Source organism: Chitinophaga sp. HK235 (assembly GCF_018255755.1).
GTDB lineage: Bacteria > Bacteroidota > Bacteroidia > Chitinophagales > Chitinophagaceae > Chitinophaga.
The window spans coordinates 5,442,915-5,904,287 of the sequence record NZ_CP073766.1; the positions used below are offsets into that span (position 1 = coordinate 5,442,915).

Annotated in this window: 376 protein-coding genes and 1 tRNA gene (3 of these 377 only partly in view); 220 read left to right on the forward strand and 157 right to left on the reverse strand. The window is 47.0% G+C overall.

Translation table 11 applies throughout. The features are described from left to right. The 3 genes from KD145_RS20455 to KD145_RS20465 form a co-directional block, all read left to right on the forward strand. Positions 1-4,464, forward strand: partial view of a gliding motility-associated C-terminal domain-containing protein gene (locus KD145_RS20455; protein WP_212001227.1) — the 3' portion only. Its footprint begins 6,216 nt before the window's first position; 4,464 of the gene's 10,680 nt are visible here — the last part of the coding sequence; the start codon falls outside the window, past its left edge; it ends in the stop codon at positions 4,462-4,464. A 109-nt stretch (positions 4,465-4,573) separates the two neighbouring features. Continuing rightward, entirely contained in the window at positions 4,574-5,581 is a 1,008-nt protein-coding gene (locus KD145_RS20460; protein WP_212001234.1) for a PorP/SprF family type IX secretion system membrane protein, read from the forward strand. 84 nt (positions 5,582-5,665) lie between these two features. Next, complete coding sequence (locus tag KD145_RS20465) at positions 5,666-7,732, forward strand: OmpA family protein (protein WP_212001236.1); 2,067 nt, start codon at positions 5,666-5,668, stop codon at positions 7,730-7,732. 127 nt (positions 7,733-7,859) lie between these two features. Here the strand turns inward: KD145_RS20465 and KD145_RS20470 are convergent, their stop codons facing one another. Next, the gene (locus KD145_RS20470) at positions 7,860-8,381 is read right to left on the reverse strand and encodes a hypothetical protein (RefSeq protein WP_212001238.1); all 522 of its coding nucleotides are present in this window, start codon (positions 8,379-8,381) and stop codon (positions 7,860-7,862) included. A 286-nt stretch (positions 8,382-8,667) separates the two neighbouring features. Between KD145_RS20470 and KD145_RS20475 the strand changes: the two genes are divergently transcribed. Both KD145_RS20475 and KD145_RS20480 read left to right on the forward strand, forming a co-directional pair. Further along, complete coding sequence (locus tag KD145_RS20475) at positions 8,668-10,083, forward strand: MATE family efflux transporter (RefSeq protein WP_212001241.1); 1,416 nt, start codon at positions 8,668-8,670, stop codon at positions 10,081-10,083. An 80-nt stretch (positions 10,084-10,163) separates the two neighbouring features. Then, positions 10,164-11,087, forward strand: coding sequence for a PfkB family carbohydrate kinase (locus tag KD145_RS20480; RefSeq protein WP_212001242.1), 924 nt, complete (start codon positions 10,164-10,166; stop codon positions 11,085-11,087). Positions 11,088-11,163: 76 nt separating this feature from the next. Here the strand turns inward: KD145_RS20480 and KD145_RS20485 are convergent, their stop codons facing one another. Continuing rightward, on the reverse strand, positions 11,164-11,955 hold the full coding sequence (locus KD145_RS20485; RefSeq protein WP_212001243.1) for a S1/P1 nuclease: 792 nt from the start codon (positions 11,953-11,955) through the stop codon (positions 11,164-11,166). Positions 11,956-12,057: 102 nt separating this feature from the next. Between KD145_RS20485 and uvrB the strand changes: the two genes are divergently transcribed. From uvrB to KD145_RS20505, 4 genes are all read left to right on the forward strand, one after another. Next, positions 12,058-14,112, forward strand: a complete 2,055-nt coding sequence (gene uvrB, locus KD145_RS20490; protein ID WP_212001244.1) for an excinuclease ABC subunit UvrB — start codon at positions 12,058-12,060, stop codon at positions 14,110-14,112. A gap of 408 nt (positions 14,113-14,520) precedes the next feature. Beyond that, positions 14,521-15,909, forward strand: coding sequence for an ammonium transporter (locus tag KD145_RS20495; protein WP_212001245.1), 1,389 nt, complete (start codon positions 14,521-14,523; stop codon positions 15,907-15,909). A 274-nt stretch (positions 15,910-16,183) separates the two neighbouring features. Beyond that, positions 16,184-17,266, forward strand: coding sequence for a porin (locus tag KD145_RS20500; protein ID WP_249219472.1), 1,083 nt, complete (start codon positions 16,184-16,186; stop codon positions 17,264-17,266). A gap of 159 nt (positions 17,267-17,425) precedes the next feature. Then, positions 17,426-18,088 carry a DUF2461 domain-containing protein gene (locus KD145_RS20505; protein WP_249219473.1) on the forward strand — a complete coding sequence of 221 codons (663 nt, stop codon included), beginning with the start codon at positions 17,426-17,428 and terminating at the stop codon, positions 18,086-18,088. A gap of 86 nt (positions 18,089-18,174) precedes the next feature. Here KD145_RS20505 and KD145_RS20510 read toward each other — a convergent pair whose 3' ends face one another. Beyond that, entirely contained in the window at positions 18,175-18,426 is a 252-nt protein-coding gene (locus KD145_RS20510; RefSeq protein ID WP_079471700.1) for a hypothetical protein, read from the reverse strand. Between the two features lie 316 nt (positions 18,427-18,742). After that, complete coding sequence (locus KD145_RS20515) at positions 18,743-19,732, reverse strand: aspartate-semialdehyde dehydrogenase (RefSeq protein ID WP_212001251.1); 990 nt, start codon at positions 19,730-19,732, stop codon at positions 18,743-18,745. Positions 19,733-19,884: 152 nt separating this feature from the next. Here KD145_RS20515 and KD145_RS20520 point away from each other — a divergent pair, with 152 nt between their 5' ends. The 3 genes from KD145_RS20520 to KD145_RS20530 all read left to right on the forward strand — a co-directional run bounded on the left by KD145_RS20520 (position 19,885) and on the right by KD145_RS20530 (position 24,218). After that, positions 19,885-21,585 carry a lamin tail domain-containing protein gene (locus KD145_RS20520; RefSeq protein WP_212001253.1) on the forward strand — a complete coding sequence of 567 codons (1,701 nt, stop codon included), beginning with the start codon at positions 19,885-19,887 and terminating at the stop codon, positions 21,583-21,585. Between the two features lie 95 nt (positions 21,586-21,680). Next, positions 21,681-22,334, forward strand: a complete 654-nt coding sequence (locus KD145_RS20525; RefSeq protein WP_212001254.1) for a DUF5606 domain-containing protein — start codon at positions 21,681-21,683, stop codon at positions 22,332-22,334. Positions 22,335-22,505: 171 nt separating this feature from the next. Beyond that, a complete protein-coding gene (locus KD145_RS20530; RefSeq protein WP_212001256.1) occupies positions 22,506-24,218 on the forward strand; it encodes a M3 family oligoendopeptidase in 1,713 nt (570 codons plus the stop codon). A gap of 78 nt (positions 24,219-24,296) precedes the next feature. On the opposite strand, the gene KD145_RS20535 is transcribed toward KD145_RS20530, so the two are convergent. Both KD145_RS20535 and KD145_RS20540 read right to left on the reverse strand, forming a co-directional pair. Further along, on the reverse strand, positions 24,297-24,731 hold the full coding sequence (locus KD145_RS20535) for a Fur family transcriptional regulator (RefSeq protein ID WP_212001257.1): 435 nt from the start codon (positions 24,729-24,731) through the stop codon (positions 24,297-24,299). 11 nt (positions 24,732-24,742) lie between these two features. Next, positions 24,743-25,369: an SCO family protein gene (locus KD145_RS20540; RefSeq protein WP_212001258.1), complete on the reverse strand. Its 627-nt coding sequence runs from the start codon at positions 25,367-25,369 to the stop codon at positions 24,743-24,745. A 304-nt stretch (positions 25,370-25,673) separates the two neighbouring features. On the opposite strand from KD145_RS20540, the gene KD145_RS20545 reads away from it, so the two are divergent. The 3 genes from KD145_RS20545 (at position 25,674) to KD145_RS20555 (ending at position 29,850) form a co-directional block, all read left to right on the forward strand. Next, positions 25,674-26,051, forward strand: a complete 378-nt coding sequence (locus KD145_RS20545) for a MerC domain-containing protein (RefSeq protein ID WP_212001259.1) — start codon at positions 25,674-25,676, stop codon at positions 26,049-26,051. A gap of 9 nt (positions 26,052-26,060) precedes the next feature. Further along, entirely contained in the window at positions 26,061-27,242 is a 1,182-nt protein-coding gene (locus KD145_RS20550; protein WP_212001260.1) for a GTP-binding protein, read from the forward strand. Between the two features lie 145 nt (positions 27,243-27,387). Further along, positions 27,388-29,850, forward strand: a complete 2,463-nt coding sequence (locus KD145_RS20555; RefSeq protein ID WP_212001261.1) for a TonB-dependent receptor — start codon at positions 27,388-27,390, stop codon at positions 29,848-29,850. A gap of 2 nt (positions 29,851-29,852) precedes the next feature. Here KD145_RS20555 and KD145_RS20560 read toward each other — a convergent pair whose 3' ends face one another. The 3 genes from KD145_RS20560 to KD145_RS20570 form a co-directional block, all read right to left on the reverse strand. After that, the gene (locus KD145_RS20560) at positions 29,853-30,521 is read right to left on the reverse strand and encodes a hypothetical protein (protein ID WP_212001262.1); all 669 of its coding nucleotides are present in this window, start codon (positions 30,519-30,521) and stop codon (positions 29,853-29,855) included. 94 nt (positions 30,522-30,615) lie between these two features. After that, entirely contained in the window at positions 30,616-31,182 is a 567-nt protein-coding gene (gene purN / locus KD145_RS20565; RefSeq protein WP_212001263.1) for a phosphoribosylglycinamide formyltransferase, read from the reverse strand. A gap of 123 nt (positions 31,183-31,305) precedes the next feature. Beyond that, entirely contained in the window at positions 31,306-32,055 is a 750-nt protein-coding gene (locus KD145_RS20570; protein ID WP_212001264.1) for a copper resistance protein NlpE N-terminal domain-containing protein, read from the reverse strand. Positions 32,056-32,544: 489 nt separating this feature from the next. On the opposite strand from KD145_RS20570, the gene KD145_RS20575 reads away from it, so the two are divergent. The 16 genes from KD145_RS20575 (at position 32,545) to KD145_RS20650 (ending at position 49,095) form a co-directional block, all read left to right on the forward strand. Then, on the forward strand, positions 32,545-33,771 hold the full coding sequence (locus tag KD145_RS20575; protein WP_249219854.1) for a c-type cytochrome: 1,227 nt from the start codon (positions 32,545-32,547) through the stop codon (positions 33,769-33,771). Between the two features lie 100 nt (positions 33,772-33,871). Then, positions 33,872-36,934 carry a TAT-variant-translocated molybdopterin oxidoreductase gene (locus KD145_RS20580; RefSeq protein ID WP_212001265.1) on the forward strand — a complete coding sequence of 1,021 codons (3,063 nt, stop codon included), beginning with the start codon at positions 33,872-33,874 and terminating at the stop codon, positions 36,932-36,934. Between the two features lie 116 nt (positions 36,935-37,050). Then, positions 37,051-38,493: an NrfD/PsrC family molybdoenzyme membrane anchor subunit gene (gene nrfD / locus KD145_RS20585; protein WP_212001266.1), complete on the forward strand. Its 1,443-nt coding sequence runs from the start codon at positions 37,051-37,053 to the stop codon at positions 38,491-38,493. Positions 38,494-38,541: 48 nt separating this feature from the next. Next, complete coding sequence (locus KD145_RS20590) at positions 38,542-39,129, forward strand: DUF3341 domain-containing protein (protein ID WP_113615856.1); 588 nt, start codon at positions 38,542-38,544, stop codon at positions 39,127-39,129. 85 nt (positions 39,130-39,214) lie between these two features. Continuing rightward, the gene (locus tag KD145_RS20595; protein WP_212001267.1) at positions 39,215-39,820 is read left to right on the forward strand and encodes a cytochrome c; all 606 of its coding nucleotides are present in this window, start codon (positions 39,215-39,217) and stop codon (positions 39,818-39,820) included. A gap of 52 nt (positions 39,821-39,872) precedes the next feature. Beyond that, positions 39,873-41,078: a quinol:cytochrome C oxidoreductase gene (locus KD145_RS20600; RefSeq protein ID WP_212001268.1), complete on the forward strand. Its 1,206-nt coding sequence runs from the start codon at positions 39,873-39,875 to the stop codon at positions 41,076-41,078. Positions 41,079-41,220: 142 nt separating this feature from the next. Then, entirely contained in the window at positions 41,221-42,183 is a 963-nt protein-coding gene (locus tag KD145_RS20605) for a cytochrome c oxidase subunit II (protein ID WP_249219475.1), read from the forward strand. A 114-nt stretch (positions 42,184-42,297) separates the two neighbouring features. After that, positions 42,298-44,109, forward strand: coding sequence for a cbb3-type cytochrome c oxidase subunit I (locus tag KD145_RS20610; RefSeq protein WP_212001270.1), 1,812 nt, complete (start codon positions 42,298-42,300; stop codon positions 44,107-44,109). Between the two features lie 98 nt (positions 44,110-44,207). Continuing rightward, positions 44,208-45,122: a heme o synthase gene (cyoE, locus tag KD145_RS20615; RefSeq protein ID WP_249219478.1), complete on the forward strand. Its 915-nt coding sequence runs from the start codon at positions 44,208-44,210 to the stop codon at positions 45,120-45,122. A 17-nt stretch (positions 45,123-45,139) separates the two neighbouring features. Then, a complete protein-coding gene (locus KD145_RS20620; protein WP_212001271.1) occupies positions 45,140-45,703 on the forward strand; it encodes a cytochrome c oxidase subunit 3 in 564 nt (187 codons plus the stop codon). A 27-nt stretch (positions 45,704-45,730) separates the two neighbouring features. After that, positions 45,731-46,405, forward strand: a complete 675-nt coding sequence (locus KD145_RS20625; RefSeq protein WP_113615849.1) for a cytochrome c oxidase subunit 3 — start codon at positions 45,731-45,733, stop codon at positions 46,403-46,405. Positions 46,406-46,491: 86 nt separating this feature from the next. Beyond that, a complete protein-coding gene (locus KD145_RS20630; protein WP_113615848.1) occupies positions 46,492-46,899 on the forward strand; it encodes a cytochrome C oxidase subunit IV family protein in 408 nt (135 codons plus the stop codon). Between the two features lie 57 nt (positions 46,900-46,956). After that, on the forward strand, positions 46,957-47,649 hold the full coding sequence (locus KD145_RS20635) for an SCO family protein (RefSeq protein WP_212001273.1): 693 nt from the start codon (positions 46,957-46,959) through the stop codon (positions 47,647-47,649). A gap of 86 nt (positions 47,650-47,735) precedes the next feature. After that, positions 47,736-48,308 (forward strand): DUF420 domain-containing protein, encoded by a 573-nt coding sequence (locus tag KD145_RS20640; protein WP_212001275.1) that lies wholly within the window; start codon positions 47,736-47,738, stop codon positions 48,306-48,308. Positions 48,309-48,371: 63 nt separating this feature from the next. Beyond that, a complete protein-coding gene (locus KD145_RS20645; protein ID WP_249219480.1) occupies positions 48,372-48,590 on the forward strand; it encodes a hypothetical protein in 219 nt (72 codons plus the stop codon). A gap of 28 nt (positions 48,591-48,618) precedes the next feature. After that, positions 48,619-49,095, forward strand: a complete 477-nt coding sequence (locus KD145_RS20650) for a GNAT family N-acetyltransferase (protein ID WP_212001277.1) — start codon at positions 48,619-48,621, stop codon at positions 49,093-49,095. Between the two features lie 105 nt (positions 49,096-49,200). Here KD145_RS20650 and KD145_RS20655 read toward each other — a convergent pair whose 3' ends face one another. From KD145_RS20655 to KD145_RS20665, 3 genes are all read right to left on the reverse strand, one after another. Beyond that, positions 49,201-49,809 (reverse strand): MarR family winged helix-turn-helix transcriptional regulator, encoded by a 609-nt coding sequence (locus tag KD145_RS20655; protein ID WP_212001279.1) that lies wholly within the window; start codon positions 49,807-49,809, stop codon positions 49,201-49,203. A 64-nt stretch (positions 49,810-49,873) separates the two neighbouring features. Continuing rightward, complete coding sequence (locus KD145_RS20660; protein WP_212001281.1) at positions 49,874-50,134, reverse strand: DUF2024 family protein; 261 nt, start codon at positions 50,132-50,134, stop codon at positions 49,874-49,876. A gap of 29 nt (positions 50,135-50,163) precedes the next feature. Continuing rightward, a complete protein-coding gene (locus tag KD145_RS20665) occupies positions 50,164-50,742 on the reverse strand; it encodes a protoglobin domain-containing protein (RefSeq protein WP_212001282.1) in 579 nt (192 codons plus the stop codon). 219 nt (positions 50,743-50,961) lie between these two features. On the opposite strand from KD145_RS20665, the gene KD145_RS20670 reads away from it, so the two are divergent. After that, positions 50,962-52,251 (forward strand): chloride channel protein, encoded by a 1,290-nt coding sequence (locus tag KD145_RS20670; protein WP_212001283.1) that lies wholly within the window; start codon positions 50,962-50,964, stop codon positions 52,249-52,251. A 21-nt stretch (positions 52,252-52,272) separates the two neighbouring features. On the opposite strand, the gene KD145_RS20675 is transcribed toward KD145_RS20670, so the two are convergent. The 3 genes from KD145_RS20675 to KD145_RS20685 form a co-directional block, all read right to left on the reverse strand. Then, a complete protein-coding gene (locus KD145_RS20675; RefSeq protein WP_212001285.1) occupies positions 52,273-52,599 on the reverse strand; it encodes a multidrug efflux SMR transporter in 327 nt (108 codons plus the stop codon). Positions 52,600-52,755: 156 nt separating this feature from the next. Beyond that, a complete protein-coding gene (meaB, locus tag KD145_RS20680) occupies positions 52,756-53,664 on the reverse strand; it encodes a methylmalonyl Co-A mutase-associated GTPase MeaB (RefSeq protein ID WP_212001287.1) in 909 nt (302 codons plus the stop codon). A gap of 10 nt (positions 53,665-53,674) precedes the next feature. Continuing rightward, positions 53,675-54,493 (reverse strand): glycosyltransferase family 2 protein, encoded by an 819-nt coding sequence (locus KD145_RS20685; protein ID WP_212001289.1) that lies wholly within the window; start codon positions 54,491-54,493, stop codon positions 53,675-53,677. 139 nt (positions 54,494-54,632) lie between these two features. Here KD145_RS20685 and KD145_RS20690 point away from each other — a divergent pair, with 139 nt between their 5' ends. The 4 genes from KD145_RS20690 (at position 54,633) to KD145_RS20705 (ending at position 57,908) form a co-directional block, all read left to right on the forward strand. Then, a complete protein-coding gene (locus KD145_RS20690) occupies positions 54,633-55,268 on the forward strand; it encodes an LON peptidase substrate-binding domain-containing protein (RefSeq protein WP_212001290.1) in 636 nt (211 codons plus the stop codon). A 220-nt stretch (positions 55,269-55,488) separates the two neighbouring features. After that, positions 55,489-56,781, forward strand: a complete 1,293-nt coding sequence (locus KD145_RS20695; RefSeq protein WP_212001291.1) for a hypothetical protein — start codon at positions 55,489-55,491, stop codon at positions 56,779-56,781. A gap of 12 nt (positions 56,782-56,793) precedes the next feature. Then, positions 56,794-57,342, forward strand: a complete 549-nt coding sequence (gene lptC / locus KD145_RS20700) for an LPS export ABC transporter periplasmic protein LptC (RefSeq protein ID WP_212001292.1) — start codon at positions 56,794-56,796, stop codon at positions 57,340-57,342. A gap of 227 nt (positions 57,343-57,569) precedes the next feature. Then, positions 57,570-57,908, forward strand: coding sequence for a tRNA-binding protein (locus tag KD145_RS20705; RefSeq protein ID WP_212001294.1), 339 nt, complete (start codon positions 57,570-57,572; stop codon positions 57,906-57,908). Positions 57,909-58,896: 988 nt separating this feature from the next. On the opposite strand, the gene KD145_RS20710 is transcribed toward KD145_RS20705, so the two are convergent. After that, positions 58,897-61,047, reverse strand: a complete 2,151-nt coding sequence (locus tag KD145_RS20710) for a DPP IV N-terminal domain-containing protein (protein ID WP_212001296.1) — start codon at positions 61,045-61,047, stop codon at positions 58,897-58,899. Between the two features lie 311 nt (positions 61,048-61,358). Here KD145_RS20710 and lysS point away from each other — a divergent pair, with 311 nt between their 5' ends. From lysS to KD145_RS20725, 3 genes are all read left to right on the forward strand, one after another. Next, positions 61,359-62,867, forward strand: a complete 1,509-nt coding sequence (gene lysS / locus KD145_RS20715; protein WP_212001298.1) for a lysine--tRNA ligase — start codon at positions 61,359-61,361, stop codon at positions 62,865-62,867. Positions 62,868-63,154: 287 nt separating this feature from the next. Beyond that, positions 63,155-63,988 carry a universal stress protein gene (locus KD145_RS20720; protein ID WP_212001300.1) on the forward strand — a complete coding sequence of 278 codons (834 nt, stop codon included), beginning with the start codon at positions 63,155-63,157 and terminating at the stop codon, positions 63,986-63,988. A 41-nt stretch (positions 63,989-64,029) separates the two neighbouring features. After that, entirely contained in the window at positions 64,030-64,788 is a 759-nt protein-coding gene (locus KD145_RS20725) for a DUF4197 domain-containing protein (protein WP_212001302.1), read from the forward strand. 74 nt (positions 64,789-64,862) lie between these two features. Here the strand turns inward: KD145_RS20725 and KD145_RS20730 are convergent, their stop codons facing one another. Together KD145_RS20730 and KD145_RS20735 are read right to left on the reverse strand one after the other, a co-directional pair. Continuing rightward, the gene (locus KD145_RS20730) at positions 64,863-65,741 is read right to left on the reverse strand and encodes a flavin reductase family protein (protein WP_212001303.1); all 879 of its coding nucleotides are present in this window, start codon (positions 65,739-65,741) and stop codon (positions 64,863-64,865) included. Positions 65,742-65,743: 2 nt separating this feature from the next. Continuing rightward, on the reverse strand, positions 65,744-66,757 hold the full coding sequence (locus KD145_RS20735) for a fumarylacetoacetate hydrolase family protein (RefSeq protein ID WP_212001305.1): 1,014 nt from the start codon (positions 66,755-66,757) through the stop codon (positions 65,744-65,746). A gap of 91 nt (positions 66,758-66,848) precedes the next feature. Between KD145_RS20735 and KD145_RS20740 the strand changes: the two genes are divergently transcribed. From KD145_RS20740 to KD145_RS20750, 3 genes are all read left to right on the forward strand, one after another. Further along, positions 66,849-67,973, forward strand: a complete 1,125-nt coding sequence (locus KD145_RS20740; RefSeq protein WP_212001307.1) for a hypothetical protein — start codon at positions 66,849-66,851, stop codon at positions 67,971-67,973. Positions 67,974-68,010: 37 nt separating this feature from the next. Next, positions 68,011-69,261: a serine hydrolase gene (locus KD145_RS20745; RefSeq protein WP_212001309.1), complete on the forward strand. Its 1,251-nt coding sequence runs from the start codon at positions 68,011-68,013 to the stop codon at positions 69,259-69,261. A 165-nt stretch (positions 69,262-69,426) separates the two neighbouring features. Further along, a complete protein-coding gene (locus KD145_RS20750; RefSeq protein WP_212001311.1) occupies positions 69,427-70,083 on the forward strand; it encodes a sterol desaturase family protein in 657 nt (218 codons plus the stop codon). Between the two features lie 75 nt (positions 70,084-70,158). On the opposite strand, the gene KD145_RS20755 is transcribed toward KD145_RS20750, so the two are convergent. The 6 genes from KD145_RS20755 to KD145_RS20780 form a co-directional block, all read right to left on the reverse strand. Next, entirely contained in the window at positions 70,159-70,506 is a 348-nt protein-coding gene (locus tag KD145_RS20755) for a hypothetical protein (protein ID WP_212001312.1), read from the reverse strand. Further along, the gene (locus KD145_RS20760; protein ID WP_212001314.1) at positions 70,506-71,447 is read right to left on the reverse strand and encodes a DUF6263 family protein; all 942 of its coding nucleotides are present in this window, start codon (positions 71,445-71,447) and stop codon (positions 70,506-70,508) included. The genes KD145_RS20755 and KD145_RS20760 overlap by 1 nt, the downstream gene beginning before the upstream one ends. A gap of 18 nt (positions 71,448-71,465) precedes the next feature. Next, positions 71,466-72,239 (reverse strand): TIGR02757 family protein, encoded by a 774-nt coding sequence (locus KD145_RS20765; RefSeq protein ID WP_212001316.1) that lies wholly within the window; start codon positions 72,237-72,239, stop codon positions 71,466-71,468. A gap of 187 nt (positions 72,240-72,426) precedes the next feature. Further along, on the reverse strand, positions 72,427-73,566 hold the full coding sequence (locus KD145_RS20770) for a cystathionine gamma-synthase (protein WP_212001318.1): 1,140 nt from the start codon (positions 73,564-73,566) through the stop codon (positions 72,427-72,429). Positions 73,567-74,099: 533 nt separating this feature from the next. After that, a complete protein-coding gene (locus KD145_RS20775) occupies positions 74,100-74,669 on the reverse strand; it encodes a DUF2911 domain-containing protein (RefSeq protein ID WP_212001320.1) in 570 nt (189 codons plus the stop codon). Between the two features lie 102 nt (positions 74,670-74,771). Then, complete coding sequence (locus KD145_RS20780; protein ID WP_212001327.1) at positions 74,772-75,368, reverse strand: ACP phosphodiesterase; 597 nt, start codon at positions 75,366-75,368, stop codon at positions 74,772-74,774. Positions 75,369-75,727: 359 nt separating this feature from the next. Here KD145_RS20780 and KD145_RS20785 point away from each other — a divergent pair, with 359 nt between their 5' ends. Beyond that, complete coding sequence (locus KD145_RS20785) at positions 75,728-76,180, forward strand: hypothetical protein (RefSeq protein ID WP_212001329.1); 453 nt, start codon at positions 75,728-75,730, stop codon at positions 76,178-76,180. Positions 76,181-76,341: 161 nt separating this feature from the next. Beyond that, positions 76,342-77,316: a deoxyhypusine synthase family protein gene (locus tag KD145_RS20790; protein ID WP_212001330.1), complete on the forward strand. Its 975-nt coding sequence runs from the start codon at positions 76,342-76,344 to the stop codon at positions 77,314-77,316. A gap of 87 nt (positions 77,317-77,403) precedes the next feature. On the opposite strand, the gene hemW is transcribed toward KD145_RS20790, so the two are convergent. Beyond that, entirely contained in the window at positions 77,404-78,528 is a 1,125-nt protein-coding gene (gene hemW / locus KD145_RS20795) for a radical SAM family heme chaperone HemW (RefSeq protein WP_212001331.1), read from the reverse strand. Positions 78,529-78,709: 181 nt separating this feature from the next. Between hemW and KD145_RS20800 the strand changes: the two genes are divergently transcribed. The 9 genes from KD145_RS20800 to KD145_RS20840 all read left to right on the forward strand — a co-directional run bounded on the left by KD145_RS20800 (position 78,710) and on the right by KD145_RS20840 (position 89,354). Further along, positions 78,710-79,825 (forward strand): DUF4271 domain-containing protein, encoded by a 1,116-nt coding sequence (locus KD145_RS20800; RefSeq protein WP_212001333.1) that lies wholly within the window; start codon positions 78,710-78,712, stop codon positions 79,823-79,825. Positions 79,826-79,860: 35 nt separating this feature from the next. Beyond that, a complete protein-coding gene (locus KD145_RS20805; protein ID WP_212001335.1) occupies positions 79,861-80,652 on the forward strand; it encodes a uroporphyrinogen-III synthase in 792 nt (263 codons plus the stop codon). Between the two features lie 262 nt (positions 80,653-80,914). Further along, the gene (locus KD145_RS20810; protein ID WP_212001337.1) at positions 80,915-82,960 is read left to right on the forward strand and encodes a thioredoxin domain-containing protein; all 2,046 of its coding nucleotides are present in this window, start codon (positions 80,915-80,917) and stop codon (positions 82,958-82,960) included. Positions 82,961-83,226: 266 nt separating this feature from the next. Next, positions 83,227-84,510 (forward strand): SUMF1/EgtB/PvdO family nonheme iron enzyme, encoded by a 1,284-nt coding sequence (locus KD145_RS20815; RefSeq protein ID WP_245957416.1) that lies wholly within the window; start codon positions 83,227-83,229, stop codon positions 84,508-84,510. 139 nt (positions 84,511-84,649) lie between these two features. Continuing rightward, positions 84,650-85,390 (forward strand): gliding motility protein GldL, encoded by a 741-nt coding sequence (gene gldL, locus KD145_RS20820; protein ID WP_245957415.1) that lies wholly within the window; start codon positions 84,650-84,652, stop codon positions 85,388-85,390. 49 nt (positions 85,391-85,439) lie between these two features. Beyond that, positions 85,440-86,984: a gliding motility protein GldM gene (gene gldM, locus KD145_RS20825; protein ID WP_212001339.1), complete on the forward strand. Its 1,545-nt coding sequence runs from the start codon at positions 85,440-85,442 to the stop codon at positions 86,982-86,984. Between the two features lie 21 nt (positions 86,985-87,005). Further along, on the forward strand, positions 87,006-88,031 hold the full coding sequence (gldN, locus tag KD145_RS20830) for a gliding motility protein GldN (RefSeq protein ID WP_212001341.1): 1,026 nt from the start codon (positions 87,006-87,008) through the stop codon (positions 88,029-88,031). A gap of 85 nt (positions 88,032-88,116) precedes the next feature. After that, positions 88,117-88,692 carry a Crp/Fnr family transcriptional regulator gene (locus KD145_RS20835; RefSeq protein WP_212001343.1) on the forward strand — a complete coding sequence of 192 codons (576 nt, stop codon included), beginning with the start codon at positions 88,117-88,119 and terminating at the stop codon, positions 88,690-88,692. A gap of 65 nt (positions 88,693-88,757) precedes the next feature. Beyond that, positions 88,758-89,354 carry a DinB family protein gene (locus KD145_RS20840; RefSeq protein ID WP_212001345.1) on the forward strand — a complete coding sequence of 199 codons (597 nt, stop codon included), beginning with the start codon at positions 88,758-88,760 and terminating at the stop codon, positions 89,352-89,354. 1 nt (position 89,355) lies between these two features. On the opposite strand, the gene uvrC is transcribed toward KD145_RS20840, so the two are convergent. The 3 genes from uvrC to gpmI form a co-directional block, all read right to left on the reverse strand. Beyond that, complete coding sequence (gene uvrC / locus KD145_RS20845) at positions 89,356-91,164, reverse strand: excinuclease ABC subunit UvrC (RefSeq protein WP_212001347.1); 1,809 nt, start codon at positions 91,162-91,164, stop codon at positions 89,356-89,358. A gap of 4 nt (positions 91,165-91,168) precedes the next feature. Then, positions 91,169-91,753 carry a hypothetical protein gene (locus KD145_RS20850; RefSeq protein ID WP_212001348.1) on the reverse strand — a complete coding sequence of 195 codons (585 nt, stop codon included), beginning with the start codon at positions 91,751-91,753 and terminating at the stop codon, positions 91,169-91,171. A 298-nt stretch (positions 91,754-92,051) separates the two neighbouring features. Then, positions 92,052-93,575 (reverse strand): 2,3-bisphosphoglycerate-independent phosphoglycerate mutase, encoded by a 1,524-nt coding sequence (gene gpmI / locus KD145_RS20855; RefSeq protein WP_212001350.1) that lies wholly within the window; start codon positions 93,573-93,575, stop codon positions 92,052-92,054. Between the two features lie 302 nt (positions 93,576-93,877). On the opposite strand from gpmI, the gene KD145_RS20860 reads away from it, so the two are divergent. From KD145_RS20860 to KD145_RS20875, 4 genes are all read left to right on the forward strand, one after another. Further along, on the forward strand, positions 93,878-94,291 hold the full coding sequence (locus KD145_RS20860; protein ID WP_212001351.1) for a DUF4783 domain-containing protein: 414 nt from the start codon (positions 93,878-93,880) through the stop codon (positions 94,289-94,291). A 210-nt stretch (positions 94,292-94,501) separates the two neighbouring features. Further along, positions 94,502-95,353: a carboxylating nicotinate-nucleotide diphosphorylase gene (gene nadC / locus KD145_RS20865; protein ID WP_212001352.1), complete on the forward strand. Its 852-nt coding sequence runs from the start codon at positions 94,502-94,504 to the stop codon at positions 95,351-95,353. A 10-nt stretch (positions 95,354-95,363) separates the two neighbouring features. Then, positions 95,364-96,245, forward strand: a complete 882-nt coding sequence (locus KD145_RS20870; RefSeq protein WP_212001353.1) for a diacylglycerol kinase family protein — start codon at positions 95,364-95,366, stop codon at positions 96,243-96,245. A gap of 19 nt (positions 96,246-96,264) precedes the next feature. Next, on the forward strand, positions 96,265-96,600 hold the full coding sequence (locus KD145_RS20875) for a translation initiation factor (RefSeq protein ID WP_212001355.1): 336 nt from the start codon (positions 96,265-96,267) through the stop codon (positions 96,598-96,600). A 66-nt stretch (positions 96,601-96,666) separates the two neighbouring features. Here the strand turns inward: KD145_RS20875 and KD145_RS20880 are convergent, their stop codons facing one another. Further along, positions 96,667-97,659 carry an aldo/keto reductase gene (locus KD145_RS20880; RefSeq protein ID WP_212001358.1) on the reverse strand — a complete coding sequence of 331 codons (993 nt, stop codon included), beginning with the start codon at positions 97,657-97,659 and terminating at the stop codon, positions 96,667-96,669. Positions 97,660-97,747: 88 nt separating this feature from the next. Continuing rightward, the gene (locus KD145_RS20885) at positions 97,748-98,686 is read right to left on the reverse strand and encodes an AraC family transcriptional regulator (RefSeq protein WP_212001359.1); all 939 of its coding nucleotides are present in this window, start codon (positions 98,684-98,686) and stop codon (positions 97,748-97,750) included. A gap of 280 nt (positions 98,687-98,966) precedes the next feature. Here KD145_RS20885 and KD145_RS20890 point away from each other — a divergent pair, with 280 nt between their 5' ends. Then, on the forward strand, positions 98,967-100,640 hold the full coding sequence (locus KD145_RS20890) for a glycosyltransferase family 39 protein (protein ID WP_212001360.1): 1,674 nt from the start codon (positions 98,967-98,969) through the stop codon (positions 100,638-100,640). Here the strand turns inward: KD145_RS20890 and KD145_RS20895 are convergent. Then, entirely contained in the window at positions 100,637-101,380 is a 744-nt protein-coding gene (locus tag KD145_RS20895) for a biotin--[acetyl-CoA-carboxylase] ligase (protein ID WP_212001361.1), read from the reverse strand. The two genes, KD145_RS20890 and KD145_RS20895, sit on opposite strands and share 4 nt — an antisense overlap. A gap of 158 nt (positions 101,381-101,538) precedes the next feature. Here KD145_RS20895 and rsfS point away from each other — a divergent pair, with 158 nt between their 5' ends. From rsfS to KD145_RS20915, 4 genes are all read left to right on the forward strand, one after another. After that, positions 101,539-101,943, forward strand: coding sequence for a ribosome silencing factor (gene rsfS, locus KD145_RS20900; protein ID WP_113615797.1), 405 nt, complete (start codon positions 101,539-101,541; stop codon positions 101,941-101,943). Between the two features lie 74 nt (positions 101,944-102,017). After that, complete coding sequence (gene ftsH / locus KD145_RS20905; RefSeq protein WP_212001365.1) at positions 102,018-104,045, forward strand: ATP-dependent zinc metalloprotease FtsH; 2,028 nt, start codon at positions 102,018-102,020, stop codon at positions 104,043-104,045. Positions 104,046-104,052: 7 nt separating this feature from the next. Continuing rightward, positions 104,053-104,688, forward strand: a complete 636-nt coding sequence (locus tag KD145_RS20910; protein WP_212001366.1) for an LUD domain-containing protein — start codon at positions 104,053-104,055, stop codon at positions 104,686-104,688. 108 nt (positions 104,689-104,796) lie between these two features. Continuing rightward, positions 104,797-105,615, forward strand: coding sequence for a UDP-2,3-diacylglucosamine diphosphatase (locus tag KD145_RS20915; protein WP_212001367.1), 819 nt, complete (start codon positions 104,797-104,799; stop codon positions 105,613-105,615). Here the strand turns inward: KD145_RS20915 and recO are convergent. Further along, the gene (gene recO, locus KD145_RS20920; protein WP_212001368.1) at positions 105,580-106,317 is read right to left on the reverse strand and encodes a DNA repair protein RecO; all 738 of its coding nucleotides are present in this window, start codon (positions 106,315-106,317) and stop codon (positions 105,580-105,582) included. The two genes, KD145_RS20915 and recO, sit on opposite strands and share 36 nt — an antisense overlap. A 147-nt stretch (positions 106,318-106,464) precedes the next feature. Between recO and KD145_RS20925 the strand changes: the two genes are divergently transcribed. From KD145_RS20925 to KD145_RS20985, 13 genes are all read left to right on the forward strand, one after another. Continuing rightward, positions 106,465-108,879, forward strand: a complete 2,415-nt coding sequence (locus KD145_RS20925) for an RND family transporter (protein WP_212001369.1) — start codon at positions 106,465-106,467, stop codon at positions 108,877-108,879. Positions 108,880-109,147: 268 nt separating this feature from the next. Further along, positions 109,148-109,855, forward strand: a complete 708-nt coding sequence (locus KD145_RS20930) for a LuxR C-terminal-related transcriptional regulator (RefSeq protein ID WP_212001371.1) — start codon at positions 109,148-109,150, stop codon at positions 109,853-109,855. A 476-nt stretch (positions 109,856-110,331) separates the two neighbouring features. Continuing rightward, positions 110,332-113,436: a TonB-dependent receptor gene (locus tag KD145_RS20935; protein WP_212001373.1), complete on the forward strand. Its 3,105-nt coding sequence runs from the start codon at positions 110,332-110,334 to the stop codon at positions 113,434-113,436. Positions 113,437-113,472: 36 nt separating this feature from the next. After that, a complete protein-coding gene (locus tag KD145_RS20940; protein ID WP_212001375.1) occupies positions 113,473-114,906 on the forward strand; it encodes a RagB/SusD family nutrient uptake outer membrane protein in 1,434 nt (477 codons plus the stop codon). 101 nt (positions 114,907-115,007) lie between these two features. Further along, positions 115,008-116,555 (forward strand): IS1182 family transposase, encoded by a 1,548-nt coding sequence (locus tag KD145_RS20945; RefSeq protein ID WP_212001377.1) that lies wholly within the window; start codon positions 115,008-115,010, stop codon positions 116,553-116,555. A gap of 416 nt (positions 116,556-116,971) precedes the next feature. Then, positions 116,972-120,145 carry a SusC/RagA family TonB-linked outer membrane protein gene (locus tag KD145_RS20950; RefSeq protein WP_212001378.1) on the forward strand — a complete coding sequence of 1,058 codons (3,174 nt, stop codon included), beginning with the start codon at positions 116,972-116,974 and terminating at the stop codon, positions 120,143-120,145. A 24-nt stretch (positions 120,146-120,169) separates the two neighbouring features. Next, a complete protein-coding gene (locus tag KD145_RS20955) occupies positions 120,170-121,888 on the forward strand; it encodes a SusD/RagB family nutrient-binding outer membrane lipoprotein (RefSeq protein ID WP_212001380.1) in 1,719 nt (572 codons plus the stop codon). Positions 121,889-121,921: 33 nt separating this feature from the next. Next, positions 121,922-122,470, forward strand: a complete 549-nt coding sequence (locus tag KD145_RS20960; protein ID WP_212001381.1) for a hypothetical protein — start codon at positions 121,922-121,924, stop codon at positions 122,468-122,470. A 613-nt stretch (positions 122,471-123,083) separates the two neighbouring features. Next, positions 123,084-126,239: a SusC/RagA family TonB-linked outer membrane protein gene (locus tag KD145_RS20965; RefSeq protein WP_212001382.1), complete on the forward strand. Its 3,156-nt coding sequence runs from the start codon at positions 123,084-123,086 to the stop codon at positions 126,237-126,239. Between the two features lie 23 nt (positions 126,240-126,262). Continuing rightward, complete coding sequence (locus KD145_RS20970) at positions 126,263-128,005, forward strand: SusD/RagB family nutrient-binding outer membrane lipoprotein (RefSeq protein ID WP_212001383.1); 1,743 nt, start codon at positions 126,263-126,265, stop codon at positions 128,003-128,005. Between the two features lie 26 nt (positions 128,006-128,031). After that, complete coding sequence (locus KD145_RS20975) at positions 128,032-128,928, forward strand: hypothetical protein (protein WP_212001384.1); 897 nt, start codon at positions 128,032-128,034, stop codon at positions 128,926-128,928. A gap of 639 nt (positions 128,929-129,567) precedes the next feature. Continuing rightward, positions 129,568-132,714, forward strand: coding sequence for a TonB-dependent receptor (locus tag KD145_RS20980; protein ID WP_212001385.1), 3,147 nt, complete (start codon positions 129,568-129,570; stop codon positions 132,712-132,714). A gap of 11 nt (positions 132,715-132,725) precedes the next feature. Beyond that, on the forward strand, positions 132,726-134,357 hold the full coding sequence (locus KD145_RS20985; protein WP_212001386.1) for a RagB/SusD family nutrient uptake outer membrane protein: 1,632 nt from the start codon (positions 132,726-132,728) through the stop codon (positions 134,355-134,357). 242 nt (positions 134,358-134,599) lie between these two features. Here the strand turns inward: KD145_RS20985 and KD145_RS20990 are convergent, their stop codons facing one another. Both KD145_RS20990 and gatB read right to left on the reverse strand, forming a co-directional pair. Beyond that, entirely contained in the window at positions 134,600-135,760 is a 1,161-nt protein-coding gene (locus KD145_RS20990) for a TlpA disulfide reductase family protein (RefSeq protein WP_212001387.1), read from the reverse strand. A 70-nt stretch (positions 135,761-135,830) separates the two neighbouring features. Beyond that, a complete protein-coding gene (gene gatB, locus KD145_RS20995) occupies positions 135,831-137,279 on the reverse strand; it encodes an Asp-tRNA(Asn)/Glu-tRNA(Gln) amidotransferase subunit GatB (RefSeq protein ID WP_212001388.1) in 1,449 nt (482 codons plus the stop codon). 108 nt (positions 137,280-137,387) lie between these two features. Between gatB and KD145_RS21000 the strand changes: the two genes are divergently transcribed. After that, positions 137,388-138,770: an aldehyde dehydrogenase gene (locus KD145_RS21000; protein WP_212001389.1), complete on the forward strand. Its 1,383-nt coding sequence runs from the start codon at positions 137,388-137,390 to the stop codon at positions 138,768-138,770. A gap of 91 nt (positions 138,771-138,861) precedes the next feature. On the opposite strand, the gene KD145_RS21005 is transcribed toward KD145_RS21000, so the two are convergent. Both KD145_RS21005 and alaS read right to left on the reverse strand, forming a co-directional pair. Then, complete coding sequence (locus KD145_RS21005; RefSeq protein WP_212001394.1) at positions 138,862-139,851, reverse strand: PDZ domain-containing protein; 990 nt, start codon at positions 139,849-139,851, stop codon at positions 138,862-138,864. Positions 139,852-140,069: 218 nt separating this feature from the next. Next, positions 140,070-142,688 carry an alanine--tRNA ligase gene (gene alaS / locus KD145_RS21010; RefSeq protein WP_212001397.1) on the reverse strand — a complete coding sequence of 873 codons (2,619 nt, stop codon included), beginning with the start codon at positions 142,686-142,688 and terminating at the stop codon, positions 140,070-140,072. 354 nt (positions 142,689-143,042) lie between these two features. Here alaS and KD145_RS21015 point away from each other — a divergent pair, with 354 nt between their 5' ends. The 3 genes from KD145_RS21015 to KD145_RS21025 all read left to right on the forward strand — a co-directional run bounded on the left by KD145_RS21015 (position 143,043) and on the right by KD145_RS21025 (position 145,176). Beyond that, complete coding sequence (locus tag KD145_RS21015; protein ID WP_212001399.1) at positions 143,043-144,014, forward strand: peptidoglycan DD-metalloendopeptidase family protein; 972 nt, start codon at positions 143,043-143,045, stop codon at positions 144,012-144,014. 147 nt (positions 144,015-144,161) lie between these two features. Beyond that, the gene (locus KD145_RS21020; protein WP_249219483.1) at positions 144,162-144,668 is read left to right on the forward strand and encodes a MerR family transcriptional regulator; all 507 of its coding nucleotides are present in this window, start codon (positions 144,162-144,164) and stop codon (positions 144,666-144,668) included. A 10-nt stretch (positions 144,669-144,678) separates the two neighbouring features. After that, on the forward strand, positions 144,679-145,176 hold the full coding sequence (locus tag KD145_RS21025) for a thioredoxin family protein (RefSeq protein ID WP_212001400.1): 498 nt from the start codon (positions 144,679-144,681) through the stop codon (positions 145,174-145,176). A gap of 138 nt (positions 145,177-145,314) precedes the next feature. Here KD145_RS21025 and KD145_RS21030 read toward each other — a convergent pair whose 3' ends face one another. Both KD145_RS21030 and KD145_RS21035 read right to left on the reverse strand, forming a co-directional pair. Next, positions 145,315-146,412, reverse strand: a complete 1,098-nt coding sequence (locus tag KD145_RS21030) for a mechanosensitive ion channel family protein (protein WP_212001401.1) — start codon at positions 146,410-146,412, stop codon at positions 145,315-145,317. 10 nt (positions 146,413-146,422) lie between these two features. After that, on the reverse strand, positions 146,423-147,568 hold the full coding sequence (locus KD145_RS21035; protein ID WP_212001403.1) for an amidohydrolase family protein: 1,146 nt from the start codon (positions 147,566-147,568) through the stop codon (positions 146,423-146,425). A gap of 97 nt (positions 147,569-147,665) precedes the next feature. On the opposite strand from KD145_RS21035, the gene prfA reads away from it, so the two are divergent. The 3 genes from prfA to KD145_RS21050 all read left to right on the forward strand — a co-directional run bounded on the left by prfA (position 147,666) and on the right by KD145_RS21050 (position 150,444). Next, complete coding sequence (gene prfA, locus KD145_RS21040; RefSeq protein ID WP_212001406.1) at positions 147,666-148,730, forward strand: peptide chain release factor 1; 1,065 nt, start codon at positions 147,666-147,668, stop codon at positions 148,728-148,730. A 218-nt stretch (positions 148,731-148,948) separates the two neighbouring features. Beyond that, a complete protein-coding gene (locus KD145_RS21045) occupies positions 148,949-149,536 on the forward strand; it encodes a hypothetical protein (RefSeq protein ID WP_212001408.1) in 588 nt (195 codons plus the stop codon). Between the two features lie 230 nt (positions 149,537-149,766). Further along, positions 149,767-150,444, forward strand: coding sequence for an OmpA family protein (locus KD145_RS21050; protein ID WP_212001409.1), 678 nt, complete (start codon positions 149,767-149,769; stop codon positions 150,442-150,444). 70 nt (positions 150,445-150,514) lie between these two features. Here the strand turns inward: KD145_RS21050 and KD145_RS21055 are convergent, their stop codons facing one another. The 4 genes from KD145_RS21055 to KD145_RS21070 form a co-directional block, all read right to left on the reverse strand. After that, positions 150,515-150,904: a VanZ family protein gene (locus tag KD145_RS21055; protein WP_212001410.1), complete on the reverse strand. Its 390-nt coding sequence runs from the start codon at positions 150,902-150,904 to the stop codon at positions 150,515-150,517. A gap of 97 nt (positions 150,905-151,001) precedes the next feature. After that, positions 151,002-151,382, reverse strand: coding sequence for a glycine cleavage system protein GcvH (gcvH, locus tag KD145_RS21060; RefSeq protein WP_212001411.1), 381 nt, complete (start codon positions 151,380-151,382; stop codon positions 151,002-151,004). A gap of 93 nt (positions 151,383-151,475) precedes the next feature. Further along, positions 151,476-152,138, reverse strand: a complete 663-nt coding sequence (locus KD145_RS21065; RefSeq protein WP_212001412.1) for a peptidylprolyl isomerase — start codon at positions 152,136-152,138, stop codon at positions 151,476-151,478. A 9-nt stretch (positions 152,139-152,147) separates the two neighbouring features. Further along, positions 152,148-152,486, reverse strand: coding sequence for a hypothetical protein (locus KD145_RS21070; RefSeq protein ID WP_113615767.1), 339 nt, complete (start codon positions 152,484-152,486; stop codon positions 152,148-152,150). Between the two features lie 326 nt (positions 152,487-152,812). On the opposite strand from KD145_RS21070, the gene KD145_RS21075 reads away from it, so the two are divergent. The 5 genes from KD145_RS21075 to rsgA all read left to right on the forward strand — a co-directional run bounded on the left by KD145_RS21075 (position 152,813) and on the right by rsgA (position 157,752). Continuing rightward, positions 152,813-153,736 carry an AAA family ATPase gene (locus tag KD145_RS21075; RefSeq protein WP_374223539.1) on the forward strand — a complete coding sequence of 308 codons (924 nt, stop codon included), beginning with the start codon at positions 152,813-152,815 and terminating at the stop codon, positions 153,734-153,736. A 10-nt stretch (positions 153,737-153,746) separates the two neighbouring features. Beyond that, the gene (locus KD145_RS21080; RefSeq protein WP_249219487.1) at positions 153,747-154,619 is read left to right on the forward strand and encodes a DUF58 domain-containing protein; all 873 of its coding nucleotides are present in this window, start codon (positions 153,747-153,749) and stop codon (positions 154,617-154,619) included. A gap of 70 nt (positions 154,620-154,689) precedes the next feature. Next, positions 154,690-155,637 carry a hypothetical protein gene (locus tag KD145_RS21085; RefSeq protein WP_212001414.1) on the forward strand — a complete coding sequence of 316 codons (948 nt, stop codon included), beginning with the start codon at positions 154,690-154,692 and terminating at the stop codon, positions 155,635-155,637. Positions 155,638-155,674: 37 nt separating this feature from the next. Beyond that, positions 155,675-156,685 (forward strand): VWA domain-containing protein, encoded by a 1,011-nt coding sequence (locus KD145_RS21090; RefSeq protein ID WP_212001415.1) that lies wholly within the window; start codon positions 155,675-155,677, stop codon positions 156,683-156,685. 131 nt (positions 156,686-156,816) lie between these two features. Further along, positions 156,817-157,752 carry a ribosome small subunit-dependent GTPase A gene (rsgA, locus tag KD145_RS21095; RefSeq protein WP_212001418.1) on the forward strand — a complete coding sequence of 312 codons (936 nt, stop codon included), beginning with the start codon at positions 156,817-156,819 and terminating at the stop codon, positions 157,750-157,752. Here rsgA and KD145_RS21100 read toward each other — a convergent pair whose 3' ends face one another. Then, a complete protein-coding gene (locus KD145_RS21100; protein ID WP_212001419.1) occupies positions 157,753-157,893 on the reverse strand; it encodes a hypothetical protein in 141 nt (46 codons plus the stop codon). It lies immediately after the preceding gene. Between the two features lie 204 nt (positions 157,894-158,097). Continuing rightward, positions 158,098-158,628: a gamma carbonic anhydrase family protein gene (locus tag KD145_RS21105; protein ID WP_212001422.1), complete on the reverse strand. Its 531-nt coding sequence runs from the start codon at positions 158,626-158,628 to the stop codon at positions 158,098-158,100. Positions 158,629-158,713: 85 nt separating this feature from the next. On the opposite strand from KD145_RS21105, the gene KD145_RS21110 reads away from it, so the two are divergent. Further along, complete coding sequence (locus KD145_RS21110; RefSeq protein ID WP_212001424.1) at positions 158,714-159,895, forward strand: aspartate aminotransferase family protein; 1,182 nt, start codon at positions 158,714-158,716, stop codon at positions 159,893-159,895. Between the two features lie 45 nt (positions 159,896-159,940). Here the strand turns inward: KD145_RS21110 and KD145_RS21115 are convergent, their stop codons facing one another. From KD145_RS21115 to KD145_RS21125, 3 genes are all read right to left on the reverse strand, one after another. Beyond that, complete coding sequence (locus KD145_RS21115) at positions 159,941-160,297, reverse strand: hypothetical protein (RefSeq protein ID WP_212001425.1); 357 nt, start codon at positions 160,295-160,297, stop codon at positions 159,941-159,943. A 975-nt stretch (positions 160,298-161,272) separates the two neighbouring features. Beyond that, the gene (locus KD145_RS21120) at positions 161,273-161,668 is read right to left on the reverse strand and encodes a hypothetical protein (RefSeq protein ID WP_212001427.1); all 396 of its coding nucleotides are present in this window, start codon (positions 161,666-161,668) and stop codon (positions 161,273-161,275) included. Continuing rightward, a complete protein-coding gene (locus KD145_RS21125; protein WP_212001429.1) occupies positions 161,668-164,175 on the reverse strand; it encodes a DUF5686 family protein in 2,508 nt (835 codons plus the stop codon). The genes KD145_RS21120 and KD145_RS21125 overlap by 1 nt, the downstream gene beginning before the upstream one ends. 134 nt (positions 164,176-164,309) lie before the next feature. Between KD145_RS21125 and KD145_RS21130 the strand changes: the two genes are divergently transcribed. From KD145_RS21130 to KD145_RS21150, 5 genes are read left to right on the forward strand one after another with little or no spacing between them, the layout of a single operon-like run. After that, positions 164,310-164,960, forward strand: coding sequence for a hypothetical protein (locus KD145_RS21130; protein ID WP_212001431.1), 651 nt, complete (start codon positions 164,310-164,312; stop codon positions 164,958-164,960). Between the two features lies 1 nt (position 164,961). Beyond that, positions 164,962-165,258 carry a transcriptional regulator gene (locus tag KD145_RS21135; protein WP_212001433.1) on the forward strand — a complete coding sequence of 99 codons (297 nt, stop codon included), beginning with the start codon at positions 164,962-164,964 and terminating at the stop codon, positions 165,256-165,258. 53 nt (positions 165,259-165,311) lie between these two features. Then, the gene (gene creD, locus KD145_RS21140) at positions 165,312-166,640 is read left to right on the forward strand and encodes a cell envelope integrity protein CreD (protein WP_212001435.1); all 1,329 of its coding nucleotides are present in this window, start codon (positions 165,312-165,314) and stop codon (positions 166,638-166,640) included. A 5-nt stretch (positions 166,641-166,645) separates the two neighbouring features. Continuing rightward, entirely contained in the window at positions 166,646-167,008 is a 363-nt protein-coding gene (locus tag KD145_RS21145; protein ID WP_212001437.1) for a diacylglycerol kinase family protein, read from the forward strand. Between the two features lie 48 nt (positions 167,009-167,056). After that, positions 167,057-167,737, forward strand: coding sequence for a DUF1361 domain-containing protein (locus tag KD145_RS21150; RefSeq protein WP_212001438.1), 681 nt, complete (start codon positions 167,057-167,059; stop codon positions 167,735-167,737). A 122-nt stretch (positions 167,738-167,859) separates the two neighbouring features. Here KD145_RS21150 and KD145_RS21155 read toward each other — a convergent pair whose 3' ends face one another. After that, entirely contained in the window at positions 167,860-171,261 is a 3,402-nt protein-coding gene (locus KD145_RS21155) for a hypothetical protein (protein WP_249219491.1), read from the reverse strand. Positions 171,262-171,318: 57 nt separating this feature from the next. On the opposite strand from KD145_RS21155, the gene KD145_RS21160 reads away from it, so the two are divergent. After that, on the forward strand, positions 171,319-171,957 hold the full coding sequence (locus KD145_RS21160) for an MBL fold metallo-hydrolase (protein ID WP_212001442.1): 639 nt from the start codon (positions 171,319-171,321) through the stop codon (positions 171,955-171,957). A gap of 83 nt (positions 171,958-172,040) precedes the next feature. Here the strand turns inward: KD145_RS21160 and KD145_RS21165 are convergent, their stop codons facing one another. The 3 genes from KD145_RS21165 to KD145_RS21175 all read right to left on the reverse strand — a co-directional run bounded on the left by KD145_RS21165 (position 172,041) and on the right by KD145_RS21175 (position 174,580). Then, positions 172,041-173,576 carry a polysaccharide biosynthesis C-terminal domain-containing protein gene (locus KD145_RS21165; protein WP_212001447.1) on the reverse strand — a complete coding sequence of 512 codons (1,536 nt, stop codon included), beginning with the start codon at positions 173,574-173,576 and terminating at the stop codon, positions 172,041-172,043. Between the two features lie 42 nt (positions 173,577-173,618). After that, entirely contained in the window at positions 173,619-174,017 is a 399-nt protein-coding gene (gene arfB, locus KD145_RS21170; protein ID WP_212001451.1) for an alternative ribosome rescue aminoacyl-tRNA hydrolase ArfB, read from the reverse strand. A 107-nt stretch (positions 174,018-174,124) separates the two neighbouring features. Continuing rightward, entirely contained in the window at positions 174,125-174,580 is a 456-nt protein-coding gene (locus tag KD145_RS21175; protein WP_212001456.1) for a hypothetical protein, read from the reverse strand. A gap of 92 nt (positions 174,581-174,672) precedes the next feature. Between KD145_RS21175 and dtd the strand changes: the two genes are divergently transcribed. The 5 genes from dtd to KD145_RS21200 all read left to right on the forward strand — a co-directional run bounded on the left by dtd (position 174,673) and on the right by KD145_RS21200 (position 178,682). Further along, the gene (gene dtd, locus KD145_RS21180; RefSeq protein ID WP_212001461.1) at positions 174,673-175,125 is read left to right on the forward strand and encodes a D-aminoacyl-tRNA deacylase; all 453 of its coding nucleotides are present in this window, start codon (positions 174,673-174,675) and stop codon (positions 175,123-175,125) included. Between the two features lie 53 nt (positions 175,126-175,178). Further along, positions 175,179-175,505 (forward strand): nucleotide pyrophosphohydrolase, encoded by a 327-nt coding sequence (locus KD145_RS21185; RefSeq protein WP_113615746.1) that lies wholly within the window; start codon positions 175,179-175,181, stop codon positions 175,503-175,505. Between the two features lie 36 nt (positions 175,506-175,541). Next, the gene (locus KD145_RS21190) at positions 175,542-176,498 is read left to right on the forward strand and encodes a YihY/virulence factor BrkB family protein (RefSeq protein ID WP_212001463.1); all 957 of its coding nucleotides are present in this window, start codon (positions 175,542-175,544) and stop codon (positions 176,496-176,498) included. Between the two features lie 81 nt (positions 176,499-176,579). Beyond that, positions 176,580-178,007: a glycine--tRNA ligase gene (locus tag KD145_RS21195; protein WP_212001465.1), complete on the forward strand. Its 1,428-nt coding sequence runs from the start codon at positions 176,580-176,582 to the stop codon at positions 178,005-178,007. A gap of 57 nt (positions 178,008-178,064) precedes the next feature. After that, on the forward strand, positions 178,065-178,682 hold the full coding sequence (locus tag KD145_RS21200; protein ID WP_212001466.1) for a hypothetical protein: 618 nt from the start codon (positions 178,065-178,067) through the stop codon (positions 178,680-178,682). Between the two features lie 5 nt (positions 178,683-178,687). On the opposite strand, the gene KD145_RS21205 is transcribed toward KD145_RS21200, so the two are convergent. Beyond that, positions 178,688-179,410, reverse strand: a complete 723-nt coding sequence (locus tag KD145_RS21205; protein ID WP_212001467.1) for a ferredoxin--NADP reductase — start codon at positions 179,408-179,410, stop codon at positions 178,688-178,690. A gap of 154 nt (positions 179,411-179,564) precedes the next feature. Here KD145_RS21205 and mfd point away from each other — a divergent pair, with 154 nt between their 5' ends. Together mfd and KD145_RS21215 are read left to right on the forward strand one after the other, a co-directional pair. Further along, positions 179,565-182,936, forward strand: coding sequence for a transcription-repair coupling factor (gene mfd / locus KD145_RS21210; protein WP_212001468.1), 3,372 nt, complete (start codon positions 179,565-179,567; stop codon positions 182,934-182,936). Positions 182,937-183,119: 183 nt separating this feature from the next. After that, positions 183,120-183,833, forward strand: coding sequence for an SIMPL domain-containing protein (locus tag KD145_RS21215; RefSeq protein WP_212001469.1), 714 nt, complete (start codon positions 183,120-183,122; stop codon positions 183,831-183,833). 120 nt (positions 183,834-183,953) lie between these two features. On the opposite strand, the gene KD145_RS21220 is transcribed toward KD145_RS21215, so the two are convergent. The 3 genes from KD145_RS21220 to KD145_RS21230 all read right to left on the reverse strand — a co-directional run bounded on the left by KD145_RS21220 (position 183,954) and on the right by KD145_RS21230 (position 189,638). Further along, positions 183,954-185,501, reverse strand: a complete 1,548-nt coding sequence (locus tag KD145_RS21220; protein ID WP_212000915.1) for an IS1182 family transposase — start codon at positions 185,499-185,501, stop codon at positions 183,954-183,956. A gap of 100 nt (positions 185,502-185,601) precedes the next feature. Next, a complete protein-coding gene (locus KD145_RS21225) occupies positions 185,602-188,829 on the reverse strand; it encodes a carboxypeptidase regulatory-like domain-containing protein (RefSeq protein WP_212001470.1) in 3,228 nt (1,075 codons plus the stop codon). A 347-nt stretch (positions 188,830-189,176) separates the two neighbouring features. After that, on the reverse strand, positions 189,177-189,638 hold the full coding sequence (locus KD145_RS21230; protein ID WP_212001472.1) for a hypothetical protein: 462 nt from the start codon (positions 189,636-189,638) through the stop codon (positions 189,177-189,179). 291 nt (positions 189,639-189,929) lie between these two features. Between KD145_RS21230 and KD145_RS21235 the strand changes: the two genes are divergently transcribed. Then, on the forward strand, positions 189,930-191,255 hold the full coding sequence (locus KD145_RS21235; RefSeq protein WP_212001473.1) for an AAA family ATPase: 1,326 nt from the start codon (positions 189,930-189,932) through the stop codon (positions 191,253-191,255). A 5-nt stretch (positions 191,256-191,260) separates the two neighbouring features. Then, positions 191,261-192,478 (forward strand): tetratricopeptide repeat protein, encoded by a 1,218-nt coding sequence (locus KD145_RS21240; protein ID WP_212001474.1) that lies wholly within the window; start codon positions 191,261-191,263, stop codon positions 192,476-192,478. Between the two features lie 164 nt (positions 192,479-192,642). Here KD145_RS21240 and gyrB read toward each other — a convergent pair whose 3' ends face one another. Together gyrB and KD145_RS21250 are read right to left on the reverse strand one after the other, a co-directional pair. Further along, on the reverse strand, positions 192,643-194,622 hold the full coding sequence (gene gyrB, locus KD145_RS21245) for a DNA topoisomerase (ATP-hydrolyzing) subunit B (RefSeq protein ID WP_212001475.1): 1,980 nt from the start codon (positions 194,620-194,622) through the stop codon (positions 192,643-192,645). Between the two features lie 117 nt (positions 194,623-194,739). Continuing rightward, positions 194,740-196,422: a hypothetical protein gene (locus KD145_RS21250; protein ID WP_212001477.1), complete on the reverse strand. Its 1,683-nt coding sequence runs from the start codon at positions 196,420-196,422 to the stop codon at positions 194,740-194,742. A gap of 165 nt (positions 196,423-196,587) precedes the next feature. On the opposite strand from KD145_RS21250, the gene KD145_RS21255 reads away from it, so the two are divergent. Then, entirely contained in the window at positions 196,588-197,511 is a 924-nt protein-coding gene (locus KD145_RS21255; protein WP_113615733.1) for an AraC family transcriptional regulator, read from the forward strand. Positions 197,512-198,186: 675 nt separating this feature from the next. Here the strand turns inward: KD145_RS21255 and KD145_RS21260 are convergent. After that, entirely contained in the window at positions 198,187-198,651 is a 465-nt protein-coding gene (locus tag KD145_RS21260) for a PepSY-like domain-containing protein (RefSeq protein ID WP_212001479.1), read from the reverse strand. 260 nt (positions 198,652-198,911) lie between these two features. Between KD145_RS21260 and ileS the strand changes: the two genes are divergently transcribed. Next, on the forward strand, positions 198,912-202,238 hold the full coding sequence (ileS, locus tag KD145_RS21265; RefSeq protein ID WP_212001480.1) for an isoleucine--tRNA ligase: 3,327 nt from the start codon (positions 198,912-198,914) through the stop codon (positions 202,236-202,238). A gap of 6 nt (positions 202,239-202,244) precedes the next feature. Continuing rightward, positions 202,245-203,285, forward strand: coding sequence for a TraR/DksA C4-type zinc finger protein (locus KD145_RS21270; RefSeq protein ID WP_212001481.1), 1,041 nt, complete (start codon positions 202,245-202,247; stop codon positions 203,283-203,285). Between the two features lie 69 nt (positions 203,286-203,354). Here the strand turns inward: KD145_RS21270 and KD145_RS21275 are convergent, their stop codons facing one another. Beyond that, positions 203,355-204,869, reverse strand: a complete 1,515-nt coding sequence (locus KD145_RS21275) for a glycosyltransferase (RefSeq protein WP_212001482.1) — start codon at positions 204,867-204,869, stop codon at positions 203,355-203,357. 218 nt (positions 204,870-205,087) lie between these two features. Continuing rightward, positions 205,088-206,920 carry an ABC transporter ATP-binding protein gene (locus KD145_RS21280; protein WP_212001483.1) on the reverse strand — a complete coding sequence of 611 codons (1,833 nt, stop codon included), beginning with the start codon at positions 206,918-206,920 and terminating at the stop codon, positions 205,088-205,090. A 210-nt stretch (positions 206,921-207,130) separates the two neighbouring features. On the opposite strand from KD145_RS21280, the gene rbfA reads away from it, so the two are divergent. After that, positions 207,131-207,511, forward strand: a complete 381-nt coding sequence (rbfA, locus tag KD145_RS21285; RefSeq protein WP_212001484.1) for a 30S ribosome-binding factor RbfA — start codon at positions 207,131-207,133, stop codon at positions 207,509-207,511. A 5-nt stretch (positions 207,512-207,516) separates the two neighbouring features. Next, positions 207,517-208,740, forward strand: a complete 1,224-nt coding sequence (locus KD145_RS21290) for an FtsX-like permease family protein (protein ID WP_212001485.1) — start codon at positions 207,517-207,519, stop codon at positions 208,738-208,740. A 97-nt stretch (positions 208,741-208,837) separates the two neighbouring features. On the opposite strand, the gene KD145_RS21295 is transcribed toward KD145_RS21290, so the two are convergent. After that, on the reverse strand, positions 208,838-209,674 hold the full coding sequence (locus KD145_RS21295) for a transketolase (RefSeq protein ID WP_212001486.1): 837 nt from the start codon (positions 209,672-209,674) through the stop codon (positions 208,838-208,840). 232 nt (positions 209,675-209,906) lie between these two features. Between KD145_RS21295 and KD145_RS21300 the strand changes: the two genes are divergently transcribed. Together KD145_RS21300 and frr are read left to right on the forward strand one after the other, a co-directional pair. Further along, the gene (locus KD145_RS21300; protein ID WP_249219493.1) at positions 209,907-210,968 is read left to right on the forward strand and encodes an MraY family glycosyltransferase; all 1,062 of its coding nucleotides are present in this window, start codon (positions 209,907-209,909) and stop codon (positions 210,966-210,968) included. Between the two features lie 132 nt (positions 210,969-211,100). Next, positions 211,101-211,664, forward strand: coding sequence for a ribosome recycling factor (frr, locus tag KD145_RS21305; RefSeq protein ID WP_212001489.1), 564 nt, complete (start codon positions 211,101-211,103; stop codon positions 211,662-211,664). Between the two features lie 74 nt (positions 211,665-211,738). On the opposite strand, the gene KD145_RS21310 is transcribed toward frr, so the two are convergent. Then, complete coding sequence (locus KD145_RS21310) at positions 211,739-212,617, reverse strand: DMT family transporter (RefSeq protein ID WP_212001491.1); 879 nt, start codon at positions 212,615-212,617, stop codon at positions 211,739-211,741. A 118-nt stretch (positions 212,618-212,735) separates the two neighbouring features. Between KD145_RS21310 and KD145_RS21315 the strand changes: the two genes are divergently transcribed. The 12 genes from KD145_RS21315 to KD145_RS21370 all read left to right on the forward strand — a co-directional run bounded on the left by KD145_RS21315 (position 212,736) and on the right by KD145_RS21370 (position 221,854). After that, positions 212,736-213,482, forward strand: coding sequence for a PPK2 family polyphosphate kinase (locus tag KD145_RS21315; protein WP_212001493.1), 747 nt, complete (start codon positions 212,736-212,738; stop codon positions 213,480-213,482). Between the two features lie 77 nt (positions 213,483-213,559). Further along, positions 213,560-213,979, forward strand: coding sequence for a large conductance mechanosensitive channel protein MscL (mscL, locus tag KD145_RS21320; RefSeq protein WP_212001495.1), 420 nt, complete (start codon positions 213,560-213,562; stop codon positions 213,977-213,979). A 103-nt stretch (positions 213,980-214,082) separates the two neighbouring features. After that, complete coding sequence (locus tag KD145_RS21325; protein ID WP_212001497.1) at positions 214,083-215,027, forward strand: DUF3078 domain-containing protein; 945 nt, start codon at positions 214,083-214,085, stop codon at positions 215,025-215,027. Positions 215,028-215,137: 110 nt separating this feature from the next. Further along, positions 215,138-215,929, forward strand: a complete 792-nt coding sequence (locus KD145_RS21330; protein WP_212001498.1) for a ScpA family protein — start codon at positions 215,138-215,140, stop codon at positions 215,927-215,929. A gap of 4 nt (positions 215,930-215,933) precedes the next feature. Next, a complete protein-coding gene (locus tag KD145_RS21335; protein WP_212001500.1) occupies positions 215,934-216,839 on the forward strand; it encodes a helix-turn-helix domain-containing protein in 906 nt (301 codons plus the stop codon). Positions 216,840-216,942: 103 nt separating this feature from the next. Further along, positions 216,943-217,815, forward strand: a complete 873-nt coding sequence (locus KD145_RS21340) for a pirin family protein (RefSeq protein WP_212001502.1) — start codon at positions 216,943-216,945, stop codon at positions 217,813-217,815. 46 nt (positions 217,816-217,861) lie between these two features. Then, on the forward strand, positions 217,862-218,386 hold the full coding sequence (locus KD145_RS21345) for a YceI family protein (protein WP_212001504.1): 525 nt from the start codon (positions 217,862-217,864) through the stop codon (positions 218,384-218,386). A 26-nt stretch (positions 218,387-218,412) separates the two neighbouring features. Continuing rightward, entirely contained in the window at positions 218,413-219,042 is a 630-nt protein-coding gene (locus tag KD145_RS21350) for an NAD(P)H-dependent oxidoreductase (protein WP_212001506.1), read from the forward strand. Positions 219,043-219,184: 142 nt separating this feature from the next. Beyond that, on the forward strand, positions 219,185-219,595 hold the full coding sequence (locus tag KD145_RS21355) for an OsmC family protein (protein ID WP_212001508.1): 411 nt from the start codon (positions 219,185-219,187) through the stop codon (positions 219,593-219,595). A 134-nt stretch (positions 219,596-219,729) separates the two neighbouring features. Beyond that, positions 219,730-220,443, forward strand: coding sequence for a pirin family protein (locus KD145_RS21360; protein ID WP_212001510.1), 714 nt, complete (start codon positions 219,730-219,732; stop codon positions 220,441-220,443). A gap of 150 nt (positions 220,444-220,593) precedes the next feature. Beyond that, positions 220,594-221,307 (forward strand): HAD-IIB family hydrolase, encoded by a 714-nt coding sequence (locus tag KD145_RS21365; RefSeq protein ID WP_212001512.1) that lies wholly within the window; start codon positions 220,594-220,596, stop codon positions 221,305-221,307. Positions 221,308-221,476: 169 nt separating this feature from the next. After that, on the forward strand, positions 221,477-221,854 hold the full coding sequence (locus KD145_RS21370) for a hypothetical protein (protein ID WP_212001514.1): 378 nt from the start codon (positions 221,477-221,479) through the stop codon (positions 221,852-221,854). Positions 221,855-221,858: 4 nt separating this feature from the next. On the opposite strand, the gene KD145_RS21375 is transcribed toward KD145_RS21370, so the two are convergent. The 3 genes from KD145_RS21375 to dxs all read right to left on the reverse strand — a co-directional run bounded on the left by KD145_RS21375 (position 221,859) and on the right by dxs (position 226,177). Beyond that, complete coding sequence (locus KD145_RS21375; RefSeq protein ID WP_212001516.1) at positions 221,859-222,965, reverse strand: PAS domain-containing protein; 1,107 nt, start codon at positions 222,963-222,965, stop codon at positions 221,859-221,861. A gap of 131 nt (positions 222,966-223,096) precedes the next feature. Further along, complete coding sequence (locus tag KD145_RS21380) at positions 223,097-224,140, reverse strand: iron-sulfur cluster-binding domain-containing protein (RefSeq protein ID WP_212001517.1); 1,044 nt, start codon at positions 224,138-224,140, stop codon at positions 223,097-223,099. Positions 224,141-224,251: 111 nt separating this feature from the next. Next, complete coding sequence (gene dxs / locus KD145_RS21385; RefSeq protein ID WP_212001518.1) at positions 224,252-226,177, reverse strand: 1-deoxy-D-xylulose-5-phosphate synthase; 1,926 nt, start codon at positions 226,175-226,177, stop codon at positions 224,252-224,254. Positions 226,178-226,400: 223 nt separating this feature from the next. On the opposite strand from dxs, the gene KD145_RS21390 reads away from it, so the two are divergent. Both KD145_RS21390 and KD145_RS21395 read left to right on the forward strand, forming a co-directional pair. After that, a complete protein-coding gene (locus KD145_RS21390) occupies positions 226,401-227,453 on the forward strand; it encodes a sensor histidine kinase (RefSeq protein WP_212001519.1) in 1,053 nt (350 codons plus the stop codon). Between the two features lie 100 nt (positions 227,454-227,553). Next, entirely contained in the window at positions 227,554-228,282 is a 729-nt protein-coding gene (locus KD145_RS21395) for a LytTR family DNA-binding domain-containing protein (RefSeq protein ID WP_113615705.1), read from the forward strand. 96 nt (positions 228,283-228,378) lie between these two features. Here KD145_RS21395 and KD145_RS21400 read toward each other — a convergent pair whose 3' ends face one another. Next, positions 228,379-229,137 carry a geranylgeranylglyceryl/heptaprenylglyceryl phosphate synthase gene (locus KD145_RS21400; protein WP_212001521.1) on the reverse strand — a complete coding sequence of 253 codons (759 nt, stop codon included), beginning with the start codon at positions 229,135-229,137 and terminating at the stop codon, positions 228,379-228,381. A 334-nt stretch (positions 229,138-229,471) separates the two neighbouring features. On the opposite strand from KD145_RS21400, the gene KD145_RS21405 reads away from it, so the two are divergent. The 3 genes from KD145_RS21405 (at position 229,472) to KD145_RS21415 (ending at position 234,373) form a co-directional block, all read left to right on the forward strand. Continuing rightward, on the forward strand, positions 229,472-232,786 hold the full coding sequence (locus KD145_RS21405) for a vitamin B12-dependent ribonucleotide reductase (RefSeq protein ID WP_212001522.1): 3,315 nt from the start codon (positions 229,472-229,474) through the stop codon (positions 232,784-232,786). Between the two features lie 549 nt (positions 232,787-233,335). Then, entirely contained in the window at positions 233,336-233,863 is a 528-nt protein-coding gene (locus tag KD145_RS21410; RefSeq protein ID WP_212001523.1) for a hypothetical protein, read from the forward strand. A 21-nt stretch (positions 233,864-233,884) separates the two neighbouring features. Next, positions 233,885-234,373, forward strand: coding sequence for a YcxB family protein (locus KD145_RS21415; protein ID WP_212001527.1), 489 nt, complete (start codon positions 233,885-233,887; stop codon positions 234,371-234,373). A 234-nt stretch (positions 234,374-234,607) separates the two neighbouring features. Here the strand turns inward: KD145_RS21415 and KD145_RS21420 are convergent, their stop codons facing one another. From KD145_RS21420 to prs, 5 genes are all read right to left on the reverse strand, one after another. Further along, a complete protein-coding gene (locus tag KD145_RS21420; protein WP_212001529.1) occupies positions 234,608-235,324 on the reverse strand; it encodes a DUF2490 domain-containing protein in 717 nt (238 codons plus the stop codon). Positions 235,325-235,477: 153 nt separating this feature from the next. Next, complete coding sequence (locus KD145_RS21425; protein ID WP_212001531.1) at positions 235,478-236,968, reverse strand: SusD/RagB family nutrient-binding outer membrane lipoprotein; 1,491 nt, start codon at positions 236,966-236,968, stop codon at positions 235,478-235,480. Positions 236,969-236,979: 11 nt separating this feature from the next. Continuing rightward, on the reverse strand, positions 236,980-240,402 hold the full coding sequence (locus KD145_RS21430; RefSeq protein WP_212001533.1) for a SusC/RagA family TonB-linked outer membrane protein: 3,423 nt from the start codon (positions 240,400-240,402) through the stop codon (positions 236,980-236,982). 121 nt (positions 240,403-240,523) lie between these two features. Further along, the gene (locus KD145_RS21435; RefSeq protein ID WP_212001535.1) at positions 240,524-240,973 is read right to left on the reverse strand and encodes a GNAT family N-acetyltransferase; all 450 of its coding nucleotides are present in this window, start codon (positions 240,971-240,973) and stop codon (positions 240,524-240,526) included. A 65-nt stretch (positions 240,974-241,038) separates the two neighbouring features. Next, a complete protein-coding gene (gene prs / locus KD145_RS21440; protein ID WP_212001537.1) occupies positions 241,039-241,968 on the reverse strand; it encodes a ribose-phosphate diphosphokinase in 930 nt (309 codons plus the stop codon). Positions 241,969-242,107: 139 nt separating this feature from the next. Here prs and KD145_RS21445 point away from each other — a divergent pair, with 139 nt between their 5' ends. The 7 genes from KD145_RS21445 to KD145_RS21475 all read left to right on the forward strand — a co-directional run bounded on the left by KD145_RS21445 (position 242,108) and on the right by KD145_RS21475 (position 251,201). After that, positions 242,108-242,827, forward strand: coding sequence for a carboxypeptidase-like regulatory domain-containing protein (locus KD145_RS21445; protein WP_212001538.1), 720 nt, complete (start codon positions 242,108-242,110; stop codon positions 242,825-242,827). A gap of 111 nt (positions 242,828-242,938) precedes the next feature. After that, positions 242,939-243,859: a FecR family protein gene (locus KD145_RS21450; RefSeq protein WP_212001540.1), complete on the forward strand. Its 921-nt coding sequence runs from the start codon at positions 242,939-242,941 to the stop codon at positions 243,857-243,859. A gap of 36 nt (positions 243,860-243,895) precedes the next feature. Continuing rightward, positions 243,896-247,117: a TonB-dependent receptor gene (locus KD145_RS21455; protein WP_249219502.1), complete on the forward strand. Its 3,222-nt coding sequence runs from the start codon at positions 243,896-243,898 to the stop codon at positions 247,115-247,117. A 75-nt stretch (positions 247,118-247,192) separates the two neighbouring features. Then, a complete protein-coding gene (locus tag KD145_RS21460; protein ID WP_212001542.1) occupies positions 247,193-248,557 on the forward strand; it encodes a hypothetical protein in 1,365 nt (454 codons plus the stop codon). 71 nt (positions 248,558-248,628) lie between these two features. Continuing rightward, positions 248,629-249,408 (forward strand): hypothetical protein, encoded by a 780-nt coding sequence (locus KD145_RS21465; RefSeq protein ID WP_212001547.1) that lies wholly within the window; start codon positions 248,629-248,631, stop codon positions 249,406-249,408. Positions 249,409-249,418: 10 nt separating this feature from the next. Continuing rightward, positions 249,419-250,054, forward strand: coding sequence for a hypothetical protein (locus KD145_RS21470; RefSeq protein ID WP_212001548.1), 636 nt, complete (start codon positions 249,419-249,421; stop codon positions 250,052-250,054). A gap of 226 nt (positions 250,055-250,280) precedes the next feature. Further along, positions 250,281-251,201: an alpha/beta fold hydrolase gene (locus tag KD145_RS21475; protein ID WP_212001549.1), complete on the forward strand. Its 921-nt coding sequence runs from the start codon at positions 250,281-250,283 to the stop codon at positions 251,199-251,201. 12 nt (positions 251,202-251,213) lie between these two features. Here the strand turns inward: KD145_RS21475 and KD145_RS21480 are convergent, their stop codons facing one another. The 5 genes from KD145_RS21480 to KD145_RS21500 form a co-directional block, all read right to left on the reverse strand. Beyond that, positions 251,214-252,563 carry a S41 family peptidase gene (locus KD145_RS21480; protein WP_212001550.1) on the reverse strand — a complete coding sequence of 450 codons (1,350 nt, stop codon included), beginning with the start codon at positions 252,561-252,563 and terminating at the stop codon, positions 251,214-251,216. A gap of 7 nt (positions 252,564-252,570) precedes the next feature. After that, complete coding sequence (locus KD145_RS21485; RefSeq protein ID WP_212001551.1) at positions 252,571-253,122, reverse strand: RNA polymerase sigma-70 factor; 552 nt, start codon at positions 253,120-253,122, stop codon at positions 252,571-252,573. 133 nt (positions 253,123-253,255) lie between these two features. Then, entirely contained in the window at positions 253,256-254,587 is a 1,332-nt protein-coding gene (locus KD145_RS21490; protein ID WP_212001552.1) for a TolC family protein, read from the reverse strand. 17 nt (positions 254,588-254,604) lie between these two features. Further along, positions 254,605-257,730, reverse strand: a complete 3,126-nt coding sequence (locus KD145_RS21495) for an efflux RND transporter permease subunit (protein WP_212001553.1) — start codon at positions 257,728-257,730, stop codon at positions 254,605-254,607. A 45-nt stretch (positions 257,731-257,775) separates the two neighbouring features. Continuing rightward, positions 257,776-258,861: an efflux RND transporter periplasmic adaptor subunit gene (locus tag KD145_RS21500; RefSeq protein WP_212001554.1), complete on the reverse strand. Its 1,086-nt coding sequence runs from the start codon at positions 258,859-258,861 to the stop codon at positions 257,776-257,778. A 533-nt stretch (positions 258,862-259,394) separates the two neighbouring features. On the opposite strand from KD145_RS21500, the gene KD145_RS21505 reads away from it, so the two are divergent. Genes KD145_RS21505 through rnc form a run of 3 tightly spaced genes read left to right on the forward strand, consistent with a single transcriptional unit; the run spans position 259,395 to position 261,638 of the window. Continuing rightward, the gene (locus KD145_RS21505; RefSeq protein WP_012788038.1) at positions 259,395-259,631 is read left to right on the forward strand and encodes an acyl carrier protein; all 237 of its coding nucleotides are present in this window, start codon (positions 259,395-259,397) and stop codon (positions 259,629-259,631) included. Between the two features lie 23 nt (positions 259,632-259,654). Next, on the forward strand, positions 259,655-260,908 hold the full coding sequence (gene fabF, locus KD145_RS21510) for a beta-ketoacyl-ACP synthase II (RefSeq protein WP_212001555.1): 1,254 nt from the start codon (positions 259,655-259,657) through the stop codon (positions 260,906-260,908). A 10-nt stretch (positions 260,909-260,918) separates the two neighbouring features. Further along, positions 260,919-261,638, forward strand: a complete 720-nt coding sequence (rnc, locus tag KD145_RS21515) for a ribonuclease III (RefSeq protein ID WP_245957406.1) — start codon at positions 260,919-260,921, stop codon at positions 261,636-261,638. A gap of 10 nt (positions 261,639-261,648) precedes the next feature. On the opposite strand, the gene KD145_RS21520 is transcribed toward rnc, so the two are convergent. The 12 genes from KD145_RS21520 to KD145_RS21575 all read right to left on the reverse strand — a co-directional run bounded on the left by KD145_RS21520 (position 261,649) and on the right by KD145_RS21575 (position 276,684). Next, on the reverse strand, positions 261,649-262,326 hold the full coding sequence (locus KD145_RS21520; RefSeq protein WP_249219504.1) for a GyrI-like domain-containing protein: 678 nt from the start codon (positions 262,324-262,326) through the stop codon (positions 261,649-261,651). A gap of 4 nt (positions 262,327-262,330) precedes the next feature. Then, complete coding sequence (locus KD145_RS21525) at positions 262,331-263,368, reverse strand: DJ-1/PfpI family protein (RefSeq protein ID WP_212001556.1); 1,038 nt, start codon at positions 263,366-263,368, stop codon at positions 262,331-262,333. 123 nt (positions 263,369-263,491) lie between these two features. Beyond that, positions 263,492-264,451: a YafY family protein gene (locus KD145_RS21530; RefSeq protein ID WP_212001557.1), complete on the reverse strand. Its 960-nt coding sequence runs from the start codon at positions 264,449-264,451 to the stop codon at positions 263,492-263,494. Between the two features lie 285 nt (positions 264,452-264,736). Then, positions 264,737-265,771 carry a cytochrome d ubiquinol oxidase subunit II gene (cydB, locus tag KD145_RS21535; RefSeq protein WP_212001558.1) on the reverse strand — a complete coding sequence of 345 codons (1,035 nt, stop codon included), beginning with the start codon at positions 265,769-265,771 and terminating at the stop codon, positions 264,737-264,739. 11 nt (positions 265,772-265,782) lie between these two features. Further along, a complete protein-coding gene (locus KD145_RS21540; RefSeq protein ID WP_212001559.1) occupies positions 265,783-267,171 on the reverse strand; it encodes a cytochrome ubiquinol oxidase subunit I in 1,389 nt (462 codons plus the stop codon). A 253-nt stretch (positions 267,172-267,424) separates the two neighbouring features. After that, entirely contained in the window at positions 267,425-270,817 is a 3,393-nt protein-coding gene (locus KD145_RS21545; RefSeq protein ID WP_212001560.1) for an ATP-binding protein, read from the reverse strand. Then, positions 270,795-271,391 carry a DUF4194 domain-containing protein gene (locus tag KD145_RS21550; protein ID WP_212001561.1) on the reverse strand — a complete coding sequence of 199 codons (597 nt, stop codon included), beginning with the start codon at positions 271,389-271,391 and terminating at the stop codon, positions 270,795-270,797. Before KD145_RS21550 ends, KD145_RS21545 begins: the two co-directional genes overlap by 23 nt. Positions 271,392-271,399: 8 nt before the next feature. Then, positions 271,400-272,863: a DUF3375 domain-containing protein gene (locus KD145_RS21555; RefSeq protein ID WP_212001562.1), complete on the reverse strand. Its 1,464-nt coding sequence runs from the start codon at positions 272,861-272,863 to the stop codon at positions 271,400-271,402. Between the two features lie 51 nt (positions 272,864-272,914). Further along, positions 272,915-273,823, reverse strand: a complete 909-nt coding sequence (locus KD145_RS21560; RefSeq protein ID WP_212001563.1) for a bestrophin family protein — start codon at positions 273,821-273,823, stop codon at positions 272,915-272,917. A gap of 9 nt (positions 273,824-273,832) precedes the next feature. Beyond that, positions 273,833-274,540 (reverse strand): LytTR family DNA-binding domain-containing protein, encoded by a 708-nt coding sequence (locus tag KD145_RS21565; RefSeq protein WP_212001564.1) that lies wholly within the window; start codon positions 274,538-274,540, stop codon positions 273,833-273,835. Next, positions 274,537-275,550: a sensor histidine kinase gene (locus KD145_RS21570; RefSeq protein ID WP_212001565.1), complete on the reverse strand. Its 1,014-nt coding sequence runs from the start codon at positions 275,548-275,550 to the stop codon at positions 274,537-274,539. The genes KD145_RS21565 and KD145_RS21570 overlap by 4 nt, the downstream gene beginning before the upstream one ends. 9 nt (positions 275,551-275,559) lie before the next feature. After that, positions 275,560-276,684, reverse strand: a complete 1,125-nt coding sequence (locus tag KD145_RS21575; protein ID WP_212001566.1) for an acyltransferase family protein — start codon at positions 276,682-276,684, stop codon at positions 275,560-275,562. Between the two features lie 294 nt (positions 276,685-276,978). Between KD145_RS21575 and KD145_RS21580 the strand changes: the two genes are divergently transcribed. Continuing rightward, positions 276,979-277,596 (forward strand): redoxin domain-containing protein, encoded by a 618-nt coding sequence (locus KD145_RS21580; protein WP_212001567.1) that lies wholly within the window; start codon positions 276,979-276,981, stop codon positions 277,594-277,596. 252 nt (positions 277,597-277,848) lie between these two features. Here the strand turns inward: KD145_RS21580 and KD145_RS21585 are convergent, their stop codons facing one another. From KD145_RS21585 to KD145_RS21595, 3 genes are all read right to left on the reverse strand, one after another. Further along, a complete protein-coding gene (locus KD145_RS21585; RefSeq protein WP_212001568.1) occupies positions 277,849-278,733 on the reverse strand; it encodes an AraC family transcriptional regulator in 885 nt (294 codons plus the stop codon). A gap of 424 nt (positions 278,734-279,157) precedes the next feature. After that, a complete protein-coding gene (locus KD145_RS21590) occupies positions 279,158-279,601 on the reverse strand; it encodes an ester cyclase (protein ID WP_212001569.1) in 444 nt (147 codons plus the stop codon). 57 nt (positions 279,602-279,658) lie between these two features. Next, positions 279,659-280,237 carry a Crp/Fnr family transcriptional regulator gene (locus tag KD145_RS21595; RefSeq protein ID WP_212001570.1) on the reverse strand — a complete coding sequence of 193 codons (579 nt, stop codon included), beginning with the start codon at positions 280,235-280,237 and terminating at the stop codon, positions 279,659-279,661. Between the two features lie 268 nt (positions 280,238-280,505). Here KD145_RS21595 and KD145_RS21600 point away from each other — a divergent pair, with 268 nt between their 5' ends. From KD145_RS21600 to KD145_RS21625, 6 genes are all read left to right on the forward strand, one after another. Next, on the forward strand, positions 280,506-281,195 hold the full coding sequence (locus KD145_RS21600; RefSeq protein WP_249219505.1) for a LuxR C-terminal-related transcriptional regulator: 690 nt from the start codon (positions 280,506-280,508) through the stop codon (positions 281,193-281,195). Between the two features lie 141 nt (positions 281,196-281,336). Next, positions 281,337-281,726 carry a type VI secretion system tube protein TssD gene (gene tssD / locus KD145_RS21605; RefSeq protein ID WP_212001571.1) on the forward strand — a complete coding sequence of 130 codons (390 nt, stop codon included), beginning with the start codon at positions 281,337-281,339 and terminating at the stop codon, positions 281,724-281,726. 246 nt (positions 281,727-281,972) lie between these two features. Continuing rightward, positions 281,973-282,875, forward strand: coding sequence for an AraC family transcriptional regulator (locus tag KD145_RS21610; RefSeq protein WP_212001573.1), 903 nt, complete (start codon positions 281,973-281,975; stop codon positions 282,873-282,875). A gap of 83 nt (positions 282,876-282,958) precedes the next feature. Then, complete coding sequence (locus tag KD145_RS21615; RefSeq protein WP_212001574.1) at positions 282,959-283,411, forward strand: SRPBCC domain-containing protein; 453 nt, start codon at positions 282,959-282,961, stop codon at positions 283,409-283,411. A gap of 107 nt (positions 283,412-283,518) precedes the next feature. Then, on the forward strand, positions 283,519-284,736 hold the full coding sequence (locus KD145_RS21620; protein ID WP_212001575.1) for an NAD(P)/FAD-dependent oxidoreductase: 1,218 nt from the start codon (positions 283,519-283,521) through the stop codon (positions 284,734-284,736). A 35-nt stretch (positions 284,737-284,771) separates the two neighbouring features. Continuing rightward, complete coding sequence (locus tag KD145_RS21625; RefSeq protein WP_212001576.1) at positions 284,772-285,758, forward strand: DUF2029 domain-containing protein; 987 nt, start codon at positions 284,772-284,774, stop codon at positions 285,756-285,758. Here the strand turns inward: KD145_RS21625 and KD145_RS21630 are convergent. Together KD145_RS21630 and KD145_RS21635 are read right to left on the reverse strand one after the other, a co-directional pair. Then, the gene (locus KD145_RS21630; protein ID WP_212001577.1) at positions 285,738-287,366 is read right to left on the reverse strand and encodes a sodium/sugar symporter; all 1,629 of its coding nucleotides are present in this window, start codon (positions 287,364-287,366) and stop codon (positions 285,738-285,740) included. The two genes, KD145_RS21625 and KD145_RS21630, sit on opposite strands and share 21 nt — an antisense overlap. 130 nt (positions 287,367-287,496) lie before the next feature. After that, positions 287,497-288,387 carry an inositol oxygenase family protein gene (locus KD145_RS21635; protein WP_212001578.1) on the reverse strand — a complete coding sequence of 297 codons (891 nt, stop codon included), beginning with the start codon at positions 288,385-288,387 and terminating at the stop codon, positions 287,497-287,499. Between the two features lie 103 nt (positions 288,388-288,490). Here KD145_RS21635 and KD145_RS21640 point away from each other — a divergent pair, with 103 nt between their 5' ends. The 11 genes from KD145_RS21640 (at position 288,491) to KD145_RS21690 (ending at position 300,441) form a co-directional block, all read left to right on the forward strand. Continuing rightward, a complete protein-coding gene (locus KD145_RS21640) occupies positions 288,491-289,504 on the forward strand; it encodes a LacI family DNA-binding transcriptional regulator (RefSeq protein ID WP_212001579.1) in 1,014 nt (337 codons plus the stop codon). 102 nt (positions 289,505-289,606) lie between these two features. Continuing rightward, the gene (locus tag KD145_RS21645; protein ID WP_212001580.1) at positions 289,607-290,068 is read left to right on the forward strand and encodes a hypothetical protein; all 462 of its coding nucleotides are present in this window, start codon (positions 289,607-289,609) and stop codon (positions 290,066-290,068) included. A gap of 1 nt (position 290,069) precedes the next feature. After that, positions 290,070-290,504 (forward strand): nucleotidyl transferase AbiEii/AbiGii toxin family protein, encoded by a 435-nt coding sequence (locus KD145_RS21650; RefSeq protein ID WP_212001581.1) that lies wholly within the window; start codon positions 290,070-290,072, stop codon positions 290,502-290,504. 85 nt (positions 290,505-290,589) lie between these two features. Next, entirely contained in the window at positions 290,590-291,006 is a 417-nt protein-coding gene (locus KD145_RS21655; RefSeq protein WP_212001582.1) for a hypothetical protein, read from the forward strand. Further along, positions 291,003-291,572 (forward strand): Crp/Fnr family transcriptional regulator, encoded by a 570-nt coding sequence (locus KD145_RS21660; RefSeq protein WP_212001583.1) that lies wholly within the window; start codon positions 291,003-291,005, stop codon positions 291,570-291,572. Before KD145_RS21655 ends, KD145_RS21660 begins: the two co-directional genes overlap by 4 nt. Before the next feature lie 76 nt (positions 291,573-291,648). Further along, positions 291,649-291,975, forward strand: a complete 327-nt coding sequence (locus KD145_RS21665) for a nuclear transport factor 2 family protein (protein WP_212001585.1) — start codon at positions 291,649-291,651, stop codon at positions 291,973-291,975. Between the two features lie 94 nt (positions 291,976-292,069). Then, positions 292,070-293,194: a FecR family protein gene (locus tag KD145_RS21670; protein WP_212001586.1), complete on the forward strand. Its 1,125-nt coding sequence runs from the start codon at positions 292,070-292,072 to the stop codon at positions 293,192-293,194. Between the two features lie 279 nt (positions 293,195-293,473). Next, the gene (locus tag KD145_RS21675; RefSeq protein ID WP_212001587.1) at positions 293,474-296,941 is read left to right on the forward strand and encodes a SusC/RagA family TonB-linked outer membrane protein; all 3,468 of its coding nucleotides are present in this window, start codon (positions 293,474-293,476) and stop codon (positions 296,939-296,941) included. An 11-nt stretch (positions 296,942-296,952) separates the two neighbouring features. Further along, complete coding sequence (locus KD145_RS21680; protein WP_212001588.1) at positions 296,953-298,401, forward strand: RagB/SusD family nutrient uptake outer membrane protein; 1,449 nt, start codon at positions 296,953-296,955, stop codon at positions 298,399-298,401. 54 nt (positions 298,402-298,455) lie between these two features. Further along, complete coding sequence (locus KD145_RS21685; protein ID WP_212001589.1) at positions 298,456-299,646, forward strand: thioredoxin fold domain-containing protein; 1,191 nt, start codon at positions 298,456-298,458, stop codon at positions 299,644-299,646. Positions 299,647-299,850: 204 nt separating this feature from the next. Beyond that, complete coding sequence (locus KD145_RS21690) at positions 299,851-300,441, forward strand: RNA polymerase sigma-70 factor (RefSeq protein ID WP_212001590.1); 591 nt, start codon at positions 299,851-299,853, stop codon at positions 300,439-300,441. Here KD145_RS21690 and KD145_RS21695 read toward each other — a convergent pair. The 3 genes from KD145_RS21695 to KD145_RS21705 form a co-directional block, all read right to left on the reverse strand. Beyond that, positions 300,438-301,253: an ester cyclase gene (locus tag KD145_RS21695; protein WP_212001591.1), complete on the reverse strand. Its 816-nt coding sequence runs from the start codon at positions 301,251-301,253 to the stop codon at positions 300,438-300,440. The two genes, KD145_RS21690 and KD145_RS21695, sit on opposite strands and share 4 nt — an antisense overlap. Positions 301,254-301,318: 65 nt before the next feature. Further along, positions 301,319-302,092 (reverse strand): helix-turn-helix domain-containing protein, encoded by a 774-nt coding sequence (locus KD145_RS21700; protein WP_249219855.1) that lies wholly within the window; start codon positions 302,090-302,092, stop codon positions 301,319-301,321. 20 nt (positions 302,093-302,112) lie between these two features. Beyond that, complete coding sequence (locus tag KD145_RS21705) at positions 302,113-303,216, reverse strand: hypothetical protein (RefSeq protein WP_212001593.1); 1,104 nt, start codon at positions 303,214-303,216, stop codon at positions 302,113-302,115. A 147-nt stretch (positions 303,217-303,363) separates the two neighbouring features. Between KD145_RS21705 and KD145_RS21710 the strand changes: the two genes are divergently transcribed. Together KD145_RS21710 and KD145_RS21715 are read left to right on the forward strand one after the other, a co-directional pair. Further along, on the forward strand, positions 303,364-304,008 hold the full coding sequence (locus KD145_RS21710) for a DUF6624 domain-containing protein (RefSeq protein ID WP_212001594.1): 645 nt from the start codon (positions 303,364-303,366) through the stop codon (positions 304,006-304,008). A 66-nt stretch (positions 304,009-304,074) separates the two neighbouring features. After that, positions 304,075-304,875: a hypothetical protein gene (locus KD145_RS21715; protein WP_212001596.1), complete on the forward strand. Its 801-nt coding sequence runs from the start codon at positions 304,075-304,077 to the stop codon at positions 304,873-304,875. Positions 304,876-304,939: 64 nt separating this feature from the next. On the opposite strand, the gene KD145_RS21720 is transcribed toward KD145_RS21715, so the two are convergent. The 11 genes from KD145_RS21720 to KD145_RS21770 all read right to left on the reverse strand — a co-directional run bounded on the left by KD145_RS21720 (position 304,940) and on the right by KD145_RS21770 (position 317,761). After that, positions 304,940-305,839, reverse strand: a complete 900-nt coding sequence (locus tag KD145_RS21720; protein ID WP_212001597.1) for a metallophosphoesterase — start codon at positions 305,837-305,839, stop codon at positions 304,940-304,942. 1 nt (position 305,840) lies between these two features. Beyond that, entirely contained in the window at positions 305,841-307,640 is a 1,800-nt protein-coding gene (locus KD145_RS21725) for a RagB/SusD family nutrient uptake outer membrane protein (RefSeq protein WP_212001598.1), read from the reverse strand. A 33-nt stretch (positions 307,641-307,673) separates the two neighbouring features. Continuing rightward, a complete protein-coding gene (locus KD145_RS21730) occupies positions 307,674-311,201 on the reverse strand; it encodes a SusC/RagA family TonB-linked outer membrane protein (protein ID WP_249219506.1) in 3,528 nt (1,175 codons plus the stop codon). A 190-nt stretch (positions 311,202-311,391) separates the two neighbouring features. Then, positions 311,392-312,480, reverse strand: a complete 1,089-nt coding sequence (locus KD145_RS21735; RefSeq protein ID WP_212001600.1) for a FecR family protein — start codon at positions 312,478-312,480, stop codon at positions 311,392-311,394. A 63-nt stretch (positions 312,481-312,543) separates the two neighbouring features. Further along, on the reverse strand, positions 312,544-313,080 hold the full coding sequence (locus KD145_RS21740) for an RNA polymerase sigma-70 factor (RefSeq protein WP_212001602.1): 537 nt from the start codon (positions 313,078-313,080) through the stop codon (positions 312,544-312,546). Between the two features lie 159 nt (positions 313,081-313,239). Beyond that, on the reverse strand, positions 313,240-314,013 hold the full coding sequence (locus KD145_RS21745) for an alpha/beta fold hydrolase (protein ID WP_212001603.1): 774 nt from the start codon (positions 314,011-314,013) through the stop codon (positions 313,240-313,242). 171 nt (positions 314,014-314,184) lie between these two features. Next, positions 314,185-314,751 carry a hypothetical protein gene (locus tag KD145_RS21750; protein WP_212001604.1) on the reverse strand — a complete coding sequence of 189 codons (567 nt, stop codon included), beginning with the start codon at positions 314,749-314,751 and terminating at the stop codon, positions 314,185-314,187. Positions 314,752-314,897: 146 nt separating this feature from the next. Continuing rightward, positions 314,898-314,984 (reverse strand) — tRNA-Ser (locus tag KD145_RS21755). 90 nt (positions 314,985-315,074) lie between these two features. After that, the gene (gene aqpZ / locus KD145_RS21760) at positions 315,075-315,767 is read right to left on the reverse strand and encodes an aquaporin Z (RefSeq protein WP_212001605.1); all 693 of its coding nucleotides are present in this window, start codon (positions 315,765-315,767) and stop codon (positions 315,075-315,077) included. Positions 315,768-315,911: 144 nt separating this feature from the next. Next, positions 315,912-316,949, reverse strand: coding sequence for an asparaginase (locus tag KD145_RS21765; RefSeq protein WP_212001606.1), 1,038 nt, complete (start codon positions 316,947-316,949; stop codon positions 315,912-315,914). Positions 316,950-316,990: 41 nt separating this feature from the next. Beyond that, positions 316,991-317,761 (reverse strand): TatD family hydrolase, encoded by a 771-nt coding sequence (locus tag KD145_RS21770; RefSeq protein ID WP_212001609.1) that lies wholly within the window; start codon positions 317,759-317,761, stop codon positions 316,991-316,993. 108 nt (positions 317,762-317,869) lie between these two features. On the opposite strand from KD145_RS21770, the gene KD145_RS21775 reads away from it, so the two are divergent. After that, positions 317,870-318,760 carry a hypothetical protein gene (locus KD145_RS21775; RefSeq protein ID WP_212001610.1) on the forward strand — a complete coding sequence of 297 codons (891 nt, stop codon included), beginning with the start codon at positions 317,870-317,872 and terminating at the stop codon, positions 318,758-318,760. A gap of 54 nt (positions 318,761-318,814) precedes the next feature. Here the strand turns inward: KD145_RS21775 and KD145_RS21780 are convergent, their stop codons facing one another. Next, entirely contained in the window at positions 318,815-319,438 is a 624-nt protein-coding gene (locus tag KD145_RS21780) for a polysaccharide deacetylase family protein (protein WP_212001611.1), read from the reverse strand. A 101-nt stretch (positions 319,439-319,539) separates the two neighbouring features. On the opposite strand from KD145_RS21780, the gene gltX reads away from it, so the two are divergent. Beyond that, positions 319,540-321,072, forward strand: coding sequence for a glutamate--tRNA ligase (gene gltX / locus KD145_RS21785; RefSeq protein WP_212001612.1), 1,533 nt, complete (start codon positions 319,540-319,542; stop codon positions 321,070-321,072). A 129-nt stretch (positions 321,073-321,201) separates the two neighbouring features. On the opposite strand, the gene KD145_RS21790 is transcribed toward gltX, so the two are convergent. Further along, complete coding sequence (locus KD145_RS21790; protein ID WP_212001614.1) at positions 321,202-322,863, reverse strand: glutamine--tRNA ligase/YqeY domain fusion protein; 1,662 nt, start codon at positions 322,861-322,863, stop codon at positions 321,202-321,204. A 93-nt stretch (positions 322,864-322,956) separates the two neighbouring features. Between KD145_RS21790 and KD145_RS21795 the strand changes: the two genes are divergently transcribed. From KD145_RS21795 to KD145_RS21825, 7 genes are all read left to right on the forward strand, one after another. After that, a complete protein-coding gene (locus KD145_RS21795) occupies positions 322,957-323,376 on the forward strand; it encodes a cobalamin B12-binding domain-containing protein (protein WP_113615627.1) in 420 nt (139 codons plus the stop codon). A 91-nt stretch (positions 323,377-323,467) separates the two neighbouring features. Then, on the forward strand, positions 323,468-324,268 hold the full coding sequence (locus KD145_RS21800) for a hypothetical protein (protein ID WP_212001615.1): 801 nt from the start codon (positions 323,468-323,470) through the stop codon (positions 324,266-324,268). A 106-nt stretch (positions 324,269-324,374) separates the two neighbouring features. Further along, a complete protein-coding gene (locus KD145_RS21805) occupies positions 324,375-325,118 on the forward strand; it encodes a porin family protein (RefSeq protein WP_212001618.1) in 744 nt (247 codons plus the stop codon). Beyond that, entirely contained in the window at positions 325,108-326,319 is a 1,212-nt protein-coding gene (locus KD145_RS21810; RefSeq protein WP_212001619.1) for a S41 family peptidase, read from the forward strand. Before KD145_RS21805 ends, KD145_RS21810 begins: the two co-directional genes overlap by 11 nt. Positions 326,320-326,363: 44 nt before the next feature. Next, the gene (locus tag KD145_RS21815; RefSeq protein WP_212001622.1) at positions 326,364-327,140 is read left to right on the forward strand and encodes an enoyl-CoA hydratase/isomerase family protein; all 777 of its coding nucleotides are present in this window, start codon (positions 326,364-326,366) and stop codon (positions 327,138-327,140) included. 54 nt (positions 327,141-327,194) lie between these two features. Further along, positions 327,195-328,595: a class II fumarate hydratase gene (gene fumC / locus KD145_RS21820; protein ID WP_113615622.1), complete on the forward strand. Its 1,401-nt coding sequence runs from the start codon at positions 327,195-327,197 to the stop codon at positions 328,593-328,595. An 89-nt stretch (positions 328,596-328,684) separates the two neighbouring features. Continuing rightward, positions 328,685-329,671, forward strand: coding sequence for a 2-hydroxyacid dehydrogenase (locus tag KD145_RS21825; RefSeq protein ID WP_212001624.1), 987 nt, complete (start codon positions 328,685-328,687; stop codon positions 329,669-329,671). Positions 329,672-329,745: 74 nt separating this feature from the next. Here the strand turns inward: KD145_RS21825 and KD145_RS21830 are convergent, their stop codons facing one another. The 7 genes from KD145_RS21830 to KD145_RS21860 form a co-directional block, all read right to left on the reverse strand. Beyond that, positions 329,746-332,607, reverse strand: coding sequence for a TonB-dependent receptor (locus tag KD145_RS21830; protein ID WP_212001625.1), 2,862 nt, complete (start codon positions 332,605-332,607; stop codon positions 329,746-329,748). Between the two features lie 390 nt (positions 332,608-332,997). Beyond that, entirely contained in the window at positions 332,998-333,648 is a 651-nt protein-coding gene (locus KD145_RS21835; protein ID WP_212001627.1) for a lipoprotein signal peptidase, read from the reverse strand. A gap of 61 nt (positions 333,649-333,709) precedes the next feature. After that, the gene (locus KD145_RS21840) at positions 333,710-336,223 is read right to left on the reverse strand and encodes a bifunctional UDP-N-acetylmuramoyl-tripeptide:D-alanyl-D-alanine ligase/alanine racemase (RefSeq protein ID WP_212001628.1); all 2,514 of its coding nucleotides are present in this window, start codon (positions 336,221-336,223) and stop codon (positions 333,710-333,712) included. A 63-nt stretch (positions 336,224-336,286) separates the two neighbouring features. Beyond that, positions 336,287-337,222, reverse strand: a complete 936-nt coding sequence (locus KD145_RS21845; RefSeq protein ID WP_212001631.1) for a TerC/Alx family metal homeostasis membrane protein — start codon at positions 337,220-337,222, stop codon at positions 336,287-336,289. 202 nt (positions 337,223-337,424) lie between these two features. Then, positions 337,425-339,122: a gliding motility-associated ABC transporter substrate-binding protein GldG gene (gene gldG, locus KD145_RS21850; RefSeq protein ID WP_212001632.1), complete on the reverse strand. Its 1,698-nt coding sequence runs from the start codon at positions 339,120-339,122 to the stop codon at positions 337,425-337,427. 10 nt (positions 339,123-339,132) lie between these two features. Further along, complete coding sequence (gene gldF, locus KD145_RS21855) at positions 339,133-339,873, reverse strand: gliding motility-associated ABC transporter permease subunit GldF (RefSeq protein WP_212001634.1); 741 nt, start codon at positions 339,871-339,873, stop codon at positions 339,133-339,135. Positions 339,874-339,942: 69 nt separating this feature from the next. After that, positions 339,943-341,169 carry an IscS subfamily cysteine desulfurase gene (locus tag KD145_RS21860; RefSeq protein WP_212006839.1) on the reverse strand — a complete coding sequence of 409 codons (1,227 nt, stop codon included), beginning with the start codon at positions 341,167-341,169 and terminating at the stop codon, positions 339,943-339,945. Between the two features lie 114 nt (positions 341,170-341,283). On the opposite strand from KD145_RS21860, the gene mce reads away from it, so the two are divergent. Then, positions 341,284-341,685: a methylmalonyl-CoA epimerase gene (mce, locus tag KD145_RS21865; RefSeq protein ID WP_212001636.1), complete on the forward strand. Its 402-nt coding sequence runs from the start codon at positions 341,284-341,286 to the stop codon at positions 341,683-341,685. Positions 341,686-342,418: 733 nt separating this feature from the next. Here the strand turns inward: mce and KD145_RS21870 are convergent. After that, positions 342,419-345,712 carry a carboxypeptidase regulatory-like domain-containing protein gene (locus KD145_RS21870; protein WP_212001638.1) on the reverse strand — a complete coding sequence of 1,098 codons (3,294 nt, stop codon included), beginning with the start codon at positions 345,710-345,712 and terminating at the stop codon, positions 342,419-342,421. Between the two features lie 138 nt (positions 345,713-345,850). Continuing rightward, positions 345,851-347,131, reverse strand: coding sequence for a UDP-N-acetylmuramoyl-tripeptide--D-alanyl-D-alanine ligase (gene murF / locus KD145_RS21875; RefSeq protein WP_212001640.1), 1,281 nt, complete (start codon positions 347,129-347,131; stop codon positions 345,851-345,853). 108 nt (positions 347,132-347,239) lie between these two features. Between murF and KD145_RS21880 the strand changes: the two genes are divergently transcribed. The 5 genes from KD145_RS21880 (at position 347,240) to apaG (ending at position 349,924) form a co-directional block, all read left to right on the forward strand. Next, positions 347,240-347,605 carry a hypothetical protein gene (locus tag KD145_RS21880; RefSeq protein WP_212001642.1) on the forward strand — a complete coding sequence of 122 codons (366 nt, stop codon included), beginning with the start codon at positions 347,240-347,242 and terminating at the stop codon, positions 347,603-347,605. 17 nt (positions 347,606-347,622) lie between these two features. After that, complete coding sequence (locus tag KD145_RS21885) at positions 347,623-348,171, forward strand: YceI family protein (protein WP_212001644.1); 549 nt, start codon at positions 347,623-347,625, stop codon at positions 348,169-348,171. Between the two features lie 30 nt (positions 348,172-348,201). Further along, positions 348,202-349,140 carry a DUF5777 family beta-barrel protein gene (locus KD145_RS21890; protein ID WP_212001646.1) on the forward strand — a complete coding sequence of 313 codons (939 nt, stop codon included), beginning with the start codon at positions 348,202-348,204 and terminating at the stop codon, positions 349,138-349,140. Further along, a complete protein-coding gene (locus KD145_RS21895; protein ID WP_249219508.1) occupies positions 349,128-349,454 on the forward strand; it encodes a DUF4157 domain-containing protein in 327 nt (108 codons plus the stop codon). Before KD145_RS21890 ends, KD145_RS21895 begins: the two co-directional genes overlap by 13 nt. Positions 349,455-349,537: 83 nt before the next feature. Beyond that, complete coding sequence (gene apaG, locus KD145_RS21900) at positions 349,538-349,924, forward strand: Co2+/Mg2+ efflux protein ApaG (protein WP_212001648.1); 387 nt, start codon at positions 349,538-349,540, stop codon at positions 349,922-349,924. A 49-nt stretch (positions 349,925-349,973) separates the two neighbouring features. On the opposite strand, the gene KD145_RS21905 is transcribed toward apaG, so the two are convergent. Further along, a complete protein-coding gene (locus tag KD145_RS21905; protein WP_212001650.1) occupies positions 349,974-351,005 on the reverse strand; it encodes a hypothetical protein in 1,032 nt (343 codons plus the stop codon). 82 nt (positions 351,006-351,087) lie between these two features. On the opposite strand from KD145_RS21905, the gene KD145_RS21910 reads away from it, so the two are divergent. The 6 genes from KD145_RS21910 to KD145_RS21935 all read left to right on the forward strand — a co-directional run bounded on the left by KD145_RS21910 (position 351,088) and on the right by KD145_RS21935 (position 357,238). After that, a complete protein-coding gene (locus KD145_RS21910) occupies positions 351,088-351,771 on the forward strand; it encodes a porin family protein (RefSeq protein ID WP_212001652.1) in 684 nt (227 codons plus the stop codon). 32 nt (positions 351,772-351,803) lie between these two features. Next, positions 351,804-353,471, forward strand: a complete 1,668-nt coding sequence (locus KD145_RS21915) for an NAD+ synthase (RefSeq protein ID WP_212001654.1) — start codon at positions 351,804-351,806, stop codon at positions 353,469-353,471. A 33-nt stretch (positions 353,472-353,504) separates the two neighbouring features. Continuing rightward, entirely contained in the window at positions 353,505-354,776 is a 1,272-nt protein-coding gene (serS, locus tag KD145_RS21920; protein WP_212001656.1) for a serine--tRNA ligase, read from the forward strand. Positions 354,777-354,842: 66 nt separating this feature from the next. Then, complete coding sequence (locus KD145_RS21925; RefSeq protein ID WP_212001657.1) at positions 354,843-355,379, forward strand: GNAT family N-acetyltransferase; 537 nt, start codon at positions 354,843-354,845, stop codon at positions 355,377-355,379. A 27-nt stretch (positions 355,380-355,406) separates the two neighbouring features. Continuing rightward, positions 355,407-356,492 carry a HesA/MoeB/ThiF family protein gene (locus KD145_RS21930; protein WP_212001659.1) on the forward strand — a complete coding sequence of 362 codons (1,086 nt, stop codon included), beginning with the start codon at positions 355,407-355,409 and terminating at the stop codon, positions 356,490-356,492. 2 nt (positions 356,493-356,494) lie between these two features. Continuing rightward, entirely contained in the window at positions 356,495-357,238 is a 744-nt protein-coding gene (locus tag KD145_RS21935) for a sulfite exporter TauE/SafE family protein (RefSeq protein ID WP_212001661.1), read from the forward strand. 8 nt (positions 357,239-357,246) lie between these two features. Here the strand turns inward: KD145_RS21935 and moaA are convergent, their stop codons facing one another. Together moaA and KD145_RS21945 are read right to left on the reverse strand one after the other, a co-directional pair. Next, positions 357,247-358,212: a GTP 3',8-cyclase MoaA gene (gene moaA, locus KD145_RS21940; protein WP_212001663.1), complete on the reverse strand. Its 966-nt coding sequence runs from the start codon at positions 358,210-358,212 to the stop codon at positions 357,247-357,249. 4 nt (positions 358,213-358,216) lie between these two features. Then, positions 358,217-358,588 carry a hypothetical protein gene (locus KD145_RS21945; protein WP_212001665.1) on the reverse strand — a complete coding sequence of 124 codons (372 nt, stop codon included), beginning with the start codon at positions 358,586-358,588 and terminating at the stop codon, positions 358,217-358,219. A gap of 78 nt (positions 358,589-358,666) precedes the next feature. Between KD145_RS21945 and moaD the strand changes: the two genes are divergently transcribed. Together moaD and KD145_RS21955 are read left to right on the forward strand one after the other, a co-directional pair. Beyond that, positions 358,667-358,900 (forward strand): molybdopterin converting factor subunit 1, encoded by a 234-nt coding sequence (moaD, locus tag KD145_RS21950; protein WP_212001667.1) that lies wholly within the window; start codon positions 358,667-358,669, stop codon positions 358,898-358,900. A gap of 43 nt (positions 358,901-358,943) precedes the next feature. Further along, positions 358,944-359,348: a molybdenum cofactor biosynthesis protein MoaE gene (locus KD145_RS21955; RefSeq protein ID WP_212001670.1), complete on the forward strand. Its 405-nt coding sequence runs from the start codon at positions 358,944-358,946 to the stop codon at positions 359,346-359,348. Here the strand turns inward: KD145_RS21955 and KD145_RS21960 are convergent. Beyond that, complete coding sequence (locus tag KD145_RS21960) at positions 359,302-359,934, reverse strand: NTP transferase domain-containing protein (protein WP_249219509.1); 633 nt, start codon at positions 359,932-359,934, stop codon at positions 359,302-359,304. The two genes, KD145_RS21955 and KD145_RS21960, sit on opposite strands and share 47 nt — an antisense overlap. Before the next feature lie 39 nt (positions 359,935-359,973). Beyond that, positions 359,974-360,459 carry a cyclic pyranopterin monophosphate synthase MoaC gene (gene moaC / locus KD145_RS21965; protein WP_212001672.1) on the reverse strand — a complete coding sequence of 162 codons (486 nt, stop codon included), beginning with the start codon at positions 360,457-360,459 and terminating at the stop codon, positions 359,974-359,976. A gap of 46 nt (positions 360,460-360,505) precedes the next feature. Between moaC and KD145_RS21970 the strand changes: the two genes are divergently transcribed. Genes KD145_RS21970 through KD145_RS21980 form a run of 3 tightly spaced genes read left to right on the forward strand, consistent with a single transcriptional unit; the run spans position 360,506 to position 364,432 of the window. Further along, positions 360,506-361,714, forward strand: a complete 1,209-nt coding sequence (locus tag KD145_RS21970; protein ID WP_212001674.1) for a molybdopterin molybdotransferase MoeA — start codon at positions 360,506-360,508, stop codon at positions 361,712-361,714. A gap of 42 nt (positions 361,715-361,756) precedes the next feature. Beyond that, a complete protein-coding gene (locus KD145_RS21975) occupies positions 361,757-363,205 on the forward strand; it encodes a DUF1800 family protein (protein WP_249219511.1) in 1,449 nt (482 codons plus the stop codon). Between the two features lie 24 nt (positions 363,206-363,229). Further along, positions 363,230-364,432, forward strand: a complete 1,203-nt coding sequence (locus KD145_RS21980; RefSeq protein WP_212001676.1) for a DUF1501 domain-containing protein — start codon at positions 363,230-363,232, stop codon at positions 364,430-364,432. A gap of 55 nt (positions 364,433-364,487) precedes the next feature. On the opposite strand, the gene KD145_RS21985 is transcribed toward KD145_RS21980, so the two are convergent. The 3 genes from KD145_RS21985 to KD145_RS21995 all read right to left on the reverse strand — a co-directional run bounded on the left by KD145_RS21985 (position 364,488) and on the right by KD145_RS21995 (position 369,022). Beyond that, a complete protein-coding gene (locus KD145_RS21985; RefSeq protein ID WP_212001678.1) occupies positions 364,488-365,003 on the reverse strand; it encodes a hypothetical protein in 516 nt (171 codons plus the stop codon). 130 nt (positions 365,004-365,133) lie between these two features. Beyond that, positions 365,134-367,182, reverse strand: coding sequence for an OPT family oligopeptide transporter (locus tag KD145_RS21990; protein WP_212001680.1), 2,049 nt, complete (start codon positions 367,180-367,182; stop codon positions 365,134-365,136). Between the two features lie 127 nt (positions 367,183-367,309). Beyond that, positions 367,310-369,022 (reverse strand): peptide MFS transporter, encoded by a 1,713-nt coding sequence (locus KD145_RS21995; RefSeq protein ID WP_212001682.1) that lies wholly within the window; start codon positions 369,020-369,022, stop codon positions 367,310-367,312. 180 nt (positions 369,023-369,202) lie between these two features. Between KD145_RS21995 and purD the strand changes: the two genes are divergently transcribed. The 9 genes from purD to KD145_RS22040 all read left to right on the forward strand — a co-directional run bounded on the left by purD (position 369,203) and on the right by KD145_RS22040 (position 378,614). Further along, complete coding sequence (gene purD, locus KD145_RS22000; protein ID WP_212001684.1) at positions 369,203-370,480, forward strand: phosphoribosylamine--glycine ligase; 1,278 nt, start codon at positions 369,203-369,205, stop codon at positions 370,478-370,480. 201 nt (positions 370,481-370,681) lie between these two features. Continuing rightward, positions 370,682-371,704, forward strand: a complete 1,023-nt coding sequence (locus KD145_RS22005; RefSeq protein WP_078669179.1) for a rod shape-determining protein — start codon at positions 370,682-370,684, stop codon at positions 371,702-371,704. 108 nt (positions 371,705-371,812) lie between these two features. Continuing rightward, positions 371,813-372,700, forward strand: coding sequence for a rod shape-determining protein MreC (gene mreC, locus KD145_RS22010; protein WP_212001686.1), 888 nt, complete (start codon positions 371,813-371,815; stop codon positions 372,698-372,700). Then, entirely contained in the window at positions 372,697-373,206 is a 510-nt protein-coding gene (gene mreD, locus KD145_RS22015; RefSeq protein ID WP_212001688.1) for a rod shape-determining protein MreD, read from the forward strand. The genes mreC and mreD overlap by 4 nt, the downstream gene beginning before the upstream one ends. A 113-nt stretch (positions 373,207-373,319) precedes the next feature. Then, positions 373,320-375,257: a penicillin-binding protein 2 gene (gene mrdA / locus KD145_RS22020; protein WP_212001690.1), complete on the forward strand. Its 1,938-nt coding sequence runs from the start codon at positions 373,320-373,322 to the stop codon at positions 375,255-375,257. Positions 375,258-375,285: 28 nt separating this feature from the next. Then, a complete protein-coding gene (gene rodA, locus KD145_RS22025) occupies positions 375,286-376,572 on the forward strand; it encodes a rod shape-determining protein RodA (protein WP_212001691.1) in 1,287 nt (428 codons plus the stop codon). A 41-nt stretch (positions 376,573-376,613) separates the two neighbouring features. Further along, positions 376,614-377,360 carry an MBL fold metallo-hydrolase gene (locus KD145_RS22030; RefSeq protein WP_170148831.1) on the forward strand — a complete coding sequence of 249 codons (747 nt, stop codon included), beginning with the start codon at positions 376,614-376,616 and terminating at the stop codon, positions 377,358-377,360. A gap of 19 nt (positions 377,361-377,379) precedes the next feature. Then, a complete protein-coding gene (locus tag KD145_RS22035) occupies positions 377,380-378,204 on the forward strand; it encodes an AraC family transcriptional regulator (protein WP_212001693.1) in 825 nt (274 codons plus the stop codon). Between the two features lie 59 nt (positions 378,205-378,263). Continuing rightward, positions 378,264-378,614, forward strand: coding sequence for a nuclear transport factor 2 family protein (locus KD145_RS22040; RefSeq protein ID WP_249219518.1), 351 nt, complete (start codon positions 378,264-378,266; stop codon positions 378,612-378,614). 66 nt (positions 378,615-378,680) lie between these two features. Here KD145_RS22040 and KD145_RS22045 read toward each other — a convergent pair whose 3' ends face one another. From KD145_RS22045 to KD145_RS22080, 8 genes are all read right to left on the reverse strand, one after another. After that, positions 378,681-379,178: a hypothetical protein gene (locus KD145_RS22045; protein WP_212001695.1), complete on the reverse strand. Its 498-nt coding sequence runs from the start codon at positions 379,176-379,178 to the stop codon at positions 378,681-378,683. A 6-nt stretch (positions 379,179-379,184) separates the two neighbouring features. Continuing rightward, positions 379,185-379,907 (reverse strand): hypothetical protein, encoded by a 723-nt coding sequence (locus tag KD145_RS22050; protein ID WP_212001697.1) that lies wholly within the window; start codon positions 379,905-379,907, stop codon positions 379,185-379,187. 98 nt (positions 379,908-380,005) lie between these two features. After that, the gene (locus tag KD145_RS22055; protein WP_212001699.1) at positions 380,006-380,563 is read right to left on the reverse strand and encodes an RNA polymerase sigma factor; all 558 of its coding nucleotides are present in this window, start codon (positions 380,561-380,563) and stop codon (positions 380,006-380,008) included. A 223-nt stretch (positions 380,564-380,786) separates the two neighbouring features. Further along, on the reverse strand, positions 380,787-381,746 hold the full coding sequence (locus KD145_RS22060; RefSeq protein ID WP_212001700.1) for a transketolase family protein: 960 nt from the start codon (positions 381,744-381,746) through the stop codon (positions 380,787-380,789). A gap of 51 nt (positions 381,747-381,797) precedes the next feature. Further along, complete coding sequence (gene galE / locus KD145_RS22065; RefSeq protein ID WP_212001701.1) at positions 381,798-382,826, reverse strand: UDP-glucose 4-epimerase GalE; 1,029 nt, start codon at positions 382,824-382,826, stop codon at positions 381,798-381,800. A 36-nt stretch (positions 382,827-382,862) separates the two neighbouring features. After that, positions 382,863-383,732, reverse strand: a complete 870-nt coding sequence (gene rfbA / locus KD145_RS22070; RefSeq protein ID WP_212001703.1) for a glucose-1-phosphate thymidylyltransferase RfbA — start codon at positions 383,730-383,732, stop codon at positions 382,863-382,865. A gap of 147 nt (positions 383,733-383,879) precedes the next feature. Continuing rightward, on the reverse strand, positions 383,880-384,881 hold the full coding sequence (locus KD145_RS22075) for an inorganic phosphate transporter (protein ID WP_212001705.1): 1,002 nt from the start codon (positions 384,879-384,881) through the stop codon (positions 383,880-383,882). A 40-nt stretch (positions 384,882-384,921) separates the two neighbouring features. Continuing rightward, positions 384,922-385,572, reverse strand: coding sequence for a DUF47 domain-containing protein (locus KD145_RS22080; protein WP_212001706.1), 651 nt, complete (start codon positions 385,570-385,572; stop codon positions 384,922-384,924). Positions 385,573-385,756: 184 nt separating this feature from the next. Here KD145_RS22080 and KD145_RS22085 point away from each other — a divergent pair, with 184 nt between their 5' ends. Continuing rightward, complete coding sequence (locus tag KD145_RS22085) at positions 385,757-386,587, forward strand: UDP-2,3-diacylglucosamine diphosphatase (RefSeq protein ID WP_212001708.1); 831 nt, start codon at positions 385,757-385,759, stop codon at positions 386,585-386,587. Between the two features lie 176 nt (positions 386,588-386,763). After that, positions 386,764-387,162: a hypothetical protein gene (locus KD145_RS22090; protein ID WP_212001710.1), complete on the forward strand. Its 399-nt coding sequence runs from the start codon at positions 386,764-386,766 to the stop codon at positions 387,160-387,162. A 528-nt stretch (positions 387,163-387,690) separates the two neighbouring features. Here the strand turns inward: KD145_RS22090 and KD145_RS22095 are convergent. The 6 genes from KD145_RS22095 to KD145_RS22120 form a co-directional block, all read right to left on the reverse strand. Then, the gene (locus tag KD145_RS22095; RefSeq protein ID WP_249219520.1) at positions 387,691-388,665 is read right to left on the reverse strand and encodes a cytochrome-c peroxidase; all 975 of its coding nucleotides are present in this window, start codon (positions 388,663-388,665) and stop codon (positions 387,691-387,693) included. Positions 388,666-388,783: 118 nt separating this feature from the next. Further along, positions 388,784-389,065: a YHS domain-containing protein gene (locus tag KD145_RS22100; RefSeq protein WP_212001712.1), complete on the reverse strand. Its 282-nt coding sequence runs from the start codon at positions 389,063-389,065 to the stop codon at positions 388,784-388,786. A gap of 17 nt (positions 389,066-389,082) precedes the next feature. Beyond that, positions 389,083-389,892: an MbnP family protein gene (locus tag KD145_RS22105; protein ID WP_212001714.1), complete on the reverse strand. Its 810-nt coding sequence runs from the start codon at positions 389,890-389,892 to the stop codon at positions 389,083-389,085. Between the two features lie 9 nt (positions 389,893-389,901). Next, positions 389,902-390,810 (reverse strand): hypothetical protein, encoded by a 909-nt coding sequence (locus tag KD145_RS22110; protein WP_212001716.1) that lies wholly within the window; start codon positions 390,808-390,810, stop codon positions 389,902-389,904. Between the two features lie 163 nt (positions 390,811-390,973). Further along, complete coding sequence (locus tag KD145_RS22115) at positions 390,974-391,354, reverse strand: hypothetical protein (RefSeq protein ID WP_212001718.1); 381 nt, start codon at positions 391,352-391,354, stop codon at positions 390,974-390,976. Positions 391,355-391,544: 190 nt separating this feature from the next. Further along, complete coding sequence (locus tag KD145_RS22120) at positions 391,545-393,605, reverse strand: M13 family metallopeptidase (RefSeq protein WP_212001720.1); 2,061 nt, start codon at positions 393,603-393,605, stop codon at positions 391,545-391,547. A 319-nt stretch (positions 393,606-393,924) separates the two neighbouring features. On the opposite strand from KD145_RS22120, the gene KD145_RS22125 reads away from it, so the two are divergent. From KD145_RS22125 to KD145_RS22135, 3 genes are read left to right on the forward strand one after another with little or no spacing between them, the layout of a single operon-like run. Continuing rightward, positions 393,925-394,245 carry a hypothetical protein gene (locus KD145_RS22125; protein ID WP_212001721.1) on the forward strand — a complete coding sequence of 107 codons (321 nt, stop codon included), beginning with the start codon at positions 393,925-393,927 and terminating at the stop codon, positions 394,243-394,245. Positions 394,246-394,251: 6 nt separating this feature from the next. Then, positions 394,252-394,644 carry a group III truncated hemoglobin gene (locus KD145_RS22130; protein WP_212001723.1) on the forward strand — a complete coding sequence of 131 codons (393 nt, stop codon included), beginning with the start codon at positions 394,252-394,254 and terminating at the stop codon, positions 394,642-394,644. A 22-nt stretch (positions 394,645-394,666) separates the two neighbouring features. Next, complete coding sequence (locus KD145_RS22135; RefSeq protein ID WP_212001724.1) at positions 394,667-395,923, forward strand: replication-associated recombination protein A; 1,257 nt, start codon at positions 394,667-394,669, stop codon at positions 395,921-395,923. Positions 395,924-396,074: 151 nt separating this feature from the next. Here KD145_RS22135 and pbpC read toward each other — a convergent pair whose 3' ends face one another. Beyond that, complete coding sequence (gene pbpC / locus KD145_RS22140; protein ID WP_212001731.1) at positions 396,075-398,477, reverse strand: penicillin-binding protein 1C; 2,403 nt, start codon at positions 398,475-398,477, stop codon at positions 396,075-396,077. Positions 398,478-398,644: 167 nt separating this feature from the next. On the opposite strand from pbpC, the gene KD145_RS22145 reads away from it, so the two are divergent. Then, a complete protein-coding gene (locus KD145_RS22145; RefSeq protein ID WP_212001734.1) occupies positions 398,645-399,703 on the forward strand; it encodes a YhcG family protein in 1,059 nt (352 codons plus the stop codon). A gap of 640 nt (positions 399,704-400,343) precedes the next feature. Then, positions 400,344-401,612 carry a group II intron reverse transcriptase/maturase gene (gene ltrA, locus KD145_RS22150; RefSeq protein WP_212001735.1) on the forward strand — a complete coding sequence of 423 codons (1,269 nt, stop codon included), beginning with the start codon at positions 400,344-400,346 and terminating at the stop codon, positions 401,610-401,612. Positions 401,613-401,699: 87 nt separating this feature from the next. Here the strand turns inward: ltrA and KD145_RS22155 are convergent, their stop codons facing one another. Next, positions 401,700-403,196 carry a RagB/SusD family nutrient uptake outer membrane protein gene (locus KD145_RS22155; protein WP_212001736.1) on the reverse strand — a complete coding sequence of 499 codons (1,497 nt, stop codon included), beginning with the start codon at positions 403,194-403,196 and terminating at the stop codon, positions 401,700-401,702. A gap of 30 nt (positions 403,197-403,226) precedes the next feature. Further along, positions 403,227-406,154 (reverse strand): TonB-dependent receptor, encoded by a 2,928-nt coding sequence (locus tag KD145_RS22160; RefSeq protein WP_212001738.1) that lies wholly within the window; start codon positions 406,152-406,154, stop codon positions 403,227-403,229. A gap of 1,173 nt (positions 406,155-407,327) precedes the next feature. Here KD145_RS22160 and KD145_RS32545 point away from each other — a divergent pair. Further along, positions 407,328-408,827: a redoxin domain-containing protein gene (locus KD145_RS32545; RefSeq protein WP_212001739.1), complete on the forward strand. Its 1,500-nt coding sequence runs from the start codon at positions 407,328-407,330 to the stop codon at positions 408,825-408,827. Positions 408,828-408,914: 87 nt separating this feature from the next. Here KD145_RS32545 and KD145_RS22170 read toward each other — a convergent pair whose 3' ends face one another. Continuing rightward, complete coding sequence (locus KD145_RS22170; protein ID WP_212001741.1) at positions 408,915-414,509, reverse strand: alpha-2-macroglobulin; 5,595 nt, start codon at positions 414,507-414,509, stop codon at positions 408,915-408,917. A 146-nt stretch (positions 414,510-414,655) separates the two neighbouring features. Continuing rightward, positions 414,656-416,140, reverse strand: a complete 1,485-nt coding sequence (locus KD145_RS22175) for an ATP-binding cassette domain-containing protein (protein ID WP_212001742.1) — start codon at positions 416,138-416,140, stop codon at positions 414,656-414,658. 94 nt (positions 416,141-416,234) lie between these two features. On the opposite strand from KD145_RS22175, the gene KD145_RS22180 reads away from it, so the two are divergent. Next, positions 416,235-416,678 (forward strand): GNAT family N-acetyltransferase, encoded by a 444-nt coding sequence (locus KD145_RS22180; RefSeq protein WP_212001743.1) that lies wholly within the window; start codon positions 416,235-416,237, stop codon positions 416,676-416,678. Here KD145_RS22180 and KD145_RS22185 read toward each other — a convergent pair whose 3' ends face one another. The 4 genes from KD145_RS22185 to fabF (KD145_RS22200) form a co-directional block, all read right to left on the reverse strand. After that, the gene (locus KD145_RS22185) at positions 416,679-417,470 is read right to left on the reverse strand and encodes a DUF6048 family protein (protein WP_212001745.1); all 792 of its coding nucleotides are present in this window, start codon (positions 417,468-417,470) and stop codon (positions 416,679-416,681) included. It abuts the gene before it with no gap. After that, positions 417,433-417,933: a DUF6452 family protein gene (locus tag KD145_RS22190; protein ID WP_212001747.1), complete on the reverse strand. Its 501-nt coding sequence runs from the start codon at positions 417,931-417,933 to the stop codon at positions 417,433-417,435. The genes KD145_RS22185 and KD145_RS22190 overlap by 38 nt, the downstream gene beginning before the upstream one ends. A gap of 15 nt (positions 417,934-417,948) precedes the next feature. Beyond that, the gene (uvrA, locus tag KD145_RS22195; RefSeq protein ID WP_212001750.1) at positions 417,949-420,828 is read right to left on the reverse strand and encodes an excinuclease ABC subunit UvrA; all 2,880 of its coding nucleotides are present in this window, start codon (positions 420,826-420,828) and stop codon (positions 417,949-417,951) included. Between the two features lie 225 nt (positions 420,829-421,053). Further along, complete coding sequence (gene fabF, locus KD145_RS22200; RefSeq protein ID WP_212001752.1) at positions 421,054-422,316, reverse strand: beta-ketoacyl-ACP synthase II; 1,263 nt, start codon at positions 422,314-422,316, stop codon at positions 421,054-421,056. A gap of 387 nt (positions 422,317-422,703) precedes the next feature. Between fabF (KD145_RS22200) and KD145_RS22205 the strand changes: the two genes are divergently transcribed. The 4 genes from KD145_RS22205 to KD145_RS22220 all read left to right on the forward strand — a co-directional run bounded on the left by KD145_RS22205 (position 422,704) and on the right by KD145_RS22220 (position 430,006). Next, entirely contained in the window at positions 422,704-423,276 is a 573-nt protein-coding gene (locus KD145_RS22205; protein WP_212001754.1) for an RNA polymerase sigma factor, read from the forward strand. Positions 423,277-423,328: 52 nt separating this feature from the next. Continuing rightward, positions 423,329-424,465 carry a FecR domain-containing protein gene (locus tag KD145_RS22210; protein ID WP_212001756.1) on the forward strand — a complete coding sequence of 379 codons (1,137 nt, stop codon included), beginning with the start codon at positions 423,329-423,331 and terminating at the stop codon, positions 424,463-424,465. A gap of 166 nt (positions 424,466-424,631) precedes the next feature. After that, positions 424,632-428,219: a TonB-dependent receptor gene (locus tag KD145_RS22215; protein WP_212001758.1), complete on the forward strand. Its 3,588-nt coding sequence runs from the start codon at positions 424,632-424,634 to the stop codon at positions 428,217-428,219. A 17-nt stretch (positions 428,220-428,236) separates the two neighbouring features. Next, on the forward strand, positions 428,237-430,006 hold the full coding sequence (locus KD145_RS22220; protein ID WP_212001760.1) for a RagB/SusD family nutrient uptake outer membrane protein: 1,770 nt from the start codon (positions 428,237-428,239) through the stop codon (positions 430,004-430,006). Positions 430,007-430,158: 152 nt separating this feature from the next. Here the strand turns inward: KD145_RS22220 and KD145_RS22225 are convergent, their stop codons facing one another. Further along, a complete protein-coding gene (locus KD145_RS22225) occupies positions 430,159-431,232 on the reverse strand; it encodes a fatty acid desaturase (RefSeq protein WP_212001761.1) in 1,074 nt (357 codons plus the stop codon). A 262-nt stretch (positions 431,233-431,494) separates the two neighbouring features. Here KD145_RS22225 and KD145_RS22230 point away from each other — a divergent pair, with 262 nt between their 5' ends. From KD145_RS22230 to KD145_RS22250, 5 genes are all read left to right on the forward strand, one after another. Continuing rightward, a complete protein-coding gene (locus tag KD145_RS22230; protein WP_212001762.1) occupies positions 431,495-432,511 on the forward strand; it encodes a LacI family DNA-binding transcriptional regulator in 1,017 nt (338 codons plus the stop codon). A 298-nt stretch (positions 432,512-432,809) separates the two neighbouring features. Beyond that, positions 432,810-435,101 carry a GH92 family glycosyl hydrolase gene (locus tag KD145_RS22235; protein WP_212001763.1) on the forward strand — a complete coding sequence of 764 codons (2,292 nt, stop codon included), beginning with the start codon at positions 432,810-432,812 and terminating at the stop codon, positions 435,099-435,101. Between the two features lie 95 nt (positions 435,102-435,196). Beyond that, positions 435,197-437,485: a GH92 family glycosyl hydrolase gene (locus tag KD145_RS22240; RefSeq protein WP_212001764.1), complete on the forward strand. Its 2,289-nt coding sequence runs from the start codon at positions 435,197-435,199 to the stop codon at positions 437,483-437,485. Between the two features lie 320 nt (positions 437,486-437,805). Beyond that, the gene (locus KD145_RS22245) at positions 437,806-438,006 is read left to right on the forward strand and encodes a hypothetical protein (RefSeq protein ID WP_212001766.1); all 201 of its coding nucleotides are present in this window, start codon (positions 437,806-437,808) and stop codon (positions 438,004-438,006) included. Between the two features lie 151 nt (positions 438,007-438,157). Beyond that, positions 438,158-439,162, forward strand: coding sequence for a type II toxin-antitoxin system antitoxin SocA domain-containing protein (locus KD145_RS22250; protein ID WP_212001767.1), 1,005 nt, complete (start codon positions 438,158-438,160; stop codon positions 439,160-439,162). Between the two features lie 73 nt (positions 439,163-439,235). On the opposite strand, the gene KD145_RS22255 is transcribed toward KD145_RS22250, so the two are convergent. The 7 genes from KD145_RS22255 to KD145_RS22285 all read right to left on the reverse strand — a co-directional run bounded on the left by KD145_RS22255 (position 439,236) and on the right by KD145_RS22285 (position 447,353). After that, entirely contained in the window at positions 439,236-442,643 is a 3,408-nt protein-coding gene (locus KD145_RS22255; RefSeq protein WP_212001769.1) for a ThuA domain-containing protein, read from the reverse strand. A gap of 8 nt (positions 442,644-442,651) precedes the next feature. Continuing rightward, a complete protein-coding gene (locus KD145_RS22260; protein WP_212001771.1) occupies positions 442,652-443,389 on the reverse strand; it encodes a ThuA domain-containing protein in 738 nt (245 codons plus the stop codon). 165 nt (positions 443,390-443,554) lie between these two features. Continuing rightward, positions 443,555-444,277, reverse strand: coding sequence for a DUF1080 domain-containing protein (locus KD145_RS22265; RefSeq protein WP_212001773.1), 723 nt, complete (start codon positions 444,275-444,277; stop codon positions 443,555-443,557). A gap of 27 nt (positions 444,278-444,304) precedes the next feature. Then, entirely contained in the window at positions 444,305-444,721 is a 417-nt protein-coding gene (locus tag KD145_RS22270) for a c-type cytochrome (protein WP_212001775.1), read from the reverse strand. A gap of 170 nt (positions 444,722-444,891) precedes the next feature. Then, on the reverse strand, positions 444,892-445,947 hold the full coding sequence (locus KD145_RS22275; RefSeq protein ID WP_212001777.1) for a sugar phosphate isomerase/epimerase: 1,056 nt from the start codon (positions 445,945-445,947) through the stop codon (positions 444,892-444,894). A gap of 25 nt (positions 445,948-445,972) precedes the next feature. Next, positions 445,973-447,136, reverse strand: a complete 1,164-nt coding sequence (locus KD145_RS22280; protein ID WP_212001780.1) for a Gfo/Idh/MocA family protein — start codon at positions 447,134-447,136, stop codon at positions 445,973-445,975. A 58-nt stretch (positions 447,137-447,194) separates the two neighbouring features. Beyond that, on the reverse strand, positions 447,195-447,353 hold the full coding sequence (locus KD145_RS22285; protein WP_212001782.1) for a hypothetical protein: 159 nt from the start codon (positions 447,351-447,353) through the stop codon (positions 447,195-447,197). A 184-nt stretch (positions 447,354-447,537) separates the two neighbouring features. Between KD145_RS22285 and KD145_RS22290 the strand changes: the two genes are divergently transcribed. After that, positions 447,538-448,137, forward strand: coding sequence for an RNA polymerase sigma-70 factor (locus tag KD145_RS22290; protein ID WP_212001783.1), 600 nt, complete (start codon positions 447,538-447,540; stop codon positions 448,135-448,137). A 93-nt stretch (positions 448,138-448,230) separates the two neighbouring features. Beyond that, positions 448,231-449,226 (forward strand): FecR domain-containing protein, encoded by a 996-nt coding sequence (locus tag KD145_RS22295; RefSeq protein ID WP_212001784.1) that lies wholly within the window; start codon positions 448,231-448,233, stop codon positions 449,224-449,226. Positions 449,227-449,289: 63 nt separating this feature from the next. Beyond that, positions 449,290-452,688 carry a SusC/RagA family TonB-linked outer membrane protein gene (locus KD145_RS22300; protein WP_212001785.1) on the forward strand — a complete coding sequence of 1,133 codons (3,399 nt, stop codon included), beginning with the start codon at positions 449,290-449,292 and terminating at the stop codon, positions 452,686-452,688. 18 nt (positions 452,689-452,706) lie between these two features. Then, on the forward strand, positions 452,707-454,143 hold the full coding sequence (locus KD145_RS22305) for a RagB/SusD family nutrient uptake outer membrane protein (protein ID WP_212001786.1): 1,437 nt from the start codon (positions 452,707-452,709) through the stop codon (positions 454,141-454,143). Between the two features lie 14 nt (positions 454,144-454,157). After that, positions 454,158-454,925 (forward strand): DUF4843 domain-containing protein, encoded by a 768-nt coding sequence (locus KD145_RS22310; RefSeq protein WP_212001787.1) that lies wholly within the window; start codon positions 454,158-454,160, stop codon positions 454,923-454,925. A 28-nt stretch (positions 454,926-454,953) separates the two neighbouring features. Next, positions 454,954-456,471, forward strand: a complete 1,518-nt coding sequence (locus KD145_RS22315) for a PKD-like family lipoprotein (protein WP_212001789.1) — start codon at positions 454,954-454,956, stop codon at positions 456,469-456,471. 349 nt (positions 456,472-456,820) lie between these two features. After that, positions 456,821-460,138 carry a preprotein translocase subunit SecA gene (gene secA, locus KD145_RS22320; protein WP_212001791.1) on the forward strand — a complete coding sequence of 1,106 codons (3,318 nt, stop codon included), beginning with the start codon at positions 456,821-456,823 and terminating at the stop codon, positions 460,136-460,138. A gap of 111 nt (positions 460,139-460,249) precedes the next feature. Further along, complete coding sequence (gene deoC / locus KD145_RS22325; protein ID WP_212001793.1) at positions 460,250-460,927, forward strand: deoxyribose-phosphate aldolase; 678 nt, start codon at positions 460,250-460,252, stop codon at positions 460,925-460,927. Between the two features lie 20 nt (positions 460,928-460,947). Beyond that, positions 460,948-461,373, forward strand: partial view of an SPOR domain-containing protein gene (locus KD145_RS22330; RefSeq protein WP_212001794.1) — the 5' portion only. It continues 15 nt past the right edge of the window; only the first 426 of its 441 coding nucleotides appear in the window; it begins with the start codon at positions 460,948-460,950; the stop codon falls past the right edge of the window. Further along, positions 461,372-461,373, forward strand: partial view of a M20 family metallopeptidase gene (locus tag KD145_RS22335; protein ID WP_212001795.1) — a 2-nt sliver only. The gene runs 1,177 nt beyond the window's last position; only 2 of the gene's 1,179 nt are visible here; only part of the start codon is in view: it crosses the right edge, with 2 bases visible at positions 461,372-461,373; its stop codon lies off the right edge, out of view. Before KD145_RS22330 ends, KD145_RS22335 begins: the two co-directional genes overlap by 17 nt.

A 461,373-nucleotide genomic window follows, 5' to 3' on the forward strand; every position in this document is an offset into this window, starting at 1 on the left:
GCTACCCTCAGCGTGGTGAACCCAGCTGCCGGTATTACCTACAGCTGGTACGATAACCTGAACAATCACCTGCTTGACAGCATCGCTTTTGTGACACCCGCAAACCTGAGCGTAGGTACTCATATCTACACAGCAAGAGCCAGCCGCAATGGTTGTACCAGTGTCGCTTCTGCTCCGATTCAGGTAACAGTAGTGGGCACACCGGCCAAACCGGTACCAGTGAGCGACAGTGTGACCGTTTGCGCAGGAACTGCTGCAACACTCAGCGTAACTCCTGTTGCAGGTGTCACCTTCAACTGGTACGATGCAGCTACCGGTGGTGCTAAACTGGCCTCCGATACCAATACATACATGACTCCGGCCAACCTCGCCGTGGGTACCTATAAATTCTACGTGGAAGCGGTGAATGGCAACAGCTGTACAAACACCGGTGGCCGCGCAGTGATCACCCTCACCGTGACCAGTGCTTCCACAGCGGCTGACATCATCATCGCTAACGATACCATCTGCGCTGGTGATACCGCCGTACTGACACCAACATCTATCACTGTGCCGAACCCAGTCTTTAAATGGTATGCTAACCCGGATAAGACAGGTCCGATCACAACAGGTGTAAGTGGCAATGGTATACTCACCATCCCGGGTCTCTCAATAGGTACTCATACCTACTATGTGAGCGTAAGCAGCGCCGGCCACTGTGAAAACGCTGCCGGTGATCTGAAAGCAGTAACTGTAACGGTAGTAGGTCGTCCGGCCATACCGGTACCAGTGAGCGACAGCGTGACGGCTTGCCTGGGTACTTCTGTAACGCTCAGCGTAACTCCTGTTGCAGGTGTCACCTTCAACTGGTACAACGCAGCTACCGGTGGTATTCTACTGGCCTCCAACATCAATACAATCACTACTCCGGCCAACCTCGCCGTGGGTACCTATAAACTCTATGTGGAAGCGGTGAACAGCAACAGCTGTACAAACACCGGTGGCCGCGCAGTGATCACCCTCACCGTGACCAGTGCTTCCACAGCGGCAGATATCATCATCGCTAACGATACCATCTGCGCTGGTGATACCGCCATACTGACACCAACATCTATCACTGTGCCGAACCCAGTCTTTAAATGGTATGCTAACCCAGATAAGACAGGTCCGATCACAACAGGTGTAAGTGGCAATGGTGTACTCACCATCCCAGGTCTCTCAATAGGTACTCATACCTACTATGTGAGCGTAAGCAGCGCCGGCCGCTGTGAAAATGCTGCCGGTGATCTGAAAGCAGTAACTGTAACGGTAGTGGGTCGTCCGACCATACCGGTACCAGTGAGCGACAGTGTGACGGCTTGCGTGGGTACTTCTGCAACGCTTAGCGTAACACCTGTTCCTGGCGTCACCTTCAACTGGTACGATGCAGCTACCGGTGGCACCAAACTGGCCTCCAATACCAATACATACACAACTCCGGCCAACCTTGCCGTGGGTACGTATAAATTCTATGTGGAAGCGGTGAACAGCAACAGCTGTACAAACACCGGCGGCCGCGCAGTGATCACCCTCACCGTGACCAACGCTTCCACAGCGGCAGATATCATCATCGCTAACGAGACCATCTGCGCAGGTGATACCGCCGTACTGACACCAACATCTATCACTGTGCCGAACCCAGTCTTTAAATGGTATGCTAACCCAGATAAGACAGGTCCGATCACAACAGGTGTAAGTGGCAATGGTGTACTCACCATCCCGGGTCTCACAACAGGTACTCATACCTACTATGTGAGCGTAAGCAGCGCCGGCCGCTGTGAAAACGCTGCCGGTGATCTGAAAGCAGTGACTGTAACTGTCAACAGAAGGTCTACTGCCGCCGATATTATCATCTCTGATACTACCGTGTGCGCAAGTACAACTGTAATGTTGACTGCTACTACCACTACCGTGACCAACCCGGTATTCAAATGGTACCAGGATGCTTCACTGCAAACATTGCTGCATACCGGCGCAACCTTCACCACTCCGGTGATCACAGCCAATACAACCTTCTATGTGACTGTGGAAGGAAGCAACAGCTGTGCAAACCCTGCAGGTGCTGCAAAAGCAGTGACCGTAAGTCTCACAAGCTTGCAGGCACCAAGTGTCAGCGCATCCAGCACCACTATCTGCCCGGGTGACTCTGTAGTCCTCTCAGTAGTGAATCCGGTGAACGGCCTCACCTATCGCTGGTATACCGTGCCCACCGGAGGAACAGCAGTCTTTACTGGTCCGGTGTATGTGGCGAAAGGACTGACTATAACTACTGATTTTTATGTAGAAGTGTCTTCCGAAGGCTGTATAGGTACTACCAGAACTAAAATAACCATTACCGTACGTACCGCTCCGACACCGGAACTGGTAGCCGATAATGTGACCGCTTGTGAAGGGGTTCCTGCAACACTGGAAATCTTTAATCCGGATAGCGGTCTCACTTATAACTGGTATACCACTCCAACAGGAGGTACGCCGATCTTTACCGGACCGGTATTCGTTACACCGCCGCTGAGCACCACTACCAAATACTATGTGGAAGCGGTAGGCAATGGAGGTACCTGTGGCACGCCTTCTGCCCGCGTAATGGCCACTGTGACAGTTGTTCAGACACCACCGGCACCTGTGGTAACACCAGCAGTGGTAAATACCTGCGGTGCATCCAGTGTGACACTGACCATACAGAATCCGCAACCACATGTTCACTATCAATGGCAGGATGATAATGGTAACCTCCTGTTCACTGGTACTCAATACACCTTCATCGCTGACAGTACCACTATCATCTATGTAAGAGGTATTGTAGGCGGTGGTTGTCCGAGGTCTTGCGGTGGTTGCCCTGGCCCAAGAACAGCTATACCGATCAATATCACAGCTGCACCGCCTGCACCGGTACTCTCAGCCTCTTCGCTGACTGTATGTCCTGGTGGTACAGTAACCTTCAACGTTCAAAATCCGATCGGCGGTCTTACCTATAATTGGTTTGATGCTCCATCCGGCGGCAACCTGTTGTCTACCGGTACCAGCTATACAACCGGTCCGCTGACCACGAATACTACTTTCTATGTAGCCGCATCCAGCAATGGTGGTTGCAGCAGCGCACGTACCAGCGCATCTGTTATAGTTATCAACAGTGTCGATGCACCACAGGCCGATCCGGTGACTGTATGTGCAGGTCAGACCACAACACTCTCTGTGAAGAACAGAATACCAGGTCTGATCTACAACTGGTACACAGTAGCAACAGGCGGTACCCCGGTATTCACGGGTGCTGACTTCATGATCACTCCGACCGGCAGCACAGTATACTACCTCGAAGCTGCTACCAATGGTGGTTGTGTAAGCGCCAGCAGAACCGCAGTGAATGTGAACGTGAATCCGGCTCCGGCAGTACCGGTTGTGGCCAATGCAACACTGACGACCTGTCTGAACCAGACCGTGACACTCAGCGTGCAAAACCCTGATCCGACACTCACCTACAACTGGTATACTTCGATCACAGGCGGAACGCCGGTGTCAACAGGTGCTTCGTTCACCACACCACCGATTACCGCTAATACCATGTATTATGTTGAAGCAGTTAATAACACCGGTTGTCCGAGTGCAACCCGCGCAGCGGTTAGCATCCAGCTGATCACAGCACCGGCAGCACCAACCGTAACAGGCAACGAAAACGGTATATGCCCTGGCCATACCGCTACCCTGACGGCTTCCTCTACCACACCAGGTGTAAACTTCAACTGGTACACAGTACCAACAGGTGGTACACCGGTATTCACAGGTGCGGTATTTACTACGCCTGTACTGAACAACACCACCACCTACTATGTGGAAGCATTCTCCAACGGTGGTTGTGTAGGGGCAGGACCAAGAACAGCAGTCACGGTTACGATGCTGCAGCCGCTGCCTGCACCGCATGTGGTCATCAGCGATCTTACTGCTACCAGCGTTACATTCCGTTGGGACCCTGTTCCAGGTGCGGTACGCTACGAAGTGACCCTCGACGGTGGTGTTACCTTCAACCCTCCAAGCTCAGGACCAACAGGTACTACACATACCATCAACAACCTGCAGCCTAACCAGGGTCTCAATTTCGGAGTAAGGGCTATCGGAGCATCAGATTGTCAGACCAGCGGATTAGGTACCCTCGCTTGTAGGACTTCCAACCCGCAAGGCAATAACATCTTTATTCCAAACCTCTTCAGTCCGAACGGTGATGGCATGAACGATGTCCTGTTCGTATACGGAACCGCTGTCGCTCAACTCGAATTCAGGGTATACAACCAGTGGGGTCAGTTGGTGTTCTCTTCCAAAGACCTGCATCAAGGATGGGATGGTACCATGAATGGTCAGAACCAGCCGGTAGGTGTATATGTATACATCGTGAAAGCAACCATGCAGGATGGATCAGTAGTCACTAAGAAAGGAAACGTAACGCTCATGCGTTAACGGCAGGAACAGAAACCCGTAGCATTAATCAAATAAATGAACTACAGCCGGGGTGCATTCAGCACCGGATTGCACCCCGGTTAATTTTGAACAAGTAAAAAATGTTCCTATGAGAAGGATCTTTATTGTTGCAATACTTTTGTGGAGCAGTTTGTTGCCCAGGTATTCCTTTGCTCAGGTAGACCCGCACTTTTCCCAGTATTACGCTTATCCGCTTTGGTTAAACCCAGCGCTGACAGGCATAATAGATGGCGACTACCGGGTCAGCGGAAATTACCGCAACCAGTGGGCTAATTATGGAAAACCTTTTTCTACCGCGGGCGTTTCTGTGGATGCCGCTACCGATAAAAACATCGGGGTAGGTTTGAATATGATCAATATGTCTGCCGGCGATGCAGGATACAACTATTTCAATGCCATGACCAGTGTGTCTTACACCGGTGTTCGGTTTGGAAAAACCAAAACCAGCCAGCTCGTCTTTGGTATCCAGGGGGGGATTATCAGCCGTAGGGTTGACCCTACCAAGTTCCAGACCGGCAGTCAGTATAAACCGACCATTGGTTTTGATCCCAGTATTGCCAATGGTGAAAATGTTACGACAACTTCTTCTACCGTATTTGATGCTGGCGCTGGCGCCATGTTCTTTGATGGTAACCCCAATCATATGTTCAATCCTTTTGTAGGTTTTGCTGCCGCTCACCTGACTGCTCCCAAAGACCCCTTCTCTGGTAGCGGTGAATCAAAGACAATGCCGGTACGTTACCTGGTACATGGTGGTTCAAAAATCAAAGTCAACGATTTTTTAAGCCTTACTCCTACCGGATTATATATGCGTCAGGGCAATGCTAATGAAATAGTGGCTGGCATGTATGCCCAGCTGCTGGTAAATGCTGATGTTGATTTCCTGGTAGGTGGTAACTACCGCTTTAATGATGCCGTAATACCCTTTGCCGGCTTTCATTTCAAAGGTTTTGTCCTGGGCCTCAGCTATGATGCCAACACTTCAAATATGCGCCGCCTCGTGAATGGCAGCCAGAGCTTTGAAGTGTCCTTATCCTTTATCAGCAGAAAAAGAAGGGTACTCAATGAAGAATACTTCATTTGCCCCAGATTATAACAGACTGTTGCACACATAGTGGGAAGTGGATATTTAACACAGTGGATACATTATTTCTTCCAGATATTTAGAATTAGAACCTTCATGAAAAAAATTACGCTTCTTGCACTGGTAATTTTTGCAGGGCTGATTAATTCGATACAAGCTCAATATGTAATCGATTTCAAACACACGGCAGACGTTTATTACAGCGCTAAGGATTTTTATTCGGCAGCACAGTATTATAACAAGGCACTGGGCACGTTTAAAGTAAAACCAGAGCAAATCTTACCTTATGCCGTCGCCAACGCAGCCCCTCCAAGTGGTAAATTCAAGGATTATCAACAGGTAGTGGCGAGGCTGGCCGAGTCGTACCGGTTGTACCACGACTACGGCAACGCTGAAACCTGGTACTCACAGGTAGTAGGGTTTAATAACCCTCAGTATTTACAGGCTAAATTCTGGTATGGCGTATGCCTGCGTGCCAATGGTAAATATGATGAAGCACTGATACAGTTAAACGATTTTAAAAAGAATTATACAGCAGCAGATGAACTGACTACCCGCGTACCGCTGGAAATAGCTTCCTGCGAGTTTGCATTAAGTGAGGCATCCAAACGACCAAAATACACGATTACAAAAGTTTCAGGCAATGTGAATGAAGGCGGCGCCAACTATGCGCCGGTAGTGATAGATCAGAACACCCTGATGTTTACTTCTTCCCGTTCGGAAGCACCTTCGCTGCCAGGTGTCACCGTAAAAGAAGCGGATAAAAGGCCCAAAGACAGAAGAGGCACCCCTTATGTAAGTGACCTCTATATGGCTAATGGTAACGGTAGTGCTTTTGAAAGCAGCCAGAAACTGAAGATACCTTCCACCAAAGGATATGATCAGGGTGTTTCTTCCATCTCCCCTGATGGCAACTCCCTTTATATGACCCGCTGGACGATAAAGGATGGTGTCAAACAGTCTGCTATCTACCTGAGCACCAAAGAAAACGGTGTTTGGTCGGAACCACAAAAAATGGGTAGCAATATAAATGCAGACGGCTACAACTCCATGCAGCCTTATATTACCGCCGATGGGAAATATCTGCTGTTTTCCTCCAACAGACCCGGAGGTATGGGCAAATACGATATCTGGTACTGCGTGATGAACAGCAATACTCCCGGTAATGCCCGTAATATGGGCACCACCATCAATACCAAAGATGAAGAGCAGGCACCCTTCTACGATGCTGAGAAAAACCTTCTTATCTTCAGTTCTAATGGCCGGGTAGGGCTTGGTGGTCTGGACTTCTTCCAGAGCGAAGGTGATTTTGGTACCTGGTCTGCTCCGGTAAATATGGGAAAACCCCTCAACTCACCCAAAGATGACATCTACTATTCTGCTATAGATAATACCCATCCCTTTGCAGAAGGATTTATCAGCTCCGACCGCGAATCCGTTTGCTGTCTGGAAGTATTTTCCATCAAAAGGATCCGGAAGGTGGCCAGTGGTGTGATCCTGGACTGTGATACCCATCAGCCGCTGGAAGGCGCTACTATCACGCTGCTGGATACTGTAAGACAAAAGACTGTCCGTACCATCAAACTCGATGGATCCGGCCGTTACAGCTTCGAAATAGATCCGCAACGTTTCTATAAAATAGTGGCCGCAAAAGATAATTATTTCACCAAAAGCCTCTACTTCAACTCAGAGGAGTTGAACAGGATCGATTCACTGGACAACCCAACGCTTTGCCTCAAGCATTATGAAGTAGAAAAACCAATTGTGTTAAATAACATCTACTATGATTTTGGTAAAGCCACGCTGCGTCTCGAGTCCAAAATTGTACTGGACTCCGTGGTAGAGATGCTGGTTGATAACCCCAGAGTGATCATTGAAATGAGTGCGCACACGGATAGTGTTGGCTCAGATAAGGCCAATATGAAATTATCTCAGGCACGTGCACAATCCTGCGTCAATTATCTGATCAGCAAGGGTATTCCTTCTCAGCGCCTGATCGCAAAAGGATACGGTAAAACCCGTCCTGTTGCGCCCAACTCCCTGCCTAACCATAAGGATAATCCCGATGGACGTCAGCAGAATAGGAGAACAGAGTTTAAAGTATTACGCAAGCAGATGCCTGCTTTGACGGATGGTACAGGAGAAAATCAATCATCGCAATAAAACCAACAGTATACGGAGTCTGTTCCGTATTACTTCCATATCCTAATAAAAAACAGGAAAATAGCCGGCCACTGTGCCGGCTATTTCTTTTCTTCACACTATACCATTCAGAACAGTTTTAATGGCATTAGTTAGCAGCCTTACCAAAATTGCCAATAGCAATGGTGTCAGCTGAGAAGAGGCTATGTCTTACTTTCAGGTGGGCGGCATAAGCTACGGCATCATCATATTTGAAGCCGATCTCCTTGGTAGCGCCGGCTGCCTGACGTAAGGTTATTTTCTTTACGTTTCTGAACAGGTCTACGCTCACTGCGCCGCCTGTGCCTTTTACTTCTTTGGTTTGTAATGTATCAGTAGTAGGTGCTGTTTTGTTGCCACCAATAAAGTATACCTGATGTACTGTGTCCTTTTTGTTTTTACCCAGTACAAACACGACGTTAATAGTGCTGTCGGTATTTTCAGTAACAGTGACCGCACCTGTTTCCCGGGCAGCGTCAGTGCCGGTACCATACACTTTGAAGGTTTTGCTACGTGCAGCTGGTGGCTGAACAGGGTTGTCATTGTCTTTATTGCAGGCAGTAATGGCCAGTCCGAGTACAGCAAGGGCTATAGCTCCCGCTTTGAGAGCATGTTGGTGTAACATAAACATGATGTCTGTTTTACAAAAGGTTAATTTAGATAAGTCTGAATTGGTTTCCCTATAGGTTTCGGCGCGCTTACTGTGAGATTAAACGTGAGGTAACATTAAAAGTTACAGTCGCCGTAGGAAATATTTAAAAAAAACGACTAATTTTATCTTACATCGGCATGATGTGTAAATTGCATCGCATATGAAAGACTAATCTGACTGCGGTACTTCCGACAGTTACTTTTCCCCCGGACAAATCCCCTGCCACACTTGCGGGCTTATCTTCTCATGCTTAATCTTATTGACTATGTCATTTCTTAAACAGGCACAGTTACGTGCTGTTAATTTTTTTACGTTGTTCCGGACGGCTGTTGCCGGAACAGAAAAGGAGTTTACTACTGGTAGTATCAACCGGGCTATTTTTCTGCTGGCGATTCCGATGGTGCTGGAGATGGCCATGGAGTCGTTGTTTGCCGTTGTGGATATTTTTTTTGTTAGCCATCTGGGTGTTAATGCCATTACTACAGTAGGGCTTACAGAATCGGTGCTTACACTGGTATATACCTGTTCGATGGGGCTGGGTATGGCAGCTACTGCTATAGTGGCCAGACGTACCGGCGAAAAGAACGCCGCAGAAGCGGCCCATGCAGCTATGCAGGCACTGTATATTGCTGTTACGCTGTCTGTGGTGATCGGCATCGTGGGTGTATTTTTTGCCCGGGATATCTTATTGCTGATGGGTGCTTCCAAAGAAGTGGTTGAATACGGTTACGTATATACGAAAATATTACTGGCCGGTAATGTCGTGATCATTTTATTGTTTCTAATCAATGGTATTTTCCGGGGAGCAGGTGATGCGGCCCTGGCGATGCGTTCACTGTGGATTGCCAACGGATTGAATATTTTGCTGTGTCCTTTACTGATCAGGGGCTGGGGGCCTATACCGGCAATGGGTTTGAAAGGAGCTGCACTGGCTACGTTTATTGGTAGGGGTACTGGTGTTTGTTATCAGATATCTCACCTGATACGTGGTAATGATCTGATAAAGATTACAAAGCAACACCTCTCACCAGCATGGAAGACCATTGTATCGTTGTTGAAGCTGGCGGCAGGTAGTACTGCTCAGATGTTGATAGCCTCTGCCAGCTGGATTTTTCTGGTAAGGATTATTTCCTATTTCGGGAAAGATGCGGTAGCAGGATATACCATTGCTATCAGGGTAGTGATATTTACAATACTGCCTGCATGGGGCATGGCCAATGCTGCTGCAGCGCTGGTAGGTCAAAACCTGGGTGCCGGACAGCCGGAAAGGGCCGAGCAGTCGGTATGGAGAGCCGCTTTCCTGAACGTGATATTTCTGGGGGCGGTAGGTCTGGCCTTCCTGATTGCGGCGCCTGCGGTGATACAGCTGTTTACCTTCGAGGACGAAGTGGTTCGCTATGGTGTACAATGTCTGCGGCTGATGAGCCTTGGATATGTGTTTTTTGCCTATGGGATGGTGATTACACAATCTTTCAACGGTGCAGGGGATACCCGTACCCCTACCTTGATTAATCTGGTGGCCCTGTGGATGTTTCAGATGCCGCTGGCGTATTCGCTGGCAATATGGCTCAACTGGGGCCCCCAGGGCGTATTCTGGGCTATTGCCATTGCCGAATCCATGATGGCGGTGGCAGGAGTACTGCTATTCCGCCGCGGTACCTGGAAACAAGTGAAGATTTAGCTTTACGCTTTCTGAGGAAGATCTTACCTTTGCCTGGTTTTGCATTTAATTTTTAAACAAATAAACTTCAGGAAAATAACATGTCTCTCACAGTCGTAGGCACGATGGCGTTCGATGAAATAGAAACGCCCTTTGGTAAATCAGGAAAAATCATTGGTGGTTCAGCCACTTTTATCGCATGGGCTGCCTCTAACTTCGTGAACCCTATCAATCAGGTATCTGTGGTAGGTGAAGACTTCCCCCAGACTGAACTGGATGCACTCTCCTCCAAAGGAGTAGCATTGGAAGGTGTACAGGTGAAAAAAGGTGAAAAATCCTTCTACTGGTCTGGTAAATACCACCTGGATATGAACACCCGCGATTCACTGGTTACAGACCTGAACGTACTGGCTGATTTTAGCCCGGTTATTCCTGAAAGTTATCAGGGCAGCGAGTTCCTGATCCTGGGTAACCTCACTCCGCAGGTTCAGATGAGTGTACTGGACCAGCTCACCGTAAGGCCTAAGCTGATCGTAATGGACACCATGAACTTCTGGATGGAAGTAGCTATGGACGACCTGCTGAAAGTGCTGAAAAGAGTGGATGTACTGATGGTGAATGATAGTGAAGCCCGTCAGCTGAGTGGTGAATACTCTCTGGTAAAAGCAGCTAAAAAGATCATGACCATGGGTCCGCGTTACCTGATCATTAAAAAAGGTGAACACGGAGCGTTGCTGTTCCACGAAAACCACGTATTCTTTGCTCCTGCCATGCCGCTGGACGAAGTATATGACCCAACCGGTGCCGGTGATACCTTTGCCGGTGGTTTCATCGGATACCTGGCTAAAACCCGTGATCTGTCTTTCGAAAACATGAAAACAGCCATCATCGTTGGTTCTGCAATGGCTTCTTTCTGCGTGGAAAAATTTGGTACTTCCCGTCTGAGAGAAGTTACACACCAGGAAATCACTACCCGTCTGGAACAGTTTGTACAGCTGGTAAACTTCGATATCGATCTGGTGTAGATCAATTACGAATTATAAAAGCGAAGGCCGAAGCAAATATGTCTGCTTCGGCCTTCGCTTTTATGGTAATCTATGATTATTTAAAAATGCCATTCAGCACAGTGGCCAGTCTCAGCCCACCTTTCAGCAGTTGGTCATTGAGGTTGTCCACAAAAACGTAGTTGTAGCGGTAGCTCAGCTTGGAATCCGGTTTGGTGTAACCATATACTTTGTCGGCCAGTACATGGGATTCATACATCCAATCAGCAATAGTACCGCTCTGCAATTCCTTTACGCGTGCAGGGGAAGCGATATCGATGGCTTGGCTGTATTCTGTGTAGCTGAGCTGTTGAAAGTCGATCAGTTGCTCATCCCATACACGGTGGAGGTTGGAGGCTTTATCGAACCATGTCAGATTGATTTTGTTGCCGCCCATGTCTTCATCACGGCCTACGTGCAGCGGCTGGTGCATATCTCCCAGCATGTGTACCAGGAAACTGAGGGCAAAGACCTGCTTATCTTTTGCCAGTTTCTTGTTTTTCAAATCTTTGATCATTGCCTGTGTTTGTGTGTACAGGTTTTCGCCGGTGGCTTCTTTCAGCAGATTGTCGAATTCGGCGCGGCCAATATTGGCCGGGAAATCCAGGTAATGCCATTTATTGGTATGATCGTACTGGTGGGTGGTGTCAGATTTGATAAAATCCGGCCAGTTGGCGATCATCGGCATACTTTGGCGTCCGAGGATGTTAATAACGGCTTTTTTAGCCTGTGGAGTCAGGTGCTGCCAGGCAATTTCCGCTACAATGCGGTGCCCGTTGGGCCCCCAGGCAAAGCTGGCTAAAGGCAGTAAAAAGGACAGGAACAGTCCTGTCAAGATCTTTTTTCTCATAAGTTAGTTATGATTGAAGGGGCAAAATTAAAGCTCTTTTTTTAACACTTTAGCACGCTGTTCTTTAGTATTTTTACATACTGCTCAAATGAAAGTTTCAATATGCCATTTAAGATACAAGCGCCTTACGCTCCTGCTGGTGATCAGCCGGAAGCTATCAAACAGTTGACCCTGGGATTACAGGAAGGTGAACAATATCAGACCCTGCTGGGGGTGACCGGTTCAGGTAAGACCTTTACAGTAGCCAATGTGATTCAGAATGTACAACGTCCTACCCTGGTGCTCACCCATAACAAAACCCTGGTAGCCCAGCTGTACGGGGAACTGAGACAGTTTTTTCCCGAGAATGCGGTAGAGTATTTCGTTTCCTACTATGATTACTACCAGCCTGAAGCATACATGCCGGTAAGTGATACGTACATAGAAAAAGACCTCGCCATCAACGAAGAGCTGGACAAACTCCGTTTGAAAGCTACCTCCAATCTGCTTTCCGGTCGCCGGGACATCATCGTGGTGGCCAGCGTGTCCTGCATTTATGGTATGGGTAACCCGACCGATTATGAAAACGGGATCATCCGTATTCAACGTGGACAGGCCTTCAGCCGCAATGCTTTCCTGCACGGATTGGTTAATTCACTCTACAGCCGTACTACCGGCGACTTTAACAGGGGAAACTTCCGGGTACAGGGTGATACAGTAGACATCAACCTGCCCTATGTGGATTATGGTTATCGGATTACCTTCTTCGGAGATGAAATTGAGGAGATAGAAAGTTTTGATGTACAGAACGGAAAACGGATCGGTACGATGGATAATGCGGCCATTTTCCCGGCCAACCTGTATCTGGCGCCGAAAGATATTCTGCAGCAGGTGATCTATGAGATTCAGGACGAGCTGCATGCCCAGGTAGAGTATTTCAAAGCCAATGGTAAACTGATAGAAGCCCAGCGTTTGTCTGAAAGAGTGAACTATGATGTGGAGATGATCCGCGAACTGGGCTACTGTAGTGGTATCGAGAACTATTCCCGTTTCCTGGACAGGCGTAAGCCCGGAACCCGTCCTTTCTGTCTGCTGGACTATTTCCCGAAAGATTTTTTACTGGTGATTGATGAGAGCCATGTGACCGTGCCACAGATCAGTGGGATGTATGGCGGCGACCGTTCCCGTAAGCTCAACCTGGTAGAGTTTGGCTTTAGGCTGCCTTCAGCACTGGATAACCGGCCGCTTAATTTCTATGAGTTCGAAAACCTGGTGAATCAGGCCATTTTTGTAAGTGCCACCCCTGGTGAATACGAATTGAAGAAAACAGAAGGTGTTGTGGTGGAACAGGTGGTACGTCCTACCGGTTTGCTGGAGCCGCCTATTGAGGTAAGGCCCAGTGTGAACCAGGTAGACGATCTGCTGGATGAGATTGACAAGCGGGTACAGAAAGGCGACCGTGTGCTGGTAACTACACTGACCAAACGTATGGCGGAGGAGATGGACAAATACCTGGGCAGGATCAATATCAAGTCGCGGTATATCCACTCGGAAGTGGATACCCTGGAGCGTATCGAGATATTGCGTGACTTGCGTCTGGGCAATATAGACGTGCTGGTAGGTGTGAACCTGCTGAGGGAAGGACTTGACCTGCCAGAGGTGTCGCTGGTGGCTATTCTGGATGCAGATAAAGAGGGTTTCCTGCGTGATGAAAGGTCTTTGACACAGACAGCGGGACGTGCTGCGCGTAACGTAGACGGGCTGGTGATCTTTTATGCAGACCATATTACAGACAGTATGCAGCGTACGATCGATGAAACGGATCGTCGCCGTGAGAAGCAGCAGGCATTTAACCTGGAGCATAATATTACGCCCCGTACGGTACGCAAAAGCAAAGAGCAGATCCTGGGTCAGACTTCTGTATTGGAAATCAAACATTTCGACGAATCCTCTCCGTATGCTGTGCATGATGAAGTGACGTTGGTAGCTGAAGATGCCATGCAAGTGGCTAAGGAAACCACCGCTGCGGCGAAAACGATTCCGCAGATGGAAAAGGCAATTTCGAAAGTCAAGAAAGATATGGAAAAGGCTGCGAAGGACCTGGACTTTATGGAAGCGGCCCGTTTACGCGATCAGATGTTTGCGATGGAGCGGGAATTACAGGAAATGAAACAATAATAATCTCTTCCTTCTAAAAATATTATATGTAATTATTTATAATATAACATTGTGAATCTGATTTCACAATGTTATATTATAAATATGTAATTGTTTGTTAAACATGATGTTGAAAGTGATTCAGCGGAATTGTAGTAGAACGTTAGCCGATTTTTTTTAAATAAATCTCAACCCTTCTTTTGTTGTTTGTAATTGATTGATAATTATCTATTTGTGTAGATATTATCGATTGTAATGCCTTTGTTTAGCAACAGGAAATAATAATTAATATTATTAATATTTATAATTTAATTGACGCAATCCTAATTTTTGTTGTCTTAATTAAAATTTTTCTATTTTTCAGTCATTCTATTTGATGTTTTAAATTTCACTTCTACTTTTATTTAAGAAATTTAAAAATCAAATGCTATGAAGAAAAATTCATTCCAAGACTATCTCCCCTTTATTTTTCTGGCGATAGTGGCAATAATTGGAATTTTTATTCCAGCTTTCCCTAACTTTTCAGATGTTAGTAAATATAATACGGCTGACATCGCCTGGATTCTGGTAGCATCTTCCCTGGTATTTTTAATGACACCGGGTCTGTCTTTCTTTTATGGCGGGATGGTAAACCGGAAGAATGTTATTTCCACCATGATGCAAAGCTTTATAGCTACTGGTCTGATCAGCGTTGTGTGGGTGGTGGTAGGTTTTAGTCTGGCATTTGGAAAATCTTATCATGGCATTATTGGTGACCCCTACTCCTTCTTTATGTTCCGCAATGTTGGATCAGGTGCTCCCTGGAGCCTGGCTCCTACTATTCCGCTGTTGTTGTTTGCGCTCTTTCAGATGAAGTTTGCCATCATCACTCCTGCGCTGGTAGTAGGTGCTGTAGCGGAAAGGATCCGTTTTACTTCCTATGTGTTGTTCATGGTGTTGTTCAGCATATTGGTATATGCGCCAATCGCACACTGGACCTGGCATCCGGACGGTATATTGTTTAAACTCGGTGTACTCGACTTTGCCGGTGGTACCGTGGTGCATATCTCTGCAGGTTGTGCGGCACTGGCGGGTGCGCTGGTGCTCAAACGCCGGAAAGACCATATCGAAAAGAAAGAACTGCAGCCGGCCAATATCCCCTTCGTATTATTAGGTACCGGTTTGCTGTGGTTCGGTTGGTTTGGTTTTAACGCTGGTTCGGCACTGGGTGCCAATGCGTTGGCTGCTACTGCCTTTGCTACTACCAATACCGCCACTGCTGCTGCTGGTTTGTCATGGGTGTTCTTTGATGTGATCCGTGGCAGAAAACCATCTGCACTCGGTTTCTGTATAGGCGCTGTGGTAGGGCTGGTAGCCATCACACCAGCTGCCGGTTATGTTGCTATCCCACAGAGTATATTCATCGGTTTTATAGCAGCCATCATATCCAACATGGCCGTTCACTGGAAGTCCAAAACCAGCCTCGACGACACACTGGACGTATTCCCTTGCCATGGCCTGGGTGGTATGGTAGGTATGTTGCTCACCGGCATCTTCGCTACCAAAGCAATCAATGAAGGCGGTAACAATGGCTGGTTATACGGCAATTTCGACCTCTTCAAAAATCAGGTACTCGGATTGCTGCTGGTGGTAGGTTACAGCTTTATCATGTCTGTTGCCATCTTCAAACTGATCAACCTGATCCATCCGCTGCGCGTATCTGAAGATGAAGAAGCACTGGGCCTCGATGTTACACAACACAACGAACACTATCATCCTGCGATGATGAGTGTTACCGACAACGGCACGCTCAAGGAAGAAGAACTGGTACATTCCTGAAAAGTACCGCCCGTCATGACCCTCCGTGAAAGTAAGTTCTTTGAGTTTGATTCTGACCTTTATCAATTTTATTAAAACGTATATACATTACCGTTTGAAAGATCTGGAATGGGTAATCATATAAAACCAGCTGGCCGTTGAAAAACCCAATGCTGAAATCATTTTATTGATTACCCGTTCCTTCTATGTAGCACAGGAACGCACGCATCCCCAAAACAATACGCAGGAGAAGGCCGCATCATTACTTACCATTTATCAACCAAACTATAAGTACATGAAACGAATGCTAACGACCTTATTGCTGACGGGTAGCCACTTTGTTGCCTGGTCACAATCCTCCGACACCCTGCCCGCGCCGGCACTTAAAATCTCAGGTTCTGCTGACGTCTATTATAAATACAACCTGAACGGCAATAATACAGATAACAAAACCAGCTTCACCAATTCACACAACTCCTTTGAACTGGGAATGGTATCGCTGAAAGTAGAGCATGGTTTCAAAAAAGGAAGTATAGTGGCCGACCTCGGCTTTGGAAAAAGGGCAGGAGAATTCTCCTATAATGAACCGCCTTCTCCGTCAAATGGATTGTCGATGGCTATCAAACAACTGTATGTTTCCTATCTGCTCACAGAAAAAATAAAATTGAGTCTCGGTAGTTATGCTACTCATGTGGGATACGAACTGGTGGATGCCTATCTGAACAGGAACTACAGTATGAGTTATATGTTCAGCTATGGTCCGTTCTTTCATACCGGCATCAAAGCTGATATTACCCTCAGCTCGTCGCTGAGCGCGATGGTAGGCGTGTTTAATCCTACCGATCTTAAATCTGTCACCTTAAACAGTCATAAATATATAGGGGCACAGCTGGGCTTTGCTCCGGCAGAAACGCCCGTTAAGCTCTATCTCAACTATCTGGAGGGAAAAGATACCTTCGGCATACAGAATCATCAGGTGGATGTAGTGGCCACCTACCAGGTAAATAAGGTACTGGGGCTGGGTTTCAACGGTACCTACAGCACCTACCTGGATACCCGGACGCCTAAAGAAAGCAGCAGGAATGCCAACTGGTGGGGCTCTGCCTTGTATGTGAATTGTGATTTTACGGATAAGCTGGGTCTTACGTTGCGCGGAGAATATTTCAGTGATAAGGATGGGGTGAAAGTATTTGGTGCTGTGCCAGGTGGAGGTAATGTAGTGGCTGGTACGCTGTCGTTCAACTATAAGGCAGGAAACCTGACGATTATACCGGAGTTCAGGATAGATAAAGCTTCTGCAGATATTTTTAACAAGTCTGGCGGAGCTCCTTATAATGTAACGTCCAATGTATTGTTAGCCGCCGTATATCATTTTTGAAACCAAAGTCTGACTCATATTCAGAAAAGAATAAAAAACCAGAAAACCCCCATGCAGAAACCATCCTTCGGGATGGTTTTTTATCATTCGTCCTGTTAATTTCAAGACAGGTGCTTACATCATAAGCGCTTGTGTATTATCTTGCTATAAAAATTTAAAATGATGTTACAGCCTTCCACGTTGAAGTTTCTGAAATCACTGAAACTGAACAATAACAAGGTATGGTTTGATGAGCACCGGGACAATTACCTGGCGGCCAAAACCGATTTTGAGAGCATGGTACAACAGCTGATAGATGGTATGGCTAAGCAGGATGCTACCTTGGCCGGGTTGCAGCTCAAGGATTGCGTTTTTCGTATATACAAAGACGTTAGATTCTCCAAAGACAAGACGCCTTACAAAATAAACCTGGCCGCTTCATTTCAGGCGGGTGGTAAAAAATCGATACTGGCGGGATATTACTTCCACCTGGAGCCGGGAGGCAATAGTTTCGCTGGCGGCGGGCTATGGATGCCGGCTGCTCCCGAATTGAAAAAAGTGCGGCAGGAGATAGACTACAACTTCGAAGAATTTGAAAGTATCATCTCCAACAAAAACTTTATCAAACATTTCGGAAAGGTGGAAGGTGATGCACTCAAAACCGTTCCGCAGGGATATCAGCCTGATAATCCCGCTATTGCCTACCTGAAACTGAAAAGCCTTATTGTGACGCATCCCATCTCTGATGAAACATGCGTACAGCCGTCTCTTGTACGGGAAATACTGAAGACATTTGCGCTCATGCAGCCCCTTATACAGTTCATTAACCGTGCAATGGACTGAGCCCCCTTTTTTTGATTTTCGATTTTTTGATTTAGTGATGCTTATCAATTCCCAAATCAAGAAATCGAAAATCAAAAATTTTCCCTCTAATTTTTGTGAATAAGAAATTCGAACGGACGCGCCTTGCGGTTCTTCAGCAGATTCTCCTTGTCTGTTCTTGCGTGGGCAAAACGCTGATTATAAACATTTGCCACCTCAATGATAGGAATTATTCCATCCAGAGTATCCTGCTGGTCAACGATGTTCATGATGCGTGATACCTGAGAGGAAAAATTGGTGCTCCACTCTTCGGTAAACTTGTGCATTAACAAAAGCTCACGATTGGTGTTGGTTTTCATAGGACTTAAAGGGTGTTTTCTGATTAGAAAATAACGATAATATCCGGCATCTCTCTAAAATTGGACTACTCTTTTCGCAAAAGCTTAGTTGGCATAGGATTATGTTATCAAAATTGGATTTTCTAAGCCACAAATCAATACTACTTCCGTGTAATTTTTACACTTTCCGTGTTATGCAATTGTGAAATGTTCAAAAAAAAGCAAGCGCTAATACGCTTGCTTTTAATGAGTTACAGATATGTTTTCGTGTATTCATACCCGAGGGCTACGTTTAGGGGGGAATTACGCCACTAAATTACATAGCACGACAGTATGATTACAACCAGTTCTTCTCTTGCAAAAATTCCGCAATTTGAACCGCATTTGTTGCAGCTCCTTTGCGAAGGTTGTCTGCCACGATCCACATGTTCACTGTTTTAGGTTGTGTTTCGTCACGGCGGATACGGCCTACAAACACCTCATCTTTATCATGGGCGTCTTTAGGCATTGGATACTGTGCTTTAGACGGGTCGTCTACTACGATTATGCCTGGAGTCTGGGAGAGCAGGGTACGGATCTCGTTTACATCGTATTCGTTTTCGAACTCAATGTTCACTGATTCGCTATGTCCGCCCATTACCGGTATACGTACAGTCGTTGCAGTTACCTTAATAGTATCGTCACGCATGATTTTTTTAGTCTCGTTCACCATCTTCATCTCCTCTTTCGTATATCCGTTATCGAGAAACACATCAATCTGCGGGATCACATTCAGATCTATAGGATAAGCATAGGCCATTTCGCCGCTGATACCCTGTCTTTCATTCATCAGCTGGGTTACCGCCTTTACACCGGTACCGGTTACAGACTGGTAGGTAGATACTACCACCCTTTTGATTTTATATTTTTCGTGCAATGGTTTCAACACCAGCACCATTTGTATGGTAGAGCAGTTAGGATTCGCAATGATCTTGTCTTCCTGGGTCAGTGCATCACCGTTTACTTCCGGTACTACCAGTTTTTTGGATGGGTCCATTCTCCAGGCGCTGGAGTTGTCGATCACGGTAATACCTGCTGCCGCAAATTTAGGGGCCCATTCCAGGGAAGTGCTACCGCCGGCAGAGAAAATAGCCACATTGGGCTTCATGGAAATAGCCGTATCAGCGCTCACCACCTTCCAGGTCTTACCCTTAAATGTTACTTCCTTACCAACGGACTTCTCAGAAGCCACGGGAATCAATTCAGTGACAGGGAAATTCCGCTCTGTCAACACTTGTAACATTTTTGAGCCTACCAATCCGGTCGCTCCTACTACGGCAACTTTCATTTTGTTTTACATTTTAAAATCTGGACCCCAAAATTAATATATACCCCGCGCTTTTCATAACAATGCAAGGTATTTATTCCTGTTAAGAAGGTATTAACATACTGCCGGGAGATTACACTTATTTTGAGCATAACTCCAAAAAACGTCACAATATGTTGATACCCATTGTTTGTTTAAGCCTGCTAGGGCAGGCTACCCTGTCTGCAACAGATACTATTACCCCCGCCCTGTACGATGTGGTGATCCACGAAATGATGCTGAAGCCCGCTCCCGTAGCTGGTTTACCCCCTTTCGAATACCTGGAGCTGCGGAACAGGAGCAGCCGGCCGGTACAGCTGCAAAACTGGATACTGGCGGTCAATAAGCGGGAAGCCTTGCTGCCGGCCTGTTTACTGCCTCCGGACAGTTTGCTGGTATTATGTGCGCCGGCGGCGGCAGACAGCTTCCGTGCAGCCCGTGTGCTGGCGGTGCCTAAATTTCCTTCGCTGCCGGACGATACAGGGCTGATCGTGCTGTATAACAACAACAGACAAGTAGTGCATGCCGTCTCCTACACCCCGTCGTGGTATGGCACCACCGTGCCCAAAGGAGGGCGCAGCCTCGAAATGCTGGATCCATCCCTGCCCTGTAGCGGTAAAGCTAACTGGGCGGTTTCCTCTGCTGCTGCCGGGGGCACACCAGGGCAGTCCAATGCGGCTGCCCGTGCTGTAACGGATGATACCTCCCCTGACCTTTATTTTACAGAGATGCCCGACAGCCTGCACCTGTTCCTGCACTTCAGCAAAACACTGGATAGCCTGCAGGCCGCCGCCGTGGATAAATACAGGATAAGCCGGGCTGCAGTTACTGCCGTGACAGTACTACCCCCATTGTTTAACATTGTATCCCTGCAACTATCCACGTCAATAGACTCAGGAACGGTTATCGCCACGGGTATCACAGACTGTCAGGGAAAGGAAAGCCGGCTAAAGAATACCCTTTCCTTCGCCCGCCCTCAGCTGCCGGATACGATGGACCTGGTAATCAGTGAGCTGTTGTTGTACCCGCCTGATGGCACACCGGAGTTTATAGAGCTGTACAACCGCAGCCGTAAGGCCATTGATCTGCAGACGGTTTTTCTTTGCGCCAGAAAGGTAGATGGCCGGCAAGGGCCCTGGAAAAAGGTATGTAGCAGCCCCCGGTTGCTGATGCCGGGAAATTTTCTGGCTATTACAACTGTTGCCGACCGGCTTTGTTATTATTATACCTGCCGCCTCCCCGAAAATATCCAGGAGGTCAGCAGCCTGCCGCAGTTGCCCAGGGAGGAAGGCGGATTGCAGTTGTTACGTCGCGATAGCCTGATGATAGACGCCGTGCGTTATATGTCTTCATGGCATTTTCCACTGTCGGCCCAGCTGAAGGGTGTATCCCTGGAACGGCTGGACTATAACCGGCCTGCAACGCTGGCGGATAACTGGCAATCGGTGGCTGCCAGCGATGGCTACGCCACTCCAGGCTTTGCCGGCTCCCGTCAATGGCTGGCAGACGGTGCTCCCGCTACGGTGACCCTCGGGCCGGCCGTATTTTCACCGGACAGTCCCGGCGCAGAAAGCCGCGCCGCCCTCTGTTTCGAACTACCGGGTTCCGGATGGGTGGGCAATGTGACCATTTTTAATGCTGCCGGCCGCCCCGTTCGCTATCTGGTCCGTAATACCACACTCGGAAATAAAGGATGTTTCTACTGGGATGGATTTGAAGAAAATAAAGTACTTTTGCCGCCAGGTGTTTATATATTTTTAATTGAAATATTTGACCTCAAAGGCCAGGTTAAACGCTGGAGACAGTCCCTGGTCATGGCACGAAAGTTGAATTGATGCCAGCCCTTTGCTAACGGCATTTTCCACATGAAAATTTGTCAGCGGGCAATCTATTATAATTATTTATATTTGCGCTTCCTAAAAATTTGAACATGCAGTACAGAGAAATTGTTGCAGTAACCGGATTGGGCGGTTTGTTTCAGTTAATGGCCAGTAAACAAGATGGCGCCATCGTTAGGTCACTGGAAGATAAAAGTACCAAGTTTGTATCTTCCCGCGTGCATAATTTTACTCCACTGGAAAGTATTGAAGTTTTCACTACAGGTGAAAATGTAAACCTGGCTGAAGTATTCAAAGCCATGGATGAAAAATCAGCTGAATTTCCGCTGATTGACGGCAAAGCCGACAACAATGCTATCAAAGCTTATTTCAAGAGTGTATATCCTGAATTCGATGAAGAAAGGGTATATGTGAGCGATATGAAGAAAATGGTGAAATGGTTTGGTATCCTCAAGGCAAACGATTTGCTGAAATTTGAGGAAATCCTGGCCGATGGTGAAGAAGCGATAGTAGAAGCTGATGCCGAAGAAGCTCCGGCTAAAAAGAAAAAAGCTGCTGAACCTGCTGCTGAAGAAGGCGCAGAAGAAAAACCAAAAAAGCCCCGCGCTAAAAAAGCGGCTGCTGAAGAAGGCGCAGAAGAAAAAGCACCTAAAAAAGCAAAAGCTAAAAAAGAAGACGCTCCTGCTGCTGAAGGTGAAGAACCAAAGAAAGTGGCTAAGCCCCGTAAGAAGAAAACAGAAGAATAATTGACAATTTTTTCATTTTTTTATTTTCAAAAATAAAAAAATGAAAAAATAAAAAATATCTCAGGCTTCCATGTTACAGTCATTCACTGTAACTGGAAGCCTGATTCATTTTGAGGTCTTTTGATAAATAACTAAATTCCCAACTCCGAAAATTCAGTAAAACAATAGCATATGAATGCAGATATAAAAAAACTTCCCCGCCACTTCCTGCCGGAAACCTTTCAGGTGACCACCTGGGACCACCTGCAGCCATATTTCGAAAACCTGCAGCAAAGACCCATTAACAATGTGGCCGAACTGGAACAGTGGCTGAAAGATGTCAGTGAACTGGAAGCAGTGATCAGCGAAGACGCCTGCTGGCGCCAGATCAAAATGACCTGCGATACTACCAATAAAGAACTGGAAGACGCGTTTACTTACTTCTGTATGGAAATACAGCCCCGCCTCCAGCCGTACGCAGATGCACTCAATAAAAAACTGGTTGACAGCCCCTTCGTAAAAGATCTGGATCAGGAACTGTATAAAACCTATCTCCGTAACGTTAAAAATCAGATCAAACTGTTCCGGGAAGAAAACATTCCCCTCCAGGCTGAACTGAGCGTGATGGCTCAGCAATACGGTGTTATAGCCGGTAAAATGACGATCAGCATTAACGGAAAGGAATATACGCTGCAACAAGCCGCCAAGTTCCTCGAAAATGAAGACCGCACCCTCCGGGAAGAAGTGTTTTCCAAAACAGCCGCCCGCCGCCTGGAAGACAAGGGCACACTGGATGAGCTGTATACCGGCCTGGTGCTGAAACGTGATCAGGTAGCCAAAAATGCAGGCTTCGCCAACTACCGCGATTATAAGTTCGAAGAGCTGGGCCGCTTCGATTATACCAAAGAAGACAGCTTCCAGTTCCATGATGCCGTGAAAACACATATTGTTCCACTGGTACAGCAGATACTGGAAAAACAACAGCAGAAGCTGCAGCTCGATCAGTTAAAACCCTGGGACACCGAAGCAGAACCAGCTGGCGTGAAACCACTGGAGCCCTTCCAAACCGGTGAAGAACTGATTACCAAAACCATCGAAACCTTCGATCAGCTGGGACCGTTCTTTGGTGACTGCCTCCGCGTGATGAAAAAAATGGGCCGTCTCGATCTGGAAAGCCGTATCGGTAAAGCACCGGGAGGATATAATTGCCCGCTGGCAGAAACCGGCGTGCCTTTTATCTTCATGAACGCCGCCGGTCAGATGAAAGACCTCACTACCATGGTACACGAAGGTGGCCATGCTGTACATTCTTTCCTGAGTCACAACCTGCCACTGAGCGCATTCAAGGAATATCCGATGGAAATCGCGGAAGTAGCCAGCATGAGCATGGAACTCTTCACCATGGACTCCTGGAATATTTTCTTCGACGATGCGGAACAACTCCGTCGTGCCCGCCTGCAACAGCTGGAAAGAGCAATCACCATCTTCCCCTGGATTGCTACCATCGATAAGTTCCAGCACTGGGTGTACGAACATCCGCAGCATACTGCCGAAGAACGTACAGCCAAATGGTTGGAAATACTGAAAGAGTTCTCCCCTGCTATTGTAGACTGGAGCGGTCTCGAAGACTATCGCGCCAGCTTCTGGCAGAAACAGCTGCACCTCTTCGAAGTACCTTTCTATTATATAGAATATGGTATCGCACAGCTGGGCGCCATCGCCATGTGGAAACAATACAAGGAAAATAAAAAACAAGCACTTGATAACTACGTACAGGCGTTGAGTTTAGGTAATACTAAAACGCTGCCGGAGCTGTATAAGGCTGCCGGTATCCGGTTTGATTTTTCACCGGCCTACGTAAAGGAACTGGCGGATTTTGTGAAGAGCGAGATCGAAAAGATTTAGGGATTTATGGATTTACGATTTATGGATTTACGATTTATGGATTTTAAATCTCCAAATCCATAAATCGTAAATCATAAGTTATTTGCAGGATTTACATACACCATTAACGACTACTTCCACATTGTGAAAGGAATAGCCCTTAGGCAGCTGTATCTGTGGTACGTCTGTATCATCAAGGCAGATGGTGGTGCCGCATTCTTCACATTTGAAATGCACATGATGATCATGATGATGATGTTCTGTGCACTCTGACTTACAGACTGCATAACGTACAGAAGTATCGGTAGTAGGTATTTTGTGGATGATGCCTTTTTCGAGGAAAGTTTGCAGGGTCCGGTATACGGTCACACGGTCAAATGATTGGCCGGCGAGTTTTTCAAAGTCGCTGTGTTCCAGTGCCCCGTTACTTTTCATGAACAGCTCCAGGATTTTGGTTCTGGTTTCTGTTACGCTTAATTTGCTCTCACGCAGTAAGGTGCCTATTTTTTCTGCTATTTGTTGTTGGGTAGCCATGATGAAAAACTTTATTCTTCCATTAAACGCTCAATATCATCTATCAGTTTGTTAACATCCTGTAATTTGGTGCCTTCATATAAACCGCGGATTTGTCCTGTTTTATCTACCAGTGCAAACCATTGGGTGTGTACAAAATCTTCTTCGCCGGTATAGGTGCCGTCGTCTACCAGGTAACCCTGGCGGGCCAGTGCATACAATTCTTTTTTGCTGCCAGTGAGGAACCACCAGTTTTTAGCATCAGCACCGTGTTTTTCGGCGTAGGCTTTCAGTACCGGTACGCTGTCATGCTCCGGATCAACGGTATGTGACAGGATCAGAAAATCTGGTTTGTTCTTGTATTTAGCATATACTTTTTCCATGTTGGCATTCATCTTCGGACAAATACCGGTACAGGTGGTAAAGAAATATTCTGCTACATAAATTTTGCCCAGTACATCAGCTTTTGTTTTAGTACGACCATTCTGGTCAGTAAATGAAAATCCCTGTACGGTATGTCCCGGCGCTCCCAGGATCGGCAGCTTCTCTTTTCCCAGAAAAGTGCCTCTTTCGCCCTTGATCACATAGCCGGCATATCCCAGAAACCCAAGGCTCAACACTGAAAAAAATACAATATATAAGATCGCTTTTTTAGACATAGGTGAAAATCCCCACTGTTTTGTTCAAAATAACTTTTAATCAATATGCAAAGGTAACACATACTTGACAGATGCTCATCAATGAAAGCAAATGAATGCATTCAAAAACACTTAATCAATTATTTAAAAAGTATGTTTTTATATAATTCATCTCATCTTCCTAATCCCAAAATCTACATCCTTCTCCGCTCATCAGGAAGATCAAAAAAATCATATCTATAAAACTTGCAACATTGTTGCAAATTTACGTAGTTTTGTCCCAGGTTCAAAAAATTAAGGTAAAGTGGAGAATATATTCAGAAGGATGAACTTAGATACATTAGGCATAGGAGCTTCCATTATCTGCGCGGTCCATTGCGCGCTGTTGCCTTTATTATTTGCTGCGCTTCCTCTCCTGGGAATGGAGATAACGGAACATGCCATACTGGAGTATTGTTTGTTACTGTTTTCTTTCCTAATAGGTTGCCTGGCTTTAGGGGTGGGCTACTGGCGCCATCACCGGAGGCTGATGCCGTTGCTGCTGTTTACAGCGGGCTTTGCCTTACTGCTGACGGGGCATTTCTGGACGGAAGCGGTCGTATTGGAATATGCTGCTATCTGTGTGGGCGCCGGAGCTATCATGGCGGCACACTTTATCAATCAGCGGCAACGCCGTTCCTGCAGGGTCCATAAACATCATTAACAATATTATATGAAAAAATTACCTGTTACGGTGCTGAGTGGCTTTCTCGGCGCAGGGAAAACTACGCTCCTGAATCACGTATTACACAACCGGGAAAATCTTCGTGTAGCCGTTATCGTTAACGATATGAGCGAGGTGAATATTGATGCTCAACTGGTGAAGAATGAAAACACACTACATAAAACAGAAGAGCGATTGGTGGAGATGAGCAACGGATGTATTTGCTGCACCTTACGGGAAGATTTATTGAAAGAAGTGGAACTGCTGGCGCGTGAAAACCGGTTTGATTATCTCCTCATAGAATCTACCGGTATATCAGAGCCGATACCGGTGGCGCAGACTTTCTGTTACCAGGATGAACAGAACGGTATAGACCTGAGTGCAATAAGTCAGCTTGATACTATGGTGACTGTGGTAGACGCGTTCAACTTTGCCAACGACTACAGCAGCATGGAACTACTGCAGGACAAAGGACTGACAAATGAATCTGATCAGCGTACCATTGTAAACCTGCTCACTGATCAGGTAGAATTTGCCAACGTAATTGTTCTCAATAAATGCGACCTGGTGAGTCCTGAGCAGCTGGGCAACCTGAAAGCGATGTTGCGTCAACTTAATGCTGGTGCTAACATCATAGAGGCTGTCAATGGGGAGGTACCACTGAACAGCATCCTGAATACAGGTCTGTTCGATTTTGATACTACTGCACAAAGTGCCGGCTGGCAGGCCGAACTGGAGAAAGAACATATACCGGAAACAGAAGAATACGGTATCTCCTCCTTTGTATACCGCAGCCGTAAACCTTTCCATCCCCAACGCTTCTGGCAGTACATCAATGAACGTTGGCCCGGCAACGTTATACGGAGCAAAGGGTTGTTCTGGTTAGCATCACGGCCCAAGCTAGCGGTCAATTGGAGCCAGGCCGGCGGTTCTTTACGCGCAGAGAAGGCCGGTTACTGGTGGTGTGCTATCCCCCGCCAGCAATGGAACCTGGATGAAGAATCCTATCAGCTGGTCACCAGCCGCTGGGACGAACGTTTTGCTGATCGCTACAATGAACTGGTCATCATCGGACAACAGATGGATGTGCATACCATCATCTATGAAATCGACAGTTGTCTGTGTACTGAAGCTGAAATAAAACAATATCTCCGCGGAGCTTCCTTCCATGATCCTTTTCCTATTATTTAGGCTGGTCTAAATAATAATTAAGGTAAGTATAAATTGAAAATTTAGTTTTGCAGAAAAATATCTGTAGCCACAAAGGAAAGTACAAGTACTTGTAACTGTCCCGGGAATTCCTTGTGTCTGCCTCACCTACAAGTGTTGAAATTACATGAAACATTTATTTACACTCATAGGCGTGCTTATACTTGCCTTATCGTTGCAGGCGCAACAAGCAACCATCACGGGAAAAGTAACCGCCAACGGGAAACCTGTACAGTTTGCCAATATCACCATTCCTGCCTTGAAAACCGGCGCTATCGCTGATCAACAGGGCCTCTTTGTGATCCACAACTTGCAACCGGGATCTTACGATATTAAAATATCTATGATAGGGTATCAGCCATTGACCCTGAAAAAAAGCATCAGCAACAAACAAAACCTCTCGCTGGATATCACCCTGGAAGAGGACCTGTCGAAATTGAATGAGGTAGTGGTAACCGGTGTTTCCCGCGCTACCGTTGTACGCAAAAATCCTATACCCATTGCCGTTATAGGTAAAAGAGACATGAATATGCATGTCAACAATAATATCATCGATGCCATCGTGAAAGGAATTCCAGGGGTGAGCGCTGTAACCACCGGCCCTAATATTTCCAAACCTTTCATCCGCGGACTGGGTTATAACCGCGTGCTCACCTTGTTCGACGGGGTGCGCCAGGAAGGCCAGCAGTGGGGCGACGAGCATGGCATCGAAGTAGACCAGTACGGTATTGCGAGGGCCGAAGTGGTAAAGGGGCCAGCCAGTCTTACCTACGGCTCCGATGCGCTGGCCGGTGTGATCAACATGATCCCCGATATCCCCGAAACAGAGCAGGGCAAACTCAAGGGAAATTTCCTGACAGACTACCATACCAACAACGGTATGATTGGCTCTTCCCTGGGCCTGGTATACAACAAAAACGACTGGAAGTATGTAGTGCGCGGAACTGTGAAAGCAGCCCACAACTACAAAAACAAAGTGGATGGTTATGTATACGGCACCGCTTTCCGGGAGTACAATCTGTCTGCGCTGGCACGGGTAGATAAGTCGTGGGGGCATTCCCTCTGGGGCATCACGCTATACGACAATACCCAGGAAATCCCCGATGGCAGCCGGGATTCGCTGACTCGTAAATTTACCCGCCAGGTATTGGATGCTGATGATAATATCAAAAACAGGCCCATTGTTCCCGATAATCAACTACGTACTTATACCCTCAACCCGCTGCACCAGCATATTCAACATTATAGAGCGTATAACCGTGGTCGTTATATATTGGGTAAGGGAGATATTAACACCACCATAGGCGTGCAAAAGAGCATCCGCCGGGAATATAATCACCCCGAAATGCCGGCCCAGCCCGGATTGTATGTAGTGCTAAACACGCTCAACTACGACCTGCGTTACAACCTGCCCGCCATGAGCGGTGTGGAAACGACCGTAGGCGTGAACGGTATGTACCAGCGCAACCGCAGCAAAAACGCTACCGACTTCCCTATTCCGGACTATGATCTGTTTGATATCGGCGGTTTTTTCTTCGCCAAAAAAACGGTCGGACAGTTCGATATCTCCGGAGGGCTTCGTTACGACAGCCGTCATATTAAATGGAACGACTTCTATGTAGGGCCCAATAAAGACAATGGGTTTGATAAAAAATACAACCTGCCAGATACCGCCGGCGCTACCCTGCAGTTCCCTGCTTTCCGGCATAACTATACCGGTATTTCCGGCAGCCTGGGTGTTACCTGGAACCTGAGCCAGCGCGTGCTGCTGAAGGCAAACATCGCCAGGGGCTACCGTGCGCCCAATATTACAGAAATCGGTTCCAACGGACTGGACCCCGGCGCGCATATCGTATACCTGGGCAACCGGGAATTTAAGCCGGAGTTCAGCCTGCAGCAGGATCTGGGTTTCCTCGCCTACCTGCCGGACCTGGATATCAGCGTGGAAGTGTTTAACAATAATATCAACAACTATATCTACCAGGCAAGATTGTATGATGCCAATGGCGAGCCGGTGGTGATAGTGCCCGGCAATGCCACGTATCGTTACCAGCAATCCAGCGCGCGGTTGTATGGGGCAGAAGTGAGTGTAAATCTGCATCCGCGTGCTGTGTCCTGGTTGACATTGGATAACAGTGTCGCCTATACGGAGGGGCTGAACAGGAACAAAATACTAATCGCCCAGCATGGCGATGCAGCCCGTTACCTGCCTTTTATACCGCCCCTGCATATACGCTCCGCACTGAAAGCTACTGCTCCCCGGAATTTCGGGATGCTGTCCAAAACTTATGTGCGTGCGGAGGTAGACCACTATTCAGCCCAGTCGCATTTTTACGGGGTAGACAATACCGAAACCTATACCGCCGGCTATACGTTGATTAACTTTGGAGCCGGTACAGGGTTCTCCAATAAGAAAGGGAAAACGGTACTGGAGCTGTTCCTGCAGCTGGACAATGTGTTTGATGTGGCCTATCAGGCTAACATGAACCGTCTGAAGTATTTTGAGTACTACAGTGCTTCACCCAATGGCCGTTATGGCATTTATAATATGGGAAGAAATTTCAGTGCTAAAGTGATTGTTCCTTTTTAGGTTTATTTGTGGAGATTGAGGCCCACTTTGATACCCAGGTGCAGACTGGGGAATACACTGACAACGTTGGCCTTGTCGCGGTTAACGACACCGTTGTCGCCGGCTTCGTAATTATCGGTGCGGTACAGTTTTCCACGGATACCAATACCGATATAAGGGTCCAGCACCAGTTTTTGTCTGCGGTACTGACGGCCTACCAGTAACTGCAACGCATATACGTCTTTGGATGCAGAGTTCGTATAGGTGTTATTATTGAAGACCACATCTTCGTTAGGATAGAAAACTTTTTTATAAACGAATACAGGTTCAAAATAGGTCCCGGCAGCAGTGGCGGGGCCTATTTCCTTTGTAATCAGGTAGTATCGGACACCGACTTTGAATCCGAGGCCACGGGCGTCTACAAACTGTTTTGTGCTGACATTGGGTTTTTTCTGGCCTATGTTGATTCTTCTGGTGAGAACATAGTCGGGGTAATCTGTATAAACGCCGATAACCCCCAGCTCTATACTGAGTTTGTCGCTGATATCCTGTTCCAGGAGGATGTCCAGTTCGTTGATCAGGGTGGTGGGATTTATTTTAAGATAGGTACACCGGAGCCGCTTAGGGTCCTGGGCATAGGAGCATGCGTAGAGTAAACAGAGTATTCCGGTGAGTAACAGTGTTTTTTTCATACAGCTAGTAGGTAACAAAGTGTTGAGGTGGATGAGGGGCGATTGGTAGCTTCCGGCCAGGCATAGCCAGTGGTCAGAAGCTACATGCCGTTTGTTATTTCAGCAATATTCGTTCCACAATTACCGGAAACCATTGGTGTTCCAGTGCCTGTACCTTGCGTGCCACGGTTTCTGGTGTATCTTCTTTGGTGATGGTGAAACGCTCCTGGAGGATGGTTTCTCCATCGTCGTATTTTTCATTCACGTAGTGGATGGTGATGCCGCTTTCTGTTTCTCCTGCAGCCACTACGGCTTCGTGTACAAAGTGCCCGTACATGCCTTTGCCGCCAAATTTGGGGAGTAATGCCGGGTGTATATTGATGATCCGGTTGGGAAAAGCGTGTACCAGGTTGTCGGGTACTTTCCATAAAAAGCCGGCCAGCACAACGAGATCGGTTTCCTTTTCCTTCAACAAGTTAACATAAGTGTCTGTATGGAAAAATTTTTCTTTTTCTATCAGAACGGAGGGTATCCCTTCCCGTTGGGCGATATCCAGTACGCCTGCTCCGGGTTTGTTGCACACAATCAATGCTACTCTTGCCTTGTCTGAATTTCTGAAATGATCAATGATCTTTTGCGCGTTGCTTCCTGCTCCCGATGCGAAGATGACAATATTTTTCAACGGTTCTTTTTTTAGCTGCAAAGGTACTCAGGATTGAACGGATTAATATGGTTTCGGGGATTTTTTTAGCAAGGCCCCATGCAGGGTGGGTGTTCCCTGGCATGGGGCCCTTGTCTGATTAAGTTATTTAATGTATTCTCCGCAGCCGTGATAAGTTTGGTCTTTCACCTTTATCTCCACAGTATTCGGGCGCATGAGTCCGCTCATGTCGTCGGAGCACATAGTATTACGGATGCTGACAGTAATTTGCGGGGTGGTGTATACTTTAAGCGTGTCGGTATTAGGTTGGGCAGCGGGTAAGTTAGCCAGGATGCTGTCGCCGGAGGCGGTATGGAAGCGGAGCTTACTTTTTTCCAGGTCCAGGCTCCAGAAGGGTTCATTGCCGCTGGCGGTAAAGGAGACGCCGGCGCTGGCTTTCTGTGCCAGGATGGTTCGGCGGTCGCCGCCTTCTACGGGTTTGAGCACGTAGTTGCTGGCGAGAGCCCCTTCAATGCGTTTGCCCTGGCGGTCTAATAGCAGAAGTTTGTTTTCAGCGGCAAGGAAGGAGCTGCTGTCTGTTTTTTTCTGTATGCGGACGATGGAGTCGTTGATTTGTTGCCAGGTGCCTTTTTCCGTATAGGCGATCCCTTGACCTCTGCCCTGGTAGGCTACCAGTTCGGTAAAGGTGTGGTCGTCAAACAGGCTGATCTGGTAGTCCATTCCCGGGCAGTCTGCACAGGGAAGGGTACCTTGGTAGGTGCCGGTGATATGGACAGCTACAGTAGTGGGTGTTGGACCAGCGGCAGCGGTGCTGTCGGTGCCGGTATGGGTAGTTTTGTTGTTGCAGGCCATCAGGGTGGCGAGCAGGGCTGGTAAGTAAGTTAGTTTACGCATGGGAATGTTTTTTAGAGACAGATTGAACATTCTTGTCCGGTAGCAGGTTATTATGGTAAAAATAAGATACTTACCTTAATTAAAGGCGGCAGCCTATATATATAATATATACAGGTCGGGATATAGGGGGGCGTTATTAAGTTTTGATCTGCATATAATAATACTATATCCTTTGGAAAGGGCCTACCCTACTACTTATGAGCACATCTGTAAATAGAAATTGAACTTTCAATCAAAATAATAAGTTTTGAAAGGTTCTGAATACTATTTCAATCAAATTAGCCAGCATAAAGGATTACAACAGACATTCCGCTGAAGGGAAAGGAAAAAACGGGGATTTCCTAAGGCAAATAATTTTATAATTGTTGGTAAATTGTCAACATTGTGTCTTATTTTTGCTGGCACTTTTAAGAAACTTTAGGTCAAATCTAAACTATATAGGCTGTGTATCGTCGTGTTTCCATTCTTTTGCGCAAGCATTTTGTGAGTGTGCTTATTCTATGCGCTAGTATAGTAATTCCGTTTTCAGCTGTAAAGGCAGCGGATCCTGCTAAGGGTAAGCAAATCTTCCAACAAAACTGCGCTTCATGTCACAATGTCCATAAGAAGCTGACAGGTCCTGCACTGGCGGGTGTAGAAGGCCGTTGGGCAGATAAGAAATTACTGCACCAGTGGATTCATAACTCCGCATCAGTATTGGCAAGTGGCGACAAGTATGCCAATAACCTCTTCAATGAGTACAACAAAACCGCGATGACGGCTTTCCCTTCATTAAGCAATGAAGATATTGACGACATCCTGGCGTTCATCTCTGTTGAAGAGAAAAAACCTGTTGGTGTTAAACCAGAAGCTGGTACCGCTACTGCCGGTGCTAAAGAAGAAGGCAGTGACAACAGCCTCCTCTTTGGTATCATCACCCTGATCCTGGCAGTGGTAGCCCTGATCCTCATGCAGATCAACAGCAACCTGAACAAGCTTGCTGGTGATAAAGAAGGTCAGCCTACTCCTGAGCCGATTCCCTTCTACAAAAACAAAGCCTACATCGCACTGGGTATTCTGGTGTTGTTTATGGTAGGCGGTTACTTCACTATTCAGGGAGCTATCGGGCTGGGTCGTCAGAAAGACTACATGCCAGAACAACCTATCTTCTACAGCCATAAAGTGCACGCCGGCATCAACCAGATCAACTGTCTGTACTGCCACGCTGGTGCTCAGAAGAGTAAGTATGCCATGATTCCTTCCGAGAACATCTGTATGAACTGTCACAAAGCCATTAAAGAGTACTCCGGCCCTGAGCTGTTTACTGCTGAAGGTAAAAAAGTTGACGGTACTGCAGAAATCGCAAAATTATACGATTACGTAGGCTGGGACGCTGAAAAAGGTAAGTATACCAAACCAGGTCGTCCTATCGAATGGACTAAAATCCACAATCTGCCTGACCACGTTTACTTCAACCACTCCCAACACACAGTGGCCGGTAAACAACAGTGTCAGACCTGCCACGGTGCTATCACCGAAATGGATGAAGTACATCAGTTCGCCGACCTTTCTATGGGCTGGTGTATCAACTGTCACCGTACTACCAAAGTGCAGTTCGCAGATAACAACTACTACAGCATCTTCGAGAAACTTCATCAGGATATTAAAGATAAGAAGATCGATAGTGTGACTGTTGAAATGGTAGGTGGTACTGAATGTCAAAAATGTCACTACTAGAAAGGATTTAGCGTTTCATGATTTTCTGGTCAAACGGGAAATCATGAAATCGTTTCAGAAGATATCATAATTCATAATAATCGTAACTCGTTAATATAACATGGAGCAAAAAAAGTATTGGAAAGGCTTGGAGGAGTTGCACAATACCGAAGCGCATCAGGAAATTGTGAAGAACGAATTCAAAGAAGAATTACCGTTTGAGAGTGAAGGCCTGTTGAATGCTACTACCCCCCGCAGGGACTTTCTGAAATACCTCGGTTTCACCACAGCTGCCGCTACTATCGCTGCCAGTTGCGAAACGCCCGTTCATAAGGCTATCCCTTACGTGAACAAACCGGAAGAAATCACTCCGGGCGTAGCCAACTATTATGCTTCCTCTTATTCAATTGATGGTGAATATGTGCCTGTTGTGGTTAAAACCCGCGAAGGTCGTCCCATTAAAATAGAAGGTAACACCCTGTCTACTATCACAGGTGGTTCTACTTCAGCCAAAGTACAAGGCACTGTACTGAGCCTGTACGATGTAGCCCGTCTGCGTTTCCCGACTATCGGCGGTACTGAGACTACCTGGGCAGAACTGGATAAACAAGTAGGTGCTGCACTGGCCGGTCTGGGCGGTGCTCCTGTTGTTTTATTAAGCGCTACCATCCTCAGCCCTTCCACTAAGAAGGTAATCGACGCTTTCCTGGCTAAATATCCAAACTCCCGCCACGTAGTATACGATCCGGTTTCCTACTCCGGTATGCTGCTGGCTAACGAAGCTTCCTACGGTAAAAGGACCATTCCTTCCTACCACTTCGAAAATGCTAAAGCCATTGTCAGCCTGGGCGCAGACTTCATCGGTACATGGCTCAACCCTGTTGAGTATGCCCGTCAGTTCGCTCAAACCCGTAAGATCAATGCTAAGAACCCGGAAATGTCCAAACTCTTCCAGTTTGAAAGCACAATGAGCCTTACCGGTGCAAACGCCGACGAAAGATATACACACAGACCTTCTGAAGCTGGTGCAGTAGCACTGGCCCTGCTGGCAGCAGTAGGCGGCAGCGTAAGCGCCCCCAAACTGGACGCCAAAGTAGAAGCAGGTATTCAGAAAGCTGCTAAGGAACTGAAAGCTAGCGCCGGTAAAGCACTGGTAGTAAGCGGTTCCAACGATGTAAACATCCAGCTGATCGTAAACGCGATCAACAATATCATCGGTGCCAACGGTACTACTATCGACTGGGCTTCTCCAGCCGGTTACCGTCAGGGTATCGACAGCGATATGACCAAACTGGTAAGCGATATGAACGCTGGCAGCATCGGTGCTGTAATCGTATACGGTGCTAACCCTGCTTACGACTACTTCGACGCAGCTAAGTTCTCCGAAGGTCTGGGTAAAGTGAAACTCGCTGTTTCCTTCAACGACAGACTGGACGAAACAACTGAAAAATGTAAATATGTTGCTCCTGATCACCACTTCCTGGAAAACTGGAACGATGCTCAGGGCAAACCAGGCTACTACAGCTTCGCTCAGCCTACCATCTCTCCCCTCTTCAAAACCCGCGCTGCACAAGACAGTCTGCTCACCTGGAGTGCTAACTCCACTAGCTGGGCTGACTTCCTGAAAGCTGAATGGGTTGCTAAACTGGGTGGTGCAGAAGCATGGGACAAAGCACTGCAGGACGGTGTGGTTGAACCAGCCACTGCTCCGGCTTTAGGCGGTGCCTCTTTCTCCGGCGATATCGCTGGTGCTGCTGCCAAAATCAACAGCGCTAAGAAAGGCGGTAAATACGAAGTAGTACTGTACGAAAAAGTAGCTATCGGTAACGGTAAACAATCCAACAACCCATGGTTGCAGGAAATGCCGGATCCAATCACCCGCGCTACCTGGGACAACTACGCTTGTATCTCCAACACCCTCGCTAAAACTTTCTCTGCTCAGCTGGGTGACGACTACGAAATCAACGTTGAAAAGAAAGAACTGAAAATAAAAGCAAACGGTAAGGAAATCATCCTGCCTATGCTGATCATCCCGGGTATGCACCCGGAAGTGATCGCGATCGCCGTAGGTTACGGACGCGGTAAAAACGTTGGTAGAGCTGCTGCCGGTATCGGTCAGAACGCTTATCCACTGGTAAGCTTCAACGGTCAGACTTTCGATTATTTTGCTGCTGATGCTTCTGTAGAAGCTACCGGTAACAAATACCCTGTTGCTTTAACACAAACTCACAATAGCTACGAAGGTCGTCCTATCATCAAGGAAACTACCCTCGAAGAGTTCAAACATAATCCGAAAGAGGTTAACGAAGACAGACGCGAACTGGATAAATTCGGTAAGGATTTCCGCTCAGACGCTACCCTGTATTCCAGTCACCCTTACCCTGGTATCAAATGGGGTATGTCTATCGACCTGAACTCCTGCTTCGGTTGTGGTGCTTGTACCATTGCCTGCCAGGCGGAAAACAACGTTTCCGTAGTAGGTAAAGACGAAGTAGCAAAAGCGCACGAAATGCACTGGATCCGCATCGACCGTTACTTCAGCGGTGATGAGAACAACCCGGAAGTAGTGTTCCAGCCTATGCTGTGCCAACACTGCGATAACGCGCCTTGCGAAAACGTTTGTCCGGTAGGTGCTACCAACCACAGCTCTGAAGGTATCAACCAGATGGCTTACAACCGTTGTATCGGTACCCGTTACTGCGCTAACAACTGTCCTTATAAAGTTCGTCGCCTCAACTGGAGAGACTGGAACGGTGCGGACAGCTTCGAAAACAACCTGTACGACGTAGCAGATATGAACGACAGCCTCACCCGCATGGTACTGAACCCGGATGTAGTAGTTCGTAGCCGTGGTGTGATGGAAAAATGCTCCTTCTGCGTTCAGCGTTTACAGGAAGCCAAACTGGATGCTAAAAAAGCTGGTCATCCGCTGAAAGATGGTGCTGCTAAAACAGCCTGTCAGCAAGCTTGCGGCGCCGATGCGATCGTATTCGGTAACGTAAACGACAAAAACAGCGAAATCTATAAGATCCGTAACGAAGAGCAAACAGACAGGCTGTACTACGTGCTCGAAGAAACACACGTACTGCCTTCTATCAACTACCTGGCTAAGATCAGAAACAAAGATGCCGCTCCTAAAGCAGAAAAAGAATCTGCTCACAAAGAAGAAGCGCATCACGCATAAGATCTTTTAACAGGTAACGTTAAGGGAAAAAAATAGAAAGAAGTTACAGAATCTGAGATCATAACAAAAGACAAAGGGCTAGTAGCTAGAAGCTAGCAGCTAAAAGCTTATAGAATATGAGTTTAAAATACGAATCCACACTGAGAGAACCTTTAGTTGACGGGGTTAAGGATTATCACCAGGTAACGGAAGATATCATTAGTCCCATTGAAGGGAAGCCTGGTAAATTGTGGTATGTAGGCTTTTTTATATCACTGTTACTGTTGGGCTTCGGCGCATTTTCAGTGTTTTGGCAGATTTATTTCGGTGTGGGTGTTTGGAATCTGAACAAAACCATCGGTTGGGGTTGGGACATCACCAACTTCGTATGGTGGGTAGGGATTGGTCACGCCGGTACCCTGATTTCTGCGATCCTCCTGCTGTTCCGTCAGGGATGGCGTACAGGGGTGAACCGTGCAGCGGAAGCGATGACCATCTTCGCGGTAATGTGCGCCGGTCAGTTCCCGATTATTCACATGGGTCGTGTATGGATGGCGTTCTTCATCCTGCCTTACCCTAACACCCGCGGTCCGGTATGGGTTAACTTTAACTCCCCGCTGCTGTGGGACGTATTCGCGATCTCCACTTATTTCACCGTTTCCCTGTTGTTCTGGTACTCCGGTCTGATTCCGGACTTCGCTACCATCCGCGACAGAGCTAAAACCAAGCTGCGTAAACTGCTGTATGGTGTAGCTTCTTTCGGCTGGACTGGTTCCACCAAACACTGGCAACGTCATGAAGCACTGTCACTGGTACTGGCAGGTCTGTCCACTCCGCTGGTACTGTCTGTACACACCATCGTATCCTTTGACTTTGCTACTTCCGTAATTCCTGGTTGGCACACTACCATCTTCCCTCCTTACTTCGTGGCGGGTGCGATCTTCTCTGGTTTCGCGATGGTACAAACACTGCTGATCATCACCCGTAAAATATTACACCTGGAAGAATACATTACCCTGGGCCACATGGAAGCCATGAACAAGGTAATTGTACTGACCGGTTCCGTAGTAGGTTGCGCTTACCTTACTGAGCTCTTTATGGCATGGTACGGTGCTAACCCTTACGAGTTTGCTACTTTCTTCAAATACCGTGCTGCTGGTCCGCTGGGTTGGTCTTACTGGATCATGATGACCTGCAACGTTATCTCTCCGCAGGTATTCTGGTTCCGTAAAATGAGAAGAAGCGTAGCGGTGACTTTCGTAATGTCTATCATCGTAAACATCGGTATGTGGTTCGAACGTTTCGTGATCATCTGTACTTCCCTGTACCGCGACTATCTGCCATCCAGCTGGTCTTACTATCGTCCATCCTGGCCGGAAGTTGGTTTCTACATGGGTACATTCGGTCTGTTCTTTACCTGCTACTTCCTGTTCGCTAAATACTTCCCGGTAATCGCGGTAGCTGAGATCAAGTCTATCCTGAAAACCTCCGGTGAGAACTTTAAGGAAGATATGGAGAAGTACGAAGGAAAAACTGCAGAAGAGTTTTCTCACGCTGTTCATCACGAACACGCTCACTAATAGATGAATTGACAGAATTAATTAATTGGAATTTGAATTTTTAAATATATGGCTGTTAAAAATTTTGTTGTAGGCTTGTTTGACGATGAGGCAGTGTTGTTTCCTGCGGTGAAGAAAGTACGCAATGCGGGCTACAAGTTGCACGATGTATACACTCCTTTTCCTGTTCACGGCCTGGATCATGCAATGGGTTTAAGGGAAACCAGTCTGCACACAGCCGGTTTCATATATGGTATCACTGGTACCACCACGGCTTTGGGTTTCATGAGCTGGGTTTTTAACGTAGACTGGCCACTGAACATCGGTGGTAAGCCTCACTTCCCGTTACCTGCATTCATTCCTATCACTTTCGAGCTGACGGTATTATTCGCAGCCGTAGGGATGGTAATGACCTTCTGCTACCTGTGCCAGTTAATGCCAGGCGTAAAGAAACATATCTTCCACCCAAGACAAACTGACGACAAGTTTGTAATGGCGATCGAACTGACTGAAAAAACCAACGCAGAAGAAGTAAAACGCTTCCTGAAAGATGCCGGCGCTCATGATATCAATGAGCAGAGAGCAGAAGCTGGCTGGTGGTATGGCAGATTCGATAAAGATGATGCGGATATCCACGCTTATCCGGCTAACGCTTAATAACATTAACAGCTAAAAAATACAGTTGCAACATTAGGATCTGGCAAGCAAAAGAACTAATGAAAGCTAGAATAAATAATTTCTGATGAAAAGGACTTCCAACATATTGATTGTAGCCGCATTGGCAACTGGAGCTTTCCTGGCAGCCTGTAACAAAGGGGAGCACAACAGAAAGCCCGGCAGGATTTATATGCCCGACATGTATGAATCCCGTGCGTATGAATTTTACAGTGCTCGTTTGTCAGGCCTGAAGCCAGTGGAAGGAACAGTAAAAAGAGGTGAACTTTTGCCTTACCATCTGAAAGAAGCAGATACGGCGCAGGCAAATCTGGTGAAGAATCCGCTGACCATCACACCTGAAGATCTGAAAGAAGGAGAACGTTTGTTTAATATCTACTGCGGTATCTGCCATGGTACTGCTCTGGATGGTAATGGTCCGCTGTATAAAGGAGGCGAAGGTCCTTACTCTGCAGCACCTGCCAACCTGGTTGCCGGCGCTAAAGCCGGTTATACCGAAGGCCGCCTGTTTCACGTAATGACCTATGGTTATAACATGATGGGTAGCTACGCCAGCCAGCTCGACAGGGCACAACGCTGGAAAATAGCCGCTTATATCAAGAGCAAACAGCCTGGTGCCGCCAAGCCTGCCGCTGAAGCCGCGCCTGCTAAAGACAGCGCAACGGCTAAATAAGTGTAAGAAGAGTTAAAAAACAGCATTTCAAAAAGTATTTTAATATACAGTAATGAAAGACCAATTTGTAGTACCGGCAAGATTAAAAAAGACCAGCTTCGTGTTAATGGGCGTGGGCTTGCTGACTTTATTGATCGGATTAATTGCGTTTCAAGGTGAGAGCGCGACACGGTTCTGGGCCGGTCTGTTGCAAAACAGCAGCTTCTTTTTGCTGATTACATTGGCCAGCACCTTTTTTATTGCAGCCACAACACTGGCACACGGTGGTTGGCAGATCGCCTTCCGTCGCGTACCGGAAGCTATTTCAATGGCAGTAATGCCATTGGCTGCTATTTTGTTCATCATTGTAATGATTCTCGTTTTCGGTGGTAAAGAACATATCTACCACTGGGTAAACGCTCACCACGTAGCAGAAGATAAAGTCCTCACCTGGAAATCCGCTTTCCTGAACAAAGGATTTTATACTACTGCCACTATCCTGACACTCGGCCTGTGGATTTTCTTTACACGGAAACTCCGCAACATGTCTATAGAAGAAGATAGCTGGACCATGAATCCTGAAACCAGTCGTAAACTGATCTGGAGAAACACCGTTTGGTGCGGTGGCTTCCTGGTGATTTACGCCCTCAGCGTTGGTTCCACTACTCCATGGGTTTGGCTGATGAGCATCGATGCTCACTGGTTCTCTACCATGTACAGCTGGTACACTTTCGCCAGCAGCTGGGTATCCGGCCTCTCCCTGATAGCGCTGTTCGTTATTTACCTGAAAAAGAACGGTTATCTGACTTATGTAAATGAAGAGCACCTGCACGATCTGGGTAAATTTATCTTTGCTTTCAGCATCTTCTGGACTTACCTCTGGTTCTCCCAGTACATGCTGATCTGGTACGCTAACATGCCGGAAGAAACTGAATACTTCCAGCCACGCGTATGGGGCGAATGGAGACCTATCTTCTTCCTGAACCTCCTGATCAACTTTATTACTCCGTTGTTGTTCCTGATGAAACGGGACACCAAACGTAACTATACTGCGGTAGCATTCATCGCTGTAGTGGTGATCTGTGGCCACTGGCTGGATTTCTGGCAGATGGTAGGCCCCGGTACTTACAAACACCTGGTATTCCCTTGGTATGAACTGGGACTGGGACTTGGTTTCGTAGGTCTGATCATTTTCCTGGTTGCCAACCAACTTGCTAAAGTTCCGCTGGTGCCTAAAAATCATCCTTACCTGAAAGAAAGTATTGTTCACCACACCTAATATGGGTGATAACGGAGATTAAGCAATAGAAAAGCATTAGATAACTTAATTATTTCATATAGCAATGTCAGGATTTTTAGCAGTCTTAGTTATTGTTCTCATATTCATAGTCATCTTCCAGATTGCGAAGGCGAGCGAATATGTGTCCATATTGAAGGGAGAAAAGAAAGCGCGCCAGCAAAGTAACCGTATCAATGGTTTCCTGCTGATAGCATTCCTGGTGCTGGGGCTCATCGGCGTGTATTACTGTAATAATCTGCTGAAAGGCAAGATCCTGGGCGAATCTGCATCTGTGCAGGGTGAAGGGGTAGATACCCTCATCTATGTAACCCTGGCCATCACCGGTGTTGTGTTTATTGGTACCCAGATCCTCCTGTTCTGGTTCGCATTTAAATACCAGGAAAAAGAAGGCCGCAAGGCATTTTATTTCCCGCATAATAATAAACTGGAAGTGATCTGGACCGTTATCCCGGCCATCGCACTGACAGTACTGGTGGCTTTCGGTCTGAAACACTGGTTCCAGCTGACTTCCGACGCTCCAAAAGATGCTGCGGTAGTGGAAATCACCGGTAAACAATTCAACTGGCTCATCCGTTACCCAGGTAAAGATGGTCAGCTCGGCCGTCGCGACTTCAAGAAAATTGATGAGGCAGCCAGCAACCCGCTGGGTATGGATTGGGAAGATCAACTGGGTAAAGACGACTTCATGGCAACAGAAGTTCACCTGGTGGTAGGTAAACCCGTAAAATTCGTAATCGGTTCCCGTGATGTTATTCACGACGTAGGTTTACCTCAGTTCCGTATGAAAATGGACGCTGTGCCTGGTATTCCTACTACCCTGTGGTTTACTCCTAAGTTTACCACCAAACAAATGAAGGAAAAAACCGGCAACCCGGATTTCACCTACGAAATTTCCTGCGATCAGATGTGTGGTTCCGGTCACTACTCCATGAGAGGTGTGATTGTTGTGGAAACACAGGAAGAATACGATGCTTGGGTAGCTAAACAGCCATTACAGTATAGCCTGGCTCACCCTGCGGCCGCTCCTGCTGAAGCGCCAAAGGCTGACAGCACGCAAAAAACTGTGGCTGCGAATATCCGGTAAGCCGTAATTTTGTGAAGAAGAATTTTTTGACGCAGAACTTAAAAAACTAAAAAAGACAAACTGACAAACGAAGATACTTCCCGGGCGTTAGTTTATTAATAAACCGAACCGATTATGAGTAACGAAGCAACATTGCACAGTCAACAGGAGGTAATGCACGGCGCGCATGATCATCACGATCATGAGCACCATCATGAAGACAATTTCATCTCGAAATATGTGTTCAGCCTGGATCATAAAATGATCGCCAAACAATTCCTGATCACCGGTATCGTTTGGGCTATCATTGGTGCTTTCTTTTCTGTGGTGTTCCGTTTGCAACTGGGTTTTCCCGATGCTACTTTCCCCTGGCTGGAAAGCATTATGGGTCACTGGGCAAAAGGTGGCCGTATCACTCCTGAAGCTTACTATGCATTGGTAACAATGCACGGTACTATCCTCGTATTCTTTGTATTGACCGCTGGTTTAAGTGGTACCTTCTCCAACCTGCTCATTCCGCTGCAGGTAGGTGCCCGCGATATGGCTTCTCCTTTCATGAACTGCCTCAGCTACTGGTTCTTCTTCCTGGCCAGCCTCGTAATGATGGCTTCCCTGTTTGTTCAAACAGGCCCGGCTTCCGGAGGTTGGACAATGTATCCTCCGCTGAGCGCCCTCGGAGATGCTTCCATCGGTTCTAAAATAGGTGTTGACCTGTGGTTGACCAGTATGGCACTGTTCGTTGTTTCTCAGCTGCTCGGTGGTCTGAACTACATCTCTACCCTTCTGAACATGCGTACCAAAGGTATGAGCATGACCAAAATGCCTTTAACCATCTGGTCATTCTTCTTTACCGCTGTACTGGGCGTACTGTCTTTCCCTGTACTGCTGTCCGGCTTCATCCTCCTGCTGATGGACCGTCACGCTGGTACCAGCTTCTATCTCTCTGATATCTTCATCGCAGGTAAAGCCCTGGCTAACGAAGGTGGTAGCGCCATCCTCTACCAGCACTTGTTCTGGTTCCTGGGTCACCCTGAAGTATATATCATTATCCTCCCTGCCATGGGTATGGTATCTGAAGTACTGGCAGTTAGCTCCCGTAAACCTATCTTCGGTTATCTGGCCATGATCGGTTCTCTGTTCGCTATCTGTATCCTGGCCTTCCTGGTATGGGCTCACCACATGTTCGTAACTGGTCTGAACCCATTCCTCGGCGCCTTCTTCGTACTCCTGACACTGCTCATCGCGGTACCATCCGCCATCAAGGTGTTTAACTGGCTTACCACCATCTGGAAAGGTAATATCCGCTTTACACCGGCTTCCCTGTTCTCTATCGGTTTCGTGAGCACCTTTATCTCTGGTGGTCTGACTGGTATCTGGCTGGGTAACTCCTCTATCGACATTCACCTGCACGATACCTACTTCGTAATCGCACACTTCCACATCGTAATGGGTGTGTCCGCATTCTTCGGTATGTTTGCCGGTATCTACCACTGGTTCCCGAAAATGTATGGCCGCTTTATGAACAATACTATCGGCTATATCCACTTCTGGGTAACCCTGATCGGTGCTTATCTGATCTTCTGGCCAATGCACTACGAAGGTATGGCCGGTATGCCAAGAAGATATTTTGACTACTCCAGCTGGACTTCCTTTAACCAGTTTGGTGGTCTGAACCAGTTCATCAGCATCGTGGTAATCCTCGTATTTGCTACTCAGCTGCTGTTCGTGTTCAACTTCTTCTACAGCATCTTCAAAGGAAGAAAACTCACCGAGCAGAACCCTTGGAAAGCTACTTCCCTGGAATGGACTACTCCAATCAATCCTGGTCACGGCAACTGGCCTGGTGAAATTCCTGAAGTACACCGCTGGGCTTACGATTACAGCAAGGATGGAAGAGATTTCATCCCGCAAACCGAGCCCATCGGCCCTAACGAGTCAGCTCACTAATGTAATAAAAGAGATTCCGGGGGGCAGAAAATAACTGCTTTCCGGAATCTTGTTCACCGTGATGTTTGTAAATTTGTTCCGGATTTAAATACCGGAATGTGGAAAGAAATAAAATGTTGCAAGAAAACTCCATAAAATTGTCGTCGTCGTATGCAGTAGCGAGCAAGGTGAAGGATTATTCTCAGCTGATGAAGTTTAATCTCACCTTCATGGTGGTATTTTCATCAGTGGTAGCTTACCTGCTGGTACCGGACGTGGAGTTTGATCTCATCAAAGTTCTTTTGTTATTTGCTGGTGGTTTGCTGGTTTCCGGATCAGCCAATACCATCAACCAGATATGGGAAAAAAATACGGACAAACTGATGGCGCGTACCGCCACCCGTCCCCTGCCCTCCGGCAGGATGAGTGAAGGGGAAGCGATCACCGTAGCCATCGTAACCGGGGTAGCAGGTTTCCTGATCATGGGATACTGCTTTAACTGGCTGAGTGCTGCATTGAGCCTCTTCTCCCTGGTGATGTACGGATTTGTATATACTCCCTGGAAGAAATGGAATTCACTGGCCGTACTGGTAGGTGGAATTCCAGGAGCAATGCCGCTGCTCATAGGCTGGGCTGCAGGTGCCAATAACCTCTCTGAAGGTGGCTGGTCACTGTTCGCTATCCAGTTCCTGTGGCAGTTTCCGCACTTCTGGGCTATCGCCTGGATTGCGCACAAAGACTATACCCGTGCTGGGTTTAAACTGCTGCCGGCTAACGGCGAGCCCAACCGGTTTACCGCCCTGCAGGCTGTTATGTATACCCTGCTGCTGATTCCCGCAGGTGTAATACCTTACCTGCTGAAAATCACTGGTGGTATTTCCGCGATCGTGGCTATCGTAGCAGGCTTGTTTTTCCTGTACCGTGCCATTAACCTGTATAGAAAAAATGATGTCCCTGCAGCACGTAAACTGATGTTCGGTTCATACATTTACCTGACCATTGTTCAGCTGGCACAGCTGCTGGACAAGGCCTAAAAGCAATAGGAGGAGTGATGCATACAATGAGCATACAACGTAAGAAAATTCATCCGCACAAGTACTCCCTATGGATAGCAATGGGTAGCATTACCATGATGTTCATCGGATTTACCAGTGCATACGTTGTGAAGAGATCGCAGGCCAACTGGCTGGCATTTGAACTGCCGCATATTTTCTGGTTATCTACTGCTGTAATTTTACTCAGCAGCCTGACCATCCACCTGGCACTGAAACAGTTCAGGGAAAGAAATATGCAGCGTTACAAACAGCTGATCACCGTTACCGCCATATTAGGCGTGGCTTTCGCTGCCTGTCAGTGGATTGGCTTTGCTCAGATGAAAAACAGCGGACTCCCCCTCAACGGGCCCGTTTCCGCTTCCTTTATTTATGTTATTGTAGGCGTGCACATGCTGCACGTACTGGGTGGTGTGGTAGCACTGCTCGTAATGTTTGCCAGGGCCTACCGGACCCGCATTCGTACCTACTCCGCAGTACCAATCGAAGTAGCCGCCACTTACTGGCATTTCGTAGACGTTTTGTGGATCTACCTGTTGATTTTTTTAAGTATCGCGAGATAAACTTTGTAAAATTTTATAAAACAAACAATGGACACAGCAGTTACAGCGAAGAAAAAATGGTGGGCCGGCGGACATTCTCCCTTTAATGTGAGCTATGGCAAGTTGATGATGTGGTACTTCCTGGTATCAGATGCCTTCACTTTCGGTGCATTACTGATATCATACGGAACTATCCGCTTTTCCAGCACATCCTGGCCTGATCCGAATGAGGTTTTCCGTTCTTTCCCGGGTATGGGACATGCCAACTTACCGTTGGTATTCGTGAGCTTGATGACCTTCATCCTCATCATGAGTTCTGTAACCATGGTACTGGCAGTTCATGCCGGTCACATGAGAGATAAAAAAGCTGTTGCCAAATGGCTGACCTGGACTATCATCGGAGGTATCTGCTTCCTGAGCTGCCAGGCATGGGAATGGACACACCTGTTCCATGAAGGTGCATGGTGGGGTCGCAACCCTTTCCACAACGTTGATGGCACAATGGCATCTACCAACTTCACCAACTTCTTCTTTACCATCACCGGTTTCCACGGCCTGCACGTAACCTCCGGCGTTGTACTGAACATCGTAATCCTCGCTAACGTACTGAAAGGTACCTACGAAGAAAGAGGTCACTACGAAATGGTGGAAAAAGTAGGTCTCTACTGGCACTTTGTAGATCTGGTTTGGGTATTCGTATTCACCTGCTTCTACCTGCTCTAAGCATCAAAAGCAATCAAAAACGAATACAAGGTTTGTAATTTGATTAATAGAATCTGATATTAAGAACTTATTCAATTTAAATAGGAATGGAGCATACGCATACTGCAGAAGGACATGAACATGCACACGATTCATCTACCAAAAAGATCTGGAGAACATTCTGGATCCTCCTGGGTGTAACCATGGTAGAAGTTGGTCTGGCGTTTTTACACCTCGAAACAGGTGTTCCCAACAGGGTACTGCTGAACGCCGTGTTCATCGGTCTGACCGTAGTGAAGGCATTTTATATCGTAGCCGAATTTATGCACCTCGGCAGCGAAATCAAAAACCTGATCTACACCATCCTGCTTCCGTTACTGTTCTTCGTTTGGTTCATCATCGCTTTCCTCTATGAGGGTAACTCCTGGAAAAACCTGAACAAGGACCTGAGACCAGGAACTCCTGTAGAAGCTGTTAAAGCTGCACCAGCTGAAGGTCACGGAGCACACCACTAATTTTTTGATCATTTAAATTTCAGCGTCATTTCTCGCAGGGCTATATTAGGAGTTGCATTGGCTATATTGGTACCACTGACTGGTTACCTGATTGTAGATCATTATGGGAAAAATGTAGTACCCATTCCAAAGTACTATATTCCCGAAGGTGTAGATACCATCGTTCATAACGGAAAAGTTACCTACGATACTGTCTACCACAAGATCAAGGACTTTCAGATGACCAACCAGCTGGGACAGAAAGTGAGCCTGAAAGACATGGAAGGTAAAGTTATCCTGGTAGATTTCTTTTTCACTTCCTGCCCTTCTATCTGCCCTACGTTGACAAAGAACCTGAGAAAGATCCAGAGCGCTTACGGTAAAACAGATACCCTGCTCCAGATCCTCTCCTTTTCGGTAGATCCCGTTAGAGACTCAGTAGCCAGATTACGGAAATACGGATACGATTATCAGGTAAATCCGGACAACTGGTGGCTTCTGACCGGCGATAAAAAAGAAATCTACGACCTCGCCAGACACCAATTCTTCGTTTCTGTGACAGAAGGTGACGGCGGACCAGACGATTTCGTTCATACCGAAAAACTGGTACTGATCGATAAAAACAGACACATCAGAGGATATTACAACGGGCTCGATTCCAACGCCATCAAACAATGTGCTACCGACATCGCTACCCTGTACCTCGAAAAAGACAGGCATCGCCCGGGATTCTGGCAGTTCCTGAAAGGTTTGTTCAAGAATCTGAGCTGATCAACTAAAAAATAATTTTCACGGAAGGTGGATAAAGGAAAGGATTCAACTTTCTTTTTCCACCTTTCCCATATACGGAACATATTATGGAACTAAAAAATAAAAATCTTAACACACCTATCGCCATCGTTTCTGTAGTTATCCCGGTACTGGTGGCCCTGTTGTTTTTCCTACCCAAACCCGACTTCCATCCCGGCTTCGATGTCAGGATTCTTCCGCTGTTCCATGCGATCCTCAACTCTGCTACTGCTGTACTGCTGGTTGCCAGTCTGTACTTCATCAAAAACAAGCAGGTAAAGGCGCATAAGATCACCAACCTGATAGCGGTGGGCCTGTCTGTTGTCTTCCTGTTGTCTTACGTTACCTATCACGCTTTGGCACCGGAAACACGTTTTGGCGACTTAGACCACAACGGTATGCTGGACGCTGCTGAAAAAGCTGCACTGGGTGGTATCCGTTATGTATATTATTTCCTGTTGCTTACCCACATCGTGCTGGCCGGTATCATTGTGCCACTGGTCCTTTTCACGCTGCTGCGCGGCTTCCAGAATGATATTCCCCGCCACCGTAAAATAGCCCGTATCACCTGGCCTATCTGGTTCTATGTGGCTGTTACCGGAGTGATTGTGTATATTATGATTTCCCCATATTACCATTGATATATTTTCGGGAGATATTTTTGGGGTAGATGACCTAATTTTGCTGGATCAAAAAGAATTGAAATGAATAAGCTGTGTTTGTTTTTGCTGACAATAATGCTGACGATGATGAGTGCTCCTTTGATGGCGCAGTGTTCTCTTTGTACAAAAACAGCACAGCAGCTGGGTGAAGGCCCTGCTAAAGGATTGAACAATGGTATCCTGATGCTGGCATTTACCCCGCTGGTAATCATCGGCCTGCTAGCTTTCCGGTGGTGGAAGAGCAACCGGGAAGCCTCCTGAGCCCCTGCCCTTTTTTAACCCCTTTATTATGATAACCTATAGAAAAGCGGATATCCCTGATATTCCACGGGTAGCTACGTTACGTCTGCAGTTTCTGAAAGAAGTGTATCCCCAGGCAGATGTTTCCCGCGATGGCTTGCTATATGAACAGATTGCCCGGTATCTCACAGAACACCTTCCCAAGGGAGACTTTGTAAACCTCTTCGCTGAACATCATGGAAATGTAGTCGCCAGTGCTGGTATTGTTTTTTATAACCAGCCTCCGCTCTACCACAATCTGGATGGCAAAGTGGCTTATATACTGAATGTATATACGCTTCCGGCCTACCGCCGGCAGGGAATTGCACAGATACTGATGGAAAAACTGATTGGGGAAGCAAAGGAACGAAATACCGGTAAACTGAGTCTGCATGCCAGTTTGGAAGGGCGCCGGTTATATGAAAGACTGGGCTTTGCTGCCGGAGATAACGAGATGACATTACAACTCCCGCGTATACAACCCTGACAGGCTCCGGAGGAGTGTTTTGCGGGAATAGAAAAAAAGGAAAGTTACCTTCCCTGAACATTCGACAAAACACTCACACCGGACAATCTGTAAAAAAGATGTAGCCTAGTCTTCCCTTGTTTCAAACGAGGGGCAGTCTACCCGTAGGTTGGCCTGCTTCAGCGAGACCTTGAGCAGGTTGCAGTAATTGCCTTTCTTTTCGGTGTAATGCTGGCAATTAAAGCACATAGGTTGGTGAGTAATCACCTCCTCCTGGTTCAGCTGGTAAATCAGCTGCATCAGCTGATCCAGCAGCACGCCCTGTTCTTTCAGCGGGCTGGTGGCCACAGCGTCCTGTAGCGGAGCAGCAAAATGCTCTACTTTTTTAGCGATGGCACGACCTTCCTTCAGCAAATGCAGGGAATGGCTCCTGGTGTCCGTTTCGCTCGGTTTTCTCACCAGGTAATTTTTTTGTTCCAGCGATTTCACAGCGTCGCTGATGGTGGCTTTTGTCATGTTGAAATACAACGCTAACGAGGTCACTGTACGTTTTTCTTCCGGGTAGTGGAGTAAAAAAGTCAGCACCTGAATCTGTATGGGACTCAACCCATATTGTGTGGCCTCCTGCCAAAGGAGTACCCTGAAAGCCTCTGATAAGCGCTCAAGAGCAACCACGATTTTGCTCGATGTGTTTTCTGCCTGCTGCGCGGGGCTGAATGTGGAAACTTTCCCCATATTTACTACTGTCCTTAATTAGCGGGGCAAGGTACAATAATAAAGCCTGCTTGTAAATAGCATATTAGTGACATCCTTGTGGTTCATGGATATAGTAACCTTGTTGGGCTATCTTCATCTCCCAGCGGGGAATGATCTGTGTTGTATAACAAAAACGGCAGTCTTTCCGTGTTACCGGCAGGTCTTCCTGCAGCCGGGCCTGCAAAAATTCGCTTCCGAAGGCTAATACAGCTGTGAAAGCTGTTTCCGGGGGTACAATAATATCAAAGTGAAGGAAACCTCCTGCTTTCTTTTTCGCATATGCCTTATACACGGCTACTTCCATAAACATTTTTTGAGGGTGGAAAATGAATATCAGAACGGGGCTGTTTGTCCTCCGGGGTAAACCCACAACAGAGCACTGAGGCTGACGGCCTTGAACCAGGCCTGATGCATCGCTTCTATTTCTTCCGGACTATATCCGGTATCATTAAGAAAATGGCGGCCGGCTTCACTCACCGGGAAAACAAAAGTGGTCATATACCGCAGAAACACCGGTGACAGCGGATGCAAATCATCCAGTGGTACTTTCCTTAATTGCAGCTGCCGTGCAATCTTCTCTTCAAATTCCCACCAGCGGCTACTTTCACTGCGCTTGCACAAGCCGGTGATCCATTCCCGGAAGTGCGGACGGATGGAATGCAGGTACGACAGGTCCGGCGCACCACTACTGGTGAAATAATGCGCCAGGTAATTGTTTTTCACAATACGCTCGTACCAGCGATTTAAAATTTCTTCTGCATGCGGTGCCAGGATCTCCCCCGCCAGGGTCAGGTATTGCTCATCTTCGTGTGTAAAAAGCATCATGCGTTTGATCTTTATCAACACCTGTGCATCAATGGAAGTGGTTTGGGGTTCAGGAATCATAGATGACCGCTCTGCTGCGTTAATCATATCATACATATGTTTTGAGCTGCTGCAATTAGAAAATGGTCACGTGCAAATATAGTGAGGATTCCTATTCATTTGCAATTTATTGTAAAAGCAATACAACTTTTATTGAATGTTCCCTTTTTCTGAATTGACGAGATATGCTACTTTGAATTAATTTGAGATTTTCGGATGAACTGTATAGTTTTGATTTCCTGTTAACCAGGCCTTTTAATTACAATAATGAAGAACATACAGACACTTTTATATAGAAACGGTCTTGGTATCCACTCTGTACTATCCGAAGACAAAGAAAATTTTAAAATCATTCTCCGCGAGGGGCATTTGCGACGTACGTTTTACCTGTCGGCGCTGGGTGCCGGGGCCGGTTTGCTCACGGTAGGCGCCGGAATGCTGCTCTCATGGCTGGTCCGGATGCTGACCGGCCTGGCTTTTTTCGGAAAGCTGAGTACGGATGCGGGTATGCTGGCCGATAGCGAAGCCGGCATTTGGCTGTTATTTATCCCGGTAGCCGGGGCATTTGTATCTCTGTTTCTTATCGGGGCCCGTTACCCTACCTGGAAACTGCCGGCCCTGGCCATCTGTATTGGCACAGGTGCACCTATTGGTACAGAAGGGCCCGTGATGGTGGCCGCCGGGGCTTTTGCACTGCAGGACCGCCAACGGCTGCGTATTTCGGAAGCGGAAGCTCATCTGTTACTGGTGGCCGGTGCCGCTGCCGGCGTGGCCTGGTACTTCGGGGCACCGGTATCTGCACTGTTGCTGGCACTGGAATTATGGCTGGGCACCTGGTCCTTGACCTTGTTGTTGCCGGTGCTGTCTGGTGTGATAGTCGGTGGTGTAGCTCATTATTGTCTGTCTGACATGAATCCTTTTTTTACGATGGGCAGCGGTCCTGCATTGAATGCCGGTGCTCTGCTGGTTTATACTGTTCTGGGGCTCATTGTCGGGTTGACAGCGGCCCTGCTGGTAAGAGCCTCCCGTGGTCTTACCCGGTTATTTAACCGGCTGAAATACCATAGTCCCTGGTGGCTGCTGCTGGCGGCCGTGCCAGTGGGCATTGCCGGCTACCTGGCCCCCGAAAGTCTGGGTAACGGTGAAGTATATGGTAACAACCTGCTGCAGGCGCATGTAACGTTGCAATTGGTGTTTGTAGTAGGGGTGGTGAAGCTGATCACCTGGCTGTTTTTTACTTCGGGTTACAATACAGGTACTACTATAACAACGCTACTGATGATCGGCGGGGCACTGGGCCTGTTGCTGGCAGTAGTGGTGCAGCTCGTATGCCCTTCTATTGTGATTAATCCCGCGATGGCTGCGCTGATAGGAATGAGTGCTATGTTTGCCGGAGTTACCCGGGCCTGGTTGACAGCTATTATACTGGCACTGGAATTAACACATTGCCAGCCGGCTGTATTGCCAGTGGCCTGCGCGGCTATTGCTGCATTTGTTATCTCTTTCCCGCTTATCAAAACAAAACGGGATACCGCAGAAAACAAGGTGCAGGGCTGATGTCCTGCACCGTGCAAAAAACTATTCTCCGCCGGAAACGGCTTTCAGGCCGGCAATAGAGCCAATCAGCATAATCAGAAAGAAGATCCTCCACATGGCCACCGGTTCTTTAAAGAAGATCATACCTGCAATGGCTGTACCGGCAGCACCGATACCAGTCCATACGGCATAGGAGGTGCCGATGGGCAGCCCGCTGTTGATTGCCTTGTTCAGAAAAAAGAAACTAAGTGTAATACAGATAAAAAAGCTGACAGAAGGCCACAGCTTTGAAAAGTTCTCAGAATACTTCAGCGAAATAGTAAAGCCCACTTCAAATAGTCCGCCAATAAGCAGGAATAACCAAGCCATAATAACCAGATTTATTAGTGAAAAATAAGATTTGAATAAAATATAGGTCTGGGCATGAGAAGCCCGCAGCCTGTGGATCAGAGGCCGTAATTAAACACTGCGTAAGCGATGGATATGCCAAATGAGGTGGTACGCATGCCGCAAAGATAATAAAATTTAGCGACCAGCTTTATCAGCCACGTAACGGTAGAGGTTAAATGAGTGTTGCGAGATGTGTTCCTGTATTTCCGTCTGAAGATTTTTTTTGCTGATATCGTGCATACGCCGGTGTTGTATCAGCTGGTAAGCTTTTTCCGCGAGCAGCAGAGATCTGCGCTGATGCTGGTGCATAATGGCTTCCTTATGCCGGGCAATGGCGGTTACGATTTCGTGTATGCCTTTCTGTTGGGTGGCCACGGATTTGATAACGGGAATTTCCCACGATGCCTGTTGTTTGCTGTGGGCCAGCAGTCGCAGGTTTTTTACAAAGATGTCTGCATTATCACGGTCGGCCTTATTGACTACAAAAATATCGGCAATTTCCATCAGTCCGGCTTTCATGGTTTGTATTTCGTCGCCTGCTTCTGGCACCACCACTACGATGGTGGTATCTGCGATGCCGGCAATCTCTACTTCGCTTTGCCCTACTCCTACTGTTTCGATAAAGAGATAATCGAAGCCGGCAGCTTTGATAAGGTCACTCACCTCGATGATTTTCGGACTGAGACCACCCAGCGCGCCCCGGCTGGCCATAGACCGGATAAACACACCGGGATGCCCGAAATGTTGTCCCATACGGATACGATCGCCCAGCAAAGCGCCGAAATTAAACGGTGAAGAGGGATCTACAGCAATGATGGCTACTTTTTTATCTTCCGCCAGCAGGTGGGTGATCAGGGCATTAACCAGGGTGCTTTTGCCTGCTCCGGGAGGGCCGGTGATACCCACTACACGGGTAGGGCTATTGGCCGGGAGCTGTTCCAGCAAGGAGGTATAACCAGCTGCTTCATTTTCAACCAGAGAAATACACCGGGCCAGCGCTTTTATTTCTCCCCGCAGAAGCCCCTCCAAATATTGCTGGTACATGTACGAAATATTAGTTGATCAGGTATTCCAGTATGCCCTTGTCAGCTTTGATTTTTTTACTGCTCACAGCGGCTTTTACAAGAATACTGTTTTCCTGGTGCTTGCCACGGGAGTTTTCACGATGGTACAGGTGGAACGCCACTCCTCCCATTTTAATGAATTTTTTCTGAACGCCGGCGTTCAGCAGTCTTACAGCGATATCATTGTCTTCCATTCCCCAGCCGGTAAAATTTTCATCATAACCATTGACGGTAAGGAGGTCTTTTTTCCAGAAAGACATATTACAGCCCTTTACATAGTATTTATGACGGCCACCTATCTTGTATCGTTTGGAAAGGAAACGGCTTAGTGACGGAAAACGTAACGCATTGAGAATGTGGCTGAAAGGTGTAGACCGGAAATCCACATTAATATCGTCTGCCTGTAAAAGTTTATTGGAGATATGGGAAGATAACAGGGCCCGGCTGCCAGTGATGAAATAGCCCGGTTCCGACAGGCGCATATGGTCTTCTACAAAGTGTTTATCCAGGATCAGGTCTCCGTCTATCTGGATAATATAGTCGGAAGTCGACTGAGCGATCCCTTTGTTTCTGATTTGTGCCAGCCTGAAACCTTTATCCTCCTGCCATACATGGACAAGCGGTACAGGGAAATCTTTCCGGATACTGTTGATCAGTTCCCGGGTGTCTTCCCTGGAGCCGTCGTCGGCGATTACGACTTCTGTCGGTAAGATAGTTTGTGATTTAATACTATTCAGGCATAAGGCTAGAGCTGCAGGCCAGTTATATGTAGAAATCAACAACGATATCGTGGATGTGGTTGCTAGCATGTTTGCGAATGAGTAATAATGTTAGTTATAAAGGTATTCCTTTTATTTAATATATGCATAAGGGTGAGCTTAATTAGCAGATTCTGCGCCCCTTATGCGGGGCGTTTTTTTTACCTTAGCCTAAATACTGATCATTAAGATGACAAATTTTATTTCCATATTTCCGCTTGGTATTGTGGTGTATCCGGGAGAACAGCTGAATCTCCACGTTTTCGAGCCCAGGTATAAACAACTGGCCCGGGAATGCGTGGCCGAAAATAAGCCTTTTGGCATTCCTGCGGTAATTGACAAAAAAATAATGGAATATGGAACGTTGGTAACCGTAGAAAAAGTAGAAAAAATATACGATAATGGTGAAATGGACATCATCACCCGGGGAACCAGTGTATTCCGTACACTGGAACGTATCAACGTAATCCCGGATAAATTATATGCCGGCGCTATTGTCAATTATCCCGAAAACCATGAAGCCAGCAATGTACGTCTGCTGGATGAGGTATTACATGGTATCCGGGAGCTGCATGCTATCCTCCAGGTACATAAAAACTTCAGGAAGGAAGATGGCCGCCTGACCGCCTACGACCTGGCCCACCATGCCGGATTGTCGCTGGAAGAAGAGTATGAAGTGTTACACCTTTTTTATGAGGTGCAACGACTGGAATATCTCAAACGACACCTGCATAAAGTAATACCGATGATGGCTGAAATGGAAAGACTGAAAGAAAGAGTAAAACTCAACGGTCATTTCAGAAATCTCTCTGCCGGCGATCTGTAAATTTTTAAACTATATATTTTCCATTGAAGATATTGCCGAAAAAACATATTTTTGAGGGGAAATGGTTGTCTGGCAAGGATTTCAGCTTTCGGGAATGTCAACTTTAACGTGCTTTTAACAGGGCCGAATTTGGTTTTTTTTGCTTCCCGCCTTAAAAAGTAGATATTTGCAGACCCATAATTTTCACTGGACAAGGGTTTAAACTCAATTCTGATACGAAATGCATTGGACTAAAGTCAGTATTCTTTGCTTCCTGGTTGGACTGTTCCTGGTGGCAAATAATGCTACAGCACAGGATAATTCACCCTACTCACGATATGGATTAGGCGATCTGAATAACAACCAGAATACGGTAAACCGCGGTATGGGTGGCGTATCCCAGGCATACGGGGATCCACAATCCGTTAACTTCTTAAATCCGGCCAGCTATTCCAACCTTATGCTCACCACTTTTGATGTGGGTATAGAAGGTGGCTCCCGGTCTATCACCGACAAAACTGCCAGCTTCAACTCTGGCTTTGGTACTCTTTCCTATCTGCAGATCGGTATTCCTATCAAGCGGAAATGGGGGCTCAACCTGGGTTTGCGTCCGGTGACCAAAGTTTCCTACAACATCCAGGAATCTAAAGACCAGATCTTTTATGATACCCTGAAAATGCCGGTGGCCAGCCGCTACCAGGGCAGTGGTGGTTTATACCAGCTGTATGCAGGTACCGGTGTTGGTATTGGCAACTTCAGCATTGGTGTCAACGTGGGTTATCTCTTCGGTAATATTGAAAACAATACCCGTGTGATCTATCCGGTGAGCGATATCAACGCTTCCCGGCATATGACCCGTATCAGCTACGGCAGCTTCTTTTATAAATTAGGGGTACAGTACAGGGCCAAACTGAACAAAGAAATGGACCTGACACTGGGTGCTTCCGGAAGTCTGCAACAGGATATGACCGTTCGCCAGGAAACCCTGAGTGAAAGCCTCATGTATATCGCATCTACCAACGACTTTAACACCCTCGATACTGTTCAGTATTCAAAAGGGCCTAAAGGGACAGTTGTGTATCCTCAGGACTTCAGCGCCGGCTTTATGCTGCGTAAACTGGACAAATGGATGGTAGGTATGGATTTTAATACTACTCAGTGGAGCAAGTTCTCCAAATTTGGTCAGGCTGACTCCCTCCAGAACAGCTGGAAAGTGTCGCTGGGTGGCCAGTTTGTACCCAATGCCATGGCTCTCAGCGGTTATTGGAACAGGGTGGCTTACCGCCTTGGTGCTTACTACGGACTGGATTACCTGAAACTGAACGGCCAGAATATGAATACGCTGGGCTTTACAGTAGGTGCAGGATTACCGGTACGCCGTATGCCTTACTCCAACCAGTATAGCATGGTCAATGTTGCCTTTGATGTGGCACACCGTGGCAATAACAACACTGCCCTGAAAGAAAATATTTACCGGGTATCACTTGGTTTCACGCTGAGTGACAGATGGTTTATTAAGAAGAAATACGATTAAGGCCTGGCCAGGATGATCAGGAAAAAACTCATATATCTGTTGATTGCGCTGACAGCGGTCGCCTGTGAAAATGATATCCAGGCGGTAATGGAATTTGATTCCAAAAAAGCTGCTGTGGAAAATGGAACGGATATCCTGCTCATCTATAGTCAGGGAGGCAGGGTAAACGCCAAACTGACTGCGCCTACCATGGAAAGAAGTCTCGACAAGCCTTCTTATGTGAAGTTCAAACAAGGCCTTAAACTGCTGATGTTTAACGATACCCTGGGCCTGGAAAGTACCCTGGTCGCCGACACTGGCCGCTATCTGGAGGACGAAGGAGCTGTGTTCCTCTCCAAAAACGTAGTGGTAGTGAATAAAAAAGGTGATCGGCTCAATACAGATGAACTGAACTGGGACCCTAAAAGGAAAGTCTTCTACTCCACCAAAGAGGTCTTCATTAAAACCCCTACCGATTCCTTGCATGGATGGGGCCTGATTGCCAATGAAGATTTTACCGACAGAAAGATTATTAATGTAAGCGGACCTATCACGGTGCAGGACAGCCTGTCTATGCAATAAGAGAGCTCCGTTGTAAACGTATAAACAAAAGAACCCCACCTCTGCAGGTGGGGTTCTTTCGCTTTAACCTATTTTTTAACCTAAAATTTGTAATATTAAAAACAATAACTATGCCAGTTTGGACATAATAAATTCATTTCAACACATTCCCTGACCGTTCTTCATAAAGTATGATCCGGCTGTTGCTTATTTGCCGCAAGACCTTTATATTTAGTAAAACGACTGAAATGGAATTGATCAACTGGCAGGATTTTGAAAAAATTGAAATGAGAACAGGGACCATTATTGAAGCCAATGATTTTCCTAAGGCCCGTAACCCGGCTTACCAGCTTACAATTGATTTTGGGCCAGAATTGGGAATTAAGCGTTCTTCCGCCCAAATTACCCGGTTGTATCAGAAAGAAGAACTGGTGGGCAAACAGATAATTGCAGTCGTTAATTTCCCTCCCAAACAAATCGCCAATTTTATATCTGAATGCCTGGTGCTGGGCGTATTGGGAGATGATAAGGAGGTGACGCTGCTGCAACCCGGTCAATCCGTTAAAAACGGACAACGTATTGCATAAAATGTAAAGTGAGAATCAATGGCCCAACGTCAGGATAAAGACGGGGAACGTGCTTTTTGGGAAGGTTATCGCAGCAACTTATCAGGTTAATATCTTTCCAAAACCACAAAAAAAATTAATTAATAACCATTAAATCTTCATTTCTTATTGATTATAAATGTGCTATGCATATTTATAATTAGTAATTCTATATATTTATAATATTGCAAATTATCTAATATAATAAGATATTTACCATTATCCTCTTTTCACGAACAATATTAAAGCGTTCACGGAAATGGGCCCCTATGACTAAAAACCTAAGTATATCTTTGTTTTAGGTTTTTCATAGGATATGGTTAAAATTATTACAAGGGCGGTATTCTTACCACCCTTTTTATTTTTTATACCCTTTAATCGTTTTCGTTTGCCCCCTGATTTGCTACGTTCACCTGCTATAATATTTCAGTGAGCCAGGCTTATCACATCCTTACAGGATAACAAAATGCTCAGTTTTTCAATCTATTTGCCTGATAATCAATTTTATATGTTGAAAAATAACATATTGTTGATTAATATAAAATGTTTAGATGCTATATACGTTCACCGTCCCTTTTGCCGCGTTCCCCGAATAAAATGCATCGTTCACAAAAATGGAATAACACCTAATGAGAAAAACGCCCACCTTTGGGATAGGTTTTTCAATAAAGATATGGTTAAAATTTTTCGGGGCTGTAGTCTTGCAGCCCTGTTTTTTTCTCCCTAAAACCAGTCATCTCCCACTTATTTATTTCCTTTTACCTGATAGTCAATTAATTACATCCCTTGTGTAAGGTTTTTTGGTCCTATTTTACCTGGTCCTGTTTATTCCTTATCACCTGTGTGTGATGGTTGTTTACTTCTTCTCCTATTGATTTTCAAATACTTATAGTTATAGAAACGAACGAGTCCCGGAAAAATACCTCCTGGTACTTCTCTGGGACTCGTCTATTAAGATCGGGTATGTTATTTATTTATTGGTGAACATGGCCGGAAACGGTTTATCCAGCAGGTTGTTATAAATAAATCTGGACATCTCCTGGCTGGCATGTGCGTTTTTAGACCTCCATCCATGGCGCTCGCCGGGATAGAGTATAAACTCAACGTGTTTGTTCAGGTTTTCGAATTTATCGATCAGCTGAATACAGTTCTGCATATGCACGTTATCATCCATGGTGCCATGCGCAATACGAAGCAGACCTTTGTATTTATCAGCATAGGTCATCACGGAAGTGATTTTATAGCCTTCCGGGTTTTCAGCCGGGGTATCCATATAGCGCTCGGTATAGTGGCTATCGTACAGTTGCCAGTCGGTAACGGCAAAATTGGCCACCCCGTGTGTAAATACATCAGCACCATAAGTGAGGGCCATACAGGTCATATAACCTCCGAAACTGCCACCTGTCATACATATTTTAGTGGGATCGGCCCAGGGTTGGGAGCGTAACCAGGTGGCTGCGTCCATATAGTCTTCAATTTCATATTTACCCAGCTGGCGGTGGATATAATTCATCCCTGCTTTGCCCAGCTGTCCGCTGCTGCGGTTGTCGATGGCTACCAGCACCACTCCTTCCTGTGCCCACCATTGGTTACCAGGATCAGCTTTCCAGGTGTCGTATACAGTACCGGCATTAGGGCCGCCATAGATGCTGATGAGTATCGGATATTTTTTACCAGGCTGCATATGCACCGGCATGGTGATGGTCATGGGCAGTACAAGGCCGTCGCGGGTTTTGTAGGTAGTCAGCGTTGGCTTGGCCAGGTTATACTGGTCAAACTTGCTGCCTTTGCTGTCTCCCAGCTCACGGATGATCTTACCATTGTTGTCCAGCAGCGCCATTTTGGTAGGGGTTTGCAGGTTGGAATAAGTGGTAATGAAGTATTTACCATCCGGCGACATGCTGATGTTGTGATTGTAGTTGCCGAAGGTGAGGCGGGTGATAACACCGGTTTTCATATGCACTTTATAGAGATCAAAGCGGGTAGACACTTCCTTACGGGCAGTGAAGTAGATAACCTGGTTTTTCTCGTCTGTCAGGACTACATCTTTTACGGTCCAGTTACCACTGGTCAGCTGTTTTTTCAGAGAGCCGTCCATGTTATGGAGGTAGAGATGTGACCAGCCGGTTTTATCGCTCTGCAGGAGGAAGCCCTGGTTGTTTTGCAGGAAAGGCACGGCATCAAACCAGTCTACCCAGGTTTTTTGTACCTCGTTGTAGATCTCTTTTTTGGTACCGGTCTGCGGGTTGATGCTGTATATTTTCAGGTTGTCCTGGCTTCGGGGCATCCATTGTATCCACAGCTGTTTGCTATTGGCTGACCAGAAAGGGGTGCCGAAGTATTGATCGTCTTGTTCGTTGAAGTCGGCCCAAACGGTATTACCGCCGCCAACAGGCACTACACCTACTTTTACTGCTGGGTTGGGATCACCGGCTTTGGGATAGCGGGTGTTTTCCAGGTAGCCATGTTGTCCTTTTTCGCTGTAGATAGGGAATACCGGCACTTTGCGGTCGTCAAAATGCATATAGGCTATCTGTTTGCTGTCGGGGCTCCACCAGAAAGCGCGGTAGCGGGTAGGGCGGCCCAGAATTTCTTCGTAATACACCCAGGAAGACCATCCGTTGTAAATAACGTCCGTACCGTCATTGGTGTAGCGGGTTTCTTTTTTGGTGGCCACTTCTACACTGTAGAGGTCGTTGTTGCGGGTAAAGGCCACAATTTTGCCATCGGGTGACAGGGTGGGGTTCTTTTCCACCAGGGTGTCGTTGGTCAGGCGAACGCTGTTGCCTTCAGCACTTTTATAATAAATATCGTTGTCACGTACTTCTACGCTGGGGCCATCTACTGGTGCGGTATATATTTCCGCTTTTCCGCTGCGGGCATCCACTTTCATGGCCTGTACGCGACCGGTGGCGGCATCAGGGCGCATTTCCAGGTAGTGTTCTGCATCTGCCCAGCCTTTAAGTATCGGTAAAGGTCTGCTGATATCAGTTGGCTTGCCTCTGAAGGCCTGTTCAAATGTAATGTCCTGCTTTTCCTGGGCCTGCACACGAGGCATGGCAGCCAGTAAAAGGGCGGTTCCGCCCAGGCAGGCTGGTTTCAACCATTGTAAGCTTCTCATAAAATGTGTAAATCAGTGAGTTTTTGCTGTATAGCTGGCGAAAATAAGCATAACTAAAAAATAGCCCCAACAAATTCCATAAACGGGCAGCAAAGGTCCGCCAGCCACCGGCTGAAAGGTGCCGGTTACCCGGTAATTTAATGCATTCACGAAGTCTGGCTATATATAGCAGTGGAAGCGCCTACCTTTAACGCGGTTTTCATAGGATATGGTCAAAAAATAAGAGGGCTGTAGTCTTGCAGCCCTTTTACATAAGATTCTCCCCATAATCAGTTATTTTTGCACTCCATTTGGCATTTACAAATAATCACATGACACAATTATCTGAGCAAGAGATTATACGCCGGGAGAAATTACAGGAGCTGCATAAACTGGGCATCGACCCCTACCCTGCGGCAGAGTACCCGGTCAATGATACTTCCGTTAACATAAAAACCAACTTTTCGGAAGCCACCAAGGAGCAATTCCAGGATGTATGCCTGGCAGGCCGTATTATGAGTGTCCGCGACATGGGCAAGGCTGCTTTTGTGGAACTGCAGGACAAGGCTGGCCGTATCCAGCTGTATGTACGCCGCGACGATATCTGCCCCGGTGAGGATAAGTCTGCCTACGACACCGTCTTCAAAAAACTGATGGACATCGGTGATATCATCGGCGTAAAAGGATATGCGTTCATTACCAAAACCGGCGCTACCTCCATCCACGCCAGGGAAGTGACCATGCTGTCCAAGGCCCTGCGCCCGTTCCCAATCGTGAAAGCCGTTGAAGGACATGTATTTGACGAAGTAACCGATCCTGAATTCAAATACCGCCAGCGGTATGTTGACCTGGTGATCAACCCGGAAGTGAAAGATGTGTTTGTAAAACGTACCAAAATACTCCAGACCATCCGCGACTTTTATAATAATATGGGCTACCTGGAAGTGGAAACACCCATCCTCCAGCCTATTCCTGGTGGTGCTACCGCCCGTCCGTTCGTTACACACCATAATGCACTGGATATTCCGTTATACCTCCGTATTGCCAACGAGCTTTACCTGAAACGTCTGATCGTAGGTGGTTTTGAAGGGGTATACGAATTTGCGAAAGACTTCCGCAACGAAGGCATGGACCGTACTCACAACCCGGAATTTACCGTGATGGAGATGTACGCCGCCTACAAGGACTATGAGTGGATGATGAATACCACCGAAACCCTGCTCGAAAAAGTAGCCCTGGCCCTCCATGGTACTACTCAGGTACAGGTAGGTGATAAAACCATCGACTTCAAAGCTCCTTTCCGTCGTGTACCCATGTACGAAGCCATCCAGGAACATACCGGCTTCGATATCTCCGGTATGGACGAGGCACAGCTCCGCGATGTGTGCAAACAGTTGGGCATTCACGTAGATGCCAAATTTGGTAAAGCCAAACTGATCGACGAAATCTTCGGCGAAAAATGCGAAGGCCACTATGTTCAGCCTACCTTCATCACCGATTATCCGGTGGAAATGAGTCCGCTGACCAAAAAACACCGCAGCAAACCCGGACTGGTAGAACGTTTTGAACTGATCGTCAACGGTAAGGAAATCGCTAACGCCTACAGTGAGCTGAACGATCCTATCGACCAGCGCGAACGTTTCGAAGATCAGGTAAAACTGATGGAACGCGGCGACGATGAAGCCATGTACATTGATTACGACTTCCTCCGTGCCCTGGAATACGGTATGCCTCCTACTTCCGGTATCGGTATCGGTATAGACCGTCTCACCATGCTGATGACCAACCAGCCCTCTATTCAGGATGTGTTGTTCTTCCCGCAGATGAGACCAGAACATTAACCGCTGATTAATTCTGATGCCGCTGATACTCCTGATAAACGGAGATATAAGCATATATAAAGTAAAGGGCCCATTGACATCAGATCAATGGGCCCTTTACTTTTTCCAAATGTACTTTTAGCTTGTTCGCTATCATCTTCACCCATCCGGAACATCAGTAGTATCAAAATAAATCAGGGTTGGCATTATATTTTCTATATCCTCCCCGGAAGCGCTCATATACCGTTTCCAGTCGTAACTTTAAGTAATACTTCCAGTATCACTTTCTGTATCTTAAAATTAGTCATATGAAAACTATACTCGTACCTACTGATTTTTCTGATACCGCCTATAATGCTGCTGCCTATGCGCTGGCGCTGGCCGGACAGCTGGGAGCAGACCGTATTGTGCTGTATCATGCATATGAACTGATTGTACCCATTCCGGATGTGCCTACCTCCATTCCAATGGTCAACCCTGACGACCTGAGGATCGCCGCCGTGGAAGGATTGGAAAAGATGCAGAAAGAATTAACCCCCGCGGCCGGAGCTGGTATCAGCATTGTGACACGGGCTGATAATACCCTGCTGGCCGCTACTATCAACGATGTGGTAAAACAGGAAGAAGCAGCGCTTATTGTGATGGGCATTACCGGAGGCAGCAAGATGGAGGAAATCTTTGTAGGCTCCAATACCATCGATGTGGTAAAACATACCACCTGTCCGGTGTTGATCATTCCCGGTCAGGCAAAATTCAAGGGAATACAAAAAGTGGTTTTTGCCTGCGACCTCTGTAAAGTAGCGGACACAACGCCTATAGCGCCATTGAAGAAACTGTTGACCGTGTTTAAGGCTGAACTGCATGTGATCAATATCGACCATGAAAACAAGCACTTTACCACCGATACACCCTTTGAAACATTGATGCTGGATACTTTGCTGGAAGGCTATCAGCCACAGTATCACTTCATTGATAATCCGAATATTATACAGGGGATTGTGACGTTTTCAGAAAGTATTCAAGCCGACCTGGTGATCACCATTCCTAAAAAACATGGGTTGTTTGACAGTATCTTCAAACGGAGCAATACCGCCAAACTAGCGTACCGGACACATATTCCGCTTTTAGCGATACACGAATAAATTTTTATATTTGAAACATTAATACTTATTATCACAACATTATGCTGAAAAAAACACTGTTAGTATTGCTGGGCGTTTGTAGCCTGCAAGCCAGCCAGGCACAATTACTGAACAAACTTAAAAAACTCAGTAAGTCCAACACTTCCACCACCACAACCACCAACACCAGCACTACCGGCGCCAGCGTAACAGAATCCGAAGCCGGTTCCGCTATCAAGGAAGCTCTCCTGAAAGGCGTGACCAACGGTATCGCTAATCTGAATAAAACAGATGGTTTCTTCGGCAACGAACTGTATAAACTGCTCCTGCCTCCCGACGCTGTTAAAATTGGTAATACTTTGAGAGCCATCGGCCTTGGCCCACAGGTAGACCAGGCTATCCTCCAGATCAACCGCTCTGCGGAAAAGGCCGTAGGATTTGCCGCTCCGATCTTTGTAAATGCAGTGAAACAAATGACTCTCACGGATGCACTTAACCTGATCAAAGGAGGTAATAATTCTGCTACTGAATATTTCAAAGGCAAAACCACCGATCAGCTGAAATCCGCTTTCTCTCCGGTGATAAAAAAATCACTGGATAGCACCAGTGCTACCCGCTTCTATGGTGATATCGTTAATTCATACAATAAACTGCCGACTACTTTCAATAAAGTAAATCCTGACTTACAGGACTACGTGACCACGATGGCCGTGAATGCCCTGTTTGACCAGATCGGTAAGGAAGAAGCTGCCATCCGCGCTAACCCTGCCGCAAGAACAACAGACCTTCTGAAGAAAGTGTTCGGAAACGTTTTGAAATAATACCAGTAACAATAAAGAAAAGGCGCAAAGGATTTTATCAATTCCTTTGCGCCTTTGTTATTGAATACGCTTTGTTACGCACTCAGCAACACCTGCCAGGCTTCCTTAACTTTGTCTGCTTCCAGCAGCTTTTTAGCATATTGGTGCAGTTCCCGTTCCATCTCCTCTGGCGTAATGCTATAATACTGGATGATGTTTTTGAGATGATCATCTTCGAAGGCAGCATCTACAAAAGGCATTTCATGCACATTGCCCAGTTTGCCAAGGTCGTTACCACTCAGAATACGGCTGTTTCGTATACCTAACGGTAACGCATCTACGCCTATTCCAAGTTGTGTGTTGGGTTTGGGTACTTCGAATACAGCACTGCCGGAGGCGCGGCAGTAATAGTCGCCGCCCATGCGGGCTACCAGATCTATTTTATGCGGATCTATTTTGCCTTTGGCGTCGAGGACACGCTCATTAATATGAATCAGTACGGGCTCACAGATAATGAGGTTGCCGGCGCCGCCCTGGGTACCGGTTTCAATGATCTGTTTTACCACACATTCCATTTGTACAGGGCTTTCCTTTACACGGAGTGGTTTTACCCTTTCTGAAGGCTCAGGTGTGAAACCGGCTTTCACAAATTCATCTACTCCTTCGGGATATTCGCAACTGGCCAGGGAGGCTTGTTGTACCATGTCGTAGGTGACTACGTTGATCACTACTTCCCGGGTGATGTAAATATTCTCCAGTGTATGTTTGGTCGTGTTGTCTCTTACCCTTCGTGATGGTGAAAATATCAGCGTAGGCGGATTGGTTCCGAAGACGTTAAAAAAGCTGAAGGGCGAAAGATTGGGATGTCCGTCCGCATCGACGGTACTCGCAAAGCAGATGGGCCGTGGTGCCACAGCTCCCTGTAAATAAGCCTGTAGCTCTGTTGTCTTTATTTCGGCAGGAATAACCTTCATGACTATACGTTTTTCTTGAGTGCCAGTATAGAGAAGTCGGTATCTTCCTGTACGATCGTATTGGTAAGGGTGCCCAGTCCATCGATCTCCATTTCCACTACATCGCCGGGTTGCAGCCACTGTTCGGTGTAGTTGGGATCGTTGAGTTTACCGGTGCCGTTGAGCTCGAGGAAACAGCCGGTGCCAACGGTACCGCTACCGATGACATCACCGGGCAGGATATTGACGCCGTAGGCGCAGCGTTCCACGATCTCTGCGAAGGTCCAGTCCATATCGCCCATATTACCTTCACTCACCTGGATGCCGTTTACTTTGCAGGTCATTTTCAGGTTGTAGTTGTTGCCGGTATGGCCTGGTTTGGCTGGGATCAGGAAGGATTCCAGTTCATCAGGTGTAACCAGCATCGGGCCTACTACGGTGCTGAAGTCTTTTCCTTTGGCGGGGCCAAGGTTGAGTTTCATTTCTTCCATCTGCAGGGTGCGGGCGCTCATATCGTTCATGATCATAAAACCACCGATATAATCATCGGCTTCTGCTGCGGTAATATTGCGGCCTGCCTTACAGATTACGATGGCTGCTTCGAGTTCGAAATCGAGTTTATCGAAGTGGTCGGGCATGCAGTGGATATCACCAGGGCCTTGTATGGCGTTGTGGTTGGTAAAATAGAAAATAGGATACTGGTCGAATTCGGGTATCATTTCTACTTTACGGTTTCTTCTGGCGGCAGCCACATGCTGACGGAAGGCGTAGCCATCGCGGCAGGAAGTTGGAAAGGGTACCGGCGACAGCAGCTGTACGCTTGCTACGGGTACGCCTTTGGCGCTACCGGGGTGTTTGCCGGCTTTCAGGTCGGCATCTGCCTTTCTGGCTATATCGATCACATCTTCCCACATCATCAGAAACATACCCATATTATTGGGCAGGTCAGGATGCAGTTCCTGAGTGTTGTACAACTGCCCTTCTACGAGTATGGCCAGCTGGTCGGATTCTTCCCTTAAATAACTAACGAGTTTCATGATTTGTATTGTTCTGGTTGTATGAATGGCCAAATATAAGGATGCTCCTGCTGTTTTTTACATAAATTAGGTAGATTAAAAAACCCTTTACATGAGATCCCTGCTCCTGCTCTTTTTAGCGCTGCTGGCCATACCGGCGAGTGTTGCGGCACAGTATTCCCGTTTTACCGTTTCCCCGCTGGCTGTACTGCCGGCTGACAGTCTGCTGAAAACAAGAATGTTGACAAGTTTGGATGGTTTCCTCCGTGACAAAGATCATCCGGAACAACCCTCCCTTTATACCGACAGTGCTTACCTGAAGCACTATACGATGGGGTTTGATGAAATTGTACGGATAGAGAACAGTAAAAAATACAGCGACAGCAACTTCTTCCGGCCTCAGTTGCTGAATGTGATCCGGCTGAAGCAGTCCGGTGAATACCTGATAAAGCTGGGATTCATGGGGATGAACAACGGGCAACCTATTATCCGGAAAATATACAGCATGGTGGGCAAAGACAGGCAGGACAGGATTGTCTTTTATCCGGCGATTGATTGGGTAGTCCGCAACTGGAACCGGCAGCAGGTGGGCAATATTCACTACGTATATCCTCATATGCTGGATATGGATGCTGCCAGACGCTTTGATCGTTTTAATACGGAACTGGCCGGCTGGTTTGGCGTGAAGCCGGTTGAGCTGCTGTATTACGATTGCAGTAATGCGCAGGAGTTGCTGCGTATCAAGGGTGTAGACTATGATGCCAGTGCCAACTATCTGCGCCGGGGAGACTCGGATGAGGACAATAATATTTTTATGAGTGGTGTGGGCAGTCCCTGGTATGCGCATGACCTGGTACATTTTTACTGTGCTAAGTTTCTTCCAAGGCCTGTGAACAGGGCTGCGGAAGAAGGATTGGCCTATTATGCCGATGGTGCCTGGGGGGAGTCTTTTGAAGCCTGTCTGGTAGTGCTGAAGAAATATGTGGAAGATCATCCCGGAGAAGATTTATACCAGACTTTTAAAAAAGCTGTCACTGTAGGTGATATCAGCCTGAAGTATACTATTAACGCCTTGTTGCTGAAAGATAAGATCCGCCGGCAGGGCATCCGGCAGGCGCTGGAGGTGCTTAAAACCGAAAATACCGACGAGGGGTTGGATAAGTCTTTACAGACACATTTTGGCCTTACATCGGGCAACTTTAACGAAAAGATCAGAAAGCTCTTAGCCGCCAGCTGATAATTTTATATTTTGGCGATCAGAACCACTATTGACTATGCGAAATTGTTTGCTGATGCTGCTTTGTTGCTGCAGTCTGTTTGTTGTGCAGGCGCAGCCCCGTACCGATACCTTACTGAAGAATATGTTTGATCGCGAAGCTACGCCTTCCCTGCGGCATATCCTGCAGCATCCCGACTCCTTCCGGTACCAGTTGATCTATACACAGATTGACCGGGATGCAGACAACAAGCCTCATTTTAAGAACTACTATCTGGAGGTAGATGCCAACCAGTATTTTAATCCGGCCAGCACCGTGAAGCTACCTATTGCAGTGCTGGCGCTGGAAAAGCTGCGGGAGCTGAAAGTGCGTGGACTCGACGGTAATACGCCTATGCTGACAGACAGCAGCTGGAGTGGGCAGGTGACAGTACATACAGACAGTTCCGCTGCCAATGGTCTTCCTTCCATTCATCACTATATCAAAAAAATTTTCCTGGTGAGTGACAACGATGCGTACAATCGTCTCTACGAGTTCATCGGTCAGCAGTCTATCCATGAAAGGCTGTGGAAAAAAGGATATAGCCGTGCCCGTATAGTGCGCCGCTTTATGCCGCTGTCTGAAGAGGAAAACAGACATACCAATGCCATCCGTTTTGTGAATAACGGTAAAACCCTATACGAACAAGCGCCGGCTGTCAGCAAACTGCAGTATGATTTCAGTAAAACACTGAAAATCGGCCATGGGTATATGGATAAGAACGATAACGTAGTGCCGGAGCCAATGGATTTTACCCGGCATAACAATCTGCCGCTTGAAGATCTTCAGCGGATGTTACAGACTGTTATATTTCCGCAGTCAGTACCTGCTTCACAGCGTTTCAGGCTGGCGCCGCAGGATTACCGGTTCCTGTACCGTTATATGTCTCAATATCCTTCTGAAACGGATTACCCTGCTTATGATACATCGGAATACTTTGACAGCTATACGAAGTTTTTTCTTTTTAAGGGAGCGGGGCATAACATTCCGTCGAACATACGTGTATTTAATAAGACAGGATGGTCATACGGTTTCCTGACGGACGCCGCTTATATCATTGATTTTGAGCATAATGTAGAGTTCATGTTAACCGGTACAATCTATGTAAACCGCGATGGCATTTTGAATGATAATAAATACGAATATGAAGAGGATGGCTATCCATTCTTCCGTGATGCAGGAAAAATCATTTATGATTATGAGTTGCAGCGAAAGCGTGTATACCAGCCGGATTTGCAGGATTTTCGGATCGATTACAAACAACGGTAGTGTTACGCCTGAAAATTTTTTGACGGATAAATTAAAAGATTCCAATTACTACGAAGGTTGTACTTTTGTACCTGAAATCGGCGGGACACAGGACGTAATCCACCGGTTCATAAGAGTGGTGTTAATTCATTTTCCCGTAACTGTTGCGCGTTAAAACTGGGATTCATGAAATTTGAAAAGATTAAGAACAAAGGACAGGCAAGATTATTTGAAAGCCAGTACCTGGAGATGCTGACGAAAACGCATCCTCTGGTTATCTGGGGAATGTATTTGCCCATCATCGGCTATATGCTTTATTATAGCCACGACACACTTGGTTTTAAAGTGGGAACGGTTGCCCTGATATTCTTCGGAGCCATGTTATTCTGGTCATTTTTTGAGTATATCATGCACCGGTTTATGTTCCATTTTGCCAGCGATAGCCCCAGGGTGCAGCGCTTTATCTATGTGATGCATGGTAACCACCATGAGTACCCGCGAGACAAACAACGTTTATTCATGCCTCCGGTGCCGAGTCTGATCCTCGCTTCCGCGATTTTCGGCTCGCAGTATATTTTTCTGCGGCAGTATACATTTATGTTTTTCCCGGGCTTTTTGCTGGGCTACCTGATCTATGGCAGTATGCACTACGCCATCCATGCCTGGAACCCACCGTTTAAGTTTATGAAACCACTGTGGCGCAATCACCATCTGCACCACTATAAGAGCGAGGAAAAAGGGTTTGGTGTAAGCTCTGCTTTCTGGGACAGGGTATTCGGTACTTTCTTCGATCTCGAAAAAGAAAAGGAAGACAAGGAAAAAGTGAAGGAACTGATGTTCTGATGTGTGTATCTTCAATCATAAAAAAAGCAGCAGGGATTTTATCACTGCTGCTTTTTTATGTAGGTATCCCGGTGTTTACCATCTCTCTTCATCATCCGGCAGATGATCCTGCCGGAAAGCTTCGCGGGATGCTATTTTCTGTAGTTGTCTTTCAATGATCAGCGCAGCGATGGGACGGTAAGGATCTGAGCCTGTTGCGGCGGCAGCTTCCAGGATCAGTTTTACTTTTTTCTCTGCCACGTCTATACGATACAGTAAGAAGATAAACTGCTGGAAATCATTACTGATCAGATATTCCAGTCTTCTGCCCAGCATTTCCTCCAGTTGTTCGTAGCTGATATTTCCCGGGGGCAGGCTTACCGCGAAGGTTTGCTGTGCCCAGGCAACTGTTTCCTGTAGATATGGAGCAGGAACGGGATGCATTATTTCATTTGTTTTATTTTATAGGAAGCATTGGTAACTACTTTCACCGGTACTTTCAGATCGTGTTTGATGCGTTTGGCTTTATTGACCTTATAGGTGTAGTTACCGTTCATTTCGGTGGTTTGCACACAGATGCTGGGCAGGCCGCTGCTGCGGGCTATCAGGTAGTTGGAAGAGGTAGAACCGCTGATTTCGGCAGTGGCTTTTATATCATCCTCGAGGGTGAGGGTTTGAACCTTGTCTGTTTGTATTTTGGCAGTACCACCGATTTTAGCGGTTTGGGAATCCCAGGTCTGGAGATTCCAGTAGAGGTCTACACGGCCTACCAGGCCTCCGCGGAGGGGTACACTTTCCTCCCATTGGGTACCGGTTTTGATGCCATGTACCGGATACATGATCAGCAGTTGTTCGAGCCAGCTGCGGAAGGCATCGGTACCAAACTGGTCTTTCATCAGTTTTTTATAGGCTTCCTGTTCATCTTTTTTGAGGCTGCTGAAAGCAGCAGCAGCGTTGTCGAGCAGGTTGTCCAGGCCATCTACTTTGGTGATAATGCCGGTGCTCTGTAATTCCACGGTGAAAGGCTGGTTCAGCAGTTTTTTCAGGCCTTCCTGAAAGGGTTCGTCCGGTTTGCTGACCTTTGCATCCACAAAGATGTTCTGGTTTTTGGCGTTGAAATTGAATTTCAGCTCTTTGTAACGGAAGGTCAGCAGGGCTCTGCCAGGTTGTACGTCTGTTACCTCGATGCTGATGATGTTGTTGTAGTCGCGGGTGGTGCGTTGTACTACTTCGTTTACGGTCATGTAAGTTTCACTGCGGCTTTTCTGCTCCAGTTCAAATAATTCCCCTTTGTTGAAGTTGTAGTTTATTGACATGTAATCCTGCGCGTTGGCGGAGAAGGACAGTGTCAGCATAGCTGTAATGGCGCCCAATAATCTTTTCATTACCGTAATTTATTTTAATCAAACATATTTTTCGATTACACCCAGTCCAAACAGGGCGAAGTCGAATTTGGCCGGATCTTCGGGGTCCAGCTTTTTGAGCTCGTGGGTGAGCGCTACTGCTGTTTTCCAGTCTGACTTCGCATCTGATATAAGTCCCAGTCTGGCAGCCACGCGGCTTACATGAACATCCATGGGGCATATCAGTTGTGATGGTGATATGTTTTGCCATAGCCCAAAATCCACGCCATTTTCATCTTTCCTGACCATCCAGCGCAAATACATATTCAATCGTTTGCATGCAGAATGTTTGGCCGGGGTGGAAATATGTTTTTCCGTTCGGGTAGGATGTTCCAGGGAGAAAAACATTTTATGGAAGCCGATGAGTGCTTTTTCGATATTGTCGTCTTGTGGGCTAAGATGGCCACTGAAGGCAAATTCGAGGGAGGTGATATTGGTATAGTAATGTTGGAGGAACTCCACGAAATACATCAGGTCCAGTCCATTGAAGGTACGGTGACAGAAGGCCATGAGTTTCATGCGCTCTCTGGGCTCGTGGTGGCGGATATAGTCATAGGGGGCGTTGTCCATATGGCGCATGAGCTCCGTGCATTTGTTGATAATGCTGGTACGGTTGCCCCAGGCCAGTATGGCAGCAAAGAGGCCGGCTATTTCTATGTCCTGTAATTCGGAGAAGCGGTGCGGAATGCAAATGGGGTCATTTGCAATAAAGTCCGGATGATTGTAATAGGCCGCTTTCGCATTCAGGAAGTCCCTCAGTTGTTGGATCTTCATAGTTTGTCACATGTACATCTGCAGCCGGCATAGGCCATAACCAGCTGCAGCAGTACCGCAGGTACCGTTGCAGCTGGTTAATTCATCCACTAGTGGATAAAGGCTGTGGATATGGTTCTGGTAAAATAATATACCAGGTAAAGATAATTTTTACCCCGAAAGAATTAAAATCTGATTGATGAGCGCGTTATCCGATGGCTTTGTTCAGGTCTTCTATCAGGTCGGTGGCGTCTTCGATGCCTACGCTAAGGCGTATCAGGGAGTCTGCCAGTCCGTTTTTGATTCTTTCTTCCCGGGGGATGGAGGCATGGGTCATGCTGGCGGGATGGCCTATCAGTGACTCTACGCCGCCCAGTGATTCGGCCAGGGAGAACAAATGGGTGTTGCTCAGTACGCGGTTGGCTGCTTCCATGTTATCATCCTTCAGTGTAAAGGACATCATCCCACCAAAGCCCCGCATCTGTTGTTTAGCGATGTCATGATTGGGATGATCGGTAAATCCGGGCCAGTATACTTTGTCCACTTTAGGATGATTGCGCAGGAAGTGGGCGATGGTTTCACCGTTTTCACAGTGACGCTGCATGCGTACATGTAACGTTTTGATGCCGCGTAATACCAGGAAACAGTCTTGCGGACCGGGAACGGCGCCGCAGCTGTTTTGAATGAAATACAGCTGTTTGGCCAGCTCCTCGTTTTTAACGATCACTGCACCATGTACCACATCGCTATGGCCGCCGAGGTATTTGGTGGCAGAATGCAATACGATATCAGCGCCCAGGTCCAGCGGATTTTGCAGGTAAGGAGAAGCAAACGTATTATCTACGCATAATAATACATTGTTCTTTTGGGCAATGCGGGCCACGGCTGCAATATCAATAATGTTCAGGAGCGGATTGGTGGGTGTTTCCAGCCATATCATCCTGGTTTTGGGAGTAATGTGTGCAGCGATGCTGTCAGCGTCGCGCAGGCTTACAAAAGAGAATTTAATGCCGTAGCGCTCGAAAACCTTGGTGAAAATACGGTAGGTGCCACCATAAAGATCGTTGGTAGCCACTACTTCGTCGCCTGGCGACAGCAGTTTCATAACACCGTCAGTAGCTGCCAGACCACTGCCAAAGGAAACACCGTGTGTTCCGTTTTCGATGGCTGCCAGGGCATTCTGCAGGGCATCGCGGGTAGGGTTCTGGGTGCGGGCATATTCGTACCCTTTATGTACACCTGGCGCGCTCTGCACATAGGTGGATGTTTGAAAGATAGGAGTCATAATGGCTCCGGTGGAAGGATCGGGAGCTACACCTGCGTGTATGAGTTTTGTACCCAGCTTCATGTCTTAATATTTTATAATGAACAATTTTTGGTGGTTTTTCCAAATATACTTCAGTTTTTGCGATTGGAACCGCCTGACAGGCCCCGCAATAATTTGTCCATTTTAGCTTTTCTTATTTTACTGAAGGAAATATTTAGCACGCTCACGAACATTTTTATATCATTCACCAAATGAACCCTAACGGGTACGGATATTCGATATACATTCGTTCAGGTTTTTCATAGGATATGGTTAAAATTTTTAAGGCGGTATTCTTACCGCCTTTTTTACTTTGATGAATGCTGATGCTACTGATGTTCCTGATGAGCGAAGAGGACAGATGATTTGATCGAAAGAAGAGAGAATCAGTAGAATTATTCAAAATAAATAAAAAGGAATCGCCCATTGATACTGTTATCAATGGGCGATTCCTTTTTATCTTTCTACTGATTTACTGCTATCAAAACTGATCCGCTTTAATCCAGTCTTCTATCTCCAATCACCTGGTCATCTTCGCTCATCAGGAACATCAGCAGTATCAGTATTCATCACAGTTACCAGCGGATAGGCAGACTTACACTTACCTTATCCCAGGCGATGATCAGGTTGGCACCAGGCTCGCCTTTTTCAAATACCATGGTGAAGGCATCTACGGGGGAGTCGAGTGCTACTACCGGAAGCGCTGTTCTCACAACGTCTTTACGCTGATCGTATTTAAAGGCGCCCCAGATATCTGTTTCTTTATTGATGATGATGGTCCATGTTTTTTCTGTTGGGATGGCGTACATGGTGTAACGGCCTTTCGGAATATTTTTTCCGGCGATGGTCACAGGTCTGAAGAATTCTATTTCAGTGGCTTCGTTGGCGCCGAGTCGCCATATTTTTCCGTATTCTTCCAGGTTACCGAAGATTTCTCTTCCTTTTGTTTGCGGACGGCTGTATATCACCCTGGCAACGAGGGTGCCGGGTTCTCCTTTTACTTTTACCACATAAGGGTACATGGGAGGGTAATACGCCATGTCCATTGGGCTGGCATCCAATGGCGGCAGTTTTTTATCCTGTGCTCCTGCGTTGGCGGCAAATAATCCCAGTGCAAAGGCAAAGATGATTGCTTTTTTAAACATCCTTTGATACTTTATTTTCTTTTTAAAACAGATAAATTGCGGCCCCAAACCTAGCCTTTTTTATGGAATCGGGAAAGTGGGCGGAAAGGCTTTAACAAGCTGTTAGCGGTTTTCGTTTTGTAACAAATTTTCCACATAAGCCTGGAGCTCAGGGAAAAAAGCCTGATAACAACCACGTAATGCTTCATAGTGTTCCAGGAAAACGGCAAATACAATGGCAGGGCTGCTTTTCAGGTGCTGTGCCCTCGAGCTGAGTCCGCGGAATGCTCTTTCGATACCGTCGTTGTGCCGGTAATTAAATAACCAGTTGAACTCCTTCATATAAGAAAACATCCGCAGAAAATCTGCCGGCAATGTATCGCCCTGACCGGTAATCACATCATATACTTCTGCAGAAAAATCGTACAGGCTGTCTTCCGAAAAGCGGGTAGTGTCGGTAGCCAGAAAATGATCATAGACAACGTCAGTGAATACGCCGCTGTAAAGACCACAGGAAGCACGGAAAAATGTCTTGGCCTGACTGGTGACAGGGTGCTGGTCGGTAAAGGCGTCAATAGCCCGGTGTATCCGGATACCCTGTTGTATACCCGGACTGTATTGTTCCAGTTGATGTTGTCCTTTCACATAATCAGCGATCAGATTGCCGGTGATCAGTTCCGGCTGATGAAACGACAAATATGCATGTGCCAGATAATTCATTGAATAAAGCCTCCCTGTTAATGTTTTGAATAACAAATGTAACAATCGTTTTAACCACTGATGTAGGAGCTCATGCCAGTTTTCACGTTGAACCATATTTCTCATCCACTTTAACAGAACCTTAACACACACCCATGCAACATTGGCAAGGTGGCACCAACAGACAGGCCAGGGCTGCGGAAGATGCTCCATTGTCCGCCACCGGTCAGGCGGACGTCCGTTAGCGGATATCTGAAGTTATCATGTACCTCCATCAGTAAAGTATGCCTTGACCGATGGTCCATTCCCGCCGTAGCTTTGAGTCATCGAAAACAAAAAACCAACTCAAAAAATTATTAACACCATAAAATTTTTACGACATGAAAAAGTTTTTCTTCTTAATGAGCGCTGCCTTCCTGCTGAGCACCGGAGCCCTCTTTGCAAATGCATACGAAACTACTGTTAGTAACAAAATCCAGCACAATTTCACCGAAGCTTTCGTTGGAGCCAGTGAAGTAAAATGGTATACAGACGATAACAAAACGTTCACTGCCAAATTCACTATGAGCAACACCAAAGTGACTGCCTTCTTTGATGATGCTGGTACCCTGCTCGCCACTTCCCGCTACCTGCAGCCCGAACAGCTGCCGCTGCCCCTGGCCGCACGGATCAACAAAAAATATCCGAAAGACAGTATTTTCTGTGTGGTAGAATATGCCTCTAATGAAAATGTGGTGTATTTCGTTACCCTCGAAGGAAAGGACACCTGGACAGTATTAAAGGCCGATGGCACCGGTTCCACTACTGTTCATAGCCGTCTCAAAAAAGCTTAGTTTTAGTTGTGCCACCTTTTGATTGAATGAAGGCCGACCATCCCTGGTTGGCCTTTTTTATTATTATCTATCGCACTGTTCCCCCTTGGAAAATTATCTTAACTTTGCCAGCTGTTAAGGCTTTATGAGCCAGGCTGTTAATGTATAAATGATTAAATGACATGAACAAGGGACCCGTTTCTCAATTTATCCAGCACCATTACCGCCACTTTAATGCCGCTGCATTGGTGGATGCTGCCAAAGGATATGAAACACATTTACTGGAAGGTGGTAAAATGATGGTGACATTGGCCGGTGCGATGAGTACGGCTGAGCTGGGCATTTCTTTCGCGGAAATGATCCGTCAGGGTAAAGTGGACATTATCTCCTGTACTGGTGCTAACCTGGAAGAAGATATTATGAACCTGGTTGCGCATACTCATTACAAAAGAGTTCCCAACTACCGCGACCTGAGTCCACAGGAAGAATGGGACCTGCTGGAACAAGGCTTTAACCGTGTAACTGACACCTGTATCCCGGAAGAAGAAGCTTTCCGCCGTATCCAGCAACATATCTACAAAATATGGAAAGATGCTGATGATAAAGGCGAACGCTATTTCCCACACGAGTATATGTACAAACTGCTGCTGAGCGGAGTAATGAAAGAAAATTACGAGATCGATCCAAAAAACAGCTGGATGATCGCCGCCGCAGAAAGAAATATTCCGATCATCGTACCAGGATGGGAAGACAGCACTATGGGCAACATCTTCGCTTCCTACTGCATCAAAGGAGATCTGAAAACTTCTACCATGAAAAGTGGTATCGAGTACATGATCTTCCTGTCTGAGTGGTACCGCAGCAACTCCGCTGGTAAAGGCGTTGGCTTCTTCCAGATTGGTGGTGGTATCGCCGGTGACTTCCCTATCTGCGTAGTACCGATGATGTACCAGGATCTGGAATGGACAGATGTTCCTTTCTGGAGCTATTTCTGCCAGATCTCCGACTCTACCACTTCTTATGGTTCTTATTCTGGTGCTGTTCCCAACGAAAAAATCACCTGGGGCAAACTGGATATCCATACACCGAAGTTCATCGTAGAATCAGATGCGACTATCGTAGCGCCACTGATCTTCGCTTATGTGCTGGGTTGGTAATATCTTTTAATATTGAATTATTAGCAAGAAAGGAGATCACACAGGTGATCTCCTTTCTTTTTTATAGAAAACGATGTAACGCTTTTATCATAAAAACAGCTCTGCTGCAATTCCATCTGCAAACAATCTGCCCGCCCTGGTGAGCCGCAGATATTTACCCTCTTGTACCATCCAGCCTTTGCTAATAAATTGCCGGCTTTCTTTCTCCAGATGCTGAGTACTGGCGGCATCAAATTTTCCGCTTACCCATTCCAGGTCACATCCTGCGGAGGTGCGCAGGGAAGTCATGATGTATTCATTGAACTGCATGGCCGTGGTAAGGGTTTCTATTTCTGCCGGTATCTGGCCGGCGGCAATGCTTTTCATATAGGTCGCATTGTTGGCCACATTCCATTGCCGGGAATGGCCGTTGAAGGAATGGGCTGAGGGGCCCAGACCCAGATAGGAACGACCCTGCCAGTAGCTGCTGTTGTGTCGGGAATGCCAGCCAGGCAGCGCAAAATTGGATATTTCGTAATGCTCATAGCCGGCTGCTTCCAGCCATTGCATCAGCTGCTCAAAATGACGGGCTGCCTTATCAGGATCGGTGGCAGCCATTTTTTTCTTACGGATGAAATGGTCCAGTGCCGTTCCGGGTTCTACGGTCAGTGCATAACACGACAGGTGAGGGATGCCCAGTGCAATGGCCTGACGTACGTTTTGTTCCCATCCTTCATCGCTGAGGGTAGGACCGCCATAGATCAGGTCTATCGTAATATTTCGGAAACCCAGCTGCTGGGCATTGGTGATACATTCCAGCGCCTGCTGGCTGTTGTGGGCCCGGTTCATCCAGCGAAGATCGGTTTCGTGGAAGGACTGCACGCCAATGCTCAGGCGGTTAATGCCGGCATCCCGAAGTGCCTCCAGTTTAGGGATATCGAGGTCATCAGGATTGGCTTCCAGCGTGATTTCCGCGTCGGGAGCCACCTCAAATGTGCTATGCAGGCGGGATAACAATTGCTGCAGCTCTGCTGTACTGAGCAGGCTGGGCGTGCCTCCACCGAAATAAATCGTCTGTACCGGCTCACCGGAGAGGTAGTTGCGCTGCAGGTCGATTTCCTGCAAAAGGCTTTCCACCATCTTATCTTTTCCGGCCAGGGAAGTAGAGAAATAGAAGTTGCAGTAATAACAAGCCTGCTTACAAAAGGGAATATGTAAATAAATTCCAGCCATCCGTGTTTTTTATAATAGCCTGCTGTTGCCGTTTTACAGGTCAACTATGGACTATTTTAATATCTTTGCAAATAGCAAAATTACGTTTCAGTTTTGTTATGTGAACAGGACACTGTTAATTGCCCTCTGGTTGGTGTGATGAGGGCAACGCGTTGAAATTGAAAAACCGATTATAAAGACATTGCAAAATATTTTCCTGGTGCGCAACTGGTTATTGTTTCTATTAATTTTCAGCTACTTACCGCTCATGGCGCAAACAGCAGACAGTACTGCTGCGCCTGCCCCCGTCGTTAAAAAGAAGAAGCCTGCTGCTACGCATGTGGTGGCGGATTCGCTTCGTCCCAAACCGCGGCCTGCTACGGTGGCTGTCAGGAAGGATACGGCCCGGGCTGCCGTTAGAAAAGACACGGTAGGCATCGCTGTAAGAAGGGATACTGTTGGTAAAGCAGCACTGCCTGTTACATTCCTGCCGGGAGACACCAGCGCGCATAAAACAGACAGTACCGCTGTGGCAGCGGTACCCAAGCCTCAGCCGGTATCAGCATATGATCTGTACCTGAAAAAGCTGGCGGCCGAGAATATTTTGCTGAAGCCAGGAAGACCAGTGTTTTATGATACTAACCCGTTGCGGCCATACCGTAACCTGGATTGGCTGGTGTACGTGGTGGCGGGTATCGTACTGTTGCTGAGTATTATCCGTCTGTCTTATACCAAGTATTTTACAGACCTTTTCCGGGCATTTCTTAATCCCACACTGAGTCAGCGGCAGCTGAAAGACCAGCTGTCTCAGGCGCCGTTCCCGAATATGCTGCTCAATGTATTTTTTGCGATATCGTTGGGAGTATATCTGTATCTGGTATTGTACCGGCAGCAGGTGTTTCCGCAGGCAGAACCCTGGCTGCTGATTCCGGGGCTGATTGTCCTGGTGGCGGTTGTATACGGTATCAAATACATGATGCTGCGCTTCTGTGGGTGGTTGTTTGGTAATAGCGAGCTGGCTGATGCCTACATCTTTATCTTATATCTGATCAACAAAATACTGGGGGTATTACTGGTGCCTTTCCTGGTAGTGCTGGCTTTCTGTGATGTGGAAATTGCCCGTACTTTCCTATATATTTCAATATTCTTCATTTCATTACTTGTTGTATATCGGTATATTAGATCTTATTCTCTAGTAAAGCAATACCTATCCTTCAGTAAATTGCATTTTTTTCTTTACCTTTGCGCATTCGAAGTAGCGCCGGTACTAATATTGACAAAGGTGTTACTGAATATCTGGTTAACTGGTAATCCCTGATTACTGCCTATTGTTAACACAAGAGCAAAAAAAGTATGATTAAAGGCGGGCCAAAAAAAGATTTGCAAGGTAAACAAATTCAGTCAATCCTAATTTCTCAACCTAAGCCTGAAACAGAAAAGTCTCCCTATTTTGATCTGGCAAAAAAGTTCAATGTAAAACTGGACTTTTATCCGTTTATCAGGGTGGAAGGCTTACCCGCTAAGGAGTTTCGGAAACAGAAAATTGATATACTGACTTTTACGGCGGTTATTTTCACCAGCCGCAATGCAGTGGATCACTTCTTCCGGATCTGTGAGGAAATGAAGGTTAAGGTATCGCAGGACTGCAAGTACTTTTGTATCACAGAAGCAGTTGCTTTATACCTGCAGAAGTTTATCCTCTATCGTAAGCGGAAAGTGTTTTACGGAGCTGACGGTTCCACCAAAGGTGTGCTGGAAGTGATGAACAAACACCGGGATAATGAGAAGTTTCTCTTTCCCAGCTCAGACAGTCAGAAAAAGGATATCGAAGAATGGTTGAAAGCGAACAAATGTGAGTATGCTACTGCTACCCTTTACAAAACCGTTTCCAACGATGTAAAGGAGATACTGGCAAAAACCAGCTACGACATGATCGTTTTCTTCAGTCCTTCAGGTGTGAAATCACTGTTTGAGAACGTACCATCTTTTGAACAGAATGGTACCCGTATCGGGGCCTTCGGGCCTACTACTTCCGCAGCAGTGGAAGAGGCGGGATTAAGACTGGATGTTAAGGCTCCTGCTCCACAGGCTCCCTCTATGGCGGCCGCGCTGGACCAGTACCTGGCAACTGTCAACAAGAAATAAGCGAATTGTGTCGCATAAATAGTTTTCCAGGGATGGCATTTGCCATCCCTGGTTTTTTTACTGCAGAGCTAGCGCAGTAGGGCCTCATCTTCTATCATCTGCCTTCTCTCCTCCCCTCCCGTTCTCATCAATTCCCTGAAAAATCTTTCCGCCGGTAAAGGAAATCTGTCAAAATCTTTTTAATCTTGACCAAAAATAAATTTCTTTGTACCGTATATTTTAGCAAATCAACTGTTCCAATTCAACCACTTAAGCGGATTCCATGAATAAACTTGCAGGTGAAACCAGTCCCTATCTATTGCAACACGCGCATAACCCTGTGGAATGGTATCCGTGGGGAGAAGAGGCGCTGGAACGGGCCAGGGCGGAAGACAAACCTATCCTGGTGAGCATTGGATATGCCGCTTGTCACTGGTGTCATGTGATGGAGCGGGAAAGTTTTGAGGATGCGGCTACCGCCGGCATCATGAACAAGCATTTTATCAATATCAAGATTGATCGGGAAGAAAGGCCCGATCTGGATCATATTTATATGGATGCCGTGCAGGCGATGACCGGCGCGGGAGGCTGGCCTCTCAACGTATTTCTCACCCCCGATAAAAAACCTTTTTATGGTGGTACTTACTTTCCACCGGTAAAAGCCTATAACCGGCCTTCCTGGCAGGATGTGCTGCTGGCACTGGCCGATGCGTTTGCCAACAAAAGGGAAGAGATTGAAACACAAGCCGACAACCTTACCCAGCATATAGACCAGTCGAGCCAGTTTGGTCTGCAATCCGGTATTAATATCAATATTCCCCGGGAAGAGCTGTTTACCCGTCAGCAGTGCGATACCATCTGTGAGAATATCCTGAAGCAGGCAGATACAGTATGGGGCGGCTTCGGAAGGGCTCCCAAGTTTCCACAGACTTTTACCATTGGCTGGCTGCTGCGTTATCACCATGCTTTCAGGCATCCTGCCGCGTTGCAACAGGCGCTGCTGTCACTCGATAAAATGTTGCAGGGTGGCCTCTACGACCAGCTGGGCGGCGGTTTTGCCCGTTATTCCACTGATGAAAAATGGCTGGCCCCGCACTTTGAGAAGATGTTGTACGACAATGCATTGCTGATAGATGTGTTGTGTGATGCCTGGCAGTTGACCCGTAATAACGTTTACGCACAAACGGTGAAAGATACCCTGACCTTCATCACCCGGGAGATGACAGCTCCGGAAGGTGGCTTCTATGCCGCACTGGATGCGGACTCTGAAGGAGTGGAAGGTAAATTTTATACCTGGAGCAAGGCAGAGATATATCATATCCTGGGAGAACAGGCTGGTCCTTTCTGCGAGTTTTATGATGTGACTGAGCATGGCAATTGGGAAGAACAGAATATATTATGGATACAACAGCCGCTGGAACAGTTTGCCGCCGAAAAGGGCTATGATCCGGTAGTGCTGGGTGCCATGCTGAAGGGCTGCCGGGAAAAACTACTGGCAGTGCGGGCCAACAGAATACGCCCGGGGCTGGACGATAAGATACTGCTGGGCTGGAATGCTATGATGGTACATGCCTGTTGCAGGGCTTACGCTGCGCTGGGGGATGAATCCTACCGGGAGATGGCAGTCCGCAATATGGATTTTCTACTGACAAATTTCCGTCAGGAGGATGGTTCGCAGGCGTTTTATCATACCTGGAAAAATGGTCAGGCCAAATATCCCGCTTTCCTCGACGATTATGCTTGCCTGATACGCGCCCTGATTGCGCTGCAGGAGGTGACCGGTGATACCCGTTACCTGCACCAGGCGCATGATATCACGGCTTTTGTGAATGATCATTTTGGTGATGGTGGTCATCTTTTCTACTATACCATTGAAGGACAGGACGATGTGATTGTGCGTAAAAAAGAAGTGTACGATGGGGCTGTGCCCAGCGGTAATGCACTGATGGCGCAAAACCTTTGGTACCTTTCTGTTGTTTTCGATAATAAAGATTGGGGGAATAAAGCGGTAGCCGCGTTATCCGGTATTTCCCAGACTATTGTAAGATATCCAACCTCCTTCGGCGTGTGGGCGAGCCAGTTACTTCAGTTTGTAAAAGGTACCCCGGAAATAGCAGTTGTAGGAAAAGATTTCAGGGCCAGAATGAATGAGGCGGGTAACTGGTTTATTCCGTTCAGAATTTTAATCGGGTCTGAAAAAGATCAGCCGGATATTCCGCTCTTACAGGATAGATACCGGGAAAACGACACATTAGTTTATTTATGCAAGGATTATCATTGTATTAAGCCGGTTTTTTATATACAAGAAATTATTAATTTAATAGAATAATTATGTAACTTGCCCGTTATAAGGGTAGGTCAAGGGAAATAAATGTTGGACCGGTGATATAATAAAATGTTAAAAAATACGTTTAAATTAGTTACCGAACCAAGGTATGTGGAATTGAAAAAGTTGGATAAAAAGTGACTACAAATTAAATTTTATTATTACATTTGCTATCTTTCATATAAACAAAGCGGGTGATAGTATGAGAAATGTGTTCCCTTGCATTCAGGCAAAAAGCACCAGGCTGGTTAATAGAAAAACATATTCTGATGAAAGCTACCCTTATGAAGCTTAACTATTTAAGAGGTCTGTTGGCAGTTCTGCTGGTTTCCCTGCTGGCCAGCTGTGGCGGTAGTAAAGGCCCCAAAAACGCACAAGGGCAACTGATCGGCGTAAGCCCCAGACCAAAGTACACCCCCCCTGTACCTTACGGGATGGTCTATGTTCCCGCGGGAACTTTTCACATGGGCCCCAGCGATGAGGATGTGAACTATGCCTACACTGCGCGTAACAAGTCTATTTCAATTTCCGGCTTCTATATGGACGCCACGGAGATTACAAATAACGAGTACCGCCAGTTTGTACAATGGGTTCAGGATTCTATTGCGCACATTCTGCTTGGTCATGTAAAGCATGATGACGGACAGGATATCATTGACTGGAAACAGAAGATCAACTGGCGCGATAAAGCGACCGTAGAGAAACTGGACGCGATGATCTATTCTGAAGCCGACAGGCTGTACGGCCGTAAAGATGTAGACGTTGGAAAACTGATCTACCACCAGGAAACCTTTAACTGGGACAAGGCCAAACTGAGGGAGAACTTCGGCAAGCCCCGTTCTACGTTTATCGTAAAGAAAGACGTTCCCATCTATCCGGACACCCTGTGCTGGATCAGAGACTTCTCATATGCCTACAACGAGCCGATGACCCGTATGTACTTCTGGCACCCGGCTTTCGACAACTATCCGGTTGTTGGGGTTAACTGGCACCAGGCTACTGCCTTCTGCGAATGGAGAAGTAAATTCTGGGAAGACTACAGAAACTCTAAAAAATTATTCACGGAAGACAAATTCCAGCTGCCTTCAGAAGCTCAGTGGGAATATGCCGCCCGTGGCGGAAGAGAGCAAACACCTTATCCCTGGGGTGGTTATTATATCCGCAATAAAAAAGGCTGTCTGCTGGCCAACTTCAAACCTGGCCGCGGTAACTATCCGGAAGACGGTGGTTTCTATACCGTACGTGCAGATGCATACTGGCCTAACGATTACGGCCTTTACTGTATGGCAGGTAACGTTGCTGAATGGACTGCCGATATCTTCTATGAAAATGCCTATTCCTTTACCTCTGATATGAACCCTTATCTGAGAATGGATGTTCCTGATGATGCTCCGTTGAAAATGAAACGTAAAGCCATCAGAGGTGGTTCCTGGAAAGACGTAGGATACTTCCTGCAAACAGGTACCAGAACTTATGAATATCAGGATAGTGCGAAATCATATGTTGGTTTCCGTTGTACGATAGCGCTGAGCAGAAGAAACAAACACAAATAGTAATAGCTGATAACCGGTATTTGTTTAACCAGTAAAGCCATTATTTATGCACACCGTAAGCAAATCAGTGAGTAATAACTATTCCATACAGAGAACTTTAACACTAAACACTTTAACCAGTAAATTTTAACCTATGGCTATGAATCCTAACAAAGCTAAATGGCTGAACTTTTTCGTATGTATTGCGGCTTCCGTAGTAATTATCGGAGCATTATTTAAACTGCAACACTGGAGGGGTGCTGATATCGCTTTGATCTTAGGTCTGAGCACAGAAGCGCTCATCTTTTTCGTATACGCATTTGTACCTGATTCCGGTGCCTCCCATGCAGAAGGCCAGGTAGTAGCGGTTGCAGGTAGCCCCGCAGTAGCCGGCCTCGACAAAATGCTGCAGGAAGCAGACATCACTCCTGCTAATCTGCAACGCCTCAGCGAAAACTTCCAGAAACTGGGAACTACCGTTGATAAAATGAGAGATATCAGCGACGTAGTAGCTGCTACCGGTGACTACACTCAGAAAACAAGAGAAGCTGCTGCTGCAATCGGTAACGTGGCTAACGCCTACACTACTGCTGCTTCCGCTGTATCTTCCTTCAATAGTGCATCTGAGTCTACCAGAAGTTTCCACGAGCAAATGCAGGGCATGACCAAAAATCTGGCTTCCCTGAATACCATCTACGAGCTCGAACTGCAGGATACCAACAACCACCTCAAACAGATGAACGCTTTCTACAGCAACCTGTCAAAAGCTTCTTCCGCAATGAGTGGCAGCATCGAAGATGCAAAGAAAACACAGGAACAAATTACCCTGCTGGCAAAAAATCTGAGCAACCTCAATGCTATCTATGGCAACATGTTGACTGCCATGCACGGAAACAGATAATGTACTGCTTATAGTTTAACCAATCATCAATTAAATCTGAAAGAAAACTATGGCACTACCTAAAGATCCTAGGCAGAAGATGATCAACATCATGTACCTGGTCTTAACGGCCATGCTTGCGTTGAACGTCTCTGCTGAAATATTGAACGCTTTTAATATCGTCAATAACTCTATCGTTACTTCCAACGGTTCCCTTACCGATAAAAACAACCTGATTTATCAGCAGTTTGCGGAACAGATGAAGGATAACGCTGAGAAAGTGGCTCCCCTGAAAGCAAAAGCTGAACAGGTGAAAAAACTTTCTGACGACGCTTATAAATACATTGAGTCACTGAAAGACCTCATCATCACTGAAAGCGGTGGTAAAGACGAACACGGTGATATCAAAGATAAAGCCGGTCTGGACGCTCCTACCCGCGTGATGGAGAACATGAAAAAAGGTCCTGAACTGGAAGCTAAACTGGTTGCACTGCGTGGTCAGCTGCTCGCCTTCGTTGAAGCTAAAGACAAAGCAAAATTTGAAAAAACTTTACCACTGAAAATTGAAGTGGGTAAATCCACAGGCGATGACCACACCGGTGCAGGCCCTAAAACCTGGACTACCTACCACTTCAACATGGTACCTACCATCGCTGCGGTTACCATCCTGGGTAAATTCCAGAATGATATCAAAAACTCTGAGTCTGCTATTATCGATGACCTCTATCGCCAGATTGATGCGAAGAACTTCAAATTCGATAAAATCAGACCCTTTATCTCCCTTAACTCTAAAAACCTGATGGCTGGCCAGACCCTCACTGCTCAAATCGCAGTAGGTGCCTACAGCAGCACGGTTAATCCAACTATCACCGTTAACGGTCAGAGCATTACCGCTACTGAAGGTTTAGCTACCTATTCCCTCCCCGTGAGTGGCCTGGGTGAAAAAACCATCTCCGGTACTATCTCTCTGCCTAACCCAACTGGTGGTGATCCTATCACACAGTCTTTCACAGAAACGTACAACGTAGGTGCTTCTACCACCTCCATTTCTGCCGATAAGATGAACGTGCTCTATATCGGTCTGCAGAACCCGATCTCTATCTCTGCTGCCGGTGTACCTGCTGAAGCCGTTTCTGCTTCCATCAGCGGTGGAAACATTGCTAAACGCGGCTCCGGTGAATACACTGTAACCGTTAGCCAGCCTGGTAAAGCGGTGATCAACGTAGTAGCCAACATCGACGGTAAAGTGAAAAGCCTGGGTCAGAAAGAATTCCGCGTAAAAAGAGTACCGGATCCGGTGCTGAAAGTGGGATTCAACAAAGGTGGCAGCATGAAAGCAGCTGACTTTAAAGTTCAGATGGGTCTCGCTGCTGCACTGGAAGACTTCGAATTTGAAGGCGTAAAATACGACGTAGTAGGTTACCGTATCGGTGTATCTGCTAAAGGTAAGGACTACCTGGAAGGTGAAGCTAACTCCGCTTATTTCCCAAGCAACGTTGCTGCCTCCATTCGTTCCCTGCGTCCGGGTGATGAAGTTTACTTCGAAAACGTAAAAGTAAAAGGCCCGGATGGTGTTGTTCGTACAATGCCAAGCACAATATTTAAACTAAATTAACAGGTCATAATTTACTGAAATATGCGAGCAGTAATATTTAACAGAATCGGTTGGTGCACCATGTTGCTGGTGATGATGGCAACAGCTGCAGAGGCGCAGAGACGTGGCGGTACAACCCGTCGCAGAACTGCTTCAGAAGCAACTCAGCAAGACCCGAACGCGCCGGTAGTAAACCCCGCAACAGGTAATGCAGTTACGCCACCTCCTGCTCAGCCTGCATCCCAACGGCCGGATGGTATCACTGCCCCGGTAGTAGATACTCCACGCAAATCACTGCGTGTAGACGGTGTAGTGGAAAGAAACCTTGCCAGAGAACGCGTTCCCATCGTATACGACTATATCCGCGAGGATGACCGTTTCTGGGAAAAAAGAGTATGGCAGGTGATCGATGTAAGGGAGAAAATCAACCTCCCCTTCCAATACAACGTTGACGATGAGAGTGGTAACAACCAGCTGTTTATCAATATTCTGCTGACCGCTATCAAAAATAAAGAGATAGAGGCCTTCAACCCTATCGATGACCGTTTCACCACTGTAATGCCTTATTCTGAGATCCTTACCAAGATCTCCGGTGAAGAAAGGACCGTACGCAGTATCGACCCGGTAACCGGCGAAGAAAAAATGGTGACCACCCGCGACGACTTCGATCCACGTACCATCAAACAGTACAAAATCAAGGAAGTATGGGTGTTCGACAAAGAAGCTTCCGCCCTTAAAGTCCGTATCCTCGGTATTGCTCCCATGGTATCCCGTATGAACGAAGATGGTAGCGTCCGCGCTTCTATCCCGTTGTTCTGGGCTTATTATCCTGACCTGCGTCCTACCCTGGCCAAATACGATGTGTATAACCAGAATAACGACGCTTCCACTATCAGCTGGGAAGACCTTTTCGAAATGCGCTTCTTCGGTAGTTATATAGTGAAGGAAAATAACACCTACAACCGCGAAATCAAAGATTACATTAAAGACGGTGTAATGCGACTCCTCGAAGGACAATCCATCAAAGACCGCATCTTTAACAAAGAACAGGATCTCTGGCAATACTAATATCATTACAAACACATAATAGCACGAAGGTCCGGGTGAATAGCACCCGGACCTTCGTGCTTTATTCGTATTTTGTAGGTAGCATATGATTTCTTCCGCACTGGATAAAACCGCTTTCAGCATCATGCCACTTCCCGATACCGAATGGGAAGCACTCGCAGCCTGCTGGACTCCGGTGAAGTATAAACGAAAAGATATGATCACCGCCGCCGGTGAAGTGGAAAAGTATATCTACTTCGTGGAAGACGGTGTACAACGGCTGTTCAGCCTGGAAGAAGATAAGGAAGTGACCATTCTCTTTTCCTACACCGGCTCCTTTTCCGGTGTGGTAGACTCATTTCAGTTGCAGAAACCCTCTCCCTGGTACCTGGAAGCGCTGACACCCAGCAGTATGCTGCGGTTATCCTGGACCGACTTCGACCGCCTTACCCGCCAGTATCCGCTGATTGAAAGGTGGGTACGGATCGGTACTGCCGCTGCGCTGGCCGGTATCCTCGAAAGACATAAGGAGATCCTTTCCTATAGCGCAGAACAAAAGTTCAGGACCCTGCTCACCCGCAGTCCACATGTATTACAGCTGATCCCGCAGAAATACCTGGCCTCCTACCTGGGCATAGACCCGGCCACTTTCAGCAAACTCCTGCGATCAGTAAAGTTGTAAAATCTTGATCTGCACCAACATTTTCTGTGGGCACTTAGGGTAGTTTTGTGATAAATCTTCCGGATATGACCCCCGTCAACACAATAGCATTACTGCAAGACCTGCGCAAACAGATAGTCGCAGCACAATACAAGGCTGAAAGCCGCTTTGGTGAAAAACCTTCAGCCATGCTGCAGCATCGGCCCCAGCCCGGCAAATGGAGCGCACTGCAATGTCTGGAGCATCTGAATACTTATGGCCGTTTTTATCTGCCTGCACTGGACAAAGCCATCACCGAAGCAGAACGGAAAGGCAGTCAGCCAACACCTGTTTTCCGCAGCAGCTGGGTGGGCGCCTGGTTTACCAAACAAATGCAGCCCCAGCCTGATGGACAACTGCGTTCCCGCATGAAGTCTCCCAAGGGACACCTGCCCGCTGTACAACCTGATGAGGAAACAGTAATCAACGAGTTTATTCAACAACAGCAAATGATGGAAGCCCTGATGCAGAGAGCAGAAAAGATCAATCTGCAGCAGGCTAAAGTGACCACCTCACTGTCCCGGTTTATCCGCCTCTCTGTAGGAGATACTTTCGGTTTTATGACAGCACATATCAACCGGCATGTGCTGCAGGCCGAAAGGGCGATCAGCACCTGTCAGCAACAGGTAAGAAAACCGGTATAGATCAGCTTTTTTGATGGAAATGGTCCCACACCAGTTTTGCCTTGGCGGCGCCTACTTCATTGGTGAGATCTTCTTCGGAAAGCTGTTTGATTTTGGCTACGGATCGGAATGTTTTCAACAGCTGGGTAGCCGTTTGCTGCCCTATGCCCTTAATGGTTTCCAGCTCGTTTTTAAAGGTGCCCTTGCTGCGTTTCTGCCGGTGGAAGGTAATACCAAAACGGTGTACTTCATCACGGACACGACGTATGAGTTTCAGGCTTTCACTGTTGAAGGGCAACTTGATACTCTCTGAATCGCCGGGGAAAAATATTTCTTCTTCATTTTTGGCCAGACCTACTACGGTCATGCTGCCTATGAGGCCCAGCTCGCGGATACTCTCCATGGCCGACCCGAGCTGGCCTTTACCACCGTCGATGATCACCAGCTGAGGCAGCGGCTGTTGCTCTGCCAGCAAACGGGAATAACGGCGGTATACTACTTCCTTCATGGAAGCAAAGTCATTGATACCTTCTACGGTCTTGATATTAAAATGACGGTAATCTTTTTTGGATGCTACGCCGTCTTTAAATACCACGCAGGCGGATACAGGATAGCTGCCCTGGAAGTTGGAGTTATCGAAACACTCAATATGTTCAGGTAAGGCGGGCAGCTCAAGATCGGCCTGGAGCTGGTACAGCACCTGTTTTCTTTCCATATCGCTTTTACCTTCCAGGTGTAGTATCTTCTTGCGGTATAATTCGTCTTTGAAGTAATTAACGTTTTTCTCAGACAGTTCCAGCAGTTTCTTTTTGTCTCCTCCTTTGGGTACGGTAATAGTCACGTTGCTTTCCGGATATTCTAACGGGAAAGGCACTACGATTTCTGTAGTGATACTTTTAAACACGTCCCGCAGGTAGGCGATAGCATAGGTGAGCACTTCTTCATCTCCTTCTTCCAGTTGTTTCTCCAGGGTTACGGTTTTGGTATCGGAGATGGTACCGTTCAGGATGCGGAGGTAGTTTACGTAAGCGTGGTTGCCGTCACTGATGATAGAGAAGACGTCCACATTGCCCATGCGGGTATTGACGATAGTGGATTTGGCGGAATAGTTTTCCAGGCTTTCGATCTTTTTGCGCATGATCTCGGCCTTTTCAAACTCCATGGCGGCGGCGTACTGCAGCATTTGTTCCTTGAAGAGGTTGACCACAGGTGCGAGGTTGCCTTTCAACACGTTTTTAACCTGCATCAGACCTTCGCGGTAATCTTCTTCACTCTGCAGTCCTTCACAGGGGCCTTTACAGTTGCCCAGATGGTATTCCAGGCATACCTTGAACTTACCTTTTTTGATGTTCTGGTCAGACAGGTTCAGGTTGCAGGTACGCAGGGGGATATTGTATTTGATCACTTCCAGTATTTCCCGGACGCGGCCAACGGACGTGAAGGGGCCGAGGTAATCGGAACCGTCTTTTATCACGTTGCGCGTAAAAAACACACGAGGAAAAGGTTCATGTTTGATAACGATATACGGGTAGGTTTTATCGTCTTTCAGGTTGATGTTGTACCGTGGCTGGAATTGTTTGATAAGGGAGTTTTCCAGCAGAAAGGCGTCCTGCTCTGAATCCACGATGGTAAACTCGATGTGGTGGATATGTTCCACGAGTTTACGGGTTTTGAAGCTGTCGTGATATTTGACGAAATAGGAACTTACCCGTTTGCGCAGGCTTTTGGCCTTACCTACATAGAGTAGGGTGCCTGCCTGGTCGTAGTATTTGTAGATACCGGCATCGAGCGGTATAGTATGTGATATCTGTTGAAACTCGGCTGCTGTCATGTGTTTACATCCTGTTTTTAGGAGTGATCGCTACGCTGACTTCCGTTTCTTTCGGTGTCAGAAAAGCTATCTTCTGGAAGGTAGCGATCCTAATGGTTTTATCCTGCTGGTAAAACAGGTCCTGCCGGTACTCGTACACCATGTTGCTGGTGTAGGAGTGGATGTTCACCTGTTGTATATTCCCATTCTTATCGAGTTCCATCGTGATTTCAGACGGGAAGGTTTGTTTTCCCTTTGACTGGTAGATGATGGATCTCCGGCCGGAGAAGGGATCATACAGGCTGGAGGTATCATATTCATCCCGGAGGGAAGGCTTGTTAAGATCTATGTCGGTGAACGGTTTAAGCAGGTCCTGAACGGCGGTGCTGTCTGTTCCGGGGATGTTGGTGGTTATTTTGGCACCGTTGAGCGTGACTGCTTTCTGCAGGTTGAAATTGCCGGCACGGATACGTGCCTTTTCTCCGTTGAAGTAAGCTGGCAGTGGCTCAAATTTGGCCCCGGAGGCCGTTTTCATTGTTATATTATCCTGGTGGCAGGCTATAAAACCGAATATGGTCAATAGTACCGTTGCGTAGCGGTAGTGTTTCATACAACAAAATTAGCACTTAAATATGGGTCAGAAAAAATGCGCCGTAAAAACGGCGCATCGATGCATGAGCAAATCTGTCGAGAGCACTAAAAATATGAAAATCAGTCAGTCAGACTGAGATTATGTCAAAACGGTTTTAGTTAAACGGGAGAAGTGAATGAAAAGTTACATGACGGGGATATTTTTTTTCACACAAAGGTGTGAAAGCGGGAAGATGTAGCATGACAAAGGCGCCGGGCGGGAAATTTTTTTTTCTTCCTGTTGCCCGGCGCCTTTGCGTGAATTTTTTATGTCGAACCTATACCAGCAGGTTACCTGTCATTTCCTTCGGAATGGGCAGGCCCATGAAGTGCAGGATGGTAGGTGCGATATCGCCCAGTTTACCATCTTTTACTTTACCCTGGAAGTCGTTGCTGATGATAAAGAAAGGAACGAGGTTGAGGGTGTGAGCAGTGTTGGGAGTACCATCTGCATTGACCATGTAGTCAGCGTTGCCATGATCGGCAGTGAGAAACACGGTGTAGTTGCTGGCCAGAGCGGCGGTTACCACTTTGCTTACGCAATGGTCTACTGTTTCCACGGCTTTCACTGCGGCGGAGAATACACCGGTATGGCCAACCATGTCGGCGTTGGCGAAGTTGAGGCAGACGAAGTCGGCGGATTTTTCCTGCAGTACGGGCACGATGACATCCGTTACTTCATTGGCGCTCATTTCCGGTTTGAGATCGTAGGTGGCTACTTTAGGAGAAGGAACGATGATTCTGCGTTCGCCATCGAATTCTTTTTCCCTTCCGCCGGAGAAGAAGAAAGATACGTGCGGATATTTTTCAGTTTCCGCGATGCGCACCTGTGTACGGTCTTCCTGCGCCAGTACCTCACCAATGGTCATGTTCAGGTTATCGTTTTCAAAGATGACATGAACGTTTTTATAGGTCTTGTCGTATTCCGTCATGGTGGTGTAGTACAACTGCAGCGGCTTCATACCGAAATCAGGGAATGCTTCCTGGGTGAGCACCTGGGAGATTTCGCGGCAACGGTCGGTACGGAAGTTAAAGCAGAGTACTGCATCCCCTTCCTGGATGGTGGCCAGGGGTTTGTTCTGCTCATCCTGAACGATGATCGGTTTAATGAATTCGTCTGTTACGCCTTCTGCATAGGATGCTTTGATGGCGGTAAACAGGTCGTGGGTGCCAGTACCGATGCCATTTACCAGGGCGTTGTAGGCCAGTTTCACGCGTTCCCAGCGTTTGTCTCTGTCCATAGCATAATACCGGCCGGTAACGGAGGCTATTTTACCGGTTGCCTGCTGCAGGTGGGCCTGGAGGTCTTCCAGGAAGCCTAATCCGCTTTTAGGGTCGGTATCACGGCCGTCGGTGAAGGCATGTATATATACTTTTTCCAGGCCATTGGCTTTGGCGATGGAGGTAATTGCTTTCAGATGTTCGATATGGGAGTGTACGCCGCCATTGCTCACGAGGCCCAGCAGGTGCAGGGCTTTGTTGTTATTTTTGGCGTGGGCCATGGTTTCCAGCAGTACAGGATTGCTGGCCAGTTCTCCTTCGCGGATAGCTACGTTGATTCTTTGCAGCTCCTGGTAAACGATCCTTCCGGCGCCGATGTTAAGGTGACCTACTTCAGAGTTGCCCATTTGCCCGTCCGGCAGCCCTACTGCTTCTCCGCAGGTTACGAGGTGGCTGTGTGGGTATTTGTTATATAGGCTGCTTACAAATGGTGTCTGTGCTTGTGCAATGGCATCGGCCGTAGGAACTTTACCTTCGCCCCATCCGTCCATAATTACGAGAATGGCTCTTTTCTTTTCCATACCTGTCTGGTTAAGGTTAATACTATTAATTCAAGGGAGGTGAAAGTACTGATAATGATGCTGAATACTTTCTAAATTTTTTACAAAAATAAAAGTTAATCGAAAAATTATCTATACCTCCTACCCTGATTACATTTTGATAACCAGTTATTCGAATATATTTACATATTATTTTGTCGTTATGATTTAATGCTTCATTGCTACCACGATGATGTGATTTTATTGATTTGCAGTGGGTTTGGCATAGTTTTCGCATTTAATTTGTGTTGATTTAAAGTTACTTTTTAATAAAAAAACTGACAATGAAGAAGCTATTGATTGTGCTAGCGGTGTTGTTGGGAGGAATTATTTCGGCATTTGCGCTGTCGGCAAACTCATATGAAGATCATTCGGTAGCAGGACCATTTGAAGATGTAGTGGGCGCTATCAAACAAGGTGATGTAAGCGGTTTATCCCGTTACCTGGACAACAATGTGGAAATCAATATTGGCGGTAAAGCCAATTCCTATAGTAAAGCACAGGCGGAAATCATTCTAAAGGATTTCTTTTCTAAAAATCAGGTGAAGTCATTTGAGCTGGTACACCAGGGAGGTGAAACTTCCAGGTTCGGTATCGGTAATCTGACCACCTCCGGCGGGAATTACAGGCTTTCCTTCTTCCTCCAGAAGAAAGGAGGATCGATGGTCCTGAATGAGCTGAGATTCGAAAGTAAGTAAAATAAGACCACATAAATTGATTGAAAAGGCCTGTGCCCCGCTATTAATTGCGGGGCACTTTTTATTTTTGCAGCGGTTTCACGGAAAGAAACAATAGATGCAGTAATACAAAGGTGCTGCAGACTTCGTTTCTTACGGGCATCATTCATGTAAAGGTATGGGTAGGCAATTTGCTACCTTTATTCTTTGCGAGCTAAAATTCACGCACATATGTTAGATGAAACAGCGCTGAACGCGTTTATCAGGAGTGCCCTGGCAGAAGATATCGGAAATGGCGACCACTCTACGTTGGCTTGTATCCCTCCTACCGCCAAAGGAAAAGCTTTGCTGAAGATCAAGGAAAACGGTATCCTGGCGGGTATGGAAGTGGCGGAAGCCATATTTAAGTGGCTGGATATGTATGCGGTGTTTAAGCCGTTAAAGAAAGATGGTGATACGATGGTGGCTGGTGAGGCTGCTTTTGAAATAGAGGCTGCCGTACATACCCTGCTGATGGGTGAAAGACTGGTGCTCAACTGTATGCAGCGGATGAGTGGCATCGCTACCCTCACCCGCCAGTATGTAGACCGCCTGCAGGGATATCATACCCGTATCCTCGATACTCGCAAAACCACGCCCAACTTCCGTATGCTGGAAAAGGAAGCAGTTCGTATAGGCGGTGGCGTTAATCACCGCATGGGGCTTTATGATATGGTGATGCTGAAAGACAATCATATCGATTTTGCCGGCGGGATTACCGCTGCGGTCAACAAAACCGTGGCCTATCTCGCAGAAAAAAAACTGCCACTGAAAATAGAGGTGGAAACACGTAACCTCGACGACGTCAGGGAAGCGCTGGCTGTAGGGCATGTAGATCGTATCATGCTGGACAACTTCACCCCCGAACAAATTACAGCCGCCATGGCGATCATCGACGGAAAGGTGGAAACAGAAGCCTCCGGCGGGATCACCCTCGATACCTTACAGGATTATGCAAAGACGGGCGTAGACTTTATCTCCGTAGGCGCTATTATACATCATGCTGTAAGCCTGGACCTGAGCCTGAAAGCGATTATACCTTAAAACAGTTTTTTTGAAGAAGATCCTTTTTATCATAAACCGCAAGGCGGGCACTGATCGTGAGAAACGGCTGGAAGGTGCTATCAACAGGCACTTCCCGGCAAGCAAGTACGACGTGCGTATTACGCATCTTGCCTATCTGGGCCACGGCGCCGACCTGGCCCGGGAAGCTGTTGTCAACGGTGTAGATACCGTTGTGGCCGTTGGTGGAGATGGCTCCATCAATGAAATAGCCCAGGGACTCGTAGACTCAAACACCGCGATGGCCATACTGCCGCTTGGCAGTGGCAACGGACTGGCCCGCGCCCTTAAAATACCACTCGACGTAGACAAGGCATTGCAGCTGATAGTAGCCAACAAACAACGTCCCATTGATGTAGGATATGCAAATGAACATCTGTTCCTCAGCAATGCCGGTGTAGGTTTCGATGCACTGATAGCAGAACAATTCAAGCATACCAAAAAACGCGGACTGCTGGGATATGCCAAACTGGTATTAAAAAGCTTCAGTAGCTACAATCCGGAAGCTTATCACATCAGCATTGACGGCCGCAAGCTCGACGAAAAGGCATTCCTGCTGACAGTAGCCAATGGCAACCAGTTTGGTTATGAATTCAAACTGGCGCCCGGCGCCAGCGTATTCGACGGGCAACTGGACCTCTGTATCATGCCTCCGGTGCGCTTTTATCACCTGTTGCCGGTAAGCATTTATTCCTTACTGGGCAATATCGATAAAACGCGCTATCTTAAACATCTCACCGGTAAAGAAATCATCATCCATAGTAATTCCCTGCAATATCTGCAGGTAGACGGTGATGCAGTACCGGTAGGCGGCGACGGCAGCGTAAAGCTTACCATAAAACCCGCCGCCATCAAGGTAGTTGTGAATGAATAAATTTTAAATGATTTGAGTTATGTCCAAGAAGAAAAATACCTCCGGCGGGATTGTGTATTCCACTGATCCCAACTTCTCCATCGAACCGGAACATACAGAAGAACAGGAAACCCTCTCCCCTGCTCTGCAGCAGCTGAGGGTGAAACTGGATACCAAACAAAGAGCCGGTAAAGTGGTAACGTTGATAGATGGCTTTGTTGGAAAAGAGGAAGACGTCGAAAAACTGGGCAAGGAACTGAAAACCAAATGCGGTACCGGTGGTAGCGTAAAAGATGGTCAAATCCTTATCCAGGGTGATTATAAAGAGAAAGTGATAAAGTGGCTGCTCGATTGGGGCTATAAGAAAACGAAATAAATTTAATGGCCCTCAGTCGATGATGCCCGTATCGTCGACTGAGGGCCATTAATAAAATCTTCCGTATTAGCGGTTCACCAGTTTCAGGGCTCCTTCTGAATACCGGGCACCGGCAATGGTACCAGCTTTCAGGATGGTATCTATTTTTTCAAGATCTGCACTGCTGAGTTGTACATCTGCCGCTGCTGCGTTTTCCTGCAGATATTTTCTGCGTTTGGTGCCAGGTATGGGCACGATATCTTCTCCTTGCGCCAGCAGCCATGCGAGTGACAGCTGAGCTGTAGTAATACCTTTTTCCTTCGCAAAATTTTCCAAAGCTGTAACCGTCTGCAGATTTTGTTCGAAGTTGCCTTCCTGGAAACGGGGCAGGTTTCTGCGGAAATCATCACTGCTCAGTGTAGCCGCATCCGTTATAGCACCTGTCGTCAGTCCTCTTCCCAGCGGGCTATAGGCTACCAGTGAGATACCCAGTTCACGGGTAGTTTTCAGGATCTCTCCTTCCACATCTCTGGTAAACAAAGAATATTCACTCTGCAGAGCAGCGATAGGATGTACTGCGTTCGCTTTCCGGATGGAAGCAGCGCTGGCTTCAGACAGGCCGAGGTACCGCACCTTTCCTTCCTTTACCAGTTCGGCCATGGCGCCTACTGTATCTTCGATGGGCACGTTCTCGTCTACACGATGTGCGTAGTAGAGGTCAATCACATCTACCTTCAGTCTTTTCAGGCTGGCTTCACAGGCCTGTTTCAGATATTTGGGAGACCCATCGAAAATGTAAGAACCATCTTCCTTGAATTTAAAGCCGAATTTGGTGGCCAGGAATATTTTGTCTCTTTTGGTAGCCAGTATTTTGGAGAGCAGTATTTCATTGGCACCCTGCCCATACATGTCTGCTGTGTCCAGGAAGTTGATACCCAGTTCGAGTGCCAGCTCCAGAGTGTTGAGCGATTCCGCTTCGTTGAAGTCGGTAGCATTACCATAGGCAAATGACATACCCATGCAACCCAGTCCTATTGCGGAAATTGATTCACCTGTTTTTCCAAGTTTTCTGTACTGCATATAGTTAAATTTTTAGAGTAACAAAATTAACCAGTGATGTAGGGATAACAGTTGTAGCAGGCAAAGTATTAATTGTAAATATCAAAGATTACTGTAAACGGTAGATATGGGGCGACTGCCCGCTATGGTTTTTAAAGAAATGGGTGAAGTTGCCAGGATCTTCAAAGCCAAGACACCACGCGATCTCAGCGATCTGCCAGTCGGTATGGATGAGCAACAGCCGGGCTTCCAGCAGGAGACGCATCCTTATATGCTCGCTCACGGTGCGGCCTGTTGTCTGTTTTATGCAGGCGTTAAGATGATTGGGATGTGTGTTGAGCTGAACGGCAAATTCCTTGGCTGTTTTCAGTTTTACCTGATGGTGATTGTATTCTATCGGGAACTGTTTTTCCAGCATATCGGTGAAGCGGTGAGCCAGTATCTGTGCTGCCGTCTGTGTACGCTGCGGTGTATGAGCCTCTGAGGCTAGTCTTCTGCCTTCCAGCATCAGCAACCTCAGGTAAATCAGTATCGCTTCCTGTTTGAAAGCGGCATTTTCGTTGTACTCCCGTAACAGCTGCCGGAAAATGGATTCCAGATAATCACTTTGTTGTTGTGTCAGTTTAAATATAGCTCTGGCGCCAGGTTGCAGCAAAGGATGTTGCAGGATGTCTTCATGCGCCGCATGTATAGAGTCGAATAGCAAGTCTGTGAACAAACAGAAATAACCTTCCTGGGTTTCTGAAGTGGCCCGCCAGGTTTTAATTTCATGAGGGTTGAGGAACAGCAATGTCGGTCCATCTATCTCATACCGGTCTTCTCCCATGGTGAATATACCCTGGCCGCGGCTGAAAAAACTAATCTTATAATAGTCACGTCTGCTGGCTGTTACCTCATCCTGACATGGATACTCCGATCTGGAATGCACCGCAAAGCTACCTTTGAGGGGAGCTTTAGGGACCATGACATTGGATGAGTATAGTAGCACTTTGTCAGTGAAATCCTCCATTCTTTGCAGTTGAATGGTAGGGGTTTTGTGAATAGGCATAAACCAAATGTAGGTATTTCCGGATTAATTTATACCGCACGGGAAACGCATTCATGTTAAGTTTTGGCGAACAGAGATCGAATGAAATACGCTCCCATGGCGGATGGTTTTATTTAACGCAACATTGTTGCAAATTCATTTTTGATTTATTTCAGAAAATTTCACAATTTGTTAACGCCTTTATCAACCAAAATCTTGTTATCATCGATGCCTAGATGATTCCTTGTAAAGAGCGTCCTGCCTTATATAGCGGATAAGCAAGATATAAAGAGACTGCGGAATGACTGTACTTAAAGAGGCAGCTTTCCGCTTTTTTTATGTAATGATTACTATCCCTGCCCTGATCAACATTCAATCAAAATCATATCCCATGGTGCCAAACCAGCGTCGTACCTCCTTGTTGCTACTCTTACTGTTTGTAGTTTTTAAAATAGTTTTCCAGTATACAGTCATTAATCCGGTCTATGATCTTCATCGGGATGAGTACCTCCATTTGGACATGGCCAATCATCTGGCCACCGGGTATTTGTCTGTACCGCCTTTTACGGCATTGAATTCCCTGCTGATAAAATGGCTGGGCAATAGTTATTACTGGGTGCGTTTTTTTCCAGCCCTATATGGAGCGTTGACTATGGTACTTATCTGGAAGATGGTCCGTTTTCTGGGCGGAGGGCTATATGCCCAGGTGTTGGCGTTGACGCTTTATTGTTGTTCTGCGTTGGCCCGCATCAATCTGCTATACCAGCCCAATTCATTTGACGTGCTGATGTGGACCCTGATCTGCTGGCTGATGTTATTGTATCTGCGTACACAGCAGGGTAAATGGCTGTTATGGGCTGGTGCGGCTGCAGGTGTTGGAATACTTAATAAGTACACGGTCATTTTTCTGTTGGCAGGCTGGCTGCTAGGATTGCTGCTGTCTTCGCACCGGAGGATTTTCCGGGAGAAAGAACTGTATCTGGGTGGACTGATTGCACTACTATTGATAGCGCCTAATCTGTTATGGCAGGTACAGCAGGGTTTTCCGGTCTTGCATCATATGCAGGAGCTGATGAACACACAATTGGTGCATGTCAGCAGGATGGATTTTGTGGCAGACCAGTTTATCTTTTTCCTGGGCGGTGCTTTTGTGATTGTGGCTGCTTTTGCGGGTTTGTTGTTTTACTGGCCGTACCGGCTGTACAGGGTGCTGCTGCTGGTGTATGTACTGGTGATATTGTTGCTGCTATCGCAGCGGGCCAAAAGTTACTATGCGATTGGGTTGTACCCGATGTTAATAGCCTTCGGCAGTGCTTACTGGGAGCGGATATTCCGGGATGGCTGGAGCCGTTACCTGCGGGTGTTATGGCTGGCATTAGTGATAGTGCCGTTTTTTTACCTGATCAATGTGATATTTCCTGTGCTGGAGCCCGGCCAGCTAAGGGAGATGGCAGGTAAATTTGCCGCAGTAGGTCTTTTGCGCTGGGAGGATGGGAAAGAACATACGCTGCCGCAGGATTTTGCGGATATGCTGGGCTGGAAGGAAGAAGCGAGGTTGGTGCTCCGGGCTTATGAGCAGATACCGGTACCGGACAGGCCCAATACGCTGGTGATCTGTGATAACTACGGACAGGCTGGTGCCGTGAATTACTACAACCATGGTAAGATGCCGGCGGCGGTTTCTTTCAGTGCGGATTACGTTTTCTGGTTTCCCCGCCTGGACACACTGAAATATATCATCAAAATCGGTAAGGCTCCTGAAGAGCGGGTCCTGCCTTTTATAGGGCATGTGGAAAAGACGGGCGCTCTACAGGATACACTGGCCCGGGAGTACGCTGATAAAGCGGGTATATATCTGTTGTCCGGGTTGTCTCCGGAAGTGCCGGCCATGCTGAAAGCAGGCATATTGGCTAAGCAGCGAAGTTATCGCAGGGATCCGGACAATGTTGTGCTTTCGGCCGGCCTTCGTCGCTAATGGGTCAGAATAAACTCTACTTCACCAAAACCCAGTTGTAATATGGTGCCGTCTCTTTCGAGGCAGAGATGACCATCGGGCAGAACATCGCGGATGATGCCCTGGAAGATCTCTCCGTCTTTCCGGTAGAGGGCAGGTTGCTGCCAGCGGAAGAGTTTCGTTTTATATTCGGACAGCAGTGTATCAATAGCGGACATATGCAGTTGTTTGACACGGTTGTCGATATGGCGGCAAAGCTCCTTCGCCAGGGTGGCGGCATCCCAGTTTTTGCCGGTGATTTGTTTGAGCGAAACGGCGTTGGTGAGTGCATCCGGAAATTTGCCCTGATTAATGTTGAGACCGATACCGATAATGGCATAATGCCACATACTGCCGCGTAAAACATTCTCTATGAGGATGCCTCCTGCCTTTCTGTCACGCCAGTAAATATCATTAGGCCATTTTATGATGGTTTCGTCACCGGCATAGGCTGATAAGAAATCATGGGTAGCGAGGGCTACGGCCATGCTCAGCATGAACTGGCGGGAAAGCGGTAACATGGCTGGTTGCAGGGCTATAGAGAGCGCGATGATATCCCCGGGCTGGGCCAGCCACTGCTTGCCACGGGTACCTTTCCCTGCGGTTTGGTTGCTGGTAAACCAGGCTGTACCGGATGTCACCTGGCCTGAATTCACCTGCTCCATGGCATAGTTATTGGTGCTGTCAATTTCGTCTAGAGTATAAAACGGGTGTCCTACCACATGAACCTTTTTTAGTCTGAAAACAGCCGGAAAAGTAATTCATTTTATTATTTTCTTAACATTTGTAGGCCCCTGAGCATGATATTTCTGCATGTTATATTAGTGCTTGTTTAGTAACTTTGACAATTAAAGTTTATTTTTAACAAAAACGAGATTTATTGGCACCCTTAACCGTTCTGAGCACGAGAAAAAAGGCCCAAACGCGCCTGACCAGAGAAAGTGAAATTTTTACCACCATCATAAAAGCCATACAGGAAAAGAAGGGGGAAAATATCGTGTCCCTGGATCTACGCCAGATTCCTGAAGCTGTGGCCGATTTCTTCGTATTATGTGAAGCCAATTCCAATACCCAGGTAAGAGCAATCGCAGACTTTGTATCGCATGAGGTTGAGTTGAAAGTAGGTGAAGCTCCCTATAGACATGAAGGGTTTACTGCTCAACAGTGGATACTGGTCGACTATGTGAATATTGTAGTACATATTTTCCAGCCGGAAACAAGGAAGTTCTATAATCTCGAGGAAATGTGGAGTGACGCCGACAGGATGGACCACAACGATGACTGAACAAAACAGTCGTTAAAGTATTAATTATTATATAATTCTGATTGTAATAAACATCCGTAAAGGAGCGTAAGATTATGGAAAAAGGAGGCAATAACTTCAACAAGGGTTCAGAAAAAGCGCCTAAGAAAGGACCGAAGTTCAATATATACTGGGTGTATGCCTTTATAGGTCTTGCCCTGCTTGCAATGAACTTTTTTGATTTCAGATCCCCTACCAAAGAAATCAGCTTCCAGGAATTTCAGGTAAACTATTTGAAACCTGGGGACGTCGATAAATTGGTTGTTGTAAACAAGAAATATGTAGAAGTCTACATAAAACAAGACAGTCTTAAACTGCCAAAATTCACTGATGTAGCCAAAAGCAAGTTTGGCGGTCTGAATCCCGGCCCTCATTACCGTTTCTCGATTGGTAGTGAGGAAAGTTTCAAGAAAGATATTGACAAGGCCCAGGAAGGCATCCCTATGGAAAGCCAGGTAAAAATCTCCTATGACGAGCGTCAAAGTTGGTTTGAGCCTATTTTCCAGTTGCTGCTGCCTATCATCCTGATCATTGGTCTGTGGATATTGCTGATGCGTAAAATGGGAGGCCCTGCCGGCGGTAGTGGCGGTCCCGGAGGCATCTTTAATATCGGTAAGTCCAAAGCTACCCTGTTTGATAAAGGCACCCGCGTTAACATTACGTTCAACGATGTGGCTGGTCTGGATGAAGCAAAGGTGGAAGTGATGGAAATCGTGGACTTCCTGAAAAATCCGAAAAAATACACCTCTCTGGGGGGTAAAATACCGAAAGGCGCATTGCTGGTAGGCCCTCCGGGCACTGGTAAAACCCTGCTGGCCAAAGCGATGGCAGGTGAGGCACAGGTTCCTTTCTTCTCTATGTCCGGTTCCGACTTCGTGGAACTGTTCGTAGGGGTAGGTGCCAGCCGTGTACGTGACCTGTTTAAACAGGCCCGCGAAAAAGCTCCGTGTATCATCTTCATCGATGAAATTGATGCGATCGGACGTGCCAGAGGTAAAAATGTTATGATGAGCAACGACGAAAGGGAAAACACCCTGAACCAGCTGCTCGTTGAAATGGACGGTTTCGGTACAGACAGCGGTATCATCATCCTGGCTGCCACCAACCGCCCCGACGTACTGGACAGCGCTTTACTGCGCCCCGGCCGTTTCGACCGCCAGATCTCCATCGACAAACCAGACCTGGCCGGAAGAGAAACCATCTTTGAAGTACACCTGAAGCCTATCAAAACATCTCCTAACCTGGATGTGAAGAAACTGGCCTCCATGACCCCCGGCTTCGCCGGCGCTGATATTGCCAACGTATGTAACGAAGCAGCCCTCATCGCTGCCCGTAAAGGCAAGACCCAGGTGGAAATGGAAGACTTCAACGACGCTATCGACCGCGTAATCGGTGGCCTGGAAAAGAAAAACAAAATCATCTCTCCGGAAGAAAAAGAAGTAATCGCCTATCATGAAGCCGGACACGCTATCTGCGGATGGTACCTGGAACACGCCAACCCATTGGTGAAAGTAACCATCGTACCCCGTGGTGTGGCTGCCCTCGGATACGCACAGTATCTTCCGAAGGAACAATATCTCTACAACACCGAGCAGTTGCTCGATGATATCTGCATGACCCTCGGCGGCCGTGCTGTAGAAGAACTCGTATTCGGTAAAATATCCACCGGCGCTCAAAACGACCTGCAGGTAATCACCCGCATGGCCTATGCAATGGTGACCGTATACGGTATGAATGATAAGATCGGTAATGTGTCTTTCTATGATCCTAACAGCGATCAGTCCTTCACCAAACCTTACTCTGAAGAAACATCCCGGATGATTGATGAAGAAGTAAGGAAACTGATCGATGCGGCTTATGTAAGGACCAAAAACCTGCTGACAGAAAGAATGGAACAGGTGCAGATTCTGGCGAAGGAACTGCTGCAGAAAGAAGTTTTATACCAGGCCGACCTGGAAAGACTCATCGGCAAACGTCCTTACGATGTGCCAAGAGAACATCATCTGGGAAAAGAAGGTATGACGACTGACGGTGTACATCCGGCAGATATCATCAACCCTTCTCCTTCACCTGCTAATGCATAGTTTAGATATGAAGATTTCTCCTGCTAAGGAAAATATTCTGAAAAGAGTACGGAATGCGTTAAGCCAGCCGGTACAGTTGCCCTTCCCTAACTCGGAGGGCAACTCCACTGTTTTCAAAGTAGAGAATGAAGGGTTGGAATTGAAGTTTGCGGAGGAGTTCACCAAATTACAGGGGAAGTTCGTTTTCTGCACCAGCAAGGCAGAACTGATAGAGAACCTGCGGGCATTATCCGAAAACAAGGAATGGCGCAATCTCTACTGTCAGACTCCTTCCGTGATGAAAATGTTGCGTGGAGAAGAGCTGTCGGTGCTCAACCAGGGCGATATGCACGAAGCAGATGCGGCCATCACCGATTGCGAATACCTGATTGCCCGCACCGGTACCGTTGTGCTGAGCGCAGCCCAGCCCAGCGGAAGAGTGCTCCCGGTATATGCGCCGGTCCATATTATGGTGGCTTATACCCACCAGCTGGTGTTTGATCTGAAAGATGCTTTCAATAAACTGAAAGAAAAATACGGCAACGAATTGCCTTCTGCAGTATCATTCGCCACAGGACCCAGCCGTACGGCAGACATCGAGAAAACACTGGTAGTGGGTATCCACGGTCCAAAAGAAGTATACGTTTTTTTAGTAGACGAATAAAATCATGCTGTTTAGCCTTCCGCTTTCAGATTTTAGTAGAATATCCTTTTACTAAAAGCTATTATGCGGAAGGCTAAACTTTTTTTAAGGGGTAACGCTAACTGTCATATGGAAATTTCTTTACCAGCCAATAAGAAAATATATTTTGCTTCAGACTTCCACCTGGGTGCTCCCAATCCTGCTGTCAGCAGGGAGCGCGAAAAGCTGATCGTACAGTGGCTGGAAATGGTGGAAAAGGATGCGCAACATATTTTTCTGGTAGGAGATCTTTTTGATTTCTGGTTTGAATACAAACATGTGATCCCTAAAGGATACACCCGCCTGCTGGGCAAGCTCGCCGATCTTACCGACAAAGGCATCGGGATATCCGTGTTTATCGGCAACCACGACATGTGGATGGATGGCTATTTTGAGTCAGAGCTGAATATCCCTGTTTATTACGAACCCCAGGTGTTTACATTGGGCACCAAAAAATTCTATATCGGCCATGGTGATGGGTTAGGCCCCGGCGACCATGGATATAAGTTCCTGAAAAAGATTTTCCGCAACCCCGTATGCCGCTGGCTGTTCTCCTGTATACATCCGGTAGCGGGCATCTCCATGGCTAATTACTTCAGCCGTAAGAGCAGGGCTGCCACTGGTCAGGAGCTGGAGAAATTCCTGGGTGAAGACCAGGAATGGCTGGCGATCTATAGCCGGGAAGTACTGCAAAAGGAACATTTCGACTACTTTATTTTCGGCCACCGGCACCTGCCGCTCGACCTTACTGTAGGAAAAGACAGTCGTTACATCAACCTGGGAGAATGGTTGAACTATACCTCCTATGCCGTTTTTGATGGAAATGATACCAGCCTGGAATTTTTTACAGAAGCGGGTGCAAAACTGGGGCGGTCAGGCGTCCAGGATCTCGTGCAGAATGGGCGGTGACTGTAGTTCCGTGAAATCCGGCATATGCAACCGGAGGTAGTCGAGGTAAGCGTATAACAGTTTCCTTCTTTTTTCTTTTGTCATACTGATACCAGCCAGGTGCTGTATTTCGCTGCACTGGAAAATACGGTCGGTCAGCTCACTGTTTTCCGGGTCCAGGTGGGCCGTATGGTGAGGGGGCAGATCGGAAAAGGTACCTTCCTGCAGATCGAGGTAGGGTGTGTATTCCGTGAAACGTCCACTGAGACGGAAGCCGAAGTGCTCGGCCAGTTTGAGCGTATAATACAGTGGCAGGTTGGCGATAACCGGTGTGGCCGATCCGTCCAGTAACTGCAGGGTGTTTTCTGTAAAATAATACAGCTCGAGGTGTTGCTCCGGTTGTTTCAGACTTTTCTGCAGCAGTTCTATCAGGAACAGGGCAATGGTATTTTTAACCACGCTGAAGTGCAGCGAGGTATAAATGTAGCACAGCTTGAATTCGGAGATACGTTGCAGGTTTTTGAGCTCATTGTGGTATACTACCAGTTCGAGAATATTACCTGGCTGCAACAGGTTGCCTTTGGCGGCTTTAGGCTTGGATGAGCGCACACCATTGACAATATACGACTGAAGGCCAAACAACTCTGTGAAGATACTCACGATCACGCTGGTATCCCCATATTTTACTGTACGTAATACTATGCCGCGTGTTTTATGAAGCAATTCCCCGTTTTTAAAGTGATACCGGCAACTGCCGGAATAAAGCTGCAATTTAGGCCAAACAAATGTAATTCAGGGGAGATGGCCGTTACCAGCTAATAGGGATTTTAACTTACCTTTACGCCATTTAACAAAATTGAAAAATCCTTTATGTGGCAACGTTTAGCCGGCTTTGTGCTAAAATTCCGATTACCGCTCCTACTGCTGTTACTGATCGCCACCGGCGTGATGGCGATTTATGCAACCAGGGTGGAGATGTCCTACGACTATGTGGCTACCATACCGCATGATAACCCTAAATTTCTGGAGTACCAGAAGTTCAAGGAAAAGTTCGGAGGAGATGGTAATATGCTGGTGTTGGGGGTGCAAACCGACAAATTTTTCCAGGAAGATTTTTTCCGGGATTATGTGAAGCTCAATCAGGACCTGAAGAAAGTCAGCGCAGTGGAAAGCATTCTGAGCGTGCCGGTGGCCATCAACCTGGTGAAGAATGACAGTACACAGAAGCTGGAAGCGGGGTTGTTGTTTAAGGACAGCAGTTATACCCAGGCACAGATTGACAGCCTGGCGGGCGTGTTCAGGACCTTGTTGTTTTATAAGGACCGCCTGTACAATGCAGAAACGGGTGCCTACATGATGGCCATCTATGTAAACAAGGATGTTTTCAATTCTCCCAAACGCACAGCTGTGGTAGCTGAAATTAACAAACTGGCCAAAGCTTTTGAAGAGAAACATCATACAGAGGTACATTTAAGTGGTCTGCCACTTATTCGTACAGTCATGGCCGTTAAGGTGGCGGATGAACTGAAGCTTTTTCTGAAGATCTCTTTCCTGCTGACAGGATTGATCCTGTTCCTGTTCTTCCGTTCTTTTGGAGCAGTGCTGATGTCTATGGTGGTGGTAGCGATTGGTGTGATCTGGTCGGTGGCCACTATTGTGCTGATGGGCTATAAGATTACGTTGCTGACTGGTTTAATTCCTTCGCTGATTGTAGTGATCGGGATACCAAACTGTGTTTATTTTCTCAGTAAATACCATGCGGAATATGCCCGCCACGGCAATAAAACGAAGGCCCTTGTGCGGATGATCCAGCGGATGGGTATCGTAACGCTGTTTACCAACCTTACCGCTGCTATTGGCTTCGGGGTATTCTGTTTTACCAACAGTGCTATCCTGAAAGAATTTGGTGTGGTAGCAGGGTTAAACATCATGTTCATCTTCCTGATCTCTTTCATCTTCCTGCCTTCTGTACTGAGTTTCCTGCCGGCGCCGAAAACCAAGCATATCAACTACCTGGAAAACGGTTTTCTGGGCAAGGTGCTGGATTTCCTCATTACGCTGGTATTTAAATACCGCAAACCGGTATATCTTTTTACGGGTATCGTGGTGATAGGAGCCCTGGTAGGCATGACCCGACTGAAGTCTGTTGGTTATATGCTGGATGATATTCCGAAGACTGACAAGCTGTATACCGACCTGAAATTTTTTGAGAACAACTTTAAAGGTGTGATGCCGCTGGAAATAGCGGTAGATACCAAACGGAAAAACGGAGTAGTTAACCTGCAGACGCTGAACAAGCTGGATGAGCTGACGAAGCTGATTGAATCCCAGCCGGACTTTGCAAGGCCTTTATCGATTGTAGAGGGTATCAAGTTTGCCAAGCAGGCTTATTATAACGGAGATAGCTCCAACTATGCAGTGCCTAACCAGTTTGACCTGGGCTTTCTGGCGCCTTATCTGCGGATGAAACAGTCCAATACATCGGCGAATAGTTCGGCTACTAACTTTTCGAAGCTGCTGTCTTCCTTTATGGATAGTACCAAACAGGTGGCCAGGGTGAGTGTGAATATGAAAGACGTGGGTTCCCAGCGTTTGCCGGTACTGATGGATTCACTGGCTCCCAAGGTGACCGCTATTTTTGACACAGCGCACTACAAAGTAACCTTTACCGGTACGAGTATTATATTCCAGGAAGGCACGCGGTTTATCATCAATGGTCTGACAGAAAGTATTCTGCTGGCTTTTGTGCTGATCATGGTTTGTATGCTGTATCTGTTCCGTTCCTGGCGGATGCTGCTCATTTCGCTGATCCCCAACATTATCCCGCTGGTGGTGACTGCCGGTGTGATGGGCTGGATAGGGGTAGCGTTGAAGCCATCTACGGTACTGGTGTTTAGTGTGGCACTGGGTATAGCCATTGACGTTACTATTCGTTTCCTGGTGAACTTCAAGCAGGAGTTGCCGCGGCATGACCTGGATATTTCCGCTACAGTAAAGCAGACGATTCATGAAACCGGATTGAGTATTATTTATACTTCGATGATCCTTTTTGCCGGGTTTATGATTTTCAGTTTCTCTGAGTTTGGCGGTACCAAGGCGTTAGGATGGCTGACTTCTCTGACGTTGGTGGTGGCGATGATTACCAACCTCACGATTCTGCCGGCGTTGTTGTTATGGATGGAGAAGGCTTTGTTGAAGAAGGCGCGGAAGAAGGAGTTGTGGACAACGCTGGATGAAGAGCAGGATATTGAGATGTCTAAGCTGGGTGTTGATGACAGTGAATAGGATGAATTGAGTATTTAGATATCAGATAAAAAAAATGAAGAAGCGAAAGCTATAGTGAGGTGCTATGGTTTTCGCTTCTTCGTTTTCCTACCTATAACGGGTTGCAGGATGCTAAACTGCCGCAATAATTTAGCTAAAATGGACAAAAAACGGGCATAAAATAATCTAGTGGGCAGCATTCAAATACCCTTATCGCCGCTTGTATAAAAGCTGTGTATATACCGAATAAAAAGTTAGAGGTTTATAATGCCATTCTAACCACTAGTTCATGAAAAACAAATACTTAAAGGGCGCTCATTTATCTGAGCGCAAGTTTAAGGAGATCCTGCGGCTGTTTGCCGATGATCTCACTGCGACGCAGATCGCTGATATAAGCGGAGTAAGCAGAGTAACTATTAATAGTTATCTGAAGAAGCTTAGGAATCAGATCGCCCGTTTCTGCGAGACGCAGCATCCAGTACCGGTTCCGGTCGTAGCCTACGACAACCGGTATGTTGAAACCCAGACGGATATTGACAGCGGCGATATGCTGATAGCTGTTAAGCCGGAGGTTGACCGCATTGTAAAGCCGGTCATTTTTGGTATCTGCAAAATTGCAGACCGGTTGCACACCGAAATTTTACCTGATGTAACGAGGCCTATGATCCATGCCGCTACACGTGGCCGTTCCGTATTGGAAACGCTGGATACGACCGAGCGTTTACGTCGGTTTAACGGTGTTGTGGACTTGGGCCAGTATCGTTTGTACCGATTGGGTAATTCCCAGACGGATTCTGCCCATGGAGGTCCGTTGATGGATGATGTAGATGCTTTCTGGGGTTTGACCAAGCACCGCCTGGCCAAGTTCAAGGGGCTGAACCGTAATACGGCCTATCTGCATCTGAAAGAATGTGAGTACAGGTTTAATTATCGGAATGAAGACCTGTATGCGGTGTTGCTGGAATTGTTAAAAGCATACCCGCTTACCCTTTCTTGATAAAATTATTTGTCACGCCGTCAGGCGTGACAACATTAATCTCGATTTAGATTTTGGTTGATAAATGCAGGTGGTATTCTTGCCGCTTGTTTATTTACATATATCTATATAGTAATAATTATTTGCATAAGTTAACGTCGTGTTAAAAAGATGTTATCGTCCTGTTATAGCCAAGTTTTCGAGCTTAATTTTTTGTTAATAAAGATTATATTTACAGCTGGTTGAAAATTTGTCAAGGAAACTGCTTATGGGAAAGAAGTTAATTACTTCTTCAGTCGATTTATTGAATAAATCGCAAGGATTGTCATTGATTTTTAGTTATCGTACTGTCATTACACCTGCCAGCTGAAAGTTCTCCACAGGAATTTTATCAACTATTTTATTGCAATAACGGGAACCAAATGAATTGAGGCTTAAGGCCTTGATATTGATTATTATTTTTTGAAGGTTAAAAACTAGGAAACAAAATCATGCTTATGAGGAAAGTATTATTTCTCCTCCTGGCCGTGCTATGCGCGGTTGGTCAGGCATTTGCGCAAAATCGCAGTGTTACGGGGAAAGTTACCGACGGGAAAGACGGATCACCATTGCCTGGAGTAACCATCCAGGTAAAGGGAACCTCCAAGGGAATTACCACAAATCCGGACGGTTCATTCAGCCTGCAGGCCTCCGGGAAAGATGTATTAGTAGTATCATTTATTGGCTACGAAGCCAAAGAAGTACCTGTTGGGGAAGCTGAAAAGCTCAACATCGCACTGAAAACAGACTCCAAAAGCCTGGACGAAGTAGTTGTAACAGGTTACACCATGGAGAAAAAAGTTAACTCCACCATCGCAGCATCCACCATTACCGGTGCAAAAATCAACAACGTATCCCTGCCAGATGTAAACCAGATGCTGCAGGGTAATGCGCCTGGTATCTCTGTGTCCACTAACTCCGGCCAGCCTGGTGCTAAAACAGAAGTAAGAGTGCGTGGTATCGGTTCCATCTCTGCCAGCAACAGTCCTCTGTATGTACTGGACGGTGTGATCATGTCCTCTGGTGATTTTTCTCAAAATACACCTTCTCAGGATATCCTGTCCAGCCTCAATCCTGCTGACATCGAGAATGTGACCATTCTTAAAGATGCATCTGCAACTGCCCTTTATGGTTCCCGTGGTTCCAACGGTGTGGTGGTAATTACTACCAAAACCGGTAAAAAAGGTAAGAGCAGAATCAATTTCAATGGCAAATTAGGTTTCCAGAATCTGGCGAAAAAGATTCCGATGATGAATGCCTCTGAGCTGCTGGAATATCAGCGTGAAGGTCTGAAAAATGTCCTGAATGGCGATGGTACCAGAAAATACTCTGATGCAGATATCCTGAAATATCGCCCTGATCACCTGGCAGACTATAATACAGACTGGATGGATCTGGCTTTCCGTACCGGTAAAACTGCCGCTTATGGTGTGAATGCCAGCGGTGGTAATGAAAAAACCACTTTTTATGCTTCCGGTGATTACTTCAAACAGGATGGTATCCTGGTGGGCAGTAGCTTTAGTCGTTATTCCGGCCGTTTGAACGTAGACCACAAGTTCAACGATAAATTTGACCTGAGTGTTAAAATGAGCGGTAGCTACACAGATCAGCTGAGCGCTTCTGCCGGTAATTCCTACTCTTCTCCACTGGGAGGTGCTATGACACAGGTTCCCTGGATTCCTGCGCTGGATGAAAATGGTAACCCATATGCAGGCCATAAGGCTGGACAGCCTGGTTCCGTTGGTTGGTCCGGCGTAGCTGATATTCCTGATGCATGGCGTCCTACCCTGCAGGGCGGTAACTTCCTGCAGACAGTTGCCAACAGCTACAATAAGAATAACAATACCCAGACTATTTTCAACGCAGCACTGGGATATAACATCATCGATGGTCTGCGTTTTGTAGTAAAAGGTAATGCTGAGTTAACCGGTATCCGTGAAAAACAATGGGTATCTCCTGATTCCTATGACGGTCGTAATAATGGCGGTTATCTCTATAATGTCAACTCCAACTTTGCACTGTATACCACCCAGCAATTGCTGACTTACAACTTCAGCGTTGCCAAGGATCACAATATCCGCCTGTTGGCCGGTAATGAGTATTCCTATCAGAACAGAGTATACACGATGGCAGCAAAAAGCGGTTTCCCTAAAGGACTGGATTTACAGGTTCCTGGCGTAGGCGCCAACCTGTTTGATGGTGATGGTAATGAAACAGCCTATGCATTCCAGGGGTTGATCGCCAAAGCGGACTATGACTACAAATCCAAATATTTCCTGAGCGGTAGTTACAGAAGAGACGGTTCTTCCCGTTTCCCCAAACAAAACCGTTATGGTAACTTCTACTCTGTAGGTGCTGCATGGCGTATTACTGAAGAGGAGTTTGTTAAAAACCTGAGCTGGCTGAATGATCTGAAACTGCGCACCAGCTATGGTGTAATGGGTAATGCCGAAGGTCTGGGAAAATATCCTGATTATCCATATCAGGGATTATATAGCCTGAAAGGTGCTTATCTCGCAGAAGCAGCTGCTTTTGCTAACCAACCAGGTAACCCTAACCTGAGCTGGGAAAAACAAAACCTGTTTGACATCGGCCTGGACTTCAGCATCTTCAAACGTCGTGTATACGGTAGCATTGGATTCTATGACAAACGCTCTTCCGCATTGCTAATGGAAATGCCGATCTCTATGACCACCGGTTACCAGACATTAAATACCAATATCGGTAAAATGCTGAACCAGGGCTTTGAAGTGACCATTGGAGGTGTTCCGGTTGCAACTAAAAACTTTACCTGGTCTTCTGACGTGAACTTCGCTACCCTGCGTAATAGAGTACTGGACCTGGGTGGACAGCCGTTCATCTCTTCCGGTTCCAGACAACGTATTGAAGTAGGCAGACCGTTTGGTTCCTGGTACATGCCTATCTGGTATGGTGTTAATCCGGAAAATGGTCATGCACAGTGGGTAGGCAACGATGGTAAACCTACTGAAAGCTATACCGAAGCACAAGCTAACAGGCAATTTATTGGTCAGGCACTGCCTAAAATCACTGGAGGATGGACCAACAAAATCAACTACAAGGAGTTCGATCTGTCTATGCTGATTACTTTCAGTGCAGGCAACAAAGCTTATAACTACAACCGTGCAAACCTGGAAAGCGATGGTGCAAACTCCCGTAACCAGGCAAAAGACGCGCTGGACCACTGGAAACAGAAAGGTGATATCTCTGACAGACCTGCCGTAATTTTCGGCGGTAGCGGAGCAAACCAGACTTCTTCCCGTTATCTGGAAGATGTGTCTTATGCAAGGATCAGAAACCTCACACTGGGCTATACCCTGCCTAAGAAACTGTTGGGTAATATGAAGATGCAGTCACTGCGTGTGTATGCACAGGCTGAGAACCTCTTTACCCTGACCAGCTATAAAGGATGGGATCCGGATATCAATACCAACCCGCTGCCTCCAACCAGCACTGCTTCTGTAGCAACTACCAACGCAGGTGTTGATTTTTATCGTTATCCTACTTCCCGTGTGTTCACGTTTGGTATCAGTGTAGGATTGTAATTGAAGAAGTTGTTTGACAAAAATCTTGGTTAAATTATGAAATATCCAAAACTTTCTATATTGGCGTTATCAGCAGCTACGGTTTTCTCCGCTTGTAATTCCAAGCTGGACATCAAGCCTGCTGATTCCATGGAAGATAAAGACATCATTAAGGAATCCAACGTCCGCTACCTTGCCAACGGTATGTATGAGCGGGCGCAGGAAATGGAGTATTATGGCCGCGACTTTATGGTGGTAACTGACCTGACTGGCAATGATATGAAAATCACCGCGTCCAACTCCAACAGGTTCCTTTTTGAGTTCCAATATCTTTTCACACCGCTGACTGCTTCGCAGTCACTCACCTGGCAGAATGCCTACAGAGTGGTGAACCAGGCTAACGTTATTCTGTATAAACTGCCTGAAACAGACGCTACAAAACCTTACAGGGGCGAAGCATATTTTATGCGTGCGCTGGCTAATTTTGATCTGGTTAGAAGATATACCAAGCCGTATTCCCTGGTGAAAGACAAGGCTGATGCTGCCAACACTGGTATTCCGCTGGTACTGCGGGCACTGGAACAAACAGAGGTTCCTGCATTTAAACCTTCCCGCGCTACGTTGAATCAAACCTATGATGCCATCATCAGTGATTTGAAAGCAGCGCAGACCGTGGCTCCCCAATCCAAGCCAAGCACAGATGGAGTGTTCCGTGCTTCTCAGGACGCAGCTTCTGCATTGCTGACCCGTGCTTATCTTTACAAAGAAGACTGGCAGAATGTGATTAAAGAAGCTACACCGCTGATCCAGAAATACGCTCTTTGGAGCGGTGCCGACTATCTGGCTAACTTCACCAGCGGTAATGCTACTGCTGAGGATATTTTCACGCTGCGTTTCCTGACACTGGAAAACAGAGGGGCGAATAATTTCGGTTACATCTACCTGCCTAATGACGGTAGTTCCACAGGCGGATATGGTGATATCAGGCTTACTGATAACTTTATGGCCCAGCTGGATCCCGCTGATATCAGAAAAGGTGCTATCAAGACTTATTCCGGTAGTAACTACCTGATGAAATGGGTAGGTAATGGCCTGGGTCTGACAGGTATGACTAACGTAAAAGTTCTGAGAATTAGTGAAGTGCTGCTGAACCGCGCGGAAGCTTATGCTGAAAGTGGAGCGTTACAACAGGCAGTAGACGATATCAACAGCCTGCGTGCAAAACGTGGTCTGGCTGCGTTTACTGATATGAGCGCTGACGGAATAAAAGCTGAGATCATCAAAGAAAGAAGGCTGGAGCTGGTAGGTGAAGGTTTTGGTGCTACAGACCTGTTTAGAAAAAAAGGTAAGCGTAGCATTAAAGACAACAATGCGATCCTGTCACAGACACCGGATATCAATTATGATAACGACCGTGTAGCATTCCCGATCCCGCAGACAGAAATTGATGCTAACCCGAACATCGTTCAGAATCCGGGTTATAATAAATAATTTTTGCAAACTGTAATTGAAAAGGGGGTGTCTCAAAAGACACTCCCTTCTTTTTTTTTGGGGGGGGAAATCTGCGGGGTAGCTTTTTCCGTTTTTATAGTATGCCCAAAGGAAAAACACTATCAGTAGTCTTTAAAGCCAATCAGCAGCACCAGGCTATGCTTTTCCCTCCCGAGATTGGGGATCTGATAGCCGAGAATCACCCAGTTCGTGTGGTGGATGACGTAATAGAAAAGATCGATATAACTTTATTGCTGAAGCGTTATAAAGCAGGAGGAACCAGCAGTTACCATCCCAGGATGTTATTGAAAGTCCTTATTTACGCTTATATAAATAACATTTACAGTAGCCGTAAAATAGAGGAGGCACTAGGCCAGAACATCCACTTTATGTGGCTTAGTGGTATGAGTAAACCCGATCATAATACGATCAACAGGTTCCGTGGTGAACGCTTGCAAAAGGTATTACAACCTATATTCACCCAGGTGGTATTGTTGTTATGCGAAGAAGGCTTACTGAACATAAAAGAACTGTACACTGACGGGACAAAGATAGAATCGCAGGCAAATCGCTACAGTTTTGTATGGAGCAATGGCATTAAGTACAGTAAAGAAAAAATAAAACAGCAGCTTAATGACTTGTGGAAATATGCACAATCAGTGGCAGCTTCAGAATTGGGTGATGATACGGACCCATCCGGATATGACAAAATCGACAGTGAAAAAGTCAGTAAAACAATAGCGGCCATCAATGACGCCCTCAAAGAAAAACCCATAGACAAGCGGATCAGACAAAAGCTGGGATATGCTCACCGTAACTGGCCTTCAGCGTTGGATAAGTATGAGCAACAGGAACAAATAATAGGCTCTAACCGCAATAGCTATAGCAAAACAGATCCCGCCGCTACCTTTATGCGTATGAAGGAAGATCATATGAAGAATGGTCAGCTTAAACCAGCTTATAATCTCCAGATAAGTACTAATAATCAATACATCGTCAATTACAGCCTTCATCAGCAGTCCACGGATACATCAACTTTAATCAGTCATCTCCTGCAGTATATACGGTTATATAAACGAGTGCCCGCCAATATTACAGCGGATGCAGGGTATGGCAGCGAACAGAACTATCAATGGCTGGAAAACAGGAGAATTACGGCTTATGTTAAGCATGCTTCCTTCGATCGCAACCAGCACTGGTCAACTAAAACCAGGGAAATGTTCAAGGCCCAAAACCTACCCTACAATGCTGAAAAGGACCACTATATCTGCCCTGCCGGCCAGCGAATGCGTAGAAAAAGTACGTTCCCAAAAACAACTAAAAACGGTTACGGGCAAACAATAACTACTTATCAAGCCAGAACATGCGAAGGATGTACATTACGGCAGATGTGTCATGATCAACAAACAAATCGCATCATAGAAGTAAATCATAATCTAAATCGTCTTAAGGCGCTGGCTGACAAACGATTAAAAGGAAGAAAAGGAATACAGAAGCGTAAACAACGTTGCCATGACGTGGAATCTGTCTTCGCAAATATTAAGCATAATCATGGCTTTAAAAGATTTATGCTAAAAGGGATGGATAAAGTGTCAATCGAAATGGGATTAATGGCTATGGCACACAATCTTAGAAAGAAAACAGCATAAAATCAGGTTAACCCTTCACTTCTAAAAATGGAAACTGGAGAATCATTATAACAACCGGAATTTATAAAAAAGAAGCCGTCTCTTGTTTTGAGACGGCCCCTTTTTCATATAACCCCCATTCATTACTTTAGCTTCCATCCTTCCTGCCCCAGCCTGCCATCTGTAAAAAAAATCTTTTATGCAGTTTTCTTTGTATTTGGTTAAAAAAAATGTATTCCCCTCTCCTCACTTTGTCAACAATTCCAAATGTTTCCCTGTTATCTAGTTGTTATTTAACAAATATTTATCTAGACTCATATAGCAAAATATCTGAAATTATCTGATATTATTTTAACCAATACTGATAATATATCAGCTTTTTTTGTCGTAATTTAACCGAGTTAACTTCTATTTAGTCAATCAAAACCAAGTCGCTTATGAAAAAAGAGCTACTACTATGGCTGTTCGTGTGCAGCAGCGTTCTCAGCGCAGTAGCCCAAACACGAACGATCAGCGGAAAAGTTACGGATGCTAAAGATGGTTCTGCTCTTCCTGGTGTTACGGTAGTCATAAAGGGTACGACAAAAGGGGTGTTTACATCCGGTGATGGTACCTATAAAATGAATAACGTCCCCGCTAATGCTACATTCGTGTTTTCTTTTGTAGGATATCTCACCAAAGAAGTGCCTGTAGGCCCGGGCAATGAAGTCGATGTGGCCCTGGAATCAGATAAAAAACAATTAGGCGAAGTAGTAGTAACAGCGGTAGGTTTAAAAAGAAATGAGACCTCACTGGGATACTCGGTAGCCACGGTAAAACCAGACCAGATCCAACAGAAATCTGAACCGGATATGTTGAAGGGATTACAAGGCAAAGTGGCCGGGGTAGACATCAGGAGCTCACAAGGTACACCCGGCGCCGCTACCCGTATCAATATCCGTGGTAATACCTCTTTTTATGGCAATAATGAACCCCTGATCGTAGTAGATGGGATTCCTTACAATAATGATCAGGTAACTACCTCCAGCCAGACTTCCGGTGGTGGTGCCTACTCCAGCGGTCTTTCATCCCTCGATCCCAATGATATTGCTTCCATGACCGTACTGAAAGGTGCCGCAGCTGCAGCGCTTTATGGCTCGAGGGCTTCTAACGGGGCGATCATCGTTACTACCAAATCCGGTAGCGCCAGCATGGGAAAACGGAAAACCGAAGTGACCTATTCTTCCTCACTCTCCATGGAAACAGTAGCCAGCTATCCCAAATATCAAAACGATTTTGGCGCCGGTAGCCGCTTTGTTTATTCCAACTCAAACGGGTCCTGGGGCCCCAGATTTGGCACGCTGGACTCTATTCCGGTATGGCCTAACTATCTGGAGGCTTTCCCCGAACTTTTCCCCGCTTCCGGTAAAACCCCCTATCGTGCAGTCCCTAACAACGTACGGGACCTGTTTCGTACTGGCTGGATCACTGAAAATTCAGTGGGTGTAAATGGTGGTAATGAAAAATCATCCATCAGTGCTACCGCTTCTTATCTGAGCCAGGATGGTTATGTGCCCCACTCTTTCTTCAACAGAGGTAACCTGTCTGTAGGTGGTGTAACCCGCCTGACCAACGGGCTGACTGTTAACGCCAATTTCAGCTATAGCACCAGTAATCAGGGTGGTAGTATCTTCGGGGAAAACCAGGTATCAGGCGCTACTTCATCCTTTGCCCGTAACCTCTTCCTGGCCCGTAACTGGAACATTGCCGGGCTGCCTTTTGAGGACCCTGTTACAGGTAATCCGGTATCTACCAACAATGCCCAGTACGATAACCCTTTGTGGGCTTTCAAACATAATACTGTTACTACTGCCACAGATCGTTATGTGGCCGGTTTGAAATTCAACTATGAAGTAATGCCCTGGTTCAACCTGAGTTATCAGATCGGTACCAATATCAACTCCTTCCTGCGTAAGGAAGTGGTGGACGTAGGTTCCAGAGGAGCAGAAGGTAATGGTCAGATTACACAACAGAGTTATCGTTTTACGGAAATCGAGTCCAACCTCATTGGTACATTTACTCCCAAGCTTAAAAATGAAGACTTCGGACTGAAAGTGCTGGTAGGTCAGAACGTTAACCAGCGTACCACAAAATCACAGGTGAATATTGGTAAAAATATCATCGTGCCCAGAAGTACCTGGGCGCTCACCAATACCAAGAGCGTATTGCCTTCGGAAGATCTTTTCATCCGGCGCAGATTGTGGGGGCTTTTCGGGGAAGTGGACCTGGACTATAAAAAATGGCTCTTCCTGGCTTTCACAGGCAGAAATGACTGGTCTTCCACCCTGCCATCCAACAACCGCAGCTATTTTTACCCGAGCGTGGCGGTTTCCTGGGTGTTCACCGATGCGCTTAAACTGGAAAGCAAAGTGCTGACGTTTGGTAAACTGAGGGCCAGCTGGGCGAAAGTGGGCAGGGATGCAGATCCTTTTCAACTCGCCAATATCTTCCGCCTCAATATACCTTTCCAGGGTCAATCCGGTGTGATGCAAAGTCCCAATGCGGGCAATCCCAACCTGAAGCCTGAGTTTACGGAAGACTTTGAACTGGGTACTACACTGGAGTTTTTTGACAGAAGAGCGGCGCTTGATTTTGCCTGGTATACCCGCAAGTCTACCAATCAGATTGCACCGCTTACCCTTCCTCCCTCTTCCGGCTTCGGACAGGTGATCGATAACTTCGGAAAACTGACCAATAAAGGGATTGAGATAGATCTTAATGTGATACCGATCAAAAATAAAAATCTCACCTGGAGCATACATGGTGTATTCACCAAAAACAGGAGCATCGTAAAAGAGCTGAAACCCGGTGTGATAAGACTGCCGCTGGCAGGTGTGCTGGATGCGATCTCTCCTTTTCTGGAAGCAGGAAAACCATATGGCTACCTCCGTGGTACAGCTGACGCAAGAGACACCGATGGTAAGCTGCTCATAGATCCTTCCAATGGTTTCCTGATTCCTGACCCCAGTCAGCGTATGATCGGTAATCCCAATCCGGATTTCAAAACAGGGATCAGCACTACCCTCAACTACAAAGGCATCTTCCTGAATGTATTGTTTGACCTTACCAGAGGCGGAGATATTTATTCTGTTACCACCAGCTCTCTGTTGGGCCGTGGTGTGACAAAAGATACAGGTCCCAGTCAGCGTGACAATGTATATGTGATTCCAGGTGTATATGGTGATGTGAACTCCGCCACCGCCTTAACGGACGACAAAGGACAACGTATACCCAATACAACAGCCATCAGTCTTTTTGAAATGTTCTTTGGAGAAACTTTTGCCATCAACTCTGCTTCCGAATGGAATGTATATGACGCTACCGTGTATACCTTCCGTGAAGCTACACTGGGCTATGATTTCCCCAAGAAGTTTTTCAGCAAAACGCCTATTGGCGGCTTAACCGTTACCGTGACAGGACGTAACCTCTGGTACTATGCACCTTTCCTGCCTAAATACACTCGCTTTAATCCAGAAGTGGGCAGCTTTGGTTCTACCAACGTACAGGGGATTGAATTGTCTGGTGCTCCTACCACCCGGCGTTTTGGTGTAAACGTTAAAGTGACGTTCTAGTTTATCATGAATAAAATTGAACTGATGAAAAAACTAAGCTATATTTTTTTGATCCTTTTCGTGGTTGTGACGGCGGGGTGTACGAAACATTTTCTGGATATCAACAATGACCCGAACAACCCGCAGCAAGCTTCTTTGAAACTGTTGCTGACCGGTGCGGAACAAGGCCTGGCATCCGATATGGGTTTTACCAATGATGCCCGTGGGGCGAGGGGACTCACAGAAGTGTTGTCTGTGTACGTGCACCAGATTGTAGTGCGTGAATCTCAGGACCAGTATGGGGCCACCGGTTCGCAGTTTGACATTAACGGTGCATGGACAGGTTTTTACAGTTCTGCGGTAGCTGCTAACGGTCCTGACTATATTGGTTTTATGGAAGATATAGAGGTGCTGATACGGCAGGCTACTGCTGGTAACAACCACTTCTATGCGGGTATTGGTAAGTTGCTGAAAGCCTATGGTTACAGTCAGTATGTAGATGCTTTTGCAGATGTACCTTTTTCACAGGCGAACCAGTTTAGCACCAACGGACTGCGTTACCCGGTATTCGACAAAGGGGCTACCATTTACCCCCAGTTACTGGCCCTGATCGATGCGGCTATTGGTGATTTGCAGAACACCAGTGGCAATGTGCTGGCACCCGATGCCGATGATATCTTTTACGGTGGCGATGTAAGTGCCTGGATAAGGATGGCCAAAAGTCTTAAACTGAAATTGTATAATCAGATAAGGCTCGTACAGGATGTATCCGGCCCGGTGAACCAGCTGATTTCAGCAGGAGGGTTGATCAGTAATACCGGTCAGGGGTTCATGATGAAGTACGGTACGCTGGCCTCTCCGGACGACAGGAACCCGGGCTTCAGTGAATATTATGCCACGCAGAAATCACACTATATCAGCCCTTGGTTTTATGAGATTATGAAAGGGTATAACCCCCGACTGTTTACTGGTATCAGGGATCCGCGTATTCCCTATTATTTTTATAATCAGAACAAACCGCTGGGCGCTTCCCAGCAGCCGACAGAATACCGTGATTCCGGGTTTATTTCCATTTACTTTGGTTCTACCGGTACTAACCGGAATGGTTCCCAGGACCGTAGTATGACGGTATTTGGCATATATCCGGTAGGTGGTCGTTATGATGTGGGAGATGCGATTACAGTAACCGCCAGCAGTGGTACCGGTGCTGCGCCTTTAAGGCTGATCTCCTATGCAGATGTTTTGTACATTCAGGCAGAGCTGATGAATGCCGGTGTTATTGCCGGAAATGCCCGTCAGAAGCTGTCTGACGCGATTGATGAATCTTTCCGGCAGGTTGACTTTGTAGTAGGGCTGGCAAAGGGAGGCCAGTCGGTACCTACGCTCTTCGGAGATTCCACCTATCGTAATAAAATACTGGCGGTGTATGACGCCCAGACCACACCGGCCGGTCGCCTGGAAGTAATTATTACTCAGAAATGGATACAGGCCTTTGGGTTCAGTGGCGACCTGTATAGCGATTATCGCCGTACCGGTTTCCCCATCCTGTTTAACCCAACCGATCCTACGATGGCTCCGGGTGGTTTTGCTCAGCCTCCTGTCGCCGGTAATCCTACCCTGCCTCCTCCGCAGGCTAAGGTGCCGGTAGCCTTAGGCCGGAAATACCCGCTTTCTCTGCCATGGCCTGTTGTGGAGATGCAGGTAAACCCGAATGCGCCACCACAAAAACAACCTGATATAACGCCTCCGTTCTGGCGTCCTTAACATCGGCATTTCTGGATAAAAAAAATTGTAAGTATGAAGAATAAGTTTCTCTATATAGTAACGTTGGCCGCATGGATGATTTTCATTTTTGCCTGCACCAAGAATGACAATGCTAAACTGCCGGATGGTATTACCAAACGCGCATTGCCCCAGCTGTCCAAAGATGCTACCAAAGACCAGTCTATTCTGGCAGCCAACCTGCCTGGTTTTAACGGGGCCATCAATGTGGCACTGTATTTCCCGGATGGGGAACAGCCTAAAACCACCGATGTGGTAGTGGCTATGAACGGTAAGTTCAACAACATCAAAGTATTGCAGGGAGGTCTTACATCACTGCCTGCTAGTGTACCGATTACTGGTCCACAACTGATGCAGTTGTTTAGTTTACCTGCCAATGGTGTGAAGGCCGGAGATTTCTTTGATGTGGCCATCAATTTCAATATGAATGATGGCCGGCAGCTACATGGTTTTGGGGATACCATCACTTTGTCGGATGGTAGCAAACAATTTCTCAGACCTTACGGTAGTGATGTGGAAGGTTTTGCCAAACTTGTCAGGAAGGTGACCTTTACGGTGAAGTAAAAAAGATAAGATAGGGAAGATGGATAGGAGTGCTAGATAAGAAGAGAGATCAGTTTATAGCAACAAAAACGGCTGATAGCTCCGATATTTAAGACATGATGCCTCTGTAATACACTTATCGCATTCAATATTACGTCCATCGTGGAGGAAGGCCGTTTTGGTAATTTAATAATGACTTAACAGAAAACAGTAATGATACCTTACTGAATTTTAATGTCAGAAGCGCGCCATTTGCAGTATGGCGCGCTTTTTTGTTGACTTTCGATGTTTTTTAACTTATCAAGAGTTATTTATCGGCGAGTGGAATTATAGAATTGCATTAACTTAGTGCGGTTAAAAAATATTTTTAACTTTTTTATACCTTGTACCAGGTTTTAAAGAAGAATTAACAATTGAGTAATCAAAATCTTAGAAGTGTGATGTTATAACCCGTTTTTTACAGCCTTTGCTTATGTAGACGTGATGAATTCTATGCTGTACGAGATACCTGATGCCAACAGCTGCTCCAAACAGTATATCCATGTGAGTTTTTGATCCCGATAGTTAAAGTGCCCTGTAATTCAACGACCCTGATTTTAGGTTAACTGAAATATTTATCAAATCTAAATTGCTTATGAAAAGAGGACTACTCTTGTGGCTGCTCGTGGCCATAAGCGTCTTGCATTCCTATGCGCAGACGCGAACGATTACAGGTAGGGTTACCGATGCCAAAGATGGTGCCCCACTTCCAGGCGTTACCGTAGTGGTAAAAGGTTCCGGGAAAGGGGTGCTCACAGCTGCAGACGGAACCTATCAGTTCCCCAACGTAAAATCCGGTGCTGTACTGATCTATTCCTTTGTAGGTTATGTTAGCAAAGATGTTGCTGCCAATGGTGATGTGGTGAACATTACCCTTGAGCAGGACAAAAAACAGCTTGGGGAGATTGTTGTTACCGCTGCAGGTTTGAAGCGTAACGAATCATCTCTGGGCTATTCCATTTCAACTGTTAAGCCGGACGCGCTGGTGCAGAAGTCTGAGCCTGACATGTTGAAAGGCCTGCAAGGTAAAGTTGCAGGTGTAGACATTAAAACTTCACAGGGTACTCCTGGTGCTGCCACCAAAATCAACATCCGTGGTAATACCTCTTTCTTCGGTAACAACGAACCGCTGATCGTAGTAGATGGGGTTCCTTACAACAACGATCAGGTTTCTACCTCCAGCCAGACATCCGGTGGTGGTGCTTATGCCAGCGGTCTGTCCTCCCTCGATCCTAATGATATCGCTTCCATGACCGTACTGAAAGGTGCTGCAGCTGCTGCATTGTACGGTTCCCGTGCCTCCAATGGTGCATTGATCATCACTACCAAATCCGGTAGTGCTTCCCTCTCTAAAAGAAAACTGGAAGTAACCTATACTTCCTCTCTGGCACTGGAAAGAGTAGCCAATCTGCCTAAATACCAGAACGACTATGGTACTGGTTCCCGCTTTGGATATGCCAATGCTAATGGTTCCTGGGGTGCTAAGTTTGGTACTATAGACTCTATTCCTGTATGGAAGGACTATCAGGATGCATTCCCTGATTTGTTTCCCAAGGGCAGGCGGATGGCTTATAAACCAGTTCCTAATAACGTTAAAGACCTGTTCAGAACAGGTGTAATGACAGAAAATTCTGTAAGCGTAAACGGAGGCAATGAAAAATCAGCTCTCAGTGCAACTGCTTCTTATCTGAGCCAGGACGGTTATGTTCCCAATTCAAGCTTTAACAGGGCCAATATGTCTGTGGGTGGTATTACCCGTCTGACCAATGGTTTAAACGTAAGTGGTAACTTCAGCTATAGCAAGAGCAATCAGTTGGGTAGCGTCTTCGGTGAAAACCAGGTAGACGGTGCTGCTTCTTCTTTCGCCCGTAACCTCTTCCTGGGAAGAACATGGGATATTAAAGGATTACCTTATGAAGATGCAAACGGCCGCCCTGTTTCTACCACCAGCTCTCAGTATGATAACCCGCTTTGGGCATTCAAACATAATACTGTAAATACTCAGACAGATCGTTATATCGCCAACCTGAAAATGAACTATGATGTACTGTCATGGTTCAATGTAAGCTATCAGCTGGGTACCAACGTTAACTCTTTCCTGAGAAAGGAAATTGTGGATATCGGTTCCAGAGGTGCTGAAGGTGTAGGTCGTATCGTACAACAGAACTACAAATTCACTGAAATCGAGTCCAACCTGATCGGTACCTTTACTCCAAAAATCAATAATGATTTCGGTCTGCGTATCGTAGTTGGTCATAACGTTAACCAACGTACGAGAAATTCACAGATTACTACTGGTAAAGGAATTGTGGTACCTGGTATCTATTCCATGTCCAACACGGCCAGCGTACTGCCTACAGAAGATGTGCTGAGTCAGCGCAGGCTGTGGGGTATCTTCGGCGATGTTACCGTAGACTATAAGAAGTACCTCTATCTGACCCTGACAGGCAGAAACGACTGGTCTTCTACCCTGCCTACTTCCAATCGTAGTTATTTTTATCCCAGTGTGGCAACATCATTTGTGTTTACTGAGGCGCTCAACATGCACAGCAAAATCCTGAACTATGGTAAGCTGCGTGCAAGCTGGGCTAAAGTAGGCCGCGATGCGGACCCTTATGCGCTGAGCAATACCTTCGCAGTAAATACCCGCTTCCTGGGTGTGTCTGGTGCTATCCAGCTCCCTGTTGCCGGTAACCCTAAATTAAAACCTGAGTTTACCCGTGATTATGAAGTAGGTGCTACCCTGGAATTCCTGAACAGACTGGTAACATTGGACGTGGCTTATTACAACCGTTTGTCCACCAACCAGATTGCTCCTGTTTCTATCTCCCCTTCTTCCGGTTTCACCTCTATGTATGATAACTTCGGTTCTCTGTCCAACAAAGGTGTGGAAATCGACCTGAATGTTACACCTATCAGAAACAAGGAAGTAACCTGGACTATTCATGGAGTATTTACTAAAAACAAAAGTACTGTTGAATCCCTGGTACCAGGCGTAGACCGCCTGTTGCTGGGTGGTGTACTGAATACCGTTAGTCCTTACCTGGAGGCAGGCAAGCCTTACGGTTATCTTCGTGGAACAATGAGTGCAAGAGACAACGAAGGCAATCTGCTGATAGATCCTGCGACTGGTTTGCTGATCAAAGCAAAAGAACAGGGTATGATTGGTGATCCTAACCCTGATTTTAAAGCTGGTCTTGGTACAACTGTAACCTATAAAGGTTTCTTCCTGAATGCACTGTTTGATATGACCAAAGGAGGTGATATCTATTCTGTAACAGTAAGCTCTCTGCTGGGCCGCGGTGTAACACTGGATACCAGAGACCGTGAGAATATGTTCATCATTCCGGGTTACTATGGTAACATTAATAACCAGCAGCCTATCGTGGATGCAAAAGGACAGAAAATCCGCAACACTACACAGGTTAGTATGAACGAACTGTACTTTGGTGAATCTTTTGGTATCAACTCTGCTACAGAATGGAACGTGTATGATGCAACCCTGTATACTCTCCGTGAAGTGACCCTGGGATATGATTTTCCGAAAAAATGGTTCAGCAAAGCGCCAGTTGGTGGTTTGACCCTGACCCTGACCGGTCGTAACCTCTGGTATCTGGCACCTAACCTGCCTAAGTATACCAACTTTAATCCGGAAGTGGGAAGTTATGGTAATTCCAACATACAAGGTATTGAGTTATCAGGTGCGCCAACTACCCGTCGTTTTGGGGTGAATCTGAAAGCAACCTTTTAATAATTGCGAAAACACTTGAACTGATGAAAAGATTAAAATTCAGATATATCGTTTTAGGGATGCTGGTGGCTGGTACGGCTTGTACCAAAGGTTTTCTGGATATCAACAAAGATCCGAACAATCCTGCCAAGGTTTCCTTGTCCCAATTGTTGCCTGCTGCGGAGCAGGGGCTTGCTTCCAGTCTGGGCTTTACCAATGATAACGCCGGTGTGCGTGGTTTGACAGAAGTGCTGGCTGTATACATGCATCAGGTGACTGTGCGTGAAGATCCAGACAAATACGGTGCTGACGGTAATGACTTCTCCATTGACAACAGCTGGATCAACTTCTGGAGCGGTAACCCGGTTCCTTCTCCAAGTTCTGATGTAATTGGTACCATGCAGAACCTGGAAGTGATGATCAAACAGGCAACGGAAAGTAACAACCTGAGATATGCCGGTATCGGAAAAATCCTGAAAGCATATGGTGTGAGCCAGTTTATAGATGCATATGGAGATGTGCCTTACACAGAAGCCACTAAGTTTGGAGAAACTGGTAACAGGTTCCCTAAATTTGACAAAGGCAGTGAAGTATATCCAAAACTGCTGGCTTTACTGGATGAAGCAATTGCTAACCTGAATGCGAAAGCTCCGAATCTTAATACTGCAATACCTGGTAAAGACGATGTTTTTTACGGTGGTGATAAGGACCTCTGGATAAAAGCGGCCAAAACCATCAAGCTGAAATTATACAACCAATTAAGACTGGTGCAGGATGTTTCTGCTCCGGTGAATGCCCTGTTGACGGAAGGTAACCTGATCAGCACTACCAGCGAAGGTTTCATGATGAGATATACTGCAGTAGCTTCTCCGGATAGCCGTAATCCTGGTTTCTCTGAATATGTGGCTACCCAGAAAAGCCACTATCAGAGCCCCTGGTTCTATGAAATCCTGAAAGGATACAATGGCCAGATCTTCACTGGTATTGAAGATCCACGTGTGCCTTATTATTTCTACAAACAGGCAGGTTCTACTACTGAGCCTCAAAACGATACAGAATACCGTGATGGCGGATTTATCAGTATCTACTTTGGTTCTTCCGGCCCTAACCGTGACAAGACCAATGATAAGGTAATTACCGTATTCGGTATTTATCCGGTGGGCGGTCGTTATGATGATGGTGAGCCGGTTGCAGTTTCAGGAAGCAATGCTACTGGTGCCGCACCATTAAGGCTGTTGACTTATGCAGACCGTTTGTATATTGAAGCAGAACTGATCAATGCTAAAATTGTTGGTGGTGATGCAAGAGCTAAACTTTCCCAGGCAATTGACGAGTCTATGAAACAGGTTGACTATGTAGCTGGCCTGGCGAATAGCGGACAGACTATCCCGGTACTGGCTGGTAGTACAGCTGCCGGCACTTACAGGGATGCTGTTCTGGCGGAGTATGACAAAGCCACAACAGATGCCCGCAAACTGGAATACATTATGACAGAGAAATGGATACAGAGTTTCGGCTTTAGCTGTGATCAGTATACTGATTATCGTCGTACAGGCTATCCCGTTATATTTGATCCGGGAAATCCGGTGCAGGCACCAGGTGGTTATGTACAGCCTCCTATCAATGGTGACTTCAAAAATCCGGGGGCTCAGCCTAAAGTAAAAGTGGCCAATGGCAGGAAGTTTCCATTGTCACTGCCCTGGCCAGCAAGTGAAGCGAACGTAAACCCGAATACCCCACCGGCTAAAAATCCGGACACTGCACCGGTATTCTGGGATAAAAACTAGGTTTAAAGTCATTTAAAAGAAAGTTTATGAAGAAGATAATCAGTTTTGTCATATTAGCAGGGTTGGCGGTTTCGTTTACTGCTTGCCGTAAAAACGACAATCCTAAACTGCCGGATATAGCCAAGGGTGTTTTGCCTCAACTGGTGCAGGATGATACACGTGAAATATTGATCAAGGATGCGGCAAATTTCAACACCGCATTTACTGTTGGTCTTTACTTTAAGGATGGTAACCAACCTAAGAAAATGGACCTGATGGTGGCGATGAATGGTGATTATTCCAATCCAAAACCGTTGAAGGCGGAAATTACCTCTTTCCCCAGCAAACAGGAAATCACTGGTGCTCAGCTGGCAGCAGCTTTCGGGTTACAGCCCAGTGCTATTAAACCAGGAGATGCTTTCGAAATCAGACCGGATATCACCCTGGTGGATGGTACTTTGTTGCCAGCCTTCAGAACGGCTATTATCAACGGTGATTTGACTGAGCTGCCACCTTATGGCGTTGATGCCAACAACTTCCCGGATGCAAATATGACCATGACTTATGAGAAAGTTTGTCCGTATGTAAAGGATGATTTTCTGAATGCTAATGGCGTACTGTATGTAGATGATAAAAATTTCTCCGGTGCTACTTATCCTGTAAAAGTGGACATTAACGGTGATACCTGGACCCTTACCGATTGGGCAGGTGTTCCGGGTGCTAAAATCACCATGACACTGGACCAGCGTAATTATAAGATGACCATCAAACAACAGACTTATGCTGCTGTGGCTCCTAATCTGGACCCTAACGAGCATGACTGGACTGTTGTGGGCTCTGGTAAAATCAATCCATGCACCAAATCAGTGACTTTGACAGTTACCAATACTTCCAGAGAAAGTAACTATGGTACTGCGACTACTAAAATTTACGTGAAACAATAATTATCAGCTATTCTAAAATAGGAACCGCCCCGGCATAAACCGGGGCGGTTTTTTTATGCACCTGCACAGCGATAATATTTTCGTATATAACACGAAGGTAGTATCTTCTTCCAAAGTGCTTTATTTATATTTGTGACCATCGAAATTGTTTCGGGTGCCAGAATCTGAGAAGGATAGACGAATCTAAATCTAAAATTGCGAGTTCAAATAAAATCTAAATACTAGACGGAGAAAGTTCAAAAATTGTTTTTGCTTATTTAATTTTCATAGGAAGGGTTCATTTGCTTATGAAGAAAAGTCTGACCAGCTTTTCGTCAGTTCTGTTTATAATCGGTATCCAAAAGCTATAACGGGGGACATTCAACAGTAGCATAGAGGGTTTTAGGGAATGCACCGTCATAGGTATGATTTCGCTTTTCCGGATTGTAAATTTATTTTGGTTTTTTGCTTATTGAATGCTGTTTTTCATTACTTATGAGAGGATTAACTGCAGCAGTAGCATGACTTTGCGCCAGTGACTGCGTAAAGGTTTTTCATTTTAATTTTTAATGTTTGATAAAAGCATTTAATGCTTAATGGCATTACTATGTCTGAATGTATGTGTCAGCTACTTTTTATTTTCTCAAATCAAAATCGCTTATGAAGAAAGGATTGCTCCTCTGGCTGTTCGCGGCCATCAGCGCTTTACAGGCGCTGGGTCAAACACGAACAATCACTGGTAAGGTTACCGACGCGAAGGATGGGTCACCTTTACCCGGCGTTACGGTGAAAATTGTTAGCACGGCTAACGGAACTATGACCAGCGCTACCGGTGAATTTCATTTAAACGTAGATGCCAAGTCATCTTCCCTGGAATTTTCTTTTGTTGGTTATGCTACACAGGTAGTGGGCATTGCCGGCAAAAATGCTGTTAACGTAAAACTTGCCCAGGATGAAAAAGGCCTGAGCGAAGTGGTGGTAGTGGGTTACGGTACAGTAGAAAGAAAGAACATCACTGCTTCCGTTGCCAGTATTAAAGGTGCAGCATTGAAAGATGTTGCTTCCCCCAGTATCGACCGTCAGCTTGCCGGTCAGGTAGCGGGTGTTCAGGCAACAGTATCCAGCGGTATGCTTGGTCAACCAGCGCGTATCCGTATCCGTGGTACAAACAGTATCAGTAGCGGTACCGATCCGTTGTACGTAATCGATGGAGTTCCTTATATCGCTGGTAACCAGAGTGGCGTTACTCCCAACAATCCGCTGGGCGATATCAACCCTAATGACATTGAAAGTATGGAAGTACTGAAAGACGGTGCTGCTACTGCAATCTATGGCTCCCGCGCAACAAACGGCGTAATCCTGATCACTACCAAAAGAGGTAAGTCCGGTAAACCCCGTTTAACTTATGATGCATGGCTGGCTGCTGCTACTCCGTCCAAGCTCTATAAAGTACTGAATGCAGATGAATTCATTACCATCGCGAATGAAAAACTGTCTAACGCAGATCCTACAGCTCCTAAGTATGCAATTGCTACACCTAATCCTGATGGTGGCTTTTATGATACAGATTGGCAGAAACTGGTAACGAGAACAGGTTTCCAGCAGAACCACGCACTGTCTATGAGCGGCGCCAGCGACCAGACCAACTACTATGTGTCTGTAGGTTATTCCGACCTGACTGGTATCCTGGTAGGTAACAATCAGAAAAAATACCAGGCCCGCCTGAAAATCGAACAGAAAGCATTTGATGTAGTAACCGTAGGGGTGAATATGGGTGTTTCCCACATTACCAACAATGGTCTCAACACCAGTCAGAGTGGCTTGTCCAGTAACCTGTCCAACGCGCTGCGCTCTTTACCTAACGTTCCTGCACAATGGAATGATGGTACCTACAACCTGAGCCCTACCAATACCCTGGGCAGTGGTTCCAACAAACTGACCATCAGCGACAACTATACCAACATTAAATATGTACTGGATAATAACATTTATCGCAACCAGAACCTGAACATCACAGGTAACTCTTTTGCAAGCGTTAAAATCCTGAAATCATTTGATCTGAGAACACAGATCGGTATCAACTACCTGAATGGTGAAGACTACCAGTACTGGAACCCGATTCACGGTGATGGTAAAAGTGGTAACGGTTATGTGTATCAGCAGTTCATTCCCAGCTTCCGTTACAACTGGGTGAACACTTTAAGCTATAACAAAGTGATCGGTTCACATAATGTGAATGCGGTGATTGGTATGGAAAACCAGAAAACCAGGGAAAGAAACTTCTTTGGGTCAGGTACCAACCTTACCAATCCTTTCTTTGGTGTTAATAACATCATTGATGCGAGTTTAGCTACCCAGACCACTGGCGGTAATGTTATTGAACGTGCTTTCCAGTCATATTTTGGCCGTGCCACTTATGGTTACAAAGACCGTTACCTGTTGTCTGCTACCTTGCGCCGGGATGCGATTTCTTCCCTGCCTATTGGTAAACAGAATGTTACACTGCCAGGTGCATCTGTTGCCTGGAGAGTTTCTCAGGAAGATTTCTTCAAGAATGCCAATATCGGTTTCATCAGCAACCTGAAACTCCGTGGCGGTTATGCTAAAGTGGGCAACGTGGACATCGGCGCCTATCCTTATGCGGGTACTTACAAGCCTGTACTGTACGGACCATTGCTGGGTATCGCTTTCGGCCAGATGTTCAATCCTAACCTGACTTTCGAAACCAGTAAAAAAATCAACGTAGGTCTTGACCTCGGTTTGTTGCAGGACAGAATTACTGTAACTGCAGACTACTTCAAGAATGATATCGACAACATGATCCTGGCTTCTCCGCTGCCTCCATCTTTGGGTGTTCCCAGCACTGGTAAGCCAAACGTATTTTACTCCAACGTTGGTAAAATGTACAACAGAGGTGTGGAGCTGACTATCAACAGTACCAATATCCAGCGTAAGGATCTGACCTGGACAACATCCTTTAACCTGTCTTTTATCCAGAACAAAGTGACCGCACTGGTAAACGATGCTGATATCAGCTATGCTTACAACGTTACCCGTGTTGGCGAATCAATGGGTTCCTTCTACGGTTTTGAATCTGCCGGTGTAAACCCTGCCAATGGTAATCCGCTGTGGAAAAGAGCAGATGGTTCTGTTATCCAGGGCTACCAGGGTATCGATAATGATCCTAAAAACGGTAAATATTATGCCTACGATCCTGCTAAACCGGAAGATGTCAGCACACAGGTGGCTTCTCTGTCTACCAGTGATAAAAAGATCCTCGGTCGTGCATTGCCTACTTACTACGGTGGTTTGAACAACACTGTTACCTACAAAGGATTTGACTTTAACATCTTCCTGTCCTTCTCCGGTGGTAACAAAGTGTATAACGTAACCCGTCAGGAAACACTCAACAACCAGAAGTTCCAGAATAATGGTAAAGAAGTGCTGAACAGATGGACTACACCCGGTCAGGTTACTGATGTGCCTAAACTCTACTATGGTTCTGACAACTTCGTGTTACAGAGCGGTAACGTAAACAGCCGTTTCCTCGAAGATGGTAGCTTTATCCGTGCACAAAACATTGGTCTGGGTTATACGCTGCCTAAATCAATGCTGGAAAGATTCAGAATAAACAACCTCCGTGTATATGCACAGGTACAGAATGCATTTGTGATTACCAAGTATAAAGGTCTGGATCCTGAGTTAAACACTTATACTGACTCCAGAGCTAATACTCAGCCAGGTCTGGACTACAACACCAACCCGGTTCCCCGTACCTATACTTTTGGTATTAACGTAGGATTATAAAAAAATTGAGCATGAAAAATAAATTTGCATATACATATAACAGAAGCCTGAAAACGGCTATGGCAGGACTCCTGGCAATTGGTTTGGGTGTTGCATCCTGCTCAAAATATACGGAGCTGGCGCCTAAAAATGCCATGCCTGCTGAAACAGTGTTTAATGATTCTGCTACCATTGAACTGGCACTGAACGGTATGTACAATACTGCGGCCATTGGTAGTTATAATGATGATTACTCGGCTGGTCGTGGTTATCCTTTCGGTGCTGCTTCCATTGAGCAGGCTGAAATGCGTGGAGAAGATATGGTGAACCTGGCCACGTTTTATGAAATCACTTATAAAGCTACCTATAGCCCTACTTCCGCTAACAACGTGAACATGTGGGTGAACCTGTATGCACTGATCAACCAGACTAATACCCTGATCGACGGTGTTCGTAAGGCCGCTGCAAAAGGAGTCGTTAGTCAGGCTAAAGCTGCACAGGTAGAAGGCGAAGCCCGTTTTATGCGTGCATTGGCACATCACGAGGCGGTTATTAACTTCAGCCGTCCTTATGCAGACGGAGCTGGTTCTAAAGTAGGGGTTCCTTACCGTGATCTTCCTGTGGGCACACCTGAAGAAATTCAGGTGGCTATGAAGATTGGCCGTGGTACCGTTGCTGAAGACTACACCAAAATCCTGGCAGACCTGGACTATGCAGAAGCTAACCTGCCTGCCACACCTAAGGGAAAAGATATAGCCAGGGCTGGTAAAGGAGCTGCTATTGCACTGAAAACAAGGATTAAACTGCACATGGGTGATTGGGCTGGTGTGATTGCAGAAGCTACCAAACTGGGTACTGCTACTGCTGGTAACTTCGTAAGCCCTATCAACGGGTATAAATTACTGCCTGGTCCGGATGAAGCGTTTGTGAAATACGATAATAACAAGGAGTCTATCTTCTCTATCGCACAATCTGCTGCTACCAATCCTAATACCAACGCTGCGCTGGCTTCCATGTTCGGTCCTGCCGATAAAAATGGCCGTGGTCTGGTGGCTACAAGCCCTAACCTGTACAATGCTTCTTTCTGGGTAAGCGATGACTTACGTCGTAGCGCGCTGCAGGTGAAACAATTGACCGTTAAAAGCGGCAAACCCAGCCAGAACTTTTACTTTAACTACAAATACCGCGATTACCTGAACAAAGCAGACTGGGCACCAATTATCAGATATGCTGAGGTAATACTGAACGCTGCAGAAGCTTATGCCCGTACAGGAAATACTGCACAGGCTTTCCTGTTGTTCAATGCTGTACGTAACCGTGCATTGCCTCCTACAAGTACTAACTTCCTCACTACACCTCCTGCGGATATGGTACAGGCCATCCTGAATGAGCGTCGTATTGAGTTTGCAGGTGAAGGTCGTCGCTGGCCGGATATCACCCGCCTGGTGATGGACCCTGTGTATGGTACCGGTGGTATTCCAGCTAAAGTGCTGCTGACAGATCTGAAAGATGATGGCAGCAACTACGATCTCGTTAACAGACCAGTTACCAATTCCAGATTCGGTAAGATTGACTACAGCGATTTCAGATTTATCTGGCCGCTGCCATCTACTGAAATCCTGTCCAATCCTACGCTGAAGGATGCACAGAATCCTGGTTACTAGTTTGCGATAGGTTATGTTTTTAGATAGATGATGAGTAACATATATTCAGTTAACAACGTCCCGGGATTACTCCCGGGACTTTTTATTGGGCGTTAGCGGGCTATTAAAGCCTGTTTTCCGGAGGCTCGGGTTATTATCCCTCCCCCAGGTGGTGAAACGTTCAAAACAGCGCTGGAAATGAAGAAAAAACAAAAAGGGCAGACCTGATTCAGGTCTGCCCTTTTATATAGCAACTAATCTGTTTATTTCAGTACTTCCTGGAGCTTTGCAATCAGCGCATCGCCTCTGAGGTCAGAAGCAATCACTTTACCCTGCGGATCGAGCAGGAAGTTGGTAGGGATAGCGTTGATACCGTATAAAGGTACTACGGAAGAATCCCAGAACTTCAGGTCGCTCACATGGTTCCAGGTGAGGCCATCTTTGGAGATGGCAGCCAGCCATTGTTCCCTGGTTTTATCCAGTGATACACCCAGGATGGTGAAGTTTTTGTTTTTAAACTGCTGGAAAGCTCTTACCACATTGGGGTTTTCTTCCCGGCAGGGACCGCACCAGCTGGCCCAGAAGTCGAGCAGTACATATTTACCACGCAGTGACTTCAGGCTGATCATTTTGCCGTTGGGATCAGGCAGGGAGAAATCAGGTGCTTCCATCCCTACTTTTACCGCAGCTGTAGGCTCTTCGCCACCGGCTGCATCGCTGCCTGTCGGCTGATTGCTTTTTTCCAGTTGCGCAATCCTGTCGGTCATGCTTTTTACCAGGGTATTTTTAGGGAAGCGGGTGGTTAATCCAGTGATCACCTGTTTATGGGAGATGATTTCTTCCGGATTTCTTACCTGGCTGATAGCAAATACAGCGTTGGCAGGGTTTTTTGTTTTTCCTGCCATATCAAAAAAGCTCTGTTCAAAATCCTTTTCTTTTTTCTGAACAGCGGTCAGCTGTGGCTGGAACACACTGTCCGGTACTTTGGCGCCATGGAGGCTGTCTACCTTGCGCATTTCTTCGGTGAGCGCGATAGATTGTTTGCTGATGTCCTGGAGGAACTGATGCAGTTCGGAGGTGGCTTCAGAGCCAGACACTTTCATGTTTTCCAGGTTGCTGACATCACCTTCCAGTTTCATGTCACCAGCATCCAGGGAGAGCAGGATGAATTTGCCGTTTTCAAAACGGATACGGTACAGGCCCTGCTCAGGTACCATGCCTTTGAGGGTAAATTTACCGCTGGCATCCTTTACGTTGGTAGAGTCTACCACTTTCAGGTTGTCGAGCGTAAGCTCTTCCAGTACAACGGGGCCGAGCGGCAGGTTGGTAAAGTGCCCTTCTATCTTGAACTCACCTTTTTCCTGCTGTCCGGCACATCCGGCCAGGAAAGCTGCTACGGACATCCACAATAAGTATTTTTTCATGCTGCTGTTTTTTTATCGTTTTTTCTGAGCCTTACAACTATCAATATTAGCTAAATAAATGCAAAGCGTCTTAGCCTTTCAGTTTTTCTGCCAGTAATTCGTTGGTCAACCGGGGATCTGCCTTACCTTTCGACAGTTTCATCACTTCTCCCACAAACAAAGACATCAATCCTTTTTTACCACTCCGGAAGGCGGCCACTTTATCCGGATATTTGGCCAGCACTTCATCGATGATGGGGCTGATGTTGTCTGCATTGTTGTCTTGCAGGAGATTGAGCCGGGTAGCGATGGCCAGCGGGTCTTCCGCCACCTGTGTCATTTCCGGCAGTATCCGGGAGGAGGCGATGGAGAAACTTACCTTGCCGCTGTCAGTAAGACTGATGAGTGCCGCCAGCGCAGCGGGAGTCACCGGAAACCGGGATATGTCTTCCGAATGTTCGTTGAGCCAGGATTTCACCGGCCCCAGCATCCAGTTGGCAGCAGCCTTGTAATGGGGGGTGATGGCGGTGAGGCTTTCGAAATAATCGGCAGTGGCTTTGTCGTCGCAGATTACACGGGCATCATATTCAGGCAGGCCGTACACAGTAGTGTATTTCTGCACCAGTTCTTCCGGCAGTGCGGGCAGCGTAGCGCGGATACCGGCTATAAACTCGTCGGTAAGCCGGAAGGGCGCCAGGTCCGGCTCTGGAAAGTAACGGTAGTCGTTGGCTTCCTCTTTGGAGCGCAGCGGGAAAGAGCTGCCGTTGGAAGCGTCGAAGCTGCGGGTTTCCTGCACCAGTGTGCCACCGGCTTCAATCAGGTCGATCTGCCGTTTTACTTCATTATCAATAGCCCGCTTTACGTTGCGGATGGAGTTCATGTTTTTTACTTCCACCTTGGTGCCCAGTGTGGTAGCACCTTTGAGACGTACGGATATATTGGCATCGCAGCGCATGCTGCCTTCTTCCATATTGCCGTCGCATACACCGAGATAGCGAACAAGGCGCCGCAGTTCAGTGAGATAGACATAGGCTTCTTCGCTGGTGTGCATATCCGGTTCGCTGACGATTTCCACGAGGGGTACGCCGGCGCGGTTGTAGTCCACATAACTGTTGGCAGGGTCCTGGTCGTGCAGGAGTTTGCCGGCATCTTCTTCCAGATGGATACGGTTGAGCTTTATCTGCCGGCTGCCGGCATCGGTCACTACCGCAACATAACCGCCCTTACAGATAGGTGCGGTATGCTGTGATATCTGATAACCTTTGGGCAGGTCGGGGTAGAAGTAGTTTTTACGGGCGAAATAGTTATCTTTTTCAATCTCGCAATGGCAGGCCAGGCCCAGTTTGATGGCATATTCTGCGGCTTTACGGTTCATCCGGGGCAAGGTGCCGGGATGGGCCAGCGAAATGGCGCTGATATGGGTATTGGGTGCTCCACCGAAAGCAGCGCTGTCGCTGCAGAATAATTTGCTTTCTGTAAGCAGCTGGGCATGTACTTCAAGCCCTATCACTGTTTCGTATTTACTGTAGATATCGCTCATAATCCGTACTGATTCCCACAAATATATTCAAATAATGCCGTGATTTCGGCCTATTTCATCCGGGGAATGACTAACTTGAGGTTAAGCAACGTACTAAATTTACACCCTATGATCAGCAATGCCCAGATAAGTCAGCTTTATAAGGCCCAGCATGATTATTTTGACTCAGGAGCAACCCTTCCCTATGCCTTCAGAAAGGACATGCTGAAGCGTCTGAAAAAGGGTGTCAGCCAATATGAATCCCGTATCCTGGAGGCTTTGCACCAGGATCTTCATAAACACCCGCTGGAAGCCTATAGCAGCGAAGTAGGATTTCTGTATGAAGAAATCGCCTTTACGCTGGCCAACCTGAAACAGTGGATGGAGCCGGAGGTGGTGACATCTCCTTTTGTGACCTATCCCAGCAGCAGCCGCATTTACCGCGAGCCACTGGGGCTCACACTCATCATCGCTCCCTGGAATTACCCGTTTATGCTGCAGTTAAGCCCTTTGATAGGTGCTATCGCCGGCGGCAACTGTGCCATCCTGAAACCATCGGAACTGGCGCCGCATACAGCCGCCGTAATTGCCGCCATGATAAAGGAAATATTCGACCCTGCCTTCGTCACTGTGGTGGAAGGTGATGGTGCCGCTATCATCCCTGCCCTTATGGCCTACCGATTCGACCATGTCTTCTTCACCGGCAGCATTCCGGTAGGAAAAAAGATCATGGAGATGGCCGTGCCACATCTTACTCCTGTAACACTGGAGCTGGGTGGAAAATCACCTTGTGTGGTAGATGATAAGGTGAATATAAAGGTAGCGGCTAAACGAATTATATGGGCCAAGTTCTGGAATGCTGGCCAGACCTGTGTGGCGCCTGATTACCTGCTGGTACACCACCGTGTGAAGGAAGAGATGGTAGACGCGATGAAAGAAGCCATCGTGGACTTCTTCGGACAAAATCCTGCCAGCAGTGAAGACTACGCCCGAATGATCAACTCCCGTCGTTTTGATACGGTGGCCGCTTACCTGAAAGAAGGACATATATTGCATGGTGGTCAGACAGACCGTGACAAGCTCTATATCGCCCCTACCCTGCTGGATGATGTAGAGTGGGATGATCCGGTGATGCAGGAAGAAATCTTCGGTCCGGTATTGCCTATCCTGACTTTTGAGGAGCTGCCACAGGCTATCCAGGCTATTAAGAAAAATCCGTATCCGCTGGCATTATACGTTTTCACCAAAAGTAAAAAAACGGAAAAAGCACTCATCGAGCAGGTGCGTTTCGGAGGCGGATGTGTCAACAATGCGCTGGTACATCTTACCAATCCGGAGCTGCCCTTTGGTGGCGCGGGCTACAGCGGTATGGGCCAGTACCACGGACGCTACAGCTTTGAAACATTTACGCACGCTAAAGGCATGCTGAAAACCGGCACCTGGCTGGACGTACCAGTCAAATATCCGCCGTTTAAAAACAAGCTCGGACTCATGAAGAGAATTATGAAGTAAGGCGTACTAACCATAAAACAAGAGGCGCAAAGGATAGAACTCCTTTGCGCCTTTGCGTTTTAAACCCAAAATAAAATGTTGAAAGAAGGTATTAAAGATCTGCTTTACGCAGTTTCTTTGGAATTTTTATGTCAATGGTCTGTATTTGTCCGTTTCGTTTAATCGTAGCCGTTATAGCTCCTTTATCGCGGTTGTTACGATAAATCTCTGCCACGTCTCCCGCTGATTTTACAGGCGATCCGGCCATTTCAGTGATCAGGTCATTTACTTTGAAACCTGCTTTTTCTGCCGGAGAACCGGGTGCCATATTAATCACCTGTGCGCCGTCACCATTTTCGGTGTCCTGCACCTGAATACCGAGTTTTACACCTTCATCGGGCATGCCGAATAAATTGCCAAAACCTTGTCCGCCGTGGGGGACCGGCATGGTAAACAGCTCTCCTCTCCTGCGGGGCATATTATGCATGCCAAAAGACTCCTCTCTTCTTTCATCAAGGGTAACCGGCACTTTGGTTTCTTTCTTATTACGTATATACGTGATCATTATTTTGTCGCCAGGTTGGAACTTACCGATGGTTTCATATAACTCTTTCGGTTCTTTGATGGCATCCTTGTTTATTTGGGTGATCACATCACCGATTTTGATACCGGCTTTTTCGGCAGGGCTGCCAGGGGCTACAATTTTAACGGTAGCACCAGCGGCAACGGTTTTTTCGGTGATCACGCCCAGCATAGCTTTGGGAACAGGGATATCGGTTTCATCACCATCACTAAAAAGCTGAATGTGGTCAGGGGAACCATTTTCAAAGCTGAAGTTGTTACCATTGATCGGGGTGATGCTCCTGCGGAGAACAGAGATATCAGGGTTGTTATACTGGTCCAGTTTTTTACCGTCTACCAGGATATTGCCGTCTTTGATTTCCACGGTAACTTTTCCACCTTTGTCACTTTTGCTCTTAATGATGATCTCATCATACTCGCCCATTTTATCTCTGGATGAACCCGGGTTTTGTGCTGAGGCCACGCTCAGGGCCAGGCAACCAAAGCCTGCAAGGGTAAAATTTCTGAGTACGTTTTTCATAATTACCTGTTTTCTTTTTGGAATGTTACAAAATTAGCCGCGGTATGAGGTAAGAAAAAGTTAAAACTACTGAAATGATGACGTACGTCACCAGATGGTTTGTTAAAATTTTTTCCTGGGAGATGACCAAATGGGATTAAAAAGGCGAAAAGCGAAACTTTTGTTTCGCTTTTCGCCTTTTGGTTATGTTTTCCGGCAAAGCCGGAGTGATTGTAGAATTATCCCAGGATGGCTTTTACAGCCGCTACTACCTGGTCCAGTTTATCTGTTTCCTGTCCACCGGCTGTAGCGAAGGTTTTTTGTCCGCCGCCGCCGCCTTTGATCAGGGGTGCTACTTTTTCCTTGATGATCTTGGGTGCTTCCCAGCCTTTGGCTGCTACCAGTTCATCAGCGATGCTGAGGGCTACGCTGGCTTTGCCGCCGATGTTTGCTACGAACAGCAGTACGTGATTGGGGATATCGCCTTTCAGTTGCAGGGCCAGTTGTTTGAGACCTTCTGCATTGTTAACGTTCACCACCTGTCCGAGGAAGTTCACACCGTTGATGTCCTGGGCCTGGTTGCGCAGATCGGCAGCCAGCTGGCGTACTTTCTCCAGCTCGAGGGCTTCCACCTGTTTTTCCAGGGAGGATTTGTCCTGGGCGAGTGTTTCCACGGCTTTCACGATTTCCTTCGGATTTTTCAGGGTGTTCCTGATTTCCTTCAGCAGTTGCAGCTGTTCGTTGATGAAGGCCTCCGCTTTGGCGCCGGTAACGGCTTCCACGCGGCGAACACCGGCAGCAACAGCACCTTCGGATAAAAACTTAAAGAGACCGAGTTCTCCGGTAGCGCCTATGTGAGTACCACCGCACAGCTCTACGCTATAGGCAGGATCCATAATTACCACACGCACCATGTCGCCGTATTTTTCACCGAAAAGTGCCATGGCACCCAGTTGCAGGGCTTCTTCCTTAGGCAGTTCCTTTATGATCACCGGGATGTTCTGGCGGATCTTTTCGTTAACGATAGCTTCAATCTGCGCCAGTTCTTCATCGGTCACTTTAGCGAAGTGGGAGAAGTCGAAGCGGAGGTTTTCTGCATTCACCAGGGAGCCTTTCTGTGCCACGTGTGTACCCAGTATCTGACGCAGTGCAGCATGAAGGAGATGGGTAGCGGAGTGGTGACGGGCAATGTTGCGGCGTTTGTCTTTGGCCACTGTTGCTTTTACATGGGCAGCAGGGTTGGCAGGTAGTTTATCCGCAAAGTGAATGATCAGGTTGTTTTCCTTTTTGGTGTCGGTAACATGGATCACTTCATCGCCGAAGTGCAGGATACCGGTATCACCCACTTGTCCGCCGCTTTCAGCATAGAAAGGTGTCTGCCCCAGTACGAGCTGGAACTGTTCTTTGCCTTTGGCTTTTACGGTACGGTATTTCAGCAGTTTGGTATTGCTTTCCAGCTGTTCGTAGCCGATGAAAACGGAATCGGGTGTTTCGTCCAGGATTACCCAGTCGCCGGCATCCACTTCTGTGGCGGCACGGGAGCGGTCTTTCTGCTGCTGCATGGCGGCATCAAAGCCTGCTTTGTCTACGGTGAACCCGTTTTCTGACGCGATGAGGGTGGTCAGGTCGTATGGGAAACCGTAAGTGTCATATAATTCAAAGGCTGTCTGGCCATCGATGCCTTTGGTGGCAGCCTGTTGCATAAAGTCTTCGATACGGCGGATACCACTGTCCAGGGTGCGGAGGAAGTTGTTTTCTTCTTCAAACACTACTTTTTTCACGAAATCCACCTGCTGTTGCAGTTCAGGGAATACGTGGGAGAACTGGGCGGCCAGTACAGGTACCAGGTCGTGCAGGAGTGGTTTTCTAACATCGAGGAAGGAGAAATAGTAACGTACCGCTCTGCGGAGAATACGGCGGATCACATAACCAGCACCGGTATTGGAAGGCAGCTGGCCGTCGGCGATGGTGAAGGAGATGGCGCGTATATGGTCGGCAATTACACGGAAGGCGACGTCTTTTCTGGTGTCGGTGCCTTCGTATTTTTTGCCGGTAAAGCTTTCGGTGGTGTGGATGGTGCCCATGAACAGGTCGGTGTCGTAGTTGGAGGTTTTACCCTGCAGTACGCGTACCAGGCGTTCGAGGCCCATGCCGGTGTCTACGTGTTTGGCTGGCAGTGGCTCCAGCGATTTATCTTTCAGGCGGTTGAACTGCATGAATACGTTGTTCCATATTTCAATCACCTGAGGATGGTCGGCGTTAACGAGTGTTTTACCATCTACCAGTTTCTTTTCGGCATCCGGACGGCAGTCCACATGTATTTCGGAGCAGGGACCACAAGGGCCGGTATCGCCCATTTCCCAGAAGTTGTCTTTTTTGTTGCCCAGCAGGATTCTGTCTTCTGCAATATGTTCTTTCCAGAAGTTGTATGCTTCTTCGTCTTTGGGCAGGTTTTCACTCGCATCTCCTTCGAAGACAGTGACATAGAGTTTGTCTTTCGGGATTTTATAGACTTCAGTGAGCAGTTCCCAGCTCCAGGCTATGGCTTCTTTTTTAAAGTAGTCGCCAAAGCTCCAGTTGCCGAGCATTTCAAACATGGTATGGTGGTAAGTATCAATACCTACTTCTTCCAGGTCGTTGTGTTTACCACTTACGCGCAGACATTTCTGCGTGTCCGCGACCCGGGTGCTGGCAGGTACCTTGTTGCCCAGGAAGTAGTCTTTAAACTGGTTCATGCCCGCGTTGGTGAACATCAAAGTCGGGTCGTTTTTGATGACTATGGGAGCAGAAGGAACGATCTGGTGCCCTTTCGACGCAAAAAAATCCAGGAATTGCTGTCTTATCTCAGATGCTGTCATAAATATTGATACGAGTTAATATGTATTTTTGTCGTTATGTAACACGCGGCAATAGGCAATTTTACATTGTTTTTCAAGCCATTATAAAGTAGTTAGAAAATTGACATTCAAAAGGTTGATGTTTTAATCTAATTACATTAGGTTTGTGCGCCTTATTTTCCGATGAGTTACAGGGAGTGCAAAAATATCGAAAACCTGCATGATTATTCAAAACAGGTGGTGTTACCCGGGAAAAAAGTTAATGTGGACAGAAAATAATGCTAACTACCGCCATCCAACTTGTTTGTACCTCATGAAATAAATCTGCTGTTATAGCGTTCAACGCTGTAAATCAGCGTAAAGTACACCCGGTGCATGAAGAAGGTTAAATATTTTTACAACACCCAAACATTAAAATATGAGAAACTCGTAGTATCGCTGCGGGTGAAGGTCCTGAGGATACTCGGCTTTTTGTCGGCTGCGATAGTTACCGGGGCTATTTTTCTGTCAGTGGCCTACAGGGTGGTGGATTCTCCCAAGGAGAAGTCGTTGCGCCGCGATCTGGAGGGAATGAAGGAGAAATACGACGCGTTGCAGGGTCGTATGCGGGAAATGAAGGGTAAGCTGGCCCAACTGGAAGAGCGTGACAATGAAATTTACCGTGTCATCTTTGAAGCCTCCCCTATCCCCGACAGTACCCGTCAGGGTAAGATCAACCGGGATGAGGAAGCTGCCCAGCTGCAGTCTTTTGCCAGCAGTGAGATCATCGCTTCCACTGGTGTCCTGTTGAAAGAAATCACCAATCGTATCAAATCACAGGAAAAATCATACGAAGAAATCGATAACCTGGTGAAGAACAAGCAACAGATGCTTGCTTCCATCCCCGCTATACAACCGGTGGCCAACAAAGACCTGAAACATATCGCTTCCGGCTTCGGCTACCGTATCGATCCGATCTATAAAACGATGAAATTCCATGCGGGCCTCGACTTTGCAGCGCCCAGCGGTACACCTATCTACGCTACCGGCAACGGAGTGGTGGAAGAGGCCAGCCTGAGCGACGTCGGTTATGGCAACCACGTGATCGTACGACATGGATATGGTTATAAAACGTTATATGGCCACATGTTCCGCATGAAGGTGAAGGCCGGCCAGGCGGTAAAACGCGGTGATGTAGTGGGATGGGTAGGCAGTACCGGTAAATCTACCGGTCCTCACTGCCACTATGAGGTTATCAAAAACGGAGAAAAAGTTGACCCGGTGTATTTCTTCTTTAATGACCTCACACCCGACCAGTTTGACCGTATGCTGAAGATGGCCAGGTCCGGTAACCAGTCTTTTGACTAATAGCCGGCTACCAGTAGATCGAACTGGCTTTTAAGATGTTGCAACAGGGGAAACGATATTTTTCCGGGGAAAGAAAAGCTGCATGCTTACCATGAAAAGCTTAACTTCATTCCCGTAAAAAATATTTTTTCACCGTTTTTTACCATCATGCAACAGTTAAACCTCTTTTCCTCACCTGGAACTCCCCACCCGGTAACGGAGATAGTGGGTGGTGCTGTAAAAGCAAAAGTGAAAAAGACCGTAGCTGCTCCCATACAGCCTGGTAAAAAGCGGGGACGTAAATCATTGAAAGAAGCATCAGAGGAGCCAGACTTGATTATGGAGCTGGATAAATTAGTACTAGACAAACAATATTATTCGATCAGTGAAGTAGCTGCTATGTTCAAAGTAAATACTTCCCTGATACGTTATTGGGAAAATGAATTCGATATTCTTCAACCCAAAAAGAACAGAAAAGGCGACCGGCTTTTCCGCCAGGAAGATATCCATCACCTTAAACTGATCTACCACCTCCTGCGCGAAAGAAAGTACACCATTGAAGGCGCCAAACAAAAACTGAAGGAAGACCTGAAACTGGCCGCCCGTAATTTCGAAATGGTACAAGCTTTGCTTAAGGTACGGGGTTTTTTGACCGAATTGAAAGATCAATTATAAAAACATGATTATGCGATTGAAAACATTACTCCTGGGAGGCGGCCTGCTTTTTTCGACAATGGCCTGGGCACAGAATGGTAACGATAAAGTGATGAAAGGCAAAATCGAAATGAAAGCACTGATGCAGGACCCGTCTACCGACTGGTTTTACAAAGGTGTCAACAAGTACCAGCCCAATGACAATATGCTCAACTACATCAAAGCTAACCGCAGCAACTACAACCTGGTAGTAGTGATGGGCACCTGGGACGAAACCAGCCGCAAGGTGGTTCCCGAACTGTTCAAAGTAATGATCACCGCCGGCAGCCCGGAAGATCAGGTGCTCATGTTCGGTGCTGATCAGAAATTCCAGACAGACGCTCCTACTGACTATAAAGTAAAAAAACTGCCTACCGTGATCGTTTTCAGAGATGGTGCTGAAGTAGGTCGTATCTCCGGCGCTCCTAAAGAGTCTATCGAAAGTGATCTCTCCCGCATTTTACTGGATAGCTCCAAGAAAGAAAACTAAACCGCTGATACATTAGCATCACTGCTGAGTAAGATATAAAAGCGAAGAACCCATTGATTCAAAAATCAATGGGTTCTTCGCTTTTATATATACACCCTGATCTCCGTTTATCAGGAGAATCAGCATTCATCAAATACATCACTGTTGGTTCAGGGTGACGTTTGTCGACGTAGTCGGCAGTTTCACATCATGGTCGGCCAGCAGTCTTACGATAGAGAGGTTGATATTTTCTCTCAGGGCCGCATACTGACTGCCTTCGATGATATAGGTGTTGAAGATGATCTGGATGATATAGGTGTCTTTGGTGAAGTCGTGGAGGTTGACCGTAAAGCCAGGCAATATGTTGGAATTGTTTTTCAGCAGGCTGCGGATATTGTCCAGTATTTTGATGAGTTTATCGGGTGTTGTTTCAGATCCCAGCTCCAGGCGCATGGCCACTCTTTGCTGGGTACGGAGAGAGAGGTTGTCCAGAATGCTGTCGACCATCTTTTTGTTGGGCACGGTGACAAACGTTTTTTCCAGGGTACGGATACGGGTACTGCGCAGACCTATCTTTTCCACGGTGCCCTGGTAGGAATCTACCTTAACGTTGTCGCCTACACGGAAGGGTTTGTCGAAGAAGATGATAAACGAGCCGATCAGGTTTTCGATGCTCTCTTTGGCAGCGAGGGCGAGGGCCGCCGCACCGATACCGAGACCAGCAATGATCTTTTCTACCAGAGATGGCCCGAAGAGGATACGGATAAAGGCAATGGCCCCCATGATAAATACGATGGCTTTGAAGAAGTCGCGGAAGAAGATGATAAACTGGTTGTCAGTCTTGTCTTCCGTGAGTTCGGCCTTTTTCTCCAGTACCAGGGCGATGAAGTCTATCAAACGAAGCATGATCCAGATAATGCTCATGCTGAAAGCCAGGCTGAGCAGGGTATCTGTAATGTTCTGCAGAGTGGCTTTGTTGTAAATGTGCACATTGAGCACCTGCGGGAAGGTAAACCGGTCGATGGTCAGCATAAAGGTGACCAGCAGCAGGAAATACTCCAGTGGGCGGAGCAACAGGTTAATAAAGTCCTTTTCTTCGATCTGTGGTGACCAGTGGCGGACGAGGCGGAACAGGACGGCGGCTACTCCTTTTGACACATAACGTTTGACAAAGGATACAAACAGCAGCACACCTATCAGGATGAGATAGTCCCTAACGGGATTGTCCAGGATGACCTGGTTCAGGAAATCATTCATATGGTTAAATCTAGATAATTCGTTTACTTTCTTCGTTGTTGATCAGTACTACACCGGGTTGGGTTCCTTCCCGGAAGCTACCATAGCGGCTTTCGATGCCGAGTGCCCTGGCGCCGTTGGTTGTGCCCCACTGCAGGAGCTCTTCCAGTGGTATTTCGGGATAATGTGCCCGGATGGTTTTTATTTCCTCCCAGACAGACAGCTGATGGTTGGACGCCAGGCTGTCGGTGCCCAGTGCGATATTACATCCTGCTTCCCGGAAGAGGGGAATGTCCGGTAACCGGTCTTCTATGTAGAGGTTGGCCTGCGGGCAGAAGCACCACCATATCTCCAGGGGCTGCTGTTGGGCAAACCGGATATCGCTGGCGCTGGTATAGGTATTATGTACGAGTAATATTTTGTTATGGGAGAAGTAGGGCAGATAGGCTTCGAGGCTGTTGACGCCTGGTGCCTGGAATCCGCTGGTATCCATGCCGAAGTGGCTGAAGAAGCGGAGGAAGTCGCCGGTTTTGCTGTTATACAGCTCATTTTCCGCCTGGCATTCCTGGTTATGGATGGTCAGCGGGGTATTGTGTGGTGTCTGGGCCAGGAGGCCGAATAAGGTTTTGCTGACAGAATAAGGAGCATGTGGTACGATGGAGGCGCTGTGGCCCGGTCCGCTAATCTCACGGAAGGCCTGTAATACTTCCAGGCTGTAGTTGTAGCGGGTTGGGGCGGCATGGTCCACAAATCCCATACATTCTACGAAGGTATGGTAGTAGAGGCGCTGGTGGCGTTTTTGCGGGATAGTGGCCGGGCTGTTGCAGATATCTCCTACTGCCGCGATGCCGGATTCCCACATGGCTTCTTCGGCCGCCGCGATGGCATCGGTCTGGTCGTGGCCGTTGTTGCGTCCTTCCATGACCCGGGTGAGGAAAGAAGGAAGTCCTGTTTTTTCGGGGATAGCCCCTTTCATATGCGACAGCTCCAGGTGGCAGTGGGCGTTTATGAATCCCGGGCATAGGATGCCGTCCAGCTCCCGGACGTCTTCACCGGCAGCATTTTCGGCTACAATGCCGGTCACCACGCCGTTTTCATCCATGATCAGCACCTTGCCGGGCCCCAGAAAATGGCTTCCGTCGAAGAGGTCCTTTCCTTTTAATTTGATCTGTTTCAACAACCTGATATTTAATTAAGTTAATGGTGTTAATTTTGCAACCCGATTAGCAGTATCCCGACCCTTTCAGGTGGGTACTCAAAAGTCAAAGATAATTATGATAGACAAACTGGAAGCTATAAAAGGCCGTTTTGAACAGGTAGCGCTGGCCCTTACCAACCCTGAAGTGGTAAGTGACAACAAAAAGTTTGGCCAGCTGAGCAAGGAATACCGCCAGCTGGAAAAGATCGTGAAGGCTTACGACGCCTACCGGAATCTGCTGGACAATATCGACTTTAACAAGGAGGTACTGGACAGTGGTGACGAGGAGATGCGGGAGCTGGCCAAGGCTGAGACCGAAGCCCTGCAGGAGCAGAAACTGGCGCAGGAGGAGACGATCCGTAACCTGCTGATACCAAAAGATCCTCAGGATGAGAAAAACGCCATCCTCGAAATACGTGCCGGTACCGGCGGTGATGAGGCCAGCCTCTTTGCCGGCGACCTGATGCGTATGTATTTGCGTTTCTGTGAGCTGAAAGGCTGGAGCACCAACCTGCTGAATGAAAACGCGGGTTCTGCCGGCGGTTTTAAAGAGGTGGTGATAGAAGTGAGCGGTGATGATGTATATGGTACCCTGAAATTTGAATCAGGTGTACACCGTGTACAGCGTGTGCCAGCCACAGAGGCCTCCGGCCGTGTACATACCTCTGCTGCTACCGTAGCGGTACTGCCCGAAGCTGAGGAAGTAGACGTAGACGTAAGAGAGGCAGATATTAAAATGGACACCTTCCGTTCTTCCGGTGCAGGTGGTCAGCACGTAAACAAAACCGAGTCTGCCGTAAGGCTTACCCACATTCCTACCGGTGTAGTGGTGGAATGTCAGGAAGGCCGTAGCCAGCACTCCAACCGGGAAATCGCCATGAAAATGCTGCGTACCCGTATTTATGAGGCGGCAGTGCGTAAACATGAAGATGCTATCGCTTCCCAGCGTAAGAGCCTTGTGTCTACCGGCGACCGTTCCGCGAAAATCCGTACCTATAACTATCCGCAGGGCCGTGTAACAGATCACCGTATAGGCATGACCGTTTATAACCTCGATGCCTTTATGAACGGGGAGATCAAAGACATGGTAGACGCGCTGCAGTTTGCTGAAAACGCAGAGAAACTGAAACAGGGTAATTAATCGTTTTCGATACAGTAATAAAGTGAGCAGAGGCGCAAAGTGTGCAACACAACCGTTTTGCGCCTTTGCTCACTTTGTTTTTGATAAGACCTTCCTATAGTGTTAAATCCTGTTTAAATCGTGTTAATCCTTTGTAAATCGCGCTAATCATAAGTAAATAATCTTACATTTATTTACAACGACCACTACATTTTTCTTCCACAAAAATCCATATTCAGATGTTAGAGCAATTAATGGAACTCGTTCGGGAACATGCACAGAGCACTGTTGTCAACAATCCCGCTGTGCCCAATGAACAAAATGAGGCAGTGATGAGCGCTGCCACTGCGTCCATTACAAATGGTCTGCAACAGGAGTTGGCCAATGGCAATACTGAAGGGGTATTATCGCTGTTGGGCGGCCAGTCGGCTACAGCTCAGGATAATCCTGTAGTGGGCAATATCTCCAATAACTTTATTGGTACGCTGCTGGAGAAATTTAACCTGGACAAAGGTGCCGCCACCCAGCTGGCTGCTTCTCTGATCCCTACTGTGTTGGGTTCGCTGGTACACAAGACCAATGATCCATCCAACAACAATTTCAGCCTCAATGGCATCCTCAACTCCCTGACTGGTGGCGCTGCCGGTGGTATCGATCTGCAGGGTGTGCTGGGTAAACTGTCTGGCGGACTGGATAAAAATGGTGATGGCAAGGTAGACCTCAGCGACCTGACAAGCCTGTTTTCAAATGGTGCGAGCCAGCAACAGCAAGGTCAGCAAGGCAATGAAGGTGGTATTGGCGGTATGCTGAAAAACCTTTTGGGGTAGTCCGTTGTTTTTCTTGCGGATGTATTCATAACGGTAAAAACACAAGCACTTCGTATATAATTATTTGATTATAAATAAGTTGCTTGTGTTTTTTTTAACGTTTGTTTACCATTATCAATCAGCCGGTTGTATATTTAAAATGAAACTGGCAAAGTATTTGTTTCCCACTTTTCGATTACATTTGTTATCCTGAATTATATATAATAACCTTCATGTTTAAAATTACTAAGATGAAAAGATTGAATGCCCTTGTAGCTGTGGCTTTATCCGTAACCATGTTGTTTAGCTGTAAAACCTGGCAGAGCATGGACAATACTAAAAAAGGAGCTGCAATAGGTGTTGGCGGCGGTGCTGCTGCTGGTGCGGTGATCGGTAAAGTGGCAGGGAATACTGCATTAGGTGCTATTATCGGTGCTGCGCTTGGTGGTGCTGGCGGTGCTTTGATCGGTAAAAAAATGGACAAACAGGCACAGGAAATTAAAAGTGAAGTTCCTAATGCAACAGTAGAACGTGTGGGTGAAGGTATCAACGTTACATTTGATGCAGGCGTGCTTTTCGGTTTCGACAAATCTGATCTGTCTCCGGCCGCACAAACCAGTGTTAAACAACTGGCTGAGATCCTGAACAAATATCCTGATACTAACGTGCGTGTAGAAGGTCATACAGACGACAGAGGTACAGATGCTTACAACATGGGCCTGTCTGAAAGAAGGACTAACACGGTAGTAAATTATCTGAAATCTCAGGGTGTTGCTGCTAACCGTATCCAGGGCTTCTGGTATGGTAAGAGCCAGCCTAAAGTTCCCAACGATTCAGATGCTAACCGTGCTAAAAACCGCCGTGTAGAATTCTCCATCTTCGCTAACGACAAAATGAAACAGGACGCGAAGAAAGAAGTTGGTCAGTAATAGAAGATTTTAAAATTACATATTTCTCATAAGCAGATATACATTCCCCCCTGGTTCCAGGGGGGATTTTTTATGCCTTCTGTTTATAAAAAAGTCGTAATATAATTTTGAATACAATCACGCCGGCCACCGCTCCCAGCGTATCTGCCAATGCATCATACAAATCAAAACTGCGGCCTACGACCCAGTATTTCTGTATCAGTTCAATTATAAACCCGTAAACGGCTGCTATTACTATAAACAGCAGCAGGGTAAAAGCAGAGATATGTTTTTTCTGCCAGTATACACCCATGCTTAAAAACAACACAATACCGCCGAAAAGGCCGAAATGAACGAACTTATCGAAATGTATCCGTTCTAAAAAAGAGTTAGTGGGGATATCTTTACCCGGCAGGGTACATAAAACAAGGATCAGGATGATCCATAAAGTGGCAGGAAGGTAATATCTCCAGGCTTTCATCTTCTATGCGTCGATTATATGGTCCCGTAAAAAAAACAACAGGCATGCGGTATCGCAGGCCTGTTGTGTACTCTATGTAAAAATATCAGTTGGCTAATTATTCAGCTACCAGGGCCTTGTATTGATCTGCAGTCAGCAGGGCTGCTACGTCAGCAGTGTTCTTTACGGTCATTTTAACCATCCAGCCATCGCCGTATGGGTCGGTGTTAACCAGCTCTGGTTCAGATTCCAGTTCAGCATTGAATTCTTTGAGGGTGCCTGCAACAGGCAGGAAAAGATCAGAAACAGTTTTTACTGCTTCTACAGTTCCGAAAACTTCTTCAGCGGCTAAAGTCTTACCAACTGTAGGAATGTCAACGAACACTATATCGCCCAATTCACGTTGTGCAAATTCGGTAATACCGATAGTGGCAACATCGCCTTCTAATAAAATCCATTCGTGATCTTTAGTGTAACGAAGGTTTGACGGAAAATTCATATAAGTCAGGTTTTGAGTCGTAAAAATACAAATCATTTAGAGATTTGCGTTTTTTTGATTTTTAACAAGATGATTAATTGGATTGTTGTGTTGTCAGAAAAAAAGCCACTTTCTGATAACGCGCACTTTCATGGGGATGTCCTGTAGTGGTCTGTTCAGGCTGTCTGTTTTCACTGCTGCGATCTTGTCGATCACGTCCAGCCCTTTGATCACCTGGCCAAAAACGGTGTAGTTTTGGTCAAGATGTGGTGAACCTCCTTGCGTTTTGTATATCTCACGCTGGTCTACCGGAATCTTGCGGCCACCCAGTCTTGTCTTTTCCAGCTGGTCCAGCTGCTCGTCGGTGAACACCTTACCCTGTACGATATAAAACTGGCAACCGGAAGAGGCCTTGGCCGGATTGTTGTCGCGGGCCGCTGCCAGCGCGCCCTTGCGATGAAAGAGGTCCAGCTGGAACTCTGCCGGGATGGTATACCCTACATCTCCATTACCCAATGCTGCACCGGGTTGGGCGTGTTTGGAATCCGGATCGCCACCCTGGATCATAAACTGTTTGATCACCCGGTGAAACAGAGTACTATCGTAGAAGTGCTGCCGGCTTAACTTCAGGAAGTTGTTCCGGTGCTTGGGTGTCTGGTCATACAGGTGTATCACCATGGTGCCATAGGGCGTGATCACTTTTACCTTCCTGTTTTTGGCCATGGCGAAGGCGGCAATGGTTAGCAGCAGGGTACAGAGGAGTAGCGTTTTTTTCATACCAGATGTTTAATCTTCTTCGTGCTCAGAAAAATAGGTGATGATATGTTCTTTCAGAAAGTGCTCCTGTTCTTCCAGATTGAACTTGGGAACAGGCTGTAGTTCCTTGAAATGAGGCCATCCGTCTGCATCATAGCCTTCCAGCTCGAAGTAGCCGCTCTGGCTGAGCAGTGTGCATACTGCTACGTGCATCAGGTCCTGTTTCTGTTCTTTACTATATTTTGTCTTCAGGTTGTTGAGCTCATTGATGCCGATCAGGAACAAGATAGCCTCCATATTGGGCTTTTTGCCGAACCTGGCTGTCAGCATATCTTCTATTGGTTTCCAACGCTTCTCAAAATCTTCCATCTTATTGCTGTTTTTTGGGTCAGTGTTTGCTGTTAAGTGGCTCATAGCCATGGCAAATGTACGTTATACGGAAAAATATTATATAAATATGCGGCAGCTTTATTAATTTGGGCATCCCCGTTAGGCTGATTTTCATGGGAATGCGCCACAGTGGCAAGTTTAACAGCACTTTAACGGGCATTTCACATAGTGATAAGTTTTATTTGACAAGAGAATGTTTATTTTAGCACACTTGAAAAATTAACAGCATGGAAAATACAACGTCCGATATCCGGCAACTAAATGAAAAAATTCACCAGGCGAGTGCTTTTGTGGACCTCCTGAACATGGAGCTGAGCAAGGTAATCGTGGGACAGCGCTATATGGTGGAGAGATTGCTCATCGGCTTGCTGGCACAGGGACACGTACTGCTCGAAGGGGTGCCCGGCCTTGCAAAAACCTTGTCTATCAAATCGCTGTCATCCGCTATCAACGCTAAATTCAGCCGTATTCAGTTTACGCCTGACCTGTTGCCCGCGGACGTGATCGGTACTATGATCTACAATCAGCAGAAGAATGAGTTTGTAGTACGTAAAGGACCTATCTTCGCCAACTTCATCCTGGCAGATGAGATCAACCGCGCCCCTGCCAAAGTACAGAGCGCCCTGCTGGAAGCCATGCAGGAAAGGCAGATCACCATCGGTGACACTACTTTCAAACTGGATGATCCTTTCCTGGTACTGGCCACCCAGAACCCGATAGAACAGGAAGGTACCTATACCCTGCCTGAAGCTCAGGTAGACCGTTTCATGCTGAAAGTAGTGATCGGATATCCTACCAAGGAAGAAGAAAGACACATCATCCGTCAGAACCTCAACCCGGAAGCCACCACGCCTATCCGTGCGGTGATACAGCCCTCCGATATCCTGGAAGCGCGCAGACTGGTAAGGGAAGTATATATGGATGAAAAAATCGAAAAATATATCATCGATATTGTTTTTGCTACCCGTAATCCGGAAGAATACAAGTTGCAGAAGCTGAAGCCATTGATCTCCTACGGTGGATCTCCAAGGGCCAGCATCAACCTGGCCCTGGCCGCAAAAGCCTATGCCTTCATGAAACGCAGAGGGTATGTTATTCCGGAAGACGTACGCAACATCTGCTTCGACGTAATGCGCCACCGTGTGGGACTGACTTATGAAGCAGAAGCAGAAAACGTTACGAGTGAAAACATCCTGAGCGAAATTCTTAACGCAGTAGAAGTGCCATAAGCCAATTTTTATGATATTGGAGACTGCCGAAATATTAAAGAAGGTAAGACAGATCGAAATCAAGACCAAAGGACTTACCAACCATATTTTCGCGGGCGAATACCATTCCGCCTTCAAAGGCCGTGGTATGTCGTTCAGCGAAGTAAGGGACTATCACTTTGGTGATGACGTACGGTCTATCGACTGGAACGTGACAGCACGCTTTAATCACCCGTTTGTAAAGGTCTTCGAAGAAGAACGGGAGCTGACAGTGATGCTGCTGGTGGATATGAGCGAAAGCTCTTCCTTCGGTACACAAAAAAGGGATAAACGGGAGCTGATCACAGAACTATGTGCTGTGCTGGCTTTTTCCGCCATCAAAAACAATGATAAGGTGGGCGTTATTTTCTTCAGCGACGGCATGGAGAGATATATCCCTCCGAAAAAAGGTAAATCACATATCCTGTTCATTATCCGTGAGCTACTATCGTTCACGCCTAAACGAAAAGGTACCAATATCAAGGAAACACTGCGTTTTTTCAACAACGCAACCAAAAAACGCAGTATCGTGTTTCTGCTGAGCGACTTCCTGTCCGGCAACTACCAGGATGCCCTGAACATCGCTGCCAAAAGGCATGATGTGGTAGGGATACAGGTATATGACCAGCGTGACAGGGAACTGCCGCCGGTAGGGCTTATCCAGGTGGCAGATGCTGAAACAGGCACCACACAATGGATAGATACCGCCGACCGCCGGGTAAGACAGTACTATGAGTACCAGTTTGCACAGCACGCACAATATTGCAAAAATGCCTTTATGAAAAGTGGTGCAGAGCTGATGAGCATCCGTACGGATGAAGACTACGTGAAAGCGTTGCAGACATTTTTCCTGAACAGGGCATAAGTTAATAAGGAGAGCAATTTCAGACATGTATAAACAGCAAGTTATAAGGCGTATATTTTTATGTTTCTTTATGGGATTGTTGTATCCGTTAAGCCTGCTGGCACAAAACACCCTGGAGGTGACAGCGAAGGCGGATACGGGCAGCATCCGGATAGGAGAACAGATAAAGTTACACCTGAGCGCCACCGTACCGGCGGCGACTTTCAGCAAATCCGACTTCAAGCTGCTGTTTCCCGTAGTGCCGGACTCCCTGGACCACTTCGAGGTGGTGTCCCGTACTTCTCTGGACACCGTGTCCCGGCAGGACATGAAAGTGTTGCAGCAAACCCTTACCCTTACCAGCTTTGACTCCGGACATTGGGAATTTCCCCCTTTAAAATTTGAAGTGTATGGCGCCACTGCTGCCAACAGCATAGATACCTTGTTCAGCCAACCGCTGGGCTTCGATGTCAACACCGTGGCGGTAGACACTTCCAAAGCCTTTAAACCGATCAAGACGGTGCAAGCAGTGCCCTGGAACATCTGGGACTACTGGCTGTATATCGTGATCGGCGCTGCCGTAGTGCTGATAGCACTGGGCCTGTGGCTGTATTTCCGTAAACGTCCGGAAAAGAAACCAGTAGAAACACTGCCGCTGGTGACACCTTACGAGCTGGCTATACAACAGCTGAAAGCTCTCAAGGATGAAAAGCTGTGGCAGCAGGGTGATGTAAAACAATACTATACCAGACTGACAGATATTTTGCGTAGCTATTTCGAACACCAGTTTGGTATCGCTGCGCTGGAACAGACCAGCGAGGAGTTGTTAAATAACATCAGACCGGTCACCAAGCTGAATCAGCAGCGCGATAAATTGCGCTCCCTGCTGGCGATAGCGGACCTTGCCAAGTTTGCCAAACTGCAGCCTACTGACGACGAGCATGAGGACTGTATGCGCAAAACCGAAGAAATACTGGAGTGGACACGGCCCAGAGAAGAGCCGGTAACCGCAGTACAAGGTGAAAAACCGCAGGCATAAGGGGCTGTAATTAGTAATTTGTAACCGTATTTAAGTAATGGATTTTTCAGCGTGGAAAAATATTGAATTTGCCCATCCGGTTTTCTTCTGGCTTTTACTGCTGATACCGGTGATGATATACTGGCGCACTGTCCGGCGTAAAAAGGCGCAGGGCGTGATGATGGTATCATCCGTAGAAGGCCTTAAAGGCCTGCCGGTATCCTGGAAAGTACGTTTCCGGCCGGTATTGCTGGCCCTGCGGGTATTGGCGTATGCAGCACTGGTAACAGCGCTGGCACGGCCACAGACCTCCAATACATCCGAGAATATCGACAGTGAAGGGATCGATATTGTAATGGCTGTGGACATCTCCGGCAGTATGCTGGCAGAGGATCTGCAGCCCAACAGGATGGAAGCCGCCAAAAAAGTGGCCATGGACTTCGTTGACAAACGTATCAGCGATCGTATTGGCCTGGTGGTGTTTTCCGGAGAAAGCTTTACGCAGTGCCCTATCACCACCGATCATACCGTGTTGAAGAACCAGATCATACAGGTGAAAAGCGGTATGTTGCAGGATGGTACAGCCATCGGTATGGGACTGGCCACTTCAGTGGACCGCCTGCGCAACAGTCATGCTAAAAGCAAGGTGATCATACTGCTGACAGATGGTGTTAATAACACCGGTCTCGTAGATCCGCTGACAGCCCTGGAAATAGCCAAGGCATTCAAAATCCGTGTATATACCATCGGGGTGGGCACCATCGGCAAAGCCCCCTTCCCCATGCCTATGGCGGATGGTAGCGTACAGATGGTGATGCAGGACGTACAGATTGATGAGCCACTGATGAAAAAGATCTCCAAAGAAACGGGTGGTAAGTATTTCCGTGCCACCAATACGGCAGATCTGAAAAACATCTATAGTGAAATTGACCAGCTGGAGAAAACAAAAGTAGAGATCACTTCCTACAAACGTTATGCAGAGCATTTCTTCCCACTGGCTATGCTGGCCCTGGCCTGCATCCTGCTGGAAGTTGTCCTGCGTTATTCCGTATTCAGAAGTTTACCATAAACTATTTACACCAGACACAAAGGCGCTAAGGCATCTTCCGGGATCCCTGGCGCCTTTGCTGTTTTGGTACCTTGTTCCCGCTTGGCCGCTTTGTTTGAAAAAATTACCTTTGGGGACAATATAATTTTCTATTGCAAGCAACAGTATATAAATCGACAGGCAGCTGGTATGTGGTGAAAACTGCTACAGGAGAGACATTTCAGGCCCGGATGAAAGGGATTTTCAAAAAAAATGATGATATCACTTCCACCAATCCTATTGCCGTAGGCGATGTTGTGGAGATTGCTCCCGATGACAGCGATGCCAATGCGAAAAACGCCATGATCACTGCGATCGGGGAACGGCGCAACTATATCGTGCGCAGCTCTCCCCATGGGCGTCATAAAAAACATATCGTGGCCGCCAATCTGGACCAGGCCATGCTGATCTGCACTATTAAAGAGCCACGTACCTCTCTGGGGTTCATTGACCGTTTTCTGGTAACGGCCGCAGCCTATCATGTTCCGGCCATTCTGGTGTTCAACAAAAAAGACATCTACAAGGCGAAGGAGATGGAGCTGTATGAGGCTATTGAGGCTTTGTACACCGAAATAGGCTATCAGGTGAAGCTGATATCTGCTACCACCCAAGAGGGTATTGAAGAGATCCAGGCCATACTGAAAGACAAAACCACCCTGATGTCGGGTCACTCCGGCGTGGGCAAGTCGTCACTGATCAATGACCTGATGCCCGGGCTGGACCTGCGCACCACCGCTGTCAGCGGCTGGAGCGGTAAAGGGCTGCATACCACTACGTTTGCGGAAATGTTCGACCTGCCGGGAGGTGGCTGTCTGATAGATACCCCCGGAGTACGTGAATTCGGTATTGCAGAGATTGAGAAGACAGAGCTGTCTCATTATTTCCTGGAGATGGTGCCCTTTCTATCGCAGTGCCAGTTCAACAACTGTTTGCATCTCAACGAGCCCGGATGCGCTGTAAAAGCAGCCGTGGAAGCCGGAGAGATTGACCCTGAGCGATATGTGAGCTATGCTACCATCCTGGAGAGCATCCAGGAAGAACAATACTGATTATCTTTTGGGTTTGTTGAGTTCATCGAGGACTTTTTCTGCGCCCCAGTTGCGGCGGGGCAGCGGGCAGCCTTTTTTACGGGTACGGCAGGCGGTAAGGGCCATGATGGCCAGCAGGGCAAGGACGATTATTCTACGCATAACAAGGTTTTACTAGAATAAACGCATTTGTTTGCCAGCTTTGCGGTTGGAACGCTGTAAATCTTTTTTATTGTAACCGGTGGCGGGACACCCGTATTTCTGCGAAGAGCAGCCTGGCAGCAGAATAGCAGCCAAAAGGAGCAGGCAAATAAACATTTTCATAGAGGGATATTTGCCTGCAATATAATATTTTTCCCTAAAGTGTTATTTTTTCTCCTCCCCTTCTGAGTACCAGGAAGCGTACATGTTGTAATTGTTGGAGATACGGTTGATTTCTCCCTTAATCAGTACCATATCAATGTCTTTCACTTTTCTGGCAGGAACGCCTGCCCAGATAGTGCCGGGTTCTACATGGGTACCTGCGAGGATCACAGCGCCTGCAGCGATGATGCTGTTGCTGCTGATATGGGCATTGTCCATTACAATAGCGCCCATGCCGATCAGTACATCGTTATCTATCGTACAGCCGTGCAGGATGGCGTTATGGCCGATAGACACATTATTTCCCACAATGGTTTTGGATTTCTCATAGGTACAGTGGATCACGGCTCCATCCTGTATATTAACATTCTCTCCCAGCCGGATGCTGTTCACATCACCACGAACAACAGCATTGAACCATACGGTACAACCTTTACCCATTACTACATCGCCTACGATAGTGGCATTGGGCGCGATAAAGCAGCCGTCAGCAATCTGTGGTGTAAATCCTCTTACTGGTATAATATGAGACATAACTGATTGTTTTAATGCTTATGTTACAAAGATAACAATTACTAATTAGCGGTTGTTTTCTACCTTCGCAGAGAATGTAAGAGATATGAACAACAGGCAACTTTTTTTGCAGCACGTAGCGCAAACATCAGATGCACCGCTGGCCCTGGAGATCGTGAAAGCGGAAGGCATGTACATGTGGGATGTCAACGGAAAGAAATTTCTGGACCTGATTGCGGGCATCAGCGTATGTAACGTGGGACATTGTCACCCTGCAGTGGTGAAAGCCATACAGGACCAGGCGCAACAATATATGCACCTGCTGGTATATGGTGAGTTTGTACAGTCGCCTCAGGTGGCTTATGCACAGGCACTAACACAACACCTTCCTCAAAACCTCGACTGCGTATACTTCACCAACTCCGGTGCTGAAGCCGTAGAAGGAGCCATGAAACTGGCCAAACGTATCACCGGCAGAGCAGAGATCGCCGCCTTCAACCGCAGCTATCACGGTTCCACACAGGGTGCCCTCAGTATCCTCGGTGATGAATACTGGCGCAATGCCTATCGCCCGTTGTTACCAGGCATACAACACCTGGAATACAACAACTACGCTTCGCTGGAACTGATTACCATCAACACTGCAGCTGTATTCGCAGAAAGTGTACAGGCAGAAGGTGGTGTGATAGTACCCCAACTGGAATGGATACACGCACTTCGTGCTAAATGTAACGCTACCGGCACACTACTGGTACTGGATGAAATACAGTGTGGTCTTGGTAGAAACGGTACCCTCTGGGCCTTTGAACAACTGGGCATCACTCCTGACATTCTGTTGCTGGGCAAAGCCCTCGGCGGTGGCATGCCACTGGGTGCTTTCATCTCCTCCCGCAACATCATGTGGAGCCTCACCAACAGCCCGGTACTCGGACATATCACCACCTTCGGTGGTCATCCTGTGAACTGCGCTGCCGGTCTTGCTGGTTTCAGCGCATTGTTAGAGGCAGACCTGATCAAAGATGTGAAAAGAAAAGGTGAGCTTTTCCGCCAGCATCTGCAACACCCGGCCATTAAAGCAGTCCGCTCCCTGGGGCTGATGATGGCGGTAGAACTGGAGAATTTTGCAGTCAACAAAAAAACAATTGATTACTGTATTGAGAATGGTGTGTTAACAGACTGGTTCCTTTTTGCGCCGGAATGTATGCGAATAGCGCCACCACTGATTATTACAGATGAAGAGATCATACATGCTTGTAAAGTAATCTGTGAAGGATTGGATAAATTATAAAAAAAGCGGCAGAGAGATCTGCCGCTTTTTTTTTGCTATATCTTATCAGTTTTTGATTTTTGGTGGTGCCGCCGACTTCTCTCTTTCAATCCGTTTTTTCTTTAACTCTTCAGGCGTATAGAAAATTACTTTACTGATTTTAGTAGCATCATCAGAAAAGAAGAAGATGTCAGCCTGATACAGTTCAGGGAATTGAAGATCCTTGTTGTAATAGCAGTAGGTATAACGTGTACCTTCTTTCTCTTTTACAGGGATAATACCCGGCTCTGCTTTTTTGATGGCGATAGCAATCTGTTTGGTAGCCTCCTTCAGCTTGTCTTTAAACGCTTTGTTCACGATGATTTTGTGTTCATCTATCATAGAGATGGCGTTATCCTGCATATCCTGTTCCAGGAAATACATGAATTGAATAGCGGTTGTTTTTTGTTCCGGAGTTCCGATTTGATGCGATTGGGCTTGCGTTCCTATCCAGAGACAGGAAAAGATTATCGTTGCAAAAAGGCTTGACTTTTTTAGCATAGGTTTAAAGGAAATAATGTTGTTCTTTTAATGATGGTTACTGCTCAAGTAACAGTTTTTGTAACAGCGGTGCAATGATAAATAATAAAATGGCAATAGTCAATCAGGTTTAGGGTTACTTTCACTAAACTGCTGAAGGGAATAGCATCTGAGCGCCAGGTATTTTTGCTAATTTCTACCTGAACCTAAATTGTAGTATCTTGATTGGTATAAGATTTCAAATAGGTAATGCTTTTAGTTTTGCTACAAATTCTAAATCTCTAGCGATGAGGGATAGTAAAAACAAAATATATACTTAGCAATACATTTACTAAAATGGACCAGGAGATTGTTTCATTAAAAAGCCTTTTGTTTAAACTATTATCGCACGTTTCAGCGCGCCAAAAGTAAATGATATAGAACAACGTATAGGCTATATTAAGTAGCAGTAAATGGAAAAGAATGAATGGCAACATAAAAAAGTTTACAGATGCGCTGTTGAACTGTACCATTATCACCATACAAAGTATGCCGGCTAAAATCGTGTAGATATTTAACCGTAGTCTGTTTGACTCCCACCATTTTATTATATCCTTATTCATATTTCATGTAGAGATGTGGAAAAAGCAATGAAGTGTCGAATCGGTGGGTGTAACAAAAAATCAACTCATTACTATCGGCAATAGTTACAGGACGTGGAAGTGAAAATCTTCCTGCTTTGGAGATTAAATAATCAAATAAAGAGTCTGCAGTGGTTTTCCTGGTAGAACTGTCCTTACTGACGTGTTGCAGTTGGCATGAAACCATTAGGAAGATCAATACAGGGAAGTATTTTAACTTCATATTTATATAGGGACTTTGATGCTTATACGGGCCTGCTCAGGCATTCAGCCGGCTCAGTTCCAGCAGGGCCTGCCGGGAAAATATCTCCAGAGCATCTCCTTCAAGAAAGGATATATAGAAATAATATTCGCCTTTTGAGGTCATTTCATGCAGATTGTTGTTCATTTCAAAACGTCCACGATAGAAAAGATCCATATCATTGCCTTTCCCTGGTTTGGTAGGGTTGAAGTTGCAGTGACCCAACCGGGCGCCAAGGAAGGAAACGATGAGTTTATAGTCATCGTTGATGAACCTTAATTCCAGTTTTTTCTCTACCAGGCTGTAAGTGATGCGGATGCATTCAAAATCGTTATGCAGGTCGTAATACATATCGCCTATGTCGCCGGAAAGCAGCGTTTCAAACAGTTCGATATGTGTTACATCTTTGATCATCAGAACTGCAGTTTAAAGCTTCCAAACACGCCAAACTTCTTATTGGCCGGCTCTTCAGGCAGCACGTCCGGAGCCACGCGCCAGATAAAGTCTACCCGCAGGAATTTGAAAATGTTTTCGATGCCGGTACCGACTTCAAGGTAGGGATTACCGGCCAGGGTACGGAAAGGATAACCGTTGTTGAGGTTCAGCTGTTTATTAGACTCGGAGAGGGAGCCTACGATACCTTTGGCGGTCCAGAACTGGCGCCATTTCAGCTTTTTGATCAGCGGGATATAACCGAAGATACCATTGCCGATGGTGTGTTCGAGATTGAAGCCTACGTATTGATCGCTGATGAACTCAAAGCGGTTCATCATGTTGAAAGCGTATTTGTTGTAGTAGTAGATTTCGTTGCCGGGATGTACTTCCAGGGAAGTATAGGGCACGGTGCCGAAGATCTTGCCACCGAAGACGTTGTAGTAGAGTGAGCCGAAGGGCGGTAGCTTAACGTAATCGGATACACTGAGTGATACCCGTTGATATTGCTGGCCACTGTTGGCGATGCCCGGAATGCCTACAGCGTATTTCAGTTCGGTGATGGGATATTTACTCCCTAAGCTGATACGGTAGTAGTTGCCTTCGAGGAACTGCTCATGGAAAGCCCAGCGTAATTTTAACTCCACTTCTGTTGTGGTGAGCGGGTCACGGTTATTGGGTTCTTTGGGATAGAAGGCAGCGGTTGGCAATGGTTCATAAGGTCTGGCTTGTTTGTGCAACAAGGTGATCTGATGGGAGAAACCGCTGTAATATTCCTTGAAGAATTCCAACCTTTGTTCCTCGATCATAAGGAACTTCTGCGGGATACCGTTTTTCCGGATGGCGAGGGTGAAGATGTTGTCGGTGCCCACTTCATCGTAGTAGTGGGAGCCGTTGTCAAGATCTTTCGTATAGGCGCCATAGAGATACATGCGCGGATGTCTTTTCAGCAGCCATAGGGCAGACATCTTTCCTTTGTAAACGTTATCGCCGAAGCCATAGGCCAGGTAGCCGTAGAGATATATATCCTTATTGAATTTGGGAGTGGTGCCGAGGTCGAGTCGGAGGCGGAATCCTTCCAGCCTGTTCTGAGAGAAGAGGTAATAGTAAGGCCCCCATTCAATCGGTCCCAGTGGTTTGTAGCCGGTGGCCAGAAAACGGATGGTGTTGGAGTACTTCTGGAACAGCGGCATACGTTGCAGGGTATCGATCATCTTGTAGATGCCTACCTCGTTTTTGCTCAGGTTCTCGGGGCGGTTGTCGTCCCAGAATGATTCTTTGCGTACGCGGGCGCTATCCAGCACTACTACAGCTTCCGGATATTTTCTGTTGCTGAAGATGTTGGTAGCGGCAGTATCATTGGTGATGACGTTATCGTAGGTGGTGCTTTTGCGGCCGATGAAGTCGAAGGTCTTGCCTGGCTTGGGACTGGGTGCCCAGAAGTCGGCTACAAATTTATCCTTGTAAAGGAACCAGGTGCTGTCGCGCAGTTGTCTGAACTCCTGTACCATGCTTACGCGGTGTACAAAGTTGATGTTGGCATCTTTCGGAACAGACAGCGTAGCTTTCATGACAGCGTAAGTGGTGTCATGTACCCAGATATCACCGATAAAAGTGTTTTCCCCTTTGCGTTTGGGGGAGAAATTCAGTTTGATGAACCGTTGACTGCTGATGTATTGTGTGTCAGCGATTTTATAATCGTAGTAGAAGGCACCGTTGTGATGTATAGGGCTTACAAACTGTTTGTCGAATACCGGAATAAAATTATCGTAGACATTGACATTCTGGTACATGCCACCGAGGAACTTGGTAACGCTTTCATTGTCTATGCCGGAAGTACGGGCAGCTTTAATGATCTCCTTTGTTTTGCGGGGGCTCGACTGGTAGTAAAAGTCTGACAGGGATTCTGTCAGGAATATGGGTAGAAAAGGTTTGTCTTCCGAAGTACTGTCGATGTTATTGAGAACAAAAGCAAACGGTTTGGTGAACCGGTTTCTGGACAATTTTTCCTTGTTAAGGTTTTTCATATCCAGTTCCAGTTTGTTGTATACTTCGTACTTATAGTTATCCAGCCGGTTATAATTGTTCTCCGGTTTATGGCGGACGATCTGTTTGAGGAGGATCAGTGCGAAGTTGACGTTAGCCTTGATTTCGTATGTTTTGAGAGACAGGTCGGAGCGGGTAAGGTCGAAGTTGACAGTTTGTTCTTTCAATGTGCGGTTAACGGGCATTTTAAGAACGGTATACCCCATTACCCTTACCAGCAGTGAATCTGCAGGGATAACATTTAACTCGAATACATATTTTCCTTCAGCGTTGCAGACCATACCGGTCTGTGTATGGTCAAACTGAAGAGTAGCGAAGGGAATGATTTCCTGGGAATGCGCATCTCTCACTGTTCCACTGATCTTATATTGCTGCGCTTTCAATGCTGTAGAACAAACACTTACGCCTATTAGGACTGCTATAATTCTTTTCCAACCGAACATATCTACAACAATATTAAAATATTTAGCGCTAATCTGTATATCTGCTTTCCTGTAGGTAACGCGGTTATAACAAAAATTTATATTTTGATATGAATGAAATTTTTCTAACTTTGTAATGCAAAGTACTTTTTAGTATGACAGACCAACAACATCTGCAAACATTAACAGACATTAAGCGTATTATGGAGCGCAGCAGCCGCTTTATTTCCCTCAGTGGACTGAGTGGGGTATCTGCCGGCATCTGCGCACTGGTAGGGGCCTGGCTGGCGCGTACATGGCTGGTGGGCTATTATGATCGCTGGGATGCTTCCGGCGTTTATGATATGGCGGATTTTGCAGCGCTGAAGTTCAGATTGATTGCGCTGGCACTGGCTGTAATGGCGGCGGCGATAGGCGGTGGAATATTTTTCACCTGGCGCCGGGCGAGGCGGAATAATCTGCCGGTATGGGATGTTACCAGCCGGAAGGTGCTGATCAATGTTTGTATTCCGTTGGCGGCTGGTGGCGCTTTTGCAGCCGGCTTGCTGTATAACCATTTCGAAACGCTGGTGGCTCCCACCTGTCTTGTCTTCTACGGTCTGGCACTGATCAACGGCAGTAAGTACACTTTGCCGGACGTACGTTACCTCGGTCTTCTGGAAACCATTCTGGGCATCGCCAATCTTTTCTTTTTGCGCAAAGGGCTTTATTTTTGGGCCGTAGGATTTGGTGTACTGCACATTATCTATGGGATATTGATGTGGTGGAAATACGAAAGAAAAGAAAGGGAAGCATTCAACATATAGCATGAATCCGATCGGAAACTTAAATAAGATTTTTGAAAGCCGGATACGCCTTGGCGTGATGAGCGTATTGATGGTGAATGATGAGGTCAATTTTAATGACCTTAAGCAGATGCTGGAAGTAACTGACGGCAATCTGGCCTCCCACCTCAATACGCTGGAAGAAAACGGCTATATCAAGGTATATAAGGGGTTTATCGGTCGTAAGACCAATACCACCTATAGTATTACCGCTGCCGGCGAAAAAGCCTTTAAAGGGCATCTGGCGGCCCTTGAACATATGATCAAATTCACGAAATAATTTTTTTTGTCCTTTCACTTTGAAATACAAAGTACTTTTAAAAAACATAAACCATGGAAATTCCCACTAATAACGACACCCCGTCTTTTTTTGCCCGTTATGCTTACGCCCTGAAAGCACTGTTCATTGTGATCATGGTCCTCGTACTGCTGATACCTGCCGGCATGATCCAGAACCTGATCTTCGAACGGCAGGACCGGCAAACATCGGCCACTGAAGAAGTCAGCAGCCGCTGGGGATACGAACAACAAATTACCGGCCCTTTACTGGCCATTCCCTATACGGTGGCATCTTCTGGCGCCATAGCCTATGTATACCTGTTGCCGGAACAATTAAAAGTCAATGGTGAATTGTTACCCCAAAAACTCAGAAGAGGCATCTTCAACGTAGCAGTTTATGATGCCAAACTACAGCTGAGCGGTACCTTCAGCCCCACTGCCCTCTTCAAATCAGGCATTCCGCCATCTGCCCTGAAATGGGACCAGGCAGCCATCATCCTGGGTATCAACGACCTGCGTGGCATAGGCAACCAGGTAAACATGACATGGAACGGTAAAACCTATCCATTCAGCCCCGGCGTGGTCAACACAGACCTGTTCAAAAGCGGCATTCAATCCCCGGTATCGCTGACTCCCTGCGATACCGGCGCCCTCGCCGGCTCCTTTGTGATGGAACTGAGTGTAAAAGGCTCCAGCAGGATCAGCTTCTCCCCCATTGGTAAAACCACTACCGTCAACATCAGCTCCGCCTGGCCCGACCCCAGCTTCGACGGCGCTTTCCCGCCCAAAGACCGCCGGGTAGACGCCAAAGGTTTCAGTGCCTCCTGGGTGGTACAGGACCTGAACCGCCAGTTCCCCCAAAGCTGGACAGGCAACAAGTACAATATCCACAGCGATGATTTTGGTATCAAACTCTTCATGCCGGCAGAAAGTTATCAACAGTCCAGCCGTGCTGTTAAATATGCCATCCTGGTGATCGGCCTTACCTTCATCATTTTTTATTTCATTGAGCTCTCTCAACGCCGCGCCATTCATCCATTACAGTATGCCCTCATCGGCCTGGCCCTTTGTATTTTCTATACTTTGCTGATATCCATTTCAGAACAGCTTAACTTTACACTCGCCTATCTGATTTCCAGTGGGCTCACCATCGGCCTGATAGCCCTGTATACAGCCAGCGCCTATAAAAGCAGCCGTATTGCTGCAGGCATCGGAGCTACCTTGCTGGTCCTGTACGGCTTCATTTATGTGATCATCAGCGCTGAAGACCAGGCTCTCCTGATGGGTAGTATCGGTCTCTTCCTCGTGCTGGCTGCCATCATGTACTTCAGCAGGAATATCCGGTGGGATAAACTGTCTCAAAAATCATCAACATCGGCGTAGATATTATGAAAGATTCTTATTTCAGCAGACGGATAGCCAGTTTCGGATATGCATTCAACGGGATAGCCGCCTTCCTGCGCAGCGAACCCCACGCCCGCATACATGCGGTGGCCACCATCGTAGTAACAGCGGCCGGCTGCTGGTATAAGTTGACAAGGATGGAATGGATCTTGCTGATCATCACCATCGCGATGGTATGGGTCACAGAAATGCTGAATACCGTCATCGAAAAAATAATGGACCACCTGTCGCCCGACTACCACCTCAAAGTGAAGTGGATCAAGGATGTGGCGGCAGGTGCCGTGCTGGTGGCCGCTATCGCAGCTGCCTTCATCGGAACCCTGATATTTATTCCGCATATTCTGTAAAAACAGCTATTCGTCCCGTACCATTAACACATTAAAAACAAATGAAACATGCGTTTGAAAAGTGCCATCCGTTTGATGCAACAGCGAATTGCCCGTAACCAGCAGGTATACACCCTGTATTTTTCTATCCTCTTCAGCTTGTCATTACTCTGTTTTCGTATATACCATTCCGGTAGTTACCTGCGTATCTCGCTGATATGGAATCTGTTTCTGGCTTATATTCCTTTTGCCATCACCCGGTGGATGGAAAAACATCCGGCAGAAGTCAGCAACCGCTATGCCTGGTACGGATATTTTGTAGTATGGCTGTTGTTCATCCCCAATTCACCTTATATTCTGACAGACCTCTTTCATCTCTTCGATGGTGGCGTGCCGCTCTGGTTCGACCTCTTCGTTATCTTTTCCTTTGCCTGGAACGGCATGATGCTGGGTTATATCTCTATCCGCAGTATGGAGCAATTGTGGCAGGCAAGGCATACCCGCTGGCCGGCATGGCTGTTTACTTTCCCGGTGATGTTCCTTTGTGGTATGGGCGTATATATTGGCCGCTACCTGCGTTACAACAGCTGGGACGTGGTAAAGGACCCGCTGACCCTCCTGGGCGACATCCGCGATATCATATTGCATCCAGTGGAAAACCGCACCGCCTGGGCCTTCACTATCTGTATGGGTGTTTTCCTCAGCCTGATGTATCCCCTCGTAAAAAAACAAAGTGGTGAATCCGCTTAATATATCTACCTAAAAACAAAAATCCCGTTTGATCATCATCAAACGGGATTTTTGTTTTATAAATCTTCGCTTTAATCTTCTCTTCAATCTTCTCCCATCAGGAGCATCAGCTCCATCACAGTTTAGAAATCTACTCCCATACCAAAGTACCAGATCGGGCTGCCGCGGAAGAAGGCAACCATTGGCCAGCCGGCGTCTACACGAAGGAAGTATCCGGCGATGGTAGTACGTGAACCGAAACCATAACCACCAATGAAAGGTCCGAGGAAGCCTTCTTTGATACGGGTGGTCACGAGCCCGTTGTTATCGTTGTAGTTGGTGTAATTGGCATCTTTAAAGCTCAGCTTCTCGTTCCAGGCCGTACCGATGTCCATAAAGGTGGTCAGCTGGAAGTTACGCAGGAATGCGGAGTTGATAGGTTTGTTGATGAACGTGGCGAATACCGGCAATCTTAATTCAGTGTTCAGCAACATCACATTGTTACCATTTTTCGCATTCTGTTTGTAACCGCGCAGGTTTTCGGCCAGTGTCTGGAAAGCGTAGTTGGTATTGAGATTAACCGGTGTATTGGTGTTGATCTGCGGATTCAGCCAGTTGTCGATACCACCCAGGTAATACAACAGCTTGCGGGTACCCCAGGAGAGGTCAGCAGAGAAACGGGTTGCCCAGATGAAGTTGCGGTAAATCTTCTCATAATGCCTTACGTCGATACCCATGTTGTAGGTAAAGCGACCGTTAGCAGCCGGTGAGTTAGGATTGAAGATCTCGTTCAGCCCGCCGTTGGTCAGCTGGGAATTCAGCTCTCCGTATATTTTGTAACGGGTACCATTCCAGATGTTGATGGCTGGGTTGATGGTATTGTCGTACACATATTCCAGGCGACCAATCGCGTAGTTTTCGCTGTAGTTTTTGCTCAGCAGGGAAGGTTTTTCCACAGCCTGGGTAACGAGTTTATCAGTACGGAGACCAACAGACAAACGGAGGCTCCTTACCTGGTCGAACGGATAGCGTACTTCCGCCTGGTACAGGTTAGTGATGAACTTGGCCGGTGCACGGAACTGACCCAGCTCCGGATCGCTCACGATCACATCGCTGTTCTTATCTACTTTACGATAGTAGGTGAACTTATAATCGAAACGTTTCTTCAGGTAGGAAGTCGTGAAGAAATATTCAGAGCCCTGCAGCGATGACGGGATACGGAAACCACCGCTAAACTTCAGGTCTTCAAACAGATCGCTGACGCCTATACGAATTAATCCGTTCACCGGGTCTGTCAGGCGGATAGGACCGGAAGGAGGACCGGTAAACGGCTGGTATTTATTGATTAATACGGAGTTGTCCAATTGCAGGATCAGGTAATCAGAAGCAAACTTGAACTTGTAAGGGAACAGTTTGGATTTTTTCAGTACCGGTTCTTCTTTTTTCTTTTCGAACAGTCCTGGCACCGTAGGTACGGAAACCACATGGTTGGTGGTATCAACAGGTTCGTTACCAAATTCGTTCTGGAAGAAGTTGGGATGTGAGGAGGTGTCTTTGGCCGGGGCTGTATAGGTAGGCAGTCCCAGGCGCAGACTGTCTGCATGCATTTCTGCTTTGCGGTAGTTGGTCGGACGGGCCGTTACATTCCTTTTCTTCAGTACGTTGGTATCTACCTTCAGCTTCATCAATCTTTTGATATCACCATAACCGATGACTTCAGATACTTCACCCTGTTCACCGGTAATACGTGATTCCTGGATACCATATGGATAGTTGGATATCGGGAAGGTGTAGGTAGAGTCGTTGGTGATGGCTACGGCCTGGATAGAATCAGGTGCTGTGGAGCCATAAGCGGCGAGGGCAGAGTCCAGCTCTTCCTTGTCCGGGTTGTGCAGTATTTCAGAGCCTACGAAAAACAGGGAATCCACACCGGCGGCCTGTGATCTGAAGAAGCCGGCATAACGGTTACGGATACCGTTGGCGTCAGACACGAAGGTGAAGTGATGGGTGTTGTACTGCATAGGCAGGCGGGCATCGCCATACTTCAGGTCGGTGAGCTGTGTGATCTGTTTTTCGCTGCTTTTGTTCCAGTTGTCCACCATAAAGATGTTGTACGGTCTGCTAGGCAGGGAGGTGTCGCTGCCTCTGCCTTTGGGGCCGGGTCTGTTGGACGCGTAGATGATACCGCTTTTGCCAGGGAAGGCTGCAAAAGACGGATCGAGGTCGTCGTATACGTCGTTGGTGATCTGGTCTGTTTTGAAATTGCTGATGTTATAGGTAAAGATGTCGGTATGGCCGTTTTTGATGGCAGACAGCAGCAGGGTATTTTCCATTACAGGCATGTATTTGAAATCCACTACCCTGTCGAACTGTGGCAGGTCCTGACGTATAGTCGTTTTAGTTACCAGGTCATAGATCATCAGTTTGGTCTTGCCTTCATGTTCGTATATCACTGCGATGCGGTTGCCTTTGGTGTTCCAGGCCATCAGCGGATAGTTGGGATCTACCTGGTTGGCCAGCTGCATGACACCGCTGCGCAGCAGCACTTTAGGTTTGTTCCATCCCAGCTGTATCTGTACGCGGTAGACGCCTTTTTTGAACTCTACCACGGCATATGAGTTGTTTTTAGGATTGGGGTTGAAGCGGTAGTAATCGGATTTGCCGATTTCCTGTGCTACGATCACACGACCTTTGGCAGATGTTTTTCTGCGGCGGTTGTCTTCTGCAAAACGTTTCTGATAAAAAACGAAGAAGTCCTGGGTCGCTTTTTTAGGTGTCTGGTTGAGTACCTGCTCAAACCCTTTCTTCAGGCCGCGGTTGATGCGGGTGATATACATGAGGTAAGGTACTGCGTCTTTGCCATATTTACTTTCCACATAATACCAGAAGGCTTGTCCGGCCAGTAAGGGCTTGTCGTATGCCAGCTGGTTGAAGCTGGCGTATTTTCCGGACAACAGGGTCGCTTTCAGCTCTTCGTCCATTTTGGCGCTCCAGTTTTCGGCTGCATAGGCGATGAAGCCGTCGGTAAACCATTTGGGGAAATCTATCAGGGCGGCGTTGCCGGCAAATTCTCCGATATCTTCACCGAAGAGGAGGGTTTCCAGTAATATACGGGCTATCCCCTGGCGTATCTGGCGGCGAAGGTTGTCATGATTACCATCAAAATACACAATCATCTTATTACCTACCAGCTTGGTGACACCTCCGGTATTCTGCCAGTCGATACCAATACCGATATTGGACTGTTTCATCTCGCCGAAGCTGTTATACACCACGATATTGATACGCTGGCGGGGATTGGATTCCATAAACTGCTCTATGGAAGGCAGTTCTTTTTCGGCTATCTGGACAACATATTTCCCCAGTTCCAGACCTCCTTGGCTGAAATAGGTGTTAAAGTGCCGGCTTTGGTAATACCTCCACTTGAAATTTTTAAACTGAACACGATTTTGGCCGAATTCTACTGTATTTGTCTGGGCTTTTGTAACTATCGTTCCAAGTAATAGGGTACCTAGGACTAATAACCGGGTAATAAATCTGTTCATACAGAAAGTATTGATAATATTGTGATCAGTTTAAAATTAGCTAAAAATCAGGTAACAATGATCGAAATCCAACAATTCACCTTTGGTCCTCTTCAGGAAAACACCTACCTGCTTATTAACGGTAAAAGGGAATGTATAATTATAGACCCGGGTTGTTATTTTCAGGACGAAAGAAAAGAATTATTGCAATATATACAAACGGAGCGCTTAAATGTTACGAGATTGCTGAATACGCACTGCCACTTTGATCATATATTCGGCAACAAGCTGGTAGCGGATACGTTTGGGGTAAAGCCTGAAATACACAAAGACGATCAGGTGGTGCTGGACAACTCACAGGCAGTGGGAGCAATGTACAATATCCCTTTTGAGCCCTCTCCCATGCCGGGTCGTTACCTGGCAGAAGGAGAAAAAATCCCGTTTGGCGGCCACGAGCTGGAAGTACTGCTGACGCCCGGCCATTCTCCTGGCAGCGTGTCTTTTTATTGTCCTACCCAGCAGTTTGTGATCGGAGGCGATGTGCTCTTTTATCAAAGCATAGGCCGTACCGACCTGCCGGGAGGTAATCATGCTACCCTGTTGCGCAGCATACGGGAAAAACTCTTCGTATTGCCGGATGAGGTAAGGGTATTTCCCGGGCACGGTCCCGCCACTACGATCGGCTTCGAAAAGAAATATAACCCTTTTTTGATTTAGGGATTTCTTTATTTAGAGATTTAGATATTTTGAGAGGAAAACCCATATAAATCTCAAAATATCTAAATCTCCAAATCCCTAAATTACCTGATGTATTTTCCGATAAACGGCATCCTGGCAAATTCCTTCTTCTCCATCCGAAAGATAAACCACGTATAGGCGCCAAAGAAAGCGGTGGCTACCAGCAGCGACAATGGCTTCAGTGCATAGATGTCGCGTGGAGAAAGTACTTTGGCATTCAGCCAGCTATATACGTAATAGGTGAGCACTGCCACAGCAATGTAGGTGATCAGTTTAGGAAGATGATAAGGGATGGGATAATATTTTTGTCCGAGTACATAACATATCACCATCTGGATAAAATAACATACCATGGTGGCCAGTGCGGCGCCATAGTAGCCCATTACCGGTATCCACCAGTAGTTGAAGAGAAAAGCCAGTACAGCCGTGATCAGCGTGATCACTGCGCCCGTTTTGGTCCGGTCTGTCAGTTTGAACCAGATGGTCAGGTTATAATAGATGCCCAGGAACATGTTGGCCAGCAGCAGCACCGGCACAATACGCATCCCCTGATAATAGAAGGGAGTACGCAGGAATGCTTTCCAGACATTAAGATAAAGGCTTACAAAGAGGAACATGAGGCATAGCATCACTACAAACAGCTTCATGATACGGGCATATACCCGTTGCGGATTGTCGCTTTCAGCCTGTTTGAAGAAAAAAGGCTCTGCTCCTAACCGGAACGCCTGTATGAACATGGTGATCAGAATGGCCAGTTTATAGTTGGCGCTATACAGTGCGATAATTTCCTTTTTGGCCTCCATATTGTTGCCGGGCAGGAACTGAGGCAGAAACCAGGCCCGGTCAAAGGTTTCATTGACCATGCCGGCCATGCCCACAATGATCAGGGGCAGGGCGTAATGAAGCATCTGCTTCCAGAGGGCCAGGTCAAATTTCCATTCTATCCGCCGGATCTGTGGGAGGAACAGCACCAGTGTGATGGCGCTGCCCAGCATATTGCTCAGGTAGATATAACCAGTCATGTCACTTCCACTATGCGGGTTGGGTACCCACTGATAGCCGACTGCAGCCAGTTTGGGACAGATGGCCAGGAAAAAGATATTGAAGAAGATAGTCGTCAGTATGCCGGCTAGCCTGATGGCAGCATACCGCACCGGCCTGCCCTCCAGCCGCAGCTGGGCAAAGGGAATGGCCGTCAGGGCGTCAAAAGCCATCAGCAATACCACATAGGTATAAAAGGCCGGATGCCCGGTAAGCCCTGCCAGCTCTCCTGTATAGGAGTTGATCACCGTCCCCTTCAGCAACAGCAGCAGTACGGTGATAGATAAAGTCGATATCAGCAGTGAAATGGTGGACGTACCCAGCACATGCGCCTGGTTCTCTTTTTTGGCAAACCGGAAAAAGGCCGTCTCCATTCCATAGGTGAGCACAATATTGGCAAAAGGGATATAGGCATATACGTTAGACATCTCCCCAAAGGAGGCCTTCGTTAAAATACCGAGGTAAAAAGGAGTAAGGAAATAATTGAGCAGTTTGCTCATTATGTTACTCAAACCGTAATAAACCGTCTGTCCTGCCAGTTTCTTGATGCTGCTCAAACCCTGAAAATTTTATGCAAATTACGAATTAGTGCTGCGCTGTCACTCAAAATTTCCTCTGCGCTGCTGTTTTTTCTCCGACAGGCGCTTTTTAAACTGGATCCGTTTTTCAATAACAGCTTTGGAGGGCTTGGTGGCTACCCTTTTCTTGCGTGGTATCAATGCTTTGTTGATTAAATCATTGATTTTGAAGATAGCCTCATGTTTGTTGCCCAGCTGGGTACGCGCTGTCTGTGATTTTACCAGCAGCATTCCTTCTGAATTGATACGGTTGGCCAGTTTCTCGCGCAGTGTCTGCTTTTGTTCGGGGGTTAACAGGGCGGAGGCTTCTATGTTGAAATAGGCTTCCACCATGGTTTCCACCTTGTTCACATTTTGCCCGCCCGAACCGCCACTGCGGGCCGTACGGAATGTGAGCTCAGGTGTAACGTCAATGTTCATTGTATGATTGTTTTTTATAATGCAAAATTACACAAATAGGGAGGCAATTTATTAAATCTCTCTGAAATCCGCCCGGGAATGGTGTTGTGCCTTTGCAGTTTATAGCCTTACAGGGAGTAAGGGATCAGATAAACGCCTGCTGAATCTTTTGTCAGGGAAACAGGGTTTTCTCCCAGTGTAACAGCCTGAATGGAGGTTGTACAACAGCCATTACTTTTGGGGGTGATGGTGAGTTTTTCCCGTGTCATTTTTCCGGGTCTGCCCACCTCCAACTGTAAACGTGGCCAGGATTCAGGACCATAAAGCACATTTTTATCCCAGGGCGACTGGCGTGTCTCCAGTACTTGTTTATCATCGTAAATAAACCGGATGCTATCTGAAGATATATTGGCATGAGGACCAAATACAAGGTCTTCCCCTGTTCTGGCATCTACCAGCCGGAATCTTAAAGGCTCGCTAAAGTAGCAGCAGTTGCCGCAGGGGTCTTCATCTTTCTTGCTTTTATTGCTACAGGCACTTATCAACAGGGCAATAAACAGAATACAGGGTAGAAGGCGGGTCATAATATTTTGATTTTGGTAAACGTTAAGCGTGTAAAAGCGGAAAATGTTACGCCTGATTGTATTAATTTCCCGCTTTCTTAAACAGGATAAATATGAGAGTAGTCATACAGCGTGTGTCGCAGGCATCGGTCACTGTAGATGGGGTAGTCACCGGTCAGATAGGCCAGGGACTTGTGATATTGCTGAGCATCGAAGATGCCGACGGGCAGGAGGATATCAACTGGTTAAGCAGCAAGATCGTCAACCTGCGCATCTTCAACGACGACGATGGCGTAATGAACGTTTCCGTGAAAGATATGCATGCCGACATTCTGCTGATAAGCCAGTTTACGCTGCATGCCTCCACCAAAAAAGGAAACAGACCTTCGTATATCCGTGCCAGTAAACCCGATGTGGCTATTCCGCTGTATGAGAAAATGTTTCTGCAGCTGGAACAGGACCTGGGTACCACCATCCAGCGTGGTATCTTCGGCGCTGATATGAAGGTGGCGCTGATCAACGATGGGCCGGTCACCATTATCATCGATAGCCATAACCGCGAGTAGATTAAACCATTGTTCATACAATCCGTTATCTTTAAAACTTTAATCCATTATCCATGACTATACAGGAAGCTCAGGAAAAGATCGACAACTGGATCAACACCACCGGTGTACGCTATTTCAGTGAACTGACCAACATGGCCATTCTTACAGAAGAAGTGGGAGAAGTAGCCCGTGTAATGGCCCGGCAGTATGGCGATCAGTCTGCTAAAGAGAGTGATAAAAAAAGAGAACTGGCCGATGAGCTGGCCGATGTGATGTGGGTATTACTCTGTATCGCCAATCAAACCGGTATAGACATGACGGTGGCTCTGGAGAAAAACTTCGAAAAGAAAAATATCAGGGATGCTACCAGACATACCAGCAACCCGAAATTAAAATAATCACCACTACCCCACTCCGCCTATAAAACCTATTGCATGAACAGAACGACAGGAAAAATACAACTGTACTGGAAAGTGCTGAAAGAGTCGGCCAGCGCTTTTATAGATGGTAAAGTACTGAAACTCAGTGCTGCACTGGCTTACTACACTATTTTCTCCGTAGCGCCCATGCTTATCATTATCATCTTTTTCTGTGATCTGTTTCTGGGCAAGGAAGCGGTGGAAGGCAGCATCTATGGCCAGATACAGGGACTGGTAGGCAGCGAAGCCGCCCTACAGATACAGTCCATGATCCGTAATGCTACCCTGTCAAACGATATGAACTGGGCTACCATGGTGGGTTTCGTGACCCTGATCATCGGTGCTACCGGTGTATTCGCTGAGATCCAGGATTCCATTAACTTTATCTGGGGACTGAAGTCGAAGCCTAAGAAAAATGGCCTGCTGCGTATGTTGCTCAACCGGCTGTTGTCTTTTTCGCTGGTAGTGAGCATGGGCTTTATTCTGCTGGTATCGCTGGCTATCAATGGTCTGGTGGAGCTCTTCCAGAATGTGCTCTACCGGCTCATACCCACCAAACTGACCACCACCGTGATCGTATATGTGGCCAATCTGGTAGTGCCTTTCATAGTCATTACCATCTTGTTTTCCATCATCTTTAAAGTATTGCCGGACGCCCGTATCAGGTGGAAAGATGTGGTGGTAGGCGCTATTGCGACCGCAGTACTGTTTATGATCGGTAAATTCGGCATCGGGTATTACCTGGGTGCCAGCAAGGTCAGCTCCACCTACGGAGCAGCCGGTTCGGTGGTTATCATACTGTTGTGGGTGTATTATTCCGCAGCTATCCTGTATTTTGGGGCTGTCTTCACCCGGGTGTACATCCGGCATTTCGGAAGGGAGATCTATCCTAACGACTATGCTGTATGGGTAAAACAGGTAGAAGTGCCGTATGAGCGGCCGGTTAAGGAAAATGAAGTGGAAGAAGGTTGAATTTACTGCCAGTAATGGCATTACATATTATATAATAATTACAAACATATTTTCAAATTTGGCATTTATCTTTGCGCCACTATGTCTACAGATCAGAATAAATTCCAGGCGATTATATCGCATTGTAAAGAATACGGTTTTGTTTTTCCATCCAGCGAGATATATGATGGATTGAGCGCTGTTTATGATTACGGTCAGTACGGCGCGGAGCTGAAGAAAAATATTAAGGACTACTGGTGGAAGAGCATGACCCAGCTGCACGAAAATATCGTGGGGCTCGATGCTGCCATCTTTATGCATCCTACCATCTGGAAGGCATCCGGACATGTGGACAACTTCAGCGATCCAATGATCGACAACAAGGACAGCAACAAGCGTTACCGGGTAGACCACCTGCTGGAGGCCTTTGCCGAAACACTGCCGGAAGCGGAAGGCAATGCCCTGCTGGCCAAAATGGACGAACTCCTGAAAGAAAACGACTTCGCAGGCCTTAAAACCCTGATCGAAGACAATAAAATTAAATGTAGTGTCAGCGGCACCTGCAACTGGACCGAAGTACGTCAGTTCAACCTGATGTTCTCCACCCAGCTGGGCAGCGTAACCGATGAAGCCAATGAAATATACCTGCGTCCTGAAACAGCACAGGGTATCTTTGTAAACTTCCTCAACGTGCAGAAAACCGGCAGGATGAAAGTGCCTTTCGGTATCGCACAGATAGGTAAAGCTTTCCGTAACGAGATCGTAGCCCGTCAGTTTATTTTCCGTATGCGTGAATTTGAACAGATGGAAATGCAGTTCTTTGTACGCCCTGGCACACAACAGGAATGGTATGAGAAATGGAAGGAAGAGCGTATGCAGTGGCACCTGAGCCTCGGCACCGATCCAGCCAGATATCGCTTCAAAGACCACGCTAAACTGGCTCACTACGCCGATGCCGCGGTGGATATCGAATTCGAATTCCCATTCGGCTTCAAGGAACTGGAAGGTATCCACTCCCGTACTGACTTCGACCTGAAACAACACCAGGAATACAGCAGAAAGAAAATCCAGTATTTTGATACAGAGATCAACCAGAACTATGTGCCTTACGTGATAGAAACTTCTATCGGTCTGGACCGTATGTTCCTGCAGGTGATCTGCAATGCTTACGAAGAGCAGGACCTGAGCACCCCGGAAAAAGCAGACAGCCGTGTAGTATTGAAACTGCCCGCCAAACTGGCTCCGATCAAACTGGCTGTTTTCCCGTTAACTAAGAAAGATGGATTACCAGAAGCGGCACAACTGCTGATAAAAGAGTGCAAACAGTACTTCCACTGTTATTATGAAGAAAAGGATAGTATTGGTAAACGCTATCGCCGTCAGGATGCCATCGGTACGCCTTTCTGCGTAACAATAGACCACCAGACTAAAGAAGATGGTACTGTTACCATCCGTCACCGCGACAGCATGGAACAGGAACGCGTTCCGCTGACCGAGGTAAGGAATATTGTTATGAATAAGATCATGTAATACATTGTAACATATCCGGGCTACAGTCGTTAAACTTCGTATATATCCCCTACCCCTATGCATATACGAATATTAATGGCTGTAGCCTTTGTTTTTTGTTGTACTACCCTCTTTGCCCAGCGCAAAAAAACACCGCAACCCCGTTTCTCTGCTGACACCCTTGTAACAGCTGCTGCTGACGCCAGAATATGGCCACATGCACTGTATGGTAGCCTTTTCAGTCCTGCCTGCGGTTTCGGGCTCAACTATGATGTACGTTTTACCAGGCGCCGTACCGGTCTGGGTGCGCGCATGGGCATCGGTTTTGCTCCGGAGTACCGGGACAGCTGGGCTGACAAGCCAAGCCGTCCCCGCTGGAATGGCAGTGTAGAGGTGGATACAGGCCGGCACTACCTCTCTGTTCCCAACCGCCCCAGTATTTTCGGGGGCCTCAATTATGTAGTGGGGCAGCCGGATAAAAATTGTGCGGAACTGGGTGCTGGCATGACCTACCTGTTTGGCGATTCATTATGGTTTGAAGAAGGAGCCAGCGATCGCACCCTGGTGGGATGGACTGCCGCAGCATGGCGCCGGCATTTCAAGCGGCATTTTATGATGAAGATCGGGGGAATGCTGATGTTTTCGTCTAACCGGGTAACGCCCAATCTGGACCTGGGTTTTGGCTACTGCTGGTAAAACAGTTACCCGTACAGTTCCTGGTGAATATCTTTCCGGTCGTAGCCCATGGCGGTGATGCGTTGTTTGGCTTCATCAATCATCGCCTTCCAGCCGCATAGGTAAAAGTTGGCGGGTTTTTTCTCTCCGGCCAGTATCTCTTCGTAGATGCTGTGTACATACCCTTTGTGGCCGCTCCAGTCTTCCTGACGGCTCAGCGTAGGGAGGTAATGAAAACCAGGCAATTGAGCTTCCAGCTGCCGCATTTCTTCAGCATACAGCAGGTCCTCTTCATAACGGCAACCGAAAATAAGATGTATTTCTGGATGTGGCAGCTGGTGCAGGAGAATGTGCTGGACCATAGACCGGAAAGGGGCTATGCCCGTGCCTGTACAGATGAGGAACAGGTCTTTCTCCATGTTTTCCGGCAGTGTGAATACGCCCAGGGGCCCACGTAGCTGCAGTGTGCTTCCTTCTTTGATCTCATTGAAAAGATAGGTGCTGCCCAACCCGCCTTCCAGTAATACGATTACCAGCTCAAATTCATTAGTGCCATCCGGGTGCGAGGCAATGGAATAACTACGCCATCGTTTGTTCTTTTTTTCGTGGATGGGGAGGTCGAGGGTAACAAACTGTCCCGGCTTGAAATTAAAGCTTTCCAGCTCGGGCACACGGACCCAGAACCGCCGGGTATTGGGTGTTTCATCTACCAGCCGGGTAACAATGCCTGTATGCCATATCTCCTGCATGGAAAAATGATTTTGGTGTCATTGAATATAACAAAACATTTTGGCATTTTATCATTTGAATATTTCCCCATTTAGGAACCCACAAGGGTCCAAAACCCAATAGTTAAATTTCTAAATAACCAAATAAACAAATGTTCGTATCTTTGCCACCTTCATGAATTTACAGGCTGTATTACAATTATATCAACGTGATGCTCGCCTGCAGTCGCTGGTGAAAGGCATTCAATCGCCCACCCCACAATACTTTCAGCTTTCTTCCCTCAGTGGGAGTGCAATAAATTTTGTGGCAGTTACCGCCTGGGCTAATGCAGATGCGAACCATCTCTTTATTTTGAATGATAAAGAGGAGGCAGCCTATTTCCAGAACGATCTGGAAAGTCTCAGCCAGGCGCTGGATATCTTCTACTTCCCCGACTCTTTCAAAAAAACCGGACAGTTCCAGGAGCTCAACAGCAGCCACAGTATGCTGCGCACGGAAGCGCTCATGAAGTTCTCCGGTGATACTGTACGGAAGAAAATACTGGTCACCTATCCCGAAGCACTCTGGGAGAAAGTGGCCGGCAGCAAGGCTTTCAGTACCAACATGGTTCAGCTGAAAGTAGGTGATGTACTGAAAGTAGATCCCCTGCTGGAGAAAATGGTGGCCTGGGGCTTTGAACATACCGATTTTGTGTATGAACCCGGCCAGTACGCACTGAGAGGTGGTATCCTCGATATCTACTCTTTCGGTAATGAAAAACCTTACCGTATCGAACTTTTCGGGGAAGATATCGACTCCATCCGCCTCTTCGATCCGGAAAGCCAGCTGAGTGAGCGTAAACTTACACAGGTGACGCTCATCGCCAATATGGACACCCATACGGTTGACCATATGAAAACATCACTGGTGGAGTTTCTGCCCGCCAATACCATCGTATGGATGAAAGACCCGGCCTATATCCGGGATGTGGTGGAACAGATGGAACAACGACTGGACGACTGGTTACAAACCGGTCAGAAGGTAAAGGTGAACGATGATGAAGATATGACGCTCAACAGCGACGACTTCGAAAAAGCAGCCCCACTGATGGAACAGCTGCTGCAAAAGACCACCATCGTTTTCGGCAACAAAGAATATCTCCCGGAAAATGGTATCCAACCGGAAACCATTACCTTTGATACCCAGGAACAACCGGTGTTTAACCGGCAGTTCGACCTGCTCCTCAAAGACCTCGGCCAGCACAACAATAGCAAATACTCCCTCTTCATATTCGCAGATAACCCGCGCCAGCTCGAACGCCTGCGCAGTATCTTCGAAGACCTGAAAGCAGACTTCGTCTTCTTCCCTATCCCCGTGGCTATCAGCAACGGGTATATCGATCATTCCCTGAAACTGGTATGTTATACAGACCACCAGATATTCCAGCGTTTCCACAAGTCAAGGGTAAAACAGGCCTACAACAAAAACAAGGCTATTACCATGAAGACCTTGCGGGAACTGCAGCCTGGCGACTATGTAACACATATCGATCACGGTGTGGGCGTATACAGCGGATTACAGAAGATTGAATCGGGCGGGAAGATGCAGGAAGCCATCCGTATTATTTACAAAAACAACGACCTGTTGTATGTAAATATCAACTCCCTGCACAAGATCAGCAAATACACCGGCAAGGAAGGCGTAGAGCCCCGTGTCAACAAACTGGGCAGCGATGCCTGGGACAAGCTGAAGGAAAAAGCCAAAACACAGGTAAAAGATATCGCCAAAGACCTGATACAGCTGTACGCCGTGCGTAAAGCCCAGCAGGGATTTGCACACAGTCCGGATACTTACCTGCAAACAGAGCTGGAAGCCTCCTTCATCTATGAGGATACACCTGATCAGAGCAAGGCCACGGCCGACGTGAAAAGGGATATGGAAGGCCCCGCTCCTATGGACCGCCTCGTTTGCGGTGACGTGGGCTTCGGTAAAACGGAAGTAGCCATCCGCGCTGCCTTCAAATCCATCGTAGATGGAAAACAGGCTGCTATACTGGTACCTACCACCATCCTGGCCTTCCAGCACTACAAAACGTTTTCAGAGCGTCTCAAGGATTTCCCCTGCACAGTAGATTATATCAACAGGTTTAAATCTTCCAAGGAAAAGAAGGAAACACTCCAACGTCTGCAGGAAGGGAAAATCGATATTATCATCGGTACCCATGCCCTGCTGAGCAAAGATGTGAAGTTCAAAGACCTGGGCGTACTGATTGTAGACGAAGAACAGAAATTCGGTGTTTCCGCCAAAGAAAAGCTCAAACAGTTTAAGCATAACGTAGATACCCTCACACTAACAGCAACGCCTATACCGCGTACGCTGCAGTTTTCGTTGATGGGTGCCCGTGACCTTTCCATTATCAATACGCCGCCGCCTAACCGCCAGCCTATTGATACGGAAGTACAGGTCTTCAACCAGGACGCTATCCGTGAAGCGATCTACTATGAAACGGAAAGAGGTGGACAGGTTTACTTTGTGCACAATCGTGTTAAAGGTCTCGCCGAAATGGCCGGCCTCATACAGGGTCTGTGTCCCGATCTGTCTATCGCCACGGCCCATGGCCAGCTCGAAGGACACCATCTGGAAGAAGTAGTGCTGGATTTCATCGACCGTAAATATGATGTACTGGTATGTACCAATATCGTGGAAAGCGGTGTGGACATTCCCAACGCCAATACCATCATCATTAACAATGCCCACCATTTCGGACTGAGCGATCTGCACCAGCTCCGTGGCCGCGTAGGACGTAGCAACAAAAAAGCGTTTTGCTACCTGCTTGCTCCGCCTATGAGCACGCTCACTGCTGACAGCCGTAAACGCCTGCAAACACTGGAGCAACACAGTGAACTGGGCAGCGGTTTCCAGATCGCTATGCGCGACCTCGATATCCGTGGTGCCGGTAACCTGCTGGGGGGTGAACAAAGCGGATTCATGGCGGAAATAGGTTTCGATATGTACCAGAAAATCCTGGACGAAGCTATCCGTGAACTGAAACAGAACGAATTCCGCGACCTCTTTAAAGAACAGCTGGAAGAGAAAAAGGATTTCGTCAACGACTGTACCATCGATACAGACCTCGAAATTCTTATCCCTGATACTTATATAGAAAGCATCCAGGAGCGTCTTAACCTGTACCAGGAACTGGACAATATCACAGAAGACAGCATCCTGCAGCACTTCGAGAAAGCACTGGTAGACCGCTTTGGGCAGCTGCCTGAGCCGGTAAAAGACCTGCTCACCATGATCCGCTGCCGCTGGATGGCTATCCAGCTGGGCTTCGAGAAAATGATGCTCAAGGAAGAAAACTTACGCTGCTATTTTATCAATAACCCGGATTCCCCTTATTTCGAATCTCCCACGTTCCACCATATATTAACGTATATACAAACCCGTGTGAATAACGCCAAACTCAAACAGGTGGGCAAAAACTTCATGCTGGTAGTAAACCGTATCCGTAATATGGACGATCTCTATGCTTTCCTCAAAGGCATAACCGACAGCCGTAAATAATTTTTTGTAACAATTTTTGTGTGTAATCGTTTCATTTACAAAGTGAAATAGATTGCTTTTATTGCCATTTGATGAGGATGGAAATTTTTTTTCATCGCTTTTATGGAAACCTTTATTTCCTCCGCATCATGAGGGTGTTAAAAGCAACGAAAACAAATTTTTTAAATAGAAAAACAAAGACACATGAAAAAGGTAATGTTATTAGCCGCTGGATTATTCTTAACTCTGAGCACTTTCGCCCAACAGGCCGACAATAAACAAGTTAAAAAAATTGAGGTCAACGGTTCTGCAGAAATGATCATCACTCCGGATGAAATCTATTTCGATATCACACTGAAAGAATATGTAAAAAGCAAAAACAAAGTAGACATCACTACGCTGGAAAAACAACTGGAAAAAGCAGTTGCTGATGCAGGTCTGCCAAAGGAAAGCCTCACCATTGAAAATATAAACAGCTTTAACTATGAGATCATCCGTAAGAAAAAAGATCCCATGGAATTTATGGCCCGCAAACAATATCGTCTTAAACTCAACAAACTGGATAAAATTAACAGCATCCTCGGTGCAGTAGATGCAGAAGGTATTGAGAGTACCCGTATCGCTTCCTATACTTCCAGCAAAATGGAGCAATACCGTAAGGAAGTAAAGATCAAAGCCATGCAGGCTGCCAAAGCAAAAGCTGAATATATGCTGGCTGCTATCGGTAATACACTCGACGGTATCATCGAAGTACAGGAAATAAGCACCGACAACTTCACTGATTTCCGCCCGCAAATGCAGACTAACGTTGTTATGTACAAATCTGCTGATGCAGCCGGTGAAAATTATTCTTCCGACATCGAATTCAAAACCATCAAAATCCGCGCTGAAGTAAGAACTACTTTCGGCATCAAATAAACTAACCCCATAAAACAAAAGGGGCCGTCTCAAAACAAGAGACGGCTTCTTTTTTATAAATTCCGGTTGTTATAATGATTCTCCAGTTTCCATTTTTAGAAGTGAAGGGTTAACCTGATTTTATGCTGTTTTCTTTCTAAGATTGTGTGCCATAGCCATTAATCCCATTTCGATTGACACTTTATCCATCCCTTTTAGCATAAATCTTTTAAAGCCATGATTATGCTTAATATTTGCGAAGACAGATTCCACGTCATGGCAACGTTGTTTACGCTTCTGTATTCCTTTTCTTCCTTTTAATCGTTTGTCAGCCAGCTCCTTAAGACGATTTAGATTATGATTTACTTCTATGATGCGATTTGTTTGTTGATCATGACACATCTGCCGTAATGTACATCCTTCGCATGTTCTGGCTTGATAAGTAGTTATTGTTTGCCCGTACCCGTTTTTAGTTGTTTTTGGGAACGTACTTTTTCTACGCATTCGCTGGCCGGCAGGGCAGATATAGTGGTCCTTTTCAGCATTGTAGGGTAGGTTTTGGGCCTTGAACATTTCCCTGGTTTTAGTTGACCGGTGCTGGTTGCGATCGAAGGAAGCATGCTTAACATAAGCCGTAATTCTCCTGTTTTCCAACCATTGATAGTTCTGTTCGCTGCCATACCCTGCATCCGCTGTAATATTGGCGGGCACTCGTTTATATAACCGTATATACTGCAGGAGATGACTGATTAAAGTTGATGTATCCGTGGACTGCTGATGAAGGCTGTAATTGACGATGTATTGATTATTAGTACTTATCTGGAGATTATAAGCTGGTTTAAGCTGACCATTCTTCATATGATCTTCCTTCATACGCATAAAGGTAGCGGCGGGATCTGTTTTGCTATAGCTATTGCGGTTAGAGCCTATTATTTGTTCCTGTTGCTCATACTTATCCAACGCTGAAGGCCAGTTACGGTGAGCATATCCCAGCTTTTGTCTGATCCGCTTGTCTATGGGTTTTTCTTTGAGGGCGTCATTGATGGCCGCTATTGTTTTACTGACTTTTTCACTGTCGATTTTGTCATATCCGGATGGGTCCGTATCATCACCCAATTCTGAAGCTGCCACTGATTGTGCATATTTCCACAAGTCATTAAGCTGCTGTTTTATTTTTTCTTTACTGTACTTAATGCCATTGCTCCATACAAAACTGTAGCGATTTGCCTGCGATTCTATCTTTGTCCCGTCAGTGTACAGTTCTTTTATGTTCAGTAAGCCTTCTTCGCATAACAACAATACCACCTGGGTGAATATAGGTTGTAATACCTTTTGCAAGCGTTCACCACGGAACCTGTTGATCGTATTATGATCGGGTTTACTCATACCACTAAGCCACATAAAGTGGATGTTCTGGCCTAGTGCCTCCTCTATTTTACGGCTACTGTAAATGTTATTTATATAAGCGTAAATAAGGACTTTCAATAACATCCTGGGATGGTAACTGCTGGTTCCTCCTGCTTTATAACGCTTCAGCAATAAAGTTATATCGATCTTTTCTATTACGTCATCCACCACACGAACTGGGTGATTCTCGGCTATCAGATCCCCAATCTCGGGAGGGAAAAGCATAGCCTGGTGCTGCTGATTGGCTTTAAAGACTACTGATAGTGTTTTTCCTTTGGGCATACTATAAAAACGGAAAAAGCTACCCCGCAGATTTCCCCCCCCAAAAAAAAAGAAGGGAGTGTCTTTTGAGACACCCCCTTTTGTTTTACGAAGCTTTATGTTAGAAGCTGTATCTCAGACCGATCTGCATCTGGTAACGGGATCCAAAGAAATCTTTGGAATAAGAAGAAGTCGGAGTATCGAATTTGTAAGTAGGATAGTTGTTCACAACTTTTCCGGTTGGTGTCAGACCAACGCTGGCAGAAGAGTTGAAGGTATTTGGTGAGAAGTACTGAATACCCCAGTCTTTGTTCAGCAGGTTGGTAACGTTCACGATATCGTAAGTGAGTGTGAGCGTGTGCATGGTTTTACGAGGCTTGAAGTTGAAATCCTGGCTGAAGCGGAAGTCTGCCTGTGTGTTCCATGGTGTGCGGCCACCGTTACGTTCAGTGAACTCACCTTTGCGGCCGTTCAGGTATTTGTTGCCGTCTACATAGGTCATGAAGTCAGCAGCCTGTTGTGCAGCAGTTTTACCACCGGCGATGTCAGTGAAGAAGTTGGTAGCTTCAGCAACATCTTTCGGGATGTAAGCCAGGCTCACCTGCTGTGGTGTACCCTGGATAGTGGCGTTTACGAAACCGTAAGTATATGGTAAACCGGAAGAAGTGTTAAAGAAGGCAGAGAAGTTGGAAACCCATTTGCCTTTAGTTCCCCAGTCCTGTTTGTAGCCAACAGTAGCTACGATACGGTGACGGATATCGAAGTTGGAGTAAGCCAGACCTGGATTGTTTGGATTCAGTGCCTGGTTCAGCTGCCAGTTAGACTCCATAGAGTTACGGATACCGTTGGTGAGATCTTTAGCCTGTCCGTAAGTATAGGCAGTCATGAAGTTCAGACCAAATGGGAAGGATTTGGAAATCTGACCGGTGATGCTGTAACGGTAACCTTTGTCGGTGTTAGACAGCAGGTAAGCGTTGGTGTACAGCGGATTGATTTTTTTACCGGAGAAGATAGGTTGTTGTTTGTTTACATCATATGCGTAGTAGGTAGGATTGTCTACCAGGTTGATCTGCTGGAACATCAGGTCTTTCACTACTTTAGTGTAGATACCTTCGATGCTGAATTTCCATTGGTCACGGGTGTTGTATTCCAGTGCCAGGCTGCTTCTCCATACCTGTGGCATTTTGAAGTTGTTGTCGATCAGGTCTACCTGGGTAGCGCCTGCAGGATCGTTTACTTTTACACCATTCTGGGCTGCGAAATCAGCGATACCATTGGGAGATGGTTTAGCAGCAGGCAGCGGGCCGTTAACAAACGGTGTAGAGGATTTCTGGTCGTAAGCACCATAGGTAACACCGTTGTTGTAGTAAGCATAACCTAACCATGCGAAAGGAATACGGCCGGTGAAGAGGCCGGTACCACCGCGGAGTACGAGGCTGTTATCACCTTTGATATCATAGTTGAAGCCTAAGCGCGGAGATATCTGTACATTATTCAGGAAGCTGTTTTTGATATCCTGAGGTTTGGTGTAGGTGTAGGTAGTACCGTAGTTTGCATCAACCGGAGCTTTAGTGGTTTTGTCGCTCAGCGGCTGTTTGTTAGGAATACCGGTATAGTCTAAACGGATACCTGGAGTGATTTTGAAGCGGTCAGTGATTTGGATTTCATCCTGTCCGTACAGGCTCAGCAGGTTTACTTTGAACTGTGCCGGAGGATTGTTCCAGATATAGTCGCGGGAGTTGTTGGCGTAGTTGTAGTTACCACGTACGCGGCTTGGATTGTTAGCGAGGAAGTCTTCTACGCTGTTGTAGTCCAGACGGCCGTTCCAGGAGTTTACAAAACCATAGGTGATGTTGTAGAACTCGTTGTGTGTACCTACAGTGATGGTATGGTTACCTTTGAAGATGGTCACGTTGTCGGTGATTTCGAAGGTTTTTTGTTTCATGTTGAAGATACTGGCTTCGCGGTCAGTACCCAGGAAGATGGTAGAACCAGGAGTGCGGCCTTTGATCTGGATCTGCGGAGTAGCAGGATCAGACAACGGACTTCTGTAATCGTGGATATTGGAATAACCCAGGATTAAGCTGTTGGAGAGGTTGTTGTTGAAATTGCTTTTCAGCTCTGCTACAGTAGAAGACTGGTTGTTCACCTGTTTGAAGTCGATGCCTTGGAAACGGAAGTTCTGTTGGTCGCGTTCCAGGTTGGTAGCTTCAGAAGTGATGGTGTTGTTACGAACAGACAGCTGATGTTTGCTGTTGATATGCCAGTCGATTCTGTTAAAGAATTTATTGGAGTTGGAGTAGATGCTGGTGTTACCTGCAGTTCCGATGTCAACGCCATAGGATTTCATCAGGGCAGTGATGTCATTAGCATCTTTTTCAGTGAGAACGCCACCACCATCAGCAGAACCTGCAGCGAGGATCACCGGGTCTACACGACGGGTTACTTCTTCGTTGGTGAAGAAGAACAGTTTGTTTTTGATGATAGGGAAACCTACGCGTACACCTGACTGGTATTCGTGGAAATCGCTGGGCAGTTTGGAGCCGTCACCGATTTTGTTTTTACCGATCATGGAGGCGTTACGGCCATAACCGTATACGGAACCGTGTACTTCGTTGGTACCGCTGCGGGTTACAGCGTTTACGCTACCACCGAGGAAGTTACCTACTTTCACGTCGAATGGGGCGAGTAATACCTGTACGTCCTGGATCGCATCGAGAGATACAGGGTTAGTACGGGTGCTGCTGCCTGGCTGACCGCTGGTAGCGCTCTGTCCACCGAGGGAAGGGCTGAAGCCGATCGCGTCGTTGTTGATAGCACCGTCAACGGTTACGTTGTTATAACGGTAGTTGGTACCGAGAAATGAGTTGTTGTTGCTCTGAGGAGTTACTTTGGTGAGGTCCTGCAGGCTGCGGCTCAGTGTAGGCAAGGATTTGATCTGCTCCTGTCCTATTTTGGTGCCGCCGGTTTTGCTGCCGGTATTGCCGGTTACCACGATTTCGCTCAGCGCTGTGGATTCTTCCTGCAGTTTGAAGTTATAGCTGATAGAACCCAGTCCGAGGTTCACATTTTCCTTCACTTCTTTTTTATAGCCAATGAAAGATACGGTAATTGTATAAGGACCGCCCGGATTCAGGTTGGGTACAATATAACGGCCATCGCCGTTGGTTTGAGTACCGTTTTTGATGCCGGTGCTGGTATTTACTACCACTACGGTCACCCCGGGAATAGCCTGTCCGCTCGGATCTGATACCTTACCGGTAACAATCGAAGTAGTAATCTGCGCCTGGGCGCTGTTACAAAATAAAATTACAAGAATGCTCGCTAATAGCGTGACAATTGATTTCATAAAGCCTGTAAGTATTTACAGGTGCAAAGCAACTACTCCAAAGCAACCAGAATGTTAACAGATCATTACCAAATTGTTAAGGAGTACTTAAAATGATCTTAAACTAGCTGTTTTCGATTTAAAATGGGTTTAGATAGTATTATGTTTAGTATTTTATATGAAAAGTATGTTAAGAATCAACCTGAAATGTACTAGAAAAGAATTGTTAACCGAACATGAACAATAACTTTATTAATATAACTTTAACGTATATACGAAAATGGCTAAAGGGTTGTGTCTGATAATGTTAAATTAAAAAACCCTGCCTTAAAAGACAGGGTTCGCGTTTTGCAAAAAACGTTGATTACTTAAAAGTAGACTTTAAAAGTCCCGTCCGTTAAAGGTTTTTCTATTTCACCACTGGTCAAGGTGCCGGAGAGTGTACCCTCCGCTTGTTTACTATTAATGCTTTCAAGTTTGATGGAGAGTGTTTTAGAGATATAACCACTCTCTTTTTGCTGAATGTCCATCAGCGTCATTACACCGGCCTGTTCATCATATGTTCCCGGCTGTACATTGCCTGGAAAAGTGATCATCAGCTCCATATGTTTGCCGAAATTATTGGTAACACCATCTATTATCAGCGTTCTTTTGCCAGCAATAACGGTATCTGTCATATAACCCTGGGTGGAATTGGACTGATAGGTGATATCTCCCAACTTAAAAGCGAAGTGGCCATCCGGTGTAGCTTCTTTCTTTTTGGAACAACTGGTCAGTCCCGCTCCTACTACAATCGCAATAACGGCCCATACGAAGACTTTTAAACGCATATGTCTGGTTTTAGTGTGCTGTCCTGCCGTACATGTAATAGACCGGTGCTGGCTGGCAAAAAAGGCCATGGCCAGCTGACTTATAGGAACAAGTAGGTGTACCGGTTAGTATACGGGCATAGGGATAAATTCATGTGCAATATATGTAATATTTTTTAAATTAAATAAAATAATAATAAATGATAGGGTAATATTGCACCTCATACTAAAATGGCCTGCGTCAATATTAACAATATTTTTGTGGCGTAATTCCGTATTATTACTGCTTGAGTTTAAAATATATAGCACATTATGTCATCGGAAGTAGTCAAACAATTACAGGAAGCCGTGCAGTTTTCTCCGGAAAATGTGCCCTTACGCTTACACCTCGCCCAGGTGCTGTTACAGGATTATGAATATGTGCAAGCCGAAGAACAATACCGCAAAGTATTGGAACTCTCACCCGAAAATACCGCTGCACAACTGGGACTAGCCCGTACTTTCTATCATCAGCAAAAATATTCTGCCGCCATAGTCGTACTCGAACAACTGGAACATCATGAACCAGACCACTTCGATGCGCTGTTGCTGCATTGCCGCATCCTGGTAAAGGAAAACTCCCTCCAGGCAGCAAAAGATGTTTACCAGCACCTCCTGCTGCTGAATCCCGGCTTCCGTGATGAAGCGCTCGATGCTCAGTTCCGTTTACCACAACAGCAACAAAGCTTTACGCTTGATGAGGAAGAGGATGAAGATCCCGACAAGATCTTTACCATGGAGAAGCCTGACATCAACTTCTCCGACGTGGGTGGCATGGAAAGAGAGAAACAGGAAATAGACCTTAAAATTATCAAGCCGCTGCAATTCCCTGACCTGTACAAGGCTTATGGTAAAAAGGCTGGTGGTGGCATCTTATTATATGGTCCTCCGGGCTGTGGTAAAACCTATCTTGCCAAAGCCACTGCCGGACAAATACAGGCGGAGTTTATCAACGTGGGCATCCACGATGTACTGGATATGTGGATCGGCAACAGTGAAAAGAATCTCCATGGCCTGTTTGAACTGGCACGCCAGCGCAAGCCCTGCGTGCTTTTCTTTGATGAAGTAGATGCATTGGGCGCCAACCGCACTTCTATGCGCAATAGCGGTGCCAGTCACCTCATCAACCAGTTCCTCTCCGAAATGGATGGTATCGCAGCCGATAACGAAAATGTGCTGATCATCGGTGCTACCAATGCTCCCTGGAGCCTCGACCCTGCCTTCAGACGCCCCGGCCGCTTCGACAGGATCATCTTCGTGGCACCACCCGACACCGACGGCCGGGAAGCCATCCTTAAACTGCAGCTCCGCAACAAACCGGTGTCCGACGTGGATTACAAAGCACTGGCCAAAGCTACCGCCGGCTACTCCGGCGCCGATCTGAAAGCTATCGTGGACATTGCCATCGAAGATAAACTCATGGAAGCACTGCAGAAAGGTGTACCACAACCGATATCACAAAAAGAACTGGTGAAAGCCATCAAAACACACAAACCTACCACCAGGGAATGGTTTAATACAGCCCGTAATTATGCCCTGTATTCCAACGAGGCCGGATTGTATGATGATGTGCTCAAATACCTGGATATTAAGAAATAAGATTTATGGCTGTACTCATTCAGCGTGCCCAGTTGCTGTTGCAGCAAGGGCGTTATCAGGATGCACTTACCACTTTAAAACAATACCTCAGTACCAGCGCCAATGATATTGATGCGCTTTTTCTGCTGGCCATTTGTTATATGGAGATGGATAAGCCCGAAGAGGCTGCCCAGGTGATCTCCAGCTCGCTCGGCTTTGCCCCGGACGATGACCGCTTTTTATATTTAAGGGCGCGGCTGGCACTCAATAAAAATCAGCTGCCGGAGGCCTTACAGGCTATCAGTGAAGCGGTGGCTATTAATCCCCATCATGCCGATTACTTTGGTATGTGGAGTCAGATATTGCTGTTTAAAAAAGACTATGCGCAAGCGTTGCAGAAAGCAGAAGAAGGATTGGCCGTTGACCCGGAAAACCTGATCTGTCTTAATCTGCGCTCCAATGCCCTGTTTAATCTGGGCAGAAAGGAAGAAGCCTTTTCTAATCTTGGCATAGCCCTGGAGCATAATCCGGAAAATGCCTATACCCACGCCAATCTGGGCTGGAAATGGCTGGAGGCCGGCGATCATGGTAAGTCGCTGGAACATTTCAGGGAATCACTGAAAATAGATCCTGGCCAGCAATGGGCCAAAGACGGGATGGTGCAGGCCATGAAGGCCCACTACTGGCTGTATCGCCAGTTTCTGAACTACGCATTTTTTATGGGTCGGCTGAAGGCGGGCACACAGTGGCTGGTCATTATTGGTATACTGGTACTGACACAGATAGCCAGCCAGGTGTTCTTCCCGCTATATGTGCTGCTGGCGCTGGTGGCCCTGTCTACCTGGCTGATAGTACCGGTAAGCAACCTGTTTCTGAGGCTGAATCCTTATGGTCGTTATGCGCTCACGCGCGAACAAACGAAAGTGTCCAATAGGGTGGGCGGTCTCCTGCTCACCGCTTTTCTGGCGGCAGGTGCCTACTGGCTCACCTCCATTCCCGGACTGCTCGCGATTGCCATCTGTACCGGCGTGCTGATGCTGCCCGTGGCCAGCATGTATACGCCACAATCACCCAAAAGCAGGAAGATATTTCTCATATATACGCTGGCCCTGACGTTTATTGGTTTGCTCGGCATTGGCTTTACCTTCCTCACCAACAATGTGGAAAATATATTCGTGGTCGTTATGCTGATTGGAATCTTTTTGTATCAGTTCCTGGCCAATTATCTTATAACAAGAGAATAACAACTGTGATTGATGTGATACTACTGATGCTCCTGATGAGCGAAGATCAATATGGAGATCAACATAATAAAAAGCGAAGAGCCCACTGAAATATCAGTGGGCTCTTCGCTTTTATCTTCGCTCCATCAGGAGCATCAGTAGTATCACATCAATCACAGTTAGCGTTATGCATCGATTTTCGCATACTTCGCGTGAGACTCGATAAAGGCCCTGCGGGGAGGTACTTCATCACCCATCAGCATGCTGAATACGCGGTCTGCTTCAGCGGCGCTTTCGATGGTCACCTGTTTGAGGGTACGTCTTTCCGGGTCCATGGTAGTATCCCACAGCTGTTCTGCGTTCATCTCACCAAGACCTTTATAACGCTGTATGGTTACGCTGTCTTCTTTACCGCCGCCGGCCAGCTGGAGAGTAGCAGCTTTACGCTGTTCTTCTGTCCAGGCATACACGTGATCTTTACCTTTTTTAACGAGGTACAGCGGTGGCTGGGCGATGTAAACATAGCCCTGCTCTACCATGGCTTTCATGTAGCGGAAGATGAAGGTAAGGATCAGGGTGGCGATGTGGCTACCATCCACGTCCGCATCCGTCATGATGACCAGTTTATGATAGCGGAGTTTGGAGAGGTTGAGTGCTTTATCGTCTTCTTCAGTACCGATGGTTACACCCAGCGCGGTGAAGATATTTTTGATCTCGTTGTCTTCGTATATCTTGTGTTCCATGGCTTTTTCCACGTTGAGGATCTTACCACGGAGCGGGAGGATAGCCTGGAAGTTACGGTTACGGCCTTGTTTGGCAGTACCACCCGCCGAGTCACCTTCGACAAGGAACAGCTCACATTTTTCAGGATCGTTGTCGGAACAGTCGGCCAGTTTACCTGGCAGGCCGCTACCGGTCATTACGCTCTTGCGTTGTACCAGTTGACGGGCTTTACGGGCCGCTTCACGGGCCTGGGCAGCCAGTACTACCTTATTGATAACGGTTTTGGCTTCGCGGGGATTTTCTTCCAGGAAGGCATCCAGTACGGCAGCTACGGAGCTGTCTACTACTCCCATTACATCGGAGTTGCCGAGTTTGGTTTTAGTCTGGCCTTCAAACTGAGGTTCAGGTACTTTTACGCTGATGATAGCGCTCAGGCCTTCACGGAAGTCATCGCCGGTTACTTCTACCTTTGATTTCTCAAACAGCTTGTTTTTGTCACCATAGGATTTGAACACGCGGGTGATGGCGCGGCGGAAACCGGCCACATGGGTACCCCCTTCGATGGTGTTGATATTGTTAACGTAGGAAAAAATGTTCTCACTGAATGCATCGTTGTACACCAGGGCTACTTCCACAGCTACATTGGAGGCTGGGTCGTGGGTTTCCACGTAGATAGGTGCTGGCAGCAGTGCGTTACGACGGCCATTTTTGTCGAGCATCTGAATAAACTCACGGATACCGCCTTCGCTGTAGAAGGTTTCTGTGAAGATATTGCCCTGTTCGTCTTTTTCGCGCTCATCAGACAGGGTGATGCGGATTTTACGGTTCAGGTAAGCCAGCTCTCTCAGACGGCCGGCCAGAATTTCTTTGTTGTAGGTCGTTTCCTTGAATATTTCATCATCCGGTTTGAAGTGAACGGTAGTACCGGTGGTGTCGCTCACCCCGATTTCCCGTACTGAATACTGAGGGATACCGCGGTGGTATTCCTGTTCAAACAGTTTGCCTTCAGTTTGTACGGTCACATGCAGCACGCTACTCAGTGCGTTTACGCAGCTGACACCCACCCCGTGCAGACCGCCGGATACTTTATAGGTATTTTTGTCAAATTTACCGCCGGCATGGAGCACGGTCATTACCACCTCCAGGGCGGAGCGTCCTTCTTTCGGATGGATGCCGGTGGGGATACCACGACCATCATCCTTTACCAGAATAGAGTTATCTTCGCAGATCGTTACATCGATATTTTTGCAATAGCCAGCCAGGGCTTCGTCAATGGAGTTGTCCACGACCTCATATACCAGGTGGTGAAGACCCTTGACGCCAATGTCGCCTATGTACATGGCAGGGCGCTTACGCACCGCTTCCAATCCTTCCAATACCTGAATACTTCCCGCATCATAACTGTTGCTGGGGCTGGGTGCTTGCACTAATTCTTCGCTCATATGTTGGTGTAAAATCTTTTAGAAATAAAAACGGTAGACAATCATGCAAAAATACGAAAAATAAGCCTTATTTCCATAAAAGAATAGCTGTTTTTGGGTGGGGTGGATGCTACTTTTTTATCCCAGTTTTCGCGCTCCCACGGTTTCTTTTACACCGGTAAATAATGTTTTCCACACCAGGTTGAAAAAAGACTTCTGTATATCCCTGACCTGAACAGGATAAGATACCCTTACTTTTTCCCCTTTCAGGGGATTACTATCCCGGATAACCATCACATTGGCTACAAGACTCATCAATCCTTTGCGGGTAAAGACCTTATGGTCTTTGTCCTGCTTCAGGATGGCTATCCGGAGGTTGTTGTACAACAGAGTGACAGTGCCGGCGGCCTTCCTTTCATCGCCATGGATGTTAAAACTGAGGTCCCGGATGTTGAACGAACGGATCTCCACTTTACCCAGCGGCTGGGTGGCCACATTCAGATCCCGGCCGTTCATGTTTTTCAGCTGTCCGCTTACTTCAAATTTGCCGGAAGGGCTGTTGAGCATAAAATCAAAGCGGGCTTTTAGTTTGCCACTTTGCATGAAAATAGCGTCCACATCGGCCACACAGTGGTTGTCACGGGCTATCACGGAATCAATATTGGTGATGTTGGTAAACCGGCCGTGAACATGGCTGAAGGTCACTACCCCCGTTTGTTCCGATACAGGGCTCAGCTCTGCATACTGAACGTCCACATTATTGCCGATCAAAGTATCAATTTTCAGGGGGAATTTCAGCTTTTGCAGTACCTGGTTGGGAAACTGGCCCAGTTTGTCGCCGGCAGGCATGGGCAGCATCCGGTCACGGAAAATATGCAGCCTGCCACTGCCGATATCGACCCGGCGGGCCCATACCTGTTGTTCCTGTAATAACAGCCTGGGATCGATATCATACACATGGATATCGTTAAATAACAGCTCATAACGGTCCTGTTGCACACCAGTCTGCTGCTGGAAAACCACCTTGTCGTGCCGGGGTTGTATTTCAAACTGCCCGATGTTAAAAGTCCTTTCGGCCGCATCGTAGGAAATGCCCCGTACATGCATCCAGTAAAGGCTGTCCCGCGTAGGACGCATGTAATCCTTCATCCCTATCTCGTAATTCCGGGCGTATAAAAAACGGGTAGGGTCGTTTAGCGCTAACGAATCAATCAGGAAGTCGTTGACGTTTACCCGCAGGTGATGAAACTGGTGAGTTACCCGGGAAGAGTCTTTCCGGGTAAATACATATTTGAAATCGGTATTGTCCAGCCGGAGGTGCCCTATGAAAATAGACTTCATTTTGGCGGATATATTTTCGTAGGCGGTACGGGGGCGGGTGGTATCTGTGACGGTGCTGTCCTGTTCCATTACGATACTGGGGCCTGTCACGATCAGGGCGCCGGCATTCAGTTCTTTTCCGGTAAAATACCGCCATGGTTTGAAGTGCCGGAGCCGGAGCTCTTCCACATGGATGAGGTAGATGGTTGCCGGGGCGCGGTGGTCAGCCTTCATACGTTGGTAAACGGCAGAGTCCAGCGTCATGGTGGCCTGTTCGAGGGTAAGGCTGTTGGATAGTACGTTGAGCCGAAGGTCTTTAAAATGAACAGTGTACAGGCTATCAGACAAATCGATCACATAATCAGATAATTCCTTACGTAAGCGCTTGCTCCAGTGCTGGTTAAGATACCAACCGGTGCCTGATACCAGTAAGACTAATAAGGCTGCTGCAGTGAATATGATCCTCAGTACCTTGGAGCGTTTCGATTTGCTGTGTTCCATCTGTGAAGAATAAACGAAAATTCATATCATTTGATTGTGGCTAACCGCCTCAAACATGTTGAAATTATCTCTTATGTTAGGAATGCTTTGTAAGTGTATTGTCAAAATACATTTGATTTAAAATTGAAGTGTTAAATTTGTCCCGGTTTTAAAACATCAGGTAAAGTGAAAGAAATTCAGGAAATACTGGCATTAGCCATTCCGCAGCCCGCCATGAGCGACCAGCTTCAGCTGGCGGAGGAGGATAGCGTGACGGTTCCGGATTGCCTGGACTTTACATTGCAGCGCTTTGTGTACGACAAGCCGCTCCCGGTGGAAGACGTAGCCATGGTAGTATACCAGCCGGCTAAAAGAGGGCAGTCCGCCGCAATAGAACTGCGCTATTGTGTTGCCGGCAGCAAATATTGTAAAAATCCCGCCTGCACCGACCAATTGTGTGCAGAGGGCAACAAGGAAGCCTGTAAAGACAAGGTCCCTTCAGTAGACCTTATCACCGTCAGGTTTCAACCAGCATTCATTCAGTCACTTCAGAAAAATACGACTTCTTTCTCTCTTTTTGAGAATCAGTCCCGTAAGCCATTTGTGAAAACCATCCAGCCCTGCACCAAATCCAAGTCAGTACTGGAAACCATGGTACATCACAACTATGATGGCATCCTGAAGAATATCTTTTTGCAGAGCCGGGCACTGGACCTGCTGTTGTACAGCTCAGACCAGTTCATGCAGAACGATCCCGACGAACGCTACGGTTGCCGCTTTCTGACGCATCTGGAAGACCGGGAAAAAATTGAAAAAGCCAGAAGTATCTTACTGGAGCAGCTGGACTCTCCTATCACAATCCGTGATCTGGCCCGCAAAGTGGCCATGAATGAATGTTACCTGAAAAAAGGCTTTAAAGCCATGTACGGTACCACCATTTACGACTATTTCCAGAAAGAAAGGATGGAAAAGGCCAAGGGGTTGCTGTATGAAAAAGGGATGTCAGTTTCCGAAGTGGCCATGCTGATGGGGTATTCCTGCATCTCCCACTTCTCTACTGCTTTCAAAAAACATACAGGACTTAAACCTTGTGAATTGTTACTTCGTTGATTATCAAAGTATTAAGAGTTTGAAAATGCTGGCAGGACTTTTACCTGTCAGCATTTTTTTTTGCAATTTCCCGCTTTGATCATTTCTTTTCCCGAATTGAAAAGCCAGGGCGGAATTATCGTTGTTATTTTGTGTCAACGAAACGATAGCAGATATCTATCTGCTGTTCCTCACAAGCTTCCTTATTAGATTTGACCATGGGAAGAGACTTGGCTGGCAGTTAAAAATGTAAAGCCATAAATTTTAGACTTGCGTATCAAACACCAAGGGAACACAAGTACAATTGCCAGAGAAGTTTTTTACCAGATTTTATAAAGTCGCCTTGCTTTTGCGGGGCGACTTTTTAATTTGTCCGGATCGTTATCGTATATCTGTTGAAGAAAGACTTCCAGGAGTATGCCCGCAAAAATCACTTAAACAGAACCGTAGTCCGTTTACTACAGCCATAACGACAGGAGTCCTGCCAGCCAGCTTGTCTGCCATACTGTTACTATACTGCAGTGAAAAAGGGAAATGATATAAAAGTCAATACCAGTGGATCTTGGGGCTTGTTGTTACCTGCTTACCATTAGGAAAGCAGTATCTGCCATGGGGTGTATGTAAAATGAAAAAACCCCGCCCAAAAGAGCAGGGTCTGTCCTATTTATCCCTATACCTATGAAATACAAATTTGAATTATTCAGTGACGGTGCCGGCTTCGTTCAACAACACTGCTTTCTCTGCACCATTGTCCTGAATGTTTACTTTATAGTAAGCAGCCACATCTGCTCTTTCAATTTTCCAGCCATCTTTTATGGTGGCAGCCGGATATTTTGCTTTCAGTGTACCAGCCACTGATCCCGGCAGTGTTTGTGCATCGTAGGTGCTTCTGGTGGATATCCATTTTCCATCTGCATCATACTCTGCTGTGGTTTGTATATTGTCTTTGAGGAAACCGACGCTCCAGTGACCAGCACTAGTTTTGGTCCATTTCGCATCTGTAGTTCCGGCAAAGGCCTGATCAAAAGAACTTTTAACGGTTGCAGGTGCCTCCACCTTTTTCGCAACGGTTTTTGTTTTTTTAACTGATTTTTTTTGCTGTGCAAAAGTTATGCCGGAAGTAATCAATACTGCACAAAAAATTAACGTCAACTTTTTCATAATCAGATATGGTTTTTATCCGCGTTGGGTTAAAATTAAAACTTAGGTTTTTCCTTTTTCTTTCCGGCAAAGAGCTAAAACAATGCCAAAAACGTAAATTAAATACTCTTTATTGTAAATTACCAGAAAATTTACGAAAAATATTTTAAATGCTCCGTTTTTGGGTAAGTTGCCCCTTTAGGTGCCGCCGTATTTTCTTAACTTCGCACAATTTTAATCAATTATTGTCTTATTAACATCAAAGGGCGGGGAATTGTTTTATGTCCAGCAAATATCAGGAATATAACCAGCTGAATTTACCTCAGATAGAGAAAGATATACTGCAGCAATGGGAGCTTGACCAGGCTTTTGAAAAAAGCGTGGAAGTGCGGGAAGGCGCTGCTCCATTTGTGTTTTATGAAGGACCACCCAGCGCCAACGGCCTGCCGGGCATTCACCACGTTATTTCACGTACCCTGAAAGACCTGGTATGCCGCTATAAAACCATGCAGGGTTTCCAGGTAAAACGCAAGGGCGGATGGGACACTCATGGCCTGCCGGTAGAGCTGGGCGTGGAAAAAAGCCTGGGTATTACCAAGGAAGATATCGGAAAGAAAATCTCTATTGCGGAATATAACGAGACCTGCCGTAAAGAAGTACTGAAATATAAGGATAAATGGGACGACCTTACCCGTAAAATGGGATATTGGGTAGACCTGAAAGATCCGTACATCACTTTTGATAATAAGTATATTGAATCCCTCTGGTGGAGCCTGCAGACACTGTATAAGAAAGGACTACTGTATAAAAGTGTCAGCATTCAGCCTTATTCACCAGCAGCAGGAACCGGCCTCAGTTCACACGAACTGAACCAGCCTGGTACCTATAAAGATGTGAAGGATACCACTGTGGTGGCCATGTTTAAGGCAAAACAAGCTGAAAATTCACAGTTTTTGTTTGATGCGGCCGATTCTCCGGAAGTTTTCTTCCTGGCCTGGACCACTACTCCCTGGACATTACCCTCCAACCTGGGCCTCACCGTTGGTGCTAATATAGAATATGTGCTGGTGAGCACATTCAACCAATATACCCATCTCCCGGTAAACGTGGTGATGGCAAAGGTACTGCTTGGGAAATATTTTAAGGCCGAAGGAGAAAATGCTGATTTCGCTGCTTATAAGGAAGGTGACAAGGTGATCCCTTGGAAAATCCTGACCAGCTTCCAGGGCAGCAAGCTGGAAAATATCCGCTATGAGCAACTGCTGCCATATACTCAGCCGGAAGAAGGCGATCCGTTCCGTGTAATCCTGGGTGACTTCGTTACCACGGAAGATGGTACTGGTATCGTGCATACCGCTCCTGCTTTTGGTGCAGATGACAACCGCGTTGGTAAAAAATATGGTATCGGCATTCTGACACTGGTTGACCGTGAAGGTAAATTCACTAACAACGTAGGAGAATTCTCCGGTAGGTATGTTAAAAATTACAAAGATGATCCCGACTATAAAGATGTAGACGTAGACATCGCTGTAAAACTGAAGAAAGAAAACAGAGCCTTTAAGGTAGAAAAATACGAACACACCTACCCTCACTGCTGGCGTACAGACAAGCCGGTATTATATTACCCGCTGGATGCCTGGTTCATCAGGACCACTGCGCTGAAAGACCGGATGGTGGAACTGAACAAAACCATCAACTGGAAACCGGCATTTACCGGTACCGGTCGTTTTGGCAACTGGCTGGAAAACATGGTGGACTGGAACCTGAGCCGCAGCCGCTATTGGGGTACTCCTTTGCCAATCTGGCGTACAGAAGATGGCAGCGAGGAAATATGTATCGGCGGTATTGACGAACTGAACACGGAAATCCGCAAAGCCAATGAAGTTTTGGGTGGTGATGTCAATAAATCCTATCTGCACGAAGGTATCCTGGACCTGCACAAACCTTATGTGGATGAAATCATCCTGGTGAGCCCATCCGGTAAGCCTATGCGCCGTGAGCCCGACCTGATAGACGTATGGTTTGATAGCGGAGCGATGCCTTATGCTCAGTGGCATTATCCATTTGAGAATAAGGAATTGCTTGAGAAGGGAGAAGCTTTCCCGGCTGATTTTATTGCGGAAGGTGTTGACCAGACCCGTGGCTGGTTCTATACGCTGCATGCGCTCGGTGTAATGCTTTTCGATAGTGTTGCCTATAAAACAGTTGTTTCCAATGGTCTGGTGCTGGATAAAAACGGCCAGAAGATGAGTAAACGCCTCGGCAACGTGGTGAATCCATTTGAAACAATTGAACAGTTTGGTGCTGATGCCACCCGCTGGTATCTGATCACCAATGCTTCCCCATGGGACAGCCTGAAGTTTGACGTGAAAGGAATTGGCGAAGCCCAGCGTAAGCTCTTCGGTACCCTGTACAATACATACAATTTCTTCGCTATGTATGCTAATCTTGATAAGTTTACATTCAGGGAAGCATATATACCATTGGAAGAGCGTCCCGAAATAGACCGTTGGATTATTTCTGTGCTTAACACCCTGATAAAGGATGTGACCAGCAATTTTGATGATTACGAGCCTACTCAGGCGGGCAGGGCTATTGAAACTTTTGTGGATGAGCACCTGAGCAACTGGTACGTGCGTTTATGCCGTCGCCGGTTCTGGAAAGGGGAATATGGCCAGGACAAAATCAGTGCTTACCAGACATTATACGAATGTTTGGAAAAAATTACACAATTGATGGCCCCGGTTTCCCCATTCTTCACAGACTGGCTGTTTAACAACCTCAACAAGGTTAGTGGACGTCATAAGGTGGAATCCGTTCACCATACTGATTTCCCGGTATCCAACCCGGCCGCGGTCGATGCAGATCTGGAAGAGCGGATGCAGCTGGCCCAGGATATCTCATCACTGGTATTATCCTTGCGTAAGAAGGTGAATATCAAGGTTCGGCAGCCTTTACAGAAGGTCCTGATTCCTGTTTCCGGTAATCACATGCAGGTACAACTGGAAAAAGTAGAGGATCTGATAAAAAGTGAGGTAAATGTCAAAGGGATTGATTATCTTACCGAAACGGAAGGTTTTATCAAGAAAAAGATTAAACCTAACTTCAAGTCGCTCGGAGGCAAAATGGGAGCAAAAATGAAAGCAGTTGCTGCTGCTATCAGTGCGTTTACAGATGCAGATATCGCCTCCATTGAACGAGACAGCCATTTCAACCTGGCAGTAGAAGGAGAACAGATACAGATACAACTCTCTGATGTTGAGATAATTTCCGAAGATATTCCTGGATGGACAGTTGCAAATAAAGGTGCTTTAACAGTAGCGCTTGATATTACCATTACAGAACAGCTGCTGGATGAAGGTAATGCCAGGGAGCTGGTAAACCGCATTCAGAAAATCAGAAAAGATAGCGGCTTTGAACTGACTGACAGAATTAAAGTGGCTGTAGAGAGCGTAGACTCGCTCAAATCGGCGATTATAAACTATAATAACTATATTTGCACGGAAATTTTGGCAGATAGCTTGGATTTAGTGGAGCAATTACAGGGCGGAACTGAAATAGAGGTGAATGACCTTAAATTTAATGTATTAGTTAACAAAAAAAGCTAATCCCCCATGGCAACAAAAAAGAAGGTTGCTAGTAAATCGACCCAAAAGGTAGCTCAGTCAATTAAAGCTGTAGCCCAGAAGGTGACGACTGCAAAAAAGGCCGCCCAACCTGCCCCAGCCAAAAAGGCTGCGCCCGCTGCTTCTAAAAAAGCAGCCGCCAAAAAAGCAGTGGAGAAGCCAGCAGCTAGCAAAGCCGTTGCCCAGGCCGCAGCCAAAAAAACTGCCGCTACCCCCAAAAAGGCTCCTGTAAACAGTAAAACATCGTCCGTCCCGAAAGTTGCTGTACCTGCAAAAACGACCGTTAAAAAAGAGCCTGCTGTAAAGCAGCAAGTGGTCACTAAAAGTGTTGCCGCAGAAAAAGAGAAACCATTAATTTCTAAGTCAGAAGAAAAAGAACTTAAAACAATGGCAGTAAAGAAAGCAGATACTAAGGAACAAGTTGCTAAGGAAAAAGAATCCACTAAAAAAGCAGCCGAAAAACCTGCGGTAAAAGCAGAAAAATCAGCTAAATCCGAGAAGTCCGAGAAGCCCGAGAAAACAGAAAAACCGGAAAAGGCTGAAAAAGCTGAGAAAACCGAAAAAACAGAGAAAAAAGGTGGAAAACCTGCCCAGGTAGCTTACCAGCCTGAATTTACCAAATCAGTGCTGGACCAGCCAGAACCATCTGCAGGCCCCCTCTACAGATATAGTGATGCAGATTTACAGGAGTTCAGGGAACTGATCCAGAAAAAACTGGAGTTCGCTAAAAAAGAACTGGTGTATCTGCAAGGACTTATCACCCGCAGAGATGAAGCGGGTACCGATGATACCGAAAACAAATACATGAGCATGGAAGATGGCAGTGGCTCCCAGGAAAGAGAACAACTCAATCAGATGGCCAGCCGTCAGATCCAGTTCATCGATCACCTGGAAAAAGCCATGGTACGCATCGAAAACAAAACTTACGGTATTTGCCGCGTAACCGGTAAACTGATCGATAAAGCTCGTCTCAGAGCTGTTCCTCACGCTACTTTAAGTATTGAAGCCAAACTGGCAAAAAGTAAATAAAAAATATTACTATAAACGAAAAAGGGATTTGAATATTCAAATCCCTTTTTCGTTTATAGACTATTGTTATTAACAACGTTCTTTTTGTTTACTGCGCATCTGACGCATGGCAAAATATACTAACCCCGCTCCTGCCAGTCCTACCAGACTACCAATACCAATGTTTCTGGCCTGTTTCTTACTGATAGCCGGCAATCTGATACCAAACTTTTTCTGCTGGCTTGCAGGCGCAATATCCAGCAGTGGTGCTAATGACAAGCCTGTAATGATTTTGTCGGCAACCTTTTCTACATATGCCCGTTGATACTGTGGACAAAACGCAACACCAATACCGGCTTCCATTAATAGTTGGGTGTCCTGTTTGCCGTCGCCTACGTAAATAATGTTCTGCGTGTGGATCTTGTATTGTGACGCAACATAAGGCAGGATGGCACTTTTACGATATTCACCGTCCTGCAGGAAATAATCCGGTATCGTTAGTTCACCGGTAGCAACACTGTTGACCAGGTGTAACTTGTTGGCCAGTACGAAATCCATCCCCAGTTTGTTTTTAATGTGCCGGGCTACCATTCCGAATCCATCGGTGATCAGTCCACAGGCATACCCTCTTTTCTTCAGTTCCTGCACTACCTCGCGGATGCCCGGTACCAGCGGAATAGCATCTGCTACTTCCAGTAGTTCCGCAATATTGCGGCCTTCAAAAAGCGCAGCTATTTGATGTAAGCGTGTAGCCGTGTCCGTTTCCTCTGCTAAAATTTTCTGCAGAGCTTCCTCCTGATCAAAAGCAATGGCAGCCCACTGAAAATAGTTTTGTGTAAATACAGCATGGTCCAGGTTGAGGATAACCATCTTCTGCATTTTGTCGATAGACTCCAGGATGGAGTATTCCATCTGTTCCCTGATCAGGTTGATATTACCCAGTGTTTCCAGGTTTTCCTGCGGGATATTTTCTGCTTTGCGCAGGATGGTGCGGGATACTTCCCGCGACATTTTACTAAGCTGTTCCCAGGTCTGCATTGCGTTTTCCACTTTGCCGATATTGGCTTCCACAATACGCGCACCCAGGTGGTGCATGTCAATCAGCAAACCAATGTCTACCCCATAATCATTTTCGAATTGTACGCTGGAGAGAAGTGATTTGCGGCCGGCAATCATTCCGCTGAGTGGCTGCTGAAAATGGGCGAGATCCGGATACAGGATGCTCAACAGTGGTTTGGCCACCAATTGTGTGACCCTGCCCGCTTGTCTTTCAAAGTAGGATTTGACAAAGTCAGCTTCATCGCGCTCGATCGGACCGGTCAACAGCTCTACAATATTATCCGGATAAGTTAGAATATCACCGTCTACATAAGCGATAATTTCATGTTTGGCGGCCATCATGCCTTCCCGCATGGAGATGCCTTTGCCGCGCTGGCTACTGGTAATGACTCTTACATCCTCCTTCATGGCCTCTTCTACTGTGTTGTCAGTAGAATTATCGTCCACCACAATAATCTCAATTTTGCGGCTTGTTTTTTTAACGGTTTTTATTACCTGGCGTATGGTTGCCCCTTCGTTTAATACAGGAATTACGATAGAAATCATAGGAGTTCGCTATGTTAAAAGGTTAAAGAATACAAGAGCTGCAAAGAGCTGGTTGGCATTATCAAGGGAGGGTATAACAAAAACGATACCAAAAAGGGGGTGGAGATGTAGGCCAGATGGGGATTTTGGGTTATTAATGAATTACGAATTACGAATTGTGATGAATCAGAAAAGGTTCAATTGATTACCATAATTCGTAATTCGTAATGCGCGTAATTTTATTTAAACTCCTGCATTTCCACCAGTTTTTGGTAGATGCCTTCGTGGGTAAGCAGGTCTTCATGGGTGCCTCTTTCTTTTATTTCACCCTGGTCCATCACGATGATTTCGTTGGCATGCTGGATCGTGCTCAAACGGTGTGCAATCACAATGGTGGTACGGTTTTGCATCAGTTGATCGAGAGCGGACTGCACCAGTTTTTCGGATTCAGTATCGAGTGCGGAAGTAGCTTCGTCCAGTATCAGGATGGGAGGGTTTTTAAAGATGGCCCTGGCAATGGTAAGGCGCTGACGCTGGCCACCGCTCAGTTTGAGGCCGCGGTCTCCTATTGGAGTATCGTATCCGTTTTCCAGCTGTTCAATAAATTCATGTGCGTTGGCAATCTTTGCAGCATGGATCACGGCTTCCCGGTCTGCTTCCGGATGTCCGAAAGCAATGTTGTTAAACACAGTATCATTAAACAATACAGCCTCCTGTGATACGATTCCTATCAGTGAACGCAGATCATTCAGCCGGAGGTCGCGTATATCGGTGCCGTCTATACGAATAGCTCCTTCGTTGACATCATAGAAACGGGGCAGCACATCGGCCATCGTTGATTTACCGGCGCCACTGCGGCCTACCAATGCAATCATCTGGCCTTTGGGAATGGTTAGCTTCACATCTTTCAGCACATAATGCTGGTCATATTTAAAGGAAATATGATCATATTCAATTTTATCATCGAAAGCATGGATGGCTTTGGCATTGGGTTTTTCCTGAATAGCCACTGGTGCATCGACAATATTAAAGATACGCTCGCTGGCCACCATGCCACGTTGCATGGTAGTGATGGCGGTAGAAATGTTTTTCGCCGGCTGCATGATCTGGGAATAAAAAACCAGGTAGGTCATGAAAGTGGCGCCGGTGAGCAGATCGCTGCCATGCAGTACCAGGGTGCCACCATAGATCACCAGTACAATCACCACCATCACCCCCAGGATCTCAGATACCGGGGAAGCCAGTTCCCGCTGGTTGAACATGGATTTGCTGACTTTAACAAAACGATGGTTTACGTCACCAAATTTTTTCTGCATAAAAACGGCGGCAGTAAAGGATTGTATGATACGAATACCTCCCAGTGTTTCTTCTGATACATTCAGGATCTTGCCCAGCAGCTCCTGGCTGAACCATCCTTTCTGTTTCAGTTTCTTGGAAATGTAGGAAATCAGTGCGCCGGATATAGGGAAAAATATGATGGTGAACAGGGTCAGTTTAACGGAGAGGTAAAAGAGTGCCGCGAAGTAACCGATAATAATAAAAGGATCGCGTAATAACACCTGGATGGAGTTTACCACGGAGCCTTCTACTTCCTGTACATCGTTGGTCATAACAGAGAGCAGATCGCCTTTCTGTTTTTCGCTGTAATAGCCCAGGGACTGTTCAGTATATTTTTTATAGATATCGGTCCTGAGCCGGGAGAGCATGGTCATTTTCATCCGGGTCACCACGCGGCCGCTCATGTAGCGTCCGAGGTTGGCGATGGTGATACATACACCAATGACAGCACAAACGAAGTACAGTGCACTTTCTTTGGAGCCGCTGCTGCGGATGAAATAATTGAAATAGTAATTAAAAAGATCGATAAAGTAGGTGATGGTCAAGGAAAAAGACGGACGGGGCAATATTTCCGGTGTGTTGGATACCTGGTTGAATATGACGTTCAGCAACGGGATCAGCATGGCGAAATTGACCATGCCAAAAACGATACCGATGATGGTATAAATCACATATTCCGGAATATAATGGTGCAGGGGGGTGGCATATCCCAGTAATCGCTTGAAAGTCTTCATTCCTGATGCTTTTACACTTGCTTTTTGTTAGCATGCAAAAATAGTATAATTAAGCGACCCCTTGCCGGCAATTCGCCCAATCTTTCCGGGAAATGGTTAATTTCGCATATAACAGAGCTGTTGGGAGCAGCAGCCTGATTGGGCGCTGTGCGGTAAATATATTATTATTGTGCATATGGGCTGTATTTCTAACGATTAAAACTGAATGCGATGCAGGAAACTAAAAGGCAAAAGCAAATTGGACAATTAATACAGGAGGAACTGAGCGATGTGTTTCAGCGGATGGGGTTTAACGTGGTAGAGGGTGGAATGATTTCCATTGCTGCTGTGAAAATGACGCCTGACCTGCTGGAGGCTAAGGTTTACCTGAGCATGTTCCAGATAAAGTCTCCGGAAGACATGCTGGAACGTATAAAAGAGAGAATGGGCGAAATTAAAAAGGCCCTTGGGTTAAGAGTGGGCAAACAACTTCGTCGTATGCCTGAGCTGACTTTTTTCCTCGATGATACGCTGGATTATGTGTTTAAGATGGAAGAGCTCTTTAAGAAAATCAAGGAAGACGATTCCCATATCAAAGGGGATAATAAGTAAAATGTATGGTCTGGCAGTTTGCTTCCCGTTACTTCAGGGCTAAAAAATCGACCAATGCCATCAATATCATTGCCTGGGTAAGTGTGGCTGCCATTGCGATAGGAACAGGCGCGCTGATTGTAATTTTAAGCGTGTTCAACGGATTTGAGGGCCTTGTTAAATCCCTGTATTCTTCTTTTTACCCTGCAATCAAGGTGGCCCCGGCCACGGGCAAAACGATTTTGTTATCGCCTGCACAACTGCAGGCTATCGGTCGTACGCCCGGAGTGGCTGGTTATTCTGAAGTAGTGGAGGAAAAAGCGGTGTTGCGTTACGGAGATGAGCCCACTATTGCCATCCTGAAGGGGGTAGACAGTAATTACAACATAGTAACGGATGTTAAAAGCAATATCGTCCGGGGGCGTTTTGATATAGGAGATGAAACGGCTTACCGGGCAGTAATGGGACTGGAGCTGGAAGGTGCATTGGGTGTAGACGTGGTGCATAGTCTGGCCCCGGTGACTGTTTATGTACCACGCAGAAAGGTGAATGCTTTTGTTACCCCGGAAGATGCTCTGAATAATGGGGTGCTTTACCCTGTTGGTACTTTTGCTATCCAGCAGGAATTTAACAGCAAATATGTTATTACCCATATCGATTTTCTGCGGAAGTTGCTGGAAATGGCGCCTAATGAAATGTCGGCACTGGAAGTGGCTGCCAGCCCGGGTACCGATCAGAATCTGCTGAAAAAACGGCTGCAGCAGCTGCTGGGTGGGCAGTACAAGGTACAAACCCGGTATGAACAGAACCAGTCACTCTACGCGATTATGCAGACAGAAAAATGGGCAGTGTATGTGATCCTCAGTTTTATTATGATCATTGCCGCTTTTAACATGATCGGGTCTTTATATATGCTGGTTATAGAGAAAGAGAAGGATATTACCATCCTGAAAGCAATGGGTGCCCGTAAGTCGCTGGTTATGAGGATATTTTTGGCTGAAGGGTTGATTATAGCGGGTATCGGGACCTTGTTGGGTTTTGTATTAGGGGGTGGTTTCTGTCTGATTCAACAGCATTTTGGTATTATCAAACTGGAGGGGACTTCCTTTCTGGTAGATGCTTATCCTGTGAGCATGCACCTGGCTGATTTTGGGCTGGTGTTTATTACCATTCTGGTGATTGGTCTGGCGGCTAGCTGGTATCCTGCGAGAAGAGCGGCGGAGGAAGCTATTACGTTAAAGGCTACTTGATAAATAGAACAGTCAGGATATAATGTATATAAAAAGCAAAGGAGCGAAGATGATTCGCTCCTTTGCTTTTTATCTTTAAAGTTTTGTTGTTCGGTCATTAATAATCACCCAGTGTTTCCGGCAGTTGAGCCAGTGCTTTGGCGAGTTGTTCATCGCTGGGGGCGATACCATGCCATTCGTGGTGGCCTTCCATGAAGTCAACTCCTTTGCCCATTACGGTCTTCATGATGATAGCGATAGGTTTGCCTTGTCCGGTGAGGCTTTTGGCTTTTTCCAGGGTCGCTACGGTGTCGTTCATATCATTACCGTCCATGTGGAGGATGGTCCATCCGAAGGTTTCGAATTTGGCTGCTACATCACCAAGGCCGGCTACAGCGTCGGTGGTGCCGTCGATTTGCTGGCCGTTGAGGTCTATGGTAATAATCAGGTTGTCTACTTTATGGTGTGGAGCAAACATAGCGGACTCCCAGATTTGTCCTTCTTCCAGTTCACCGTCACCATGGAGGCAGAAAACAATGCCTTTATCGTTGTTCAGTTTTTTGCTCAGTGCGGCGCCGATGGCTACGCTCATGCCCTGACCGAGGGATCCTGAAGCCATGCGTACACCCGGGAGGTGTTCGTGTGTGGTAGGGTGGCCCTGGAGGCGGGTGTTTAATTTGCGGAACGTAGCAAGTTCTGTTACCGGGAAATAACCGGAACGGGCCAACGCGCTATAGAAAACAGGGGAAATGTGCCCATTGGAGAGGAAGAAAAGGTCCTGATCACGGCCGTCCATGTCAAAAGGCTGTGGCGTATGCTTCATAACCTTAAAATAGAGTGCAGTAAAGAAATCTGCGCAACCTAGAGAGCCACCGGGGTGACCACTTTGAACGCCATGTACCATTCGTACAATATCTCTTCTAACCTGGGTAGCAATATCCTGAAGCTGTGGCATGATACTTGATGATTTTTGTGCCGCAAAACTAATTGAATTTCTAGATTTGTGGCGTTGAATGTTGTTTTTGCGATCTCAAAGTATTAAAAATCCTGATTTTTTTAGCGTTTCTTTTACACATTTCATTGAAATTAATATCTTTGCAAAATAAGCCCCACTAATGGAGAATGTTTTAATTGCTACCGTCCTAAGCTTTGTTGTAACCTATTTTTCAATTCCAATACTGATTAAAGTGGCGGATTTGAAACACCTATACGACGAACCGGACGAAAGAAAAACGCACAAACAACGCATACCAACGCTCGGGGGAATCGGTTTTTTCTCAGGGTTTATTATTGCTGCTGCGGTATGTGTTCCAACCTTACAGAATTCGCCATTTCAGTATATGATGGCAGCCTTTTTTATCATCTTCATGGTGGGAATGAAAGATGATATCGTAGGCCTTTCTCCGTTAAAAAAACTGATAGGTCAGTTAGTGGCTTCCTTCGCAATTATCTATCTGGGTAATCTGCAGATCAACAGCATGTATGGTTTTCTGGGTATTACCACCCTTCCTGCTAATATCAGCCTGATGCTCACCTACTTTTATTTTATTGTGGTGATCAACTCCTTTAACCTGATAGACGGGGTGGACGGACATGCCGGCAGTATTGGTTTGCTGGTAAGTGCGATCCTGGGTGCCTATTTCCTGCATGTAGGTGAAATCACTTATGCTGTACTGGGTTTTGCCCTTGCCGGCGGCCTGGCCAGTTTCCTGATTTACAATATTTCCCCTGCCCGTATTTTTATGGGCGACACTGGCTCCCTGCTGATCGGACTAGTGAATGCGGTATTGGTACTGAAATTTATTGAAGTTGCCGGTAACCCTGCCAGTAAAATGCCAGTGGGTGCTACTCCTGCAGTTGCCATTGCTATCCTCATCGTACCGCTTTTTGATACCCTGAGGGTATTTGCTGTGCGTATGCTGCGGGGAAGATCTCCTTTTTCTGCAGACCGGAACCATATCCATCACTACTTGCTGGACCTCAAGCTGGACCATAGACAAACTACCCTGGTATCCGTAGCAGTGAACACTATCTTTATTGCTGCTGCTTTTATGCTCCAGGGGCTGGGTTCCACCGTTCTGACAATGCTTGTAGTGGGTGCCGCTACCGTTTTTACCGGTATCCTGTATATGGCCCGCAAACGGAAACAAGCCCTTCAGCCAGCTGTTGCCATCTCTCAACCGGCTAACAGCGTCGCTCCTCCCAAAATACTAAGGGTTACTACCGAAGGTGTGTTACAGGACAAATAACATCCCTGGCGATATCTATACCTTTACAACGATTGCGGATGTAAAGCAGCATTTCTAATGCCATTCTTGTATCTGTCACTTTGACGATTAAAAGAAATCCTGTAGGTTTGCAGGCACTTAACTATTTATGTTATGCAAGACGATCTAACGCTTATCATGGATGATGCAGCTGACTCGATGGCTAAAGCAGTCGGGCACCTGGAGCTGGAACTCACAAAAATAAGGGCGGGTAAAGCAAACCCCCAGATACTGGACGGTATTGCCGTGGATTACTATGGCTCCCCTACTCCGCTTAACCAGGTAGCAAACGTAAGTATAGCGGATGCACGTACCCTGACCATTCAGCCCTGGGAAAAAAATATGCTGCAACCTATCGAAAGGGCTATTATCGCATCCAACATTGGTCTTAACCCTCAGAATGATGGTGTCATTATTCGCCTTTTCCTTCCGCCACTCACTGAAGAAAGAAGGAAAGAGTTTGTGAAAAGGGTTTATAATGAAGGGGAACAGGCTAAAGTAGCAACCAGGAACATCCGTCGCGATGCGATTGAAGGTATCAAGAAATTGCAGAAAGATGGCTTGAGTGAAGATACTGCGAAAGGTGCAGAAGCAGATATTCAGGCACTGACCGACAAATACATCGTACAGATAGACAAACACTGCGAAGTGAAAGAAAAAGAGATCATGGCTGTCTAAAACAGTTATTGTATCAGACAAACTTATAAAAACAGCGGAGAGGCCGGTAGTATGGTCTCTCCGCTGTTTTAGTATCAGGAGGCCGTTTTAGCCCGATTGACCATATAAACCCCCAACAGAATAATACCCATACACAACACCTGTACCCAGGTAATCGGCTCATGGGCCAGTAATCCCCAGCCTATAGCCACTACCGGTAACGCATAAGTGACCATCGAGGCAAACATAGAGCCCGCACGTCTGATCAGCAGATAAAATAATACAGCTGCCACACCGGTGCCCATCACCCCTAATATCAATCCTGCCGACAATGAACGCCATGGGGCATGATCTGTCGCAAACTGGGGAAAAAAGTCACTAAACCACAATATGGGAAAGGTGATCAGTCCACAAAAAAACATAGCAATAGATCCTAGTTGCAACGAGCCGAATCCCTTCAGGTAATGATGTACCAGACTGATGTTGGTACCATAGCTGATAGTAGCCACCACCACCAGCAGGCTATAATACCAGTGGCCGCCGGCGCTGATGCCCTTGGAGCTGAAAAGCAGCACTACACCCAGTAAACCAACACATACTCCCGTTAGCTGTGCTTTTTTGATAGGGCTTTTGAAAAGGATTAAACCTGTCAGCAGTGCCATCAGTGGTGTCAAAGAGTTGAGAATACCGGCCAGGGAGCTGTCTATTTCTGTTTCTGCCACGCAGAAAAGAAAAGCCGGAAGCCCATTGCCCAGTAAGCCGGAGAGAAAAATGACCGGCAATTTGTTGACCGGCGTTTGCCGGAGAGCTTTGGGAAGGAAGGGTAACAAAGCCACACCGGCAGCTACCAGTCTTAAGCTGGCTACCTGATAGGGTGTAAATGATTCCAGTCCGATCTTCATTAAGATAAAAGAGCTACCCCAGGTGAGGGATAGCAACAGAAAAACACCCCAGTGGGCAAATTTTTGGTTCAAAGCGGCATTTTTTAAGACTACAAAGGTGAGAATATAACCGTACTGCGCAAAATATAAATCATCCGATACAACACTTCTGGACTGATTTTGTTAAATTCATTGACAAAGAGTTTAATCCATGAGTAAGATCAAGTTGTCAGCCATCAGTACTACCGCACCTAAAAAAGTAGACAAGGAAAAAATAAAAGCCGCCACACAGGAAATTTTACAGGAACTGGACGAGTTGCAAAATCTGTTATATGCACAACACCAACATTGCATATTGATGGTTATTCAGGGAATGGACGCCAGTGGAAAAGATGGTGTTATCAAGAATGTAACCGGTACCCTGAACCCGCAAGGTGTAATGGTACATTCCTTTAAAGCACCTACTGCCGAAGAAGCAGACCACGATTTTTTATGGCGGGTACACCTGCATGCGCCAGCAAAAGGAATGATCCAGGTATTTAACCGATCCCATTATGAAGACATATTGATACAGAGAGTACACAAATGGATCGACGATAAAATGGCCCGTAAACGAATGGAGGCTATTAATGATTTCGAGAAGCTGCTTTCAGTCCACAACAACACAACGGTGCTTAAATTTTACCTGCATGTATCACAGGAAGCTCAACAGCAAAGGCTGATAGAACGGACAGAAGATCACCGGAAAATGTGGAAGTACAATGAAAATGATTTTGAAGAAGCCAAACTTTGGGACCAGTATATGGACGCCTATGAAGATGCTTTCAAATATTGTAACGATATTCCGTGGACGATCGTACCGGCAGACCATAACTGGTACAAGGAATATATGGTGGCACTAACGCTAAGGGATACACTGAAATCGCTGAACATGAAATATCCCCGGTTAAAGAAATAATACACTAATAATTAAGCTGTTCCGCGATTAAACGCTATTTTCGTCGTCTTATTTTAACCAAAATAAAACCTTGCATTATGTCATTCATCAAAGAGTTTAAGGAATTTGCCATGAAGGGCAATGTGATGGATCTTGCTGTGGGTGTGATCATTGGAGGCGCTTTTGGAAAGATTGTTACATCGCTGGTAGATAACATCCTGATGCCACTCGTGGGCTTATTTACACACGGCAAAAATTTCAACGATTATTTTGTGTTGCTGGATACAAGCAAGGGGGACATTCAAACCCTGGCAGATGCCAAAGCCAAAGGAGTAGCGGTATTCGCATATGGTGCCTTCATCCAGAGTATCATCGACTTCCTGATTATCGCTTTCTGTATCTTTATCCTGGTGAAGTTTATGAACAGAATCAACAGAAAGCAAGAGCCAGCTCCGGCAGAACCCACTGCACAGGAAAAACTGCTCATGGAGATCCGTGATGAGTTGAGGAAAAAATAATTATCCGCTTATATCCCTCGCAGCATTCAGCCTCACCCTTTCCCGGGAGTGACGCTGGATGCTGCGTTTATATGTTTATGTTAATCAAAAAAAAGATACATTGATGAGAAAATTTACTTTGTCCATTGCCTGTTGTTTATTGTGTTTTATGGTAGTACGGGCACAAAACGACTGGATAAAGACCCAACGGGAGGAAACCTCCAAAAAAATCAAGAAAGATGATAAGGATACTTCTACCCGGATATGGAGAAAAGGCCTGAACCTGAACGTGAATATTAATCAGGGAACGCTGACCAACTGGGCTGCCGGTGGTGACAATTTCTCCTTTTCCCTGGGTTCCACCGTATATGCCTGGGCGTTTTACAAAGAAGGTCGCCGCGCATGGGACAACGTAGCCGACCTGGCTTATGGATACATTAATACAACCAGCCTGGGCGGTCGTAAAAGCGATGACCGTATAGACCTCACCTCCAAATACGGCTATGATATCGGCCGGCATTGGTATGTAAGCGGACTGGTAAACCTCCGGACGCAGTTTACCAACGGTTATCTGTATTCTTCAGACACTACTCCGCAGCTGACTTCCAAATTCTTTGCCCCGGCTTATGTGTTATTATCTCCCGGTTTTGACTATAAACCAGTGCCTGAATTCTCTTTGTTCCTTTCCCCGGCTACTTCCCGCTTTGTTTTTGTGGCAAACGATCTCCTGTCCAAACAAGGGGCTTATGGTGTAGATACCGGTAAATACTTTAAATATGAAATTGGTGCTTACCTGTCTGCCAACTATGTAAAAACAGTGGTTAAAAATGTGACCTACAAAGGCCGGCTGGACCTGTTCTCCAACTATCTTCACAACCCGCAGAACATCGTAGTGTTTTTTACCAATGCGTTTGAACTGAAGGTGAACAAGTATCTTTCCGCTGTGCTCAACGTAGATATGATATATGATGATAATGTAAAAGTGTTTGAAAACAAGAAAACAGGCGTGATGGGGCCCCGATTGCAGGTGAAACAGGTAATAGGGGTGGGTTTTGCCGCTAAGTTCTGATTAGCCGGAATTTTGTTATTTTTGATATTACACAGGCGCGAAGGCGCAAGGCAACAAAAGGTTTTTGCGTTCTTGCTGCTTTGCGCCTTTGTGTGAAAAAACATCATTAAGTGAGCGAACAGGTTTCCTACAAAATAAAATTACCGCAGTTTGAGGGTCCTTTTGACCTCCTGTTGTTCTTTATAGAACGTGATGAGCTGGATATCTACAACATTCCTATCAATACCATTACGCAGGAATTTCTGCAGTACATTCATGATATCGAATCGTTGAACATCGAGCTGGCCAGCGAGTTTATCCTTTTTGTATCAACACTGATGCGTATTAAGGCTAAAATGCTGTTGCCCCGCAAGGAACTGGACGAGCAGGGGAATGAAATAGACCCACGGATGGAGCTGATAGACAAGATCCTGGAATACAAGCGGTATAAGCAGGCTGCGGCAGAGATGGCAGAAATGGAGGCTGAAAGGATGCTGCATATCAAACGTGGTAATATTGCAAAGGAGCTGGCAGAAATCGGGGAAGTAACCAGTGAAGGAACGGAAATTCAGACCCTGACTCTGTTTAAGCTGGCACAGACTTTTGAAAAGGTTATTCAGCGCATGAAAGCGCGCGATCATAAGCCCCAGCACGTGGTATACAAATATGATTATACCATGGAAGGCTCCAGGATGTACATGGAAGAGCTTGCCCGGGCAGAACGTACCTTGTCGTTTGAAAAAATATTTGATCACTGTAAAGACAGGGTCCATGCCATTTTCCTGTTCCTGAGTATGCTGGAACTGGTACAGATGAAGCACCTGGGCATTATGGTGGGAGAAGGCAGAAATAACTTTATTATAGATTACATTGATCCGGAAAACAGGGAGGAAGAGCCTGCCGGTACTTTAACTGAGGAATAAACAGATGGCGGAGAAACGTGAAAATATCGGGATCATTTCTTTGCCGGCTTATGCGCAGGCAGATCCATCCTTTGTGGTGTCTGGCCTCTGTGAGCTGGGAGAAACCTTTTTTGACCAGGCCGGCGTGCCCCACCGGCACGATTTCTATACCATCTACTGGATCAAACGGGGATCGCTGTTGCATACCATCGATACCGTAACCCATGTGGTAAAACGGAACACCTTGTTTTTCCTCGCACCCGGTCAGGTACATAAGTTACAGATGAGTGAGCGCATCGAAGGGTATATGATCGCCTTTCAGGATGCTTTTATGTGTCTGAAAGACCAGACTCAGGTGTCCGGCATTAATTCAGGCCTCTTTTTCAATGACCAGTTCAGCAGTGTGATCACACTGGATCAGGATCAATCTGCTGATATTGAAGCCATTGTGCGTCTGATGCTGAAAGAACTGAATACCCGGGAGCCTGAATATGAAATGGCCCTTCATGGACTGCTGCGTTATTTCCTGGTACTGGGGTCCCGTATCAAAGGCCGCAGCGTGGCCATCCCACCGGAACAGCATGCTATGCACAACAGTTCCATCTTCCTGAAATTCAAAAACCTGATCGAAGAAAAATATCACGAACTAAAGACCGTATCTGACTATGCCGGTCTGCTCCATATAAAACCCGTGTTGCTCAACGAAATCAGCAAACAGCTGTCTGGTATCACTGCAGGAGAGCACATCCGCAACAGGGTCATCCTGGAGGCGCAGCGCTATCTTTATAATACCGACCTCACCGCCAAGGAAATTGCCTATAAGCTTGGGTTTGATGACCCACATTATTTCAGCCGCTTCTTTAAGAAATACACTTCCCAGAGTCCTTCCGAATTTAAAGAAGCCTCCCGCTCTGTCAGCCACCAGGTCTGATTTTTACCCTTCCCCAAAAAAAGTCCATCAGGTAAGACGTTTTATCCATTCTATTTAGGTGTTGCAACATGTAGTTTTGTATTGTCTTTTAAAAGGAGGCAATATGAAAAATACAAAACATGTCAGTCAGATTTTAATAGCACCAGCACCGCATATGGTGGGCGATGGATTCAGAGTACAGAGTGTTCTGCCAGGCGGTACCCGCACACAGAACAATAAAGTAAGCCCTTTCATTCTGATGGACTACGGTGCACCATCCTACTTCCCCCCTACCAACAGGCCAAGGGGAGTAGATCAGCATCCGCACAAAGGATTTGAAACAGTAACTGTCGTATACCAGGGAGAACTGGAACACCGCGACTCTACAGGCAGCCATGGTAAACTGGCCCCCGGTGATGTACAGTGGATGACTGCTGCTGCTGGTATTGTGCATGAAGAAAAACATGAAACCGAGTTCAGCAAACGTGGTGGGAAAGTGGAAATGGCACAGCTGTGGGTGAATTTGCCTAAAGCATTTAAAAATCATCAGCCTGGTTACCAGAACCTGACCAAAGCCGAAATACCGGTTATAAAAGTAAGTGAAGAAGGATATGTAAGAGTGATCGCAGGGGAATATAACGGTACCAAAGGCGCAGCCAGGACTTTCTCTCCGGTAAATGTACTCGATGTGAAACTGAAAAAGGGAGATACCATTGATGTGGCTTTCCCGCAGCACTTCAATACCCTGGCAGTGGTATTGCACGGAGAAGCTGACTTCAACGGCAACGCTGCCAAAGGTGTGGAAACCGTATTCTTCGAACAGGATGGCACTGATATTACCGTCACTGCCCTGGAAGATACCAGTCTGCTGATCCTCAGCGGTGAACCTATCAACGAGCCTATTGTGGCCTATGGTCCTTTTGTGATGAATACGCCGGAAGAGATCAATGAAGCCATCAACGACTACAATGCCGGTAAAATGGGCTTCCTGAATTAATCTTAACAAACAAACATTATCAATAAACAACTAAACACACAATAATATGACTACCTGGAAAATTGATCCTACCCATAGCGACGTGCAATTTAAAGTGAAGCACCTGATGATCACTACTGTTACCGGCCAGTTCCAAACATTTGATGCAAGCATGGAAACAACCGGTGATGATTTCAGCAGCGCTAATATTTCTTTCAGTGCAGATATCAACAGTATCACTACTCAGAACGCACAGCGTGACCAGCACCTGCTGGCGGGCGATTTCTTTGAAGCAGATAAATATCCCAAACTGCTGTTTGTTTCCAAAGAAGTGAAAAAAATAGATGCCGAAAACTATAAACTGATCGGTGATCTGACTATCCGTGACAATACCCGTCCGGTAGAACTGAAAGTAGAATTTGGTGGTGAAGTAGTGGACCCATGGGGACAAACCAAAGCCGGATTTGAGCTCAGTGGTAAAATCAACCGTAAGGACTTCGGTCTGATGTTTAACGCAACCACAGAAACAGGCGGTGTATTGCTGAGTGATGAAGTGAAACTGCTGGCCAGCGTACAAATGATTAAACAATAACCAGGAACAATAATAAAGACACGATCATGGATATCTTAGAGAAACTGGAATGGCGTTATGCCGTGAAGAAATTTGATAGCACCAGAAAACTGAGTGCTGCTCAGCTGGACAGGCTTACAACCGCCACACGGCTTTCTGCCTCTGCTTATGGCCTGCAGCCTTACAAAATGCTGGTCATTGAAAACCCTGCCATCAGGGAAAGACTGAAGGCCGCATCCTGGAACCAGCCACAGATCACTGATGCATCACATCTGGTAGTGTTTGCCAGAATGAGCAATCTGAACGGAACTCACGTAGACGATTATACGAATAATATAGCAGCTGTCCGCAATATCAATCCGGAAGATCTCGCAGGATTTAACGGTATGATGAAAGGGACTATTAACAGCCTGGATGAAATAGGAATAGCCGCGTGGACTTCCAAACAGGCTTATCTGGCACTGGGCACATTGCTTACTGCTGCAGCTGCAGAAGGTATCGATGCCTGCCCTATGGAGGGTTTCGATGCTGCTCAATACGACGAGATTTTAGGCCTGAAAGAAAAAGGACTGGCTACAGTAGTGATTGCGGCCATTGGTTTCAGAGCGGAAGATGATGTTATGCAACACGCAAAGAAAGTAAGGAAACCGATAGCTGAATTAGTAGAATTAATCTAAGGCGGCAAGCAAGGTATTAACGGACATAACCTGACGGATATACCCGTCAGGTTATTTATTTTAATCACGATAATCCTGTTTATTTTTGTAATTTGAGGCCTCTCACGGATTAATCACCTCAAATTTATAAAAGCACTATAATATGAAAAGAACTGCAACTGCCAATTGGCAAGGCACCGGTAAAGAAGGAAAGGGTACACTGACTTCCCAGTCTACTGTATTAAACAACACACAGTACTCTTACAGCAGCCGTTTTGAAGAAGGCGTTGGTACCAATCCTGAAGAGCTGGTTGCTGCCGCCCATGCCGGCTGTTTCACTATGAAACTGAGCTTCGTAATTTCCGGTGCAGGTTTAACGCCAGGCAGTATCGATACCAAATGCACCATCACCCTGGAAAACGGCGCTATTACCTCCAGCCATCTGGAAGTGAAAGCCAGTGTTCCCGGACTGGATGCAGCTAAATTTGCTGAAATGGCCGCTGATGCAAAAGCAAACTGCCCCATCAGCAAACTGCTGAACACCACCATCACTATGGACGCTGTACTGGTATAACCGGAACAATAAAATTTATGGGAATGCAGCGGTTTTCCGCTGCATTTTTTTTGTCCACTTTTTTCAACATATCATCCATTTATCTCCCCTCTCTTTATGCCGATCTTTGTAATGTTAAACAAGGAGATTTAATTATGGAAAAGATTATACATCGTGCAGATAGCAGAGGTTACGCCAATCATGGCTGGTTAAAAAGTCATCAGACCTTCAGCTTCGCCAATTATTACGATCCCGGCAGGATACATTTCGGCGCTCTGCGTGTATTCAACGACGACTACGTAAAAGGCGGCATGGGCTTCGGTGCACACCCACACGACAATATGGAGATTGTGTCTATCGTTCTCGACGGTAGTATGGAACACCGCGACAATACCGGCAGGCATGAAGTGATCAAAAAAAATGATGTGCAGGTAATGAGTGCAGGTACCGGTATTGTGCACTCAGAATTTAACGCATCGAAAACAGAAGACGCCAACTTCCTGCAGATATGGGTTTTCCCGAAAGAGAGAAATATTATACCTCGTTATGATCAGCGTACCTTCGATCCGGCAGCCCGTGAAAACGCTTTACAGGTAGTGATTTCACCCGATGCTGCTGATGGTGCACTGACACTCCATCAGGACACCTGGTTTTCACTGGGAGATTTTGAAGCAGGCCGTAAGATAGACCTGACACCCAAACAATCAGGCATCGGCTCTTACCTCTTCCTGATGGAGGGTGAAATAAAAGTCGCTGATGAAGTATTAACGACAAGAGACGCGATCGGATTATCTGATTACGAAAAGGTAACAGTGGAAGTAGTGAAACCGGCAAAATTTTTGTTGATAGATGTGCCTATGCTGAACTGATTATTTATTTCGTGAGATATTAACCCGTTATATGCAGCAAGAGACCGGCCTTCAGGCGGTCTCTTGTTTTTGCAGGTGGTTTGCCACGGCTGAATTTGTATTACACACCTAAACCTTTTATCTTGAGGCATTCAACAGCAGAAAATAAAAATGTTATTAGCAACAGATCTTGACGGAACATTCCTGGCTGGCTCAGCGGCCGACAAAGCACAATTATATGAACTGGTGCGTAGCCGGGAAGACATACAACTGGTATTTGTAACGGGAAGGGGTATACGTAGTGTGCTGACATTGCTGGAAGATCCTGATTTGCCCAGGCCGGAATATATTATCTGTGATGTGGGTGCTACCGTAACGCACCTGGCTTCACTAGTGGCGGTGGAACCTGTACAGTCTGCCATTGCAGGGTTATGGCCCGGAGATGAGGTGAGGGAAAAACTAAAAACGGTGAAAGGTTTATTGCATCAGGAGGCACAGCAGCAGTATCGTTGTTCCTACTATTATGATGATGCTACCGATATTGAAACAGCCAGACAGGTGGCGGAATCGCTGCAGTGTGATCTGGTATTGTCTGCCGGAAAATATCTGGATGTTCTTCCTAAAGGAGTGAATAAAGGTAATACACTGCAGCAATTGTTAGGAGTGCTGTCGTTGCCGCATCATCAGGTGTTGGTAGCTGGTGACTCTATGAATGATTATTCCATGTTTGAGATGGGATTTAAAGGAGTAGTTGTGGGAGATGCAGAACCCGAATTGCTGGTCCGTACAGCGGGAATGCCCAGTGTACTGCAGTCGGACCGCATTGGTACAGGGGGTATTCTGGAGGCATTAAGCCGGTTTCCGGAGTTTGGTATATATCTCTGAATAACAAGTGAGGAAGTACGAAAGTTATGAGGTCTGCATCAAAAAAGATCGTAACTTAGAAGCAGGTCTTTGTTAATAATTGCGGAATGTAAAACTGCCAAGTGGATATTGAAATCACGGATTGGGTAATGATGAATCATCATTTTGTAAATGGATAAATCAATACACCATGGAAATTACAACACAGCCTGAAGATCTGATCCATCAGATCGACTCCTGGAAGGAGGAGGTAAACGAAGTAAGAGAAGAAGTGAAACTGATGCGGGAGCGACTGGAGCAAATTGCGCTCAGTGTTGCACCGGAAGAAGTAATGAAAAGTGTGGAACACTTTGAGAACCGTTTGTTAAGACAGCGGGAAGTTGCCGACGAGATGTTCCACGATATTAAACAATTTGCCAAAAGCCAGTCGGACCAGCCACAAACGGTCATCCACGACGACCGGCCTGTATGCGACTACGAAACCTTGCAACGCCGCATGGAGATTTTTCAGAAACTATTTGTTGAGCTGAAAGAAGATTTCAATCATTTTATGATGAATGAGGTGTAGCAGACTACTCAATATTCTTCACCTTATGCTCTATCTTATGAATTATTTCATCCAGTTGCAGGGTGGACTGATGTAGCCATTCCATCAAACGCGAGTTGAGATGAATATCCTGATTGCTTTTATCGAAGAGGTTGGCAATACTGAGGATGGAGACAACAGGTCTGCGTATTTCATGTGAATTGATCCAGGCTATTTCCCGGAGTGTTTTATTTTGTGCTTCGAGACGTACGGCCTGTTTGATATACTTATCTATATCCTGTACGATGCCGATCATCCGTATGGGCTGGTTGTTTTCGTAGATGATGAAAGCACGGTCTACTACGTATTTGTAAGTGCCATCGGGGCAGCGGAAGCGGTATTGTTGTGACCAGTAATTGATCCTGTTCTGGGTACAGGTTTCCAGCGAGCTCATAACAGCCGGGCCATCTGCCGGATGAATATGGGTTCGCCACCATTCGTAGAGGTCGGCGCCGGATTCGGTAGGTGGCTGGAAGAAGCTTTCCAGGCCGTGTTTCCAGATGATGGCGTTGGTTTGCATGTTGCGGTCGTAGATGGCATCGTTGGTGGCTTGTGCCAGCAGTTCGTACCGTACACCCAGCTGATGTGCTTCCCTGGCTGCTTTTACCTGTTCGTTCACATCTTTGGCCATAATAAAACGGGCATCTCTCCCATCATACATAGCCGAATGGGCATATATTTCCACGAAAAAATTCTCTCCGTTTTTCCGGCGGTGTTTCCATATGCCCCGATATTCTGTGCCGTTACAACGTTCCCGTACATTTTCCATCAGTGCATCCAACTCTTCATGTTCCCGTATATCCCTGATCGTTAGTTGGAGAAACTCCTCTCTGGTATAGCCGTATTTATAGCAGGCAGCATGGTTGACATAGAGAAACTGTAAAGTATCTTTCTCATACACCCACATGGGAATGGGATGACCCATGAAGAGGTTTTCGAATTCAGAAACAATCGGTTTGCGGACCAGCGGAATGGTTAACAGCAGGAATGCACTACACAATACGATTTCATTCAGAATAAGCCAGGTTTTCTGAGTAGATGATTCGCTTCCGGTGAGGAGGTAAGCATTAATGACAATGATTACAAAAAGCAAACACAAACAAGCAATCTTTATCGGGGAGCGTTGCATTTCGCTAATTTCCTTAAAAATTAATTAAAAAAATCACATGGGAAAAATAATACGCAGACAGATATGATTGATAATTAAACAAACATTATGATACTTTATAATTCGATGTTGATCTTTTCAGTGGCAGGATAACCGACGCAGGTAAGGATCAGCCCTTCTGCCAACTCTTTGTCTGTGAGCACTTCATTGACAGGCATCCATACTTTGCCGCTGGTGCATAGCGCAGTACAGGAACCGCAGACACCACCCTTACAACTGTACGGTAGCGGCACATCATGTTCAAGTGCATAGTTCAGGATAGTTTGATTGGCTGGTACAGCGAGGGTGTAGGTTTCGTTGCGCAGCAGTATGTTGACTTCCCGGGGCGTGGTATCTGTAGGCAGGGCTGTTCTGGACAACCGGGCTTCGGTATTCACCACAAAGTTTTCTCTATGCATTTGTGCGTCGCTGAAGCCCATGAAATGAAGGGTCAATATTATCATGCGCATGTATTCCGGCGGCCCGCAAAGGAAGAACTGCGCATCTGCTTTATGGAACAGGAGGTGTTCGGTGACCAGCAGTTCGAGCAGAATATTGTTGAGCCTTCTGTAGGTGTGGTTACTGTCAGGGTCATTACTGAAAAGAAAGAGGCATTTCAGTTGCGGATGCCGGGATTGCAGTGTTTGCAGTTGTTCGTAGAAAATAGTCCTTGCAGGCGACGTATTGCTGTAAATGAGGGTTATTCTGGCAGCAGGTTCATCCTGCAGTATTTGTTTGAGCAGGGAGAATACGGGCGTAATACCGCTGCCGGCGGCGAGGAGAAAGATGTCACGTTCTCCGGAAGGAATGGGTGTAAAGACGAATCTTCCGGAGGGCTCCAGTGAGGTGACGATATCTCCTTTCTGCCAGGACCGCAGTATATGGCGGGATATTTCACCGTTTTCCTTTTCGCGGATGGTAACAGCTATTAGCGGATCGATGCCGGGTGTAGTGCTGAAGGAGTAAGAGCGACGATATTCCTTGTTGTTGACATGGATAATGAAGGTCAGGAACTGGCCTGCCTGGTAAGGGACAGGCTCCGGCGTTGTATTTTCGAGATAATAGGTGTAGGTGCCGGGCGTTTCCTTCTTTATATCAACGATCCTTAACTGAAAATACATATGGCTTTTAATTACGGGCGTACAAATAAATAAGGAGCGAAGATAAGCCGTGAATGTTGAAGTGCCGGCCGGATCTTCGCTCCTTTATCTGTAATGTAAGCTGTATTGATGTTAGATGGTCACGGTAATTTTCTCGCGCAGCATTTCTCTGGTGGCGCGGGCAATACCGGCGGGATCGTATCCGCATTCGCGGAACAGTTCATCCGGTTTACCGTGTTCTATGATCCGGTCGGGGATACCGAGTATACGAATCTTTGATGTGTAGTGGTGTTGTGCCATAAACTCCAGTATGGCGCTGCCGAAGCCACCTTTGATAGATCCATCTTCCACGGTGATCACTTTATCGAATTTGCTGAACACTTCGTGCAGCATGGCTTCATCCAGTGGTTTTACGAAGCGCATGTCGTAGTGGGCAGGTTGCAGGCCGTCGCTGATCAGTTCCTTGCAGGCTTCTGTTACGAAGTTGCCTATATGACCAATGGAAAGGATGGCGATATCCTTACCGTCACGGATCTTACGTCCTGTGCCGGCTTTGATGGCTTTAAAAGGAGTTCTCCATTCGGGCATGACACCTTGACCACGGGGGTACCGGATCACGTACGGATGGGTATTTTCTTCCAGTTGGGCGCTGTACATGAGGTTGCGCAGTTCTTCTTCATTCATCGGTGCGCTGATGATGACGTTAGGAATGCTGCGCATATAGGCGATATCGTAAGCACCGTGGTGAGTAGGTCCGTCTTCTCCTACCAGTCCTGCTCTGTCGAGGCAGAAAACCACGGGGAGGTCCTGGATGGCCACATCGTGAACGGCCTGATCGAAGGCACGCTGGAAGAAGGAAGAGTAGATATTACAGAACACGCGCATACCCTGAGTGGCCATGCCGGCGGAGAGGGTAACGGCGTGTTGTTCGCAGATACCAACATCGAAGGCTCTGTCAGGCATCTTTTCCATCATAAATTTGAGGGAAGAGCCGGAAGGCATCGCGGGGGTGATACCGATGATTTTATCGTTTTTCTCTGCCAGTTCGATAATGGTATGGCCGAAAACGTCCTGGTATTTAGGAGGTTGCGGTCTGTCCGGGATTTTTTTGAATATTTCGCCGGTGATTTTATCGAAGAGGCCCGGAGCGTGCCAGGTAGTCTGGTCCTTTTCTGCGAGGGCATAACCTTTACCTTTGGTGGTAACGATGTGCAGCAGTTTAGGGCCGGGAATATCTTTCAGGTCCTGCAGGGTATCGGCAAGTTTGGTGATATTGTGGCCGTCGATGGGGCCAAAATAGCGCATCTGCAGGGATTCGAAGAGGTTACTGGATTTAGACACCACACCTTTGAGAGAGGCTTCCAGTTTAGAGGCCATTTCGCGGGTAAAGCGTTTGCCTACCGGCAGTTTACCAAGCAGGTTCCATACATCATCCCTCAGTTTGTTGTAGGTGGGAGATGTAGTGATGTCTGTCAGGTATTCTTTGAGAGCACCCACGTTCGGGTCAATAGACATGCAGTTATCGTTGAGGATAATCAGCACATTGGCATTGGCTACACCGGCGTGATTGAGTGCTTCGAAGGCCATACCGGCGGTCATGGCGCCGTCGCCGATAACAGCGATGTGCTGGCGGTCGAACTCTCCTTTGTAGTGGGAGGCCATGGCCATGCCCAAAGCAGCGGAGATGGAGGTAGAGGAGTGCCCTACTCCGAAGGTATCGTATTCGCTTTCGTCTCTTTTTGGAAATCCGCTGATGCCTTTGTATTTCCGGTTAGTCGGAAAGGAATCGCGGCGACCGGTAAGGATCTTATGTCCATACGCCTGATGCCCTACGTCCCATACCAGCTGGTCGTAAGGAGTATTAAATACATAGTGCAGAGCTACTGTGAGTTCCACTACGCCCAGGCTGGCAGCAAAGTGGCCGCCATGCACACTTACCACGTCAATAATATACTGACGTAGTTCATCACACACCTGATGAAGCTGGTCTTTGCTCAGCTTTCTCAAATCCGCTGGGTAATTAATCTGGCTTAAAAGTGAACCGGCCGTGATATTCATAATTTGATGGTCCAGGGTTTAATTAAAAACAAAACTACTAAAAAATATGGGTTCTCATGCGATATTGGGCGGGAAAAACCCCATATAGCCGGAATACCAGCCATTCGGAGGGTGGGATTCACCATTTACCGGTTTTGATTCGCCATTTATAACATTTTAGATTCCGGTAGGGTGTGTCGTACGGTATTTTTGGTATACTTGGGAAGTTTACTAATTTGAATGGATGTTTAAACAAGTGTATAAATACTGGTGGGGGCAACTGTTAGGGTGGTCGGCGTACTTTCTGATCAACGTATTCTTCAATTTCACCCTCCTGAAAAAACCAAATCTGCAAACAGCGATGATCTATCTGATCATTTTTGTGCTGTGTGGTATTGTTTCCACTCATTTGTTCAGAACACTGTTAAACAAGCTCAGGGGTTGGGGGAGTTTTAGTTCTGAAAAGCAGCTGGTGTTATATGTGGTACTGGTATTAAGTACTAGTGTGGTTTTGTATTTTGTGTACAATGTGGTACTGGATTATCTGGTGGGTAATCCGCCGCATAACAAGAATTTCCTGCAGAATCTGCTGGACAGAGGTTATCTGTCCTGTTTTGCTGTTTCCTTCATCTGGTGGGCTATTTACTTCGTCGGGCATTATGTGGACCGAAACCGGATCTCGCAGGTAGACCGGCTGAAGCTGGAAGCGACTGTAAGGGAACTGGAGCTTAAAACGATCAAGGCGCAGCTGAATCCTCATTTTATCTTTAATGCGCTCAACAGCATCCGGGCACTGGTAGACGAGAACCCGCAGCGGGCAAGGACGGCCATTACGGAGCTTTCCAATATCCTGCGAAGTTCCATGGCTACGGAAAAGATGGAAACGGTAAGCCTGGAGAGTGAATTAAATATTGTAAAGGATTACCTTGCACTGGAGCATATCCGCTTTGAAGAGCGGTTGCAGGTAAGGTATGAAATAGATCCCGATACACTGGGGCTGCAGGTGCCGCCCATGATGTTGCAAACACTGGTGGAAAACGCCATCAAACATGGTATTTCCAGGGTGGTGAGCGGCGGAACAGTGTTTATCGCCTCCCGGCTGAATGGCATGGAACATGAAATTATGATCGAAAATACCGGCCAGCTGGTGGAAAAAAATGTTCTCAACGGCCATGGATTTGGACTACAGAGTACGCGGCAACGATTAAGTATTTTGTTTGGAAACAGGGCTACCTTTGATATCAAAAATAAAGACGAGGCAACGGTAGAAGCCAGGGTGGTGATGCCGTTACTCTGATTGCTTGTTATACGGAAACCGCTATGGAAGTGCGTTTGGACTGTCTATAGCGTATTGGATTATTAAAAAATTTAATCATCAACCAAACTTCATATTGCCAATGAAAAAAGCATTGATAATAGATGATGAACGCCTGGCCAGGAGTGAACTGAAAAAATTACTGGCAGATCACCCGGAAATAGTGGTGGTAGGAGAAGCGGTTAACGCGAAGGATGGTATCGAGAAGATAGAGACGCTGCATCCTGACCTGTTGTTTCTGGACATTCAGATGCCGGACAAAACGGGATTTGATCTGCTTGCCGAACTGGAGAAGGCACCACAGGTGATCTTCACCACTGCATATGATGAATATGCGCTGAAAGCATTTGAGTACAATGCGCTGGACTACCTGCTGAAGCCGGTGGAGCCCAAGCGTTTGGCAGATGCGATCCATAAACTGCACCAACTGGAGGAAAAGGACCGGTTGGCCACTGCAGGCGGTATCCGTACCCTGCTGTCTGAAAATGACCAGGTGTTTGTGAAGGATGGTGATCGTTGCTGGTTTGTGAAGCTGCAGGAAATCCGGTTATTTGAAAGCGTGGGTAACTACGCCCGGGTGTATTTTGAGACCAACAAACCGTTGATTCTGAAGTCATTAAATGCACTGGAGGAAAGGCTGGACGAAAGGGTTTTTTTCAGGGCCAACCGCAAACATATTGTGAACCTGCGGATGATCGAGAAAATTGACACTTATTTTAACGGAGGGTTGTTACTGGAGATGAGAGGCGGGGAAAAGATAGAGGTGAGCCGCCGGCAGGCTGTTAAATTCAAGGAGATGATGAGTCTGTAACAGTCTTTTGTTATTGAGCTAATAAAAACAGCGGAGATCGCCATAGGGCTGTCTCCGCTGTTTTTTATATCGATAAAAAAATGAATAAATCGTAAATTACATTGTTACGGGTGCTGAGGAATGTACAGCATCTGCGAGTTCTTTGATCAGGGAAATATCGTGTTCGATGGCATTACCCACTACGATGATATCGGCACCGGCTTTACAGTTGCGGTAAGCTTTTTCTGCGTCGCGGATACCGCCGCCAACGATAATTGGTACTTCCACCTGGCTGGCTACCCGGTTGATCATGGTTTCAGTGATGGGGTTACGGGCACCGCTGCCGGCATCCATATAAATAACTTTCATACCCAGCATCTCCCCTGCCATGGCAGTACACATAGCGATATCTGCTTTGTCTGAAGGAATGGGAGTGGCATTGCTAATGTAGGATACAGTGGTGGGAGCTCCACCATCAATGACCATATAGCCGGTAGAAATTACTTCCAGCTGGCTTTTTTTGACAGCAGCAGCAGAAACTACATGCTGACCAATCAGTAACTCAGGATTTCTACCTGATATCATTGAAAGATAAAGGAGTGCGTCTGCATATCTCGAAACCTGCGAGGGGCTTCCCGGAAACAAAACAACGGGAATATCACAACTGGCTTTCAATTGTTGCACGCATTCATCCAGGTGGTTAGTAATAACGAGGCTGCCACCGAGGAAGATATAATCCACCTTGGCCGCAGTGCATTTAGCCGCGAGTTCAATGATCCCTGCAGGTGTAACCTTATCCGGATCAATCAAAACCGCGAATGCTTTTTCTTTCCTAGCCTTTCTTTCGATGAACGAAGTGTATATTTTATTGTACATCAATAGCGCATTGTTCCGGTTGTCGCAAATGTATAATATTTTTATTAATAACCCACAATGCTAAATAAATATGCATGCAATTCATTTTCTATGAATGGAGTTCATGATACTTACGGCATTATAAGTAACACCCACATATAAAGCTCTGCTAACGACAAATTTTGAGCCGGATTTTTGTTGTATTGGTTTGGTTATAACAAACATCCCGGGAAAGAGTTGATTCAATTATCCACAAGTTGTGCATAATAATCCAACTTACCCAGGTATTTTAAAATTAATTTTAAATCCCCCTCCCTTTACATATTTCTTTAATCGTAAGAAAAAATTTTTGGGTATGAAAAATCCAGCAAGCAGCAAGAGTGGCCTGACGTTTTCCCGTTATTTCACACGGGAAGGAGTGCCTCCGTATGAACAGTTCGAGTATGACCTGCGCTCGTCGGTGATCCGTAATCCCGGTGGAGATGTGGTGTTTGAGATGAACAACGTGGAAGTGCCCAAAGGATGGTCGCAGATCGCGACTGATATCCTGGCACAGAAGTATTTCCGAAAGGCAGGCGTGCCTCAGGAAGACGGTAGTCTGGGCCGTGAAACGTCGGTGAAGCAGGTGGTGCATCGTATGGCTCACTGCTGGCAGGCGTGGGGAGAACGCTATGGGTATTTTGCTTCTCCGGAAGATGCACAGGTATTTTATGACGAGCTGGTTTATTGTATGCTGAATCAGGCTTGTGTGCCTAATTCGCCGCAATGGTTTAATACCGGGCTTTATGAGAGTTATGGTATCAAAGGAAAACCACAGGGACATTTTTATGTGGAACAACATACCGGTAAGCTGGAGAAGTCGACTTCTGCCTATGAAAGACCGCAGCCCCATGCGTGTTTTATTCTGAGTGTAGAAGATGATCTGGTAGGTGATGGTGGTATTATGGACTTGTGGATGCGGGAGGCCCGTATTTTCAAATACGGCTCCGGTGTGGGCACTAATTTTTCCCATATCCGGGGAGAAGGAGAAAAACTGAGCGGTGGCGGCACTTCCAGCGGACTAATGAGTTTTCTGAAGATCGGCGACCGTGCTGCCGGCGCTATTAAGTCGGGCGGTACCACGCGCCGGGCAGCTAAAATGGTGTGCCTGGACCTGGACCATCCGGAAGTACTGGATTTTATCAATTGGAAAGTAGAAGAGGAAAAAAAAGTAGCCGCATTGATAGCTGCCGGTTATTCTTCAGATTATGAGGGTGAGGCTTACCGGACTGTATCCGGCCAGAACTCCAACAATTCTGTTCGCATCCCCAACCGCTTTTTCCATCAGCTGGCTGCTGATGGCGACTGGGATCTGACAGCCCGTACTACCGGTAAAGCTGTCAAAACCATCAAGGCCAAAGATCTCTGGGACCAGATTGCCTATGCCGCCTGGCGTTGTGCAGATCCCGGCACCCAATATGATACGACCATCAACGAATGGCATACCTGTCCACAAGGAGGCCGGATCAATGCTTCCAACCCCTGCTCTGAATACATGTTTCTGGACAATACCGCCTGTAACCTGGCTTCTGTCAACCTGCGGCGCTTTTTTGACGAGCAGCAGCGTCTTTTCGACGTACCGGGATTTGAATATACAGTGCGGCTGTGGACGGTGGTGCTGGAGATATCTGTATTGATGGCACAGTTCCCTTCCAGGGAGGTGGCTCAGTTGAGTTACGATTATCGTACGCTTGGGCTCGGTTATGCCAATCTGGGTTCCATGCTGATGGTAAATGGTATTGCCTATGACAGTGAAGAGGCTCGTGGTATTGCAGGAGCTATTACAGCTATTATGACCGGTGTGGCTTATCAGACATCAGCGGAGATGGCTTCGCATCTGGGCGCTTTCCCACGTTTTGCAGATAACCGGGAAGACATGTTGCGTGTGATGCGTAATCATCGTGCTGCCGCTTACGATGCAGCAGAAGCTTATGAAGGGCTCGAAATTCTTCCCCAGGGTATCAATGCCCGGTTTTGCCCTGATTATCTGCTGAAAGCAGCTACAAGGGCCTGGGATGAGGCGGTGCAGGCAGGTGAGAAATATGGCTATCGTAATGCCCAGACAACAGTGATTGCTCCCACGGGGACCATCGGGCTGGTAATGGACTGTGATACTACAGGTGTAGAGCCTGATTTTGCGCTGGTAAAATTTAAAAAGCTGTCCGGTGGTGGTTATTTCAAAATCATCAACCAGTCTATTCCAACAGCCTTGCATAATCTGGGCTATCAGCCTCATGAAATAAGAGCAATTGTGGACTATGCAAAGGGTACCGGTTCTTTTGCCGGAGCGCCCTATATTAATCATCAGTCACTCAGTGAAAAAGGTTTTATCGCTGAAGAGTTGAAAAAGCTGGATAGTGCGGTGGTTTCTTCCTTCGATATTTCCTTTGTGTTTAATGTTTATACGCTGGGAGAAGCTTGTCTGCAGCGGCTGGGCTTTACACCGGAGCAGTACTTTAATCTTGACTTCAGTTTGTTGCATGCGCTGGGATTTACGGATGCAGAGATAGAGGCAGCCAATGATTATATCTGTGGTACGATGACGATAGAAGGCGCGCCGTATCTGCAGGAGGCACATCTGCCGGTGTTTGACTGTGCCAACAAGTGTGGCAGACATGGTGAGCGTTATATCCATCCGCATGGACATATCCGGATGATGGCGGCAGCGCAGCCGTTTATTTCCGGGGCTATTTCCAAAACGATCAACCTGCCGCATGAAGCGGAAGTGCATGAAATAGCAGATGCCTATATGCTGAGCTGGGAGCTGGGACTCAAAGCCTGCGCGCTTTACAGGGATGGTAGTAAGTTGAGTCAACCGCTTAGTAATAAGAGTGATAAGAAGAAAAAAACAGATGTTGTAGCCACTACAGAATCTGCACAGATTTTAGATACCGACCAGTTGACGATTGAAGAGTTGCTGGAAGAAGTGAACAAGCGGATGATCGCCAGTACGGATACTACGTTGAAGCGGCAGCTGTCAAGGATTGTAGAGCGTAAGACATTGCCAGCCAAACGGGGAGGTTTTACGCAGAAGGCAAAAGTTGGTGGACAGGCTATCTACCTGCATACGGGAGAATATAATGATGGCACACTGGGAGAGATTTTTATTGATCTGGCGAAGGAAGGATCTACACTGCGTAGTATGATGAACTGCTTTGCCATAGCGGTTTCTGTAGGATTACAATATGGTGTGCCGCTGGAGGAATTCGTAGATAAGTTTGTATTTACCCGTTTTGAGCCGGCGGGGATGGTTGACCATCCGAACATTAAATCGGCTACATCGCTGGTGGATTATGTGTTCCGGGTATTGGGATATGAGTATCTGGGGCGTACAGACCTGGTGCATTTGCTGGATGCGCCGGGGAATACCGGAGAAGAAGAGGATGAAAAAAACGATACCCATTTGTTGTCAGGTATGCGGGTGACTTATCATGCGGGTAGTCCGAAAAGCGCGCCCAGAGCGGTAAAGCAGCAGCCGGCAGTCAAGCATTCTGCAGAAAACAGCACGCAGGATTATTTGCGCAGTATGCAGAGTGATGCCCCTGCCTGTAACGTTTGCGGGCATATTACAGTAAGGTCCGGCACTTGTTACAAATGCCTGAACTGCGGTAACAGCATGGGTTGTAGCTGATTTGATGTTGCAACTCTTGTTAACGATATGTTATTGTGCCTTTAAAATTTCAAAGAAAAATAACATGCACTTACCTTTGTATTCAAATAGGGTTTTCATAGGATAGTAACAAATTGAGGGCGCTTTTCTAGGCGCCCTTACTTTTTTCCAAAAACCCCGGTTTGAAACACCGTTTTTGACCTCCCTTCTTCTGGCCTATTACTCCAATGGGGTATTAGGGTATTTCATTTTGTCTAATTTTAAGCCTTTTAATTTTCATTTCTGAAGTTTTGCGTTTTCATATTAGAAAATATTTAATTTTTATCCTTTTCTAACTGTCACCATATAATTTTATTATATTTGTTATTGTATTAATTTTTATTATGGTTACTGTCCTATGAAAAACCAAATATTCCTACACCGCGTGATTCATCATGCACTGTAAATGACTCTCGAAAGCAATGGTTCGTCCATTGCTTTTGTTTTTTTACGGGTTTATACGTATTTTTTTTAGGCATGAGAAATCTCAGAATATAATTGTATTTTTAAGACTCGAAAAATTGACGCCTTATGAAAAAGCTGTTGTTCTTGCTGCTGGTAGTTTTGGCCGCAGCCACATCAGCAAATGCCAACACTGGTGGTGGGAATGGTGACAACACCTGCACCTGTAAAGCCGGGGAGAACAATGGAGATAAAAACGGGGATAACAACGATAACCGTAATAATGCCAGAAATAATGATAAAGCCAAACCTGTACGGGTAGAAGAGTTTGTATTATTATTTCCCCGGGTAGAGACGGCTGAGAAAGTAGATGAAGCAGAGTTGGAAAAAGCTATTGTGGACCTTTACAAATGGTATTTACAAAACGAAACAAAAATAAACACCAACGACTTCCTGAAAGGAAGTGGTAAGGAGCTGGCATTCCCCTTCAAGGTGGATCCCAAGACCTTACAGCAGTATTTCCTTTTCATCAAGAAAAACTTTCCGGGCTTCAATGAGGAGTTCCTTTCCACACTGAAGCGTAACCGTAAGAAAGATGCACCTGTTACTGTACGTGATGAAATGGATAATCCTATGTCGATTTCCGTAAACAGATAAAATCGTTTTGCCAGGCGCCTAATGCAGTTAGAGTTCAGTTACAATAAGGGAGATGTGTTGCATGCATTACGCTATCATTTTATGCAGCGGGGTGAAATTAAGGTGTTCCGAAACACCCTTATTATCTTGTTGCTGGCTACGATAGCGGGCTATTCCTTTAACCTGGTCACACCCGGCACTCTTTCCGGCATAGCCGTCATGGTACTCCTGCTCGGGCTCGTTTTCTGGTATCTCCTCCCCATTTCCATCTACAACAAGGCCGCTACCTTCAAAGACAATATCCAGCTCCGCTATTCCGACGAAGGCATACAAATCTCTACCAGCGCCAGTGACCACGAACGTTCTATCAGCTGGAAAAGCTTTTACCGCGTAGTGGAAACCAAAAAATTCTTCTTCCTCTACAGGGATAAAAAATCCTTCTTCCTCATTCCTATTAGTGCTTTTAAAACGGAAGATGCGTACGAACTCTTCTCAACTATGATGAAGTCTAAATTTAACACCAGCTATTAACTCAGGCAGATGATGTTTTAGCTGATGGGGCTGATTCTCCTGATGAGCGGAGATTGTGTTTTGCTGATCTTGATGCCGGAGATTTAATTTTCTGATAAATAGAAATTGTATTTTTTTATATATGATATTTAATTCAAAAGCCCGCTGGTAAGATCAGCGGGCTTTATGTTTGTATTATAGATTAATACATTTATAATTTTTGATTATCTGTTTGGCGCAGTAATATCAAATGCATCAGAGATTAATGTTCTGGAATACACTGAAATGCAGGATATGGTTCATGGTTTTGGCTCCGCTATTTACCTGTACAAGCTGGTTCATATAGCCGATGTCAGCTTTGAGGTTGGGACTGATCTGATAGCCAAAGGCGGTCAGAAACCGGTTCTGATCAAAAAGGAGATTGCTGATACTATTACCCCAGAGATTCAGGAAAATTTCGTCCTGTAATGCCACATAAAACCGGGTTGGCTGCTGGTGATGGCGGATGGTCAACTGGGTACGGTTGAAATACCGCAGGCGGTTGCCATATTTCCAGTCACCTATAGCCTCATGGGCACCAGGTGCTGAGGGTTGTGCTACCCAGCGCTGTTCCAGCCGGAAACGGTGGGTCATATCGATTTTAGGGGCTTTGTAAATGTATTGCTCAAAAATACGCTGCTCCGGCAGCCAGGTATCGCTGACATTGTTATACGTAGGCACAAAAGCATATCCCAATAATACCTGGTGCTGTTTGTTGATAGCATATTGCAGCCCTCCCCTCATCAGCAGCTGTCCCTTATTGCTGATTCCGTCTCTGATACGTAGCTGCACATCGAAGGGAACCGACCAGTGCTGATTGATTTTCATTGTCCCGAAATAAGTGTACCAGTGCTGGTAGGCATGCGTGGTTTCCTGGGCCGAGGCATAGCGGGTAAGGGCTATTACGGCCAGTAATAACAGTACTTTCTTCATAAAAATGCTTAAAACTTATTATAGGGGGGATTAAAGATAAAGCAAGTGCGGCATTGATAAAAACGGGAAGACGAGGATCAGGGCCTTACAGAACAAAAAAGCGCCCGCAAAAGCGGGCGCCGGTTGATTGTTTTAGTTGATTGTGTTTTTTTGTTAAAATTTGTTAAACCACAGTTTAGTGCCTTTCACATCGCCTCCAATTGCCTTGGCGGCATTTTCATATGATGTTTTATTAACGGTTTGTTCGGAGATCAGGTAAGTAAGGCGGTATGGCACAAAAGGCGTGGAAGGGTCCATAGAACCAGATACTGGTGCTATGAACAAGGCTTCTCCGCCTGGTTTTTTGAAGTTGAGCCTGGTGCGCTCAAACCAGCCCTGCAAACCCTGAGGATAGAGTGCCAGCCATTTCTGCGTACCGATTACATTACGCCAGTCGCTGGCGTTGTAGGGCACTTTTGCGATGTAGCTGTTGATAGCAGAGTCATCGATACTTCTGTCATCTGCCAGTTTTTTCCAGAAGCCGATAGATGCTTTGATACCATTGGTGTAGTGGGTGGCGGCGTCGCCTACGTTCATGCCGCGGGCGGCTGCTTCTGCCAGGATAAACTCCACTTCCGCATAATCCATCAGAATACCGGGCATAACGGCGCTATAGATCTGTTTACCAGGATAGGAAAACTTTCCGGGTGCAGGCCGGGTTTTATCAGCACTGGCCCAGCCGTAAGGCATTCCGTTGACGACCTGGTCATCTTTGGAAGGACGGGCATAGATGGCCAGTCTGGGATCGGCTACACTTTTCATATAGTCTACCAGGGTAGCACTTACGAAAAAGTCAGAGATCTCCCTTTCGGAATCATTGAAGGGGAATTTATTGGGAGCAGCGTTCAGATAGGTGAACAACGCATTATCATCGTTGCTGGTAAATGCCTGCTGGTAATTGGCTTCTATGATTTCCCGGGCTTTGGCATCATTAGTATCAGCCATACGGATGGCGATACGCAACAGCAGTGAGTGGGCCAGTTTGTTCCATTTGTCAGCACTGCCGAGATAGATCACGTCGCCGGTGGCCAGCGTGCCTTTGGTGACATCCAGTATTTTGATCTGTGCCTGCAGGGTATCAATCAACCGGGCATAGACCGTTTGGGCGTCATCGTAGGCGGGAGTGATATTACCGGCGTCGAGCTGGAACGTGCTGGAATAGGGTAGGTTGCCGTAGGCGTCAGCGAGTACCTGGTATATCCAGCAGGCGGTGATCCGGGCGATGGCCGTTTGGGCAGCTATTTTCGGATCATCAAGTTTGTTACCGTTTTGACGGACAACGTTATTGAGATTGTTAAGTGAAATACGGTACAGATTGTTCCAGAGTGTGGAGTTGTTGCCTTCGTCCAGTTTGTAGCGGCTGTCGTCTGTACGGGAGTTGCCAGACCAATACTGGGCATAGTGCGTACCGATATAACCGTTCTGGAGGCCGCTGTACAGCACGTCCATGGCGTTTTTCTGGGCACCGGCCAGCAGGTACTGCGGATCGGCGGTAGTGGGTTTCGTAGGGTCGTGATTGATATCATCGAGCTTTTTACAGCCGGAGAACACGATGGTGGTCAGCAGTAGAAAAGCGGAGCTATATTTCAGGATCTTGTTAGTCATCTTCACGAATTTTAGAATGATACACTCAGGTTTAAGCCATAAGAGCGGAGTGAAGGCAAGGCCCCTCCTTCTATCCCCTGTACGTTGGTAGAGGAGTTGATAATATTGGCCGGGTCTACGTTGGGCGCGTTTGATTTGATCAGCCACAGGTTACGGCCATAGAGGGAAAGGCGTGCGTTCTGGGCGCCGATCTTTCTGTACCATGATTCCGGAAGGTTGTAACCGATTTTAGCTTCTCTCAGGTAGACGTAACTGGCATCATACAGATTAGCTTTGCTGATCACGTTGCCGCCATTGGAACTGAAGTGGTCCTGCGCAGTGATGTTGACTGTATTAGGATGGCCATCGGCGGTAACACCGGGCACTACGATACCTGTTTCGCGGATATTGTTTTCCACTGTGCTTTGCAGCAGGCCCGACTTCTCACCGTACAGGTTGGTGTACGAGAAGAAATTGCCACCATGCTGGAAGTCTATCAGAGCGGAGAGGTAAATACCCTTGTAGGTGAAGGAGTTGGTGATACCTCCTACATAGTCCGGATAGGCGTTGCCGATAGGCACGTTTGTTTTGGTAGGCACATAGTGTCCCTGTGCGTCTACTACTTTCTGACCGTTGAGGTACGTGTAATCGGTACCGATGATGGTGCCAAGCGGCTGGCCTACCATAGCCACTACAGATACTTTCTGGGTACGGCGGTCGGTGCCGATGAGGAGAACCGGCAGGGAGGTATTATACTGTTGTATGTCGAGGTTGAGCAGTTTGTTGCGGTTGCGGGCGATATTGGCGCTGATATCCCAGCGGAAGCCGTTTTTAAGGCGGATAGGATTCAGGTTCAGGCCGATTTCGATACCGCTGTTCTGTACGCTGCCGCCATTGACATATGCGCTGGTATATCCGGTAGCAGCGGGCAATGTCAGCGCGATGATCTGGTCTCTGGTAGTGCGGTTGTAGTAGGTAAAGTCAACGCCTACACGATTGTCCAGGAATTTCAGTTCCACCCCTGTTTCCACTTCGGAGGTACGTTCGGGTTTGAGGTCTTTGTTGTATTTGGTGGCAGAAGCCTGTGTGACCGGATAAGAGCCGAACGGAGGTACAAAATCGTAGGTGTTGTAAATCCTGTACGGGTCGGCGTCGTTACCTACAGCGGCCAGGCTGCCTCTTACCTTACCAAAGGAGAGCCATTTCCATTCCTTCAGCAGGTCAGAGAATACGAAGGAAAGGGATGCTGACGGGTAGAAGTATTGATTGTTGCCTTTTACGAGTGTGGAGCTCCAGTCGCTGCGGCCGGTGAGGTCGAGGAACAGCATATTTTTATAGCCCAGATTCGCGGTAGCGAAAGCAGAGTTGATCTGTTTTTCGTAGAACTCATCGATAGACTGGGCTGGCTGTACGGAGTTGGCAAGATTGTATACATCTTTGATGGTAAGGCCCTGTACAGTGCTGCCTCCGGTGGTAGTCCAGCGGCGGTGCATGATATTGCCGCCTACAGTGGCATTGAGCTGAAAATCGTGCCCGAAGTTTCTTTTAATATCAGCAGTCATCTGATAGTTCATTTCGCGGGAGGTACGTACCCGTTTGATATAACCACCTACAAAATAATCTCTGGCAGTCCTTTCTTCTTCGAGGGTGTTGTAATCGTCCATGAATACACGGCCGGAGAAGCTGAGCCATTTGTTGGCGTCTATGTCTACACCAGCGAAACCAAAGAGTCGGTTGCGACTGTCGGTTTCATAGTCCATATAACGGTTCCAGTAAGGGCCGTTGCTGGAGAGTGGAGCGGGGTTGTCCCAGGCTTTGCGGTTCCAGGTGCTCTGGGAGCCGTCGTCGTATTTGTAACGTTTTTCCATGTCGAGGTCGAGCTGACGCTGACCGTACATGGTAAACTGCAGTGCCGGGTTGGGGCCTGTAAAGCCGGTACCGGGGCGGCCTTTGGCATTAAGGGCTACATAATTCACAGCAGCTACTGTTCTAACGCCTTTGGTTACTTCGTAATTGCCGTTGAACGACAGGTTATTACGTTTAATGGAGGCGTTAGGGAGCACAAAAGTCTGGTCCATATTGCCGTAGGAAAGGCGGAAACCACCTTTGTCGTTACTGCCGGCCATGGATATATTATTTGTAAGGGTAAAGCCTGTTCTGTAGAAGTCTCTTACGTTGTTGGGATGCGCTGCCCAGGGGGCTGTCTGACCAAAGTAGGGATTGTTTTTGTTTTTATCCCATGACCAGTACGGACGTACGAGGCGACCATCGAGTTTAGGACCCCAGGAGGCATCTTCATAGTACTGCGGCATCAGGTCATAACGGCCTTTGCCGTTATTGTCGTCGTAGGTACCACTTTGTGCATTGAGGAAGCCCTCTGGATTTTTGTTGTAAAACAGCGTATCGAAACGAGGACTGGAGCCACCACCGTATTGATTTTGATAGTCGGGCAGTTTGTATACCTGGTCTATCTGAGCATTGAGACTATAGGTAACGCCTATACCGCGTTCTGAGTCCGGGCGTTTTTTGGTGGTGATGAGCATTACGCCATTGGCACCGCGGCTGCCATAGAGTGCGGTGGCTGCAGCGCCTTTTAGCACAGAGATATTTTCGATGTCTTCCGGATTGATGTCCTGGAGAGGGCTACCATAATCGTAACCGCCACCGCCATTGAGCTGACCGCCCTGGTTGGTGTTGTTGTTCATCATGGGCACCCCGTCGATCACGAAGAAGGCGTTGTTGTCGCCGAGGATGGATTTAACACCACGGATGGTGATTTTGGTGGCACCACCCATAGAGCCGCTGTTGGTATTGATTTGTACGCCTGGCACCTTGCCGGTAAGGGCGTTTACGAAGTTGACTTCTTTTGCTTCCTGTACAGTGCTGCCACTCACTTCCTGTATGGCATATCCCACGGAGCGTGGATTTTTTCTGATACCGAGGGCTGTTACCACTACTTCACCCAATACTTTTTTGTTGGCATCAGCAGGCATGAGTGTAATAGCCAGCGCTTCCTTTTTGGAGAGGATAACAGATTGTTCTGCGAAGGTGGGTGAACTTATCCTGATCGTATCCTTTAATCCTGCTTTGATGGAGAATTTGCCATCAGGGCCGGACTGGGCATTGATGCCGGTAGTTTGGTTACGAATGTGTGCACCGGGAACGGGAGTACCTTTATCATCCTTTACGATTCCGTTGATGGTAAATTTCCCGATTTCTTTCTTCACAGTTGCGTCATCCGGAGGGAGGATAAGGGCGGTGTCCTGTTTGGGTTTTGCAGTATCTTGTCTTGGTTTTGCAGTGTTGGGAGCAGCGGGTTTGGTTACTACCGGAACGGTGGTATCTGCTGGCTGCTGAGCGGTGAGATACCCTTCGGGTTTTGCGTATGCACTGCCGGAATGATAGCAGAATAGGGCATAGCACAGCCCCGACCAGGCTAGTACTTGGCTTCTCATTGTATAGTGCTTGATTTGGTTACAAATTTTTTTTACAGCGTTTATAGGCTGCCGATGGTTATAATGGTGGTCCATATCAATTATCTATACAATTGAAAGCCCATTTACAATGGGCTTTATTTCATTTTATCAGGTTTTTCTTCATTTCGTAGTGTGGGATTCCTACTTCTGTAAACTCGTCTCCGCAGATTTCGTAGCCCAGTTTCTGATAGAAACCGACGGCTTCTTTTCTAGCATGCATGGTTAGTATTCCGAACCCGTTGCTGACAGCATGTGACTCTGCAAAGAGGATGATATCTCTTCCGATTCCTTTTCCCTGCAATAGAGGCGATACCGCCATTTGCCTTAACTGTACAGTGTTTTCGCTGACGGGTGTAAGGATACAGCAGCCGGCCAGCATTGTTTTGTCACCTTCCTGCAGGAAGCCTCCGATGAGGAAGTCATTGATTTCCTGCTGCAGGTATTCAGCCGTGAACGTTAGTCCCAATGGTTTGCGCAGCACTTCATCACGGAGTGCTACCATGTCCTGGTAGTCGCAACTACCGTATTCGATTATACGAAAATCAAGCATCAGACCGGTTTTAATGGTGAATAGGATGTATTAACGTTTATGTATCAACGAAATTGAGACAGGTATCAGCTTCTGGCCATAACAGCATTCACGATAAGTTGATCAACGGATTTTACCTGCAGCATATCATCCTGAATCAGGAGCGCGTTGGGATGGGTATCGGTGCAATAGATACCTTTAATGATACCGCTGTCTTTTATTTTCTGAAAGCCGTTGCCAGCGAAGATACCATGGGTGGTGATTACGTAGATTTCACGGGCGCCTGCATGGAGGTAGGCTTCGGCTGCATGCAGCAGAGAGCCGCCGGTGCGGATCATATCGTCGTATATGATCACGATTTTATCTTTTACATCGGCGCTGATGGCGGTGATGGCTGTTTCTTCGCCGGAGATGCGGCGTTTGAAGGCAAAAGCAGCCGGAACATGAAAATCATTGGCAAGTGATTCTACCCATTTGGCCCTGCCTGCATCGGTGCTGGCGAGCACGAAAGGTTTACCGCCGGCTATCTCCAGCGCAGCTTCCTTCACAAAATCTTTGGCATAAAGGTGTACCGGACGGATATCATTCTCAAAATACCAGGTGATACCATCTACATGAAGATCTATCAGCATAATCCTGTTGCCCCGGGAGGTATTGGGAAGAGAAGAGAACAATACTGCCCTGGTTTTGGCTTTCACGATCTCTCCGTGCTGGACAGCTCTTTCCATGGTGGAATAACCAAAGAATGGAATTACGATGGTAAGGGAGTGTGCCCCCAGCTGGATGCATCCGCTGGCGAGATCATATAATTCCAGGGTTTCCTTGTCGTCAATGGTGCCGCCTAACAGGATTACTTCTTTATTACTGATTTCACTGACAATGCGGTGGTAATGCTCTCCATCAGGAAAATCGCGGATTTCGAGCTGGCCATTTTCCCACTGGGAAGCGGTCTGGGCCAGTATTCGGTCCTTTAAATATTGATAGTGCTGTGTAGCAAAAATGATCTTCTGTGGCATGATAATGGTGAATTGAGGTAAAATTAAGCTATTTATAAGGCTGATAATTAATAATTTTGTACCTGAGCACTGTCATTTACCCGCTTTTTTAACTTTTCATTTGCGGGTGGAACGTTAAATTTGAACGATTAGTACGTCCATGATTCGACTTTTAGCATATATCGGAGCACTTTTTTTCTTCTTTTTCATTTGCCAACAGCACACATCAGCGCAGGTAAGATTGTCTGGTATGGTGGCAGACCAGGAAACGAAAACGGGATTGCCATTTGTTTCCATCATTAACAAAAGAACGATGACGGGCACGCTCAGCAGTGAGAGTGGTCGTTTTTATATTGAAGGTATGCCGGGTGATACCATTGAGTTTTCTATGCTCAGTTATACCCAGCGCCAGGTTGTAATGCCAGGGATGTCTTCTTCTCTGGATATCTACCTGCAGAGAAGGCTTTTTGAGTTACAGGGTGTGAATGTAAAAGGAAGCAACTATAAAAAGGACTCACTGGCTATGCGTGATGAATACGATCGTTATTTCCGTTACCGTAAGCCAGGTGCTGTAGACGTATTAAAAACGCTGCCTGCCAACCCTATCACTGCCTTGTCCTACCTGGTGCCCAGTAAGGCGCGCAAGCGTAAGGAACAGTTCCATGAGCAGCTGTTGTACTGGGAAAAAGAAAAGTATATTGATTACCGTTATTCTCCTGAGCTGGTGGGCAAAATGACCAAACTGCAAAGCCCCGAGCTGGATTCCTTCATGCATAGATACCGCCCTGGTTATCAGTTTCTCAATGATGCTACTGAATATGACCTGTTGTTGTTCATCAAACAGTCATTTGCAGAATATCAGCGGACAAAGGGCAAATAATTCTCCCAAAGATCAAATATTACCAAATTGTTAACCCGTAAATCTGACTAGGAACATCCCGTTTCCCAGACGTACTCTTCATGTAAACACCCAAAGCAGGGAATCTGGGATATGGACAAACAACTACTGGACAAGTATTTTAAAGGACATTGTACGGAACAGGAAGCAACTGCTGTTGAAGCCTGGTTATCGGCGCCGGACTCTCCCCTGCTCGATGAGTTTATGATGGAAAAGTGGGATGCTGCGAATCCGCCGGTGGCGGCCGCGCCCAAAATACATCGCTGGTGGTATACAGCAGCAGCGGCCGTAGTAACCGGTATGATAGGGCTGGTATCTTTTCTGTGGCAACAGGGACATGCACGGCAGGAGCTGGCAGCCCGCTACGACACGTTGCGCAACAACAGTAACAATATCCAGCTGTTTACCATGGCCGATGGTTCTGAAGTGTGGCTGAATGCTCATTCCACGGTATGTTATGGCCTGCTGTACAACAAGGAAAACAGAGAACTGTGGTTATCCGGCGAAGCCTATTTTAAAGTAGTAAAAGATGAAGACCGTCCCTTTATGGTGCATGCCGGCGGTCTTACTACCACTGTACTGGGAACATCCTTTAATATCGCCACTTCCAACAAAGCAGACGGTGCTATCCAGGTGAGCCTGATAGAAGGAAAAATTGCAGTAAGCAAATTGCATGGATTCAATAAAATACTATTACCTGGCCAGATGCTGGAATATGTGAATGGTAAAGAACCACAGCTGATGGCTTTCGGACAGCATGAAGTATTGGACTGGAAGAGCGGTAAAATACATTTCGAGAATACCAGTCTGGCGGATGCCCTGATGAAACTGCAGCAGCGTTATGGTATCCATATCATCCTGGAGCAACCGGAAATAGGCAACAGGAAGATATCCGGAGAGTTTAAAAAAGAAGTATCACCCGAAAAAATATTGACCACCCTGGCGTATGTGCACAACATCTCCATTACTCGTGTAAATGACAGTACATTCCAGGTACAACGCAAACGCAACTAACCACAATTAAAACTATCTATTTAATCTAACTGAAGTATGCAAAAATCTACACAAAGATTTTGTACGGGGAAACGTATGTCCTTTAAACTGCTGTCCCTGTTCCTGTTGATGACGGGGTCATCGCCTTTCCTGTTGCAGGCCCAGTCCTATATTTCTCTTACTGATAAGGTGCAGCTGCAGTCGGCACGGACCAATGCAGCCGCCATCGTGAAATCGCTGCAGGACCAGACCTCTTATACTTTTATATACGATCCCGAATACCTGACACAGTGCACACTTTCTGCTGTAAAGTTTGAAGGTGCTCCATTAGGAAAGGTATTGCAGTACCTCGATCAGCATGCTCCTGTTGATATTGAACTGACCAATAACCGTACTATTGCCGTACGCAAAGGCAAGGCGGAAAAAGCAGCCGTAAAGGTTAGTGGCCGTGTCACCGGCAGAATAGTAGACTCTAAAAATGAACCACTGCCAGGTGTGACTATTGTGGTAGAAGGCGGACAAGGCGCCGTATCTAACGTAGATGGTAGCTACGAGCTGCAACTGGAGCCTGGTAAATACACCATCACTTTCTCCTATATCTCTTTCGACAGCCGTAAAGTGACAGATGTGGAAGTGACACCCAAAGAGATCACACCACTGAACATCGTGCTGAAAAGCAGCGGTTCCCGGCTGAAGGAAGTGACTGTTACCGGCAACTACCGGAAATCCTCCATAGAAGGACTTTACGCACTGCAAAAAAATAATGCGGGCATCACTGATGGTATCAGCTCAGATCTCATCGCCCGCACACCGGATAAAAACGTAGGTGAAGTGCTGAAACGCGTGAGCGGCTTGTCTACGCTGGATAATAAATATGTAGTGGTGCGCGGTTTGAGCGAACGTTATAACCAGGCATCCCTGAATGGTCAGCTGATGCCCAGCACAGAACTGAATCGTAAAAATTTCAGCTTCGATATTATTCCTTCCAATGTAATTGAAAATATAACTGTCATTAAGACACTTACTCCGGATCGTAGTGCGGAATTCGGTGGAGGGCTGATAGAAGTAAATACTGTAGATATCCCTTCTGAAAATTTTCTCAACGTCAGCGTGGGTGGCAGTTATAATGATAAAACGACTGGTAAAACGTTTTTGTCGCTTCCGCTGGAAGGGAAAGAATACTGGGCGAAAGCTTCAGACCATCGTAAGCTGTTAGGTAAATTCGACTGGAAAGACCGCGCAGACATCATCAGTGCATTTGACGCCAGTATTGGTAAAAGCGAACATTTTAATAATAACTACGGTATTACATCTTTTAATGCACAGCCGTCTACCAACTATCAGATCTCTCTGGGCCGTGTGTTACCGGAGCATGGCAAGGGTCAGTTTGGTGTGATCCTGGCAGCCAACTACCGCAATACGCTGGCTACGCAGGACGTAGTGATGAGCCGTGCCGGCTTTGAAGGTGATAAATCGATGGATTATGCCGCCTTCAGAGGACAACGTTATGGTTTTACTACCAACCTGGGTGGCATGGCCGGAATCGGTTACCGTAATGAGCGCAACCGTATTGGTTTTCAAAGCATCTATCAACGTTCTCTTGACCAGCAGCTGGTATCCGGTATCGGCCAGTCTGCCGCCTACAGTGCACATACCTACGCTTATTTTGATATGACCGGTGTTACTGGTTTATGGCAGAACCAACTGAAGGGAGAACATTCCATTGGTCATAATGGGCTTAAAGTAAAATGGCTGGGCAGCTATACACAGCTGGACCGTCAGCGCCCTGACAACCATTTTTTTGCAGGCAACTACCTGGACACAGACAACAATTATCCCAACAACTATAACGTCGATTATCTCTTCCCGATCAATGTGACTGCCGGCGCACTCCGCACCTGGAGCAGAGCCCGTGAGAACAACTACAGCTGGGACCTGTCTGCTGCACAGCCTTTTAAATTCAATATCGGTGCTGTGCCGCTGGATAATACTTTCAAGCTGGGCTATGGAGGCTGGAGTAAAAGTCGCTTTTTTTACGTGATCAATACTGCCAATACCATCCAGAATCCAGGACAAAATTATCTGCCTGTATCTACCCTCATGACACCTGAAAACGGACTGGAAACAAAGCTGGAACGTTTTGGGGACAACTATAACCGCTCGGCCTCCCTGCATGCGGTTTATGGTATGCTGGACAACAAGATCGGTGATTTCAGGCTGGTATGGGGTGTTCGTGGGGAATACTATAATCTGAATAACGTAAATGCTGCCCTGGATGTGTTGGATCAGGACCTCAACAGAGGACGTGGTGAAGATAATAAACTGGACTTGTCCGGTTTAAGAAACAGGGAGCCTGATTTCCGGCTGTTTCCTTCCGCCAATCTTACTTACAGCCTCACTCCTTCCATGAACCTGCGACTGGCTTATGCAGAAAGTATTATCCGTCCGGACCTGCGTGAGATGAGTGGTTTGAGAGAGTATGACTTTGAACTGGGAGGTACTTACTATAGCACCTATGTAACGTCTACCACTATACGTCATTATGATTTCCGCTATGAATGGTATCCCGGACCTGGTGAGATCGTGTCTTTCTCTCTTTTCTATAAGAAGATGAAAAACCCGATGGAGATATTCAAGGAAGCCAACAATGAATTCCGCTTGCGCAACAGTAAGGAAGCGAAGAACTATGGTCTGGAGATAGAGTTGCGTAAATCACTTCAGTTTACCGGTGTGCCCGTGTTGCGTAACATCACGCTGTCCGGCAACTTCACTTATCTGGATTCCCGCGTGACGCCGATGATTGTTCGTTTTGACGGAACTGACCCTGATAACCCGCGTAAAGTGGTGATCACGGAAAATGTGTTGCCGGAAGAAAAGAGACCACAGGCCGGGGCCAGCAATTATATGGTGAATGCGGGACTGGCTTATGATACTAAGCCGGTATCTTTTAACCTGGTGTACAACTATGTAACCAACAGGATGTACCGGGCCAATGAAATCTACGCTCTCTCGCTGTTTGAGCGTCCGCTCGAATCACTGGACGCACAGCTGGCATTTCATCTGTTGAAAGGCAAAGGTGAATTAAGATTAAATGTATCCAATCTGCTGAACAGTTTCAGCCTGGTATATATCAATCGTTTTGATGATGATCCGCAGATTCTGGCTGGCAGTAAAATGCCTACTACCAAACAGTTGTTATACCATTCCGGTAACGATGCGATCGACTATAAAGCCAGTCCGGGAAGGACTTTTAGCCTGACCGCCAGTTACAAATTCTGATTTAAGAGCATGCGCATTTTTTGTTATATATCCTGATCAGGTATCCCGTTTTTGTTAAAAGAAAAAAACAAAATCATGAAAAGAAAACCCTTTGGATTAGCCCTTTTATCAGCTGCCGCTTTAGGTGCTGTACTGTTTGCCTCCTGCAAAAAGGAGAATCATGCCCAGGAAGGCCGTGCTGTAACTGCTACGCAGGTACCTCCGTCTTCTCCTATCCTCTCTGGTGTATTAGGTACTACCCACAATGTAGCAGATACCATCCTGCTGACCAGTGGCACTGTATGGCACCTGAGTGGCCTGGTGTATGTTGACTCCGCTGACGTACTGATTATTCAGCCTGGTACCGTTATCAAAGGTGACCTGAGTGGTTCCTCTACCGTTGCCGGTGGTGGTCTCATCATCACTAAAGGTGCAAAAATCCTGGCTCAAGGTACTGCTGCCAACCCTATCGTATTCACTTCCAATTCCAGCACCCCTCAATCCGGTGATTGGTCTGGTGTGGTACTGCTGGGTAAAGCACCTACCAACGCTCCTACTACCACCCGTGTAGAAGGTGTTCCTGACGTATCACCTGCTGATGCTACTTTCGGCGGTAATGTTCCTAATGACAACTCCGGTATCCTGCAATTCGTTCGTATTGAGTATGCTGGTTTTGCGCTGTCACTGAACAATGAATTAAACGGTCTGACACTGGCTGGTGTTGGTAGCGGAACCGTTATTGACTACGTAGAAGTATTCAAAGCAAACGATGATGCTTTCGAATTCTTCGGCGGTACTGTAAATGCTTCTCACCTGCTGGCAATTGACGCACTGGATGATATGTTCGATACTGACAACGGTTATATCGGTACTATCTCCTATGCACTGGGTCTGTCTGACACTACCCGTGCTGACCAGAGCGAGTCTAACGGTTTTGAAAGCGACAACAACGCTGGTGGTACTGGTGCTACTCCAATCACCCGTCCTACTTACAACTATGTCACCATTGTAGGTTTACCCAACGCAACTAAAGCTGCTAACGGCGCCGGTGGATTCAAATACGGCCGTGCTGCTCACCTGAGAAGAAACGCTGAATTCAACCTGAAGAACTCCATCTTTGTTGGTTTCTCTACAGGTATCAGCCTGGACCAGACTGTAGGTACTACTTACGATAAATACGTAAGCGGTGTGTCTGTTTTTACCAACAACTTCGTTCATGGTTATGTTAGATCTTATGCCAAAGAAGTAAGCAAAGTATTCACTGTTATCGGTACACCAACAGGAAACTTTGGTACTACTACGCTGACTAATATCAGCCTGACTAGTCCGTTTGACCGTAGCGGTGGAGCAGCCAGCTTCTTCGCAGCAGAAGGTACTCCTGAAGATCAGGCGGGTGCATTCCCGAATGGTGCTGACTGGACTACTGTAGGCGGTAGCCACAACTGGACCAGATACAATTAATTTTTTCAACAACGTGCAGCAGCTTGCTGCACGTTGTTCTCCTACCCTTTTATCCGCAACAATAAATACATATGCGATATAGAAATTTACTTTTTTTAGCTGCATTTATTACGCTGCTATACGCCTGCCGGAAAGGCGAACTTCCCCTGGAAAACTATTTCGGCAGAGTAGCCCTTACTCAGGTTGTATTAGGTGATACTACCAATCTGGACATCTTTTATAACGGAAAAAAGGTGGGAGCGATGATAAAATCCCCTGAGGCGGTACCTACTGTGGATGTGGTTTTACCAGCCGGACAGCAGGCAGCCAAATTAAGTATTTATAAAGCCGGTACAGATTCGCTGGTGGCAGATACCTCCATCACCATTACCCAAAACAGCGCTCAGTCTTTCAGGGTGATCAGTTCCCGTCTGCTCAATATTAACGGTTTTATCGGTAGTACCGCTGTAACGCCTGATTCCAGTAAGTTCCAGCTTTTTTATTATCTCAATCAATCCTTTAATGACTACCCGGAAGCAGAGATGTATATCTATACCTCCGCTGGGAGACCTGCAGTGCTGACAGAAGTGTTGGTAGTAAAAGGATTGAAAAAAGGTGTGCTCGACCCGCGTGTGTTTACATTGCCTTGTAAATCAGCCACCGGCGCCACATTAAATTATGTGTTCAAACTGAAGGATAGCAAAACGGGTAACTGGATATTACGTCAGGCTAATACCGTAAATGGCAGCTACATCTTTATGAACATGAACTATGAAAGCTTTAAAGGTCGCTTTAACCTGGTGTCTATTATAGATGTGGACGGTGATACGCCGGAGACCAACAGGATTAAGATGGCCCCTAACACTTTATAAATACAACCGTATGTTACCGAACGATAATTTTTCGTATGGGCATTTATGTTACATAGGATTAGTTTCCCTGCTATTACTGTATGCCTGCAAGAAAGATGAACAGCCGGTAGCTACGCATACAACCATGGAAATCATCCCCACCACCGATACGCTGACACAGGTGATCAATGCCAATACCCTCCTTACTGCCAGTCATCCCTGGTATATCAAAGGATGGGTATATGTGAGCAATGAGTCTACCCTGCGTATTGAGCCGGGGTCTATTATACATATTCTTCCGGGAGAACACAGCAATAGCGGTGGTCTTGTGATCACCCGCGGTGCATACCTGCATGCAGCCGGTACAGCGCGTTCCCCGATTCATATCTCCATAAAGGAAAAAGGCAATATACTGTTGCTGGGCAAAGCCCCGGTTAAAAATAAGATGCCGCTGGCAGATCATCCCGACAATAAACTGCTGCCGGGTATCGCTTATGGCGGAACAACAGAACAGGATAGCTCCGGTGTTGTACGATATGTGCAGCTGCATTACCAGTCCCCGATGTCTGAAGGTTTAAAACTGCTGGGGGCTGGTAGCAGAACGGTTTTGCAACATGTTACCTTATACGACCGTCATCCTGGTATGAAACCCATTTTCCTCTACTAATATATTTACGAAGACCCTATTTGGTTTATTCTCCATATTTACAAGCAATGCAAAAGAAAGCGGCTGGCTCCTGTTTAGGAGACAGCTTTTTTTATTGGGAGCAAACATCAGAAATATACACCGTACTCATCAACATTGAGGCTGGGTCTGCATGTTAATGAGTTGAGTGAATTTAAACATCTATTGTTATAAGCTGTTTTCTTAAGCAGGCTATAAACTTAAATCTATGAGAAAGTCATGTGCTCTTTTGCTGCTGTTTATCAGTATGGCAGTCATTGGTTTCGCCCAGGGCATTAAGCCTGCAACTCCACCTGCTAATTTTACAAGCAAAGTCATGGCCGTTGAAAACGGATTAACCATCCATTACGTCATAGGAGGAAAAGGCCAGCCTCTCCTGTTATTACACGGCTTCGGACAGAACTGGTATATGTGGGAGCGTTTGCTTCCTGAATTGTCAAAACACTTTACAGTGATCGCTCCGGACCTTCCCGGGCTTGGAGAGTCTGGTAAGCCTGCTGATGGTTACGATAAAAAGACGATGGCGCTACATATACACGCGCTGATGCAAAAACTGGGATTTAACAATATTATGCTTGCAGGCCACGATATAGGACTGATGGTGGCCTATGCTTATGCCAGACAATATGAAAATGAAGTAACGAAACTGGTCTTGATGGATGCATTATTACCAGGTGTTGAACCGGTGTGGTCACAGGTCCGCGGTGCTGCCTGGTGGTTTGGTTTCTTTGCCTGGCCTGCCTCACCGGATATTGTTGAAGGAAAGGCGAAAACGTTTCTGACGGGCTTCTGGCCGGTAGTCGGATATGTAAAAGACCCTTTTACAAAACAGGAATCAGATGAATTTATCAGAGCCTATTCCGTACATGGATCTATTGCAGGAAGCTTTCATTGGTTTGCTGCATTTCCACAGGACGCCAGGGATAATCAGGAATTTATGAAGCACAAACTGAAAATGCCGCTGCTGGCCATGGCCGGAGAGTTCGCATCCTCTTTCCTTCCGGAACATTGCCGGCTGGTGGCCGACAATGTTAAAGGGGTGATCATAAAAGATGCCGGACATTGGATTGTGCAGGAGAATACTCCCCAGGTACAAAAAGAATTCCTGGAATTTTTACTGGCTCAATAATAGAAACCTGCATTAGCGCGGAATGATCACTTCTGCACCGGTAGACAACGTATTGAAGTAGGTGTTCTCCCTGTTTACATTTTCTGAGGATGCTGATCTGCCTCCTCCGTTGATCAGCGCCAGTGCTCTGGTGATGAGGGGATCGCTGATATCGCCGATGGCAGAGAGCGGGAGACTGGTCATTTCATCTACCACATATTGAGGTGTGATGCCTGTAGCATAATTGCCTTCCCCTTTGGCATTGGAAAGCCGGTAAGCAATAGGCTGTAATACCCAGGTGATGCGGCGGCTACCGTCTTTGATAATGACAGCACCTTTGTCTTTTCCGTAGGTAGTTTGTCCTATCTGTGTTACCTGCGTATAGGGCTTGAGGTTATTGATGGTCAACTCTGCAGCAGAGATGGTTTGACGGCCGGTAAGGATAAAAACGCGATCCAATGTGAGACGGGCAGACTGGATACTGCTGAAGTTTACTGGTGTACCACTTTCCGGATAACGCAGCATAGTGCTAACATCCAGCAGTTGTTTGCCTTGTTTGTTATTACCGGTATACTCTACAAATGAAGTTTGTGCATTGAGCCGGCTGGCCACCAGGCTGGATAAAACCGCCGCTGCAGCCAGACTTCCACCGGTATTATACCGAAGGTCGAGAATCAGCTCGGTGACACCTTGTGCTTTGAAATCCTGAAAGGCAGTCAATAAGGCGTTATTGTAATTATCGTTGAATGCATTGTAAAAAAGGTAGCCGATTTTTTTGCCGTTGCTGTTAATCACTTTCTGAAGATAGATCGGATTTTCAGTAACGATGCCCAGCAATACTTCCACTGGCGTTTGTTCGCTGATAACGCCGGCTGTGATGGTTGCCGGCGTGAAGTTTCCTTTTCCTTCCCGCAGTAGTTGTGCCGTGATGGTAGCAGCGTTGCTACTGTTGACCGGCTGGCCATTGATAGCTGTAAAATACATACCACGGCTAAAGCCTGCTTTGTCGGCATTGGAGCCGGGGATAACGAGGCGTACCACGCCAATAAAGCCACTGGCAGCTGAAGGATGCGGAATGATGCTGTAATCCATGCCGTAGTTATATAACATGCTTCTGGGGAAGGTGGCCCAGTTGCCCGGATTATAAATCATCGAAAAAGGATCTGCGGCGTTTTTCAGGCTGTTGTAAAAGGAGACTGTTTCCTGTTGAGGATTGGCGGAGACAGGCAGTGTTTCATTCCACAGGTAGAAAAGACGCATGCTATCCAGCATCCAGTTGTTGATTTCCTGCTGGGTGACAGGGCCGGTGGGCGTAGGTGCGGGCTGGTCTTTTTTGCTACAGGCCATACAGAAAAGGGCTATTCCCAGGTACCAGTATTTCATGATGTGATTATTGGGTGGTGTCGATATTAAAGTGATGGAGCAGTTCTTTGCGGATGTATTGCAGTGCGGCTGTCAGGTGGTTTTTAACGGTAGCCGGAGAGATAGACAGCTGTTGTCCGATTTCCTTGTGACTATATCCCTCACTACGGCTTAGCATATATACGTTGCGCCGTTGTTCCGGCATATTTTCCACTACCTTTTGCAGTTGCGTGGCGAGTTCTTTTTGCAGCAGAATTTTTTCTCCGCTGCTGGCTGTTTCGGAGGCCTGGTTGTCAGCTACCAGGGAGAGCGCTTTTTTTTCCCGGTATAGTTTACGGGTTTCGTCTATGACGAGATTTTTGACGTACACAAACAGCAAGGGAAAAACATCCTGCCCTTCCTTCAGCTGGTGCATATTTTCCCAGAGGCGAACAAAGCATAACTGGGTGATTTCCTGTGCCCGGTTAGCATCACCGGTTAACTTGAATGCAAATCGGTACACCTTCGCATTGTTCTCCTCAAATATTTTTTCAAAATGAACTTTAGGAGGGCTTACAGACATAGTTCGAGGTTGTTGCATTATCCGGTTATAAATTTAAGCAGGCTATGTTACAGGAATGTTAAGGAGCGGTACTATTTTCATATAAAAGCGCAAAGCAGCAAAAACCTTGTAGTCTTTGCTGCTTTGCGCTTTTATGAAAATTGTATACTGACTATTTCAACAGGGAGCCGTTGAGCCGCTGCAGTTCTGTTTCAGCGAGTTTGGTATTATACCGGGCCTGGATAAGACGGTAGTTGGAATCTTCCAGGCTTTGCTGGGCCTGTTTTACCTCGATGGTAGTAGATACTCCTTGTTTGAAGCGTTCGAGTGCCACCATCATATTCTCTTCTGCCAGCGTATTATTTTCTTCTTCCAGTGCTAAAGCTTTCTTGTAATATTCATAATCCTTGAAAGCATTATTCAGGGAGAGATCGATCTGTGATTTGATGTTATCAAGTGCGATATTCTGATAATCGAAATCTATCCGGGCATTTTTCACCTGACGTTTTACATTGAAGCCATTGAAGATAGGAATAGCTGCAGTGAGGCCGTAGTTGATCACCCCATTGCGGTTAAAGCGGGGGCTGAAGTTGTTGGATGCCGCGTTAGACGTACTCCGGTTAAAGTTATAAGCTGAGTTGAACGACACTGTCGGGAAGTAGTCGGCACGGCGTTCTTTGATGGTGAGTGCTGAAATATTGATATTCTGTTGTTGTACTTTGATAGCCGTGTTGTTGTTGGCGATGTTTTGCTGCAACGTTGTAAAAGACAGACTGGCATTGATGGGAATGGAATCCTGTACATCATATCCGATGGCGTTTGGAGGTACGGCCATCAGCTGATTCAGCAATGCCTTGCTTTGTTCGATGAGCGTAAGCTGCCGCAGGAAAAGCGCTTTCTGTGCGTTGTAATCCACTTTAGACTGCAGCAGGTCTGTTTTAGGACCCAGGCCGGTAGTGAATTTGGCGTCGGAGAGCTTCACTCTTTCTTCTGAAATGGACAGTTGTTCCCTGATAGCGCGCAACTGTTGTTTTTGCTGCACGATATTGTAATAACCACCAATCAGGGTAGCAATGGAATTTTGTATCTGGTCTTTGATGCCCAGCTCGCCGAGGTCTTTGATGGCTTCCAGTTTTTCGCGGGTGGCGAACATTTTGAGACCATCGAAGAGTGTCCAGCTGAGATTGACGCTGGCATTGATATTATTTCCCTTGATGCCGCTGGTATCTCTTTTGGTGCCGTTGGCAAACTCCTGTTTGGTGGCGGTACGGCTCCAGTTGGTGCCGGCGGTGGCATTGAGGCGTGGCGCAAATGCAAAGTCCGCATAGGCGTAATCGTTAGCCGATAGTTCAGCCGTATTTCTGGCCAGCCTGATAGAGAAATTGTTTTTAAGTGCCACGTCTATTGCCTGCTCGAGGGTCAGTATCTTTTCCTGCGCAGTGGCAGCGATACTTCCCAGTAGTATGATCAGGAACAGGCAGCTTCCGGTGATATATTTCTTCATAAAAAATTTAATACAGTTTATGCATGAGTGGCTGCTACACCTTCTTCTTTATCTTCTTCCTCCTCCTCTCCCTCAGCGCTTTTATTACCGTGACGGGAGAAGAAAGTATACATAGCCGGAATAACATACAATGTGAGCACCAGTGAAAACACGATACCACCTACGATCACGATACCCAGCGGAATACGGCTGGTGGCCGCAGCTCCCAGTGACATCGCTATCGGTAATGCACCCAGTGCCATGGCAAGGCTGGTCATAAGGATAGGACGTAAACGCATGGCAGAGGCATGTATTACGGCGTCTCCTTTGGCAAGGCCGGCATCGCGTTGGTGGTTGGCAAATTCCACGATGAGGATACCGTTTTTGGTTACCAGCCCGATGAGCATGATCACACCAATCTGAGAGAAGATGTTCCAGGTTTGGTCAAATATCCACAGCGATAACAATGCACCTGCGAACGCCAGTGGTACAGTGAGCATGATGATCAGCGGATCTATCCAGCTTTCAAACTGAGCAGCAAGTACAAGATAGATCAGTACCAGTGCAAGTCCCAGCGCGAACATTGTATTGGAGCCACTTTCGGCGTAGTCGCGGGAGGATCCGGACAATGCAGTGGAGTAAGAGTCGTCGATGACTTTTTCTTTCTCCAGCTTGTCATAGATGCGGTACATCTCTTTGAGGCCGTCGCCGATGGTTTTGTCGGGAGCGAGACCTGCGGAGATGGTAGCAGATTTATAGCGGTTGAAGTGGTAGATAATAGGCGGACTGGTTTCTTCTTCGATGCTAACTACGTTGTCGAGCTGTATGGCTTCGCCGCGGGAGTTGCGTACATACAGGTTCTGGAGGTCGGTAGGATCGTCGCGGTCGGCGCGGAACACCTGGCCCATTACCTGGTACTGTTTGCCATTTCTGATGAAATAACCATAACGGAGATTACTCAGTGCGAGCTGCAGTGTCTGAGAGATATCCTGTACCGAAACGCCCAGCTGTGTGGCCTTGTCACGGTTGATGTGTATACGCAGTTCCGGTTTGTTGAATTTCAGGTCTACGTCGGTACCCTGGAAGACAGGGCTGTTGCCCACTTCTTCCATGAACTTAGGCAGTACATGTGTGAGGGAGTCGAAGTTGATATGTTCGAGTACAAATGAAACGGGGAGGCCGGCTCTGCGTCCTACCTGTATGGTCTGTGTTTCGATGGCAAACACTTTACCCTGAGGGTATCGGGCCATGTTGCGGTTGACCATGTTCACGATATCCTTCTGAGAGCGGGTACGCTCCTGTGGTTCGGTGAGCATGACGTTGGCAAAGGCGGAGTTGACCGCGCCGGCACCACTGAAACCGGGAGAGGTAACGCTGAGGATGATTTTCTTTTCGGGTATGGAGTCGGCGAGAAACCTGGTGAGTTTGTCCACGTAGTTATCCATATAGTCGAAAGAGGTACCTTCCGGCGTGGTGATGGAGAGGCGGAACTGGCTTCTGTCTTCCAGTGGAGCCAGCTCTGAGGGCAGTGTTCTGAACAGGAAATAAATCATGACCAGACAGCCTGCGATAATCAGTCCTGCCACCCAACGGAAACGCATAAACGCTTCCAGTGAATTTTTATAACCATCTTCCATCCAGCGGAAGAATGGTTCTGTTTTGGTATAGAACCAGGAGTGGGTATGCGTTTTACGGCCCAGTTTTACGTTGAGCACCGGTGTGAGCGTCAGGGATACAAAGGCAGAGATGAGTACGGCGCCAGCTACCACGATACCGAATTCACGGAAGAGCTGTCCTACGAATCCCTGCAGGAAGATGATCGGAAGGAATACGAAGGCCAGGGTGATGGAAGTAGCAATAACGGCGAAGAAAATTTCTTCAGACCCTTCACGGGCAGCTCTCATACGAGGCATGCCTGCTTCAATCTTTTTGTAGATATTTTCAGTCACTACGATACCGTCATCGACCACAAGGCCCGTAGCCAGTACGATAGCCAGCAGGGTGAGGATATTGATCGTAAAGCCGCAGATGTACATGATGAAAAAGGCACCGATGAGAGACACGGGAATGTCTACCAGCGGACGGAAGGCCATGAGCCAGTCGCGGAAGAAGAGGTATACGATGAGGATCACGAGTGTGAGTGCCACGATCAGGGTTTCTTCTACTTCCTCAATAGATTTTTTGATAAACCGGGTATTGTCCATGGCAATGTTGACCGTATAGTCTTCCGGGATATCTTTTTTCAGCTGCTCATATCTTTTATAGAACTCATCGGCGATGGCCACGTAGTTGGAGCCGGGTTGCGGGATAAGCGCCAGCGAGATCATCGGGATGCTGGACTCTTTGAGCACCGTTTCTTCATTTTCTGGGCCCAGTACAGCCTGGCCTATGTCCCGGATGCGTATTTCGCTGCCGTTGATATTTCTGATGATAAGGTTGTTGAAATCGTCTTCCGTGAAGAGGCGGCCGAAGGTGCGTACGGTAAAGTCGGTGGCGTTGCCGGCGATTTTACCGGAGGGCAGTTCCACGTTTTCCCTTTGAAGGGCGGCCTGGATATCAGATGGTGTAAGGCTGTAAGACGACAGTTTGGCCGGGTCCATCCAGATACGCATGGCATATCTTTTTTCGCCCCATATCTGGATCTGGGAAACCCCAGGGATCGTTTGCAGTTTTTCGAGTAGTACGTTGGTACCGTATTCGGTTATTTCCAGCTGATTGCGGGTATTGCTTTGCACCGTCATGGAGATGATAGCATCTGAGTTAGCATCCTGTTTGGATACTACAGGCGGTGCGTCGATATCAGGCGGGAGGCTGCGCAGGGCCTGGGATACTTTATCGCGCACGTCGTTGGTGGCGCCTTCGAGGTCCTGACCCAGTTCAAATTCCACGGTGATATTGCTGCTACCCTGGCTGCTGCTGGAAGATATGTTTTTGATACCGGCGACACCATTGATGGATTTCTCCAGTGGCTCGGTGATCTGTGTTTCGATGATGTCTGAGTTGGCACCGGCGTAGGATGTCCGCACGTTTACGATGGGCGGATCGATGGCCGGGAAGTCTCGCACTCCAAGGAAGGAAAAGCCCACGAGACCGAATATCACAATGATGATATTCATCACAATTGCCAGAACAGGGCGTTTGAGAGATAATGAAGGTAGACTCATTGGAATATTTTTTAAGGGATTACAGTACGTAATCGCCCTCTTTCACTATTGTATTTTGTTGAACTTCAGCGGCATACCAGGTTTCAGCTGGAGGATACCGGTGGTAACCACCGTGTCTCCCGGTTGGAGGCCACTGGTGATCTGTACATTGTTTTCGTTGCGGATGCCTGTTTCTACGATCACAAATTTGGCTTTGCCACTATCGGCAACGATTACTTTTTTATCGCGGGTGCCAGGGATGACTGCCTGAGAGGGGATCATGATAGCATCCGGAAGATCTCTGAGGGTGATCTTTACTTTAGCAAAAGATCCGGGGAAGAGTGTACCATTATTGTTGGGTATGATAGCCCTGAGTTTAACGGTGCGGGTGGTCAGGTCTATTTTCGGATCGATGGCGTAGATGCTGCCTTTGTATTCCTTATTGTCGCCGGCAACGGAGAAGTTAACCTGATCACCGATTTTGATGACGTTACGGTATTTTTCTGCTACGGCGAAGTCCATTTTAAGCGGATCTACCTGTTGGAGGGTAGTGATGATGGTAGCAGAAGATACAATGGCGCCTTCACTGACATTGCGGAGTCCCAGTTTGCCGCTGAAGGGCGCGCGGAGCTCAGTTTTCTGCAGCTGGGTCTGGGTGTATTGCATATCGGCGCCGTAGGCACTAACCTGGTTGCGGGTTACATCTACATCCTGGCGGCTGATGCCGTTTATTTTGAGCAGGTTTTCCTGGCGTTCGAGGGTTGTTTTGGCCAGTTCCTGTTGTAGTTTCAGTTTTTGTAATTGGGCACGGAGGTCTTCATCGTAGATTTTTACGAGGAGGTCGCCTTTTCTGACGTTGGTACCTTCTTTAAAATAGAGGTGGGTGATGCGGCCATTAATTTCCGGTTTAACTTCCACTTCTTCATTGCTTTGTAATGTTCCGCTTGCTTCGATGGCCTGAGCGAGGGCATCTGTTTTTACGATCCAGGCGTCTGTGAGGAGCTGTCTGGAGTTGGCTCCTTTGGCGGCGGCACCGCTGGTAGCGGCAGCAGCTTCTTTTTTGCCCGTTATTTTTTTATAAATCAGGAAGATCACGATGCCTACAGCTACCACTATAATAGTGGAGCGGACTGTTTTGTTGATATTGGGCATGTTGTTAAGCCTTTTAGCGATTAGCTTTTAATGATAAATTACCGAAGGTCAGTTAGTATTTTAACATTCTACTGTTGAGGTGTTGCATCCAGTTGTGTTACGTATAGCTAACGGCTTCTCATAAGCCGGACAAATTTAATAAATGGAGGGGGTGAATGGATGGGGTGACTGTTAATTAGCGTTAAGGGGTTAGATAAGTGGTGAAAAAGCGGGTTAAATGGATTTTTATTGTCCCGGAGGAGAGGGATATTTGAATATTTGGCTATTTTAGAACATGATAATATACGTTTTTTGGAAGAGATGAAGATGGGAGTACTGGTATTCAGGGGAATGGAAAAAAGGGGGAAAATCCTATCAGACGGGGGATACCGGGACATAAAATCTTTTATTAACAAAGTGAAGAATATGTTTACTGTATTGGGTTTGGGAGGAATAAAAAAGGAGAGTGCAGGTTAAAATTCGGGCTATCTCTTGGCAATTCAATAAAAATTATATTTTTGCACTCAAGTTTTAAACCAAAAACACTTAAAATTATGTCAGACATTGCATCAAGAGTTAAAAAGATCATCATTGACAAATTGGGCGTTGACGAAGCCGAGGTAACTCCTGAAGCCTCCTTCACCAACGACTTAGGCGCTGACTCTTTGGATACGGTAGAACTGATTATGGAATTCGAAAAAGAATTCAACATCTCCATTCCTGACGAACAAGCTGAAACTATTACTACTGTTGGCCAGGCAGTTGCTTACCTGGAAGAACATGTAAAATAATCCTACTAATCAGAATTGTTTTAATGCAACCAAGACGAGTTGTCGTTACAGGTTTAGGCGCTCTTACACCGCTCGGCAATTCCGTAGCCGAATTCTGGCACGGATTGGCGAACGGTGTATCCGGCGCGGATTATATCCGTCAATTTGACGCTTCCAAGTTCAAAACCCGTTTTGCTTGTGAACTGAAGAATTTCGACCCTACTAACTACCTGGATAAGAAGGAGGCCCGCAAGATGGACCCCTTTACACAAACCGCGGTAATAGCCGCTGATCAGGCAATACAGGACGCCAATATCAACAAGGACAAGATCGATGTGGATCGGGCCGGTGTGATATGGGGCACCGGTGTTGGTGGGATGATTAACTTCAGTCACGAGTTAAGAGAATTTCATACCGGAGACGGGACTCCCCGTTTCAGCCCTTTCCTGATCACCAGGCTTATTCTTGATATTGCCGCTGGTTATATTTCTATCCGCCACGGCTTCAGAGGGCCTAATTTTTCCGTTGTATCTGCTTGTGCTTCTGCCACCAATGCAATTATTGAGGCGATGTACAGTATCCGTTACGGTAAGACCGATCTGGTGGTTACCGGCGGTTCGGAAAATGTGATCAACGAGCCTTGTGTTGGTGGTTTTAACGCCATGAAGGCTTTGTCTGAAAGAAACGATGATCCTAAGACCGCTTCCCGTCCTTTCGACCTCGACCGTGATGGTTTTGTAATGGGAGAAGGTGCAGGTGCGCTGGTACTGGAATCATTGGACCATGCATTGGCGAGAGGTGCAAAAATTTATGCTGAGTTGGCCGGCGGAGGCGCTACAGCAGATGCCCATCATATCACTGCCCCTCATCCGGAAGGACTGGGTGCGATGAACGTAATGCGGCAGGCGCTGGCAGATTCCGGTTTACAGGCTAATGATATTGATTATATCAATGTACATGGTACTTCTACCCCACTGGGTGATATCGCAGAGGTAAAGGCTATTCAGAAAGTATTTGGTGAACATGCTTATGACCTCAACATCAGCTCCACCAAATCCATGACTGGCCACTTACTCGGTGCAGCCGGTGCTATTGAGTCAATAGCTGCTATCATGTCTATCATCAATGGTCTTGTACCACCCACAATTAACCATTTTACTGACGACCCTCAGCTGGACCCGAAATTAAACTTTACCTTTAACACTGCACAGAAGAGAGATGTAAGAGCTGCATTATCCAATACCTTTGGTTTTGGTGGACATAATGCCTCTGTTATTTTCAAAAAATTTGTTCCTTGATCTTGATCGTGTGAGATTACTGCCAGGATTTTTATATCGACTCGTATCCAAGAAGAGGCACTTATACAAAGAGCTCACCAGCCTGTTGGGTTTCCCGCCAGGTAACTTTGCCCTGTATGAGATAGCCCTTAGCCACCGCTCGAGCAAAGAGAAGTTTCTCGAAAGCAATGAGCGGCTGGAATACCTTGGTGATGCCATTCTGGGAGCAATTGTGGGTGATTATCTCTTTAAAAAATATCCTTACAAAACAGAAGGATATCTCACAGAGATGCGCTCCAAAATTGTAAACCGCCAGCAACTCAATGATATCGCTATCAAAATGGGGCTGCGCAAACTCACTATCTACGACAAGTACAACAGCTTTCTGAAAATCAGTCAGATCTTCGGTAATACCCTCGAAGCCCTCGTAGGCGCTGTATACCTCGACCGCGGCTACAATAAAACCCAGCAGTTTGTACATAAACGCATCCTCATGCCCTACATCGATATGGAGCTGCTGGAAAGCGTGGAAATGAACCACAAAAACAAACTGTATGGCTGGGCCAATAAAAACGGCAAAGTCCTCGAGTTCGAACTCCTTGAAGAACAAATGGACAATGGCCGGCGTATCTTTACTGTAGGCGCTGTAGTAGACGGTGAACTGATTTGCACCGGTAAAGCCTTCAATAAAAAAGACGCCAGCCAGATAGCTGCCCAGCAAGCCATCCAACAGTTGGGGCTTGCTGACTAATTTCTCCTGATCATTTTACCGGATGCCGTAGAATCGTTTTCAGTTTCTCCGGTGCTGTTTTCCTGAAATCCGACAGGTATATCTCATGATGCCGTCCATTCATTTTCAGGTTTTGCTGCTCCATCAGCACTTCCAGCTTTTTCAGTGAAACGGGTTCTTCACTAAAAGGTCCTATGTGCATGATCTGCACACATCTCCCCTCCTCTATCGTTTTCAGGTCTACATTTCTGAACAGGGTTGACTGTTTCTTCTTTTCGGCACTCATCACGGAGGAAGACAGCTGTTGACGGGTTACAAAATCGGGCATACGGATAGCCAACTCATAACACCACTGGTCACGGGGCACCTGCCGCGGATCGCCTGCGGTATCCTGTACCCACCAAAAACCTTCCAGCTTGCTGACGGTAAAATCACTGTCCGCCTTTTTACATAAAAACTTGATACCGTAAGCTACCGTATACAGGGCGCCGATGTTTTCTGCGAAAACATCCCCGTCAGGGTCTCCCTGACCGTTGATCGTCAGGAAGAGCCCTTTCCCCATAGTGGCCAGCTCCGCTGTGGTGGCAGCGCTGTAATAGCTTTTGAATGATTTGGTAAGTTCGAGTTTAGTCATCTCCGTTAGTTTTATTTCATAGTCAATAGTAAATCCTATCAGCAGTATCCATCCAAGGTTACTCCAGTATTTCATTGTATTAGGGTTTTACCACACCGATCTGGATATTGGTAATATTCTGGTCTGGCTGTTGAAAGTCGTATTGGAAATATTGTTCGCGGTTATAGCCTGTCATCTTGATACCCAGGAGGTTGATAGCGCCTAACAGTTTGCCATAGGTCTCTCCCAGTTTGTCCCAGCCGCCTTTGTGGGACATGGAGATACCGTCGAAACCTGGCAGTACCTCGCATTGGTATGGAGCAGGTACCGGGCCAACGGTGGTAACGGGGACGCCTATATCAAGCCGGAAGACTGTTTCGGGTTTGCCATCAAACTGGTGGTAGTGCCACTCAACAGGGCCGGAGATCTCCATGCCGGCAGCGATGGCCTGCTGGTATATTTCCCGGGCAGCGGTACGTACCAGCGCCAGCATACCACTATAATTAACTTCATAGCTGCGATAAAAGAATGTGAGGGGCTTTACCTGGCTAAACTCTGGTGCCGGGCCGTCGGCAAAGAAGCCAAACCAGAAAGCCAGTTGCTGGTTACCGAGCAGGTCGAGTGCCGTATAGATCTCTCTGGTAAAAGGCACCATGGCAGTGCCGCTGGCAGTAATCAGGTTACCGCTTGTTACAGCAGGTTGGTTTTTATAGTGAGCCTGTCCTTTGTAATCAGGGGCCAATATTTTGAGTACCGAAGCATCATTGCTGGTATGGGGTACCTCGTCCAGGAAACCATGGTTGCCGATAAAAGCAGTAGCATCGCAGATGGCGGCCAGGAGCCGGCCATTATCCAGCTGTTTGCGTATCAATGGCAGTATGGCGTTATGTTCGGGGTTGTTGGCGATGGTAGCTCCTCCCGGAATGATGAGCAGGTCTATATCGGCATCCAGCGCCTGTGACAGACTTTGCTGTGGTGTTACGCTCACATTGCCTCCGGATGTAATAGGTTGACCGTCAAGTGAAAACGTCACCACCTGAACATCAGTGAAGTTACTGAGTCCGTAAATGGCTAAAGCTGGTTCCCAATCTGAATACTGGTTATACACATACACATAACATTTGCGTGGCGCTTTCATAATTGCTTTGTTTTTTGATTACAATACAAAGCAACAAACAGAGTGTGACAACCCTATGTCAGGAGGGGGGTAAATATATTGAATATTAATTTTTAAGTGTGTAAGTGATTAATTATAAGTTTATTACAGATAATGATCCTTTAGTTCTGTTACCAGTTCGCGTATGGAGGTTTTGAGAGACTCCGGCTCCAGCACGTTCACAGTATTACCATACGTGACCAGCCAGCGACTGAAGTACTCGAAATTGTACATGAGGAAAGTCAGTTCCACTTTATCGCCTTGGTCGACTTCCTTCATGAGGCCAAAATAAAACAACTGCTGGCGCATGTAACGTATCATCTCCTTATCCACTTCTATTCTTACCAGTAGTGTTTTTTCGGGTGCATTGCTTCGTTTCTGTTCCAGGTATTGGTGGAGCGATGGGTGTTTGTCTTTTTTGAAATAGGATGAAGTGAGGCTTAACTTGCGGATACGGTCTACCCGGAAATCCCGGTACCCCTGCCGAAGCCGGCACCAGGCGATCAGGTGCCAGTTAAGGTTGTCATGGAAGATCCCAATAGGTTCCGCTTCGCGGCGGGTGTTCACTTCTTCCCCCAGGGAAAAATATTCCATGCTGATAATCTGCTGATGGCCAAGCGCTTGCTGGATATCTGAAAGAAATCGGTTCGGGAAGCTGTCTTCTGAGATGGGCGGGCTGTTACGGATAACGGCAATATTTTCTTCCAGTGATTCCAGATAATCCTTTTCGGAGCCCCGCAGCACAGACCGGATCTTTTCCATGGCAAAGCCAAACTGCTTGCGGTTGGAATGGTCACTGAACTGTTCCATCAGTTTTTCACCGGTCAGCAGGGCGGCAGCCTCCTCCTTGGAGAACATTACAGGGGGAAGATGGTACCCATCTACAATATAATAACCGGTGCCGGCCTCTGCGCCAATAGGCACACCGGCTTCCTGCAATGCTTTCACATCGCGGTAAACCGTTCGGAGGCTGATATTAAAGCGTTCGGATATCTCCGCTGCTTTTACAATCTTTTTGCCTTGCAACTGGATCAGGATGGCGGTAAGTCTGTCGATGCGGTTCATGGAATAGCCTGGTTAAGACCGCTAATTTCGGTCGCCTAAAATTATTTTTCATTTTTTTTTATCCTCCATTAAACTTTGAGAAGATTCAACTGTCTTTAATATGTAACAAATCTCCGAAAACAATTAAGTGGTTGATAATGAGTGTGAGATAGAATTTTTGGAGATCAACAAACACGATGCTACAGTACAGAATATAGGTTAAATGGTAAGCCCCTGTAATTTCTTACGGGGGCCTTTTTTTTCCCGTTCATCAGGAGCATCAGTAAAATCACATAAATCAGGGGTCTAATAGCTCATATCTGTCAACTTCACCTTACCTCTGAAAGTCCAGAAAACAAAAATACTGTAACCAATTACCAGCGGAGTACCGATGGCAGCTATCAGCAACATTATTTTCAATGATTTTGTGGAAGAGGCAGCATCATAGATGCTGATACTATTAGCGGGGTCTGTGGTAGAGAGCACAATATTGGGATACAGTCCCACCGCAAAGAGGATCAGCAGACAAGAAGTAATAATACAGGAGTAGAAAAAGGCGGTGAAATATTTCCTGGAATCAATATTCCGTTTGATGTTGAGCAGGGTAAACACCGCTACCATCGGGAGAATAAACAGCTGCGGATGGTCCTTGAACTGATGCGTCATATGTGGAATATAAATCAGTGTAGCCATCGAGGTTAATATGAAACAGAGAATGAAAAACTTACTGCAGTTATTCACCAGGACTGTGAGCTTGGCATAGAGCCGGTTTTCGGTTTTCATCACGAGGTAAATGGCACCGTGTAACATAAACAGCGACAAGGTGGTGAAAGCGATGAGAATAGCGTAGGGATTGAAGAATGTCAGCAGGTTGCCGGTAAATTCATGCTGACTATTGAGCGGCAGCCCATGAATAAGGTTACCCAATACCAGCCCCAGCAACAACGTGATGGCAGTACTGGAAACAGTATAAGAGATATCCCACATTTTACGCCACCAGGTCCAGGGTTCCTTGCTCCGGAATTCTATAGAGATAGCTCTGAAAATCAGCGCCACCAGAAACAACATAAAAGGGACGTAAAAGGTCGAAAGGATCACTCCGTAAACGAGCGGAAAGCCGGCAAACAACGCTCCCCCGGCGATGACCAGCCATACTTCGTTGCCATCCCATACCGGCCCGATTGCATTCAGCACCAGACGGCGGCTTTCTTCCTTGTTAAAGAACAGGTGTAAAGATCCGGCACCGAGGTCAAAACCATCCAGTACACCATAACCGGTGATCAGTCCGCCGATCACTAAAAACCACCAGGTGGGAAGGTCCAGTCCGAGTATTGTTTCCATACAACAGTATTTTAAGCAGGGAGATTTTCGAGATTATTGGGATAGTACTGGTCGTGGTCATCATCACGTTTGCTACCGCTGATATCCGGCCCATGCTGTATTTTACGGTTCAACAGGTAGAGGAACAACGCAAACAGCAACACATATACTAATGTAAAGAGGATAAGGGAGAACATAACCTGATCGGCAGTGACCTTTCTGGAAAGAGCATCGGAGGTGCGTAACAGTTTATATACTACCCAGGGCTGGCGGCCTACTTCAGCAGCATACCATCCCATCTGATTAGCAATTTGCGGAAGTAATACAGCCCATGTGAAGATGATCATCAGCCATCGTTGTTCAAACAGTTTCTTTTTCCAGAGTAATAACAGTGCCAGCAACGTAAGCCCTATCAGTGTTACGCCGATAGAGATCATGATGTGATAGGTCTGGAATACGAAGTTGACAGCGCCGGGCCTGTCCTGTGGCGGAGTAGCCCGCAATCCTTCCACCGGGGCGCTAAAGCTGCCATGGGTCAGGAAAGAAAGACCGCCCGGAATTTTGATACCAGTAGTGGTTTCGGTTTTATTATTGACCCAGCCGACGATATACATATCTGCTACGGAAAGGCTGTCGTAGTGCCCTTCCATGGCGGCCAGTTTGGCTGGCTGATATTTACTGACATAATGTGCAGAGCGATGGCCGGTGAAAAGCTGCATCAGCGCGGCTATCACCGCTACAGATAAGCCCACTTTGAACATAGCCTGTGCATGTGCTTCAAAACGTTTTTTTAGGATATACCAGGCGGCAACGCTCATCACCAGGAAAGATCCCGCCAGAAAGGAGCCGATGATCACATGGGCATAACGGTCTATGCTGGAAGGATTATACACCATCTCCCAGAAATCAGTCACTACAGCGCGCGCACCGAGCGCATGTCCTTCTATGCGGTAACCGGCAGGGGTTTGTTGCCAGGAGTTGGCAATCACGATCCATAATGCAGACAAGGCTGAGCCTATCGCTACCATGATAGTGGAAAAATAATGTACAGCTTTATGCACGCGGTCCCATCCAAACAACAGCACTCCCAGGAAGGCGGACTCCATCGCAAAAGCAAAAATCCCTTCCGCTGCCAGCGCGCTTCCGAAGATATCCCCTACATAATGTGAATAGGTAGCCCAGTTGGTGCCAAACTCAAATTCCATGACAATACCAGTGGCCACACCTATGCCAAATATCAGGGCGAATATCTTAATCCAGAATTTGGTGATTTCCTTATACAATAACTTCCCCGTTTTCAGGTAAAGACCTTCCATTATCACCAAACACAAGCCCAGTCCGATACTCAGCGGAGGATAGATGTAATGGAATGCTATTGTAAAAGCAAATTGTATTCTGGATAGTATTTCAACGGAAGGCATAATCTTTAATTATTGATACAAAGTTAGGAGCTCCTCCAATCTGACAACCTGATAAATATCATGAAGTGATGATTCTTTTGATGCTCCTGATGAGCGGAGACATAAGCGAAGATTTAGCCATGCTTATATGAAGATAAAATAATTAATTTGTATGAAAAGAGAAAGCCCCCATTGATATTTTTAAATCAATGGGGGCTTTCTCTTTTATCTTCGCTTAAGTCTTCGCTCATCAGGAGCATCAAAACTATCAGAATTAATCAGCGGTTGCGGTTGTGATTGCGAAGTCTTTCTTCTTCTCTCTATATTCCTCCATGGTGAAGTTGTACACTACAGAGTCGCGTTTGTTTTTATTGGCAACAAAGTGACAGGCGTGAATATAAGGTTCAGCGATGTTGAGTTTGTCGAGTGGTGTTACTACCAGCAGCTGCAGGTTGAGCTGGCCGCAGTATTCCATGAGGTAATGGCTTTTTTCCGGGTCCAGTTTACTGAAGGCTTCGTCTACTGTGATGAAGCGCAGGCTGCGGTGCTGGCGGTTGGCTTCATTGATACCAAACTGGTACGCGATGGCAGCACCCAGGATGGTGTAGGTGAACTGGGCCTTTTCTCCACCGGAGAGGCTGGCCGTGTCTTCGTAGTATTTGAAGGCCTTATTGTCTGCGATGTAGTACTCTTTGGCACCGAAGTCGAGCCAGTTACGGACGTCTGTTACTTTACGGCGCCATGCCTCATTTTGCTGTAATTCGGTGATGAGTACTTTGATGTTTTCGAAGAGTTGTTCGCCGTATACCTGATCTTTTTCGAGATGGTATTTAAAGGAGTCCGGCACGGCATTGCTCAGTTTTTCCTTGAAGTTTCTGATCTCTACGTCTTTCACATGACGGCATTCCAGCTGGAGATAAGTATCCGGATTTTTGTTGAAGGTGATGTTACGGAGTGGTTCGTTGAGATCGTCCATCACTTCACGGATGAGGTCTTCCTGGCCGTATATCCATGCACGGTAGTTGGTGATGGCGTTGAGCATACTGGTGTCCATGTATTTACGGAAACGTTCTTTATGCTCTATGAGGCGCTGGTACTTGATGTTTTCGTACAGCGATGTAAATTCTTCGAGGTATTTCACATGCGGCTGCAGGTCGCTGACATCACCGAGCCATTCGGGATAGGCGTCGTGGATGGCTTTTGAAGGCATCACGAAAGCAGACAGCTGCCGGGTGATTTCGGCTTCTTTTTCTGCGGCCTGGCGCATGGCATCGTGCAGGGTAGCTTTCAGGTTGTCATCGGCCCGTTTGCGGTAGGCTGCCAGTTCTGCGGTGGTTTCGGCCGGTTCGGTGAGTGACAGGTCCGACAGGTATTCCAGCACATATTGCAGGGATATGTCGTCGAGCTTGTTTACTTTGAGCTGATTGAAGTGACGCAGTTTTTCTGCGGCTTTATCATCGATGCGGCCTTTTTCCTGCAGGGCTCTTTCCTTTTCTTTCTCTTTTTCCTGGATGTGGGCGATGGATTCATCGAGTTGATCACATATTACCTGGTATTTGTCGCTGGTTTTGAGCAGCTGTGCTTTTTCGCGGGTAAAGGATTCGATGACGCCGGCATGTGTTTGCCAGTTGATTTCGCTGTAGTTGCGGAGCGACAGGAAGGCATTCATCAGCGTATTGGCGGTAGAGATGGCCTTACGGCTATCTTCCAGCTGTGAGATGCTGTGCTGTAATGATTCGATGTTGCTGTTGCACTCATCCTGTTCTGCTTTCAGGAGCCGCAGTTTGTTTTTGTTGTTCCAACCCAGTACATAACTGTTTTGCTGGGAACGGTTAGGGCGGTCATCTTTTTCGTGGCGTGTAGCCTGTCGCGTTAGTCCGTTGGAAGTAACGGCTTTGCGCGATTTGTTGAAGACGGCCATATCATCTGTGCAGGTGTAATCAAACTGGTCCAGCAGCTGGTTTTCCAGCCATTCCTTGAAGATGGTGCCGGGTTTGATTTCTATTTTCTGCAGGAGGCTTGTTTTTTCTGTGGGCATCCTCAGCATGGTATAACTCTCGTCTTCCACCTTATGATAAACCAGGCGGGTTTGCAGGTTATTGGAGTTGATATACCGGTTGATGTCCATGATATACTCTTCAGGAACGAGGAGACGCAAACCGAAGTTGTGCAACACTTTCTCGATGGCGTTTTCCCAGTGGCTTTCACTGTCTTTTACCCTGATCAGTTCACCGGCAAAAGGCAGGTCATCTTCCTGTACATCGAGCATATCAGCCAGCTGCTGGCGGATACGGACGAGTTCATAAGGAATGTTGCTTTTACGGTTGAGGAAGGAGTCGATTTCTTCTTCCAGCCGGGTAGCCTGTGTTCTTTCGGCGGTGAGGCTGCTTTTGTAGTGAAACATTTCCTCCTGGAGGGTTTCCAGCTGTTTGTCGTGGGCACCTTTGAGTACCTCGGCACCGTAGATATTTTCATGGAACTGCTGTTCGTCCGGATTGGGGGCGAGTTCCAGCTTGTCGGCCAGCATGTTGTACTCTTCCATCTTGTTACGTTTGGCTTCGAGGGCCTTTTGTTCGTAGTGGATGGATTTTTCGATGGAACGTAGTTGTTCGTCCACGCTGTTGTTGGCCTTCTGGGCTATAAGCTCATCTTTGCGGAGGTTGAGCGTTTGCAGGTGTTCGTTGATGCCGGTGAGGATGCTCGCGGTTTTCGTTTGTACTTTCTGCAGTTGTTCCAGCTCATTTTCCAGGATATCTTTTTCCTGTTTGTTGAACCAGGCAGGCAGCAGGTCCTGGAGCATCTGCAGCTCGCGGTTTCTGTCCTGTAGCTCCTGCCAGGCGGTTTTATTGGAGATGATGGGCTCCAGCATTTTCAGCTGGGTTTCATCTTTCTGGATGGCGCGGTGGCTGGACAGCAGGCTGTCGTAGTTTTCGCGCAGTTTGAGGAATTCGCCTTCCGCATCTGTTTCTTCCAGCATCTGGCTACGGATGAAGGTGTTGAGGTCTCCCAGTACTTTGATACCGACGGTCTGGTTAAAAAGTGAAAGGGCTTTTTCACTTCTGAGGCCAAAGATGTTACTGAAGAGAGAGGCGTATTCCTTGAAGCTGTCGGTGATTTCCGTTTTCGGATATTCGAGGCGGAGCTTCTTTTTCCAGTCTCCTTTCATATCAAACCTGCCACTGCCGAAGTGGTCGTTGATATTGAGTTTATGAGGAGATACGATGAATTGTCTTTTTAATTCTCCCGAATACCATCTTACCTGCGCCAGGGTGATCTGGTGCATGGTGGCAGCATTATAGAAATAGGCCAGCAGCACGGAATACGGGTTGCTGTCTTTATTACGGAGCTGCTCTGTTTTGGACTGCAGGGAGTCTTCGGAAAATGTTTTCCCGTAATATCCCCAGAAGTAGGATTCTTCTCCACGGTCTTTACGTTGGTCGGTACCGGAAGACTGGTTATAGAAACGTTTACCGGCTGGCACGAGGAGTGTCAGCAGGGCGTCGATGAGCGTTGTTTTACCGCTACCGTTGGCACCGGTGAGCAGAGAAGTCTGGCCATTGGTGTTGAGACGGTATATTTTATTATGAAACGTGCCCCAGTTGTATATTTCAAGATACTGCAACCGGAAACCGCTTTCTTTGGAATCACTGTTGAACAGGGTTGACATGCAATTTTAATTTTGATTTTATTTCTTCCAGTTTTTCGTTGTTGACCAAAGCTTTGATCACTCTTTTCACTTCATACTGATGCAGTTCCTTATTGGCTGCATCTTCCCGGGTAGCCTTCAGGATGCCTATGTTGAGCAGGCTGATGATAGGCTTGTTGAGATCTTTCAGCAGTTTGGATTTATTGTTACGTTCCTTGAAGAATAAGGTGAGTCTTTCCTTGATTTCTTTTTGTGTCATGAACAACCGGGTGCCATTGCCCTGGATATCAAATTCATCGAGGGCTTCACGCAGCACGATGCAGAGCAGGGTGGCTTCGTAGGTGAGCCTGGTTTTGCGCATGAGTCGTGGCAGCGGTTTATCGCCGGAGCTGTCGTCTGCTTCCGGTTGCAGGATGCGGGCGAAACCATCGCTTTCGTTGATGATGAGTTGGAGTCCTACCTGGTTGAGATATTTGCTGAGCTCTGTCTGCCAGCCCAGGAGGTCTTTCCAGTAAGCTTTGTCTTCTTCATACACAGGCCCCTGCATAAGTTTGAGGAACACGTGTGCAAAGGGAGAAATATTGTTATTGGCCATACTTCGTTTTAGTTTTGTGAGTTAGTAAACAGTACCATCGGCATGTTAATGATACGTTCGCCCAGAGATACCGGATCAGGCGTTTCCAGTATAATGTGGCTGGATGACTGGCTGGCGATGGAGAAATAGGTGATGAGCTCTGTGAGTCCTTTTTCTGCGCCATAGATATCTACCAGTTCCTTCAAACTAACCTGTTTTTTGTTTTGCAGTTGGGTATTGATACGATCTTCCAGTAAGGTACGATCGATATTGAAATGATTGAACAGTGCATCGAGATCGGATGCAGAGAAGTCGTCGCCACCAAGTCCGTCGGGGAACTCCACGTCGGGGTGAGTTTTTTTGTCTTCGGCCATCTCCCAGCGGTCCAGCATATCTATTTCCGGATCGCTTTCTATTTCGATATAAAACTCTTCTCCGGGAATATTGTCGAGTGTCTGGAAAGCCAGTTGCCGTATATCGTTGATCAGCTCCATGGCTTTGCGGTGGTCGGTGAGATTTTTTTCACTGAGCACACGGCTGAGCTTATCGCTGAGTTTTTTGTTGGCGTCGATTACTTTTTTGCCGGAGGCATGGAGAAACTGTTTGAGTTTTTTAAGGAAGCGGTCGTTTTTGTATTCGATGTTCCGGTCTTCCAGGAGCGCATAGAGCTGTTCTATGAGCGTCCTCATTTCCTCCTGTTTGTTTTCATCCATGAGGAACTGCCAGAAGGAGTAGAAACTTTTGCCCTGGTCTTTCTGGCGGAGTGCTTCAAAAGAATCGAGGGTATAGGCCAGGAGGGTGCCTTTGGCGATATCCCGTTCGCTTTGTTTGCGGTAAATTTCCTGGGTGATCTGTTCGAAGTTCTGTTCTACTTCCTTAAAATCGCTCAGGAGTTCGCGGGACATGCGGTTTACGTCGTAACATCTTTCTTTGATCTGCGTATCGTCGAACACCTGTACCCTGCCACTGAGGGTGATGCTTTTTATTTCCTGCTCTATCTCGAACTTTTTTCTTTCCAGCTCCTGGATACGCTGTTTAGGGTCTTTGTTACTCTGGTCTACCAGTTCCTTCAGTTTGGAGAAGATGTCTTTAAAGCGGCTTTCTGTGCCTACAAATTCTCTTTTCTGAAGGGTAGACACCCAGTGCATCACTTTTTCCATGTCGCTGCTCAGCTCATGGATATCATTGCCATCGTCGTCGGGGTACTTCCGGAGGAAGCCCTTGTTACTCCATTGTTCTATGTATTTCCGGGCCCTTTCGTCTTCGTTGTCGAGCAGGCCGGTAGCGTCTATTTCATCATCTGTGGCCCGGTAGCCGGTGATCACCAGGTAGTCCGACAGACGGGTTACCAGTTCCACATTGGGAACGGTAGTATGGTTTTTCTCCTTGAATGTTTGGTGAAAAAATGACAACATCATTGGCGCGCTACGTGCCCGGAGTATCTTTAGTGTGACTGACTGGGCATATAGATTACATAATTGATCATAAGTCATGCGGTAAAAATAAGGAATTACGGATTATGAATGGCAAATCCGGGGCGGGGTTTACATAATATAAAGCCCGTCTGCCTTTGTTTTTACCGGCTGGGGTATGGGTTCGTCGCCCATCAGCTCTATGAGATTGATTTCTATGGTGCGGGAGATGCTGTCCAGCGGGGTTCCCAGCGGGTGGTAGTCGAAAGGGTTCATGAGGGAGATGCCGTTCAAATGGGTGACATGGAACACGAACCCGAATACCCAGCCGAAGAGGATGGACCAGGCGCCAATGGCTTCTGTCATCATCAGGGTGTTCATGATAACGTAGAACCAGATGAAGAGGCGGGTAAAATACACGTAGCTGGGAGGAAATACCGTGTTTTTGATACGTTCGGATTTGCCCATTTGATCGCAGTGTTTTACCAGGAGCTCGTTGAGTTCCAGGAAGGCGAAGCCGTCGATGGCGGCGCTGTGGCGGAGTTGTTGAAGGTCTTTGGACTGGAGGTTGAGGATAGCGTTGGGTATGTTCTGTTGATTTTGTACGTAGTCTATTTCTTCTTTGGTGAGGTAGCGGGTATAATATTCATCGGGGAGTTTGCGGAGGGATGTTTTCAGGGCGTAGACAAAAGAGAGGTGGCGGTAGATCATGTGGCGGACAAAGGCGTGAAGCTCCGGATCATCTTTGGTATTGGCGTAATAGAGGAGGCTTCTGGCCCAGGAGCGGGAGTCGTTGACCAGGGCACCCCAGATCGTGCGGGCCTCCCACCAGCGGTCGTATGCCTGATTGTTGTTGAAACCGATAAAAAAGGCGATGGCGGTACCCAGTACGGCCGATACGGCCACGGGGATGGCTATATGAGCCGATAGCCAGTAAGTGTCCAGGAAATAAACAACGGTGCAGCAAAGGAGTAGCATGATGTCTACCTTCCAGGTGAAGGTAAAGATCTGGGTAGGTGTGAGACGGTGTTTCAGCAGCATATATCGGATTTATTTCTTCAGTAATTTGTCCTTTAAAATGGTATTCATGACACTGTCTTTTAATCCTCTGGAAACGGGTACAGCAGCGCCGCCCATGTCGATCATGTTCCCTTCTATGCTGGTAATTTTCCGGGTGTTGATGATGTACGACTTATGGGTCTGAACAAATTCCGGACCGGTTACGTTTTCCGCCACTGCTTTCAGGGTAGCATGTGTCAGATAGCGGCCGGTGGTCGTATGGATATATACGTAGTTTTCCATGGCTTCGATGTAGATGATATCTTCGAGCATGATCCGTACCAGTTTTTCCCCGGTTTTGATGTAGATGTCCCTTTCTATGGTGATGGCGGGTGTGGGTGGTTTAAATATTTCCCTGGCTCTGTTGGCTGCTTTCAGGAATCTCTCGAAGGAGATGGGTTTCATCAGATAATCGATGGCATCCAGCTCGAAGCCTTTGAGGGCGTACTGTTCGTAGGCGGTGGTAAAAATGACCTTGGGTGGCTGGGAGAGGCTTTCCAGGAGTTCTACACCGTTGATATAAGGCATTTCAATATCGAGGAATAGCAGATCTACCGGTTGGCGCCGGAGGAGATTGTTGAGTGACAGGGCATCTTCGCAGATGCCGGCGAGGGAAAGGAAATCGATTTTTTCCACATATCCGGCCAATCCTTTTCTTGCTACAGGCTCGTCGTCAGTGATGATACAGCTGATCTTCATAAGGCTATTTTTAAATCTGCCGAATAGTTATGCTGGCAGGCATTGATATCGAGCGCATGTTTGCCGGGATAGAGGAGGGCAAGGCGTCGCCGGAGGTTTTCGAGGCCTATCCCACCTTTGCGGTGTTTGACTGCTATCTGGGGTACGGCATTGCTTACATGAAATACGAGCCATCCGTTTTGCAGGCAGGCTGAAATATTGATCCAGTAGTCGCCACCAGCGTATTTGAAAGCGTTTTCTACCAATGGTAATAACAGTAACGGATAAACGTTTTGTTTGTTCAGCTGTTCATCAATTTTAACCTGCAGCTGGAGGTGGTCGTTCATACGGCTTTTCTGCAGATCGATATAGGACTGCATGTATTGCAGCTCCGCTCCTACCGTAACGGTCTGTTGATGATCGTACAGTTGGTAGCGGAGCAGTTCAGACAGTTTTTCGACAGTATGTTTGGCCGTGCCTACGCTTTCGTCCATCTGAAAATAAACGGTATTGAGTGCATTAAACAGGAAGTGCGGATGGAACTGGGCTTTGAGGAAACGCAGTTCTGTCTGCAGTTGGTCGTTGCTGATTTTCTCGAGCAGCAGCTGCTGTTCATAGCTCTTTTTCATGGAGGCATTGGCACGCTTGATCACGTAATACAGCAGGTAAAACAAGGTGGGAATCAGCGTGAAGTTGATCACATCATATAATTCGCAACCCCGCTTACCTGTAAAATGCTGGACAGGCAGGATAAAACCATCGGTCATCGCGATGATCACCCCTGCCACTACCAGGTATTCCTTTATGGCGGAAGGAGGTTTGGGTTGTTGTTGATATTTCCGGAGGAGGGAGTTCAGCACATAGGTATATACATATCCTGTTGTCAGCAGCAGACATTCTATAGTGGTCTCTTCCCAGCTTCTTTCCCAGAAGCGGAAGCCGGTAAGGACCGCATTTATCAGCCGCATGCTGGCGGCGATGATGAAAGTATATAAGAGAGGGAAAATGTATTTGCGCCAGAACTGTTCCATCAGATCAAGTTAGTAAAAAAATTCGGAAGGAGGCATGGGCACTTTCACCACCTTACCGGTGACCACCGGCGGTGTTCCGGGTTTTATACCAAAGAAAAAACGAGTCAGCACAAAAGGTTTGATGAGCAGATTAAATACAACGATCGCAATAAGGTAGGTGCTGAGCACCACGAAAATATATTCCATCACCATAGGGTATTCCCATTGCATAACATATCCCGAAATGAGCATGATCAGCGGTTGTTGCAGCATATAAAACGGATAGGCGAAGAGGTTGGCATATGGCCGTAGCGGATGTTCCAGGTCCAGATATTTTTTACCATAGCCGGTGAGCACAAACACCCAGAGCCCTGCGTGCAGCGGTTCCAGCATTATCTGCAGCCATCCCTGAGGATCAAAGTGGCGGAGGATGATGATGGTGATAATGGCGATCAGCAACAGGAGCAGCGAACAACGGCGATTGCGTTCCAGGCTGTCCATCAGCTGTGGCTGCAGCATGCAGCAAAATCCGGTCAGCAGCAACATCCACCAGTAAAGGAAACTGGTAGCATATCCTGGTAGCTGCAGGACGATGCTGGCAGCAAAAAGTCCGGCGATGGGGAGTAACAAGGCATATACCCGTCTGCCGGCAGCCAGTACCAGCAGCCGTTGCTGGGCTTTGCGGGCAGCAACGGTACGGGTCCAGTTCAGTAATGGAATCATCAGCACCATATAAATGGCCAGGCAAAAGATGACCCACAGGTGGTGCCAGTTTTCAGGCCGCAAAGCCATACGGACAGCTGTCGGATAAAACTGCCAGAAGCTTTTCTGGTTGCCGGTTTGGGTTTGTTCGAGATAAATCAGTGGTGGCAGTAACAACAGCATGCCGGTGATTAACGGAATCAGCAGCCGGCGTATCCACAACAAGACCATTTTCGTTTTATTACGTTTAAGTGCCATGTGCAGGGAAACGGCACCGGATATAAAGAAGAGTAATGGAATACAGCTGCTGTTGAGCATATAGTCTATTCTATCCGGTAGTGGTCCGGGGATGCCGGGGGTAAAAGGCCGGGCGGCAGTAAATAAAAAAACGCCCAGGATGGCCAATACCCGGAGCCAGTCCAGATAAGCCAGTCGGCAAGTATGGGTGTGCATCTGAAAATGATTTACACAAACCTACGTGCCGGCAGGTTGCCAGCAGGGCAGCTTTTGACCATCTGCAGAAATCCTTTGACGAAATGTAAAAATGTGAAAGAGGTCCGGGAAAGGTTCGGGGAAAAATAATCCGGTTACAATATCCTAAAAACCAGCTTTTTATAATTTTAATCACATATAGTCTATAGAATTAGTAGGATATTAGTTTTTTTGCTTTATCTTTGTTTCAGTATTCATCACGAGCGATAATATACCTGCAACGGCCATTTTATCAGCCATTAAAAACGAGCGAACATGTCTACTTTACATCGATATGCAGACTACCTGCCAGCACCAACACCAGAGCGTTTCCCCAGCCCTGTTAAAAACAGGGAACGTATCCAGCCACTGGCCGCAGGGCAGTTTTTTCCGGATTTTTATGTAGCAGAAGATAAAGTGATCAACAGGGCCTCTCTGCTGGGGGACCATGTTTCCGGTACTTCCCTGCACCTGCTCACTGCGCAGCCGTTGATCGTTGTATTTTATTCGGTTAACTGGAACGGCTATGGAGACGCACTGATTGCGCAGCTGGCAGAGAAACATGCGGCTATTGAAGCCGCAGGAGCGCGGTTGCTGGTATTGTCTGCAGAAGAGAAGAAACACTTTACGCAGTTTAATAAACAGCCGTTGCCTTTTGATATAGCCTGGGATGCACAACATCGCATCGCCCGTAAAGCCGGTATCTACCGGGAAACAGACCCTATCTGGGGCCGTGTAGCCGGTGTGAATGCCGACGTACCGATTCCGGGAGTATTCCTGATCACACCTTCACTTGAAATTACCTACAGCTTTACAGATGCTTATCTGCAGGAAGAATTCTCCATTGATCACCTGCTGGCTGCCGTGGAAAAAAAACTGGCTATTAGCGCTTGAGTCCCAGGGCTGAAGCCCTGGGCTAATATTGTGGACGAAACGCTTTGATTAAAATATTTGAGTTCCTTGATTATAGCCTATTTCAGCTTTGAAACCCGTAAGAATAGCATATTTAAACTAAAACCCTACTAATATATTTCAGCTGAAACCTATTATTACAACACATTTACCCACACATTATTTGCATATTTGATATCCAGGCTAAAAGCCTCGCTAGCGCCTATTATAGCCCAGGGCTTCAGCCCTGGGAACCTAAACGAAGGTTCGCGTGCCGGATGCGGTATAAGCCATACGGAACTCTTTGGGCGTACAATCTTTTTTCTTTTTGAAGATGCGATTGAAGTTGGAGATATTGTTAAACCCGCATTTATAAGCGATTTCATTGACCGTCTGTGTTGTTTCTATCAGCATGCGGGAGGCATGCCCCAGCCTGATTTCTATGAGTGTATCCACAAATGTTTTTCCGATTCTGGTTTTGAAAAAGCGGCTGAAAGCCACGTCTGTCATGGATGCCAGCTTAGCAGCTTCATGAAGGGAGATGTTTTTGTCGAAGTTGCTGTTGAGGTAAAGCATGACTTTCTCTACGCGGCGGCTGTTATAGGAAAATGTTTCCAGGTTCCGGAAGGTGGCATCGGAGAGGATGCGCATATTGCGGCTGGTAGACAGGTCGTGGAGGACAGACATTAATTCCAGTACAGAGTCGAAGCCTTGTTTTTGTGGCAGGTTGACCAGTCTGGGCATGATTTGCCGGGTGGTTTCTTCGGAAAAAAGGATGCCTCTCAGCGAGCGTTCAAACATGTTTTTAACGAAACTCATCTGGCTGCGTTGCAGGAACTTTTCATCAAACAGGTCGCGATGAAACTGGATGGTGATTTCCTTGATGGTGCCGCCTTTATGTTTATGGGTAAACCAGCCGTGTTGCAGATTGGGACCTACCAATACCAGTTCAATATTTTCAATGTCTTCCATATGGTCGCCGATGATACGCCGGGCGCCGGCAGCGTGCTGGATGAAGTTCAGTTCAAATTCATCATGATAGTGAAGCGGAAAGTCGAAGGCAGTTTTCTCCCGGGAAAAAAGGGAGAAGCAGTCACTTTGGGTCAATGGGGTGATCTCGCGTAATAACTTGCTTTTCATGTAAGCAGATTTTGGTTGATAGATAACGTGGAATCGGCTGATTTACTAACCCTTGTACAGATCGTAAGGATAAAAAAGCATTATTTTTTCTTGTTCCTGTAATAAAACGGGTTAGTGGAATTCAGTATATAATATTACTGATTATCGATGATTTTAACTACAGAAAATTATAAGGGAAGATTATCAAAGTATAATTAATAGATAAGAAAGTATTACATAGTTGTAGAAATAAAAATCACTTTTACAAAGTGACGATTTCCACGTTTATGTGCCGATAAGGGAAGACCGGTTGCATTTTATTTCCACTTAATCGTTTTATTACCTTGCCAACGGAATGTCTGTTTGTACGCAGGATTGGAGTTCCTGCGACAAACAGGCCCCCGTGCAGAGGATGCACTATTTTCCCGAGGGCCTTTTCAAAACGTTAGTGGGCAACAGGTTTAACCTGGCAGCCTGTAATAGTCGTGCTGCTGAGCTGTCGTTCGAGGGTATTGCCATCAATCAGTGCCCGGTGTTCGAGGATAAGACCATCTTTCAGGAGAAAGGAACGATAGCCGTGAGTGGTGGCAGTGATGCCTGTTGCAGGAATACCTCGCCACAAGCCAATATGTTTCATGTGCATGGAGATGCGGACCATGCACTTGTCTGGTTCGGCGAGGTGTTCCTCAATGATCGTCTGTGGTTGAAAGGACTGATGTGTGAGGGAAACCCATTCTTTCAATCCATTGGCATCTGGTGACAGCCCTTCGGGCAGGGAAAAATCCTTAAAGTCCGGATGCAGGAATATAGATAAGTTGCTGGTGTTACCTTCATTCCATACTTCCGCAATGAAGCGGGCGATCAGTTTTTTTTGTGTAGTCAGTTCCATAGTATTGGCTTTTAAACAAAGGTACCAGCATGGAACAGATGGTAATTGTGTCAAACGTCACAAAACGCGGCGACGGATACGGCTAAGGGTTTCCCGGGAGATACCGATATAGGAACTTAGTTGTGTAATAGATACACGTTGTATCAATTGAGGCTGGTGCTGCAGGATGTATTCGTAACGTTCTTCAGGGTTTAGCACTTTTAACCAGTCGGCATGGGCTTCGCTGATGATGGCCAGTTGTTCGAGTTGTGCTGTGCCATAAGCGGCTATGGCTGGTGATTGCTGATACAGTGCTGTCAGTTCTTCTTTGCGCCAGCGCAATAAGGTGGTGGCTTCTATTGCCTGCAGATGATAGAGGGATGGTTCGTTGTTACGCAGACTTTTCATGTTGGCGATAAATGCCTGTTCGAAGAAAAAAACGGTATTGATTTCTTTATTGTTATTATCGTAAAACGCGCGGCAGGCACCCTTTTCCACCAGCCATATATGTTGGCAGGTTTGGCCTTCTGTTAATATATAGTCACCTTGTTTGACCAATTGTGTTTGTGCCGCATTAAATAACATTTCTTTTGAAATGCTGTCCAGTTGGGCGTTTTGAAGGATGGATGCTTCAAAAGTGATAGCTGTTTTTTTCATGTATGATGTTATCGGGATTTTAAAAATACTCACTACTAGGTATTTTAACAATCATTCCCTTCACTTACCTTTGTTGGTACGAGAAATTTACAGACCAATACTGTCACACGAAGTTAATACTGTCACAGATCATCATATTTTTACCCCCAAAAAAGGGTCATCTTCCTCGTGAAGAGGACCCTTATCTGTTTTTTATATACATTTGCTGCAGAGAGAGCATCAAAAATCAACCACACTGATTATTTCCTATACACTATTATAGCAGGACATGAGTACGTATACCGTATTATCCGAGGCGACCAGTCTTGAAGACAAGCTGAAAGCCCTGCAGGCAATAGAGCGTGAATTGCCGGCAGTATTTATTGTTATGAACGTGGAGAAGGATTACGTGGAATATATGTCAGAGAACGGGCGGCGACAGCTGGACGTTTCGATGGAAACGTTGCAGGCCATGGGGCATAACTATTACGACACTTATTTTAGTCCTCACGATGTGGCTGACTATCTGCCTAAGATCACCGCCATGCTGACTGCTCCGGCTGAGAAGGACGCAGCAGTAACCTTTTTTCAGCAGGTGAGGCTGGCCCGTCACCTCGACTGGTCCTGGCACCTGGGCACTACCCGTGTATTTATGCGCAATGCAAGAGGAATACCTACCCATGTGATCACCTGCGCCATCCCCATCGATCCACTGCATCATGTTACCAGTAAAGTAAACCGGCTGCTGGAAGAAAACAATTTCCTGCGGAGAAATCAGCATATTTTTGCTGCACTTACAAAACGGGAAAAGGAAATCCTCCGCTTGATGGCATTGGGTTTCAGCGCAGGGGAAATAGCAGAAAAAGTGCATATCTCAGAAAAAACAGCCGTTACCCATCGCCGGAATATTAAAAGTAAGATAGGGGCCCAGTCGGGTTACGACCTGACCAGTTTTGCACAGGCTTTTGACCTCATCTGATCAGAATATATTTTACCCGGAATTCCTAAAAAATTAAAGGAAAGAATGCTGTCTGTATAAGGATAAATCGTATTTTCAGGCTGTATACCATATTTTTTCCTGTCTGCCTGTTTTGCAGCGGACTTGTTAACCGGATTATTTATGTCTTTTAAAGCAGTTCTCAACATCGACGGAGAAGAAATGAACATCCTGGAGTGCGACTTTTCATTCAGTCAGCAAACAGACCACAATGGAAAGCCTGCAGCCCGCCCCAAAGGAGGTGTTATCAACCTGGTAATAGAATCTGCCGGCGAAACCCATCTCTTTGACTGGATGGTCTCCAATACCCAAACAAAAAACGGCAGCATCATTTTTTTCCGCCGCGACTCTATGTCCAGGCTGAAAGAACTGAAGTTTACCGACGCCTTTTGTGTAGGGTATACCGAACAGTTCAATGCCTCCAATGAACAGCCTTTGCAGATCCAGTTGTCCCTTTCTGCCCGTGAACTGAAACTGAACAATTCAGTTTATCAGAACCCCTGGGCACACTGATCCTGTAAAAGCACCAGGACTTTTCCGTAACAGAAGAACGCCAACATGATGGAGTACATAGCCCCTTCCGTTTTGTTTGCGTTCTTCAGGGGCCTTATGCGCTCCGATGAAACAGCGGCCAACGCATATGGTTGCGCCGGTTAGCAAAGCACTGCCACCTCTCCCCTTCCCCCCGCTCTCCCCTTCCGGTAAGCAAAAAATGTATGTACCTTTAGGAAACTGCAGCCCTGCTGCTGTCTGCTAAAAATGGAAGAAAAAAAAGTTATAACCTATCCTAACGGGAACATCAGTATGACGACCTGGACCTGCGATGGTATCCTCATCGGACATGGTCTGTCTTCATTCAGGGAATTGTTTACCTACCCCGCCCATAGTGACAATGATGTGGTGAGACTACACTTTGGTCTCAGAGGTGATTATCTCTTTACTTACCAGCAACTGGGACGAACATTTGATCTGGTAGGTGGCCATCACAATATCATGTACTCCCATCCCTTTGATATGGTGGTACAGAATAAAACCCTGGAAATAGAGACTTTCGGAGTACAGTTTCCAAGGGAGACATTCCTCAGCTTCACCCAACATGCAAGCGACCAGTTGAAGCGTTTTGCGGAATGTATTGTGCTGGGTAAGCCCGTTCTGTTTTCCGATACCTGGGGTGCCGTAGATACACAGATAGAGCAGGTTATTTTCCAGGTTATGCATAGTAAGTATGCCGGTGATTTTCAGCGGCTGTTTCTGTTGTCCAAAGCGCTGGAGCTGTTGGTACTATCTGCCGAATCCTGCAATATGGCTGCCAGTAAAGCAAATCCATTTCTCAAAAATAAACAGGACACGGAAAAAATCATCGCTGTTCGGGACCTGATCAATACCCGGCTGGATTCCCCGCCCAGCCTTACTGAGATCGCCAAGACAGTTGGATTAAATGAATACAAACTAAAGCGGGGCTTCAAGGAAAAGTTCAATAATACAGTGTTTGGGTATCTGGCAGACCAACGGTTACAACTGGCCCATCAATACCTGCGGGATACGGGCAAAACAGCCGCTGAGATAGCTGCCGAGCTGGGATATGCTACCCCACAGCATTTCAACAACGCCTTTAAAAAGAAATTCGGCATCACTCCGTTTTCGGTTAGAAATAATCCGTAATGTGCAATGCTCCTGATATCCGGCATTCTACTTTTGTGGGACTACTACAATGAAAAAGAACTGTCTACCTAAAAAATAATTATATGAGTCAAGGATTCTTCGTAAGAAATGATATTACTATCGACGCCCCTGCTGATGTAGTATGGGACACATTAGTGAACCCGGAAAAAACCAAACAGTATATGTATGGTTGTGAAACAGTATCCGACTGGAAAAAAGGCAGTGAATTGCTGTGGACCATGATACATGAAGGTAAGGAGCTGGTAGCTGTAAAAGGTGTAATCGAAGAGATCATCCCCAACGAGCTGCTGGTATATACCACCATCGATCCCAATTCCAACATTGACGATACTTCTGAAAACTACCTGAAAGTGACTTACCGGTTGTCGAATAAGGATGGCCAGACGTTGTTGGAGGTAAGCCAGGGAGATTACACTACAGTGGCTGAAGGCGACAGAAGATACAAAGAAGCGATGGAGGCCGGTGGGTGGGCTTCTATCCTGACAGAGATCAAAAAAGTGGCTGAAGCCAATTAAATAACCGGTAAAAAACCGGTTTTCACCGGTTCCCGGCCTTTGTTTACCTAACGCCGGTTGACCGGCTGGGAGTTGTGTCGCAATTTTGGGGTATAAACCTCTGTTTTATGACACAGCTCCCAACAACTTTCCATGTACTTATTGCCGGTGGCGGTATCAGTGGCCTGGCGCTGGCGCTCTTCCTGAAAAAGGCAGGCGTGTCCTGCAGTGTTTATGAAGCATATACTTACAAGGCTTCTGCCGGTGGCGGGTTTAATATCGCTCCCAACGGTATGAATGTGCTGAATGCCCTGGGACTGGCACAAAAAGTAATTGATGCAGGCGCGGTGGCTGAAGAGTTTTGTATGCGTAATGGCAAAGGCAAAATGATAGGCCATATACAAAATGGTTCTCCGGAAAAATACGGACAACCAGGTGTAAGCCTTTCCCGTGCTGCATTATATGATATTCTGCTGGAAGAACTCAATACACAGGGACTGAAAGTACAATACGAAAAAAGACTTTGTGATATCCGTCAGGACGAACTGGGTGTTACTGCTGTATTTACAGACGGTTCCCAGGCAGTAGGTGATGTGCTGATTGGCGCAGATGGCGTACACTCTGCTACCCGCCAGCTTCTTTTCCCGGAGGGACCAGCTCCGGCTTTTACAGGCATGAAAAATTACGGCGGCTTCACTCCTCTTTCTGCCGTGCCGGAATTAACAGCCCGCGAAATCAACAGCCTCAACTTCACTTTCGGTAACAACGGATTTTTCGGCTATTGCGCAGCCGGTAATGACATGGCCATGTGGTGGTCCAACCTCCCTTCTGATGAACCCTTTACCAAAGCCGAACTTGAATCTACTACACTGGAAGATGTCAAAACCACTATGCTGGAACGATACAGCGATTACCATGCTCCGGTAGCCGCGCTGATTGCTAATACCGAAAAGGTACTGAAGATAAACGTGTCAGATATCGCCTCCCTTCCCTCCTGGCATAAAGACCGGGTATTGCTGATCGGTGATGCGGCACATGCCGTAAGCCCTAATGCCGGTCAGGGAGCTTCCATGGCGCTGGAAGATGCCATGTTCCTGGCGATGCTGCTGCGTGACGCCGGCGTGGGTTCCTATGCAGCCGCCTTCCGTAAATTTGAAAAAGACCGTAAACCGAGGGTAGAAAAGATTGTGGCAGAAGGAAGAAGAAGAGGTGCCACAAAAACCATCCTTAAACCCTGGCAGGCTAAAATCCGGGAATGGCTGATGGCTGTACTGATACCGCTGTTTGCAGCCAAAAATGCAGACTGGCTATATAGATACCGGCTCGACTGGCAGATGAAATTCTAATGGAAGTATCTATCTTGCCGGCATAAGTACTATCTATGCCAACCCATAATTCAAATTTTAAAGTCCCTGCGATTATTGCTATACCTCTGCTCTTTGGCCTGTCCCTGCGTTTTATATTCGGCTTGAATAGTGTAGAAGCTATCTATTCTGTAATGGGATTGTCCTTCCTTTTCCTGGTCCCTTTTGGGATAGGTGCACTCACTATTTACCTGTCTTCCAAAGAAAATGCGTCCCGCAGAGCATACCGTGTTTTTATGCCTTGGGCACCTATTGGCGCTTTTTTTCTATTGACCCTTCTTTTAGGGTGGGAAGGATGGGCATGCTGGCTGATGGTGCTGCCTTTGTTTCTGCTGGCTGCCTCACTGGGAGGTAAAGTGGCAGCGCGGTATAAGTTAAGAGACCGGAACAGGGAGCGGATATATGTATCACTCATCGCATTACTGCCATTGGTCGTTTCTCCGGCAGAACAACTGATCAAAAAGATTCCCGGACAATACAGAGCGTATACATACATTGATATTCATGCCAGCAAGGAAAATATCTGGAAAAATGTAACCCGTGTGAGTGAAATAGCGGAGAAACAGGATAAAGGCTGGTTTACCCGTATGCTTGGTTTCCCCCGCCCTATCAGGGCCGAGCTGAATTATGAAGGTGTAGGCGCTTACCGCAAAGCTATTTTTGATAAGGGGCTGATATTTGACGAAACGGTTACTGCGTATAACCATCAGCGTAGTATGAGTTTTACCATAAAAGCAGATCCCTACAATATCCCTTCTACTACCATGGATGAACATGTAGTGATCGGAGGAAAATACTTTGATGTGCTGGATGGTACCTATGAGCTGCAACCCTTGTCCGACGGAAATTTCCGGCTGCATCTCTATAGCCATTTTGAACTGAATACCACCTTTAATTTTTATGCCAGCTGGTGGGCATCCTGGATTATGAAGGATATACAAAACAATATCCTGCAGGTGATCCGGCAGCGGGCGGAATCAAACTCACCAGAACACGGTATATAAGGCCGTCAGAATACCCACGATGATCACTGAGCCCACGACAAAACCCGGTTTGGTGCGGAACATGGACTTGTCTATTTCGATAGTCTGAGCTCCTGCGTCAGCGGGCCTTATGATGCTGATCACCATCATGATCAGCACAATCAATACAAAAGTGATAGACATACGGTCGAGGAATGGATAGTCCGGAAAAGCGCCATGGGTCCATACTGGCAGGAATTTGAGTACTGTTGATATGGGGATGGTGAGCAGAGCACCGGTGAGTGCCGCACCGGCTGTTGTTCTTTTCCAGAAAAAGCCGAGCAGGAATATGGCCAATACGCCGGGAGAGATAAACCCGACATATTCCTGAATGAACTGATAGGCCTGGTCGAGTGATCGTAGCGAAGGTGTGACAATGGCAGCCAGTAGCATGGCGATGATAACAGCCCAGCGTCCTACGTTAACCAATTGTTTTTCGCTGGCGGCAGGCTGAAAGAATTTTTTGTAGATGTCCAGTGAGAAGATGGTGGAGATGCTGTTGGCTTTTCCTGCCAAAGAGGCCACGATGGCTGCCGTAAGTGCGGCGAAGGCCACTCCTTTGAGGCCGGGCGGCAACAGGTTCATCAGAGTGGGATACGCGTGATCCGGTTTGATGACACCGGTCGCATCGGTCATCTCCTGCTGAAACATACCGTTCTTGTGCAGTACAAACATTACAATACCCGGCAGTACGGCAATCACGGGTACCAGTAGTTTCAGGAAAGCGGCAAACAATATCCCTTTGCGCGCCGTCTGTAAATTGGCTCCCAGTGCGCGTTGTGTGATATACTGATTACATCCCCAATAAGCGAGATTGTTGATCCACATACCGCCGATCAGTACAGATAAGCCCGGCAGATCTTTATAATACGGATGATCACTGCTGAAGATCATATGAAAATGTGAAGGCGCTTCTTTTCGCAGTACAGATAAGCCTTGCAGGATATGGCCTCCATAACCGAATTTCTCTGATAGTAAGGAGAGCGCAAGATAGGTGGTGACGAGGCCGCCGATGATCAGCACAGCTACCTGTACTACATCAGTGTAGCCGATCACTTTCATGCCACCGAGTGTAACGATAACTGCGAAAATACAGAGACCTGCAATACACCATTCAAAAGGGATGGCAGAGATGGAAGCGATAGCCAACGCACCCAGGTAGATGATGGAGGTGAGGTTGACGAACACATATACCAGCAGCCAGAATACAGCCATGACAGTACTGACTTTGTCATTATACCTTTTGGCCAGAAACTGTGGCATGGTATATATCTTATTCTTCAGGTACAGTGGTATAAAAAATACAGCCACGATGATCAGGGTAGCAGCGGCCATCCATTCATAGGTGGAGATGGCGAGGCCCAGTGCAAACCCGGAGCCGGACATGCCGATGAAGTGTTCTGCGGAGATATTGGAAGCTATTAGTGAGGCGCCGATAGCCCACCAGGTCAGCGATCCTTCGGCCAGAAAAAAATCACGGGAACTGGTGGCAGCTGTTTTTTTTCTGCGGTAGACGTAATAGCCGTAAGAGGCAATGGCAAGGAAGTAGATAAAGAAAACGATGTAGTCAGCCTGATGCAGCTTGTTCATGCGGTGGAAGTGTAAGTTGGATAAGGTGTGGAATTGCTGTGGTTGATAAGATACACTGAATTTCGCAATCCCCCAAAGGGGGACGCTCATTTTCAGTGCAGGATAATATGTGGACGGTTTTTCAGAATTATCAGAACTTTAAAGTAGCCGGCAGGTATCTGGCCACCAGGTCTTCGTAATAAGGCCGAAGCTTGTTCCAGTCTGGTGGCACCGGGTTTTTGGAATAGAGGTCATATGGATTGAAGAGCTTCACCCATTTGAGCATTTCGCGGTCATGATCATCGAGCAGATAATCGTAGGCGCCTTCCCGGTGCCAGGCATAGAATGAGTGGTAGCGCAGCATGTATAGTCCTGATTCCGGCAGATGGTCTTTCATCATCTGGTATACGTATTCATCATGTCCCCAGGACATATGGACGTTGCGCAGGCCACAGCCTTGCTGATAGATGCCGGTGCCTTCCTGATAGGCTTTGTTTTGATAGTCAGGATTATTCCGGAAAAACTCCGGGTAAACAACTTTGCCGGAGTAAGGACAGCCAACGGGGAAGGTATCTCCCACTACGGCCCATTGCGGTTCTCCGAAGAGACACAATACTTTGCCCATATCGTGCATGAGGCCAGTGAGCACCATCCAGTCGGGATGGCCGTCGTTTCTGATGGCTTCGGATGTTTGCAGCAGGTGCTGGAACTGGTCCAGGTCTGTGTCCGGGTCTGAATCGTCTACCAGCTGGTTCAGGAACTGAAAGGCTTCCCATACCGGCATTTCTTTCTTATCAAACCGGAGGAAGTTATTTCTTTTCTCTATTACAAAATCGTAGGTCTGGTAAGTATGATTGAGCCGGTAAAATTCGCGGACAGTATCTCTTTCAGGCGTATCGTAGTTGCGGTATTCATCAACGGATTTTGATGTGGCAATACTCTCAGGTGTGGGGTAACGTTCCAGTACGGCATCTTCCCATTGATCAAGGCTTGTTAAAGGATTCCGTTCTTGTTCATTGAAGGATGGCTGTTTGTTATCCATGGCAGGCTGTTTTATGACTGATTTAAATTTCGGCTATTTGAAAGGATTATTCATTTAAACCGGGGGTTTTATTTACGAAACCGGTTTCGTAGATTTATTGACCATGAAGAATGTCAACATCAGGGAGCTGGCGCGGGAATTGAATCTTTCACCGTCTACTGTTTCCAAGGCGTTACGCGACAGTTATGAGATCAGTGCAGCCACCAAGGAACGGATAAGGGCATTGGCAGAAAAGCTGAATTATATTCCCAATGCATATGCCGGCAGTTTAAGAGGCCGTAAGAGCAAAAATATCGCAGTGGTGCTGCCTGAGGTAGCAGACAGTTTCTTTTCGATTGCTATTAATGGAATAGAGGCTGCTGTGAAGCCGAAAGGGTATCATGTGATTATTTACCTTACGCATGAGAGTTATGCCGGAGAAGCGGCTATATTGAAGGATTTTCAAAGTGGCCGTGTGGACGGGGTACTGTTATCGGTATCCAGGGAAACCACCACTGCTGCGCATGTGCAGGAACTACTGGAAAAAGAAGTGCCGGTTGTGTTTTTCGACCGGGTCCTGGAAGCAGTGCCGGTACCCAAAATAGTGACCGATGATTTTCAAAGCGCCTATAAGGCTACCACCCACCTGATTGAACAGGGCTGCCGTAGCATTGCCTATCTGGGACTTTCTGAAAGCCTTTCTATCTGCAACCGCCGCCGGGAAGGCTGTGAACAGGCGCTGAAAGACCACTCCCTGCCCTGCCTAAAGCGAAACATGATCACCTGCTCTGCCGACGCTGCGCAGAATTTCCGGATGGTGAAAAAACTGCTGCAGCATCCTAAAAGACCCGATGGTATCATCGCCTCCGTGGAAAAACTGACCGCCACCGTGTATCAGGTCTGCCAGCAGCTGGCCCTTCATATGCCGGAAGACATAAGACTGGTTTGTTTTTCCAATCTGGAGATCGCTACTATCCTTCAGCCTTCTCTGAGTACCGTAACGCAACCCGCTTTTGATATGGGTAAGGCCGCTGCAGAAACACTGGTGAAGTGGCTGGAAAAGAGAACACTAACGTCGAAGGATGTACGTATTGTGATTCCTTCGGAACTGATGGTGAGAGGATCGAGTGGGAAGTGAATTTTGAGTATGAATATTATTTTGATATTTATATTTAATTTATTGATATATAATATTTTGTAATCATTTTTTAATGTAAGCAAATTTGCTTATATTTGATAGGTGAGAGAAGATTTATTCATATTAAAGGGGGTACATCCAGGATTTGTACTGGAAATGGAGCTTAAAAACAGAAAGCTCGCCAAGAGGCCTTTTGCCTTATCTATAAATGAGCATCCTCAAACATTGGGTGCCATTACTAAGGGTAAGCGGAGTATGAATACTGCTCTGGCTCTGAAAATAGAGCATGCTTTAGGTTTGGAAGAAGGCTATTTTATGATTTTACAGGTGTATTATGAGATAAAAGAAGAGAAACGTAAACAGCTGGCCAGTGAGCATCCTGATCTCTCTAAACTTAGACCTGTGTTATTTTGGGAAACTAATATCGCCACAATTGATTGGCAACAACAAAAAAGAGCCGTTATTCAACGTGTTTTTGAACGTGGGAATGAAGTTGAGAAAAATGAAATAATCCGCTTCTATGGAAAGGAAGTAGTAGATCAGTTTTTGAAAAATAAACACTAAAATGTCTCATCAACTATATTGGAATACTGTTAACCCAATGCTGAAAGCTATTTTGAAGCAGCTAATGGCATGTGAGATTTTTAACTCATTCAGACTGGTGGGAGGAACCTCGTTGAGCTTACAAATTGGGCACAGGATCTCTGTTGATATAGATTTATTTACTGACAGTGAATATGCTTCTGTTGATTTTGCCGGTATTGATACATATCTGAGAAATTCGTTTTCATATATAACAGATCCGGTAACAGACATTATAGGAATGGGAAAGTCTTATTTTGTTGGCAAAAGTGAACAGGAGGCTGTTAAACTTGATCTTTATTATACAGATTCATTCATACAACCGGTGAAAATGGTTGACCATATTAGAATGGCGACTATAGATGAAATTGTGGCAATGAAAATGGAGGTAGTGCAAAGATTTTACTGTAGCAGATGAAGACTTTGATTCAGTTTGTTTAAAAGGTAAACACTGGGAACTAATTAAATATGAGATTATCCATTTTTTGACCTGACACATTTTTATGCAAAGAGATTATATCGTAGAAATATTTGAAGAGCTGGGGAAGATACTGGCGGCCGTAGTGTTTTTGAAGAAAACCCAGCCGGACAAAGCGCTGGACCAGATTAATGCCGCTTTTAAAGGCACAAAATTCGGTGACCGCAATACTTTTGACAGCCTGAGCTCCGAGGCGTTCCCGGATTTCCTGGAGCAATGGCAAATGGGTTATGAAACAGCAGAAGTGATCATTGACCTGCTGTTGGAGGAAGTTGAGATCCGGCTGGCAATGGGAGATGTGAAGCCGTTGCCGGCGTTGCTGGAAAAGGCCCGTCTGTTAATGGATTATGCTGTACAAAAGGAAACAGCTTTAAAAGTCTTCTCTCTTAAACATGATCAGCAGTCAGCAAGACTAAAAGATCTCAGCGGAAAAATAATATGAAAAACCTGTTAGCCTATATCCATTCCCTGACAACATTTTCGGAGCAGAACTGGGAACATCTCCTGCCAGCACTGACAGTAGCGCAATACCGGAAAGGTGACTATCTGCTGAAGGCGGGGCAGGTATGTGATGCCCTCTTTTTTATCAGCCGTGGTTATTGCAGGGCTTATTATGACAAGGATGGTGTGGATATCAATACTGATTTCTTTTTTGAAGATGAGATTGCTACCAATATCAACAGCTATGGCCGGCGGGAGCAGTCAGCTTTTGCAATTCAGGCTTGTGAAGATACGGAAGTGGTGCGTTTTGACCGGGAGCTCCTGCTAGCGGCTGCCGCCAAAGATCCACAGATTGAAACCCTGGGCCGGCTGTGTTTGCAGCGTATAGCCGCCAAACAGGAAAAACATACAGCCCTTTTCAAACTGATGTCGGCGCAGGAGCGCTATGCCTACCTGGAAGAACACTATCCGGAGATGTTGCAACGGGTGTCGCTGAGTCAGTTATCATCTTTCCTGGGCATAGCCCGGGAAACGTTGAGCCGTATCCGTGCCCGGCGTTCGTCCTGAGTTTTGTGACGATCGTCACAGGACAGATTCCTTCCGGCAAACTACCTTTACGCTTTGATTACTAAAAAACAAAGCGATGACATCTGCAGGAATAACCGTTGAACAATTTATTACAGCCCTGAACCAGGAAGATATGACAGCAGCCGGTGCTTTACTGGCCCCGGATTTTAAATTTGTGGGCGTGTTGGGTACCCGCGACGGCGCGGCCGTTTATATGGAAGACATGGGCCGTATGAAAATTAAGTATAATATTCACAAATTGTTTGAAGACGGAAACGACGTTTGTGTGCTCTGTGATTATATCATGGGCGGAGTTACTGTGTTTGGCAGCAGTTGGTACCAGTTGACCGATGGCAGGATCAGCTCACTCAGGGCTGTTTTTGATCCCCGGCCGTTGTTATAATAATATTTCCGGCACGGCTCTAAGGGCCGTGCCCTAAAAAAATTTTCTTGTAGCCGTAGGGTACCTCTCCAATTTGGGTACTATTTAACAGGCTATGGATAAAAATACCTTTCAAGAACTCGTCAACCGATATCTGGACGGCTCTGCCACTACCGCAGAGAAAGCACTGGTAGACCGCTACTGCGAACACCTGGAGACTTCCGGTGATACCGGGCTGAAACCGGAGCAGGAAGCGTATTTGCAAAGTGCGATGTATGCCCGTATCCTGCAAGGGATACAAGCACCCCGGAAACGGACTTTCCGCTGGGCCTATGCCGCAGCGGCATCTGTGCTGGTATTGGTGACAGCAGGCACTTTCCTCTATACGCGGCATAGTACACCACCTGCCCGGATGGCACAGACCTCTGTTTACCATAACGATCTGCAACCCGGCAGCAACAAAGCCACCCTTACACTGGCCAACGGCACTTCCATCGTGTTGGATGAAGAAACGACCGACACACTGGCCCTTCAGGGCAATAGCAGAATCGCAAAACCCGGTGGCGGCCAGCTGGTATATGAAGCAGCAGCCGGCGCGCAACCTGTTGTATATAATACTTTGTCTACTCCGGCCGGAGGGCAGTTCAAGCTGATATTGCCGGACGGCAGCAAAGTATGGCTCAACGCCTCCTCCACCATTACCTTCCCTACTGCCTTTACCGGCAAAGACCGCAGCGTGGAGCTGAAAGGAGAAGCCTTCCTGGAAATCAATAAAGACGCACAGAAACCTTTTAAGGTAAAGGTGCGGGATATGGAAGTAACAGTCCTGGGTACCCAGTTTAATATCAATGCCTATAATGATGAAACCAGCATCAGCACGACGCTGCTGGAAGGCGCCGTCAGCGTGAACCGCGGCGAACGCGTTTGTATGCTGAAACCCGGACAGCAGGCCCAATTGCTGACCAGCGGGGAGTTCTCCCTGTTAAACAATGTGGATACCGATGGTATCACCGCCTGGAAAAATGGACAATTCTCTTTCAACGATGCAGATATAACCACCGTCATGCGCCAGGTAGCCCGTTGGTATGGGGCTGAAGTGATCTATGAGGGAAAAATCAATCACCACTTCATGGGGACTATCCCCCGTGATGTGCCCGTTTCCAGATTGCTGAAAATGCTGGAGCTGACAGGCAGGGTATCGTTTACTGTAGATGGAAACAAAATTTTCGTAAGACCTTAAATCAAAAACCAATCAAAAACCAATCAATACCAGTAAAAAAAATGCCGACATCTACCCATAAAAAATCCCGGCCGTAAAAGGCCGGGAGCTGGTCAGACATATTCGCAGTATGGCTGACCGGAAGGGTAACGTCAAATGTCCTGTTTAGAAATTTATTCATCACCCAAAATCAAATGTATGATTTTAAGAGCTTGGTTCCAAGACCAGCGCGGTACCCTGTACCCGCCAGCTAATGAGCACTCCGGGAGATATGCCATCCGGAGAAAAATCTGGAAGATTATGAGATTAACTGTCATGTTATTGTTGGCTGCTTTTATGCAGGTGAGCGCAGGCTCCTACGCCCAAACAGTGACGCTTTCTTTAAAGAGGGCACCTCTGACAAAGGTTTTCAAGGAAATGCAACAGCAAACAGGATACTCTTTCCTGTATTCAAAGGAAGACCTTCTGCGAACAGAAAATATCAGCCTGGAGTTAAAGAACATCCAGCTGTCTACTGCGCTGAAGGAGTGTTTTAAGAACCAACCGCTTACTTTTACGATTGTAGATAAAGTAGTGATTATCAAACGGGAGAATCCGGCTCCTTCCGCCATCACAGAAGCAGCCATAGTAGCCTTCATACCTATCAGCGGTACAGTTACGGACAACTCCGGAACGCCGCTGCCAGGTGCTTCCATCGTGATCAAAGGTACCAACCACTCCGCTGTTTCGGATGTGAACGGAACATTTAATATCGATGCTAAACCAGGTGATGTGCTGCTGATCCGGTATGTAGGCTTCACTACCCGTGAGGTAGTGGTAGGAAAAAGCAGTAACATACAGATAATGCTGGAACAGCTTTCCAGCCGTCTGGCCGCTGTGTCTGTGGTGAGTACCGGTTATCAGACTATTTCCAAAGAGCGCGCTACCGGGTCCTTTGCTGCCATCTCTGCGAATGATCTCAACGGCAAACTGCAAACAAATATCATTGACCGTCTCGAGGGTATGGCTGCAGGTTTGACTTCCAACAGAGGGATTGTAAATATACGTGGGGTATCTACTTTAAAAGGTGAAAAAAATCCTTTGTATGTAGTAGACGGGGTGCCTTTTGAAGGAGATATCGAGGCGATTAATCCTTCCGATATAGCCACGATTTCCGTATTAAAAGACGCTACAGCGGCTTCTATCTATGGTGCACGTGCAGCCAATGGGGTTATTGTGATGACAACAAAAGCCGGAAAAGCTGGCCCTTTAAAGCTTACTTATAATAATTCCATCAAGTTCACTCCCCTGCCGGACCAGGGTTATCGTAACCTGATGTCCAGCGCCGAACTGGTGAATTTCCAACAGGAGATGTTTAACTATCGTTCCGGTGACTATGCATCGATTGATCCTCGTAAGGCCATGAATGATGTGTATAGATTATTGTATGAACGTAAGGCAGGAAAAATTACAGAAGCACAATTGCAGACTGCACTGGATGTGTTTCGAAACAGAGACCGGTACGACCAGATGAAGGATGAACTGCTTCGCAAGGCAGCAGTCACCCATCAACATAATCTTGGATTCTCCGGCGGTAGTGAAAAATACAGCTACAACCTCTCTGTAAATTATACTGGTACTGCCCCATACGAGAAGAACCAGCAAACACGGCGCCTGGGATATAACCTTCGCAATACTTTCAATTTCACCAAATGGATGCGTGTGGATGTAGGGATACTGGGCAGTAACATGAAGCAGGACTATGATAATGGATTTGCTGGTGAACGTTATCTGCTGGACAAAGAAAGAAAAGCTTCCTACTATATGCTCCGGGATGAGAACGGACAACCTGCTCAATGGTACCAGTCAAAGTCTCAGTATGAAATTGACCGGCTGAACAAACTGGGGCTGCAGGATGAAACCTATCGTCCGCTTGATGAAATCAGGAAACAGCATTATACCCGCACCTACAAGTATCTCAACATGAACATCGGTGCTAACTTCAAACTGATGCAGGGCCTTTCCCTGGATGTACGTTATCAGTCTGAACGCACAGATACGCTGGACCAGCAGCTGTATCGTAAAGATGCGGCAGCGGTGAAAACCATGATTAATGATGCAACACTTATTCAGAACGGAAAGGTGTTGAATTACATCCCTATCGGTGGTCAGTTCAGGGAAATAAGAGGTGAAACGAATTCCTATACATTCCGTATGCAGTTGAACTATAACAAACTGATTAATTCGGATCATGAGATCCAGGCGCTGGCAGGTGCGGAAAGACGAGGAATCAGGAGTACCGGTACCAATATGTATAAATATGGGTATGATGAATACAGCCTGAACTATAAGCCAATTGATGAATGGGCACTCAGCCAGTATATTTATGGCACGGAGGCTTTATTCGGTCAGTTCAGACTGGACAGGAAAGAAAAAGAAAAGGAGATGGGTTTCAATGATAGAGAAAACAGATATGCTTTCTTCTACGGAAATGCATCCTACACCTTTAAACGCAGATTAACCGCATCCGGTAGTATCAGGGTAGACCAGTCCAACCTCTTTGGTACTGATCCGAGATATCAGTATAAACCTATGTGGTCAGCCGGTTTGTTGTATGTCATCACAGAAGATTTCAATTGGTTAGATCGTTTGGCGGTACGCACTACCTATGGTATCAACGGTAATATCCCTAAAGAAGCCGGTCCTTATATGATCACCAGGGATGACGGCTCCAACAACTGGACGAATGAATCACAGGCTTATATATCCAGTCCGCCAAACTCCGGACTGCGCTGGGAAAAAACAAGAGTGACCAACCTGGCTGTCGATTTCAGCGTGTTTAAAGGTAAGCTAACAGGGTCCGTTGACTTCTATAATAAAAATACTTCTGACCTGTTGGGCAATCGCACTGCAGATCCTACGGTTGGCTGGTCTAACTACCTGGTCAACTACGGCTCTATGTTTAACCGCGGTGTGGATGTGACACTGACCAGCACTAATATCAACACCCGGGATTTGCGCTGGAATACCACTTTGAATTTCAACTACAATAGAAACCAGCTGACCCGCCTGGACGTATCCCGTAATACGCTGTTCGATTACCTGAGTGGAGTGCAGGACCGTGTCGGCAAGCCAATGGGTTCTTTGTATTCTATTCGTTATGCCGGCCTGGACGACAAAGGCAAGCCAATGGCTTACACCAAAGATGGTAAGGTGGTAAAATCAACAGATTTCCTTACAATTGATGATCTGGTGTATGAAGGTACCACCGTGCCTCCTTATTCAGCATCTCTGCAGAATACGGTGCATTATAAAGGATTTGACCTCTTCGTGATGTTTATTTATTACGGTGGTCATGTAATGCGTGATGTGACCTCACCATATCTTACAAAATATCCGGAATTAAACTATACTTCCAATATGGACAGGCTGGCACTCAACTACTGGAAAAAACCAGGAGATGAAGCAAACCCTGATATCGCACCCGGTTATAGTTTCAGCGCGCCTTACAACACTACCCAGATCTGGGATGCAGCAGATAAAAACGTAAGCAAGGCATCTTATATCAAACTGCGTGATGTAACCCTCAGCTACAATTTACCTAACCGCTTACTGAAGAAATATTATATCCAGAACATGCGCTGGAGTTTCCAGGTACAGAATCTGTGGAGTTGGTCTGCCAACAAACAGCATCTGGACCCCGAAGCATGGAGCGGTTTTAACATAAATGCAACAAGAGGCTTTAAGGTACCCACCACTTATACAATTGGTGTAAATGTTAATTTCTAAAAGGGACAAGTATGAAAAGGATATTTTACCTGTTATTGACAGGTGCTACCATTATAACTACGCCGGGATGTAAAAAGTTTCTGGATATTAAACCTAAAGGCTATACGATTCCGGAGTTTTATGAGGACTATCAGAAGTTGTTGAGCAACGCTTCCCTGATAAGGGCTACCGCTGCTTATCCCAGCTATATCACGGATGATGTTTTAGCCGGAGAGGATAATGATGTAACGAAACAAGCGGCATTCGCCGGATATTCAGTTTTCAAGAAAAGCCTCTATACCTTTAAAAACGGTCAGACCTTTGAACCGAGCGACTCAGATCCATTTTGGGAACCAGCTTATAATCACATCTATACTTACAATACTGTGATTAATAATATACTGAATGTTCCCGATGGTACTGCACAGGATAAAAAACGGCTGCGTGCTGAAGCACAGGTGGGACGGGCCTTTGAATACCTGTCACTGGTAAACGTTTATGCTGAGCATTATGACGCTGCAACAGCCGCTACTGCTCTAGGTGTTCCCCTGGTACTGTCAGAGGATATTAACCTGCCTTATGAACGTAAAAGCGTGGCTGAAGTATATGCACAAATCAAAAAAGATCTGGACGAAGCATTACCCAATCTGCCTGATAACGTGCCTAATAATTTTAAGCCGATGAAAAGCGTAGGATATGCTTTTCTGAGCCGTATGAACCTTTATATGGGAGATTATAAGGCTGCGCTGGCCAATGCGAATGAAGCACTGAAGCTGAACAGCTTCCTGTTGGATTATAAGATCTATACCAATAAAAATGGTACTTGGGGACGTGTTTGTACACTCAGTGATAGTACTGCATTTCCGGATGGCAACAAGAATAAGGAAAGTGTCTGGATCCGTTATGGTAGTTCCAGTTCCAGCCATGTCTTCAGCGAAGTATATGCGAGTACTGATTTAATTAATGCTTATAAAAAGGACCTCCCTGCCGGAGCTACAGATAAACGTTTTGCACTTTTCTTCTGTCATGGTAAATCCAATTTCGGAGGAGGAATCGTATCCTTCCCCGGCAGAGAATTATGGGCGCCTTATGTTGAGTTCAACCTGGGATTCGCCACACCGGAGTTATATCTGATTGCTGCAGAGTGTGAGGCAAGAATTGGTGACCCGGCAAGAGCTATCCAGCTGATGAATACACTGCGTGACAGCCGTATTGAGAATAATCAGCCACTGGTTGCCAACACCAGCGATGATGCATTAAGACTTGTGCTGGAAGAACGCAGAAGGGAAATGCCTTTTATGGGCAGTACCCGCCTGATTGATCTTAAACGTTTGAACAAAGATCCGCGCTTCGCTAAAACCATTACCCATACACAGGGAGTACAAACCTTTACGTTACCGCCGAATGATAAACGATATATTCTGCCGGTTCCTCCAAAAGTACTCGCTGTCAATCCCAACATTCCGCAATACGAGCGATAAACAATTTTGATCACTGCCCGGAGAAAACCTTTCTCCGGGCATTTATAATATTTTATGAAGAGAATTCTTTACGCCTTCCTGATGCTGGCTGCACTCCAAAGTAATGCCCAGGAAGAGATAGCGTTTAACAACGTTTCCTGGCAGGCTACGCTGGACCAGGCCACCAAAGAAAACAAACTGGTATTCCTCGACTGTTACACCTCCTGGTGCGGCCCCTGCAAATGGATGGAGAAAAACGTGTTTAACCTGCCGGAAATATATCAGTATTACAACCAGCATTTTATCAACACCAAACAAGACATGGAAAAGGGAGAAGGTGTTGACTTAAGAAAACAGTATAATGTTCAGTCCTATCCTACCTATCTTTTTATCAATGGTAAGGGTGAAGTAGTGCATCGTACCGGTTCCCGCATGTCTGCAGAGGAGTTCCTGGAAGAAGCCCGTATGGCCAATGATCCGGAGCGTAATACCTCTTCCCTGTCTGCCCGCTATGATGCCGGAGAAAGAGGCATTCCTTTCCTGATCAATTATTACATGGCAGTGCATAAATCAAACCGTCGTGCTGCAGCAAAGATCGGTGAAGAGATCAGTGAGAAATTCCCGGAGAATGAGCTGAATTCTTCATTGGGGTGGAAGGCCATCAAAAACATCGCCGAATCCGGTAATGACAGATTAGGCAAATACTATCTGGCCAACCAGACCCAGTTTGCTTCTTACGCCAATCAGGCAGAAAGGGATGCCCTTGCTGACCGCCTTATCTCCGCTATGTTGTATCCGATGATCTACGCCGGAGATGCAAAAGGTTTCTACGCTGGCCTGGACCACTTCAAAAAATCTCCGCAGCCTGAAAGGCAGCGGCAGGCCGTGATGCTGGAAGCAGAGTTCTTTTTCCAGGAAAACAAACTGAATGAATATGTAAAACTCACTGACAAGGCCATGAAAGGCGTTTTAAAGAATGATGGTGAAAAACTGAGTTTTCTGGCCCGTCGCCTGAATGGCAAACGGGATGCTGATGCTAAAACATCCGCTTTCCTGCCGCAGGCTTATAAACTGGCCAAACGCGCCGTGGAAGTAAATCCTGAAGAATACAGCATTCAAAGCACATTCGGATGGGTATGTCTTTCTATGAAGAAAAAAGAGGAAGGTCTGGTTGCAGCCCGCAAAGCCAGAGCACTGGCAGATGCAGAGACCTCCAAAATACAGAAACTGGCGCAGGCGCTGGTTGACGACCTGGAAAAATTGTAATAGTTCGACCATATCCTATATAGACAAGGTGTAGCGATGATCGCTACACCTTTTGTTTTGAAAAAGGATTTGCATTATTTCCCGCCTGAAATTATCTTCGCCCTAAACCAACCCGCTTCATATATTATTTTTGAATGTGTTTTGAAGCGGACATCTCTGTTACTTCCTGTCTGTATACCCGCAACTAACCGAATAAACACCTGAATGTCAAACTGCAGTACATATACGGATGATCAGCTCTGGGAACAGATCACACAGGATGATCAGGAAGCTTTCACAGCGGTGTATAACCGTTACTGGAAGGTGCTGTACCTGCGTGCTCAAAGTATGCTGACTGACAGCGACCTTGCACAGGACATTGTACAGGAGGTGTTCATCTCTCTCTGGCATCGCCGTAAGGAAGTGGAGGTACTGCATCTGAAAGCTTACCTTTTTCAGGCGGTGCGCTACCAGGAACTGAAAGCCCTGCGTACTCTCAAGTCAGACATTAACTTCTACGAGCGGCTGGCCCTTATTTCCAAAGACCTGCTCATTCATGAGCCCCTGGCTTTTAAAGAGCTGGATACTGTATTACAGCGCGTGCTGGCCACCTTCCCGGAAGATCAGCGGATGATCTTTGGCATGAGCCGCGAGGAAGGGCTTACCTACCGTGAGATCGCGGGTAAAATGGAGATCTCTGTGAAAACAGTGGAAAAGAAGATGTCGCAGGCATTGCGGACCCTCCGCAAAGGTATGGACAGCGCCTTCCCACTGGTATTGAGTATGATGGCATTACTGGAGAATAGCCGGAATTAATCATTTCCCTGATAAATGCCTCTTTCCATCTGAATATGCAGCTGCTGGTAAAATCCGGCAGGGTTAAAACCAATCCGCTTGTATTCAGCCTGCACCTGTGTTTTGGCATTGTCCAGATACTCCTGATTTTTCCAGGTGGCAACGGTGATAACGGAGTACTGTCCGTTTTGTTCCTGATGCTGAAATACCTTATCTCCCATAAAACCGTCCAGCTTTTGAATAAAGCCCCTGTTATAGTTCATCCTTTGTGTGAATTCACTGATAGCCGCTGACGGTACAATGAATTTATCGATGAAGTACACCTGATTTCGTTTGTCCGTTGGCGTAATATCAGCAGGAATGGCGCCTAACTGTTGCAGAAAGCCAAGCCTGTCGGTCTGAATTTCGTGGTGTATGATTTTTCCGTTTTTGAAAGTATAGATGCCGGTTCCTTCGCTGGTAACGGCTTTGTGTGTAGGTGCGATGTGCTGAAAGGTGTTTTGATGAGTGCCCTGCATTTTTTGTTTTACGAAGACTTTATCACCTTCTGCCATTACCAAAGACAAGCTCCATTGGGCATCCGGAAATGACTGAAGGACTGCTTGCGCCGACTGTATAAAACCCTGAATACCGCTGTCTCCCTGGCTGTTGGCATAATCCGGGGAGATGAGACCGTCCAGCTGTCCGAACTGCCGCTGATTGAGAATATCTTCATAAAAGTGAATGATGGCGGCTTTGTTTTGTTGCTGTATTGTTTCCATATCTGATACTTTTTCCTGTGAGAAGGCAGTCGTTGCTGTGAGCAACAAACCACCCAGTAATTGTTTGATCATTGTTTGTTTTTATACAGCAAAATTCAGCTTTAGGGCAGCCTTATCATTGTAAAAAATCATTGATTTTACCAGAACAGCGGTGACTGGAAGAAATGAGAAGGTGTGAGGCCGGTGAAGCGTTTAAAGCTTTTGTTGAAATGGGCCTGATCGAAATAACCAGCATCCAGGGCTAGATCTGTAAGGCTTTGAGTGGGCTGTTTGCGAGTGATGAGGGATTTTAGCCGGATGATGGAGGCGTATTGTTTGGGCGAAGTGCCGATGGTTTTTCTGAAACGTTTTTCGAAGGCATCCTGGCTTAGGTAGTTGGATGCAGCCAGGTTTTTTATAGGGAGATCTCCCTGTGTTGTTTGTATTTGCTGAAGGACGTTTAATATCAGGTTGTCCTGTTTGGAGCCATGCAGCAATGAGAGTAACAGTGTTTCAATAACTGTTATTCTCTCGTGGGTAGTTTTGGCTTCGGCCAGCTGTTCTTCTATGATAGCGGTTTGCTGCCGGCTGATGAAATTATCCAATGAAACGCTGTGTTCAAACAGTTCATGGAGCGGTGTTTTAAAGAAGGCTGCTGCGCCGGCAGGTTTAAACTGTACAATAATGGCAGCGGTGTTTTCCTGGTAATTGATCAGCCGTACAGAAGACCTTAATCCCGATATAACGGCTGCCGGCACCGGATTGGCCTGCTGATCGCTGAGGTAATTGATCCGGCCTTTATAACGGAAGGCGATGGCGGGCGTGGTGTCGGGCAATACCCGGTTGACCCGTGCATCCTGGCTTTCAATGATTTTGTAAGCCTGGATGAAAGGTTGTAGTGGTGCGGAGGGTATGTAAGGCTTCAGGAGCATCTTACTCAAAGATAATAAAATCAGGATTCCGGAGCTGATTCATCATATTCATCCAGGACAGTAGGTTTGAGACTGGCCAGGTGTTTATCTTTCGCGATGAGTAATATATTTTCATAACTCAGGTAGGTGCAGGTATTTTTCATGGGGCCATGCTCCATGAATGAAAATACGGGCCTCGTTATTTCCTGGAAAACTTTATCCCGCCTTTCCTGAGGAGCTACAATATGTAGTTTTACATTCATATTGGGTTGTAGTGCCATCAGGTCGGCCATGCGGAGAATGCCGGAATAAACAGAAGTGGTATGCTCCACTTCAAAGGCTCTGACGATCATGTTGCGGCTGATCCACAGCACATCAATGTTTTCGATGGTTTTCAGTACAGCGTTTACATAATTTAATGGGAGTGTCTCCAGAAGGCTATTGTCTGCTGCATTCCAGTGTTCCAGTACTCTTTGTCTGTCTGCTCTTGGAAGCCATATGCTGAAACCCATTTTCTCTCCTATTTCGGCCAGTTTGGCCTGTATTGTGATGCTCTCCCTTGGAAAGGGCTGATTAGACAGGATACCAGGGTCTTCCCGCTCCGGAATGGTGAGTTCTATTGCTCCTGTTGTTTGTAATGCTGTGACGGAAGTATCGATCTTTTTCTGATCAGCATCAGTGAGCGTATAAGTTACAGGGGCGGCCCGCTGTTGCAGCAGTATTTTCTCCAGATAGGCACCATCTTCATCCTTCAGTCTGCGCAGATTGCTTCTTACGTGTATGGTCCAGGTATTGCTGCCGGGCGGCAAGAGTCTGGTAAAAGATAAGTGGTTAAAACTTCTGCTGTCCGTAATCGGAATACCTTGTTCAAAGGAAAGCCAGACAGTGGGATTGATTTTAAATCGTAAGGTATATGGGTCGTTAACCGGGTAATATATAGGCTTATCGTTTTCAAACAGGAGGCTGTTGATTTCCATGACCCCAACCCATCTTGATAGTTTTGTTACATAACAAATAAGCTTATCGCCAGGACGAAGGTTTTTAGCGATAGATCGTTTGCTTTCCATAAAGCCGGAAAGGCTTTTGTCTGAATTGGAGAAGGCTTCGTAGGTGGCTGGAGAGAAAAGGTTAATATAATAGGCCATGGGTGTTACATTCAAGGATTGGTAATGTAGACAAGTATAAGGTTTTTTAGTGATTAATTGTTAACTTAAAGTAGATGCTTTACTTGTATAATGCCCGCATATTACCAACGTTTTTTTAGAAAATCCCAGATGAAAAAATCCTAATCTATGAATGTAATCATCCGCCTTTACGTTGTACTATTTGTTTTTATTGCTTCAACTGCAAATGGACAGGTGAACAAGTCCCTGGCCGGTACTATTGACAACCTCTATGAAGCTGATCAGACAGTGCAGCTCCGATTGCTGGAAATGAACCAGCACAAGGCTCCCCAGGATAGCATGGAAAAACAGTATTCTCTAAAACGGGCAATGTATAAACGCAATTTGCAGGTCATCAAAAAGATTTACGCACAATATGGTTACCCAACCATCACATTGGTAGGTGCCGATGCTTCGCATCATTTTTTTATACTCATCCAGCATGCCGATAGTGAACCCCATTTCCAGCTGGAAATGCTGCCGATATTGGACAGCCTTTCCCAAAAAGGCGATATATTGAGGAAGGACTATGCCTATCTCTATGATCGTGTTCAGCATAATACAGGCGGGAAACAACGTTATGGGACACAGCCTGCTTATGGTGAGAACGGCAGTTTGTTTGACAAAAACAACAGGATCATTTATCCGCCCGACCTGGAAGATCCGGAAAATGTGGATGCACGGAGAAAAGAAGCAGGTATGGAACCTATTGAGCAATATTATGAATCTGTCTTACAATTGCTGGGCAGGCCCAGAGCGAAGCCGAAGCAATAGATTGAATCGCCCTGAAAAAATTTGATAATTTTAGATGGTTAAAAGATATGCTTTCCCGTTACACCTATGAAGTCACACATAACATTTCCCGCGGATCTTATCGATTTTCTTGTCTGGGTAAAAACAACCACAGAATCCGCCTGGAGCAACGTTCCGCCGGAAAGTGCCATCCATGGAGCTAAATGGCTAGGTTTGAGTGATCAGGAAATCGATGGATTGGAACAGAAATACGATATAAAGTTTGGATATGAGCACAGGGCTTTTTTGAAGGTATTGCATACCATAGACAAAAATTATGATGAGCCTGAATATGATAAAGATGATGAGGAAGATAGTCCAATGGCTGCCTGGGGCACTCCTTCGTTCTTCTATAACTGGCTGACAGATACGAATTGGATTGAGAACAAACTTGAATGGCGTTACGAAACCATTTTATTTGATGTACTTAATACCGGATTTTGGTTAAAATCATGGGGACAACGTCCTGATACCAGAGAAGAGAAAACCCGGATATTTTCAGCATGGTATCATAATGCTCCCAGGCTGCTGCCTGTTAAGGCACATACCTTTTTAATGGATGATGCCGGTCATGGGCTTAAGCCGCTGTTGTCTGTTTATGGAACAGATACTATTGTGATAGCCTGGAGCTTACGGCATTATCTGATGAGGACATTTGCTAAGGAACTGGAGCTGGAAGAAATGGTTTTCGATGAGGAAGGTCAATATTATTATGATAGAATAGTAAGCGGTATACCTGAACTGGATGATTGGGAAACAATCAGACTGGATGATGCTGATATACCTTATTGGAAAGGCATAATTACATACTGGAAGTGTTCATCTCCCTGGCAGGGCTTCAGAGTATAGCTGATTTAAATCAAACGGCTTGAGCCCAGGGACTCAAGCCGTTTGATTTAAAAGGAATCACTTATCAATATCCATGTGCGATATATTCATTCTCCACCTGTCCATCTTCGTATAACCGCAGGATAGCATATCCCGGCGGTGTTTCGAAGTAGTATCCTTTGCCTGCGGAATCCTTATCGCCGGCGCCCCACCAGAAGCCCGACATGGAACCATTACAGCAGTAATGGATACCATTGTATAGCGCATTGTCGGCAAGGTGGTTATGACCGCTGAGACATATCTTCACTTTATCCTTGTGTTTGTAGAAGAGGTTTTTCAGCTTTACATGGTCGCTATGGCCACCACCTACCAGGGTGGGTGTTACGCCCAGGATAGGGTAATGCGACATTAGTAATGTAGGCGTACCGGGAGCCAGCTGCTGCAGATCATTTTCCAGCCATTTGAACTGCTCTTCATCCAGTGATATTTTATCATTGTTGCCATCGAGGATTACAAAATGCCAGCCTTTTTTAGTGAAGCTGTAGTAGCGTGCGGGGATTTTGAGCCGTTTTACTACATAAGGTTTGCCGTACATTTCATCCTGTTCTGACGGTGCTTTCCACCACATGTCATGATTGCCAAGACAGCTATATACCGCATAAGGTTTTGCCGTTTCTATGCATCGGTCCCATATGCTCCATAATTCTGTGACCTGCTCCCGTTTAACGTTATCATAAGAAGCATCCATGATAGAGTCGCCACCATTGAGGATAAAGTCAACGCCCTGTTTTTTCACGGCTGCAAGGCATTTGATAAAACGTTCGGGGGCATTATCTCCTGCGGCTATGTGTACATCTGTAATATGGGCAACAGTCAGTACCGGCTTGCGTTTGGAGCTGGATGCTGCTGCGGCCTTTATGGCCGGTGATAGTAAGGAAGCAGCTGCCAGGAGGCCGCTACCTTTGATGATATCTCTTCTGTTCATATTATTGCCAGTCAAAAATTTGTTTGAGATTAGGATTTAATACCATTTGCGTATAGGGAATCGGACGGTAGTAGTATTGAGGTTCCAGGAATGTTCTGGGTGTGATCTCTGTAACCAGTGCTCCGCCGGCGGTACCGTTTTTCATATATACGGTCACGTTATCACCGAAAGAACCGGCTTTGTAGTAGATGAGGTTTACGCCCAGTGAATTTTTTTCCTTCTTGTCGTCTGTTGGAATATCTGCACTTTGATCTATCAGGATGATATCCGGAATACCATCACCGGTCAGGTCAAATTTACCGAGGCCGGGGAAATACATGCCCTCAGGCTGTTTGGCAAGCAGTTTGCCGGCATGCCATCTCATGAGGTCATCGAAGCGGTAGCCTTCCATGGCCAGTTCCACCCTTCTTTCCCGGCGTATTTCGAGGATAACACCTTTCAGCGGGCCGCTCACATCAGGATATCTGGCTGCCAGCACCATATCCGGGTCCGCACCGGCCATGGCCAGGCTGACAGGCGGCATTTGCACCCGGGCACGCAGCAGGTTAATGGATTGGTCAAGATCTGCTTGTGTAAGGCTTGCCTGTTCCGCTTTTGCTTCTGCATAAATCAGCAATGTCTCAGCATAACGGTACATCGGTACATCTACACTACCTGCCATAATATTATCGGTAGTATTGGTAAAACCTTTTATCTGGTGGTAACCGGAGAAGTTTTTATTCAGACGCTGGATGTATGGTTTGTTATCACCAGCTTTTACAAAACCAGGCCAGGCCAATGTTTGCTTTAATCTGGGATCGCGGTTCTGGAACTCCTGTACAAACTGCATTTGATCATATCCGGGTTGGTCGGTATAGCGGGTGCCATCTTTCATGAGATAACTCTGCACGAGGTCGCGGGAAGGCGACTGTTCGTAGTCTCCGAAGACAGTGCCGGTACCTCCGCTGCTGGCAGATTTGCTGGCATCATAAGGATAAGCCAGTATCACTTCCTTGTTCTGGAGCAGGTCCTGGCTGTAAAATAATGTAGCATAATCCTGTGCGGGGTTGCCGGTGTTGTAGATGGTGAAACCGCCGTTCTTTATAATATCCTGTGTTACATTGATGGCGGTATCCAGAAACCGTCCGGCAGTGGCTTGCAGATTCAGTTCCGGATGGTATTTGCGGTAGGTGCCTTCGTATAGTGCAATGCGTGCAAACAGTGCTTTGGCTGCCCATACGTTGGGAGTACCGGAGGGTACGTTGCTACGTATATGGGCGGCGGCAAAACTGAGGTCTGCCATCATACTGTCTACTACGAGTGCCCGGGGAGAGCGGGGCTTGTATAGTTGTGCCGTATCACTTGGGTTCATCGTCTGACCATACCAGGGCACATCTGAATAACGTTTTATTTTACCGAAATAAAAGAGTGCGCGGTAATATCTGGCCATACCGGCATAGTGGTCTTTTACATCCTGGGTGGCCTGAGCTTTGTTGTAGTTCTCCAGGAAATAATTGATGTTGCGCAGCCGTGCCCAGTCCCAGCCATCAGGTAAATTTTTGGAGCTGGGTGAGCCGGTCATAATGTTTTTGACTTCTTTGGCCGCTGTGGTGGCCATATTGTCGCTGCTTTGGTCATCATAGTAGATCCCTGTGCCAGGCATAGAGAGCAGGCCGTTGATATACAATGCCAGATCTTCTTCTGATTTAAAAAAGAGCTGTGGAGAGATGGCATCCTGCGGATACCGGTCGAAAAAAGATTTTTTACAGGCAGTACCGGCCAACAGAAGACCGGTTATTATTATGATGGAAATTTTTTTCATGTTACGGTGTTTAAAAGATTACCATATCAGGGATTACAGGTCAAGATTGATACCTACAGCATATTTGCGCTGATAAGGATATGCCCATCCGTAGCCATCTGTAATGGATTCGGGATCGAGATATTTTTTGATGGCAGAAAACTCGAAGAGGTTTTCACCGGAGACAAATACACGTAAGCGTGAGATACGGTAACGTTTTAAAACGGATTGCGGCAGTGTATATCCTATCGTCAGGTTTTTGACACGGAGATAGGCAGCGTTCAACAGATATTTTGTTTGCGGGATATCCAGGCCGCTGCCATAGTTGTTGTCTGCCAGCCATGACTGTAATACAGGGAAGTAGCCATTTGGATTGGCATCTGCGAGGCCGGCCTTGATATAGGACTGGGAGTGCTGCGCGCGCAGGGAAGCATCGTCAGCTGTACCGCGGTAGTAGTCGAGGTTCCAGGGATAAATGCTGGCATATGGCTGTTGATAAGGGCCCCAGAAGAGATAATGGTGCGGATAATAATCCATCTTGGCGATGCCTTGCAGGAAAACGTTTATATCAAAACCTTTCCAGCTGGCGTCCAGGTTGATACCGAAACGGTAGCGCGGACTGCTGTTGCCAATGATAGTGAGGTCCTGGGGATCTTTGGTACTCGGACCACGATCAATTTTACCATCACCGTTAAGATCTTTGTATTTGGGCCATCCGGGTACGATATCGAGGGCTCCCCAGGGAATAATAGCTTTTTCATCCAGGGCTTTGATTTCATCTTTGTTTCTGAAGACGCCATCATTAACAAGGCCCCAGATTTCGCCAAGGGTCTGCCCTTCCCGGTAAGTACTCAGCAGTTGCTGCTCATTTTTGAAACGGGTGATCCTGGTCTTATCATCAGACACAAACACTTTTGCCCCAAAGCTCAGCGGGTCTCCTCCCACATTGAAGGTATTATGGTAGCCAAGCGTCAGCTCCCAGCCACGGGTAGAGAGGTCTGCTGAGTTCTGCATGGGAGGAGTCGTTCCGAGCACTCCAGGTAGCTCCACACCTTTTGACAGCATACCGATAGTATTACGCACATAATAATCAAAAGTGGCCTGCACATTGTTACCCCACAATCCCACGTCTGCGCCTATATTGGCAGTGGTTACTTTTTCCCAGGTATAGTTGTTGGGGTCCACGCGGATATCCGGAGCATTTTTGATGATGGTTTGATTGATATTACCTCCGATCAGGTAACCGGAAAGAGCAGTAGGAAGTGTCTGGATATATCCGAAGTCACTAACGCTCTGGTTGCCCAGGTTTCCGTAAGAGGCTCTTATTTTAAGTGTTGGCAATTGTTTGGAAATACCTTTCATGAAATTTTCTTCACTGGCGATCCAGGCTCCTGAGATGGAAGGGAAGAGCCCCCAGCGTTTGTTGGAAGGAAAGCGGGAGGAGCCATCATAGCGACCATTAGCTTCGATGATATAACGGTCTTTGTAGGTGTAGTTGATCCTGCCAAAGAAACTTCTGATCGCATAGGCTGTGTAATCGGTGCCCAGTTTGCTATCACCGCTGGTCAGTGCTACATAAGGCAGGGATGAAGAGATAAGCCCTTGTTTGGTAACATTTAGTTTGTTCCATTCATAGTTCTCCTGGTTAAAGCCGCCCAACAGCTGGATTTTGTGGTCTTTGCCGAGCGTTTTGTGATAGTTGGCATAGAGGTCATATACATCGTGTATCGCCATGGCATTGTTTTCTGCTACATAACCTGTACCACCTTCCTGACGGATATCATTGGGGCCGAAACCGATATTGTATTTTTTGGAGTCTGTATGATATTTCCATTGTTCCCGTTTGAAGCTGGCATCACCAGTAATCTGCAGGTCGTTGTTGAGGAAGGAGGCCACACCTCTGATAACGTTCTGGAAACCGAAGCGTGTTTGTGTAGTCCTGCCTCCGTCTACGAGTTGTGCTGCTAGGCGTCCGGCGCTGGTGTTGGCCCAGGTGCCATCGGGATTTACCGCTACCATGGTGGGTTGCAGGTAATAAACGTCGGTGATGTTATAGGTAGGTGCATCAGCTTTGGTCTGGTATATGCTGAGGTTATTGTCTACCTGCAGCCAGCTGAATGGTTTAATGTTGATTTTGTTGCGCAGCCCATAGCGGTCCCATTTGTCTTTGGACAGTTTGTTAAGGCCGTTCTCATCGGTGAAGTCGGCGGAAAGCAGGTATGATACCGGCATTTTTTTCGCTGTTTCAGCAGAGCCGTTCAAAGAGATGCTGTGGTATTGGGAGAAATTGGATTTACTGAAAAAATAATCATTCCAGTTGTTGCTGCCCATATAAGCCCATTTGGAAGGGTCGCTGGGGTCAATGCGGGTATCCGGGAGAGATGGATCATCGGACCTTTCTCTGGCCCATTTATAGTATTCATCGGAATAACTTACATAGGCCCAGGGAGTATTATGGGTGGCTGTTTCCATTACACGGGAAACGATGTAGGGATCGGTTACCGCATCCGGCATGACGGTTCGGCGGGATTTAGCGAAATAGTTGTTGTAGCTGACGGATTGCCGTCCGCCGGTGGTACCTTGTTTGGTGGTGATGAGGATCACACCAAAAGCCGCACGGGCACCATAAATAGCCGCAGAGGCAGCGTCACGCAATACAGAAATGGAAGCGATGTCAGAAGGGTTCAGTCGAAGCAGATCGTCGGTGGCTGCCGTGATACCATCAATAATGATCAATGGTGCATCTGTTTTGTCATTCAGAGATGTTACGCCGCGGATATTGATCTTAGGAGTCTGACCGGGTGCACCGCCTTTGTAGGTGATATTCAAACCCGGGCTCACACCTTGCAGACCCTGCATGACATTGGCGATAGGCCTTTCTGCCAGTTGTTTTCCGCTGATCTGGTCGATGGCACCTGTAACATTGATTTTTTTCTGGGTGCCATAACCGACTACGATTACTTCTTCCATGGAGTTTTTAGAGGGCTCCATTGTGATGGTCACATTATCCCTTCCATTGAGACTAACCTCCTGTTGGTTGAACCCAATGTAGGATACAACCAGCACAGCGTTTTCAGGTACTTTTATTTCGAAATTGCCTTTAGCGTCTGTTGTAACGCCAACGGCTGTATTTTTCAACCGCACGGTGACGCCGGGAAGTGTCTCGCCCGCAGGGGTGATGACCTTTCCCTTTACAACCACATCTTTGCTGACAATGGCTGCAGGAGCAATCACGATAAGGTTGCCCGGGATGATACGGTATCCCAATGCTGTTTTGTTCAGCAGTTGGCCCATCACCTTGTCGATAGACAACTCGTTGGCGTCCAGCGATACTTTGAGATGCAGCGGGAGATTATCATCATTGTACACAAAACGGTAACTACTGGTCTTTTCCAGCATGGCCAGTGCTTTTTCAAGCTGTACCTGTGATATCTTCAACGTTATCCTTGACTGGGAGCGCACTGCAGCACTCAGATGCAGACAGGCGACCGTTATGAATAGTGTAAGAAATTTCATAAAAATTAACAGCTTATACAAGCCCCGCCGTTGCAGGGCACAATTGTCCACTGTGTTTTTTTTCATAAATTTGTTTTGTTGGTTAATTAATTTTTGTTTGTTGCGCAAAAGACAATACAAAGCCATTAACCGATAAATGAGCGGGGAATGGTGCGAACATTTCCCGTTTTCTTTATCTGTTAAGGAAGTAAGTTGGAATCAGTGTTGTTAGGTGTGAATTAAGCCATATGGTTCGTTTTATGTTAAACAGATCGGACTATTCAATCCAGATTTTTCCTCTTGCATCTTTAGTGTAAGTAAATGATCCCGTAGATGTTAATGCATCCAGGACTTCATCGAGATTATCCGTTTCAAACATACCGGTAAAGTACAGCCGTTTCTTCTCTTCGTTGTGGAAGTCTATTTCGACGCCATACCATTGTTCCAGTAGTGCAGTTACTTTTTCAAGCTCCAGATGTTTGAATGCCAGTTTATTTTTTACCCAGGCAGTTTCAGAAACGATGCTGTCCCTTACCTGTGTCAGTTGTTGTTTGTATATCGGGATCTGTAATTTTCCTGTTTCGTTTTCGTGTAGCCGTGCATCATCCGGATTGGCATACAATCCAGCGGGCACCGTCAGTTTTTCATTTGGACGAAGCAATATTTTTTGCTGGCCGGCCTGATCCAGTTGTACCTCCACAGCGCCATTTACCAGAGCGGTGACAGCACTGTCTTCTTCCGGGTAGGCCCGTACATTAAAAGAGGTACCCAATACCAGTATGGTAAAGGATTTGGTTTTCACCCGGAAGGGTCTGTTGACATCAGTGGCAATCTCAAAAAAAGCTTCTCCTTCCAGTTCTACCATTCTTGGCTGGCCGGCGGCAAATGTTGGTGGATAGTTGAGTTTACTACCTGCATTCAGCCATACATGGGAGCCATCCGGTAATAATAGTTGTGAGCGTGTGCCCTTCGACGTTACCAGTTTTTCCAGCGGTAGTGGTTGGGTGGCAGGGCGATACAACAGCTTCCATCCGGTGAAGGCTATCAGCGCGATGCTGGCTGCAACGCTGGCTACATGCCACCACAGGCGGCGTACCGGGGTAGTAGTGGTTACATCATCGGGGATGGTTGCTGCTGAAGAGGAGGAGGCTGTCTGCAGGCGTTGCAGATGTCTGGCCTGCATTTGTTTCAGCTGCTCAGGAGTGCTTCCATAGCTTGTTTCCTGCCAGGGTTTTGTAAACACTTCCCGGATATAGGAGGCATGCGGATACTGCTGCAGTAATTGTTGCAGTTCCTCTGCCTCAGCGGGCGTGAGTTCATTGGCGATTTCCCTGGTCAGTAGGGTATATAATCTTTCCTGATCCATGATCTTCAGATATTAAAAGGACAGTATTACGCATCGGAATTCCCTATGCGTTTGAAAAAAAATTTAGGAGTCGAGGTGGAGGTAGGATTTTGCCAGTTCACTGGACAGGTCAAAACGTACTGCCTGGGATATTTTTTTAACGGCAGTGGCCAGTTGGGCATCAACGGTTTTGGGGGAGATATTGAGCAGATCTGCTACTTCGCGGTAACTGAGCCGGTCGTGTTTAACGAGCCGGAAGATAAGCTGACAGCGGGCCGGCAGGCTACGTACTGCCGATTCTATCTTCTGCGACACTTCCGCGGAGATCATACTGCTCTCTGCATCCGGTGCTATTACCAGCGCAGCGGTATCCAGTAATTCCAGATTTTCGTGTAGGTGACGACGTTGTTGCTGTAAAGTGTTTAATGAAAGATTTTTGGTAATAACATACAGGTAAACAACAGGGTTTTCCACGTGCGATAACTGATGGCGCTTTTGCCATAGGGTAACAAAAACATCGGAAACTACTTCTTCTGCAAGATGGAAAGACGAGACGATAGCGGCGGAAAAATGAAGCAGCTGCTGGCACAAAGCAAGATATAACTCATTGTATGCCTGCATATCATCACTGCAGACTTTTTGAAAGAGAGACCTAATCTGCTCATTGTTCCTCATAATACAAAAGTATATAAATCATGGAAAGCTTATTATTAACGATATGTTACGAATTCAGCATCCACACGCGGAATTACTTAAAAGTAATAAAATAAATTTAACTCCTTATAGCGGAGATAGTAAAAAATCAGATACCGTTTTTAAGTAATGCTCAGGTTCTTCAAACATAGGAGCATGTCCTGAGTATTGCATTTCCACAAATGTTGCATCAGGTATCAATGCGGCCACTTCCCTTCCTTCTTCCGGTGGATTTAATCCATCATATTTGCCACTGATGACAAGCGTTTGCGCTGTAACTTTTGCCAGGTCTTTCCTGAAATCAAAACCTGCAAGCGCTTTGTTGGCAGCTGCAAACTGCTCGCGGGGAAGATCGGTTTCAAAAATATTAATATGTTGTTTCATCACATCGGCATCATAAGTAAAATACCTGAGCAGTGTCAATGTTGCTTCATGCAGATTTTTACCTTCAATTTCGCTGGAGTGTTCACTAAACAGTCTTTGTACAGAGGAAGTCAATCCGTTGGATTTTGGAACAGTCAATACCAGTTTTTCAATTCTTTCAGGGGCGGCAATAGCAACAGCCTGTGCAATATAGCTACCCATTGAAACACCGAATAAATTTACTGATGATAGTTTGTAATACGCTAAAATTCCCAATACATCCTGCACGTGATCCTGCAGGGTATATTCAGCGGGCTTATCTGAAAGGCCGTGTCCTCTGCAATCCAACGCAATTGTTTTAAAATGTTTTGAAAGCGGTTGGATGATGGTGTCCAGATGAGTTTGATCACCGCCTATACCATGAATGAAGATCAGGGGTTTTCCTTCACCGGTGATATTGACGTTTATGTTGATATTGTTAATTTTAATGAGTGACATTTTTTATCAGATTAGAGGATGAAGATCGAGAAAAGAGCGGGGATTTTAATATTGATGACATAAAAAACGGGATAGTTAAAAGCTATCCCGTTTAGCGGAGAAAAAAAGACCTGGTTCTGAATGCTGCTGCCAACTAATTCAGCAAAAATGCATTCGCAGAAATACTGGTCATTAGTTCTTCAGACCCAGATAATCTTTCACCGCGTTATAATTGTTCCAGTCGATCACATTCGCTTTCCTGGCTTTGGTGCCGCCTGGTATGAGAATGTATCGGTATTGCTGCATTTTCACACCGGCATTATTTTGAACTGTGCCTGCATTCAAGTTGGAATACAACTCTATCGTCTGTTTATATGCAATATATCTGATGTAAACACCGGTTCTTAAATCAGTGTATGGCAGGGGTGTTATAAGCGGATCAGCAGCGCTATTCAGGTTAATATATACCTTCAGCTCACCTGAGTTCAGTATGCTGGTTGTCAGCTTGGGAGCATCGATATTGGCAAAATAACCCAGGGTGTCAATTCTGTTACCGGCAGTATGAACTGTATCGGCCTTAAAGGGAATATCGAGCCAATCGGAGTAGATAATATTGGCGGTGCCGGTATCGCCTTTATCACCTTTGGGGCCTTGTTGGCCGGCAGGACCGGTATTCCCGTCTTTGCTGCAGGAGGCGGTAAATAATACTACAGCTGTTGCTATTAGCAGGAAAGGTAGGGAGTGTATTAAACGTTTCATGGATCAGATAATTAAATTTTGGAGGTTTATTTATTAAAAGTTGGCTGAAGCGATTTGAATAGGTTGAATCAGTATAGGGCTCTTGTGCTAACTGCTCTGGTATAAAGAAAAAACCCTGATGATCGGTGATCATCAGGGAATGGTTGCGGAGAAGAAGGGATTCGAACCCTTGATAGGCTTTCACCTATACACACTTTCCAGGCGTGCCAGTTCAACCACTCCTGCACTTCTCCGTAGATTATCTTTGAAACATATTTGGAAGGGTTGAGCTTCCGTTTCAGGGTTGCAAAGATAATCCTTTACTTTTAATTTCCAAGAATTTTTTATGCTTTGTCATAGAGTTTCCAGATTCCACCGCCCAAAAGCCCGCCGATAATGGGTCCTACTATGAATATCCAGAGGTGAGCGAGCGCATCACCACCTACAAAAAGAGCCGGTCCGATGCTGCGTGCGGGGTTTACGGAAACACCGGTGATGGGAATACCTACGATGTGGATCATGGTGAGTGACAGACCGATGGCTACACCTGCCAGCATGCCGTTCTTATTGTTTTTGCTGGTGCTGCCATGTATTACTACCAGGAAGATGGCGGTAAACACGATCTCGAAGATGAGGCCGCTGAGTACGTTGTAATGGTCCTGATAGGCGTCGCCGATACCGTTTTGTCCGAGGCCGTTGGCTGCGAGGGTATAATCGCCTTTGCCGGAAGCGATGATGTAGAGGATGGCGGAAGCAGCGATAGCGCCGGCTATCTGTGCTACAATGTAGGCGCCGGCATCTTTACCGGATATTTTACCGGTGGCCAGCATGGAGATGGTAATCGCAGGATTGATATGGCAACCGGAGATATGTCCAATAGCATATACCATGGTCAGTACAGACAGGCCGAAGGCGAAGGAAATCCCCAGCAGGCCTACATGACTGCCGGCTATCACGGCGCTGCCGCAACCGATCAGTACCAGTACCAGTGTGCCAAAAAATTCTGCAATAAACTTTTGCGTTAACGAAACATTCATACCATAGATTTAGTGGTGATTGAAAGAGCTGCAGGGTAAGGGATAGATAGTGCCTGACGGTTAAATTTAATAAAAATCTGTAATAAAAAAGCGGAAAGTATACTATTACAATACTTTCCGCTTTAACTATCTTTTATATTCGAATTAGTAGACCTCTATCGGGGTCAGTTCTCCCCTCAGCGATGTCTCGATCATTTTTTGGCTGTCGGCTATAGAGAGCCCTTGTCCGAGTACAAACATCAGTTTGGTAACGGCGGCTTCAAAAGTCATATCATGGCCGCTTATCACGCCTATTTCCACCAGATGCTGACTGGTTTCATATTTGCCCAGTTCTACAGAGCCACCGTCACACTGGGTGATATCTACTACCAGGGCGCCGTTGTCGATTACTTTTTTAATGCTTTCTATAAACCAGGGCTGGGTATTGGTATTGCCACTGCCGAAAGTCTCCATAATCACGCCTTTCAGGCCGGGAACGCTGAGCGTGGCTTCCACAGCCCTGCGGGTGATGCCGGGAAACAGCTTTAGCACAGTGATATTCGTTTCCAGTTCTTTATGCACCTTCAGCGGAGCTGCAGGGGTAGGCAGGATAAACTGATTTTTGTATTTGATGTCGATGCCTGCTTCTGCCAGCGGAGGATAGTTCATAGTATAAAACGCTTCGAATTTTTCGGCGTTGTATTTTTTGGAACGGTTGCCTCTGAACAGGGAGAAGTCAAAGTAAATACATACTTCCGGCACCATAGATGCCTGGCTGCCGTTATGCCTGCTGCAGGCTATTTCCATGGCAGTGATGATATTTTCCTTGGCATCGGTACGTATCTTACCGATAGGGAGCTGTGAGCCGGTGAGGATAACCGGTTTGGACAGATTTTCCAGCATGAAGCTCAGCGCGGAGGCGGTGAACGACATGGTGTCTGATCCATGCAGGATGACAAATCCATCATAGCGGTCGTAGCGGTCTTCAATGATACTGGCCAGTTCTATCCAGATCTCTGGTTGCATGTCTGACGAGTCTATAGGCGGGTTGAACGCATATACATAGAAGTCAATCCCCATCCGGTAAAGTTCCGGTAAATTGTTTCTTATTTCATTGAAGCCAATAGGGCGGAGTGCTTTGGTCTTGTCGTCGTAGATCATGCCAACGGTACCGCCCGTGTAGATTATCAGAATTTTACTCATTGTCTAACTGCCAGTTGCCTGCAAAGGTATCCACTAAACAGTTAGAGCGTTTTGAATAATTTCCGGGCATTACTGTTGGTAATAGCGGCTACCTCTTCTATTTTTAGATTTTTTATATCTGCCACCTTTTCGCCTATCAATGGGATATAGGCACTTTCATTGCGTTTGCCACGGTGTGGAACGGGGGCCAGGTATGGTGCATCTGTCTCCAGTACAATATGTTGCAGGTCGATGTTTTCAAGCAGTTTGTCGAGGCCTGATTTTTTAAAGGTGACTACACCACCTATGCCCAGGTAGAAGCCCAGGTCGATGATCTCTTTCGCTTCTTCCAGCGTACCTGAGAAACAATGGAATACGCCACTGAGGCTACCATCCTGCAATGCTTTCACTTCGTTTATGCATTCCCGTGTAGCCTCCCGGCTGTGGATGGAAACAGGCAGCTTATACTGCCTCGCCAGCAGCAGCTGTTCCCGGAAAGCCTGATATTGCTGCTCCAGCAGGGATTTGTCCCAGTAAAAGTCAAGCCCTATCTCTCCGATGCCTTTAAACGTGCGGTGTATCAGCCAGTCTTTTATCAGGCGCAGCTGATTTTCCACGTCGGGCTTTACATAGCAGGGATGCAGCCCCATCATGGCAAAACAGTTTTTGGGATACGCAGCTTCCAGTTTCAGCATACCGGTGATAGACGACTCGTCTATGTTCGGCAGCAACAGCGTGGTCACGCCTGCCTGCAGTGCACGCTCTATCATCTCCTGCTGGTCAGTCAAAAATTCATCTGAATACAAATGGGCGTGCGTATCGGTCCAAAACATGATAAAAATATTTTTTAAATTTCTATTTTTTGTAATATTAAATAGGTATTTTTATTCCTGCAAAGGTAAAGCCTGAAAAACCTAAACCTAATTTAAAAAACTATAACTATGAAAAGCTACTTCAGTACAAATCGTGTGCTGGCTGGTACCATCGCGATCGTGGCCGTGGCTACCCTTTTCTTCGCCTGTAAAAAGGAAGTGACCACCGATACCGCTGCTGCCAACGAAGACGATAACAAAACATTACTGGCCGCCTCTCATGAAACAACTGCCCATGCTGTTTATGGCGATCTCTTTGAAACCGCAGCAGTGACTGCAGCCAACCAGGGCCTTACCAACGGCCGTAAAGCGGAATACAATGACTACGCCAACGTAACAGCTTGTCCTTCTATCCTGCTCAGCAGCGCTGACCCCACCGTATGGCCTAAACAACTGGTCATCGATTACGGAGATGCCTGCCGCGACAACTACGGCGTTACCCGCAGTGGTAAAGTATACATTACCGTTTATGGCCTGCTCTTCGGACCTAACTCCAACATTGCTATCCGCCTGGATGGTTATAAATACAATGGTATCCCCGTACAAGGCAGGGATTCTATCTATAACGTCTCTTACAATGCTACTACCGGTGTACAATACACGACAGAAATCACCGGGGGAAGAATGCTTTTCAGTGATACCCTTGTCCTGGGATATACCAGCAAAAAAACAGTTAAACAAACTGCCGGTGCAAGCACTCCAACACCTAACGACAATGTCTACAATGTGGAAGGCACCGCTGCTATTAACTACGAAAAAGGTGGTCCTGCCGGTAGCGCTACTTTCACTACTCAAACACCGCTGGTGAAAGCAACCGCCTGCCAATGGGTAAGCCAGGGTAAGCTGCAGGTAGCTTTAGGCAACCTCTCCGCTATTATCGACTATGGCAACGGCGTATGTGACAACAAAGCCACCATCACCGTTAATGGCGATAAAGTAAAAGAAATCACTTTAAAATAATCTCCAACACTCAATAACAACAATACTAGCCCAGGACTTTAGTCCTGGGTTTTTTTATTCAATAGCAGCTACGTTGTAGCCTTGTTTTTTGCAATATTCCAGTACACGGGGTAAAGCGTAGGAAAGGCGTTCCCAGGCTTTGGTACTATCATGAAACACAACGATAGAGCCGGGCTGCATCTTAAACACGACATTCTGTACACAGGTTTCTCCGTTAATATCCTGGTCAAAGTCGGCGCTGAGTACATCCCACATGATGATTTTGATACCGGGGATAGTCTTTTTCAGTTGTTTGATCTGAAAAGGGGTGATCCTGCCATAAGGCGGGCGGAAGAGGTTGGTGCTGATATATTTCCTGGCTTCGAGGATATTCTCAATATACTTGTCAGTATTGGTTTTCCAGCCATTGAGATGGTTGTGCGTATGGTTGCCGGTACTATGGCCCGCTTCCAGTATCTGCTGATAGATATCCGGGTGTTCCACCACATTTTTACCGATACAGAAAAAAGTGCCTTTGGCGTTATATTTCTTCAGTTGTTCCAGTATAAAAGGGGTAGCCTCCGGATGGGGGCCATCATCGAAAGTCAGATAGACGGTATTGTTAGCCGGAGACAGGTCCCAGATACAGCTTCTATACAAAGCTTTCAGGATGCCGGGTGTTTTGGTAAGATAGAACAAAGCTTGAGCTTTTTAGCAGTGAGCTGATAGCTGCAAGATAGTTAAAAGCACTAAAAGCTGATGGCAGAAAGCTAAAAGCTATTTCCTTACCTTTGCGCTCTATGGATCACAAAAAAGTAAGAGTGCGTTTTGCTCCCAGCCCTACTGGTGGCCTACATCTTGGAGGTGTACGCACTGTATTGTTCAACTATTTGTTTGCAAAGCAGCACAAGGGGGATTTTGTACTGCGTATTGAAGATACAGACCAGACCCGTTATGTAGCGGGCGCAGAGGAATACATCAATGAATGTCTGCGCTGGTGTGGGCTCACGCCGGACGAAAGTCCTGCAGTGGGTGGTCCTTATGCACCTTACCGTCAGAGTGAACGTAAGCCGCTGTATCGTCAGTATGCTGAAAAGCTGGTCGCTTCCGGCCATGCCTATTACGCATTTGATACACCGGAAGAACTGGAAAGTATGCGTGAACGGTTAAAAACACCGGAAAACCCGCACCCACAGTACAACCATAAGGTAAGGGAAAAGATGCGTAACTCCTTCTCCCTCTCCGAAGCGGAAGTACAGGAGCTGCTGGCCAAAAACACTCCGCACGTTATCCGTATTAAAATGCCTGCCAATGATGAACTGTCCTTTACCGATATGATTCGGGGAGAAGTGACTTTCAACACCGGTCAGGTAGATGATAAAGTATTACTGAAAGCAGATGGTATGCCTACCTATCACCTCGCCGTGGTAGTAGACGACTATCTGATGAAGATATCCCACGCTTTCCGTGGTGAGGAATGGCTGCCTTCCGCACCGGTACATATCCTGCTCTGGAAATACCTGGGCTGGGAAGCCGATATGCCGCAGTGGGCGCACCTGCCACTGATCCTCAAACCGGATGGCAATGGTAAACTCAGCAAACGTGATGGTGACCGCCTCGGTTTCCCGGTATATGCTATGAATTGGACCGATCCCCGTTCCAACGAATTCACCAAAGGATTCCGTGAACTGGGCTTCCTGCCGGACGCATTTATCAATATGCTGGCCGTGCTGGGATGGAATGATGGTACCGAACAGGAGATCTTTAGTCTGGATGAACTGATTCAGAAATTCTCCATCGACCGCGTTCACAAAGCGGGTGCTAAATTCGACTTCGAAAAGGCTAAATGGTTCAATCACCAGTACCTGCATCATAAAGACAACCAGAGCCTCGCCAACCTCTTCCTGCCTGTACTGGAGGAAAAAGGTATCAAGGCAGATGTTGATTATGTAGCTACCATAGCCGGACTGGTAAAAGAACGCTGCTACTTTGTCAATGAAATATGGGATCATGGCTTTTTCTTCTTCCAGGCACCAGCTGCCTATGACGAAGCTGCCGTAAAACCCAAATGGAACGCCGATAAATCAGCCTTCTTCACAGAATGGTCCGATAAACTGGCAGATGTTTCTGCCTTCACCGCTCCTGAGCTGGAAGCCAGCTTTAAAGCGTTTGCTGCAGAGAAAAACATCAAGATGGGCGAATTACAGCTGCCTTTCCGTATCATGCTTACCGGTGGCAAATTTGGTCCTCCCGTATTCGATATCGCAGCTACCATCGGTCTCACGGAAACCCGTACACGAATTGCAAAAGGATTATTGGCATACAACCAGTAACATAGGCAATAACATACAACATTCGCATAAAAAAGCCCGTTTGGTTCATACCAAACGGGCTTTTATTTTATCGTTTATTTGTTTCGCTTTAATCTCTGTGTATCAGGAGCATCAGCGGCATCAAATGAATCATTTGTTCACTTTAGCCCACGCGTCCTTCAGCGTCACGGTTCTGTTGAAGACTACTTTTTCTGAAGTACTGTCCGGGTCTACGGTGAAGTAACCTTTACGCATGAACTGGAAGCGGTCTCCTGGCTTGGCTTGGAGCAGGCCGGGTTCTACATAGGCTTCTTTGATGACCTGCAGGGAATCCGGATTGATGAAGTCTTTGAAGTCTCCTTCTTCTGCATTCGGATTCTCTGATTTAAAGAGGCGGTCATATACGCGTACTTCGGCGGTGGCGGCATGTGCGGCACTTACCCAGTGGATGGTACCTTTTACGGTCAGGCCGCTGTGGTCGCCTCCGCTTTTGCTTTCCGGCAGGTAGGTGGCGTAGATGGTGGTGATGTTACCATCGGCATCTTTTTCCACGCTTTCACCTTTGATGATGTAGGCGTTTTTAAGACGTACATGCAGACCGGGACCGAGACGGAAGAATTTTTTAGGTGGTTCTTCCATGAAGTCTTCGCGCTCTATGTACAGGGTATTGCTGAAGTGGAGGGTACGGCTGCCGGCGGAAGGATCTTCCGGGTTGTTTTCGGCAGTCATTTCCTCTACCTGCCCTTCGGGGTAGTTGGTGATCACCAGTTTCACCGGATCGAGTACGGCCATTACGCGGTTGGCTGTTCTGTTCAGTTCCTCGCGGATACAGAATTCCAGCAGACCTACGTCGATCATGTTATCGCGTTTCTGCACACCGATGCGTTCGCACAGGGCGCGGATGCTGGCGGCGGTATAGCCACGGCGGCGCAGGCCACTGATAGTAGGCATACGGGGATCATCCCATCCGTTTACGTAGTTCTCTGCTACCAGCTGTTTCAGTTTTCGTTTGCTCATCACCGTATAGTTGAGGTTCAGACGGGCAAACTCGTACTGGTGGCTGGGGAATATTTCCAGTTCCTTGATAAACCAGTCGTACAGCGGGCGGTGAGGGATGAACTCCAGTGTACAAACGGAGTGAGTGATATTTTCGATGCTGTCACTCTGACCATGGGCGAAGTCATACATCGGGTAGATGCACCATTTATCGCCGGTACGGTGGTGATGGGCATGTTTGATGCGGTACATGATAGGATCGCGCATGTGCATGTTGGGAGAATTCAGGTCTACCTTGGCCCGCAGGGTTTTTTCCCCGTCTTTGAATTCTCCTTTGCGCATACGTTCAAACAAATCCAGGTTTTCCTCTACCGACCGGCTTCTGGCCGGGGTAGGTGTACCTGGAGTGGTAGGAGTGCCTTTGCTGGCAGCAATTTGCTCAGAAGTAGCATCTTCCACATAAGCCAGTCCTTTTTTGATCAGTTGTACGGCAAATTCGTACATCTGGTCAAAATAGTCGGAGGCATACAGTTCCTTGTCCCACTCAAATCCCAGCCAGTGGATATCTTCCTTGATAGAGTCCACGTATTCAGTGTCCTCTGTAACAGGGTTGGTATCGTCGAAGCGGAGATTGGTTTTGCCGTTGTATTTCTGGGCCAGGCCGAAGTTCAGCACTATAGACTTGGCATGCCCTATATGGAGATAGCCATTGGGTTCGGGCGGAAAACGTGTCAGTACACGTCCGTCATTGACGCCATTAGCAATGTCGTCTTCAATGATCTGTTCTATAAAGTTGAGTGACCTTTCTTCGCTCATAAGAAAAATTAAGTATGTCTGCAAAAATAGGAAAAATAGCGGTTAGCTTTTAGTTACGGCTAATCCTTATCTTTACGACCTTAATTTTTAAGCATGGTCAACCAGTTAAATCGTCCTGTTCGTGTATTGGTAGCCAAGGTAGGTCTTGATGGCCACGACCGCGGCGCCAAAGTGATCGCTGCCGCCCTCCGGGATGCCGGCATGGAAGTTATCTACACCGGCCTCAGACAAACCCCCGAAATGGTCGTTAACGCCGCCCTCCAGGAAGACGTAGACGCCATCGGCATCAGCATCCTCTCCGGTGCACATATGACGGTTTTTCCTAAAATAATAGCCCTCATGAAGGAAAAGGAAATGAACGACGTACTGCTCACCGGCGGCGGTATCATCCCCGATGCGGATATGCAGCAACTACAGGAAATGGGCGTCGGTAAACTGTTTCCCCCCGGTACGCATACCAAGGATATTTCCGATTATATCACCACCTGGGTGGCCTCCCACAGAAATTTTTAATTTTTTTTCCGGTGGGTCGTAACATTTCATATTGGCGGTCGTCTTCTTTTTGAAAATGTTACCAAATCTAAAAAACCACAACCGCCATTTTATGAAATATAAGTTCTTCCCTGCCCTGCTGTTAGTACTGTTAAGCATCACAAGGACCTTTGCCCAGGAGACAACTGATTCTACTGCTAAAATCGATAGCAAATTCTCGATAAGTTTCGGGAAATACCCCAAAAAACGGGATAGGATATACGTAACCAGCTCCCTGTCAGGAATGTTATCCTTTGCTGATATGAAACAGAATGGAGAACACCTGCGTAATATTCCTCGTTTCAGCTTCATTTTCAACTATTCCACCACTTTTAATAAAGACTTCTCCCGGCATTTCGGGGTGTTTACCGGACTGGATTTCAAGAACATAGGTCTGATCTCCAAACCTACCGACTCCCTCAAGCTGAAACAACGTGTATACACACTCGGTATACCGGTAGGCTTTAAAATAGGGGATGTCACCGGCGGCTCTTTCTTTTTCTTTGCCGGCGCCGAAATCGATATGGCCTTCAACTACAAGGAAAAGCAGTTTGTGGATGGTAAAAAAGTACACAAATTCAATGAGTGGTTCAGCGACCGCACTCCCCTGCTGATGCCTTCTGTATTCGCAGGTTTCCGTATGCATCCGGGCTTTGCGCTGAAAGTGCAGTATTATCCGCAAAACTTCTTCAACCGCGATTTCAGCTATGGCACTACCGGCAACAAAGTATACCCCTACCGCAACCTGGACGCCAACCTGGTATTTGTTACCTTCGGATATAGCTTCAACGGTGTGAACTATTTCAAAGTGAAGAAAAAAAGAAACTACATGAGAATGAAAAGCGGTAAGGCTGAAATTGAGGTGAACTATTAGTACGTAAAAACGTTATTCTATATAAGTCCCGTAGCAGACATCGTTTGCTACGGGACTTTTTTTTCGCCTTTATCAACCGTTTCAACCCCTATCAACCGTAATCCTTATGCAGAAAAACGTACTTCTTTTTGCCCCCTTGCTCCTATTTTTTCAAAGTGCACTGGCTCAGTTCGAAGTAGGCGTTACCGGAGGTTATGTGAACAATTACCTGCACACCAGTGCCGGTTACCGCGCTTTTACACAATACCATCAACGCAGTGGTTTTATGGCCGGACTGGTATTGCAATATCATTTTAATAACTGGCTGGCTGTCCAGATAGAGCCCTCCTACATTCAGAAGAATTATGAACAACGCCGGGATCATTTTTTTGATGGGATTTACCAGATTAACAGCAACGGCTATCTGCAATTGCCCCTAATGGCCCACTTCTCCTTTGGTGGAGAAAAACTCAAAGGTTTTGTCAATACCGGTGGTTATGCTGCCCGGTGGGTGACTGCCCGCGTCAAAGGGGCCATGGGCAATGTTTTTGATAATAGCCCCGACATACCGCCCAACCAGCAGCCATCGGGGTATTTTCAGTACAACCTGCTTTATCAATATGATCAGAAATATACCTTCGACAGCCGCCGCGATCGTCGTATGGAATGGGGCCTGGTAGCAGGTGGTGGAGTGGAATACCTGCTGCAGGAGAGTTGCCGGTTGTTTGTAGAAGCGCGGTACTATTACGGTTTGAGTGACCAGCAGAAAAATTATATGCTCGATCAGGTGCCCCGATACAACGATACCTACGTGATACAGGCCGGATGCCTGTTGAATCTCGGCAGCCTTTTCGGAGGATATGCTGAATAACCTGTTTTTTACCATTCATGTCAGCAAGATGAAATCGCTCACACATTTTATTATACCCCTGGCCATACTGGCCACCATGGCTTCCTGCCGGAAAGACCTGCCCCAGCTCAACGATCCGCAGAATTATGTCAGCGCCAATTTCAATGAAGTGTTCGACGCTTTCTGGACAGGCATGAACAATAACTATGTTTTCTGGGATATCGATACGGTCAACTGGGACCAGATATACAAGACTTACAAACCGCTGTTTGCACAGCTGAATGTCAACGACTCAAACGATGTACGTAAAGCCTATACGTATTTTAAGCAGATGACTGCCGGATTGGTAGACTCCCACTACACCCTGACATTCGCAGATACCTGGCTGGCTGATTCCGCCGCCGTGAACCCGGCCTTCCTCCGGAAGCTGGGTAGTCCCGGCTTTCATCCCCCTATCGACATCCGGCATTTTTATTATACTCTTCCGGCCAATTATCTGGACGCCGGCCAGCGGGGATTCACTAATACTTCGGATAGCAGCCAGTATGTAGCTGTTTCCGGAACTATCAATCAGAATATATTGTACTTTTTCTTCAGTGATTTTCAGCTGAAAACCTTATTCAATACAGATACTGCCAATGGCTTCAAAACGGTGGAGCAGTATTTTTTCGATAACCTGGCCACCAGAACAGACCTGAAAGGGATTATTATAGATGTGCGGGGTAATCGGGGTGGGGCGCTGGAAGATCTGGATTTTTTGCTGGGGAAGATGATCACCCGGCCACAGTTTTTTGGATACACCCGTTCCAAGATGGGCAACGGTCGCCTGGACTATTCACCCTGGGCACTCGCCTATGTAAAGCCGCAGGCGGGCAGTAAAGCCATCACTATCCCTATTGTGGTGCTGGCAGACGCCTGGTCGGTGAGTATGGCAGAAATAACCACCATGGCGGTGAAAACCTTTCCCAATGGGCATTTTGTAGGAGAACGTACCTGGGGGGCCAATGGTCCGCTCACCGGCAATGTTTTTTATAATGGCGGACAGTTTACTACCGGCTGGCTTACACAGGTGTATACTTCTTCCCTGATGTTTAAGTATAAAGATGGTAATATCTATGAGGGTAAAGGGTTTCCGCCAGATCTGGCCGTACCCTATGATCTGGCCAGTCTGAATGCAGGCCGTGATCCGCAACTCGAGGCTGCCGTAAGCCTGATTCATTAGTTTTCAGATATTGCTTAATATTGATAAAATAAAAAAGAAGGCCCATGTACCAGACATTAAGCACACAATTAGAGAAAAATATTCAGATCATCACGATCAATCGCCCGGAAAAGATGAATGCTCTCAATCAGTTGATGATGGGAGAACTGGGACTGGCCATTGATGAGGTTTACCGTAATAAGAACATAAAAGGCGCGATCATTACTGGTGCGGGAGAAAAGGCTTTTGTGGCCGGTGCCGATATCAGTGAGTTTCTGACTCTTAGCCCCAAGCAGGGCGAAGAGCTGGCCAAAAGCGGGCATGTGGTATTTCAACGGATTGAATATTCTCCCAAGCCCATCATCGCTGCTGTAAATGGTTTTGCATTGGGTGGTGGTTGTGAGCTGGCGATGGCCTGCCATTTCCGTATAGCCAGTGAAAACGCCAGATTTGGCCAGCCGGAAGTGAATCTGGGACTTATTCCCGGGTATGGCGGTACTCAGCGGCTTACCCAGCTGATTGGTAAAGGAAAAGCCATCGAACTGATGATGACCGGTGACATGATCACCGCCCCTGAAGCGCTGGCCTGGGGACTGGTCAACCATGTGGTGAAGCTGGAAGAGCTGATGCCCAAGGCTATTTCCATCCTCGAAAAAATCCAGTCAAAAGCACCGCTGGCCGTTGCCCGCGTGGTAAAATGCGTGAACGCCGCTATAGATAAGGAACTCGATGGCTGGGAAACAGAAGTCAAAGAGTTTGCTGCCTGCTTTGCTACCAAAGACCTGCAGGAAGGCGCGGAAGCTTTTATTCAGAAAAGACAGGCGAATTTTAAAGGAGAATAACGCAAAGGCGTGAGAATCCTTACTTTTGTCTCCTAATTCATAAAAGCTTAAGCCATGGAATTTAGAATAGAGAAAGACACGATGGGTGAAGTACAGGTACCTGTAAATGCCTATTATGGTGCTCAAACACAGCGCTCCATTGAAAATTTCAAGATCGCCCAGGACATCAACAAAATGCCGAAAGAAATCATCAAGGCATTTGCTTACCTGAAGAAAGCGGCGGCCCTGACCAACCTGGAAGCCGGCGTGCTCCCGAAAGAAAAATGTGATCTCATCGCTCAGGTATGTGATGAAATACTGGAAGGTAAACTGGACAACGAGTTTCCACTGGTAGTATGGCAAACAGGCTCCGGTACCCAGTCCAACATGAACGTGAATGAAGTTGTCGCTTACCGCGCCCACGTTATTCACGGTGGCAAGCTCACCGATAAAGACAAATTCGTTCACCCGAACGACGACGTAAATAAATCTCAGTCTTCCAACGACACCTTCCCTACCGCCATGCACATCGCGGCGTATAAAATGCTGGTGGAAACAACTATCCCCGGTGTTAAAAAACTCCGTGATACCCTGGCTAAAAAAGCGGAAGCCTTTAAACACGTGGTGAAAATCGGCCGTACCCACTTCATGGACGCCACACCACTCACCCTCGGACAGGAAATCAGCGGCTACGTAGCCCAGCTGGACCACGGTCTGAGAGCTATCAACAACTCACTCGCGCACCTGAGCGAACTGGCACTGGGCGGTACTGCAGTAGGTACTGGTATCAACACACCAAAAGGTTACTCTGAAAGCGTGGCTGGTAACATCGCCAAACTGACCGGACTGCCTTTTATCACCGCTCCCAACAAGTTCGAAGCACTGGCTGCCCACGACGCTATCGTAGAAGCCCACGGTGCCCTGAAAACGGTGGCTGTTAGCCTGATGAAAATCGCTAACGACGTGCGTATGCTCAGCTCCGGCCCTCGCGCTGGTATCGGTGAGATCCATATCCCTGACAACGAGCCAGGTTCTTCCATCATGCCAGGTAAAGTAAACCCCACCCAGTGTGAGGCCCTGACCATGATCGCTGCACAGGTAATGGGTAACGACGTAGCTATCTCCATAGGCGGCTCCAACGGCCACTTCGAGCTCAACGTATTCAAACCGGTGATGATCTACAACTTCCTGCACTCTGCACGCCTGATCGGCGAAGGTTGTGTTAGCTTCAACGATAAATGTGCTGAAGGTATCGAACCCATCGAAGCCAATATCCGCAAACACGTGGAAAATTCCCTGATGCTAGTGACTGCACTCAATACCAAAATTGGTTATTACAAAGCCGCAGAAATCGCACAGAAAGCACACAAGGAAGGTACCACACTGAAAGAAATGGCCGTGAAACTGGGTTACGTAACACCAGAACAATTCGATGAATGGGTAGTGCCCGGCAACATGGTAGGCGAGATTAAATAAAGCATACCGATTTTATTATATTACGGATTTGTGTGGTGTCAAAAGCCCGCAAATCCGTAATTTTTTAACCCAACTCATAACTAACGCTGATGGATATACTTTTTTTTAGTGCACAGCCATACGATATCACCTATTTTAACCAGGCTAATCAACAGAATACTCACCACTTCCGGTTTCTGGAATATCCCCTGAATGAAGATAATACTGCCCTCATCAAGGATGAAAAGGCTGTATGTGTATTTGTAAATGATAAAGTAGACGCTGCCGTTGTTCACAAGTTGAAGGAGAAGGGAATAACGCTCATTGCCCTGCGTTGTGCAGGCTTTAATAACGTAGACCTGAAAGCGGCGGCAGAAGCAGGTATCAGCGTAGTACGTGTGCCGGCATATTCTCCTCATGCAGTGGCTGAACATGCAGTCACTCTCCTGCTGGCACTCAACCGGAAAATATATAAATCGTATAACCGTGTACGTGATAATAACTTTACACTCGCCGGTCTGGAAGGATTTGATGTATATGGGAAAACAGTCGGCGTAATTGGTACCGGCAATATCGGAGCGGTATTTTGCCGTATTATGCTGGGCTTTGGCTGTAAGGTGCTGGCCCACGACGTCGTACAGGATGCATCGCTGGTACAGGCTGGTGTTGCCTATGTTTCCCAGGAAAGTGTCCTGGCAGAATCAGACATTATCTCCCTGCATTGCCCGCTTACTCCCGATACAAAACATCTGGTCAACGGGGATAGTATCAACAGTATGAAACGGGGCGTAACACTCATCAATACTAGCCGCGGTGGCCTGGTTGATACCAGGGCAGTAGTGGAGGCCCTGAAGAACGGCCATATCGGTGCTTTGGGAATAGATGTTTATGAGCAGGAAGAACAGCTGTTCTTTCAGAATTTCTCCGGCACCATCATCCAGGATGATGTACTGTCCAGGCTTACGACCTTCCCTAATGTACTGGTAACGTCCCATCAGGGATTTTTTACAAAAGAAGCATTAACACAGATTGCTGAAACAACACTGGCCAATATTTCGGGCTTCGAAAAAAATGAACCATTGAAAAATGCACTGTAAACAATAACCTCCTTCATAAAAGAGGGCTGACCAGGATAAAACCGGTCAGCCCTCTTTCGTTTTATGGTCGATGATTATTTTTTAAACACATTGTCGTAAGTGATAGCGAAGTAGTATAACCCACGGATGGTAGGGCCTCCCACATACTGGAAATAAGGGGTGTTCAGCAGATTGGAAGCACCCAGTTTAAAGGATGTTTTGATTTTGGGAACACGGTAGGTTACCTGTGCATCAACAGTGCTGTAGGCTGGCACATCTGCATTACCGAAGAGGTTCTGCCAGTAGAAAGTATCCTGCCAGTGCCATACAACGTTGAAGCCTATATTTTTATACAGGTTACGGTTACCAATGCTGATGTTGGTAAACCATTCCGGCGTGTTGAAACCTGGTACCAGCGCGTCGTCTTTGGTCTTGTCCTGTGCCAGCTTGTTGAAGTTGGCATTGCCGCTCACTGTATAGTTTTTGTAGATATCATAAGTGACTGCCAGCGCAAATCCGTAGTTGTTCACAGTGGATTTACTGTTGGTCCATACACGATATCTGTTTTGCAGGTTTTTATCCAGCATCTGTTTTAATACAGCAGCATCCGGGTTATTCACATTACCGGTTTGTGGCACTACCGCTTCAATCTGCCCGATAAAATGTTTATAGGAGCTGTAGTAGCCGTCCACATCAACGAACAGTTTATTGTCCAGCAATACCGCTTTGTAACCTGCTTCAAAAGAGGTGATCTGCTCCGGTACGATTGGGTCCAGGTTGGCCACTTTCAGGATGCCGGCATTTTTGGCGGCGGCCACGTCTTTGGTAACATGGTCAGCGTTTACGGTTTTGTTCACTGCTACGTTGAAGGCATCAACAGAGCTGGTAAGAAAAGAATTTTTAAAATAACCCAGTCCATCTTCAATGAAAGCAAGGCCGCCCACGCGCCGTACCTGTCCGTTGTTCACGAAAGAATAAGCTTCAAACAGAGAAGGGAAGCGGAATCCATTCTGCCAGGAAATACGGAAGTTGTGTTTATCTTTTATCGTATATACGGCAGCGATACGGGGATTGACTTTACCGGCAAACTCCTGGTTTTTATCATAGCGTAGGGAGCCGGTAAGTTTTAAGGCGTCGTTGAAGAACGATTTACTGATCTGGGCAAAGCCACCCACTTTACCATACCAGATATGTTTGCCGCCTTCCTGGTTACGTTTGTCCAGTGGCCGGGTGAAGTCTACGAAGTTGTTGCCATCAGGTATGATTTCGTAGGTGCGGTAGTCTGCGCCTACCAGTACATCGGCAAACTTGATGTATTTACGCAGGTTCCAGGTGCCTTCTGTATGATAAAAACGGCTCTTTTGCAGCAGGGCAGCGCCACCGGTGGTGTTGGCAGGGTTCCTGGAGGTAGGGTAAATATCCCAGTCGTTGATGGTTTTGATTTTATCACGCTGGGCTTCAAATTCAGGAGTTCCGGGAACAAAGCGGCCGGCATCGGCGAAGGCGCGGGCTGCCTGATGAGCAGCTACCAGGTCCTTCCCTTCGGTGAGGGCTTTGTTGAGGCCGGTGGTATAATCTGTCCCCCAGGCTTTATCTGTCTTGAAAGATTTTTCCAGATTGTCGGCCAGCGGATTCATGTTGTAGGAATTGCCGGTGTTTTCTATGGAGATATAAGACCTTACGGTAAAGTCAGGGTGTACGAGTTCCAGCTTGTGATTGCTGACGGTTACACCTTTAAGGCCGATACGGTTGCCGCGTTGGAAGAAGCCATCCATTTGTCCCCAGCGGGAAGACCAGGATATTTCCATTTTGTGTGGCAGCCTGAAGTTGAGTGACCCATCTATTTTAGTATTGCGTACAGTATAGTCACCTACGAGGTCTTTCTCCCAGTAGCCTGTGCGGTGTACGGTGTAGGCGCGTCCATCTTTGTCGGTGATGGGAATATTGCCCTGGTCGGCATATTTGTTCCAGTTGTCGGCGGCGATATTGTTTGGGCCGCTCAGCTGGGGAAAGTCGGGATTGATCTTGCTTTGCGGGGTGAAGTCATCATGACTGTCTGCATACCAGTCGGTACCCTGCATGTAGCTGGCGTTGATTTTCCAGGCAAACCATTTGGAGTAGGCCTGTGCATAGCGTATAGCCGTTTCTGTGAGTGGTTTGGGACTGCTGCCGTTGCCGTCAAAGTGATTGAAAGCGATTTTCTGATAAACACTGACACCCTGGTAATCAAAAGGATTTTTAGTGACCAGGTTAGACATGCCATTGATGGCATTCATGCCATATAAGGCAGAAGACGCGCCAGGCGTTACTTCCACGCTCTGGATGTCCAGCTCCGTAGGTCCGATGGCGTTACCCAGCGGAACGCCGAGAGTGGCGGCCTGGTTGTCTACCCCATCTACCAGCTGCATAAAGCGGAAGTTGTTGGGCACGTTAAAACCGCGGGTATTAAATACTTTGAAGGTAAGGCCGGCAGTGGTCATCTGTACTCCTTTCAGGTTGCCAAGGGCATCGTAAAAGGTGGGTGATGGTGTTTCCTTTAAGGCCCGTATGTCCAGTTTTTCGATGGCTACGGGTGACCGGAGCATTTTCTCCTGCTGACGGGAAGCGGATACCACTACCTCGTTGACCAGTAACGACTGGGTATATAGCTGTATGGCTACTTTACTGTTGCTGTTTTTTACTTCAAATTCCTGTGGCTGGTAACCGATCAGCCGGATCACCAGTTTAAGCGGAAACCGGGTATTGGTTGTCAGTTGAAAACGGCCGGAAGTGTCTGTGGTGGTGCCAAAAGAGGTGCCTTTTATCTGGACAGATGCGCCCGGCAGGCCATAGCTGTGGTCGTCAGTGATTTTGCCCTCAATGACGTAGGAGCCGTTCAGCTGTGCGTGGGTTAGGGCCGGGCTGAATACCAGCAATAAAAGCAGGTATTTTGCCAGTAAGGGTAAGAACTTTTGCATGATGTGGTAGATATTATATCATTATAGATGTTGGTATGATGGTACTGTAATAGGGGCTTGAATGCCGGTGCTGGGCCTCAACATCGGTGTAAAAACATGCTATGTGCAAATCGAAAAGCCATATAGTCTATAGAATTGGTAGACAAATATAAACCGGGTATTTCTGATTTCAAAATACTGCAGTGAAAATAAATTGTAAGTGATTGAGAATGAAATGTAAAAAAATCCGGAAAATAGTGATGAAGTAGGATGATCTTAGGGAATAGGTTATACTCCGGAGGTTTTAGGATATTGTAGTCATAGCGTAGTTGCCAATAAAAAAGGTTGCCTTTTAAAAGGCAACCTCATTAATATGTTTATCATCTGCCGAAGGCAGTATCAGTTTAAAAATCAGGCAGTCTGATCAGCCTTGATCGCGCTTCCCTGCTGCTGGGCCGTATGTTTGGCAAAGAAACGTTTCTGGAACAGCAGGATCGTGATCACGCCAATGGAGATGGCCGCATCGGCGATATTGAACACCGGCCGGAAGAATACGAAGTAGTCACCACCTTTAAAAGGTATCCAGCTGGGCAGATAACCTTCATAGATGGGGAAATAGAGCATATCTACCACACGACCGTGGAGAAAGCTGCCATAACCGCCACCGGGAGGCATGAACTTAGCCACTTCATAACCGATGCTATCGTTGAAAATAAGGCCGTAGAACATACTGTCTATCAGGTTGCCTGCAGCGCCAGCGAGGATCAGGGATCCGCAGATCAGCAGACCGATGCTGTATTTTTCACGGATAAGCTTTTTCATGTATACGAAACCGGCTACCACTGCTACCAAACGGAAAGTGGTAAGGAGGATCTTACCGAAGTCGCCACCGAACTTGAGTCCATACGCCATCCCTTCATTCTCAATGAAATGGATGCGGAACCAGTTGGGGAAAATGATGAACTCCTGTTGCATAAACATGTGCGTCTTGATCCAGAACTTCAGGGTCTGATCAACAATCAGGATAAGGATAACGATAAGTACTACGTGACGATATTTCAACTGATATTAAAATTTTGTCAAAAATAACAGATTATTTCAAAGTCCGAAGCCTGCAATATCATTATTCCTGGAAATATACCCTTTTCACCCGCTGTGAAATTCCTGTTAATATTTCGTAGGCAATTGTGTCTGCCCAGTCTGCCAATTGCTGCACAGGCAGGTCTTCGCCGAATACAATCACCTCGTCGCCCTCCATAATATCGGGGATATGGGTCACGTCCAGCATAAGCATGTCCATGGCTACTACGCCTATTACCGGTGCAAGTTTACCGCGGATGAGCATCTTTCCTACCCCATTGCCTAACCGGCGGGGGTAACCGTCAGCATACCCGATACGGACAGTGGCGGTGACAGCCGGGGCCTCAGCGGTCCATTTGGCGCCATAACCCACGGTTTCACCCGGATCCAGGTTTTTAAGCTGTGCCACAGTCGTTTTCAGCGTGCTGACACTACGCAGCTGATCCTGAATGCCATTGCTATAGTCAAAGCCGTACATACCGATACCCAACCGCACCATATCGAGCTGCAGGTCCGGATGACGGGTGATGCCTGCACTGTTGGAAATATGGCGGATTACCGTATATCCCAGCGCTTTCTGCAATTCGTGGCTCATTTCGTAGAACAGGCGTCCCTGCTGCTGTGTGAGTGCATCTTTCGCAGGGTCTTCGCTGGCTGCCAGGTGGCTGAAAATAGACTGTACCTTCAGCAGCTGGCTGGCGGTGAGGGCCTGAGAAAGTTCCGGAATATCTTTTTTCACAAAACCAAGACGATGCATACCGGTGTCCAGCTTGATATGTATCGGAAACTCCGTTTTACCGGCTGCGCTTACTTCTTCCATAAACTGCAGCAGGATATGCATGGAATAGATTTCCGGTTCCAGGTTCCAGTGCAGAATAGCATCAAAGCTGGCTGGTTCGGGGTTCATCACCATAATAGGCATGGTAATGCCGGCTCTGCGCAGCTCCACGCCTTCATCGGCATAGGCTACCGCCAGATAATCCACCCCGTGGAATTGCAGCAGATTGGCAATTTCGAAACTGCCGCTGCCATAGGAGAAGGCTTTCACCATGGCCATCAGCTTGGTGTCCGGCTTCAGCATAGACTGATACAACTTCACATTGTGTGCAATCGCTGAAAGATTGATCTCCAGGATGGTCTGATGGGCTTTCTGCTCCAGCAGCTTACCAATACGTTCAAACTGAAAAATGCGGGAACCTTTTACCAGGATGGTTTCGTTCTCGAAATCGTCTGAGTTGAACTGCTGGATATATTCATCGGTGGTATTGAAGAACTGTGTTTTTAATCCTTCTACCTGTTGAAAGCTTTTCTTTTCCCTGCCGATGTTTTTACCGATGGCGATCAGTTTGTTGATATGCTTTTTGTGCAACAGGTCTGCTACTTCTTCATACAGGGAAGCATCGCTTTTCCCGCTTTGCAGGATATCGCTGAGTATCACGCTACGGGTAGCATGCTGTTGTTGCTGCTGCAGGAAGTCGAGTGCAATGGTCAGTGAACCCAGGTCGAGGTTATAGCTGTCATTGATCACAGAACTGTTGTTGATGCCCTGTTTCAGCTCCAGGCGCATGGCGATGTTGCTGAGCAGGTCCATACGTTGCTGGATCACTTCCTGTTCTTTGCCCAGATACAGCATGAGGGCCCAGCAGTGGATCGCATTTTCGATAGATCCTTCATCCACAAAAGGGATGGTGATATGCAGCGTTTCCTGTTTGTACAGGGCTTCGATGCGGGTATGGTTATCGTTTTTGTCGACGCTTACAATACGGAGGTCGGCATCTGTTTTTCTGGACCAGGAAAACAGTTCCGGACCACCGCCGCCGCCTTCCTGTGTTTCCTTTTTGCCTACCTGGCTGTGGAAGGACAGTACACACTCATTGAGGGCGAGATAGTCCTTGCAATAGATCAGAATGTCGCTTTTTGCGAAAAGGACCAGTTTTTCGTTGATCTTTTGCCGGATGTTGAGGAAGCCTTCACTATGTGCTTCGCCGATATTGGTGAAGATGCCGATGGTAGGGCGGATGATCTTCTCCAGGTTGACCATTTCTCCCGGCTGGGAAATCCCTGCTTCAAAAATGGCCAGCTGGTGTTCGGGCTTCATCTGCCATACAGAGAGCGGCACACCAATCTGTGAATTATAGCTTTTCGGGCTGCGGACAATGTTGTAGTCCTTTTCCAGCAACTGGTACAACCATTCTTTGACGATGGTTTTTCCATTACTGCCGGTGATACCGATAACAGGAACATGAAACTGATGGCGATGAAATGCGACCAGTGTGTGTAATGCCTGTAAGGTATCTTTTACCAGGATAAAGTTGGCTTTAGGATATTTTTCCAATGGCACGGGCTCACTCACAATAAAGTTGCTTACCCCTTTGCGGTACAGCTCTTCAATGTACTGATGAGCATTCCGCCTGGGGCTTACCAAGGGTATGAACAGCGATGTTTCAGGGAAGCTCAGCTTCCGGCTGTCCAATAAGAGATGTTCAATTTCAGAAAATCCGGTCTCCTGCAACAATTCTCCTTTGAGCGTTTTGTTGATGCTTGCTGCGTTATACACTTTTATCAGATTTGAATAATCAGTTGACAACCTGTTACGACTCCAATAACAGTTGTTTTTTTATTAGGCTTTTCCTTCCGGCATTTCTTTTTTCTGATGATGGAGCGAGTACCAGATTGCTCCTCCAAGACAAAGAATAATCACTATTAGCGATACATATACCGGTATATGGATAAAGTATTCTGCCAGCATTTTTAGTCCAATGAATATAAGTACAATGGAAATACCCTGGGGCAGATAATCAAATTTATCTACCGCTCCTCTCAACAGAAAAAACAGGGACCTCAATCCCAGTACGGCGAAAATGTTGGAGGTGTATACCACGACCGGTTGCTGTGAGATAGCAAATACCGCCGGTATGGAATCCAGAGCAAAAATAACATCGGTAACAGCGAGCATCGCGACTACCAAAGATAACGTAGTCAGATACACCTTATTATTTTTGCGGATCACAAATTTTCCATTGGCTTCTTCATGCGTTACCCGCAGGTATTTGTTCATAAACCGATAAACGATGTTTTCTTCCGGTTTGAACTCATCACTGACCTTGGCCGTAAACATTTTAATCCCTGTATACAGCAGAAACACGCCGAAAATATATAATATCCAGTGAAACCGACTGATGAGCACCACGCCCACACTGATAAAAACAGCCCGGAACACGAGTGCCATCAGGATGCCTATCAATAATACACGCGAGTAGTGCTCTTCCCTTATCTTAAAAAAACTAAAAATGAGAATAAATACAAAGATGTTGTCCATGGAGAGCGATTTCTCCATGAGATAAGCGCTCATAAAATTGATCGCCGTTTCAGATCCATCTTCAAACCACATAAAGCCAAAGAACAATACGGCCAGCCCAATCCAGAAAATACTTTGCCAGAAGGCGGTTTTAAGTGTTGTTTTTGTATTTTTTTTGCTGAATAAACCAAGATCAAAAACTAAAGCCAGGACTATCACAATACCAAATATGAGATATGTCCACTGGATCGGTGTCATGAATCGCTCGCTTTTTATGAGCAGCAAAGATAGGCAATTCTGCTCACGCAAAGCTTTAAAGAAGGCAAAGGAACACAAGAGAATGTTAAAAATTACGCACGCAAAGGCGTAAAATTCACACTAAGGCATTAAAAAAAGCAAAGCGACGAAAGATGGTTGAATGTACTTTGTCGCTTTGCTCTCTTCAATTTCTTTACGTCATCTATTCAGCAAATTTACGCTGGCGTACAAACTGGAACACCATCGCAAAAAGCAGTACCAACCCTATCGGTATCACAAAACAGATAATCTGCCATTTTGTTTTTTCCCGCTGAATTTTTTCGTTGTCCAGCAGGCGAAGGGCCAGCTCTTTGTTGCGGCTTTCCATAATACCGTTATGACCACTGAGGTATTCCAGACAGTTGAGGAAAAATTCCTTATTGGCGAAGGCGAAGCCGGGGTTAAATTCATTGATGCCCATCTGCAAAGGACCGTCTTTACGTGACACGGCATTGGCGATCAGGTCTCCATCACTGACGATGATCATCTTATTGACTGTATCCGCCTTTTCCCGGAAAGGCTTACCGGTAGCCTGCCGGAAACTACCCTTGGTAGCTTCGTCCAGGCGGTCGCGGAACAGAGAGGTGAAATGCCCTTCCAGCAGTACGGCGGCAGGTACGTATTGCTGCCGGTATTCCCGTACATTGGGTTTTGTTTTCACGATATCCCAGCTTATCTGTGAAGGTATACGGACACGGCGGCTACTTCTGGAAGTGGTCAGCAGCACGGTTTTCTGTACACCATCAGCTCTTACGGTATCAAGAGAGCTGACAAAGCGGCTCAGCACCATATCCATATTTTTTACAATAGGATGTGCACCGGTAGGGGCCAGCATCGGGAAATAAGGAAAGGGCACGGGCTGTATCTGTGGCCGGTTGCCCACACTGCCTACTACCAATGGCACGATATCACATTGAAGGTCCTGTACCAGGTCCTGGTTGATACGTACACCATAGCGGAATAACAGGTCTTCCAGGTTAAGGCCCTTGTCAAAAGCCAGGAACTCCTGCCGCTGATGCAGGCTGTCCATGGAGGCATTGGTTTCATCAATAAACCAAAGCACTTTCCCGCCATTCATCACATACTGGTCTATCTTCAGTTTGTCCTGATCGCTGAAAGCCGATGCCGGCTTGGCAAACAGGATGATGTCAAAATCATGCGGGACAGCAGGAACGGACTGTAAGGTAAGTGTATCGAGGTTGTAGCCGGACTGTAGCGTAGTCAGTGCATCATATACTTCGGCACCCAATGATTCACCATGTCCGAGCATATACCCTACCAGTGGCTTTTTCTCCTCCTTCAGTTTACCGATGGCGTTGGCAAACTGGTATTCCAGCAGCGCTTCCGAATTATTCATCGTCTGCATCGGGTCTTGTCCTCCCTGGTTTTTCAGTAGGTTTACGCCCAGTGTTTTTCCCTTATAGTGTACCAGGGCGCCGGGAAAAATAAGCTGCTGGCTCTCGTTGGCATCTCCCTGTACTTTCATGTTAAAGGGCATGATACCCTGTGCCGTCAGTTCGCCCATGAATTTCATCCGGGCCGAATCAGAAAGGCCCTGATTGGGATTGACGAAGACAAAGTGTATATTTTGTCTACCGTATTCGCGGAACTCTTCCAGCAGCTCACGGGTGGATTGTGCCAGCTGTCTGAAGCTGGCGGGGTAATCGCCTTTCAGGAACACTTCTATTTCCACCGGGCTGTTGAGCTGACGCAGCATCTGTTTGGTGCTGCTGGTGAGGGTATATCTTTTTTCGGCTGTCAGGTCCCATCTGCCATGAAAATAGGCGGCGGCAATATTGAGGCCCATGAGCACTGCTATGACTGCCAGCGCACGCTGTATATATTTTTTTCGTTTAGCCATACTGTTTATATTAACCGTTCTGCCAGAGTTTTCTTTGGAGGGATAATTTGGTAAGATAGAGCATCAGGCCGATGAGGCTGATGAAATAGATGATATCACGGCTATCGATCACACCACGGCTTACAGAGCCATAGTGAAATTTAATGCCGGCCATCTGAAGATAGTAATCGGCCCCTCCGTTGAAAGCCGGGATTTTACTGAGTGCATCAAAACCATTGTAAAAGATGTAGCTGGTAAAAACGGCTATCAGAAAAGCAATCATGGCATTGGAAGTAAGAGAGGATGACCACAGGCCGATGGCGGTAAACACGGCACCCAGCAGAAACAGACCGGTATAGGAGCCGAGGATGCCGCCATTGTCCAGCTGTTGCGGGGTGACGCTGAGTTGCCGGATAGCAATATAATACACAAAGGTGGGTATCAGGGAGATGACCACAATCAGCAGGCTGCCCCAGAATTTCCCCATCACAATCTGCCACCAGCTGAGTGGCTTCGTGCTCAGAAGCTCCATGGTGCCGGTTTTAAACTCATCGGCAAAGCAGCGCATCGTGATGGCGGGGATGAGCAGCAGGTAAATCAGCGGGGCCAGATCGAACAGCGGATCGAGATTGGCGTAGCCGGTGTCCAGCAGGCTGGTATCAGGAAATACGAAGAGGAACAGGCCATTTGCCACTAAAAAAAGAATAATGGCCACATAGCCGGTGACGCTGTTGAAAAACTGGTTTATCTCTTTTTTAAAGATGGCAAGCATGGACAGTTGTGTAAGGATTAGGATACATAAAAATACAAATATATAAGATTATGGTTGCCGGCAAGAAAATCATCCCTGCTCCTGATGGTGTGCCCAGGAACCGGTATCCTGAAGATGCCCGTCTTTATACATTTCCCAGAGTGGACTTTCGGCCCGTAACCGGTTGACGGTATCAGTCACCATACGGATCGTATAATCGATCTGTTCATCCGTGGTAAAGCGTCCCAGCGCAAAACGCAGGGATGCATGAGCCAGATCATCGCCCAGGCCCAGGGCTTTGAGCACATAGCTGGGCTCCATAGAGGCCGAAGTACAAGCCGATCCGGAGGAGAGTGCAATTGTTTTGTTGAATCCCATCAGTAACGTTGATCCTTCTATATATTGAAAGGAAATATTCATCACATGCGGCAGGCGGTGTGTCACCGAACCATTCACATAGGTATGTTCTATTTGTAATAACGCTTCCTGAAGGCGGTTTCGCATGGCAGACAATCTTTTTGCTTCGGCTTCCATTTCCTGTTGGCAGATTTCGCAGGCCATGCCCAGTCCTACGATGCCGGGCACGTTGAGCGTGCCGGAGCGCATGCCACGTTCATGGCCGCCGCCGTCCATCTGTGCGGTGAGTTTTACCCGGGGCGACCGCCGTCTGACGTAGAGGGCGCCAACACCTTTGGGTCCGTACATTTTATGGGCGCTGAGAGTGAGCAGGTCTATGCCGTCATGGTCTACATGGACGGGTATCTTACCCACAGCCTGCGTAGCGTCTGACATATAGATGATGCCATGTTTTTTGGCGATAGCGCCAATGGCTGGTACCGGATTAATGACGCCTGTTTCATTGTTGGCGTACATCATGGCAATCAGGATGGTCTGCGGTGTGATGGCGGCTTCCACGGCTGCAGGGTCTGGCAGGCCGTCTGCATCTACAGGCAGCCAGGTAATGACAGCGCCTTTTTTCTCCAGATGTTTGCAGGTGTCCAGTACCGCTTTGTGTTCTGTTACACAGGTGATGATATGGTTGCCTTTGGCAGCATATGTTTCAAAGACGCCTTTGATGGCGAGGTTGACAGCTTCTGTGGCGCCGGAGGTGAACACGATTTCCTGTGGTTGCGCTCCTATCAGCCTGGCCACCTGTTCACGGGCATGATCCACGGCTGCTTCAGCTGTCCATCCAAAGGGATGGCTGCGGCTGGCAGCGTTGCCAAACATCTCTGTAAAATAGGGCAACATTACTTCCAGCACCCTGGGATCACAGGGCGTGGTAGCGTTGTTGTCCAGGTAAACAGGCAGGCTCAACATATTTATTTTATTTTCTATATTATTTCCCAAACAATCCAAATCTACGACATAAGTTCTATTTTTACCCGGTTAAGCAAGACTGCATTTTATTATACCGGTAAATGATTTTCCATGTTAAAAGTAGAACACATCGGGATCGCTGTAGAGTCGCTGGCCGTATCCGTGCCGCTGTTTGAAAAATTATTGAACACACCTTGTTACAAGCAGGAAGAAGTAAGTACTGAGCAGGTGCAGACAGCCTTTTTTCAACAGGGGGAAACAAAAATAGAGTTATTGGAGGCAACGGGCCCTGACAGTGCGATTGCTAAATTTCTGGCTAAAAAGGGAGCGGGTATGCATCACATCGCTTTTGAAGTGGCAGACATACATGCGGAGATGGCGAGGTTAAAGGAAGAAGGCTTCGTATTACTACACGAGACCCCAAAGAAAGGAGCTGATAATAAGCTGATTTGTTTTTTGCACCCTAAAAATACCAATGGTGTTTTGATAGAAATCTGCCAAGAGATTAAGTAATGAGTTGCTTATGTATGAATAATTTTAATAATTAAAATTATTTTAATTTTTTTTCCATTTTAGCAATCCAAACAGATCCTGTGATACGTAGATTAATATGAACGACCTCCAAAAGGGATGTATAAGCAACATCAGATATAACCAAAATCAGAAATGTTATCTGCCTGAAACTTTTTTTTAAATCTTTTTGAACAAATATATTTTCTGATACGTTATCTCTATAAATAACAATACAAAAGATTCACCTTACACTCAAGATATTATAAAACTTGAATTTTATAGTTAATATAAACTTTAAGTTTTCACGATTACTCTAAAGTTGGCATAGGTTATGAACACCTGCGGGTTTTTTAGCTTGCAGGTCTTTTTTTTAAAGCAGCCAGCAAACAGTTATAACAGACAACCTTTTACTTGTATCATTTAATGGAGTTCTCCTGAGTGGGATAGTACAGAAAGTTATACGCAACCGCGTATAATATATTAAACGCAACAGCTCCCCATTTTATTGCCGGTCTCTCAAAAAAGTATAGTTTTCTCCGTTATTATCATCTCACATGCTTTACTGCTCCTGACTTATCGTTTATTCGGTATTTAAAGTCTTCGTTTATATCTCCGCTTTAATCTCCACCCATCATGCTCTTCAGCAGTATCATCCCTTATTACAGCAAAAATGCCCCCAGAAGTTTTTGACACTTCCGGAGGCATTGGTATAATTGATTCGGGCAATGCGTGTTTAGTTAAAAATATAACGTATGCCGATCTGACCCTGCCAGCGGGAGATAATGTTGGTATTATCTCTCCAGGAATTGGTAGCAGGGATCTGGTTATCCTTGTCGAGGTAAGGGAAAGAGAACGCAGGAGCGCTGGTAGCTTTACCATTGGCATCACGGAGCTGACCTTCATACTTCAGGAAAGAAGGTACGTTGGCAATCTGGTAGGTACCCCATTTTCTGTTGAGGAGGTTACCGAAGTTGATGATGTCGAAAGTAAGGCGCAGCGTGTGTTTATTTTTCTGCTTGCCGCTGAATACATAGATATCCTGTGTGATGTTGATATCCATGCGTTTGAAGAAAGGCAGCACTACTGCATTGCGTTCTGCATACTCTCCACGGTGGCGGCTCAGATAATCATCCTGTTTGATAAAGTTGTCCAGCTGATTCCAGATAACTGCTTCGCTGCGTTTGTCAGCAGGGTTAGCAGGATCGAAGGTTTTGTCGCCATATCCTACCGGTACCAGTTTGATATCGCTTTTGCTGGCTGGAATGTAGATCAGGTCATTGTTTCCGCCGGAACCATCATTGTTGAGATCTCCGTTGTAGGTATAAGAAGCAACACCATTAGGAGCAGCTTCGAAGATCATACCGATAGAGGTAGCGAAATTTTTAGCCCAGTTGAATTTATAGGTAGCAGCAGCAATCACACGGTGAGGGATATAATAGTTGGAGTATCCCAGTGTGGCATCGTTAGGATCGCCGCTTACAGGGCGGTCGCGCCAGTTGCCCTGAGCGATGGTACCGCCATCATTGATGGAGCGGGACTTGCTGTAGGTATAGGCAGCACTGAGGTAGAGGTTTGGCAGATTTTTCTGCACCTGTAAGGTTACGAAGTAAGAGTAACCTTTGTTGGTATTGCGCATCAGGATAGCATCGCTGATGTTGGGATTGCCCAGGCTGGTGCCGGCTCCGTACATTTTGGGAGAGCTGTAACGCAGACGATGATCCGGTGTGCTGTCCAGCTGAATACCGGTTGTTGGCAGGTTGATGTTCTGGAAGTATACTGCATTGATGTCTTTGGAGTAGTTACCTTCCAGTGTGGCAATGATACCACCTGGCAGCTGGCGATCTACAGCCAGTGTCATTTTCAGCACCTGCGGATATTTGAAGTTTCTGTCTGTAACCGCGATATTATATTGTTTGGATGGCGATGTCGTCACAACCCGGTATTTGTTAGGGTCCGGATTGAAGGCGTATGGAATGGAAGGTACGTTTTCGTTGGTTTGAGCTGTGAATGAACCAAACTGTACACCGTTGTTACCCGCCTGGTTGCTCAGCCATACTGCCGGCGGAGGACCAGAGAACAAGCCGATACCACCACGTACCTGGGTCTTGCCATCATGGGTAGCATCCCAGTTGAAGCCGATACGGGGTGAGAACATGGGCTTGGTTTTAGGCGCACGGCTAACATCCACCTGGATACCATCGCGGAAAGTAAGTGCTGCGAGGGAGTCGTTTTTGTCGAAAGTGTTGCCTATAACAGGAACGTCTATACGTAAACCGTAAGTCAGCGTAAAATGGTTATTGATACTCCACTTGTCCTGAATAAAGGCCCCCAGTTCCAGCATGTTTATTTTAGCATAGGGGAAAGCACCATCTTTAGTGGTGGTATAAGACAGCGCATAACGGGATGCGTTGGTCAGACCATTTTTGGCGCTGGCATAAAAATCAGTGAGTGTGTTGAAACGGTAGTTGCCCATGTAGTTAGGTGCAAAGCCGTTTACAAACGTTTTGTAATAGTTCTGTGTACCGATGGTGATTTCGTGTTTGCCTCTGTAGAGGTTGAAGATATCAGATAGCTGGTATACGTTGGTGTTTAATTTATTATTGTAGGTAAAAGGCTCATAACCGAAGGCGGTGTAGCTGTTGCCTTGTCCGTCGAGGATATCTACCAGTGGGAATTCTTTCTCAGACAATGCTGTTCTGAAGTCTCTCATCGCGGAAAAACCTACCTGTAATTTGTTGGAGGCGCGGTTACCGATGCGTGTATTCAGTTCGGCGATGAAGATATTGAAGTTGTTGTTGATGGTGTAACCACTTCCGCTGAAGGGTAAGCCTGTATTGCTGGGCTGGCGGCCTGCGCCGGGTACGCCGGGTGCGCCGCTGTTGCTGGCAGGGATATCCTTGTAGGATTTGAGGAAGTTGTATTTGAAAGTAAACGTGTTGCTTTCATTTACGTTCCAGTCAATTTTAGCAGTGATTTTATCGCTGGAAGTGCGATAGGTATAGTTTTGATATTCGCCGGGGTTGTACTGATAGTTGTCGATCAGGAACTGACGGAGTTGATTAAGTGTATCAGCTACTGCTTTGGAAACGTTGCCGGTAGCGGGAGCGCCGGCTTTAGTGTTGGCTACCATACTGGTGGCAGGCGCGGTAATTCTTTCCTGTTCTGCGCTGATGAAGAAGAACACTTTGTTTTGTACAATAGCACCACCGGCGGAGAAGCCGCGCAGGCTGTAGTCGAATACCGGTTTGGTTACCTGTGCAGTGCCTACTTTCAGGCCCTGCAGGCCGGGTGACTGGATGTAAGTGTATACGGTACCTTTAAACTGGTTGGTACCGCTTTTGGTAACGCTGTTGATACCGGCACCGGAGAAGCCGCCCTGTTTCACGTCGTAGGGAGAAACGTTCACCTGAATTTGTTCGAGGGCTTCGAGGCTGATAGGCTGTGAACCTGTCTGGGAGCCGAGTGTAGGCTGCAGACCGAATGAGTTGTTGAAGTTGGCACCATCCACGGTGATGTTGTTGAGCTGATTGCTTCTGCCACCGATATTGAGGCCATTGGCGGATGGGGTGAGTTTGGTGAAGTCCTGCATGGAACGTGTTACAGTTGGCAGACGGTCCATTTGAGCACGGGTAATGATTTCCTGGCTGCCGGTGCGGGCTTTGTTGATAACCTTGCTCTGGCTGACAGTTTTCACTACTATTTCGTTGAGGGTGCTGGTACTTTGCTGCAGGCGTATATCAGCCTTGTATTCCTGACCCAGCTGCAGGAAGATGTTTTCGCGTTTTTCGTCCTTAAAACCGATGTAGGAAACAGTGAGCACATAAGGTCCACCTACGCGGAGGTTGGGGAGGTTGAAACGTCCATCCTTACGGGACACGGTCACATAACGGGTGCCTGTAGGCTGATGGAGGGCAATAATACTCGCTCCTGGCACAGGCCCCTGTTCACTGCCGATGATACCGGCGATGTCAGATGTGGTTTCCTGGGCAAAAAGCAAAAAGGGGATTACGAGTATGCAACATAGCATACATAGGGTTTTACACCATTTGTTCTTGGGCATTACAATTTAGATTTTGGGCAAATATCAAATGAGAAATAATAGCATTAAAAATAATACAATTATGAAATCATTAACATTTATTTGCCCAAATATCTAAAAATAATTTTATGCAATCACCTTTTCCATACCGGTGCTTCGAGACCCTTTGATAAGTAGGTAAGTGTCCTGAAATTGTTGCTGCTGCAGCCATTGGGCGGCTTCGGCTGAATTTTCCAGGAAGATGTAAGGATGATTTATCTTTTTAAAATCCCCGCCTACGAGTACCACTGCTTCCCAGTGATGGCGTTGTAACTGCGCCACCAAAGCTTCATGTTCGTGGATACTGTCGGTGCCCAGCTCCATCATGGCACCGAGCATCAGCACTTTGCGGGGAGCATTGATACCTACGAAGTTATCGATGGCCGCTTTCATACTGGAAGGATTGGCATTGTATGCATCCATGATGATAGTATTGGTACCCTGTTGGATAACCTGGGAGCGGTTGTTGGAAGGCGTATAGTTGGCGATAGCGGGACCGATCTTTTCCACAGGCACGTTGAAGTGGCTGGCTACGGCCACGGCGGCCATTACATTGGGGAAGTTATAGGAGCCGGTAAGTTGGGTCTGTATAAATCCGATAGCGCTGTTGCCGGTTACCTGTACGCCGAGGAGCGCCTTGTCTGCTGCGGGGGTACCGGTATAGTCGGCGTCTTTGTTGCCATAGGTGACTACTTTGCTGATGCCTTTGCTCATCTCGATCAGATAAGGATAGTCGTTGCATACGAATACGGTACCATTGTTGGCCCTGAGGTAATCGTACAGTTCTCCTTTGGCTTTTTTTACCCCTTCTTCGCTGCCGAAGCCTTCCAGGTGGGCTTTCCCAATATTGGTGATGATACCATGGGTAGGCAGGGCGATGGTGCAGTAGCTGGCTATTTCCTGCTGATGGCTGGCGCCCATTTCGATCACGGCTATTTCCACATCGGAGGATATGCCCAGGATGGTGAGCGGAACACCGATATGGTTGTTGAGATTGCCGATGGTGGCATATGTTTTAAAGCCGGCAGATAAAGCGGCGTTGACCAGTTCTTTCGTAGTGGTTTTACCGTTAGTACCGGTAATGGCCAGAAAGGGGATATTCAGCTGTTTCCGGTGCCATAGTGCCAGTGCCTGTAATGTCTCCAGCACGTTGTCTACCAGCATCATCCTGTCGGGGTGAGTAAAGTAGGCGACTTCATCTACTACAGCAAAAGCGGCTCCCATTTCGAGCGCTTTGGCTGCAAACGTATTGCCGTTGAAGTTATCTCCTTTGAGTGCGAAGAAAATGTCATTAGCCTTCAGTTTGCGGGTATCTGTCTGAACACTGCGGTGCTGCAGGTAGATATTATACAGTTGTTCTATGGTCACGGGTGGAAATATTTCATGCAAAATAATAACTAAATATTCAAATAGCTACAATCTCCGGCAACCTATTCTTTGCTAGTTCCGTATCAGGGCATGAATTAAAAAACTACTATGAAAATTAGAACCTGTCTTTTTTTGTCGGGATTTGTACTGGCAGCTGCTTGTAAGAATGAGCAGGCAGTGGCCCCCGCGAGTGTCGATGGGAAATTTGACTGTAATGTCGCCCTTGTCACTACCAGTTATGTGTATAACGTCGTCACGGCCAACTGTACCTCCCGCGGCTGCCACCGGGCTGGTGGCTCCGATTTCTCTACTGCGGACAAACTGAAATCCTATATCAGTGCATCCAGGGCTGTTTTTACACAACGGGTTACCAGCGCTCAGGCCACCATGCCGCCATCCCGCTTCCCTGCATTGTCTCAGGGAACAAAAGATTCTATCGCCTGCTGGATTGAAAAGGGTATGCCCGATAAGTAAACTTAATCTTTGCCATCATGAAAAGCCTTATCTGTTTATTATTCCTGGCCCTATTGTCCTCACCGCTGCTGGCGCAGGATATTTTCTCCTCTAAAAACACTCACTTTTCTTTCTTTTCCTCTTCTCCGCTGGAAGACATCGAAGCGAAGACAGAGAAAGGTGTGTCTGCCATCAACATCAAAACCAAGGCTATCTATTTCAAGGTGCCAATTGCTTCTTTCCAGTTCAGGCAGAAGCTGATGCAGGAACATTTCAACCAAAACTATCTGGAAAGTGACAAGTATCCTTATGCCGAATTCAAAGGAAAAGTGCTGGAAGATGCAGACCTCAGCAAAGACGGTACCTATCAGGTAACGGTAGAGGGTACACTGAATCTGCATGGAGTAGAAAAAACCTACAAGGAAAAAGGTACTATCACCGTACGGGGCGGTAACATCACTGCCGGTGCCACTTTTAACATCCGCATAGCAGATCATCGTATCGATATCCCTACGATCGTGGTGAAAAATATCGCGGAGGTAGTTGCCGTCACAGTAAATGCACTGTATACAGTTGTCAACCGGTAAAAAATCCATCATTCATTTTTAAATCGACACATGAAAATTATTGTTTCCCTGATGCTGCTGGCCGGTATCAGCTTCTATGCCCAGGCGCAGGACGACCTGAGCAAACTCTTCGATTCTACCGGTGTCCGGCATCCCAAAGTATTGTATACCTACAAGGGCACCCGCATAATCATGGGGCATTCTACAGAAACACTCCGTAAACATGAGCTGGACTTCCGGGTGGACCACCGTTTTGGTGACCTGGCCGGAGAATTCGGTGGCGTAAAGACATTTTATGGCATGGACAATTCTACGGATATCCGTATTGGTCTGGAGTATGGTATTACAGACAGGCTGATGGTAGGACTGGGCCGTTCCAAAGGCTCCGGTGCGCAACGCCAGCTGGTGGACGTACTGGCGAAATACCGTTTGCTGGAACAAACACAGGATGATCATATGCCGGTATCCCTGTCACTGCTGGGCTCCGCAGTGATATCCTGTATGACATCGGAAGCAGACCCGCATCAGGCCGCATATTTCAAGGATGCAGCAGACCGGCTGAGTTATGTGGCCCAGGCTATTGTCTCCCGGAAATTTGGCATCCTGTCCTTAACGCTGTCTCCTACTTTCGTACATCGCAACCGGGTCGGTTACATGGACATGAACAATCTGTTTGCCATGGGCGTAGGTGGCCGGCTGAAGCTGTCGAAGCGAGTGGGACTGATCGCTGAATATTATTATCCTTTCCGGTCTGATGACAGCAAGAATTACTACAAGAAGATTACTTCACTCTATAACCCATTGGCAGTAGGTGTTGAGATAGAAACCGGCGGACACGTGTTTCATATCAACTTCACCAATGCCACTGCTATCCAGGAGACCCAGTTCATACCAGAGACCACTTCCTCCTGGTTGCAGGGACAATACCGCTGGGGTTTTAATATTTCCCGTAGATTTACATTATTCGGGAAAAAGGATTGGAAAAAATAAGATGCCGTATACACGTTGATTCAGGGCTTGCCCGCATTGCCGCTATGGTAATGGGAGTAGAACAGGTAGCCATGGTATTGGGACGCACCATACATCTGTATGGGGCGTCCCGTTTGGAGTTTCTGGCTGATACTGCCTGGCTCCGTCATGAGGCCTGTCATGTAAAGCAATACCAGCAATATGGTATGATTGGTTTCCTGAGAAGATATCTGTATGAATGTGCCCGCAAGGGATATTATCATAACAGGCTGGAAATAGCAGCCAGAATGGCGGAGACCGATCCGCTCATGCTGGAAGGAATAGAAATTATCTAAAAAATCGTTAAAGTGTTTCCCGGGGTAGAAAAAATCTGCCCACTGGCTTTATTTTTCTTATTTTTACGTCAAAGGTTGATTTTATGGTTAAGAAGGTAACAGAGGGCATCACCATCAGCGTGGAAACATTCTACCAGCCGGATTATTCCAATCCTATTGGAGGCGAATTTATGTTTGCTTACCGTATCACCATTGAAAACAACAATACATTCCCCATCAAATTACTGCGCCGTCACTGGTTTATCATTGATTCCAACGGTTCCCACCGTGAAGTGGAAGGCGAGGGTGTAGTAGGTGTTCAGCCACTGCTGGCCCCCGGCGAAACCTATCAATATGTCTCGGGCTCCAACCTCCGCACCGAGATCGGGAAGATGTACGGTACTTATCAAATGGAAAATCAGCTTGATAAGAAAATCCTGGAAGTCAGGATTCCTGAGTTCCAGATGGTTGTTCCGTTTAAACTGAACTAAAGCGCAAAAAAAGAGCAAAGCTCTTGTGAACTTTGCTCCCGTTTTACAGTCAGGGTCTGTACTTCGACTCCTTGAATATTTCCAGTAAATTTTTCGATTCCATCAGCTGCTGCAAGGTGACGTCAGCGTGCTTTTCCATGTATTTGCTCACGATAGCATAGCCTACGAAGTAGCCTATTTTACCGGGAGAGCCTTCGGGCATGCCCTGGGTAGAGGGTGCATCGGTCATGAAGTGGTTGATCTGCTGCCAGTCGGTGGAATAGAGAAGGTTATTCTGTACAAAGAACTGCCAGATCATCTTTTCATTTTCGTGGCACCATTGCAGCTGGTCTTTCGTATAGCCGAAACGGATAGAGTCGGCGGTTTGAGGCAATACTTTAGAGAGGAAATATTGTTGTTTGCCGGCTTCGATCATTTGTTCGAGCAGGCCGCCACCATTACGGGGTGCGGGATACAGCTGTTGCTGGATCACCTGCATACAATTGGTGGTAATATATTCAGGGGCAAAGCGCCGTATCATGTAATCAGGATAATCCGGGATACGGGCATATGGTGGGAAATCGGCACCCATGTACATATCCAGCCCAACTCCCAGGATAGAGTCGATAGTAATGGCACCATAATTGGCAATACCCGAGATGAAAGTGACTACTTTAGGCGGATGAAAAGCGGGGATGTAATATTTGGTATAACGGAAAGCCTGAGCGAGCTGTGTTTGCAGTGAAGTGGTATTCCCGAATTTCGCAGTCACGGCATTCTCCAGCTGACGGAAGTCGGGGTTGGTCAGGAAAAGCCGTATCTGCTGCTGTATTTCCCTGCTGCTGTCTGTATACGCACCCATATTCATGATTTCAGATATGTATATGGGCATAAAAACAGGGTAGCTGGCATGGAGGGTGGTCAGGCCGGGTTGCAGGTTGTTGGTGTCGAGGGAGAAAAGGGCCGAATCGAACCGCTGGATACTAACGTCCATGGGTATATGGCTTACATCCGGTGCTTTGCTGCCGGGCTTGCAGGCGTGGAACAGCAGTACCATCAGGCAGCCGGCAAGCAGGGAGTATGTAGGATAATATCGCATCACAGTAATTAGATTAGAAAATTGCAAATTACGAATTATGACAGTGAATAATGTAATTCGTAATTTCATCGTTAAAATGAATCATATGAAGAGGATTTTCCTTTTAGCATTGACAATAGGTATGGTGCAGATGGGGATGGCGCAGAGCGGTTACCGTACTTTCCGGGAGAAAGTGCGACTGGGCTTTAAATTAGACCCGATGATATCAATACTGAAACCACAGGAATCAGGTGTGAACCGCAACAGTGCTAAAGCGGGTCTGGCTTTTGGCGTGATGGCCGATTTTAACCTGAACGAAACCGGTAACTATGCCCTGGCTTCGGGCTTCAACGTGGTGCTGGGTGGCAGCAAGCTGAAATACGATGCCGGCAAGGGATTGGGCGATTTTAAAGCCAGTCCGGCAGAATACAATATGAAACTCACCTACATTGAGATACCACTGGCGCTGAAGTTAAAAACGACCTCGCATAATGATATCGACTGGTGGGGACAATTCGGTACCTACCTCGCATTCCCTGTCAGCGGAAGGGCAGATATCATCTCCCTGAATCAAACCTTTGACAGAGTGAACATACTGCCGGAAATGAACCGTATCAACGTTGGCATGCTCATCGGCGCCGGTATTGAATATCCGTTGGGCGAAACCCTTACCGGCATAGTAGGTGTCACCTATCAGAATGGTTTTGTGGATGTGACCCGCAATGCGAAATGGAATGATGGTAAGGTAAATATGAATAGCTTTGCACTTCGGCTGGGCGTATATTTCTAGGCAACAGCTGATTTTTTAAATTTTTTCAGGGTATGAAGATTATACTGGCACAACAGAACTACCATATAGGCAATTTTGAACACAACACACAGAAGATCATTGATGGCATTCATGCTGCAAAGGCGCAGGGCGCCGATCTGGTGGTGTTTTCCGAGTTGTGTGTTTGCGGGTATCCTCCCCGTGATTTCCTTGAGTTTGAAGACTTTATCGGGCAATGTTATCATGCTATTGATGTGATTAAAGCCCATACCAAAGATATCGCCGTGCTGGTAGGCGGCCCGGCACGCAATCCTCAGCGTGAAGGTAAAGACCTCTTTAATGCGGCCTGGTTCCTTCATGAAGGAGAAGTGAAACAGGTAGTGCACAAAACACTGCTGCCTACCTATGACGTTTTTGATGAATACCGCTATTTTGAACCATCCTACGAATGGAATATCATTCCGTTCAAAGGAAAAAAACTGGCTGTAACTATCTGTGAAGATATCTGGAACCTGGGCAACAACCCCCTGTACCGGGTATGTCCGATGGATGTGCTGATGGCGCAGGAACCAGATGTGATGATCAATCTCTCTGCTTCCCCTTTTGATTATGATCATGATGAAGACAGAAAAGAGATCATCCGGGCTAATGTGCTCAAATACAGGCTGCCCATGTATTATTGCAATACCGTAGGCTCTCAGACGGAGATCGTATTTGATGGTGGTTCCCTGATTTTTGATGCTGCCGGTAATGTGGCGAAGGTATTGCCTTACTTCACGGAAGCCATGGATGGTATGGACCTGGAAGATCTGCTCTGCCAGGAAGTCGCACCAGCGGCCACGCAGGCATTTACTCCGCTGACCGAACTGGTTTTTGACCACAACATCCATCGTATCTATGATGCGCTGGTATTGGGCATCCGTGATTATTTCGGTAAGATGGGCTTCAAAAAGGCGATCCTGGGCTCTTCCGGCGGGATAGACAGCGCTGTGACCCTCGCCATCGCCTGTGATGCGCTGGGCAGCGAAAACGTAAGGGCTGTGCTGATGCCTTCCCCCTACTCTACTGATCATTCTGTAGACGATGCGGTGGCTTTGTCCAAAAATCTGAACAATCCCTATGATATCATCCGTATCAACGATATCTATGAAAATTTCCTGACCACGCTGGAGCCCTATTTCAAAGGGCTGCCCTTTAATGTGGCGGAAGAAAATACTCAGTCCCGTATCCGTGGTAACCTGCTGATGGGACTGTCCAACAAATTCGGGTATATTCTGTTGAATACATCCAATAAGAGCGAGCTGTCTACCGGTTATGGCACGCTTTACGGCGATATGGCTGGTGGCCTGTCTGTACTGGGGGATGTGTACAAAATGCAGGTATATGCGCTGGCCCGTTATATCAACCGGGAGCGGGAGATTATACCGGTAAACATCATTGATAAGGCCCCTTCTGCAGAGCTGCGCCCTAATCAGAAAGACAGCGACAGCCTGCCGGATTACACCGTGCTGGACAAACTGCTGTACCAGTACATTGAGCGCCGTCAGGGTCCTAAAGAAATTATCGCTCAGGGCTTCGATTCCGCTTTGGTTTCGCGGGCCTTAAAGATGGTCAACACCAATGAATATAAAAGAAATCAGTTCTGCCCTATTATCCGTGTCTCTTCCAAAGCCTTTGGTGTAGGCCGCAGGATGCCGATAGTAGGTAAATATCTCAGCTAAATTCTATCTTTGAGCAAAATTTTTTAATACAACATGTTACAAGTACCGTTTATACGTCAAAATAAAGATCTGGTGTTGGAACGCCTGGCCCTGAAAAACTTCAAGGAAGTGGCTTTGGTAGATGAAGTGCTGGCACTGGACGACAAGCGTAAGAAATTAACCCTGGAATACGATGAAACACAAGCGCAGGTGAACAGTCTCTCCAAAGAGATCGGTAAACTGATGGCGCAGGGCAAAAAAGAAGAGGGAGAACAGCAAAGGGCAGCCGTAAACGCCCTGAAAGAGAAGCTGGGTCCTGTAAATGATGAACTGAATGCTACCGAAAAAGCATTGCATGATACCCTGGTGAAACTGCCTAACCTGCCTGCAGCGATCGTTCCTCCCGGCAACAGCCCGGAAGAAAACGTGGAAGTGCGCAGAGGTGGTACCACCCCTGTTTTACCAGCAGACGCCGTACCTCACTGGGACCTGGCTAAAAAATACCAGCTGATTGATTTTGAGCTGGGCAATAAAATCACCGGTAGCGGTTTCCCTGTTTTCAAAAACAAAGGTGCCCGTCTGCAACGTGCGCTGGTTCAGTATTTCCTGGATTATAACCTGGAAAACGGTTATACAGAATATGCTCCTCCTTACCTGGTAAATGAAACCTCTGCCTTCGGCACCGGTCAGCTGCCAGACAAGGAAGGACAGATGTACCACGCTAAAGACGATAACTACTTCCTGATCCCGACTGCAGAAGTACCACTGACCAATATTTACCGCGACGAGATCGTAAAAGATACAGACCTGCCGATCAGAATGACCGGTTATACTCCTTGTTTCCGCCGGGAAGCCGGATCCTACGGTAAAGACGTACGCGGCCTCAACCGGGTGCATCAGTTCGACAAAGTAGAGATCGTACAGATCGTACATCCCGAAAAGTCTTACGAAGCGCTGGACCAAATGGTAGCCCATGTAGAGCAGCTGCTGAACAACCTGGGACTGGAATACCGTATTCTGCGTTTGTGCGGTGGTGATATGAGTTTCACTGCTGCCATCACCTACGACTTTGAAGTGTATAGCGCAGCGCAGCAGAAATGGCTGGAAGTGAGCTCTGTATCTAACTTCGAAACATTCCAGACCAACCGTATGAAGATCCGCTTCAAAGAACAAAACGGCAAGCCTCAGCTGGCGCATTCCCTGAATGGCAGCTCCCTGGCGCTTCCCCGCATTATGGCCTGCCTGCTGGAAAACAACCAGACAGCAGATGGTATCCAACTGCCAGCCGTACTGCACAGTTATTTCGGAGCAGACAAGATCAATTAATTATCTGACTGTTATTTGATGATAAAGAGCAGCCGTAAACCGGCTGCTTTTTTTTATTTTCGTACCATGCGACACTTTTTGCCAAACGGAGCTGAACTTATTATCCGGCAGCCAACTACCGCAGATGCTTCCAGCCTGCTGGATAATTTTCAGCGGATGACACAGGAAACCGACTTCCTGTTGTTCACATATGCGGAGTCGCTGGAATTGAGCCAACGAACAGAGGAAGATTATATCAAAACCTATCTGGGTAATTCAGATCAGCTGATGCTGCTGGCCGTAGTGGAAGATAAGGTGGTAGGCTCTATCACCATCAATCACAGCGGGTATAACAAAAAAGGGCATACTGCTGAAATGGGTATTGCCGTGGAACGTGCCTGGAGCGGCCTGGGTATAGGTCGTCGCCTGATGACTGCCATGTTGCGCTGGGCTGAACAGCACAAAAAAATACATCTACTCTATCTGCAGGTATTTGCTACCAACGACAGGGCCATGCACCTCTATCGTAATTTTGGCTTTCAGGAATGTGGCCGCCTGCCCAACGGAATAGAGCTGCGCGATGGCCAGTATGTAGATCTGGTGACTATGTACCGCCAGGTATAACCTGTTAACGTCCTTAAGACTTTTTGTATGCAACGATACGACCGACAGACAAGACTGGAAGGCTTCGGCCCGGAAAAACAACGTTTATTGCAACAGGCCTCAGTGCTGGTGATCGGCGCCGGTGGCCTGGGAGTGCCGGTATTACAATACCTGACAGCAATGGGCATCGGTAAAATCGGTATTGTGGAACATGATACCGTATCCGTCACTAACCTGCAAAGACAGGTGTTATATACCACTGCAGACCAGGACAAACCTAAAATACAACTGGCTGCCGACCGGCTTGGGCAGCTGAATCCGGAAGTACAGCTGGTACAACATGACACCTGGCTCACGACAGATAATGCCCTGGAAATCATACAGCCTTATGATGTAGTGGTAGATTGTTCCGATAACTTTGGCACCCGTTACCTTGTCAACGATGCCTGCGTAATTGCCGGTAAACCGCTGGTTTACGGAGCTATCTATAAATACGAAGGACAACTGAGTGTTTTCAACTATCAGGGAGGAGCTACCTACCGCTGTATATTCCCTGAACCACCGGAAGCCGGTGAGATGTTGAACTGCAGTGAGATCGGCGTGCTGGGCGTGTTGCCCGGTATCATTGGGTGTTATCAGGCTAATGAAGTGGTGAAAGTGATTACTGGTATCGGTACACCACTCAAAAACCAGCTGATGACCATCGATACGCTGCATAATACCCACCTGATTTTTAATATTACCCCGGTAGCGGCCAACAGGCAGATACAGCGCCTGGCAGGCAACTACCAGCAAACCGTATGTGAAGTGAATAATTTACAGTCCTTGTCTGTTCAGCAGCTGCATGGCTGGCTGCAACAGGGCGACGCCCTGCAATTGCTTGATGTGAGAGAAGATGATGAATGGGAGATCTGCCATATTCCGCAAGCCATCCATATTCCGATGGGGCAGGTATTGGGCCGTGTGGCCGCACTGCAGCCGGAAGCACCGGTAGCAGTATTGTGTCATCATGGGATGCGTAGCCGTGCTGTCGGACAACGACTGGTAGAAATGGGCTTCAAACAGGTATATAATGTGGAAGGTGGTATCCATGCGTGGGCCTGTAGTATAGATGATCAGATGCAAACTTATTAATAGTGGTCATAGAACTCTGTATCCTTTTTTTCCTGGTAGCATTGCTTTATTCAGCCGCCGGTTTTGGTGGCGGTTCCAGTTACCTGGCTATCCTGGCTTTGTGGAGCGTGGATTTTCAGTTGATGAAATCCACCGCCTTGCTGTGTAATGTGGCAGTGGTGGCGGGCGGTGTGTATCATTTTTATAAAAGTGGTCATCTGCCGCTTAAAAAGGCCTGGCAGTTGTCACTGGTGAGTGTACCGCTGGCTTTTGCGGGCAGTTACCTGCCGTTGAAGCAGGAAACTTTTTTTCTGTTGCTGGGCTTTGCACTGACGCTGGCGGCGGTGTTTATGTGTTACCGTCTTTTTTTTGAGCGTAACCAGGAACCGGAGACGCTGCGGGAAAGCAACGGAACGCTTTATGGTCTTATCGGCGGAGGTATAGGTTTGTTGTCAGGTATGACCGGCATCGGCGGAGGTATTTATCTGGCCCCTGTCTTACGGTTGGGCAAATATGATACCGCCAAGAATGTGGCTGGTCTCAGCAGTTTTTTTATTCTTGTTAATTCCATTGCCGGCCTTTTGGGGCAGGCAGCCAAACAGGCGATCATATTTGATGCTGCATTTGCCGGCCCTCTCCTGCTGGCGGTCGTTGTTGGCGGACAGATAGGTGCAAGGCTAAGTGCCCGGGTGCTGAAACCCCGATGGGTGGCGGGTGCTACGGCTGTATTGATTTTATATGCTGGTGTGAGAATGCTGATCAAATAGATTGTTTTCTACCCTCCTATTACAGACATGCTTTCCGGAATGCGGGTGTGCTGTTTTTCCGCATCAAAGCCATTGGCAGCGCGGTGGTGTAATACCTGTTGCAAGGCCGGCAGCAGGGGTGTTCCTGATCTTAGCAGGTCTTTCACATTGATGGTATCTGCGCCATACAGGCAGGTTTTGACACTACCGATGGCGGATATACGTAATCTGTTGCAGGTGCCGCAGAAGGTACGGCTATAGGCAGGTATGACGCCTATATTACCTTGATGGCCGGGTATGCTGTAAAGCAATGCGGTGGCATGCGGAGGGTCGGGCAGTTTATGCAGGGGATATTTTTCATGGATAGTATCGAGGATGGTCCGGTAGTTCCAGGTAATGCCTGAAAACATATGTCCCTGACCGTTAAAGGGCATCTCTTCAATGAACCGTACTGACAGCGCATGGTCGCGGGTGAGGGAAGTGAAATGGACCAGCTCGTCGGTATTCACATCTTCCATCACCACTACATTGATCTTCACTTTCATCTGATGGGCCAGCAGACTATCGAGCGTTTGCATGACCGCATCAAATTGATCACGGCGGGTGATCTGTAGAAAACGTGCGGGTTGCAGGGTATCGAGACTAAGATTGATATGTGTGATGCCCAGTTGTTGCAGGGCGGGTATATAATCGCGGGTAAGTACACCATTGGTGGTGATGGCGAGTTGCGTTATACCGGGTATGGCTTTGATGGCTGAAAGCAGGTTGATAAGTCCGGGTCGCATAAAAGGCTCTCCACCGGTGATCCTGACTTTTGAAATGCCGGCACTGGCTAATGTTTGCAGCAGGGAGATGATTTCGCTGTCTGTGAGTAGGGCATCAGACTTCACGAAGCGCATATTTTCCGGCATACAATAGGTGCAACGGAGGTTGCACCGGTCGGTGACCGACAGTCTAACGTAATCGATTATACGATGATGGGCATCAGTCAGCATTATCTCAGCAGTTTTGCCCGGCATTAGGGTTGTCAAATGCCTGGCTGTCGTCTTCGTCGCGGGTGGTGAGGCACCGGAAGTCTTTTTCTACCAGCACTTTCAACTCGGAGCCGTCAGAATTGGGCAGTATCAGTTCAAAGCCTACCTGGTCCGGCTCATACCAGGCATTCAGCCTTTCAGATGGGAGCAACAGGTGTACACCATCATGCTCCATTTTGATAACAGGATCGGTGATTTCTTTTGACCGCAGGCAGAAGTGAAGCGTTGTTGCGCCGATATGTGTGATAGACTCTACTTTTCCAGTGTCCTGCAACAGCTCCAGATCTGTTTTGTCGAGCCGGTAGCGGATGCTGTTCCCTCTTATCCTTATCTTCATAGAAAATGATTTTCTGCTGCTCTAAAAGTACTACTTTATCCCTGCTATATCGTAGTTTTAACCAATAAATCTGAAAGTATGGGCCTATTGCTTTTTGGAGTAGCAAAAGATATTGCGGGTGCCGCAATGATCAGTTTTCCGGCTACCGTTACTGATGTGGCGGCCCTGAAACAATGGTTGTATGAAAACTATCCGCCGCTGCGACAGCTCAGCTCCCTTATGATAGCCGTCAACCGGGAATATGCAGCTGATTCGCAGTTGATCAATGCCGGTGATGAAGTGGCAGTAATACCGCCGGTAAGTGGTGGATGAGGGTTCTCATAGAAGAAAAAGGATGAAGAATTATAATGTGACAATGGATACTTTAATAGCTATAAAAGATACGGTCACCGTGCAGGAAGCACTGGACTTTATTCAGGCACCGGAATGCGGCGGGGAGGTGATTTTTACCGGTACAGTACGTAATCATACAAAAGGCCGTGCCGTAGCAAAATTGTTTTATGAATGCTACGAAGCGATGGCCCTCAGCGAAATGCATAAAATCGCAGCAAGGGTACAGGAGCAGTGGGATATCCACAAACTGGTGATATTACATGCCATTGGTGACAAATATCCCGGAGATATTGCCGTAGTGATTGCTGTTGCCTCAGCACATCGGGGAATTGCTTTTGACGCATGCGAATTTACTATTGATACATTAAAGGAAACAGTGCCTATCTGGAAGAAGGAGTTTTTTGAGAATGGGGAGATTGGGAACTGATCTGCCGGACAGCTTCTGCTTTTTCGGCAGGTGTATTGGCATTGTACTGCTCTTCGTAGTAGCGGTTGTTTAACAGCTGGATACCTGTATTGAGCAAGGTTTTACGCGGGCAGTTTTTACCTGCTGCCACATTCTCCAGTAAAGCGTCGAGGCCTGCAGGTTCCCAGATGGCTATCAGGGGTTCAGGCATCAGATCTACAGGGCTTTTGAAAGCCGTGGCCGCGCAGTCTTTTTCCCGGGCGTTTATGAGTATTTCCAGGCTTTGTCGGCTGATCAGCGGCAGGTCGCAGGCTAGTACCAGCCAGGCCGTGCCCGGTTGATACTGCCGGGCGCTGAGTAATCCGGCCGAAGGTCCGCCATAGGGCACATTATCCGGAATCAACAACGGATAGCTGTCAAAATCCTGTTGTTGATCCACCCGGCAGGACAGATAGGTTTCCAGTTGAAATGATTGTAATAATTCCATCAGGTATTGCCATTGCGGCATACCATGATAGTGGATACTGCTTTTGTTTTCCTGCATACGGGTGCTGTGCCCGCCACATAAAACCAGCCCTTTCAAAGGAGCATTATTGTTTTCCATCATACTGTATCATTTCTTTTTTTCGCCTTTGAGAGCGCATAGTTACTTCTCATAATCCTGTTTACCACCTGTTTTACTGATCAGGCGGGTTTCGCGGATCACCATGTCGTGGGTGAAAGCCTTACACATATCGTAGATGGTAAGGGCCGCCACACTGGCGCCGGTGAGGGCTTCCATTTCCACTCCTGTCTTTCCCGTTGTTTTTACAGTACAGCGGATAACGGCTTCTTCATCTTCCAGTTGTATCTGCACATCACAGCCGTCCAGCAGCAGGGAGTGGCATAGCGGGATGAGGTCGGGCGTTTTTTTAGCGGCCATGATCCCTGCAATGATGGCCGTCTGAAACACAGCACCTTTGCGGGTTTGTATATCATGGTCCTTAAACTGTTCACGTACCAGTGCCGGTAAAAAAACACGGCTTTCGGCAACGGCTACACGATAAGTGACACCTTTTCCGCTTACATCTACCATCGCCGGCTGACCGGAAGAATCGAGATGGGTAAAATCGCTGCTTGATGGATTGGACATAATATCATAAATTTAATCATCTTCACCTTTACAAAAATAATACAAAATGATGCTGACTGTTGCTGCTGCGTTCAGAGCCGTATTACAAACCGTGCGGGATATGGGCACCGAGATGTTGCCTTTTGAAGCTGCTACCGGCCGGGTATTGCGTGAGCCTGTAAAAGCAGACAGGCCCTTTCCTCCTTTCGACCGGGTTACGATGGATGGCATTGCCATCCTGTACGACAGTTATGCACGCGGGCAACAGATCTTCGGGGTAGAAGATATACAGGCTGCAGGTACTCCCCGCCTGCAGCTTTCCAGCACTGCCAACTGTATAGAGGTGATGACCGGTGCCATTCTGCCGGAACTGACAGATACCGTAATACCCTATGAACAGCTGAATGTTAGTGATCATGAAGGTTTCCGCCGTTTCACCATCAGCGGAGAAGTGAAACAGGGACAAAATGTACATCGCAAAGGCTCCGATGTGGAAGCGGGTGCTGTGCTGTTGCAGCCTGGTACGTTGCTGGGCCCTGCAGAAGCAGGCGTACTGGCGTCAGTAGGTAAAACACAGGTGGAAGTGGCGCGCCTTCCCCGTGTAGTCGTGATCGCTACCGGCAATGAACTGGTACCGGTAGATGCCACACCGGAAGAGCATCAGGTGCGCATCTCCAATATCTACAGTCTGATGGCTTCTCTTGAGCAATGCGGTATCAGCGCACAATACATACACCTGAGTGATGATCAAACGGAAATGATCAGCCGATTGGAATCCCTGTTGCCCGAAACGGATGTGTGGATCAGCTCCGGTGCAGTATCGGCTGGGAAATATGATTACCTGCCTGCGGTGTTACAGCAGCTGGGGATGCAGCAGGTTTTCCATAAAGTGCAGCAAAGGCCCGGAAAACCTTTCCTGTTCGGCACTTTCAAAGATGGCCCGGTAGTATTCGCTTTACCCGGAAATCCCGTATCAGGGTTTATGTGTTTTTACCGTTATGTGCAGCCCTGGCTGAAAGCTGCCATGGGGGCTAAAGAAGCAGCTCCGGTATATGCGGTGCTGCAGGAGCAGGTTATCTTCAATCCTTCGCTCGAATATTACCTCCCTGTTAAATTACAATCGTTGCCCGATGGTACTATGGGTGCTTTCCCACAACCTTATCACGGTTCCGGAGATCTGGCAAGCCTGCTGCTGGCGGATGCGTTCATGACACTGCCAATAGAAGGCTCCGTTTTTGAGAAAGGCAGCTGTTATCCGGTCTGGATATTTCGTTAAACCTGATGGGCAAAACACAGTCTTACATTAAACTATTTACGTATGCCTGTAGTTGCCAAGAAAGTAGAAATGCAACATCTAGCCTGGCGTGCCGGCTTCGGGGAAACTTTGCCCGTGATCACCGAATGGGAAAAGAGGAGGCGGAAGGAAATTGTGAATAAAGTACTGATAGGTCCCAAACGTGCAGAACTGGAGTCTGTTGATGTGATCAATGCCACCGACCTGCCGGACTACAAACGTTTCCGGGACATGACGGAAGAACAAAAGAAAACCGTCAGGGAAATGAATACCCAGGGTATCAAAGATCTTAATGTGGCCTGGTTGAACATGATGGAAAAAAGCGAACATCCGCTCCGTGAAAAAATGAGTCTCTTCTGGCATGGCCATTTTGCCTGCCGTACACAGGATGTCTTATACAATCAACAACTGATCAGTGTTATCCGCGAAAATGCACTTGGTAACTTTGGCGACCTGCTGAGCGCCGTTTCCAAGTCCACGGCCATGTTGCAGTTCCTCAACAATCAGCAGAACCGTAAACAACATCCCAACGAAAATTTTGCCCGTGAAGTAATGGAGCTGTTCACTATGGGCCGCGGCCATTACAGTGAAACAGATATCAAAGAGGCTGCCCGTGCCTTTACCGGATGGGGCTTCGATGACAATGGCACATTTGTGTTCCGAGAAAAACAACACGATGACGGAGAAAAAGTCCTCCTGGGCAAACGAGGGAACTATAATGGTGACGATGTGCTGAAGATCCTGCTGGACCAGCGACAGACGGCCATTTATATCACCACCAAGATATTCAGATATTTTGTTGACGATACTCCGGACCAGGCACTGATCGAGTCTTTATCCGATAAGTTTTATCAGTCTGGTTACGAAATCAAAACGCTGATGCAGGAGATATTCATGTCTGACTGGTTTTATGACAGTAAATACATCGGCAACCGTATCAAGTCGCCGGTGGAGCTGCTGATTGGTATTCGTAGAACCATTCCGATGGCTTTTGAGCAGGAAGAACTGATGATAGCATTTCAGCGCATCCTCGGGCAGGTGCTTTTTTACCCGCCCAATGTGGCTGGCTGGCCGGGAGGCCGCGCCTGGATAGACAGTTCCAGCCTGATGTTCCGGTTACGCATACCGCAGGTGATCCTGTATTCTCAGGTGCTGAATATCCGCCCCAAAGAGATCGCGCCGGAAATGGGCGATGGCGGTAATTATAAAATGACCTTGCAGATCAATGATTTTCTGAAAAGACAGTTTGCCAAAAAAGTCAATGCACGGATTAACTGGGACCCTTATATACAGGGCTACAGCGATATCCCAAGAGAAAATCTGGCAGACGAAATCGCCGGTGTGTTGTTGCAGCAACCCGGTAATATCAAAAAAGCATTGTTGGAGAAATATGCCGACACCGGTTCCCGGGAAGGATATATTAAAACCGTCACCATTGATGTGATGAGCACTCCGGAATATCAATTGTGTTAATCATTCACCAGAAAGCTAAAAGTTATGTATATACTTAACAGGCGTCGTTTTTTACAGGTAGGCTCCCTGGCTTCTGCGGCCATGATGATGCCTAAATTCCTGAAAGCTTTTGAATCCGGAGCGTTGGTGCCTCCCGGCAACAAAGTGCTGGTGATTATACAGCTGTCTGGCGGAAACGATGGACTGAATACGATCATCCCTTACCGTAATGATATCTATTACCGTTCCCGTCCGGTGCTGGGCATCAAAAGGGAGACTGCGCTCTCACTCAATGATGAACTGGGCATCCACCCCTCCCTGGATGGGCTGAAATCCTTATATGATGAAGGCTCGATGGCCATCCTGAATAATGTGGGCTACCCCAATCCTGACCGTTCCCATTTCCGTTCTATGGACATCTGGCATTCTGCCAGTCAGTCCAATGAATTCTGGAACGACGGCTGGATAGGCCGTTACCTCGATGCACAGTGCAATGGTTGTGATAAGCCCACACAGGCACTGGAGATAGATGATACCCTGAGCCTGGCACTGAAAGGTGATCATAACAAAGGCCTGGCACTCACAGATCCCGGCCGTCTTTCAAACACCAGCAACGACAAGTATTTCAAAGACTTGTTACAGCAACATGCCCATGAAGATGAACATCATAATGTAGAATATCTCTACAAAACCATGGCAGAAACGATTTCCTCAGCGGCCTACATCCAGCAGCAGTTTAAGACCTACCAATCGAAGGAGAATTATCCGGCTACGGAGTTGGGGCGTAATCTGCGCACCATCGCCAACCTGGTTATGTCAGACATCAATACCAAAGTGTATTATGTTTCACATGGAAGCTTTGATACACACGTGAATCAGCAGGACCAGCAGGCTCGCCTTTTTAAGCAGCTGAGCGAGGCCCTGACTGTGTTTACCGGTGATCTCAAAAAGAACAACCGTTTCCAGGACGTAGCGGTAATGACCTTCTCCGAATTTGGCCGCAGGGTGAGTCAGAATGCCAGCGGTGGTACCGACCATGGCACTGCCAATAATATGTTTCTGATTAGTGGAGGTCTGAAAAAACAAGGTATCCTCAATGAAGGGCCCGACCTGATGAACCTGAAGGATGGGGATTTACAGTATAAGGTGGACTTTAAAAGTGTTTATGCCACATTACTCAACAAGTGGCTGAGTGCTGATGATCAGCAGATCCTGAAGCAGCACTACGAAAAGATGGATTTTATCTGATTAAATTAGCTCAGAACTTGAATCTAGCCCAGGACTTCAGTCCTGGGCTAATTTTTTATGGTCTGGCTATCATGGTGATGACAGCTCTGAAAGCACCGTTTCTGATGGTTTTTGTGCCGGTACCGCTAAGATCTTTCACCGTACCGGAGAAAGTACCTTCCACGGAAACATTGTCTATGCTGCCGATTGTAATAACACAGTCTGAGCTGCCCTGTGAAGAATAGGTGGCGGGATAGCTGCCACTGTTGACTACTATCATGATGCTGTTACCTTCTTTGCTGCAGGGGTATGCGCCTGGTTTGAAAGGTAATGCAGGGGCCACCATGGTAAAGTTGATGATATCGCCGGTGCTGGTTTTGCCAGTGATTTCCATTTGAGGATATTCATCGGCGGGGTTACCGGTGGTAAAATCGGGGGCATATATCAGGCCTTTGGGGTTTTCGCTGAGGAAGATCCTGTTGTCCAGTTTTACGGAAACGAATTTACGGTCTTTACTATCGTTTTTTTCTTTTCCGCAGGAGCTGGCAAGGATTACAACTGCACTGAGTAATGCGGTTACAAGTGTGCGCATAGGTACTTATTATAGAAAGATGTAATAAAATTCGGATAAAAATAATCAATTTCAAGTAGAAAAACGGATGCCGGTGCAGGATTGTTACATCCCGTACCGGCATCTGAGGGTATCTTGAAAAGTTGATCGTTTATGCTTTACGTGCAGTACGGTAAAGATACCAGCCCATAAAGGCAAAGAATGCACATCCCAGCACATAGTAGCCGCCATGGCCCAGGATGCCGGAAAGGCCGCTTTCTGCATTCAGTTTGGTGAGGACAGCAGCAGACCAGTCGAAGCCGGAGAGTATAGCGATGATCACGCCAGCTACTGCACCGCCGGCTACCAGGCCGGTAGCAAACAGGTTGCCTTTGCCCAGTTCTTCTTCTGCAGCAGAAGTATGCACATTCGCCTTTTTGTTTTTATAGTCTACTACGCCACGGATAGCACCGCCTACGAAGATGGGGAGGGTGGTAGACAGCGGCAGGTAAGCCCCTACTGCAAAAGAAAGAGCGTTGACTCCGCACAGTTCCATGGTAATAGCGAGGAAAACACCTACCAGTACAAACTGCCAGTCGAGGTTGAACGACAGGATACCTTTAGCCAGTGTAGCCATGAGGGTGCCTTGTGGTGCCGGATAGTAAGTGCTGCCGATAGCATGTTCGGTGATGCCTTTGCTGATCATCTCAGCAGTGGGCTTGTCAAGGAATTTTACGGTGAGCCCGATCACAATAGAGGATACGATAGCGCCAATAAACAGGGCCAGCTGCTGGTACATGGGAGTGGCACCTACAATGTATCCGGATTTCAGATCCTGGGAAGTGCCGCCGGCATTGGCTGCGGCGATACAGATCATACCACCTACTACCAGGGCCATGGGCTCGTATACCTTTCCGGTCCAGCCTACGGCGATGAATACCAGGCAGGTACCCATGAGTGTGGCGATAGTCATACCGGAGATAGGGTTATTGGAAGATCCGATCAGCCCTACGATGCGGCTGGACACAGTGACGAAGAATGCGCCAAATACCACTACCAGCAAACCTACCAGCAGTTTTTTACCGATAGAGTCGCCAGGCAGTTGCGGCAGGAAGGCCATCAGGAGGATTAAAGCGATGCTGCCGAACAGTACTATTTTCAGGCTCAGGTCTCTTTCTGTTCTGGGTACGTCCATCCGGGAGCCGTTGTTTTCTTTGCCCTCTTTAATGGCACCCAGACTGCCTTTGAAAGAAGAGATGATCGTGGGGATTGTTTTGAGCAGGGTGATAAATCCGCCCGCAGCTACAGCGCCTGCGCCGATCTGGCGTACATAGGCATAGTATACAGCAGAAGAATAATCTGAGAAGGTATGTGCTACCGGGTCCCAGTTGCCTTGTCCGCCAGGCGTTTGCAGGCTGGCGAGGTAACCGATTTTTACCAGCTGGGAGGCGATCATATCGGGTGGCAGCAGGGAGGCCAGCAGAGGGATCAGGGCGAGCCAGGACAGCACGCCGCCGGCTACCAGTACGCCTGCAATACGCGGACCGATGATATAACCCACACCCATATACTCCGGGGTGATGTCTGCACTGATTTTGGCAGAAGGGAAAAATTTGCTGGCCTGTTTAGTCATGTACTCCGGTGTTTCGGCGATTACATGCAGGATCTTTTGCAGGATAGCATAGGCGAAGGCGAAGCCCAGGCCGTAGAAGGCTGTCCGGGCAAAGTCACCACCTTTCTCCCCGGCGATGAGCACATCACCGCAGGCCGTACCTTCCGGATAGGGAAGGGTTTTATGTTCTTTAACGATCAGTGACCGGCGCAGCGGTATCATCATCAGGGTACCGAGGATACCACCAAAGATGGCCAGTATCAGGATCGTGAAATAATTAAAGAACTGTGCTCCGCCCCCATCGCTGAGAAACAGGAAGCCTGGCAAGGTAAATACCACCCCGGCAGCGATAGATTCGCCGGCAGAACCAGTGGTCTGGATAATATTATTTTCCAGGATGGTGGTGTTGAAAAATTTCCGGCCAAGGGTGATGGCAATTACGGCGATAGGTATGGAGGCTGAAACAGTGAGGCCGGCTTTCAGCGCCAGGTATACGGTGGCGGCGCCAAAGATGATCCCGAAAAGACAGCCTAACAAAATGGATTTGAGGGTAAATTCCTTCATCTGTACGCCAGGGGGTACAAAAGGTTTGAAGTTGTTGTCAGACATAAGGTAGAGTTAAGGTAGAGTTAAGGGCTGAAATTACGAATAGGGAATTATAAATCCCGTATAAAAAGGAAGACCGAAGCAATTACTGTTTGCTTCGGTCTTCTCTTTATGTGTAAGGTATTATTATTTATTTCACGCCATGCATCCATTTTTTCAGGAAGCTGGTAGAGAGGAACAGCAGAACGGCTGCAGCACCTGGCAGGATCACAAATACCATGAAGAAGTCATAGAGGTTGTGGATGGTGAATCCGGCGAAAGTGGGGTAATGAGTGGCCAGTTTCAGCTCGTGCAGTTTGTCGAGTTGCTGTGCGGTGGCAGTAATAGTACCGTCCAGAATGCCTTTCAGGTCTATACCATTTTTAGTGGCTTCGATAAACTTGTCTGGTGTAGGAGGCAGCAATGCGCCCAGTGTACCAGCGAGTGCATAACCAGCAGCATTGGCAAGGAACCATACACCCATCAGCAGGGAAGAGAAACGGTGTGGTGCCAGTTTGGACACGAGAGACAGACCTATCGGAGATAAGCAGAGTTCACCCAGTGTGTGGAACAGATACATTAATATCAGCCAGCTTACGCCCAGTTTCTCATCTGCACCGAGGTTTTTCACCTGGAGAGCGATGATAAAGAAGCCGAATGCCAGCAAAGCCAGACCGATAGATTGTTTTACCGGGGAGATAGGCTCCATGTTACGCTTCTGTAATTTCAGCCATAACCAGCTGAAAGGAAGGGCAAAAGCGATGATGAAAATGGAGTTGAAGTTCTGTATAAGGCTGGGTGGCAGTTCGATGCCTAAGAAGTGGCGGTCTGTCTGGTAGTCCGCTATAAAGGTGAGGGAGGATCCGGCTTGTTCGAAGCAGGCCCAGAAGAAGATTACAAAGAAGGCTACAAAGTAGATCACGAGGATTCTTTGTCTTTCTACTTTGGTGATACTCGAATCGGTGAGGATCAAAACAGCGAGGCTGATACCGGATGCATAGATGAAAGGATACAGCCAGGATTTGATCGGGTTGGGGTCGAGTGACAGGTAGTGGATAATGAAGAAGAGTGCTACCAGCAGACCCAGTACGCCGAAGATGGCGGTGTTGGAGAATTTGGCTTTGTCTGCTTCGCCTTCGGCCAGGTTAGCAGCAGGTTTGCTGAAATCTGGCTTGCCGCCGATAGCTTTACCATCGGGGGTGATTACATATTTATCTTTCAGGAAATAAAACAGTGCGGTTCCCAGGAACATGGCGATACTGGCAGCGAGGAAGCCCCATTTGAAGGCGCCTACCATCCTTACGTTGTCTACTTTCACGTCACCGGCAAAGGAGCAGATGGACATTCCGAGGAAAGCACCGACGTTGATACCCATGTAGAAAATGGTGAAGGCAGCATCCAGACGGCCGTCGTTTTTAGGATACAGCTGGCCTACCATAGAGGAGATGTTGGGTTTGAAGAACCCGTTGCCGAAGATGATTACCAGCAGAGCCAGCCAAACCACCATTTTGGACGTATCAGGGCTGCTGCTGTATATAGTGGCACTGATGACCATGAGTAGTTGTCCGATACCCATTACAAAGCCACCTAATAAGATACAGTTCCTGTTTCCCAGGTAGCGGTCGGAGATATAACCGCCGAGCATAGGTGTAAGATAACAAAGGCCGAGAAAGCCGCCATAGACATAGGAGGATTCAGCTTCAGAGAAAGACAGGGCATTTACCAGGAAGAGCGTCAGCAGCGCTCTCATACCATAAAAATTGAATCGTTCCCACATTTCCGTGGTAAATAATACATAGAGGCCCTTAGGATGACTCTTTTGCGAGGCATCGACCGGCTTCTGTGCAACAGCTGTTTGCATCATAAATGGTTAGTTTTAGCAATAGTTGTTTTAAGGTTCTGTTAAGTCTCTAGACGTGGCAAGTTAACTAAATTCAGTTATCTCGTAAAAAAATGGTGGAAATGCGCACTTTTTATGGTTTTTTGTGGTTTTTTGATCTTTCTTTGCATTTTCTTTCGCACCTGCATTTATTAGGCAATTCATATGAACATATTATTACTAGGTAGTGGTGGCCGGGAGCATGCTCTGGCCCGGAAAATGTCCCAAAGCCCTCATTGTGGCAAGTTATTCATCGCGCCAGGCAATGCCGGCACTTCGCAGTGTGGTATTAATGTGGATATGGGCGTGAGTGAATTTGAGAAGATCCGGTCTTTCTGTCTGGAAAACGCTATAGACCTGGTAGTACCGGGCTCGGAAGAGGCCCTGGTAAATGGTATTTACGATTATTTTGCCCAGGATGCAGCGCTGCAGCATATTCCGGTGATGGGGCCTTCAAAGGAAGGAGCCCGGCTGGAGGGCAGCAAGGCTTTCGCTAAACTATTCATGCAGCGGCATGACATCCCTACCGCCGGTTACCGGGAGTTTAATGCCGGCAACTTTGAGGAGGGGGTAGCTTATCTTCAGCAGCACTCCTTACCAATTGTATTGAAAGCCGACGGATTGGCCGCTGGTAAAGGGGTGGTGATCACCAGTTCCCACGAAGAGGCAGTTGCGGAGTTTGAGCAGATGGTCCGTGAAGCTAAGTTTGGTGATGCCAGCAAAACCGTGGTAGTAGAGCAGTTCCTGACAGGTATCGAGCTGTCGGTGTTTGTGATCACTGACGGGCATTCCTACAGCATATTGCCGGAAGCGAAAGATTATAAACGGATCGGGGAAGGCGACAAGGGCCTGAACACAGGCGGCATGGGAGCGGTATCACCCGTACCTTTTGCAGATGCTGCGTTTATGAAAAAAGTGGAAGACAAGGTAATACGCCCTACCGTAGAGGGTTTGTCAAAAGAAAACATTAAATACAACGGATTTATCTTTTTTGGCTTGATTAATGTAGAGGGAGAGCCTTTTGTAATTGAGTATAACTGTCGGATGGGCGACCCGGAAACAGAAGTGGTGATGCCCCGTTTGCAGAACGACCTGCCGGAGCTGTTTACCGCTGTTCTGAATGGCACGCTGGCACAGCAAACGATTTTCACCGACCCACGTGCAGCCGCCACCGTAATGCTGGTGTCTAAAGGTTACCCGGAGGCTTATGAGAAAAACAAGGTTATCAGCGGGGTACCGGCACCTACCAACGACCAGATCGTATTTCATGCGGGCACCAAACAAACGGGAGATACTGTTGTAAGCAACGGAGGACGTGTGCTGGCCATCACTTCACTGGCTTCCACCCTGTCGCTTGCGTTGTCACATTCCGTGCAAACGGCGGAGCAGATCGCTTTTGAGGGCAAGACTTACCGGAGAGATATCGGCTATGAATTTATCTGATAAAAATCACCTGATTGAAAATATTCTGAAGGTATTTCCGTTCATGAGTGCAGAGCATAAAGAGAGCTGTTTCTATGCCGTTTACACAACAAACAAGTTTTTTTAATATTTAGCCGTATTATTGCAAGAATATCCACTTTTTGCATCGTATATTCGTTGGAATTATTCATTTTTGCATTCTAATTTTTGACCGTATCAACAATGGGATTTTTTAATTTTTTAACGCAGGAAATCGCGATTGATCTGGGTACAGCGAACACGCTGATTATACATAATGACCAAGTGGTTGTGGACGAGCCTTCCATTGTAGCGATAGAACGGGCTAGCGGTAAAATTGTGGCTGTTGGTAAGAAGGCCATGATGATGCACGAAAAAACACACGAATATCTTCGTACGATACGTCCCCTGAAGGATGGTGTGATCGCGGACTTTAACGCCGCTGAGGGAATGCTCAGGGAACTGATAAAAATGGTTTACCCTAAAAAGCCGCTGTTTGCTCCCAGCTGGCGTATGGTGATCTGCATTCCTTCCAGTATTACTGAGGTGGAGAAGAGAGCCGTACGTGACTCTGCTGAGCAGGCCGGAGCGAAGGAAGTATACCTTTTACACGAACCAATGGCTGCTGCCCTGGGTATTGGCATTGATGTGGAAGAGCCGGTGGGTAACATGATCATTGACATCGGCGGTGGTACCACCGGTATCTCCGTGATCGCCCTCGCTGGTATCGTTTGTGACCAGAGTATCCGTATCGCCGGTGACGAGTTCACTGCCGATATCATGGAAGCCCTGCGTCGTTACCATAGCTTGTTGATCGGTGAACGAACCGCAGAACAAATCAAAATCCATATCGGATCTGCCCTGAAAGAACTGGACAATCCGCCTGATGATATCCCGGTAAACGGTCGTGACCTGGTAACAGGTATCCCTAAACAGATCATGGTATCTTACCAGGAAATAGCAGAAGCCCTGGACAAATCTATCTTTAAAATTGAGGAAGCCATCCTGAAGGCGCTGGAAACAACGCCGCCAGAGCTGGCATCAGATATTTATCGCAGAGGACTGTACCTGACAGGTGGCGGTGCGCTGCTGCGTGGCCTGGACAAACGCCTTGCCCAGAAAATCAAACTGCCGGTTCATGTAGCGGACGATCCGCTGCGTGCAGTGGTAAGAGGCACCGGCATCGCCCTGAAACATGTGGGTAAATATCCGTTCCTAATGCAATAAACCTATTTAGCTATTTGAATATTTGGTTATTTAGGGATTATCTCACAGAAAAAGGTCTCCTAAATAACCAAATATTCAAATAACCAAATCCTTAAATGACTCGCGCTTGTGCGGAATTTAATCATTTTCTTTAGGCGATATTTCAACTTCTTCTTATTTCTGCTGCTGGAAGTGATTTGTATTGTCCTGGTATTTCAGAACAATAACCTGCAGCGATCAGCCTATCTTAACTCCGCCAATAATGTCAGTGGAAAGTTGTACGACAAGTATAACAACGTACAGTATTACTTCCATCTGAAAGCCACCAATGACAGCCTGGTAGCTGAAAACACCCGCCTGCACAATGCGTTGCATACCAGCTTTGACTCCATGGTGACCGGCACCGGCCTCAAAATAGATACGATCCGCCAGTACAGCGATGACACCCTTCACCGGGTAATCGGTACCCAGATCCGCCGCTATAAATACTTTGAGGCGAAAGTAATCAACAACTCCGTCAACAAACCCATCAACTATCTCACGATCCACCGCGGCAGCCTGCAGGGTATCCGACCCAATATGGGCGTAATCAGCAGCAGCGGCGTGGTAGGTGTAGTAAGAAGCGTAAGCGACAACTATGCCGTGGTGCTCTCCATGCTCTCCAAATCCAACTCCGTGGCCATCAGTGCCCGGCTGGCCAAAGGCAAGGAAATGGGATCTGTACACTGGGATGGCGAAAGCGCCGGTTATGCCCAGCTGAAAGACATCCCTAAAAGCGCCAAAGTACACAAAGGTGATACCGTGGTTACCAGCGGCTTCTCTGCCCTGTTCCCGGAAAATATCCCTATTGGATACATAGATTCAGTGACAATCGCTGACAAAGCCGGTACCTCTTTCACTATCCGCCTGAAATTGGCTACCAATTTCTACGGCGTACAATATGTGTATGTGATAGAGAACCTGCTGAAAGATGAACAACAACGACTAGAAGACTCAACGTACAAGTTGATCAAATGAGTATACTGCTAAGAAATATTATCCGGTTTGCATTCCTGTTGCTGATACAGGTATTTGTGCTCAACAAGATACTGATTCATCAGTTGGTGAGCCCCTATCTGTACATGCTTTTTATCCTGGCGCTGCCTTTTAACCTGCCGCGCCCGATGGTAATGTTACTGGGGTTCCTGATGGGTATTTCCCTCGACATGTTTTCCAACACCATGGGGATACACGCGGCCGCCTGCGTATTCATCGCTTACCTGCGCCCGTTTATCATCAACGTACTGTCACCACAGGGTGGTTTTGAAACTACCCAGAAAACGCCGTCCATGACCAGCATGGGCGTATCTCAGTTCCTGATCTACGCGGCGATACTGGTATTCCTGCATCATGTGGTCTTTTTTACACTGGAAGTTTTTGGCTTTGGAAACCTGTTGTATTTAATGCTGAAAATTCTCCTGTCAACTGCCGCCAGCCTTTTCCTGATCGTCTTGTATGAATTGCTATTTTTCACAAAGAAATAGGACTTCGTTTTTAGTGGTTGCCAAATATTACTATTAAATTTATAGATGGAAGTGGAAGCTGTCAGCGATACTGCCAGCAATAAAAAGTTAAAAATTTATCCGTCCTCAATAGCATGTCAGTTTTTAATCAGCCCAGAAAAAGAGTAATACAGGCGATTATACTTGGGATGGTGGTGCTGATCATTACCAGGTTGTTTTTCCTGCAGATCGTAGAAAAGAAATACGCCAAGCTGGCGGATGCCAACGCCGTACTACGGAAGGTGGTATACCCCAGCCGTGGTATCATCTACGACCGGCAAAACCGTGCTATCCTGAGTAACGATGTGTTGTACGACCTCGTAGTTACACCTGCCAACGTTAAAAGCATTGATACTGCTTATCTCTGTAAGATCTTAAACATCGATAAGGACGAATTCAGAAAACGTATTGTTAACGCCATCGTGAGAAACGGCCGCGTCCGACAATCTGTTTTTGCTGCCCTGCTGCCAGCTGAAGTCTTTGGCCAGCTGCAGGAAAGTATGTACCTCTTCCAGCCCGGATTTGAGCTGGTGCCGCGTCAGATCCGCTCCTATCCCTACGCCGCAGCCGCCAATATCCTGGGATATATCGGGGAGATATCGCCGGAACGCCTTAAGGATTCAGCTTATTCTTCCTATAACTCCGGAGACTACCTCGGCCTCGCAGGCCTCGAAAGGACCTACGAAGGCATCCTGATGGGACAGCGCGGTATCCAATATCTTGTAAAAGATAACCTTAACAGGCCACAGGGCTCTTATGAGAACGGGGAATTCGACAGCGCCGCTATTGCAGGTAAGAACCTGCGCCTGTCGCTGGACATAGAATTACAACAGTTCGGGGAAAAACTCATGAAAGGCAAGATGGGCAGTATTGTGGCCATAGATCCGCAAACAGGCGGTATCCTGGCCATGGTAAGCGCTCCCACCTTCGACCCTAACCTGCTCACCGGTTCTTACCGTAGCAGCAACTCCGTACTCCTGAACCGTGATACAACAAAGCCCACTTTTAACAGGGCCATTCAGGCTACCTATCCGCCAGGTTCCACCTTCAAGCCGATGATCGCGCTGGTAGGGCTGGATGAAGGTGTGATCACGCCCAGCTTTGGTTATCCCTGCGGTGGCGCCTACTACGGCTGTAGCAGGCCCATCAAGTGTGAGCACCATGATGCCGGTCACGCGGCCAACCTGCGGCTGGCACTCTCCCACTCCTGTAACTCTTATTTTGCACACGTATACCGACTCAGTGTAGATGCCGGCAAATTTGGTGGCATCAGAACCGGCGGCCTCCAGAAATGGTCGGACTATATGCATAGCTTCGGCTTTGGTCACCGTATCGGGATAGACATCCCGAGTGAAGCCAGAGGAACCGTACCTACACCGTCTTTCTACGATAAAATGTATAAAGGCAGCTGGAACTCCTGTACTTCCGTGTTCCTCGGCATCGGGCAGGGTGAGCTGACCCTGTCGCCTCTTCAGATGGCCAACGCCATGTGCATCGTAGCTAACCGCGGTTCTTATTTTATTCCGCACTTTGTACAGAGCATTGATAACGACGATACCCACGTACTGGATAAATACAAGGAAAGACACGTGGTAGCCCATATCTCCGATACTGCGTATAGTGCAGTAATCCATGGTATGACCGATGTGGTGGAAAGTGGTACCGGCCGTGTGGCCCAGATCGAAGGTATCACCATTGGTGGTAAAACCGGTACGGCCGAAAACTATGGCTTCGTAGATGGTAAACGGACCAAACTGAAAAACCACGCTGCGTTCGTAGCCTTTGCACCGGCAGAAAATGCCCGTATAGCCATTGCCGTAATCGTTGAGAACTCCGGTTTCGGTGCCCGTTATGCGGCGCCTATCGCAAGTCTGATGATGGAGAAATACCTGAAAGACTCCATCTCCGTCAAAAGACAGGCCCTCATGAAATCCGTGATGGAAACGGTGACTATGGACCCGGCTATGGTGAACAGATCCAAACTGGACTCGCTCAACAACAGTGCTATTATCAAGAAAAACGGAACTAAATAATTCAAACGTATAAACAGAGGAACCGATAATGAACCGCTCGCAAGCCAAACTGACACAAGGGATTGACTGGCCTATAGTAGGCCTGTACCTGGCGCTGGTGATCATCGGCATTATGTCCATCTTCGCTGCGGAATACCGTGGTGATGACAACATCTGGCAGAATATCATCCACCTGAATAAAAACTATTCGCGTCAGATGATGTGGTTGGGTGTGTCGCTGGTACTGGCTTCCATCATCTGGCTAACAGACAGTAAGTTTTTTACGGCTACCTCCAACCTGTTGTATGCCGGGGGGCTACTGCTGCTGCTATTAGTACTGGCTATCGGTAAAGACGTAAAGGGGTCGCACTCCTGGCTGGTAGTAGGCGGGTTTCAGTTTCAACCGGCTGAGCTCACAAAACTCTGTACCAACCTGGCTTTGGCTAAATACCTATCGTCGCAGGAAACGGACTTTACCAAGTTGCGATCACGATTGATAGCCGGTGCGATCGCACTGATCCCGGCTGCTATCATTATTCTGCAGGACGAAACAGGTTTGGCGCTGGTATATTTCTCCTTCTTCCTGGTGATGTTTCGTGAAGGTTTGCCTGGTGTATTGCTGATAATAGCCTTCTCCGGTATTGTGCTGGTACTGTCTGCCCTCCTGGTGGATAAATACATACTGTTTACCATCTTCTCTGTTATCACGGCGCTGGTCATTTATTTTATGCGCCGGGAGATAAAACGGAAGCGGTCGAGGTTGCTGATCATACTGGGTGTATACGCCTTCTGTTCGGTATTTGTGATGTTTGTAGTGCCTTTTGCTTTTACGAAGGTGCTGAAAGACTACCAGGTACGCCGTATTGAGGTGATGCTGGGTAAAGAGAACGATCCCAAGGCCACCTATAATACCCGGCAGAGTATGATTGCTATTGGTTCCGGCGGCTTCTGGGGCAAGGGTTACCTGAAAGGAACCCAAACCCGTTACGACTTTGTACCGGAACAGAGTACTGACTTTATCTTCTGTACTATAGGGGAAGACTTTGGTTTTATAGGCAGCATTGTGTTTCTGGGGCTTTATGTAGCGCTGCTTTTCCGGGTCATTTTTGTAGCTGAACGACAGCGATCGACTTATTCCCGTGTATATGCCTATGGGGTGGCCAGTATTATCTTCTTCCATCTGGCTATTAACGTCTCGATGACCATTGGTCTGGCGCCGGTGATCGGTATTCCGTTGCCACTGGTGAGTTATGGAGGTTCTTCAATGATGACCTTTACCATGCTGATATTTATTATGCTGCGGCTGGATGCCGACCGGCAGATGGTGTTGAGGTAAGCGGCGGCTGCAACTAATGGCTAATGGGCTATCTTTGCATCATGGCACGTATTATTCCATTATCAGAAGGTTCATTTACAGTAGATGCAACCAAACGTTTTTCTCCTTTCAGGCTTGGCACAGATAATCTGCAGGACCGTCCGCATGGTTCCCTGCTGGTAGAGATACAGCCCTTTCTGGTGATTACTGACCGCGACTATATACTGTTTGATGCCGGTCTTGGTTTTCGTAACGAAGACGGTGTATTGCAGATACATCAGCACCTGATTGATCATGGTGTGAATCCCATGGAGATCACCAAGGTATTGATGAGCCATCTGCATAAAGACCACTCTGGCGGCGTATCTGCCGCTGACCCGATTACCGGGGAGCGCACGTTGACTTTTCCCAATGCCACTTATTATGTCAATAATGAAGAGATGCTGTATGCGATGGAGCATGCCGGCAAATCTTACCTCTCTGAAGACATTATTTTGCTGCAGCAGCGCGACAATGTGGTGTTTACCACCGGCAATGGCAGCATAGATGGTTATATTCATTATGAACTGACTGGCGGCCACTGCCCGTACCACCAGGTATTTCTGATAGATGACGGGGAAGATAAAGTGTTTTTTGGCGGAGATGTGGCACCACAGATATCGCAGATGAAGAGTCGTTTTGTAGCGAAATATGATTACGATGGCAAACGCAGCATGGAGTTGCGCCAGGAGTTTATGGAACGTGGAAAACAGGAAGGCTGGACTTTCCTTTTCTATCATGATACCAAAGAACCTTTTGCCAGATTCTGACAAACATAGCGGATAGCCTATGTATACCTTGTACGACAGTTTTACTTTAACCGGGCAGCACCATATTCAAACGTGGGAGCAGCAAGGTCGTAGCTGGGCGGCATATAGTAATTACCGTCAGCCGGCGGCTCATGGGCTATATGTGCCACATCCGGTGCTCAATCTGATATTGCGGGGCGAAAAGAGGATGTATGACGGGCGGCGTGTGCATCACCTGCGGGCAGGCGATGTTTTCCTGATACCAGCAGGCAGTCTTATCTGTTCGGAGATCATGCGTCCTGAAGATGATTTTGCCAGCATCAATCTGGTATTGCCGGAACATCAGTCTGAATACAGTGATAGCGGGCCTGCGGCGGCGACATTAATGCTCTCTCCTGCTTCTCACTGGCAACAGCTTGCCGAGGAGCTGCTCCGGGACTTCAGGCAACCGTCGGCCTTGCCGGATTATGAGTCCGTGATGTGCCGTGTATTACATCTGCTTAATAAAGAGCCGGCAACCGTGAAGCAGGCGTTGGCTACTGTGCCTTCTCCTTCCATGCAACAGATGATGGTGCAGTTACATAGCGGGTTGCATGAAGTGCGTTTGCTGGAAGAGGTGGCAATGATGGGGCATGTGAGCCCGGCCACGCTTAAGCGGCGCTTCCGCAAAACCTACCAGCGCAGTCCTATGGACTGGATATGGGAGAAGCGTTTGCAGATGACAGCGCTCTTGTTGCGGTCTACTGATCTGCCGGTGCAGGAAATTGCCTATAGTACCGGGTTTGAGGATATCTCTCATTTTTACCGGCAGTTCCGCAAATGTTTTCTGATGACCCCGGCTCAGTGGCGTCGGGGGATAAACTGAGCTTTTCAGCCAATACTACTGTTGGCAAAAACAATAACTTGTCCTGAAAAGAAACAGATATGGAAAGTATGACCTCTTTTGCGGATGCCTGGGTACAGGCCTGGAACAGCCACAATCTCGACGATATTATGTCCCACTATTCCGAGGACATTGTCTTTTATTCACCTGTTATCAAGCGGATCAACAATGACCCCCTGGGCCGTATTCAGGGGAAGGAAGTGCTGAAGGCGTATTTCAGCAAGGCGCTGGTGGCCTATCCTGACCTTCGGTTTGAATTATATCATGTACTGGAAGGGGTTGATTCTGCAGTGTTGTATTATAAAAGCATTAATAATAACTTATGTACGGAGATGATGGTATTGCGGGAAGGTAAGGTGGTAGAAGTAAGGGCGCATTACAAAGCGATGTGATTATTTCTCTCCTAAATATATAATAGCCCAGGACTAAAGGTCCTGGGCTATTTTTATTTGCTGAGATTATTGTCTTCTTCTGAAGTTAGCGCCCTGGTTCATTCTGTTGAGGCGCTGGTTGTTGAGATGATTGATCATGATGGTGCGGAATTCCCGTTCACTTTTAAATACTGCGCCGGCTTTGCGGGCGGGGAGTACGCGTTGGAATTCGTTGGTATATCTTGATCGTATGTCGAACATTTTTTTTTCGTAGCCGAGATCGTTATCCATATTTCTTCTGGCGATATCGTCAGGATCGCCGCCGGAAACTTTATCCTGTTGTCTTTTGCTATGGCGTTCTGCGATGAGTGTTTCCACTTCACGGGTATAGTTCTGGTATACCGGCCAGAATTTCTGGGCTTCTTCGGGGGAGAGGTCCAGTTTTTTGGCCAGATACTGCATTTGCAGTGCTTTTATTTTTTCGGCAGCTTCATCAGAGGGAGGCTGTTGGGCCACACTGACGGGGAGCGCGCCGGTCAACATAAGCAGGACAATCCATATTATTTTAAAATCAAAGCGTTTCATGCATCACTAATGGTTAGGTACTACCTCTTTTGATAAATCTGACTGTTGCAGATATTGTTCTATGGCAGCAGGCGGAATTTCTTCATTGAGTTGCTGTTGCAGGGTTTCCGGAGCTGTCACATCAGCAAAGCTGGCAAAAATGGCGTCATTATCAAAAACATCCGTATGGTTTTGGAGATAAAATTCGATATCCTGGTTGTCTAAACCTTCCAGTTGTTTTTCCACGTTGAGGTGGCTTTCTTTCTGGAGGAAGAGCAGTGCGGTGGTGCTGGTAAAGGTTATTAAGCAGGCCGCTACGGCGTATCTGATCCATTTTCGAACCGGGTTGCGGTGAACAATTCGCAGGGATGGTGCAACATGGGCAGGCGGGTGTACCGTCAGGGAGTCAAAATATCCGGCTGGTACGGTAAAAGGCGTTTGTCTGGGAATAGCTGCTATCAGGGGTGATAGGGCTTCCAGTTCGGCTTCTACCGGATTTTCTTCAGCGCCTTTGATCCGCTGCATGATAGCCTGAGGAAGGGAGTCAAAATATCCGGCTGGTGTTGTATAAGGGTGATTGGGAATAACAATGCCGGAAAAGTCGGGTTTCAGTAGATGAACCTGTTGCAGCACTGTTTCCGGAAACCGGTCGAAGTAACCAGCTGGCACCGTGAAAGGTACGTCAGCGGGCCAATTAGCGTCCGGCGCCAGTTGTTTTAACTCATTGCTGATATTTTGGTGCTTGTTCATATACAAATTTTAGACAGAAAGCTGTTCCGATAGTTTAATGAGATTTTAATCTTTTGGCAAAAAACTTTAAAGACAGCTTAAAATCAGTCACCATACGGTTATACATCGTTGGATTTGATAAATTCCTCGATTTTTTTCACTGCATGATGATAAGATGCCTTTAAAGCGCCTTCGGAAGTGTCGAGGACACGGCTCATTTCTTCATATGGCATTTCATCGTAATATCTTAGGCTGAATACAATTCTTTGTTTTTCAGGAAGCTGAAGGATGGCCTGTTGTAATTTCCATTCCAGCCTGTTTGCATCAAACTGGGTATCAGCCTTGAGTCTGTTGCTGAGCCCATCTTCCACATCAGAGAGGGAGACGGCGAACTTCCGTTTTTGTTGTTCCAGAAAGGTGAGGCATTCATTGGTGGCTATTTTATACAGCCAGGTGAACAGTTGTGCATCTTCCCGGAAATTTTCCAGGTTTTTCCACACCTTAATAAAAACGTTCTGTAGCACATCATTGGCATCTTCATGCGAGATGACCAGCCTTCTGATATGCCAGTAAAGCCTTTCCTGGTACTTGCGGATGATCAGCGTAAAGCCTTCTTCCCGGGTTTCCGGTATCCGGTACAGCGCCAGTAATATTTTATCGTCCTGTGTAACGGCCATAGGTTAAATGGTTCTTGGACAACTATGATTTTTATGATTAATCTGGTTTGTATAATAGTATGATAGGAAGAATCCCATAAAGTTTAACTGTGATTAATCTGAATTGTTATAGAAGAAGGCAAAAGCAGAGAAGCCCATGGTTTAAAACCATGGGCTTCTCTTTTTTATTTTTCGCTTGAGTCTACGTGCATCAGGAGGATCAGTAGTATCATATCCATCACAGTTACTGTTTTCTGGAGATGGCTTTTTCTGCTGCAGCCACAATGTGGTCGGCGTCGAGGCCGTATTTTTTCAGCAGTTCCACTGGTTTACCGCTTTCGCCGAAGGTATCGTTGGTACCTACGAATTCGATGGGTACCGGAAGGTTTCTGGCAGCAACCTGAGCGATGCTGTCGCCGAGGCCACCGAGTACGTTGTGTTCTTCAGCGGTAACGGCACAGCGTGTTTTGCTCAGGGATTTGAGCACAGCAGCTTCATCGAGTGGTTTGATAGTGTGGATGTTGATAATTTCCACGCTATACCCTTTTTCTTCCAGTATTTTACCGGCTTCGATGGAAGTCCACACCATATGGCCGCAAGCGAAGAGGGTCACGTCGGTTCCTTCGTGGAGGACCTGCGCTTTACCGATTTCGAAGGGTTGGTTTTCCGGTGTGAAGTTAGGCCATTTCGGGCGGCCGAAGCGGAGATATACGGGGCCTTCATAATCAGCGATCGCGATGGTGGCGGCTTTAGTCTGGTTAAAGTCGCATGGAACGATCACAGTCATGCCAGGCAGCATTTTCATCATGCCGATATCTTCCAGTATCTGGTGGGTAGCGCCGTCTTCACCCAGGGTGAGGCCTGCGTGTGAGGCGCATATTTTTACGTTTTTATTGGAGTAGGCTACAGATTGACGGATCTGGTCGTATACCCTTCCGGTAGAGAAGTTGGCGAAAGTGGTGGTATACGGGATTTTGCCGCCGATGGTCATACCTGCCGCGATACCGATCATATTGGCTTCGGCGATACCTACCTGTACAAAGCGGTCTGGAAATTCCTTTACGAATGCATTCAGTTTCATGGATCCGAGCAGGTCGGCGGTGAGTGTGACTACATTTGGGTTTTTGCGGCCAACTTCCAGTATACCTTCACCGAATCCGGCGCGTGTTTCTTTTTCGTTCAGCGGTTGAATATCTTTTACCATTGCGGTTTTTTTAAAATTGAAGCGTAAAAGTAAGCATTTAAAATCACGATGTTAATTGCTCAGCACTTTATTTCGGAGGCTTACTTCCCACTGCCAGGCGGTGCGCATGGAGTCTTCTATGCCTATTTCCGGAGACCATCCGAGTTTTTCCTTGGCGCGGGAATTATTGGCATAGATAGAGATTACGTCACCTGGGCGGCGTGGACCGGTGGTATAGTTGAGTTTAACGCCGGATATTTTTTCGAAGGCTTTGATGGCTTCGAGAACGGTAACGCCGTTGCCTGTACCGAGGTTAAATACTTCGCAGTTGGAAGCGTTTTTACGCTCGATGAGATATTGCATCGCTTTAGTATGTGCGTTGGCGATATCCGTTACGTGAATATAGTCTCTTACGCAGGATCCGTCGCGGGTATCGTAGTCGGTGCCATAGACCACCATTTTCGGGATTTTACCGATGGCAGTCTGGGTGATTACGGGAACCAGGTTGTCGGGTTTGCCGAGGGGCAACTCACCGATGAGGCCGGAGGGGTGTGCACCTACGGGGTTGAAATAACGCAGAAGGATGGACTGGGTATCGTTTACACGGCTGTAGTCTTCAATGATCTGCTCGCCCATCTGTTTGGTGCGGGCGTAAGGAGATTGGGCTTCACCCAGTGGTGTTTCTTCTATTACCGGCAGGGCAGTGGTATTGCCATAAACGGAGCAGGAAGAAGAGAATACCAGGTGAGGTACGTTAAATTCCTTGATGCATTTGAGCACGTTGATGAGAGAGGTCAGGTTATTGTGAAAATACAACAAGGGATCTGCTACAGATTCAGGAACTGTTTTGAGGGCTGCAAAGTGGATAACCCCGACGATGTCCCTGTTTTCGTGGAATACTGCATGCGTATCTTCCAGGTTGCAAAGATCGACTTTGTAATTACGTACTTTTTTTCCGGTAATTTTTTCCACACCATCCAGGAGTTGCGTAGAGCTTCTGATGTTGCTGTCAACAGAAACCACGTCAAATCCATGGTTGATTAAGTCTACAATAGTATGGGCGCCAATGTAGCCACAACCACCTGTAACGAGAACCTTCATAGTAATTTCAGATTTACGATTTTATGAGATGTCAGATCATTTTTTTTGTTCCAGCACTGTTTCCAGGTACTGTCCATAGCCGCTTTTCAGCAATGGTTTGGCCAGGTCCTTCAACTGGGAAGCGTTGATAAAGCCTTTACGGTAGGCGATTTCCTCTATACAGGCAATTTTCACGCCCTGACGTTGTTCGATCACCTGAACAAACTGGGAAGCCTGCATCAGGGAGTCGAAAGTACCGGTATCCAGCCAGGCTGTACCACGGGGTAAGATAGAAACTTTTAATTTGCCACGCTTTAAATATTCCTTATTTACGTCTGTAATTTCGTATTCACCACGGGGACTGGGCTGCAGGCTTTTGGCAATTTCCACTACTTCGTTATCATAAAAATAGAGTCCGGGCACTGCGAAATTGGATTTGGGTTTGGCTGGTTTTTCCTCGATAGACAGTACGCGCATATCGTCGGAGAATTCCACCACGCCATATCTTTCGGGATCGGATACCTGGTAGGCATATACGATACCGCCGTCGGGGCTGGTATTTTGGGCCAGTTGGGTACCGAGGCCGGCGCCATAGAAGATATTATCGCCCAGAACGAGGGCCACATTGTCTTTCCCTATAAATTCTTCTCCGATTACAAAAGCCTGAGCGAGGCCGTTGGGCTGCGGTTGTTCTGCGTAAGACAGGTTGAGCCCCAGCTGGCTGCCGTCGCCAAAGAGTCTTTGAAAGGAAGGCAGGTCATGCGGCGTGGAGATGATGAGGATATCTTTTATGCCGGCCAGCATCAGCGTGGATAACGGATAATAGATCATTGGTTTATCATATACCGGCATTATCTGCTTGCTGATCGCATAAGTGATCGGGTGTAATCGGGTACCGGAGCCGCCGGCCAGGATAATTCCTTTCATGTTGTTGATCGGTTTTGATTGGATGTCATTCGCTTGTCACAAGCCGTACAAAAATAGTAGCTCTATTTCACATGGCGGCATTTTTATAAAAAAAAGCTCTCCGTGAGGTACGGAGAGCTTTTTAAATATTATTGATAATCATTTATGCTAGATGAAGATGCTTACGATCAGGTAAGTGATGGCAGCAAGGATACCGCTGATAGGGATGGTTAAAACCCAGGCCCAGAGCAGGCTTACGGTTACACCCCAACGAACGGCTGACAATCTTTTAGTAGCACCTACCCCCATAATGGCGCCGGTGATCACGTGGGTGGTACTGGCGGGGATACCGAGATGTTCGGTGAGGAAGAGGGTGATGGCACCGGAAGTTTCAGCAGCAACACCTTCCAGGGGAGTTACTTTGGTGATGCGGGTACCCATTGTTTTAACGATCTTCCAGCCACCGCTCATGGTACCGAGGGCGATACAGGTAAAGCAGGCCAGTGGTATCCAGTCGGGCATGGCTTTGATATTGGGAATATATCCGGCAGACACCATGGCTGCAGCGATGATACCCATTACTTTCTGGGCATCGTTACTGCCGTGGCCAAGGCTGAGTGCTGCTGAAGAAGCCAGCTGCAGGCGTTTGAACCAGTTTTCTGCCCGGAAGGGATTGGCCTTGCGGCAGATATTCACAATGATGAGAGTAATGATAAAGGCTACTATCATACCGATCAGCGGGGCGAGTACGATGAAGTACACGATAGGCAGCACTTTGTGATAGTTGATCACATCGAGTGTGCCGGCACTGGTAACGGCTGCGCCGATAAAGCCACCGATCAGGGTATGGGAAGAACTGGACGGGATGCCCAGCCACCAGGTAAAGAGGTTCCAGGTGATAGCTGCTACCAGACCACTGAAGATCACCTTCAGGGTGATGTATTGTTCGAATACGGAGCTGGCAACGGAGTTGGCTACTTTAAACTCGCCAATCACATATTTGGCAATAAAAAAAGCCGCAAAGTTGAAGACTGCGGCCCAGAGTACTGCCTGAAAAGGTGTCAGTACCTTGGTCGACACGATAGTGGCGATAGAGTTGGCGGCATCGTGAAAACCATTGATATAGTCAAACACGAATGCCAGTATAACAATTACTACTAATAAAGTCATGTAACACGAGGATTATGCGGTCAGAACTAGATCCCCTTTATCAGGAGTATTTGATAATAATGGTTTCAATAACGTTGGCGCAATCCTCGCATTTGTCGGTAGCGATTTCCAGAGCCTGGTATATTTCACGCATTTTAATCAGTTCTGCAGCATTTTGCTCAGTATCGAACAAGTCGGCAATGGCTCTGTCGTAGATATCGTCGGCATGGTTCTCAAGGCTGTTGATTTTTACGCAGGCATCGGTGATAACACGCATATTCTGCATGTTGCGCAGTTCAGGAATGGCTTTGTGGAGCTCCAGTACACCCAGGTGGATCAGCTCGGCAAGTTTGCGGATACTTTCGTTGTGTGTGTTTACCTTATAAAGGTCCATTCTTTTGGCGGAACCATGGATATAGTCGGCAACATCGTCCAGTGTGGCGGCCAGGTAGTGGATATCTTCCCGGTCAAACGGGGTGATGAAATTCTGACCCAGTTCTACGAATATGCGGTGGGTATAATCGTCATTTTTATGCTCCAGTCTCTCGATCAGATGTACTTTATCTTTACGTAAGGCTGGATCACTGGTGGCTACCAACTCATTGAGCACCTGGGCCATTTCAACGAGGTTGGAAGATACATCTTCAAACAAAGAATAAAATACCCGGTCTTTCGGCATGAATAGTTTGACAAAGGAATTGAAGCCTCCCATACGTTTGAGTTTAAAATTTGCCGCAAAAATAGCTTTCAGAATCAATTGGAGCCAGAAAAAAACGCGAATTAATAATTCCTTAACACTGGATTAATATAAAAGTAATATAGCGATTTTTCCTTTGCATAAGAAATTATAATCATAAACAGGTGCCTACAGCCTGTTCATTTTACCCTGTATTTAGATGTCAGACAAACGCGCATTAGATATAGTTGTTATCTCCGATGTACACCTCGGAATATACGGCTGCCACGCCAAAGAGCTCGTCCAATACCTGGACAGCATCGATCCCCGGATTATGGTGCTCAACGGAGACATCATTGACATCTGGCAGTTCAGTAAACGCTACTTCCCGAAGGCACATACCAAGGTGATCCGGAAAATACTGAAGATGATCGGTAAAGGGACCGAAGTGTATTACCTGACCGGCAACCACGATGAAGCCCTTCGTAAATATGCCGGCTTCGAGCTGAGCAATTTCACCATCGATAATAAACTGGTGCTGGAGGTAGATGGTAAAAAACACTGGTTCTTCCATGGCGACGTGTACGACGTGACCATGAAAAACTCCAAGTGGCTGGCCAAACTGGGTGGAAAAGGGTACGACCTGCTCATTATCCTCAATCGCCTGGTCAATCATGTCCTGGAAGGCCTGGGGCGCGAAAAAATGTCTTTCTCCAAAAAAGTAAAGCAGGGGGTGAAGTCAGCCGTTAAATTTATCTCCGACTTTGAACAGACCGTGGCTGAAATCGCAGTAGACAAAGGCTTTGATGTAGTCTGCTGTGGTCATATCCACCAGCCGCTTATCAAGGAAATGCCCGTTGGCGATAAATCAGTGACTTATCTCAACTCCGGTGACTGGGTGGAGAGCCTCACTGCCCTCGAATACTCCCAGCAACAATGGACCTTGTATCAACATCCTGTGAGCAAGACAAAGATCGTACTGCCTGAAGATGAAGATGATGCCGCGCCCGACTGGGATGCTGCCCGTGTTATTGTTTTTCCCGGCTCCTGAGCATCTTAATAATTTTAATATTTTAAATATTCAAATATTTTTATATTTGAGTGTTATTTTCACACAATCATAACAAGTGCTTAATATTAAATTAAAAGTAGACTGCTAAGTTTGCTTATTACTATTCACCTAAGAAAACCTATTTAGTAAGCGCAGTAAATGAAGATTGAACAGCGATGAAAGTACTCAAATTACACCCATTAATGACAATATCCCTGCTACAGATGCAGATCCAACGTTTGTTGTCCTGTAACGTAGCAGTATATGTACGCCATTCACTGGCTAATGCCTTTGATACACTGAGAGAAGCCGGCTTTGAAGAAGAAAGCCTGGTGGAATATCCTATTGATGAAACACTCAGCCTCCGCGAATTCGAAGAAGACCTGGAAGAACGTTTTAACTTCAGCCTGGAACTGTGTAACAAAGACAATAAACCTTTTACGAACAAAAGCCAGCATCTTTTCCAGATATCATCTGCTACCACGCAAGGTAAACGGGAAGAACGCAACTATCAGGTCGATATATCCCTGGATATGCTGATGAACAGGACTGCACCTCCATCCTTTTTGATATAAGCCGACTGCTATCAGCTGTTCCAATCTCTGCCATATCTTATACGACCTTATCCTATGAGCCTTTCTTCGTATATACTTTCCCGTTGAATTTATTCCCATAGTATATTTTACTGCCAAGTTTATCCTTGGCAACTCTATCATCATGGGTGCTCAGAAAAGCCAAATTACGTATAGCCGATAACGTTACCATCGGTTTTATGCTGATGGTACCAGCGGCCTGAAAAACAACCTGCAGCACGGTTCTTCTGATCTGTTTGTTACTGCTGACGGTTCTTCTGCAGTTGTACTGGATGCTGCCGGCCTCCAGACCCTGCCAACGATTGGACCAAAGCCAAATGGGTTGCCTGGGACAGAATCGTTGTAACTCAGTAATTTTTTAGATTTCATAAGCTGTATTTACACCGTCCTGGTTTATACCGGGACGGTTTTTTATTTTGGTATGATGGATATTTAATTTCATTAAGCTGAAAGTGGCTGTCTCATACTACTGAGACAGCCACTTTTAGTTTATGTATATTTTTCTTCTGATTAATTACCCTGTACAAACCCCGGTGGTGGAGCAAATCGTGGATCTGTTATAAAACCTTTATCACTAAGTGTTTTGAGAAAGGCGATCAGGTCCTGTTTATCAGTGGTACTGAGGGTAAGCCCGTTTTTAAAAGCAGGGTCCAGTGTCGGGGAGTTATAGAAGCAGTTGTCGTAGTGATTTAATACACTTTCCAGGCTGCCGAAGCGTCCATCATGCATGTAGGGTGCGGTGAGGGCTATATTGCGGAGAGAGGGTACTTTAAATTTGAGTTTATCTTCTTCCCGCAAGGTGATCATATAACGTCCGTAGTCAGTGCCGAATGGCCGGGGAGCTACCCCGTTGTTGCGGAAGCTGTTGTCAGTAAACAGTGGTGGCTGGTGGCAACTGGCACATTGTTGTTCAAAGAGTGCCAGCCCTCGTTTTTCTGTATCACTGAACGATTCTTTTCCGGCAATATAGCGGTCGTATTTAGCGTCTGCGCTCACCAGCACGACCATAAACTGTGACAATGCTTTCAGCATACGGGCACTATTGACGCCGGGAGAACCGAAGGCCTTTTCAAATAGCTGCTGGTAGCGGTTATTGCGCTGCAGTTTGTCGATCACATTATTCATTTTGTCATCCATTTCCACCGGATTTTCTATCGGGGCAATGGGCTGTAAATCGAGATCGTGTACGCCTCCATCCCAGAAGAAGGAAGTAGACCATGCGAGGTTTTGTATGGGAGGAGAGTTGCGTGTTCCGAGGCGATCGTTGATACCATGACTGACATCGTGTCCATGATGGGTGAAGGCATTGGCCTGTATATGGCAACTGGCACAGCTGATAGTCCCGTCGCGGCTGAGGAGGCCATCATAAAACAACACTTTCCCCAGGGCAAAGCCATCTGTAGTCACGGGATTGTCGGCCAGACGGTAGGTGGGTTCCGGGAAGTGGGCCGGTTTTACGAAGGCAATGGTTTCCTGTTTCTCCACAACGGGATCGTTTTTTTTGTGGCAGGCTGATATGATAAGGACGGTGAGCAAGGGCAATAACATCCCCTTACACCACCGATAACGATGATGCATAAACGAATAGTTAAATAAGGAATACTTACTTTTTCAGCTTAGCCATGTATTTATCAGGCGCTTTCTGGAAGACTTCCTTGCAGGTAACAGAACAGAAATGAATGGTGTCTTTCTGATAAACTGTCCACTCCTTGTAGCTGGTGTCGTAAGGCATCCGGCATACAGGGTCAGGCCATTTGTCGCTGCTGGCAGCTTCTGCCATAGCAGGTGGTTCGGGCATGGGTGCATTGGTCTTTTCAGCGGGCTTATTGTTCTGATTGCAGGCGATTGCCAGCACGATGCTACAGGCTAAGATTACTTGTTTCATGATAGGTGTCATTAAAATTATTCGTTATGCACGTGGTCAATGTTAAACATTTGTGTGTAATTATCTGCGATTTTTTCTGAAAATGGCGAAACCATTACATCCGGATTGGTAGCAATACTTACGTTGGTAGTGCCGTTGAGTAGTTTCAGCGCATCAGCAAAAAAATGTATTTGTGCCCTGCGGTCGCGGCGGACAATGGCTTTACCATTGTTGGGAATGGTGAGGGTCACTTCTCTGGTATTGTTGATGGTGCGCGGACCGTTGTTAAAGCCACCGCCGTAGAGGCCGATATGATAGCGGAAGAGTTTCTGCGGATCGGTGGAAGCGGGTGAACTGCCTTCCAGTTTGACAAAGATATATCCACTGTTCCAGCTCCAGTACATACCGGTTGCACCTTCCGCGGGATCAAGCGTGCCCTGGCGTTTGCTGATGTCCATGGTATTGCGGGTGCTGTCTACTCCGATCATAAATTTCACCTGTGTATAGTCTCCGGCGGGTACGTTGTAGAGCGTATGGAAAGCGGTGGTTTTGTCGTCTTCACGAATGATAAAATAGCAGCTGTCCTGTGGTACGGTATATACCTGTCCGCTGGCAGTTATAAACCGGAAATTGCTGACGAAATAATTAAACTGACTGATGGTGAGTGATTCGCCGGCAGCATTTCGGTATTGCTGGTTGTTTAATATCAGGTCGTCTGATCCGGCGCGGTTATCGAATTCCAGCACTACGGTACCTTTTTCAGTTGGGTCGGTAGCGGGTGTGGTTTTGTCTTTGGAGCAGGAGGCGAATACAGTAACGAGGGCGAAAAGTATAATTGAATTTTTCATGTGATTTTTTTAGAAGAAAAAATTAACAGTAGCAGATAACCGGGCATATGTTTTATTATAACCATCAGACAGGTGCTGATATACGGGCAGTTGAGCCTGTACGCCTGCGGAGAAGCGCTTGAAATATACATCTGCGCCGATGCTGGTATGCAGCATGTCGCCACCGGTATATTCCTTGATTTTTTGTTGCTGACGGTCGCCTGCAGCATGTTCATACATCAGACCTGCATAGGGTTGCAGGGCTATGGTTTTGCTGAGCGGCTGGTACATGAAACCACGCAGTGATGTATTGAAACGATTGCCGAAGCGGTATTCTTCTTTGTTGTTGGTGTTGATACGATAGCTGGCATCTGTATTAATGCCCCATTTGTTGCGACGCAGTGTGTACACAGCATTCACCACAAAATCAGTGCTGCGGCTGCCAGGTTGGAAGTTCTGATAGATATTGCCGCCTTCATCAGGGATGCCTGTTTTGCCAGTAGGGAGCTTGATGCCGCCACCAGCCTGAAACACATGGTGCCATTTTTTACCAAGGTCCCAGTTGTTATCGATGAGCGTATAGTTGGCCATCAGGGTAATATCTCCCAGACCAGAAACGGTGGTGATGCTTTTCCCTTCTTCCCGTTTAAAGTATTGGAAAGGGACAAAGGCAAACAGCTGTAATCTTTTGGTAGCATACCATCTGCCCCATACTTCAGTGGTGTGATAGTACTCTCTGGATTCGTGGTTCATGGTATTACCCAGCTCCGTGGGATGGGTAGATCTGAACTGACGATAGCCATAACGCAGGCCGATAAAGTTTTTGTGGTATTGCGGTAGTATTCCCAGCTGGTAGCCACTGGCAGAACATCCGCAGATGTCGCAGGCCATGGTGGATACAGGCATGAGGATAGCCATGATGAAAAATAACTTTTTCATTTCAAGGGTTTGGATTACGCATGACGATAGCCTGTTGCCTGCGCTGCAATAAAAAGCACGGGCATTGCTATTACGCATAGCGTAATAATGAATAATGGAAAAAAGGCAGGATGCCTGATTTGATCAGGTTGTGAATTTAACTACAGTAAATAACACAGACAGTTTAGCAGAGAGGCGGATGGAATACGCTGTCGGATGGGCTGTGGGTGGGTTTTATAAGATAGAATGCGGTAAGTTTTTCGGAGAGCTGGAAGCAGGGTGCTTCGCTGGAAAAGGTGTATTGTTCGCAGAACAGGGTGATTTCCTTGTTCTCTTTTTGTGCGTAAGGATTTTTCTGTTCCTGTTGTTGTTCACGTAGTAGTTGTTTGCGCAACTGACATTTACCGTTACAGTGCATACCGGGGTTGTTCCTGTTTTCGCAAAGATTGGCGGCAATATAAGCCTGGTTTATCTTATAGCTGATAAACACGATGGCTGTGCCGAAGTTTTGCATCAGGATGATCAAACACAATAATATGCAGGAGAGTTTTTTCACGCGCTGCAAAAATAGATATTTTCATCATAAAACATGGATGAATTTAATAAAACTGATATAAATCATATTTGATAAAACACCGGTGCCCACTGATATCAGTGGGCACCGGCGTTTTAAATCTTCTGATAAAATCTCCTGAAAAATCTTCTCATAAATCTTCGCACATCAGGAGAATCATCTTTATTATTTTACATCACAGTTACCAGATGGTTACTCTTTCTGCATCAGGCAATACCATTTTGTCGCCTGGTTTGCAGCCCCATGCATCCTGGAATTCTTTCAGATGAGGCAGCGGGCCGTTGATGCGGTATCTTGCCGGAGAGTGAGGATCTGTTTGTATTTGCTGGCGCAGGGCGGCGTCGGTACTGTTGCCGTGCCATACCTGGGCCCATCCGAGGAAGAAGCGTTGTTGCCAGGTGAATCCATCAATTGGTTTGGGTTCCTCTTTACCTTCGAAGGATTTTTTCAGCGCGTAGTAAGCGAGGGTCATACCGCCGAGGTCAGCAACGTTTTCACCGATGGTGAGGGCACCGTTGATTTTGAATCCAGGCAGTGCTTCGATGCCACCGAAGTAGTTGATATAACGTTTAGTGAGTTTGTCGAAGTTTTCGCGGTCTGTTTTGGTCCACCAGTTTTTCAGGTTACCTTCTGCATCGAATTGGGAGCCCTGGTCGTCGAAGCCGTGGGTGAATTCGTGGCCGATTACAGCGATGATACCACCGTAGTTGATAGCGTCATCAGCATTCGGGTTGTAGAAAGGAGGCTGGAGGATACCGGCGGGGAATACTACTTCGTTGTTAAGCGGATTGTAGTAAGCGTTTACGGTTTGTGGTGTCATGCCCCATTCGCTTTTATCCACAGGCTTACCGATTTTGTCGATATTATCCTTGTGTTCCCACAGCATGGCGGATACAGCATTTTCCAGCAGTGTTCCTTTATCGATGTGGATAGAGGAATAGTCTTTCCACTTGTCGGGGTAACCGATTTTGTAGGTAAAGGAGGCCAGTTTTTTGTGGGCCATTTGTTTGGTGGAGTCGCTCATCCAGGTGAGTTTGTCGATTCTTTCGCCGTATACTTTACGTACGTTTTCGATCATCTGGGATACTTTCTCCTTGCTGCTTTCGGGGAAATACTTTTTAGCGAAGAGTTTACCCAGCGGCATGCCCAGTTTCATGTCGGTAGAGCGGATGGCTCTTTCAGCGCGGGTTTTCTGCGCTTTTTTACCGGTCATGATAGTACCGAAGAAGTGGAAGTTTTCTTCATCGAAAGCTTTGGGCAGATATCCTGCGAAGCTGGTGAGCAGCTGCCATTTGGTGTATGTTTTCAATACATCGATAGGTGTTGCTTTCAGCAGTTTATTGGCGTTGGTCAGATATTCTTTATTCTGGAGAATAACGGTATCTGTTTTGATGTCCTGTTTCTGTGTGAAGGCGTCCCAGTCGAAGTCAGGGGCGAGTGTTTTCAGTTCGCCATATCCGGAACGGTTGTAGGTTTTAACCGGGTCGCGGAGTTCTACGTTGGACAGCTGTATTTGGGCCAGTTGTGTTTCGAGGCCGAGTATGGTAGTACCTGGTTTAACATCAGGGAAACCGGCGAGGCTGAACATTTTATCTACGTGGCTGGCGAATTCGTTGCGCACATTTTTAGTGGCAGAATCCTGTCTTTCGTAGTAGCTTTTTTCACCGAGGCTGAGGCCGCCTTGTCCCTGATAGAGGACGTTCATTTTACTGTTTTTGGCGTCTGCTTCAGCACCGAAGCCGGTGAAGGAGGACACACCTAATTTCTGGAGTTCGCCGGTAACAGCAGCCCAGTCAGCCAGGGTTTTAATGGCGTCGATTTTGTCCAGGTAAGGTTTCAGTGGAGTAATGCCGCGTTTTTCGACGGTGGCAGTATCCAGGAAAGAGGTGTAGTAGTCTGCGATCTGCTGCTCTTCAGTACCTTTTTTCAGCTCTTTTTTACCGGTGATTTCGGTAATGATTCCTTTGAGGCGTACTTCCTTGTTTTGTTTATCAAGAATGTTGAAGGCACCCCAACGGCTTTCTGTAGAGGGGATAGGGTTGTTTTTTTTCCAGTTGCCGTTGGCATAGTTGTCGAAATCGTCGCAGGCTTTGTGGGCGGTGTCGATGTCGGCCATGTTGAATGCGGGGACTTTGGTCGTATCTGCAGTCTCCTGCTGCTTGGTAGAGGTGTTGGTGCCACAGGCCGCGAACGTAACCATGGCGGCCAGTAACGGTAGTTTTACCGTATTGTTTTTATTCATATGTAAAACAGGTTTAGTGTTTAAAGTTATGGAAAAGAGGGAAGCAAAAATCAAGGCTTTTATATGAACGGCAAGGTACTGGTAAATGTATGCTTGATAAGATACCTGATATTCTGAATAAATTAGGTAGGTTTGTGACGTTAAAAACGCTTTTTTGATGAGTTTGATGTTTAAATTATACAGGATTTTTACTGCTCTATCCCTGATGATTACAGGTCTTTTTACTTTTCTGGGCTTGTTTATGGCGCTGTCATCAGGGGCTAATCCTATGATGCTGTTGTCTGTAATGATTTGGGGTGCGTGTTTTATCCATAGCGTTTTGTCATTATATCTTCAGCGGAGCCTGATATTGCCTGAAGTACCTTTGAAAGAGAATACACCCACTGGTATCCGTATTATGGGTGTGATCACTATCCTCTTCGGTGCCTTATTGTTTATGGGCGGACTGGGATTACTGGCGCTGCCACCGGAAATGAAAAAGGAAGTGGCCCAGCAGCTGGGAGCAGACAATGCCAGTGTATTGACACCGATGAGTGTTGTGTTTCTGATCATTAGTTTTATTTTAACCTTTAATGCCAACCTGTCTTTCCGGTTCCTGCGGGAGTGGACACGCCGGAATGAGGACAAGCATCCTGAATAATATTGTATGGAGAAAAAGCAGATAACTGACCGTGAAGATATTATGCTGTTGATCAACAGCTTTTATGATAAAGTGAAGGGAGACGACGTTATCGGCCATATCTTCAATGAGATTGCACGGGTCAACTGGGAAACCCACCTGCCGGTGATGTATGATTTCTGGGAACAGTTGTTACTGAACAGCACCAATTATGGCAGAAATGCCATGGCGCCGCATTTTGCACTTAACCAGCGGGTGCCGCTGGAACCGGTGCATTTTGACCGCTGGCTGTTGTTGTTTGAAGGTACGGTAACCGAACTATTCACCGGTGAAAGGGCCGATCTGGCCATCAGCCGTGCCCGTTCCATCAGGGATATCATGCAGTTCAAAATGCAGCAGATCAATCATCCCAAACTATAACATCCATTTATAATCCAAGTGTATGCAGCCATTAGCAGAACGGTTAAGGCCTGTGACGTTAGACGAACTGGTGGGGCAGGAACACCTTACCGGCAAGGACAGTATCCTTCGAAAAGCCATCCAGCAGGGGAAGATACCTTCCATGATCCTGTGGGGCCCTCCGGGCGTAGGGAAAACCACTATCGCCAATATCATTGCCCATACGTTACAGGTGCCTTTTTATACCCTCAGCGCTATTTCCGCAGGGGTAAAGGAAGTGCGGGAAGTCATTGAACTGGCCCGTCGCCAGCGTCATGCGGTACTTTTTATAGACGAGATCCACCGCTTCAATAAATCCCAGCAGGATGCCCTTTTAGGGGCCGTAGAAAAGGGGATCATCACCCTTATAGGGGCTACCACCGAAAACCCCTCTTTCGAGGTAAATGCCGCGGTATTATCGCGTAGTCAGGTGTACGTACTGAAACCATTGGGGCCTGAAGAACTGATGGAGTTGCTCAGGCAGGCAATGGAAAGGGATGAGTGGCTGAAGACAAAAAATATCGAATTAAAGGAAACCACCGCCCTTTTTAATATCTCCGGAGGAGATGCCCGTAAACTGCTTAACCTCTTTGAGCTGGTAGTGGGCACCATCCAGGAAGACCCGGTTGTGATCACCGATCAGCAGGTGATGGACATCGCACAACAACGGGTAGCCATCTACGATAAAAGCGGGGAACAGCATTATGATATTATTTCCGCTTTCATCAAGAGCATCCGGGGCAGCGATCCCAATGCAGCCGTATATTATCTGGCCCGTATGATAGAAGGGGGCGAAGATGTGAAATTCATAGCCCGCCGTCTGGTGATACTGGCATCGGAAGATATCGGGAATGCCAATCCCAATGCGCTGTTGCTGGCCACCAGCTGTTTTCAGGCGGTGAACCTGATCGGTTACCCGGAGTCCAGAATCATCTTGTCTCAATGTGTGACTTACCTGGCTGCATCTGCCAAGAGCAACGCCGCTTATATGGCGATCAACTCAGCGATGTCTATAGTAGCTAAAACCGGTGATCTTCCGGTACCCATGCATATACGCAACGCACCTACGAAAATGATGAAGGAAATGGGATATAGCAAAGGTTACGGCTATGCCCATGACTATGATAACAATTTCGTGGAACAGGAATTCCTGCCGGAAGCTATCAAAGGTACCAAGTTGTACGATCCCGGTAAAAACCCACGGGAAGATGAGCTGAGAAGGCATCTGAAGCAACTTTGGAAAGACAAGTATAATTATTAGATTTACGATTTATGAATTTATGGATTTGGGGATTTATGGATTTGGGGAGAAGATCTGAGCGGCCATGTATTTTTTACTCGCTCAGATCTTCTCCCCAAATCCATAAATCCCCAAATCCATAAATCCATAAATCCCAAAATCCCAAATCGTTTTATTTCGTTTCTCTTTCTTTATCCAGTATCTCAAAAGACTGTTCTATTCTTTCGCCGTTTTCATCCACCAGGGTGATGGTATGTTTGCCTGCAGGCGGATGTATGGCCATCTGATGAAACTCTACTGTTTCGCCGATGAATTTATTATCAAGATGCCAGTATATTTTACCGGCGCTGTTACGATGGGTAGCGGTAAAGATGGTTTGCCCCGGTTGTCCGTCTATTTCCATGGGCACAAAGATGCGTGCATTAGGCCTTGGATATATCAGTTCCATAGGTGCCCTGTCCTGCCCCAGCGATGCGATGCAATCCGGTTTATAAGGGGGCAGTGGCTCATAATAATTTTTGCTGCGGTAATAAAATTCCTGAGAGGGCGGTAAGATAAACCAGGAGCGGTGTTGCATAAACTGCGGCGATTCACAGTTTTCGGTAACACGCCACTGGCCGGTCCTGTCGAGGTGCACCAGCTGATGATAGGGGCATATGCCGGAACGGATGCCAGTTGCAGGCACATATACCGAATCTTTCACATCACATAATTCGCTGGCACGGAAGCCGCTTTTGCGGCAGACTTCTATTTTCCGGAGCTGTGCATAAGGGGTAGTAAACCAGTTGCCGGTATGTAACAGGCGGAATACATCGAAGAGGATAGGTGCGGCGGTAGATACACCGATGAGGCCTGGTCTTCCTTCTCCATCTGCATTGCCCACCCACACTCCTACTACGTATTTGGGCGTCACTCCTATGGCCCAGCCATCGCGGAAGCCGAAGCTGGTGCCTGTTTTCCAGGCGATACGCTGGGAGGAGGAAAACTGTTGCCATAGCAGTTCTTCGCCGGGACGCATTACTTCGGTCATCGCTTCAAAGGCATACCAGATGGCACCAGCACTGATAATACCATCCTTACTGAGTCCATATTGAGAAGGACGTTGTATGTCTACCTGATAATTAGGTGGATGGATATCGTCCATATCGTATTTGCCGCGGTATTGTTCGAGGTGGATCAGTGTGCGGGCCATGCTGGCATACATGCCGCACATTTCCCAGAGGGTGGTTTCTCCGCCGCCGAGGATGAGGGAAAGGCCGTAGTGGTCGGCTGGTTTGTTGAGCGTGGTGATGCCCATTTTCTGCAGCAGGGCATGAAAACGTTCGTAGCGGTACATCTGCAGCATCCGTACAGCGGGGATGTTGAGAGAGCGGGCCAGGGCCCTGGATGCAGGGACGGCGCCATCATAGCCCAGGTCGAAGTTCTGTGGCGAATAGCCAGCTATCTGTGTAGGGATGTCTGGTATCAGCGTATGTGGCAGTATCAGCCCGTCGTTGAGCATGGCAGCATAGAGGATGGGTTTCAGTGTGCTGCCTGGGCTTCTTCTGGCCTGAATGATATCCACATGGCTTTCCAGTTCAGGGTCGGCGGGATTGTAGATGTTGCCTACATAAGCGAGGGTGTTGCCTGTTTCCACATCAAGTACGAGCACGGCGGCGTTGTTGATGCCGTTGGCTTTATAGCTGCTGTGGTATCGTTCTGCGATGGCTGTTACATTTTTTTGCAGCGCGGCTTCCACGGTGCTTTTGATACGGGTGGGGCCATCAGACTTTTGCTGTATATAATCCTGCCGGAAGCGGTCCAGCAGGTGGGGCGCGTCTTGTGGCAGCGGCAAAGGCTGTTCGGGTAAGGGTTCCAGCTTGGCCAGCTGGCAGGTGATGCTGTCAATGGTTTTGTTTTGCCGGAGTTTATTAAGCAGCTGGTTCCTTTTGTTGAGCAACACATTGCGGTTACGGCCGGGATGTACCAGCGCCGGACTGTTGGGCAATACAGCCAGGGCGGCCATCTCACCCCATGACAGCTGGTCGGCTTTGCGGCCGTAATAACGCCAGGCGGCAGCTTCCAGTCCTACTACGTTACCTCCGAAAGGGGCGTTGGCGGCATAGAGGGCAATGATTTTCTTTTTAGAGGCCGCAAATTCCAGGCGGGTAGCCAGTACGGCCTCTACTATCTTCTGCCAGATATTGCGGGGCTGGTTGCGCGAAATACGGATCACCTGCATGGTGATGGTACTGCCACCACTGACTACTTTACTGCCACGCAGGTTTTGCCGGATGGCACGGCTGATGGCCAGCGGATCTATTCCCCAGTGGTAATAAAAACGTTTATCCTCATACGTGAGAATACATTTTTCGAATTTATCCGGCACATGGGCATTAAAAGGGAAACGCCATTGTCCGTCTGCGGCTATGCTGGCACTGAGTAAATCACCGTTCACATCTTCCAGTACAAAAGAAGTAGGGTTGGTAAACAAATGGCGGGGCAGGCAAAAGTAATAGGCTATCAACAGCACTCCTGCTGCTGTGAGCCACCATTTTTTTCTTTTACACCAATGCCTGAATCGTTGAAAGTTCATGCTTGATAAGCGTGTTACTGATTTTATTTGTTACTGAATGCATAAAGTTCATTCATTTTGATCTGTTCATTATCACGTGAAAAATGAACAGGGGAGCGAGTTTCATTACCCTTAAATTTGGAGCCTCATTTCATTAAACCATATTCGGTTAATCCAAAAAAACTTTTATGACGGACCAATTTACGGAAATCGTAACGCTTATAAAGCGTTCGCAGTACAATACTCAAAAAAATGTAAATATTGACATGATCAATCTTTACTGGCAGGTTGGGGAGTATATCCATAAGAAGATTGCTAATGCCAGCTGGGGAGAAGGAACGATCAAAGAACTAGCGCAACATATAAGGAGAACCCAACCTCAACTTCAAGGATTTGAAAAACGGAATCTGTATCGGATGAAACAGTTCTTTGAAATGTACTCAATTCAGTTTGCTGAATTGTTTAATTTGAAATTAACTGATAATCAAACAGAAATTTTGTCATCACCGATGACACAATTTACGGATATTCGTAATACGTTGTTGGTCAGAGTCACGTGGACACATCATTTAACCCTCATGACGAAAACCAAAACAAAGGAAGAGTGTGAATTTTATCTTCGTTTATGCGTTCAGGAGAATTATTCTGTAAGAGAGTTGGAGAGACAGATTAAAAGCAGTTTGTATGAGAGAGTACAGCTGGGGAAACAGAAAATGCCTTTATCCCATAACAACGCTACTCAGGATGAAAGTGTACTGTTCAGGGATAAGTATGTTTTTGAATTTCTGGACCTGCCGGTTAATCATGATGAGAAGGATTTTCAGAAAGCACTGTCCCGGAAAATGAAGGAATTTATTCTGGAGCTGGGGGATGGTTTCATTTTTATCGAACAGGAATATCGGATTACGGTGGGAGGAACAGACTTTTATATTGATTTGTTGTTCTTTCATCGTGATCTGCAGTGTTTAGTGGCTTTTGAACTGAAGACAACTGCGTTTGCTCCGGAGTACATAGGTAAACTTAATTTTTATCTGGAAGCGTTGGACAGAAAGGTGAAACGGGCGCATGAAAGGCCCAGTGTAGGTATTCTGTTGTGTAAGGAGCAAAATAATGAAGTGGTGGAATATGCGCTCAACAGGTTCTTGTCTCCTACTATCGTCTCTGAATACCAGACTTTCCTACCGGATAAAAAACTGCTCCAACAAAAACTACATGAATTATTTGAAGAAGAATTCAGGGAAAACTAAAACCCTTTAAAAATAAAACTGGGCTGACTTGTAAGTCAGCCCAGTTTCGTAGTGCGCCCGGCACGGGCGCAAACTCTAGGGTGGAAGTCCCGAACGCGCCTTGATAGTAGGAAGCGTTAACTGATGGCAAGGGTGTCCTTCGTGAGAAGGAATCTGAAGGAAGCCTAAGGTAAATCTCCGGCCTGACGAACAGGAAGCAGATGAGAGGCAGTTAAATGTTGGGCGAGTTTGCTACACAAAACAAAGCCCTATACTATCGGAGACATTTAGCTGTAAATCTGACAGGCATATGGAGAGAAAGTTTGCGTTCTTACCCGGGGAGATCTGTGCAACTGCTGCCTTAAGGAGACGCGTATCCACTAAGGGGCAATGGATGGCAGAGATGCCATTGCAGGTTTTACAGAAGTCAGCTCTGGTCGTAGTACCTGTCGCCTAAACAGGAAAGGGCCAGACATCAGGAGCTTTGGAGTAAATCTGGAACTGGGAGTGTTGCCATGAAAGCAGAAAACTTACTCATTAGGTAAGGCTATATTAAGAGTATAGGGCTGGAAGCCTGAAGGTATTAATAAGCGCTGAGTTACACTTTGACGGAAAGAAAGAAACAAGGCGGACAGGACAGGAAAAAAAATGCAGATGTTAAATGGAGTTACTGGAACGCATACTTGATAACCGTAATGTCCGCCGTGCCTATGAACGGGTAATGGCGAATAAGGGCAGTGGCGGAGTAGACGGGATCGGGATCGAAGGATTTAAATCCCATTTACAAAAGGTCTGGCCTTCGGTGAAAGCAAGGATAGAGGAAGGAAACTATCAACCATCTGCAGTAAGGAGAGTTGATATACCTAAGCCATCAGGTGGAACAAGGACATTGGGCATCCCCACCTTACTGGACAGGTTAATCCAACAGGCTATAGCACAGCAACTGACAATTATCTATGATGAAACGTTCAGCGAAAACAGCTATGGGTTCAGGGCAAAACGAAACGCGCATCAGGCATTATTAAAAGCGCGGGACTACGTAAATGCAGGCTACAGTCATGTAGTAGACATTGACATGGCAAAGTTCTTTGACCGTGTGAACCACAGCTATCTGATGAATCTGCTGGGTCAGCGAATAAAGGACAGGCGTGTGTTACGTCTGATCCATAGTTACCTGAAAGCAGGAGTTATGATGGATGGGATAGCAACGGTAAACAGAGAAGGAACTCCGCAGGGAGGCCCTCTAAGCCCGATACTGTCCAACGTACTGTTGGACAAACTGGATAAAGAGCTGGAAATGCGAGGTCACCGTTTTGTAAGATACGCCGATGATGTGTGCGTGTTCCTGCGGAGCAAACGGAGCGCTGCGCGGGTTCTGGATAGCGTAAGTATGTACATTGAGAAGGAGCTGAAACTGGAAGTGAACCGGAGTAAGAGCACAGTAACACGGCCCTGGAAGGGAAAGACACTAGGCTATAGCTTCTACCACAAGAAGGGAGAAAAGGGACTGACGATTGCCCGGAGTAGCATAGCAAGGTACAAGTCCAAAGTCCGTGAAATTACCTCTCGAAGCAAGCCATACGCCATGTACAAGCGTTATGAGCTGTTGAGGCAATTAAACCGGGGTTGGTCAAACTACTTTAAACTGAACGAAGCAAAGAGCCTGTTCAAAGAACTAGATCAATGGGTTCAGCGGCGGATCAGGCAATGTCACTGGAAGCAATGGAGGTTACCGAGGACGAAAGTGGCAATGCTTATAAAGTTGGGGACGCCCAACTGGCAGGCATATCAATGGGGTAACACAAGAAAAGGGTCGTGGCGAATAAGCGGAAGTCCCATATTACAACGCGCTCTGAACAAATCCTTACTAAAACGGGAAGGGTACTTACCCCTTGCTGAGTTAAGTACCCTTCCAACTGTATTATTCTGATGGGCCGCCGTATACGGGACCGTACGTACGGTGGCTGGAGGGGACGGTGTAGGAATTAATCCTACACCTCCTACTCAATTATACTGATTAGTTAGCGTAACCCGGGTTTTGGTCGCAAAGTCTGTTGGACTCTCTTTCCGCCTGTGGGATAGGCCACAGCCAGCGGTAGTTGTCGGCTTTGATTTCGCCAATGGCATTTTCAGCAGCCTGATAGTCTCCTTCTTTGCTTCTGGTGAAGCCGAGGCCCCAGCGTTTCAGGTCGAAGAAACGGTGACCTTCGAAGGCCAGTTCTTTTCTTCTCTCTTCTCTGATCTGGTTCAGCAGTGTAACGTCGTCGTAAGCATCCACGATGGTTACATCATATCCGGGGATACGGGCAACGCGTAATGCTTTGAGCAGTGTTTTGGAAACAGCTTTATCAATATAATAAGCAGCTTCCATTTTGTTCAATGCCACTTCTGCATAACGGAACAGTTTAGGAGCATTGGATTTTTCCTGCCAGGAAGCGTAAGCCGGGTTACCAGGATATTTGTTGATAACGTAGATAGAGTCTTTTTTATAGCTCCGAACGCTGTCTTTTCTGAAGTAGATAGCACGGCGAAGGTCTGTCATATCGAAGGACTCAGCAAAAGCCTTAGGCGCCACGAAATCAGGATTAGGTTTCTGACGGCTTACGTCGTCATTGATGAGCCATTGTCCGATGGAGTAGTTTTTGGCTTCGTTGATTTCAGTGATAGCTGGTTTGAAGATGATTTCTTTGGTGCTGGCATCATCTCTCCATAATTTCAGCAGGTTAGCTGCAGTATTTTCATAACCGAAAGTAGCTACGGTCATGATTTTATCAGCAGCAGCGATGGACAGGTCCCATTTCTGGAAATACAGGTACACCCTGGATTGCAGCGCAGCGATGAAGTATTTGTTCACTCTGGTCTGAGAGCTTGCGTTGTCGTCTCCGATAGCTGCAGCCGCTTCATTGAGGTCTTTTACGATCTGATCGTAAGTTTCCTGCACGGTTTTACGTTTGTGCTGGATCTCAGTGGTAGGTGCAGTTACAAAGGGCAGGCCCAGCTGATCTTTCAGATCGAATTTGCAATACATACGTACCAGGTCGAACATGAACATCGCTCTGAGGGCCTGTGCATGGGCTTTGAAAACTTTTTTCTTGGTCCCTACTGATTCCGCATTTTCACCGGACAGTACTGGTACTTTATCGATATTGGCGAGAAACACGTTGGCACGGTGGATAGCCGGATAAGCAACTGCCCAGAAGTTCAGCGTTTCGTAAGTGCCGGAGTGAATGGTCCAGCGATGAATGTCGCTGTACACGTTGTTGGCCCAGGCGCTGAGAAGCATATTGTCTGCCTGAAGATCAGGTATTACCACATAGTTGCGACCATAATAGTCTGACTTGTAAAAGGTGCTGTAGATACCAGTCAGGCCAATTTCAGCACCGGTAATGCTGGTATATACTTCCTCAGTGGCAACACTGGTGGTGGGGAGTTGGTCCAGTTTTTTATTGCAGGCGGAAACAAATAGTGTTGCTCCCAGCACCGCAGTAAGAAATATTCTTTTATTGATAGTCATATTTTCTGTTTTAGGATGTTCGGTAATCTTTTAGAAAGTCAGATCTAAACCAATGGTATAGGAACGGGAAACAGGATATATACCCAGCTCAAGGTTGTTGAAGTATTCCGGATCATAACCTTTCCACTGAGTGAAAGTGAGTAGGTTGTTGGCACGGGCGTAGACTCTTGCAGTACGGAATACTTTAGTCTGGCTGAGCAGGTTCTTAGGCAGATTGTAGTAAAGGGTGATGTCTCTTAATCTCAGGAAGGACGCGTTTTCCACATATCTGTCATCGAAGGCAGTAGAAGAACCATATTTAGGATATTTGGCAATATCGCCTGGTTTTTTCCACATGTTCTCATAGAGGTCGGCAACGCGGTTGGTGTTGAACCAGGAATCGTTGTTCCATACCAGCCATGCCTGGGTGTTGTTAACCATGTATTTGTCAAGCATGAAGTTCCACTGCATGAACAGACCGAGACCTTTATAGTTCAGGTCGAAGGTAGCGCCACCGTAGTAAGGAGCGTACATGTTTTTACCTTCCAGGATAGCTGCATCACCACCATCGAAGTTGAAGGTTTCGTTACCGTTCTTGTCCAGCCAGATTTCACGGCCATCTTCCGGATTTACTCTGGAGAAGCGGTTGTATTTAAACTGACCACGGGGATAACCTACTTTTACGAGGATACCGGTACCAGTGCCCAGCAGTTCGTCTCTGAAGCCGTACAGCTCTGTAACGCGGTTTCTGTTGTAGGTGAAGTTACCACCAATGTTCAGGTTGAGGTCTTTAGAACGGATCACGTCTGATTTGAAGGTGAACTCTATACCATTGTTCTGCATTTTACCCATGTTGGCTTTGATAGAGCTAAAGCCGGTGAGGTAAGAAACAGGAACATCCAGTACCATGTCATAAGTGAGTTCGCGGTAGTAGTCAATAGTAAAGTTCACACGGTTGTTAACCAGTCCGAGGTCCAGGCCAACGTTGAACTTACGTTTCTTTTCCCAGCCCAGGTTGGGGTTAGCAGCCTGTGTAGGTACCACACCAGCTTTGCTTTCGTAGTTGGATTTGGAGTTGATGCTATAGGAAGGATAGAATCCGATATCATCATTACCGGTCAGACCAACGCTGGAACGTAAGCGGAGATCGCTGATCAGATCAGAGTTCTTCAGGAATTCTTCGCTTTTAGCATTCCACAGCACACCGACAGCCCAGAAAGTACCCCATTTGTTGTTAGCACCGAATTTGGAAGATCCGTCGCGACGGGCAGAGAGGTCTAAGAAATAGCGTTCTTTATAACCATAGTTCACAGAACCCAGCATAGAGAACATGCGGTACTTGCTCAAACTTCCACCGGCGCTGGTGGTTGCAGTCATGGCACCAAATTCATACAGGGTAGGGAATGCGGTGTTACGTGCAGTAACAGAGAAGTCATAATCGGTGAGTGCATTGTACTCTGTACCTACTACTGCGTTGATAGAGTGATCTTTGAATGTTTTGCGGTAGTTGAGCGTGTTGGTCCAGATAGCATTTGACCAGCGGGAGAAACGTCTGTAGGCGTTGCCATTGTCGGTAGCGGCTAACTCAGGAGCAGTCCAGCTTTTAGTAACATAGTCAGAGAGATTCATACCAACGCGGCTGGTGAATTTCAGTTCTTTGGTGATGGTTGCTTCTGTATAAGCGTTACCCATGAGTTTCAGGTGATCGTTGGTGTTGCCCAGCAAACCCTGGCTGCGGGACCAAAGCTGGCTTCTTGCGCCATTGTATGCCTGGTACTGCAGGAATTTTCTCCAGGAGCCATCATCATTTTTGAGGTTTTCGTATGGCATCAGCATGTAGGCCAGCATGCCCGGGTTGCTCAGGGAGTTACGGGTTTCGTTGGGCGTGGTTTCGTCCATGTAGGCTACATACAAAGACACTCCTGATTTTAACCATTTAGTGGTTTGGTTATCGACGCTCAGACGGCTGGAGTAACGTTTGAATTTATTATCAAAGTAAATACCATCCATCGCGAAATATTCCCCATTGAAATAAATGGTTGTCACATCGTTGCCGCTGCGTACAGATAAATCATGAGATTGAGTCTGTGAAGGTTTAAAAACCACTTCTGACTGGTTGAAGTCATTTTTCAGCAGTTCAGGAATGGCAGGATCATCTGCTTTCCTTTTACCGACGAAGACTTCATAATCCAGGCGGTCTTTGGTGTTCATCATTTTGAACTTGTTGCGGTTGATGTCGGAATAGCCGTAAAAACCGCGGTAGTCGATCTGCGGACGTGTATTTTGAGTGCCCTTTTTCATGGTGATCAGGATCACACCGTTAGCACCGCGGGAACCATAGATGGAAGTAGCAGAAGCGTCTTTCAGTACGTTGATCGTCTCTATGTCTGTGGGATTGATGAGAGAGAAGTCACTGCCGCTTACCGGCTGACCGTCTACAATGTAGAGCGGTGCAGTACCGGAGTTGATGGAACCCACACCTCTCATCAGGATCACAGGAGCTGCGCCCGGACGGCCACCGTTGGCCATTACATACATACCGGCAGTCTGTCCCTGCAGGTTGTGCATGAAGTTGCCGGCAGGCCTTGATTCTACCTGCTTGCCATCTACTGTAGTGATAGCACCAGTGATAGATCCTTTTCTTTTGGGAAGGTAACCGGTGCTGATTTCCACCTGGTTCAGGTTTTTCATGTCCGGAGCCAGTTGAACGATAACAGTAGACTTTTCTCCAATAGCCATATGCATGGTTTCAAATCCAACAAAACTGAAAACCAGTGTAGCTTTACCTGATACATTGATTTTAAAAGTTCCGTCCGGACTGGTAGTGGCGCCGGTGTTAGTTCCTTTAACGGCCACTGTTACGCCTGGTAATGCAGAACCGTCACGGGCGTCGGTTACTTTACCAGTAACCTGACGTTGCTGTGCAAACAACTGCACACACGTAAGGACTAATAAAAGAAATAGTAGTGTTTTCTTCATAATCGCTCGATTTAGATTAATGATTGTTAAGAAAAATGCAGACAAAAAGTACTCTCCCGATAAGTCCGGACGCTAATACGGGCCTATCAGTAAAGGCAAAAATGCTCAATACATTAAATGCTCAGTTATAAATTCATATAGTCGTTGGCGTTATATCATACGCGTTGCTCTATTAGATTTAGATTGTGTGTTAATAAATGTCCGGGAATCATGCAAAAACCAGTAGTATATGCTCCATAAAGGCAAGGGAATTCCCATTACAATACTGAACATCTGATTATCCGGTATTGAGGTGCAAAACCATGCTACACTGCTTCTAGCAAACAGCATAGCTTTATTTTTTATTTAGTTGATAAGTGCTTTGTTTTTTGTTGACAGTTGATTACTTAAAATATAGGCATCTACGGTTTAGATTGATTGCTGGTTGATTTTTAAACTGCTTCGTAACTGTAAATAAACAGCTTCAAAACAAAAATAAAAAGTTATCGACAGAAAAAGAAGTAAAAATTTTAAAAAAATATTAACACTTTCCGCATTTTGATAATATCATGACAGTAATAGGTGTTGCAGTAACAATTGTTAGCATGGATGGTATTGTCATACATGGCTTCGCAGGTGACCGGGCATATATCTCCCAAAGGCTTCAGATGGACTTGTTCGACCACTACCAGTTTAAGTTAAAGGTCCCGTTCAGAAATAACCAGCATGATTACACGAAATATCCGAAGAAAAACAGGTCTTCTCTACTTAGTTCATCAATTTCAAAAACGGGCCCCAAATTTCAAAGATCAAACACACTTTGGCTTTTTAATAGCACAGCGCATTATGTTTTAATAGAGATCATTTTGAAGTTGGTTATTTTATTTTTAGATTGGTGTTGTACTATCTATGTAAGTAAAGATTGTTTAAAACCGATTCAATAGATACATTATGTAAGCCTATAGACCTTGAATGTTCCCAAGTACCGTATTTTTCATTAACTATTTTCCACGACCATTTATGAAACTATTTGTTGACATGCAGCAATTTTTAATTAGACTATTAGAGTCCAGGACCAATGGGCAGAAGCTGCCTGGTTATTGGCAGACCTGTTAGAGGTTTAAGATTTTCCGCACCACGTTAAAAAAAGATAATCCTATTAGTGTTAGTTCGCTATTTGCAAAAAAAGGAATAATGAAAAATAAACTAAGATATGCGGCGTATGCAATTTTATTGCTGGTAATCTGTTCCACTAGGCAGTTGGAGGCCCAGATGCCTGTTCGGAAAGGTCCTGCATCCGCCGACGAGATTAAAAAAGCCCAGGCGGTGGTTGAAGGCAACCCCGACAGCCTGAAAGCACATAAAACTTATATATATGCGATGGGCTTAAATAATCCACTGCTTATACCCCAGTATAGAGCATGGATGAAAAAATATCCGGAAAATGTGAATGTTCCGCTGGCCATTGGTACAGCCTACTATAATGCCGAGATGCCGCAAGCAAAGGAATTCTTGCTAAAAGCTGCCACCATGGATACTCAAAACGCAAAGGTATGGTTTATGCTTTCGTCAGACGCATACATGAGGGGGCAAACCGATTTGTCTACTGAATATCTGAAAAAAGCAACGCTTATCGATCCTTCAGATGCCGGTTACGCATTCGCCTATCTAAAGTCTTTTGAGAATAGTGATCCGAATGGTTATAGGCAGAAAGTTTTTGATTTTTTAAAGCGTTTTCCAATAAGTGACCGTGGTGCCCAGGCCTTATATTCGCTAGCTACACGCGCCAATCCCGATGATAAGGTTAACTATTTCGAAGAACTTCGCAGATTATATCCCCCACAAAAATTTAGCTGGTCAGCATCCGGGATGATTGAATTAGCTGATATTTATCTGCAATCAAATCCGGAAAAGGCCCTGTCATTAATTAATGAAATGGGGGAAGTAAACGATTGGAAGATCAGGAAACAGGTAGCAACATCATTAATACAGATTGATGAATTGGAGGAAAAACAAAACTATAAAGAAGCCATTTGTAAACTTGGCCAGGTGAAACTTCCGGGGTTTAATTACATCGATGACTTTATAGCATTGAAGAAATCTTCTTTGTTGGAAAAAGCCGGTGAGTTCACAGCAGCTTATGACAGTCTGGCTGTAAAGTTCGCAAAACTACCCACTGATCAGCTTTACACAGCACTCTGGTTGTATGGAAGGAAAATAGGTAAGGATAAGGAGCAGGTTGACAAAGATATTGAAACGATCAGGAACAACACAGCTGTTCCTGCTTATCCGTTTGATCTGGACCTTTATACCAGTAATGGCAAGTTAAATTTGAATGACCTAAAGGGAAAGGTGGTATTGCTTACTTTCTGGTTCCCGGGCTGTGGTCCCTGCAAAGCCGAATTCCCGCACTTTCAGGCTGTGATCGACAGATTTAAAGGGGAACAGGTGGCATATGTAGGGATCAATGTGTCTCCTGAGCAAGACCCCTATGTTATCCCCCTTATGAAGAACAGCAAATATTCATTTATCCCATTACGGGGTACCTCGGCCTTTGCCGAAAAATACTATGGTGTAAATGGAGAGCCTGAAAATTTTGTGATCGACAAAGAGGGGAAAATTATTTTCAGAAAATTTCGTACCGATCATACCAATCACCGTACACTGGAATTAATGATATCTTCACTATTGTAAAAGGCTGGTGGAACCCAGTTTACTCAGGTGAAATAAAAAAGCCGTTCCGAACCCGGAACGGCTTTTTATAGATAGATGATTACTGTTTTACTTCACTACTTCAACCCAGCGGCCTGGAACGAAAGCATGGATGGTATTGTCATACATGGCTTCGCAGGAAGTGGCTGGAAGGTAGTACCGGCCCAGGTATGCGGCGTTGAGCAGCACATTGTAGGTCCTGGTTTTATTTTCTTCCAGGTTGAAATAAGTGTATACCCTGTCATCACGTATATCCATATACGTAGCGGGAGATGAGTGGAAGGCGCTGTCGTTGTCCATCAGGCGGGTATTGAGTATTTCCCATCCTGAAGGGAAGATCTGTGACAGGGCCATCTGCTCATAGTAGCCGCGTTTGCCGGGGTTTTTGATGGTCACGGTAGCCATAAAGTCGCTGCCCTGCTTAAGGGTAGCAGGATCTATGGACTTGCCATCGCGGGTGCTGTATTGTACCTGCATGTCCAGTATGTCTGGATTGTTGGTGGCCACTGGTTCCTGACCGGCTTCCGGCTGACCCTGGAGGATGAGGCGTACATACAGTACGTTTTGTCCGTTGTTCTGCAGGCTAATATTACCCTGTGCACCATTGAAGGTAACAGGCACCTGGGCTACAAAAGACTGACCGTTTACGTTGCCTTTCACACCATTGATCGTATAGTTGATATTGATTTTGCTGCTGCCTTTGTTAGTGCCGCAGAATTTAGATATGGCGATGAGCGCATAAGCGGTTGTTTGTGTGCTGTACCACTGGTCGTTTTGAGACAGGTGGGCAGCTATCTGTTTCACCAGATCGTTGGCGCGGTTACGTTGTCCGAGGATGGTGAGTGTTTCCAGGATCATGGCTTTATCGCGCAGATCGGAGCCGAAGGTACCGCCAAGCTGGTTGTATGGTTTCACTTCTGTGCTCAGGCCTTGAACGAGCGAATTGGCCACTTCGGGTTGTCCTGCCAGTTTATACGCTGCTGCCAGTCTCCATTTGGCGGGAACAGAAATGTATTTGAATTCCTTCAGTCTGTTCATGGCACCTACTTCCGGAGCTTTGGCCAGCGCCAGAAGATAGAGGCGGTAAGCCTGGGTAAGGTCGCCGCCGTAGAAGTTCTGGGTGTTGGGAGTCCAGGTGGTGGCTTTGTTACGCTGATATTTTTTCCATTGGTCGAGCAGTCCGGGAGGCAGTGTATATCCTTTCTCCTGTGCTTCGAGCATGAAGTTGCCGGCGTAGTTGGTGCCCCACTCATCAGACTGGGCCTGACCAGGCCAGTAGGCGAGACCTCCGTCTGATGTCTGGAAGCCTTTGAGTCTGTTGAGACCGGCTTTTACGTTACGGTCTATTTCGGCCAGCTGGCTTTCTTTGAGGTCCATCAGCTGGTTGAGTACTAGTTGAGGGAACACGCCGGAGGTGGTTTGTTCGATACAGCCGTGTGGATAACCGATGAGGAACTGCAGGCGTTTGCCCAGGTTGAGCGACGGGATGGTAGACACTTCCAGCACGCCTTTGTTGGTGCCGGCCATGCCTACAGGGCTGAAGGCCGTATTCCAGTTTTTACCGGCTTCCAGCGTTTGTTCCATCACGTTAGTAACTACCGGATTAGGGTTGCGTACATTCAGTTCTATATCTTCCTCTGCCCTTTCGCTGCCGCTGGTAGCTACCGCTTTTATTTTGGCAATACCGGTCTGTGATTTCACTTTCACATCAAAGTATACCATCTGTTCTCCGGGCTGGGAGAATGTAACGGTTTTGGTGGTTTCACCTACTACTTCCAGCATCGGGCTGGTGCTGAGGGTGACGTTGGCGGAACGGATATTGGGTTCGAGACCGAATACGGTTACGGGTAATTGTATCGTTTCGGAAGGTCCGAGTACACGGGGTGCTGTGGTGAGCAGCATCAGCGGTTTTTTCACGGCCACGGCTTTTTCAGCAAAGCCGTAGGCACCTTCCTGTCCTGCGACTACCATGGCTTTCACGGAACCGATGTATGGAGGCAGTTTGAATTTGTGGGTTTGTTTCTGTCCACCTTTCAGGTAGAAGGGGCCCATGAATTTCACTACCGGTTTGAAGCGGTTGGCTTTGGCGGCGCCGGCATTTTTGTTGAGTCCTTCGTCACCACCGATGCTGAGAATACGGTCCATATCTGCACCATAGGCACCTACTACGAAGTCAAACAGATCCCATGTTTTTACGCCGAGTGCTTCACGGGCATAGAAGGAGCTATGCGGGTCGGGTGTTTTAAACCTGGTGAGGTCCAGCAGCCCTTCATCTACGATGGCGATGGTGTAGGTCATCGGTTTGCCGTTGCTTTCGCTGACGGTGATGCTGGCTTCTGATTCCGGCTTCAGCTTGTCGGCCATGCTGATGACCGGTTTCAGGATAGTGCCGGGATCTTCCACGGTGATGGGAATGGTGCCATACATACGGATCGGCAGGTCGTTGATGGTTTGGGAGTGTGGCTGCAGCAGGGTAACGTTGACGTATATATTAGGCGTCATATTCTTTTCTGCCTTGAAGCGGAAAGTAGTCTGTCCCTGCTGGGTATTGATCCAGAATGTTTTGAGCACCTTGCTGCCGGATTCAATGCTGATGAGGCCACGGCCACCGGCACTGCTGGGGATGGTGAGGTTGACATCCTCTCCAGCCTTATAGTGTTGTTTGTCTGATGTAAACACCAGCATGGAGGCTTCAGCAGGATTTTCCTTCTGCATACGCTCAGCCCATCCCGGCCAGTCGATGTAAACGGCTTTACCTGCGGTATGACCACTCTGCAGATCTTTTACACGCACGAGGTAGCGGCCCCAGTCGGGTGAATTGACCTGCAGGTCCCATTTGCCTTTACCATTGCTGAGGGTGATGGTTTCCTTGCTGATCAGCTGGTTATAACTGTCCTGGGTGAAGTTGGAGTAATCGTCGGATTCTCCTTCATCCCACCACCATCTCCAGCGGATTTTGTACAGTTCTACCTGTACTTCGCGGGTGCCGCCGGTAAGGCTGCCATTATCGTTTACATCTACGATGTCTATAGTATGTGCCCTGTCGGTGAGCAACATACCGGTGGTGCGGTCACCCTGTGGTATCCGCAGGCCCACATAGGAGGTAAACGGATTGTAAGGCATGGAGAAGTGGTCAATACTGAAATCACCACCGGGCTCAAATACTTTTACTTCGAAGTTGGCTTTCAGTTGACCGGGAGCCAGTTTACCCAGCTGTATATCTGCTTTCACAGGTGCGGTACCGGTTTCACTCAACGGGCCTTCGAAGATGGTTTTATTTTCTGCTTCAAAATGAGTGACAGGGTCATCGAAGGTGAAGCCGGAGAAATTTTTGAAACTGGTGGCAGATTGTACCAGCGACACATCTACTTTAGCTTTGAGATGCTGGGCGGTGGCGCCAAACATCCACATGGCCGACAGGGTGCCCTGGGTGCCGGTTTTGGACAGAGCGGTGTTAGTACCGAAGTCCATTTTTATTTTCAGACGGTTGGGTTTAACCGTTTCGATGCGCACATTTTTCTGGAAAGTGGCGCCTCCTACTTTTACTTTGGCTACCCAGCTACCGGTAGGATCATCCGGTTGAGTGGCAGTAGCAAAGCTGTAGAAGCCGTTGAGACCTTCGTGCTGGTTGATCCGTTTGTACAGCTGTCCTTTGGGATTGTACAGTTCCAGTGTAACGGGGTGATCTGCCGGTAATTTTTTGTCTTTATCTTCCAGTATAAAGGTGAGGTAAACAGAATCGCCGGGGCGCCATACACCTCTTTCTCCGTACAGGAATCCTTTGATGCCGCTCTGTACTTCTTCTCCCTGTACATCAAAACGGCTGAGGGGTAGGGAACTTCCGTCGTCAAGTTTGAGATATCCTCTTTCGTTGTCTTTTTTGGCGATGAGCAGGTATGGCTTACGTTTCAGGTCGAAGGTAGCCAGGCCTTCCCCATCACTTTTGGTTTTAAAGATCACCTGGTTCTGATAGTCGAGCAGTTCCAGTTCCACGCCGGTGAGGGGTTTGGTATCGCGTATATCCGTTACCGCTACCAGCATGCTGTTGTTATTACCTCTTTTGGCAATGAGGCCGATATTGGAGCAGATAACGTTGCGGGAAGCCCACTTGTCTTTGTTGTAGTAGGAGTTGGAGCAGGCGTCGTTGCGACGGTCCCAGTTGTATCCGTAAGGATAATAGCTGTCATAACGCTGCCAGAAATCATCTTCATCATCTATCTTCTCCCCGCTTCCATAATATTCTCCTTCTCCTTCCTCTTCTTCTCCTTTGGCTGCTTCTCCGTTTTCACCGGTTTTTTTCTCTTCGGTGCATGTGGTGAGTGCATAGGCTTTACGGAAGCCGATGGTGATGCGGTAGATAGCACCAGGCTCTGTGCGCAGCAGTTTGTCGAGGTCGAGGAAGAAACGGTTTTTCTTGTGCAGGTTCACGGATTTGTCGGTGTCCAGGCGTATGGTTTTTTCTACCACGGCCTTGCCTACACGACGCAGTTCCTGGTCACCATTCAGGTTGTTCCGCTGAAGGTACTGCGGCACATTGTTTTCATATATTTTAATGATGGTCACGTCTACCGCGTTGAGGTTGACGGCTTCAAAGGGCATGACCAGTTTATTGCTTTCGGGAAGGATCACACCTTTGCCGGGGATGCTGACCGCAGGCAGGGTATTTTCAAAGTTGACGTTGGCGCTGAAAGTCTTGCCCAGCCGTTTGTCGGTGATGTTGATCACGCCTTCGTTGATCACGGCATTATAACTTCCTTCCAGGCGAACGGGCGCATATACTTTTACTTCGCTGCCGTCTATGGTGTAGCGCAGATCGCTCTGGCCGCTGATGCCGATAAGACCTTCGAGACTCTGTGCTACACTCACCGGATCGGAGAACTGCACCAGCAGGTGTTGTTCGGGATCAGACATGGCTTTTACGTCGAGCACTTTAAAGTCGCCAACGGCGGGTACTTCCACTGTTTTTTTGCCGCTGTTGTCTACTTTAAGGGCGCCTCCGTCCCAGCTGAGTTCCAGGTTACGGGCCATGTTGGCGCGTTCTATATTGGCGATGGTGAATTTTGACGTACGTTCGGCACTGTTATGCTGCCAGGTGATGGGCAGTGTTTTACCGCCGTAATGAGCTGTCAGCAGTTTTTCGATGGCCTGTGGGTTTTCCACATCGGCCGTATTTACGGCACCGGTATAGGTCATCTTGTCCAGTGTGGTGTTGGTGCTGGCTTTCAGTCCAAACATATCCAGGGAAAAAGAGGGCTTGATGACTTTGAACTCAAAATCAAAAGACTTCAGTTCACTGGGCACATCCATGATTTTGCTCAGCTTAAAAGTAGCCTGGTAGGTTTTTCCCGGCTGGAGATTTTCATCCGGGCGAAACTCGATGGTAGTGGCGTCTATCCAGTACGACTTCCCTTTGAGGGAAGGAGAAAACTCGAAGACCTCTTTGTCCAGCGGTTCATTTTGGGTGTGGGTCACATTTACCTGCCCTGCCAGCTGAACGCGGATAGGGCTTTGTTTGGAGACGATACCTGCCGTATAAGCTTCTATATACTTGGCAAATCCGGGGTTCATCTCTTTTCGCGTGGTCCGGCAGCCACTCATCATATACAACGCTGCCAGGGAAACAAATAATGCTACTACAGCAAACAGCCGTTTTGTTGGGTGCATCAGGAAAGAATTATGGTGATTAACTATTAGTCGCGAAGATCGAACTATTTTTTGATTATGTATTTGATTATTTAGTTATCTGATGTGCCCATGGCCCATGGTCATCATTCGGATAACTAAATAATCAAATGCATAAGCAGATTGTTTTATATCATTTTGCCAGCACTGAGACGAAGGAATTGATCCACGCAGCCGGGCAGCTCTTCTTCGTAGTGGGTCACATAAATCAGGGTAACCGGCATATGTTCACACAACATTTCTATCACTTTTTTGAAATGTTGTTTCTGTTGATTGTCCAGTCCCTGGCAGGGTTCATCAAATATCAGGAGGGGCGGATTTTTTACCAGGGCCCTGGCCAGCAGGCAAAGGCGCTGGGTACTTTCGGATACCTGTTTAAAGGGAGCCGACTGGTAAACATCTATTTCCAGTATCTCTATCCATGCTTTGGCGACAGCCTCCTGTTCGGGCGTTACCGGACGGGTACTGCCGATGATATCAGTGAAGCCCGAGCAGATCACTTTCAGGCAGTTGTCGCGGGAAGTAAAGTACTGATGCAGTTCAGGGGAAACGAAACCTATCTTTTTCTTGATATCCCAGATACTTTCGCCGGAACCCCGTCTGCGGTCAAACAGCCATAACTTGTTGGCATATGCCTGTGGGTTGTCACCGTTGATGAGGCTGAGCAGGGTGGATTTGCCGGCACCGTTATGGCCCAGCAGGGCCCATTTTTCATTGGTTCTCACTGTCCAGTTGATCTGGTCGAGGATGGTGGCTTCTCCATATTTCACCCGTACATCTTCCATACGCACAATGGTATCGAAGTGTTCCGGCTGCCGCTGCTGCACGACGGCGGCTATCTGCTGCGCTTCCATGGCTGGCAGGGGGATATCGGTCAGTGCGGGCAGGGGCAGTTCCATAAACTCACTGCGTGTATACTTGCCCGTGATAGCGCCATTTTCCAGGGTGAGCACATGGGTGATATGTTCAGGGATCTCCTGCGGAGAGGTGGCCAGCAGCACGGTGGTACCGTTGCTGATGATTTCATTGATCATCTGGCTGAAGTCTTTCCGCGTTTGCACATCCAGCCCGATAAACGGGTTGTCGAGCATCAGCAGCTGTGGCTGTTGCAGGAGTGCGCGGGCGATCATCACACGGCGGGTTTCGCCGTTTGATAATTTGATCAGCCTTTTCTCCATCAGCGGCACTATCTTCAGCGGCCTTACCAGTTCGGGGACTTCCGTGATTTCCAGGTATTCCGCCACAGTAGGGGAATTGTCGGCATCCATGCTGTTAAACCGCTGCTGATAATAGAAATCGGTGGTATTGGAAAGATTACGGAAAGTATGATGATGGCCCACCAGGGAGATCAGGTTACGATAGTTGAAATAAGGGTCGGTGACGGTATTTTGTTGCTTCCACACATCATAAAAATGATAACGGATACCCCCGTTGATGATATTAAACTTACCAAGTATGGTATTGAGCAGGGCCGTTTTACCAGAACCGCTGGCACCGGTGATGGCCCATTGTTCGTTTTCCTGTATTTCCCAGTCGAGTGTTTGAAAGATGGTTTTATCGAGATACCTGACGGTAATATGTTCCAGGGAGAGGAACGGGTTATTGATTGCCATGATTTTCCAGAGTTGGGCTAAAGATTCATTTGTCGTCTATAAAATTAGCAGGAATATTGAAAGCTTCTATTAAATTTATGGCAAACGAGTATTTATGAACTGGGAGATCAAACCTTTTGCAGAACTGACGGTAGATGAATTGTACGATGTGCTGCGTTTACGCAGTGAGGTATTTGTAGTGGAGCAGCAGTGTGCGTATCAGGACCTGGATAACAGCGACCAGAAAGCGCTGCATCTGATGGGACGTAATGGGGAAGGGCAGTTACTGGCATATACCCGTTTATTTGCTCCCGGAATCAAATATACAGAGGCTTCTATCGGGCGGGTAGTCACCTCTCAACTGGGGAGGGGCACCGGTGTCGGCCGGCAGCTGATGGAAAAATCCATCGCTACCGTCGAATCGGTTTATGGTAAAGGACCTATCAAGATCGGTGCGCAGCAATACCTGCAGCGTTTTTATACTTCCCTGGGCTTTGAACAGACCAGTGATACCTATCTCGAAGATGGGATACCTCATATCGAGATGATCCGTCCTTAATTATTTCTTTTTCTTTTTATTGTCTGTCAACTTTACGTGTTCCCTGATTTTATACAGCGGGAACAGGTAAGAGACAGTGTACTGCATATCAAATACAGCCTTTTTGGAACCACTGCCGAAACCGGGGATGACCAGCGGGGTGAACTCGTCTGATTTTACATTGTTGATCAGAATACGTTCACGCAGACTCCAGCCGAGGAAGAAATTTTTCAGCACTTCCGCTTTCAGGCCCAGCACCAACTCTATCCAGTGGGCATTGACATTGGTTTTAGGGACAGAGCCGCTAAGGTTGTTGCCCCAGTAGCTGTTGGTGATCTTATAGGAAGGCACCTCGTAGGTGAGGTGTGAAAATCCGTACCGGATACCGCCGTAGAACATATTCTTTTCGGAGGGAGACTGCCTTTTCAGGAAGTTATAATCGATTCCCAGGGTGATAAAAGCACCGTTGCCTTTATAGGTGTAGTTGGTATCACTGTGGGGCGTATTGGCATAACCTAATTCTGCAGCTGCATAGAGGCTGGGGGTAAGGCGTATGTCCGCAACGACTGTCCCTTCCTTGCGGTAGGGATAGTAGATGGAGGTAACGATGCGGCTCAGGTCCACTCCTACCCTGAGGCCACCGGGAATCCGGTTGATACTGTCTTTCACCGGTACTACCCTGGTGGTATCGGTGGTATGTTTGCGGATAGTATCTGTTTTGGCGGCTGCGGGTTTGGCAGGTGTTTGTGCCTGTGCAGTGAAGCCTAACAGAATACTAATGATTAAGGAAAAACAAAGTAAGGTGCGTATCATTACTGTTGGTGACTGCCTTTGAGTTAATAAGTACAGAATCGATGGTATGCAGGGTAGTGATCACGGTATCCAGGAAGAAGAAGGTACCGAAGCCACAACCCGGCGATATAAAGTGTCTGGTACGTTTATACCTGAACGTGAGGGTGTCGGGTGTCAGTGTGGAGTCTACCCGCAGAAAGAAGATGCTGCTGTCTATCGTAGGTGCCAGGGGCATGAAGGCATCTGTCAGTGGTTGTTTTCTGTAGATAGAATCTTTGTTGACACCGTTGCTGATAGCATATACCGTCACTTTGGGCATGGTGGTATCGCGTACTCTTATTATCCCCTTGGTGGTGTCGAGCAGGGAGAAGTGTACGTGAAGGTCTGTACGAAGTGTCTGGTCGCACAGTTTTGTTTCATTCTCACAGGCAGCCACGCCTATGAGCGCGGCGCAGGTGAGCAATATCTGGTATAACGTTCTCATACAGTTGGCAAGATATTAAATTCCCAGCTCCTTTTTGAGGAATCCGGCAGTATGGCTGTCTTTACAGGTACTTACCTGTTCGGGTGTGCCTGTACAGAGGATGGTACCACCGCCTGCGCCGCCTTCGGGGCCCAGGTCTACGATGTAGTCGGCCATTTTGATCACATCGAGGTTGTGTTCAATGACCAGTATGGTATTGCCTCTGTCTACCAGTTTATTTAACACTTTGAGCAACAGCACGATATCCTGGAAGTGCAGCCCGGTGGTGGGTTCATCGAGGATATAGATGGTTTTGCCGGTATCTTTTTTAGATAGTTCGGTGGCCAGTTTTACGCGCTGGGCTTCACCGCCGGACAAGGTAACGGCCGACTGGCCGAGGGTGATATATCCCAGTCCTACGTCCTGCAGTGTTTTGATTTTGCGGTGTATCCATGGCACGGCCTGGAAAAACTCCACTGCTTCATCAACAGTCATGTCCAGCACATCGGAGATGGATTTGCCTTTATAGCGGATCTCCAGTGTTTCCCGGTTGTAGCGGCGGCCATTGCATTTTTCGCAGTGAACGTATACATCGGGGAGGAAGTTCATTTCGATGACACGCATGCCACCGCCTTCACAAACATCACAGCGGCCTGTTTTTACGTTGAAAGAGAAACGGCCGGCATTATAGCCCCGGATCTTAGCTTCCGGTACGGAGGCGAAGAGGGTGCGGATATCGGTAAAGAAACCGCAGTAGGTGGCCGGGTTGCTGCGGGGCGTACGGCCGATAGGTGACTGGTCTATCTCTATCACCTTGTCGATATGTTCCAGGCCTTTGATGCTTTTATAGGGCATCGGTACGGCTTTGGAATCGTAGGCATGTTTGGAGAGAATGGGATAGAGCGTTTCGTTGATCAGGGTGGATTTACCACTACCGGAAACGCCGGTCACACAGATGAAAGTGCCGAGTGGCAGTTTCAGGTTGACATTCTTCAGATTGTTGCCGGTGGCGCCTTTCAGCTCCAGGCTGTTGCCGCTGCCTTTGCGGCGTTGGGCGGGTATTTCCACGGCGCGTTTTCCATTGAGGTAGCCGGCAGTGGGTGTGTTGAGCTTAAGGATCTGGGCAGGGGTACCCTGGGCGATGATCTGGCCACCGTGTTTACCGGCGCCAGGGCCGATGTCTACCAGGTGGTCGGCATGGAGCATGATGTCTTTGTCGTGTTCCACAACGATCACGGTGTTGCCCATTTCACGCAGGTTGCGCAGGGCATCGATGAGCTGCATGTTGTCGCGCTGATGGAGGCCGATGCTGGGCTCATCCAGGATATAGGTGATGCCCATGAGCTGGGAGCCTATCTGGGTGGCCAGGCGGATACGCTGCGATTCTCCGCCGCTGAGTGTGCGGGTGGGCCTGTTGAGTGTGAGGTAGTTAAGACCTACATTCAGCAGGAAGCCCAGACGTTCACGAATCTCTTTCAGGATATCCTTGGCGATAGCGTTTTGTTTTTTCTCGAGGCGGTCTTCGATGTTGGCAAACCATTCAAACAGATGGTTGAGGTCCATGTTGCCCAGCTCGGAAATATTTTTCTCGTCTATTTTAAAGAACAGGCTTTCTTTTTTGAGTCGGGTGCCGTTACATTCCGGGCAGGTGCTGAGGGCCATAAAACCTTCTGCCCAGCTGCGCACATGATCGGAGGTGGTGCTGTTGAAATAACGGCGTACCGTGTTCACCACCCCTTCAAACTCGGTGGAATACTTGGTGGTGTCTGAGTTTTCATCGAAGGAAAGGTCTACTTCCAGTTTACCGTTTTCATCGCCAAACAGCAGTACGTTCATGGCTTTCTCCGAGATGGCGGAGATAGGGCCGGTGAGGGAGAACTTATATTTTTTTGCCAGCTGCTGCACCTGTTTGTAGGTGAAGGTGTCTCTGGCTTCTCCCAGTGGTTTAAGTCCGCCTTCTTCCAGGGATATGCTGGCATCAGGGATGATGCTGTCCATATCGATCTGATAGATGCTGCCGAGGCCTTTACAGCGCGGGCAGGCACCATAGGGTGAGTTGAAGGAGAAGGTGTTGGGAGATGGTTCTTCGTAGGAGATACCGGTATCTTCACACATCAACTGTTTGCTGTACTGACTAACCTTATTGGTGTCGTGGTCCATTACAAACATGAGGCCTTTGCCCATGGTGAGCGCTTTCTGCACACTCTGGCTGATACGGGTGCGGGCATCTTCCTGTACCTGTACCCTGTCTATCACCAGTTCGATGTCGTGGATTTTGTAGCGGTCTACCTGCATCCTTTCTTTAAGGTCCAGGATTTCACCATCTACTCTTACTTTAAGATATCCCTGTTTGCGTACCTGTTCAAACAGCTCGCGGTAGTGACCTTTACGGCCGCGTACCATGGGCGCGAGGATGACGAGTTTCTTTTTCGGATAGTGCTTGAACAGATGTTCGAGGATTTCTTCTTCCGAGAAACGCGTCATGCGTTTGTTGGTATTGTAGGAATATGCCAGTCCCGCGCGGGCGTAGAGCAGACGCAGGAAGTCATAGATTTCCGTGATAGTGCCTACAGTAGAACGGGGATTTTTATTGGTCGTTTTCTGTTCTATTGAAATAACGGGAGAGAGACCGGTGATTTTATCCACATCGGGTCTTTCCATGTCGCCGATAAACTGACGGGCATAAGCGGAAAAACTTTCCATATATCGGCGTTGTCCTTCAGCGTATATGGTATCAAAAGCGAGAGAGGATTTCCCGCTTCCGCTGATGCCGGTGATTACCACCAGCTTATTTTTGGGCAACTGCAGGTCGAGGTTTTTCAGGTTATGCTCCCGTGCGCCAAATACTTCAATCTGGTCATCTGGCATGATTTCCGGGACGGGGGCAGCGGTTACATTCTCTTTTTTCTTTGCCATAATATTAAAGTACTAAGCTACGGGATAATTACGAATTCCTCATGACGAATTAGCATGTATGGGCGGAGGTATTTTGTCTTTTTCAGGCTTGTACTGGTTATGCTGATTTTAATTTTTTTCGGGAGATGCTGAACACGGATGCTGACAAAGGGATATAAAAAAGATCAGCGAAGACCTCTCTGTGGAGATCTTCGCTGACAGTTATGTTTCAGGCAGCAGGGCTGCTTATTTGGTGTATTTTTTAAATACTACGATGGCATTGTGTCCACCGAAGCCGAAAGTGTTGCTCATGGCTACATTCACGGTGCGGTTCTGTGCTTTGCCGAGGGTGAGATTCAGGTTGGTAGGGATACCTTCGCCCAGTACAGTAGTGTTGATGGTAGGCGGAATGATATCTTCCTGAGTAGCTTTGATACAAGCGATGGCCTCGATAGCACCGGCAGCACCGAGCAGGTGGCCTGTCATGGATTTGGTGGCGCTGATGTTCAGCTTTTCAGCGTGTTCACCAAATGCAGCTACGATGGCTTTCAGCTCGCTCACGTCACCTACCGGTGTGGAGGTGGTGTGGGAGTTGATATAGTCTACATCAGCAGTTGTCAGACCGGCATCTTCCAGGGCTTGTTCCATACCCAGTCTGGCGCCGAGGCCTTCGGGGTGGGTAGCTGTGAGGTGGTAGGCATCGCAGGTCATGGCACCGCCGATCATTTCACCATAGATGGTAGCACCTCTGGCGATAGCGTGTTCATATTCTTCCAGTACGATAGCACCGGCACCTTCGCCCATTACAAAGCCATCACGTTCTGTGTCGAAAGGACGGGAAGCATGTTCTGGCTCTTCGTTGCGGGTAGACAGTGCTTTCAGCGCGTTAAAACCTGCAATACCGGCACGGGTAACAGGAGCTTCAGAGCCACCAGTCACGATTACGTTGGCTTTACCCAGACGGATGTAGTTGAAAGCATCCACCAGTGCGCTGGTAGAAGATGCGCAGGCAGATACGGTACAGAAGTTAACGCCCATGAAACCGTATTTCATGGCGATCTGGCCGGCTGCGATGTCGCAAATCAGCTTGGGAATAAAGAACGGGTTGAATTTAGGTACAAAGTTAGCTGCTGCAAATTCAACGATCTGTTCTTCGAACGTGAGCATACCTCCGTTGCCGGAAGCCCAGATCACGCCTATTTTGGTTTTATCGATACCTTCTTTTTCGAGGCCTGCGTCCGCAACCGCTTCGTGTGCAGCTGCCATAGCGTACTGCGTGAAGTTGTCCATTTTGCGGGCTTCTTTCTTTTCCATGTATTTCTCTACATCAAATCCTTTGACTTCACAGGCAAATTTGGTTTTGAACTCTGTGGTGTCAAATTTAGTGATGGGCCCGGCGCCACTCACGCCAGCCTTCAAATTGCTCCAAAAAGAATTTACATCATTCCCGATAGGTGTCAGTGCCCCTAAGCCGGTAACCACAACCCTTTTCAGTGTAACAGTACGCATATTTTTTACTTTAATAAAAAAAGTTAGAGCGCAAATTTAGTTACTTATTGTTATAGATAAGCATATTCATTAAGATTATATAACATAACTTTCCATTTTGCAGGTAGAGATCAATACTGTGGCGGATTTGGGCTGTCAGAACTTATGCCGGGAAAGCAAAAAGTGTTATAGAGTGTTAACATTTTCTGCCGGGCAAGGGGAAAAAGCACATGAAAGAACCCTTGACCGGCTACCTCCAACCGGAAGGGGCAGCTGTCTGTTCGTCCGGTAGCGCTGTTGACAAGAAGAAATCTCCGGATCATACCAGTATCTCATAAAGATTTCATGATAAGTATGAAAAAGCCGGAAAATAATATTTAATATCGCATATACACTTGTGCCATACTGATGACAGGTCAACCAAATAAAGATATTTTGTGGATGGAGCGTCTGCGGGAGGATGATGCGGCTGCATTTACCGAAATCTATGAGGCTTACCGTGAAAAGCTGCTGGCAGTGGCTTTTAACAGGCTGTCCGACATACAGGCAGCAGAAGATATCGTACAGGACGTATTCGCCAGCCTCTGGAACCAACGGCATAACCGGCAGATCAACAATGCCGGTGCCTATCTGGCCACGGCCGTAAAATATAAGATTCTGGACCGTTTCCGCCGGGAACAGCTGCTGCGTCAGTACCAGGAGGTTTACAGCACCAACATACCTGTGAACGTTGCAGAACCGGAAATGACCTACCAGTATAAACATATCCTGCAACTCCTGCAGGAAGAAGTGAACAAACTCCCGGAAAAATGCCAGCTGATATTCCGCTACAGCCGTGAACAGGGCATGCCGGTAAAAGAAATCGCACAAACACTGAATATCTCCAGTAAAACTGTGGAAAACCAGCTCACAAAGGCTTTGCGCCAGCTGAAAGGTAGCATCAGACACTTATTTTCCATATTTTTCTCCTTTTTTTTCTGAACGACGTAGGGGATTGTTTCCAGTTGTTCGACTCATCAGTGTAATTACCGTTATGAAAGTAAACCAGGATCTATTAAACGCTATAGAGAAGTATCTGCGTGGCGAAGCCTCCGCAGAGGAACGTGCGTTGGTAAATCAATGGTACCACTCCTTCAGCGACGAGCAGGTGAACATCCCCGCTGCTACCGGTTTTGACAAAGAAGAAATTTTCGACAGAATACAGGGAAACCTGCAGGAACTGGTTCAGCAGCCAGCACCTTCCCGCGGCAAAGTTCGCAGGCTGTGGCTGAAACGTACAGCTGTAGCGGCCGGAGTTGCCCTTGTGCTAGGCGCAGGACTATGGTGGCTACGGATATCCAAAAACGCGGCCCCATCTCAGCTTGCAGCCACACAAACCCCGTCACCGGTGATGCCGGGAAGCAACAAGGCCATACTGGTACTGGACGATGGCAGCACCATGACCCTGAACGACAGCCTGCAGGCAGCTATTGGCAATGCCCAGGTAAACGGAAAGTCCCTGGTATACACGCCGGAGAATAATCAGAACAGTGCAATACAGTACAATACCCTGAAAACACCACAGGGCGGCCAGTTTGCAGTAGTACTGCCTGATGGTAGTAAAGCATGGCTTAATGCTGCCAGCTCATTGAAATACCCTACCAGCTTTAATGGACAGCAACGTACCGTGGAACTGAGCGGGGAAGCCTATTTCGAAATTGCACCAGATCAAAATAAGCCCTTCATCGTCCAGGTAAATAATATGAAAGTGCAGGTACTGGGTACCTCCTTCAATATCATGGCTTACCCCGAGGAGAAGAGCATCAAAACAACACTGATAACAGGCGCCGTCAACGTGACCAACGGCCATGCCTCCAAACAGTTGTCACCAGGACAGCAGGCTGCTTCAGATAGTAGTCAGCAGTTGACTATCACCCAGGCCGATGTGAATGCAGTGATAGCCTGGAAAGAGGGGAAATTCGAATTTACCGGAGAAGCAATTGATGTGGCGCTAAGGCAACTGGCAAGATGGTACGACCTTCAGCTGCAGTTTGAAGATGGTATCCCTGAGGAACATCTCAGCGCGGTATTCCCACGCAACACCAGCCTGGAAAACATTATCAGAATGCTGGAACTGAGTGGCATCCACTGTAAGCTGAACGACCGCAGACTGATAGTCAGCAGGAATTAATCATTCATTATATCGACAGTAAAAAACCAGTAATCTAAATCCAAAATGTAAGCAGAACAATGAAAAAACCATTTTAAAAGCCAGACGTCAATCGGGTTAAGGGTTTCCGATTGTCATAACTAATCTATTCCGATACCGATAACATTTCACCAAACACATGTGATGTATGAGTTCTCCTCACTACAATGGGACTTCGTATGCCCAAAAATTCACTTTTTTCAAGACATTCCGGGTATTCAGGCTGATACTCCTGCTGGTATTCCTTTCCCTGCAGGTGGCCGCACTCGGTTATTCCCAGACATTAACATTGCATCAGCGTAATGCTACGCTTGCACAGGTCTTTAAAAGTATTACCCAGCAAACGGGTTACAATTTTATGTACCGCGATGAAATGCTTTCCAAAGCACAGCGTGTTACTGTTTCTCTCACCAATGTGGATTTAAAATCAGCATTGGATGCCTGTTTCTCCGGGCAGCCCCTCACTTATTCCATTGTGGATAAAGTGATTGTGGTAGATACCAGAAAAGAAAAAATGCAGTTGACAGCAGTGCAGGACGTGGATCTGCGCGGACGCATTGTAAACGATAAAGGTGAAGCCCTCCCCGGAGCTTCCGTTGTCCTGAAAGGCACCACCAAACGCGCGATGACAGATGAGAAAGGAGAATTTATGATTAAAGATGCAGATCCTGCCAATGCCATACTGGTAGTGGATTATATTGGATTTGAAAGACAGGAGGTAAATCTGCAAGGCCGTTCATCCGTTACCGTTACCCTGAAACAGAAAAATGCAGATCTCACTGACGTGGTAGTAGTTGGATATGCAACACAAAAAAGAGTGAACCTCACCGGTGCTGTGGCCACTGTTACCAGTAAAAGCCTGGAAAACCGCCCGGTTACCAACGTGTCCAGCGCATTAGCCGGATTAAGCCCCGGGCTGCAGGTCCGTCAGAGTTCCGGTAAACCCGGCTCTGATGGCGCCACCATCCGCGTTCGTGGTGTGGGTACACTCAACAACAGCGATCCGCTGGTCGTGATTGATGGTATCATCGGTAGCATGGATGCCGTAAACCCGACAGATATAGAGAGTATCTCTGTGCTCAAAGATGCGGCCTCCTCTTCTATCTACGGTACCCTGGCTGCAAACGGTGTAATCCTCATCACCACCAAAAAGGGCAGCCGCAACCGCACGACTGTTACCTACAGTGGTACCCTGTCTACTGTACAGCCCAGCAACCTGCCCAAGTTTGTCAACGACTATGTGCGTTACATGAAGCTCTACAACGAGAGTGCCCGCAACCTCGGACAGGCAGAACTGTTTAAGCAGCAGACCATCGATACCTGGAACAATGCCAACGCTCACCCCGATGATCTGAATGCAGCAGGTATCCCCAACTCCGTGGTATATGCCAATACAGACTGGGCTAATACCGTATTTAAGCACAATGTGCTGCAACAGCATAACGTTTCCGTTGCCGGCGGTGGAGAAAAATCCACCTTCCTGGTTTCCGCGGGCTACCAGAACAACCCCGGAACGATGGACCATACAGAAGCCAAACGTTATCAGATACGCCTCAACCTGGACAGCAAAATCAATCAGTTTATTACGGTTGGTACGCAAACGTTTGCAAGCCAGGAATTATTCGGACTGGGAAATACAGACAACGCCTTCAACTATCTCCGGCAGACAACACCGGGCGTGCCATCCATCTACCAGGGAAAATACGGATTCCCAACTGCCCTGGAAGAATCACAGACAGCCAATAACATCCTGTTATATCTTAATAACGTAGCAGGAAAAAATGTGCAGAACAGATTCAACTCCACCGTGTACGCCACACTCTCTATCCTCCGCGGACTGACATTTGAAACCAAATTCAACTACCAGACCCGTTTCCTGGATAAACAATTCCATGATGTTCCTTTTGCTAAATGGGACCTCTCCACCAACGTGGCCAAACAGCCGGCTGCCACACCAGACCAGCTCACCACCAGCGTGGATCACGCCAAAGAATTCACCACCACCTTCGACAACGTATTGCGCTACAGCACACAGTTCAGAGGCGGACATGATTTTTCTGCACTCGTTGGTTATAACCAGAATTACTATTACTACAACCGTGATGCTGCCACCAGGAAAGGCCTGATATCCGAAGAAGTGACCAACATTAACGTAGCCGGAAATACCAACAACGTATTTGAAGGTGCAGAATATGACAATGCGCTCCGCAGCTGGTTTGGCCGTATCAACTACGCCTACCGGAACAAATATCTGTTAGAGGCTAACCTCCGCTACGATGGCTCTTCCCGTTTTGCATCCGCGTCCCGTTGGGGTTATTATCCTTCTTTCTCTGCAGGATGGCGCCTCACAGAAGAAACATTCCTGAAAGATCTCCTGAAAGATTTCCAGCAACTGAAACTGCGTGGCTCCTGGGGTAAACTGGGTAACAACGGCGGTGGCGACAGGTCTAGAGGCAACTACGACTATCAGACGCTCTACAACCAGGTGTATTATTCCTTTAACAATACCGCTGTCAATGCATTGGCTGTTACCAAACTGGGTAACCCCGGTTTGCTCTGGGAAGCTACTGCTATCTCTGATATAGGACTGGATGCGACTTTACTGAATAATGCGCTGAACGTCTCCATCGACTACTACAGCAAATCCACCAGCGGCATCATTACCACGCCGCCTATACCACTGACAGCGGGCAATGCCGACGCTCCTACTGTCAACACCGCTACAGTATCCAATAAGGGTATTGAACTGGTGGCCAGCTACAACCATAAATTCGGCGAGGTGGACATTACTGTTGGCGGTAATTTCTCCTACAATAAAAATATCATCACATCGTATCGCGGCGCTTTCCAGGATGGTTATACCACTGATGCCAACGGTAACAAGGTATGGGCTTCCAATATCGGCAAGGTATCTTCCAATAATGGGAATAGATACAGGGTGGAAGGACACCAGATCGATGAGTATTATCTCAACAGACTGTATCAGGGTAATGGCTCCTATTTCAATGCAGATGGCAGCGTGAATATCAATGGTGGTCCTAAAGACGGTATGATCCGGTCAACGAAAGATATGGACTGGCTGAAAGCTATGATGGCCGCTGGTTATACCTTCCTGCCTGCTCAGGGCGCCGACAAAGGAAAAATCTGGTATGGTGACCTGATTTATGCTGATACCAATGGTGATGGCATTTATGGCAACAACTACGACAGGACCTTCACCGGTACCAGTGGCACGCCTAAATACAACTACGGGTTTAACTTCAGCGCATCCTGGAAAGGAATATACCTCAACATGATCTGGGCCGGAAGTGCCGGTATGCAGTATTACTACAACGACCGCGGATATTTAAGTTCTGTCACTACCGCCGGTAATGCGATCGGACTGGATGTGGCCAATGATCACTACTATTACAACGACGCTAATCCTGCTGATCCGGCCAACAATATCAACGGTAAGTACCCTCGTCTGAAACTGAATACAGATCCGCAGAACAGTCTGGATAACAATTTCTATCTCTACAATGCCTCTTACCTGAAATTAAAGAACGTGCAGATCGGTTACCAGATTCCGGACCGTCTTACCAAACGTGCCGCTATCAGCAAAGCTATTGTGTATGTGAGTGGAGAAAACCTGCTGACGATTACGAGATATCCCGGCCTTGATCCGGAAATCGGCGCCAGCGTTGGGTATCCAACCATGAAGCAGTATGCATTGGGCCTTAATGTTACTTTCTAGTTCTTAAAAGTTAGTGTATGAAAAAGTTCAGAATATTAATATATGCCGCCGGGCTCCTGTCCTTAGCCAGTTGTAAGAAAAACCTGCTGGACACCACGTCCTATACACAGGAAAGTGATGCCCTGATGTGGACAACAGACAACCTCACCGATCAGGGTATGGCCGGCGTATATGCCGCCCTGAGATTGAATATAGACCAGAGCAGTGCCTCCGGTAATGAACTGTATCAGCTGGACCGGTATGGTGTGGGCAGTATGGTGCGTGATGCAGATGGTTTACAGGTGGGTACTATTACGCCCAGCAGTGGTATGTTCAGCGTTAACTGGAAACAGTTTTATGATGGTATTCAGCGCGCCAACAATGCGATTGTGAATATCCCGCTGAAATCACCTTCTGCCAGTGATAAAAAAGCGAGATATCTGGCAGAATCCAAATTCCTGCGTGCTTATTTCTATTTCAGGTTGAATCAGCTGTGGCATGGTGTACCGGTGTATCTTCAGCCATTTACAGCAGAAGAAGCCGTGAAAGGCCGTGAAACAGAAGACAGTGTATGGCGGGTAGTCATCAACGACCTTACAGATTGTATTAACGAGCCCAACCTGCCGCTGAAGAATTCAAAAGGTAATGCCAACTACGGGCACATCACAAAAGGTGCTGCCTATGCGCTCAGAGGTAAAGCCTATCTGTATACCCGCAACTGGGCTGCTGCTGCAACCGATTTCTCGAAAGTACAGGAAGCGGGATATACCCTTTTCAACGGAGACTACAAACTGCTTTTCAAAGAAGTGAATGAACAAAGTGATGAGATGATTTTCTCCATCCAGAATATCGCTGTGACTAACTTTGGTTCTACCACCCAGTTCTTCTGTGGCAACAGAAGTTCCTTTGGCTCCTGCTGGAATACCTACCTGGTTTCTCCGGTAGTGGTAGATATGTATGAAAATTCCGATGGCAGCAAGTTTGACTGGGAAAAGGTCATCCCCGGATTTAAAGGAATGACGGCCGCACAGCGGGAAGTATACTTTTTCAGAGACGGACTTACTGCAGGCGAAATTGCAGCCGCTACTTCACGCGGACTGGATATGACTAAGTATCTGCCCGTTGGCAATGAAGCACGTATCAAGGCTGCTTATACCAACCGGGATCCACGTTTAGCCGCCAACGTTATCACGCCGTATTCGGAGTACCTGGGCGTAAACGGAAGTGCTAATCAGGTATACGTTTCAAGATGGCCTTTCCGTTCCAATACCACGCCTACCTGGGACCTGGCAACAGATACCAAGGCATATTACTATTACCTGCACCGCAAATTTGTTTATGAAGGAGCTACTGAAACCATCAACCGGGCTTATGGCCCTACTGACTTCCCGGTGATCCGTTTTGCAGACGTGTTGCTGATGTGGGCTGAGGCCCTGAATGAGCAGGGATTCAGCCAGCAGTCGCTGGACCTGGTGAACAAAGTGCGGGCAAGAGTAGGCATGCCTGCCCTGCAAAATGCTGACGTTTCCAAACCTACTTATGTAGGCGACCAGACTACCATGCGTGAGCGTATCCGCAACGAACGCAGGGTGGAATTTGTGAATGAGGGCATCAACTACTTCGATGAACTGCGCTGGAAAACATGGAAGGAAAAAACTTTTGCCGTAGGCGCCGGTCTTCAGCAGATCTGGGGCAACAATGTGGTTAACTATTCCTGGAAAGGCGATTATATCTACAACTGGGCCATTCCGCAGAGTGAAATCGAACGTAATCCCAACCTGGTACAGAATCCGGGCTGGATCAACTAATAATAACCTATCCTATCCTATTTCGTCTTATAAGCAAAGGCTGTCTCGTAAAGTTGAGGCAGCCTTTTTTATACGGAAGCACATGAAAAGAAGATGCCGTCTCTATAAAGGGACGGCATCTTCTTTTATGATTGCATTATTAGTCTTTTCGTTTATGCGGCGGCTACTGCTGCCGGTTCCGGTATAGCATTGATGCGGAGGGTCCGTTGTTTGAGGAAGGAGATGATCTCTGCATCAGACTGGAAGCGGTCGCCGATATTCACAAAGTGTTTGGCCAGCAGGTCGTAACGTTTGGTCATCAGCCAAAGCCATACGTGCAGGAAGTGGATGCCGTCGAATACAACAGCATCATTGCTAATATACTGATCAAGTGTTTTACGGAAATATACGGGGTGATCTGTCCAGTGCATGCTGGGCTTGATATGATGGCTGATATGATAACCATCGTTCCAGCATTTGTGGTTGTATTTAGTGTTGATGCAGGTGATGCTGTTTTTGTAGCAGTTGTCGGGATCATCTGCACTGATAAAGGCGTGCTGGGCCCAGTTGCCCACCATCATAATGATCCTGGAGATGATAAAGGGCAGGATAAACACGACGAAGGTAGCCGGGAAATTGATAAAGGAAAGACCCACACAGGCGCCGATGAATAACATTTCGCCCCGGACCAGTTTTACCATCAGTTTATTCCTTTTTTTGCGGATATGGTATTTGGCTGTATCGTAGACGCCAAAAGTCACAAAAGACCAGAGGTAATGAAGGAAGCCACGGAATGAATCGCGCTGGTACATCATGGTGCAGCTATCATCGTCGGGCATATTGTTTTCCGGGTGGTGCATACCGATATGGTGGGAGTAGTAGGATTCCGGTGTTTGTCCAAACAGGGGGCCTATCGCCCAGGGCAGGTAATTATTGAGGATGCCGTATTTTTTTTCGAAGAAGGCGCGGTGGCTGGTGCAATGCAGCATTAGGCCGAAAGGCCCTTTGAAGGTAACATTATTAAAAAACTGATAAGCGATAGCAGCTGCCCACCATACCCAAATATTGACACCTGGTAAGTATAGCAGGATGGCGAGTGGCCATAAGGTGAAAGTAATTTTCAGGGTCAGGTAAACAAAAGGCAGATCACGTTCATCACGGATCATGGATTTGAATACCCTGTCGAAAACCGTTTCATGCGCAGGCTTCACATATACAGGATCAGTAAGTTGGGCTAGTTGCTTCATAATAATTTTTGAATGTCAGGTTGGCTACAGACCAGTCTTAATATGTTGATATGGCCGGCTTATTTGTATAACGTTTACTTCAGTCTCTTATTATTCAGTGCCGGACCGTACTGTTGTAAGATAGCCATTTTGAGGGTAGTTTAAAATGATTTAACAGTTTTTTGTAATTTCCCGGCCGATGCATCGTTAAGACACCCGGCAGTAACCTGTAAGTCACACAAAATGGTGCAGCAGAAAACCAATCAAACTAACTAAAGCGCTAATGAAGAGACTTACACTGAAGGATGTCGCCAAAATGGCCGGTGTGGCACCTTCTACCGTATCATTTGTACTCAACGGGAAAGGAAAGCAGATGAGGATACGCGACGAGGTCGCAGCCCAGATCATGCAGGTAGTGGAAAAATCAGGGTACGAGCCACACCGGGTGGCTGTTAACCTGCGCACCGGGCAATCCAAAACCCTGGGCCTGATCGTGGAAAGCATCTCCGGTAGCTTCTTTGCCAGTCTGGCTAAAATCATCGAAACGGAAGCAGAGCAGATGGGCTACAATGTGGTGTATTGCAGTACCGAAAACAATGCCCAGAAGGGAGGGGAACTGATCCGTATGCTGGGCCGCCAGATGGTAGACGGATACCTGATCACTCCCGCACCCGGTATGGAAAAGGAAATACAACAGCTGGTACAGCATCATAAGCCCGTAGTGCTGATGGACAGCTACTTCCCGGCCATCAAAGCCCCTTATGTGCTCATCGATAACTTCGGTGGCGTAAAGCAGGGCATGGAACACCTTATCAGTAAAGGATTCACGAAGATAGCCTTTGTAACGGTGGAGGTTAAACTGATCCAGCTGCAGGAGCGCCTTCGTGGCTATATGACCACCCTGAAGGACCATGGGATCCCTGTCCGGAAGAAACATATCCTGCATCTTAAATATCATAAACAACGGGAAGACTCCCTGCTGGAAATGCAGCAGTTCATACAAGACAATCCTGATGTAGAAGCCATCTTCTTTGCCACCAACTACCTGGGGATCCTGGGGCTGGAAGCCATCGCCCGGCTGGGACTCCGGATGCCGGACGACCTGTCTGTGATCTGTTTCGATGATCATGATATCTTCCGTCTGTACCCTCCCGGTATTTCTGTCATAGAACAGCCTATAGAAGGAATTGCCAAAACAGCCATCGCCATGCTGATGCAGCAGCTGGGTAAAAAGCCCGTGCCCATTAAAAAACAGGCCGTGGAACTGCCCGGGAAGTTTATTCTGCGCGGCTCCGCATAAGAACCGCCTGCCACTCATCTAATTTCCCGGCAAAAAAATAGTTAATACCTGCTTTAGATCCGAAAATATTTATACATTTAAAGCTGTTTCCGGAAGGGGAACCTATCATTTCCCCTTCGGAAAAGAGGATAAGGATTCATCGAATCTTTTTTTTCTGTATTGATGCTAAATCGATTTTTCTAATAATTGCACGCATCGTAATATCAGCCGGCAAAGCGGGGAATATTTCCCGCAGCCTGAAACACAAACCCAGTGCCCTTGCCGGCCTGTATTGCCTTGCGGGAAACACCACTACTACATGAAAAAAGTTGGATTGCTGGCAGCTGCCTTATTTTGTATGCACGGCGCCCAAAGCCAGACTGTGTACAAGGTTGCTGAACCGGTAGAATGGGTCAACACCCTGATGGGTACCGATTCTAAAGTAAGCCTGTCAAATGGTAACGCCTATCCTGCCATCGCCCTGCCCTGGGGGATGAACTTCTGGATGCCCCAGACCAATACCATGGGTAACGGATGGGCGTATCAATATGCGGCTGATAAAATCAGAGGATTTAAACAAACACACCAGCCCTCTCCCTGGATCAATGACTATGGCCAGTTTGCCATCATGCCCGTTACCGGCAGTCTGAAGTTCGACCAGAACAAAAGAGCCAGCTGGTTCTCCCATAAAACAGAAGTAGCCAAACCTTATTATTACAGCGTTTATCTCGCGGATGCCGACGTGACCACCGAGATCACACCCACAGAACGCGCTGCCCAGCTGCGTTTTACCTTCCCGACCACCGACAGTGCCTTCATCGTGGTAGATGCTTTTGATAAGGGATCCTATATTAAAATATTACCACAGGAACAGAAGATCATCGGTTACACCACTAAAAACAGCGGTGGCGTACCGGCCAACTTCAAGAACTATTTTGTCATCTACTTTGATAAACCGTTTACCGTGGCCACCACCTGGAAAGACTCCACCCTGCTGAAAGGGCAACTGGAGCTGCAGGCAGACCACTCCGGTGCGGTAGTAGGCTTTAAAACCAAACGGGGTGAGCAGGTAGTAGCCAGAACAGCATCTTCCTTCATCAGCTTTGAACAGGCTGAACTCAATCTGCAAAGGGAAGTGGGCAAAGATGGTTTCGACATCACCTGTAAAAAAGCAAAAGACAGCTGGAACAAAGAACTGGGCCGCCTCTCCGTGGAAGGTGGTACCTCCGCGCAGGTAAGCACCTTCTACTCTTCGCTGTACCGCACCATGCTGTTCCCGCGCAAGTTCTATGAGATCAATGCAAAGAATGAAATCGTGCATTACAGTCCATTCAACGGACAGGTGCTGCCCGGCTATATGTTTACCGACAATGGTTTCTGGGATACCTTCCGTGCGGTGCATCCTTTCTTCACCCTCATGTATCCTTCGCTGAGCGCACATATCATGGAAGGTCTGGCCAACAGCTATAAAGAAAGCGGCTGGTTGCCTGAATGGGCCAGCCCCGGTCACCGTGATTGTATGATCGGCTCCAACTCCGCTTCCCTCATCGCTGATGCCTACCTGAAAGGTATCCGTGGTTATGATATCAATACCCTCTATGAAGCGATTCTGAAGAATACGGAAAATGAAGGCCCGCTTGAATCTGTAGGCCGTAAAGGGGTGAAATACTACAACGAACTCGGTTATGTTCCCTACGATGTGAAAATCAACGAAAATGCTGCCCGTACGCTGGAATATGCCTATGATGACTTTACGATCTACCAGCTGGCCAAAGCGCTTAACAGGCCTAAGGAAGAAGTGGAACGTTTTGCCAAACGCGCTCAGAACTACCGCCATCTTTTTGATCCGGAAACCAAACTGATGCGTGGTAAGAACAAGGATGGCCGCTTCCAGACACCTTTCAATCCTTTTAAATGGGGTGATGCCTTTACAGAAGGCAACAGCTGGCACTATACCTGGTCTGTGTTTCACGACGTACAAGGGTTGTCTGACCTGATGGGTGGCCGCACTATGTTTGCCTCTATGCTGGACTCCGTTTTCAAAATGCCACCAGTATACGACGAAAGCTACTATGGTTCCGTTATTCATGAGATCCGCGAAATGCAGATCATGAACATGGGCCAGTATGCGCATGGTAACCAGCCCATTCAGCATATGATCTATCTGTACAACTATGCCGGCCAGCCCTGGAAAACCCAGTACTGGATCCGTCAGGTGATGGAACGCCTCTATAAAGCCACACCCGATGGCTATTGCGGTGATGAAGACAACGGACAGACTTCTGCCTGGTACGTGTTTTCCGCCATGGGCTTCTATCCCGTATGCCCAGGTACACAACAGTATGTATTAGGGACTCCCCTGTTTGCCAAACTTACCATGACACTGGAAGATGGTAAAAAAATGGTGATCGAAGCACCAGGCAACAGTGACAAGAACCTGTACGTACAAAACGCCGCCTTAAACGGTGTCCCCTATACGAAAAACTGGATCAGCCACCAGGACCTTCAGAAAGGAGGAAAACTGGTATTCCAAATGGGCGCTACTCTTGAAAAGACCAGAGGTACCCAGCCAGCTGCTTTCCCTTATTCGTATTCAACAGCCAACAAATAATACGATATAGAAGAATTTCATTGTTCACTGTAAATAATCCATCCCGATTCTTCGGGATGCAGAGTTTTTAAGTCAGACACGTTAAACTGATACTGATGACCAACAGGATTTTTTTATCGACCATACTCAGCTGTATTTGCTGTTCACTTTTTGCACAGGAAAATGTGCTTTCATATGTGAAACCCATCACCGGCACCCAACGTATGGGACATACCTATCCCGGTGCTACCGTGCCTTTTGGTATGGTACAGCTGAGCCCGGAAACAGACACGCTCTCTTATGAGATGAATGGGAAATACAACCCTGATGTGTATAAGTATTGTGCCGGTTATCAGTATGAAGACAAAACCATCGTCGGTTTCAGTCATACGCATTTCAGTGGTACCGGACACTCCGACCTGGGCGATTTCCTCATTATGCCCACTACCGGAACACTTCAGCTGAACCCCGGTACAGCAGATCATCCTGAAAGTGGGTACCGCAGCAGGTTTTCACACAGCACCGAAGTAGCAGAACCGGCTTATTACAAAGTGAAACTGGAAGACGACGGTATCCTGGCCGAACTGACAGCCAGCAACCGCGTTGGTTTTCATCAGTATACCTTTCCGGCTTCTGATCAGTCGCATATCATCCTCGACTTCATGTCAGGCATTTACAACTATCCGAATAAAAATGTATGGACTTTTGTGAGGGTGGAAAATGATACGCTGGTAACCGGTTTCCGGCAAACCAGCGGCTGGGCGCGCACAAGGATAGAATATTTTGCCATGGTGTTCTCCAAACCATTTAAGGAATACGGACACCGTAACTATACAAACGATGTGTACAAAGGTTTTTACCGCAAGTTCGACCAGACAAAAAACTTTCCGGAAATGGCAGGCCGTCAAATACGTGCCTGGTTTGATTTTAACACCACCGCAGGAGAAAAAATAAAAATAAAATTTGCCATCTCCCCGGTAAGCACCGAAGGTGCCCTGAAAAACCTGCAGGCAGAAATCCCGGAATGGGACTTTGATCAGGTAAAGCGGGAAGGCCAGGCGCTGTGGACAAAAGAGCTGAATAAAGTACATATCGAATCCGCCAGCAGAGAAGAGAAGGAAAACTTCTACACCGCGATGTATCATGCCTTCATTAATCCCACCACCTACATGGATGTGGACGGGCAGTACCGCGGACTGGATATGAATAATCATACCGCCAACGGATATACGAACTATACTACCTTTTCCCTGTGGGACACCTACCGGGCATTACATCCGCTGTTTAACATCGTGCAGCCACAACGGAATGCGGATATGATACAGTCGATGATCCATCATTATGATCAGAGCGTTCAGCATATGCTGCCCATCTGGTCGCACTACGCCAACGAAAACTGGTGCATGATCGGATACCACAGCGTTTCGGTGATTGCCGATGCGATCATGAAAGGCAATGCGCCTTTTGATGTGAACAAAGCCCTGGATGCCTGTGTGACCACCGCCAGACACCGCAATTATGACGGGCTGGGCTACTACATGGACATGGGTTATGTGCCGGAAGATAAAAACGGCTCCTCTGTTTCCAAAACACTTGAATATGCCTATGATGACTGGTGTATTGCACAAGTGGCCAAAAAGCTAGGCAGAACAGCTATTTATGAAGAATTCATCAAACGTTCCAATAACTATAAAAACGTTTACGATAAAACCATTGGTTTTATGCGGCCACGGTTGAATGATGGTACCTTCAAAGCTGCATTTGATCCGCTGCAAACACATGATCAGGGCTTTATTGAAGGCAATGCCTGGAACTACAGTCTTTATGTGCCTCACAATCCGGATGATATGATTGCCATGATGGGAGGGAAAAAACAATTCACCCAACACCTGGATTCATTGTTCACCATGGAGTTACCGGATAAATACTTCGCGGAAACGGAAGACATTACCCGTGATGGTATTATCGGCAATTATGTGCATGGTAATGAGCCTTCCCACCATGTGGCCTATCTGTATAACTGGACCGGCTATCCGTGGAAAACACAGGAACGTATACGGATGATCCTGAAAAAAATGTATCATCCAGGCCCTGATGGTCTTGGAGGTAACGATGATTGTGGCCAGATGAGTGCCTGGTATATTTTCAGTTCTCTTGGATTTTATCCTGTATGCCCCGGCTCCGACCAGTATTCGCTGGGAAGTCCTGCTGTGGATAAAGCCACCCTGCAACTCGAAAATGGTAAAACGTTTATCATCGACGTAAAAAATCAGGGAGATAAAAATGTATATGTGCAGAAAGTATTGCTGAATGGTAAGCCGCTCGACCGTTTGTATATCACACACAGTGAGATTATGAACGGTGGAAATATCACCTTTTTTATGGGGCCTAAAGCGAAGAAGTGATGTGTTCGAATATATAAAATGCAAAAAAGGCCCTGGCGTGACTGCCAGGGCCTTTCCTTTTTTAGTAGTTGGGTTTGTGCATTATTAAAAATCAAGTGAATGATGCTTTTTTAAATTCAACTAATAAGTTGTGTTTTTGATAGATGTATATGAATGTTTAAATTATTAATTTCCAATAATTAATAGATTAAAATTTAAAATAAGTAGCTATTGAGTAGCTCTCAAATAGTTAATTTTGTTTTTTATAAAAACAACTAATTAGTTGTTTTGTGATTTTTTTTAATTTATATTTGTTATATGAATCCGATACTCTCTTTTGTATGACAACTTATGATGAAGTAGCGCAATTTTTAGCTGATTTTAAAGTTAAACTGAGTCTATGGAACATTATTTATCGGAACGACAGAGGTAAGAACACACAAGCACTTTTAGATTTAGAACTGACCCCTAACCAAAGAACAGAAATAATCAAACGAATAGAAGTAGCTGATATAGCCAAGGCCCTTTGGATGATATTTTAAATGGAGGAGCAAAGATGTGGGTCTTTGGCAAAACACACAACGAAGTAGAAATATATATTAAAATCACTCTAGGACATCCCAACACTAGTGTAATCTGTATTTCTTTTCATCAATCGGAATTTCCAATGAAGTGCCCTTTAAAGTTAAGATTATGAAAAGTCCATTTACCGGAGGCAACGTTAGATTAGAAAAAGAATCCCGAACATTCGACTATAGAAAAGAAAAGTTCGAGATAATATATCATTATTATGTCTGCGAAGAGAGTGGCGAGCAATTTACGAATGATGAACTGGACACACTTAATATTACCCAAGTCCATAATAAATACAGGTCCAGGTTTGGTATTCCTACTATTGAAGAGATTAAGCATGCCAGATCAAAATATGGACTTAGCGCAGCCAAAATGAGCGAGATACTTGGGCTTGGTATTAATGTGTATCGAAATTATGAAGCAGGTGAAATGCCAAGTATTTCCATTGGAAGATATATTCGATTGGTTGCAGATCCCCAGGAATTTATTAAACTTGTTGAAATTAATAAGTCCTCCTGGGATGCCACAGAATATTCAGAAGTACTAGAGATAATTTCTAAATTTCGTGATCCGCAATTATATGAGGACGAAGGTCAGTTAGCCTTATCACTCTTTAAAGATTGCTTACCTAATATTTACAACGGTTTTAGGGTTCCGGGTATTAAGAGAATTGGGGCCATGATTAACTATTTTGCCACAGCTTTGCAACCATTTACAACAGCTTTAAATAAGCTAATGTTTTATGCTGATTTTAGTCACTATAAGAAACATGGCATGAGCATCAGTGGTATAACCTATAAAGCAATACAAAGAGGGCCGGTACCCACAAACTATGGAGGACTTTATAACGCAGCAGTGAATAAAGGATATGTTAAAGTAGCCGAAGTCGATTTTGGCGAATATGGAGGTGATAAATTTTATAATGATGAGGAAACAACCCCTGTCAATTTATTAGATGCTTTGACCCAACTTGAGTTAGCTACATTAGAAACTATTACTGAAAAATTCAGGAATATGAATACTAGCCAGATCGTAGATGTAAGTCATAATGAACCTGGCTGGAAAGAAAATGTGAACAATTTTGACAAGATTAGTTATGATTTTAGCTTCAGTTTAAATATTTAGGGCAAGAATAACAAGATTAAAAAAGCGGAGGCTACACACAGTAGCCTCCGCTTTTTTAATATATCACCTTCTACTAACTTCTAAGCATAAACGAAGCAATACCTAATGGTACCTGTTTGCCTGGATCTGTAGGTCTCAGTTTGATGTACAGGTGATGTTTTTTACCATCGTTGATGGGTGAAAAACTGATGCTTGCCTTGTTGGGTACTTTAGCCTGAGCGCCGGGGCCGACGGTTGTTTCACCGAGGCGGGTACCGTTGGCGTTGTCCAGGAAGGCTTCTACTACATATCCCTGTGACTGGGCATCCTGCACCATATAGGTGATTTCGATGCCGTTGACAGTGGTGAGGTCGAGGTCGTTGTATACGGCCCAACCGTTGGCGGTGGCAGGGATGAGCAGTTTGATACCATCGGCCTGGTAGGTAGACACGCCATCTGCTTTGCTATATGCGGCTGCAGGCAGCTTGGGATTCAGCAATTGTACGGTGGTGGTACCGGTGATTGGTTTGATGCCGGGGCCGCCTTTATCCGTGTAGCTGGCCAGGAGATACAGCACACCGTTATCTTTCAGCTCATTGCCCATAGTGGGATTGAGGCTGCCGGTGACAGGCAGGGAATGGGCTTTAGGTGTGTTGCCGCCTAAAGAGAAGATGTATTCCACCAGCTGGTGGGCTTCTCCGTTGGACAGTCCGGGATGGGCTGACATAGCGGTTTCACCCCATACGCCGCCGCCGCCGTTGATGATCTTTTTGGCGAGTGTTTCTGGTGCAGCCGGATCGTTTTTATATTTCTCTGTTATCTGTTTGAAAGAAGGGCCGATGGATTTTTCATCCGGTTTATGACAGGTTTTACAGTCGGATACTTCCATGATGTTTTTACCTGCGATGGCGCCGGTGATGATCTGGTGGCCTTGCGGAGCGCCGGCTTTATCGCTGCCCTGGATATAATCTGCCTTTACAAATATATTGCTGACATCGAGTTTGCCGCTGGCGCTGCTGCCATCTTCCTTATCACTAACGGTAACGGTATAACGTACCTGTTTGCCGGGGAAGTAGAACATTTTATTGCCTTCCAGCTGGATGTTTACCTGTGGTGTTTCATTACCTGCATACAGGGCTATTTCACTGCTCTTTGTTTTACCGCCTTTGCCATCCTGTACTTCCACGTATACATTGTATTCGCCGGCTGTAGTATAGGTAAATTCCACTGTAGGGGTGGTGGTTTCCTTTTTGCTGCCATTGCCGAAATACCAGAGATAGGTGAGTTTGTCGCCATCAGGATCTACAGATCCTTCAGCGGACAGTTTAACGGTGAAGGGCAGGGCACCGGTGAGCTGGTTACTTTGAATAGTGGCCAGCGGGGCGCGGTTGCCACCGTTGTAATCGATACGGGCCAGGCCTGCGTCAACATTTTTGCTGAACCAGCCATTGCCATATTCAAGTACATACAGCCGGCCATCGGGGCCCATTTCCATATCGATGGGGGCATTCAGTTTGGTGCCAGGCATAAAACGTTCCATCTTGGAGAAGTTACCGTTTTTGTCCATGGTCACGGCCATGATCCAGCCGCGTATCCAGTCGTATATGAACAGTTTACCGTTATAATAATCCGGGAAGCGGGTTTCTTTCGGATAGAACTCACTGTAATAAACAGGTCCAGCTTCTGCATTACGGCCACCGCTGCCTACGATAGGGAATTCGTCTGATTTACCGTAAGGATACCAGATGAAGGCAGGTACGGCTGGTGGCAGTTCTTTCAGGCCGGTGTTGTTACGGGAATTATTGACGGGTTTCAACGGATCATAGGCCGGACCGGTTTCACCGGTTTCGTAATTGTATGCGTGATAGGCTTTGTTGTCAGCGATGAACATGGGATAACCATAGTTACCTGGTTTTTTAGCCTGGTTTACTTCATCGTATCCGCGGGGGCCGCGGTTAGGATCATCGTTGTTGGCATCGGGGCCTACCTCGCCCCAGTAGAGATAACTTGTTTTTCTGTCTATAGAGATGCGGTAAGGGTTGCGGGTACCCATGGCATATATTTCCGGGCGGGCGTTTTTGGTGCCTTTAGGGAAAAGGTTGCCTTCAGGGATGGTATAGGAGCCGTCGGCTTCTACTTTGATGCGGAGGATTTTTCCGCGAAGATCATTGGTGTTGGCGGAAGAGCGGCGTCCATCGTATTGTTCATGGCCGGGGCGGTCGTCCGTAGGTCCGTAACCGTTACTTACGTATTTCTGTCCGGCTTCATCAAAAGGAGTGGTATTGTCGCCGGTAGAGACGTACAGCAGTTTATCCGGGCCGAACGCGATGGAACCGCCGGTATGGCAACAGATATTCCGCTGGGAATAAAACTGAAGGACTACTTTTTCGGAGGCCATGTCCAGTTGGTTGTTTTCAAACTTAAAACGGGACAGGCGGTTGACAGAAGTATCTACGGGAGAATACATCACATAGATGAAATGATTGTCTTTATAGTCGGGATCGGCAGCGAGGCCAAGAAAACCTTCTTCGGCGTTTACATTAGGAACATCCGTTTTGTAATACACCTTCAGGAATCCCACCTGGGTGAGGGTTTTGTCTGCCTGTTTGTAGAGCATCAGTTCACCGCGGCGTTGTGCCACGAGGATGTCGAGGTTAGGCAGGATGGTCATTTCGGTAGGTTCAAAGAACTGGCCGGAGGTGAGCATGTTTTTGGTAAAGCGGTTTTCATCCGGTGTGCGGAGAGAAGTGGCTTTACTGTAGTCGAGCACCAGATTTTTACCGATAGCATATTGAATACCGCCCAGCAGGTGTTTGAGGAAAAGGCTGTCGGAGTAACATTCTTCGGTATGTCCAAGGGCCGTATAGAAGGCGCGGCCGCCGTCGTATTCATGGTACCAGCTTACCGGGTGGTCGTTATTCATGGTACCGCCTTCGTAGGTTTTTTCATCTACCTTAAGCAGTACGGTAGTAGTGGTATCTCTTTTTTTGAAGTTGTACCATTCGTCGGTATGTTCAAATTTATCGGGCAGTCCGGCAGTAGCGGGGAAGGATTTGTTGATTACCTGTACACTGGCTTTGTGCACGCCGGGCGGGTGACTGAGGAAATAGGCACCTGCGAGATGGTTGTACCATCCCCATTCATATTCAGTATCGGTGGCAGCGTGTACGCCTGCATAACCGCCTCCTGCCTGTATATATCTTTCAAAATCGGCTTCCTGTGCGGTGTTGAGCACATCACCGGTAGTATTGAGGAAGATCACGGCAGCATATTGCTGGAGCGAGTCTTCATTGAAGCGGTCAGCATTTTCGGTGGTATCCACGTCGAAGCCGTTTTCTTTGCCCAGTTTCTGTATGGCAGCGATGCCTGCAGGTATAGAGGCATGGCGGAAAGCAGCGGTTTTAGTGAATACCAGTATTTTGGGCTGGCCGGGGCGTGTTTTCGTACAGCCAGCTATAGCAACCAACGCCAGCAATAACAATAGTTTGATCGAATGTTTCATCGGTAATTTCAGTTAACATTTTTGATGCCCATAGTATACTGAATACCACCCAACAGGTGTTTCAGGTATAACGGGTCTGAATAGGATTCTTTGGTATGGCCCATGGCGGTATAGAAAGCGCGGCCACCTTCGAAGGTATGGTACCAGCACATAGGGTGGTTGTCACCGTTTTTGCCGCCCTGATAGGTGGATTCATCTATTTTGATGAGCACATGTACATCCGGATTCAGGTCTTTGAAGCTGTACCATTCATCTTTACGGACCCAGTCATCGGGCAGGTGTTGTGTTGCGGGATGATGGTGATCGATTACATGAAGGGTAGCCTGTTGTTGTTTGGGATGGTCCAGAAACCAGGCACCTGCGAGTTTGTTGTACCATGGCCAGCCGTATTCGGTGTCGGTAGCAGCGTGGATGCCCATCCAGCCGCCACCCTGATGGATGTATTGCTGGAAGGCCACCTGTTGGGTGCTGTCCAGCACATCGCCGGTGGTGCAGCTGAAAATGACGGCAGCGTATTTTTTCAGGTTGGCGGTGGTGAAGAGCGCTGCATCTTCTGTGGTGTCTACATCAAAACCGTTTTCTTTGCCGAGCTGCATGATGGTGGCTTTGGCAACGGGAATACAGTCGTGGCGGTAGCCGGTGGTTTTTGAAAAGACCAGTACCCTTTTGGGTTTGGGCTTTTTGACGGCCTGTGCGCAGAGGGAGACTGACAGCAACAGGGTCATGACGGCGGTGATTGTTTTCATTTTTGCGTGGTATTTTAAATAGAAATATAAAAAGCAATTGGGCACTGTGTAAAAGCGTCACGCAAAGAGGCGAGGCAACAAAGGGGCAAAGAAATGGTTTCCCTGCTTAATGTCTTTGTGGCTTGCGTCTTTGCGTGACAGCTTTTGCGCTTGCGCGGAAAAGGATTACAGCACTTTTATTTTGATGTTACGGTACCATACTTTGTTACCGTGGTCCTGCAGTGCAATATGTCCTTTAGGATATTTACCGAAGCCTTTCCAGTTTTTAAATTTACTGTTGGCTACGAGTGTGTCCCATTCAGGTGTTCCCATCGTTGTTTCAACGGTTTTAACGCCATTGAGCCAGAGGGTAAGGTGGCCGTCTTTTTTCACAATTCTGGCGGTGTTCCATTGACCTACCGGTTTTACGGATTTCTTTTCAGATTTCACCAGGTCGTAGAGGTCACCGGCATTGTGTTTGTTGATCTTGCCATCCGGGTGTTTATCATCATCGAGCACCTGCATTTCAGGGCCGGTGAGATAGGTAGCCTGGAATTCGGGATCTTCGTGTACGCTGAAGATAATGCCACTGTTGCCGCCTTCGGAGATTTTCCAGTCGATGCTCAGTTCATAATTTTCATATTCACCGTTGGTGACGATGTCACCGCCGGGGGCGCCGCTCTTTTTGGCGTCCACATCAAATTCCAGCGCGCCGTCTGCGACTTTCCAGGCTGGACTGGCAGCATCTTTCAGGTAGGTATGCCATCCATTGGTGGTTTTACCGTCGAACAGCAGTTGCCATCCTTCCTTTTTCTCTTTGGCAGAAAGGTTATTTGCTTTCTGGGCTTTTAATGCTGAAGTGCTGGTGAGCGCACCAAGCATAAGGGCTCCGATGATGATTTTTTTCATTTACTATAGTTGTATAATGGAAAAGTATTATTTACCTGATAAAGACAGGATGTATTTCACCATTTCCTTCGCATCGTCTTTAGACACATTTGGGTGAGGGAGCATCGCTACTTCGCCCCAGTTGCCTGAACCACCTTTGATTACTTTGTCAGCCAGTTTATCAACATTCGCCGGTGTGTTGGGATATTTACCGGCAATATCTTTCAGAGAAGGGCCTACCACTTTCATTTCTTCCTTGTGACAGGTTTTACAGTCACTCTGTGCCATCAGTTCCTCGCCTTTGCTGGGTGGATTGCCTGCATTGGGAGATACCATGGAGTTGTCTGCTGCAGCGTTTTCCTGGCTGCTTTTGGTTTGCTGTTGATCCTGTTTTTTCTCACCACCGCCGCAAGCTGCAAAAAACAGTACGCTTAATACCAACGGTGCCAGATACCTCTTTTTCATTTTCCTATTTTTTTATTTTGTTATTTGTTGATAGATGTTTGTTTGTTATTTTTTTGTTGGATGAAGGTACTGTGTTAACAACCTTCTTATAGCTTCTTTATTGACTTTAACCTATTCTTTATTGATGCATCCCTGCTGTCCAAATAAACAAATAAGCAAATAATCAAATATTAAATACCGAGGACCCGTTTGTTGAAAGCATCATCAGTGGCGGCGCCGGCGAAGTCGTCGAAGGCTTTTTCGGTGACGCGGATGATATGATTTTTAATAAACGGAGCGCCTTCGCGGGCACCATCTTCCGGATGTTTCATGCAGCATTCCCATTCCATAACGGCCCAACCGGAGAAATCGTATTGGGTGAGTTTACTGAATACGGATTTAAAGTCTACCTGTCCATCGCCGAGGGAGCGGAACCTGCCGGGGCGGTCTATCCAGGCCTGGAATCCGCCGTATACGCCGGAGCGGCCGGTAGGATTAAATTCCGCGTCTTTTACGTGGAAAGCCTTGATTTTTTCGTGATAGATATCAATGTACTCGAGGTAGTTGAGGCATTGCAGTACAAAGTGGCTGGGATCGTAGAGGAGGCATGCGCGGGCGTGGTTGCCGGTAGCTTCCAGGAAACGTTCGTAGCTGGCGCCGTCGTGGAGGTCTTCGCCGGGGTGGATCTCATAGCAGAGGTCTACACCGTTGGCATCAAACTCGTTGAGGATAGGCAGCCAGCGTTTGGCCAGTTCGGCGAAACCTGCTTCCACCAGGCCTGCCGGGCGTTGTGGCCAGGGATACATGGCCGGGGCCCAGAGCAGCGCACCGCTGAAAGTGGCGTGTGCATTGAGTCCCAGGTTACGACTGGCCTTAGCTGCATATTTCAGCTGGTTAACGGCCCATTCCGTACGGGCGTTGATGTTATGATGATATTGTGCCGGTGCAAAACCGTCAAACATTTCGGTGAATGCCGGGTTAACAGCCACCAGCTGGCCTTGCAGGTGGGTACTCAGTTCGGTGATCTCCAGTCCGGCTGCATTCACAATCCCTTTGATTTCATCTGCATAGGTCTTGCTCTCTGCTGCTTTCTGCAGGTCTATCAGGCGGGCATCCCAGGAAGGGATCTGTACACCTTTGAAACCGATGGAGGCAGCCCATTCACAGATGGACTTCAGACTGTTGAAAGGCGCTTCATCTCCCATGAACTGCGCCAGAAAAATACCAGGGCCTTTTATTGTTTTCATATAGTCGTGCTTGTTATACGAGATACTAGATCTCGAAGGTGGTCCATTTGGTATCGCTTTGTGCAGAGCGTACCACGTTATCGATAAATGCCATGCCACGTACGCCGTCTGCCACACCCGGGAAATCGAGTGATTCCGGAGCAGGCTGTACACCGTCTATTTTAGCGGACAGGGTCTGTGCGAAGTTGCGGTACAGGTTACCGAACGCTTCGAGGTATCCTTCCGGATGGCCGCCCGGGGTGCGGGTGTTATGGGTCATGTAGCTGGACTGGAAGCTGTAGCCCCCGCCGGCGCGATAGATCTCAGCAGGTTTGTCGAGCCATTTTACCAGTAAGGTATTGGGTTCGTGCTGTGCCCATTCCAGACCACCTTTTTCTCCGTAGACGCGGATCTTCAAGGCATTCTCTTCACCGGCAGCTACCTGGGAGGCCATCAGCACACCGGCAGCGCCGTTATCGAAGCGGAGGAGTACGGCGCCGTCATCGTCGAGGGCGCGGCCTGGCACCAGGATATTGAGATCGGCACACAGTTTTTCTACCTGGGCACCGCTGATATATTCGGCAAGGTTAAAGGCATGGGTACCGATATCGCCCATGGCACCGGCTTTACCCGATTTTTTAGGATCTGTTCTCCAGGCTGCCTGGGCATTGCCTTCACGCTCACTCAGTTTGCTGAGCCATCCCTGTGGATATTCCACCCATACTTTGCGGATTTTACCGAGGGCACCGTCTTTTACCATCTGGCGTGCCTGTTTTACCATCGGATAGCCGGTGTAGGTGTGGGTGAGCAGTAAGGTGAGGCCGGTGGCTTCTACCTTCTCTTTTAATTGTTTGGCTTCTTCCAGGGAGAAGGTGATCGGTTTTTCGATCACTACGTTGAAGCCCAGGTCCAGCGCCATCATGGCGGGTTCAAAGTGAGCGAAGTTAGGGGTCACGATGGTGACGAAGTCCAGCCGTTTGTCTGCCGGCATGGTGGCTTCTTTCTGGAGCATGGTTTTAAAATCGAGGTAGGTGCGTTCCGGATCGAGGAACAGCATTTTTCCGGATTCCATGGCCACTTCATTGTTGATGCTGAGCGCACCGGCTGCCAGTTCTATCAGACCGTCCATGTTGGCGGCTATACGGTGGATAGCGCCGATGAAGGCATCTTTACCACCGCCGATCATTCCCATTCTTAACTTACGGTTCATCTTCAAATATTATTTAGGTTCTGAATTTAAATTATGGTCAGGTGTTCAAATCGCGTTTTTACTGCATCCGTGGCACATCAAAAGGCAAGATAACAGCTAAGGACAATATTCCGGTACCGTCCATAACATTTAATCCGCGTGCATGTTTCCCCGGATAGTGGATGGTGGCCGGCATCAGAAGGGCGGGAGCCTTTGCCGGCTGTATACTGTTTGGCATAACGTGGAAATTTATAAATTAAGAATAACGGCATAAAAGCCATTAAATTTATAAAAAGTATTTGCATATTTTCATTTTTAACTCAGCCCGGGGCATTTTTTTTGAAAATTTCCTTTTCGCACTGTAATGGGTTATCTTAGCTCCCACATGAACCATCATATGCCTTTCTGACTTTTACTTTTTTATGATTAGCGGGTTGTATAGCGAAGAGGTGATGCAGGGCCTGCAGGCCAGAGACCGTGCGGTGTTTGCCCGGGTATACGAACATTTTTATCCCATTCTTTTTGCCACTGCCCGGAAATACCTGGGTGAACGGGAACAGGCGGAGGAAGTGGTCCAGGATGTTTTTCTCCGGCTGTGGGAAAAGGATTTTACCCTGGAACATGCTGCCGCGCTTAAGAGTTACCTTTTCCGCGCCGTCATCAACCAATGCATCAATCATCTGCAGCGCAACCGTATGCTGGAAGGACATCATGCTGAAATTCAACATTTACAGGAAGAGAGTTACCTGTGCACATTCATAGAAGAGCAGGAATTACGCGAACGGATACACCATGCAGTCGAGCGTTTGCCGGAACAATGCCGGCGTATTTTTAAGTTGAGCCGCTACGGAGGCCTGAAGAACAATGAGATAGCCCAACAGCTGGAGCTGTCTGTAAAAACCGTAGAGAATCAGATGACCATTGCTTTAAAGCAGCTGAAAGCTGCTTTACTGGACCATGCGGAAAAGCCTATATCGGCTGTCACCAGGCTGAAACTGTTGCTGTGGCTTGCTTCTGTTTAATGTCCCCATTATTTTAAAAAATTTTTTCCCTCCTTTTGGGGGTAGGCTTTTGCTGATTTGTCTCAGCAATAAAGCGCATCCTTTTTTCGTAAGATGACCAAACCAACCGACCACCATTCTTTTATGCTGCTGTGCCTGCAATCGCCGCAAGATGCGGCGCTGCAGTCCCGGCTGCAATCCTGGCTGGATGCCGATGAGGAACACCGGGAGCTGTACCGGCAATTGAAACTGCTATGGGAACAGGCCCCCCATGCAGCGCTGTTTGAAGATACTGACACCACTGCAGCCACGGCCAGGTTCCTGGCGCTGCTGGACCAAACGCCAGCCGCCACGCCCGTGCTGCCGTTACGCCGGCCATGGCGCCGCCTGATGACGGCCGCTGCTGCCGCTGTACTGTTTATCGCCGCCGGCGCCGCCTGGTGGCAATACACCCGCAACAGCATACAATGGCTGGGCAAAACCACCAGCAGTCAACCAGACTCCCTGTTACTGGCCGACGGCTCAAAAATCTATCTCAATAAATACTCACAAGTACGATATCCCGCCGCCTTTAAAGGAAAAGAAAGACAGGTGGAGCTGACGGCAGGAGAAGCTTTTTTTGACATCGCTACTGATCCTGTGTACCCCTTTACTGTTGTGAGCGGCCCGGCGCAGATACACGTGCTGGGTACCTCCTTCAATGTGAAGGCCGGCGCAGAAAAAATACAGGTGTACGTACTGTCCGGCAGGATAGCCCTCGCCATGGAACACCGGCCACAGGCGCTGCATCTGCAGGCCGGCCAGAGCGCTTCCTGCAATACCAACACCGGAGAACTACGGGCCGATACTGTGACAGACATCAACCAGCTGGCCTGGCGTACCCACGAACTTCAGTTTGTGGACACCTCCCTGCAGGATGTATGTAACGTTCTCTCCGCCTACTATGGCGTACCGGTGGTCCTCGATCCGAAGATTAGCCGCCAGCGCAAGCTGAACGCCAACTTCAGCAACAAAACATTACAGGAAGTACTGCAAACACTAACCGCTTTATATGATTATCAATTTCAACAACTAAATGACACAATATATGTGCACTTGCCTGTGAAATAGTGCAAGCTTACCATCAGTTACCAACCAAAATGTATTAGCCTGAACCGCTAAAACGCCTTAGCCATGATTAAAAATTATCTACGGTACATCGCCCGTTCACGAAGCTGTGTGTACCGCCCGCTGGCAATGGCTGCCATCGTCATGTCGGCAATGCCGGCATGGGCACAGGATACCTTCGCGCTCAACCGCAAAGTGACTGTGAAAGCCAATAACCAACCTATTGCTGTTGTACTCTCTGAAATCGAAAAACAAACCAACCTGAATTTTGTGTACGACGGTGCTCAGATCAACAGGGCCCAGCCAGTGACTATACAGGTCAGTGGCGTGGTACTGAAAAATGTACTACACAACATTTTTAATGATGAAGTACAATATCAGGTGGTGGGCAACCAAGTGATCGTTAAAAGTGCTCCTGCCCGTTCTGTAGCTGTAGTTATTATGCAGCGGGAACAACAGGAGAAAACAATTCGTATGGCCGGTACCGTTTCCCTGCGTGACAGCAAAGGGAATATTCAACAGATACCCGGTGTTACCATACGGGTAAAGGGAAAAACCCTGGGCACCCATACCGACGCCGCCGGAAAGTTTGAAATGACCGTCAGCGAACAGGATGTGCTTCTGGTCAGCTACATCGGCTACAAAGTCGTGGAAGTACCGGTGAAAGGCCGTAACAGCCTTACCATCACCCTGGAGGAAGATGCCTCCAAAATAAAAGAAGTAGTGGTAACCGGTATCTACGAACGCGCCAAAGAAAGTTTTACCGGATCTGCTTCTACCTACACCGTCAAAGAACTGAAGCAGGTAGGCAACCAGAACGTTATCCAGAGCCTTCGCTCCCTCGACCCTTCCTTTACGGTATACGAAAATAACCTGATGGGCTCCAACCCCAACGTGATGCCCAATATGGAAATACGGGGCAAAACCAGTGTGCTGGGCCTGAAAGAACAGTTTGGTACCGATCCTAACCAACCACTCTTTATCCTCGATGGTTTTGAAACGAATCTGCGCACCATCGTAGACCTCGATATCAACCGCGTGGAAAGCGTTACCATTCTGAAAGATGCTGCCTCCACCGCTATCTACGGTTCCAAAGCAGCCAACGGCGTCATCGTTATCGAAACAAAGAAACCCAAACCGGGAGAACTGAGAGTGTATTACACAACCGATAACAGCGTTACCGTTCCGGATCTGCACGATTACAATCTGATGAATGCCGCTGAAAAACTGGAGTTTGAGCGGCTCACTGGACGCTTTAAAGTCAACCAGGGTTTTGAAAACAACCAGATTTTGCAGAAAATTCTGGAACAGTCCTACAGTGACCGGCTCGCGGAAATACAACGGGGCGTAAATACCTACTGGCTTAGCGAACCTGTGCGCACCGGCTTTACTACCGGACATTCCATGTATGTGGAAGGAGGTGATAACCAGATGCGCTACAGCGCCGGTATTAACTATAAACGCATCAGCGGGGCGATGAAGGGCTCCGGCCGTGATATCGGCGGAGCCAACGTAAAACTGATATACCGGAAAAAGAAACTCAGTTTCAACAACAATCTCTCCATCAACTTCTTTACTGCCAAAGAATCCCCTTATGGCTCATTCCTGGCGTTTGCGCAGGCCAGCCCCTATTATCGTAAGCGCGATGAAAACGGAAATGTTTTTCCATTTCTGGAAGTGAGGGACAAAGCAGGTAGTGGTTTGGATACCACTGTCAATCCGCTGTGGAATGCTTCTATCGGCAATTTCAACGAATCCCGCAACATCAGCGTGGTGAACAACTTCATGACGGAATGGGAGCTGAATAGAGATCTCAGAGTGAGAGGCCGTTTGGGTATCACCAAAGAAGAGGGTAAACAGGAAGTATTCTATGATGCCCGCCATACCATGTTCCTGAAAAAAACGCCGATGGAAAGAGGCAGCTATGGTAATACGAGGTCTTCTGCTTTCAACTACGACGGTGAGATCACTGCTATTTATGGTAAACTGATCAACAACCGTCATCAGCTGAATGCCGTAGGCGGCTGGAAATTCCAGCAGTTCCGTAATATCAGTGACGGCTATACGGTAGTAGGTTTGCCTCCGGGTGTGTCTTCACCGGCCTTTGCTGCAGGCTATCCGCTCACCGGTAAATCTTCTTCTGCAGAAGCCACTACCCGCAGTACCAGCGCTTATGTGAATGCCGGTTATATGCTGGATGAACGTTATATGGCAGATGTGAACTTTCGCCTGGATGGTTCTTCTGTATTCGGTTCCAATAATTTCTTCACCACTTCCTGGTCGGTAGGTCTGTCCTGGAACCTGCATAAGGAAGCGATGCTTCGTGATGTAAGCTGGATCAACTTCCTGAAGCTGAGAGGCTCTGTAGGAACACCCGGCAATCAGAACTTCTCTACCTACCAATCGTTTACTACTTACCGTTATAATACCAATACCGTCAATGATTTTGGGATAGGTGCCTTTATCGATGCCTTTGGTAATCCCAATCTGTTGTGGCAGAAAACGCTCGACAAAAATATCGGTGCTGATATCGTGCTGCTGAACAACCGTCTGCGGTTCAATATTGATGTGTACAACCGTATCACTGACCCGCTGGTGGCACAGATCAGCCTCCCCGCCTCTGTAGGTACCAGCACCTACTTTACCAACCTGGGCAAGCAGGTAGGTAATGGATATAACTTTATGCTCAGTGTCTCGCCATTGTATCGTCCGGAAGAGCGCATCAACTGGGCCATCAACTTCTCCGCCAAACACGAAAATGCACGCTTTGATAATATGAGCAACCGGCTCGAAGTGTTGAATAAGGAGAACCGCACTAAAAACCTGGATCGTTATTATGATGGCGGAAGCCCTACGGCCATATGGGCTGTACGTTCCGCTGGTATTGATCCCGGCACAGGTCAGGAAGTGCTGATTAAAAAAGATGGTAGCCTCACTTTTAACTATGATGCAGCTGACGAAGTAGTGGTGGGTGACAGTCGTCCTAAGCTGGATGGTGTGGCTGGTACCACTTTCAACTATAAAGGCTTCAACCTGGGCATATACCTGCGTTACCGCGTAGGGGGTGATATTTTCAATAATGCCCTTTACGACAAGGTAGAGAACATTAATGCCAACGATATTCTGCTGAATCAGGACAGACGTGCATTATACGACCGCTGGCAGAAACCGGGTGATATCGCCAAATATCGTGTGATCTCTTTAACACAGATCCCGAGTGTAATCACCGCCAATATTCCTCCTATGACATCCCGCTTTGTACAAAGGGAGAATGTGCTGGCCGGAGAATCCATCAATGTGGGCTATGAGTTTGCCAACAGCATGGTGAAACGCTGGCGCATGTCGTACCTGCGCGTGAACGCTTATATGAACGACATCTTCCGTCTGTCTACCATCAAGCGTGAACGTGGTATCGACTATCCTTTTGCGAATACTGTTTCCTTTTCCATCAGTGCAGGTTTTTAATCTCTAAATGAAAGAAAAATGAAAAAACATATATCCGTCAGCGTTATCATACCGGTAATACTGTTCTGCACTTCCTGCAAGAAGTGGCTGGATGTGAAGCCCCGTGATAAAGTCATTGAAAATGTTTTGCTGGAGAACGAAGAAGGTTTTATAACCGCCCTGAACGGCGTTTATCTGGACATGACCGGTGACAGAAATTACGGTGGGCAGATGACCATGCAGATGACAGAAGTGCTTGGACAACGATATAATGTGGGTGGCAGTCATAATTTATATAAGCTGGCATCTTATCAATATACAGATCCGCAGGTACAATCTATGTTCACCGGTACCTGGTCTGCCATGTACAAAATGGTGGCCAATGTCAACAAAATCCTGTCAGTCATCGACCAGAAAAAAAGTCTCTTCAGCGGTGATCATTATCAATGGGTAAAAGGTGAAGCGCTGGCTTTGCGTGCGATGATCCAGTTTGATTTATTCCGTCTTTTCGGGCCGGTGTACTCCAAAGATTCTACCGCTCTTAGTCTGCCTTATTACAGTTCATTCACTACCAACTATGAGCCTTATCAGAAAGGGAATAACTTCCTCGAAAAAGTGCTGGCTGATCTGGATGCCGCTGAAGTGTTGCTGACGAAAGATCCTGTACTGGCTGGTGTTACGCTGGGTGCAGACAGTGATGCTGGCGAAGGGAGTGCCTGGAATTACCGGAACCTCCGGCTGAATTACTTTGCAGTAAAAGCTTTGAAGGCAAGGGTATATCTATACCGTGGTGATAAAATCAGTGCGTTGAAATATGCCAGAGAGGTGATCAGCAATGCCGGTGTATTCTTCCCTTTTGTGAAGTTTAGTGATCTTTCCGGTGATCCAAAAAATCCCGATAGAGTATTCTCCAGCGAGCTGTTGTTTGCTTTGCAGGACAGCCGCCGCAACGATAAATACAAAGCCTACTTTGATCCGGGACTGAAAGACAACGAGATCCTGTATACAGAGTCGGGCCGCCTTAGCAGCGAGTTTGGCAACAATGCCAATGATTACCGTTATTATAATACATGGATGATACCTGGCTCCAATCAGAAATCCTACCGCTGTTATTACAAGTATGCAGATGTAGAAGAACCAGCCAAACGTTTCCGTAATCTGATACCTATGATCCGTTTGTCGGAGATGTATTTCATTGCGGCAGAATGCGAACAGAGCCCGGATGCAGCCATTGCCTACCTGAATGAAGTGCGCAAGAACCGTGGAGCCGTGCTGATAGCACCCGGTACAGGTGTGCCCGGAGAACTGCTGAAAGATTACAGACGTGAGTTTTATGGAGAAGGTCAGATGTTCTTCTACTACAAACGCACCTTTACGGCCGGCATACCCGGCGGTACCGGTTCCGGTACCGTTGCTATGACGAAAGAAAGATATGTGCTGCCCATTCCTCTGGACGAATCACAATTCAGAAACTAATCCAGCTTATTGCCATGAAAAAGAATATCCGGTATATCACCGCTATAGCAGCAGGTTTGCTGCTGACAGCCGCATGCAGGAAAGCTGAAATTCCTGTTTATTCAACTACCAATGATATCTATTTCTCCGTTGTGAGAGATTACGTAACATATGATACCACAATCGTCACTTTTGCCTATACGCCTGCTACCAATGACACTATCATGCAGCTGTTGGTGCGGGCGCTGGGTACACCTGCCGGCCATGAAAGAACAGTCAGTTACCGGGTGATTGATACCAGTGCCAGTGCGGCCACCGCAGGGAGCCAGTTTGAGGTACCATCAAAGATCGTAATACCGGCAGGCAGTGTGAACTGTTATTTGCCGGTAAAGTTGCACAAGACACCGGAAATGGCTAAACGCACTTTCTCTGTGACGCTGCAACTGGAAAACAACAACGACTTTTCTACCAGGTTAGGAGTTTGGGTAAAAGACAAAACCAATAACAAATTCGTGTCGCTCGTAAGACACGTGATCATTGTGGATAATAAGCTGAACAAGCCTGATAAGGGCTGGTATGATGATTTTTACGGGCCTTTCACCGCTAAAAAGATGATGTTGATGAGTGACTTGCTGGAGATGTCCATTCTGGAACTTTATATCAAGGTGGGGGCTGCCGATCCGGGCGCGACCAACTTCTACGCCAATTATCTGAAAAATTATCTCAAAGACATGGAGGCTGCCGGAACGCCTGTGATGGAGGAAGACGGAACACCTATGAAGCTGGGTAAGTATATGCAGTAAGGCCAGTTAACATCAAAACGATATCAAGATGAAAACGAATTATATCAAGCTGTTGCTGGGTGGATGTATCATCTGCCTCTTTAATACTGCCTGTTACAAAGACCAGGGCAACTATCAATATCATGAAATCAATAATGTGGATAGCATAACCGGTATTGATAAGGAATATGCTATTCTGTTTAAAGACACATTGCGTATCAGTCCTAAGTTGTTTGCCACACAGGACCAGGGCGATACCGGACGGTATACTTATCGCTGGGAGGCGCTGGTGGACGGAGGTTCCCGTGTACCGGGCGATGAGTCCAATGTGCTGATTGGGTCTTTCAGGGACCTGGCGTATCCGGTGAAGCTGCGGCCAGCCGGTTATGACTGTTATTACCGGGTGAAAGACAAACAGACCGGGGTGGAATGGTTTCACCGGTTCCATTTTACGGTGCAGTCTACGGTGTATCAGGGCTGGGTGGCGCTCTGTGATGTAAAAGGTGCGGTGAGGATCGACATGGTGAGCCGGCTTGGAGAGCAGGACCGGTTGATCCGGGATGTGATGACTTTTACTAACGCCGGTCTGCCGGCAAGGCAGGGGGCTAAACAGCTGGTGTTTGAGTATAGTAACGCCGGCAGGCAGTTTTATCTGAATACGGGAAATGGCCTTGAGCGGTTTGAAGGAGAGAATTTTACCTGGAAAAGTACCTATGGCATCCGTTATGAGATGCTGGCGCCTGTAGATGCGGGGTTTAGTGTGGATTTGTTTTATAATTCACCCCTGTATTTGGGTGTAGATTATCTGATAGCCGGTAAACAGGTGTTTTACAGGAATCAGGTAATGGGAGGCAAAGCTTTCGGGTCACCTGTTAATTATGTAGATGATGAAAAGACACCTTTTAATCCTGCTCGCTTTGTTGCCGGTGGGTATGGCAGTACCAGCCAGCATTTGCTGTATGACAGGGATAAACGTCGTTTTGTGGTGCATGATGCAATGTTTGGCACCAAATGCAGCAGCCTGCAGGACGGAAAGCTGTTTTCCTACACTACCGGGAAAGACCTGGTATACATGGTACCCACCTCTTATGGTGGCGGAGATGTATTTGCCATCATGAAAGATGATGCTGGTAAATACTACACCTACTGTATCAATGTCACCAGGGGCGGAGTAAAACAGAGTTATTATACTGAGATGACGGATGCACCGGAGCTGGACAAGGCCACTGTTTTTGCGGTCAGCAACCAGCTGGGATATGTGTTTTATGCTGTGGGCGGACGTTTGTATGAATATGATATTTTCATCCACAAAGCCACGCTGATGGCGGATTTTGGTACTGAGAAGATCAGTGTCATGAAGGCGCCGTTTTTTTCTTCCTATGGGAAGGAGTTTTATACCAACCTTACCAACTCCCTGGTGGTGGGCAGTTATGACGCGGCCCGTCCGGATACGGAGAATGGGGTGATCAGGGTGTACAGCATCCCTGACCGGAATGATGCTTTGAAGCTTACCTGGAGTTATCAGGGGCTGGGCAAAATAGTAGATCTGGTTTACCGCGAAAGATAACCCCCGGTACCAGATGATGCGGATTTGCAGGGAGTTTGCCTATAACTTTCCTGCAAATCCGTAATTCGCAATTTGTATGTTTAATTCCCGCTTAAATCCCTCCATTTCCCCGAATTTATTCATAATTTTACCACCCTTGACAAAGCGGCTACAACAAAACTGACACCTTGACAGTTCTGCTTTCCAAGCATAATATTTGAGTAACTTGTATTCTCCGTCTATCCAGTGACTAAGCCCGCAGCCTCTGTGCCACAGGCTGGGAGCAGGGAAAAACCAACTGACATAGCTTCAGGCCGGGACGGAGAGATGTTACAGAAACAAAATTGTAATTCGTAATTAAACGTTCAACATGTTAGGTTTTTTAACAAAACTTTTTGGGGGGAACAAATCTGACAGAGACATCAAATCTGTCACTCCAATAGTGCAGCAGATCAATGAGGAGTATGGAAAGCTGCAGTCCCTGCCTATCGACGACCTGCGTCATAAAACACAGGAGTTCCGCGAGCGCATCAGCGCCCACCTTGTCAAAATCGACCAGGAGATCAACGAGAAAAAAGAAGCGGCAGAAGCCGTAGAAGATATAACACAGAAAGATACCATCTATCAGGAAATTGATATTCTGAAGAAAGACCGCGACAAACAGCTGGAAGTAGTCCTGAAAAGCCTGCTGCCCGAAGCTTTTGCTGTAGTAAAAGAAGCTGCCCGCCGTTTTGCCACCAATCCTACCATTACTGCCACCGCAACAGCGCTGGACCGCCAGCTGGCTGTGAGAAAGGACTATGTGACCATCGAAGGCGATAAAGCTACCTGGAAAAACAGCTGGAAAGCCGCCGGCACCGAAGTGACCTGGAACATGGTACACTACGACGTTCAGCTGATCGGTGGTACAGTACTGCACCAGGGTAAAATCGCGGAAATGGCCACCGGTGAAGGTAAAACACTGGTATCCACCCTGCCCTCCTACCTCAACGCCCTCGCTGGTGAAGGGGTGCACGTGGTGACCGTGAACGATTACCTGGCCCGTCGTGACTCCGAGTGGAATGGTCCACTGTTCGAGTTCCTCGATATCACCGTTGACTGCATCGACAAACACCAGCCCAATACTCCGGAACGCCGGAATGCCTACCTGGCAGACATCACCTACGGTACCAACAACGAATTCGGTTTCGACTACCTCCGTGACAACATGGTACACAGCCCGGATGAAATGGTACAACGTAAACACCACTTTGCCATGGTGGATGAGGTGGACAGCGTACTGGTGGACGATGCACGTACACCACTCATCATCTCCGGTCCTATCCCCCGCGGTGAAGAACAGGAGTTCCACGCATTAAAACCACGTATCCAGTACCTGGTGGAAATGCAGAAAAAAGCAACCAACCAATACCTGCTGGAAGCTAAAAAACTGATCGGCGAAGGTAAAGACGACCCGAAAACCGGTGGTCTGGCCCTGATGCGCGCCTGGAGAGGCTTGCCCAAAAGCAGCGCCCTGATCAAATATCTCAGCGAACCTGGTATCAAAGTATTATTACAGAAAGCCGAAAACTACTATCTGGCCGACCAGCAAAGGGAAATGCCGAAAGTAGATGAAGGCCTCTTCTTCGCGATAGAAGAAAAACAAAACAGCGTAGACCTGACAGAAAAAGGTATCAGCCTGATCACCCAGGGTGGCGAAGATCCTAACTTCTTCGTGATGCCTGACGTAGGTTCTGAACTGGCGGAAATTGAAAAAATGTCAGTTTCCCCTGAAGAAAAACTGCAACGCAAGGAAATAATGCTGCAGGACTACGCCCTGAAGTCAGATCGTATCCACTCCGTTCAGCAGCTGCTGAAAGCTTACACCCTGTTCGACAAAGACGTGGAATACGTGGTAATGGACGGTAAAGTGAAGATCGTAGACGAACAGACAGGTCGTATCCTCGATGGCCGCCGCTACTCCGACGGTCTGCACCAGGCGATTGAAGCCAAGGAAAACGTGAAAGTGGAAGCTGCCACCCAGACCTTCGCTACCATCACCCTGCAGAACTATTTCCGTATGTACCATAAGCTGGCCGGTATGACTGGTACAGCCTCCACTGAAGCCGGTGAGTTCTGGGAAATCTACAAGCTGGATGTGGTGACCATCCCCACCAACCTGCCTATCTCCCGTCTGGATTCTGAAGACCTGGTATACAAAACCAAAAGAGACAAGTATAAAGCTGTTATAGAAGAAGTTAAAGGTCTGCAAGCCAAAGGACGTCCTGTACTGGTAGGTACTACCTCCGTAGAGGTGTCTGAGTTGCTGAGTAAGATGCTGACCTTCGAAAAAGTACCGCACAACGTACTGAACGCGAAACAACACGCCCGTGAGGCCCAGATCGTGGCCGAAGCTGGTCTGCCCGGTGCTGTGACCATCGCCACCAACATGGCGGGTCGTGGTACGGACATCAAACTCGGACCTGGTGTGAAAGAAGCGGGTGGTCTGGCTATCATCGGTACAGAAAGACACGAAAGCCGCCGCGTAGACAGACAGTTGCGTGGTCGTGCTGGTCGTCAGGGTGACCCCGGAACTTCCCAGTTCTTCGTTTCCCTGGAAGATGACCTGATGCGTATGTTCGGCTCCGAACGTATCGCCGGCCTGATGGACCGTATGGGCTACAAAGAAGGTGAAGTGATCCAGCACAGCATGATCACCCGCTCTATCGAAAGAGCCCAGAAAAAAGTAGAAGAAAACAACTTCGGCATCCGTAAACGCCTGCTCGAATACGATGACGTAATGAATAAACAGCGTACCGTGATCTATTCCAAACGTAACCACGCCCTGTTCGGCGAACGTCTGGCCATTGATACCGACAACGCTTTCTTCGATGTAGCAGAAAATATGGTCATCACCCATAAAGAAAGCGGCGATTACGAAGCTTTCAAAATGGACGCCATCATCAACTTCGCCATCGATACCAACATCACCCAGGAAGAACTGGTCCGTACAGATGTGCCTACACTGGCCTCCAAACTGTACCACCAGGGACTGGAAAACTACCACCGCAAAGTGCAGGACATCACTGCCAACACCCTGCCGGTGATAGAACGTATCTACAACGAACAAGGTCACCAGATCGAAAACATCTCCATCCCATTCACTGATGGCAAAAAAGGTGTTAACGTACTGGCCAACCTGAAAAAAGTAGTGGAAACAGAAGGTCACGAAACCATGAACGCCCTGGAACGCAGCATCACCCTGGCCCTCATCGATGAAGCCTGGAAAGAACACCTGCGTGCCATGGACGAACTGAAACAGTCTGTTCAGGGTGCCGTATACGAACAAAAAGACCCGCTGCTGATCTACAAACTGGAAGCCTTCAAACTGTTCAAACAGATGGATGGTGAAACCAGCCGCGATATCGTTTCCTTCCTCTGCAAATGTGGTATCCCTGTAAGCCAGGACCAGAGCAGAGAGGAGGAGCAGATCCGGGAAGGCCATGAGGAAAAAACCGATATGAGCCGCATGCGCGCTTCCCATGAAGATATCGCCGAACATAACGGTCATGAGGTTGCTGCTCCGGAATATGATATGCCGGAAGAAAAGCATGAACCAATACGGGTAGGCCCTAAAGTAGGTCGCAATGATCTCTGCCCTTGTGGTAGTGGCAAAAAATTCAAGAACTGCCACGGTAAGGACTTGTAATCATTGATTTTACAACATATTTAAGGCGGATTACGGATGTAGCATTTCTCAATGTGAAATACGTAATCCGCTTTATTGTTTATTTTTGGCTCCGATTTTATACTACTTGTCATGAAGATTAACCGATATATTGATCATACCATCTTAAAGCCTACCACCACCCTGGAAGACATCAAAACGTTGTGCATGCAGTGTGTGGAATATGATTTTGCTGCTGCCTGTGTACCACCGCTGTATGTAAAAATGGCGAAACAGTTTCTGGGTTCTACCAATACCAAAGTGGCTACCGTTATCGGCTTCCCCTTCGGCTATTCCGCTATCGAAGCCAAAGTGGCGGAGGCAGTACTCGCCATCGTAGACGGAGTGGATGAACTGGACGTGGTCATCAATATCTCCGCTGTTAAAAACAACGACTGGGAATATCTGGAAAAAGAGATTGCCAACCTGATGTATATCGTCCGGGAAAAGAAGAAAGTGATCAAAGTGATCATCGAAAGTGGCATATTATTGGAAGAAGAGATCGTTAAATGTTGCCAGCTCTACAGCAAGTATGGCGTGGATTTCGTGAAAACGTCCACCGGTTATGCGGAAAAAGGCGCTACCGTGGAAGCCGTAAAACTGATGAGGGCCAATTTGCCGGACAACATACAGATCAAAGCATCCGGAGGTATTCGTACCTTTGCTTTTGCGAAGGAACTGATTGAGGCCGGCGCTACCCGTATCGGCGCCAGTGCCAGTGTCAACATTGTGAAGGAAGGTGGTGTGGCTACAGCTGACAGTGATTATTAATTCTTAATTATACAGTATTCATGCAAAAATTATTCATCCTGGTTTGCTGCCTGTTGGGAAGTAGCTGGGCCATGGCGCAGGACTATGCGCAGGCCGGCAACGGAACCGTGAAAGTGACCAAAGACCCGCGTCTCGACGTATTGATCAGAAAACAGATCTATATCAATACCCTGTCTGTCCGCAGTCAGTCCGGCTTCCGGGTGCAGGTTATCTCCACCAACAAACGCGGCGATGCCAATGAAGCCAAAGCCCGTGTAATGCAGTTGTACAACGACTACCGCACTTACATGGATTATCAGGCACCCTATTTTAAAGTACGCGTAGGCGATTTTAAAACACGTGAAGAAGCCACCGAACTGCGCGACAAATTATCCAGCCTCTTCTCTGGCGGTGTATTTGTAGTACCGGCTATCATCAACGTGTCACCGGATAAAGAACTATCAAAT

What these genes read in the sequence shown, in the direction of transcription:
- KD145_RS21890 (WP_212001646.1), top strand. Translation starts at nt 348,202, where the DNA reads ATGAAAATTATTGTTTCCCTGATGCTGCTGGCCGGTATCAGCTTCTAT.
- KD145_RS21815 (WP_212001622.1), top strand. Translation starts at nt 326,364, where the DNA reads ATGTACCAGACATTAAGCACACAATTAGAGAAAAATATTCAGATCATC.
- fumC (WP_113615622.1), top strand. Translation starts at nt 327,195, where the DNA reads ATGGAATTTAGAATAGAGAAAGACACGATGGGTGAAGTACAGGTACCT.
- KD145_RS20555 (WP_212001261.1), top strand. Translation starts at nt 27,388, where the DNA reads ATGAAACATTTATTTACACTCATAGGCGTGCTTATACTTGCCTTATCG.
- moaC (WP_212001672.1), bottom strand. Translation starts at nt 360,459, where the DNA reads ATGTCCAATCCATCAAGCAGCGATTTTACCCATCTCGATTCTTCCGGT.
- KD145_RS21800 (WP_212001615.1), top strand. Translation starts at nt 323,468, where the DNA reads ATGAAATATAAGTTCTTCCCTGCCCTGCTGTTAGTACTGTTAAGCATC.
- KD145_RS21930 (WP_212001659.1), top strand. Translation starts at nt 355,407, where the DNA reads ATGCAACGATACGACCGACAGACAAGACTGGAAGGCTTCGGCCCGGAA.
- KD145_RS22055 (WP_212001699.1), bottom strand. Translation starts at nt 380,563, where the DNA reads ATGGCCGTTACACAGGACGATAAAATATTACTGGCGCTGTACCGGATA.
- KD145_RS21485 (WP_212001551.1), bottom strand. Translation starts at nt 253,122, where the DNA reads ATGCAACAACCTCGAACTATGTCTGTAAGCCCTCCTAAAGTTCATTTT.
- KD145_RS22120 (WP_212001720.1), bottom strand. Translation starts at nt 393,605, where the DNA reads ATGAATAAAAACAATACGGTAAAACTACCGTTACTGGCCGCCATGGTT.
- KD145_RS21070 (WP_113615767.1), bottom strand. Translation starts at nt 152,486, where the DNA reads ATGGAAGATTTTGAGAAGCGTTGGAAACCAATAGAAGATATGCTGACA.
- KD145_RS20525 (WP_212001254.1), top strand. Translation starts at nt 21,681, where the DNA reads ATGCAGTACAGAGAAATTGTTGCAGTAACCGGATTGGGCGGTTTGTTT.
- alaS (WP_212001397.1), bottom strand. Translation starts at nt 142,688, where the DNA reads ATGACAGCATCTGAGATAAGACAGCAATTCCTGGATTTTTTTGCGTCG.
- KD145_RS20730 (WP_212001303.1), bottom strand. Translation starts at nt 65,741, where the DNA reads ATGAAGGTTATTCCTGCCGAAATAAAGACAACAGAGCTACAGGCTTAT.
- tssD (WP_212001571.1), top strand. Translation starts at nt 281,337, where the DNA reads ATGTCTTTTAAAGCAGTTCTCAACATCGACGGAGAAGAAATGAACATC.
- KD145_RS20470 (WP_212001238.1), bottom strand. Translation starts at nt 8,381, where the DNA reads ATGTTTATGTTACACCAACATGCTCTCAAAGCGGGAGCTATAGCCCTT.
- KD145_RS22145 (WP_212001734.1), top strand. Translation starts at nt 398,645, where the DNA reads ATGACGGACCAATTTACGGAAATCGTAACGCTTATAAAGCGTTCGCAG.
- KD145_RS21795 (WP_113615627.1), top strand. Translation starts at nt 322,957, where the DNA reads ATGGTCAACCAGTTAAATCGTCCTGTTCGTGTATTGGTAGCCAAGGTA.
- KD145_RS21295 (WP_212001486.1), bottom strand. Translation starts at nt 209,674, where the DNA reads ATGCCACAGCTTCAGGATATTGCTACCCAGGTTAGAAGAGATATTGTA.
- KD145_RS20835 (WP_212001343.1), top strand. Translation starts at nt 88,117, where the DNA reads ATGATTTCTTCCGCACTGGATAAAACCGCTTTCAGCATCATGCCACTT.
- KD145_RS20465 (WP_212001236.1), top strand. Translation starts at nt 5,666, where the DNA reads ATGAAAAAAATTACGCTTCTTGCACTGGTAATTTTTGCAGGGCTGATT.
- KD145_RS20970 (WP_212001383.1), top strand. Translation starts at nt 126,263, where the DNA reads ATGAAAAGATTAAAATTCAGATATATCGTTTTAGGGATGCTGGTGGCT.
- KD145_RS21465 (WP_212001547.1), top strand. Translation starts at nt 248,629, where the DNA reads ATGCGATATAGAAATTTACTTTTTTTAGCTGCATTTATTACGCTGCTA.
- KD145_RS21470 (WP_212001548.1), top strand. Translation starts at nt 249,419, where the DNA reads ATGTTACCGAACGATAATTTTTCGTATGGGCATTTATGTTACATAGGA.
- KD145_RS22080 (WP_212001706.1), bottom strand. Translation starts at nt 385,572, where the DNA reads ATGGGAGGCTTCAATTCCTTTGTCAAACTATTCATGCCGAAAGACCGG.
- KD145_RS21960 (WP_249219509.1), bottom strand. Translation starts at nt 359,934, where the DNA reads ATGATGGAAAACAATAATGCTCCTTTGAAAGGGCTGGTTTTATGTGGC.
- dxs (WP_212001518.1), bottom strand. Translation starts at nt 226,177, where the DNA reads ATGAATATCACGGCCGGTTCACTTTTAAGCCAGATTAATTACCCAGCG.
- gyrB (WP_212001475.1), bottom strand. Translation starts at nt 194,622, where the DNA reads ATGAGCGAAGAATTAGTGCAAGCACCCAGCCCCAGCAACAGTTATGAT.
- mfd (WP_212001468.1), top strand. Translation starts at nt 179,565, where the DNA reads ATGAATTTACAGGCTGTATTACAATTATATCAACGTGATGCTCGCCTG.
- uvrC (WP_212001347.1), bottom strand. Translation starts at nt 91,164, where the DNA reads ATGACAGCAGCCGAGTTTCAACAGATATCACATACTATACCGCTCGAT.
- KD145_RS21365 (WP_212001512.1), top strand. Translation starts at nt 220,594, where the DNA reads ATGTTATTAGCAACAGATCTTGACGGAACATTCCTGGCTGGCTCAGCG.
- KD145_RS21155 (WP_249219491.1), bottom strand. Translation starts at nt 171,261, where the DNA reads ATGAACAGATTTATTACCCGGTTATTAGTCCTAGGTACCCTATTACTT.
- KD145_RS21595 (WP_212001570.1), bottom strand. Translation starts at nt 280,237, where the DNA reads ATGAAAAAAACAGCTATCACTTTTGAAGCATCCATCCTTCAAAACGCC.
- KD145_RS20650 (WP_212001277.1), top strand. Translation starts at nt 48,619, where the DNA reads ATGATAACCTATAGAAAAGCGGATATCCCTGATATTCCACGGGTAGCT.
- KD145_RS20985 (WP_212001386.1), top strand. Translation starts at nt 132,726, where the DNA reads ATGAAAAATAAATTTGCATATACATATAACAGAAGCCTGAAAACGGCT.
- KD145_RS21625 (WP_212001576.1), top strand. Translation starts at nt 284,772, where the DNA reads ATGCCAACCCATAATTCAAATTTTAAAGTCCCTGCGATTATTGCTATA.
- KD145_RS21460 (WP_212001542.1), top strand. Translation starts at nt 247,193, where the DNA reads ATGAAAAGAAAACCCTTTGGATTAGCCCTTTTATCAGCTGCCGCTTTA.
- KD145_RS21480 (WP_212001550.1), bottom strand. Translation starts at nt 252,563, where the DNA reads ATGAAATACTGGTACCTGGGAATAGCCCTTTTCTGTATGGCCTGTAGC.
- KD145_RS22190 (WP_212001747.1), bottom strand. Translation starts at nt 417,933, where the DNA reads ATGAGAACGTTATACCAGATATTGCTCACCTGCGCCGCGCTCATAGGC.
- KD145_RS21005 (WP_212001394.1), bottom strand. Translation starts at nt 139,851, where the DNA reads ATGAAAAACGTACTCAGAAATTTTACCCTTGCAGGCTTTGGTTGCCTG.
- KD145_RS21990 (WP_212001680.1), bottom strand. Translation starts at nt 367,182, where the DNA reads ATGTCTGACAACAACTTCAAACCTTTTGTACCCCCTGGCGTACAGATG.
- rfbA (WP_212001703.1), bottom strand. Translation starts at nt 383,732, where the DNA reads ATGAAAGGAATTATCCTGGCCGGCGGCTCCGGTACCCGATTACACCCG.
- KD145_RS21130 (WP_212001431.1), top strand. Translation starts at nt 164,310, where the DNA reads ATGACAGACCAACAACATCTGCAAACATTAACAGACATTAAGCGTATT.
- KD145_RS22215 (WP_212001758.1), top strand. Translation starts at nt 424,632, where the DNA reads ATGAGTTCTCCTCACTACAATGGGACTTCGTATGCCCAAAAATTCACT.
- KD145_RS21105 (WP_212001422.1), bottom strand. Translation starts at nt 158,628, where the DNA reads ATGTCTCATATTATACCAGTAAGAGGATTTACACCACAGATTGCTGAC.
- KD145_RS20840 (WP_212001345.1), top strand. Translation starts at nt 88,758, where the DNA reads ATGACCCCCGTCAACACAATAGCATTACTGCAAGACCTGCGCAAACAG.
- KD145_RS20810 (WP_212001337.1), top strand. Translation starts at nt 80,915, where the DNA reads ATGAATAAACTTGCAGGTGAAACCAGTCCCTATCTATTGCAACACGCG.
- KD145_RS21690 (WP_212001590.1), top strand. Translation starts at nt 299,851, where the DNA reads ATGTCAAACTGCAGTACATATACGGATGATCAGCTCTGGGAACAGATC.
- nadC (WP_212001352.1), top strand. Translation starts at nt 94,502, where the DNA reads ATGTTAGATGAAACAGCGCTGAACGCGTTTATCAGGAGTGCCCTGGCA.
- KD145_RS22185 (WP_212001745.1), bottom strand. Translation starts at nt 417,470, where the DNA reads ATGATACGCACCTTACTTTGTTTTTCCTTAATCATTAGTATTCTGTTA.
- KD145_RS21205 (WP_212001467.1), bottom strand. Translation starts at nt 179,410, where the DNA reads ATGCAGGAGATATGGCATACAGGCATTGTTACCCGGCTGGTAGATGAA.
- KD145_RS21590 (WP_212001569.1), bottom strand. Translation starts at nt 279,601, where the DNA reads ATGGAACTGACTACACAAAAAAAACTGATCGCCCGCTTCATTGCGGAA.
- KD145_RS21355 (WP_212001508.1), top strand. Translation starts at nt 219,185, where the DNA reads ATGAAAAGAACTGCAACTGCCAATTGGCAAGGCACCGGTAAAGAAGGA.
- KD145_RS21910 (WP_212001652.1), top strand. Translation starts at nt 351,088, where the DNA reads ATGAAGAGGATTTTCCTTTTAGCATTGACAATAGGTATGGTGCAGATG.
- KD145_RS21075 (WP_374223539.1), top strand. Translation starts at nt 152,813, where the DNA reads ATGGAGCTGAGCAAGGTAATCGTGGGACAGCGCTATATGGTGGAGAGA.
- KD145_RS21975 (WP_249219511.1), top strand. Translation starts at nt 361,757, where the DNA reads ATGCCTGTAGTTGCCAAGAAAGTAGAAATGCAACATCTAGCCTGGCGT.
- gldF (WP_212001634.1), bottom strand. Translation starts at nt 339,873, where the DNA reads ATGCTTGCCATCTTTAAAAAAGAGATAAACCAGTTTTTCAACAGCGTC.
- KD145_RS21415 (WP_212001527.1), top strand. Translation starts at nt 233,885, where the DNA reads ATGCAGTTAGAGTTCAGTTACAATAAGGGAGATGTGTTGCATGCATTA.
- KD145_RS21565 (WP_212001564.1), bottom strand. Translation starts at nt 274,540, where the DNA reads ATGAAGATCAGCTGTATCATCACTGACGACGAGCCTGTAGCAAGAAAA.
- KD145_RS22300 (WP_212001785.1), top strand. Translation starts at nt 449,290, where the DNA reads ATGATTAAAAATTATCTACGGTACATCGCCCGTTCACGAAGCTGTGTG.
- KD145_RS22210 (WP_212001756.1), top strand. Translation starts at nt 423,329, where the DNA reads ATGAAAGTAAACCAGGATCTATTAAACGCTATAGAGAAGTATCTGCGT.
- KD145_RS21955 (WP_212001670.1), top strand. Translation starts at nt 358,944, where the DNA reads ATGGATACTTTAATAGCTATAAAAGATACGGTCACCGTGCAGGAAGCA.
- KD145_RS21475 (WP_212001549.1), top strand. Translation starts at nt 250,281, where the DNA reads ATGAGAAAGTCATGTGCTCTTTTGCTGCTGTTTATCAGTATGGCAGTC.
- KD145_RS21790 (WP_212001614.1), bottom strand. Translation starts at nt 322,863, where the DNA reads ATGAGCGAAGAAAGGTCACTCAACTTTATAGAACAGATCATTGAAGAC.
- KD145_RS20735 (WP_212001305.1), bottom strand. Translation starts at nt 66,757, where the DNA reads ATGAAACTCGTTAGTTATTTAAGGGAAGAATCCGACCAGCTGGCCATA.
- KD145_RS21270 (WP_212001481.1), top strand. Translation starts at nt 202,245, where the DNA reads ATGGCAACAAAAAAGAAGGTTGCTAGTAAATCGACCCAAAAGGTAGCT.
- KD145_RS21160 (WP_212001442.1), top strand. Translation starts at nt 171,319, where the DNA reads ATGATCGAAATCCAACAATTCACCTTTGGTCCTCTTCAGGAAAACACC.
- KD145_RS21200 (WP_212001466.1), top strand. Translation starts at nt 178,065, where the DNA reads ATGCATATACGAATATTAATGGCTGTAGCCTTTGTTTTTTGTTGTACT.
- KD145_RS20785 (WP_212001329.1), top strand. Translation starts at nt 75,728, where the DNA reads ATGAAAAAGTTTTTCTTCTTAATGAGCGCTGCCTTCCTGCTGAGCACC.
- KD145_RS22265 (WP_212001773.1), bottom strand. Translation starts at nt 444,277, where the DNA reads ATGAAAAAAATCATCATCGGAGCCCTTATGCTTGGTGCGCTCACCAGC.
- KD145_RS21525 (WP_212001556.1), bottom strand. Translation starts at nt 263,368, where the DNA reads ATGAAAGCGCCACGCAAATGTTATGTGTATGTGTATAACCAGTATTCA.
- KD145_RS20675 (WP_212001285.1), bottom strand. Translation starts at nt 52,599, where the DNA reads ATGGCTTGGTTATTCCTGCTTATTGGCGGACTATTTGAAGTGGGCTTT.
- KD145_RS21420 (WP_212001529.1), bottom strand. Translation starts at nt 235,324, where the DNA reads ATGAAGAAAGTACTGTTATTACTGGCCGTAATAGCCCTTACCCGCTAT.
- KD145_RS22035 (WP_212001693.1), top strand. Translation starts at nt 377,380, where the DNA reads ATGTATACCTTGTACGACAGTTTTACTTTAACCGGGCAGCACCATATT.
- KD145_RS21090 (WP_212001415.1), top strand. Translation starts at nt 155,675, where the DNA reads ATGGATTTTTCAGCGTGGAAAAATATTGAATTTGCCCATCCGGTTTTC.
- KD145_RS20745 (WP_212001309.1), top strand. Translation starts at nt 68,011, where the DNA reads ATGCGAAATTGTTTGCTGATGCTGCTTTGTTGCTGCAGTCTGTTTGTT.
- KD145_RS21020 (WP_249219483.1), top strand. Translation starts at nt 144,162, where the DNA reads ATGCAACAGTTAAACCTCTTTTCCTCACCTGGAACTCCCCACCCGGTA.
- KD145_RS21620 (WP_212001575.1), top strand. Translation starts at nt 283,519, where the DNA reads ATGACACAGCTCCCAACAACTTTCCATGTACTTATTGCCGGTGGCGGT.
- uvrA (WP_212001750.1), bottom strand. Translation starts at nt 420,828, where the DNA reads ATGGCAAAGAAAAAAGAGAATGTAACCGCTGCCCCCGTCCCGGAAATC.
- KD145_RS21765 (WP_212001606.1), bottom strand. Translation starts at nt 316,949, where the DNA reads ATGAGTAAAATTCTGATAATCTACACGGGCGGTACCGTTGGCATGATC.
- KD145_RS20940 (WP_212001375.1), top strand. Translation starts at nt 113,473, where the DNA reads ATGAAATATCCAAAACTTTCTATATTGGCGTTATCAGCAGCTACGGTT.
- KD145_RS21370 (WP_212001514.1), top strand. Translation starts at nt 221,477, where the DNA reads ATGGAAATTACAACACAGCCTGAAGATCTGATCCATCAGATCGACTCC.
- KD145_RS21345 (WP_212001504.1), top strand. Translation starts at nt 217,862, where the DNA reads ATGACTACCTGGAAAATTGATCCTACCCATAGCGACGTGCAATTTAAA.
- KD145_RS20500 (WP_249219472.1), top strand. Translation starts at nt 16,184, where the DNA reads ATGAAACGAATGCTAACGACCTTATTGCTGACGGGTAGCCACTTTGTT.
- KD145_RS20875 (WP_212001355.1), top strand. Translation starts at nt 96,265, where the DNA reads ATGTCCAAGAAGAAAAATACCTCCGGCGGGATTGTGTATTCCACTGAT.
- gpmI (WP_212001350.1), bottom strand. Translation starts at nt 93,575, where the DNA reads ATGGAAAAGAAAAGAGCCATTCTCGTAATTATGGACGGATGGGGCGAA.
- KD145_RS20560 (WP_212001262.1), bottom strand. Translation starts at nt 30,521, where the DNA reads ATGAAAAAAACACTGTTACTCACCGGAATACTCTGTTTACTCTACGCA.
- KD145_RS22270 (WP_212001775.1), bottom strand. Translation starts at nt 444,721, where the DNA reads ATGAAAAAGAGGTATCTGGCACCGTTGGTATTAAGCGTACTGTTTTTT.
- KD145_RS21740 (WP_212001602.1), bottom strand. Translation starts at nt 313,080, where the DNA reads ATGCAGGCATACAATGAGTTATATCTTGCTTTGTGCCAGCAGCTGCTT.
- KD145_RS21085 (WP_212001414.1), top strand. Translation starts at nt 154,690, where the DNA reads ATGGGATTGTTGTATCCGTTAAGCCTGCTGGCACAAAACACCCTGGAG.
- KD145_RS21630 (WP_212001577.1), bottom strand. Translation starts at nt 287,366, where the DNA reads ATGAACAAGCTGCATCAGGCTGACTACATCGTTTTCTTTATCTACTTC.
- fabF (WP_212001752.1), bottom strand. Translation starts at nt 422,316, where the DNA reads ATGCGTACTGTTACACTGAAAAGGGTTGTGGTTACCGGCTTAGGGGCA.
- KD145_RS21885 (WP_212001644.1), top strand. Translation starts at nt 347,623, where the DNA reads ATGAAAAGCCTTATCTGTTTATTATTCCTGGCCCTATTGTCCTCACCG.
- KD145_RS20520 (WP_212001253.1), top strand. Translation starts at nt 19,885, where the DNA reads ATGTTGATACCCATTGTTTGTTTAAGCCTGCTAGGGCAGGCTACCCTG.
- KD145_RS20950 (WP_212001378.1), top strand. Translation starts at nt 116,972, where the DNA reads ATGAAAAAAGAGCTACTACTATGGCTGTTCGTGTGCAGCAGCGTTCTC.
- KD145_RS21610 (WP_212001573.1), top strand. Translation starts at nt 281,973, where the DNA reads ATGGAAGAAAAAAAAGTTATAACCTATCCTAACGGGAACATCAGTATG.
- KD145_RS20910 (WP_212001366.1), top strand. Translation starts at nt 104,053, where the DNA reads ATGAAGATTTCTCCTGCTAAGGAAAATATTCTGAAAAGAGTACGGAAT.
- KD145_RS21670 (WP_212001586.1), top strand. Translation starts at nt 292,070, where the DNA reads ATGGATAAAAATACCTTTCAAGAACTCGTCAACCGATATCTGGACGGC.
- KD145_RS21585 (WP_212001568.1), bottom strand. Translation starts at nt 278,733, where the DNA reads ATGAAAAGCAAGTTATTACGCGAGATCACCCCATTGACCCAAAGTGAC.
- KD145_RS21350 (WP_212001506.1), top strand. Translation starts at nt 218,413, where the DNA reads ATGGATATCTTAGAGAAACTGGAATGGCGTTATGCCGTGAAGAAATTT.
- KD145_RS21120 (WP_212001427.1), bottom strand. Translation starts at nt 161,668, where the DNA reads ATGATCAAAGATGTAACACATATCGAACTGTTTGAAACGCTGCTTTCC.
- nrfD (WP_212001266.1), top strand. Translation starts at nt 37,051, where the DNA reads ATGAGTTTAAAATACGAATCCACACTGAGAGAACCTTTAGTTGACGGG.
- KD145_RS20925 (WP_212001369.1), top strand. Translation starts at nt 106,465, where the DNA reads ATGTGGCAACGTTTAGCCGGCTTTGTGCTAAAATTCCGATTACCGCTC.
- KD145_RS21225 (WP_212001470.1), bottom strand. Translation starts at nt 188,829, where the DNA reads ATGAAATCAATTGTCACGCTATTAGCGAGCATTCTTGTAATTTTATTT.
- KD145_RS20475 (WP_212001241.1), top strand. Translation starts at nt 8,668, where the DNA reads ATGTCATTTCTTAAACAGGCACAGTTACGTGCTGTTAATTTTTTTACG.
- hemW (WP_212001331.1), bottom strand. Translation starts at nt 78,528, where the DNA reads ATGGCTGGAATTTATTTACATATTCCCTTTTGTAAGCAGGCTTGTTAT.
- KD145_RS21650 (WP_212001581.1), top strand. Translation starts at nt 290,070, where the DNA reads ATGTCTCATCAACTATATTGGAATACTGTTAACCCAATGCTGAAAGCT.
- KD145_RS21100 (WP_212001419.1), bottom strand. Translation starts at nt 157,893, where the DNA reads ATGCGTAGAATAATCGTCCTTGCCCTGCTGGCCATCATGGCCCTTACC.
- KD145_RS22240 (WP_212001764.1), top strand. Translation starts at nt 435,197, where the DNA reads ATGACCAACAGGATTTTTTTATCGACCATACTCAGCTGTATTTGCTGT.
- KD145_RS21240 (WP_212001474.1), top strand. Translation starts at nt 191,261, where the DNA reads ATGGCTGTACTCATTCAGCGTGCCCAGTTGCTGTTGCAGCAAGGGCGT.
- KD145_RS21495 (WP_212001553.1), bottom strand. Translation starts at nt 257,730, where the DNA reads ATGAGTCTACCTTCATTATCTCTCAAACGCCCTGTTCTGGCAATTGTG.
- KD145_RS21730 (WP_249219506.1), bottom strand. Translation starts at nt 311,201, where the DNA reads ATGAAAAAAAACACAGTGGACAATTGTGCCCTGCAACGGCGGGGCTTG.
- mrdA (WP_212001690.1), top strand. Translation starts at nt 373,320, where the DNA reads ATGTCAGTTTTTAATCAGCCCAGAAAAAGAGTAATACAGGCGATTATA.
- KD145_RS20495 (WP_212001245.1), top strand. Translation starts at nt 14,521, where the DNA reads ATGAAGAAAAATTCATTCCAAGACTATCTCCCCTTTATTTTTCTGGCG.
- KD145_RS21185 (WP_113615746.1), top strand. Translation starts at nt 175,179, where the DNA reads ATGACTATACAGGAAGCTCAGGAAAAGATCGACAACTGGATCAACACC.
- KD145_RS21315 (WP_212001493.1), top strand. Translation starts at nt 212,736, where the DNA reads ATGAGTAAGATCAAGTTGTCAGCCATCAGTACTACCGCACCTAAAAAA.
- KD145_RS21405 (WP_212001522.1), top strand. Translation starts at nt 229,472, where the DNA reads ATGAAAAATCCAGCAAGCAGCAAGAGTGGCCTGACGTTTTCCCGTTAT.
- creD (WP_212001435.1), top strand. Translation starts at nt 165,312, where the DNA reads ATGGAAATTCCCACTAATAACGACACCCCGTCTTTTTTTGCCCGTTAT.
- KD145_RS21395 (WP_113615705.1), top strand. Translation starts at nt 227,554, where the DNA reads ATGAAAAAAGCATTGATAATAGATGATGAACGCCTGGCCAGGAGTGAA.
- KD145_RS22170 (WP_212001741.1), bottom strand. Translation starts at nt 414,509, where the DNA reads ATGCACCCAACAAAACGGCTGTTTGCTGTAGTAGCATTATTTGTTTCC.
- KD145_RS20815 (WP_245957416.1), top strand. Translation starts at nt 83,227, where the DNA reads ATGAAAGCTACCCTTATGAAGCTTAACTATTTAAGAGGTCTGTTGGCA.
- KD145_RS22155 (WP_212001736.1), bottom strand. Translation starts at nt 403,196, where the DNA reads ATGACTATCAATAAAAGAATATTTCTTACTGCGGTGCTGGGAGCAACA.
- KD145_RS22175 (WP_212001742.1), bottom strand. Translation starts at nt 416,140, where the DNA reads ATGGCAATCAATAACCCGTTCCTCTCCCTGGAACATATTACCGTCAGG.
- galE (WP_212001701.1), bottom strand. Translation starts at nt 382,826, where the DNA reads ATGAAGGTTCTCGTTACAGGTGGTTGTGGCTACATTGGCGCCCATACT.
- KD145_RS21715 (WP_212001596.1), top strand. Translation starts at nt 304,075, where the DNA reads ATGAAGTCACACATAACATTTCCCGCGGATCTTATCGATTTTCTTGTC.
- KD145_RS20740 (WP_212001307.1), top strand. Translation starts at nt 66,849, where the DNA reads ATGAGATCCCTGCTCCTGCTCTTTTTAGCGCTGCTGGCCATACCGGCG.
- KD145_RS22050 (WP_212001697.1), bottom strand. Translation starts at nt 379,907, where the DNA reads ATGAACAAGCACCAAAATATCAGCAATGAGTTAAAACAACTGGCGCCG.
- meaB (WP_212001287.1), bottom strand. Translation starts at nt 53,664, where the DNA reads ATGTACCAGCAATATTTGGAGGGGCTTCTGCGGGGAGAAATAAAAGCG.
- KD145_RS20705 (WP_212001294.1), top strand. Translation starts at nt 57,570, where the DNA reads ATGGAATTGATCAACTGGCAGGATTTTGAAAAAATTGAAATGAGAACA.
- KD145_RS21655 (WP_212001582.1), top strand. Translation starts at nt 290,590, where the DNA reads ATGCAAAGAGATTATATCGTAGAAATATTTGAAGAGCTGGGGAAGATA.
- mce (WP_212001636.1), top strand. Translation starts at nt 341,284, where the DNA reads ATGTTAAAAGTAGAACACATCGGGATCGCTGTAGAGTCGCTGGCCGTA.
- KD145_RS21810 (WP_212001619.1), top strand. Translation starts at nt 325,108, where the DNA reads ATGCTGAATAACCTGTTTTTTACCATTCATGTCAGCAAGATGAAATCG.
- KD145_RS21825 (WP_212001624.1), top strand. Translation starts at nt 328,685, where the DNA reads ATGGATATACTTTTTTTTAGTGCACAGCCATACGATATCACCTATTTT.
- KD145_RS21945 (WP_212001665.1), bottom strand. Translation starts at nt 358,588, where the DNA reads ATGAAGATAAGGATAAGAGGGAACAGCATCCGCTACCGGCTCGACAAA.
- KD145_RS20710 (WP_212001296.1), bottom strand. Translation starts at nt 61,047, where the DNA reads ATGAGAAGCTTACAATGGTTGAAACCAGCCTGCCTGGGCGGAACCGCC.
- KD145_RS22305 (WP_212001786.1), top strand. Translation starts at nt 452,707, where the DNA reads ATGAAAAAACATATATCCGTCAGCGTTATCATACCGGTAATACTGTTC.
- arfB (WP_212001451.1), bottom strand. Translation starts at nt 174,017, where the DNA reads ATGAACATTGACGTTACACCTGAGCTCACATTCCGTACGGCCCGCAGT.
- KD145_RS20685 (WP_212001289.1), bottom strand. Translation starts at nt 54,493, where the DNA reads ATGCTAGCAACCACATCCACGATATCGTTGTTGATTTCTACATATAAC.
- KD145_RS22085 (WP_212001708.1), top strand. Translation starts at nt 385,757, where the DNA reads ATGTCAGACAAACGCGCATTAGATATAGTTGTTATCTCCGATGTACAC.
- KD145_RS20755 (WP_212001312.1), bottom strand. Translation starts at nt 70,506, where the DNA reads ATGCATCCCGTTCCTGCTCCATATCTACAGGAAACAGTTGCCTGGGCA.
- KD145_RS21770 (WP_212001609.1), bottom strand. Translation starts at nt 317,761, where the DNA reads ATGTTTTGGACCGATACGCACGCCCATTTGTATTCAGATGAATTTTTG.
- KD145_RS20860 (WP_212001351.1), top strand. Translation starts at nt 93,878, where the DNA reads ATGAAGAAGCTATTGATTGTGCTAGCGGTGTTGTTGGGAGGAATTATT.
- KD145_RS20955 (WP_212001380.1), top strand. Translation starts at nt 120,170, where the DNA reads ATGAAAAAACTAAGCTATATTTTTTTGATCCTTTTCGTGGTTGTGACG.
- KD145_RS20695 (WP_212001291.1), top strand. Translation starts at nt 55,489, where the DNA reads ATGCATTGGACTAAAGTCAGTATTCTTTGCTTCCTGGTTGGACTGTTC.
- KD145_RS21220 (WP_212000915.1), bottom strand. Translation starts at nt 185,501, where the DNA reads ATGCCCAAAGGAAAAACACTATCAGTAGTCTTTAAAGCCAATCAGCAG.
- fabF (WP_212001555.1), top strand. Translation starts at nt 259,655, where the DNA reads ATGCAACCAAGACGAGTTGTCGTTACAGGTTTAGGCGCTCTTACACCG.
- KD145_RS20670 (WP_212001283.1), top strand. Translation starts at nt 50,962, where the DNA reads ATGAAGAACATACAGACACTTTTATATAGAAACGGTCTTGGTATCCAC.
- KD145_RS22045 (WP_212001695.1), bottom strand. Translation starts at nt 379,178, where the DNA reads ATGAAACGCTTTGATTTTAAAATAATATGGATTGTCCTGCTTATGTTG.
- serS (WP_212001656.1), top strand. Translation starts at nt 353,505, where the DNA reads ATGTTACAAGTACCGTTTATACGTCAAAATAAAGATCTGGTGTTGGAA.
- KD145_RS21025 (WP_212001400.1), top strand. Translation starts at nt 144,679, where the DNA reads ATGCGATTGAAAACATTACTCCTGGGAGGCGGCCTGCTTTTTTCGACA.
- mscL (WP_212001495.1), top strand. Translation starts at nt 213,560, where the DNA reads ATGTCATTCATCAAAGAGTTTAAGGAATTTGCCATGAAGGGCAATGTG.
- KD145_RS21235 (WP_212001473.1), top strand. Translation starts at nt 189,930, where the DNA reads ATGTCATCGGAAGTAGTCAAACAATTACAGGAAGCCGTGCAGTTTTCT.
- KD145_RS20690 (WP_212001290.1), top strand. Translation starts at nt 54,633, where the DNA reads ATGACAAATTTTATTTCCATATTTCCGCTTGGTATTGTGGTGTATCCG.
- KD145_RS22255 (WP_212001769.1), bottom strand. Translation starts at nt 442,643, where the DNA reads ATGAAACATTCGATCAAACTATTGTTATTGCTGGCGTTGGTTGCTATA.
- KD145_RS20780 (WP_212001327.1), bottom strand. Translation starts at nt 75,368, where the DNA reads ATGAATTATCTGGCACATGCATATTTGTCGTTTCATCAGCCGGAACTG.
- KD145_RS21980 (WP_212001676.1), top strand. Translation starts at nt 363,230, where the DNA reads ATGTATATACTTAACAGGCGTCGTTTTTTACAGGTAGGCTCCCTGGCT.
- rbfA (WP_212001484.1), top strand. Translation starts at nt 207,131, where the DNA reads ATGCAGGAAACTAAAAGGCAAAAGCAAATTGGACAATTAATACAGGAG.
- KD145_RS21080 (WP_249219487.1), top strand. Translation starts at nt 153,747, where the DNA reads ATGATATTGGAGACTGCCGAAATATTAAAGAAGGTAAGACAGATCGAA.
- KD145_RS21400 (WP_212001521.1), bottom strand. Translation starts at nt 229,137, where the DNA reads ATGTACAATAAAATATACACTTCGTTCATCGAAAGAAAGGCTAGGAAA.
- KD145_RS22220 (WP_212001760.1), top strand. Translation starts at nt 428,237, where the DNA reads ATGAAAAAGTTCAGAATATTAATATATGCCGCCGGGCTCCTGTCCTTA.
- KD145_RS21570 (WP_212001565.1), bottom strand. Translation starts at nt 275,550, where the DNA reads ATGGAACAGTTCTGGCGCAAATACATTTTCCCTCTCTTATATACTTTC.
- KD145_RS21430 (WP_212001533.1), bottom strand. Translation starts at nt 240,402, where the DNA reads ATGAGAAGCCAAGTACTAGCCTGGTCGGGGCTGTGCTATGCCCTATTC.
- KD145_RS22040 (WP_249219518.1), top strand. Translation starts at nt 378,264, where the DNA reads ATGGAAAGTATGACCTCTTTTGCGGATGCCTGGGTACAGGCCTGGAAC.
- KD145_RS21250 (WP_212001477.1), bottom strand. Translation starts at nt 196,422, where the DNA reads ATGGAACACAGCAAATCGAAACGCTCCAAGGTACTGAGGATCATATTC.
- KD145_RS21700 (WP_249219855.1), bottom strand. Translation starts at nt 302,092, where the DNA reads ATGCTCCTGAAGCCTTACATACCCTCCGCACCACTACAACCTTTCATC.
- moaD (WP_212001667.1), top strand. Translation starts at nt 358,667, where the DNA reads ATGGGCCTATTGCTTTTTGGAGTAGCAAAAGATATTGCGGGTGCCGCA.
- lptC (WP_212001292.1), top strand. Translation starts at nt 56,794, where the DNA reads ATGATCAGGAAAAAACTCATATATCTGTTGATTGCGCTGACAGCGGTC.
- KD145_RS21665 (WP_212001585.1), top strand. Translation starts at nt 291,649, where the DNA reads ATGACATCTGCAGGAATAACCGTTGAACAATTTATTACAGCCCTGAAC.
- KD145_RS22275 (WP_212001777.1), bottom strand. Translation starts at nt 445,947, where the DNA reads ATGAAAACAATAAAAGGCCCTGGTATTTTTCTGGCGCAGTTCATGGGA.
- KD145_RS20645 (WP_249219480.1), top strand. Translation starts at nt 48,372, where the DNA reads ATGAATAAGCTGTGTTTGTTTTTGCTGACAATAATGCTGACGATGATG.
- KD145_RS21340 (WP_212001502.1), top strand. Translation starts at nt 216,943, where the DNA reads ATGAAAAATACAAAACATGTCAGTCAGATTTTAATAGCACCAGCACCG.
- KD145_RS20480 (WP_212001242.1), top strand. Translation starts at nt 10,164, where the DNA reads ATGTCTCTCACAGTCGTAGGCACGATGGCGTTCGATGAAATAGAAACG.
- KD145_RS20850 (WP_212001348.1), bottom strand. Translation starts at nt 91,753, where the DNA reads ATGAAACACTACCGCTACGCAACGGTACTATTGACCATATTCGGTTTT.
- KD145_RS21550 (WP_212001561.1), bottom strand. Translation starts at nt 271,391, where the DNA reads ATGGCCAATAACAATATTTCTCCCTTTGCACACGTGTTCCTCAAACTT.
- apaG (WP_212001648.1), top strand. Translation starts at nt 349,538, where the DNA reads ATGGTTAAGAAGGTAACAGAGGGCATCACCATCAGCGTGGAAACATTC.
- KD145_RS21410 (WP_212001523.1), top strand. Translation starts at nt 233,336, where the DNA reads ATGAAAAAGCTGTTGTTCTTGCTGCTGGTAGTTTTGGCCGCAGCCACA.
- KD145_RS22030 (WP_170148831.1), top strand. Translation starts at nt 376,614, where the DNA reads ATGGCACGTATTATTCCATTATCAGAAGGTTCATTTACAGTAGATGCA.
- gldL (WP_245957415.1), top strand. Translation starts at nt 84,650, where the DNA reads ATGAATCCTAACAAAGCTAAATGGCTGAACTTTTTCGTATGTATTGCG.
- KD145_RS20725 (WP_212001302.1), top strand. Translation starts at nt 64,030, where the DNA reads ATGCTGAAAAAAACACTGTTAGTATTGCTGGGCGTTTGTAGCCTGCAA.
- KD145_RS21445 (WP_212001538.1), top strand. Translation starts at nt 242,108, where the DNA reads ATGATTCGACTTTTAGCATATATCGGAGCACTTTTTTTCTTCTTTTTC.
- KD145_RS20960 (WP_212001381.1), top strand. Translation starts at nt 121,922, where the DNA reads ATGAAGAATAAGTTTCTCTATATAGTAACGTTGGCCGCATGGATGATT.
- KD145_RS21925 (WP_212001657.1), top strand. Translation starts at nt 354,843, where the DNA reads ATGCGACACTTTTTGCCAAACGGAGCTGAACTTATTATCCGGCAGCCA.
- KD145_RS20915 (WP_212001367.1), top strand. Translation starts at nt 104,797, where the DNA reads ATGGAAATTTCTTTACCAGCCAATAAGAAAATATATTTTGCTTCAGAC.
- KD145_RS21710 (WP_212001594.1), top strand. Translation starts at nt 303,364, where the DNA reads ATGAATGTAATCATCCGCCTTTACGTTGTACTATTTGTTTTTATTGCT.
- KD145_RS20580 (WP_212001265.1), top strand. Translation starts at nt 33,872, where the DNA reads ATGGAGCAAAAAAAGTATTGGAAAGGCTTGGAGGAGTTGCACAATACC.
- lysS (WP_212001298.1), top strand. Translation starts at nt 61,359, where the DNA reads ATGACACAATTATCTGAGCAAGAGATTATACGCCGGGAGAAATTACAG.
- KD145_RS20990 (WP_212001387.1), bottom strand. Translation starts at nt 135,760, where the DNA reads ATGAAAAAATACTTATTGTGGATGTCCGTAGCAGCTTTCCTGGCCGGA.
- KD145_RS21045 (WP_212001408.1), top strand. Translation starts at nt 148,949, where the DNA reads ATGTTAGAGCAATTAATGGAACTCGTTCGGGAACATGCACAGAGCACT.
- KD145_RS21125 (WP_212001429.1), bottom strand. Translation starts at nt 164,175, where the DNA reads ATGTTCGGTTGGAAAAGAATTATAGCAGTCCTAATAGGCGTAAGTGTT.
- KD145_RS20570 (WP_212001264.1), bottom strand. Translation starts at nt 32,055, where the DNA reads ATGCGTAAACTAACTTACTTACCAGCCCTGCTCGCCACCCTGATGGCC.
- gldG (WP_212001632.1), bottom strand. Translation starts at nt 339,122, where the DNA reads ATGGCTAAACGAAAAAAATATATACAGCGTGCGCTGGCAGTCATAGCA.
- KD145_RS20460 (WP_212001234.1), top strand. Translation starts at nt 4,574, where the DNA reads ATGAGAAGGATCTTTATTGTTGCAATACTTTTGTGGAGCAGTTTGTTG.
- KD145_RS20630 (WP_113615848.1), top strand. Translation starts at nt 46,492, where the DNA reads ATGGAGCATACGCATACTGCAGAAGGACATGAACATGCACACGATTCA.
- KD145_RS20975 (WP_212001384.1), top strand. Translation starts at nt 128,032, where the DNA reads ATGAAGAAGATAATCAGTTTTGTCATATTAGCAGGGTTGGCGGTTTCG.
- KD145_RS21260 (WP_212001479.1), bottom strand. Translation starts at nt 198,651, where the DNA reads ATGAAAAAGTTGACGTTAATTTTTTGTGCAGTATTGATTACTTCCGGC.
- ltrA (WP_212001735.1), top strand. Translation starts at nt 400,344, where the DNA reads ATGGAGTTACTGGAACGCATACTTGATAACCGTAATGTCCGCCGTGCC.
- KD145_RS22110 (WP_212001716.1), bottom strand. Translation starts at nt 390,810, where the DNA reads ATGAAAAAGTTATTTTTCATCATGGCTATCCTCATGCCTGTATCCACC.
- gldM (WP_212001339.1), top strand. Translation starts at nt 85,440, where the DNA reads ATGGCACTACCTAAAGATCCTAGGCAGAAGATGATCAACATCATGTAC.
- KD145_RS21675 (WP_212001587.1), top strand. Translation starts at nt 293,474, where the DNA reads ATGAGATTAACTGTCATGTTATTGTTGGCTGCTTTTATGCAGGTGAGC.
- KD145_RS21685 (WP_212001589.1), top strand. Translation starts at nt 298,456, where the DNA reads ATGAAGAGAATTCTTTACGCCTTCCTGATGCTGGCTGCACTCCAAAGT.
- KD145_RS20515 (WP_212001251.1), bottom strand. Translation starts at nt 19,732, where the DNA reads ATGAAAGTTGCCGTAGTAGGAGCGACCGGATTGGTAGGCTCAAAAATG.
- KD145_RS20790 (WP_212001330.1), top strand. Translation starts at nt 76,342, where the DNA reads ATGAACAAGGGACCCGTTTCTCAATTTATCCAGCACCATTACCGCCAC.
- KD145_RS20765 (WP_212001316.1), bottom strand. Translation starts at nt 72,239, where the DNA reads ATGAAGATCCAACAACTGAGGGACTTCCTGAATGCGAAAGCGGCCTAT.
- ftsH (WP_212001365.1), top strand. Translation starts at nt 102,018, where the DNA reads ATGGAAAAAGGAGGCAATAACTTCAACAAGGGTTCAGAAAAAGCGCCT.
- KD145_RS20720 (WP_212001300.1), top strand. Translation starts at nt 63,155, where the DNA reads ATGAAAACTATACTCGTACCTACTGATTTTTCTGATACCGCCTATAAT.
- KD145_RS21640 (WP_212001579.1), top strand. Translation starts at nt 288,491, where the DNA reads ATGAAGAATGTCAACATCAGGGAGCTGGCGCGGGAATTGAATCTTTCA.
- KD145_RS21065 (WP_212001412.1), bottom strand. Translation starts at nt 152,138, where the DNA reads ATGAAAAAAACGCTACTCCTCTGTACCCTGCTGCTAACCATTGCCGCC.
- KD145_RS22245 (WP_212001766.1), top strand. Translation starts at nt 437,806, where the DNA reads ATGACAACTTATGATGAAGTAGCGCAATTTTTAGCTGATTTTAAAGTT.
- KD145_RS21500 (WP_212001554.1), bottom strand. Translation starts at nt 258,861, where the DNA reads ATGCCCAATATCAACAAAACAGTCCGCTCCACTATTATAGTGGTAGCT.
- KD145_RS21195 (WP_212001465.1), top strand. Translation starts at nt 176,580, where the DNA reads ATGTCTACAGATCAGAATAAATTCCAGGCGATTATATCGCATTGTAAA.
- prs (WP_212001537.1), bottom strand. Translation starts at nt 241,968, where the DNA reads ATGCCACAGAAGATCATTTTTGCTACACAGCACTATCAATATTTAAAG.
- KD145_RS20930 (WP_212001371.1), top strand. Translation starts at nt 109,148, where the DNA reads ATGAAAAACAAATACTTAAAGGGCGCTCATTTATCTGAGCGCAAGTTT.
- KD145_RS20550 (WP_212001260.1), top strand. Translation starts at nt 26,061, where the DNA reads ATGAAAAAATTACCTGTTACGGTGCTGAGTGGCTTTCTCGGCGCAGGG.
- ileS (WP_212001480.1), top strand. Translation starts at nt 198,912, where the DNA reads ATGTCCAGCAAATATCAGGAATATAACCAGCTGAATTTACCTCAGATA.
- KD145_RS22290 (WP_212001783.1), top strand. Translation starts at nt 447,538, where the DNA reads ATGATTAGCGGGTTGTATAGCGAAGAGGTGATGCAGGGCCTGCAGGCC.
- KD145_RS22285 (WP_212001782.1), bottom strand. Translation starts at nt 447,353, where the DNA reads ATGCCAAACAGTATACAGCCGGCAAAGGCTCCCGCCCTTCTGATGCCG.
- KD145_RS22295 (WP_212001784.1), top strand. Translation starts at nt 448,231, where the DNA reads ATGACCAAACCAACCGACCACCATTCTTTTATGCTGCTGTGCCTGCAA.
- KD145_RS22260 (WP_212001771.1), bottom strand. Translation starts at nt 443,389, where the DNA reads ATGAAAACAATCACCGCCGTCATGACCCTGTTGCTGTCAGTCTCCCTC.
- KD145_RS21190 (WP_212001463.1), top strand. Translation starts at nt 175,542, where the DNA reads ATGAACAGAACGACAGGAAAAATACAACTGTACTGGAAAGTGCTGAAA.
- KD145_RS21015 (WP_212001399.1), top strand. Translation starts at nt 143,043, where the DNA reads ATGAAGAAGGTTAAATATTTTTACAACACCCAAACATTAAAATATGAG.
- gatB (WP_212001388.1), bottom strand. Translation starts at nt 137,279, where the DNA reads ATGAGCGATATCTACAGTAAATACGAAACAGTGATAGGGCTTGAAGTA.
- KD145_RS20590 (WP_113615856.1), top strand. Translation starts at nt 38,542, where the DNA reads ATGGCTGTTAAAAATTTTGTTGTAGGCTTGTTTGACGATGAGGCAGTG.
- KD145_RS21880 (WP_212001642.1), top strand. Translation starts at nt 347,240, where the DNA reads ATGAAAATTAGAACCTGTCTTTTTTTGTCGGGATTTGTACTGGCAGCT.
- KD145_RS20660 (WP_212001281.1), bottom strand. Translation starts at nt 50,134, where the DNA reads ATGGAAGTAGCCGTGTATAAGGCATATGCGAAAAAGAAAGCAGGAGGT.
- KD145_RS20880 (WP_212001358.1), bottom strand. Translation starts at nt 97,659, where the DNA reads ATGCAGTACAGAAAACTTGGAAAAACAGGTGAATCAATTTCCGCAATA.
- KD145_RS20890 (WP_212001360.1), top strand. Translation starts at nt 98,967, where the DNA reads ATGACTGTACTTAAAGAGGCAGCTTTCCGCTTTTTTTATGTAATGATT.
- aqpZ (WP_212001605.1), bottom strand. Translation starts at nt 315,767, where the DNA reads ATGAATGTTTCGTTAACGCAAAAGTTTATTGCAGAATTTTTTGGCACA.
- KD145_RS21135 (WP_212001433.1), top strand. Translation starts at nt 164,962, where the DNA reads ATGAATCCGATCGGAAACTTAAATAAGATTTTTGAAAGCCGGATACGC.
- KD145_RS20750 (WP_212001311.1), top strand. Translation starts at nt 69,427, where the DNA reads ATGAAATTTGAAAAGATTAAGAACAAAGGACAGGCAAGATTATTTGAA.
- KD145_RS22005 (WP_078669179.1), top strand. Translation starts at nt 370,682, where the DNA reads ATGGGATTTTTTAATTTTTTAACGCAGGAAATCGCGATTGATCTGGGT.
- KD145_RS20595 (WP_212001267.1), top strand. Translation starts at nt 39,215, where the DNA reads ATGAAAAGGACTTCCAACATATTGATTGTAGCCGCATTGGCAACTGGA.
- KD145_RS20600 (WP_212001268.1), top strand. Translation starts at nt 39,873, where the DNA reads ATGAAAGACCAATTTGTAGTACCGGCAAGATTAAAAAAGACCAGCTTC.
- KD145_RS21575 (WP_212001566.1), bottom strand. Translation starts at nt 276,684, where the DNA reads ATGCACACCCATACTTGCCGACTGGCTTATCTGGACTGGCTCCGGGTA.
- KD145_RS21145 (WP_212001437.1), top strand. Translation starts at nt 166,646, where the DNA reads ATGAAAGATTCTTATTTCAGCAGACGGATAGCCAGTTTCGGATATGCA.
- mreD (WP_212001688.1), top strand. Translation starts at nt 372,697, where the DNA reads ATGAGTATACTGCTAAGAAATATTATCCGGTTTGCATTCCTGTTGCTG.
- KD145_RS21520 (WP_249219504.1), bottom strand. Translation starts at nt 262,326, where the DNA reads ATGAAATACTGGAGTAACCTTGGATGGATACTGCTGATAGGATTTACT.
- KD145_RS21560 (WP_212001563.1), bottom strand. Translation starts at nt 273,823, where the DNA reads ATGCTGCTGAAACACCGTCTCACACCTACCCAGATCTTTACCTTCACC.
- moaA (WP_212001663.1), bottom strand. Translation starts at nt 358,212, where the DNA reads ATGCTGACTGATGCCCATCATCGTATAATCGATTACGTTAGACTGTCG.
- KD145_RS22235 (WP_212001763.1), top strand. Translation starts at nt 432,810, where the DNA reads ATGAAAAAAGTTGGATTGCTGGCAGCTGCCTTATTTTGTATGCACGGC.
- KD145_RS21805 (WP_212001618.1), top strand. Translation starts at nt 324,375, where the DNA reads ATGCAGAAAAACGTACTTCTTTTTGCCCCCTTGCTCCTATTTTTTCAA.
- KD145_RS20770 (WP_212001318.1), bottom strand. Translation starts at nt 73,566, where the DNA reads ATGAAGCTGGGTACAAAACTCATACACGCAGGTGTAGCTCCCGATCCT.
- KD145_RS21110 (WP_212001424.1), top strand. Translation starts at nt 158,714, where the DNA reads ATGAACAACAGGCAACTTTTTTTGCAGCACGTAGCGCAAACATCAGAT.
- KD145_RS20510 (WP_079471700.1), bottom strand. Translation starts at nt 18,426, where the DNA reads ATGAAAACCAACACCAATCGTGAGCTTTTGTTAATGCACAAGTTTACC.
- KD145_RS20545 (WP_212001259.1), top strand. Translation starts at nt 25,674, where the DNA reads ATGAACTTAGATACATTAGGCATAGGAGCTTCCATTATCTGCGCGGTC.
- KD145_RS20610 (WP_212001270.1), top strand. Translation starts at nt 42,298, where the DNA reads ATGAGTAACGAAGCAACATTGCACAGTCAACAGGAGGTAATGCACGGC.
- dtd (WP_212001461.1), top strand. Translation starts at nt 174,673, where the DNA reads ATGAGAGTAGTCATACAGCGTGTGTCGCAGGCATCGGTCACTGTAGAT.
- KD145_RS22315 (WP_212001789.1), top strand. Translation starts at nt 454,954, where the DNA reads ATGAAAACGAATTATATCAAGCTGTTGCTGGGTGGATGTATCATCTGC.
- KD145_RS21915 (WP_212001654.1), top strand. Translation starts at nt 351,804, where the DNA reads ATGAAGATTATACTGGCACAACAGAACTACCATATAGGCAATTTTGAA.
- KD145_RS21000 (WP_212001389.1), top strand. Translation starts at nt 137,388, where the DNA reads ATGATCAGCAATGCCCAGATAAGTCAGCTTTATAAGGCCCAGCATGAT.
- purD (WP_212001684.1), top strand. Translation starts at nt 369,203, where the DNA reads ATGAACATATTATTACTAGGTAGTGGTGGCCGGGAGCATGCTCTGGCC.
- KD145_RS21680 (WP_212001588.1), top strand. Translation starts at nt 296,953, where the DNA reads ATGAAAAGGATATTTTACCTGTTATTGACAGGTGCTACCATTATAACT.
- uvrB (WP_212001244.1), top strand. Translation starts at nt 12,058, where the DNA reads ATGCCATTTAAGATACAAGCGCCTTACGCTCCTGCTGGTGATCAGCCG.
- KD145_RS22135 (WP_212001724.1), top strand. Translation starts at nt 394,667, where the DNA reads ATGCAGCCATTAGCAGAACGGTTAAGGCCTGTGACGTTAGACGAACTG.
- KD145_RS20505 (WP_249219473.1), top strand. Translation starts at nt 17,426, where the DNA reads ATGATGTTACAGCCTTCCACGTTGAAGTTTCTGAAATCACTGAAACTG.
- KD145_RS20885 (WP_212001359.1), bottom strand. Translation starts at nt 98,686, where the DNA reads ATGCCTATTCACAAAACCCCTACCATTCAACTGCAAAGAATGGAGGAT.
- KD145_RS21335 (WP_212001500.1), top strand. Translation starts at nt 215,934, where the DNA reads ATGGCGGAGAAACGTGAAAATATCGGGATCATTTCTTTGCCGGCTTAT.
- KD145_RS22310 (WP_212001787.1), top strand. Translation starts at nt 454,158, where the DNA reads ATGAAAAAGAATATCCGGTATATCACCGCTATAGCAGCAGGTTTGCTG.
- KD145_RS20530 (WP_212001256.1), top strand. Translation starts at nt 22,506, where the DNA reads ATGAATGCAGATATAAAAAAACTTCCCCGCCACTTCCTGCCGGAAACC.
- KD145_RS20665 (WP_212001282.1), bottom strand. Translation starts at nt 50,742, where the DNA reads ATGATTAACGCAGCAGAGCGGTCATCTATGATTCCTGAACCCCAAACC.
- KD145_RS21425 (WP_212001531.1), bottom strand. Translation starts at nt 236,968, where the DNA reads ATGACTAACAAGATCCTGAAATATAGCTCCGCTTTTCTACTGCTGACC.
- KD145_RS22250 (WP_212001767.1), top strand. Translation starts at nt 438,158, where the DNA reads ATGAAAAGTCCATTTACCGGAGGCAACGTTAGATTAGAAAAAGAATCC.
- KD145_RS20620 (WP_212001271.1), top strand. Translation starts at nt 45,140, where the DNA reads ATGCATACAATGAGCATACAACGTAAGAAAATTCATCCGCACAAGTAC.
- KD145_RS21435 (WP_212001535.1), bottom strand. Translation starts at nt 240,973, where the DNA reads ATGCTTGATTTTCGTATAATCGAATACGGTAGTTGCGACTACCAGGAC.
- KD145_RS21555 (WP_212001562.1), bottom strand. Translation starts at nt 272,863, where the DNA reads ATGACTTATGATCAATTATGTAATCTATATGCCCAGTCAGTCACACTA.
- KD145_RS22090 (WP_212001710.1), top strand. Translation starts at nt 386,764, where the DNA reads ATGAAAGTACTCAAATTACACCCATTAATGACAATATCCCTGCTACAG.
- frr (WP_212001489.1), top strand. Translation starts at nt 211,101, where the DNA reads ATGCAAGACGATCTAACGCTTATCATGGATGATGCAGCTGACTCGATG.
- KD145_RS22105 (WP_212001714.1), bottom strand. Translation starts at nt 389,892, where the DNA reads ATGAAAAATTCAATTATACTTTTCGCCCTCGTTACTGTATTCGCCTCC.
- KD145_RS20945 (WP_212001377.1), top strand. Translation starts at nt 115,008, where the DNA reads ATGCCCAAAGGAAAAACACTATCAGTAGTCTTTAAAGCCAATCAGCAG.
- pbpC (WP_212001731.1), bottom strand. Translation starts at nt 398,477, where the DNA reads ATGAACTTTCAACGATTCAGGCATTGGTGTAAAAGAAAAAAATGGTGG.
- KD145_RS21275 (WP_212001482.1), bottom strand. Translation starts at nt 204,869, where the DNA reads ATGATTTCTATCGTAATTCCTGTATTAAACGAAGGGGCAACCATACGC.
- KD145_RS21600 (WP_249219505.1), top strand. Translation starts at nt 280,506, where the DNA reads ATGAGTACGTATACCGTATTATCCGAGGCGACCAGTCTTGAAGACAAG.
- secA (WP_212001791.1), top strand. Translation starts at nt 456,821, where the DNA reads ATGTTAGGTTTTTTAACAAAACTTTTTGGGGGGAACAAATCTGACAGA.
- KD145_RS21280 (WP_212001483.1), bottom strand. Translation starts at nt 206,920, where the DNA reads ATGAAGACTTTCAAGCGATTACTGGGATATGCCACCCCCCTGCACCAT.
- KD145_RS21360 (WP_212001510.1), top strand. Translation starts at nt 219,730, where the DNA reads ATGGAAAAGATTATACATCGTGCAGATAGCAGAGGTTACGCCAATCAT.
- KD145_RS20625 (WP_113615849.1), top strand. Translation starts at nt 45,731, where the DNA reads ATGGACACAGCAGTTACAGCGAAGAAAAAATGGTGGGCCGGCGGACAT.
- KD145_RS21615 (WP_212001574.1), top strand. Translation starts at nt 282,959, where the DNA reads ATGAGTCAAGGATTCTTCGTAAGAAATGATATTACTATCGACGCCCCT.
- KD145_RS21845 (WP_212001631.1), bottom strand. Translation starts at nt 337,222, where the DNA reads ATGACACCGATCCAGTGGACATATCTCATATTTGGTATTGTGATAGTC.
- KD145_RS21705 (WP_212001593.1), bottom strand. Translation starts at nt 303,216, where the DNA reads ATGGCCTATTATATTAACCTTTTCTCTCCAGCCACCTACGAAGCCTTC.
- gcvH (WP_212001411.1), bottom strand. Translation starts at nt 151,382, where the DNA reads ATGAATTTTCCGTCAAACCTTCGTTACACTAAAGATCACGAATGGATT.
- KD145_RS21030 (WP_212001401.1), bottom strand. Translation starts at nt 146,412, where the DNA reads ATGAATGATTTCCTGAACCAGGTCATCCTGGACAATCCCGTTAGGGAC.
- KD145_RS21545 (WP_212001560.1), bottom strand. Translation starts at nt 270,817, where the DNA reads ATGTCAACCCTGTTCAACAGTGATTCCAAAGAAAGCGGTTTCCGGTTG.
- KD145_RS21970 (WP_212001674.1), top strand. Translation starts at nt 360,506, where the DNA reads ATGATGCTGACTGTTGCTGCTGCGTTCAGAGCCGTATTACAAACCGTG.
- KD145_RS21775 (WP_212001610.1), top strand. Translation starts at nt 317,870, where the DNA reads ATGAAAAGCTACTTCAGTACAAATCGTGTGCTGGCTGGTACCATCGCG.
- KD145_RS20805 (WP_212001335.1), top strand. Translation starts at nt 79,861, where the DNA reads ATGATTAAAGGCGGGCCAAAAAAAGATTTGCAAGGTAAACAAATTCAG.
- KD145_RS21985 (WP_212001678.1), bottom strand. Translation starts at nt 365,003, where the DNA reads ATGCGCACACTTGTAACCGCATTACTCAGTGCAGTTGTAATCCTTGCC.
- KD145_RS21290 (WP_212001485.1), top strand. Translation starts at nt 207,517, where the DNA reads ATGGTCTGGCAGTTTGCTTCCCGTTACTTCAGGGCTAAAAAATCGACC.
- deoC (WP_212001793.1), top strand. Translation starts at nt 460,250, where the DNA reads ATGAAGATTAACCGATATATTGATCATACCATCTTAAAGCCTACCACC.
- KD145_RS21735 (WP_212001600.1), bottom strand. Translation starts at nt 312,480, where the DNA reads ATGGATCAGGAAAGATTATATACCCTACTGACCAGGGAAATCGCCAAT.
- KD145_RS22280 (WP_212001780.1), bottom strand. Translation starts at nt 447,136, where the DNA reads ATGAACCGTAAGTTAAGAATGGGAATGATCGGCGGTGGTAAAGATGCC.
- KD145_RS21540 (WP_212001559.1), bottom strand. Translation starts at nt 267,171, where the DNA reads ATGCCTTCCGTTGAAATACTATCCAGAATACAATTTGCTTTTACAATA.
- KD145_RS21215 (WP_212001469.1), top strand. Translation starts at nt 183,120, where the DNA reads ATGAAAAAGGTAATGTTATTAGCCGCTGGATTATTCTTAACTCTGAGC.
- gltX (WP_212001612.1), top strand. Translation starts at nt 319,540, where the DNA reads ATGGATCACAAAAAAGTAAGAGTGCGTTTTGCTCCCAGCCCTACTGGT.
- KD145_RS20485 (WP_212001243.1), bottom strand. Translation starts at nt 11,955, where the DNA reads ATGAGAAAAAAGATCTTGACAGGACTGTTCCTGTCCTTTTTACTGCCT.
- KD145_RS20640 (WP_212001275.1), top strand. Translation starts at nt 47,736, where the DNA reads ATGGAACTAAAAAATAAAAATCTTAACACACCTATCGCCATCGTTTCT.
- KD145_RS21325 (WP_212001497.1), top strand. Translation starts at nt 214,083, where the DNA reads ATGAGAAAATTTACTTTGTCCATTGCCTGTTGTTTATTGTGTTTTATG.
- KD145_RS21175 (WP_212001456.1), bottom strand. Translation starts at nt 174,580, where the DNA reads ATGACCCGCCTTCTACCCTGTATTCTGTTTATTGCCCTGTTGATAAGT.
- KD145_RS21995 (WP_212001682.1), bottom strand. Translation starts at nt 369,022, where the DNA reads ATGATGCAAACAGCTGTTGCACAGAAGCCGGTCGATGCCTCGCAAAAG.
- KD145_RS21455 (WP_249219502.1), top strand. Translation starts at nt 243,896, where the DNA reads ATGCAAAAATCTACACAAAGATTTTGTACGGGGAAACGTATGTCCTTT.
- KD145_RS21505 (WP_012788038.1), top strand. Translation starts at nt 259,395, where the DNA reads ATGTCAGACATTGCATCAAGAGTTAAAAAGATCATCATTGACAAATTG.
- KD145_RS21150 (WP_212001438.1), top strand. Translation starts at nt 167,057, where the DNA reads ATGCGTTTGAAAAGTGCCATCCGTTTGATGCAACAGCGAATTGCCCGT.
- KD145_RS21390 (WP_212001519.1), top strand. Translation starts at nt 226,401, where the DNA reads ATGTTTAAACAAGTGTATAAATACTGGTGGGGGCAACTGTTAGGGTGG.
- KD145_RS21750 (WP_212001604.1), bottom strand. Translation starts at nt 314,751, where the DNA reads ATGAAACGTTTAATACACTCCCTACCTTTCCTGCTAATAGCAACAGCT.
- KD145_RS20965 (WP_212001382.1), top strand. Translation starts at nt 123,084, where the DNA reads ATGAAAAGAGGACTACTCTTGTGGCTGCTCGTGGCCATAAGCGTCTTG.
- KD145_RS21050 (WP_212001409.1), top strand. Translation starts at nt 149,767, where the DNA reads ATGAAAAGATTGAATGCCCTTGTAGCTGTGGCTTTATCCGTAACCATG.
- KD145_RS32545 (WP_212001739.1), top strand. Translation starts at nt 407,328, where the DNA reads ATGAAAAATAAACTAAGATATGCGGCGTATGCAATTTTATTGCTGGTA.
- KD145_RS20980 (WP_212001385.1), top strand. Translation starts at nt 129,568, where the DNA reads ATGAAGAAAGGATTGCTCCTCTGGCTGTTCGCGGCCATCAGCGCTTTA.
- KD145_RS20655 (WP_212001279.1), bottom strand. Translation starts at nt 49,809, where the DNA reads ATGGGGAAAGTTTCCACATTCAGCCCCGCGCAGCAGGCAGAAAACACA.
- KD145_RS21490 (WP_212001552.1), bottom strand. Translation starts at nt 254,587, where the DNA reads ATGAAGAAATATATCACCGGAAGCTGCCTGTTCCTGATCATACTACTG.
- KD145_RS21580 (WP_212001567.1), top strand. Translation starts at nt 276,979, where the DNA reads ATGTCTACTTTACATCGATATGCAGACTACCTGCCAGCACCAACACCA.
- KD145_RS20935 (WP_212001373.1), top strand. Translation starts at nt 110,332, where the DNA reads ATGAGGAAAGTATTATTTCTCCTCCTGGCCGTGCTATGCGCGGTTGGT.
- KD145_RS20535 (WP_212001257.1), bottom strand. Translation starts at nt 24,731, where the DNA reads ATGGCTACCCAACAACAAATAGCAGAAAAAATAGGCACCTTACTGCGT.
- KD145_RS21725 (WP_212001598.1), bottom strand. Translation starts at nt 307,640, where the DNA reads ATGAAAAAAATTTCCATCATAATAATAACCGGTCTTCTGTTGGCCGGT.
- KD145_RS21745 (WP_212001603.1), bottom strand. Translation starts at nt 314,013, where the DNA reads ATGTCACTCATTAAAATTAACAATATCAACATAAACGTCAATATCACC.
- KD145_RS21870 (WP_212001638.1), bottom strand. Translation starts at nt 345,712, where the DNA reads ATGCTATGTTGCATACTCGTAATCCCCTTTTTGCTTTTTGCCCAGGAA.
- KD145_RS21450 (WP_212001540.1), top strand. Translation starts at nt 242,939, where the DNA reads ATGGACAAACAACTACTGGACAAGTATTTTAAAGGACATTGTACGGAA.
- KD145_RS20760 (WP_212001314.1), bottom strand. Translation starts at nt 71,447, where the DNA reads ATGAAAAGATTATTGGGCGCCATTACAGCTATGCTGACACTGTCCTTC.
- KD145_RS22130 (WP_212001723.1), top strand. Translation starts at nt 394,252, where the DNA reads ATGGAGAAAAAGCAGATAACTGACCGTGAAGATATTATGCTGTTGATC.
- KD145_RS21695 (WP_212001591.1), bottom strand. Translation starts at nt 301,253, where the DNA reads ATGATCAAACAATTACTGGGTGGTTTGTTGCTCACAGCAACGACTGCC.
- KD145_RS21635 (WP_212001578.1), bottom strand. Translation starts at nt 288,387, where the DNA reads ATGGATAACAAACAGCCATCCTTCAATGAACAAGAACGGAATCCTTTA.
- KD145_RS20540 (WP_212001258.1), bottom strand. Translation starts at nt 25,369, where the DNA reads ATGTCTAAAAAAGCGATCTTATATATTGTATTTTTTTCAGTGTTGAGC.
- KD145_RS20775 (WP_212001320.1), bottom strand. Translation starts at nt 74,669, where the DNA reads ATGTTTAAAAAAGCAATCATCTTTGCCTTTGCACTGGGATTATTTGCC.
- KD145_RS21115 (WP_212001425.1), bottom strand. Translation starts at nt 160,297, where the DNA reads ATGTATTTCCTGGAACAGGATATGCAGGATAACGCCATCTCTATGATA.
- KD145_RS22205 (WP_212001754.1), top strand. Translation starts at nt 422,704, where the DNA reads ATGACAGGTCAACCAAATAAAGATATTTTGTGGATGGAGCGTCTGCGG.
- cydB (WP_212001558.1), bottom strand. Translation starts at nt 265,771, where the DNA reads ATGGAAACAATACTCGGACTGGACCTTCCCACCTGGTGGTTTTTAGTG.
- KD145_RS21720 (WP_212001597.1), bottom strand. Translation starts at nt 305,839, where the DNA reads ATGAACAGAAGAGATATCATCAAAGGTAGCGGCCTCCTGGCAGCTGCT.
- KD145_RS22225 (WP_212001761.1), bottom strand. Translation starts at nt 431,232, where the DNA reads ATGAAGCAACTAGCCCAACTTACTGATCCTGTATATGTGAAGCCTGCG.
- KD145_RS21380 (WP_212001517.1), bottom strand. Translation starts at nt 224,140, where the DNA reads ATGTATTTTCAGTTAAGGATCGTTGATATAAAGAAGGAAACGCCCGGC.
- KD145_RS22230 (WP_212001762.1), top strand. Translation starts at nt 431,495, where the DNA reads ATGAAGAGACTTACACTGAAGGATGTCGCCAAAATGGCCGGTGTGGCA.
- KD145_RS22100 (WP_212001712.1), bottom strand. Translation starts at nt 389,065, where the DNA reads ATGAAACAAGTAATCTTAGCCTGTAGCATCGTGCTGGCAATCGCCTGC.
- KD145_RS21660 (WP_212001583.1), top strand. Translation starts at nt 291,003, where the DNA reads ATGAAAAACCTGTTAGCCTATATCCATTCCCTGACAACATTTTCGGAG.
- gldN (WP_212001341.1), top strand. Translation starts at nt 87,006, where the DNA reads ATGCGAGCAGTAATATTTAACAGAATCGGTTGGTGCACCATGTTGCTG.
- KD145_RS22160 (WP_212001738.1), bottom strand. Translation starts at nt 406,154, where the DNA reads ATGAAGAAAACACTACTATTTCTTTTATTAGTCCTTACGTGTGTGCAG.
- KD145_RS22075 (WP_212001705.1), bottom strand. Translation starts at nt 384,881, where the DNA reads ATGACTTTATTAGTAGTAATTGTTATACTGGCATTCGTGTTTGACTAT.
- KD145_RS21230 (WP_212001472.1), bottom strand. Translation starts at nt 189,638, where the DNA reads ATGCGTTTAAAAGTCTTCGTATGGGCCGTTATTGCGATTGTAGTAGGA.
- KD145_RS21530 (WP_212001557.1), bottom strand. Translation starts at nt 264,451, where the DNA reads ATGAACCGCATCGACAGACTTACCGCCATCCTGATCCAGTTGCAAGGC.
- KD145_RS21055 (WP_212001410.1), bottom strand. Translation starts at nt 150,904, where the DNA reads ATGAAAGCCTGGAGATATTACCTTCCTGCCACTTTATGGATCATCCTG.
- rodA (WP_212001691.1), top strand. Translation starts at nt 375,286, where the DNA reads ATGAACCGCTCGCAAGCCAAACTGACACAAGGGATTGACTGGCCTATA.
- prfA (WP_212001406.1), top strand. Translation starts at nt 147,666, where the DNA reads ATGATAGACAAACTGGAAGCTATAAAAGGCCGTTTTGAACAGGTAGCG.
- KD145_RS22180 (WP_212001743.1), top strand. Translation starts at nt 416,235, where the DNA reads ATGAACTGGGAGATCAAACCTTTTGCAGAACTGACGGTAGATGAATTG.
- KD145_RS21830 (WP_212001625.1), bottom strand. Translation starts at nt 332,607, where the DNA reads ATGCAAAAGTTCTTACCCTTACTGGCAAAATACCTGCTTTTATTGCTG.
- KD145_RS22060 (WP_212001700.1), bottom strand. Translation starts at nt 381,746, where the DNA reads ATGGTAAAAGATATTCAACCGCTGAACGAAAAAGAAACACGCGCCGGA.